This window comes from Amycolatopsis sp. NPDC104863, from assembly GCF_055582965.1.
Map to the genome: position 1 here is coordinate 121866 of NZ_JBVJOW010000009.1, position 422357 is coordinate 544222.

Here is a 422357-nt window from a genome sequence, read left to right on the forward strand (position 1 = left end):
AAAAAGACTGCGGAGAGTACAGCACCGCGGGGGAGGATGGGGTGGGGGGGGGGGGGGGGGGCGGGGGTCCTCCCCCCCCCCCCCCCCCCCCCCCCCCCCCCCCCCGACCCTCCTGCCCCCTCCCAGGAAGGTTCTTCCGGCGATGTCCCCACGCTTGATCACAGTGCTGCTGGCCGGGCTGCTGGCCCTGCTCGGGCTGGCCACCCCTGCGGTGGCGGCGCCGGTCCAGACCCTGACCTGGACGGGCGGCAACAGCACCACCGAATACGCGTCCGCGCCCACCGGCGCGCTGCCCGGCGAGACCACGATCGTCTTCGAGAACAGCGAAGCCACCGGCAACACGACGGGGATGTCGCACACCCTGACGTTCGACACCTCGACGCCGGGCTACAACCACGACGTCTCGCTCAACATCCTGGCCAACCCCTTCGACCCGCAGAACGGCCGCCACGAGGCGACCGTGACGCTCACGCCGGGCAAGTACCGGTACTTCTGCACGATCCCCGGCCACACCGCGATGGTGGGCGAGTTCGTCGTCTCCGACGGCACCGGCGACACCACGGCGCCGACCGTGACCGCCGCGGTGGCGGGGGAAAAGGACCAGGCCGGCAACTACATCGAGTCGGCGACGGTGTCGCTGACCGCGACGGACGCGGGCTCCGGCGTCGCCTCGGTCGAGTACCAGCTGGACGGCGGCACCTGGACCGCGTACTCGGCGCCGGTGGTGGTGTCCGCCGTGGGCATGCACATGCTCCACTACCGGGCGACCGACGTCGCCGGGAACACCTCCGAAGAAGGCATGGAGCACTTCACGATCGTCGAAGGGCAAGGGGACACGACCCCGCCCACGGTGACCGCGGCGATCACCGGCCAGCAGGACTCCTCGGGCAACTACGTCGACGTCGCCACGGTCAAGCTGACCGCGACCGACGCCGACTCCACGGTGGCTTCGGTGGAGTACCAGCTGGACGGCGGGGCGTGGACCGCCTACACCGCACCGGTCGCGGTGACCGGCGCGGGTGAGCACATGTTCCACTTCCGGGCGACCGACGCCGCCGGGAACACCTCACCGGAAGGCATGTCCCACTTCACCGTCGTGAAGAGCGACACCACCCCGCCGATCGTGACGGCGTCCGTGGCCGGCACGCGCGACGACGCCGGGAACTACGTCGGCAAGGCGACCGTGACGGTGGTGGCGTCGGACACCGGGTCCGGGGTCGGCGCGGTGGAGTACCGGGTGGACGGTGGCGCGTGGACCGCTTATGCCGCGCCGGTCCCCGTTTCCGCGCCGGGTGCGCACACCTTCGACTTCCGGGCCCGTGACGTCGCGGGCAACACTTCCACGGTGGGGACGGTGTCCTTCACGGTCGTCGCCGGGGGAGATACGACCGCGCCGTCGGTGTCGATCGCGTTGAGTGGCAAGCAGAACGGTGACTGGTCGTACGTCGGCCAGGCGTCGGTGACGCTGACCGCGACCGACACCGGGTCCGGTGTGGACCTCGTCGAGTACAAAGTGGACAGTGGAGTGTGGACGCGGTACACGGCGCCGGTCGTGGTGTCCGCGCTCGGCGCGCACACGGTCCGGTCGCGGGCCACGGACGTCGCCGGGAACGTCTCGGACGAGGTGAGCGGCACGTTCACGGTCGTCGCGGCGGTGCCGCCGCCGGACGCCTGCCCGAACTCGGACGTCCGCGACACCGTGGTGATCGGCGGGATCGACAGCCAGGTCGAGAACACCGACATCGGCAACGGCTGCACGCTCAACGACGTCATCGACGAAAACGCGGAGTACGCGTCGCACGACCGGTTCGTGAAGCACGTGAAAGCGGTGACCCAGGAACTGGTGACCAACGGCGTGCTGTCGTCGGGCGACCGCAACCGCATCGTGACGGCGGCGATCGAGTCCGGGGTCGGCGGCCCGCCGGCGGCCGCCCGCACGCCGGAGGTGAAGAAGCGGGTCTAGCGGTTCAGGAGAAGGTCTTCCGGAGCAGGGTGACGTCCTCGCTCAGGACGGCGAGCTCCAGGCGGTGGCCGTCGGCGTCGAGCACGGCCACCGTCATCGCCGTCGCGAGGGACAGGCCTCGGCCCGGTTCGGCGGGGCGCGTGTCCAGCAGGGAGACGGTCCGCGAGGCCAGGGTGACGGGCTCGCCGCGGTTCAGGCGGGCCTGCCAGGTCGCGCCCTCCGGCGTCAGGCGCAGGGTGCCGTGGGTCCAGCTGCCGGGCGGCCGGCGCAGCGAGCAGGGCAGCTTGACCGCCGTCCCCGTCACGACGCCGGTCTGCCGCCGGTCGGCCTTCTTCCGGGCTCTTCGGCGCATGGTCACGCTGTCGACCAGCCCGCCGAGCAGGCCGTCGATGAGGAGATCCAGCATGATCGCAGGATAGTGCGGTTCAGCTCACCAGGCCGGTGCGATAGGCGTAGACGACCGCCTGCACGCGGTCGCGCAGGTCCAGCTTGGTCAGGATGCGGGACACGTAGGTCTTCACCGTCTCCTGGCTGAGCACCAGCGTCGCGGCGATCTCGCTGTTGGACAGCCCGTTCGCGATCAGCCGCAGCACCTCGAGCTCCCGGGGCGCCAGCGCGACGCCGGCGGGCGCGCCGGCCGCCGGGCGGATGCGGGCGGCGTACCGGCCGACCAGCTGGCGCGTCACCTCGGGGTCCAGCAGCGCGGCGCCCGCGGCGACCGTGCGGATGCCCTGCAGCAGCTGCGCCGGGGGCGCGTCCTTCAGCAGGAACCCGCTCGCGCCCGCGCGAAGGGCCTCGTAGACGTACTCGTCGAGGTTGAAGGTCGTCACCACGAGCACCTTGACCGGGTGCGCCACCCCGGCGCCGGCGAGCCGCCGGGTGGCTTCGATGCCGTCGAGGACCGGCATCCGGACGTCCATCACCACGACGTCCGGCCGCAGCCGGGCGGCCAGCTCGACCGCCGCCTGCCCGTCGCCGCACTCGCCGGCCACCTCGAGGTCGGGCTGGGCGTCGATGATCGTCGCGAACCCCGTGCGGATCAGCGCCTGGTCGTCGCAGACCAGGACCCGGACCGGCGCCGTCACGACGGGATCCGCGCCCGCACCACAAAACCGGCGCCTTCCGGGCCCGCGGTCAGCGAGCCGCCGAGGACGCCGACGCGGTCGCGCAGCCCGGCCAGGCCGCGCCCGCTGCCGCCGGGGGACGCGGCGGCCGGCCCCGCGCCTTCGGTGCTGACCTCCACCGTGATCTCCTTCTCGCCGTGGCGCACCCGGACGTCGGTGCGACGGCCGTGGGCGTGCTTGAGCGCGTTCGTCAGGGCTTCCTGCACCACGCGGTAGGCCGCGGCCTCGGCGCTCCCCTTTTCCCCGGCCGGCCCGCCCACTTCGGTGAACTCGACCGGCTGGCCGGCCTGCCGGGTCCGGTCGACGAGCGCGCGGATCTCGCCGTGGGGCGGCGGGTCGGCGTCGTGGCCGGGGTTGAGCAGGCCGAGCAGGTGCCGCAGGTCGGTGATGGCCCGCCGCCCGGTGTCGGTGATCGTGGTGAGCGTCCGGTCGAGGCGGTCGGGGGCGGCGGTGAGGTAGCGCGCCGCCTCGGCCTGCACGACCATCGCCGTCACGTGGTGGGTGACGACGTCGTGGAGCTCGCGGGCGATGCGCGTGCGTTCGGCGGTGAGGGTGGTCTCGGCGACGTGGCGGCGGCGTTCCGCTTCGGCGGCGCGGGACTGCCGCACCCAGCTCCCGACCCCCCAGGCGAGGGCGAGCGCGAGGTAGAACGTGACGAACCCGGTGACCCCCTCGGCCGACCCGTGCCGCGCGAGGCCGAGGGCCAGCGGCACGTACGCCAGGGAAGCCACGATGGCAGTGGCCCACCGGCGCCGGTCCAGGTGCGTGCCCGTGCTGATCAGCGCGAGAGGCAGCGCGGTGCCCGAAAGCGTGTGATAACCCCGAAGCTGGTCGACGGCGAAACCGAGCACCACGAGCGCGAGGCAGACGGCGGGCCAGCGCCGGCGCACGGCCAGCGGGAGGCACTCGGCGGCGACCACCACGAAGGCGAGCGCGTCCATCGGCCGGGTCGCCACGTCGCCGACCCGCGTCCCGTACCCGTGCAGCGCCGGCACCAGCGCGAGAGTGGCGAGCAGCAGCGCGAACGGGAGGTCCCGGACCGTGACGTCGAGCCGCCGCCACCGGTCCGGGAGGGAGCCGAGCTCGATCACGGCACGACAGTAGCGGCCGGCGCCGGCGTGGCGCGCCGCCGCCGGGGCACGATGTGGCCGCGCCGCCGGGCGAGCGTCATGAACACGGCCGTGGTGATGACCCCGGCGGCCACGGAGTACACACTCGCCTCGGGCCCGAACTCGCCCCCGGTCAGCACGGCCGGGCCGGAGGTGACGCCGTCCAGGAGTCCCCGGGGCGCGTCCGTGCCGGAGACCCCGGTGCCGAAGAGGCCGCCCTCGGCGAAGTTCCAGGCGAAGTGCAGGCCGATCGGCACCCAGAGGGTGCGGGTGGCGGCGTAGGCGGCGGCGAGCATCCCGCCAGCCTCGACGGCGATGGCGAGCGCGCCCCAGACGGTGGCGTGGGCGTTGAACAGGTGCGAGAGCCCGAAGAGCAGGCCGGTCAGGGCCAGTGCGGTCCAGGTGCCGGTCCACCGTTCGACGAACCGGAAGAGGATGCCCCGGAAGACGAGCTCTTCGGTCACGGCCGCGGCGGCCGAGAACCCGAGCAGGGCCACGGCGCCGCCGACCGAGCCCCACCCGAGCACGTCGTACCCGCCGACGAGGGCGATGTTCGCGATGACACAAGCGAACAACCCGAGCCCGAGGAGCATCCCCCGCCCGAGCGCGCGCCCGTCCCAGGTGATCTCGTCGGGCGTCCGGCGTTCGGTCCGCCGCACGACCCAGGCGTAGGTGAGCACCGCGAGGACCGCGCTGAGCAGCCCGAGAACCAGGGTGAGCGGCGCGTTCCAGTGCACGGCGCCGACAACGAGGCTGCCACCGAGCGCAACCACCGCGACGGCCACGAACTGCGTCAACAGTCGCATGGGGGACTCCTTCGTGAGATTCCGCGACGGGCGCCGCGGCCAGGAGGAACGCTAGGGATTTGCCGGACTGGGGACGTCACCGTGGGGTGGACAGTCCCGGGTAGCTCGCACGGGGGACAAGGCTCGGACGTGATCCGGGTCATGCGGTGTCACAGGATCGGGGAGCGCGGTGTCTTGAGGCCGAACCTGGGACAAAAGGAGAACCTGATGAACCTCGCACTGTGGATCGCCGCCGGACTGCTTGCCGTGGTCGCGCTGACCGGCGGGGTCAGCAAAACGTTCGTGCCGAAGGAGAAACTGGCCGCGGCGCCGGGAGGGGAGTGGACCGCGAGCGCCGGCGCGGGGTTCGTCCGGAGCCTCGGGGTGCTCGAGCTGCTCGCCGCGGTGGGGCTGGTCCTGCCCGCCGTCCTCGGGATCGTGCCGGTGCTCGTGCCGGTGACCGCCGCCTGCTGGGTTCTGCTGATGGTCGGTGCGATGATCACCCACGTCCGGCACGGCGGGTACCGGTTCGTGGCGCTGAACCTGGCCTACCTCGCGGTCGCGGTGTTCGTCGCCTGGGGGCGGTTCGGGCCCGCGTCCTTCACCGCCTGACCGGCGAACACAGGGAAGGGAAGACCATGAGCGACCCCACCGGCGCCTTCGTCGCCCACCGCAACCTGCTCTTCACGGTCGCCTACGAGATGCTCGGCTCGGCGGCCGACGCCGAGGACGTGCTGCAGGAAACCTGGCTGCGGTGGGTGAAGGTCGACCCGGAGCAGGTGCGCGACGAGCGCGCGTACCTGGTCCGGATCACCACCCGGATGGCGCTGAACCGGCTGCGCACGATGAAGCGCCGCAAGGAGTCCTACGTCGGGCCCTGGCTGCCGGAACCGCTGCTCACCGCGCCGGACGTCGCCGAAGACGTCGAGCTCGCCGAGAGCGTGTCGATGGCCTTGATGCTCGTGCTGGAGACGCTGTCGCCGACCGAACGCGCCGTCTTCGTGCTGCGCGAGGTCTTCGAGGTCGGCTACGACGAGATCGCGGACGCCGTCGGCAAGACCCCCGCCGCCGTCCGGCAGATCGCGCACCGCGCGCGCCGCCACGTCGACGCCCGGCGGCCCCGCGAGGCGGTGTCCGCGAGCGAGACGCGGGCGGTGCTCGCGTCGTTCCAGCGGGCGCTGGAAGGGCGTGACCTGCAGGGCCTGCTCGACGTCCTCGCGCCCGACGTCGTCCTGCTCAGCGACGGCGGCGGGGTCAAGCAGGCCGCGCTCCGCCCGGTGGCCGGCGCGGACAAGCTGGTCCGGTTCGTCCTCGGCGGCATCGGCCGGGTCGGCGCCGTGCTCACCACCGAGCCGGCCGTCGTCAACGGCAACCCGGCCCTCGTCCTGCGCCTGGACGGCGAGATCGACGGGGTGATGGCCATCCGGCTCGAGGACGCGCGCATCACCGGCGTCTACTACGTCCGCAACCCGGAGAAGCTGACCCGCGTCGGCTCGGAGACACGGCTGACCTTGCGCTGAGCGCGCACAGTGCGCACTCCGGCGCGCCGCGTGAACGAGGACAGGTATGGAGTCGGGTACTTGTACGGGTGCGGTGGCGCGCGGCCCGGGTCAGGCTTGACCGGCCGTCGTTGACCGTGGGAGGTCGGAGAACACATGGTGCAAGGCCGGTCGCGTCCCCTCCTCCGGGTCGTCTCCCCCGCGGACGTCCCGGAGCCGCGACCGGCCCCCTCGGGGGGCCGCGATCGTTACGCCGACCTCGAAGACCGCCGGCTGGCCGCCATCCTGGCCGCCGAGGACACCGCCGAAGAGCACGGCCTGAGCCCGCACGTCCGCAGCACCTGCTACGTCCACCGCAGCTGGGTCCACCGGTGCGTCGCCGACGTGCTGCACGTCCTCGTCGTCACCGGGCACCGCTGGTGCCGCCGCTGCGAGTGCCCGGTCGACGTCGCCGTCGACGAGACCCCGCCGGGCGCGGTGCACCTGTTCTGCCCGCGGTGCGGCCAGGCGGATTCGGCGGCCAACCGGCAGGTCCGGAAGGCCTGCCGTGCCAGCCTCGCCGCGATGCACGGCGGGGTCACCCCGACGTTGTACCGGCTCCCGGACGCGTGAGGGCCATCCGAGGGACGACCGCGCGGTCGCATTGACCCGTCCGCCCGGACGTCCCTACGGTTCACCCGTGGGCAAGGCGGGGGCGACGTGCGGGAAGGGCAACCTGCCCGCGGACACGACGAGCTTCGTGGGCCGCAAGCCCGACGTCGCCGAGGTGAAGCACCTGCTGACGCGGGCGCGGCTGGTCACCCTCACCGGGGTCGGCGGCGTCGGCAAGACCCGGCTGGCCGTGCAGACCGCCGCCGGGCTGTCGCGGGCGTTCCCGGACGGCGTCTGGCTGGTCGAGCTCGCCGGGCTCCAGGACCCGGCGCTGGTCGCCCACACCGCGCTGGAGGCGCTGGGGGTGCACGACGAAACCGGCCGGAGCCCCGCGGCCGTGCTGGCCGAGCACCTGCGCGACCGCCGGCTGCTGGTCATCCTGGACAACTGCGAGCACCTCATGGACGCCTGCGCCGCGCTCGCGCACGACCTGCTGCGCGCCGCGCCCGGGCTGCGGCTGCTCGCGACCAGCCGGGAGCGGCTGGCGTTGGCCGGTGAGCACCTCTGGCCGGTTTCCCCGCTGCCGCTGCCCGAAGCCGGCCGTCCGCTGCCCGAAGGCGCGTGGCTGCAGTACCCGGCGTTGACGCTGTTCGCCGAGCGCGCGGCCGCGGTCGACCCGGGGTTCGCGATCACGCCGGAGAACCAGGAGCGCGTCGCGCAGGTGTGCCGCCTGCTGGCCGGCATCCCGCTGGCGATCGAGCTCGCCGCCGTCCGGTTGCGGGTGCTGACGCTGGCCGAGCTGGAGTCGGGGCTGGCCGACTGCTTCCGGTTGCCCGGCACGGTGAAGCGCGGCGGGGAGCCCCGCCACCAGACCCTGCTCGCGGCCGTCGACTGGAGCCACACCCTGTGCGGCCCGGCCGAGCGCCACCTGTGGGCGCGGGCGTCGGTGTTCCCCGGCGGGTTCGACCTGGCGGCGGCGCGCCGCGTCTGCGCCGGGGACGGGCTGCCGGCCGAGGAGCTGCCGGAGCGGCTCGCCGGGCTCGTCGAGAAGTCGGTGCTGATCCGGGAGTCCGACGGCGACGGGCAGCGGTTCCGGCTGCTCGAGCCGCTGCGGCAGTTCGGCCGGGACAAGCTGGCCGGGTCCGGGGAGGCCGAGGAGGTCCGGCGCCGGATGCGCGACCACTTCCTCGACGTCGTCGTGCGCAGCGAAAGCGCGTGGTTCGGTCCGGAGCAGGCGGAGATCTTCCGGCGCACCCGCCTGGAGCACGCCAACCTGCGGGCCGCGCTCGACTACAGCCTGACCGTGCCGGGCGAGCTCGAAACGGGCCTGCGGCTCGCGTCGACGTTGTGGTTCTACTGGGCGGGCTGCGGGGTGTTCGGCGAAGGCCGGCACTGGCTCGACCGCGCCCTCGCGCTCGCTCCCGAGCCGGGCGAGGAACGCGCAAAAGCGTTGTGGGTCAACGGTTACGTCGCGACGCTGCAGGGAGACCACGCCGGCGCGGTCACGATGCTGGAGGAGTGCCGCGCCTACGCGACGCGGGCCGGCGACGAGGTCGCGCTGGCGTACGCGACGCACCGGCTCGGCTGCAACCTGCTCGTCGGGGACGACGTCGGCGACGCGAAGACGCTCTTCGAGGAAGCCCAGGCCCGCTACCGGCGGCTGGGGGAGCTCAACAGCAACGTGATGCTGGCGGGCATCGAACTGGCCGTCGCCTCGATCTTCCTCGGTGACCTCGACCGGGCGGCGGAACTGTGCGAAGAGGCGTGCGAGACCGGGGTCGCCCACGGTGAGCAGTGGGCGAGCGCGTACGCGATCTACGTCCAGGCGCTGGTCGCACTGAGCCGCGGCGACCTCGACCGCGCGGCCGAGCACGGGCGGCACTGCCTGCGGGTCAAGAGCACGTTCCACGACCTGCTGGGCATCGTGCTGGCGATCGAGGTGCTGGCGTGGAACGAAGCCGCGCGCGGCCGGTTCGAGACGGCGGCCACGATGCTCGGGTCGGCCCAGCCGATCTGGCAGGCGGTCGGCTTCCCGATGTTCGGCTCCCGCTACTTCGGCGCCCCGCACGGCGACTGCGAAGCCGCGGTGCGCCAGGCCCTCGGCGACGGCCCGTTCGAAGCGGCGTTCCGCCGGGGCGGCGAGTTCGGCCTGCCGGAGGCGATCGCCTACGCCCTCGGCGACACCACCCCGTCGGCCGCGGCCGAGCCGAGCCGGCCGACACTGCTGAGCGACCGGGAAAACGAGGTGGCCGCCCTCATCGCGGACGGCCGCTCCAACCAGGAGATCGCGGACCGCCTGGTGATCTCCCGCCGGACGGCGGAAGGCCACGTCAACCGGATCCTGCGGAAGCTGGGGTTCGATTCGCGGTCGCAGGTGGCCGCCTGGGCCGCGCGGGCGTCGCAGGTGCCGGCGCCCTGACGCTCACTCGTCCGGCTCGATGGCGACGCGCCAGACCGCTTCGAAGCCGGTGCCCTTCGTCTCGAACGTCCAGCCGCTCTCCGAACTCTGCGCGCGCCAGACCTCGTCGACACCCGGGTCCGTCGCGGCCTCCTCGGCCATTCCCGGCGCGCTTTCGCCGCGCGGGCCGAGGTACTTCTCGCCCGTGTGGATCAGCAGCTCGCCCGGGAGCGCCTGCACGTAGTACTGCTTGCGGAACACGACGTTGTCGGAGAACCCGATGCCGTAGGAGTCACGCTCGGCGACGTAGATGTCGAGGCGGAAGACCAGGTCACGCTGGTCGCTGTCCGGTTTGGCGCGCGTGTCGACCCAGCCTTCCCAGACGAGCCGGTCGGGGCCGGCCCACACCGTCGCCGGGCCCTTTTCCTCGGCCAGCGAATCGCTGAGCAGCTCCTCCAGCGGCGTCACGTCGTCCGTGAGGTCGGCCTTGCGGAACGGGCCGTAGCAGTTCTCGGCTTCGGCGCTCTGGTGGAACAGCTCGAAGTCGACGTAGCGGGGTTTGATCGAGACGCCGAGGTAGAACTCGCTGTGGCTGAACAGGTCCTGGCCGCGCAGCACCTCGGCCGTGTCGAGCCACAGGCGCACCCGGTGCGTGCCGTGGAAGAAGCGCATCGCGATTTCGTAGGCCTCGCGTGAAGTCACCAGCGAGTCGCTGCCGCCGTGGCACTTGTGGACGAACGTGCGCGGCGCGCCCGGCAGCTGCGCGGAAGTCTGCTTGACCAGGCCGTCACTGTGGTTGTAGCTCAGCGTTCCCTCGGCGAAGAGCGTCGAAAGCCGGTTGCCCGCCGAAGCGATCTTGACGCCGTAGCTGCGGTAGTCGGTGCCGACGACGGTCAGGATCCGCCGCGGGTCGAAGTACGACGGGACGTCGAGGAACTTCTTCTGCGCCGGGTCGAACGCGGCGACCTCGTCGGCGGCGTTCGCCACGCCGGGGAGCCCGTCGACGAGCCAGCGCGGCAGCACCTGGAAGGCGATGCCGCGGTGGGGCGTGCCGAGCGTGACGATCCGGTGGACGAGCTCTTCGGGGTCGCGCCCCTCGGACTTCATGAACCGGAGCGCTTCGCGGACGACCAGCCCGCCCATGCTGTGCGCCACGATGTCGACGCCGCCGGTGTGGCCGAGCCGGTGCAGGATGTCGATCAGCCGGGCGAGCCCTTGGCCGTAGCGGCTCACGGCCCGGGGCTTGAGGTCGTAGTAGCGGTACACCCACAGCGTGCCGGCCACGCTCTTCGCGGCGAGCACCCGCCGCGCCACCGACGGGTCGAGCACCACGCTCCCCTCGATGAGGTCGGCGGGGTAGTCCATCGGGTCCGGCGGCGCGTCGACGTCTTCGGCGTAGTACCCGACGACGTTGGTGGCGTCGCGGTAGGAGTACAGCGAGGACTTCATCGCCCGCAGCACAAAACCTTCGTAGATGTAGTTCTCCCCGCGCCGGCCGGGGTAGACGGTGCCCTCGTTGAACCCCTGGTAACCGCTGGCCTGCTCGTCCGCGACGTCGGGCCCGCCGAACCCGCGCACGAGCACGAGCGGCCGGAGTGTTCCCGGAGTGGACATGGCGGCCTCCCGGCTCCTCGCTCCCGAGGCGACGGGAGTGCTTGAGGAGTCGGAGCCGCGCACCGCGTGTTAGAGCGCGGGGGAGACGTTCACCCGAATGCCGTATCAGCCGAGTCGTTTGTTCCAGTCTTCGAAGGCCGCGATGAGGTCTTCCGGCGCGCCGGTGTCCCGAAGCCGTTGAGTCTCGGCCTCGATGTAGCGCCGGTACAACGGGACCAGCCCCGCCGCCAGCTCCGGCCCGGCTTCGACCGGGTCGAGCGGATGTCCACCCCGGACCCGCTCCGCCAGCCGCACCAGCGACACCGACGGCGCGTCCGGCTGGGACGCGTACCACTCGATCGCTTCGTCGTTGTTCGCCGCGCGGCCGGTGTCCGTCGTGCCCGAGTAGAGGAAGCGGACCGGGAACAACACGGCCTTCGTGAACCACACCTTGTCCGCCAGCAGCCGGCGGGGCTCGTGGAACTCCGCCGTCACCGGCTCGGCCGCCAGGACCGCGATCGCGAAGGCCGCGCTCTCCAGCAGCAGCTCCGACGCCGCCGGGCGCGCCACCTCCGCCAGGACGTCCGAGCCGAGCAGGACACGGCCGTGGTCGGCCAGCTGCAGGCGGTCCAGCGCCGGGAAGCGGCCGTCTTCGCGGCCTTCGCGCAACGCCGGGAGCGACGCCCAGAACACGGAAAGCTTGCCGTGCAACGGGCTTCGCTCCTGCAGCGCCTCCGTCGTCGCAGCGACGGACTCGCGGTCACCCTCGGCGACGTCCGTCAGCACCAGGGCCAGGTCGATGTCGCTCGCCGCCGGGGAGTAGCCGCCGTAGGACAGGCTGCCCAGCAGGTACGCGCCGATCAGCCGGTCGCCCAAGGCATCCTGGTACGCGTCCGCGGCTTCGGCGGCGACGGCGCGGGCGGCGGTGGCGGGGTCGGTCGTGGTGGAGTCGGTCATGCGGTCACCGTAGCGCGGCGCGCGCATTCGGCGATGCGGTCGGAAACCACGGTGATCACCTGCCACGCCCGGTCCAGCACCGCGGTCACGGCGTCGACGGTCCAGTCCTTGCGCCGCCGCAACAGCTCGTACCCCATCTCGAGGTGCTCGACGTCGGCTTCGTCGTGCAGCTCGAAGTATTCGTCGTCCGGGAACGCCCGGGTGCCGGCCTGGCTGAACACGAGGCTGCCGGCTTCGAGGGCCAGGTGGGCCAGCACCGCCCGCTGCACGCCCGGCAGGGTCGAGAACTGGTCGACGAACCACGACGCGCCCGACTCGATGACCGGGTCCCACACCAGCTGCCGGTCGTCCGCGCGGCTGCGGGCCAGGATCTTGTCGTGGCCGATCTCCTCCTGCTGGTGCTCCAGCGCGAGCGCCCGCAGCTCCGGGTCGCTCTCGGACACGACCCGCGCGCTGATCATCCGCTGGAACGCGTTCGACCACGGCTGCAGGTACGTGAGCACCGCTTTCTTCGTCTCGGCGGAGGTGTCCCGGTCGGTCAGCAGCCGGATCAGGTCCGACGACTCGTACTCCCGTTGCCGCTGCTCGTTGTGACGGGCGATGCGCTCGACGTCCTGCTGGGTCACGATCGGCTCCTTACCGTGGTGCTGCCCGAGATCATCTTTCCGCTGCCGCTAACCAAGATCAACCGGCGAAAGGGGGGCCGGCGCCGGCCGGCCGAAGACGGGGAACCGGAAGTACGTGGTCACGTCGCCGCGCCGGCCCGCTGTGCGGTAGCTCACCAGCTCCAGGAACCCCCGGTGCCCGGCCAGCGGCCCGGGCGCCAGCGCGGCGGCCAGCGTGCGGAACCCGCCGGGGTCCACACCTTCGGTGTGCAGCAGGGCGGCGGTGCGCTCGACGGCTTCCTCGTCGTCGGCCGTCAGGCCGGGCAGCCGCAGGTACGTGGTGGACTCGGCGGCCCGGTCCAGTCCGGACCGGAACGCCAGGCAGCTCAGGGCCGCTTCCCCGGCGTCGGCGCGTTCACCGGTCAGGACGCGGTAAGCCGGCTCCGCGCGGTCACCGTCGTGACTGACGGCCACCGAAGCGACGCGGTTCATCTCGCCGAGTGCCGCGCCGTGGTTGCGGTAGTAGATCTTGACCCGGGCGTCCGCCTCGCCGGCCAGGTCCACCGCGAAGAACTCGATTTCCCGTTCGCCTTCGACGGTTTCGATGCGCCGCCGGGCGTCGTCCCACGCAGTGGTCATGCCGAGCCGGTCCATGGCCTCCGCCACGGCCGCCTCGCGTTGCTGGTGCGGCCACGGGTACAGCCCGAAGTACGTCTTGTGGACGATCCCCGACGGCGGCCGCCAGGCGATCGAATGCCACACCGGCGCGGGCGACGGACGCCCGCCGCGCGGGGTGAACGTCTCCCGCACCTTTGTGTCGAAAGCGCTGTCACCAGGGGAAACCACGTCGTGGCCGAGACTGTCGAACAGCACCCGCAGCTCCGGGTGCCGTCCCGACCAGTTCACCGACATCTCGGCCGGGAACCCGTCGTCCGCCACATAGGACGGCTGGGCGGGCGCGGCCCCGATCCGCTCGTGGGCCCACGCGGGCAGCAGCCCGCGCAGCAGCAGGGTGGCCCGCACGGACTGCTCCACCGGAACCGCGAGCGCGTCACACGCCGTGGCCCAGAGCCCGCACAGAAAGTCACCGAAGAGCCGGCCCTGTGCCGGATAGTTTTCCCTTATATATTCAGGAAATTCCGGCGCGCGACTGGTCACGAGCGGATGTTATCAAACGGATGCGTGCTCAACTAAAACTCAGCACCCGGGTGGTCCAACCAATTGCGCCATGTGGGTTTGCCGCAGTCCGAGGTGGACACGCTGGGACACTTCGGACTCCGGCGTGTCCCGACCGGACACCGAACGGACAAAGCGCAGGTCTCAGACCCGCACCGGTACCACCGTCATCGCGTGCTTCACCAACCGGATCAACGCGAGCTTGCTGGAGTCCCTGTCACGCGCGTCACACATGACGATCGGCACCCGGTCCGGGACGACGAGGGCTTCGCGGATCTCGTCGGGCGTGTAGCGGGGCGCGTTGTCGAAGCAGTTCACCGCGACGACGAACGGGATCTTCCGGCGTTCGAAGAAGTCGATCGCGGCGAAGCTGGTCTCCAGCCGCCGGGTGTCGACCAGCACGATCGTCCCGATCGCGCCGCGCGCCAGGTCGTCCCACATGAACCAGAAGCGCGCCTGGCCGGGGGTCCCGAACAGGTACAGCACGTGCCGCGGCGAGATGGTGATCCGGCCGAAGTCGAGCGCGACGGTGGTCGTCGTCTTCCGCTCGACGCCGGAGAGGTCGTCGATCCCCGCGCTCGCCTCGGTGAGCACCTCTTCGGTGGTCAGCGGCGGGATCTCGCTGACCGAACCGACCATGGTGGTCTTCCCGGCGCCGAACCCGCCCGCGACGATGATCTTGACGGGCGTCGGGACCAGCTCGGTCCCCGCGCCGTCAGTACTTGATGAGGCCATCGAGAACCGCCTGGAGTGTTTCGAGGTCCGGCGACTGCGCCGGGTTCTGGGTGGGGGAGCGCGTGATGACGAGGCCGCGTTCGATGAGGTCGCCGACGAGCACCCGCACGACCCCCAGCGGGATCTTCACGTAGACGGCGATCTCGGCGACCGACACCGGGTGCCGGCACAGCTGCACGATCGCCTGGTGCTCCGGGCCGAGCCCGGCCGGCTCCTGCTCCGAACGCAGCGTCATGACCTGCGTGGACAGGTCGAGCCGCGCGTTGTCGGCCGGGGTGCGGCCGCTGGTGATCGTGTACGGGCGGACCAGCGGCCCGGCGGCTTCGTCGTACCAGCCTTCGTCGGTACTCATGTGGCCTCCCGCAGGATCTGCGCCGCCTCGCGCGGCGCCGACACCATGTAGTCCCCGACCCGCTTCACCAGCCGGCTCATTTCGTAGGCGATCATCTCGACGTCGACGTTGTCCGCGGCGAGCACGGCGAGGCAGGCGCCCTGGCCCGCCGCCGAGACGAACAGGTAGCCGCGCTCCATCTCGATCATGTTCTGCAGCACCGGGCCGCGGTTGAACTGCTTGCTGACCCCCTTGGCGAGGCTCTGCAGGCTGGAGGCGATGGCGGACAGCTGGTCCGAGTCGTCCTTGCTCATCCCGGCCGACTTGCCGATGAGCAGACCGTCGGCGGACAGCACGATGGCGTTCTGCGCGCCGACCACGCGGCTCACCACGTCGTCGAGCAGCCAGTTGAGATCGGGTTTGGGGTTCCCGTACTCGTTCATGCGTCAGAAACCTTGACTTTCCTCTGTGGACTTTCCCTGTGTGCTGTCGCGGACTACGCGTCTTCCGGCCCGACGCGTCCCCGGCGGGTGCCCTTGTGGAACGCGGCGAGGGTGCGCGCGGTGCCTTCGCCCGGCGCCACGACGTCGTCCTGGCTGTCGTCGGGTTCGTGTTCGAGCTGGGCGACGAGGTTCTGCTGGGGCTCCCGGCGGGGCAGCCGGGGCCGGTCGTCGGCCGGTCGCCCGGCGGCCGGCCCGGCCGGGGGCGCCACCGCGGCGGGCGGGGGCTCCACGACCGCCGGCGCCACGACGGGGGCGGCGGGCGCGGGGTCGGGCGGGGTGAGCGCGCGAGCCGGGTACGGCCTCGGCTTGGCGTCTCGCTTCATCGGGATCTGGCCGGTGAACGAGCTGGGCGTGTCCATGGAACGGAGCGGGCTTTCTGCTGCCTGCGGCGCGGGGCCGCCCACCGGGGCGAGGACCGCGGTGGTCTCCGCCGGGGTGGATCCGGGTTCGTCGGCCGGGCTCGCCTGCTGGCCGGCCAGGTGGTGGGTCGGGACGAGCACGGTGGCGCGCAGGCCGCCGTACCGGGACGGGTCGAACGTGACGGTCATGCCGAGCTTCGCCGCCAGGCGCGCGACCACGAACAGGCCGAGGCTGGAGTCGGCCCGCAGCGCCATCGCGTCGAACTCGGGCGCCTCGGCCATCATCGAGTTGGCCCACTCGCGGACGCCGTCCTTCATGCCGAGGCCCTGGTCCGAGACGTCGACGACGACACCGCGCGCGACCAGGCGGCTGGTCACCTCGACCGGCGAGCCGGGCGGGGAGAACGACGTCGCGTTGTCGACCAGCTCGGCGACGAGGTGGATCGTGTCGGCCACCGCGGCGCCGACGATCGAGACGTCGGCGACCTGCTCGACCTGGACCCGCGCGTACTGCTCGGTCTCCGACACGGCCGCGCGCAGCACCTCCATCAGCGGGACCGGCTTGCGCCACCGGCGGCCGGGCTGCTTGCCGCCGAGGATGATCAGGTTTTCGGTGGTGCGGCGGGCGCGCGCGGCGAGGTGGTCGAGCTGGAACAACGCCGCCAGCTGGGTCGAGTTGTCCTCGCGGGCTTCCATCTCGTCGAGGATCTGCAGCTGCTGGTGGACCAGGACCTGGTTGCGGTGCGCGATGCCGAGGAACACGTTGTGCACACCGCTGCGGGCCTTCGCCTCGCTCGCCGCCGCGTTGACGGCGGTCAGCTGGGCGGTGTTGAACGCCTCGGCCACCTGGCCGATCTCGTCGCGGCCGTGGTCGAGCTGCGGGAGCTCTTCGGCCAGGTCGACGGACTCGCCGTTCTTCAGCCGCTCCACGATGTCCGGCAGCCGGTTGCGGGCGAGGTCGAGGGAGTCGTTGCGCAGCCGGGCGAGGCGCGTCATCAGGGCGCGGTCGACGAGCGAGCGGGACACCCGCACCGCGACGATGATCGCCGCCAGCGACGCGAGCAGCGCCAGGATGGAGCCGATGATGACGTTGCGCAGCTGGGCGTCACCGGAGTCGATCGCGGCCGCGGAGACCTTGTCCGCCTGGGTGATCGCGAGGTCGTTGAGGTTCTGGGCGACCTGGTTCGTCGCGTTCTGCCAGTCCGTTTCGGACACCGGCACGGAGTTCTGCTCGCTGGGCGACCACGGGCCGTGCTTGACGATCGCCACCTCGGCGGTCGCCAGCTGCTGCCAGGCGGCGCTCTTGACCAGCGTCTGGTACTTGGTGCGGACGGCCGGGTCGAGGAACGGCTCGATCTGGGCCAGCTGCGTCCGGTAGGTCCCGGACAGCTGCGCGAACTGGGCGAAGTCGTCGGGCGCGAAAGTGCCGGCGGAGAAGGCCGTCGACACCAGCGACGTCTCACGCGACATCGCGTCACCGGCGCGGAAGACCGACGTCGCGGTGATGCCGCCGGTGGCCGCTTCGGCGTCGGGGACCACGCGGGCCTGGGTGTCGAACAGGTTCGACGCCGTGTCCATCACGCCGTTGTAGTAGGTGTTGACCTGCGCGCGGTCGATGCTGCGGAAGCTGATCTGCGAACGCAGCACCGGAAGCTGGTCGAACTGGGCCTTCAGCGCGTTGACCTTCGTCGCGATCTCGTCCGGCGCGTTGGAGATCGTCGCGGCGAAGGCGTCCTTCAGGACACCGAGCTTGTCGTCGGTGGCCTTCTGCTGCTCCTGCAGCCGGCCCGGGCCGAGCGCCGGGTCGTCCAGGTACTGCAGCGCGGTCTGGCGTTCCTTCTGGAACTCGGCGAGCGCGGTGGCGGCGGGGATGGACACCTCGCGCACGGACGCCGCGACCAGCCGGACGTAAACGCCGTTGAAGAGGAAGTAGGAGGAGACCGCGATCCACAGCACCAGCAGCGTCACGCTGGGGATGAGCACGGTCCGGGTCAGCCTTTTGCGGATCGACTTGTCGTACGGCTTGTCCGACTCGTCCTTGTCGTCTTTGTTCAGCACGGCGGTTCACGAACTCCTGAGTGACGGTCGGCGAAGATGGGGGACCCGGACGAGGAAGCGGACACGACGAAGGGACGCAGCTGCCGCCGTCACCCGTCTTCGCCTCACCCTCCGTGTTGCCGCAGGATCGATCAGGGTCCGTTTTTTACCACGAACCGGTGAGCCGCGGTGGTGCTGACCCGGTGAGCCGACGACCGTCCGCCGAAGCGCGAACGGTGTTTACTGTGTGCTCCGGGGTGACTACCGGCGTTTGCTCTGGTAACGGCGTCGGCGGCGTGTTCGGGCTCCGGCGGGCTGGGCCGAACGGGTGAAAGACAAATCGCATTCGCCCGCCACGCCCGACGCCGCAAGGCCGAGGACGGACGGGCACGGGTTCTGCCCCGGAAGCCGTCGCCGACGCCGGTTTTCCGGGGTGACGAGGCCCTTCGTCGAAGATTTCGAAAGTCCGGGCAGGGATCCGTTGCGGTGCCCGACTGTCCGAGCACTTTGACAAACAGGCAGGTCTTGTCAATCCAGTTGTACATCATCTATTGTTCTGTAAACCAGCCAACGGAGGAGGGTGTGATGAGCGAGGTGACCGGGACCGTGCCCGCCGGCTCGACCGAGCGGTGGCACGACCGCAAGCGCTACCTGTGGCTGATCGGCCTGGTGGTGCCGTCGCTGGCGTTCCTCGCCATCGGGCTGCACGCGGCCACCGGCTGGGGCGGGTGGTTCTGGATCGGGCCGGTTGTGATCCTCGTGGTCGTGCCGCTCGTCGACCTGCTCACCGGGCTGGACCGCAGCAACCCGCCGGACGACGTCATCGAGCGGCTGGAGAAGGACCGCTACTACCGCTGGATCACCTTCGCGTTCCTGCCGATCCAGTACGTCGGCTTCGCCGCCGCGTTCTGGCTGATCGCCCGCGGCGACCTCGGCGTGGCGGACAAGATCGGCCTCGCCGTGTCGATCGGGTGCATCGGCGGCATCGGCATCAACACCGCGCACGAGCTGGGGCACAAGAAGGAGAGCCACGAGCGCTGGCTGTCCAAGATCGCGCTGGCGCAAAGCTTCTACGGGCACTTCTACATCGAGCACAACCGCGGCCACCACGTCCGCGTCGCGACCCCGGAGGACCCGGCGAGCAGCCGCGTCGGCGAAAGCTTCTACCGCTTCTGGCCGCGCACGGTCTTCGGCTCGCTGAAGTCCGCGTGGCGGCTGGAGCGCAAGCGCTACGCGCGGCGCGACCGGCACCCGTACCGGCTCGGCAACGACGTCGTCAACGCCTGGCTGATGTCGGCGGTGCTGTGGGCCGCGATGGTCGTCTGGCTCGGCGTGGGGGTGCTGCCATACTTGGTGATCCAGGCCGTCATCGGGTTTTCGCTGCTGGAGGTGGTCAACTACATGGAGCACTACGGGATGCTGCGCCGGCGGGTCGGCGGCCCCGGCAAGCGGCGCTACGAGCGGGTGGCGCCCCACCACAGCTGGAACTCCAACAACATCGCCACGAACGTCCTGCTCTACCACCTGCAGCGGCACAGCGACCATCACGCGAACCCGACCCGGCGCTACCAGACGCTGCGCGACTTCGAGGAGTCGCCGGTGCTGCCCACCGGGTACGCCGGGATGATCGTGCTGGCGCTCGTCCCGCCGGTGTGGCGCAAGGTGATGGACCCGCGGGTGCTCGCGCACTTCGACGGCGACCTCTCGCGCGCCAACATCCAACCGTCCAAACGGGACAAGATCCTGGCCCGTTACGGAACCCGCGTCACGGCGGCCGCCCCGGAGCTCACCGACACCCGTGGTGACGCCACGGAAGGCGGGATGTGCCCGGGCTGCGGGTACGTCTACGACGAGCGCCGCGGCGACCCGCGCGAAGGCTTCCCGGCCGGCACGCCGTGGTCGGCGATCCCGGACTCCTGGTGCTGCCCGGACTGCGGGGTGCGCGAGAAGGTCGACTTCGTCGCGCCGGGCCGGGTGGGTGCGTGATGCGGATCGAAGCGGACCTCGACCACTGCATCGGCGCGGGCATGTGCGAGTCGCTGTCCCCGGACTTCTTCGAGGTGGGCGACGAAGGCCTCGTCGTGCTGCTCGACGAACAGCCCGGGGAGGACCGCCGCCAGGAGGTCTCCTCCGCCGTCAGCTCCTGCCCGGTGCTGGCCCTGAAACTGCGGGACTGACAGACGACGATGAGTACGGGATTCGCGCCCGAGGGCGGACAGCACCGGCAGCCGATCATCACCGCGGCGATCGAGCTGACCGCGCGGTCGGGCTGGCCGGCGGTCACGATGGCCCGGCTGGCGGAGCTGGTCGGCGTCAGCCGCCAGACCGTCTACAACGAGATCGGCTCCAAGGCCGCGCTCGCCGAAGCGATGGTCTCGCACGAGCTCGGGCGCTTCCTCTCGGTGGTCGACGCGGCCTTCGACCGCCACGAGACCGACCTCGTCGAGGCGATGTACGACGCCGTCCGCGCGGTCCTGGAGCTGGCCGAGGACAACGTCCTGCTGCGCGCGATCGCCTCCGCGTCGCACGGCGCGGCCAGCGAGCTCCTGCCGCTGCTGACCACCCAGGCCGGCACGCTGCTCGCGCGGGCGAAGGCGATGCTGACCGTGCGCGTGCTGGCCTACCGGCCGGCGCTCTCGGACGAGCAGGTCGCCGTGGTGATCGACCTGGTCGTCCGCGCGGTGCTCAGCCACGTCGTGCAGCCGTCGGACACGCCGGCGCGCACGGCGGACGGGCTGGCGTGGGTGGCGGCCCGCGTCCTCGGCGCCGACGTCGTCCCGCCGCTGCGCCACACCTGACGGCTCAGCGGAGTCCGTGGCGGTCCAGCCACGCGGAGATCTCGGTGCCGATCTCCTTCGGCCGGTCCTCCTGCGCGTGGTGCCCGGCTTCCCCGCACGCGACGACGTCCAGCGTCGCGATGTTCGCTTCGCACCACCGCGTCATCGCCTCGCCGATGAGCAGCGTCGGGGATCCTTCGAACGTCATGAGCAGCTTCGGGACGTCGGTGCTGGTGGCCAGCCACTCGTCGTAGGCCTCGATGCGCGAGACGAGCCCGGCCGGCTCACCGCCGAGCGGCAGCTGCCGGGCCCAGGCGAGCACCGGCCGGCGGCTCTCGGGAGTGGGGAACGGCGCGAGGTAGGCGGCCAGGTCGTCGTCGCCGACCGGCGTGCGGACACCGCCGGTGAACGCCTGCCGGACGAAAAGATCCTGCCTCAGCACCATGTCCTCGCCGACCCCCGGCGTGCGGATCTTCCGCGACCGCTCCGCCGCCTGCGGGGTCAGGTCGTCCCAGGCCATCGGCTTCACGATGGTCTCGAAGAACGCGATCCCGCGCACCCGGCCGGGATGCCGTGCGGCGTGGTCGAAGGCGAGCGCGCCGCCCCAGTCGTGCCCGACGAGGACGACGTCGTCCAGGCCGAGCTCGTCGAACCAGGCGTCGAGGTGCCGGGCGTGGTCGTCGAAGCCGTAGCCGAGGTCGGGCTTCGGGGAGCGGCCCATGCCGATGAGGTCGGGCGCGAGCAGCCGGCCGCCGCCGACGTGCGGGCGGACGTGGCGCCAGCCGTGAGACGAACCGGGGTTGCCGTGCAGGAAGACGATCGGCGTGCCGGCGCCGGATTCTTCGTGGTACAGGGTCATGGCTTGTCCCTTCAGGGTTCCAGTGGGGTGTCGAGGAGGACGGTGAGCTCGCGGGTCAGGGCCGCGGTGCGGTCGCCGTCCCGGCCGCCGAGCGGCGCGAGGAGCCGGTCGAGCAGCTCGGCCACGGTCGTGATCGCCGGCTCGACGACCTCGCGGCCGCGCGCGGTGAGGGCCAGCCGGATGGTGCGGGTGTCGGCGGGGTCGCGGGTGCGGTCGACCAGGCCGTCGGTGTCGAGGGTGCGCGCGAGCTTCGAGACGTAGAGCGCTTCCAGTCCGGTGTGGTCGGCCAGTTCCCGTTGGCTCGGGCTGGTTCCGGCGCGCTCCAGCCCGGAGAGCGAGGCCAGGAAGACGTACTGGGCGTGCGTCAGGCCGATCGGGGCGAGGGCGCGGTCGACGGCCGCCCGCCACTTCATCGACAGCCGCCAGACGAGGTGTCCCGGAGTGCTCATGCCAGATACAGTACATGGCTACTAAGTACATGGCTACTATCTGGCGATCGAGAACGCTCCGGTGGCGCCCAGCCGGATCAGGCGGCGAGCTCCCGGATGCGCGCCATCGCCTGGCGGACCTCGGTGAACCCGGTGGTCAGCGGGCTGAGCCCGACGCGGATGCCGTCGGGACGGCGGAAGTCGATCAGGACGCCGTTCTCGATGAGGACCTGGGAAAGCCGTTCGGCGTCCGGGTGCCGCAAGGTGACGTGCCCGCCGCGGCGGGCGTCCTCGCGCGGCGAGGCCACCGTGAAGCCGAGGGGGACGAGCCACGCGTCGGCGAGGTCGAGCACCCAGCGGCCGAGCTCGACGGCCTTGGCCCGCACGCGTTCGATGCCGGCTTCGGCCAGGAGCGCGACCCCTTCTTGGACGCCGATCATGCCGAGCACCGGCGGGGTGCCGGACAGCGCGCGGCGGATGCCGGGCGCGGGCACGTAGCGCTCGGCCATGCCGAAGGTGTCCGCCGCGCCCATCCAGCCGGTGATCGGCTGCCCGAACTCCGCGTGGTGGCGGGAGTTCACGTAGAGGAAAGCGGGCGCGCCGGGGCCGGCGTTGAGGAACTTGTACGTGCAGCCGACGGCGAAGTCGGCGCCGTCGGCGTCCAGCGCGACCGGGATCGAGCCGACGCTGTGGCAGAGGTCCCAGACGGTGAGGGCGCCGCGGTCGTGCGCCAGCCGCGTGATGCCCGCGAGGTCGGCGATCGCCGCCGACCGGTAGTCCACATGGGACAGCACGACGGCGGCGGTCCGCGGCCCGGTGACCGCCGCGACGTCTTCGGGGCGCACGTCGGCGGTGTCGATCCACCGCACCGTGCGGTCCAATTCGGCGGCGACACTCTCGACGAGGAACCGGTCGGTCGGGAAGTTCGCGGTGTCGGTGACGATCTCGTCGCGGTCCGGCCGCAGCGCCACCGCCGCCCGAAGCACCTTGTAGAGGCACACCGACGTCGAGTCGGCGACGATCGTCTGCCCGGGCGCGGCGCCGAGCGCGACGCGGCCCAGCTCGTCACCGAGCTGCTCGGGCAGCGCGAGCCACTGTTCTTCCCACGACCGGATGAGCCGCGCGCCCCACTCCTGCCCGACGACCTCCTGCAGCCGCTCGGCGGTGGCGCGCAGCGGGCGGCCCAGCGAGTTGCCGTCGAGGTAGGCGACCACCCCGGGGTCGGTGATCGGCACGAACCGCTCCCGGAATCCGGCGAGCCCGTCTTCGGCGTCGAGGCGCGCGGCCCGCCCGGCCGAGGTGTCCACGCTCAGTGCTTTTCTTCCTTGACCCGCGCGGCTTCCTTGCGCACCTCGGCCTGGGTGGCGCGCTCGCGCACCAGCCACTCGGGGCTTTCGGTCTTCAGCGCTTCGATCTGCTCGGTGGTGAGCGGGTCGGTGATGCCGCCGCGGGTGAGGCCGCCGATGGAGACGCCCAGCTTCGCCGCGACCACCTGCCGCGGGTGCGGGCCGGTGCGGCGCAGCTCCCGCAGCCACTCGGGCGGGTCGGTCTGCAACGCGTTCAGCTCGTCGCGCGAGACGACGCCCTCCTGGAACTCGGCGGGCGTGGCTTCGAGGTACACACCCAGTTTCTTCGCCGCCGTCGCGGCCTTCATGGTCTGGGTGGTCTTGTGCGACGTCATGCCGTCCAGGGTAGCCAGCGTCACCCCCGGTAATCTGACCCGGTGACCGACCCCGTCTCCTTCAAGCTCGGCTACGTCCCGGGAGCGACCCCCGCCAAGTGGGTGCGGACCTGGGGCGAGCGGATGCCGGCGGTCCCGCTGGTCCTCGTGCCGGTCGCCGCGGCGGACGCGACGGGGCTGCTGCGCGAGCGCGGCGCGGACGCGGCGCTGCTGCGCTCGCCGATCGACCGCGACGGCCTGCACGCCATCCCGCTCTACACCGAGACGACGGTCGTCGTGGTGCCCAAGGACCACCTGGCCGCCGCGGCCGACGAAGTGTCCATCGTGGACCTGGCGGACGACGTCGTGCTGCACCCGCTGGACGACACGCTCGAGTGGTCCGAGCTGCCGGGCCGCCCGGCGCTCGAGCGCCCGGCGACGACGGCGGACGCGATCGAGCTGGTGGCGGCCGGCGTCGGGGTGCTGTTCGTCCCGCAGTCGCTCGCCCGGCTGCACCACCGCCGTGACCTCACCTACCGGCCGGTCGGGGACGCGCCGCAGTCGAGCGTCGCGTTGTCGTGGCTCGAGGAGGAGACGTCGGACCTGATGGAGGAGTTCATCGGCGTCGTCCGCGGCCGCACGGTCAACAGCACGCGCGGCCGCTCGCAGGCGCCGGCGGAACGCAAGCGCCCGGAGCGGAAGCCGGTCGCGAAGAAGCCTGTCCGGCGAAGCGGCGGCGGTCCGGCGAAGCGCGGGAAGCCCCGCCGCCGCTCCTGAGCGCGGTCAGTTCGTCGAGCAGACGCAGTTGCCGTCGGCGCGGTCGGGCAGGTCGGGGTCGTCGAACCAGAAGCCGTTCTCGCCGAGGTAGCGGAACTGCAGCACGGTGCCCGGCACGACGTCGACCGACGCCGAGCGGCGGCCGTTGGAGCGCGGGGTGAGGTGGTGGCGCCCGGGCGTCCAGTCGTTGAACGACCCGACGACGCTCACCCGTCCGGGCGGGGCTCCGGCGGGCAGGCTGAAGGTGACGCGCTGGGTGCCGGCCCGGCTCTTGCTGATCTTGATCACTGCGGTGACGGCCTTTCACGGGTGACGGTCGGGCGGACGTGCTCGGCACTGAGCGCCGACATGATGGCACAGTGGTGACGGTTCGGTCACCCGCAGTGCCCGAAGGAATGACGACGCCGCTCATCGGTTCGCCACCGACCGGGTGGTCCTGCCGCGAACCATGATCATCTTGCTGCCGGAGCTGTGTTCAGGTGCGAGACTGGCTGCCGTGACCGTCACCGTTGATCGTCATGTCAAGGACCCGTGCGCCTGGCTCGGCGCCGTCACCCACGACCTCGCCGGGCTGCCCCCGGCCGATACGCGGGCGGTGCTCCGCGCGGTGTGGGACGGCCTGGTCGCCGCCCGGCTGGCCGGGTTGCACGCCGCCGCGGTCTCCCCGCGCTGGCAGGTCCGGCAGCGCCACGCCGAAGCCGTCGAGTTCGACCTCGCGGTGCAGCTGGCGCGCGACTGGACCGTCGGCACCGGCCTGGCCATCCCGGCCCGGCTGCCCGGAGCCGCGGTCGCCTGGCCTGCCGCCCGGGCCGACGCCGCGGTCGCCGCGATCGTGGTGTTCTGCGGCACCGCCGAATCGGTGCTGCGCAAGGCCGGCGAGCTGACCCCGGTGTGGGAGGACAGCCTCCTGGGCCCGGTCGCGCTGACCCACTGGCTCGCCGACTGCTGGCGGGGCGGCCACACCGGGTGCCCGCTGCGGCTGCCGGCGCCGCCACCGCCGTGGTGGCGCTGAGCGTGTCCGTCAGGAGATGGCTGGGCCGGGCGAAGCCGGCGTAGGCGAGAGGAGGCCGGGGTGACCGAACCACCGGCCCCGCTCGCGAGACTCACGGACGGCGCCCGGACGGCGCTGGGTGCGTTGCTGCAGACGGAGTTGACGGCGGCGTGGACCCGCGCGCGGCTCGCGGGCTGCCCCGCGGCGGTGCTGGCGGAGGTGTTCGAGGCGCGTCGCCGCGCGGTGGCGGAAGACGGCCCCGGCGAGCCGTCACTTTCGCCGTGAAAGCTGCGCCCGCGCGCCCCGAGGGCGTCACTTTCCCTGGGAAAGATGCGTCCGCGCGCCCCGAGGGCGTCACTTTCCCTGGGAAAGATGCGTCCGAAGGCCCCTTGGGCGCATCTTTCCCAGGGAAAGTGCCGGCTCAGCGGTCGAGCACCGCCAGGACTGTCGCCACGATCTGCTCGAGCCGTGCCGGGTCCGCCAGTGCCGCGCTCACCCAGTCGTCCCGCGCCGATCCCCGCTGCGCCACCACGTCCGGCCGGTCGCCGAACAGCAGGCGGACCACCGAGGTGACCGCGAGCGCCGGGTCGTCGCCGCGGTCGAGGCGGGTCTCGATCGCCTGCAGGGCCTGCTCCGCCAGTCCGGCCAGGCGGGCGTCTTCGACCTCGTGCGGGCGGACCAGCTCCAGCGCGGGCAGGTCCACCGGGCTGTCCGCCGGAGCCGGGGCGACCGGGGCCTGCTTGTGCCCGAGCGGCTGCTCGACGTGCGCCGCGTACCACTTCGGGCGCGTCCGCATCGCCGCCAGCACCCGCCGGACCTCACGGTCGAGCGTGTCGCGTGTGTCCCGGCCGGCCGGCGACGCGCCGGTGAGCTCCGCGCGCCGGGCCGCCCAGCCGTCCAGGGGCCACAGCTCCGCGCCCGCCGTCGCCGGCACGCCCACCCACGTCAGGATCTGGACGGCCAGGTCGCACAGCCAGCGGTCCCCGCCGAGGGCTTCGCCCAGCCAGCCCGGGAGCCGAGGTCGTTGCAGCGCCCCGATTTCGCCGCGCCGCCGCCGGTGGGCGTCGACCGCGGCCGGGCTCAGGCGGGTGGCCAGCCAGCCTTCGAGGTTCTCGATCGGGTCGACCGCGCGCCGCAGCGCGTGCTCCACCACCGCTTCGACGTCGTCGTGGAAGCGGTCGAGGCAGTCCGGCCGCAGCCAGCGGAGCCCGCGGGCGCAGTCCGGGTGCCGGCGCTGCCGCTCCAGCGGCTTGGTGATCCGCGTGAAGACCAGTGGCCAGGCCAGGGTGTAGACGGCGCCGCGCAGCCGCGCCAGGTCGCCGGGAGGGGCGGCCGAAGCGGAGCCCGCGAGCCGGCCGTCGCGGGCCAGCCGGCGCAGCCCCGCGACGTCGGCCGGCCCGATCGCCGGGTGGGTACTGTCGAGCAACGGTCCTCCCCGATGTCGTCGACCGGAAAATGGTCGGTCAGCGGGAGAACCGGAAAAGGCCCGCGGCAGGCCGAATGCACGCCGGACTGGCCAACCACTGGCCACCGGCGAATCACCTGATCAGCGCAGCCGGCACCGCCGATCGCGCCGCGGTCCGCGTGCCACAATCGGGTTCCCATGGCACACGAGGACGGTCTGCTCCGGGAGCTCACCAGGCTGCGCCGGGGCTGGGGGCTGGAAGCCGAACGGCTGCGCACGAGGCTCGGGCCGCTCGTCTCCGGCTGGTGTGAGGTCCACCGGACGGCGAACGACCGCGAGGCGCGACGCGTCGTGCGGGAGGCGATCGCGGCCGCGATCGCCGAGTTCCCGGCCGACGACCGGCTCGCGGTCAACGTCGCGCTCGGCATCGCCCCCGGCGCGCAGCACGCCCTGCTCAGCGCCCGGGTCGGCGTCCTGGCCGACCGGCTGCGGGTCTCCGAACGCACGGCCCGGCGCCGGATCGACCGCGCGTTCGCCCGGCTCGCCGCCGAGATCGAGGCCGGCGCCCACCCCGGCGAGGGTGCGCCCGACCCGGACCGGGGCTGGTTCGTCAAGCAGCTCAAGGCCCTCGTGCGGCTGGACACCGACGAGCCGGAGCTGATCGAGGAACGGCTGATCGTCGCGACCCGCGACGGCCTGAGCCGGATCTCCGCGCAGTTCACCGTGCCCCGCATCGAGGATGGCCGGGACGGCGAGCGCCGGGTCGACGCCGACGCCCAGCACGGCGTCCGGATCAGCGAGGCGAACCGGGAGGGCCGGCGCCACTTCCGCCTGCTGCTCGACCTGCCGCGGCCGCTGTCCCGCGGGGACAGCCACACGTATTCGCTGGTGTACCGGATCCGGGACGGCCGCCCGATCCGGCCGTCCTACACGTTCGTGCCCCTGGTGACCTGCGAGTCGTTCACCGTGCGCGTCCGCTTCGACCCGCATCGGCCGCCGCGCGCGGTCTGGCGGCTGGACCGGGTGCCGCCTTCGGTGCTCACCGACCCGCCCGAGCCGGGCGAGACGCTGCTCCTCGACGGCGCCCACGAGGTGGCGCAGGACTTCGCCGCGCCCCAGCTCGGGTACGCGTACGGGCTGCGGTGGCTGAACGAAGATATTCCTTGACTTGAATATTCTGCTCGATGAATACTTCGGGACATGGAGCAGATCGCGGCAGCCTTGGGGGACGCAGCTCGGTGGCGCATCGTCGAGCTCCTTGCCGAACGTCCCCGGTCGGTGGGGGAGCTGGCCGAGCTGACCGGGCTGCGCCAGCCGCAGACCACCAAGCACCTCCAGACCCTGGCCCGCGCCGGGCTCGTCGCCGTCTTCCCGCTCGGGCAGCGCCGGGTCTACGCGCTCGAAGCGCAACCGCTGGCGGCGCTCGCGGGCCGGCTGCGGGAGCTGGCCGAAACCACCGAGGCGCACGAGGGTGAGCGGGACGTCGTCGCGCGGTACCGCGCCGCGATCGAGCGGGAGACCGCGGATCGCGACGGGTGGGCGGACGGGCGCACGTTCGCTTTCGAGCGGCTGCTGGCCGCGCCCCGCGACGTCGTCTGGCGGCACTGGACCGACGCGGACCTGCTGGCGTCCTGGTGGGCGCCGCCGTCCATGACGATCACCGCGTGCGCGCTCGAACCGCGAGCGGGCGGGCGGGCCGTGCTCGACTACCGGGACGCCGACGGCGTCTACCGCTCCGAAGGCCGGGTCAGCCTCGCCGAAGCGCCGGGGCGGCTCGTGTTCACCCTCGCGGTGGCCGGCGAAGCGTCGTTCACCGGCCACTACGACCTCGAGCTCGCCGCCGCACCGGAGGGCACGCGGTTGCGGCTCGGCCTGCGCGTCACCGCGACGACCGTCGAAGCCGTCCCCGCGATCGCCGGCATCAAGAGCGGCTGGGGTCAGGTGCTCGACCGCCTCACCGATGTGCTCACCCCGGGAAAGGACTGATCACCGTGACCGACCGCAGAGTGACCGCCAACCTGAGCATCACCCTCGACGGCCGCTACACCGGCCCCGGCGGACCGGGCGACCTGGGCGCGATCCTCCCGTACGCGACCACGGAGGTCGCGCGAGGCCAGCTCACGCGCATCTGGGAAGGCGCGACGACGGCGGTACTCGGCCGGCGCAACGCCGAGGGTTTCCTGGGTTTCTGGCCCACGGTCGCCGCGGACGAGACCGCCGACCCGCGCGACCGCGGGTACGCGAAGTGGCTGGTGGACACGGAGAAGGTCGTCTTCTCGACGACGTTGACCGAGGCGCCGTGGGAGCGCACGCGCCTGGTGAACGCCCCGGCCGCGGACGTCGTCACCGAGCTCAAGGCGTCGGGATCGGGCGACATCCTCGTCAACAGCAGCGTGAGCGTGATCAAGGCGCTGCTCGCGGCGGACCTGCTCGACCGGCTGTACTTGCTGGTCTGCCCGGAGATCACCGGCGGCGGGCCACGGCTGTTCGACGACGGCGTGCCCGCGTCGAAGTGGCGGCTCGCCCACCACGAGACCGGCGAGCTGGGGGAGACGGCCGCGGTGTACGACCGGGTCCTTTGAGGACAAGGGGCGCTCGGCTCGAGCAGGAGTGGGTGGGGCGGGCGGGGCTCGAACCCGCGGCCAAGGGATTATGAGTCCCCTGCTCTAACCAACTGAGCTACCGCCCCCTGGCCCCGGCGCGCAGGCGGCACGGGGATTTGCATGCGCAAAGAAGACTCAGTTCGCTTCAAGTTATCACAGCGGCCATCCGGGGAGATCCGGTAGGCCAAACAGGTTGAAACGGCTGCCGACCGGGGGAGGCTCGTCTAGGTTGCAAGGGCGTCACCGCTGACCGGAACGGCGGGAGGGCTGACCTTTGGCCAGTGCACACCGGGCCGTGCTGCCCGACCACCGGATGATCCGGCTCGCGCTGCTCGACGCGCTCACCGCGGGGGCGGGCCTGGGGTACCTCGCGCACCAGTACCGGGAGGCGCTCGTGGCGAACTCCGCGGTGATCGGCTTGGCGCTGCTCTTCGTGGTCGCGGCCGGGTACGTGGTCCGCGCCGCCGCGCGAGTGCTGTCCCGGGCGAACTCGCGCGTCGACGCCATTTTTGCCGACGAACTGCGGGACAAGCCGTCGCCGAGGCCGCGCGGAAAGCGTTGGTAGGCAAGACGAAGACGGCGGATTCCGCGGTTCACGGCGCTGGGGTCGTGGGCGTCGTGGCTGGTGTGGTGGGCGTCGTCGCAGTCGTTGGTGTTGTGGTGGGCGGTGCCGCAGCCGCGCCGTAAGCCGCGTAGGTGAACCAGATCTGGCCGAAGGTCTTCGGCGTGGTCTGGGTGAACATCGCCCGCACCTGGAACGTGCTCGCGGTGTAGGAGCCCTGCACCGTGTTGAGCACGAACGCGTTGAACGGGCTCGGCGTGTTCGCCGAGACGACCACCGCCTCCGGCACCTTGCCGAGGCTGTGCGTGACGGTGCAGAAGCCGCCACCGTCGGTCGTGCAGGTGGCCTGCGCCGCTTGGACGACCGGCGCGGGCGTCGGCCCCACGGCGGCCGACGCGCCGGCGAAGACCACCGCGCCCGCCGTCACCACCAGGGCGCCGGCCAAGGCCGCAATCACGGTTCGTGTCATGACGATCCCTCCCTAGGCCCCCGGAGTCGCCCCGCCGACGCGCGCCGTTACGCCGTCCACAGTGGACCGTTCACGTCAGGCGGGCACGAGCTCCTCCACCGCGGCATCGGCGTACCGCCGGGCCAGCGTCGCGCAGACGATCAGCTGGATCTGGTGGAACAACATCAACGGCAGCACGATCAGGCCCACCTGCGCGTGCCCGAACAGCACCGTCGCCATCGGGAGGCCGCTGGCCAGGCTCTTCTTCGACCCGCAGAACACGATCGTGATCCGGTCGGCGCGGGCGAAACCCAGCAGGCGCGCGCCCCAGCCGGTCGCGGCGAGCACCGCCGCCAGGAGCACGCCGCAGACCAGCACGAGCACCAGCAGGTGGCCGACGTCGAGGCGGTGCCAGATGCCCTCGGTCATGCCCGCGCTGAACGCCGTGTAGACGACCAGGAGGATCGAGCCGCGGTCGAACAGCTTGAGCGGGCCCGAGTTGCGGGTGATCCAGCCGCCGATCCAGCGGCGCGCCAGCTGCCCGGCCACGAACGGCGCCAGCAGCTGCAGCACGATCCCGAGCACGGCCGAGCCGTCGACCCCCGCGCCGTCACCGGACAGCAGCAGTGCCACCAGCAGCGGTGTCAGCACGACCCCGGCCAGGTTGGACAGCGACGCGCTGCAGATGGCGGCCGCGACGTTGCCGCGCGCGATCGAGGTGAACGCGATCGACGACTGCACGGTCGAGGGCAGCACCGTCAGGAACAGGACCCCGGCGGCCAGCGCGGGCGGCAGCACCGACGACGGCAGCAGGAACAGCGCCAGGCCGAGCAGCGGGAACAGCACGAAGGTCGCGGCGAGCACCACCGCGTGCAGCCGCCAGTGCCGCAGCCCCTCCACGGCTTCCTGCGTCGAAAGCCGGGCGCCGTACAGGAAGAACAGCAGCCCGACGGCGATCGTGGTGGCGGTGCCGAAGCCGTCGGCCACCACGCCCGACGCGGGCAGGAGGGTCGCGACGCCGACGGTGGCGAGGATGGCGACGATGAACGGGTCGAGACGTAACCGGGGCATGGATCTCCTCTCACGGCTATTCTCGGCAACCCCGCGTTCATTGTGAACCCCGATGACCGGACTGACTGTTATCGGCGATCGCGATAGAGTGGCCGGGTGCTCGACCCCCGGCTGTGCCGTTCGTTCCTCGCCGTCGCCGAGACGCGCAGCTTCACCGCGGCCGCGCGGCGGCTGGGGGTCGGGCAGCCGACCGTCAGCCAGCACGTCCGCCGGCTCGAACGCGACTCGGGCGGGCTGCTCTTCGCCCGCGACACCCACACCGTCGAGCTCACCGCGCGCGGGCAGGCGATGCTGGGGTTCGCGCAGACGATCGTCGACACCGAAGAGCGCGCGGAGCGGCACTTCCGCGGCGCCGAGCTGCGCGGCCGGGTGCGTTTCGGCGTCTCGGAAGACTTCGCGCTCGGCGAGCTGCCGGAGATCCTGCACCGGCTGCGCCGCAGTCATCCGCTGGTCGACGTCGAGCTGACCGTCGAGCTTTCGGACGTCCTCGCGCAGCGGCTGCGGGCCGGGCAGCTGGACCTGGTGCTGGGCAAGCGTCGCCCGGGCGCGCACCACGGCCGGCTGCTGTGGCGGGAGCCGCTGGTCTGGATCGGGTCGGCGGCGACGGTGCTCGAGCCCGGCCAGCCGGTGCCGCTGGTGCAGTACCCGATGCCGTCGATCACGCGGCAGCTCGCCGTTGAGTGCCTCGAACGCGCCGGGCTGGAGTGGCGGGCCGCGTGCCAGACGTCGAGCCTCACCGGCCTGCGGGCCGCGGCGGCCGCCGGGCTGGGGGTCACGCTGCACGCGCGCAGCCTCGTCCCGGCCGACCTCGTCGAGCTCGACGGCCTGCCCGAGCCCGGCGAGATCGAGTTCATGCTGCTGTCCCGCGAATCCCGGGAGGGACCGGCGGCCGCGCTGGAGGAGTTCGTGCTGGACAGCGTCCGCCGCTAGGCCACGACGCGGAACCGCTCGCGGTACTCGCCCGGCGTGGTGTTCACCGTCCGGCGGAAGGCCCGGGTCAGGGTGGAAACCGTGCCGAAACCGCAGGTGGCGGCGACGCGCGAGAGCGAGTCGTCGGTGGTTTCCAGCCGCTGCCGGGCCGCCTCGACCCGCGCGTGCTCGACGTAGGCGGCGGGCGTCATGCCCAGCTCGGCCTTGAACACCCGGGTGAGCTGCCGGTCGGTCAGGTGCGCCCGGGCGGCCAGGTCGGTCACGGTCAGCGCGTCGGCGAGGTGGGCGGCGATGTGCTGGCGCAGGTCGTCGACGCGCCGGGTCGCGGACGCCGGTTCGACGCCGACGCTGAACTGGCTCTGCCCACCCGGCCGCCGGAGGAACATGACGAGCTGGCGGGCGACACGGGCCGCCGGCCCGGCGCCGAAGTCGTCCGCGACCAGGGCCAGGGCGAGGTCCAGGCAGGCGCTCAGCCCGGCCCCGGTCCACACGCTGCCGTCGCGGATGAAGATCGGGTCGGCGTCCACGGTGATGCCGGGGTGCTCCGCGGCGAGCTGGCGAGCGGTGGACCAGTGGGTCGTGGCGCGCTTGCCGTCGAGCAGCCCGGCCGCCGCCAGCAGGTGCGCCCCGACGCAGACGGACGCCACCCGGCGGGCCTGGCCGGCCAGCCGGCGCACGGTCTCGACCACGGCCGGGTCGCACCGGGCGACGATCTCCCGGTTCTCCCCGACGGTCACCGCGCCCGGCACGACCAGGCTGTCGATCGGCGTGCCGGCCAGCTCGCCGAAGGTGACGTCCGGCAGGACGCGCACCCCGGCGGAGGTGGTCACCGGGTCCGGCGTCTCGGCGGCGAGGAGCACGCGGTAGCCCGACGGCCGGTCGAGCTCCCGTTGCAGCAGCGAGAAGACCTCGGCCGGGCCCGTCACGTCGAGGAGGTCGACCCGGTCGAAGAGGACGACCACGACCAGCCGCTCGGGGTGCTCCATCGGGGTCCGTTCCGTCGATGTCGGTTTCTGCGTCAAGCGTGTCATTGCCGACACGCACCGCCGAGCTTAGCGTCGGTGGCGCCCGGAGAAACCGGGCAGTGCCAACGAAAGGACACCGAACATGGCGAGGACGACGTTGCGCGAGCTCTCCGGGCTCGACGGGACTCCGGCCGCACTGGCCGGCTCGACGCTGATCCTGGTCGACTACCAGAACACCTACACGCGCGGCGTGATGGAGCTCGACGGGTGGCGGCCCGCGCTGGCCGCGGCCAAGGAGCTGCTCGCCGCGGCCAGAGCCGCCGGGACGACGGTGGTCCACGTCGTCAACGACGGCGGCGAAGGCACGCCGTACGACGTGCGGGCCGAGATCGGCGCCATCCACCCGGACGTCGCCCCGGTCGACGGCGAGGCGGTCGTGGTCAAGAAGGCGCCGAACGGCTTCGTCGGCACCGAGCTCGGCGAGCGGGTCGACGCCGCCGGGCACGAGGACGTGGTCATCGCCGGCTTCATGACGAACATGTGCGTCACGTTCACCGCCGAGGGCGCGTTCCTGCGCGGCAACCGCCCGACCGTCGTCGCGGCCGCCTGCGCGACCCGGCCGCTGGCGACCCCGGTCGCGGCGGTGACGGCCACGGAGCTGCACCACAGCGCGCTGGCGACCATCGGCGACCTGTACGGCGTGGTCGTTCCGGGCGTCGCGGACCTGCGGTGAGTCAGTCCTCTTCGCCGGTCAGGAGTCTTCGCAGCCGGGCCAGCGCGCGGTGCTGGGCGACCCGCACGGCGCCGGGTGTCGAGCCGACCGCCCCGGCCGTCTCCTCCGCCGACAGCCCGACGACCACCCGGAGCACGACGATCTCCCGCTGCTTCGGCGGCAGCACGTCCAGCAGCCGGGCGAGCCGCTCGTTCAGCTCGAACCGCAGCGCCTGCTGCTCCGGGCCGGCGCTTTCGCTGACGCCGTCGGGGACCTCGGGCACCGGGTCGGTGCGGTTGCGGGCCGCGGCGCGGTGCGCGTCGGCGACCTTGTGCTGGGCGATGCCGTAGACGAAGGCGAGGAACGGGCGGCCCTGGTCGCGGTAGGACGGCAGCGCGGTGAGCACGGCGAGACACACCTCCTGGGCGACGTCGTCCGCCGAGGCGAAGGACCGCTCGTTCCGGCCGACGCGGGCCCGGCAGTAGCGCACGACCAGCGGCCGGATGGTGGCGAGCAGCCGGGCGGTCGCGGCGTCGTCCCCGGCGATCGCGTCGGCCACCGGCTCGTCGTGGCGGCGCCAGTGGCTGGGGAACGCCTCGGGCGGCGGCGCCGCGGCGATCTCCCGGACGAGGGCCCGGCCGCGCACCCGCAGCAAGGTGCCTTCGACGTCGAGGCCGACGCGCAGCGAGTCGTGCAGCGCGGTGTTGGACTCCCGCAGCAGCTCGGTGATCGCCCGATCCCCGTACTCGGTTGCCGGCATGGTGCTCACCTTTCCCTGTCCCGCTTCTCGTCGGGTGCCGCGGCCCGCTGGCGCCGGAGGCGTTCGCGCACGTGGCGGAGGTTGGAGCGGACGGTCGCGGGCGCGATGCGCAGCGCCTCGGCGATCTGGGTCGGCGTGAACCCGTCGAGCGACCAGGCCAGCACCGTCCGCTGCTGACCGGGGAGGGAGGCGAGCAGGTCGATGAGGCCGGCGTGCTGCTCGACCAGCGCGCCCAGCTTCTCGTCGTCCCGCGGGTCGCCGGCGAGCGTCCAGTCCGCGCGCAGGTCGCCCGCCGCGTCGAGCAGCCGCCCGGCGACCCGGCGCACCCAGGCGCGCGGGTCCTCGAGGGTCGGCCACGCCTCCAGCGCGTGCAGCATCGCCTCGGCGGCGACGTCACGCGCGGTCTCGACCTCGAAACCGGCCTTGCACAGGAACGCCACCAGCGGCGGGAAGTCGGCGCGGAAGAACGCGTCGAACTCGTCGTGACCGCACACGGACCCCTCACCGCCCCTCGCCTCCACAGGAACAGGAGCGGTGAGGTGACCGCTACGTGTAACGATCCGGTCAAGACTGCCCGAGAGGAGTAATGCACTGCTCCGGGTCGGTGACGCGATGTGACGAATGGGCGCGGTGGATCTTGGGTACCCCCACGGACGCGAGGCCGCGAACGGTCAGTTCCGGTCACCGCCGCGGCCCGGACGGAGGCGCCGCGGCGCGGGCCCGCCGGGTGGAGATCTCCGCCGGGGCCTGGTGCGGGTTCGGTCCGCGCCCGGACCGGAAAGCCTTGCCGGGTGCGGGAAGCCGGGCCCGCCGTCCGCACGGGCGGACGCGGTCGGCGGGGACGGACCGGTGGCGCCCGGCCGGGTGCCACCGGCGCGCGATCTCGCCGATCGAGTGACGTGATCAACATCGAGATCCGGGGAAGAAAGGCGTACTCTCATGTGTTGCAGTCTTGGTTGCCCGGAGGGTGAGCCGGGGACCGAAGCCAAAACCCCCTTGACCCAGGCGGATTCGCTCGCGCGCCCGCCGCGGTCAAGTCGGTTGACGCGCCATGACAATGGGAAACAGTAAGAGCTGAAGGAGGTGAACGAAGGAAATGGAAGCCACGATGACGGGCTGGGCGGAACTCGCGGCCTGCAAGGACGAGGACCCGGAACTGTTCTTCCCGATCTCCGAGGTCGGCCCCGGTGGTCGCCAGACGGCGCAGGCGAAGGCCGTGTGCGCGCGCTGCCCGGTGCGCGCCGAGTGCCTCGGCTACGCGCTCGACAACGGCCTCGACCACGGCGTCTTCGGCGGCACCACCGCGGAGGACCGCCGCCGGCTGGTGCGCAGCGCGCCGCAACGGCATCGAGCTGCTTGACCGCCGCCCGGTGACCTCTTCCCGGCGGCCTGGAGCAAAAAACACGAATCCGGAGAAAATCGATTCCGGGACGTCGTGTGCCCGGGTGGGTGATTCCGAGTGAGTCACCCACCCGGGCTTTTTCACGCCGTTCGCACTCGCGTATTGACCGCGCCCATTCCGCGTTCGTGCCCGGGCTCCCCGGCGATCGTGCTCAGTCCACCCAGGTTTCCGGCAGCCCCCACGCCGCCGCCCGGACCGACTCGAACGCGGCCATCGCGGTGATCAGCCCGTCCTCGACCGTGAGCAGGCTGATCCCGAACCACCGGAAGTCGTCCTCGCCGGGCCGCCGCAGGTAGGTGGCCACCGCCGGCTGGCGGTTGGCATGGGTCGGGCGCATCCGGAACCGCCCGACGCAGTGCGGTGACGCCGGGTCCAAGGACAGCGACAGCGCGCGGACGATCGAGTCGCGGCTGCCGAACCACAGCGTGTACGGCGGCATGATCGCTTCGGCGTCTTCGTGCAGCAGCCGGGCCACCGCGCCGGGGTCGCCCTGTTCGTAGGCGGCGATGAACTTCTTGAGCAGTGCGCTTTCCGCGGCCGTCGGAGTGCCCGCGGTCCAGTCGGCACGGCGCGCGGGCAGCCGTTCACGCAGGGTCGCGCGGGCCCGCTGAAGCGCGCTGTTCGCCGACGCGACGCTCGTCGCCAGCAGCTCCGCCGTCTCCTTCGCCGACCAGCCCAGCACGTCCCGCAGGACCAGCGCCGCCCGCTGCCGCGGCGGCAGGTGCTGCAGCGCCGCGAGGTAGGCCAGCTCGACGGTCTCCCGCTCGACGACGACGGCGTCCGGCCCCGGCTCGTCCAGGAGCCGGTCGGGGTAGGGCTCGAGCCACGGCAGGTCGGCGGCGGTGATCGGCCCGGCCGGCTCCCCGGGCGGCCCCAGCTGGTCGGGCAGCACCCGCCGCGGCCGCTTGGCGAGCACGTCGAGGCAGGCGTTCGTCGCGATCCGGTACAGCCAGGTGCGCACGCTCGCCCGGCCCTCGAAGCCGTCACGGGCCTTCCACGCCCGCAGGAACGTCTCCTGCGCCAGGTCCTCGGCGTCGCCCAGCGAGCCGAGCATCCGGTAGCAGTGCACCTGGATCTCCCGCCGGTGCCGCTCGACGACGGTCTCGAAGTCCGCTGCGTGACCCACCCCGGCACGCTAGCGCAGTCCCGGCTGGAAGACTGCTCCCGTGAGCGGAACGGTGCTGGTGCTCGGCGGACGCAGTGAGATCGGGCTGGCCGTGGCGGTGCGCCTGGCCGGCGACGCGCGGCGGGTCGTGCTGGCCGCGCGGCCGGGCACGGACCTGGCCGGGCCGGTCGCCACCCTGCGCGAAGCCGGTGCGGCCGAGGTCGAGACCACCGAGTTCGACGCCGACGACCTCACCGCGCACGGTCCCTTCCTGGAGCGGGTCGCCGCCGAGCACGGGCCGCTCGACGTCGTGGTGCTCGCCTTCGGGATCCTCGGCGACCAGGAGCGGGCCGAAAAGGACGCCGCGCACGCCGCCGCGATCGTGCACACGGACTACGTCGCCCAGGTAGGGATCCTGACGCACGCCGCGAACCTGCTGCGCGCCCAGGGGCACGGCAGCCTCGTCGTGTTCTCCTCCGTCGCCGGGGTGCGCGTGCGCCGCGCCAACTACGTCTACGGCTCGGCGAAGGCCGGTTTGGACGGCTTCGCGAGCGGCCTCGCCGACGCGCTCCATGGGTCAGGTGTCCATTTGCTCCTCGTCCGTCCCGGCTTCGTGGTCGGCCGGATGACCGAGGGCATGGACCCGGCGCCGTTCTCGAGCACCCCGGACCAGGTCGCCGACGCGACGGTCGGCGCGCTGCGCCGTAGCCGCGGGGTCGTCTGGGTGCCCGGTGTACTCCGTCCGGTCTTCTTCGGGATGCGCTTGCTGCCGCGCGCGATCTGGCGCCGGATGCCGCGCTAGGGTGCGGCTGTGGCCACGGCCACAGCACGGATCCGTGTGCGTGCCGGTACTTTCCGTCGCGAAAGCGGCCGATCGGCTCGATCTCGCTCGGCCGATCGGGCAGCGTCACAAGTTTTCGACAACTTTCTCAGGGTATTCCCAGCTAACGCGGTGATCCTCGAACGAGGGGCCGGAGGTTCACCAGAGGGAAGCAAGGGGAAGTGTCGTGCTGCTGTCGTCGCGGGGGCGCCGCATCGGGGTGCGGGTCGCGCTCGGCGTCGTGTCGACGCTGGTGCTCGCCGCCACCGGCTACGCGTGGACGCAGCTGAGCAAGCTGGACAACGGCATCGTCACCGCCGACGTCATCCCGCCCGCCGCGCAGATCGACGGCAGCGAGACGGTTCCGGGGGAGCCGCTCAAGGTCGCCCAGAACATCCTGCTCGTCGGGATCGACGCGCGGACCGACGCGTACGGCAACCCGTTGCCGCAGAACGTGCTCGACGCGTTGCACGCCGGAGGCGGGGACGACGGCGGCGACACCACCGACACGATGATCGTGGTGCACATCCCGGCCGGCGGCGCCGCGGCCACGGCCGTTTCGATCCCGCGTGACTCCTATGTGGACATCGCGGGCGGCTACGGCAAGCACAAGATCAACTCGGCGTACAGCCGCGGCAAGAACGCCGCGATGTCCGGGTTGCGCGCGCAAGGGCTGAGCGGCCCGCAGCTGGAGGTCGCGGCGAACGCGGCGGGCGCGAAGACCACCATCCAGACCATCGAGAAGTTCACCGGCCTGACGATCAACCACTACGCGGCCATCAACCTGGCGGGGTTCGACGCGCTGTCCCAAGCCGTCGGCGGGGTCGAGGTCTGCCTCAAGGAACCGGTGCACGACACCTACTCCGGCGCGGACTTCGCGGCCGGCCCGCAGACGCTGTCCGGGGCGCAGGCGCTCGCGTTCGTCCGGCAGCGCCACGGGCTGCTCAACGGTGACCTCGACCGGATCGCGCGGCAGCAGGCGTTCCTGTCCGGGATGGCCAAGAAGGTGCTGAACGCGGGCACGTTCACCGACGTGTCGAAGCTGAACTCGCTGGTCAGCGCGGTGCAGGGCGCGGTGGTGCTGGACAAGGGCTGGGACGTGCTGAGCTTCGCGCAGCAGCTGCGCGGGATGACCTCGGGCGCGATCGGGTTCGTCACGATCCCGGTGCAGAGCCTGTCGCTGCAGACGCCGTCCGACGGCGACGCGGTGAAGGTCGACCCGGCGCAGGTCCAGCAGTTCGTGCGCACGGCCATCAGCACCCCGGCGGTGCAGGCTTCGGGCGACGACACCCCCGGCGGGGTCAAGCCGGTCGCGGCGACCACCACGAAGACACCGTCCGCGGGCACTTCGAACACTTCGGACACCCCGGGCGGCAAGCAGCCGGCGACCTCGACGGCCGCCGGCTGCGTGAACTGACTTCTTACACGAACGCGCTCTGCCCGGTGATCGCCTTGCCGACGATCAGGGTGTTCATCTCGCGCGTGCCCTCGAAGGAGTAGATCGCTTCGGCGTCGGCGAAGAACCGCGCGACGTCGTAGCCGAGCACGATCCCGTTGCCCCCGAAGATCTCCCGGCTCCAGGCGACGACCTCGCGCATCCGCGAGGTGACGAACGCCTTGGCCAGCGACGAGTGCTCGTCCTTGAAGATCCCGGCGTCCTGCAGGCGGGCGAGCTGCACGAGCATGCCCCACGACGCGGTGATGTTGCCGAGGCTCTTCACGAGCAGGTCCTGCACCAGCTGGAACCGCGCGATCGGGCGGCCGAACTGCTTGCGCTCGCCGGCGTAGCCCAGCGCGGCTTCGTAGGCGCCGATCATCACGCCGAGCGCCTGCCACGCGACCCCACCGCGGGTGGCGCGCAGGATCTCCGCGACGTCACGGAAGGAGTTGATGCCCTGCAGGCGGTTCGCCTCCGGCACCCGGACGTCGGTCAGGGTGATCTCGGCGTTCTCGACGATCCGGAACGCGGTCTTGCCCTGGATCTTCTCCGGCACGAAGCCCGGCATGTCCTTCTCGACGACAAAACCCTTGACGTGGTTGTCATCGACGTCGCGCGCCCACACCACGACGTAGTCGGCGAAGGTCGCGTTGCCGATCCACTTCTTGGCGCCGTTGAGGATCCAGCTGTCGCCGTCCTTCTTGGCCGTGGTGCGCATGCCACCGGCCACATCGGACCCACCGAGCGGTTCGGTCATCGCGAACGCGCCGATCTTGTCCATGGCCGCCATTTCCGGGAGCCAGCGGTCACGCTGCTCCTGGCTCCCTCCACTGTAGATGGAGTACATCGCCAGTCCGTTGTGGACACCGAAGAACGTCGCGACGGACGCGTCGGTGCGGCTCATCTCCATGGCCATCATGCCGGTGAGCAGGTGGCTGACCGCGGGCTTGTGCTCGCCGTAACCCTCGTAGGGCAGGCCGGCGAGGCCGCTCTCGCGGAACATCCCGATCAGTTCCTTCGGAAAGGTCCCGGCTTCCCAGTTCTCGTTCACCAGCGGCTTGACCTCGTGGGTCATGAACTCGCGCGCCTGGACGAGCAGCTTGCGCTCGTCGTCCGGCAGCAGCGCCTCGAAGTCGTAGAAGTCGGCGGTGAGCTTGTCCTTCAGCGGTTCCATGTCAGTTCTCCTCCACTGCGTTCAGTACTGCGAGCTGCTTGCGGTCGCGCGTCTCGGCGAGTTCCGAGTACGTGGAGGAGCCGTAAGCCTTTTCGACGGCTTCGATCAGCCGTTCCTGCTCTTCCGGGCTCTGGCTGGGGGTGCCCAGCCCGGCCCACATCTTCTTCATGGACTTGCCGATGTGCTCGGCCATGTGCCGGTAGCCGCCGGGGCCACCCCCGAGGTGCGAACCGAGGAACGGCCCGACCGTCGCCCAGCGGATGCCGAGCGAGCTGGTGATCACCTTGTCGAGGTCTTCCGGCGTCACGACACCCTGCTCGACGAGGTAGATCGCCTCGCGGCTCAGTGCGTTCTGCAGGCGGTTGCCGACGAACCCGGGGATCTCCTTGCGCTCCACGACCGGCGTCCGGCCGAGCGCGGTGTAGAACTCGACCGCCTTTGTCACCGACTCCTCGCTCGTGCGCTCGCCGGGGACGACCTCGACCAGCGGGATCAGGTGCGGCGGGTTGAACGGGTGTCCGATGAGGACCCGGCTCGCGTCCGCCAGCTCGGCGGTGAACGCCGTGGACGGGATGGCGCTCGACGAGCTCAGCAGCAACGCGTGCCGCGGCGCTTCCTTCTCCAGCGTCGCGAACAAGTCCTTTTTGAACTCGACGCTCTCGGGTCCGTTCTCCTGCACGACATCCGCGTCTCGCACGGCTTCGGTGACGTCGGCGGCGAGGTGGACCCGGCTCGCCAGGTCTTCGGCCGTGGCGCCGAGGTGCGGGGCGAACTTCGCCAGCGCGTCGGCGACGGCGTCGGCGAGGTCGGGGCGGGGGTCGGTGACCCGGACGGTCAGGCCGTGGTGGGCGAACAGCGCCGTCCAGGACAGGCCGATGGTGCCCGCGCCGATGACTGCCGCGTTCTTCATGAGCGGACTCCCTTCAGGTAGTCGAAGACCGGCTTGACGGGAGCGAGTGTCAGGTCGGTGAGGATGTGGCTCGCGGAGACGACCTCCAGCACCGGCAGGTCGGCCAGCGGGGCCAGGACGTGCTGGAACAGCTGCAGCCGCGCGGGGCCGGTGTAGGCCTCCTTGACCACGACGTCGGTGATCTCGGTGCGGACGAGTTCCTGCACCCGCGGGGCGCCGTCGTACCCCGGGATGGTCTTGAGCATGAACGTCGGGACGGTGATCTGGCGTTCGGCCTCGCGGGCGTCCAGCTCGTGGTGCTTGTAGCCCATGGTCGCGGTCGCGACCCGGAGCGTCCCGTAGTCGAGCGTGCCGACGAGCACACCGTTGTCGATATAGAGATCCGGGCTGCCGACGGTCTTCGGGTAGGCGCTGACCTCGCGCCCGGACGCCGTCGCCGGGAAGTTGTCGAGGTACATCGCGTGCAGGTACTCGCCGCGTTCGCCGTCGAAGCTGACCTCGATCGCCTGGCCGGACTCGGTGTACGGGCCGTAGCCGGAGACGTCGCCCATCTTCATGACCTCGAAGCGCACCAACGGTTCTTCGACCTGGAGCGGCTCCGGCACGACGGCGCGCAGGGCGTCGGCGTCGGTGCGGTAGACGATGTTCAGGTACTCACGGTTGGTGAACCTCGGGACCACGGGCGCGAACGCCGGAGCGGTCAGGGGAGTGGTCACGTGCTGTCGGACTTCTTCGATCTTCATTCGCCTGTCCACTTCGGAGCGCGGCGCTCGGCGAAGGCGGTCATGCCCTCGCGGACGTCGTGGGACTGCATCAGTTTCTTGACTTCTTCGCGCTGGGTGGTCGCGGGATCCGCGGCCCGCACGATCTTCTTGACGGCGGCGAGCGCCAGGGGCGCGTTCTCCGCCAGCTTCTCGGCCAGCTGCAGCGCGACGGCGGCGGCGTCGCCGTTCGGCGTCACGCGGTTGACCAGGCCCAGCTCACCCGCGCGGCGGCCGGTGACCGGCTCGCCGGTGAGCAGGAACTCCATGGCCAGGTGGTGCGGGATCCGCTTCGGCAGCCGGATCACACCGCCACCCGCGGCGATCAGGCCGCGCTTCACTTCGGGGAGGCCGAACTTCGCGTCTTCGCCGGCCACGATCAAGTCGCAGCCGAGGGCGAGCTCGAACCCGCCGCCCATGGCGAACCCTTCGACCGCGGCGATCAGCGGTTTGTCCAGCTCGGCCTCGGTCAGGCCGCCGAACCCGCGTCCCGGGATCTCCGGGGACTCGCCCTTCAGCGCGGCTTTGAGGTCCATGCCGGCGCTGAAGGTGTTTTCGGCGCCGGTCAGGACGCCCACCCGGAGTGCCGGGTCGGCTTCCAGCTCGTCCAGGGCGGCGGCCAGCTGCGTCGCGACGGCGGCGTTGACCGCGTTGCGGGCCTGCGGCCGGTCGATCGTGATCAGCAGGGTGCTGCCGATCCGCTCAGTACGCACTTCACTCATGACTTCACACTTTCCTTACGCCACTTTCTCAGGGAAAGATGCGCTGGTTCAGACCAATTCGGCGAGGACTTCGGCGGTGTCCTGGCCGGCCAGCGGGGCCAGGCGGCGGATCGAGCCGGGCGTCGCGGAGAACTTCACCGGGATGCCGACCGTGCGGATGGTGCCCTCGCTCGGGTGCTCGACGGTGTCGAGCAGGTGGCCGTCGCGGACGTAGGCGTCCTCGTGCGCCCGGTCCAGCTCCAGCACCGGCGCCATCGGGATGCTGTGCTTCGCGCAGACCTCGGCCCACTCGGCGGTGGTCAGCGCCGGAGCGCACGCCGCGATCTCGCCGGTCAGCCACTCGTTGTCGGCGCGGTCGATGGCGTCGCCGTTCACCCGCGGGTCGTCGGCGAGGTCCGGGCGGCCGGCCGCGGCGAAGAAGTCGCGGAAGTTCTTCGGGTTGTAGGGGATGACGCAGGCGAGGCCGTCCTTGGTGCGGACCGCGGCGTGGCCCTTCGTCATCGACAGCGCGAAGCCGGTGGGGCCCTCGGCCGGCTCGTAGGTGTGCCCGGCGAGGTGCTCGACCAGGTTGAACGCGAGCAGCGTGTCGGTCATCGGGATCTCGATCTGCTGGCCCTGGCCGGTCTTGTCGCGGTGCACCAGCGCGGCGAGCACGCTGTAGGTGATGGTCAGCGACGACACCTTGTCGCCGATGATCGTCGGCAGGTAGACCGGCTCGCCGAGCGCCCGGTTGGCGACGTCGACCAGACCGGAGGAGGCCTGCACGGTCTCGTCGTAGGCGGCGTTGCCGGCCTGCGGGGAGTCGCCGCGGAAGCCCTGCGCGTGGGCGTAGACCAGGCGCGGGTTGCGCTCGGCGACGTCGGCGTAGTTCAGGCCGAGCCGGCTCAGCGCGCCGGGGCGCATGTTGGTGATCAGCACGTCGGCCGTGTCGATCAGCTTGAGCGCCTGCTCGCGCTCGGTCTCGTCCTTGAGGTTGAGGGCGACGCTGCGCTTGTTGCGGTTGACGTTGAGGTTCAGCGGGGTCATGCCCGGCGTGGTGCGGTACTGGCCGACCCGCACGGTGTCCGCGGGCGACTCGATCTTGATCACGTCGGCGCCGAGGTCGCCCAGGATCTGGGCCGCGTACGGGCCCATGACCACGGTCGAGAGGTCGATCACACGCACGCCGTCCAGCGGGCCGGTGGTGATGTCCGTCATCATTCGTCCTTTCGCGCCTTGCTTCGTTGCTCTACTTACGAACGTAGGCGCGGGCGGAGCGAAAGGGAATGATCATGATACGCACAATGGTATGACCGCGGTGGTCATACCATTTGTCTAGGTGGTGATGAGGTCTTCGAAGATGTCTTTCGCGGCTTCGACGAGCTCGTGGAGGTCGCGGTCCCGGCGCCACAGCAGACCGGTGTCCAGCTGGGGCCGGAAGTCGCTGAACGGCAACACGATCACGTTGTCCAGGCGGTAGCCGTGCATCGGGCTCCGGTCGTCCAGCATGGAAATGGAAAAGGCCTCGCCGCTGGAAATGATTTCGGACGTCCCGCCGTAGCCGGTGTTCGTCAGGCGAATGCGTTTCTTGACGCCCAGTTCGCTCAACTGGTGGTCGAGCTGGTCGAAATACGCCGGGGTGATTTCCCCAGGTGAGGCCACGTACGGGAATTCGGTGAGCTCGGCCAGGCTGACCGAGTCGCGCCCGGCGAAGAGGTCCGCGGGGACGACGGCGCCGAGCCGTTCCGACATCACCGGCAGCTGCTCCAGCGCCGGATCGGTGACCGGCAGCCGGGCCAGGGTGAGCGCGAGCTTGCCGTCGTGGACGCCTTGGACGAGGTCGGCGGTGGTGCCGGGCCAGCGTTTGAGCTCGTACCGGGCTTTGACCCGCTCGGCGAGGGCGTTGACCCGCTCCCGCAGATCGGGGTGCACCCCGGCGGGCATGCCGAGGAAAACGGTGCTGCGCTGCGGTTTGGTCGCCTCGGCGAGTTTCCAGGGAATGGCGCCGACCTGCTCGAGGACGTCCCGCGCGAGCGGTAGAAGAGCGGCCCCGGCGGCGGTGAGCGTGACGTGGTGGGTGCTGCGGTCGAAGAGCTGCTGCCCCAGTTCGTGCTCGAGGTCCTTGATCCGCTGGCTGAGCGGAGAGGCAGCCATGTGCAGCTTCCGGGCCGCGGCGGAAAAGTTCAGCTCCTCGGCGACCGCGACGAAGTAACGCAGGTGCAGCATCTCCATGCCCCGACCCTACGGCCCCCGCCGTGTCGTCCACCCAGGTACGCGTGTCGTCCCTTCAATCACGCGTGATGCCCCTCCAATCACACGTGATGCCCGCTCAATCACGTGAGTTACGCGCCCAATCACGCGAGTTCCGCCCCTGATCACGCGAGTCCCGTGTACCGGAACGGACGACTCGCGTGCCTGGATGGACGACACGCGTGTCTGGAGGGACGACACGCGTGATCAGGGGGTCGACACGCCGCGGCGGACCAGGGTGAGCAACCGGCCGGGCTCGCCGCCGGACAACGCGATGCCCGTGGCGAGCAGGAGGAGGTCCAGCTCGGTCACGTCGGACGCCACCGCACCGGCGGTCCGGGCGCGGCCCAGCAACGCGGCGGCGGTCGTGTTCATCGCCGCGTGCCAACCGGCGAACAGGCTCTCGTGCTCACCCGCCGGACCGGCCAGCGAGAGCGCAAGATCACGCTTGGTCCGCACATGCTCGACGAACAACCCGAGCCACGCGAAGAGCGCTTCGCCGGGGTTGTCGGCTTCGAGGTCCGCACGGCTTCGCAGCTCCGCGACTTCGTCGGCGTACACGGCGACAACCAGCTCACGCCGGTTCGGGAAGTGCCGGTACAGCGTGGCGTTGCCGACGCCGGCGCGGCGGGCGATGCGGTCGAGCGGCGCGTCCGGCCCGTCCTCGGCGAAGACCTCTCGCGCCGCGGCGAGCACGAGTGCCTGGTTGTCCCGCGCGTCCGACCTGCGGGCTCGTGCCGTCATGCTGCTCCCTTGCCAAGTGGGGACGTCCCCGGTTAGCGTAGCCGGACCCTAACCGGGGATGTCCCCACTTAAGGAGCGCGCATGGACGCCGCCGAGGTCCACCGTCGGCTGATCGCGTTGACGCCGTTCACCGCGGAGAGCGTCGCCGAAGGCCTGCGCTACATCGACCCCCACGTGATCGACCACCGCGGCGGCGCGGGCGGCGACCACCACGGCATCGACGCCTGGCGCGCGAAGTGGGAGGCCATGCTCGGCGGCGAGTTCTTCGCCGGCTTCCGCGACGTCGGCGTGCGGGTCGAGCAGAACGTCGCCGACGGCGAGTTCTCGGTCAACCGCTACACGAGCACCGGCACGCAGCTCTCGACCGGCCGCAGCTACGCCGTGACCAGCATGGACATGATCCGCGTCCGCGACGGCCGGGTGGTCGAGCACTGGGCCGTGATGGACGTGACGGACCGCGCGGCCCAACTCAGCCCGGAGGGAGAGAAGCCAGCGGGAAGGTGATCGTGAACGCCGCCCCGCCTTCCGGCGCCGGGCCCGCGGTCAGATTCCCACCCATCCGGGTGACCAGGCCGTGGACCAGGGCCAGCCCGATGCCCGACCCGACCGGACGGCGGTCGCGGTAGCGCGCGTTCAGCACCCCGCGCTCGAACGCCACCGGGTAGTCCTCCGGCGCCAGGCCCGGGCCGCCGTCGCGAACCGACAGCAACGCCGAAGAACCGGACACCGTCAGCGAAAACACCATCGGCGCCCCGGCCGGCGTGACGCGCAGCGCGTTCTCCGCCAGCCCGTCGACCACCTGACGCAGCCGCCGCGCGTCCGCCAGCACCGGCACCGGGCCCGGAACCGCCGACACCGACAGCCGCACGTTCTCCCTCGCGCACCGCAGCTGCCAGACCTCGGCGCAGTCGCGCACCAGCGCGCCCAGGTCCAGCGACGCGACGTCCAGCCGGAACTCGTCGGCCCCCAGCCGCGCCAGCTCGAGCAGGTCCGAGACCAGCCGCTCCAGCCGCGCGGCCTCCCGCTGGATCGTCTGCCCGGCCCGGACGGCGTCGTCACCCGACGCGACGCCGTCCGCGATCGCCTCCGCGAAGCCCGTCACGGCGGTCAGCGGCGTCCGCAGCTCGTGTGACACCGAAAGCAGGAAATCCCGCTGCCGCGCTTCACTCACCGCCAGCGCATCGGCGAGCGAATTCAGCGACCCGGCGACCTCGGCGACCTCGCGCGGCCCTTCCACCGGCACCCGGACGTCACGCCGCCCGGCCCGCAGCGAGCCCGCGGCCAGCGCGGCCCGGCGCAGCGGACGCCCCAAAAGCCGGCCCGAGACGAAGCCCGCCAGCGCCGCGACCAGCAGCCCGATGCCCAACGCCAGCGCGATCGTGCGCACCAGGGCGCGTTGGGTCGCTTCGGCGTTGCGCGCGGGCAGGACCAGCGCGAACGCCGCCCCGCGCGTGCCGACCACGCGCGTCTCGACGAGGTACTGCGAGCCCGCGACCGTGACGCGCCCGGAGTGGTCCGCGCCGAGCCCGAGCTTCCCCGCGGCCTGCACGGCGGTGCCCTCACCGGCAGCCTGCCCGCCCGCGCGGCGCACGACCACCGAAATCCCCTGCCCGCGCACGACGTCGGCCACCTTGCCGACGCCCAGCCGGTTCCCGATGCCGGTCTCGTCGAGCTGCGTCGCGACGACGTCGGCCTGCGCGGAAAGCGACGACTGCAGCACGTTGTCCGCCGTCGTCCGGATCAGCCGGGCCGCGACGAGCCCGGCCACGATCACCGCGACCCCGGCGACGGCGAGGCACACCAGCGTGATCCGCCCGGCCAGCGTTCCCCTCATGCCGGGTCCGCCGCGTAACCGATGCCGCGCACCGTCCGAATCGGACTCGACGCGCCCAGCTTCGCCCGCAGCTGCGCGACATGGACGTCGACCGTGCGCGTGCCCGCGGCCGCGGCGTACCCCCAGACGGCGCTCAGCAGCTGGTCACGCGAAAGCACCTGCCCGGGGTGCCGGAGCAGGTGCGTGAGGAGGTCGAACTCGGTGGACGTCAGCGAGACTTCGACGTCGCCCGCCCACGCGCGGCGGCTGGTGAGGTCGACCCGCGCGCCCCCGACGGTCAACGTCGAAGCGGCCGGTGTCGCCCCCGACGCGCGACGCAGCACGGTCCGGACACGAGCGGCCAGCTCCCGCGGGCTGAACGGCTTGGTGAGGTAGTCGTCCGCGCCGATCTCCAGGCCCAGCAGGCGGTCCAGCTCGTCGTCGCGCGCGGTGACGAACAGCACCGGGGTCCAGTCACCGGCCGCACGCAGGGCTTTGCAGATCTCGATACCGTCCATTCCGGACAGTCCGATGTCGAGCACGACGGCCACCGGCTTGAGCCGCCGGACGGCGTCGAGCGCCCGCCCGCCGTCGGCCTCGACGTGCACGCCGAAGCCGTCGCGCTTGAGGTAGAGCGCCGCCAGCTCGGCGATCGCGGCCTCGTCCTCGACCACGAGGACGAGGCCGCGCCCCGGTGACCCCATGCCTGCTCCCGTCTCCGCCGTCAGTCCGGAGGAGACGCTAGCCGGTCAGGGTGCGCCATCGCTGTTCATGTCGGACTCGATGCCGTTGAGTGTCGACTCGATCCCGCTCAGTTCGGACGACGCCGGCGCCGGGCTCCCGGAGTCCGGCGGCCCCATCAGGTTGTCGCGGCAGGCCGAGCAGCCGAGCGTGATGAGCGCGGCGGCCCCGACCGCTGCCGCGACCCTCGCCGCCCTCACTTGGTCGGCGCCGGCGCCGCCGGCTTGCAGTGCGCGGTCGCGAAGGCGTCGAGCTTCTGCTTCGCGGCGTCCAGCTCGCCGACCCGGCCCTGGCGCTTGGTGGCGCGCTGGTCGAGCTTGGTGGCGCGGTCGTTGTGCCCGGCCGCGCGCTGGTCGGCGGCCCGCGCCTTGAGGTTGGCGACCGAGCCGGTGACCTCGGCGCCGCCGTTGATCCGCTTCTTCAGGTTGTCGGCCTTCTTCTGCAGCTTCGGCACCCAGTCGCCGCAGACCTGCTGCGACTCCTCCGGGCTGAGCGTGATCGGCGCGACCGGCGCCGGCGACGTGGTCTGGGCGGAGGCCAGCGGCGCCGCCACCAGCAGGCAGGCCGCGCTCCCGCACCCCGCGAGCGCCAGCCGCGTCCAGGTGGATCCTCGCATCGTGTCTCCTCGTGTCGGTTACGGGGAGAACTCTGTCGCGGCGGTGTTCGGAGGGCGTCCGTCTAGTGTTCGGGCTTTGTAAGGCCGAGGGTGAGCGACGTCCGCGCGAGGTCGAACGTCAGCGTGTCGCCCAACGCCGGCAGCGCCGGGTCGAACAGCTGGCCGTCGGTTCCGCCGAGCAGCAGGCCGAGCCGGTGCCCGGCCGGGACGACGTGGTCGAGCGCGGTCAGCGTGAACGTCATCGGGTACGCCCGGCCCGGGACGAGCGGTTCGCCGTGCCGCAGCGACGCGTGGTGCCCGAGGTCCGCCCAGCCCGCGGCGACGATCTGGTGGTCGACGGCGGCGAGGTCCGTGGTCGTGTCCAGGAAGCACGCGCTGTCGCCCGGGAAACTCACCCCCCAGCACGACTTCGTGGTCAGGTTCCTGATCCCGCTGCCGTAGTTCGCGGTGTTCCGGACGGTGGCCGGGCCGTAGTCGACGAGCGCGACCCCGAGCCGCGCGGCGGTCTTGTCCGACGACGCGGTGATGGTCACCGACGGCGAGCCGGCGATCCGCACCGGCGCCGTCAGGGGAGCGCCGGTGAACACCGCGGCCGACACGCCGGCCGCCCACTGCTCCCGGCCGGTCGCCGGGTCGTCGACGACGGTCGCCGTGCCGGAGCCGCGGCGGCCCAGCGTCCCGTCGCTCGAGGGCCGGAACGTCGTCGACACAGTCGCGGGCGGCCAGCTCCGGACGTCCGTCCACTGGTCGGGCGCGGTTTCGAGGTGCACGGCGGGCTCGTGCTCGACGCCGTTGCGGACCCCGAGCAGCCAGCGGTCGAACCAGCGGCCCAGGGTCTCGACCCACTGCGCGCGCTGCAGGTCGAACGGGTCGACGTGCCCGGCCTGGCTCAGCCACGCCTTGCGCGGGACGCCGGCGCGGCCGAGCGCGTCCCACCAGCCGGCGAACTGGTTCGGCGCGACGGCGCTGTCGCCGAAACCCTGCGCGACGAGCACGCTCGCGCGAACCGGCCGCGACACGTAGTTCACGCTTTGCCAGTAGGCGTTGTAGTCGCCGTTCGTGCCCGCGCGCGCTTTGATGTCCGCCTCGAACGGCTGGCACAGCTCGGCCGCGCGGTCGTTGTAGGTGAACGCCGAGCCGGTGTTCTCCGGCGTGGCCAGGGGTGCGCCGTTCGCGACGAGCTGGGCGTAGTTGTTCGCGACGCCCTCGATCGGCACGACGGTCTTGAGCCCCGCGATGCCGGACGCGGCCATGCCGATCGCGGTGGCGCCGTCCTGGGACTTGCCGATCGCGCCGACGGCGCCGGTGGCCCAGTCCGCCTTCACCGGACGCCCGCCCACGGGTGCGTCGAAGGCCTTCGCCCGGCCGTTGAGCCAGTTCACGACGGCGTTGCCGTTCTCGACGTCGTCGAAGCAGCCCGACGAGCGGTTCGTGCCACCGACGTCGGCGAGCACCACCGCGTACCCGCGCGGCACGAAGTAGTTGTCGAGGAACAGCGGGAACTGCTGCGGTGTGCCGTCCGGCGCGTAGGTCTTCTTCTGCGACTCGTTGCCGCGGCCGCAGCACGCGTAGTACGGGCTGACGTCGAGGATCACCGGGACGCGCCCGCGCGCGGCGGGCCGGATGACGTCGGCGGCGACCCGGTCGAGCCGGCCGTCGTGGTCGTGGTCGGTGCCGGTTTCGACCCACGCCGTCTCGCGGACGGGCTCACTTCCAGCGGCGGACGCGACCGGGGTGAGCCCGGTCGTGAGGAGAAGTGCGGCCAAGAACCCCAGTGTCAGACGCATGCCGCCAGTATCACTTCTCGTACGTCGCCAGGAAACGCGCCATGGCGGCGTCGACGGCCTCGCGGTCGCCGGTCGTGACGAGGTCGAGCAGCAGCCCGCGCGCGACGGCGAGGCCGAGCCGGGCGTGGGCGGCGCGGTCGGCTTCGGGGACGCCGTACTGCGCGAGCAGGGCTTCGATCGGGCCCAGCCAGTCCTCGACGACGCCGTCGAGGAACTCGGTCGTGCCGGGGGTGCCGCCCAGGGCCTGGCCGTAGAGCTGGAAGAACAGCTTTTCGTTGGCGCGCAGGTCGTCGGCGGTCAGGCGCCGCCAGAACTCACGGCCGTCGCCGGCGTCGGCGAGCGCCGCCCGCTGCCGGGCCTCGACCTCGCGCGCGACCGCCGTGAGCAGGCCTTCCTTCGAGCCGAAGTGGTAGATGAGCATGCGGTGGCTGGTGCCGAGCTCCGCCGCGAGCGCGCGCAGGCTCTTGCCCGCGCCGCCGTGGTGGGCGATGTGGTCGATCGCCGCGTCGAGCAGCTTCGCGCGCGGGCTTGTGTCGATCATGTACCAGATGGTACACGTACCAAATGGTACAACGCATTTCCGTGCGCGGCCGGACGTCCGCGCCCGCCGACACCGTGTACGCCCTGCTCCGGGACGGCGCGAGCTGGCCCGGGTGGTCGCCGCTCGGGTCGTTCGAGCTGGTCAGCGAGGGGGAGGACGAGCCGGAAGGCCTCGGCGCGGTCCGGCTGTTCCGCACCGGGCGCACGCGCTCGTACGAGAAGATCGTCGCGCTGGACCCCGGCCGGCGGTTCGGGTACTCGCTTGAGCACGGCCTGCCGCTGCGGGACTACGTCGCCTATGTGGACCTCTCGCCGGCCGACGGCGGCACCGAGATCCACTGGCACTCGACGTTCACCGCGAAGATCCCCGGCACCGGCTGGTTCTACCGGCGGTTCCTGGGGGTGTTCATCAAGCGGGTGGTCGCCGGGCTGGTCGCCGCGACGGACGCGCGCGTGGCCCCATAAAGTAGGCGCATGTCAGCGCCACGACGAGGATCGACCGGCCGCACGCAGGAGGAACGCAGCGCGGCGATGCGCGTCCGGCTGCTCGACGCGACGATCGACTGCCTCGTCGAGTACGGCTACGCGGGCACGACGACCACCCGCGTCGCCGACCGCGCCGGCGTCACGCGCGGCGCGCAGGTGCACCACTTCCCGACGAAGGCCGACCTGGTGACGTCGGCGATCCGGCACCTGGCGGAGAAGCGCACCGAGGTCGCGATGGCCGAGCTCGACCGGCTGCGCGCGTCCAGCGACCCGGTCGGCGACGCGCTGCAGCTGATGTGGGAGATGCACCAGGGGCCGGTGTTCTCGGCGACGGTCGAGCTGTGGGTCGCCTCGCGCACGGACCCGGAGCTGCGCCGTCAGATGGCCGAGGTCGAGCCGATCGCGACGTCGAGCCTCGTGGAGTTCGGCAAGGCGCTGCTGCCGGAGCACGCGGCGCACCACGAGTTCCTGCACGCGGTGTACACCGCGATGGACGTGGTGCGCGGCATCCTCATCGCGAGCTGGGCCACCCGCGACCAGGACGAGCTGGAGGCCCGCTGGGAGCGCGGCCGCCGTCACCTGCGGATCCTGTTCACGACATTGATGGCCGCCACCGCCTGAACGGCGTGTTACTCTCTCCGGGAGAGTGAGGAGGCTCGCCGTGTGGCCGGACCCGTACGACCGCAACTGCCCGACCCGCCAGCTGCTCGACCGCATCGGCGACCAGTGGACGGTCCTGATCGTCGGAGCCCTGAAGGACGGCCCCCTGCGGTTCACGGAAATCGGGCGGCGGGTGGACGGCATCTCGCAGAAGGTGCTCACGCAGACGTTGCGGAGCTTGGTGCGCGACGGGATCTTGACGCGGACGGCGTACCCGACGATCCCGCCGAAGGTCGAGTACGAGCTGACTTCTCTGGGGCGCAACCTTTCGGAGCCGCTCGAGGTGCTGGACCAGTGGGCTAGGCAGCACATGACGGCGGTGCAGGAGTCGCGTGAGGCCTACGACGCGGAGCACACTCCCGCATCGGCCTGACGCGGCGTGCCTTATCGTCTGCGCTCATGTCGATCTCGGTCGTCCTCGACGGCAGCGGGCCGGAAGCCGCCACGCAGCAGGCTCTTCAGGTGACCTTGCGGCAGGCGGAACTGCTCGCCGACGAGCGGGACCGGCTGATCTGCGCGCTGGCCGCGTACGGCGAGCCGCAGCGGGCGGTCGCCGGCCGGGCCGGGGTCGACCAGGCGACGGTGAGCCGTCTGGTCGGCAAGCACACGCCGGCCGTCGCCGTCGTGATCCGCACACGGGAAGAAGGCCTGCATAGCCTGCGCCGGGTCGCGGACCGCCTGGCGGCGTGTGCCGGCCGGCGTGACGAGCTGATCTGCGAGCTGGTCCGGCTCGGGATGTCGCAGCGGACCGTGGCCGGCCAGGCCCGGATCAGCCAGGCGAGCGTGAGCCGCCTGGTCGCCCGGCGCCGGCCTCAGCGGGCCACCAACCCCGCTTCGTGCGCCAGCAACCCGGCCTGAGTCCGGTTCGCACAGTCCAGCTTCACGAGCATCCGCGACACATAGCTCTTCACCGTCGCCTCAGCCAGATGCAACCGCACGGCGATGTCCGCATTGGACAGTCCCTCACCGAGGCACGCCAGCACATCCCGCTCGCGTTCCGTCAACCCGGCCGTCCGCCGCTGCGCGTCATCGGACCGCTCGCGTCCGTCCGAAGACAACGCCACCAGCCGGCGCGCGGCCGACGGCGACAGCACCGTGTGGCCGTCCGCCGCCACGCGGACCAGGCCGATCAGGTCCTCCGGCGGGGTCGACTTCACCAGGAACCCCGCCGCGCCCGCGCGCAACGCCCGGATCACGTACGTGTCCGCGTCGAACGTCGTCAGCGCCACCACCGCCGGGGGATCCGGGAGCTCGACGATGCGCGCGATCGCCGTCAGGCCGTCGACACCCGGCATGCGCAGGTCCATCAGCACCACGCGGGGGCGGTGGCGGACCACCGCTTCGACCGCTTCGGCGCCGTCGGAGGCTTGGGCCACCACCTCGATGTCGCCCGCCGAACCCAGGATCGTGCGCAGGTGCGCGCAGACCATCGGCTCGTCATCGACCACGAGCACCGGGATCACTGTGCGTGCCTTCCGCCGTCGGAACGTAGGCGGGCAGTATCGCACCGACGCGGAACCCGCCGCCGGGCGCGGGGCCCGCGTCGAACCGGCCGCCGACCAGCTCGACGCGCTGGCGCAGGGCCGCCAGGCCCGACCCGGAACCGCTGCCCGCCAGCGCCGGGTCCGGCGGCCCGGCCGCCGCGGTGTTGCCCACCGAAACGTCCAGACCACCCGCGTGGTAGCGCAGCGAGACCGCCGCCGACGCGCCCGGCGCGTGCTTGCGGACGTTCGTCAGCGCCTCCTGCACCAGCCGGTACGCGGTGCGGGCGACCGTCGGCGACACCTGCGCCGGGTCGCCGTCCACCACCAGCTCCGTCGCCACCCCGACCGAGCGGGACTCCTCGACCAGCCGCGCCGGGTCGCCCGGCTCCTCCGGGCGGAGCGTCCGCGCGCCGCCGGTTTCGGCGCCGTTGCGCAGGACGCCGACCAGGTCGCGCAGCTCGTCCAGCGCCTGCGCGCCCTCACGCCGGATGTCCTCGGCCGCCGTCCGCACGGACGGCTCGGCCGACGTCACGCCGAGCGCGCCCGCGTGCAGCACCATCAGGCTCAGCCGGTGCGTGACGACGTCGTGCATCTCGCCCGCGAGCCGCCGCCGTTCCTCCGCGCGGGCCTGCTCGGCCAGCAGGTGCTGCTCGCGCTCGGCGCGTTCCGCCCGGTCCCGCAACGACTTGAGCAGCTGCCGCCGCGCCTCGCCGTACAGCCCGAGCATCGCCGGCAACGTCGTGCTGAGCACCGCGAACGGCGTCGTGCTCCAGCTCGGCACCCACGGCCGGGCCGCGATCAGCGTGAGGGCCCCGGCCACCCAGAGCACGGTCCGCCGGTCGAGCACCCGCGCCAGCTGCGTCAGCACGACGGGGGTGATGGTCGGCACCGTCGTCAGGGCCAGCGGGTGCGCGGCCACCAGCAGGCCGGGCGCGAACAGGTCGGACGCCAGCATCGCGACCGCCACCACGACCAGCGACCAGGCCACCTGCAGCGGGAACCGGAAGATCAGCACGAGCGAGAGGTCGCAGGCCACCTGCAGCACCAGGCCGGCCGCCGGGCCGAGCGGCCCGGTCGTGACCTCGCCCAGCGCGTACAGCAGGACGTTCAGCCCCGCGAACGCGAACGCCGCGAGGAACAGCCAGAAGGCGTCCGCGCGGCTCGGCCACAACGGCCTCCGGGTGCTGGTCACGCGGTCACGGTAGCCGCTCGCCGAAGCCGCCGCGCCGGATGCGCAACCAAAGTTGCGCACCGCCGCGCCGGTGCGCAACTTTTGTCGCCGCGACGACCTTCCTTGCCCGGTTACGGCCGGGGGCCCCGATCCGGTGGAGTGGGACCACCACAAGCGAGGGAGGCCATCGTGGTGACTGTCCAAACGCGACCCGCGACGCGGGTGGCGTTCGCCCGCGCCCCGGTCCTGGTGATCGCCGGGCTGGCCGGGCTCGCGCTGCTCCTCACCAGCGGGCGTTACGCCGGCGGGTTCGACGAGCTCTACTTCCTGGTGGCTGGTCGAAATCACCTGAGCTGGGGGTATTTCGACCAGCCACCGCTCATCCCGGCGCTCGCGGCGCTGATGGACTGGCTCGCGCCGGGCTCGCTGGTCGTGCTGCGGCTGCCGATGACGCTCGCCGCGGCCGCCGGGGTCGTCGTCACGGCGCTGATCGCCCGCGAGCTCGGCGGCGGCCGCGCGGCCCAGGCGATGGCGGCGGCGTGTTATGCGACGTCCAGCATCGTCATCGTCAGCCACTGGATCGGGACCTACGTGCTGGACCCGTTCCTGTGGACGGTCGTGGGCTGGCTGCTCGTCCGCTGGACCCGCACCCGCCGCGACGGCCTGCTCGTCTGGGCCGGCGTCGTGACGGCGGTGTCGCTGGAGACGAAGTTCCTGATCCCCGCGCTGTGGGCCGCGGTGCTGCTCGCCGCGCTGGTGTTCGGGCCGCGGGAGCTGCTCCGGCGCCCGAAGCTCTGGCTGGGCGCCGCGATCGCCGTCGCCGTCACCGTGCCGACGCTGGTCTGGCAGGCCACGCACGGCTGGCCGTACACCCACATGAGTGAAGTCGTCGCCGCGGAGTTCCCGGGGTACGGCGCCTGGGTGCGCGACGGGCTGCTCGGCGCCGGCATCGGGGTCGGCGTGCTGGCGCTGCTGTACGGCGTCTGGCGGCTGCTGCGGTCGCCGGAGCTGCGGCCGTACCGGTACCTCGGGGTCGCGCTGGTCCTGGTGGCGCTCGCCGTGGTCGCGACGCAGGGGCGGTCCTACTACCTGATGGGCTGTTACGCCGTTCCGTTCGCGGCGGCGGCGACCGAGCTGACCCGGCGGAACCTGGCCGGCTGGTGGAAGGCCGTGGCCTGGCCGGCGTTCGTGCTCTCGGCGGTGGTCACGCTCGTCGCGCTGCCGGTGTGGCCGGCTTCGACGACGCGGACGTCCTTCGGGCCGTTTTCGCTCGGCAGCGCGTTCGCGCAGGGGGAGCTGCCGCAGCAGGAGCTGGCGAAGGCGATCGGGCAGACCTACGCGGCGCTGCCGCCCGAGGCGCGGGCGCGGACCGCGGTGTACGCCGAAATCTACCCGTTCGCGGCGGTGACGGAGTTCTACGGTGCGCCGTACGGCATCCAGCGCGTCTACAGTGGACACCGGGCGTACTGGTACTTCGGCCCGCCGCCGGAGTCGGCCGACGCGGTGCTGTTCGCCGGGTTCGACCCGGGGCTGCTGCGGCCGTACTTCGCGCACGAGACGAAGCTGGTCGACGGGCTGGTGTGGGAGTACGACGGGCGGACGGCGCCCTGGTCGCGGATCTGGCCCGCGCTGAAGCGGCAATGAGAAGGAGCGAGATGAGCACGTTGTCCCTGCCCGCCCGGGCCTACCTGCTGGCCTGCGACACCGGGCGTGACCGGCTGCCCGACCGAGAGCGCGTCGCGCTGCTGGTGCGCGCCGCGGCGTTGACCGACCTGGTGCTGCGCGGCCTGGTCGCCGACGGCGACGGGCGGCCGGTGGTCACCGGCGCCGGCGGCACCGGCCACCTGGTGCTCGACGACCTGCTGGCCGAGCTGGCGGCCGACCCGCACCGCAAGTGGCGCGCCTGGGTCCGCCGCGACGCCCGCGAGACGCTGCGGTCGCTGGAAACCCAGCTCGACGCGGCGGGGGTGCTCACGATGCGGACGTCCCGCGTGCTGGGGCTGTTCCCGCGCCGCCGTCCGGTCGTCGCCGACCGCGCCGCGGTGGAGCGGCTGCGTCAGCAGGTGGCGGCGGCGCTGGCGAGTGACGCGCCGGTGCCGTCGGACGTCGCGGCGTTGACGGCGCTGGCCGGGACGGTGGAGCTGGGCACGGTGCTGCCGCGCCGCGAACGGCGGGCGCACAAGGACCGGATCGCGACGCTGGCGGAGCAGACGGGCGCGACGGTCCCGGCCCTGCGCAAGGTGATCCGCGAGCTGAACTCGGCCCGCAGCGCATCGATCGCGGCGAGCTCCGGCGGCGGTGGCGGCTGACCGGTCCGGACGACACGCGTGCTTGAACGGACGACACGCGTGCCTGGACGGACGACACGGCGTGGGGGCCGGTTCCGGTGACCGAGGGAGGCGAGGGGGCTCCCTCGGTCACCGGTGCACCGCCGTCCGGGTCGCGATAGTCCACTGTGGACACTGCCTAAGTGGTCTCGGCACGGCGCCGGCCCGCGCGGTTACGATGCGGTCGCCATGTCATCAGCTTCGGGGGGGTCCGGTGCCGACCAGAATCGTGGAACTCAGGCCGCCGCGCCACGCGCTCGACCGCCGTGCGATCACGTGGTGGCGCTGGCAGTGGGCGCTCGGCTTCGCGCCGGCGGTCGTCGTGCTCGCGCTGCTCGGGCTGCTGATCCCGCCGGCCGCGGTCTGGCTGCTCGTGCCCGCCGCGGTGGTCGCGCTCGTCGGCGTGGCGTGGTGCGCCGTGCTGCCGGTCTGGTGGTTCGGCCTGCACCGCTGGGAGGTCACCGACACCGCCGTCTACGTGCGTTCGGGGTTCCTGTGGCAGGAGTGGCGCGTGGCGCCGCTTTCGCGCGTGCAGACCGTCGACACGCTGCGCGGGCCGCTGCAGCAGCGCTTCGGGCTCGCCACCGTCACCGTGACCACGGCGTCGGCGCGCGGCGCGGTGCGGCTGCGCGGGCTCGACGCGCAGGTCGCGGCCGACGTCGCCGAGCGGCTGACCGAACGCACCGACGCCACGCCCGGGGACGCGACGTGAGCGAGTGGCGCCGGCTCGACCGCCGCACCCTCGGCGTCACCGCGCTCCTGCTCGCCGGCGTCTCCTTCTCGGCCGCGGTCCCGACGCTCATCGGCGCCGGGCTCCCGGCGCTCCCGTGGCTGGCCGCGGGCGCGGTCCTGCTCGTCGGCGGGGGTGTGCTGGCCGACCTCGTCCGCTGGCGCCACACGCGGTTCCGCCGCACCGCCGAACGCCTCGAGGTCGAGTTCCGGTTCGTCGTCCACACGCGCAAGTCCCTGCCGCGCGAACGCGTCCGCACCGTCGACCTGACGGCCAACCCGCTGCACCGGGCGCTGGGCGTCGCCGTGCTGAGCATCGGCACCGGGCAGCACGAGCGGTCCGGCCAGGGCCGCATCACGCTCGCGCCGCTGGCCCGCGCCGACGCCGAAGCGCTGCGCTCCGAGCTGCTGCACCGAGTCGCGACGACGCCGCTGGACGGTCCACTCGCGACACTCGACCCGCGCTGGATCCGTTACGCGCCAGTGTCTTTCGTCGCGCCCGCGCTCGGGCTGGCCGGGTTCGGCGCGCTGTTCAAGGTCGCCGACTGGTTCGGCGCCGGCGGCGGGCTGCTGCACTGGCTCCTGACGCTGTTCGGTGAGCTGCCGCTCGCCGTGAGCATCCTGCTCCTGCTGGCGCTCGCGGTCGTCGCGGGCGCGGCGGGCGCGGCCGGGCTGTTCGTCGAGATGTGGTGGCACTACCGGCTGGAGCGCGAGCCGGGCGGCACCCTGCGCGTCCGCCGCGGCCTGCTCACGACCCGTTCGACCACGCTCGAAGAGCGGCGGCTGCGCGGAGTCGAGCTCGTCGAGCCGCTCGGGGCCCGGCTTGCGGGAGCCGCGCGCGTCGACGCCGTCGCCACGGGCATGAAACAGCGTGAAGACGACAAGACCGACAACAAGACGCTCCTGCCCCCGGCCCCGCGGGCCGTCGCGCACGACGTCGCGGCGCGGGTGCTGGGCGAGCCGGTGCTCGAGGACGTCCGGCTCGTGCCGCACCCGCCGGCCGCGCGCGGGCGGCGGCTGCGCTGGGCCCTGCTGACCGCGCTCGCGCCGGTGCTCGTCCTGCTGGTGCTCGGGGTGCTGCTCACCGACGTCCTGCTGGTCCTCGGCGGGGCGCTCGCGGTGGTCACGCTGCCGGTGGCCGTGGTCCTGGCCCTGGACGCCTACCGCAACCTCGGCCACGGCTTGACCGACGCGCACCTGGTCAGCCGCTGCGGGACAGTCCGGCGCGGCACGGTCGTGCTGACGCGCGAAGGCGTCATCGGCTGGACGGTCAAGCAGTCGGTCTTCCAGCGCCGCCGCGGGCTGGCGACGTTCACCGCGACCACCGCGGCGGGATCCGGCGCCTACTCGATCCGGGACGCCGGCGCCGGCGAAGGACTGGAGTTCGCCGAGGCGGCCGTGCCCGGGCTGCTGACGCCGTTCGCTTCGGCGGCCGCCGAAGCGTCGCGGGCCTAGGTTCGGGGCATGGACGAATTCCGTGCCCTGCACGTCCCCGGGTCCCCGCTGCTGCTGCCGAACGCGTGGGAGTTCGGCGTCGGCGCCTTCCTCGCCGCCCAGGGCTTTCGCGCCCTCGGCACGACCAGCCTCGGGGTGTCGGCCGCGGCGGGGGAGCCCGACGGCGCGCCGTCGACGCGGGACACGACCGTCGCGCTGGCCGCGCGCCTGGCCCGGCTGGACGCGCTCGTCAGCGTCGACATCGCCGACGGCTTCAGCGCGGACCCCGCCGCGGTGGCCGACCTCGCCGAGGAGCTGGCCGGAGCGGGCGCGGTGGGCGTCAACCTCGAAGACGGCCGGGCCGACGGCTCCCTGGCCGCCGCCGACGTCCAGTCCGCGCTGGTCACGGCGGTGAAGGAGCGCGTGCCGGGGCTGTTCGTCAACGCCCGGACCGACACGCACTGGGCGGGTGACCGCTCGGTGGCCGAAGCGGAGACGCGGGTGCGCGCGTACGCGGCGGCGGGCGCGGACGGCGTCTTCGTGCCCGGCCTGGCCGACCCGGCCGACGTCGAGCGGATCGTCGCCGTGGGCCTGCCGGTGAACCTGCTGTTCCTGCCCGGGAAGGTGACGCTCGCCGGGCTGGCGGAGCTGGGCGTCGCCCGGGTCAGCCTGGGGTCGCTGCCGTACCGGATGGCGCTCGCGGCGGCGGCCGAGACGGCGTCGGCGGTGCGGGACGGCCGGGAGCTGCCGCTGAGCCCGCCGAGCTACGCCGACGTCACCGCGCTGCTCCCGTGAATCCGTAATCGGCTTGCCCCGGTCTGCTTCGCTCAGGACATGCACGCCTTCGGAAGCGACTTCGCCGTCCCGCCCGGCTACCTGAACACCCCCAGCGTGGGCGTCCCGCCCGCGCCGGTGGCCGCCGCGGTGGCCGAGTCGGTCGACCGCTGGCGGACCGGCGCGAACCGGCCGGGGGACTTCGACGAGCACGTCGCGCGGTCGCGGGCGGGGTTCGCGCGGCTGCTGGGGGTCGACCCCGGGCGGGTCGCGATCGGCGCGTCGGTCTCGCAGCTGGTGGCGAACGTCGCCGCCGCGCTGCCCGCCGGCACCCGCGTGCTCGCCGCCGAAGGCGACTTCACCAGCGTGACCTTCCCATTCGCGGCGCAGGACGTCTCGATCACCGAAGTGCCCCTCGAACTGCTGCCCGAGCGGGTCGAGGGGCACGACGTCGTCGCGGTGAGCGTCGTGCAGTCCGCCGACGGCCGGATCGTGGACCTCCCGGCGCTGCGCGCGGCCGCCGAAGCCGCCGGGGCCGCCGTCCTGCTCGACGCGACCCAGGCAGTCGGCTGGCTGCCGCTGGACGTCGCCTGGGCGGACTGGGTCGTCGCGGCGGGGTACAAGTGGCTCCTCTCGCCTCGCGGCAGCGCGTGGCTCGCGGTGCGCCCGGATGCCCGGCAGCGCACGCGGCCGGTCGCGGCGAACTGGTACGCCGGGGAGGACCCGTGGACCACGGTCTACGGCCTGCCGCTGCGCCTGGCCCGCGACGCCCGCGCGTTCGACCTCTCGCCGGTCTGGCTCGCCCAGGTCGGCGCCGCGGCGGCGCTGGAGTACCTCGGCGGGCTCGACCTCATGCAGGTCAGGGCGCACAACACGGGTCTGGCCGACCTGCTGCTGGAGAAGCTCGGCCTGCCGCCGCGCGGCACCGCGATCGTGGCGCTCGACGCCGACCCGGAGCGGGTCGCGGCGGCCGGGATCGTCTCGAGCGTGCGGGGCGGCCGGGTGCGCGTCGGATTCCACCTCTACAACACCGCTGACGACGTCGAACGCGTCTTACACGCATTCGAGTGAACGCCGCCGAGCCGGTGAACTACCGTATGGCCCCGTGGTTGGTGCGCATTTCACCCCAGGCCCGTCCGACACGGCCCCGCTGGGCGCGGTTCCCCCGCAGCCCCGCCCGCCGGCGCCGGGCCCGCCGGCGCGTGACACCCGGTCCCTGCTGCTCAGGGGCGCCGGGCTGGTCGCGATCGCCGTCGTCTCCGGCCTGCTCTGGTTCCTGATCCGGCACGACTCGACGCCGGCGGAGCCGGTCGCGCAGCCGCCGGCCAAGAGCACCGGGCAGTACCAGTTCACCAAGGTCGCCGGCCCGGACCGCGTCAACGACTGCACGGCGAAGGCCTACGGCCAGACCCAGAAGTTCTTCCAGGACACGCCGTGCCAGTCGCTGGCCCGCGCGCTGTACACGACGGAGGCCGGCGGCGCGAAGGCGCTGGTGTCGGTGGTCGTGGTGGGGATGCCGGACTCGACGAAGGCCAAGGCGCTCAAGACGCTGACCGACAAGGACGACACCGGCAACGTCACGGACCTGGTGCGGGACAAGACCTACACCGGCGGCGGCGCCCCCAGCGTGAGCGGCAAGAACTCGGCCTACTCGTCGAAGGTCGAGGGCACGAGCACGACGATCGTGCTGGCCGACTTCTACGACAAGCACACGGACAAGAACCTGATCGAGAAGATCGCGGACGACGCCCTCCGCCTGTCCGCCGAGCTCCAGGGCTGACCCGCCCCGAGCGCCCCCTCGGAGGCGCTCGGGGGCCGGGCTCAGCTCGCCTGGCCGGGCATGGCGATCGCCACCGGCTTCTCGCCCGCCTCGGACCGCCACGGCGTCCCGCGCCGCGAAGCCGCCACCAGCGCGTGCAGCGCCGTGGTCCGCAGGCCCGCGTCGTCGGTGTGGTTCACCACCGCGAGCCAGGCCGACGCGCAGTCCGCCTCGGCCGTCGCGACCACCAGGGCCGCCGACGCCGAGTCCGTCACCGGCTTCTTCGGCACGTACGCCGCCTCAGGAGCCACCGGGGTCGCTCCGGACGCCGCGAGCATCGTCTGCACCAGGTCACGGCGCAGGGCGTGCTCGGCGGCGCCGCTCTTCTCGGCGTCCCCGAAGTCGGCCGGCAGGAACGCGCCGACCAGGCCGTACACCCAGACCGCCGCGTGCTCGGCCGCGAGCGCGACCTGCAGCGGGTCGACGGCCTCTGCGGGCACGGCGCCGCCGGACCCGGTGAGCGCCGGGGCGTCCTCGCCGGGGCCGAGCGCGGGGGCCGTGCGCTGCAGCGCCGCGCAGCCCGCCGCCACCGCCGCGACCAGGCCGGCGCGGTAGCGGGGCAGCCCGCCGACGAGGTCTTCGGCCTGCTTGCGCGCGGTCGCCAGCCGCGCCTTCAGCTCGCTCAGGGCCGCGGGCGCGGGCGGCGGCGCGGCCGACGTCCGGGGCCGGTTGAGCCGGTCCACTTCGGACTTCAGCGCGGCCGCGTGCGCCGCGCGGGCGTCGGCCAGCTGGCCCGCGGCTTCGGCGTCGGCGCCCTTGGCCAGCGCCCGCGCGGCGGCGGCGTCCGCCTCGGCGGCGGCCAGCAGCGGCTGCAGCGGGTCGGGGCTTTCGTCGTAGCCGGGCCCGCACGCGGCCAGGGGGACGGCCAGCGCGGCCAGCGCCCCCGCGCGGAGGGCGGCTCGACGGGTCAGGTCGGTCGGTCTTCCGGTCACGTCGGCCCATCCTGCCAGGCCCCGGGCCGCCCCCGCCGCTCGCGCGTGCCGAGGGGGCGACCGGATAAGCTGGTCCACCACCGACCCGAACGCCCGGACCCGAACAAGGAGAGCCCCACGTGCCAGGAGAACTCGCCAGCCGGCTTCAGCCGATAGTGGCCGAAGCCGTCACCGCCGCGGGTTTCGACCTCGACTCCTTCGAGGTGCAGCAGGCCGGCCGGCGGCAGCTGGTCAAGGTCGTCGTCGACTCCGACGACGGGATCGGGCTGGACGAGGTCGCCGAGATCAGCCGCACGGTCTCCGCGGCGCTCGACGAGAACGACCACGTGCTCGCGAGCGCGTACACGCTGGAAGTCACCTCGCCGGGCCTCGACCGGCCGCTGACCCAGCAGCGGCACTGGCGCCGCGCGCGGTTCCGCCTGGTGAAGGTCACCCCGGCCGAAGGCGCGGCCTTCGTGGGCCGGGTCGGTCACGCGGGCGAGGACGCCGCCCGCGTCCTCGAGGGCGGCAAGCTCCGCGACGTCCGCTACGCCGACGTGGCGAAGGCGGTCGTGGAGATCGAGTTCAAGCAGCCGCCCGCCGAGGACCTGAAGCTGTTGGAAGACGACGCGTCCGGCATGATCGGCGCCGGTCAGGCCGAGACGGAGAAGGGGTCGAAGTGAACGTCGACATCGCCGCGTTGCGGGCGATCGAACGGGACAAGGACATCCCCTTCGAAACGGTGATCGAGGCCATCGAGACGGCCTTGCTCACCGCGTACAAGCACACCGAGGGCCACCAGCCGCACGCCCGCATCGACATCGACCGCAAGACCGGCCTGGTGCGCGTGCTCGCGCGCACGCTGACCCACGACGGCGAGACCGACGAGGAGTGGGACGACACCCCCGAGGGGTTCGGCCGGATCGCCGCGACCACCGCGCGCCAGGTCATCCTGCAGCGGCTGCGCGACGCCGAGCACGAGAAGACCTTCGGCGAGTTCTCCACCAAGGAGGGCGAGATCGTCGCCGGTGTCATCCAGCGCGACGCCCGCGCCAACGCGCGCGGCATGGTCGTGGTCCAGGTGGGCGACACCGAGGGCGTGCTGCCCTCGGGCGAGCAGGTGCCGGGGGAGTCCTACGAGCACGGCAGCCGGATCAAGGCCTACGTCGTCACGGTGGCGCGCAGCAACCGCGGCCCGCAGATCACGCTCTCGCGCACGCACCCGAACCTGGTGCGCAAGCTCTTCGCGCTCGAGGTGCCCGAGATCGCCGACGGCACGGTGGAGATCGCCGCCGTCGCGCGCGAGGCCGGGCACCGCACGAAGATCGCGGTCAAGTCGACGGTGCCGGGGGTCAACGCCAAGGGCGCGTGCATCGGCCCGGTCGGCGCCCGCGTGCGCAACGTGATGAGCGAGCTGGCCGGCGAGAAGATCGACATCATCGACTTCTCCGACGACCCGGCCCGCTTCGTCGGGAATGCGCTGTCGCCCGCGAAGGTTGTTTCCGTCCGAGTAGTGGACGAGCGGGCCAAGACCGCTCGCGTCGTGGTGCCGGACTTCCAGCTGTCGCTGGCGATCGGCAAGGAGGGCCAGAACGCCCGCCTCGCCGCCCGTCTGACCGGCTGGCGGATCGACATCCGCAGCGACGCCGCACCGGTGGACGACGAGGGTGATCAAGACCACGCCCGTCCGTCGCGGCCCGCCGCGACAACCGGTTCGGCTGAGTGAAGGTCGAAGCGCTAGACTCAGGAGTGGTTCAACGCCCGCGGCGGGTAGCCGAGCACCAGCCCCACCGGAACGCTCCGGTGCGGACTTGTGTCGGTTGCAAGCGGCGGGCATTGATCGGTGAGCTGCTGCGCGTGGTCGCGGTGGCCGGGCGGGTGGTCGTCGACGAGCGTCGGCGGCTGCCGGGCCGGGGAGCTTGGCTGCACCCCGACCCGGACTGCCTGGCCAAGGCCGAACGGCGGCGAGCCTTCCCGAGAGCCTTGCGGGCTCCCGGGGCGCTCGACGCCCGCGAGGTCCGCGAGCACGTCGGGCGCACCACTACGCACCACGAAGCCGGGACGTTCCCGGCTTCGCGAGGAACCAAGGAAGCAGGTCGACCCGTCATGAGTCAGCCGTGAAGCTGAAGCCATGAACGCGCGACGATAAGGACGAGGTCAGCGGGTCCCCGCCTGGCCTCCCCTAGATGAGGAGAGCTGTGCCAGGCAAGGCCCGCGTACACGAGCTCGCAAAGGAGCTCGGCATCACCAGCAAGGACGTTCTCGCGAAGTTGAAGGAACAGGGCGAGTTCGTCAAGTCCGCGTCGTCCACGGTCGAGGCGCCCGTCGCCCGCCGTCTTCGCGACGCGTACGCCCCCAAGGGCGCCAAGAAGCCGGCGCCGACCCCCGGTCCGTCGGCCCGTCCCGGGCCCCCGGCCGCCAAGCCGGGCGCTCCCGCGCCCAAGCCCCCGGCGCCCGCGCCGCAGCAGCAGGCCCCGGCGGCGAAGGCCGCCCCCGCGCCCGCTCCGCAGCAGCAGGTCCCGGCTTCGAAGCCGGCCGCGAGCTCCGGTTCGCGTCCCGCGACGGGTCCCGGCCCCCGGCCCGGTCCGCGTCCGCCCGCGCCCGCTCCGCAGGAGCAGGTCCCGGCGGCGAAGGCCGAAGCCCCGGCCGCGCCCAAGCAGGAGGCCCCGGCCGCCTCGGCGGGCAACACCGGTTCGGTCGTCCCGCCCAAGCCGCAGGGCCCCAAGCCCGGCGGTCCCAAGCCCGGTCCGCGCACCCCGCGGGTCGGCAACAACCCGTTCGGCGTCGGTTCCGGCGCCCCGCCGCGCCCGCAGGGCCCGCGCCCCGGTGGCGGTCAGGGCGGCGACAACCGCCCGCCGCGTCCCGGTGGCACCGGTGGCGGCGGTGACCGCCCGGCTCCGCGTCCCGGCGGTGGCGCCGGTGGCAACCGGCCGAGCCCGGGCAACATGCCCCCGCGGCCGAACCCCGGCATGATGCCGGGCCGCACGCAGCGTCCCGCCGGTCCCGGTGGCGGCGCTCGTGGTGGACCCGGTGGCGGCGCCCGTGGCGGCCCCGGTGGCGGCGGCGGTCGTCCCGGTGGCGGCGGCGGCGGTTTCCGCGGCGGTCCCGGTGGCGGTGGCGGCGGCGGTGGCTTCCGCGGCGGTCCCGGTGGCGGCGGTGGCGGCGGCGGCTTCCGTCCGGGTGGCGGCGGCCCCGGTGGCGGCGCCCCGGCCGGTGGCGGCGGTTTCCGCGGCGGCGGCGGTGGCCGTGGTGGCCCCGGTGGCCGTGGCGGCACCGCGGGTGCCTTCGGGCGCCCGGGTGGTCCCTCGCGCAAGGGCCGCAAGTCGAAGCGGCAGAAGCGCCAGGAGTACATGGACAACATGCAGGCGCCCAGCGTCGGCGGCGTCCGCCTGCCCAAGGGCCAGGGCGAGACGATCCGGCTGCCGCGGGGTGCTTCGCTGACCGACTTCGCCGAGAAGATCGACGCCAACCCGGCTTCGCTGGTGCAGGTGCTCTTCCACCTCGGCGAGATGGTCACCGCGACGCAGTCCGTGTCCGACGACATCCTCGAGCTGCTCGGCGGCGAGATGAACTACGTCGTCCAGGTCGTGTCCCCCGAGGAGGAGGACCGCGAGCTGCTGGAGACGTTCGACATCACGTACGGCGACGACGCGGGTGGCGAAGAGGACCTGCAGGTCCGGCCGCCGGTCGTGACCATCATGGGTCACGTCGACCACGGTAAGACCCGCCTGCTCGACACGATCCGGAAGACGAAGGTCCGCGAGAGCGAGGCCGGCGGCATCACGCAGCACATCGGTGCGTACCAGATCGAGACCGAGCTCGAGGGCAACCCGCGCCTGATCACCTTCATCGACACCCCGGGCCACGAGGCGTTCACCGCCATGCGTGCCCGTGGCGCCAACTCGACCGACATCGCGGTGATCGTGGTGGCGGCCGACGACGGTGTGATGCCGCAGACGGTCGAGGCGATCAACCACGCTCAGGCCGCCAAGGCCCCGATCGTGGTCGCGATCAACAAGATCGACAAGGAAGGCGCGAACCCGGACAAGATCCGGCAGCAGCTGACCGAGTACGGCCTGGTCGCCGAGGAGTACGGCGGCGACACGATGTTCGTCGAGATCTCCGCGCGGCAGAACATCAACATCGACGGCCTGCTCGAGGCGATCCTGCTGACCGCCGACGCCGCTCTGGACCTCCGGGCCAACCCGGACATGGAGGCCCAGGGTGTCGCGATCGAGGCGCACCTCGACCGCGGCCGCGGCCCGGTGGCCACCGTCCTGGTCCAGCGCGGCACGCTGCGCGTCGGTGACTCGGTCGTGGCGGGTGACGCCTACGGCCGCGTCCGCCGGATGGTCGACGAGCACAACGTCGACGTCACCGAGGCGCTCCCGTCGCGTCCCGTCCAGGTCATCGGGTTCACCTCGGTGCCGGGTGCGGGTGACACCTTCCTGGTGGTCGACGAGGACCGCGTCGCCCGGCAGATCGCCGAGCGCCGGTCGGCTCGCACGCGGAACGCGCTCAACGCGTCGCGCCGCAAGCGGGTCAGCCTCGAGGACCTCGACTCCGCCTTGAAGGAGACGAACAGCCTCAACCTGATCATCAAGGGTGACAACTCGGGTACGGTCGAGGCCCTCGAAGCCTCGCTGCTCCAGCTGGACGTCGGCGACGAGGTCGAGCTGAACGTGGTCCACCGCGGTGTCGGTGGCGTGACCGAGTCGGACATCGACCTGGCGACCGCGTCCGACGCGATCGTCCTCGGGTTCAACGTCCGCGCCCAGGGCAAGGCGACCGAGCGGGCCACCCGCGAGGGCGTCGACGTCCGGTACTACACGGTCATCTACCAGGCGATCGACGAGATCGAGCAGGCCCTCAAGGGCATGCTCAAGCCGGAGTACGAAGAGGTCGAGCTGGGCCGCGCGGAGGTTCGCGAGGTCTTCAAGTCCTCCAAGATCGGCACGATCGCGGGTTGCCTGGTCATGTCCGGCGAGATCCGGCGCAACGCGCGGGCCCGGCTGCTGCGCGACGGCACTGTCGTCGCGGAGAACCTGCCGATCAGCTCGCTGCGGCGGTTCAAGGACGACGTGGTCGAGGTCCGCGAGGGCTACGAGTGCGGTCTGACGCTCGGTTCGTACGGCGACATCAAGGTCGACGACCAGATCGAGACGTACGAGCAGCGCGAGAAGCCGCGAGCGTAAGGAAGTTCGACACCGGGTGTGCGTTCTCGCGCACACCCGGTGTTTCCCTACTACACCACCAAAATTGCTTATGTTCGTCGGAGCCCTCGAGCTCGACATCCTGCTCGGTGACGTTCACTCGCTGAAGCAGAAGCGATCCGTGGTCCGTCCGGTGCTGGCCGAGGTGCGCAAGCGCTTCGCCGTGTCGGTGGCCGAAGCCGGTCACACCGACCTGCACCGGCGGACCCTCATCGGGGTGGCCGTGGTCGCCGAAGGTGGCGAGCACGTGCGCGACGTGCTCGACTCGTGTGAGCGGTACGTGGCGAGCAGACCGGAGTTCGAGCTGCTCACCGCACGCCGCCGGCTGCTCGGTCCGGAAGACTAGGAGAGAGACATGGCTGATCCTGCTCGGGCTCGCAAGCTCGCCAAGCGGATCTCGCAGATCGTGGCGTCCGCGATCGAGCACGAGGTCAAGGACACCCGGCTGGACTACGTGACCATCACGGACACGAAGGTCACCGGCGACCTGCACGACGCCACGGTGTACTACACGGTGCTCGGCGAGAAGCTGGACTCGGTGCCGGACTTCGCCGGCGCGGCCGCCGCGCTCGAATCGGCGCGCGGGATGCTGCGCACGAAGGTCGGGCAGGGCACCGGGGTCCGCTACACGCCGACGCTGACGTTCGTCGCGGACACGATTCCCGAGGAGTCGAAGCGGATCGAGGACCTGCTCGCGAAGGCCCGTGAGGCCGACGCGGAGGTCGCGCGCCGCTCGGCCGGCGCGCAGCACGCGGGCGAACCCGACCCGTACAAGGCGCCTCGCGAAGAGGCCGAAGACGACGAGTTCGCGGAGGAGGAGAGCCGGGGCTGACCCGTGCTCTCCCGCCGCGGCCTGCTCGCCGGCAGCGCACTGACGCTGCTGGCGGGCTGCTCGACCGCCCAGTCCGGGCCGCCGCCCGGCCCGGCCGCGGTGCCCGCGCCGTCCCGGCCGACCGCGCCTCGCGACCTGGTGACGGTCCAGCGCATGCGGTCGGCGGCCCGCGGCGCCGACGTCGACCTCGTGCTCATCACCCCCGCCGGGGTTCCGGCGTCGGGGCTGCCGGTGTGCCTGGCCCTGCACGGCCGTGGCGCCCGCGCGCGAACCTTCCTCGAACTGGGCGTCCCGGACCTGCTGACGGCGGCCGTGCGCGCCGGCGCCCCGCCGTTCGCCGTGGCCGCGGTCGACGGTGACCACTACTGGGTGGACGTCGGGTCCGGGGACGACCCGCAGCGCATGCTCACCGAGGAGCTCCCGGGCTGGCTGACCGCCCGCGACCTGCGTCCGGCGTCGGCGGTGCTCGGCATTTCGATGGGCGGCTTCGGCGCGCTCCGGTTCGCCCGCTCCCACCCGGACCTGAAGGCGGTGGCCACGGCGAGCGCGGCGCTGTTCGTCAGCTGGCCGGATGCCCGCAGCCGCAAGGTGTTCTCCGGTGAGGACAACTGGCGCGCGGAAGAACCCTTGCTGCACCCCGGTGAGCTGCGTCCGGAGGCGCTCGGCGTCTGGTGCGGGGAGTCCGACCCGTTCCTGGGCGCGGACCGCAAGCTCGTGAAGGCGGTTTCCCCGGCCGTGTCCCGGTTTTCCCCCGGTGGGCACAAAGACGAGTACTGGCGCGGCATCCTGCCGGACGTGCTGAAGTTCGTCGGCCGGCGGCTAGCGTGACGCGAAGAGAATCGCCTGGGGCACCTCGGCTCCCGGGTTCAGCCGCCACTCGGCGTCGACGGTGAACCCCGCGTTCCGCAGCCACCGGGCCAGGTGCGCCGGCTGTCGCAAGTGGACGTTGACCCGCATCGGGTGCCCGTACCCCTCGGTCTTGAGCCGGGTTTCGTCGCCGACGTGGAAGCCGATCACCAGCCGGCCGCCGTGGCGCAGCACCCGCCGGAACTGGCCCAGCGCCACCGGGACCTCGGCGTCCGGCACGTGGATCAGCGACCAGAACACCAGCACCCCCGCGACGGACGCGTCCGGGAGGGCGAGGTCGGTCATCGAGCCGACCTCGAACCGCAGCTCGGGGTGGTTCCGCCGGGCCAGGCCGACCATCGCCGGGGACAGGTCGACGCCGGACGCGTCGACCCCCAGCCCGGCCAGGTGCGCGGTGAAGTGCCCGGGACCGCAGCCGACGTCCACCACCGGCCCGTCGGCCTGCGCGGCGAACACCGAGAGCGCCGCGCGCATGTGCGGGTGCTTCTCGAGGGCGTCCGCCACGAACTCGGCGTAGTTCTCCGCCACCGTGTCGTAGGACGCGCGGGTGTCCGCGAGCCAGGTCATCGGGCGCGCAGCCCGTCCAGGACCATGCCGAGCGCGCGCCGCCAGTCCGGGGTCGCCGTCGCCGCGGCGAACACGATCGCCAGGTCCTCGCCGCGGAAGTCCCGCCGCAGCGCCCCGGCCTCCTGGGCCCGGGTGATGATCCGGTTCATCCGGGAAGCGTTGTCCTGCTTGGCTTTCTCCAGCCCGGACGCCGGGTCGAAGGCCCGCGAGCAGATCTCGGTGAAGCCGCGGTCGGACACCTGCATCAGGACCGACCGTTCGAGGAAGAGCACAAAACCGTCCCACGGATCGTCGACGGCGAGCGCCTCGTCGGCGACCGCCCGCGCTTCCTCCAGCGTCGGCAGGAACGCGGCCTCGACGAGGTCGGCCCGCGTCGGGAACCGGTTGTAGAGGGTGCCGATCGCGACCTCGGCGCGGCGGGCGATCTCGTCGAGCGGGGCGTCCACGCCCTTGGCCCCGAACACCTCGCGCGCCGCCGCGACCAGCGCCTCCCGGTTGCGCCGGGCGTCCGCGCGCAGGGGGCGTTGCTCGACCGTCACGGCCCGGATTATAGCCAAACCGACGCCCCTCCCAGGCTCCGCACGCGCGGGCGGCCCGTCCGGTTGCCTCCTGATCGGAACCTCACAGTGCCGCACCGCCCCGCCGACCGGGAGCACAATGGGTGAGCGGGGGATGCCCCGCGTCGAGGCGGACGGGGCGAGGAGGCCGGCACATGCATTCCGACCTTTCGCCGTCGGGCCGCACCGGAGTCCTCCTGGTCGGCACCCGCGGGCAGCGGGGGCCCGGGGAGGTGCTGATCAGGATCCGGGGCGGGTTGGAAACCTTCCTCGCCTGGTCCGACACGGAGCTGCCGAAGGGGACGACCGTCCTGGTCGTCGAAACCCGGGGCCGGCGCACGGTCGACGTCGTGGCGTGGGACGTCCCGGAGTCCACGCCAGAACCCCCTTCCTAGTGTTCGTCTAAGGACAGTCGATGTTCGGTTACCGCGTTCCGGCCCCCAACGAGGCCATGCTGATTTCGGGCGGCAAGAGCAGCAAGGGTTCGTCGCCGTTCCGGGTCGTCACCGGTCACGGCGCGTTTGTCATGCCGGTCTTCCGGAAAGTCCGGTTCCTCACGCTTTCCATGTGTGAGGCCGAAGTGACCGAAGTGTGCGTCACGAAACAGGCGATCGCCCTGACCGTGCGGGCGGTGATCGCGTTCAAGGTCGGCAACGACACCGAGAGCATCGTCAACGCCGGGCAGCGCTTCCTCTCCGACCAGGACCAGATGTCGGTGCTGACCGGCCGGATCTTCTCCGGGCACCTGCGCTCGATCATCGGGTCGATGACGGTCGAGGAGATCATTACCGAGCGGCAGAAGCTCGCCACCGAGGTGCTGGACGGCTCGGCGGTGGAGATGGCGAAGATCGGCCTGTCCGTCGACGCGCTGCAGATCCAGTCGATCGACGACATGAAGCTCGGCTACATCGCGGCGATGGCCGCGCCGCACAACGCCGCGATCCAGCGGGACGCCCAGATCGCCCAGGCCGTCGCGAACAAGGCCGCGGCCGAGGCCGAGCAGGAGTCGCAGCGGACGCAGGCGGAGTACGCCCGGCAGACGTCGATCGTGCAGGCGCGTTACCGCGCCGAGGTCGAGGCGGCCCAGGCGCAGGCCGCCCAGGCCGGGCCGCTCGCGCAGGCCAAGGCGCAGCAGGAGGTCATCGACGCGCGGACCGAGCTGGCCCAGCGTGAGGCCGAGCTGCGGCAGCAGCAGCTGGTGGCGGAGGTGATCAAGCCGGCCGACGCGGAGGCCGAGCGGATCCGCATCCTCGCGCTGGCCGACGCGGAGAAGATGCGCGTGCAGGCGGAGGCGGCGGCGTCGAACAACCGCGTCGCGCTCGACCGGATGCTCATCGACCAGCTGCCGATGATCGTCAAGGAGGCCGGGCGCGGGCTGGCCGGCGCGAACGTCAACATCCTCAACGGCGCCGACGGCCTGGGCGAGATGGCCGCCGGGCTCGTCGGCCAGGGACTGTCCATTCTGGACTCGGTGAAGCGCGGGCTGAGCACCCCGCCGCCCGAGCCCGCCGGGGCGCCGGAGGAGAACGGGCAGGCGCCGGTGAAGGGTGAGCTCACCCAGTAGCGCTTTGTCGACTCAGGAGGCGGGCTTCACCGCGACGACCAGGTCACGCAGGATGGCCTGGTCGACCCGGTGGGTGAACTCCGCCCACGGGCCGCCCTCGCGGACGTCGAGCCCGGCCTTGCGCAGCACCTCGGTGAGCTCTTCGCGGGGCAGGACGGTGGTGTTCCAGGAGATGCCGAGCGCGCCGCCCGGGCGCAGCACCCGCGTCCACACCGGGACGGCCGCCGCCAGCAGGTCACGCGGGCTGCGCTGCAGACCGGCTTCGCGGTGGCTGCCGTGCTGCACGCCGTACGGCGCGTCGGTGACGATCACGTCGCACGAGTTCGCCCGCAGCACCTCGTCGGTGGTGAGCGTGTCGGCCTGGAAGTAGGTGAGCTTGCGGGTGTCGCCGGTTTTGTAGTCTTCCTTGTCCAGCGCGTACTCGATGTCGAGCCGGCGCCCGAGGCGGACCTTGTTGCGCCGCAGCTGTCCCGAGTCGGCGGTGTGCTTGACACGCTTGTTCCGCAGCCACGTCTTGATGAACGCCTCGTAGGCCTCGAAGTCCTTGGCGTCGACGTCCAGGCCGGTGGCGTGTAGGCCGTACATGATCGCCTGGTTGAGCGTGGTGCCGCGGCCGCACAGCGGGTCGAGCAGGTACTTCGGCTTGTCCCCGAAGGGATCCGCGGTGGCCAGCAGCGTGACGTTCAGCAGGAGCTTCGTGAACGACTCGTTGGTCTTGCCGGCGTACTTCAGGATGGTCAGCAGGTCCGAGCCGGCCTTCGCCAGCGGTGTCACGGTGACCGGACGAAGGACGCCGTCACCCAGCTCGAACAGCGCGTAGAGCGAAGACAGGTTCGACAGCAGCGCGATGTCGGGCTCGCCGAGCGCCGCCGAGCTGGTGAACCGGACGTAGCCGACCCCGCCGAGCTCGACGTCCTCGATCCCGGACAGCTCGGCCGACAGCGCCGCGCCGAACACCGCCAGCTCGGCCCGCAGCAGCGCGGGCGCGGAGGCGGCGTAGACCCGGTTGGCGGACGGGTGGACCAGGATCACGTACTCAGGCATCCCGCAGAGCGTAGCGTGACGCACCGTGACCCCTACTTTGGCGCAGGACATCCGCGACGCGGCGGCGCTGCTGCGGTCGGCCACCGACGTGACCGTGCTCGGCCACGTCCGCCCGGACGCGGACGCCCTCGGCAGCGCCCTCGCCCTCGGCCGGGCGCTGCGCCAGCGCGGCGCGAAGGTGCGCGTCTCCTTCGGCGAGCCCGACGAGGCGCCGGAGACGCTGCGGTGGCTCGACGAGGACGGCCTGCTCACCCACCCGGACGACCTGCCGGACACCGAGGCGCTGCTGGTCTGCGTCGACACGCCGGTGCCGAAGCGGCTGGGCCGGCTGGCCGGGCGGGTCGAGCTCGCCGGGTCGGTGCTGGTCATCGACCACCACGCGACCAACACGTGCTACGGCGGCTGCAACGTCGTCGACGAGACCGCCGAGGCCAGCGCGATCCTGGTGTTCCGGATCCTGGACGAGATGGGCGTCACCCTCGACGAGCCGATCGCGCGCGGGATCTACGCGGGGATCGTCACCGACACGAGTGGTTTCCGGCGGGCGAGTCCCGAAACGCACCGGATGGCGGCGCGGCTGCTGGAGGCGGGCGTCGACGCCGAAGCGGTGGTGCGGCGGATCGTCGACGAGCGGCCGTTCACGTGGCTGCCGATGCTGTCGGCCGTCTTGCGCGAGGCCGAGCTGGAGCCGGAAGCCGCGCAGGGCAAGGGTTTTGTGCACGCGGTGGTCCGCGTCGACGAGGCGCGCACAGTGCGGGGCGAAGAAGTCGAGTCGGTGATCGACGTCGTCCGTTCGGTGCGCGAGGCCGCCGTCGCGGCGGTGCTCAAACAGGACGTGACGAACCCGGCGCAGTGGCAGATCTCGTTGCGCTCGATCGGAATCGACGTCTCGGCGGTGGCGTCGGAGTTCGGCGGCGGCGGGCACCGGCAGGCCGCGGGCTGCACGATCGCGGGCAGCGCCGAGGAGGTCTTGGCCGGACTGCGGGATGCGCTGGAGCGGGCGCCGCTGCTGTGAGATTCCCGTCAGCCGGAACTGTCGGTGGCGGCGGTTAGAGTCCGGTTCGTGGTGAATGTGGACGAGATCGAACGGGTGCCGGCGAAGCGCGTGCTGGGCCTGGCCGTGCCGGCGCTGGGCGTGCTGGCCGCCGAGCCGTTGTACGTGCTGGTCGACACCGCGGTGGTCGGCCACCTCGACGCGCTGTCGCTGGCCGGCCTCGCGCTCGGCGGGGTCGTGCTGGCCCAGGTGTCGAGCCAGCTGACGTTCCTGTCGTACGGCACGACGTCACGCACCGCCCGCCTGCACGGCGCGGGCCGGCGCGTTGACGCGGTGCGCGAGGGTGTGCAGGCGACGTGGCTGGCGCTGCTGGTCGGGCTCGTCGTGCTGGTCGCCGGGCAGCTGCTGGCCTGGCCGATCGCGCGGGTGCTCTCGGGCAGCGATGTCACAGCCACGGCTGCCGTGTCGTGGATCCGGATCGCCCTGTTCGGCGCGCCGATGATCCTGGTCACGATGGCCGGCAACGGCTGGATGCGCGGGGTGCAGGACTCGGCGAAACCGCTGCGGTACGTCCTGGCGGGCAACGGGATTTCGGCGGTGCTGTGCCCGGTGCTCGTCTACTGGGCGGGGCTGGGCCTGGAGGGGTCGGCGATCGCGAACGTCGTCGCGCAGGTGATCTCGGCGTCGCTGTTCTTCGCGGCGCTGGTGAAGGAGAAGGTCGGGCTGCGGCCGGACTTCAAGGTGATGCGCGCGCAGCTCGGCCTCGGCCGCGACCTGGTGCTGCGCAGCCTGGCGTTCCAGGCGTGCTTCGTCTCGGCGGCGGCCGTCGCGGCCCGGACGTCGACGGAGGCGGTGGGCGCCCACCAGATCGTGCTGCAGCTGTGGTCGTTCCTCGCGCTGGTGCTGGACTCGGTGGCGATCGCCGCGCAGTCCCTGGTCGGCGCGGCACTGGGGGCGGACTCGGCGCGGCAGGCGCGCGGGGTGGCCGGGCAGATCACCCGGTACGGGCTGCTGCTGGGGTGCTTCCTGGGGGTGGTGTTCGCGGCGCTGTCGTGGGTGCTGCCGCACGCGTTCACGTCCGACCCGGGGGTGCTGGCGGAGATCCCGCACGCGTGGTGGTTCTTCGTGGCGCTCCAGCCGATCGCGGGGGTGGTCTTCGCCCTGGACGGCGTCCTGCTCGGCGCGGGCGACGCGGCGTTCCTCCGCAACGCGACGCTCGGCAGCGCGGCCCTGGGTTTCCTCCCGCTGATCTGGGCGTCCCTGGGCTTCGGCTGGGGCCTCACGGGCATCTGGATCGGCCTCTCGCTGTTCATGGTCTTCCGCCTGGCGGCGGTCCTGGCCCGCTGGCGCTCCGGAAACTGGGCCGTCACCGGCGCCATCCGCCCCGCCTGACCCCGTAACTCGCGTGATCCAGCCCGGAACTCGCGTGATCAGACCCGGAACTCGCGAGTTACGGCTCCAATCACGCGAGTTACGGATTCAGACACGCGAGTTCCGGGCTCAGTCACGCGAGTTCGGGGTCAGGCTCGTGACTGGCGGACTCGGCGGTCCACCAGGCGGCGCAGGATCGGGGCCGCGAGCGGGCCCAGCGCCGCGAGCAGGGCCACCGACCGGTCCGGGTACACCGCGTACCGCTCCCGCTCCACCGCCCGGACGATCGCCGACGCCACGGCCTCGGGCGCCATCGGGCGGATCGTGCCGCTGATCGCCGCCGTAGCCGCGGGCTTCCAGCGGTTCTCCTCCGCCAGCTGCGGGGTGTCGACGTCCGGCGGGTACACACACGCGACGTGCACCCCGGCCGGGTTCAGCTCGTCGCGCAACGCCTCCATCAGCCCGCGCACCGCGAACTTCGCCGGCGCGTACGCCGTGTACCCGTAGATCCCCAGCACCGCGGCCGCCGACGAGATCGCGACGATCGAGCCGCGGCCCCGCCGGACCATCGACGGCGTCACCGCCCGGACCGCGTGCAGCGTCCCGAAGTAGTCGACCTCCACCATCCGCCGGAAGACCTCGTCGTCCAGCTCCAGGAACTCGCCCGGACGCGCCTGGCCCGCGCACGTCACCAGCACGTCGCACGGCCCCGCCGAGGCCGCCAGCTCCGCGAAGACCGCAGACACCTCCGCCTGCACCGAGACGTCGGCGACGGCGGTCCGGACCGAAGCGCCGCGTGACTTCAGCGACACCGCGGCCTTCCGCAGCCGCGATTCGTCCCGCGCCACCAGGGAGACCGACGCGCCGCGCGCGGCCAGCGCCGCCGCCGTCGCCAGCCCGATCCCGCTGGACCCGCCCGTGATCACCGCGTGCGCCCCGTGCAGCCCGGTCACGACACCACCCCCGAATGTGAAGAACATTCAGATACAACCATGTGGTGAACGCCACCGGGATCACAGCTATGTTTCGTCGTTGCTTAGGCGCTACAAGTAGTAGGGACGGCAGCGCAGGCGTCCGCACGGAACGAACGCCGAAACCCTGGAGGAACTTGTGCCGCCCGCCACCGGCCGCGCCACCGCCCGGTCCTGGCTCATCTGGCTCGCCGCCGTCACCGTCTACCTCCTCGCGGTCTTCCACCGCACCTCCTTCGGCGTCGCCGGCCTGCAGGCGGCCGAACGCTTCGGCGTCGGCGCGGCCGCGCTCGGCACCTTCACCGTCCTGCAGGTCGGCGTGTACGCCGCGATGCAGATCCCGACCGGCGTCCTGGTCGACCGCTACGGCCCCCGCCGCGTCCTCACCGTCGCGGTGCTGGTGCTCGGCGCCGGCCAGCTCCTCCTCGGCATCGCCCACTCCTACGGCCTCGGCCTGCTCGCCCGCGGTGTGCTCGGCCTCGGCGACGCGCTCACGTTCATCAGCGTGCTTCGCCTGGTCGCAGCCCACTTCCCGGGCCGCCAGTACGCGCTGCTGACGTCGTTCACCGCGGCCGTCGGGTACATCGGCAACCTCGCCGCGACCGTCCCGCTGTCGCTGCTGCTCGACTCCGCCGGCTGGACCCCCACCTTCCTCGCGGTCGGCGCCCTCACCGTCCTCTACACCGTGGTCGTGACGCTGCGGGTCCGCGACGTCCCGGCCGGCGTGGAGCAGCCGGTCCGCGAAGCCGTCCGCCCGCGCGAGCTCGGCCACCAGGTCGCCGAAGCGTGGCGGACGCCGGGGACACGCCTGGGCTTCTGGGTGCACTTCAGCACGATGTTCGCGCCGAACGCGCTGACGCTGCTGTGGGGCGTGCCGTGGCTGGTGCAGGGCCAGGGCCAGTCGAAGGCCACCGCGAGCGCGCTGCTCACCGTGTTCGTCTTCGGCTCGATGGCGGGCGGTCCGCTGCTCGGCGGCCTGATCGGCCGCCGTCCGTCGCTGCGGATGCCGCTGGTCGGCGGGTACATCGGCGGGGCCGCGCTGCTCTGGGCGGTGCTGCTGAGCTGGCCCGGCCGGGTGCCGGTGGCCGTGCTGGTGCCCGCGTTCGCGTTCCTCGCCCTCGGCGGCCCGGCGTCGATGATCGGCTTCGCGCTGGCCCGCGACTACAACCCGCTGGCCCGCGTCGGCACGGCGACCGGCGTGGTCAACGTCGGCGGCTTCGTCGCGACGACGATCGCCGCGCTCGCGGTGGGTGTCCTGCTGCAGTGGACGGGCGGCAGCTTCCGCCTCTCGCTGCTGGCGATCGTCGCGATCCTGGCGCTGGGCACCTGGCGGATGCTCACCTGGTGGCGGCGCACTCGCGCCCACCTGTTCCTGGCCGAGGCCCGCGGTGAGGAGCTCCCGGTCCGCATCACCCGCCGCCGCTGGGACGCGGCGCTGCCCGAGACGCCGATCGTCGCCGCCTGAGCGCACCTGATCGTTCCGCGAGACCCGGCCGCTAGGGTTGCCGCGTGTCGAGCCCGAAACCGCCCCGCCGCCCCGCCCCGCCACCCGGCCTGCTCATCGTCGACAAGCCCGCCGGCATGACGTCGCACGACGTCGTCGCCCGCGCCCGCCGGATCATGGGCACCCGCAAGGTCGGGCACGCCGGCACGCTCGACCCGATGGCGACCGGCGTGCTGGTGCTCGGCATCGAACGCGCCACCAAGCTCCTGGGCCACCTCGCGCTCGACCGCAAGACCTACCTCGCCACCCTGAGCCTCGGCAGCAGCACCACGACCGACGACGCCGAGGGCGAAGTCCTCTCGAGCGCGGACACCCAGGCCGTGGAAGACGACGCCATCGCGCGCGGGATCGCGAAGCTCACCGGCGACATCCAGCAGGTGCCGAGCGCGGTCAGCGCCGTCAAGATCGACGGCAAGCGCGCCTACGCCCGGGTCCGCGCCGGCGAGGACGTCGTGATCCCGCCGCGCCCGGTCACCATCTACCGCTTCGACGTCCTCGCGATCCGCCACGAGGACGACCGCGTGGAGGTCGACGCCGTCGTCGAGTGCTCGTCCGGCACCTACGTCCGCGCGCTGGCCCGCGACCTCGGCGCGGACCTCGGCGTCGGCGGCCACCTGCGGGCCCTGCGGCGCACCACGGTCGGCCCGTTCACCCTGGCCAAGGCGAGGACCCTCGACCAGCTCGAGGAGACGCCCGAGCTGAGCCTGGACCTCGACGCCGCGGTCGCCGCGGCCTTCCCGCGGCGCGACCTCGACGCCGCGACGGCCAAGGCGGTCCGCCACGGCCAGCGCATCCCGGCGGCCGGCGTCGAGGGCACCTACGGCCTCTTCGGGCCGGACGGGCGGGTGCTCGCGCTGGCGGCAGATGAACAAGGTGTGTCCCGAGCAGTGGTCGTGTTGCTGCCCGCCTAGGGTGGGCCCGGAGAGACGGGAGTGTGACGTGCTGCGGTGGCGTGGGCTGGGGGACCTTCCCGGCGGCTGGGGCCGGTGCGTGGTCACCATCGGCGTGTTCGACGGTGTGCACCGCGGGCACCAGGAGCTGGTGAACCGGACGGTCGCGGCGGCGGCCGAACGCGGGCTGCCGAGCGTCATGGTGACGTTCGACCCGCACCCGTCGGAGGTGCTGCGCCCGGGCAGCCACCCGGCGCAGCTGACCACGTTGCGGCGCAAGGCGGAGATCGTCGAGAGCCTCGGCGTCGACGTCTTCTGCGTGCTGCCGTTCACCTTGGAGCTGTCCCGGCTGCAGCCGGAGGAGTTCGTGCACGAGGTGCTGGTCGACCGGCTGCACGCGGCCGCGGTGATCGTCGGCGACAACTTCACCTTCGGCGCCAAGGCCGCGGGCGACGTCGCGCTGCTGCGCACCCTCGGCCGCCGGTTCGGGTTCGCCGCCTACGGCGCGGAACTGCAGGGCAAGGAACTGTCCGAAGAGGACCAGTCCGCCATCACCTTCTCCAGCACGTACGTCCGTTCGTGCATCGACGCCGGGGACGTGGTCGCCGCCGCCGAGGCGCTCGGCCGCCCGCACCGCCTGGAGGGCATCGTCGTCCGCGGCGACGGCCGGGGCCACGAGCTCGGTTACCCGACGGCGAACCTGTCGACGCCGCGCTTCGCCGCCGTCCCGGCCGACGGCGTCTACAGCGCCTGGTTCACCCGCTCGGCTGACCCGTCGCGCCGGCTGCGCGCGGCCGTCTCGGTGGGCACCAACCCGACGTTCTCCGGGCGCGAGCGGACGGTCGAGGCGTTCGTCCTCGACGTCGACGAGGACTTCTACGGCCAGCACGTGGCGATCGACTTCGTCACCCGGCTGCGCGACCAGGTGCGGTTCGCCGACTCGGCCGGGCTGGTCGCGCAGATCGACGAAGACGTCGTCGCGACGAGAAAGGCACTGGAGCTGCCCCCGGACGCCCCGACCGGGGGCGAATAGGGGCGTTTCGCGTTCACGCACGTGACAGCGGTGGCAAGATGCTCAGGCAGAGCGGGCGAGCGGGTTTAGGGGAGCGGAACTGGTGGAGGACCACAAGATCGTCCAGCGGAACATCGCGCTGCAGCGGGAGTGGTACGGCGAGCCGCTGGGTGACCGGGTGCGCCGCCTCGTGGTCGCGTTCGACGTTTCCCAGGCGTTCCTGGCCGAGGTCCTCGGCATCAGCGCCCCGATGCTCAGCCAGGTGATGAGCGGCCGGCGGGCCAAGATCGGCAACCCCGTCGTGCTGGCCAGGATGATCATGCTCGAGCGCAAGATCCTGGTGCCCGAGGTCGCCGCCGGCAACCGCGACGCGATGCTGGCCGCGCTCGAGGACGTCCGCGACTCCCGGCCCACCGTCGGCCGCGACAACATCCCGGTGGTCAACGACGACCAGGCCGTCCTCACCTACCTGCGCGACCTGGCCGAGGACGAAGACCTGGGCGAGGCCGCCAAGCGCCTCGACGACGACTTCCCGGCCATCGCCGACCTGCTCCGCCGGGCGGGCCACGGCGCCTGATGCCGGTCCTGTTCAGCGCGCTCGTCCCGCCCGCCGACGTCGTCGAGGCGGTCGCCGAGGCCCTGGCCGACCCGGACGACGGCCTGCGCTGGGAGCCGCCGGTGCGCTGGCACATCACGCTCGCCTACTACGGCCAGGACGACCTGGACGTCCGCGGGGCCTGGCTGGCCGGGCGCCTGGCCGGGCGGCCCGCGGTCGACGTCCGGCTGGAAAAGGCCGCGACGTTCCCCGGGGTGCTGTGGTTGACTGCCGCCGGAGCACAGCTGACGCCCCTCGCGCACGCCGCGGGGGCCGGCGCCGAAGCGAGGCCGTACCGGGCCCACCTGACGCTCGCGCGGTTCCCCCGGGAAGAACCGGGGCGCGCCGGACGTTGGACATCGGCGTTGGCCGGTTTCACCAGCCGGAGCTGGACCGCCACGCACGTCGTGCTGATGACCAGCGAGCGCGAGCCGGGCGGGAGCCGCTACCGGGTGGTTCGCTCGTTCGGGTTGGACGACGCCTGAAGGCCCTGCTCAGGGGCGCTTGCGGCCTGAATGGTAACGTCGTGACCGGGTCCGGCTGCAGTCCGTGGCGGCCGTGACCGTCTTCCCGGCGTTCATTCCGCGTCCGGGGCCGCACGGCACTGATCATTTCGAGGAGTAACACAAGTGGCGCTGTCCACCGAAGAGAAGAAGTCGATCCTGGCCGAGTACGGCGTGCACGACTCGGACACGGGATCCCCCGAGGCCCAGGTCGCGCTGCTGACCAAGCGGATCGTCGGCCTCACCGAGCACCTCAAGGCTCACAAGCACGACCACCACTCGCGTCGCGGGCTCCTGCTGCTGGTCGGCCGTCGCCGCCGGCTGCTGAACTACGTGATGAAGGTGGACATCGAGCGTTACCGTGCGCTGATCCAGCGCCTCGGCCTGCGCCGATAGCTTGAACCCGAGGGGGAGTGGCCGCCGGTCGCTCCCCCTCGGTCTAAAGAGGAAGAAACGGCGCGAGCGCGCGCGAGGGACCGTCCGCCGGTCCTCGGTAGTGGCTTCCGGGAAGAGTCCCGGGGGCTTCGATCGAAGACCGGCATCACTCCTCGAGCGTCCTCAAGCGAAACGGGTCCCAGGGTGGGAGACTCGCGCCGGACAGAGGAACCAAAGAGGAGAAACATCTATGACCGACTCCACCGGAGTCACCGTGCACGAGACCGAAGCCGTGATCGACAACGGCCGGTTCGGCACCCGCACCGTCCGCTTCGAGACGGGCCGCCTGGCCAAGCAGGCCGCCGGCGCCGTCGTGGCTTACCTCGACGAAGAGACCATGCTGCTCTCGGCGACCACGGCGTCGAAGCACCCGAAGGACCACTTCGACTTCTTCCCGCTGACCGTGGACGTCGAAGAGCGCATGTACGCCGCGGGCCGCATCCCGGGCGCGTTCTTCCGCCGCGAGGGCCGGCCCTCCACGGACGCGATCCTGACCTGCCGCCTGATCGACCGGCCGCTGCGCCCGTCGTTCACCGACGGTCTCCGCAACGAGATCCAGGTCGTCATCACCGTCCAGAGCCTCAACCCGGACGACCCGTACGACGTGCTGGCCATCAACGCCGCTTCGGCGTCGACCCAGATCGCCGGCCTGCCGTTCTCGGGCCCGGTCGGTGGCGTGCGCGTCGCCCTGATCGAGGACCAGTGGGTCGCGTTCCCGACCTGGTCGCAGCTGGAGAAGGCGACCTTCAACATGGTCGTCGCCGGTCGCATCGTCGGTGACGACGTCGCGATCATGATGGTCGAGGCCGAGGGCACCGAGCACACGCTCGACCTGATCGCCGCGGGCGGCAAGGCGCCGGACGAGGTCTCGGTCGCCGAGGGCCTCGAGGCCGCGAAGCCGTTCATCAAGGTGCTGTGCGAGGCCCAGCAGAAGCTGGCCGAGGTCGCCGCCAAGCCGACCGGCGAGTTCCCGGTCTTCCTGGCCTACGAGCAGGACGCCTTCGAGGCCGTCGCCGCGATCGCGACCGACGACCTGGCGAACGCGCTGCAGATCGCCGGCAAGCAGGCCCGTGACGCCGCGACCGACGAGGTCAAGGCCGCCGTCCTGGAGAAGGTCGGCATCGGCGAGGGCGAAGCCTTCGAGGGCCGCGAGAAGGAGATCGGCGCCGCGTTCAAGGCGCTGTCCAAGAAGGTCATGCGCAAGCGCGTCCTCACGGACAAGATCCGCATGGACGGCCGTGGCCTCACCGACATCCGGTCGCTTTCGGCCGAGGTCGCCGTGATCCCGCGGGCGCACGGCTCGGCGCTGTTCGAGCGCGGCGAGACCCAGATCCTGGGTGTCACCACGCTGAACATGCTCCGCATGGAGCAGCAGATCGACTCGCTCTCCCCGGAGACGCACAAGCGCTACTTGCACCACTACAACTTCCCGCCCTTCTCCACCGGTGAGACCGGCCGCGTCGGTTCGCCGAAGCGCCGCGAAATCGGCCACGGCATGCTCGCCGAGCGCGCCCTGGTGCCGGTGCTGCCGAAGCGGGACGAGTTCCCGTACGCGATCCGCCAGGTCTCCGAGGCGCTGGGCTCCAACGGCTCGACGTCGATGGGCTCGGTCTGCGCGTCCACGATGGGCCTGTACAACGCCGGCGTGCCGCTGAAGGCGCCGGTCGCGGGCATCGCGATGGGCCTCATCTCCGACGAGGTCGACGGCGAGACCCGCTACGTCGCGCTGACCGACATCCTCGGGGCCGAGGACGCCATGGGCGACATGGACTTCAAGGTCGCCGGCACCAAGGACATCATCACCGCCCTGCAGCTGGACACCAAGCTCGACGGCATCCCGTCGGAGGTGCTTGCTGCCGCGCTGAAGCAGGCGAAGGACGCTCGCCTCACCATCCTGGAGGTCATCGCCGAGGCGATCGACGGCCCGGACGAGATGAGCCCGTTCTCGCCGCGCGTCACCAGCGTGAAGATCCCGGTCGACAAGATCGGCGAGGTCATCGGCCCGAAGGGCAAGATGATCAACTCGATCACCGAGCAGACCGGCGCCGACATCTCCATCGAGGACGACGGCACGATCTACGTGGGCGCGGCCGACGGCCCGTCGGCGGAGGCGGCGATCGACCTGATCAACGCCATCGCCAACCCGCAGCTGCCCAAGGTCGGGGAGCGCTTCCTCGGCACCGTGGTGAAGACGGCCGCGTTCGGCGCGTTCGTCTCGCTGCTGCCGGGCAAGGACGGCCTGGTGCACATCTCCAAGCTGGGCAACGGCAAGCGGATCGCCAAGGTCGAGGACGTCGTCAACGTGGGCGACAAGCTCCGCGTCGAGATCGCCGACATCGACAACCGCGGCAAGATCAGCCTGATCGTCGTCAAGGAAGACGAGGCCCCCGCCGAGGGTGCCGCGCCCGCCGCCGACGCCGAGAAGGCCGACGCGTAGTCAGACCCGGCTAGTCCGGTTCAAGACAGTTCCGTCGAAGGCCTCCTCGTCGTTTCCGGCGAGGGGGCCTTCACGGCATCGTGAGTAAGGAACCCATGGCACGGCAGGTTTCCGGGCACGAGCAGCCCATCGGCACCACCCGCACGCTGGAGTCCACTCCGGACGGCGCGGTCGTCAAGCGCAGTGTGCTGCCCGGCGGCCTGCGCGTGATCACCGAGCACGTCCCGGCGTCCCGCTCGGCCACGGTCGGGCTGTGGGTCGGCATCGGCTCCCGCGACGAGCCGGTGGCCGTCGCCGGCGCCGCGCACTACCTCGAGCACCTGCTGTTCAAGGGCACGAAGAACCGCGACGCCACGCAGATCGCCGAGGAGATCGACGCCGTCGGCGGCGAGTTCAACGCCTTCACGGCGAAGGAGCACACCTGCTACTACGCGCAGGTGCTCGACGCCGACCTCCCGCTGGCCGTCGACCTGGTCACCGACGTCGTGTTCGAGGCGCTCTGCACCGACCGCGACATGGACATGGAACGCAGCGTCGTGCTCGAAGAGATCTCGATGCGCGACGACGACCCCGAGGACCTGCTGCACGAGACGTTCGTCAGCGCGATCCTCGGTGAGCACCCGCTCGGCCGTCCGGTGCTCGGCACCGAGAAGTCGATCATCGAGATGTCGCCCGCCGCGCTGCGGAACTTCTACAAGCGCCGCTACACGCTGCCCCGGATGGTGCTGGCGGTGGCCGGCAACGTCGACCACAGCCAGGTGCTCCGCCTGGTGCGCAAGGCTTTGCGCGGCCGCCTGGACGGCACGGCCACACCGGTCGCGCCGCGGGAGGGCCGCGCCCGGATCAAGACCCCGCCGAAGCTGGCCCTGCACACCGACGACACCGAGCAGGCGCACGTCATGCTCGGCCTGCGGTCGCTGTCGCGTCACGACGAGCGCCGTTTCGCGCTGTCGGTGCTCAACGCGGCCCTCGGCGGCGGCATGAGCTCGCGGCTGTTCCAGGAGATCCGCGAGCAGCGCGGGCTGGCGTACCAGGTGTACTCGTCCGTTGCGAGCTACTCCGACACCGGCCACATGTCCGTGTACGCGGGCTGCCAGCCGGAGAAGCTCGGCGACGTCGCGGGCGTGATCCGCGAGGTCCTCGACAAGGTCGGCGTCGACGGCCTGACCGAAGCCGAGGTGGCCCGCGCGAAGGGCCAGCTGCGCGGCGGGCTGGTGCTGGGCCTGGAGGACACGTCGTCGCGGATGTCGCGGCTCGGCAAGACCGAGCTCAACTACGCGCGTTATCTCGGTGTCGACGACACGATCGCCCGCATCGACGCCGTCACCACCGAGGACGTGTGTGCGCTCGCTCGCACTTTGTTCGCGCGGCCGGGCGGGGTCTCGGCGGCGGCGGTCGTCGGGCCGTACGCTCACGCCGACGACCTGCCCGATGACTTGCACGAGGTGATCGCTTCATGACCATCAACGTCGGTGTGCTCGGCGCCCGCGGCCGGATGGGCGCGACGGTGGTGAACGCCGTCGAGGGGGCAGGCGACATGAAGGTCGTCGCCGCTTTGGACGCGGGCGATGACTTCTCGGCGCTGGCCGAGGCCGAGGTCGTGGTCGACTTCACCCACCCCGACGCTGTGATGGACAACCTGAAGTACCTGATCTCGCACGACATCCACGCGGTGGTCGGCACGACGGGCTTCAGCGAGTCGCGGTTGGCCGAGCTGCGCGCGCTGCTGGAGCCGAAGCCGGCGCTGGGCGTGCTGATCGCGCCGAACTTCGCGCTCGGTGCGGTTCTGGCGATGCGGTTCGCGGCCCAGGCGGCCAAGTTCTACGCGTCGGCCGAGATCATCGAGCTGCACCACAACCGCAAGGCCGACGCGCCTTCGGGCACCGCCGCCCACACCGCGCGGATGATCGCCGCGGCGCGGGCCGAGGCGGGCGTGAAGCCGGGTCCGGACGCGACGACGTCGGAGCTCGACGGCGCCCGCGGCGCCTCGGTCGAGGACGTCCACGTGCACTCGGTCCGGCTGCCGGGTCTCGTGGCGCACGAGGAGATCCTGTTCGGGGGCGAGGGGGAGACCCTGACCATCCGGCACGACTCGCTCGACCGGACGTCGTTCATGCCGGGGGTGCTGCTCGGCGTGCGCACGGTGGTGGCGCGCCCCGGCCTGACGGTCGGCCTGGAGAACGTGCTCGACCTGTGAAAGCTCGTAACATCGCGCTGCTGATGACGGCGGCGCTGGTCGTCTACCTGGTCCTGCTCGCCGACCGGGCGTTCGCGCTGTTCGCGTCCGGCACCGGCGCGGGTATCGCGCTGGGCGTCGGGGTGCTGCTGCTGCCGATCCTGGGGATCTGGATCGTCGTGGTGACCTGGCGCAACGGGCTGCAGATCCAGCGTCTCTCGCGGCGGCTGGACTCCGAAGGCGAACTCCCGGACGTCTCGGACCTGCCGCGCCGGCCCTCGGGTCGTGTCGACCGCGACGCGGCCGACGCGTGGTTCCAGGACCGCCGTGCCGAGGTGGAGGCGGACCAGGAGAACTGGCGGGCGTGGTACAAGCTCGCGTACGCGTACGACATCGCGGGCGACCGGCGGCGGGCCCGCGAGACGATGAAGAAGGCCGTGGAGCTGGAAGCCGCCGATCACTGAGTCTTCCCTGGCAGACTGGGATCAGTGACGCTGCTGCTGAAGCTCGTGCTCGCGCCGCTACTGGTGGTCGGGTCGTCGCTGGCCGGCCGCCGCTGGGGGCCGGGCCTGACCGGTCTGCTGGTCGCGCTGCCGCTGGTGGCGGGCCCGATCCTGCTGATCACGTACCTGGAGCAGGGCGCGGCGTTCGTCGCACGGGCGGCGTCGGCGTCCCTGCTGGGCCTGGTGTCCCTGGCGGCGTTCGCGGTGGTGTTCGCCCGGGTGAGCCGGGCGCGCGCCTGGCCGGGCACGCTGCTGGTGGGCTGGCTGGTGTGCTTGTCCCTGGATCTCGCGCTGTCGTTCGCACCGGTCCCGGCGTGGGCGGGTCTGGGCCTGGCCTGGGCGGCGGCCTTGGCGGGTGCGCGGCTGCTGCCCCCACCGGGCGAGCCGAGACCGGTGACGCTCCCGTGGTGGGACCTGCCCGCGCGGGCCGTGGTGACGGCGGGCCTCGTCCTGGCGGTGACGGCCGCGGCCGGCCGCCTAGGTCCGGACCTGACGGGTGTCCTGGCCCCGTTCCCGACGGCGCTGAGCGTGGTGGCGGTGTTCGCCCTGGCACAGGGAGGCCCACCCGCGGCGGCCGCGACAGTGCGAGGAGTCCTGCGCGGCCTCGGAGGGTTCGCGGTGTTCTGTTTCCTGGTGGCGGTGCTGGCAGAACCGCTCGGCGGGTGGGCGTTCGGCGTTGCGGCCTGCGGGGTTCTGGTGTGGCAATTCGCTTACAGTTGTCGTTCATTCGGGAAATGACGGCGCTTCGTACCATCTCCCGCATGAAGCCGACTTCCACTTCTCCGGCTGTGAGGGCGTTGTCCGCTTCGCTGCGCGATGTGCGTGAAGCGAAGAAGTACGGGCTGCGGCAGTTGTCGCGGGCGCTGGAGATCGACCCGCAGTTGTTGTCCCAGTGGGAAAGGGGGCAGCGGGTGCCGCCGGTGGAGGAGGTGGCTCGCGTGCTCGGGTACCTGCGGGTGGACAGGGAAACCGCCAAACGAATCCTGTTCCTCGCGAAGCACGCGAAGGAACCCAACTGGCTGGACTCCGGCTCCTGGGACCTGCCCGCCGCACTTACGGCGGTCATCCAGTGCGAGCAGACCGCTTCCGCGATCACCAACTGGGCGCCGCTGGTGGTCCCGGTCTGCTGCAGACCCCTGACTACGCTCGCGCGTTGTTGAACTCATCCGGAATCGGCGTCGAGGAAGCGGATGCGCGGCTGGTGATCCGCCTGAAGCGGCAGCGGATCCTCGCCGGGCCCGAGCCCGTGCGGCTCAGGGCCGTTCTTTCCGAGCTGACGATCCGCGAAGTGGTCGGCGATGCCGACATCATGTCGGACCAGGTCGATCACCTGCTCACCATGGCCGAGCGCACCAACGTTTCGGTGCGCATCCTGCCCGCGGACGCGGGCTACCACCCGGGCAAGCTCGGCATGTTCACCTTGTACGACTTTCCTGTCGATCCCACGATCGTGGCGCTGGAGCACTATCACGCGAGCGCCTTCAGCAGCGAGTTGGCGGCTACCGCCGCCTACGTGAAGCTGGTAAAGGTTTTACTGGGCAAGGCTTTGACCGAGGACGCCTCGCAAGCCCTACTCCGCGAGGTGGCGCGATAGTCGGAGGCGATGTGTTCACTTGGCGTACGTCGAGCTACACTGGCGCATCGGGCGAGTGCGTCGAGGTCGGATTCCACTGGCGAACCTCGAGTCACACCGCGACGGAAGAGTGCGTTGGTGTTGGCTCCACCTGGCAGAAGTCGAGCTACACCGCGAAAGACGACTGCGTTGAGGTCCTGCTCGACGAATCCGTCGGCGTCCGCGACACCAAGGCCCGCCGGCTCGGCCAGCTCACCGTCACCCGCGCCGCCTGGACCGCACTCTGCTCCAAAGTCTTAGTGACTCAAAAAGTTCAGTGACTCCAACATTGCTATGACTCAATAGTCTTAGTGGCTCCAAAGTCGCTGTGGCCAAAGGCTTAGTCGTTCCAAAGTCGCTGTGGCCAAAGGCTTAGTCGTTCCAAAGTCGCTGTGGCCAAAGGCTTAGTTTCTCCGAAGTCGCTGTGGCCAAAGACTTGGTTACTCCGAAGTCTCTATGGCCTAAAAGTCTCAGTGACTCCAAAGCTTTAGTGACTCCAAGGTCTCAGTGACCCAAAAAGCTTAGTGATGCAACCATCCCGCGAACACCGCAGGTGAAGCCGCTATCAAACTGAAGCGGATCCACCTTCCGGCGAGCCCCGTGGTCAGGAAGGTCGCGAGGCGCATCCGCACCAGCCCAGCCAGCACGCTCGTCGCCATGAAGGGCGGCAGGCCGACCAGCGAGCTCACCCCATAGGTACCCGCCATCCAGTGCGGATGACGATGACAGCGCTCACGCAGCCGGTCGACCCAGCCGCGAATCCGCTTCGTCCGCAACTGCCAGCGCACGCGCCGAGCAGTCATCGGCCGTTCACGGTGCAGCCGGTCGTGCAGCGGCTTAGGCAGCTTGATCGTCCCGCGCGCGGCAAGAAAATACAGCGTCTTCCCGGCGATCTGCCCGATGGCCACAGCAGCCCCCAGCCACACCCAGTGCAGCCCAGGATGACTGGCACACAGCCCGATCAGGAACACTTCGGCGTTGATCAGCGGCACGATGGCCGAACCGAACGCGACGCCCAGCGTCAGCAGGATCCAGCTCACCGTGTCACCTCCTGAAAAGCTCTCGTGTTCTCTTCACGTTATCAGTTCGAAATCTCCGGACACTGGGGTTAGCCCCCGTCTTCGCTGGGTGGTCGGCACCAGAAGATCACCTGCCCGACGGCTTCCGGACACCTCCCGCTGGAACGCTGACGGCGTGGCCGCCGAGCAGCTCCGTACGCCCGCTGACCGATTCGGCGCCCTCTGCCAGACCGTCGTGCGGGTGCTTCCGCTGGGTCTGTCGCGGATCGTGGCGCCGACGTTTCTGGGCTTCTGCCTCATCAACGGTCTGACGTTCGGCGTCGACCTCGGGTTGCTCACCGTTTTCCACGGTCTGCTCGGCTGGCCGGTGTGGCTCGCGATCACGGTCGCCTACGTCTGCGCGTTCGGGTTGAGCTTCGTGCTGAACCGGACGTTCAACTTCCATTCCCACGCCGCCGTCGGAATCCAACTTGCCCTTTACCTCGGTGCGATCGCTGTCAATTACGTGGCGTTTTTGCTGGGTGTGGGCGCGGGGCTGACGGCGCTGGGCGTCGAATACCACCTGTCGCGGCTGCTCGCGGGCGCCTGCGAGGGCGTCTTCATGTACTCCGTGATGCGGTGGGTGATCTTCCGGGACTCAGGTGAGGGCGAGATCGAGGGTGCCGGTGAGGCGGACCTCGCGCAGCAGCCGCTCGCCGGTGTCGAGGGTGCGGACGGTGGCGTCGGGGTTCCAGCCGGCCCGGCGGTAGAAGCCGAGCGAGGCGTGGTCGCCCTGGGCGACCCAGGTGATGCCGCGCGTGGCGCCGTCGGCCCGGAGGGCCGCGGCGGCCGTCGCGAGTAGGCGGCCGGCGTGGCCGCGGCGTCCCCAGCGCGGCTCGACGAGCAGCGTCGCGATCAGGCCGGTGGTGGCGGCGTCCTCGGGCAGGCCGCCCTCGGCGTCGGCGACCTCGTCGTCGGGCGCGCGGCCGGCGACGCAGAACCCGACGACGAACTCGCCCTCGGTGGCGACGTGGACGAGGCTGCCGGGGTAGTCGATGGTCTCGGTCCAGGTGCCGGCGAGGTCGGTGGCGTCCAGCTCGGCGAGCGCCTGCTTGCCGAGGAGGTCCTCGTAGGCGGCGTGCCAGGTGTCACGCTGGATGCGGGCGATCTCCGCGGCGTCGGACAGGTCGGCGGGGCGGACGGCGGCGTCGCTCATGAGTGCTGAATCTAGTGGTGCGCGTTTTTGTCGGTGGTGGGTGGCACCATGACGGGACCATGCAAACGATCAGCGTCACGACGGCCCGGAAGACCTTCCTGGCCGCACAGGGCTTCGCCGACCCCCGTCCGTCCGGTCCGGTTTCCCGGCGGCACCTCAAACGGGTGCTGTCGCGGGTCCAGCTGCTGCAGCTGGACTCGGTGAACGTCGCGGTCCGGGCGCACTACATGCCGGTGTTCTCGCGGCTGGGCGCGTACGAACCGGCGCTGCTGGACAGCGCGGCGTGGGCGCACTCGGCGCGGCAGCCCCGGATGCTGGTCGAGACGTGGGCGCACGAGGCGAGCCTGCTCCCGGTCGAGGACTGGCCGCTCATCCGCTCGGGCGCGAAGCGGGATGGCTGGTGGAAGCACTACGGGCCGCTGATCGAGAAGTCCCCGGGCCTGGTCGACGAGATCCTGTCGGTGGTCAAGGAGCTGGGCCCGATCGGCGCGGGCGGCATCGAGCGCGAGGTCGAGGCGGACGCCCAGCGGCGCGGCCCGGGCTCGTGGTGGGAGCGGTCGGAGGTCAAGCGCGTCTGCGAGTACCTGTTCGGCGTCGGCCAGCTGACCACGGGCACCCGCCGCTCGTTCGAGCGGCTGTACGACCTGACCGAACGTGTGGTCCCGCCGGAGATCCTGTCGGTGTCGGTGACCCCGGAGGAGGGCGCGCGCGGGCTGATCGAGCGTTCGGCGCGGGCGCTGGGCGTGGCCACCGAGACGGACCTGCGCGACTACTACCGCCTGGGCCCGGCGCCGGCCCGGCAGGCGGTGGCGGAGCTGGTGGAGTCGGGCGTCCTGGAGCCGGTCGCGGTCCAGGGCTGGAAGGCGGTGGCGTACCGGCATTCCGCCGCCCGGACCCCGCGTTCGGTGCCGGGCCGGGCGCTGCTGTGCCCGTTCGACCCGCTGATCTGGGAACGCGCCCGCACGGAGCGGCTGTTCGGGTTCCGGTACCGCATCGAGATCTACGTCCCGGAGCCGAAGCGGGTGTACGGCTACTACGTGTTCCCGTTCCTGCTGGACGGTTCCCTGGTCGGCCGAGTGGACCTGAAGTCCGACCGGGCGGCGGGAGTCCTGCGAGTCCAGGGCGCGTTCGCCGAGGAGGGCGCGGACCTGGCCCGGGTGCTCCCCGAGATGGCGGGGGAGCTGAAGCACATGGCGGAGTGGCTGGGGTTGTCCGGCGTGGCCGTGGGAACGCGCGGGGAGCTGGCCAAGCCGTTGGCGAAACTGGTGCGCTGATCCGCTATCCCAGCAGCCGACTCAGTGCTGCTCGGGCCCTGGTGGGCGCGTTCGGGTCGTGGTGCAGCTGCCGGAAGAGGTTGAGGGTCAGCATCACGCCCACGATGTCGTACAGCAGCTGGTCCGGGTCCGTTTCCGGGGGCAGCTCATCGGCCGCCAGGCGGATTTGGAGGCGCAGGTCGCGGTGCCAGAGCTGGGTCATGCCCAGCACGGCGTCGCGGACCGGGCCCGGGCGTCCGTCCACTTCGGACGCTGCCGCCGTGAAGAAACAACCGCCGGGCAACACGTCTCGCTCGAGGTAGGAGACCCACGCCTCGCAGAGTGCCCTGAGTTTTGGCAGTCCTGGTGGTGCTGAGGCGTGCACTTCGCGGCCGAAAAGCGCCGCTGCCGCGTCGACCACCGCCAGCTGAAGGCCTTCCTTCGTGCCGAAGTGGCCCAGCAGTCCGGCCTTGCTCATTCCGAGCTCCGTCGCGAGGCGGCCGATCGTCAGGCCTTCGAGCCCTTCCACGGACGCCAGCGCCAGGCTGTGGTCGATGATCCGCTGCTTCGTCTGGCGGGATTCGACAACGGACCTCCGGGGGCTCATGACCGGCACTTTATCTTACGACCGATCGGTCGCTATAGTGTGCCGGGCATCGGACGAGCGGGGACGGGGGCACGAGTGAACGAGCTGGTGACAGGGGCGTCCCCACGATCCGATGCCCAGACGGCGCGCACTTCGCCCCGCCGCGAGGTGCGCGCCGTCCCCGGCGTGGTCTGCGTGCACGCGGCGATGAGCAGCCCAGCCACCTGGGAACCGGTGCGATCGGCGCTCGGTGTTGATGTCCGTTGCCCGGCTTTGCCGGGACATCCGGGCGGCCCGCGGCTGGACGCCTACCCGCTGACCGCCTTCCGCGACGCGGTGCTGGCGGCCCTGCCGGACCAGGGCCAGGTGGTGTTGATCGGCCACTCGCTCGGCGGGTTCGTGGCGAGCCTGGTCGCAATGGAACGGCCCGACCGGATCGCGCGGCTGGTGCTCGAGGAAATGCCCGTCCCGAGGCGAACCAGCGCCGACGCGTCCCCGGCACGCAAGCGTTCGGCCGGGCTCGCGATGCGCGCGCTGGCGAGGGTGAGCGGAAAGTTCGACCCGGTGATGGTGCGGGACGTGCTGAGGGGACTGCGCGAACCGCAGCCGGAGTGGTGGGCAGGACTGGAGAGGATCACGGCGCCGACGCTGGTCCTCGCCGGTGGGCCGTCGAGCCACCTGGACCAGTCGCGGTATGAGCTGCTGGCGAAGGCCCTACCAACAGCCAAGACGACAACGATCGCGGTAGGCCACCGGATCCACGCGAAGGCGCCGCAGGAATGGCTGGCGGCGGTCGCGGGATAGCGCGGGGCTGCGGCGGGATCGGTGGGGGACCGGATCCACGCGAAGGCACCGCAGGAGTGGTCGGCGGCGGTCGCGGATAGCGCGGGCCGCGGCGGGACTGGCGGCGATCGCGGTGGGCCACCGGATCCATACGAAGGCGCCGCGGGAGTGGTTGGCGGCGGTCGCGGGATAGCGCGGGGCTGCGGCGGAACTGGTGGCGATCGCGGTGGGGGCCGGATCCATGCGAAGGCACCGCAAGAGTGGCTGGCGGCGGCCGGGCGCGCCGGGAGTGGTCCGGCGGCTCGGAGAGTCGGGTCGCCGCCTACGAGCCTGCAAGCAAGCCGCCCAGGCCGGGCCGAGCCGGTGCGCGCACCGGACAACAGCCGGGCAAGGCGACGGGCCGTTCCCGGCCCCCACCGGAAACGGCCCGTCTTCCCCCTTACTCAGCCGGCCGCGCGCGTCACCACGGCGTTGCCGGAGCCCGTTCGCGCCCGGATCTTCAGCTTCACTCCACCCTCCGGGGCGCTGTCGGACACGTCCAGCTCGCTCGACACCCGGCCGCCGCTGGAGGTCAGGTCGACCTCGGCCGCCGTGCCGGTGCGGATGCCGATCCGGACCTCGCCCGAACCCGTGATCAGGTCGAGCGTGCCCGAGCCCGCGTCGGCCACCGACAGGTCGCCGCTGCCCGTGCGGGCCATCACCTCGCCCGAGACCGCGCCCAGCCAGACGTCGCCCGTGCCCGTGGCCAGCGTCGCCGACCCGGCCAGTGAGGACGCCTCGACACTGCCGCTGCCGCTGCGCAGCTGGAGCCCGCCCAGCGTCGGGCCGAGCTTGATCGCTCCGCTGCCCGTGCGGATCGTCGCCGAGCCGTCGGCGCGGTCGAGCTTCACCTCGCCGGAGCCGGTCAGCAGGTCGACGCGGCCGGCCGAGCCCGTCACCGTGACGTCCGCCGCGCCCGCCCGGACCTCGACGTGGGAGCCCGCCGGCGCGTGCACCTTCACCGCGAGCGCCACGTTCCGCAGCTGCCACGCCTTGGGCGCCTGCACGACCAGGCGGTTGCCGAGCTTCTCGATCCGGCTCTGCCGCACCGCCTCGGCGGGGGAGGCGCCCGGGTCGACCCCCAGCTGGTCGCCGAACCGCTCGCCGACCCACGACAGCAGGCTGTTCACGCCCGCCACCCACGGCTGCTGCTCACCCTGGTCGTGCCGCAGCTCGACCCGCGCGCCGGAGTCCCCGTCGAGGACCACCTCGACGCGCCCGATCGTCACCCCCAGGTCCAGCTCCAGCGGGACGTCGGTCTCGAACTCGTCGACCCGCACCAGCTCGTCGTTCGACGAAGGCGGCGGAGTTTCCTCGGCCGGCGTCTCCGGTGTGGTCTGGTCTTCGTCACTCATAGTCGTTCCCCTCAGCCTTCGACCCAGCCGTGCAGGCGCGAGCCGGACTGGCCGCCGCCCTTCCCGTGGTGCTTCGGGCCCGCGCCGAGCGAGCCGTGCCCCAGCGCCCCCTGCACCGCCTGGGAGACGAACGTGTTCAACGAGACGCCCTGCGCCTGCGCCGCGCGTTCGGCCTGCCCCTTGATCTGCTCGACCAGGCGCAGCGTGATGCGCGAGATGTCACCGCCGTCCATCAGCGGTGGCATGGTGGTGTCACGTGGTGTCGCCCGTGGTGGCGGCTCCTCTTCGGCGGCTCCGGTGACGACCACGCGGACGTCACGGCCGTCGAGCCGCACGTCCACCACCTGGCCCGGCAGCGCGGCCGTGACCTCGGCGGCCAGGTCGGCCAGTGCGTTCATCAGGGTCAGGCGGACGGCGGGTTCGAGAGCGGAGGACAGCAGCGCGGCCGCCCGCCGGGTCTGCTCGTCCCCGGCGGCAGCCGTGTTCGCGAGGTCCTCGCGAAGGTTGGCGATGTACGGCGTCAGGTCCATGACACCACTATGACGTCACTCGTGGTGTCAGTCAAGGAGCTCGTGTCCCCCGGGAGTGGGCGGCCGTGCGCGGATAGGCTGCGGTCGGGAGTCGTCGTTAGGAGTGCGGACGTGGCCGGAACCGGGGCACCGAGGGTGCAGCTGATCGCGAAGACGGAGTTCTTCCCGCCCGAGGACGTGCCGTGGTCGACCGACGCGGACGGCGGCGAAGCGCTCGCCGAGTTCGCCGGCCGGGCCTGCTACCAGTCGTGGGACAAGCCGAACCCGGTCACCGCGACCAACGCCGGCTACCTCGAGCACATCATCGACGTCGGCCACCTCGCGGTGCTGGAGCACGGTTCGGTGACCTTCTACCTCACCGGGATCTCGCGTTCGCTGACCCACGAGCTGATCCGCCACCGCCACTTCTCCTACTCCCAGCTCTCGCGCCGGTACGTGCCGGAGGGTGACGCGGCCGTCGTCGAGCCGGCGGTGATCGCGGACGACCCGGCGCTGCACGCGAAGTTCGTCGCCGCGACCCGGGCGAGCGCCGAGGCCTACACCGAGCTGCTCGCCGGGCTCGAAGAGAAGTTCGCCGACGCCCCGGCCGCGAGCCTGCGCCGCAAGCAGGCCCGCCAGGCCGCGCGCTCGGTGCTGCCGAACGCGACCGAGACGCGCATCGTCGTCACCGGGAACTACCGCGCCTGGCGCCACTTCGTCGCGATGCGCGCCACCGAGCACGCCGACGTCGAGCTCCGCGACCTGGCCGTCGCGTGCCTGCGCGAGCTGCAGAAGGCCGCGCCGAACGTGTTCGCCGACTTCACCATCTCGACGTTGCCGGACGGCACCGAGATCGCCACGAGCCCGAAGGTCCTGGAAGGCTGATGAAACGACTCGCGATCGACGTCCGGCCCGGCGAATACGCCGTGGTCCGGCTGCCCGCCGACGCCCACGTCCCCGCGGAGCTGCTCGCTCCCGGCGAACCCGCGTTCGTTTCCGTGACGCGCACGCCCGAAGAGCTTTCGGTGATCTGCCCGGCCGGGCGTGAACCGGCGGGCAGCACGGCGGCCGAGGACGGCTGGCGCCTGCTCTCGGTCCGCGGGCCGCTGGAGTTCACGCTCACCGGCATCATCGCCGCGCTCGCGTCCGAGCTGGCCGGAGCCGGGGTGGCGCTGTTCTCGATGTCCACTTTCGACACCGACCACATCCTGGTCCGGGCCACCGACCTCGACGAGGCGGTGAAGGCGCTGCGCGAGTCGGGCCACGAGGTCTCCCACCCCTGATCCCGCTTCGCGGACCGGTTCACGGGTACCCCTGGCACGAGGGTGGGAGCCGTCACCCTTGAAATCGAAAGTTCGGCACGCCTAAACTTCGATTTGGGGTCCCCGACATCCGGTTGAGAGGCAGGCGTCATGGCTGTGACCGAGGCCGCGCGGCCGAAGCTGACGTCGCGCCTGCGCACCGGGTCGGCCCTGCTGGGTCCGGCGTTCGTCGCCGCGATCGCCTACGTCGACCCAGGGAACGTCGCCGCCAACATCAGCGCCGGCGCCCGCTACGGCTACCTGCTGGTCTGGGTGATCGTCGCGGCGAACCTGATGGCCGTCCTCGTGCAGTACCTGTCCGCGAAGCTCGGCCTGGTCAGCGGCAGGTCGCTGCCGGAGGCCCTGCGCGCCCGGCTGTCCCGGCCCGCGCGGCTGGCGTACTGGCTGCAGGCCGAGGTCGTCGCCATCGCCACCGACCTGGCCGAGGTCGTCGGCGGCGCGATCGCGCTGAACCTGCTGTTCGACCTGCCGCTCGTGGCCGGCGGCCTGATCACCGGCGCGGTCTCGCTGACGCTGCTGGCGGTCCAGGACCGCGGCGGCCAGCGGACGTTCGAACGGGTCGTCACCGGCCTGCTGCTGGTCATCGCCATCGGGTTCCTGGCCAGCCTGTTCGTCGAGCCGCCGTCCGCGGCCGAGACGCTCGGCGGGCTGGTGCCGCGGTTCGACGGCTCCGGCAGCGTCCTCATCGCCGCCGCGATGCTCGGCGCGACCGTCATGCCGCACGCCGTCTACCTGCACTCGGGCCTGGTCCGCGACCGGCACGGGCTCCCGGACGTCACCACGCGCCGCCGGCTGCTGCGCGCCACCCGCGCCGACGTCGGCCTGGCGATGCTGCTGGCCGGCGCGGTGAACCTCGGCATGCTGCTGCTCGCCGCGACGAACCTCCAGGGCCAGACGGGCGTCGACAGCATCGAGGGCGCGCACGGCGCCGTCGCGCAGGCGCTCGGCCCGGGCATCGCGCTGATGTTCGCGATCGGCCTGCTCGCCTCCGGCCTGGCTTCGACGTCGGTGGGCGCGTACGCGGGCGCGATGATCATGCAGGGCCTGCTGCACAAGCGGATCCCGCTGGTCCTGCGCCGGCTCGTCACGCTCACCCCGGCGGTCGTGGTGCTGGCGCTGGGCGCCGACCCGTCCGCGGCGCTGGTCGTCTCGCAGGTCGTGCTGTCGTTCGGGATCCCGTTCGCGCTCGTGCCGCTGATCCGGCTGACCGCCGACCGCGACCTGATGGGCGCGGACGCCAACCACCGCCTGACGACGGTCGCGGCGTGTCTCATCGCGGCCGTCATCATCACCCTCAACCTGGTTCTGGTCTACTTGACGTTCACCGGCTGACCAAGAGCAGGGAGGCCGCAGCCATGGCCTGGATCTTCGCGCTGAACGCCGAATGCGGAGGGCGGGAGACCCACGCCCGGGACCTCGCACGCCACTTCGACGGCTGGCCGGCGCGTGTCTTCTCCGACGGCGCCGGCTGGTGGTGCGGTGTCGCGCCCGAAGGCGTGAGCCAGTCCGGTCTGCAGTCCGGCGAGGAGGCCACGGCGATGACGGCGGCCGGGCGGCGGCTCTACTGGCAGCTCCGCACCGCCCCGCCGGTCTACCGCTACGCCCTCGCCGGCGTCGAGACCGACCGGTTCCGCAGCTACGACGAGCTGATGGCCGAGGGCGCGAACCTGACGCGGTTCCCCGGTCTGGTCGTCAGCGAGGACATCTGGGCCGCGACCGGCCGGCGGGCCGAGTTCAGCGACTTCGCCCCCGGCTACCGGTGGCTCCCGTACCGCGGGGAGACCTTCAAGCGGACCTGATTTCGTGGAACCTTCGGCGGCGCGCGACGGTCCGACTAGCATCTGCGCGACCGCCGCTTGAAGGAGCACCGTGACCGACGAACAGACCCGGCCGTACCCGCCACAGGCGCCCGTCACGCCTGGTCAGCGGGTTGTTGCCGGCCGTTACGCCCTGCTCGGTGAGCTCGGCCGGGGCGGCATGGGTGTCGTCTGGCGGGCCCAGGACCAGGTCATCGGCCGCCAGGTGGCGGTCAAGGAGCTGCGGCTGCCCGACGCCGAGTCCGCCGCGGTGTTCTCCGAGCGCGCGCTGCGCGAGGTGCGCACCGGCGGGCGGCTCAACGACCCCGCCGTCGTCACGGTCTACGACGTCGTCACCGACGGCGGCACGACGTTCATCGTGATGGAGCTCGTCGAGGCGCCTTCGCTGGCCGACCTCGTGCGCCAGCGCGGCCCGATGCCCGCCGCGCAGGCCGCGCTGATGGGGGAGCGGGTGCTCGCCGCGCTGCAGGCGGCCCATGCGGCCGGGATCGTGCACCGCGACGTCAAGCCGGCGAACATCCTGGTCGGGCCGGACGGCCGCGTGAAGCTCACCGACTTCGGCATCGCCCACGCCGTCGACGACCCGCGCCTGACCACCAGCGGCATGATCGTCGGCTCGCCCGCGTTCATGGCGCCGGAGCGCGTCGAAGGCCGCGAAGCGCTGCCCGCGTCCGACCTCTGGTCGCTCGGCGCGACGCTGTTCTTCGCCGTCGAAGGCTCGATCCCGTTCGAACGCGCGACCACCGCCGCCACGCTGCACGCGATCATGACCGAGATCCCGTACCTGACCCGCGGCCAGGGCCCGATCGCCGCGGCCATCCTCGGCCTGCTCGTCGCCAACCCCGACGCGCGCCTCACCGCCGCCCAGGCGCAGAACCTGCTGACCACGGCGCAGGGCGTGCGGCCGACCCCGCCGGGCGGCACCGCGATGGTCCAGCCGGTGACGCGGATGGCGCCGCAGCCGCCGAAGCGGAACCTCCGCGTGCTGTGGCTCTCGCTCGCCGCGGTGGCGGTCGTCGCCGCCCTGGTCGGCGGCTTCTTCGCGGGCAAGGCGTACGAGACACCCACGCCGGACGCCCAGAAGCTGCCGACCGTGACGTTCGGGCTCGGCGGCCAGATGCGCGTCGACGCCAGCTCCAGCTACCCCTGCTACAACGCGGCGGTCCAGGACGGCGGGGTCATCAGCGGGGACAACGACGGGGACTGCAAGGACAGCCACACCCTCGAGATCTACGACGCCGGCGACGTCATCGGCACCACGAACTGGAACGACACCGACGCGGCGGTCGCGGCGTACCCGGGGCAGGCCGCCGCCACCGCGGCGGCCGAGGCGCGCTGCGCGACCTCGTTCCGCTCGTCGCTCGTCCCGGAGGCCAAGCGCGACGGCCTCAAGTACCGGGCGCTCGTGCCGACCCAGCAGGAGTGGCAGAGCGTCCCCACCGAGAGCGGCGAATACCCCACGCGCGAGTTCTACTGTGTGCTCGCCAAGGCCGACGGCGGCCCGATCTCCGCGCCGATCGTGACCAAGGTCAAGTAGAAGTTCCGCGACGAGCGGCCGACTCGCGGAAATCCTCCGCACTTGGCCGGGGGTGACCAGGTCGGCGCGGTTTTCGCCGGGCGGACGGGGTACCGTCTGGGCATGTCCACCCCACCTACCGCAGCGCCCGGACGGCCGTTCGGGCGTGTGCTCACCGCGATGGCGACCCCCTTCGACGCCGAGGGCGCACTGGACCTGAAGCGGGCGCAGGAGCTCGCCGAGCACCTCGTGGAGCTGGGGAACGACGGTCTCGTCATCAACGGCACCACCGGCGAGAGCCCGACCACGAGCGACACGGAGAAGCAGGAGCTGATCCGCGCGGTGGTCGAGGCCGTCGGCGACCGCGCGACGATCGTGGCCGGCGCGGGCACCAACAACACCGCGCACAGCATCGAGCAGGCCCAGCAGGCCGAAGCCGCGGGCGCGCACGGCCTGCTGGTCGTCACGCCGTACTACTCGCGGCCCAGCCAGGCCGGGCTGTACGCGCACTTCACCACGGTCGCCGACACGACCGAGCTGCCGGTGATGCTCTACGACATCCCGCCGCGCTCGGTCGTCCCGATCGAGGTCGACACGCTGCTGCGGCTGGCCGAGCACCCGCGGATCGTCGCGGTCAAGGACGCCAAGGGCGACCTGATCGCCGGCTCCGAGGTCATCGCCAACACGCACCTCGCGTACTACTCCGGCGACGACGGGCTGAACCTGCCCTGGATCTCCGTCGGCGGCACCGGCGTGGTGAGTGTGATCGGTCACGTCGTCGCGGGCCGGATCCGCGCGATGATCGACGCCTACGAGAACGGCGACACCTCCACCGCACGCACCAACCACCGCGGCATGCTTCCGGTGCTGCGCGCGATGTCGCGGGTCGGCGGGGTCGCGTTCAGCAAGACGGCGCTGCGCCTGCGTGGCTTCGACATCGGCGCCCCGCGGCTCCCGATCGTGGCGCCGAGCACCGACCAGACCGCCCTGATCGCCGCCGATCTGGCCCAGGGCGGCGTGCCGCTGGGCGACACGGCGGCCCAGGACTGGCATGGTGAGCGGGTGGCACAAGCAGATTCGAGGGCCGCCTACGTGGCGCCGACCTCGCACACCAGCGTTGGGACCCTGCCTCGGTGAGCTCACTTCCCCCCGGTCCAGGCCCCACCAACGCCCCGCCCGAACTGCCCGCCGGGGCCCTGCGCGTCGTCGCGCTGGGCGGCATCGGCGAGGTCGGGCGCAACATGACCGTCTTCGAGTTCGGCGGCCGGCTGCTCATCGTCGACTGCGGGGTGCTCTTCCCCGAGGACGACCAGCCCGGCGTCGACCTGATCCTGCCGGACTTCCGCGCGATCGAAGACCGCCTCGACGACATCGAAGGCCTCGTGCTCACCCACGGGCACGAGGACCACATCGGCGCCGTCCCGTTCCTCCTGCGCCTGCGGCCGGACCTGCCGATCTACGGCTCGCGGTTCACCAACGCGCTGCTCGCGGCGAAGGCCAAGGAGCACCGGCAGCGGCCGAAGCTGATCGAGGTCCGCGAGGGCGAGCGCCGCGACGTCGGCGTGTTCAACCTCGAGTTCTTCGCGGTGAACCACTCGATCCCGGACGCGCTGGCCGTCGCCATCCGCACCCCGGCGGGCGTCGTCCTGCACACCGGCGACATCAAGCTCGACCAGCTCCCGCTGGACGGGCGCCTCACCGACCTGGCCGGGTTCTCCCGGCTCGGCGACGAGGGTGTCGACCTGTTCTGCGTCGACTCGACCAACGCCGAGGTCCCCGGGTTCGTGATGCCCGAGCGCGACATCGGCCCGGTGCTCGACGACGTCATCCGCCGCGTCGACCAGCGGGTGATCGTGGCCTGCTTCGCCAGCCACGTGCACCGCGTCCAGCAGGTGCTGGACGCCGCGCTGCGCCACGGCCGCCGGATCGCGTTCGTCGGCCGCTCGATGGTCCGCAACATGGGCATCGCCGCCGAGCTGGGCCTGCTCAACGTCCCGGACGGTCTGCTGGTCGATCTCGACCAGGCGAGCACCCTGCCGGAGAGCAAGGTCCTGTTCGTCTCGACGGGTTCCCAGGGCGAGCCGCTCTCGGCGCTGTCGCGCATGGCGCGCGGTGAGCACCGGCAGATCTCGATCCGCGCGGGCGACACCGTCGTGCTGGCCAGCTCGATGATCCCGGGCAACGAGACCGCGGTGTTCGGCGTGGTCAACGGCCTGACCCGGCTCGGCGCGAACGTCGTCCACCAGGGCAACGCGAAGGTGCACGTGTCCGGGCACGCGTCGGCGGGGGAGCTGCTCTACCTGTACAACGCGGTGCGCCCGAGCAACGTGATGCCGGTCCACGGCGAGTGGAAGCACCTGCGTGCGAACGGCGAGCTGGCGGTCCGCACCGGCGTCGCGGCGGAGAACGTGGTCATCGCCGAGGACGGCGTGGTCGTCGACCTGGTCGACGGCAAGGCGTCCCGCACCGGCCGCGTCGAGGTCGGGCACGTCTACGTCGACGGCCTCTCGGTCGGTGACGTCGGCGAGTCGACCCTGTCCGACCGGCTGGTGCTGGGCGAGGGCGGGTTCATCTCGATCAGCGTGGCGGTCGACTCCAGCACGGGCCGCGCGGTCAGCAGCCCGACGGTGTCCGGCCGCGGCTTCTCCGACGACCCGAAGGCGCTCGACGCCGTCGTGCCGCTGGTGGAGATGGAGCTGGCGCGCACGGAGGCCGAAGGCATCACCGACACCCACCGCATCGCGCAGGCGGTCCGCCGGGTGGTCGGCCGCTGGGTCGCCGACACCTACCGCCGCCGCCCGATGATCGTCCCGACGGTCATCCCGGTCTGAGCTCGGTCCGCGGAACGCCCTTCGCCTCCCCCTGGAGCGCGGAGGGCGTTCCGCGTTTCACCCGGCCAGCTTGCTCACCAGCAGCGCGAAGGCGACGATGACGCTCTGCCGCATCAGCGCCCGGCGAGCCCGGCGCTGGTCGGCTCGTGTCGGCTTCATGCGGACCAGTGTTTCGGGCCCGCCGGGCGCGGACATCCCGCTCCGGGAGGGGGCGGATCCCTCCGCAGGATGAGGATTTCCCCTAAGAGGCAGGGCTGTTAGGCCGTCCGGAGCACGTGGTGGCGGTCGGCTGCGGTCTAACCTGGGTCCCACCTCGCCTCGCGTAGAGAGGCCGCGCCGATGGGACGTCACTCGCCGGACGGAAGACGACGCCGGCTGCTGGTTCCCGTTGTGGCCACGGCGCTGGTGCTCGTCCTCGGGGCCGGTGCCTGGGTCACCGTTTCGGTCGTCACCGCGAAGCCACCGTGTCAGCAGCCCGTGCAGGTGCTGGTCACCGCGTCCGCCGACATCGCGCCCGCGCTTTCGCTCGTCGCTCGGGGTCTCGACCTGCCGTGCGCCTCCGTCGCGGTGGAGACCCGGGAGGCGACGCCGGCCGCCGAGCGGCTCGCTCTCTCCGACGGCAGCCCGCGGGCGCAGGTCTGGGTGCCGGACTCCACCCTCGCGCTGCGCCGCGCGCGTCAGCTCGGCGCCGCCGACGTGCCCGAGTCCGGGGCGTCGGTGGCCAGCTCGCCCGTGGTGCTCGCCGTCGCCGAAGACGTCGCCAAGGGCCTCGGCTGGCCCGAGCGCACGCCGAGCTGGACCGACGTCCTGGGTGCGCCGGGGGCCGTCCCGGGGATCCCGGACCCGGCCCGCGACGCGGTCGGCGCGTCGGCGCTGCTCGGCCTGCGGGAGACCGTCCGGACGGCGGCCGAGCCCGCCGCCGCCTACGTCGCCCTGCTAAGGCGGTTTTCGGCGAACACGCTCGGCGGCGAGACCGACCTGATCGCCCGGCTGCCGGGCTCGGGCGACCCGAGCGGCACGGCCGCGGTGACGACCTTCCCCGTGTCGGAGAACTCCTTGCTGCGCCACAACATCGAGGACACGGCGTCGCCGCTGGTCGCCGTCTACTCGACCGCCGTGCCGACGCTGGACTACCCGTTCGCCGAGCTGGGCGGGATCACCCCGGCACAGCGGCCGGTCGTCGAGGCGCTGCGGGACGCGCTGCTCGGTGACGCCGGCGCCGACGCCATCACGAAGACCGGCCTGCGCGCCGCGGGCGGGCAGGCGCTGCGCGACCACGCCGACGACCCGCGGGTGGCCCCGGCCGGCATCCGCACCGCGAACCTGCCGCCCGCCGCGAGCGTCGACGAGCTGCTCGGCCAGTGGGCCGGGGTCAACCTGAGCGCGCGGGTGCAGGTGCTGCTGGACGTCTCGGGGTCGATGAACGCGCAGGTGCCGGGCACCGGGCTGAACCGGATGCAGCTGACGACCCAGGCCACCGCCAAGGCCCTGCACCTGTTCCGGCCGACGACCCGGCTGCGCATGCTGGCGTTCTCGACCCGGCTCGACGGCGACAAGGACTACCGCGAGATCCTGCCGATGGCCGCGGTCTCCCAGCACCTGGCCGGCGGCGCGCTCGAGAAGCTGAGCCAGCTCAAAGCCACGCCCGACGGCGGAACCGGGCTCTACGACAGCATTCTCGACACGTACCGCACGGCCCGGCGCGAGTGGGAGCCCGGCCGGCTGAACCTGGTCATCGTGATGACCGACGGCCGCAACGAGGACCCGCACGGCATCTCCCGCGCGGACCTGCTGGCCGAGCTGGCGAAGCTGCAGGACCCGCGCCGCCCGATCCCGCTGATCGGCGTGGGTGTCGGCCCGGACGCGGACCAGCCCGAGCTGGACCAGCTGACCGCGGCGACCGGCGGGCAGGCCTTCGTCGCCCCGGACCCGGCGAAGATCACGGGTGTGTTCTTCGCGGCCCTGAGCCGGATCGCCGGTGGTTAGAGGTGCGGAATGACCTTCGCGAATTCCTGGTGGTCGGCTTCGATCACCGAGAAATAGCTGAAGCCGAACTTCCGGTGGTTGTACCGGACCTGCTCGGCGATTTCTTCGACGGTGCCGATGAGCAGGCTCGGCGCGTGGGAGATCTGCCGCGTCTCCATCCCGAGCAGGTTCGCGAACTCGGCGGCGGCCGTTTCGCGGTCGTCGGTGACGATCACCTTCGCGATCTGGAGGTTGAACTCGACGTCGCCGGCCCGGGAGCCCAGCGCCTCCTGGGCCACGGCGACGTGCCGCGCCACCTCGTCGTGCTCGGCGATCCGGAGGGTGACGCCGTCGGCGGCCTTCTCGATCCCGGTGAAGCCGATGATGTCCGCCACCGAAGCGGTGTAGCGCAGCATGCGGGGACCCCGGGCGCCGATCAGCAACGGCGGCGGGGGCGCGCCGGCCTCGGTCACGGCCGCGTGGATCGCGTCGACGATCGTCTCGAGGTGGGTGATGCGCTCGCCCGGGCTCTTCCACTGCAGGCCCGCTGACTCGACCTCGGTCCGGTCGTACCCGGTGCCGAGCCCCAGTTCGAGCCGGCCTTCCAGCAGGGTGGCCGTCGTCGCGACGTCCCGCGCGAGGATCAGCGGGTTGTAGAAGGCGGTGTTGAGGACCAGGGTGCCGGCGCGGGCCTTTTCCGTCGCGGCGGCGGCGAGGACCAGGCCCGGGAAGGGCGACGGCGTCGCCGGGTGGTCCCGCGCGACCCGCGGGTCGGGCGCCACCAGGTGGTCGGGCATGGAGATCACGCTGTAGCCGGCGGCCTCGGCCGCGCGGCACTTCTCCGCCCACTTCGCGCCCGGCGCGGGGTAGGTCATGTTCACACCGAAGCGAAGCGGCCGCTGCGTCGGGTCGGTCATCACGCGCTCCTCAGTGTTGTGCGCCGGCGCAGCGGGAACCCGGCCGCGTGGTACACCGCGTCGATCAGCTCGGCGGTGGCCACGGTGTCGTCGAGCCCGTACGGGAACTCCGCTCCCGAGCGCAGGTGCGCCCGGAGCGCTTCGAGCTGGAAGTAGTAGCTCGCGTCGGTGCCGAGCCGCTCGGTGCGTTCGCCGTCCGGTCCGGTGACGACGATCCGGTCGTCGAACTGGGGGAGGACCGGGTCGCAGACGAGCGCCTCACCGCGCTCGCCGACCACCCGGGCGCTGCTCGACCAGACGACGTCGGCGTCCATGTCGCAGTGCAGGTAGCCGGTCGCGCCGTCGGGGAACAGCAGGTCGGCGGTGATCGAGCTGTCCACCCCGGGCGAGCGCTCGGTGCCCGAAGCCGTGACGACCTTCGGTTCCCCGCCCGCGAAGACGCCCAGCTGCCGCTGGAGGTGCAGCGCGTAACAGCCGAGGTCCATCAGCACCCCGCCGGCGAGGTCCCACGACCACCGCAGGTCGCCCTCGGGCGGCGGGAGCATGCGCACCGACGTCTCGACGCGGGTGATCCGGCCGAGCTCACCGGAGCCGACGATCTCGAACAGCCGCCGCAGCACCGGGTGGTGCATGTTGTGGACCGCTTCCACCACAACGACTCCGGCGTCCCGGGCGACCGCGGCAACCTCCGCGGCCTCGGCCGCGTTGGCCGCGAACGGCTTCTCGACGAGGACGTGCTTGCCGGCGGCGATGGCCGCGCGGGTCCACGCGCCGTGCATGCCGTTGGGGAGCGGGACGTAGACCACCTCGACCTCGGGGTCGGCGAGGACCGCCGCGTAGTCGTCGTGGACCTTTTCCACCTTGTGGGCCGTGGCGAACGCCTGGGCCCGGCCGCGGTCCCGCGCGGCGACGGCCACCAGCCGGTCGCCGCTCGCCGCCGCGGCCTGGCCCATCGCGTAGGTGGCGATCGTGGCCGCGCCGAGGATCCCGAACCGCAGCGGATCGCCGCCGGGAGCTTTTGCGTCACTCACGAGCTACTCCTTCGGTCGGCGGGTCGCGTCGACGGTAGGGCGGCCGGATCCGCACCGGCGACTCCGTGAGTGCTCAAAATGGCGTCGAGTGAATCACTAGCGCCGGAAATTATGCTCACAAAATGACAATTCAGCGACTCGACCACGTCGGCGTTGTTGTCGATGACCTTCCGGCAGCGATCGCCTTCTTCCTCGAACTCGGCATGGAAAAGGAGGGCGAGGCGGCCCTGCGCGGCGACTGGGTCGACCGGGTCGTCGGGCTCGACGACGTCCGGGCCGAGATCGCCGCCGTGCGGACACCGGACGGCCACGGCCGGATCGAGCTGACGAAGTTCCTGACTCCGCCGGCCCACGACGGCAACCCGGACGCGCCCGTGAACACCCTGGGCGGTCATCGCCTGACGTTCGCCGTCGAAGACCTCGACGACGTCCTCGCCCGCCTCGCCACCCACGGCGCCCGGCTCGTCCGCGAAGTGGCGCAGGTGGAGGACTTCTGCCGCTACTGCTACGTCCGCGGTCCCGAGGGCATCATCGTCGGGCTGGTCCAGGAGCTCTGAGCCACGCTCAGAAGGTGGCGATGGGGTTGACCGGGCTGCCGGACGTGCCGGCGAACCGGATCGGCGCGAGCGCCAGCTGGAAGTCCCACTGACCCAGCTCTTCCGCCGTCGTCGCGCACGCCTCGAGGTCGCAGTTGTCCAGCAGCCACAGGCCCATCGCGACCAGGCCCACGGCGTGCACCGGCATCAGCACGTCGCGGTAGCCCGACGGCTGGACGTCCTGCGGGGTGTCCGCGCCGATCAGCGCGACCCCGCGTTCGTGCAGCCACGGCAGGCAGGAGGCGTGCCAGCCCGCCTGGGTGAACCCGCCGTCCGGGCCGGACTCGTGCCGGGAGCGGCCGTAGCCGGTCCGCAGGAGCACCGCGTCGCCGGGCTGCACGCGCACGCCCTGGCGGCGCTCGGCTTCCTCGAGGTCTTCGGGGAACACGCCTTCGCCCGATTCCAGCCACGGCACGTCACGGACCTTCGCGACGTCCAGCAGGACACCCCGCGTGACGATCCCGTCCGCCGCCGCGGTGACGGCGCCCCACGCCGAGCCCGTCTCTTCGTCGACCAGCGAGTGCGGCCGCCCGTTGTACATCTTCCCGTCCCAGAAGATGTGGCACGGCGAATCGACGTGGGTGATCGTGTTGCCGTGGAACAGGATGCCGAGGTGCTCGTTCGAGTACCCCCAGCGCCGGTCGTTGCGGAAGAGCACCGGCATGTGCTCGGCGCCCGGCATTTCGGCCGAGCACGGGCAGGACGTCGTCGACCGCGCCATGTCGTCCGGTACGGCGACCTCCCACGCGCACGACACGCTCTTGCCGTGCCGCACGGCCCGCGCGGCCGCCAGCCGGACGTCGTCGGTGATGTGGTTCAGGGTGCCGATTTCGTCTTCGTCGCCCCACCGTCCCCAGTTCGACAGCGTCTTGAAGTAGCCGAGCACGTCGTCCTGAGTCGGCATCAGCCGCCCTGCCGTCATCCGAGCCTCGACTCCTCCGGTCACGCTGCCGGCGGTCGCCGGTCACAGAGAGCGTAGGGCACGCGCGCGGACCCCGCGTCCCGGCGGGGGGCCGCAGTCCAGGAGATGCCCGGGGGGCCGGGCGGGCCGGAGACTGGCCTGGATCTGACACGCGTCGACACTCCTGATCCGGGGTCCGGGCTTCGATGCACATCGCCACCCCGCCAACCAGAACGTCGCCACCACGATCCGATCTCCCACCACCACAACAGCACTCCCCGGCACCTGGATTCCCCAGCGCCCGAAAGACGTCCAAGGAGTTCCACCATGCGCGTGGCTTTCACCATCTGGCCGGCACCGGCACACCTGTACCCCATCGTCCCGCTCGCGTGGGCGCTCAAGGCGGCCGGCCACGAAGTGGTCGTGGCCACCCACCCGGCGATCGCCGCGGAGACGGCTTCGATGGGCCTGACGCCCGTTTCGGTCTGCGAAGCCGACAGCACCCCGCTCCTCGGGCCTGCTTCGCCGTACGTCACCGAGCGGGAGGACCTCGCGAAGATCACCGCGGGGCTGGACTTCGGCCCGGACGACCCCGACCGCGAGCACTGGGACGTGCTGACCCAGTACTACGTGCCGTCGATGTGGGACTTCCTGCCGTACCGGGCCGACCCGGCCACGGAGATGCCCGCCATGGACGGCCTGGTGAGCTTCTTCCGCACCTGGCAGCCCGACCTCGTGCTCTGGGACCCCTGCATGCCCGGCACCGCCGTCGCCGCGGTCGCGGTCGGCGCCGCGCACGCCCGGTGGTGGACCGCGCCCGACGTCTTCTGCCGCAGCATGGACACGATCGCCAAGGTCAACGCCCGCCCCGGCGGTGAGCACGTGGACAACCCGATCGCCGAGACCATCCGGGGGATGGCCGAGCGCTACGGCGTCGAGGTCAACCAGGAGCTGCTGGTCGGGCAGTGGACGGTGAACCCGCAGCCGCCGGCCATCGGCCCCGAGATCTCCGCCCACGTGCTGCCGATGCGCTGGATCCCGCACGTCAAGCAGCAGGTCCTCCCCGACTGGATCTACCCGAAGCCGGAGCGCCCGCGCGTCGCCATCTCGCTCGGCCTGTCCGAGCGGTCGTTCATGGCGGGCGGCTGGTCGCACATCCCCGCGCTGCTCGAAGCCGTGTCCACCTTGGACATCGAGGTCGTCGCGACCCTCAACGACAAGCAGCTGTCCGAGGTCACCAAGATCCCCGACAACGTGCGTGTGGTCGAGTACGTCCCGCTCAACCAGCTGATCTCGACCTGCGACCTGCTGATCCACCACGGCGGCATGGGCACCGTGCTGCCCGCCATCGCCAACGGCATCCCGCAGATCGTCGTCGACTTCGTCGGCAACGCGATCTTCGCGACGCCGGACTCCGGCGAGGGGAAGCTGGGCCGGTCCCGGTACAGCCTCGGCCCCGCGCTGGCCCGCTACGCCACCGACTCCGGCGCCGGTCTCGTCATGAACATCACCGAGCCCGACCCCCTCGAAATGCGCCGGCAGATCCTCGAGGTCCTCGACGGCGAGTCGTTCAAGGAAGGCGCGAAGAAGATTTACCGGAACTGGCTCTCCACGCCCAGCCCGAGTGAATTCGTTCCCGTTCTCGAGCGCCTCACCGCCGAACACCGGACCCGGTGACGACGGCCTGCCGATAATTGCAACGGCGAAGCAATAAGCGAGACGACGGCGGAATTCGGTCGCCGTACGGTGGCTCTACCGCAGAACCGTACGGCCCGAGTCGCTTCGCGCTGTCGTCCACCGAGTTTCCCATTGTCCAAAGGAGTTACGTCGTGAGTGACGGAAGAACATTCTGCCAGACGTGCGGGGACGTCGAGGTCCGCGAGTTCCTGTCGCTCGGCCTGCAGCCCGCGGTCCACTTCCTGGCGAACCAGGAGGAGGCGGAGAACGAGCAGGCCTGGCCGCTCGCGCTCGGATTCTGCGAGCAGTGCAGCCTGGTGCAGGTCATGGAGTCGGTCAGCGAGCGCATCCTGTTCGCTGGCGACGACTACCACCACATGGCCGGGCTGACCGCCGGCTACCGCAAGCACCTGCAGGGGCTCGCCGACAAGCTCGCGGAGCTGTACACGGGGGCCACCGGCCGGACCGTCGTCGAGATCGGGAGCAACGACGGCAGCCTGCTGGACGCGCTGGCCGAGCGCTCGTTCGACGTCCTCGGGGTCGACCCGGTCGGCGCCCCGACGGCCGCCGGCTCACCCGTGGTCCGGGACTACTTCGGCTCGGCGCTCGCGGCGGACCTGCGCTCGAGCCGCGGACCGGCGAACCTGGTGCTGGCGCTGAACACGTTCGCGCACGTCACCAACCTGCGCGACGTCCTCGACGGGGTCACCGCGCTGCTCGCCGGCGACGGCCTGTTCGTCACCGAGTCGCACTACCTGCCGGACCTGCTCGAGGACCTGCAGTACGACTTCGCCTACCACGAGCACTCGCGGTACTACTCGCTCACGGCGCTGGACGCGGTGTTCAAGCTGCACGGTCTCGAGGTCGTCCGGGTCGAGCGCATCCCGACCCACGGCGGGTCGATCCGGGTCTACGCCGGGTTCGAGGGCGCCCACGAGATCCACGAGTCGGTGACGCAGCTGCGTGAGTTCGAGAACGGCCTGAAGCTCACGGACTCGATGATCTACACCAGGTTCGCCGACCGGGTGAAGGACCACCGCGACCGCCTGGTCGGGCTGATCCAGGAGCTGAAGAGCACCGGCGCCCGGGTCGCCGCGGTGTCCGCGCCGGCGCGGGCGATCACGATGTTCAACTACTGCGAGCTGGGGCCCGACAAGATCGACGTGGTCTCCGAAATCAGCCCGCGCAAGGTCGGCAAGCTGTTCCCCGGCACCCACACCCCGATCATCAGCCAAGAGGAGCTGTGCGGGGACGGGCAGCCGGAGTACGCGCTGCTGATGTCCTGGCACATCGCGGACGAGGTCATCGCCAACCTGCGGAAGTCCGGCTTCCGCGGCGCGCTGATCCAGCCGTTCCCCGAACTGAAAATCATCGACGGCTGAGTCCCGCGGTTGCCGCCCGGCCGCGTCCCGGCGGCGGCATCGACCCCGGTCCTCCGGACGGTTCAGGTATCACCCGGTCGAGTTTCGGCGGCGCCCCCGCCGGACTCGGCCGTGCCGTCCGGAGGCCGGCCGGGTGCTCCGCCGGCGGCGCCTGGCCGGCTGAGCGTGTTCCACCATCGGTCGATCGCCCGCCTCGTGTCGGAAACCAACATCACCACCCACTGATTGTTAGTGTCTGACTACACGCGGAAAAAGTCAACCGTCTCACCGGCGAAAAAATCACGACTTTGGGACAGGGCCTGGGGGGCTCGGACCTGGTGGTCGCTTCTCCTCCTTTGCCCGGTCGTCGTACTACCGGAAAAAATGTGCCCGGCAAGTCGAAAGATGGAACGCACCACGCTCGGGCCGACAATTGTTCGACCGTTTTGCCCGGCATCCACGGTGTGACGACTTGACCGGCTGCCAAACGATTGTCAGACCGAGCTTTTTCTCTCGATGGAGACGAGATGCGAGCTGTATCCGACTACAAGGATCCCTCGGTGGCCGTCCTGGGCTTCGGCTACGTGGGGTCGTGCATCGCGGCCACGCTGGCCGACCTCGGGTTCGACGTCGTCGGCGTGGACGCCAACCCGGAGCTGGTCGAGGAGTTCGACCGGGGCCACTGCCGCTTCCAGGAGGCGGGCCTGGCCGAGGCGATCTCCCGCGCCCGTGCGGCCGGCAAGCTGCGGATCACCACCGACACCAGCGCGCTCGGCACCACCGACGTCGTGCTGATCACGGTGGGCACCCCGGTGCTCGAGGACGGGTCCCTGGCCGACGAACAGCTTCGCGGCGCCTGCGTCGAGGTCGGCAAGCACCTGCGCGAGGGCCAGCTGGTGGTGCTCAAGAGCACCGTCCCGCCGGGCACCACCCGGGGCGTGGTCCGGCCGATGCTGGAGGAGCAGAGCGGGCTGACCGCGGGCGCCGACTTCGGCCTCGCGTTCACCCCGGAGCGGCTCGCCGAGGGCACCGCCATGCGCGAGGTCCGGACGCTCCCGATCGTGGCGGGCGGCCTGGACGCGGACAGCACCCTCGCGGTCACCCGGTTCTGGCGCGAGACCCTGGGGGTCGAGGTCATCCCGCTGGACAGCATGGAGGCGGCCGAGGTCGTCAAGCTGGCCAACAACTGGTGGATCGACCTGAACATCGCGCTGGCCAACGAGCTGGCCAAGTTCTGCGCGCTCTACGGCGTGGACGTGCTCGACGTGGTCCGGGGGGCCAACACGATCACGAAGGGCAACGGGCGCGTCAACATCCTGCTGCCCAGCGTCGGCGTGGGCGGCTCCTGCCTGACCAAGGACCCGTGGATGGTCTGGGCGTCGGCCCGCCGGCACGGCGTCGACATCCGCACGGCGGCCGCGGGCCGGGACGTCAACGCCGGGATGCCCGAGTACACCGCGCGGCTGGCGATCGACACGCTCGCCGAGCTCGGCAAGGACCCGACGCAGGCCACGGTGGCCGTGCTCGGCCTCGCGTTCAAGAACAACACCGGCGACCTGCGGGCCACGCCCACGCAGGGGATGATCGAGGTGCTGCGCAAGACCGGCGCCACGGTGCGGATCCACGACCCGCTGGTCGATCCCCGCCTGGCCGAGGACCTGTTCGGCTTCGCGCTCACCGAGAACCTCGACGACGCCGTGCGCGACGCCGACTGCATCGCCGTGCTGGCGCTGCACCGGGACTTCGAGGACATCGACTTCGCGGCACTGCCGGTCGCGGAGTCCTGCCTGGTGCTGGACGGCCGGGCCTACTACAGCAAGGACAAGATCGACGCGCTCAAGGACCTGGGCTACGTCTACCGGGGGATCGGCCGGGGCACCACGCCGGCCGTCGCCGGCAGTGCCCCGGGTGCGGCCGAAGAAGGGGAGTTGGCGGCATGACCAACGTCGTCGAGTTCTCGACCGGCCGCCGGGCCGTGGTCACCGGGGGCAACGGGTTCATCGGGGGCCACCTGGTGAAGCGGCTGGTCGAACGGGGTGACCGGGTCACCGTCTTCGACGGGGCGCCGCCCGCGCGGCCGGTCGCCGGCGGCCGGGTGCAGTACGTCCAGGGTGACATCCGCGACGCGGCCGCGATCTCCGCGGTCATCTCCGACGACGTCGACGTCGTCTACCACCTGGCCGCGGTGGTCGGCGTGGACCAGTACCTGGCCCGCCCGCTGGACGTCATCGACATCAACGTCATCGGCACCCGCAATGTGCTGGAGGCGGCCCACCGCGCCGGCGCGAAGCTGATCCTGGCCAGCACCAGCGAGGTGTTCGGCAAGAACCCGGCCGTGCCGTGGCGCGAGGACGACGACCGGGTGCTCGGCTCCACCTCCTCGACGCGGTGGGTCTACTCCTCCACCAAGTCGGTGACCGAGCACCTGACCTTCGCGTTCGTCCGCCAGCTCGGGCTGGACGCGACGATCGTGCGCTTCTTCAACGCGTACGGCCCCGGCCAGCGGCCCGCCTACATCGTCAGCCGGTCGGTCCACCGGGCGCTCAACGGCGAGTCGATGGTGGTCTACGACGAGGGCACGCAGACGCGGTGCTTCACCTTCGTCGAGGACGCCGTGGAGGGCACGATCCTCGCCGCGACGCACCCGGACTCCCGGGGCGAGGCGTTCAACATCGGCAGCATGGTGGAGACCACGGTCGGGGAGGTCGTCGGCCTGATCGGCGAGCTGACCGGGGCCCGGACCGAGGTCATCGACGTCGACACGACGAAGAAGCTGGCCTCCTACGAGGACCTGCCGCGCCGGATCCCGGACACCACCAAGGCCCGCGAGATCCTGGGCTGGGAGTGCCGCACGTCGCTGCGGGACGGCCTGGCCGCCACGATCGCGTGGGCCCGGGAGAACGACTGGTGGCTGCAGCAGCCCGACAGCGGGGCGGCCTGAGCGCTCATTCCCGCGTGATGCCCGCCGGACCGCGGGCATCACGCGGGGACCGCCGCCGGAGCACGGCGTAGACGGCCAGGATCACCGCCAGGCTGACCAGGCTCAGGTACAGCTGGGCTCGGGTGTCCGCGTCCACGAACAGCATCGAGGCGACCACGACGAGCGTCAGCGCCAACGTCAGCCAGCTCAGCCACGGGTAGCCCCACATCCGCAGCTTCAGCTTCTCCGGCGCCGTTTCCTCCAGGCTGCGCCGCATCCGCAGCTGCGAGCCGCAGATGATCGCGTACACGAACAGCGCCACCGCGCCCGCCGAGTTGATGATGAAGTAGAAGATCTTGTCGGGGGAGACGTAGCTCATCACCACGGCGACGTAACCGACCGAAGTGGACACCAGGATCGCCTTCCACGGCACGCCGCGGCGGTTCGTGTCCGCGATCCAGGACGGCGCCCAGCCGTGGCGGTGCAACGCGAACAGCATCCGGGATGCCGTGTACAGCCCGGAGTTCAGCACCGACAGCGCGGCCGTCAGGACGACCGCCGACACGATCGTCGCCGCCGCCGGGACACCGAAGCGGCCGAACGCGGCCGCGAACGGGCTCGTCTCGCTCGGCACCTCGCGCCACGGCGTGATCATCACCAGCAGCGCCACCGAGCCGACGTAGAACACGATCACGCGCCAGACGATCGTCGACGTCGCCTTGCGGACAGCCGTCTCCGGCTGGTCCGACTCGGCCGCGGCGATCGTCACGATCTCCGCGCCGAAATAGGAGAAGATCACGATCACCACGCCGTGGACGACGGAAAACCCGCCGTTCGGGACGAAGCCGTCGAGCCCGATGTTGCCCACCGAGAAGTGCGCGCCCGGCCAGAGCCCGAGCACGAACAGCAGGCCCAGCACCAGGAACACGACGATGGTGGCGACCTTGATCGAGGCCAGCCAGAACTCCGTCTCGCCGAACGAGCGCGCCGACGCCAGGTTCGTCGCCGTCAGCAGCAGCATCAGCGCCAGCGAGAACACCCATTGCGGCACACCGGGAACCCAGCCCTGCAGGATCTTCGCGCCGGCGACCGCTTCGAACGCGACCACGCCGACCCAGAAGTACCAGTACAGCCAGCCGATCGTGAAGCCCGCCCAGCCGCCGAGCGAGTCGCGCGCGTACTCCATGAACGAGCCCAAGGACGGCGCCGCGGTCGCCATCTCGCCGAGCATCCGCATGACGAGCACCACGAGCAGCCCGCCGAGCGCGTAGGAGAGCACGGCGGCCGGGCCGACGGTGTGGACCACCGCGCCGCTGCCGATGAACAGGCTCGCGCCGATGATGCCGCCGAGGGCGATCATCCGGACGTGCCGCTGCCGGAGCTCGGGCTTGAGGCCCTGGGTCTTCGCCGTCACGGTGGGGAATTCTCGCACCCGAGCGCAACCCCGTGAAGAGATCAGCTCGTCAGGATCTCCGACTTGCGCTGCACCAGGTACGCGCCGCCGAGCAGGATCGCCGAGCCGAGCAGCTGGACCCAGGTCAGCTCCTCGCCGATCAGCGCCCAGGCCGCGACGGTGGTGATCACCGGCTCGACCAGGCCGAGCACACTGGCCACCGACGCGGGCAGGTGCCGCAGCGACGAGATCCCGAAGACGTAGGCGAGCACCGTCGCGACCAGGATCAGCAGGACCATCAGCAGCCACACGGGCGGCTGCCAGGAGCCGAACTCGACGTCGACGGCGAGCAGCTCGACCGGCCACGTCCACGGCGGCGCGACGAGGCTGATCAGCACCGCGCCGATCACCATGCCCCAGGTGACCAGGCCCAGCGGGTCGATGTCGGCGACCGCGCGTTCGCCCAGCAGGAAGTACCCGGCCGAGCACACGGCTGCGCCGAGGCCCGCGAGCAGCCCGACGCCGTTCAGCGTCACGCCCTGCCAGACCTGCGCGACCAGCGACAGGCCCACCATGGCCAGCGCGATGCCGCCCCAGACCGAGCGGGGCAGCCGGTGCCGCCGCACGAACCGCACCCACAGCGCGATGAGCACCGGCGAGATGAACTCCAGCAGGATCGCGATGCCGACCGGGATCCGGCCCGCGGCGACGAAGTAGAGCAGCTGCACCCCGGCGACGCCGAGCAGGCCGTAGCCGGCCAGGACCGGCAGCTCGGCCCGGCGCACCCGCAGCTTCCGCGGCGCGACCAGTGCCACGCCGGCGAGCAGGACGACGCCGGCCAGGCCGATCCGCATCGCGGCCACCTGTTCCGGGGTGAACCCGGCGGACATCGCGGACTTGCCCAGCGTGCCCGACGTGCTGAAGAACAGCGCCGCGAGCAGGACGAGCGTGGTCCCGCGGCCGCGGTGGGCGACCCGGGGTGGCGCGAGGACGGGGAGCTCGGTGGTCACCGTCGCGACTCTAGGGCCCGCGACGTCACTGCCGAAACGCTTTTTCCGGTTATTCCGCCTGCTTCAGCCCGGTCGCGACGTGCGTGGTGATCGTCGCGAGCCGGCGCCCCTGGACCCGCAGCGCGCCGAGGGCGAGCTCGTCCGGCGCGGCGGACTTGCGGGAGACGAACGAGCCGCCGTACGGGTTGCCGGACTCCATCAGGTGCGGGTCGGTGTAGCCGAGCGGGACGACGATCGCGCCCCAGTGGTAGAAGACGTTGTTGATCGCCAGCAGCGTCGACTCCAGGCCGCCGTGGCGGGTGGACGCCGTCGTGAACGACGTCGCGACCTTGTCGGCCAGCTTTCCCTTCGCCCACAGGCCACCTGTGCTGTCCAAAAAGGACTTCAGCTGGGCGGCCGGGCCGCCGAACCGGGTCGGGCTGCCGACGGCGAGGCCGTCGGCCCAGACGAGGTCGTCGAGCGTGGCCAGGGCGTGGTGCGGGCCCGAGTCGATCCAGGCCTGCCACCGCGGGTTCTGCGCGATCGCCTCGGCGGGCACGGTCTCCGGCACGGTCCGCACCCGCACGTCGGCCCCGGCCTCCCGCGCGCCGGCGGCGAGTGCCTCGGCGAGGGCGGCGGTGTTCCCGGTCGAGCTGTAGTAGACGACGAGTATCCGTGTGCTCACGTCCGCCGACTCTAGGGGCTTGAAGAGGGTGTCTCAGGATCCGGACGGCGGCCGCTGCGGCTTCCACGGGCTGACGGTGTCGGTCGGCCGCGTGGGGTCGTGGAAGCGCGGACGGTCGAACTCGCCGGCGCGCAGCGGGACCAGGCCGTCGGCGATCGCCTGCATGATCTTCGCGTGCGCGCGCACCCCGGCGCCGGGCCGCGCCGGCTCGACGTCCGAGAGGTCGACGGGATCGCCGAAGTGGACGCGGAACTTCGGCCGGCGCAGGGGGGCGCTGAGCCCGGAGCGGGCCAGCGGGACCAGGTCGGCCGGGCCGTTGACGGTCTCGGTGCCCCAGTAGACGGCCTCGTGCGCGCCCCACTGGCTGATGGGGATCACCGGCACGTCCGCGGCCAGCGCGAGCCGGGCGGCGCCGGTCTTGCCGCGCTCCGGCCACAGGCCCGGGTCGTGGCTGATCCGGCCCTCGGGGTAGACGATGAGCGGCTCCCGAGTGGTCTTGAGCGCCTCGACGGCCTCGGCGAACTGCCCGACGGCGGTGCTCGCCTGCTTCCGGTCGACCCGCAGGTGGCCGCTGACCCGCAGCGCCGGCCCGATGACGGGGGCGTCCAGGATGCCGCCGGCCAGCATGAACCGCGGGTTGATCCCGATCCGCTTGCAGGCGGCCATCAGCACGAAGGCATCGAAAACGCCGATGTGGTTCGCAGCCATCAGCAGCGGCTTGCCCCGCAGCTGGGCGGGGATCCGCCCGCTGACGGTGAGCCGCCCGACGAGGTTCACCAGCCCCCGGTCGATGTTCAGCATGGTCCGCCAGATGGCCGGGGCACGGCGGGACGAGTCGTCGGTGCGCAGCGCGAACATGCGCAGAGTTTGGCAGACGCCGATTTCACCCGGATGTGCACTGGTTGGTGGGGGTGGGTGGGCGGTTTGCGCGGGACGGGGCGGAGCGCGAGTGGCCCTTTCGTGCGGTGCGGGGGGGCGCGAGTGGCCCTTTCGTGCTCCGGCTGCGGCGCGACTGGCCCCTTCGCGCGGCTCGGCGGGCGCGAGTGGCCCCTTCGCGCTCCGGCTGCGGCGCGGGTGGCCCTTTCGCGCTCTGCTGGCGGGCGCGAGTGGCCCGTTCGCGCTCTGAGGGGCGGTGCGAGTGGCCCGTTCGTGCGGTCCGGCGGGCGCGAATGGCCCCTTCGCGCTCCGGCTGCGGCGCGGGTGGCCCTTTCGCGCTCTGCTGGCGGGCGCGAGTGGCCCGTTCGCGCTCTGAGGGGCGGTGCGAGTGGCCCTTTCGTGCGGCTCGGCGAGTGCGAGTGGCCCTTTCGTGCGGTCTGGCCGGCGCGAATGGCCCCTTCGCGAGGCCCCGGCGGGCGCGAGTGGCCCTTTCGCGCAGCCCAGCAGGCGCGAGCGGCCCGTCCGTGCGGCCTGGCCGGTACGACTGGCCTCGTTCGCGCAGCCCCTGCGGGTGCGAGTGGCCCGTTCGTGCTCTGGCTGCGCCGCGACTGGCCCTTTCGCGCGGTCCGGCAGGTGCGAGCGGCCCGTTCGCGAGGCCCCGGCGGGCGCGAGTGGCCCTTTCGCGCAGCCCGGCGGGCGCAACCGGCCCGTTCGCACCCCCACCGGCGCGAACGGCCCTTTCGCACCCCCCACCCCTTCACCCGGATGGCCGCTCACCCCCCGCCGTGAGGCAGAAGTTCACCCTGCGCTGAGAGTGGCGCATGGGACGAAAGGCAACGGCCGGTTACCGTTGAAGGCATGGCTGGGTCGGCGACAAGGAAGCGAAGCACGGGAAGCGGCGCGAAGGGGGCAGCGGCGCGTAAGCCGCGTACACCCGCGAAGCCACGTACCTCCGCAACCCGCAAGCCGGCCCCCCGCGCGCGCCGCAAGACGCCCGGGATCTTCGGCAAAGGGGTCCGGGGAACCTGGAACCTGCTGGCCAAAGGCATCGGCACGCTGGCCAGGACGGTCGGCCGCACCCGGGAGCTCGAACCCGAACACCGCCGCGACGGTCTCGCACTCGGGCTGATGGCGCTGGCCATCGTGGCAGCCGTCGGGGTCTGGTGGCGGGCGGCCGGCCCGATCGGCGCCGGGGTCGAGATCGCGACCCGGACCGTGCTCGGCGCCGGAGCCGTGACCCTTCCTCTGGTGCTGGTCGTCGTCGCCGTTGCGCTCATGCGGTCCGAACCGCATCCCGAAACACGCCCGCGGATGGTGATCGGCACGATCATGGTCGTGCTGTCCGTGCTCGGGATGCTGCACATCTTCACCGCGCTCCCGGCCACCAACGACGGCCGGATGTACGCCGGCGGCATCATCGGCGCCTTCTCCGGCGGGCTGCTGACCATGGGCGTCACCACCTGGGTCGCGGTGCCGATCCTGATCCTCGCCCTGGCCTTCGGTGTGCTCGTCTTCACCGGGACGCCGGTGCGCGAGATCCCGCACCGCCTGCGCAACTGGGGCCTCGACGAGGACGAGATCGCCGAGGCCGACCCGAAGTCCGGTTTCGCCACTGACGAGGACGCGGTCACCGAGGCCGACCCGAAGTCCGCGCGGCTGCGCAAGCCGTCGCGCCGCCGGCAGGCCGCCGACGCCAACCCCGAGCAGCTGGACATCGACGCGATGCTGGCCGAGGCGCCGACGCCGATCAAGCCGCCGAAGGCCGCGCCCAAGCCGGTCGAGGTGCCCGAGAAGAAGCCGAAGAAGGCTCCGGAACCGCCGCTGGCCGTCACGCGGACCGTCGAGGGCGACTACCAGCTCCCGCCGCCCGACCTGCTGAAGCTCGGCGACGCGCCGAAGTCCCGCAGCAAGGCCAACGACGCCATGATCGAGGCGATCACCGGCGTGCTGGAGCAGTTCAGCATCGACGCCCAGGTCACCGGCTTCACCCGCGGCCCCACAGTCACCCGCTACGAGGTCGAGCTCGGCCCGGGCGTGAAGGTCGAGAAGATCACCGCGCTGACCAAGAACATCGCCTACGCCGTCGCGACCGACAACGTCCGGCTGCTGGCGCCGATCCCCGGCAAGTCCGCGGTCGGCATCGAGGTGCCGAACTCCGACCGCGAGATGGTCCGCCTGGGTGACGTCCTGCGGGCGCCGTCCACGGTCAAGGACAACCACCCGATGGTGATCGGCCTCGGCAAGGACATCGAGGGCCACTTCGTCACCGCGAACCTGACGAAGATGCCCCACCTCCTGGTCGCCGGCTCCACCGGTTCCGGTAAGTCGAGCTTCGTCAACTCGATGCTGGTGTCGCTGCTCGCGCGGGCGACGCCGGACGAGTGCCGGATGATCCTGATCGACCCGAAGATGGTCGAGCTGACGCCCTACGAGGGCATCCCGCACCTGATCACGCCCATCATCACCCAGCCGAAGAAGGCCGCCGCCGCGCTGGCCTGGCTGGTGGAGGAGATGGAGCAGCGCTACCAGGACATGCAGGTCAACAAGGTCCGGCACATCGACGACTACAACAAGAAGGTCAAGTCCGGCGAGATCACCGCGCCGCCGGGGTCCGAGCGCGAGTACCGGCCGTACCCGTACATCATGGCGATCGTCGACGAGCTCGCCGACCTGATGATGACCGCCCCGCGCGACGTCGAAGACGCGATCGTCCGCATCACCCAGAAGGCCCGCGCGGCCGGCATCCACCTGGTCCTGGCGACGCAGCGGCCGTCGGTCGATGTCGTCACCGGCCTGATCAAGACCAACGTGCCCTCGCGGCTGGCGTTCGCGACTTCGTCGCTGACGGACTCGCGGGTCATCCTCGACCAGCCGGGCGCGGAGAAGCTGATCGGCATGGGCGACGCGCTCTACCTGCCGATGGGCGCCGGCAAGCCGGTCCGCATCCAGGGCGCGTTCGTCGGCGACGAGGAGATCTCCTCGGTCGTCAACTACGCCAAGGAGCAGGCGCAGCCGGACTACCAGGACGGCGTCACGGCGCAGAAGGCCGGCGAGAAGAAGGAGATCGACCCGGACATCGGGGACGACCTGGACGTGCTGCTGCAGGCGGCGGAGCTGATCGTGACGTCCCAGTTCGGCTCGACGTCGATGCTGCAGCGCAAGCTCCGGGTCGGCTTCGCCAAGGCCGGGCGGCTGATGGACCTGCTGGAAAGCCGGGGGATCGTGGGCCCGTCGGAGGGCTCGAAGGCCCGCGACGTGCTGATCAAGCCGGAGGAGCTGGAGTCGGTCCTGTTCATGATCCGCGGCGGCGACCCCGTGCCCGCGGATCCGGACGACGAGTAGTGCAACCCGCCCCCGGGCCCGTTCCGTCCTGAGCACATGGACCTGCAGCGCATCGCAGCCGGACTGTTCGCCTTCGCCGTCGTGGCGGCCGGCGCCGGGAGCGCCGTCGCCTCCGGGCAGGCTCCGGCCCTGCCCGGCCGGCCGCCGGCGTCGTCGACCGTGAGCACCGCTCCCGCCGGGGACGTCACCCTGCGCCTCGGCCAGGAGGCCGCCGTGCAGGGCAAGGACCTGAGCATCCGGTACACGCGCGTCGTCAGCGACTCGCGGTGCCGGCCGAACATGACCTGCGTCTGGCAGGGCGAGGCCACCCTGGCCTTCCTGCTCAGCGAGCCCGGCCGCGGCGAGAGCACCACGGCCGAGCTGCACAGCGGGCCGCGCACCGGCCCCCAGGCCACCACCTTCGCCGCCAGCCACGTCGAGCTGGTCTCGGTCAGCGAAGACGGCGGAGAGGCGACCGTCCGGATCAGCTGAGCGGCGTGCCCCAATGGTCGAGGTAGGCCACCTCCGCCAGCGGGACCCGCGGGGCCGGCTTGAAGTCGGGCACCGTCGTGTACGCCACCGGCAGCAGCCCGGCCTGCGTGTACCCCTCGGGCACCCCGAGGATCTCGGCCGCCTCGGCCTCGCGGGAGAGGTGATACGTCGTGAGCGTCGAGCCCAGGCCGCGCGAACGCAGCGCCAGCTGGAAGTTCCAGACCGCCGGGAAGATGCCGCCGTAGAAGGCCGCGTCCACCGCGTTCTCCCCGGCCGGCCGCCCCTTCAGGCACGGGATCACGAACACCGGCACCCGCTCGATCACGTCGACCAGGTGCCGCCCGGACGCCAGCGCCCGGGACTCGCCCTCACCCGCTCGCTCGGCCAGGTACGCCTCGCCGACCTCGCGGAAGAGCACGCCCAGCCGGTTCTTGACACCCTGGTCGCGCACCACCAGCCAGCGCCACGCCTGGACGTTGCCGGGGGTCGGGGCCTGCAGGGCCAGGTTGAGGCACGCCTCGAGGACCTCGGGCTCGACGGGCCGGTCGAGGTCGAGCTTGCGGCGCACCGCGCGGGTCGTGCTGAGCAGGTGATCGATCTCCATGCCCCCATCCTGGCCCGGACCGCGCCGGCCCGGGCCAGGGGAGGACTCAGCCGCCGAACTTGCGGACCGCCTGGTAGTACGTCCAGGCCGCGCCCTTGCACGCCACGTTGGACCCGCAGACGCTCTTCAGGTCGGAGTACAGGTTGTCGTCGATCTTCAGCCGGTTCGCCTCGCTGAACCGGCCCTGCGTCTTGTAGTTGCGGTAGCCGAAGTCGTGCCGGTGGCAGCCGGGCAGGAACTGCCAGCCGAACGGCGTGTCCGGCGACCAGGAGCAGCCGTCCGACGACCAGTCGAGCTGGCCGTTGTAGGGCGCCTGGTTCCGGATCGACTCGAAGCCGGACAGGGAGGTGGAGAAGAGGTACTGGTCGGTGACCGTCGGAATGTCGACGGCCGCGGCGGTGCCGGTGCCCAGCAGGGCGCCCGCGCCGACAGAAACGGCCACCGTCAAGGTGGCCCCCAGGTTCCGCAGTGTCGTGCGCATCGTGTGTTCCCTCGCCGATCAGGTGGACGATTGCCTGATCAGCTTCGGGCCTCGGGTGGCGCTCGTCACCGCCCGAAAGAAGGTTGTTCGGAAAATTTCCCTCAGAGTTCGAGCAGCATGCGTGAATTGCCCAGGGTGTTGGGCTTGACGTAGGGCAGGTCGAGGAACTCGGCGACGCCGGTGTCGTGCGAGCGCCGCATCTCCTCGAAGACCTCGTGCGACACCGGGGCGCCGTCGATCTCCACGAAGCCGTGGCCGGCGAAGAAGCTGGTCTCGAAGGTCAGCACGAACAGCCGCCGGAGACCGAGCTCACGCGCCTCGTCGACCAGCCGGCCCACCAGCACCCGGCCGATCCCCTGGCCGCGGGCGGCCTTGTCGACCACGACCGTGCGCAGCTCGGCGATGTCCTCCCAGAGCACGTGCAGCGCGGCCGCGCCGACGACCTCGCCCGCGGTCTCGGCCACCCAGAACTCCTGGACCGCCTCGTACAGCGTGACCAGGTCCTTCTCCAGCAGGACGCGGCCCGCGTCCGAGTCGACGAGGTCCTTGATCTTGCGGACGTCGGCGATCCGCGCGCGGCGGACGGTCGGGCGGGGCGAGTCGGACGGCACGATCGTCAACACTGCCACATCGCCCGGCGGCCGCGCCGACACGACCGGGCTACGCCGTCGTCGGCGCGCCGGGACCCGGCGGCTACCCTGAACGTCGTGCCTTCTCCCACCACGGATCCCAGTGCCACCCGACGCGTCTCCCTGCTGACCCTGGGCTGCGCCCGCAACGAGGTCGACTCGGAGGAGCTGGCGGGCCGGCTGGCGGCCGGCGGCTGGGAGCTGGCGGCCGATCCCGAGGACTCCGACGTCGTGGTGGTCAACACCTGCGGCTTCGTCGAGTCGGCCAAGAAGGACTCGGTCGACACGCTGCTGGCGGCCTCCGACACCGGCAAGAAGGTCGTCGCCGTCGGCTGCATGGCCGAGCGGTACGGCCACGAGCTGGCCGACAGCCTGCCCGAGGCGGACGCCGTCCTCGGCTTCGACCACTACGCCGCCCTCTCCGACCGCCTCGACGACGTCGTCGCCGGGCGCAAGGTCGAGTCGCACACGCCGGGCGACCGCCGCAAGCTGCTGCCGATCAGCCCGGTGCAGCGGCCCGCCGCGGCCGAGACCGTCGAGGTGCCCGGCCACGCGCAGCACGGCTGGGGCCCGCGGGTGCTGCGCACGCGCCTGGACGACTCGCCGGTGGCCGCGCTGAAGATCGCCTCCGGCTGCGACCGGCGCTGCTCGTTCTGCGCCATCCCGTCGTTCCGCGGCTCGTTCGTGTCCCGGCAGCCGGACGAGATCGTCGCCGAGGCGATGTGGCTGGCCGAGCACGGCGTCAAGGAGCTGTTCCTGGTCAGCGAGAACTCGACGTCCTACGGCAAGGACTTCGGCCGCGACGGCGCCACCGCGCTCGAGCGGCTGCTGCCGCGGCTGGCCGAGATCGACGGCATCGAGCGCGTCCGCGTCTCCTACCTGCAGCCGGCCGAGACGCGCCCGCAGCTGGTCAAGGCCATCGCGACCACGCCGGGGGTCGCCGAGTACTTCGACCTGTCGTTCCAGCACTCCAGCGAGCAGGTGCTGCGCCGGATGCGCCGGTTCGGCTCGACCGACTCGTTCCTCGCGCTGACCGAGCAGATCCGCGAGTACGCGCCCGAGGCCGGCATCCGCACCAACGTGATCGTCGGGTTCCCCGGCGAGACCGAGCACGACCTGAGCGAGCTGGAACGCTTCCTGACCGGCGCGCGCCTCGACGCGGTCGGCGTCTTCGGCTACTCCGACGAGGACGGCACCGAGGCCGAGACCTTCGACGGCAAGCTCGACCCCGAAGAGGTCGCCCGGCGCGTCACGCGGATCTCCGCGCTGGTCGAGGAGCTGACCGCGCAGCGCGCCGAGGACCGCGTCGGCACCTTCGTCGACGTGCTCGTCGAGCTGGACGACGACGGCGAGCTCACCGGCCGCGCCGCGCACCAGGCCCCCGAGGTCGACGGCGAGTGCGTCATCCTCGACGCGCCGGACAAGACCGAAGTGGGCGACTTCCTGCGCTGCGAGGTCGTCGACTCGGCGGGTGTCGACCTGGTCGTCCGCGCGGTGCCGGACGCCGACCGGTGAGTGCGCTCCCCAGCGACGCCGCCGACGAGGGCCTGAGCCCGGACGCCCCGGCGCCCGCCCAGGTCCCCGAGCCGACCCCGGTCCCGACCCTGAACATCGCGAATCTCCTGACGCTCTCGCGCCTGGTGCTGGTGCCGCTGTTCGTCGTCGCGCTGTTCACCGGCGACGGCGTCGACACCACCTGGCGCGCGATCGCCACCGGGCTGTTCGCCGTCGCCTCCGCCACCGACCAGCTCGACGGCTGGGTGGCCCGCAAGTACGGCCTGATCACCGACTTCGGCAAGATCGCCGACCCGATCGCGGACAAGGCGCTCACCGGCGCCGCGCTGGTGGGCCTGAGCATCCTCGGCATGCTCGGCTGGTGGGTCACGATCGTGATCGCGGTCCGCGAGATCGGCGTCACGCTGCTGCGGTTCTGGGTGATCCGCCACGGCGTGATCCCGGCCAGCCGCGGCGGCAAGGCCAAGACGATGGCCCAGATCGCCGCGATCACCGCCTACCTGCTGCCGCTGCCCGCCGGGGCCGACCCGGTCCGCTGGGCGCTGATGGGTCTCGCGCTGGTGCTGACCGTCGTCACCGGCGTCGACTACCTGGTCCGGGCACTGCGGCTGCGGGCGGCCGGCCGCCGGGTCACCGGGAGCTGAGCGGTGGCCGACGAGCAGGCCGCGGCGCTGGTCAAGGCCCTGGTCGCGCGCGGGGAGACGGTCGCCGCCGCCGAGTCGCTGACCGCGGGGCTGGTCTGCGCCACCCTGGCCCAGGTGCCGGGGGCGAGCGCGGCGCTGCGCGGCGGCCTGGTGGTCTACGCCACCGAGCTGAAGACGCGGCTGGCCGGGGTGGACCCCGAGCTGCTCGCCGAACACGGCGCCGTGCACCCCGAAGTGGCGGCCCAGCTCGCCGAGGGCGCCCGCGACCGCTGCGGCGCGACGTGGGGCCTCGGGCTCACCGGCGTGGCCGGGCCGTCGCCCCAGGACGGCGTCGGGCCGGGCACGGTGCACATCGGTATCGCGGGGCCGGGAACACGCACAGTCCGTACGCTGGCCTCGAGCGGTGATCGCGACTTGATCAGGACCCGATCGGTCCAGGCGGCGTTTGCCCTGCTCGGGGAACATCTGGCGTGAACCGGGCGTTCGCCCTTGGCGTACGGGGTCACCAACTCCTGCGCCCGGGGGGCCGCTCTGGGTAACGTAGGGGGTACTTGTACGGAAGGGAGGCGCGTGATGACCGTGCTGTTGCGTGAGGCGATCGGTGATCGGCTCCGTCATGCCCGCACCAACCAGCGTCGTACGCTGCGCGACATCTCCCGCGCCGCCAGGGTCAGCCTCGGCTACCTCTCGGAGGTGGAACGGGGCCAGAAGGAGGCGTCGAGCGAGCTGCTCGCGTCCATCTGCCAGGCCCTGGACCTTCCGCTCGGCGAACTGCTGCACAAGGTGGCGGCGGACGTTTCGGCCCTCGACAACGTCGAGGTCGCACCGGTCGACGAGCGGATCGTGGAGGGCGCGCCCCGGGAGAAGGTGCCCGAGCGCGGCGCCAAGGCCTCCGCGGCGGGCATCGAAGGCGGCCGCCTGATGTCGGAGCTGATCGGCAACGACCTCGCCGACCTGCGGGTGTCCCCGCCGCCGCGGATGAACACCACCCTGCGCACGACGATCGGCCAGCCGAAGCTGGCCTCGACGATCGCCGCATAGTCACGAATCGGACACGACGGACGGCCTCGGGCAGTGTGCCCGGGGCCGTTTCGCGTGGGTTCGGTGAGGCGCCGAGGGTGGGTTCGGCGGGTCCGGGGGCGGGTGGGTGCTCGTGGGCCGCTGCGACGGCTTTCGGCTGCGCGGCCTGGTCCGGGGCGTCACCTCGGCAGACCGCAGCCCGTTTTCGCCGGATTTCCACGCGCCGGCCTCGCCAACCCACCCGGGGGCCGGGCGTGTCGCGCAGGGCGGTTTCGGCCGGGCGGGTGCTGGTGGGGCCGTCGTGGCGGCTTTCCGGAGCGCCCGATTCGGCCGCCCGGCCTGGTCCCGGGCATCCTCCGGCAGGCCTCGGGCAACCCGCCCGCCGCTCCGTTCGCGTGGGCCAGGAGCGGTTTTGGCCGGTCCAGTGCCAGGCGGGCGCTCGTGGCGCCGCCCGGCGAGCCTGCCGGGAGGATTTCGGCCGCTCGACCTGGCCCGGCGCCTTCCGCGGGCGTCGTCCGGCAGCCCACGGCCGATTTTCCGCCGGATTTCCGCGTCCTACCCCGGGCAACCCGTCCGCTGCCCGTTCGCGCGGGCCAGGGGCGGTTTTGGCCGGTCCGGGGCCAGGCGGGCGCTCGTGGCGCCGCCCGGCGAGCCTGCCGCGAGGCCGCCAGACCTGGTCCGGGGCATCCTCCGGCAGCCCACGGCCCGTTTTCCGCCGGATTTCCACTCCCCACCCCGGGCAACCCGTCCGGGGCCGGGCGCGTTACCTACCGGGGTGATCAGGGGGCGAACCCTGAAATCCCCCGGGGTCGCCTGGAATGGACGTGGCCGACCTGACACGATGGAACCCGACGCCGGGGTCGGTGCGTTGCTAGTGCAGGGGAGTGACGCCCCACCCCGAGGACTACTCAAGGCCCGTGGGACGCAAGAAGGCAGGCGGAGGAGATGGCCAACCCGTTCGTGAAGTTCTGGAAGTACCTGATGGCGTCGTTCTCGTCGAAGATCGACGAGCACGCCGACCCCAAGGTGCAGATCCAGCAGGCCATCGAGGAGGCACAGCGCAACCACCAGGCGCTGACGCAGCAGGCCGCCTCCGTGATCGGCAACCAGCGCCAGCTGGAGATGAAGCTCAACCGGCAGCTCGGCGACGTCGAAAAGCTGCAGGCGTCCACCCGGCAGGCGCTCGTCCTCGCGGACGAGGCGCGCGCGAAGGGTGACGAGCAGAAGGCGACCGAGTTCGAGACCGCCGCGGAGAGCTTCGCGACGCAGCTCGTCACGGCCGAGCAGAACATCGAGGACCTCAAGACGCTGCACGACCAGTCGCTGCAGGCGGCGGCCCAGGCCAAGAAGGCCGTGGAGCGCAACTCGCAGATGCTGCAGCAGAAGCTGGCCGAGCGCACGAAGCTGCTCTCGCAGCTGGAGCAGGCGAAGATGCAGGAGCAGGTCTCCGCTTCGCTGAACCAGATGAGCCAGCTGGCCGCGCCGGGCAACACGCCGTCGCTGGAAGAGGTCCGCGACAAGATCGAGAAGCGCTACACCACGGCGCTGGGGCAGGCGGAGCTCGCCCAGAACTCGGTCCAGGGGCGCATGATGGAGGTCCAGGCCTCCACCACGCAGTTCGCCGGGCAGTCGCGGCTGGAGCAGATCCGCGCGTCCATGCGCGGTGACTCCGTCGCCCAGGTGACCGACGGCGGTGCGGCGGCGGCCGCGAAGCCGGCGAGCAGCTCGGCCGACATCCAGCGTGAGATCCAGGCGCGCGTGCAGGCGGAGCAGGGCAAGAACCCGGCCTGACCGCGGGCCACGGAGTTCGAAGGGGGCGAGCATGGGGCAGCAGGGCAGGCGTCGCGACTTCAGCGAGTTCAGTGCGAAGCTGGAGAAGCACATCGAGAAGCTGCCCGACTACGCCGTGCGCGCCCAGGAGAAGCTCCAAAAGGTGCAGCGGTACTTCCCGCCGGCCGACCAGGCCGGCGGGAAGCCCGCAGCCCCGCCCCCGAACCCCCTGCGCCGGCCGCCGGTGCGGCGGCCCGACATGGCGACCTCGCTGACGTCGATGGCGAGCCAGGTGCCGGCGTTCGCCGAAGCGCGGGCCAAGTGGGACCGCTGGAACCACCCCGCCGCGAAGCTCGAGCGCCGCAAGCGCCGGACGTCGCGCGCGATGACGTTGTGGATCCTGCTGACGATCTTGTGCGGCGTGCTCACCGTGGCCGCCGGGCTGGGCTGGATGAGCGCCACCGGCGCCCCGATGATGCCGCAGGCGATCATGGCGTTCGCCGGGGCCGTCGTGTTCGGCACGTTCGGCGTCCGGTCCGGCTTCAAGCTGCGTGAACTGAAGCGCACCCCGATCCCGGCCGCGCCGGCCGGGCCACCGCCGCTGCCCGCGGCCGGATCCGCCGCGCGCGAGCCGATGGAACGGCTCGCCGAGTGCGAGGCCTCGCTGACGGAGCTGCTGCGTCAGCTCTCGGTGCCGTCTTCGGTCGGCACGGTGCCGGTGTCCGAAGTGTCCGTCGCGGACGCCCGGCAGACGGCCGTCGAAGCCGCCGCGGCCCTGCGCGGCCTGGCGGCCCGCATCCAGGCGATCGAACGCGGGCGCAACTCCGCGCCCGCGCGCGAACAGGCGGCCCTGGACGCGGCGGTCGGCAAGCTCCGCGAACAGCTCGACGACGGCCTCGAGGGCTACCGCGGCCTGGTCGCCGCGGCCAGCCACACGGTCGCCGCCTCCAGCGATGGCCTGGTCACGTCCAAACAGGCCCTCACCGACGCGACGGACCACCTGGCCGGCCTGGCCATGGCTCTGCGCGAACTCTCCTGACCCGAGCCGTCCACTCAGGCCCGTGACCCGGGCCGGAACTCACGTGATCAGACCCGTAACTCGCGTGATCAGAGCCGTAACTCGCGAGTTCCGGCTTCAATCACGCGAGTTACGGGCCCAGTCACGCGAGTTCCGGGCTCCATCACGCGGATTCGGGCGTTCTTGCGCCGTTCGGATTTGAAACTCGGCCGTTCGGGTGCGGGTATCCGGGTGTTCCGGACCTTGGTCACCCGGCGTGCGTGATCGTGCGTTTCACCCCGGCGTCGCCCCCTGTTCACCTCTTGGTGCCGAAACACGGGCGTAATCGGAAACTGATGGCTACGGAAACGTGGGCGATCTAACGTTTCTGTCATGCATGCAGAGGTGTCACTCGCCGGGAGGCCCGCCGTGCTTTGAGGATCGCCGGCGCCGACCGTACACAGTGGACTTTCTCGACCGCCGAGGAAAGGACGCCCCGTGAACACGCTCCCGCCGGACCCGGATCCCGTCCCCGTCACCCCGCCCACCGCCTCCGAGCGCGTCATCGCGGCCTTCGAACGCATCAGCGCCGTCGGCCGCCCCGAACTCTGGTCCACCCTCCGCGCCGTCGAAGACGTCCTGGTCGACGCCAAGGCCGTCGACGAACGGGTCAAGGCGGGGGAGGACCTCCCGCTGGCCGGCACCGTCTTCGCCGTGCCGGAGCTGATCGACGTCGCCGGGCAGCCGTCCGGCCGGACCGTCCCGGAAACCAGCGCCACGGTCGTTTCGCGGCTCACCGCGGCCGGCGCCGTGGTGCTCGGCAAGACCGGCGCCGCGCCCGTGGCCTCGGCGTGGGACCGGACCAAGGCCGGCGGCCGCGGGGCGGCGGTCGTCGTCGCGCTGGGCGTCGTCGACCTGGCGCTGAGCACGGCGGGCGCGGTCCCGGCCGCGCTGAACGCCGTCGTCGCGCTGAAACCGACCCGCGGCCTGCTGCCGATGACGGGCGTCCGGGCCGCCGAACCCCTGTCCGTGTACACGAAGGGCCTGGTCGCCGGCCGCCGCGCGCTCGCGCTGATGACCGGACCGGACGGCGTCTCCCCGACGCGCACCTGGCCCGAAGACGTCCGTCTCGGCGCGGGGGAGCACCCGCGCATCGCGTACCCGCACGACCTGCCCCTGAGCCCCGCCGCGGCGATGGCGTTCGAGGGGGTCGTCCAGCGGCTGACGGCGGCCGGCGCCGTCCTCGAGCCGGTCTCGCTCGACGAGCACACCTTCGGCGACGCGCTCCTCCTGCCGACGGTCCCGGACCACCCCGACCTCGCCGACGTGCTGGCCGACCCGGCCGGGGTGGGCCACCGCCTGGCCGGCTGCACGGCGTTCGCCAACCTCCTGGACGTCGCGGCGGTCACTGTCCCGGTCCAGCCGGGCGACACGCGCCCCTTCGGGGTCACCTTCCTGACGCGGGCGTTCGAGGACCAGATCGGCCTCGACCTCGCGACCGTCTGCACCGACGAACCCATGACGCCCTACCCGGAGCCCGGCGAGGACGTCGTGGTGTTCGGCGCCCACCTGCGCGGCCAGCCGCTCAACCCCGAGCTCACCGGCCTCGGCGCCCGCTTCACCGCGCCGGTCCGGACCACCGGGAGCTACCGGATGGTGCTGCTGGACACCGAACCGCCGCAGCCGGGCGTCCTGGACGCCGCCGAGGGCGCGACGCTCGACGGGGAGCGCTGGCGGCTGTCCCCGGCCGCGTTCGACCGCTTCGCCGCCACGCTGAAGCCGCCGTTCGTGCTGGACCGCGTCGAGCTCGAGGACGGCTCCCGGCCGCTCGCGGTGCGGTGCGACCCGGCTGTGGAAGGAAAGGGTCTGGACCGCTACGAATCCTGGCGCGGTTACGTGCGCTTCACGTCTACCGCCGGGCCGCGAGACCCCGGCTGACCCGGCGCACCAGGCCCGGCCCGTGCAGCGCGAACCCCGTGTAGAGCTGCACAAGTGACGCTCCGGCGTCCACCAGCCGGACCGCGTCGTCCGGGCCCAGGATCCCGCCGACGCCGATGATCGGCAGGCTCCCGCCGGTGTGGTCGTGCACGAACCGCACGACCTCCGCCGCGCGGGTGGTCAGCGGCCGGCCGGACAGGCCTCCCCCCTGCCCGGCCAGGCTGCTCTCCGCGGGCGCGATGCCGTCGCGGGCGAGCGTGGTGTTCGTGGCGATGATCCCGGCGACGCCGTGTTCGAGCGCGACTTCCAGCAGCTCGGCGAGAGCGTCGTCGGTCAGGTCGGGCGCGACCTTCACCAGGACCGGCGTCGGGGTGCGCCCGCCGGCCAGCTCGGCGGACGTCGAACGCAGCTCGCCGAGCAGCTCGGCCAGCGCGGTGCGGTCCTGCAGCTGCCGCAGCCCCGGCGTGTTGGGGGAGCTGACGTTGACCGCGAAGTAGTCGGCGTACGGGTACAGCGCGCGCAGCGAGAACCGGTAGTCCTCGACGGCTTCTTCGAGCGGCGTGACCTTCGACTTGCCGATGCTGACCCCGAGCGGCACACCGGGTTTGCCGTCCCGGGCGAGCTTGGCCGCGAGAGCCTCCGCGCCGTTGTTGTTGAACCCCATGCGGTTGATCACCGCGTCACTGGCGGGGAGGCTGAACAGCCGCGGTTTCGGGTTGCCCGGCTGCGCCAACCGCGTCACCGTGCCGACCTCGACAAAACCGAAGCCCAGCGCGGCCCACGCGGGCAGCGCGCGGCCGTTCTTGTCCATCCCGGCGGCGAGGCCGACGCGGTTGGGGAACCGCAGGCCGAGCACGGTCACCGGGTCGTCGACGCGGTAGACGCCGCCCAGGGCGGGCGCGACCTTGCCGAGCCGGGACAGGACGCCGATCGTGCGCTCGTGCACCAGCTCGGGATCGTGGTAGGACAGCCGGTACAGCGCCGGGCGGACGATCTTGTCGAAGAACACGCCCCCATGCTGCCAAACCGCCCGGGAGCCGCGACCGGAGCGTCACTCGGGCGTGAAGGCGCCCACTATTCGCTGGCTTCGCGGGCCTTCCACTCGTCCTCGAGCATCGCGTATACCAGCTCGTCGGTCCACTCGCCCTTGACGATCTCGTTCTCCCGCAGGTGCGCTTCCTCGCGCATCCCGAGCCGCTCCATGAGCGAGGCGGACGCGGTGTTGCGGCCGTCGCACCGGCCGATCACGCGGTGCAGCCCCAGGTCCTCGAACGCCAGCCGCAGCAGCTCGGTCGCCGCTTCGGCGGCCAGGCCCTTGCCGTGGTGGTCGGGGTGGAAGACGAACCCGATCTCGCCCTGCCGGTGTTCGCTGCTGAGCCACTCGAGGTTCAGGTCGCCGATCAGCTGCCCGGTCGAAGCCAGCTCCACCGCGACCGCCAGGAACTGCCCTTCCTTCGTCAACGTCGAACTGTGCACCCGTTTCGCGAGGGCCGCGGCCGATTCGGCGCGGCTGCGCGGGCCCCAATACAGGTAGCGGGCGACGTCGGCACGGGACTGGAAGGAGTTCAGCGCGTCGAGGTCGTCGGGCGTGAACGGGCGCAGGAGCAGGCGAGCCGTGGTGATCGGGTAGTCGGGCCTGAGCATGCCATCAGGCTAGCGACGCGTGACCCGTCCGGGGGATGGAACGGCGAAAAGCAATCGGCGAAACCGGAGGTTTGGTCGCCGGACGGTCGTCCGGCGCGGACGGGCGGTCTGACCTGCACAAATGAGCGGTTTAAGGGGTGCCCCCAGGGTGCCTCTCGAGCGCCGTCAAACGCTCGAGCCCGGGCCGGACCGGTGCCCGGGAACCCTGGAGGCCCGGTGACTGCCTGGTATTCGCTCTCAGGCAAACACGTGAAGCAGGCGATGAGCCGAAGGTGGCTCGTGTTGTATCGCTGCTCAAAGTCCCATCACGTGCCATCCGCTAGCGGACAGTCACCTCACGAGTCCTGTTGGAATACAACTTAGGACCACCTCCTCTCTCGTGTACTTCCACGCTAGGCGAAGATCCCGCCGTCCGGCAACGTCATTTCGTTCATCTCACGCCGTAGCACGGCTTTCCGGGCTTCGACCAGGAACGACGCGTCGACCGCGTGCTCGGCCAGCCGGACGAGCTCGGCCGCGGTGAGCCCCAGTGTTTCGGCGACGGCGACGTACTCGCCGGTCAGCGTGGCGCCGAACATCGGCGGGTCGTCGGTGTTGAGCGTGACGACGACGCCGTGGTCGAGCATCCGCCGCACCGGGTGCGCGGCGATCGACGGCACCTGGCCCGTGCGCACGTTCGACGTCGGGCAGACTTCGAGCGGGATCCGGTGTGCCGCAAGGTGTTCCAGCAGGGCCGGGTCGCCGGCGCAGCTGGTGCCGTGGCCGATCCGCTCGGCGCCGAGGTCGTGCAGCGCGGACCAGATCGTGGCCGGGCCGGTGGTTTCGCCGGCGTGCGGGACGCTGTGCAGCCCGGCTTCCCGCGCCCGCGTGAAGAACGGCTCGAACTGCGCCCGCCCGACCCCGAGCTCCGGTCCGGCGAGCCCGAAGGACACCAGGCCTTCGGGGCGTTCGCGGAGCGCGAACACGAGGGTTTCCCGCCCGGCCTTCGTGCCCTTTTCGCCGGGAATGTCGAAACACCAGGCCAGGTCCACGCCCAGCTCGGCCGCGCGCGCCCGGCCGGTTTCCAGCCCGCTCAGCAGCTCGTCGCCGGGCACGCCGTCGAGCAGGTGGTTGTACGGCGTCACGGTGACTTCGGCGTAGCGGCAGTTCTGCGCGGCGAGATCCGCGGCAAGTCCGGTCACGAGGGTGTGGATGTCGTGGCGGTCGCGCACCAGCGACGTGACCGCGAGGTAGACGGTGAGGAAGTGGGCGAAGTCGCGGAAGGTGAAGAACTCCGCGAGCTCGCGTTCCTCGGTGGGGACGCCGGCGGCCGGGCGCCGCCGGGCCAGTTCGAGGACGGTCGGCAGGCTCGCCGAGCCGACCAGGTGGACGTGCAGCTCGACCTTGGGCAGGGCGTGCGCGAAGGCGCGCAACGCCGGCCCGGTCAGGATTTCGGGCATGACGAAGCTCCCTGGATGGGCGAAAGGGGTGACGGAGAGCGCGGACGGCTCAGGGAGCGAGGTCGCCGCGTTCGGTGTCGGTCCCGTAAAGCGGGAGCTTGAACATCGTCACCGGGTCAGCCTACTGCGGTGGGTACGGGCCTGTCTGGTCCTTCGGGCAGAACCACGTCGGCCGCCGCTGGACGTCGTGGCCCTGCTGGCGGACCTGGACCTTGCCGCCGCAGCGGAAGCAGCCGAACCGGGTGCGCTCGTACACCCAGTTCTTCCGGGTGCGGTCGACTTGACCGGTGGTGCTCTGGGCGAAGGTCCCGGCCCGGACGTTGGTCGTCAGCAGCTTGTGGGCCAGTGCGACGGTCTGCGCGGCGTCCACTTCGGACACCGGGGTCCACGGCGTGACCCCGAGCAGGAAGGCGATCTCGCACTTGTAGAGGTTGCCGACCCCGGCCAGCACGCGCTGGTCCAGCAGCGCCAGTCCCAGCTCGCGCGCCGGGTCGGCGGTCAGGTTCGAGATCGCGCGCTCGGCGTGCTCGTCCGTCCACTGTGGATCGAGCAGGTCCGGGCCGAGGTGCGCGACGAGGTCGTGTTCCTTCGGGGTGGCCACGAACTTGAGGTCGTGGACGCTGAAGCCGATCACCTGGACGTCGGCCGCGGTGAGGATCACCCGGGCCTGGTGGGCCGGACGGTGCCACCGCGTGCCGCGGTTGTTGACGTCCCACATGCCGTCCATCATCAGGTGCGAGTGCAGGCTCAGGTCGCCGGAGAAGCGTGTGAAGAGGTGCTTGCCGACCGTGCCGACGCCGAGCACGTCGCGCCCGGCGAGGTCCACAGTGGCCAGTTGGGGCACGCGGAACTCCCCGCGCAGCAATGTTTTCCCGGCCAACGCCTGATCGACGCGCCGCCCGACCAGGTACACGGTGTCACCTTCGGGCACGGCTCACCCCGTGGTCTCGGACACCTCGGCGGGAGCCTCCGGGGTCTCCGGCGCCGGGCCTTCGGGCCAGTCCGGGCCCTCGGGCTCCGCGCCCTGGACGCGGTGCCGGCCCGCGCGGTTGGAGCGCAGGATCTTCGCCAGCACCATGTTGAACGTCAGCGCGATCTCCTGCGCGCCCGGGGAGTGCCACTCGTGGATCGGGCTGCACGCGCCCTGGGCCTGCTGCACCGCCAGCCGGTCGGTGATCGCCGTCGGCATCACCAGCGAGCCGAAGTTCTCGCGCAGCTCGGCGATCCGGAACTGGTGTTCGTAGGAGCGCACCCGCAGCTTGTTCACCAGCACGCCGATCGGGCGCAGGTCCGGGTTGAGCTCCTTGCGGATCTTCTCGATCGCTTCCAGGGCCCGGTTCGCGCCGGCGACCGCGTAGATCGTCGGCTCGGTCACGATCAGCGCGCTGTCCGCGGCGACCAAAGCCGACTTCGTCAGCCGGCCCAGCGACGGCGGGCAGTCGAGGACAACCAGCTCGTACGGCGTTTCGCGCAGCGGCTCGCGGTGCAGCTCGTCCAGCGCGCGGGAGAAGTTCGCCAGCCGTTCGGGGTCGGCGTCCGGGTCGTTGAGCAGCTCCAGCTCTTCGGCACCGACGAGGACGTCGACGTCCTCGCTCCAGACGCTCGGCGCGATCGCGCGCTCCAGGGTCTCCCGGGTGGGGGTCTCGAGCACGTCCGCGAGGGTGGCGTCGGTGTAGGGCGGGTCGAGCGAGGTGGTGGCGTTGCCCTGCGGGTCGAGGTCGACCACCAGCGTCCGCGTGCCCCTACGCAAGGCGGCGGACGCGATACCGAGAGCGACCGTCGTCTTGCCGACGCCTCCCTTGAGGCTGAGTACGGCGACCGTGTGCACGTTCACCAGCCTACGGGTGCGGGCGAGGGGCGCCGCCGGGCAAGGGGCGTTCACTCGAAGGGAGGAGCCCGGGAGGTGGCGCGGGGTGGGCACTACCCTGTGCGGCATGAAGACGGAGACCGTGGCCGCCCGGGGTTCGGGCGCCGTCCGCCGGGTGCTCGAGGCCGAATTGAAGGCCGCCCGCGCCCGGGGCGCCGAGCACCCCCTCGTCGTCGACGTGGGTGGCGGCAGCGGCGGCTGGGCGGTGCCGTTCGCGGCGGCGGGCTGCCGGGTGACCGTCGTGGAGCCGAGCCCGAACGCGCTGGCGACGTTGCAGCGCCGGGCCGAAGAAGAAGGCGTCGCCGAGCGGATCACCGTCGTCGCGGACGACTCCGACGCGCTCGGCCGGCACGTCGAGGCCGGCTCGGCCGACCTGGTGCTGGCGCACGGCCTGCTGGAGATCGTCGACGACCCGGCCGCGGTGCTCTCCGCGCTGGCGACGGCGGTCGCCCCCGGCGGCGCGGTGTCGGTGCTGGTCGCGAACCGCCACGCTTCGGTGCTCTACCGCGCTTTGTCCGGCCGGGTCGCCGAGGCGCGCCGGCTGCTCGAGAGCGCCGACGGCGTCGTCGCCGACGACACGGTGCTGCGCCGGTACGACGCCGAGGGCCTGCGCGCGCAGCTGGAAGCCGCCGGGCTCGAGGTCACCCTGCTGCAGGGCGACCGGGTGATCGCCGACCTCGTCGGCGGTGACGTCCGCGAAGACGAGCTGGCCGAGTTCGAGCTCGCGGCGGCGGGGACACCGGCCCTGCGCGACGTCGCGAGCCGCCTGCACGCCGTGGCACGGCCGCCGGCCTGAGCCCTTCCGGCGGGTTTCGGCCGTCGCGGTCCTGTGCGCGCCGAAACTGTCGGACCCGGCCGGTAGCGTCCCCGGCGTGGGGCGAAATGCTGAGCTGCCGGGCGGGCTGCGCCGGTTCCGCGTCCGGCCGGGGGAACCGGCGCCGGACGACACCGGGTGCGGGATGCTGCACGTCGACATGGACGCGTTCTTCGTGTCGGTCGAGCTGCGCACCCGGCCCGAGCTGGCGGAGAAGCCGGTCGTCGTGTCCGGCGGCGGGCCGCGCGCGGTCGTGGCCGCCGCGAACTACCCGGCGCGCAAGTTCGGCGTGCGCTCGGCGATGCCGTTCTCGACGGCGAAGCGGCTCTGCCCGCACCTGATCAACATCCCGCCGACCGCCGGGCTCTACGGCGAGGTTTCCCGCGGGGTGATGGGCATCTTCCGGGAGCTCACGCCGCTGGTCGAACCGCTGAGCCTGGACGAGGCCTTCCTGGACGTCGGCGGGGCCCTGCGCCGCCTCGGCGCCACCCCGGCGGAGCTGGCCGCGCGGATCCGGGAGCGGGTCGCGGCCGAACACGGGATCACCTGCTCGGTCGGCATCGCGAAGGTCAAGTTCGTCGCGAAGCTGGCTTCGGGCATGGCGAAGCCGGACGGCATGGTCGTCGTGCCGGCGGCGGAGACCCTGGCGTTCCTGCACCCGCTACCGGTGTCGGCGCTGTGGGGCGTCGGGGCGAAGACCGAGGAGCACCTGCGGCGGCTGGGCCTGGACACGATCGCCGACGTCGCCGCGTTCCCGCCGGAGCGGTTGAAGAAGTCGCTGGGCGCCGCCGTCGGCGAGCACCTGCACCGGCTCGCGCACGGAGTCGACGAGCGGTCGGTGGTCGTCGACTCGCCGGACAAGTCGATCGGCGCCGAGCACACCTTCGACGTCGACCGGCACGACCGGGCCGAGCTGGGCCTGGAGCTGCTGCGGCTGGCCGAGCGCGTCGGCGCCACGCTGCGGGCCCGGGGCGTGCGCGGCCGGACCGTCTCGATCAAGGTGCGCTTCGCGGACTTCCGGACGATCACCCGCGCCCGCACGCTCGTCTCGGCCACCGACGTCGCCCGGCAGATCCACGCCGTGGCCGTGGCGTTGCTCACCGAGCACGCGCCGACCGGGGCCGTCCGGCTGATCGGCGTCCGGGTCGAGGGCCTCGACACCGGGGAGGCGGGGGAGCAGCTGGTGTTCGACTCGCCGGCGCCGCGCTGGCGGGATGCCGAGGTCGCGGCGGACGTCGCGCGGTCGAAGTTCGGGTCCGCGGCCGTGCGACCGGCGTCGTTGCTGGCGCCGCGGGAGCCCTGAACGGGTGGTGGTGACCGTCCGCAACCCCGCGCGGGAGGGAATTAGCCCAATTCGATCCCTACTGGATGCGGGATCGGGTAGTCGTCCGGGCGCGGGCCTCGTATCCTGGACAGTGCCACCCCGCCTGGGGTTGGCTGTTGGGTCCAGGACGTTGCGCGGCCCGGCGCCCGCGACAGCTGTGCCGGAGGAGGAAAGATGCCACTCTCCGAGCATGAGCAGCGGCTGCTCGATCAGATCGAGCGCGAGCTCTATGCCGAGGACCCCAAGTTCGCATCCACGGTGCGTGGCACCCGGTTGCGTCGCCCCGCTCGCCGACGGCGTATCCAGGGCATCGCCCTGTTCGTAGTGGGCGTGGCCCTGCTGGTGCTGGGCGTGGTGGTGCCGCAGTTCCGGGTGGCCGACATCCCGCTGATCAGCGTGCTCGGGTTCCTCGTGATGTTCTTCGGGGTCATGTTGGCCGTCACATCGATCCGGCACGGCGCCGAATCGGACGGCAAAGGCGGTGGATCGGGACCGCGCGGCGGCAAGCAGCCCGGCCGCCGCAGCTCCTTCACCCAGCGGATGGAGGAGCGCTTCCGCCAGCGCTTCGAAGAGCAGTAGCGCCCGCAAGACCACGAGATCCGCGTCCCGCCGCCCCGGTGGGACGCGGATCTCTTTGTGTGCTCAAAAGCCCCGGCGAAGGTTTGAGACCCCCCGGTGACAGCGGGTGACGCCCACCCGGGTGACCCACCCCCGGCACCGGTGCGCCCAGGGCATCACCCGTGATCAGAAGGGCATCACGCGTGTCTGGAGGGGCATCACACGTGACTGAAGAGGCATCACACGTGATCGAAGGGTCAACACGTGTGATCGAAGGGTCGACACGCGTGATTGAGGGGTCGACACGACTCCGGCCAGCCCCTCCGCCGCCGTGTCGACCCTCTGATCACGTGTGTTGACCCTCCAGTCACGCGTGTCGACCTTCTGATCACGGGTGATGCCTGCCTAGACACGCGTGATGCCTGCTGGATCACGGGTGATGCCTGGTTTGGCACACCCGGCGGGGTCAGTCGGTGCGGTTGCGGAAGATCGAGCGGGGGAAGAGGCGGCCCTTCCACGAGAGCGGCGCGTTGCGGCGCAGGCTTCGCCGCACGTCCTCGAACGCCGGGGGCAGCTCCGGCTGGGCCGTCTCGTCCTCGCCGTACCAGGAGCGCTCCAGCACGCCGATGACCGTGCGCAGGCCTTCGCGCCCTTCGTCGTCGAGGTGGTGCTTCGCGGCCAGCTTCTGGCCCGCCACCCGGACCGTGTCGCTCGTCGGGATCGGCAGGCCGCGGTCCGCGCACTCCGCGCGCAGCTCCGCCCAGGCCGCGTCCGCCGCGCCCGGCTGGTGCCGTTCGATCCGCTGGATCCGCCGGCGCCGGACGAACTCGCGGCCCGAGGCCGGGCCGGTCACCCCCACCAGCAGGACGACCACGATCACGCCGAGCCACCAGGCCACGCTCGCCGCCAGGAACCCGACGGCGACGATCCAGAGGCCGACCGCCAGCAGCGGCAGCCAGTTGGCGAGGGTCTGGAGCGCGGACGGCGGCGCGGCCACCGGCGCCGGGGCCCGGACCAGCAGGTCGCCTTCACTGCGGGTCCCGGGCGGGACGCCGTCCGGCTGGGGCGGCGCGTGCGGCCGCGTCCGCCGGACCCGCCGGCGCAGAACCGCCCCGACGATCAGCGCGGCCGCGCCCAGGGCGGCGAACACGCCCACCACGGTGATCAGCCAGTCGTCGTTGCCGGTGGCTGCCTTCGTGTCCTGCTGCGCCTGGTTCTGCTCGGTGTCGCGCGGCGCGCCCGTCGCCGGGGCGCTCGTCCGGACCGTGCTCGGGGCGACCTGGGTGTCGTCCGGGGTCTGGCCGCCCTGGGTGCCGGCCTGCAGGTACGGCGGGGTGATGCCACGGCCGTCGGACAGCGGGGTCGGGTCGAACGTGACCCAGCCCTTGTCGCCGAAGTACACCTCGACCCACGCGTGCGCGTCCTGCGTGCTGATCGACTGGTAGTCGTTGACCGCGACGCCGGGGGTGAAGCCGATCGCCACCCGCGACGGGATGCCCGCCACCCGCAGCATGACCGCCATCGCCGACGCGAACTGCTCGCAGAAGCCGCGTTTGCCGTTGAGGATGAAGTCGGCGAGCGCGTCGGAGTCGTTCGCCGGCGCGGTCTTCGTGTCGTAGACGAACCCGTTCTGCGCGGTGAAGTACCGCCAGATCGCCGACGCCCGGTCGAAGTCGTTGCCCGCGCCCTCGACCAGCTGCTGCGTCTTCGCGCGGACGCGGTCGTCGACGCGGTCGATCTGCGTGTAGCGCGGCGGCAGGTCCTCGACGCGCGGGGTCACCCGCAGCTCCGCGGCCGTCGGCTCCTTCAGCGACGCGTATTCGGTGTAGGCCGGCGGCGCCTCGCTGCGCGTGGTGAACACCGTGCCGCTGACCTGGTCGTAGAGGTACCCGTTGCCGGTGCCGTCGATCATCCGCGGCGCGCCGTAGACCGGCAGCCAGTTGTCCCGCCAGCTGGTCGGCTCGACGTCGATCCGGCGGGCGGCGCCGCTGCCGTCGTCGCCGGGCGCGGGCGGCAGCTGCGGCCCGACCGGGACGCCCTGCTGCGAGCGCCCTTCATCGTGCAGGCCCCAGCCCTTGTTGGGGTAGAAGGTGTCCAGCGTCATCGCGCGCAGCAGCCGCCGGTCGGTGCCCAGGCCGCGGACCTTGAACAGCTCGCGGTTGGCCCCCTGGTCGAGCATGCCGCGCAGCTCGGTGAACGGCTGGATGCCGAACCCGCCGGAGCCCGCGCCGGGGCCGTCGCCGCTCTGCCCGAACGGGATCCGCCCGACCGTGCCGACCCAGGTGATCGCCCCGCCGAACAGGCCGAGCACGATCGCCGCGGCGACCACCGCGACCGGCGCGGACAGCACGCCCGGCTTGCCGCTGCGCCCGGGCGCCTCACGGGTGCGCCAGCGCTGGTGCCGGTGGTTGCCGTCCACGGCGAGCAGGCCGGCGAAGGCCGCCCCGCCGAACAGGAACGTCCACCACGGCAGCATTTCCTCGGAAAGCGCGGCCGGCACGGCGTAGACGCAGAGCAGCACGAGCCCGGTCGCGGCCGGGGCCGCGGCGGCCACCGTGAGCGTGTCGACCAGGACGGCGACCAGGCCGATCAGGATCGTCACCAGGCAGAGGATCGGCTGGGTGCCCTCGACCGGCGGCAGCCCGACGCGGATCTGGTCGGCGGCGGCCGAGAGCGTGTTCCCGATCTCGCCGAACGCGTCCGGGCCGGGGATGATCTGCAGGATCCCGTGCGTGGTGAACGCGCCGGTGATCAGGAAGAGCAGCACGAGCAGCTGGCCGAGGCCGACCAGCACGGTCGGCACCTGCAGCGAGCGCAGCGCCAGGCCGGTCGCGGCGATCAGCAGGACCGCGACGAAGAGGTAGCCGAACCAGGCCAGGCCGGTCACGACGCTCGAGACCGACGTCGCCGCGCAGAGCGTCGCCACGCCGGCGGCCGCCGGGGCGAGGACGCTGCTGCGCCACGTCGCGAGCGAGCGCCGCGGGGCGGGCCGGTCGAACTTGCGCGGCGGGGCGGCGGTGCTCATCGCGGACCGCCGATCAGCGTGCCGCGCCGCGCGCCGCTGCGGCACAGCTCGGCCCACACCTGCGGCATCGGCGAGCCGGGCCCGGCGATCACCACGCCCCAGCCGGCCGCGCGCAGCAGCGCGGCGGAGTCTTCGGTGGCGGCGGCCCGCTGCTCGGGCGCGCTCACCCCCGCCGACCACGTGGGCGTGTCGAGCAGGACGGCGAGGCTGCGGATGCCGCGCGGGCGGAACTGGGTCAGCTCGTGCACGGCCTCGGTGCTCACGGTGCCGAGCACGGCGACCAGCTCCTGGCCCTCGGCCGGGTCCCGGGCCAGCGTGATGTCCCGCTGGTGCGCGGGCTGCAGCGCGGCCAGCGCGTCGAGCACGACGTTGTCGTAGTGGTCACCGCCGTCGCCGGGGGTGTCGGCGAGCGTGACGCCGTGCTCGCTGACCAGCCGGACGCGGTGCCCGGACCGGCGCAGGTGCAGCCCGGCCGACGCGGCGAAGGACACCGCCCACTCCATGCTGGCGGCCGGGCCGGAGCCGTGGTGCGCGGCGGCGCGGTGGTCGAGCAGCACGGTGGTGCCGCCACGCCACGGCCGTTCCTCGACGCGCACCATGATCTCGTCGCGGCGGGCGGTCGAGCGCCAGTGCACCTTCCGCAGGTCGTCGCCCTGGCGGTACTGCCGGACGATCACGTCGGCCTCACCCTGCCCGGCGTGCAGCCGGACGGTGCCGTCGTCGCCGACGCCGATCCCGGCGCCGCTCGGCAGCCCGAACAGCGGGACCACCCGGGGTACGACCACCAGCCGCGAGTGCCCGATCAGCTCCCGCTCGAACTCGCACAGCCCGAACGGGTCGGTGATGGTCGCGCGCAGCGGCCCGACCTGCTGGATCCCGCGCAGCACCGGCTGCAGCGGGTAGCGCAGGGCGACCCGCCGGTCGTGGGGGAGGCGCTCGACGACGAACCGCGGCCGCGAGCCCAGCGCGTACGGCACGCCGTCCTCGAGGAGGATTTCGCCGGCCGGCAGCCGGCCGCTGCGCCACAGCTCCAGCTGCACCTCGCCGTTGCCGCCCACCGCCACCCGCTGGGGCCGCAGCGCGCGCGTGGCGCCGATGCGCAGCCGGGTCGCCGAGATGAACACGGCCACCAGCAGCGGCAGCGCCACCACGAACAACGCCACCCGCAGCAGGTCGCGTTCGTTGAGCACGAACGAGCACACCGCGGCCGCGATCCCCGCGGCCAGGAGGCAGCGGCCGCGGGTGGTCAGGCCGGACAGGGCACGCAGCATGCCGTTCTCTTCCCCTTCGCCGGCGACTAGGGCCGGGAGCCCTGCGGCACCGGCACCCGGTGCAGCACCGCGCGCACGACGTCGGTCGCCGACCGGCGCGCCGCGTGGGCCTCGGTGGTGAGCATCAGGCGGTGCGCCAGCACCGGGACCGCGACGGTGTGCAGGTCGTCCGGGACGACGTAGTCGCGGCCCGAGAGCGCCGCCTGCGCGCGCGCCGCGCGGACCAGGTGCAGCGTCGCCCGCGGGGACGCGCCGAGCCGGATCTCCGGGAGCTGCCGCGTCGCCGCGACCAGGTCGACGGCGTAGCGGCGGACCTCGGGGGCCAGGTGCACCCCGCGGACGGTCTCGATCAGGCGGTGCACGGTCCCGCCGTCGGACACCGGCTGCAGGTCCTCGATCGGGTTGTGCCCGGCGTGCTCGTCGACCATGGCCAGCTCGGCCTGCTGGTCGGGGTAGCCGATGGAGACCCGCGCGGTGAAGCGGTCGCGCTGGGCTTCGGGCAGCGCGTAGGTGCCCTCCATCTCGATCGGGTTCTGCGTGGCGATCACCATGAACGGCTCTTCGAGCCGGTAGGTCGAGGTGTCGACGGTGACCTGGTGCTCTTCCATGCACTCCAGCAGCGCCGACTGCGTCTTCGGCGAGGCGCGGTTGATCTCGTCGCCCACCACGATGTTCGCGAACACCGGGCCGGGGCGGAAGTCGAAGTCGCCGGACTGGCGGTTGTAGATGGAGACGCCGGTGACGTCGCTCGGCAGCAGGTCCGGGGTGAACTGGATGCGGCTGACCGTGCAGTCGATCGACCGGGCGAGCGCCTTGGCCAGCGACGTCTTCCCGACGCCGGGCACGTCCTCGACCAGGAGGTGGCCTTCGGCGAGCAGCGTGACCAGCGCGATCCGGATGACGTCGGGCTTGCCGACCAGCACCCGCTCGACGTTCGCGGCGATCCGCCGCGCGGTCTCGTGCAGCTCGTCCAGCGACACTCTGGCCGGGCGGCGCCCGTTGACCGAGGCCTCCGCCGGGTAAGGCGGTCGCTCGGATGCCTGCTCGCCCGATCCGGGCGCCGCAGACTGGATTCTCGACGTCACTCGACCTCCTGGTGGCGCGTGGCCGCGCGCACTGTGCGCACCGCCGGGCCCGAACGGCCCCCTCGCTGCTTGTCGCGCGCAGCGACAGCCTTCCATCCAGTGTGTCAAACCCGGGCGAACCTGGGGCCGGAACCCCGCGAAGCCCAGGGCCGCACACCCGGCACGTCGGTCGATGACACTGCGCAAGCAGGGACGATACCCCGATCGGGTGTGTTGTCGCCTGATTCTGGGCGCTCCCGATCACGCCCCGCTCTGTCGTATGCTGCTGTTCGAGGTCGCCCGGCTACGGAGAGGCGTAACCCCTCATGAGCGAGGTCCGCACACAGCCGCCGTACGACGTCCGCGGGTTCGCGGTCGCGCCGGAGCTGGCGACCGACGCGTACGCGAAGCTGGGTCAGCTGCAGGACGTCGTCGGCGAGATGGTCCGCGAGGCCAAGGTGCTCGGCCGGACCGTGCCGCTCGGCGGTGGGTACGCGGGGGAGATCGGCAAGTTCATGGCCGAGTACGGCATCGGCGGGCAGGGCTCGGCCGTGCAGCAGCTGACCGCGTTCGGCAAGGAGCTGGAAACGCTGAAGCGCCGGATCGGCCAGGCGCTGGCGAAGTACCAGCACGCCGACGAGACCGCCGCGGACGGGGTGGACTGCACGGGTGGCTGACCGGACACGCGGAACGGAAGCGGGCCGGTCGCCCGCGCGCCTCCTCGGCTTTTCCCTGCTCTTCGTGCTCGCCGCGTGCGGGCAGCAGCCCGCCCGGCAGGCGGCCGCCGGGCACACCTCGGCGCAGGCCACCGCCCCCTCGGCCGAGCCACCCGTCGCTGGGTGGACCGGTCTCGCCGCGATCGACCCCTGCACGCTGCTCGGCCCGCAGGACCGGTCGACGGCCGGGGTGAGCGTGCTCGGCAAGCCCAAGAACATCGCGGGCTACCGCGCGTGCGACTGGACCGTGCCCGGCACCTTCGGCGTCACGGTGACCCTCAGCGACACCGACGGCCTGGCCGACCTCGAGGTCGCGAAGAAGACGGCCACCAGGACGAAGGTGGGCGCGCATTCGGCGCTGCAGGTGGCGGACAAGAAGGCCGCCGACGGCACCTGCGCCGTGCTGCTCGGGGTGGGCGACACGGCCAGCGTCCAGATCGACGTCAGCAACACCGGCTTCTCGGACACCCCGCTCGCCTGCCGCCGCGCGGGCACGGTGGCCGGGCTGGTCGAACCGAAGCTGCCCTGACCAGGAGGTGCGCCGTGTCCGAACCCCCGTTGCCGACCGCGCGGTACGAGTCCTACAGCCACGAGGCGATGGCCGCCGAGGTCGAGCGGGACAACGACCCGGTCGCCGCGGGCGAGGCAGGCGCGCGCTGGGACGGGCTGGCGAAACGGCTGCACGAGTCCACCGCCGACCTCGCCGCGCTGGTCGCCTCCTCCCAGGAGAACTGGCAGGGCGCCGGGGGTGACGCGGCCCGCGCCTCGCTCGACCGCGCCGCGCGGTGGCTGTCCCACTCCGCGGCCGTCTCGGCGTCGGTGGGCGGCTCGATCGGCGCGCAGGCGGACGCGGCCGCGCGGGCCCGCGCCGACATGCCCCCGCCGGTGACCTACGACCCGGCGTCGATGATCCGCGAGGCCGCGTCCTCCGGGAACGTGCTCGTCCTGGCCGGGCTGGCCGACGAGATGGCCGCCCGCCGCGCCGAGGCCGAGGCCGCGCGCCAGAAGGCGATCGACGTCATGCGGACCCGGGACGCGGCGCTGCGCGGGCACGTCCCGGCCTCGGCGTTCGACGACCCGCCGACGCTGGGGCCGGCTTGATCCGCGTCTCCGCGTCGGCGTTCGACATCCTCTGGACCGACCTCGGCCACGACCGCCCGCCGGAGCCGCTCGGCGTCCGCAGCGTCGGTGGCACCGAAGAGGAGCGCGCCGAGGTGCGGAAGGCCGTGTACGAGAACCTGGCCGAGCGCGGGCTGTACGACGGCTCGGCGCTGGAGCCCGCGCTGGCCGCGCGCCTGGAACTCCTGGCGAACGGCGAGGTGTTCGTGGCGTGCGAGGCGTTGGCGGACATGACGGCGTCCACGCCGTTCCGGGCGGTGACGGCGGCCCGTGGCCGGCACGGCGTCCTGGCGACCCAGCCGGAGCAGACGATCGCCCTGGCGTCGATCACTCCGGGCGAGGTGTGTTCGGCTCTGGTTGATGTCCTGCCGGAGCTGGCGGCCGGGCCGGGGTACGGGATCAGCCTGGCGGCTTCTGCGCTGTCGGAGGGCTCGGCGTCGTCTTCGGTTCAGCTTCAGGAGGCGCTGGCGATCCAGGCACGGCCGGTTTACGCGGCGGGGCAGTTCAGCGTGAGCCGGCGGTCGGCGTCGGGGCGGGTCGAGCGGGTCGGCGGGCTGACGTGGTTCGACACCGACGTCGGCGCGTACTGCGCGACGAAGACTCCGGCCCGGGGTGGGCAGGAGTGGGTGAACGTGAGCCCGGTGGACAGCTCCCGGCTCTCGGCGCGCATCGCCGCCCTCTTGAACCCGGAGGACTGACCCGGCGCGGGCTGCCTGGCGACCATGACCGGCGTCCCGGCGGGGTTCCCCACCGGGCTCCACCCGGGTCCCCACTTCCCACCACCGGTGTCCCCACTCGACCCCACCCGGGTCCCCACCGGGCCCCACCCGAGGCGTGCCGAGGGTTTTCGCGGCCGTTATGCGGACGCATGGCCTACAGCTGAGGTTGCTCCGGCCCCCGGCAAGGGGGATCTTGCGCACCGTGCCCCACCGCACCCCCCACCGGCCCCCACGCTGCTGACCTGCGCAAACAAAGCACACGACGGAGTGAGGCGCCGGTTTCACGCGTTGACTGTGGTGAAAAGTGGGGTACGGTGGTGGCCAGTGGGGCGGAAGGGAAGCCCCGTAGCCGTTCAAGGTAGTTCGCTGCCGCGGGCGGTAGGGAGGTGGAGGCCGTGTTCCTCGGCACCCACACCCCGAAGCTGGACGACAAGGGGCGGCTCGCGCTGCCCGCGAAGTTCCGCGACGCCTTGGCCGGCGGGCTGATGCTCACCAAGGGGCAGGACCACTGCCTCTTCGTCTTCCCCAGGGCCGAGTTCGAGCAGATGGCGCGCAAGGTCGCCGACGCCCCGTTCACGAACGAGGCGGTCCGGGCCTACCAGCGTTACCTGTTCGCCGGGACGGACGAACAACGTCCGGACGGGCAGGGGCGCATCAGCATCGCGCCCGAGCTCCGCCGCTACGCGGGGCTCAGCAAGGAGTGCGTGGTGATCGGGGCGATCACCAGGCTGGAGATCTGGGACGCCCAAGCGTGGCAGGGCTACCTGGAAGAGCACGAAGACAGCTACGCGAAGGCTCGAGAGGAAGTACTGCCGGGCGTCTTCTAGGCGCGTGGTCGCGGTGCACCTTCGTCGTCGGGGGACGAAGAGGTTCACCGTCCGCGCGGTGAGGGGAAGCCCACCCGGATGCCGTGAGGCCTCTGTCCGCTCAATGGCCCTGGTGCACCTTCCCCGGTACCAGGTCAGCAGCGGGCGGACAGGGACCTGACGGCATCCGCCATATTTCCCCCGGGCCAGGCGAGAAAGGGGGAGGGAACACATGACGGCACCCGAGCACGTCCCGGTACTGCTGGGCCGCATCGTCGAGCTGTTCACCCCCGTGTTCGCCGACCGGGACGGCGTCCTCGTGGACGCGACCGTCGGGCTCGGCGGGCATTCCGACGCCCTCCTCGACGCCTTCCCGCGCCTGCGTCTCGTCGCCTTGGACCGCGACCCCGCCGCGCTCGAGAAGTCCGGAGAACGCCTCGCCCGCCACGGCGACCGCGTCGACTTCGTGCACACCGTCTACGACGGACTGCCGGACGCGCTGGCCGGGCTGGGCATCCGGAAGGCCGACGGCATCCTCTTCGACCTCGGCGTCTCCTCGATGCAGCTGGACCGCGCCGAGCGCGGGTTCGCGTACTCGAAGGACGCGCCGCTGGACATGCGGATGGACCCGACCACCGGGTTCACCGCCGCCGACGTCCTCAACACCTACGCACCCGGCGAGCTGATCCGGATCCTGCGCGACTACGGCGAGGAGCGGTTCGCCCAGCGGATCGTCCGGTCGGTCGTCAACGAGCGCGAGAAGGAGCCGTTCACGATGAGCGGACGGCTCGTCGAGCTGCTCTACGACGCCGTCCCGGCGGCCAGCCGGCGCACCGGCGGGCACCCGGCCAAGCGGACGTTCCAGGCGCTGCGGATCGAGGTCAACGGCGAGCTGGAGGTGCTGCGCCGGGCCATGCCCGCGGCGCTGGGCGCGCTCGCGACGGGCGGCCGGATCGTCGTGGAGTCCTACCAGTCGCTGGAAGACCGGTTGGTCAAGCAGGCGCTGGCCGAGCTCGCGAAGTCCCGCACGCCGGAAGGACTTCCGGTGGAGCTGCCGGGGCACGGACCGGAGCTGAAGCTCCTGACCCGCGGGGCCGAAAAGGCCGGCGAAGAGGAGACCGAACACAACCCGCGCGCCGCTTCGGTGCGGTTGCGGGCCGCTGAGAGGATCGGAGAGCCGCGATGACCGCTCCCACGAAGCGCCGGGCCGGCGGGCCCGCGACGCGCAAGCGTGCCGAGCCCGCGCGCGGGACCACCGTCGAAACCGAGCCGCGGACCGAAGAACCGGGCAAGGCCGCGCCGCGGCGCGCGTCGCGGGGCCGCACCACCGCGGCCGAGCGCGCCTACGCGCGCCGCGCCCAGCGGGCCGACCTGCTCAAGGAGCGCGAGCCGCGGCCGGAGCCGAAGAAGGCCAAGGTCGCCGAGCCGGGCACCCCCAAGGTCCGGCTGAAGCTGCGGCTGCCGAAGTCGCGCGCGTCGTTCGTGCTGCTGATGATGGCGCTGCTGGCCGTCGGGGTGGCGACCACGCTGTGGCTGACCACGCAGGCGATCGCCGACTCCTACCGGCTCGAGCAGCTGCGCACCACCAACGCGAACCTGGCCGAGACGAAGGAACAGCTGCAGCGCGACGTCGCGAAGGCCGAGTCGCCTGCTTCGCTGGCCCCTTCGGCCCAGCAGCTGGGCATGGTGCCCGGCGGGGACCCGGCGCGGATCGTCGTCGGCCCGGACGGCAAGACCTCGCTCGTCGGCGAGCCCAAGAAGGCCAAGGCGGACGCGCCGCCGGTCCAGGCCGCGCCGCCCGCGGCGCCGGCCGAGGGCACGCAGTCCCAGCAGGGCGCGCCGATCGAGGGTGACCAGCCCGCCGTGCCCGCCGAAGAGCAGCCCACGCCGCCGGCGGGCCAGTGATGGCGTCGTCGAGCCGGGGACAGGTCCGCGCGCGCTCCGCCGGGAGCGCGCGCCGGACCTACGCCGCCGGGACGCGCAGCGCGGCCGCGCGCCGGGGCAACGGCGGGAACCGCAGCCGGTTCTCCGCCGTCCGGCTCATCCTCGTCGCCGTGCTGCTCGTCGCGGGCGTGAAACTGGTGCAGGTGCAGTGGTTCGAGGCCGGCGCGCTCTCGGCCGCGGCCGAGCGGCAGCGCGCCCAGACCATCGACATCCCGGCCCAGCGCGGGTCCATTGTGGACCGCAACGGCGCCAAGCTGGCGTTCAGCGTCGAGGTGCGCTCGCTGTCGGTGAACCTCAAGGCGCTGCACAAGAACATGGACGACTTCGCCGCGAAGAACCCCGGCACCAAGAAGACGTTCGACGCCGAGACCGCCGCGGCCGCCAAGTACATCGCGGCCAAGGTGCCGAACCAGCTGACCGAGCAGCAGCTGCTGGACCTGTTCCACAAGCCGGCGTCCTTCACCTACCTCGAGCACAACGTCGAGCCGTCGGTGGCCGCCGACATCGTCAAGAACTTCGCGTGGATCGGCGTCGAGAAGCGCGCCCTGCGCGAGTACCCGGGCGGGAGCCTGGCCTCCAACATCGTCGGCGCCGCGAACTGGCGCTCCGACGACCCGGACGTGTCCAAGCACAACCTGCACGGCCTGGTCGGGCTCGAGCTGGTCCGCGACAACGACCTGGCGGGCACGCCGGGCCGGATGATGGTCAACACCAAGAACGGCAGCGACAACGTCGTCATCCCGGGCACCGAGCGCGACCTGCAGGCCGCCGTCCCCGGCTCGGACCTCGAGCTGACCGTCGACTCCGACCTGCAGTACGAGGTGCAGCGCCAGCTTTCCGACTACGTCCAGCAGTCGCACGCCAAGGGCGGGCAGGCCGTGGTCATGGACGCCAAGACCGGCGAGGTCTACGCGCTGGCCAACGACAAGACGTTCAACCCGAACGACCAGACGACCTGGACCGCCGACGACCTCAGCAACCCGGCGGTCACCACGCCGTTCGAACCCGGCTCGGTCAACAAGGTCGTCACCGCCACCGGCGCGATCGACTACGGCGTCGCGACCCCGGAGTCGACCGTCTCGGTGCCCGGCTCGCTGCAGGTCGCCGACAAGACCGTGCACGACGCCTGGACCCACGGCACGCAGAACTTCACCACCGCTGGGATCTTCGCCAAGTCGTCCAACATCGGCACCCTGCTGCTGGCGCAGAAGATCGGCGAAGAACGCTACGCCGACCTGCTCAAGAAGTTCGGCCTCGGCCAGCGCACCGGCGTCGGCCTGCCCGGCGAGAGCGCGGGTGTGGTGCCCGCGCGCAGCCAGTGGTCGGCGACGACGTTCGGCAACCTGCCGATCGGGCAGGGCCTGTCGATGACCGTGCTGCAGATGGCCGGGATGTACCAGGCCATCGCCAACGACGGCCTGCGCGTCGAACCGCGGATCGTCAAGGCGAAGGTGAACCCGGACGGCACCACGGTGCCCGAGCCGGCGCCGAAGTCGGTGCAGGTGGTCAGCCCGCAGACGGCCAAGACGGTGCGCGACATGATGCGCGCGGTCGCCCAGAACGGCAAGGGCCTGCAGAAGGGCACCGCGCCGACGGCGGCGGTCGAGGGGTACCAGATCTCCGGCAAGACGGGCACCGGCCAGCAGGTCGACCCGCGGACGAAGGCCTACAGCGACCACCTCTACAACATCACCTTCGCCGGCATCCTGCCCGCCGACCACCCGCGGTTCGTGGTCGGGATCCGGCTGGACGCGCCGGACACGACGCTGCCGGTGGGCCACTCCGCGGCGCCGCTGTTCCACAGCATCGCGTCGTACCTGACGCAGCGGTTCCAGATCCCGCTGTCGGACGGCCCGTCGCCGGAGGTCCCGCTCATCGTGCCGTGACCCACGGCCGGAGAAAGCCCCCTCACCGGTGAGGGGGCTTTTCGCGTGCATCGTCCACATCGGCCGGCCGCCGCCGGGAAAGCGTTGCGCCGCAAGAAGGTGCGCGCCGCCGTTTAGCACATGTGCCGTGGCCGCCCGTCATCGCCGTACCGCGTGCGGGCCCCCGAACCGGCCGCCGGTAGCCTCTTGGCCGTGTCCGTGTCCTCGTCCAGTTCCCCGGTGCCGGAAAGCCCGGTGAAAGCGGTCCCCGCGCCGCCGCGCCCGGCGCGCATCGTCCCGGTCCCGCTGGCGACGCTGCTCGCCAGGGCGGACGCCCGGCTGATCGCCGACTCGCCCGACGCCGCCGACCTCACTGTCACCGGCACCACCCTGCGGGCGCAGCACGTGCTGCCCGGCGACCTCTTCGCCGCGCTCCCGGGCGCCCGCGCCCACGGCGCCGACTTCAGCGACCAGGCGGTCGCCGCCGGCGCCGTCGCGGTGCTCACCGACGCCGAAGGGGCCGAGCGGCCCGCGCTGCGCGACGCCGGCGTCCCGATCCTCGTGCACGCCGATCCGCGCGCCGCCCTCGGCGAGATCGCCGCCTGGATCTACGGCGAGCCGTCGCTTCGGCTGTCCGTGCTCGGCGTCACCGGGACCTCGGGCAAGACCACGACCTCCTACCTGGTCGACGCCGGGCTGGAGGCCGCTGGGCTGACCACCGGCATGATCGGCACGGTCGAGACCCGGATCGCCGGCGAACGCCTGGTCAGCGGGTTCACCACGCCGGAGGCCCCGGACCTGCAGGCGCTGTTCGCGGTGATGCTCGAACGCGGCGTCACGCACGTGGCGATGGAGGTCTCCAGCCACGCGCTCGCGCTCGGCCGGGTCAACGGCACCCGGTTCGCCGTCGGCGCGTTCACCAACCTCTCCCAGGACCACCTGGACTTCCACAAGGACATGCAGGAGTACTTCGCGGCGAAGTCCCTGCTGTTCGACGGCCGCTCGACCACCGAGGTCGTCGTGGTCGACAGCGCGTGGGGCCAGGCGCTGCTCACGCCGCAGACGGTCACCGTGACGACCGACGCGGGCACCGACGCCGCCTGGAAGGCCACCGACCTCGAAGCCACTCCGCACGGTGAGCAGACGTTCACCCTGCACGGCCCGGACGGCGTCACCACGCCGGCGCGGATCCCGCTGCCGGGCGAGTTCAACGTCGCGAACGCCGTGCTCGCGGCCGCGATCCTGAGCACCGCCGGGGTGAGCCTGGAGCACATCGTCACCGGGCTCGCCCAGGTGCAGGTGCCGGGCCGGATGGAACGCGTCCACGTCGGCCAGGAGTTCACCGCCGTCGTCGACTACGCCCACAAGCCGGCCGCGGTCGCCCAGGGCCTGGACGCGCTGCGCGCCCGCGCCGACGGCCGGATCATCACCGTGCTCGGCTGCGGCGGCGACCGCGACACCGCGAAGCGCCCGATGATGGGCGAGGCGGCGGCCCGCCGCAGCGACGTCCTGATCGTCACCGACGACAACCCGCGCTCCGAAGACCCCGCGGCCATCCGCGCCGCGATGCTCGCCGGCGCCCGCGCCGTCGGGCCCGCCGAGGGCGGTGCGGTCGTCGAGATCGGCGACCGCCGCGAGGCCATCGAGCACGCGGTCTCGCTCGCCGAGCCGGGCGACATCGTCTTCCTCGCCGGCAAGGGGCACGAGTCCGGCCAGGAGGCCGGCGGTGTGGTGCACCCGTTCTCCGACCGCGACGAGCTGGCCGCGGCCATCCGCAACAAACTCGAGGTGAGTGTGTGATCGTGCTCAGCCTGGCCGAGATCGCCGACGTCGTCGGCGGCCGGCTGCACCGCGCCGACCCGGGCGCGCAGGTGACCGGCAGCGTGGAGTTCGACACCCGGCAGCTCACGCCCGGCAGCCTGTTCGTGGCCCTGCCGGGGGAGAAGGTCGACGGCCACGACTTCGCGGCGAAGGCCGTCGAAGCCGGCGCGGTCGTCGTGCTGGCCGCGCGTGAGGTCGACGCGCCCGCGATCGTCGTGCCGCCCCTGGCTCCCGGTGAAGCGCACGAGCGGTCGGTCGCGCTGACCGGCGACAAGGACGGCTCCGGCGCGGCCGTGCTGGCCGCGCTGGCCAAGCTCGCCCGGTTCGTCGTGCAGCGGCTGTCCGAGGGCACCCTGACCGTCGTCGGCGTCACCGGCTCCTCCGGCAAGACGTCCACGAAGGACGTCATCGCGCAGCTGCTCGAGCCGCTCGGCCCGACGGTCGCGCCGCCCGGGTCGTTCAACAACGAGCTGGGCCACCCCTGGACGGCGCTGCGGGCCGACGCCGAGACCCGCCACCTGGTGCTGGAGCTGTCCGCGCGCGGGCCCGGGCACATCGCCCACCTCGCCGAGATCGCCCCGCCGAAGATCGGCGTGGTGCTCAACGTCGGCAGCGCGCACGTCGGGGAGTTCGGCTCCCGCGAAGGCATCGCGAAGACCAAGGGTGAGCTGGTCGAGGCGCTGCCCGAGGACGGCGTCGCGGTCCTGAACCTGGACGACCCGCTGGTCGCGGCCATGGCGAGCCGCACGAAGGCCCGTGTGGTGTTCGTCGGCGAGACGGCGTCCGCGCAGGTCCGCGCGGAGAACATCACGCTCGACGACGAGGCCCGCGCCTCCTTCCGGCTGGTCACCCCGGCCGGCGAGGCCGACGTCACGCTGCCGCTGCACGGCGAGCACCACGTCGGCAACGCGCTGTCCGCCGCGGCGGTGGCGCTCGAGCTGGGCGCGACGCCGGCCGAGATCGCCACGCGGCTCTCGAGCCTCGAACGGCGGTCCGCGCGGCGCATGGAGGTCGTCACCCGCGAAGACGGCGTGACGATCCTGAACGACTCCTTCAACGCCAACCCCGAGTCGATGCGGGCCGGGCTGAAGGCCCTCGCCGCGATGACCCGCGAGAGCGGCCGCCGGTCGTGGGCCGTGCTCGGCGTGATGGGCGAGCTCGGCGCGGACTCGGTCACCGCCCACGACGAGATCGGCCGGCTCGTGGTCCGGCTCAACATCGCCAAGCTCGTCGTGATCGGCCCCGAGGCGGCGGCGATGCACCAGGGGGCGTTCCAGGAAGGCTCCTGGGGCGAGGAATCGATCCTGGTACCCGACGTCGAGGCCGCCGCCGCGCTGCTGCATGATCAGCTCCGTCCCGGGGACGTCGTGCTGGTCAAGGCCTCCAAGGCCGCCGGTCTCTGGCGGGTCGCCGAGGCCCTGCTCGAACCCCGGGAATCCGACAACTCCGAGAATCGCTCGAACGGTGGTGACGCGTGATCAGCATCCTGATCGCGGCCGCGGCGGGCCTGCTGGTCTCCATCATGCTGACGCCCTACCTGATCCGGGTCTTCTCCCGGCAGGGCTTCGGCCAGGAGATCCGCGAGGAAGGCCCCCAGGGACACAAGTCCAAGCGCGGTACCCCGACCATGGGCGGTGTCGCGATCATCATCGCGATGGTCGTCGGGTACTTCGCCGCGCACCTGATCAACTGGATGCTCAACTCCCGCAGCGGCGCGCCGACGGTCTCCGGGCTGCTCGTGCTGATGCTCGCGGTGGGGCTGGGCGTGGTCGGGTTCCTCGACGACTTCATCAAGATCCGCAAGCAGCGCAACCTCGGGCTGAACAAGACCGCGAAGCTGGTCGGCCAGCTGGTGGTCACCGTCGCCTTCGCGGTGCTGGCGCTGAACTTCCCGAACGAGCAGGGCATCACGCCCGCGTCGGAGAGCCTCTCCTACGCCCGTGACCTCGCGCTGATCACGTTCCCGTCGATCATCTTCGTGATCTTCTGCTACATCGTGATCTCGGGCTGGTCGAACGCGGTGAACTTCACCGACGGCCTCGACGGCCTGGCGGGCGGCTCGGCGGCGATGGTGCTGGCCACCTACGTGGTCATCTCGTTCTGGCAGGAGCGGCTCTCCTGCGCGAACGGCCCGGCGCAGGCCTGTTACTACGTCCGGGACCCGCTGGACCTGGCGGTGGTCGCCGCGGCGGCGACCGGCGCGTGTGTCGGGTTCCTCTGGTGGAACGCGGCCCCGGCGAAGATCTTCATGGGCGACACCGGTTCGCTGGCCCTCGGCGGCCTGGTCGCCGGGCTGTCGATGACCACCCGCACCGAGCTGCTCGCCATCGTCATCGGCGGCCTGTTCATGGTCGAGATGATCTCGGTGGTCGCGCAGATCGCGGTCTTCCGGACGACGCGGCGAAGGCTGTTCCGGATGGCGCCCTTCCATCACCACTTCGAGCTCGCCGGGTGGGCGGAAACCACGGTGATCATCCGGTTCTGGTTACTTTCGGCGATCTGCTGCATGTTCGGGCTCGGCCTGTTCTACAGCGAGCAGCTCGGGGGCTGACGTGGATCTCGCCGGTCGTCACGTCCTGGTCGCCGGTGCCGGGGTCACCGGCAAGTCGATCGTCCCCGTGCTGACGGAGCTGGGCGCGCGTGTCACCGTCACCGACGGCAACGCCGAGCGCCTGGCCGAGCTGGAGGGCCTCGGCGCCGAGCTGGTGCCCGGGCTCACCGAACCGCCGTCCGACGTCGTCCTCGTCGTCACGAGCCCCGGCTGGCGGCCGACGTCGCCGCTGCTGGTCGCCGCGGCCGAGGCGGGCGTCGAGGTGATCGGCGACGTCGAGCTGGCCTGGCGGGTCGGGCAGCTGCGCGAGCACCCGCCATCGTGGCTGGTGATCACCGGGACCAACGGCAAGACGACCACCGCGGGCATGCTCGAGTCGATCCTCAAGGCAGCCGGCGCCAACGCCGTGGCCTGCGGGAACATCGGCTATGCGGCGCTCGACGCGGTCCGCGCGGGCTACGACGTGCTGGCCGTGGAGCTCTCGAGCTTCCAGCTGCACTGGTCGTCCACGCTGGCGCCGGACGCGGCCGTGGTGCTGAACCTGGCCGAGGACCACATCGACTGGCACGGCTCGATGGACGAGTACGCCGACGCCAAGGGGCGGGCCTACGACCGCGCCCGGGTCGTCGTCCACAACGCCGACGACGACTGGTCGGCCCGGATCGCCGAGGAGCACGCGCGCCCGGATGCCCGCCGTGTCGCGTTCCGGCTGGACACCCCGGCCGTCGGGGAGCTCGGCCTGGTCGAAGACCTGCTGGTGGACCGGGCTTTTGTCGCCGACCCGGCGACCAGCGCCGAGGAGCTGGCCACCCTGGCCGACGTCCGCCCGGCCGGCCCGCACAACGTCTCGAACGCCCTCGCGGCGGCCGCCCTGGCCCGCTCGCACGGTGTCACGCCGGAGGCCGTCCTCAAGGGCCTGCGCGAGTACCAGCCGGCGCCGCACCGCGCGGTCGAGGTCGCCGAAGTGGCGGGCGTCCGGTACGTCAACGACTCGAAGGCGACCAACCCGCACGCGGCCGCCGGGTCGCTGCGGGCCCACCAGAGCATCGTCTGGATCGCGGGTGGCCAGCTCAAGGGCGCCTCGGTGGACGATCTCGTGAGCAGCATCGCTGGCCGCCTCCGCGGAGTCGTGCTACTCGGTGTCGATTCACCCGTGATCGCCGCCGCGGTTGCGCGACACGCGCCGGATGTCCCGGTGAACAGCCTCCGTCCGGGTGACCATGAACCCATGACTGCGGCGGTGAGTGCGGCCAGCGCGATGGCCCGGCCAGGTGACGTGGTGCTGCTCGCGCCCGCCGCGGCGTCGTTGGACATGTTCCGCAACTACGGCGAGCGCGGCGACGCGTTCGCCGCGGCGGTGCACGTCCTCCGCGACGACGCAGCGGGGGCGCCGAGTGACGGTCACTGAGCCCAAGACCCCCGCCCCGAAGCGGCCGCGCCGGGAGCGCAAGGAGAGCGGTTTTGTCGCTTTCCGCACGGCGCTGACCGCGTGGCTTTCGCGCCCGCTCGCGTCGTTCCACCTCGTGCTCGCCCTCACCGGCGTGCTCACGGTCATCGGCGCGGTGATGGTGCTGTCGGCGTCGTCGGTCGCGTCGTACAACCCGAAGACCGGCAGCGGTGTGTACTCGCTGTTCACCAAGCACCTGGTGTTCGTCGCGATCGGCTCGGTCGTGTTCTGGCTCGGCCTGCGCGTGAACCTGGAGCGGATCCGGCGGATGTCGGCGACCGCGACGGTGGTCTGCCTCGGCCTGCTGGTGCTCGTGCTGACGCCGCTGGGCTCGACGGTCAACGGCTCGCAGGGCTGGTTCAAGCTCGGCGAGTTCACCTTCCAGCCAGTCGAGGCGGCGAAGGTCGCGCTGGCCTTCTGGGGCGCGCACATCCTGGTGATCAAGTACAACGTCATCCACCAGTGGCGGCACCTGCTGGTGCCCGTGGTGCCGATCGCGCTGCTGATGTTCGCCCTGGTCATGCTCCAGCCGGACCTCGGCGGCACGGTCACCCTGGCCGTGGTGCTGCTGGCGCTGCTGTGGTTCGCCGGCGCCCCGAAACGGCTCTTCGGCGTGATCCTCGCGGGCGGCCTGGCCGGCGTGCTCGTGCTTGCCGTCATCGCGCCCTACCGGCTCGACCGGGTCATGTCGTTCCTCTCGCCGGACGCCGACACGAGCGCCGAGGGCTTCCAGGCCAACCAGGCCAAGCTGGCGCTGGCCGACGGCGGTTTCTTCGGCAAGGGCCTCGGCCAGGGCACGTCCAACTGGGGTTACCTGCCGAACGTGCAGAACGACTTCATCTTCGCCCTCATCGGCGAGGAGCTCGGGCTGATCGGCTGCGTCGTCGTGCTCGCGTTGTTCGCCGGGGTCGCCGTGGTGGGCCTGCGGATCGCCACCCGCAACATCGACCCGTGGATCCGGATCGTCTCCGGCACGCTCACGGTGTTCCTCGTGGCGCAGGCCGGCATCAACATCGGCTACGTCGTCGGCCTGCTGCCGGTCACCGGTGTCACGCTGCCGCTGATCTCCTACGGCGGGACGTCGCTGGTGATCACCATGCTCATCATGGGCGTGCTCGCGAACGCCGCCCGGCACGAACCGGAGGCGGTGGCCGCACTGCGCACACAGGGGCCGGGTAAGTTCGGACGCCTGCTGCGGCTGCCCGCGCCCGACCCGTACCGCCCGCCCGCCACCCGCAAGGCGGCGGGGCGCAGTGGGGCGAAGGCGGCCAGGCCGGCGCCCCGTGCGGCGCGGCCCGCCCCGGCACAGGAACGACGCAGGTCGGTCCGCGAACCGGTGCGCCGCAGCGCGGCACGGACGAGCACGGCCACGTCTCGCGGGGCCGCGCGGACAACAGCGAGCCGTGGTACCCGGAGTACCGCGAACCGGAGAGGTCATTGGTGAGCAAGCCCGTCAAGGGAACCGAGCGGTCCGCCGCGGGCCGGGCGCCTGTGGTCGTGGTCGCCGGGGGTGGCACCGCAGGACACATCGAACCCGCCCTCGCCCTGGCCGACGCCGTCAAGCGGCTCCGCCCGGACGCGACGGTGATCGCGCTGGGCACCGAGCGCGGCCTGGAGAACAAGCTCGTCCCGGCCCGGGGCTACGAGCTGGAGCTGATCCCGCCGGTGCCGCTGCCCCGCAAGCCGACCCCGGAGCTGCTGCGGCTGCCGCTGAAGGTGCGCGACTCCGTGCGCCGCACCCGTGAGGTGCTGGACCGGGTCCACGCGGACGTCGTTGTCGGCTTCGGTGGTTACGTCGCGCTCCCGGCGTATCTGGCCGCGCGCGGGCGCGTCCCGATCGTCGTGCACGAAGCCAACCAGTCGCCGGGCCTGGCGAACCGGGTGGGCGCGCGGTTCGCGAAGCGGGTCGCCGTCGCCGTCTCGGGCACGCCGCTGCCGAACGCGGAGGTCGTCGGGATCCCGCTGCGGCGGTCGATCACGTCGCTGGACCGGGCCGCGCTGCGGGCCGAGGCGCGCGCGCACTTCGGGCTGGACCCGGACGCGCCGACGCTGCTGGTGTTCGGCGGTTCGCAGGGCGCGCAGTCGATCAACGCGGCCGTCTCCGGCGCCGCGAAGGACCTCGCGGACGCCGGGGTCGGCGTGCTGCACGCGCACGGCCCGAAGAACACGCTGGTCGTGCAGGAGTTCCCGGGCAAGCCGGCGTACGTGCCGGTGCCGTACCTGGAGCGGATGGACCTGGCGTACGCGGCCGCGGACGTCGCGGTGTGCCGGTCCGGCGCGATGACCGTCGCCGAGGTGACGGCCGTCGGGCTGCCCGCGGTGTTCGTCCCGCTGCCGATCGGCAACGGCGAGCAGGCCACCAACGCGCGGCCGGCGGTCGACGCCGGGGCCGCGCTGATGGTCACCGACGCCGAGCTCAGCCCGGCCAAGGTCGCCGACCTGGTCGTCCCGCTGGTCACCGACGCCGACCGCGTCGCCAAGATGGGCGCGGCCGCGGTCGGCATGGGCCACCGCGAAGCCGACGAAGCCCTCGCCCGCATCGTCCTGGAGGCCGCTGGTGCTTGAACTGCCTGAAGAGCTGCGCCGGGCGCACCTGATCGGCATCGGCGGCGCCGGCATGTCCGGCATCGCGCGGATCCTGCTGGCCCGCGGGGCCTTTGTGTCGGGTTCGGACGCCAAGGAGTCGCGCGCGCTGCTGTCGCTGCGAGCCCAGGGCGCGGAGCTGTTCGTCGGCCAGAACGCCTCGAACATCTCGTCGTTGTCCGAGCCGCCGTCCGCGGTGGTCGTGTCGACTGCGATCAAGGAGACCAACCCCGAACTGGCCGCGGCCCGCGCCGCCGGGATCCCGGTGCTGCACCGCGCCGAGGCGCTGGCCGGGCTGATGGAGGGCCACCGTGTCGCCTGCATCGCGGGCACGCACGGCAAGACGTCGACGACGTCGATGCTCACCGTGGCGCTGCAGCACTGCCGGCTCGACCCGTCGTTCGCCATCGGCGGTGACCTCAACGAGTCCGGCGCCAACGCCCACCACGGCGAGGGCGGCATCTTCGTCGCCGAGGCCGACGAGAGCGACGGCTCGTTCCTGACCTACTCGCCGTCGATCGCGGTCGTCACGAACGTCGAGCCGGACCACCTCGACCACCACGGCACGGCCGAGGCCTACACGAAGGTCTTCTCCGACTTCGTCGACCGGATCGAAGAGAACGGGCTGCTGATCGTCTGCGCCGACGACGAAGGCTCCGACGCGCTGGGCGACGCCGCCGCGAAGCGCGGTGTCCGCGTGCTGCGCTACGGCTACTGGGTCAGCGGGCCCGACGACGCCAAGATCATGTCCTACGAACCGCGTCCCGACGGCGGGGTCGTGCGGATCTCGCTGAAGACCAAGCTGATCGACGTCACGGTCGCGGTGCCGGGCGACCACATGGCAAACAACGCGATCGCTGCGCTGCTGGCCGGGCTCGAGCTCGGGGCGCCGATCGAGGGCATGGTCGAGGGCCTCGCGGCGTTCGGCGGCGTCCGGCGGCGGTTCGAGTTCAAGGGCCGGGCCGCCGACGTCCGCGTCTACGACGACTACGCCCACCACCCGACCGAGGTGTCCGCGCAGCTGCGCGCGGTGCGCACGGCGGCCGGGTCCGGGCGCGTGATCGTGGTGTTCCAGCCGCACCTGTACTCGCGGACCAAGGCGTTCTCGGCGGAGTTCGCCGAGGCGCTGTCGCAGGCCGACGAGGTCGTCGTGCTGGACGTCTACGGTGCGCGTGAGGAGCCCGAGCCCGGCGTGACCGGCGCGCTGATCGCGGACGCGGTGACCAAGCCGGTGCACTACGAGCCGGCGTTCGACGTCGCCGCGTCGCTGGTGGCGGGCCTGGCGAAGCCCGGTGACCTCGTGGTCACCATGGGCGCCGGGGACGTGACGCAGCTGGGTCCGGAGATCCTCGTCGAGCTGGACAAGCGCTGAAGCCATGAGTCCGACCAGGGAACGCCGCCGTCCGTCCGAAGAGGACGAACGGGATCGTGCCGCCCTGGCCAGGGAACGCCGGGGGCGGCGCTCCGAAGAGGAGCGTCGCCGCACGCGCGCCGCGCGCCCGAAGCCCGCTGGCCGCGCGCGGCCCAACCGGCAGGTGGAGATCCGCCGCCGCTGGGTCGCGCTGCTGACCGTGCTCACCGTCGTCGCGCTGGTCTACCTGCTGTTCTTCAGCTCGATGCTCGGGGCGAAGGACGTCTCGGTCAGCGGCTCGCGCACGGTGACCGCCGACCAGATCCGCGCGGTGGCGGCGGTGCCGGTGGACAAGCCGATGCTGCGGCTGAGCACCGACGAGATCCGCGACCGGGTGGCGGCGATGCCGGGCATCGCGACGGTCGAGGTGTCCCGCTCCTGGCCGAACACGGTCGAGATCACGGTCAGCGAGCGCACGGCGATCGCGTTCTTCGACAGCGGCCCGGGCGGCGACGGCGTCCACCTCGTCGACGGCGGCGGTGTCGTGTTCAAGACGGTGCCCGCCCGCCCGGCCGGCCTGCCGGAGCTCAAGCTGCCGAAGGTCTCGGCCGACGACCCGGTGACCCGGGCGGTGACGGCGGTGCTCGGCGTGATCCCGGAGCAGCTGCTCAAGCAGGTCACCACGGCGACGGCCCGGACGCCGGCGAGTGTCGAGTTCACGCTGTCCAGCGGGAAGATCGTCCGCTGGGGAACGGCGGAGCAGACCGACCGCAAGGCCAAGGTCCTGGCGGCGCTGCTCACCCAGGACGGCAAGGTCTACGACGTCGCGGCGCCTGAGCTGCCGACCATCACCTCCTGAAATTTCCTGTGCGCCTTTCGAGTTTTCCGTATACCGTACGATCTCGTATGGCGTACGGGAATGAGGAGGGTGTCATGACGATCCTGGTGACGGGCGCGACCGGCAGCGTGGGACGGCTGGTCGTCGACGAGCTGGTCGCGCTGGGCGTGCCGGTGCGAGCGCTGACGGTGGATCCGGAGCGGGCGTCGCTGCCTGCGGAAGCGGAGGTGGTCGTCGGCTCGCTGGCGCGGCCGTCGACCCTGCCGCTGGAGGGTGTCGAAGCCGTGTACCTGGCGCCGATGGCGCGGACCGTCGGGAGGTTCTGCGAGCTGGCGCGGGAAGCGGGGATCAAGCGGGTCGTCGCGCTGTCGGGCAGCAGCGTGGGGGACGACCACGAAGGCTCCAGCGGCAACGAGTACGCCGTGGTCGAGAAAGCGGTCCGGGACGCAGGTTTCGCCTGGACCTTCCTGCGGCCCGGCGTCTTCATGAACAACACGCTCGACTGGGCCGGCGTGGTGCGCGCGGGTGAGGTCGCCGTGGCCTACGGTGAGGCGACGCAGACGCCGATCGACCTCGGGGACATCGCGGCGGTGGCCGCCCGGGTGCTCACCTCGGAGGGGCACGTCGGCGCGACGTACGTCCTCAGTGGACCGTCGGCGCTCAGCCTGCGTGAGCAGGTCGCGACGCTGGAATCGGTGCTGGGCAAGGAGATCCGGTTCCGCGAGCTGACCCGCGCCGAGCAGCGCGCGCAGTGGGTCGGCTACGGCGTCCCGGAGGCGGCCGTCGACTGGCTCCTGGACGGCTTCGAGGAAACCCTGCGGCACCCGCAGGCGCCGACCGGGGTGGTCGAGGAGCTGCTGGGCCGTCCTGGAACGACGTACGCGGAGTGGGCCGCGGCCCGGCGGGAGGTGTTCGCCTAGACCTCGGTGCGGGTCATGCCGGCCAGCCCGAGGAGCGGGAGCACGCCGGCGAAGACGACAACCGCCGTCCAGCCGCCGAGGTGGTAGGCGATCGAGCCCGCCTGGGAGCCGATCGCGCCGCCGATGAAGAACGTGCCCAGGTAGACGCTGTTGACGCGGGCGCGGGCCGACGGGTCGAGCTGGTAGATCACGTGCTGGCCGGTCACCAGCGTCGCCTGCACGGCCGTGTCCACCGCGATCGCGGCGATCGCCAGCAGGACGACGTTGTGCGCGCCGAAGCCGGCGAGCGCGAAGGCGGCCGCGCACAGCACGAACGCGCCCGCGGTGAGCCGCCGGCCGTGGCCGTGGTCCGCCCACCGGCCGGCCAGCGGCGCCACCGCGGCGCCGGCCGCGCCCGCGAGCGCGAAGAGGCCGACGCCGAGCTGGGAGTAGTTGAACGGCGGGGCGGTGAGGACAAAGGCGATCGTCGTCCAGAACGCGCTGAACGCCCCGAACATCGCCGACTGGTACAGCGCGCGGTGGCGCAACGCGGGGTGCTTCCTGGCCATGGCCAGGGTCGAGCGCAGCAACTGTCCATAGGGGACGTCGGTCTTGGGCGCCCGGCGCGGCAGGATGAACCGCAGCACCACCGCGAGCGCGGCCATCGCGCCCGCCGAGATCAGGAAGACCACGCGCCAGCTGGTGACCTCGGCGAGGAAGCTGGCGACCACGCGCGAGAGCAGGATGCCGAACAGCAGCCCGCTCACGACCCGCCCGACGATCCGCCCGCGGATGGCGTCGGGGGAGAGGTCGGCGGCGAACGGGATGAGGATCTGCACGACGACCGACGTCGCCCCGACCACGAGCGAGGCGATGAGCAGCACGGCGAACCCGGGCGCGACACCGGTGACGACGAGCCCGGCGCAGGCGACCGCGAGCAGCGTCGCGACCAGGCTGCGGTTCTCGAGCCGGTCACCGAGCGGGACGAGCAGCAGCATCCCGGCGGCGTACCCGATCTGGGTGGCGGTGACAACACCACCGGCGGCGGCCTCGCCGACCCCGAAGGTCTGCCGCAGTTCGGCGAGCAGCGGTTGCGCGTAGTAGAGGTTGGCGACGGTCAGTCCACAGGAGACGGCCAGCAGCAGCACAAGCCACCCGGGCGGCGCCTGCTGTTTGGTCTCCGTCATCGTGCCCCCGTCGTGGAACCGGTTTGATCGGTTCCCGACGGTACCAGTCAAACCGGTTCCGGCGTACTGTGACCCTTATGACGGAAGGATTCCGCGTCGGCGCGGGCCGCTTGTGCCTCGACTTCATCCGCACGCTGCGCTACCGGGGGACGCCGTCGGAGACGGAGGAGCTCCCGGACGCGGCGGCGTGGGGAGCGTGGATCCGGCAGTTCGGCCGGGTTTCGGCTTCGCCTGCTTCGCTTGCTTCGGTCCGGGACGCTTGGTCGGTGCGGGAGGCGATCCACGCGCTGCTCACGGGCTCGCTGCGCCCGTCCGAGCGGCAGCGGCTGAACCGGTTCGCGGCGTTGCCGGTGCCGGCGCCGTCGTTGACGCCGTCGGGCGAGTTGCGTTGGCAGGCAGCGGACCCGGCGTCGGCGATGTTGGCGCTGCTGGCTCGCGACGCGCTGGATCTGGTGACGTCCCCGGAGTTTGCGCGGGTCCGCCGGTGCGCGGGAGAGCGGTGCGGTGCGCTGTTCCTGGACACGTCCAGGCCGGGGACGCGGCGGTGGTGCTCGATGGAGATCTGCGGGAACCAGGCGAAGAAGTCGACTTATCGAGCCAAGGTGCACTGACGCGAAACGGCCCCCTCGGCCAAAAGGAGGGGGCCGCTCGCACCGGCGTCAGTTGAGCGCCGCGTCCAGCGTGATCGTCGTGCCCGACAGGGCCTTCGACACCGGGCACGTCTTCTCCGCCGTCTCCGCGTACTTCGCGAACTGCTTCGCCGACACGCCGGGCAGGGATGCCCGCAGCGTGATCGCGATGCCGCTGATCTCGAAGCCGCCGCCGGCGGCCGGGCCGAGCGTGACCTCCGCACTCACATCGATCGAGTCCGCCGTCAGTTTTTCGGCCTCCAGGACGCCCGACAGGTTCATCGCCAGGCACGACGAGTGGGCCGCCGCGATGAGCTCTTCGGGGCTTGTCTGGCCGTCCGGGTTGCCCGCGCGGGTCGGGAACGAGACGGAGAACGTGCCGGCGTTGGACGAGTCGAGCGTGACTTCGCCCGATCCCTTCTGCAGTCCGCCGGTCCAGTGGGTGGTCGCGTCACGGCTGGGCATCAGAGCCTCCATGGGTGTACGCGGTGGCCGACGCCGTCAGCCGCCGCAGCGTGGTGATCAGTTCCCGCCGCTCGGTGTTGTCGAGGCCCAGTGCGCAGCCGATGGCCGACGGGACGGCGGCGGCGCGCGTGCGCATCGCCGTGCCCTCCTCGGTCAGGCTGACCACCACGGTGCGTTCGTCCGCGGGCAACCTCGCCCGCGTCACCAGCCCGTTCGCCTCGAGTCGTTTGAGCAGCGGGGAAAGCGTGCCGTAGTCCAGGTGCAGCGCCTCGCCGATCTCCTTGACCGGCCGGTCGTCGGACTCCCACAGCACCAGCAGCACCAGGTACTGCGGGTAGGTGAGACCCAGCTCGCCGAGCAGGGGACGGTAGGCGTCCGTCACCGCGCGCGACGCCGCGTAGAGCGCGAAGCAGGCTTGCTCGTCCAAGAGGAACTCATCCGGCACATCCGCAAACCTAGCCCACGATTACATCGTGCGCAAGGTAATCCGCAAAACCTGTCGGTGGTCCCTGGCAGACTCCGTCCCATGACCCGACCCGAACGCCCGGAAGTGCCGCTCACCGGCGGCGAGCGCGAGATCCTGACCAGCCTGCTCGACTACCACCGCGCCACCGTCGCGTGGAAGAGCCAGGGGCTCACCGAAGGGCAGATCCGCCGCGCCCACCTGCCCAGTGAGCTGACCACCGTCGCAGGCCTGCTCGCCCACCTCACGCTCAACGAGTGGTTCTGGTTCGCCGTGGTCGTCGACGGCGAGGAGGACACCTGGGCCGCGAAGCTCGAGCAGGACCCGGACGCCGAGTTCCGCGTCCCGCCCGAGACGACCCTCGAAACGCTGCTCGCCGACTACGAAAAGCAAAGCGCCCGCAGTCGCGAGATCGTCGCGAACCACGGCATGGACGACGAAGTGACGCACAAGGACGAAACCTTCAACGTCCGCTGGGTCCTCACGCACATGATCGAGGAGACCGCCCGGCACGTCGGCCACCTCGACGTCCTGCGCGAGCTGACCGACGGCCTCACCGGGGAGTGACCTTCTTGGGCGGCAACGGGAAGAAGCCGCTGGTCCGCTCGACGTAGTGCGCGTACGCCGGGCGCGTCCGGGCCATTCCCTTCTCCAGCATGGGCTTCCCGGTGCCGCGGGCCAGGGTGAACGTCATCGCGATCGGCGAGAGGATCGTCGCCGCGCCCGGCCACGTCGAGCACGCCAGCAGGTAGAGGCCCCACCACACGCACGCGTCGCCGAAGTAGTTCGGGTGGCGGGTGAAGCGCCAGAGCCCGGTGTCCAGGACCTTGCCGCGGTTCGACGGGTCGGCCTTGAACCGGCGCAGCTGCTCGTCGCCGACCGTTTCGAACCCGAACCCGATCAGCCACACGGCGACGCCGAGCCAGCCCAGGACGCCGAACCCGGTGCCGTACATGGCGAACTGCACCGGCAGCGAGACGAAGTACAGCACCACGCCCTGGAACAGGTACACGCGGACGAACATCCGCAGCGGCGCCTGGCCCATCCGCGCGTACCGCGGGTCCTCGGGCAGCTTGTGGTTGCGCAGGTGCAGGTGCAGCGAAAGGCGCCCGCCCCAGACGACCGTCAGGACCAGCACCACCAGCCGCAGGGTCAGCGGCCCGTCGCCGAAGGGGAACGCGGCCAGCGCGACGATCGCGAAGCCGAGCCCCCAGAACGTGTCGACCGTGTCGTAGCGCTTGCGCGCCCGCGCGATCGCGAAGGTCGCCAGCACTGCCACGAGCGTGACGCCGCCGGTGACCAGCAACGTGCTCCCGAGCGGCATCAGTTCCACTCCCGTGTCGCCGGCATCCCGCTCGTGCCGTCGGCGTGCGGCCGCACGGTCAGGATCTGGTCCACACCCATCCGGTTCTCCTCGAACGCCAGCGCCCCGCCCACCAGGTAGAGCCGCCAGACGCGCGCGCCGGTCTCCCCGATGAGCGCGACGACGTCGGCCCAGTTCTCCTCCAGGGTGTCGGCCCAGGCCCGGACCGTCCAGACGTAGTGCTCGCGCATCGCGTGCACGTCGCGGACCTCGAGCCCGGCGTTCTCCAGGTGCTCGACCGTCCGGCCGACCGGGCGCATGGTCATGTCGGGGGCGATGTAGCGCTCGATGAACGCGCCGCCGCCGGGGGCGACGTTCCCGCGCGACATCTGCTGGATCAGCACCCGCCCGCCGGGCTTGACCATCTTGTGCAGCGTCGCGGTGTACGTCGGGTAGTTGACCTCGCCGACGTGCTCGCCCATCTCGATCGACGCCACCGCGTCGAACGGCGCGTCCGGCAGCTCGCGGTAGTCCTGGCGGCGCACTTCGACGCGGTCTTCGAGGTCGTGCTGGGCGAGCCGGCCGCGGATGTGCTGCAGCTGCTCGGCCGAGAGCGTGATGCCGACGGCGTGCACGCCGTGGTGCTTGGCCGCGTGGACCAGCAGCGAGCCCCAGCCGCAGCCGATGTCGAGCAGCCGCATGCCCGGCCGCAGCCCCAGCTTGCGGCAGATCATCTCCAGCTTGTCGTGCTGTGCCTCCTCGAGGCTTCGCGACTCGGAGGTGAAGTACGCGCTGGAGTACGCCATCGACTCGTCCATCAGCAGCTGGTAGAAGGCGTTGCTGAGGTCGTAGTGGTGCGCGATCGCGGACCGGTCGCGCAGCAGGCTGTGCAGCTTGCCGGTCAGCCGCGCCTCTTCGGCGGGCGGCTTGGGCGGGAGGCCGACGACACCGAGCTTCGCCGCGAGCCGGACCGCCTCGGCCCAGTCGCGCGGGCCGAGCTTCAGCCGGTTGAGCTCACCCGCGCGGGTGAGGGCCCAGATCCGGCGGAAGCCGTCGGCGAGATCACCCTCGACGTCCAGGTCACCGGTGACGTAGGCGCGGGCGAGACCCAGCTCACCCGGCGCGTAGAGGAGGCGGCGCAGGGCGCGCCGGTTGCGCAGGACCACGGTGGGCGCGTCCACTGGGCCCGCGCGGGTTCCGTCCCAGGTCCGGAGGCCGACGGGGAGCTGCCCGCCGAGGAGCTTTTCGGCGAACGAGGCGAGGCGGTGCGCGGTGCTGTTCGGCATGTCCGGGATTCGCTCCGCTCTGCGCCGTGGATTGGTCTCCGTGACAGCCAATCCAAGCGTGGCCCGGCGGCGAAGTACCGGTGTGGAGATCACGGGAGAACGCATCGCCGTCATCGGCAGCGGGGTGGCCGGGCTGACGGCGGCATACCTGCTGCAACGCAAGCACGAGGTCCTGCTCTTCGAGTCCGACGACCGGCTCGGCGGGCACGCGCACACCCACGACGTCCCCAGCGCCCACGGCGGCACCATCGGCGTGGACTCCGGCTTCATCGTCCACAACGAGCGCACCTACCCGACGCTGCTGAAGCTGTTCGCCGAGCTCGGGGTCCGCACCCGCGACACCGAGATGTCGATGAGCATCCGCTGCGACGGCTGCGGCCTGCAGTACGCCGGCGCGAAGGGGCTGCCCGGGCTGTTCGCCCAGCGCGGCAACCTCGTCCGCCCGCGCTACGTGCGCATGCTCGCCGAGGTGAAGCGGTTCCACCGGCACGCGAAGCGGCTGCTGGAGGCGAAGGACGCGGGCGACGTCACCCTCGGTGCCTTCCTCGCCATCGGCGGCTACACCCGCTACTTCACCGACCACTTCATGCTGCCGCTCGTCTCGACGGTCTGGTCGGCCGACCGCAGCGACACGCTGCGCTACCCGGCGCGCTACCTGTTCGAGTTCCTCCGCAACCACGGCATGCTGAGCGTCAAGAACTCACCGTCGTGGCGAACCGTCGTCGGCGGGTCCCGCGAATACGTCGAACGCGCTGCGAAGCAGCTCACCGCCGTGCACCTGTCGACGCCGGTGCGGTCGGTGCTGCGGACCGCACGCGGTGTCGAGATCCGCGACGACGCCGACACCCCGCACCGGGTCGACCGGGTCGTCGTCGCCACCCACGCCGACCAGGCGCTGGCGCTGCTGGCCAACCCGACCGCCGCCGAACGCGAGGTGCTCGGCGCGTTCCGCTACTCCGAGAACGAAGCCTGGCTGCACACCGACACCAGCGTGCTGCCGTCGCTGGCCGACGCCCGCGCGGGCTGGAACTACCGGGCCCCCGAATGCGGCGCCCCGACCGGCGCGGTACAGGTCAGCTACGACATGAACCGCCTGATGCGGCTGGACGAGCCGACCGGTTACGTCGTCACGCTCAACCCCGGGGACGGGCCCCGCAAGGACGCGCTGGTCGCGAAGATGCACTACGAGCACCCGGTCTACACGCCGGAAGCCGTTGCGGCGCAACGACGGCTGCCCGAGCTCAACGACGGTGTGCTCGCCTACGCGGGCGCCTACCACGGCTGGGGCTTCCACGAGGACGGCTGCTCTTCGGGGGCCCGCGCCGCCGAAAGCCTGGGAGTGGCTTGGTGACGAACGCGCTCTACGACGCCACGGTCGCGCACGTGCGGCGGATCGACCCGCCGCACTCCTTCGCGCACCGCGTGTACCTGTGGCTGGTGGACCTGGACGCGCCGCCGCGGCTGCCGTGGTGGCTGCGGCCGTTCGCCCGGTTCGACCGCCGCGACCACTTCGTCGCGAGCGACCCGCGCGGGATCCGGGAGAAGCTGGACGCGTGGCTCGCCGAGCGCGACGTCGACCTGCGCGGCGGCAAGGTCGTCATGCTGGCCGCCGCGCGGGTGCTCGGGTACGTCTTCAACCCGATCAGCGTCTACTGGTGCCACGACCCGGACGGGCGGCTCGTGTGCGTCGTCGCCGAGGTGCACAACACCTACGGCGGCCGGCACGCCTACCTGCTGAACCCCGACGAGGCCGGCCGCGCCCGCGCGGCCAAGGAGTTCTACGTCTCGCCGTTCCAGGAGATGGACGGCGAGTACCGGATGCGCCTGCCCCACCCGGAAGCGTTGCTCGACCTCACCGTGGCGTTGCGCCGTGGGGAGACCGTGCCGCTGGTCGCTACGCTGCGGGGAGTTCGCCGCCCGGTGAACCCGCGGTGGCTGGCCCGGCTCGTGCTGGCCCGGCCGCTGCTCCCGCAGCGGGTGTCCGCGCTGATCCGCCGCCACGGCGTCGCCTTGTGGCTGCGGAAGGCGCCGGTCATCGCGCGCACCCCGCAGAACGCCGGAGGACAGCTGCATGGATGAGGCGGCCCGCGCGCGTCACATGGCTCCGGTCCCGGCCGAGGCCCCCGCCGGCCCGACGGCCGAAGAGCTGATGGTCCGCGTCGCCAAGGGTGACGAGCGGGCCTTCGAGCTGCTCTACGACCAGCTGGCCGGGCCGATCTTCGGGCTCGTGCGGCGGATCGTGCGCGACGCGGCCCAGTCCGAAGAGGTCGCCCAGGAGGTGCTCGTCGAGCTCTGGCGCACCGCGACGCGGTACGCGCCGGACAAGGGCTCCGCGCTGAACTGGGCGATGACGCTGGCGCACCGCCGGGCGGTCGACCGCGTCCGCTCGGCACGCGCCAGCACCGAGCGGGAGCAGAAGGCGACCTTCGAAGCCGCCCGCGGCCGGCCGTTCGACGAGGTCGCCGAGTCCGTCACCGCGCGGCTCGAACGCTCCCAGGTGCGCAAGTGCCTGTCCTTCCTGACCGATCTGCAGCGCGAGTCCGTGCTGCTCGCCTACTACCAGGGCTATACGTATCGCGAGGTGGCCGAAGTGCTGTCGACGCCGCAAGGAACCATCAAGACGCGGCTGCGGGACGGCTTGATCCGCCTGCGGGACTGCTTGGGGGTGACCGCGTGAGCACCCCGGAGATGCACACGCTGGCGGGCGCGTTCGCGCTCGACGCCGTGTCCGACCTCGAGCGGGCGGAGTTCAGCCGCCACCTCGAGCAGTGCGAGTCGTGCGCGCAGGAGGTCGCCGAGCTGCGCGCGACCGCGGCCCGGCTGGGCGCGGCGATGGCCGAAGAGCCGCCGCCGGAGTTCAAGGACCGGGTCCTGGCGGCCATGCACGCCACCCGCCAGCTGCCGCCGCGGACGCGCCCGGGCGCGCACGAGCGGCACCGCCGGTCGGCGCGGGCCCCGCGCTGGGCGGTCGTCGTGGCGGCCGCGGCCGCCGTCGTCGGGCTCGCCGCGGGCGGGGTGTTCGGCGGGATCGCGCTGACCCAGCAGGAGCAGCTCGACACCGCGCAGACCCGGCTCGACCAGGCGCAGCAGCGGTACGAGCCGGTGGCGGCCCTGCTCGCCGCGCCGGACGCGAAGACCGCGCACGGCGAGGCGCCCACCGGCGGCGGGGTCACGGTCATCGCGTCGAAGTCGCTGAACCGCGTCATGGTGATGGACGCCGGCCTGCCGGCCCAGCCGGGCGGGAAGGTCTACGAGGCCTGGCTGATCACCGGCACGGCCGCGCCGCGCTCGGCCGGGGTGCTCAGCGCCGACGGCGGTGGCCTGGTCGTGGCCGACGGCGCCGGGGCGGTGGACCACCTCGCGGTGAGCCTCGAGCAGCCGGGCGGATCGCCCAGCGGGGCGCCGACCGACGTGCTCATGAGCATGCCCGCGCCGGCCTGATCCGGAGCCATAGCAGACCGGGCCGGGGCGGTGCTCGCGGCTCCCCGCTCTTGCGCGCTCGAACGTGTTGTGGCAAAACACCTTTGCGACACACGGCGTGCCTACTGGATTAGAGCCTGCCTGGTGCCTACCGTCCTGCCTAACGTCGGCGGTTGACATAACTCTCAATCTGGGGTTTAGGTTGAGAGTTGATCTTCCGCAGGCGGGCTGTACGGGCACAACGATCAGGAAGGCGGACTTCGATGACGCCCCCGCACAACTACCTTGCGGTGATCAAGGTGGTCGGCATCGGCGGTGGCGGCGTGAACGCCGTGAACCGCATGATCGAGGTCGGCCTCAAGGGTGTCGAGTTCATCGCGGTGAACACCGACGCGCAAGCACTGCTCATGTCCGACGCCGATGTCAAGCTGGACATCGGCCGCGAGCTGACCCGTGGCCTCGGCGCGGGCGCCGCCCCCGAGGTCGGCCAGAAGGCCGCCGAGGACCACCGGGAAGAGATCGAAGAGGTCATCAAGGGCGCCGACATGGTGTTCGTGACGGCCGGTGAAGGCGGCGGCACGGGCACCGGCGGCGCGCCGGTCGTGGCGCAGATCGCCCGCAAGCTGGGCGCGCTGACCATCGGCGTGGTGACCCGCCCGTTCACCTTCGAGGGCAAGCGCCGCGGCAAGCAGGCCGAGGACGGCATCCAGTCGCTGCGCAACGAGTGCGACACGCTGATCGTGATCCCGAACGACCGCCTGCTGCAGCTCGGCGACATCGGCGTCTCGCTGATGGACGCGTTCCGCTCCGCGGACGAGGTGCTGCTGTCCGGTGTCCAGGGCATCACCGACCTGATCACCACCCCGGGCCTGATCAACCTCGACTTCGCCGACGTCAAGAGCGTCATGTCCGGCGCGGGCTCCGCGCTGATGGGCATCGGCTCGGCGCGCGGGGAAGGCCGGGCCATCCAGGCGGCGGAGAAGGCGATCAACTCGCCGCTGCTGGAGGCGTCGATGGACGGGGCGCACGGCGCGCTGCTGTCCATCGCGGGCGGGTCCGACCTGGGCCTGTTCGAGATCAACGAGGCCGCGTCGCTGGTGCAGGAGTCCGCGCACCCGGACGCCAACATCATCTTCGGCACGATCATCGACGACTCGCTCGGCGACGAGGTGCGCGTCACGGTGATCGCGGCCGGCTTCGACGCCGGCGCGCCGACGCACAAGAAGCTCGACCCGTCGACGTTCGGCTCGGGCTCGCGCTCGACCACCGCGTCGGCTTCGGCCGGCCAGGTCTCGAACCCGCCGACCCCGCCGTCGGGGGCCACCCCGGTGCCGTCGGCGTCGGGTTCGGGCTACCCGGTCGCGCCGCCGCGCTCGCACACGCCGCTGCCGTCGGCGGGCGGCCAGAACACCGGCGGGCTCCCGCAGCCCGGCGGCGGGTCGCGCGGCTACTCGCCGATGGGGTCCAACGCGACCCAGGGCAGCCTGCCCGGGCGCGCGATGCCGGTGCACGACGACCCGTCGGACGACGAAGTCGACGTGCCGCCGTTCATGCGTCGCTAGTTCGACTGCTGTTCGTGAAGGCCACCTCGAGGACCTCGGGGTGGCCTTCACCGCGTTTGGGAGGATGAAGGCATGCGAGTGCGGCGAGTGGTCACGACCAGGGCGGGCGGCGCGTCGCGGCCGCCGTACGACACCTTCAACCTGGGGGACCACGTCGGCGACGACGAGGGCAACGTCTTCGCCAACCGCAAGCGCCTGGCGAGCGAGCTGGGCCTGGCCGAGGACAAGCTGGCCTGGATGGAGCAGGTCCACGGCCGTACGGCGACCACTGTGGACGGCTCCGAGACGAAGGCCGCCGAGGCGACCGACGCGCTGGTGACCGCGACGCCCGGCGTCGCGCTCGTGGTGCTCGTCGCCGACTGCGTCCCCATCCTGCTGGCCGACGCCGAGGCCGGTGTCGTCTCGGCCGTGCACGCCGGGCGGGTCGGCACGCGGGTCGGCGTCGTCCCGGCCGCGGTCGCCGCCATGCGGGAAGCGGGCGCCGAGCCGCAGCGGATCGAAGCCCTGCTCGGCCCGGCCATCTGCGGCGACTGTTACGAGGTGCCGGCCGAAATGGCCGCCGACGTCGAGAAGCACGTCCCGGGCAGCGCCTGCAAGACCCGCAAGGGCACGCCCGGCCTCGACCTGCGCGCCGGGCTCTGGCGGCAGCTCGCGGACCTCGGCGTCGGCAAGATCGGCGTCGACCCGCGGTGCACGAACGAGGACAAGACGCTCTTCAGCTACCGCCGCGACGGCACGACCGGCCGGATCGCCGGGATCACCTGGATCGAGGCATGACCGACCGGAAGGCCGAGCTGGCCGCGAACCTGACCGAGGTCGAGGCGCGGATCGCCGCCGCGTGCCGCGCCGCCGGCCGGGCCCGCGACGAGGTCAGGCTGGTCGCGATCACCAAGACGTTCCCCGCCGCCGACGCCGCGCTGCTCGCCGACCTCGGTGTGACCGACGTCGGCGAGAACCGCGACCAGGAAGCCGGCCCGAAGGCGGCCGAAGTCGCCGAGCTGCGCCCCGGCGCGGACCTGCGCTGGCACATGGTCGGGCGGCTGCAGCGGAACAAGGCGCGGTCCGTGGTCGAGTGGGCGCGGGAGGTGCAGTCGCTGGATTCGGCGCGGCTCGCCGACGCCCTCGCGAAGGCGGTGCGTGCGGCCCGGGACGCCCAGATACGTGACGAACCCCTCGACGTGCTGATCCAGGCGAGCCTCGACGACGACCCGGAGCGCGGCGGCTGCCCGCTCGACGAGCTCGGCGCGCTGGCCGAGCGTGTCACTCACACGGGTGAACTGCGGCTTCGTGGCCTGATGGCCGTCGCGCCGCTCGGCGCGGACCCGGCGGCGGCCTTCGACCGGCTCGCCCGGGCGGGGGAGGCCCTCCGCAAAGATCACCCGAATGCCGCAGAAGTCTCCGCCGGGATGAGCCATGATCTCGAGCAGGCGATCACGCACGGCTCCACGTGTGTGCGTGTCGGAACCGCGTTGCTCGGTGGACGCGGTTTAGCCTCGCCGTAGGGAGCCCGCGCGGTCGTCACGTTTAGTGGTCGGCGGCACGGGGCACAGACGGCGTGAGAAACCGTTTCGTGCGGGAGCGGCTAGGGCTAGGGAGAGGCATGAGCGCGCTGCAGAAGCTGAAGGCCTACTTCGGGATGGTGCCCGCGGACGACGACGGCTACGACGTCGAAGACGACTACCGGCGCGGCTACGACGACGAGTACGACTCCTACGAGGAGCCGGCCCCGCGTCCGTCCCGCTCACGGTACCGCGACGTCGACGACACGTACGACGAGCCCGTCAGCCGCAGCCGTTCACGCTCCGTGGTCGGGTCCGAGCCCGCCGTCCACGGCGCGCTCGCGGTCGACCGGCAGCCGGAGCCGGTGGCGCGCCTGCGCCCGGTCACCGAGCCGGCCCGCCCGCCGATGCGCGACCCGCTCAGCCGGATCACCACGCTGCACCCGACCAGCTACGTGGAGGCACGGGCGATCGGCGAGCACTACCGCGAAGGCATCCCGGTGATCATCAACCTCACCGAGATGGAGAACGCCGACGCCAAGCGGCTCGTCGACTTCGCCGCCGGGCTGGCGTTCGCGCTGCGCGGGTCGATGGACAAGGTCACCAACAAGGTGTTCCTTCTCTCACCGCCCGATGTGGACGTCACGGCGGAAGACCGCCGGCGGATTGCCGAGGGCGGATTATTCTTGCGGGGCTGAAGTCGCGCGGACCGCTGAGCGCAAGCAGACGTGATTTTGTCGACCCGATGCCGCGTCGACCCCCTCAACTGCGTCTTCTACGGAGACGCCCGGTTAGAGTAGGTACGTGGAAGCTGTGTGGCTGGTCGTCTGGTACGTGCTGTTCGCCTTCTGGCTGCTGCTGACGGCGCGGATCGTGATCGAACTCGTCCGGACTTTTGCGCGTGAGTGGCATCCGGCCGGAGGGGTTGCGGTGACGCTCGAGACCATCTACACAGTGACGGACCCGCCGGTTCGCCTGTTCAGGCGAATCATTCCGATGGTTCGGATCGGCGGCGTGGGACTGGACTTGTCGATTATGGTTCTGCTGCTGGTTGTGTTCTTCGCGATGCAGCTGGCGACTCCAAGTTGATCGGGGAAGAACTTGGATGGACCTGCAGGCCATGGAGTGCGTGAGGTGATCTGATGTCGTTGACCCCCGCTGACGTGCACAACGTCGCGTTCAGCAAGCCGCCCATCGGCAAGAGGGGCTACAACGAGGACGAGGTGGACGCGTTCCTCGACCTGGTGGAGACCGAGCTGGCCCGCTTGATCGAGGACAACAACGAGCTGCGCCAGCAGATGGAGCAGCTCGACGCCGAGCTCGAGTCGACTCGTGGCGAGCTCGACAGTGCCAAGTCCGCGCCCCCGATGCGCGAAGAGCCGTCCCGGCGCCTCGCGCCGGTGCCGCCGCCGCAGTCCGCCATGGAGCAGACCCAGGCGCACTCGATGGTCGGCGACAGCACGGAGCCGAACGTGCAGGCGGCCAAGGTCCTCGGGCTCGCCCAGGAGATGGCCGACCGGCTGACCGCCGAGGCGAAGACCGAGTCCGACGGGATGCTGGCCGAGGCCCGCACCAAGTCCGAGCAGCTGCTCTCGGACGCCCGGGCGAAGTCCGACTCGATGGTCAACGAGGCCCGTACCCGCGTCGACACGATGCTGAACGACGCGCGGACCCGGGCGGAGACCTTGGAGCGCCAGGCGCGCGACAAGGCGACCACGCTGGAGCGCGAGTCCCAGCGCAAGTACACCGAGACGATGAACAGCCTCAACGCCGAGAAGGGCGGGCTGGGCAAGAAGATCGAAGAGCTGCGCACCATCGAGCGGGAGTACCGCACGAGGCTGCGCGGGTTCCTCGAGTCCCAGCTGCGCGAGCTCGACGACCGCGGCTCCGCGGCCCCGGCGTCGGCGTCCTCGAACTCCGGCCAGTCGTCCGGTTCGTCCGGTGGCGGCCAGGGTTACTCGTTCGGCCCGCGGGCCGAAGCGGGCTGATTTCCCCCGGGCCCACCCCGCCGGCACGCGCCGGCGGGGTGAGCCACGGTTCGAAGTCGATCCGGCACCGCACGTGGGCGGGTCAGCCGACGATCTTGGCGCGTTCGTGCTGTAATTCAGCGTGCTTTACATCGTGCTGGTCCTGGTACTGGCGGCTCTGGGGTTGCTCGTCACCGCGCTCATCACCGCTTCTTCGCTGTGGGCGTGGGTTTCGATCGGCCTGTCGGTGCTGGCCGGGCTGATCCTGGTCGCCGACTGGCTCCGGCGTCGCCGCCGGTCCGCGGCGCCGGCGGCCGAACCGGCCGAATCCGTCGAGCCCGAGCCCGAACCTGAACCCGAGACGGCGCCCGCCGCCGAACCGGAGAAGGCGCCCGAGGCGGAGCAGACCGTCCTCATCCCGACGGCCGGTGAGCTGGGCGATCCGGCTGACACCCCCGAAGCCGAAGTCGCGGCGGAACCCGCCGCGCCGGAGAAGGCCGACAACGGCGACCCCGGCGAGGAAGAGACTTCCGCGGCGGACATCGCGGTGCTGGCCGATCTCGAGGACGAAGTTGTGGTCGTCGACGAGCACCCGCGGTACCACCTGACGACGTGCGTCTGGCTCGGCAGCCGTGAACGCATCCCGATCGGCGTCGGCGAAGCCCGTCAGCTCGGCTTCACGCCCTGTGACCGCTGCAGCCCGGACTCGACGCTCGTCGCCGCGCACCGCTAGGCGACGTCCGCCACCCCGAGCCTGATCCGCAGTTCCCGCGCGCCTTCCGGCGTCAGCCGCAAGGCCCGGTGCGCCTGACCGCGCCGCCGCACCCAGCCCGCGTCCGTGAACCGGGTCGCGACGGCCGCGCCGAGCGCGCCCGCCAGGTGGTGGCGCTGCTCACTCCAGTCCAAGCAGAACTTCAGCAGCGGACGGCGCCCGGCCGCCGCCGCGGCGGGATCCACACCGAGCGAGCCGAACACCTCGGTCGCCCGGGGACCCAGCGTGTACGGGTGTTCGCGCAGGGGAGCCGAAATCCGGTCGCCCGGCCGCCGCCGCGTGTCGGCCGCTCCGGCCAGCGCACCCAGATCGAGCAACGCCGTCGTCACGGCAACCCCGAGCCGGCCGGCCAGGTGGTCGTAACACGTCCTCGCGGTGCGCAACGCCTCCGCGCGCGTGCCTTCGCGCAACGACGTCACCGGCTGGGCGGGGGAGAACCGCGCCAGCGTCTCCAGCAGCTCGGCGGTGTCCGGGCCGGCCAGCCGGTAGAACCGGTGCCGACCCGACTTCTCGGCGACGACCAGTCCCGCCGCCCGCAGTTTGGCCAGGTGCGCGCTGACGCCCTGGGCGGAGAGCCGGGCCTCGGCGGCCAGCACGGACGCCGCCAGCGCGCGGCCGTCCCCGAGCGCGAGCAGCACGCGGACCCGCGCGGGGTCGGCGAACAACGCGGCGGTGCGGGCGATGTCGGCGTCGCCTTCCATGCCTCCAGGATGCCCCCGGCACACTTCCACCGCGACGGAAGTGTCCCGGCGGTCCACTGGGGACATGCTCCTGTTCACCCTGTGCGCCGGCATGTTCCTGGTGCAGCTGGACGTCACCGTCGTCAACGTCGCCCTGCCCGCGATCGGCGCCGGCTTCGGCGCGGACCTCGCCGGCCTGCAGTGGGTGGTCGACGGTTACACGGTCGTCCTGGCCGCGTTCCTGCTCACCGGCGGCGCGCTCGGCGACGTCTTCGGGCACCGCCGTGTTGTCCTCGCGGGCTTCGCGCTGTTCGGCGCCGCGTCGGCCGCGTGCGGGCTCGCCGGCGACGTGCCGTGGCTCGTCGCCGCCCGCGCCGGGCAGGGCCTGGGTGCGGCGTTGCTGCTGCCCGGCACCCTGGCCGTGCTCACCCACGCCTACCCCGGGCACGCCGAGCGCGCGCGGGCCCTCGGGATCTGGGCCGGGGTGTCGGCGCTGGCGCTGGCGGTGGGCCCGGTGCTCGGCGGCGCGATCGTCGCGGCCCTCGGGTGGCGGCCGGTGTTCTGGCTCAACGTCCCGGTGGTGCTCGCGGCCGCCGTCGCGACGCGGCGGCTGGTCCCGCGCGGCGACCGGGTGTCCGGGCGGCGGGTCGACGTCGCCGGCATCGTCACCGCCGCGCTCGCGCTCGGCGCCGGGGTTTACGCGGTCATCGGCGGAAGCGTGCCTGCCGCGGTGGTGGCGGTCGTCGCCGTGGCGGCGTTCCTCATCGTCGAGCGCCGCTCGCCGGACCCGATGCTGCCGCTCGACGTCGCCCGGCGGACGGCGGGCGCGAACTTCGTCGCGGCGGTGATGAACTTCGTCGGCATCGGCACGATCCTCGTGCTGACGCTGTACCTGCAAGGCGTGCGGCACGCCTCGCCGCTGACCGCGGGCCTCGAGGTGGTGCCGCTGTTCCTGCCGCTCTCGGTGCTCGCGCCGGTGGCGGGCCGGCTGACCGGCCGCTTCGGGCCGCGGCCGATCATGGTCACCGGGCTGGCGCTGGGGGCGCTCGGGATGCTGAACCTGGTGCTGCTGAAGGAAAACAGCGGCTATCCGGCCCTGCTGCCGACGTTGCTCGGGCTCGGCGCGGGGATGGGCCTGCTCACCACGGCGGTGGTGACGGCCGCGGTCGGCGGCATCCCGCCGGAGCGGGCGGGCGTCGCGGGCGGGATCAACAACACGGCCCGCCAGGCCGGCGGCGCGCTCGGGGTGGCGGTGCTCGGCGCCGTGGCGGGCGGCGGGTTCGCCGACGGCCTCCACGTGGCGGGCCTGCTCTCGGCGACGTTGTGGCTGGCGGCGATCGGCGTGACGCTGGCCTGGGTACGAGCCCCTCGTGACAACCCGGTTGCGCGCGACGGTTAACCTGGTATCAGCAAGGCGTCGATCCGGCCATCACCGGGGAGCCTCCGGAAGAACCGAGCGTCACGCTCTCAGTAGAACCGGACGGGTGCGGCCCGTGACAGCCGCCGAACGAGCGGCCCGGCAGTCTCCATCGCCGGGCAAGCGGGGTGGTACCGCGGTGCGCCGCCAGGCGTTTCGTCCCCGTGTGGGTGACCGGGAGCCGGTCGTCCGTACGAGAGCGACGAACCGAGGAGCACCCGGATGTACCCCCAGGCCAAGCTCGACGACAGCGCGGGCGTGCCGTCGCAGCCGTCCTTCCCCGAGCTGGAGAAGCAGGTCCTCGCCTACTGGGAGACGGACCGGACGTTCCAGGCGAGCATCGACGCGCGTCCCGCCGGCGAGAACGGCGAGAACGAGTACGTCTTCTACGACGGCCCGCCGTTCGCCAACGGCCTGCCGCACTACGGCCACCTGCTCACCGGGTACGTCAAGGACCTGGTGCCGCGCTACCAGACGATGAAGGGCCGCAAGGTCGAGCGCCGCTTCGGCTGGGACACCCACGGCCTGCCCGCCGAGCTCGAGGCGATGCGGCAGCTCGGCATCACCGAGACGTCCGAGATCGAAGAGATGGGCATCGCGAAGTTCAACGAGGCTTCGCGCGAGTCCGTGCTGCGCTACACCGACGAGTGGCGTGAGTACGTCACCCGCCAGGCGCGCTGGGTCGACTTCGACAACGACTACAAGACGCTCGACGTCACCTACATGGAGTCGGTGCTGTGGGCGTTCAAACGCCTGTGGGACAAGGGACTCGTCTACGAGGGCTACCGCGTCCTGCCGTACTGCTGGCGCGACGCGACGCCGCTGTCCAACCACGAGCTGGGCATGGACGCCGACGTCTACCGCAACCGGCAGGACCCGGCCGTCACGGTCGGCTTCCGCCTGCAGGACAACGACAGCGAACTCGACGGCACCTATCTGCTGATCTGGACGACGACGCCGTGGACGCTGCCGTCGAACCTCGCCACGGCCGTGCACCCCGAGGTGCAGTACGTCCTCGTCGAGAGCGAGAACTTCCCCGGCAAGCGGTTCCTGCTCGCCGAAGCGCGGGTCGCCGCGTACGAGCGTGAACTCGGTGAAGAGCCGACGGTCGTCGCGCGCTACACGGGTGAGCAGCTGCTCGGAACCCGTTACGCACCCCCGTTCCCGTACTTCGCCGGGACCGCGAACGCGCACCAGGTGCTCGCCGCCGACTACGTCACGACCGACGACGGCACCGGGATCGTCCACATCGCCCCCGCCTACGGCGCCGACGACAAGGTGGTCACCGACGCCGCCGGCATCCCGCCGGTGACGCCGGTCGACGCGCACGGCAAGTTCGACGCGACCGTGCCCGACTACGAGGGCCAGCAGGTCTTCGACGCCAACCCGAACATCGTGCGGGACCTCAAGAACGGCACCGGTTCCGCCGCGCAGCAGGGTGCTGTGCTGCTGCGCCACGAGACCTACGACCACTCCTACCCGCACTGCTGGCGCTGCCGGAACCCGCTGATCTACCGCGCGGTCTCGTCGTGGTTCGTCGCGGTGACGCAGTTCAAGGACCGGATGGTCGAGCTCAACCAGCAGATCACCTGGTACCCGGAGAACGTCAAGGACGGCCAGTTCGGGCGGTGGCTGGAGAACGCCATCGACTGGTCGATCTCCCGCAACCGCTACTTCGGCACGCCGATCCCGGTGTGGCAGTCCGACGACCCGGAGCACCCGCGCACCGACGTCTACGGCTCGCTCGACGAGCTGGAAGCCGACTTCGGCGTCCGGCTGGACAACCTGCACCGGCCCTACATCGACGAGCTGACCCGGCCGAACCCGGACGACCCGACCGGGAAGTCGACCATGCGCCGCGTCCCGGACGTCCTCGACGTCTGGTTCGACTCGGGCTCGATGCCCTACGCCCAGGTGCACTATCCGTTCGAGAACGCCGAGTGGTTCGAGCACCACTACCCGAGCGACTTCATCGTCGAGTACATCGGGCAGACCCGCGGCTGGTTCTACCTGCTGCACGTGCTCGCGACGGCGCTGTTCGACCGGCCCGCGTTCCGCACCTGCGTCTCGCACGGCATCGTGCTGGGCTCGGACGGGCAGAAGATGTCCAAGTCGCTGCGCAACTACCCGGACGTCAACGAGGTCTTCGAGCGCGACGGCTCCGACGCCATGCGCTGGTACCTGATGGCGAGCCCGATCCTGCGCGGCGGCAACCTGGTCGTCACCGACAAGGGCATCCGCGACGCCGTCCGCCAGGCCGTGCTGCCGCTGTGGAACTCGTACTACTTCCTCGCGCTGTACGCGAACGCCGAAGGCGTGGAAGGCAAGTGGCGCACGGATTCGGCGAACGTGCTCGACCGGTACGTGCTCGCGAAGACGCACGAACTGGTCACCGACGTCGAGTACGCGATGGACCACTACGACGTCGCGGGCGCGTGCCAGACCGTCCGGGACTTCCTGGAGACGCTGACGAACTGGTACGTGCGGCGCTCGCGGGACCGCTTCTGGGCGGGTGACCAGGACGCGATCGACACGCTGCACACGGTCCTCGAGGTGACGTCGCGGGTCACGGCGCCGCTGCTGCCGCTGACCACCGAGGTCGTCTGGCGCGGCCTCACCGGCGGCCGCTCGGTGCACCTGGCCGACTGGCCGAACGCGCTCGACCTGCCCGCGGACGCGGCGCTGGTGACGGCGATGGACCGGGTGCGGCAGGTGGCGTCCTCGGCGCTGTCGCTGCGGAAGGCGAACAAGCTGCGCGTGCGGCTCCCGCTGTCTTCGCTGGTCGTGGCGGCCGAGGACGCCGAGACGCTGGGCGCCTTCGCCGACATCCTGCGGGACGAGGTGAACGTCAAGGCGGTCGAGCTGACCACCGACGTCGCCGCGCACGGCGGGTTCGAGGTCGCGGTGAACGCCCGCGCCGCCGGGCCGCGGCTCGGCAAGGACGTCCAGACCGTGATCAAGGCCGTCAAGGCGGGCGACTGGACGTTCGTCGGCGGCAAGGTCGTCGCGGCCGGGATCGAGCTGCTCGACAGCGAGTACGAGCGCCGGCTGGTCGCCAAGGGCGGCGGCGCGGCGGCCGAGCTGCCCGGCGGGTCCGGGCTGGTCCTCGTCGACACCGAGGTCACGCCGGAGCTGGCGGCCGAAGGCCTGGTCCGCGACCTGGTCCGGGTCGTGCAGCAGGCGCGTCGCGACGCCGGTCTCGACGTCGCCGACCGGATCGCGTTGACGGTCGACGCGCCCGCCGAAGTCGTCGAAGCGGCGCGGGCGCAGGAGAAGTTCCTGGCGTCGGAGACGCTGGCGACGTCGGTGTCCTACGGCCCGGTGGCCGAGGGCTTCGCCGGCACGGTCGGCGACGGGACGAAGGTGACGGTTTCGGTGGCGAAAGCCTGACGGGCCGCCGTGGGTGGCCGGTAAGATCGGCCGGTCACCCACGGCGGTGGTGTTCCTTGGGGGAGGGGTTACCGGAATGAGTCCTGCCAGAAGACGCGGCATCCTGATCGGCGGCGCGCTGCTCGTCGTGGTGGTGGTCGTGGCGGCGTTCTTCGTGCTGAACGGCGGGGGTTCGACCCCCGAGGCGGAAGCCGGGGCGACGAGCGTCGAAAGCCCGGGCGCGCTCGACCCGCGGTCGGCGATCACCGAGTACCTGCAGGACCTTTCCGAGAACAACTCCGACGCGGCGAGCCGGCTGACCGACGACAACACAGCGGCCGCGGTGGCCCTGCGCGACGCGCGGAACACGCTGAGCCCGTCGTCGGTCACCGCCAAGCTGACCGTGCTGCAGCCGACCCCGGCCGGGGCGAAGCAGACGGGCGGCACGTTCAGCCTCACCTGGGCGCTGAAGCCGGGCCAGGTCTGGACCTACGACGTCCCGTTCCAGCTCGCGCTGGCCGGCGGCAAGTGGCTCGTGCACTGGGCGCCGTCCCTGCTGCACCCGAAGCTGGAGACCGGGCAGCGGCTGGTGATCAGCACGGCCGTGCAGGACAGCACCGCGGTCGCCGACCGCGAGGGCAAACCCCTGCTGGTCAGCGGGGCCGGCGGCCTGCACCCGGTCGACGGCGACCCGGCACCGCTGCTGCGTTCGGCGCTCACCGGCCAGGTCACGGCCGCCGCGGGCAGCGGGTTCGCCGTCCAGCGGGTCGACGCCGCGGGCAAGAGCCTGGAGACGCTGTTCGGCAAGGCGTCCGCCGACGGCGCGCCGGCGCTCGTGTCGAGCCTGAGCCTGACCGCGCAGAACGCCGCCCAGAAGGCGGTGAACGGGTACCGGGGATCCGCGATGATGGTCGCGCTCGACACCGGGTCGGGCGACATCCTGGCCGTCGCGCAGAACGCCGCCGCGGGAGACGCGCCGAAGGCCCTGAACGGCCTGTACGAGCCGGGTTCGTCGTTCAAGATCGCGACGGCGGTGGCCGCGGTCCAGCAGAGCGGGCTCAACGCGGGTTCGCCGGTCGACTGTCCCGGCGTCGCGACGATCGGCACGCGCACGGTCAAGAACGAGGGGTTCGAGCTGGGCGCGACGAACCTGCAGACGGCGTTCGCGCGCTCGTGCAACACGACGTTCGGGCAGCTCGCGCTGGCCCTCCCCGCCGACGGGCTGCAGAAGGCGGCCAACGAGCTGGGCCTGAACGCCGACTACGAGATCCCGGGGATCAACACCGAGCTCGGCAAGGTCGAGCCGGCGGCGAGCAAGGACGAGCAGGTCGAGGACGGGTTCGGCCAGGGCCGCATCCAGGCGAGCTGCCTCGGCGGCGCGGTGATGGCGGCGACGGTGGCCTCCGGCAAGGCGATCACCCCACGCCTGTGGCACGACGTCGAGACGCAGGTGGTCAAGGGCTACTCGCCACCGCCGTCCTCGGTGCTCGGCGAGGTCCGGAAGATGATGCGCGCGGTGGTGACCAGCGGAACGGGTCGCGCCGCCGCGGGAGCCGGCACGGTGTTCGGCAAGACGGGCACGGCCCAGTTCGGCGACGGCGCGTCGGCCACCGGCTGGTTCGTGGGCTACCGCGGCACCGTCGCGTTCGCGGTGGTCCTGGAGAACTCGAACGACTCGGGCCCGGCCGTCCAGCTGGCCGCCACGTTCCTCAAGTCCCTCTGACCGACGTACCCAGCCGGACGACACGCGTACCTGCACGGACGACTCGCGTACCTGCACGGACGACACGGCCCGCGGTCCCGGCCCGCGTCGTGTCGTCCGGCTGAGTACGCGTGTCGTCCGGCGGGGTACGCATGTCGTCCGGTGAGGTGCGTCGGTTCGGCCGCGGGCGAAGGGTCCGGGTCGTACCGTGGTCTTATGGAGACGATCGCGCTGGCCGAAGTGGCCGCCGTGCTCGCGGATCCGAGCCGGGCCACCATGTGCCTCGTGCTGCTGGACGGGCGGGCCTGGACCGTCGGTGAGCTGGCGAAGGCGGCCGGCATCGCGCTGTCGACGGCGAGTGAGCACGTCACGCGGCTGACCGACGCCGGGTTCGTCGCCCGGGTCAAGCAGGGCCGCGCGTCCTACGTCCGGATCGCCGACCCGCGGGTCGCCGAGCTGATCGAGCACCTGGCCCAGCACGCCGAGCACCGGCCGGTCACGAGCCTGAAGTCGTCACTGCGGGTGAAGCGGCTCGGCTTCGCGCGCACCTGTTACGACCACCTCGCCGGTGTTCTCGGCGTCGCCCTCCGCGACGGCATGCTGGCCACCGGCCTGATCGACGCCGGCGACGGGCTCGCGCTGACCGGCCGTGGCCGCGAGGTGCTCGACGACCTCGGGGTGCCGGTCGCGGCCGGGCGGCGGCCGCTGCTGCGCGACTGTCTGGATTGGACGGAGCGGCGCGACCACCTCGCCGGCGCGCTGCCCGCGGCGCTGCTCGAGCGGGCCGTCGACGCCGGCTGGGTCGGCCACGACGGACATCGCGCCGTGAAGGTGCTTCCCGCGGCGGAGAAGCCGTTCGCGGCGCTCGGTGTCGACCTCACCGCGCTCGGTGGGCCTTAACACACCGCGTCCGCGACGCGCCCCAGCGGTACACGAACGAGTTAACCCCACCGCCTCACTATTCTGAGGGCCCACGGCACTCGGAGGGAGGCGGCATGGACCAGCTTCCCGTGCTGCTCGGCATCGGCGGTGTCGTGCTGCTCGCCTCCGTGCTCGCCGTGCGCGTGTCGATCCGGCTCGGCCTGCCCTCGCTGCTGCTCTACCTCGCGATGGGCGTGCTGCTGGGCGAAGCCGGCTTCGGCATCCGGTTCGACAACCCCGAGCTGACCCAGTCGCTGGGGCTCGCCGCGCTCGTCATGATCCTCGCCGAAGGCGGGCTGACGACCCGGTGGTCGGCGGTGAAACCCGCGCTGGGCATCGGAATCGCACTGTCCATTGTGGCCGTCGTGGTCAGCATCGCGGTCACCGGCGCAGCCCTGCACTTCCTGCTGGGCCTGGACTGGCGGTTCGCCCTGCTGTGGGGCGCGGTCCTCGCCTCGACGGACGCGGCGGCGGTCTTCTCGGTGCTGCGCACGGCCGGTGTCGGCAAACGGCTCGTCGGCGCGCTGGAGCTGGAGTCCGGCATCAACGACGCGCCGGCCTACATCGCCGTCGTCGTGCTGGCCGAAGGCACCACTGTGGATTGGACGCTGCCGCTGCTGGTGGTCTACGAGCTGGGCGCGGGCCTGGCCATCGGGCTCGCCTTCGGCTGGCTCGGCGGGATCGCGCTGCGGCGGGCCGCGCTGCCGGCGACCGGTCTCTACCCGCTCGCCACCGTCGCGGTGTGCGTCGTGGCGTACTCGTCCGGGCAGCTGGCGCACGCGTCCGGGCTGCTCGCCACCTACGTCGCCGCGCTGGTGCTCGGCAACTCGCGGCTGCCGCACCGCTCGGACACGCTGTCGTTCGCCGAAGGGCTCGGCTGGCTGGCGCAGATCGGGCTGTTCGTGCTGCTCGGGCTGTTCGCCTCACCGAGCCGGCTGCTCGAGACGCTGGTGCCGGGCCTGGTCGCGGGCGCCGTCGTGCTGCTGCTGGCCCGGCCGGTGTCCGTCGTGCTGTCGATGCTGCCGTTCAAGCTGCCGTGGCGGGAACAGGTGTTCCTGTCGTGGGCCGGGCTGCGCGGCGCGGTGCCGATCGTGCTCGCGATGATCCCGCTCTCGCAGGGGCTGCCGGGCGCGCAACGACTGGTCGACGCGGTGTTCGTGCTGGTCATCGTGCTGACGCTGCTCCAGGGGGCGACGCTCGGGCCGCTCGCGCGCTGGCTCGGGCTGTCCAAGAAGTCCGAGCCGCACGAGATCGAGGTCGACTCCGCGCCGCTGGACGAGCTGGGCGCCGAGCTGCTGCAGGTCCGCATCCAGCCCGGGTCGAAGCTGCACGGCGTGTACCTGTCCGAGCTGCGCCTGCCGGTCGGGGCGACGGTCAGCCTGGTCGTGCGCGAAGGCGCCGGCTTCACCCCGCAGAAGACGAGCCGGCTGCAGGAGCACGACCAGCTGCTGGTCGTCACGACGAGCGTCGTCCGCGACACCGTCGAACGCCGGCTCCGCGCGGTGGACCGGGCCGGGCGCCTGGCCCGCTGGAAGGGCGAGTCGGGCCGTTAGCCCGTTCGTGGTCGTGGCCGGTCCGTGATCGATCGGACGACTGGGCTGGCGCTGGCCTGCGTCTTGTCCGGTCCTTGTCCGGTTCTCGTGCTGACCTGGTGATCTTTTTCCGTGAGGGTGATCGTCGGGCATAAAAACGCCGTGTGATCTTCCCAGTGATCCAACCTTTGGCCTACTGTGCGCTCGATCCGGTTAGTTCGAATGGGTGAGTGAACAGCCAAAGGAGTACGCACGGTGACGAAGCTGCATGTTCGTGGGGCGGTTCTGGCCGCCGTGATGACCGCCGCCTGCGGGCTGCTCGCCGCGCCGGCCGCGAGCGCCGAAGTGGCGCCGTTCCCGGCCCTGGCCCTGCCGTTCAAGGCGGGCCAGCAGGTGTACTCGGCCGGCATCCACTCCGACGACGGCAGCACCGGGGTCAAGAACGCCGTCGACTTCAGCCCGGCCGACCGCACCGTGCGGGCCCCGCTGGCCGGCACCGTGCACCTCCAGCACTGCGCGGGCGGCGACTGGGTGACCATCGACCACGCCGGCGGCTGGCGGACCGGGTACTACCACATGGAGGCCATCAAGGTCACCGACGGTGAGCAGGTCGAGGCCGGGGCCGAGCTCGGCTCGACCGGCAACGCGCTCCCGTGCGGCGGCAGCAGCACCGGCGCGCACGTCCACTTCACGCTCTGGACGCTGCCGGACGCCCCGGCGGCGAACTGGGACGGCAAGTCCTTCGCCGAGGTTTCGACGGCGGTCGCCGCGGCCCACGGCGAGCCGGTCGACGGGAAGACCCTGGGCGGCTGGCGCTTCACCGCCGGATCCGAGCAGTACCAGGGCACCGCGACGCACCTCGCGGACAACGCCGTCACGCAGCTGCCGGGCCACTTCCGCGCGAAGCTCTGACCCTTCTCGCATCCTGCGCAGTCCTGTGAGCGGCGTCTCAGAATGCGAACCGGGGGTTGGCCGCCGCGTCCGGTTTCGGTTACCTTCGAGCCAGGTCATGAGTGCCAGCGTCAAGCCCCGGCTTGCTGGCCGGCAACCCTCCTACCGCGGTGGGGTGCCCCGGGTGAAGACCGGGCCGGTCGCGTCGTGCGACGGGCAAGCGCGGGCCCCTCGCCGGGGTCCCCCGGACTGCCGAGGAGGCACCGATGACTCTCGCCATCGACCGCACCAGCACCGTCGCTCCCGTCGAGCTCGTCGAAACCGTTGTCCCGCAGGAAATCCCGGCCGTCGCCGGCGCGTCGCTGCGGGTCCCGCTCGTCACCGGCGGCGAGATCGGCTACGCCAACCTCGACCACGCGGCGAGCGCGCCGTGCCTGGAGGCCGTCCGCGGCGCCGTCGACGAGTTCCTGCCCTGGTACGCCAGCGTCCACCGCGGCGCGGGCTTCGCGTCGCAGGTGTCGACGAAGCTCTACGAGCGCACCCGTGACACCCTGCGCCGGTTTGTCGGCGCGCGCCGGACCGACACCGTCGTGTTCACGCGCAACACCACGGACTCCTTCAACCTGCTCGCCCGCAGCCTCCCGCCGCGCACCTCGGTGGTCGTGTTCGACACCGAGCACCACGCGGCGCTGCTTCCGTGGCGGGGCCCGCACGTCCGGCGGATCCCGACCCCGCGCACCCGCCTCGCCGCGGTGTCCGCTGTGGACGAAGCGCTCGCCGGCTGCCCCGAAGGACCGCGCCTGGTGGTCGTCACCGGAGCGTCCAATGTGACCGGTGAGCTGCTCCCGGTCGCCGAAATCGCCGCGGTGGCACGGAAACACGGCGCCCGCATCGCGCTCGACGCCGCCCAGCTCGCCCCGCACCGCCGCGTCTCGATCAAGGAGCTGGACGTCGACTACGTCGCCCTCTCCGGCCACAAGCTGTACGCGCCATTCGGCGCCGGCGCGCTGATCGGCCGCGCCGACTGGCTGCGCGCCGCCCAGCCGTACCTCGCCGGCGGCGGCGCGACCAAGCTCGTCACCGACGACGCCGTGGTCTGGAACGACGGGCCCGAGCGCCACGAAGCGGGCTCGCCCAACACTGTCGGCGTGTACGCGCTCGATGTCGCCTGCGAAACCCTGAGCCGCAACTGGGCCGCGGTCGAAGCGCACGAGCAGGCCCTGCTCACCCGGCTGCGCAAGGGTTTGGAGAGCATCCCCGGCTGCGCCGAGCTGCGGTTGTTCGACGCGCCGGTCGACCGCGTCGGCACGGTCAGCTTCGTCGTCGACGGCTTCGACCCCGGCTGGCTCGCGGCCGTGCTGTCGGCCGAGTACGGCATCGGCGTGCGCGACGGTGCGTTCTGCGCCCACATCGCGGCGAAGCGGCTCATCGGTGTCGCCGGCGGTGACGGCCGGCAGGCGGTGCGCGTCAGCCTCGGCCTCGGCAGCACCGAGGAGCACGTCGACCGCGTGGTGCTGGCGCTGCGCCAGATCGTCGCCCGCGGCGCGCGCTGGGAGTACACGAAGGTGGACGGCCGCTGGGCGCCGGTGGGCGACCCGCGGGAGCTGCCGCCGTTCTGCTGAGCGCTAGCCTGGGCCGATGGGGAGGCACGGGGTTTCGTTGGCACTGCTCGGTTTTGCCGAGCTGGTCCTGGTCACGGTCGAGCTGTTCCGCCGCTCGGCCGTGACCGCCGAGCTGGCGTCGCACTTCGCGCCGGCCGCGCCGTCGTACCAGAGTGTTTTCGGGCTCACCGTCGACGACCACGGTGGCCCGCAGCAGTTCCTCAGTATTTCCGACACGGTGATCGCCTACCGCGGTGGGATCGGGGTGGCCTGGCAGTGGGCGCTCATCGCCGCGTTCCTCGCGGTGGTCGCCGGGTACGCCCGGCGGCTCGGCGCGAAAGCCGCAGTGCTGGCCGCCGCCGGCGTCGTGCTCGCGGTGCCGCTGCTGGATCTGCTCGCCTACAGCTGGTTCGGCCTCGACGCCACGGCCCGGGGCCCGATCCTCGCGACGCTCGGCCTCGCCGTCGTCGCGGGGTGGGAACGCAGTCCGTTTATCCTCGCCACCGCCGTGCTTTCCGGGGCGGTCGCCGTCCTCGTCGCGGACCTGCCCGGTGTGCTGATCTCGGCCGGCGTCCTGCTGGCGGGCGCTATCCTGCCCCGATGGGGAGATCGCGCGACTACTGGTTCCCGTTGGCCGCACTGGGGTTCGCGCAGCTCGTGATGGCGGTGGTCGCCCTGGTCCCGGAAACGCCGGAGGCCGGCCAGTTCGTGCACTCGCGCGCCTACGAGCTGCCCCAGGACCTGTCCGGGGTCGGGCTCGGCACCGGCGGGGTCGGGGGCACGGGGTGGTACTCCACCGACGTCTACGCGACGAACGTCGTGCCGCCCGCGGGGCTCGGCTGGCTCGCCGGCCTCGCGTGCGTGGTGCTCGCCGTCGCCGGCTGGTACTGGCTGCACCTGCGCCGCGCCGGCACCCCGCCGCGGCCCGTCCGGTTCGTGCTCGGCACCCTGGCCGCGCTCGCCACCGTCCCGCTGCTCGACCTGCTCGGCGCCGTGGAGCTGCGGCTGCCCGGCGACGTCCGGGGCGCGCTCGTCGCGGCCCTGGGACTGCTGGTGCTGGCCGCCTACGAGCGCAGCTGGTTCGTGCTCGCGGTGAGCGTGGTGTTCGCGCTGGTCAGCGTGCTGTTGCCGACCCCGGTGACGGGGGCGCTGACCGCGGCGAGCGCGCTGTTCGCCGCGGCGTTCGCGGTCCTCCTCCGGCGTCCCCGCGACACTGCCGCCGACGCACCCTGACCAGGCGTGGACAATGGACCGGTGAGCACCGAGCCCAGCCACTCCGAACCCGAGACCGAAGCCGCCGCCGAAGCGGCGCCCGACCCCGTGGCCGACGCGCCGGAGAACCCCGAGGTCCCGGCGAAGCCGCTGCTGCCGAAGCGCCGTGTCGGCTGGGTGTTCGCGGTCGCGGTCGTGCTCTGGGCGATCGACCTGGTGACGAAGAACCTGGTCGTCGCGAACCTGGAGGGCAAGGAGCCGGTCCGGATCCTCGGCGGGCTGATCTACCTGCAGGTGATCCGCAACCCGGGCGCCGCGTTCTCGATGGCGACCGGGATGACGTGGGTGCTGGCGCTGGTCGCGCTCGCCGTCGTCATCGCGATCATCTGGCTGTCGCGGCGGCTGCGCTCGATCGGCTGGGCGATCGGTCTCGGGCTGGTGCTGGCCGGGGCGCTGGGCAACCTCACCGACCGGATCTTCCGCCCGCCGGGCGGCCTGCAGGGCCACGTCGTCGACTTCATCTCGGCGTTCGCCCCCAACGGCAAGGGCTTCGCGATCTTCAACATCGCCGACTCGGCGATCTGCGTCGGCGGCGCGCTCATCGTGCTGCTGTCGCTGCTGGGCAAGGACTACGACGGCACGTCGACCAAGGACAAGAAGAAGGCCGAAGCACAGGAGGACCAGGCGTGAGCTCGCGGATGCTCCCGGTGCCCGACGGGCTCGACGGGATGCGCGTGGACGCCGGTCTCGCGAAGATGCTCGGCCTCTCCCGCACGGTGGTGGCCGAACTGGCCGAATCGGGCGACGTCCTGCTGGACGGGCGCCCCGCGGGCAAGTCCGACCGGCTGGCCGCGGGCGGGCTCCTGGAAGTCACGCTGCCCGAGCCGGCGAACCCGGTCGAGATCGTCGCCGAGCCCGTCGAGGGCATGAAGATCCTGCACGACGACGACGACATCGTCGTGATCTCGAAGCCGGTCGGCGTCGCCGTGCACCCGAGCCCGGGCTGGACCGGCCCGACCGTCGTCGGCGGCCTCGCCGCGGCCGGCCTGCGCATCGCGACGTCGGGCGCGGCCGAGCGCCAGGGCGTGGTGCACCGGCTCGACGCGGGCACGACCGGCGTGATGGTCGTGGCCAAGAGCGAGCACGCGTACACCGTGCTGAAGCGCGCGTTCAAGGAGCGCACGGTCGACAAGGGCTACCACGCGATCGTGCAGGGCCACCCGGACCCGACCCGCGGCACGATCGACGCCCCGATCGACCGTCACCCGCGCCACGACTACAAGTTCGCAGTGGTCCAGGGCGGCCGCCCGAGCGTGACGCACTACGAGGTCGTCGAGGCGTTCCGCGCGGCGTCGCTCGCGCACATCAAGCTCGAAACCGGGCGGACGCACCAGATCCGCGTCCACTTCTCGGCCCTGAAGCACCCGTGCGTCGGTGACCTCACCTACGGCGCGGACCCGGTCCTGGCCCGCCACCTCGGCCTGAGCCGCCAGTGGCTGCACGCGAAGACGCTGGCGTTCGCGCACCCGGCGGACGGCCGCTGGGTCGAGTTCGAGTCGGAGTACCCGGAAGACCTGGCGAACGCGCTGAAGATCCTGCAGGACGAGAGTTACTAGTCGTCGATCGACCAGGTCAGCGTGCGCTCGTCCGGCTCCGGCCGCGGGCTCCAGCGGACCGAGACCACGCGGGTGGTGTCCGGGAGCACGTACACCGTGTGGCCACCCAGGGTTTCGCCCGGCTTGACGCCGATCTTGTGCGGCGGCCGCGACGTCAGCGACACCGGCGCCTTGCCGATCGCCGTGCCGTCGGCGGCGAGCAGCTCGAGGTAGTTGTCCGGCAGTGAGGCGAACGGGATCGCGCCGCGGTTGGTGATCTCGGTGTGCACGACCACCGAGCGCTCACCGTTCTCCAGGCGGTAGCCGGCCGCGCTGAAGAGGAAGTCCGCCGGGTCCTGGACCTCCAGCAGCTGCACCGACAGCTGTTCGCCTTCCAGGCCCTGGGTCTCCATGACCTGGCCGAGCCGGCCCTGCTTGCCGCCGGGAGCGCCGGTGCGCGGGGGTTCGTCACCGCGGGCCCACGACGCCGTCTGCGGCAGGCCCCACGTGCTGACGGACGGGTCGAGCGGCACCGGCGGCGGCGCGAACTGCTGCTGCGGCGGACGCGGCGGCTGTTGCTGAGGGGGCCGGGGCGGCGGGCCGGGGTACCGCCCGGACGGCGTGCCCTGGACGTTGTACGGCCCGGACGGCGCACCCTGCACGTTGTACGGCCCCGACGGCGCACCCTGGACGTTGTACGGACCGGACGGCACGCCCTGCGGACCCGGACCCGGGGGCATCGGCGGCTGCTGCGGCACCGGCTGCGACGGCGGGAACTGCGGCGCCGCGGGTGGCCGGTTCGCCCACGACGGCGGCGCGCCGGCGATGGCCGCGCGCAGGCCGTTCGGGTCGCTTTCGACGCCGACGAGCAGCGGGAGCCCGCTGCCGGACAGGGCGACCAGCCGGTAGGCGACCTCGCGGGGATCCATGCCGACCTTGGCCGCGAGCTCGTGCACCGCGGCCTTGCCGAGGTCGGCGAGCGCGGCGAGCAGGCGGATGTCCACGGGATCGGTCACGGCCACTCGGTGAACGCTACCGCGTCGCCCCGCCGGTCGCGCCGAGGCCGTCCGCCCCCGGCGAACGACCGGCCGTTCTTGTCGGTGATCTCCGTTAGGGTCGGCCGGGAGCACACACCGATAGCTGGGGGTCCCGTCATGACCGCGGTCACCGAACTCGCCGACGAGTTCGTCGAAGCGCTGTTCGCCGCCGATCCGCTGACGCCGGCGGTGCTGGGCGTCCGCCCGGCGGCGACCGGTTTGCCGGACTTGTCGGCCGAAGCCGAGCAGGCGTCCCGGGCCCGGATCGCGGCGGTCCTGGAGCGGGCGCGCGCGCTCGGGACCGAGGGCCTGGCGGCCGAGGACCGCGTCACCCGGGACGTCCTGATCACCTCCGCCGAGGCCCGCATCGCGGTGATCGACGCCCGGACGGCCGAGTTCACCGTCACCGACCTCTCCATCGGGCCCGCGGCGACCCTGCTCCTGAACCTGCCGATGACCCCCGTGACGGCGGGCGAGACGGCGGAGGCGCAGCTCGGGCGGCTCGCGGCGGTCCCGGAGTACCTGCGCCAGGCCGCGCGCCGGCACACCGAGGGCATCACCGACGGCCTGGTCCCGGTGGCCCACCTGGTCGACGCCGCGGTCGCGCACCTCGACCGCTACCTCGCCGAGCCTGCCGCCGACCCGCTGCGCCGCCAGCCGGCGCCGGACGAGGAGTTCGAGCGCCGGCGTGACGAGCTGCTCACCGACGTCGTCCGGCCCGCGTTCGCCGAGTACCGCGAGTTCCTCCTCACCGAGGTGAAGCCGCACGGGCGGCCGGCTGACCGTCCCGGCCTCTCCGCGCTGCCGGGCGGCGAAGCGGCATACGCGCGGCTCGCCCGGGTCCACACGACCACCGACCTGACCCCGGCGCAGCTGCACCAGACCGGCCTCGACGTCATCGAGTCGCTGGCCGTCGAGTACCGCGAGCTGGGGCTCAGGGTGTTCGGCACCGACGACCTGGCGGAGATCTTCGCGCGGCTGCGCACCGACCCGGCCCTGCGCTGGACCAGCGCCGAGGAGCTGCTCGACACCGCCCGCTCGGCCGTCGCCCGGGCCACCGCCGAGGCGCCGAAGTGGTTCGGCCGGATCCCGCCGCAGCCGTGCACCGTCGAGGCGGTGCCGGCGGAGGTCGCGCCCGGCGCGCCCGCGGCGTACTACCTGCGGCCGGCCGACGACGGCTCCCGGCCCGGCATCTACTTCGCGAACACCCACGAGGCCACCGAGCGGCTGCGGCACCCGGCCGAGACGATCGCGTTCCACGAAGCCGTGCCGGGGCACCACTTCCAGCTCAGCACCGCGCAGGGCCTCACCGGGCTGCCGCTGCTGCGGCGGATCGGCATGTTCACCGCCTACGTCGAGGGCTGGGGGCTCTACAGCGAGCGCCTCGCCGACGAGATGGGCCTCTTCTCCGACGATGTCGCGCGCCTCGGCATGCTGACCGGCGACTCGCTGCGGGCGGGCCGGCTGGTCGTCGACACCGGCCTGCACGCGCTGGGCTGGACCCGGCAGCAGGCCGTGGACTACCTGGTCGAGCACACCCCGGAGGCGCTGCCCGAGATCGAGTCCGAGGTCGACCGCTACATCGCGTGGCCCGGCCAGGCGCTGGCGTACATGGTGGGGCGGCTGGAGATCCAGCGGATCCGCACCCGCGCCGAGCAGCGGCTCGGCTCCCGGTTCGACGTCCGCGCGTTCCACGACGTCGTGCTCTCCGGCGGCGCGCTGCCGCTGCCGGTGCTCGCCTCCGTCGTCGACGAGTGGGTGGCCGGGCACGGTGACACGGCGAACGGCCTGGCGGACGAGCTCGTCACGCTGACGTTCGAGCAGGAGCCGCTGCACCCGTCCGTCCTCGGCCTGCCCGGTGACCACGACCGCCTCGGCGACCAGTCCCGGGCGGCGCAGGAGCGTTTCCACGCCGCCTACACCAGTCTCGCGGCCCGCGCGCGGGCCCTGCCGGCCGAGGGCATGACGGCGGAGGAGGCCGTGACCCGCGAAGTCGTGGCCGCCGCCGCGGAAACCGAGGCGGACCGGCTCGGGTCGCGGGCGACCGACATCGCCGTCAGCGACGGGTTCACCTCACCCGCGCTGGGGCTGCTCATGTACCTGCCCTACTACAAGCTGGACGACGACCGGAAGGCGCGCGGCTACCTGGCCCGGCTCGCCGCGATCGAACCGTTCCTTGCCGCGCTGACCGAGCGGCAGCGCGCGAGCCTCGCCGAGGGGCTCGTGCCGCCGGCGTTCCTGGCCCGGGTCGGCGTCGAGTACATCGACCGTTACCTCGCGGCGGCGGACACCGACGTGCTGAAGGTCGGGACGACGGCTGCGGTCGAGGGGTTCGAAGCCGAACGCGACCGCCTGCTCACCGAGGTCGTCCACCCGGCCTACACGCGCTACCGCGACTTCCTGCGCACCGAGGTCGAACCGGTGGGGCGGCCCGACACCGAGCCCGGGATCGGCCACCTGCCGGGCGGCGCCGAGCGCTACGCCGCGCTGATCCGGGCCGAGACGACGACCGAGCGCACGGCGCAGGACCTGCACGACACCGGGCTGGCGATCATCGGGAAGCTCGCGGAGGAGTACCGCGAACTGGGCGGGAAGGTGTTCGGCACCACCGATCTCGCCGAGATCTTCGAACGCCTGCGCACCGACCCGGCCCTGCGCTGGCGGGACGGTGAGGAGCTGCTTGCCGCAGCCCGTGACGCCATCGCGCGGGCGGAAGCCGTGGCGCCGCAATGGTTCTCGCACCTCCCCGCGGAGAAGTGCGAAGTCGCGCCGGTGCCCGAAGCGGACGCGGCGAGCGGCACGATCGCGTACTACCTGCCGCCGTCGCTCGAGGGCACCCGCCCGGGCACCTACTACGCCAACACCCACGAAGCCGAGAAGCGGCCGCGGTTCACCAGCGAGGCGATCGCGTTCCACGAAGCCGTGCCGGGGCACCACTTCCAGCTCAGCCTGGCCCAGGAGCTGACGGACCTGCCGCTGCTGCGGCGGGTCGGCATGTTCAACGCCTACGCCGAGGGCTGGGGGCTCTACGCCGAGCGGCTGGCCGACGAGATGGGCCTCTACTCCGACGACGTCGCCCGGTTCGGCCTGCTGACACAGGATTCGATGCGCGCGGGCCGGCTCGTCGTCGACACCGGGCTGCACGCGCTCGGCTGGAGCCGGCAGCGGGCGATCGACTTCCTCGTGGAAAACACGCCGATGGCGCGGCTGGAGATCGAAGCGGAGATCGACCGGTACATCGGCTGGCCGGGGCAGGCGCTCGGGTACATGGTGGGGCGGCTGGAGATCCAGCGGCTGCGGGCCGAAGCCGAGCAGGCGCTCGGCGAGCGGTTCGACATCCGCGGTTTCCACGACGTCGTGCTCGGGCACGGCATGCTGCCGCTGTCCGCGCTGGCGAAGGTCGTCTCGGACTGGGTGGCGGGCCAGGGGGACACGCCCGACCGGCTGGCCGACGAGCTGGTGGCGCTGAACTTCGAGCGGCAGCCGATCGCCCCGTCGGTGTACGGCCTGCCGGGGGCGCACAACCGGCTGCCCGACCCGTCGGCCGAGGCCGAAACCCGGGCCCGCGCCGGCTACGTGGCGATCGCCGCGCGCGCCGAGGCGATCGACCCGGCCGGGCTGACCGCCGCCGAGCGGGTCACGCGGGACGTCGTGGTTTCCCAGGCGCGGACCGAGATCGACACGATCGACTCCCGCCGCGCCGACTTCGCGGTCAGCGACGGGCTCGGCGCGCCCGCGCTGCAGCTGCTGCTGTACCTGCCGCAGACGGTGCTGGACGACGAGCTGAAGGTGGCCGGTTACCTGGCCCGGCTCGCCGGGGTGGGGGAGTACCTCGACGCGCTTGTGGTCCGGCAGCGGGCCGCGGTGGGCGAGGGGCTCGTACCGCCGGACTTCCTGGTGCGCGCCGGCGTCGCCTACCTCGACCGCTACCTGGGCGCGCCGGAGAGCGACCCGTTGCGGGTGACACCGTCGTACGCGCTCGAAGGCTTCGAAGCCGAACGCGACCGCTTGCTCACTGACGTCGTCCACCCGGCGTACGCGCGTTATCGGGCGTTCCTCGCCGACGAGGTCGCGCCGGTGGCCCGCCCCGAAACCGAGCCGGGCATCGGGCAGCTGCCCGGCGGGCCGGAGCGGTACGCGGCGCTGATCCGCGCCGAGACGACGACCGAGCGCACGGCGCAGGACCTGCACGACACCGGGCTCGCGCTGATCGACAGTCTCGCCGAGGAATACCGCGAGGTCGGGGCGAAGCTGTTCGGCACCACCGATCTCGCGGAGATCTTCGACCGGATCCGGACCGACCCGGCGCTGCGCTGGCGCGACGGCGAAGAGCTGCTGGCGGGGGCCCGCGCGGCCATCACCCGCGCGGAAGCCGTGGCGCCCCAATGGTTCTCCCGGGTTCCGGAGCAGCGGTGCGAGGTCGCGCCGGTGCCCGCGGCCGAGGCCACCAGCGGCACGATCGCGTACTACCTGCGGCCGTCGCTCGACGGCACGCGCCCGGGTGTCTACTACGCCAACACCCACGAGGCCGGGAAGCGGCCGCGGTTCACCAGCGAGGCCGTGGCGTTCCACGAAGCCGTGCCGGGGCACCACTTCCAGCAGTGCCTCGCGCAGGGGCTCACCGGGCTGCCGTTGCTGCGCCTGATCGCGAGCGTGAACGCCTACGCCGAGGGCTGGGGCCTCTACGCCGAGCGGCTCGCGGACGAGATGGGCCTGTACTCCGACGACGTCTCGCGGCTGGGCATGCTCACCCAGGACTCGATGCGCGCCGGCCGCCTGGTCGTCGACACCGGGCTGCACGCGCTCGGGTGGAGCCGGCAGCGGGCGGTCGACTACCTCGTCGAGCACACACCGATGGCGCGGCTGGAGATCGAGGCCGAGATCGACCGGTACGTGGCCAACCCGGGGCAGGCGCTCGGGTACATGGTCGGGCGGCTGGAGATCCAGCGGCTGCGGGCCGACGCGGAGAGCGCGCTGGGCGAGCGGTTCGACATCCGCGAGTTCCACGACGTCGTGCTCGGCAGCGGCACCCTGCCGCTGCCGGTGCTGTCCGGCGTGGTCGCCGACTGGGTGGCGAGCCGCCGTGACACGCCGGACTCCCTCGCCGACGAATGCCTGAAGCTGATGTTCGAGGCCCAGCCGCTGTGGCCGTCGCTCTACGGCCTGCCGGGCACCCACGACCGGCTCGCCGACCAGACCGCCGAGGCGGCCGTGCGGCACCGCGCCGGGTTCGCCGCGATCATCACGCGTGCGGAGGCGCTCGAGCCGGCGTCCGCCGCCGAGCGCGTCACCCGTGACGTCGTGATCTGGCAGGCGCGCACGCAGATCGACGTGCACGACTCGCGCCGGGCCGACATCGCGGTGAGCGACGGGATGGCCGCGCCGGCGCTCGAGCTGCTGATGATGCTGCCGCAGGCGGTGCTCGACGACGAGGCCAAGGCCCGCGGTTACCTGACCCGCCTGGCCGCCGTCGGCACCTACCTGGACCAGCTGATCGAGCGGCAGCGGGCGACGCTCGCCGAGGGGTTCACCCCGCCGGAGTTCCTGGCGCGCATCGGCGTCGGGTATGTCGGGCGCTACCTGGACGACCCGGAGAACGACCCGCTGAAGGTGCCCGTCCAGGGGCTCGAAGCCGAACGAGACCGCCTGCTGGCCGAAGTCGTGCGGCCCGCTTACGCGCGGTACCGGGACTTCCTGGCGTCGGAGGTGGTGCCGGTCGCGCGCCCCGAGACGTCCCCGGGGATCGGTGACCTGCCGGGCGGGCCGGAGCGGTACGCGGCGCTGATCCGCGCCGAGACGACAACCGAGCGCACGGCCCAGGAGCTGCACGACACCGGGCTCGCGATCATCGACCGGCTCGCCGAGGAGTACCGCGAAGTCGGCGGCAAAGTGTTCGGCACCACCGATCTCGCGGAGATCTTCGACCGGATCCGGACCGATCCGGCGCTGCGCTGGCGCGACGGCGAGGAGCTCCTGGCCGCCGCCCGGGCGACGATCGAGCGGGCGGAAGCCGTGGCGCCGCAGTGGTTCGGCCGGCTTCCCGAACAGCGGTGCGCGGTCGCGCCGGTGCCCGCGGCGGAGGCGGCGAGCGGCTCGATCGCGTACTACATCGAGGCGTCGCTGGACGGCTCTCGACCGGGAACGTACTACGCCAACACCCACGAGGCCGACCAGCGGCAGCGGACGCTGGGCGAGGCGATCGCGTTCCACGAAGCCGTGCCGGGGCACCACTTCCAGGTGACGCTCGCGCAGCAGCTGACCGGCGTCCCGCTGTTGCGCCGGCTCGCGATGTTCAACGCATACGCCGAAGGTTGGGGCCTCTACGCGGAGCGCCTCGCGGACGAGATGGGCCTGTACTCCGACGACGTCGCGCGGCTCGGCCTGCTGACCCAGGATTCGATGCGCGCGGCGCGGCTGGTGGTGGACACCGGCCTGCACGCGCTGGGCTGGAGCCGGCAGCGGGCGGTCGACTACCTCGTCGAGCACACCCCGATGGCCCGGATCGAGATCGAAGCGGAGATCGACCGCTACGCGGGCCACCCCGCGCAGGCGCTCGGGTACATGGTCGGCCGCCTGGAGTTCGAACGCCTGCGCGCCGAAGCCGAGCAGGCGCTGGGCGAGCGGTTCGACATCCGCGAGTTCCACGACACGGTGCTGGGCCACGGAACCCTGCCCATCCCGGTGCTGGCGGACGTGGTGGCCGACTGGGTGGCGGCGCGGGCCGCGGCGCCCCGGGACGAGGAGTGAACGTGACCTGGCTCGACCTGCCCGACACCACGCCGTTCGGCCTGGACAACCTGCCTTACGGCGCCTTTTCCGTCGCCGGCGGGCCCGAACGCCGGATCGGGGTGGCGGTCGGGGAGCACGTGCTCGACCTGACGGCCGCCGCGGCGGAGACGGCCGCGCCGTTCGCCGCGCTGCTCACCTCCGGGGTGCTCAACCCGCTGCTGGCCGCCGGGCCGGGCACCTGGCGGGAGGTCCGCGAGAGCGTCCGCGAGTGGCTGACCGAACCCCGCTACGCCGACCAGCTGCGGCCGCACCTGGTGCCGCTCACCGAAGTCACCACGCACCTGGCGTTCGAGGTCGCCGACTACGTCGACTTCTACTCGAGCGAGCAGCACGCCCTCAACGCGAGCAGGATCTTCCGCCCCGACGCGGCCGAGCTGTCGCCGAACTGGAAACACCTGCCGATCGGCTACCACGGCCGGGCCGGCACCGTCGTGACGTCCGGGACCCCCGTCGTCCGCCCGAACGGGCAGCGCAAGCCGCGTGACGCCGAAGTCCCGGAGTTCGGCCCGTCGCGCTCATTGGACGTCGAGGCGGAAGTGGGTTTTGTCGTCGGCGTCCCGTCCGTCCCGGGCACGCCGGTGTCCACATCGGACTTCGAGGCGCACGTCTTCGGCGTCTGCCTGGTCAACGACTGGTCCGCGCGTGACCTGCAGGCCTGGGAGTCCCAGCCGCTGGGGCCGTTCCTCGGCAAGTCGTTCGCGACGTCGGTGTCCCCGTGGATCGTCCCGCTGGCGGCGCTGGAGCACGCGCGCGTCGACGGGCCGCCCCAGGAGCCGGAGCCGCTCGAATACCTGCGCACCGGCGAAAAGTGGGGCCTGGACCTGGCGATCGAGATCCGGCTGAACGGGCACCTCGTGTCGAGCCCGCCGTTCGCCACGCACTACTGGACGGCCCCGCAGCAGCTGGCGCACCTGACGGTCAACGGCGCGAGCCTGCGCACGGGGGACCTGTACGCCTCGGGCACGGTGACCGGCCCGGAGCGGAACCAGCGCGGATCGCTGCTGGAGCTGTCGTGGGGCGGGCGCGAGCCGTTCGAGCTGCCGGACGGCGGCACCCGCGCGTTCCTGGAGGACGGCGACGAGGTCGTGATCAGCGCGACCGCGCCGGGTCCGGGCGGCACGCGGATCGGGTTCGGCGACGTGCGGGGGACGGTGGTTCCCGGCTGAGGCCGTGACGATCCCCCGTCGGCGGTGTCCGGACTGCGAAGGACGGACGCGGATGAGAGGGTCGGCGAGTGGGACGTGGAGCGGTGAAGGCCGTGCTGGGCAGGCCGCTCCGGCGGTGCGGGGCGACGTTGGCGTGTTACCGGGAACGCGACGGCGACCACTACGCCGCCGCCGTCACCTTCTTCAGCCTGCTGGCGCTCGTGCCGATGATCATGGTCGCCGTCTCGGTGGCCGGCTTTGTGTTGGCCGGCGACCGGCTGCTCGCCGCCGAGCTCGACCAGGTCATCCGCGCCTCGCTGCCGCCCGAGCTGGCGGGTCAGGTCACCGGCGTCGTGCACACCGTCGTCGGGGAGCGCGGCCGGATCGGGCTGCTCGCGCTGGCCGTGGCCGCGTACTCGGGCTGGAGCTGGATCAGCAACGTCCGCGACGCCGTCACCGCGATGCTCGGCCAGGAACGGACCCCGCGGCCACTGGTGCGCGGCATCGTCGCCGACGTCTTCGTGCTCGCCGGGGTCGGGCTGGCGATGACCGTGTCCTTCGGGCTCGCGGCGCTCACCGGCGCCGCCGGCAGCTGGCTGCTGCGCCTGACCGGGCTGGACGGCGGGTTCGCGCACGTTGTGCTCGTCGCGGGGTCACTGCTGCTCGGGCTCGCCGCGAACTGGCTGGTGATCGCCTGGTGCCTCGCCCGGCTGCCCCGCACGCCCCTGCCGCTGCGCTCGACGCTGCGCCCGGCCGGGGCCGCCGCGCTCGGGCTCGGCGCGATCCAGCAGGCCGGCGGCCTCTACCTGCACATCCTCGGCCGGTCCCCGGCCGTCGCGACGTTCGGCACGCTCGTCGGGGTCCTGCTGTTCGGCTACCTGATCGTGCGCTGGCTGCTGATGGTCACGGTGTGGCTCACGGTCCGGGACGAACCGCCGGCCGGCACGCTCGCCGCCGACGTCCGCTACGCCGGGACGACGCTGGGCGCCGGGGCGTCGGCGGAGCTGGTGGTCCGCACCCTCACCGGCCGCTGAGTGGCGGGCCGCACATCGCCCGGGTGGTGACCGGAGTCTCCCGTTAGGATCCGACTAAGCGCTTGCTCAGCAACGGAGGTGGACATGCGGATCGGGACCGCGATCAACTACGCCGGAGGCTTCGCCGACAGCGTCGCGGACATCGTCGAACTGGAGAAGGCCGGCCTCGACGTCGCCTTCGTGCCGGAGGCGTACTCGTTCGACGCCGTCAGCCAGCTCGGTTACCTCGCGGCGAAGACCGAGCGCGTGCAGCTGGCGTCCGGCATCTTCCAGATCTACACCCGCACGCCGACCCTCACCGCGATGACCGCGGCCGGGCTCGACTTCGTCTCCGACGGGCGGTTCATCCTCGGCCTCGGCGCGTCCGGCCCGCAGGTCATCGAGGGCTTCCACGGCGTGAAGTACGACGCGCCGCTGGCCCGCACCCGCGAGATCGTCGAGATCTGCCGCCAGGTGTGGCGCCGCGAACGCGTGGTCCACGACGGCAAGCACTACACGATCCCGCTGCCGCCGGAGCAGGGCACCGGCCTGGGCAAGCCGCTGAAGCTGATCAACCACCCGGTGCGCGAGCGCATCCCGGTGCTGCTGGCCTCGCTCGGGCCGAAGAACGTCGCGCTCACCGCGGAGATCGCCGAGGGCTGGCAGCCGATCTTCTTCCACCCGGAGAAGGCCGCCGACGTCTGGGGCGAGTCCCTGGCCGAGGGAAGGGCCAAGCGCGACCCGGCGCTGGGCGAGCTGGACACGTTCGTCACGGTCGCCCTCGCGATCGGCGACGACGTTGACGGGCTGCTCGACCAGGTGCGCCCGGTCGTGGCCCTGTACGTCGGCGGAATGGGCGCGCGCGGCAAGAACTTCTACAACGACCTGGCGTGCCGCTACGGCTACGAGGCCGAGGCGAAGCTGATCCAGGACCTCTACCTCGACGGCAAGAAGGAAGAGGCCGCGGCGGCGGTGCCGATCGAGCTCCTGCGCGCGATTTCCCTGGTCGGCCCGGCGGGTTACGTGCGCGAGCGGGTGGCGGCGTTCAAGGAGGCCGGCGCATCGACGCTCATCGTCAACCCGCTGCAGCCGGGCCGCGAGGCGCGGGTGGCCGGGGTGTCCCAGCTGCGGGAGCTGATCGACTGAGGTGGGGCGGCGCCGCGAAACCCTCGCAACGCCGGGTTGCGGTTGCCGAGGCGCCAGCTGCGCACTTTGCCGCAGGCGGGCAATCCTTGCGGCGCCGGGGCTGCGGCTGCTGATCGACTGAGGCGGGAATCCGGTGCCGCGCAATCCGTGCGGCTCCGGACCGAGGGGTTGCGGTGGCCGAGGCACTAGCCGCGCACTCCGCCACCGCGCAAGGCAATCCCACCCGCACCCGCCGCCCGGACGTGCAGGCCGTCGATCCAATCAGACCGGCACCGCCGACACCGCAACCCGCGCCGCGCCCAAACCGGCCGTGTCGTTCACGCCGTCGCTGGTGATCAGCCGCAGCTCCGGTCCCGTCCCCTCGGGCGCAACCAACGTGCTGTCCGGCTCGTCCGCCGGATACAGCGCCGTCTTACGAACGGTGAACCGGGACTCGCGGCCGTCCTCGGCGCCGATGATGATCATCGCGCCGCGCTCGAGCTTGCCGAGCCGGGCGAAACTGCCGCTCGTGTACCCGAAGCCCGCGTGCCCGGACAGCACCGCCACCCCCGGCGCGCCCGGGGCCGGGCCGTCGGTGAACCAGCCCACACCGAGCGCCGTGCCGGGCTGCTCGCGGCGGCCGCCGCCGACGTGGCCGAGGCCGATCAGGTGGTTCAGCACCAGGCCGAGCGACGGGACCCGGAGGGCGACCGGCGGGGCGCCGGACCCGAGAACCGCGGGCCCGTTCACCGCCGGCGCGCCGGGTGTGACCGACGTTACGGGGGTCAACACGGTCGTGACGCCGAGCAGCACGCAGCCGAGCCCGGCCACGACCGCGAGCACGGCTGCGGCCGGCCGCACGAGCTCGGATCGCCGTGTCGGTCGTTCGGTCACTTTCGCCTGCTCCGCACCGGTTTTGATGTCCGATTAATCGCGCTGGGACGGGGTGGCGTTACCGAATCGTGTCCACTGCTAGGCTCGTTCACTCGATCGGGTCATCCCGCTGTGACCTTCTTGTCAAGAAGGCACGTCTGTCAGGGTGCAATCCGTCAAGGTCCGGCAAATCGGTACGAGATCGGACATCATTAGATGTTTGATGCAGTCGGACTGGGGATATCCACTGCCGGGAAAGTGAGGTGCGCCGCGCTGTGCGAAAAATCGACGAGCCCGCGGTGGGCGTGCTGGACGTCGGGTCCTTCAGCGCCCGGCTGGTCGTGGTGCCGATCGACGGCTCACCGCGCGAGCCGCTGCTGAACCACCAGACGCGGCTGCGTCTCGACCGTGAGCTCGACGACCGCGGCCGGCTCACCGACCAGGGCGTCGCGGCCATCACGGCCGCCGTCGCCGCGGGCATGACCATGGCCTACCGCGCCGGCGTGCGCAGCGTCTACCCGCTGGCGACCTCCTCGATCCGCGACGCGGCCAACGCCGCCGAGGTCGTCCGGCACGTCGCCGGCGAAACCGGCGTCGAGCTGCGCTTCCTCTCCGGTCCGCGCGAAGCGGAGCTGACCTACCTGGCCGCTCGCCGCTGGTACGGCGCGTCGGCCGGCCCGCTGCTGGTGCTCGACATCGGCGGCGGCACGGTCGAGCTGGCCGCCGGCTGCGGCGAGACGGCGTCGTTCGCCCGTTCGCTGCCGCTGGGCGCCCGGTCGATGACCCGGGACTGGCTGCCGAGCGAGAAGGTGTCGGGCAAACAGGTCAAGGCGCTGCGCGCGCACGCCCTCGACGTCGTGACGACCACGCTCGGCGCCGCGGGCGTCCAAGACCCGTGGGTCGTCGGCTGCTCGAAGGTGCTGCAGCAGCTCGCCCGGCTGTCCGGCGCCCGGCCGGGGCGGCGCCGCGAACTGCGGCTCGACGACCTGCGCGCCTGGATCCCGCGGCTCACTGCGCTGCCGCCGTCCAAGCGCGCCCAGCTGCCGGGCATCTCCCGCAGCCGCGCCCACCAGGCCCTGGCGGGCGCGATCGTGGCGGAGTCCCTGCTGACGGTGGCCGGCGGCAAGATGTCGATCTGCCCGTGGTCCACCCGGGACGGCCTGCTGCTGAGCCTGCAGGACAAGGCGATGGCCGCGGCCACCAGCCTGCCCGCGGCCTGACCCCTGGTCGTGGCCGGGAAAACCGGGTATGCCGGAAGCATGAGCCAGCAGCAGAGCAGTCACACCCGCGACGACGAAGACGAAGAGCTCCCGAAGCTCCCGACCCCCGGCTCGTTGACCCACGACGTGCCGACAGCGCCGGACCCGGACGTCAACCCGGGCGGGACCGAAGACGTGCCGGCCCCGCCCGGGCGTGACGTCGTCAGCGACCTTCCGGAGTGACCGGGTTGGTCGGTTCCGCGTACTGACGCACCTTTTCCGAGTCGCGGCGCATCGGGGCGCGCCCCGGCGGCTGCTTCGGCGGGTCGCCGGCGTCGATCTTCGGGATCGGGAGACGCCGGGGCTCGGCGGTGATCCGGACGCGCTCGCCGTGGTGCAGCACTTCGATGGGCTCGCCGGCCAGCACGTGGTAGGTGGCCTGGTCGGCGTCGATCTCGACCTGGAACCGGGTCTCGCGGAACATCAGGCGGAACGTGATCCGGTCCAGCTGCGCCGGCAGCCGCGGCGCGAACGCGAGCGTCGAGCCGTGGTCGCGCAGGCCGCCGAACCCGGCCACGGCGCCCTGCCACGCCCCGGCCAGCGACGCCATGTGCAGGCCGTTGCGGACGTTGTTGTGCACGTCGTGCAGGTCGGTCAGCGCGGCTTCGGCGAGGTAGTCGTAGGCCAGGTCGAGGTGCCCGACCTCGGCCGCGACCACCGACTGCGTCCCCGCCGAAAGCGACGAGTCACGCACGGTCCGGGCCTCGTAGTAGGCGAAGTTGCGCGCCTTCTCCTCCGGGCTGAACGAATCTCCGCACAGGTACAGCGCCAGCACCAGGTCCGCCTGCTTCACGACCTGCTTGCGGTACAGGTCGAAGTACGGGAAGTGCAGCAGCAGCGGGTACTGCGCGAGCTCGGTGCCCTCGTAGTCCCACTCGTCGTGGTCGAGGAAGCCCTCCGACTGCGGGTGCACGCCGAGCTCCCGGTCGTAGGGCAGGAACATCGCCGCGGCGGCCGCGCGCCACGAGTCCAGTTCGACGGCGTCGACGCCGAACCGCGCCGCCACGTCCGCGTGCCGCCGGCAGGACTCCGCCGCGGCCAGCAGGTTCCGCTTCGCCATCAGGTTCGTGTAGACGTTGTTGTCCGCCACCGCGGAGTACTCGTCCGGCCCGGTGACGCCGTCGATGCGGAACGCGCCGTGCCGGTCGTGGTGGCCCAGCGACGCCCACAGCCGCGCGGTTTCCAGCAGCAGCTCGGTGCCGTAGTCCCGCTCGAACTCGTCGTCGCCGGTCGCGTTGAGGTAGCGCAGCACGGCGTCGGCGATGTCCGCGCTGACGTGGAACGCGGCCGTGCCGGCCGGCCAGTAGGCCGAGCACTCGGCGCCGTTGATCGAGCGCCACGGGAACGCCGCGCCGCGCAACCCCAGCTGGTGCGCGCGTTCGCGCGCTTTGTCCATTGTGGAGTGCCGCCAGCGCAGGGCGTCGCGCGCCGCGTCCGGCATCGTGTAGGTGAGCACCGGCAGGACGAACGACTCGGTGTCCCAGAAGGCGTGCCCGTCGTAACCCGGGCCGGTCAGCCCCTTGCCGGCGATCGCGCGGCTCTCGCCGCGGGCCCCGGCCTGCAGGAGGTGGAACAGCGCGAAGCGAACCGCTTGCTGCAGCTCGGGATCCCCGTCGATCTCGATGTCCGACGTCGCCCAGAAGTCGTCGAGGAACTCGCGCTGCTCGGTGACCAGGCCCTTCCAGCCGGTCTGGCGCGCGCCCGCCAGCGCCGCCTCGACCTGCGAGCGGAGCGCGGGCACCGAGCGCTGCGCGGACCAGCCGTAGGCGAGGAACTTGGTGATGCGCAGCCGCCCGCCCTTCGGCACGTCGACCGCGACGGTGAGCCGCGCGAGGTCCTCCTCGGAGTGGATGCGGGCGCGGATCCCGTCGTCCACCTCGATCTTGTGGTCCATCGCCGCGGCCATCCGCAGCCCGGAGCGGCGGGTCTGGTGCACCAGCACGGCGTTGTACTCGTGGGCGCGGTGGAACTCGCCGACCAGCGGCGACTCCAGCGCGGCGGCCACCCGCGGGTCGCTCGTGTCGGACTCGATCGGCTCGTTGGCCAGCAGGTCGGACTGGACGACCAGCTGCAGGTCCTCGTCGAGCGGCTCGACCTCGTACCGGATCGCGGCGATCGCGCGCTGGGTGAAGGAAACCAGCCGTTCGGTGCGCACCCGCACCCGCCGCCCGGTCGGCGACGACCACTCGGTGCTGCGGCAGAGCGTGCCCTTGCGGAAGTCGAGCACCCGGTCGTGCTTGGTCGCCGTGCCGTAGCGCATGTCCAGCGGCTCGTCCTCGACGAGCAGCCGGATGATCTTGCCGTCGGTCACGTTGACGACGGTCTGGCCCTCTTCGGGATAGCCGTACCCCGCCTCGGCGTAGGGGAGTTCGTGCTGCTCGTAGAACCCGTTGAGGTACGTGCCGGGCAGCCCGCGCGGCTCGGCCTCCTCGAGGGTGCCGCGCAGCCCGATGTGGCCGTTGGACACGGCGAACGCCGATTCGGTGCGCTGCAGGGCGTCGACGTCCATGCCGCGCCACCGCAGCTCCCACGGCGCGCACTCGTAGCCGCGGGGTTCTTCCTCGGTCATCGGTCCTCCAGCAGTTCGGCGAGGTCGTCGACGACGACGTCGGCGCCGTGCGCCCGCAGCGCGTCGGCCTGGTCGGCCCGGTTGACGCCGACGACGTACCCGAAGTTCCCGGCCTTCCCGGCCTGGACGCCGGACTGGGCGTCCTCGAACACGGCGGCGTGCGCGGGTTCGACCCCGAGGGCCTTGGCCCCGGCCAGAAATGAGTCCGGCGCGGGCTTGCCCTTCAGGTGCTGCTCCCGGATCGTGAGGCCGTCGACGCGGGCTTCGACGTACTTGCTCAGGTCACCCGCGTCGAGCACCTTGGCGCCGTTCGCCGACGACGTCACGACGGCGATCCGCAGCCCGGCGGCCTTGACCGCGTCGAGGTAGCGGATCGAGCCGGGGTAGGGGCTGACTCCGCGCTCGTCGATGATCTTCAGGACCAGCTCGTTCTTGCGGTTGCCGACGCCGTTCACGGTCGGGGCGTCCACGGCGTCGTCCGGGTCGCCCTCGGGCAGTTCGATCCCGCGCGACTTCAGGAATTCACGCACTCCGTCGGCGCGGGGGCGGCCGTCCACATAGGTCGCGTAGTCGGCGTCGGTGAACTCCTGGAACCCGGCGCCGTCCCGCGCGCGGAGAAATTCATCGAATGTCCGTTTCCACGCCTCGCGGTGGAGCACCGCCGTTCCCGTGAGCACTCCATCGAGGTCGAACAGGCAGGCGGTGATGGTTTCGGGCAGTCCCGTCATGCCCGCACGCTACCGGTCCTCGTCTTCGTTCGCGGCGTGTTCGGGGTGGGGGCGCACCCGATGGATGAGTTCGTGCACGGTCGCGTCCGCGAGCCGGTAGCGCACCACCCGGCCGGAGCGCTGCGTGGTGACCAGCCCGTGGGCGCGCAACAGCCGCAGGGCCTGCGACACCGCCGTGTCGGTCATGCCGGTCGCCGCGGCGAGGTCGGTGACGCTGATCTCGCGGGCGTAGTGGATCGAGACGAGCAGCGCGAGCCGCGAGGGGTCGGCGACCACGGAGAACCGCTGGGCCCACTCGTCGATGACGGCGCGGTCGCCCAGCCCGTCGACCGCCGCGGCCACCCGTTCCGGGTCGATCAGCTTGCGGCCGGGGTCGATGTCCACCCCCGGATGATTCCACCCGGGCCGCGGGGCGACCACCGGTGGTCTGGGTCACGCGCGCTTGACGCCGCGGGCCCGGGCGGGCGAGGCTGCGGTTAAGACACTTGTCATAGTCGAGGAGCCGAGATGACGGACGTGGCCGCCGGGGCGCAGACCCGCTCGAAGACGATCACCTGGCAGGACCCGGCGCCGACCGCCCGGCTCGGCCTGACCATGACCGGGCTGGAGTACATGACGGCGATCGCCGAGGGCCGCGTCCCCGGGCCGCCGATCGCCGCGCACTTCGGCCTGCGCTGGGAGCGCATCGCGCCGGGCGAGGTCGTCGCCGTCGCGGAGCCGGACGAGTCGCTGTACAACCCGATCGGCATGGTCCACGGCGGCGTCGCGGCCACGATGCTGGACTCGGTGGTCGGCTGCGCCGTGCACACGACGCTGCCGGCCGGGGTCGGGTACTCGTCGGTGGAGCTGAAGGTGAGCTACCTGCGCGCCATCCACGCGGGCCGCGGCGAGATCCGCGCGACCGGCCGGGTGGTGAAGGAGGGCTCGCGGATCGCGTTCGCCGAAGGGGAGATCCGCGACGCCGAGGGCAAGCTGCTGGCGACGGCGTCGGGGACCTGCGTCATCACGCGCTAGGTTCCTTCACGTCCCAGTGCTCGACGAGCAGGCCGTCCTCGACGCGCAGGATGTCGACGATCGCCGTGCCGGCCACGTGCAGGTGCACCATGACGAGGTTGTGCTCGGCGACGACGTGCCGGATCTCGGCGGTCGCGCCGGCCAGGGGTGAGTTTTTGACGGCGTCGGCGAACGCGTCGCGGCCGGAGGGCAGTCCCCGGCTGTGCGTCACGAAGTCGGGGTGCAATGCGGCTTTCGCGGCGTCGAAGTCCTTGTGCACGAACAGGTTCTCGAGGCAGTCGACGACGATCATGCGGTTCGTTTCGCTCATGCCCGTGATGATCGGCCGTCCGGTCCCGGACGTCGATTACGTGGCAGGTAATCAGTGCGGCGGGCGGACTCGGCGCTGCCGGACGGCGTCCTCGCCGCCGTAGCGGCCGATGACCGACGCCAGCAGGGTTCGCGCGTCTTCGACCAGCTCTTCGCCGTACTCCGCCACGAGTTCGTCCTGAAGCGCGCTTCGCAGGACTCGCGTCGCTACGACGGCTTCGCGCGCGTGCTCGGTGAGGTGCAGCAGCTTTGTGCGCGCGTCGGCCGGATCGGGCCGGCGTTCGAGCAGGCCCCGGCGTTCGAGATCGGCCACGGCTTTGGACGCGGCCTGCTGCGTGACGCCCATCCGCTCGGCCAGCGCGGTGATGGACAGGGGCGCGGCGAGGACGTGCTGGATCACGACGCCGTCGTTGAACCGCAGGTCGCCGAAGCCCTGCCCGGCCAGGCGCCGCTGCACCTCGTCGGTCAGCACCCAGCCCGCGAAGAGGGCGGTGAGTGACAGGTCGAGGTTTGCTGCCGTAGGATGCACAACCATGGTTGTGGAATCTAGCAGAGTGCCGGCCGGGCTGGCCGGCGAGTTCGTGCGCGTGGCCCACCGGATCGTGTGGTGCACGCTGGTGACGGTCGACCGCCGCGGCCGGCCGCGCTCACGGGTGGTCCACCCGATCTGGGCCGACGGCCCGGACGGCTTGACGGGCTGGCTGTTCACCCGCCCGACGCCGCTGAAGCTGGCGCACCTGGCGGCGTCGCCGTACGTGTCGTGCTCGTACTGGGACCCGCAGCACGAGGTGGCGGTGGCGGAGTGCCGGGCGGAGCTCGTCGACGACGAAGAGACGCGCGAGTACCTGTGGGACCTGTTCGCGTCGACCGCCGAGCCGCTGGGTTACGACCCGAAGATCCTTGGAGGGGAGGATTTCCGGGACCCGAAGATCACGGTGATGAAGCTGACGCCGTGGCGGGTCTCGACGGGCGGAGAAGCCTGGCGCGCGGCCTAGGCTCCGCTGGGCCGATCGTGTGGGACCGCGGCGGGCGGCTCAACCATCCGCGGCGCCGGGACGTGGGGGCGGCGAAACCCACCTGCGAAGGGATGCCCGGATGTTCAAGCGAACTCTCGCGCTGCTGACGTTGCTGTGCACGGCCCTCGCGCCCAGCCTGGTGCTCTCGGTGGCCGTGGCCGACGCCGCGGTCCCCGCCGCGGCCGTCGCGTCACCGAAGTGCTCGGGCACGGCGTCGCACGGAAAGATCCGTTACCAGGTCTGCTTCCGCTGGAACTGCGACAGCACGAAGTGCAACGTGCTCGGCTACCTGGGCCTGATCAACACGGCGACGAGCGCCCGGACCGTCAAGTGGGACCTCGTCTACGCCTACGACGGCGGCCCGTTCGACATCGACGACCTCGGTTCGGTCCGGCTGAACGCGGGCGAGCAGCGCACGATCTACCCCGCCGCGGGCCGGCAGACGCGGCTCTGCGTCCGCAACGAAGAGCGGCTCGACATCGACTATGACGGCAGCTTCAGCGATCCGGTCTTCGCGAGCGAGACCATCGGCTGCCTGTAGGGCTAAGCGCCGACGCGGCGGTCGAAGACCAGGCCTTCGGCCGCCCGCAGCCCGACGCTGATCGCGCCCGTCAGGACCGCGTCCTCGCCCAGTTCGCCCTGGACCACCTTCGGCACCAACGGCGTGAAGGCGCGTAACGCCCGGTCGATCGGCTCCAGCAGCAGGTCCGCCGCCGTGCCCATGCCACCGCCCAGGACGATCAGCTCCGGGTCGATCACCGCCGCCACCGAGGCCACCGTGTACGCGAGCCGGTCCGCCTCCGCCTCCAGGGCGCGGCGGGCCAGTTCGTCCCCTTCGCGGGCCAGGCGGAACACCTCGCGGGCCGACTTCGCCGTGCCCAGGCCGAGTTCCCGCGCGCCGCGGACGACCGACTGGGCCGCCGTCGCCTCTTCGAGGTGGCCGCGGGCCGGTGGGGTGCCGTCCTCGTCGCCGGCGCGGGTGCGGCCGTAGGGCAGGTAGCCGATCTCGCCCGCCGCTCCCGTCGCGCCGCGGAACACCCGGCCGTCGACCATCATGCCCATGCCGACACCCGTGCCGATCGTGATGCAGCCGAACACCGACGCGCCCCGCGCTGCCCCGCTCTCACCTTCGCCGACGGCGGTGAGGTTCGCGTCGTTCTCCACCATCAGGTCCGGGCCCAGCGCCGCCTCGAGGTCGTCGATCAACCCGGCCCGGCCCCAGCCCGGCAGGTTCGGCGCGTGCCGGAAACAGCGCTTCTCCGGATCGGCGACACCGGGGGAGCCGACCACGCGGACAACGATGTCGCCGGCCGCGAGACCCGCCTCCGCGACGGCCGCGGCGGCGATCTTCCCGACCGCCGTGACCAGCGCCGCGCCGGAGCGCGCGGTGTTGCGCTCGTCGCGGCGCGCCACGAGCGTGCGGCCGAGGTCCGAGACGGCTACCCGGAGGTGCTCACGGCCGATGTCGACGCCCAGCACGTACCCCGCGGTGGGGTCGGCTTCGTACAGCACGGCCGAGCGCCCGGTGCCGGTCGAGGTATGCCCGGTCGGCCGGGCCAGCCCGGCGGCTTCGAGCGCGAGCAGCGCCTGGCTCACCGTCGGCTTCGACAGCCCGGTGTCCTTCGCCACCTGCGGCCGGGTCGCCGGTCCGCTGCGGCGCAGCAGGTCGAGCACCGCCCGCTGGTTGATCTTGCGCATCCCGGCGGGGGTACCGACCGTGGGAGCTTCTACGCCGGCCACCCGTGCCTGCCTCCTGTCGTCTTTCGTCCGTTCTGCCACGCTAGCCGCCCGAGCCCCGGTTTTCCCGGAATACGCCGTGTTCGGGACCCGTTGATCGGAGCATGAGCACTCCGGTACGCGGGCGGGTCCGCGTGGCAGCAGGCGCCAAGCGGGTACGCGTGTTCCTCGCCGGGCAGGTCGTCGCGGACACGGTGCACCCCCTCCTCGTGTGGGAAGTGCCGTACTACCCCACGTACTACTTCCCGCGCGCGGACGTCGTGAGCGGGCTCCTCACCCCCTCCGGCCGGACGTCGCACTCGCCCAGCCGGGGAGAAGGTGTTCTGTCGACGATAAAGGTCGGCGGGGCCGAGGCGGTGGACGGCGCGCTGGAATACCCGGATTCGCCGATCGCCGAGCTGCGGGACCACGTCCGCTTCGACTTCGCCGCGTTCGACTGGTTCGAAGAGGACGAACAGATCTTCACGCACCCGCGCGACCCCGGCGTCCGCGTCGACATCCTGCCGAGCTCGCGCCACGTCCGGATCGAGGTCGACGGCGTGACCGTCGCCGACACCGTCCGGCCGCACCTGCTGTTCGAGACGGGCCTGCCGACGCGGTACTACCTGCCCCGCGTCGACGTCCGGATGGACCTGCTCGAGAAGGTCGACGCCGTGACGCACTGCCCGTACAAGGGCGCGGCCGAGCACTTCGACGTGACCGGTCACCAGGACCTCGCCTGGAGCTACCCGACGCCGCTGCCGGAGAGCGAGCGCGTCGCCGGCCTGGTGGCGTTCCTCGACGAGAAGGTGGACGTCTTCGTCGACGACGTCCGGCAGGAACGGCCGAAGACGAAGTTCGCCTGACGCGTCACGCGTCCGGCAGCCAGTTCCCGTGGAAGCCGGCGGGGACCCGGCCGGGCAGGTGGACGGTCGCCACGGGCGCCGCGGCGACGTTCCCGGCGTCGAGCACCACGAGGTCGCTGCGGTCCTCCGCCGCGTCGTAGACGTAGCTGAGCAGCCAGCCTTCGCCGTGCTCCGCCGGGACGAACACCGCTTCCCCGGGGATCCGCCCGGGCCCGAAGACGTGCTCGGCCGCCGTGCCCGCGTGCAGGTCGTAGCGGCGCAGGACGTCGTGGCCGGTCACGTGCCCGAAGCGCGAGTCGGACCCCGCGAGCCGGTCGTCGATGCGGGGGAACTCGCCCGGCCGGTCGTCCAGCCGGTCCTCGGTGACCGTCCCGGCCGCGAGGTCGATCGTCCAGCGCCACAGGGACGCCGGCGGGTCCTCGTGGCCCGCCCACCACTGGTGGTCGTACCGCATGACGTGCACGACGATCCGGCCGTCCGGCGTGTCGAACGCGTTGAGCGTGTGGAAGACGTAGCAGGGCTCGATCTCCAGCCAGCGGACGCCGGCTTCGGGCGCGTCCCGGCGCAGCACGCCGAGCCGTGCGCCGTAGCTCGCGTCCCAGCCGTAGGGCATGCCCTGGCCGACCGCCGCCAGGTCGAACACGACGGGCAGGTCGTAGAAGACGACGTGCTCCTTCGTGAGGGCGAAGTCGTGCATCATCGTCAGCCCGGGCACGTCGATCGGCTGCTTGACGACGAGCTTCCCGGCGGCGTCGGCGCGGTAGTACCCCACGTGCGGCGCGGTGATGCTGCCGTAGCCGAAGAAGTGCAGCTCCCCGGTCGACGGGCAGATCTTGGGGTGGGCGGTCATCGAATCGGCCAGCTCGCCGTCGAAGTCGTACACGCCGACGGTGTCGAGCTCGGTGGTGATCTCGTACGGCAGCGAGGATTCGACGAGCGCGAGCGTGCGCCCGGCGTGGTTGACGACGTGCGTGTTGGCGACGCTGGTGCGCAGGTTCCGCGAGCCGTCTTCGTTGTAGAGCTTGCGGTCCGGGTCGCCGAAGCTTTCGGTGCGCACCCAGCGGTTGCGGTACCAGGCCGCGCGGCCGTGCTCGAGGCGGACGCCGTGGACCATGCCGTCACCGGTGAACCAGTGCTTGCTGGCGTCCTGCGGGTTCGGGCCGTTGCGCAGGTACCAGCCGGTCAGCTCGGGCGGCAGCGCGCCGGTCACCGGGAGGCCGGCCGCGGTCAGCTCGTCGTGGACGGGGGCGTAGGCGCCGGTCAGGTGGAAGTCCGTGGTGGTCATGTCAGACGGCTTTCTGGGCGCGGGCGCGCACGACGCGCGGGTAGCGGATGGTGAAGGCGACGGGGACGGCGAAGCCGAGGACCTTGAGCGTGATCAGCGCGGCCGTCGCGTGTGGCGCGAAGTTCAGCAGCGCGATGCCGGCGAGGCCGGTGACGGTGAAGCTCAGCGCCCAGACGAGCGTGATGATGACGTTGACCCGCTTGAAGACCGGGTTGCCCCAGAGCTCCGGCGGCGTCATCGTCCGCGCGATGCCGAGGGTGAACGGCCGGCCGATGGCCAGCGAGCCCCAGGCGGTGAGCGCCAGCCAGGCGTCGGTCAGCGCGCCGGTGTAGGTCTTGAGTGGCGACGCGGGGAAGGTGAACGCAACGGCCGTGAGCAGCGCGAAGAAGGCGAGCGCGCTCCACTCGATGATCAGCGCGTCCGCCTTGCGGCCTTCGCGGCGGGCCAGGACGAGCAGGCCGGCGGCGAGGACGAGCCCGGTGAGGCCGGACCAGCGCCAGTCCGCCTGCGTGGCGACCACGGCGAACGCGATCCACGGAAGGAAGCTCTTGAGGTAGTTCATGTCCCGCTCTCCCCTGACGTTCCAACTTTGACATGTCGAAGTTAGAACCTGCTACATGGACATGTCAAGACTGGAATGTCATGATGGGGTCATGAGCCTTCGCCACGCTGTCCTCGGTCTACTGGACGAGCACCCGATGAGCGGCTACGACCTGCTGAAACGCTTCGAGCAGGCGATGTCCAACGTCTGGGCGGCGACGCAGAGCCAGCTCTACGGCGAGCTCGGCAAGCTGGAGACGGCGGGCCTGATCCGCGTCCACGCCGAGGGCCCGCGCGGCCGCAAGGAGTACGAGCTCACCGACGCCGGCCGCGCCGAGCTGATTCACTGGCTGGCCGAGACCGAGCCGAACCGCGTGACGCGCAACGAGTCGCTCCTGCGCGTCTACTTCCTCGGCGCGATCGGCCCGGAGCGGGCGCGGGAGTACCTGGCGAACCTGGGGGAGACGGGCCGCCGCCGCACCGAGCGCCTGACCGACCTCGAGAAGACGATCGACTGGGGCGACGACGCCCCTTCGGTGTACGGCCGGCTGGTCCTGGAGTGGGGCAAGCGCTTCTCGGAGATGCAGCGGGAATGGGCGGAGTGGGCGGTGAAGCAGGTCGAGTGAGGCTTGTATAACGCCGTGTACAGCAGGTGGTTTTGCGCGTCGCGATCGGGGCGAATCGACCGGGTCGCCGGCACGACGCCGGCGTGCGCCACGCCCGTTGCCGGCTCGGGCCGGTGGGCGGCCGAGTCCTGGCGGTGCCCGTTGACCGATGCCGGTTGCGAATTCGCGAAGATCGCCCTGACCGCGGACGTCACGGGCAGTACTGAGCGAACCTCAGGCCGCGTGGCGGCCGTGGGCCTGGCGCCGGAAGGGCCGGGGCCGCGGCCGTCCCGGCGCCGGGGTGTCCACTGTGGACCCGGTCGCCGTCGCGCCGGAGTCCGAAGTCGCCGCCGGGAGCGGGGCCGTGCGGTCACGATGACTCCGGTGGACCGCCCACAGCAGCACCAGCCCGAGCACCACCAGCACGTGCGTCGCCAGCCGGGCGAACGTCACCTGGCCCGCCGCCAGGTCGCCCGCCGAGAGCACCAGCAGCACCCCGACGAACCCGGTCAGCAGCGGCAGCTGGCCACCCGCGGTGCGGGGCCGGACGACCGCCGCCAGCAGGCCGATCCCGACCGCCAGGTTCCACGCGCCGCTCTCGTGGGCGAGGTGCCCGGCGAGCGCGACGGCGTCGTGCAGCGTGTGTGCGTCCGCCGTGCCCAGCAGCTGCGCGAACGCCAGCCCGAGCTGCGCGATCGCCACCACGGCGAGTGCGATCCGCAGTCCCCAGCCCTCGCCGGACGGCGCCGGCGTGCGGTCGAGGATCACCGCGGTGAGGTCCGGGACCGGCGGGGCCGGGCGCAGGAGCATCGCCCGCCGCAGGTCGGACGCGCGCCCGAACCACTCCCGGCACGCCGCGCACGACGCCAGGTGCGCGTCGGGCGACACTGGCTCGTCCTCGCCGTCCAGCCGGGCCGACAGCGCCTCGCGGCAGTCCTCGCACTTCATCTCCCAGTAGTCGGACGGCGGAACCCCGAAGTTCCCCGTCACTGCTACGTTCCGGGCTATGACTCGCGGTGAGAACGACACACGCGTCACGGCCCTGGCGATGGCCGCCGGCCGCGGCGACCGGCGCGCCCTGGAGGAGTGGGTCCGCGCGACGCAGGCCGACGTCTGGCGCTTCCTCGCGCACCTCACCGACGCCGCCTCGGCCGACGACCTGACGCAGGAGACCTACCTCCGCGCCTTCGGCAGCCTCCGCCGGTTCGCCGGGCGGTCGTCGTCGCGGACCTGGCTGCTGGCCATCGCGCGGCGGGTGGTCGTCGACCAGATCCGGGCCGCCGGCGCGCGGCCGAAGCTCGCCGACACCGACTGGGAAGCCGCCGCCGAGCGCACCCGCGACCCGGCGGCCGGCTTCGAAGAGCTCGTCGAGCTCGGCCTGCTGCTCGACGGACTGGACCCGGAACGGCGCGAGGTCCTCGTGCTGACCCAGGTCCTCGGCCTGTCCTACGCCGAGGCCGCCGACGTCTGCGGCTGCCCGGTGGGCACCGTCCGTTCCCGGGTCGCCCGCGCCCGGGAGGACCTGATCCAGGCCCGGCGCGCCCGCGGTTCGGACGCCGGCTGAACCACCCGGCGCAACCGCTTGCGCCGTCCGGCACTGTGGCGGCGCACACATTCGGGGGCTTCCGCTGTCATCTCGTCACAGAGATGGGCGAACACGACTACTCCGCGTTGACGCCCTGACAACGCCTGCTTAGCGTGGCGCGCACCCCGCCACCACGCTGCAAGGGATCCCCGATGGCCAGTCCCACCACCAGTCCCGCAGGCCCGGAACCGGGTCAGGTCGGCCGCCGCCGCTTCCTGACCTACCTCGTCGCCGCGCCCACGCTCACCGTCGCCACCAAGCTCACCGCCGACGCGGTGGCCCCGGCCACCGCCGAAGCCGTCGTCCCGACCCTGCCGCAGCCGGCGGAGATCCTCGACCTCGGCGACGTGCTGACGCTCTCGTGCGTGCCGACCGCCGGGATGCTCGTGCTCGAGATGACCACCGACGGCCGGGCGCGCCTGCAGCTGCCGCGCGCCGAGGTCGGCCAGGGCATCACGACGGCGACGGCAATGCTCGTCGCCGAGGAGCTGGACCTGCCGCTCGACAAGGTCGACGTCGTGCTCTCGGACGCCCGCACCGAGCTGCTGTTCAACCAGCTCACCGGCGGCTCCAACACGATGCGCTCGCTCTACGACCCGGTCCGCGCGACCGCGGCGACCGCGCGCGCCCGGATGCTGGCCGCGGCCGGGGCGCAGTGGGGGACCGACGCGTCGCGACTGTCCACTCGCGACGGTGCGGTGCACGCGCCCGACGGCCGCCAAGCCGGCTACGGCACGCTCGCCGGGCCCGCGTCGCGCTCCGGGCTGAGCGTCGGCGCGATCCAGCCGAAGGCCGAGGCCGCGCACACGCTCGTCGGCACGCCGACCTCGCGCAAGGACGCCCGCGCGATGGTCACCGGCAAGCAGGTCTACACGCTCGACCTCGACGTCCCGGGCGCGAACCCGGTGATGGTACGGCGCCCGCCGACGATCAACGGCACCGTGAAGAAGGTCAACAACGAGGCCGCCGTCCGCGCGATGCCGGGCATCATCGACATCGCCGTCGTGAAGACCGGCGTCGCGGTGATGGCCGAGACCTTCGGCCAGGCCCTCGACGGCAAGGAGGCGCTCGACGTCACCTGGGGCGCGGGCACGGTCGACGGCGAAGACAACGAGAGCATCAAGAAGAAGCTGCGCGGCGCCGCGCTGCCGTTCGTGGTGCCGCCGCTGCTCACGCAGTACGTCGACGGCGAGTTCGACTTCGCCTTCGCGAGCCACGCGCCGATGGAGTCGAACTCCGCGGTCGCCGACGTCCGCGACGGCAGCGCCACCATCTGGGCCGGCCTGAAGTCGCCGATCGTGGCGAAGCAGACGATCGCGCAGGAGCTGGGGCTGCCGGAGAACAAGGTGACCGTGCACGTCCAGCAGGGCGGCGGCTCCTTCGGACGCCGGTTGTTCTTCGACGCCGCACTGGAAGCCGCGCACATCTCCCAGGCGATGAAGAAGCCCGTCCGGCTCATGTGGAGCCGGATCGACGACATGCGCCACGGCCGCGGCCGCGCGGCCAGCTACCACCGGATCCGCGCGACGTTCGCGCTCGGGCAGGTGCTCACGTTCGAACACCGCGTCGCCAGTGTCGAAACCGACTGGAGCCACGGCCTCGGCGAGATCCTCACGGCGTTCGCGGCGAAGCTGCCCGTCGGCGGCAACCTGAGCTTCGCGCAGACGGTGTTCCTGCTGACGATCAAGTCGCCGTACAACTTCGGCGTCACCACGCAGCTGCTCAACGAGGTGCCGCTGAAGTTCCACACCTCGGCGTGGCGCTCGGTCTACTCGGCGAACACCCGCGGCGCCGAAGAGATCATGGTCGACGAGATCGCCGCGAAGCTCGGGAAGGACCCGCTGCAGTTCCGCCGCGAGTTCATCAAGGAGCCGCGGCAGCGCGCGGTGCTCGACAAGGTCGCCGAGCTCGGCGAGTGGGGCAAGAAGATGCCGAAGGGCTTCGCGCAGGGCATCGCAGTGCACGGCGAGTACAAGTCCTTCACCGCGTGCCTGGTCGAGCTCGACGCGCGCGACACGAAGTACCCGCGCGTCACGAAGGCGACGATCGCGGTCGACGTCGGCAAGCCGGTGAACCCGCGCGGCATCCAGGCGCAGATGCTCGGCGGCCTCACCGACGCGATCTCCACGACGCTCACCGCGGGCCTGCACATCGACAAGGGCCTGCCGCTGGAGGGCAGCTACTCGCAGTTCCACTACGCGCGGCAGAAGAACTCGCCCACCGACGTCACCGTGCACGTGATGCCGGCCAGCGGGGACGACATCGGCGGCGCGGGCGAGCTCGGCCTGCCGGCGCCGGTCGGCGCGATCGCCAACGCCTACGCCCGGGCCACCGGGATCAAGCCCCGCAGCTTCCCGATCACCTTCCCGGTCGACTTCGAACCGTTCCCGCGCTGAGGAGAACCATGCCGAACTACACCTTCGTGGTGAACGGGAAGACCGTCACCGTCGACGCGCCCGCCGACCTGCCGATGCTGTGGGCGCTGCGCGACAAGCTCAAGGTCCGCGGGCCGAAGTACGGCTGCGGCATCAACGTCTGCAAGGCCTGCACCAGCCACCTCGACGGCGAGGCGTTCAACCCCTGCGTCACGCCGGTCGCCGACTGCGCGGGCAAGGAGGTCACCACGATCGAGGGGCTGGCCGACGGCGAGAACCTGCACCCGGTCCAGGAGGCCTGGCTGGAGCAGGACGTCGCGCAGTGCGGCTACTGCCAGCCCGGCCAGATCATGGCGGCCGTGGCGCTGCTGAAGAAGACGAAGAACCCGACCGACGCGGAGATCGACGCGATCCAGAACGTCTGCCGGTGCGGCACGTACTTCCGGATCCGGGAAGCGATCAAGAGCGCCGCCGCGAAGATGTGACGACGCGGATGCGGAGGTTCTACAGAAGAACCTCCGCATCCGCGGTAACTGTAGAAAGTTCACCCGGTCGTGGTGGCCGCTTTCGGGTTAGATGTCGGTCTCGGGCCTCGACGAGGAGGTCGGGGGACCGGAGGGCACCATGCACTACCAGGCGCTGCTGGCCGACGGGCTCGCGCCGAAGGTCGCGTCCCTGGCCGCGGAGGTCGAGCGCAAGCTGCCCGAGCTGATCGAGAGCACCGTGCGGCAGATCCGCGCCGAGATGCCGGTGTACCAGGACGCCCGGTTCGTCACCCACGCCGAGCTGCGGAACTCCGTGCGGGCCAACCTCGAGCACGTCATGCGCACGCTGCGCGGCTCCGACGCCCCGGACCTGTCCCAGGCCCGCGCCACCGGCCGGGCCCGCGCCCTGCAGGGCGCACCGCTGCCGGAGCTGCTGCGCGCCTACCGGATCGGGCTCACCGAGGTGTGGCACCGGTTCGTGGAGCTGACCGCCCGCGGTGAGCAGCAGGACCTCGCCGGGCTCGTCGCCGCGACGTCGGCGATCTGGGCCCTCATCGACGACCTCGCCGAAGCGCTCACGACGTCCTATCGGGACACGACGGCGGAAGTCATGGTGGCGCACCAGAACCGGCGCTCGGCGCTGGTCGAGGCGCTGTTCGCCGGTGGCTCCGCGACCGAGGGCACCCTCTGGGACATCGCGCGGGTGCTCGACCTCGCCCTGGACGGCACGTTCGTGGTGGTCGCGGCGGAAACCCCGCGGCTGGGCCAGGAACCGCTGCCGCAGATCGAGGCGCGGCTGCGCGAGCTGCACCACGCGTCGGCGTGGCGGCTGACCCCGGACCTGCAGGTCGGCGTGGTGTCCCTGCGCGACCCAAGCGCGTCGAAGGCGATCGTCGACCTGGTCCGCGAGCACCCGGTCGGGCGGGTCGGCGTCAGCCCGGTGTTCACCGGCCTGGGCAACACCTCCCGCGCGCTGCACCTGGCCCGGGTGGCGCTGTCGAGCCTGATGCCGGGGACACCGGCGCTGGTCCAGTTCACCGAGTCGCCGCTGGCCGGGCTGGTGGCGAGCGCGCCCGAGGCGTCGGTGCAGCTGGCGCACCACGTCCTCCAGCCGGTCCTGGACCTCCCGGGTGACGACCGGAACGTGCTGCTGCTGACGTTGCGCGCGTGGTTCGACTGCCAGGGCTCGACCAAGCTGACGTCGGAACGGATGTTCTGCCACCCCAACACGATCCGCCACCGTCTCAAGCGGATCACCGAGGAGCTGGGTCGCTCGCTGACCGACCCGGCCGACATCGCCGAGCTGGGCGCGGCCCTGCGGGCGCTGAACCTCTTCCCGGAAGCGACCCATCTCCCGGCGCCGCGCTGAGCCCCGGCCGGGTGTCCCCGGGGTTCCTGGGGGTGACAGGACCAGGCGCGGGCGGGCGGCGTTGATTACCGTGGAGTCGTGACCGGCGAACCGAACCTCCTGGGTGACCACCTCCGCGCCCGCCGCGAGCTGCTCACCCCCGAGCAGGCGGGCATCCCGGCCGCCGGCCTGCGGCGGGTGCCCGGCCTGCGCCGGGAAGAGGTCGCGATGCTGGCCGGGATCAGCGCCGACTACTACCTGCGCCTGGAGCAGGGGCGGGACCGCAACCCGTCGAGGCAGGTCCTCGAGTCCCTGGCCCGGGTGCTGCAGCTCGACGACGACACGACGGCGTACCTGATCGGTCTCGCCGAAGCCGGTCCGGCACGCCGGAAACGCCGTCGCCGCAAGGAAACCGTGCCGCCGGGCACGGTGAAGTTCGTGGCGGCGCTCCCGCTGCCGGCGTTCGTCGAGGGGCGTTACCTCGACGTGCTGGCGGCCAACCCGCTCGCCGCGGCCCTGTCACCTCGGCTCGTCGTCGGCGCCAACCGGCTGCGCGACGTGTTCCTCGACCCGGCCGAGCGGGCGCTCTTCCCGGACTGGGACCGGGCCACGCAGGGACTGGTGGCCGGCTTCCGCCAGTCCGTCGGCACCGAGACCGACGACCCCCGGTTCATCGAGCTCGTCGGCGAGCTTTCGCTGGCGAGCCCGCGTTTCCGGGCGCTGTGGGCCCGCCACGACGTCGCGAACCGGCGCGGCGCGACCGTGCGGTTCGACCACCCGCAGGTCGGCGAGCTGGTGCTGAACCGCGAAAAGCTCGTCGTCAGCGAGGCGCCGGGCCTCGTGCTCGCCGTCTACCACCCCGACCCCGGCACGGACGCCGCGGACAAGCTGGCCCTCCTCGGCTCCGCCGCCGCTCCGGCCCGATCCGACCAGAAGGAACCCCACGCATGAGCAAGCTCGCCCTCGTCACCGGCGCCACCTCCGGCATCGGCCGGGCGTTCGCCGAACGCCTGGCGGCCGACGGCCACGACCTGGTGCTCGTCGGCCGGCGGCAGGACCGCCTCGACGCGTTCGCCGCCGCCCACACCGAGGTCAAGGTCCGCACCGTGGCCGCGGACCTGTCCACCGACGAAGGAATCGACGCCGTGGCGGAGATCGCCGCCGCCGAGCCGCTCGACCTGCTGGTGAACAACGCCGGGGTCGCCCACTACAAACCGCTGGCCGACCTGCCCGCCGCCCAGGCGCGCGAGCTGGTCAAGGTGAAGGTGCTCGCGCCGACGTTGCTTTCGCGCGCCGCGGTCGGCGGCATGCAGGAGCGCGGCCGCGGCGCGATCGTCAACGTCGCGGGCATGATCGCCTTCAGCGGCCCGGCGCCGTATTCGCAGATGCCGCGCCGCGCGGTTTACGCCGGCAGCCTCGCGCACCTGGTGGCGATGTCGCAGACGCTGAGCGCCGAGCTCGAAGGCACCGGCGTCCGGGTCCAGGTCGTGTGCCCGGGCGTGGTGGCCACGGAGTTCCACGAGGTCCAGGGCCTGGACCTGAGCGCGGTGCCCCGCATGAGCGCGGCGGACGTCGTTTCGGCGTCCCTGCGCGGCTTGGAGCTCGGCGAGGTCGTCTGCGCGCCGGGTGTCGAGGACACGAGCCTGCTCGACACCGTCTTCCGGGCCGATCTGGCGGCTTTTGGCGGCCAGAGCCCGGAACTCGCCTCCCGCTACCGGACGCCGGGACCGTAACGCCGGGCCATCCCGGTCAGCCATTCGCGGCCGACCGGGTTCGCGGTGTGCACCCGCACCTCGGGCGGCCAGCGGTCGTGCTCGCACAGCCAGAGCACGACCGGCCGGGTCGTGTCGTCCCCGCCGAGGTCGTGGTCGAAGGAGATCGCGGCGAAGTCGGTGCCCGCCAGGAGTTCGATCGCCTCCGCGCTCGTCTTGGCCCACGTCCAGCCGTCCGGCGCCGGGCGGAGGTCGTCGACCCAAAGGCGGCTCATGCGGCCAGCAGTTCGCGGGTGCGGGCCTGCTCCGCCGCCGAGCCGAACGGCATCACGAGCAGCTCGGTCGCGCCCGCGTTTTCGAGGGCTTTCACCTGGCGGAGCACGGTTTCCTCGTCGCCGACGATGACGCTGTCCGAGACTTTCGCGTGGCCGTCGCGGTCGAGCATCGCCCGGTACGCCGGGACGTTCGCCGCGGCGCCGTAGTTCTCCTCGACCCACGCGCGGCGTTCGTCCACATCGGACGTCACGCAGATCAGCTGCCCGGACACGACCCGCGACTCCCCGCCGAGCGCCGGCGCCACGAACTCGCCGGTCGCCCGCGGGCCGGCCCACGTGGTGATCACGCCGTCGGCCAGCTCGCCCGCCAGCCGGGTCGACTTCGGGCTCACCGAGCCGACCAGCACGGACGGCCGCTCGGCGCCCGGCGCGGTCACCCCGCCCGCCGCGGTGAGCGACTCGCCGTGGACGGCTGCCTTTTCCCCGCGCAGCACGGGGGTCAGCGCTTCCAGGTACTCGCGCAGGTGGCGCAGCGGGCGGTCGTAGGAGTACCCGAACTCGTGCTCGACGATGTACCGGTGGCTCAGCCCGACCCCGAGGTGGACCGGCACGCCGGTCGCGGCCTGGACGGTCAGCGCCTGCGCGGCCATCGTGATCGGGTGCCGCGGGTAGGTCGGCACGACACACGTGCCGAGCTCGACACCGGGCGCCGCGGCGCCGAGAGCGGGCAACGCCGTGAGCGCGTCCCAGCCGCCACGCTGGGCCAGCCAGAGCGTCCGGTAGCCGAGCTTCGCGGCTTCGCGCGCTTGGGCGGTCATGGCGTCGAAGCCGACGCCGAGTTCGTCGATCAGGATCCCCGTGCGCATGTGTCCTCCCAGGTGGTCAGTACGCGCGTTCGAGCTGTTTCCGGTCGAGCGCGACGGATTCGGTGAACAGCCCGACCACGCGGGGCGCGATCGCCCGCAGCCGGGTGGTCGAGACGGCGAGCGGCTCGAAGGCGTGCGCGACGGTGTCGGCCAGCAACGCCGGCTCCGGCGGGGAAGCGCCGACGAGGAAGCCGTGCAGCACCGCCTGGTAGGCGACGGCGAGTTCGCGGGCCGGCCGGTCCGCGCGCAGCAGGTCGTTGGCCGCCAGCAGTTCGAGGTACTCGACGAACGCCTCGTCGTGGCGCGGGTCGAGCTTGGCGTGCAGCTTCGGCAGCAGCTTGCCGAGCGTGTCGGTGTCGTCGGCGTACCCCGCGCGCAGCAGCGGCCGCGCGAGGACGTTCCGGTACTGGGCCTCGGTGAGCGTCGACAGCCGCGCGGCGAGCGGGTCGGCTTCGAGCGTCCGGACGAGGTCTTCGATGCTGCGCACCGACTCCCGCAGCAGGACGGCGAGGAAGAGCTCCTCACGGTTCTTCCAGTGCAGGTAGACGGTCCCTTTGCCGACGCCGGCGCGCTCGGCGACGTCCTCGATGGTCGTGCGCCGGTAGCCGGCGCGCAGCAGCAGGCCGGCGGCGGCGTCGAGGATCCGCTCGGCCCGCTCCACGCGGTCTTCGGCAGGAGGCATGGCGCCATCGTATGACCAAATACGAAGTCTGGTCAAACGTCAGGCCCGAAAGAGGGCGGGACACGCCGGGCGTCCCGCCCTCCTGGGTGGCTCAGCCGTCCGAGGACCGCTTCCACAGGTTGATGCCCGCGTCGGTCGCGTGGCCGTCGATCTCGGTCAGCTCCTCCGAGCTGAAGTCGAGGTTCCCGAGCGCGCCGACGTTGTCCTCGAGCTGCTTGACGCTGCTCGCGCCGACCAGCACCGACGTCACGCGGTGGTCGCGCAACGCCCAGGCCAGCGCCAGCTGGGCCAGCGACTGCCCGCGGCGCCCGGCGATCTCGCTGAGGGCGCGGACGCGGCCCAGCCGGTCGTCGTCGAGGGTGTCCGGGTCGAGCGACTTGCCCTGCGCCGCCCGCGAATCCGCGGGGACGCCGGTCAGGTACTTGTCCGTGAGCAGCCCCTGCGCCAGCGGCGAGAACGCGATGCAGCCCGCGCCCGCCTCGTCGAGGGTGTCCAGGAGCCCGTCCTCCTCGATCCAGCGGTTCAGCATCGAGTACGACGGCTGGTGGATCAGCAGCGGCGTCCCGAGCTCACGCAGCAGGCGCGCGGCTTCGGCGGTCCGCTCGGAGTTGTACGACGAGATCCCGACGTAAAGCGCTTTCCCGGCGCGGACCGCGGAGTCGAGCGCGCCGACGGTCTCCTCCAGCGGCGTCTCGGGGTCGAACCGGTGAGAGTAGAAGATGTCGACGTAGTCCAGGCCCAGCCGGCCGAGCGACTGGTCCAGTGAGGACAGCAGGTACTTGCGGGAGCCCCACTCGCCGTACGGGCCGGGCCACATGTCGTAGCCGGCCTTGCTGGAGATCACCAGCTCGTCGCGGTAGGGCTTGAAGTCGGTGGCCAGCAGCCGCCCGAAGTTCTCCTCGGCCGAGCCGTAGGGCGGGCCGTAGTTGTTCGCCAGGTCGAAGTGCGTGATGCCGAGGTCGAAGGCGCGGCGGGTGATGTCGCGCTGGGTCTGCAGGGGCTTGTCGTGGCCGAAGTTGTGCCACAGCCCGAGCGAGATCGCGGGCAGCTTGAGCCCGGACCGCCCGGTGCGCCGGTAGGGGATCGATTCGTATCGGCCGGAAGCCGCAACGTAGGTCACGCGGCGATGCTAGCTCGCTCGGCGGCACTCGGCGGTCCGGTACAGTCCGGGGTGAGCGACCGCTTAGGAGGCCACTGGTGGGCACCGGATTCTTCACCTCCGTCGACGACGTGTCGGCGAAACTGGCCGAGGCCGGCTACCTGGCGTCCACGGCCGTGGCGACCACGGTGTTCCTCGCCGACCGCCTCGGCAAGCCGCTGCTCGTCGAAGGCCCGGCCGGCGTCGGCAAGACCGAGCTCGCCAAGGCCGTCGCCCAGGTCAGCGGCTCGCGGCTGGTGCGCCTGCAGTGTTACGAAGGCATCGACGAGGCCCGCGCGCTGTACGAGTGGAACCACGCGAAGCAGCTGCTGCGGATCACCGCCGGCCGCGACGAGACGTGGGAGCAGGCCCGCACCGACATCTTCGGTGAGGAGTTCCTGCTGCGTCGCCCGCTGCTCACCGCGATCTCCTCCGACGAGCCGACCGTGCTGCTCATCGACGAGACCGACAAGGCCGACATGGAGGTGGAGGGCCTGCTGCTGGAGGTGCTCGGCGACTTCCAGGTGACCGTGCCGGAACTGGGGACGATCACCGCGACGCGCGCGCCGTTCGCCGTGTTGACCTCCAACGCGACGCGCGAGCTGTCCGAGGCGCTGCGCCGCCGGTGCCTGTTCCTGCACATCGACTTCCCGGACGAAGAGCTCGAACGCGAGATCGTCCGGCTCAAGGTCCCGGGCATCAACGACGCCCTCGCGGATTCAGTCGTCCGGGTGATCTCCGCCCTGCGCGCGATGGACCTGCGGAAGCTGCCGTCGGTCGCCGAGACCATCGACTGGGCGCGCACGCTGCTCGCGCTCGGCGCGACCACCCTGGACGACCGGGTCGTGCGGGAGAGCCTCGGCGTGGTGCTCAAGCACCAGGACGACATCACCAAGGCCGGCGCCGGCCTGAAGCTCGAACAGGTCCTGGACGCGTCGTGACCGGCGGTGTGCCGGAGCGGCTCGCGTCGTTCGTCAAGGCACTGCGGGCCCAGGGCATCCCGGCCGGGCCCGCCGAGACGGTCGACGCCGCGGCCGCGCTGGAGGTCCTCGGCTTCGACGACCGGGCGCTGGTCCGCGAGGGCCTGGCCGCCGCCCTGGTCCGCCGGGGCGGGCAGCGCGCGGTGTTCGACGCCGCGTTCGACCTGTACTTCCCCGCGGGGATCGGCGCGCCGGAACGCGCCCGCGAAGACCCGCCGGCCACGCTCGAAGAGCTGCGTGAAGAGCTCGCCGCAGCTCTCACTGACGGTGACCAGCAGGCGCTCGACCAGCTGGCCGGGCTCGCCGTCGAGATGCTCGGCCAGTACGGCTCGGCGTCCGGCCCGGGAGGTGGCTTCTCGGCCCACCAGACCCTGGAGCGGCTCCAGCCGCAGACGCTCATCGCCCGCGTGCTGGCCGCGGTCCGCGGCGGCGGCGCGCGCGGCGAGTTCACCGACCGGCTCGACCGCGACGAGATCCGCCGCCGGGTCGAAGGGTTCCGCGGCCGCGTCCGCACCGAAGCGCGCCGGCGGGCCGCCGAGGTCCGCGGCCGCGAGCGCGTCGCCAAGCACGCGATCGCGCCCGCGCCGGACCGCGTCGACTTCCTCATCGCCAGCCGCGCCCAGCTCGCCGAGCTGCGGCGGACGATCCAGCCGTTGTCGCGCAAGCTGGCGACGCGCCTCGCCGCCCGCCGCAAGCGCACCACCCGCGGCCAGATCGACCTGCGCCGCACGCTGCGCCGGTCGCTGTCGACGGGCGGGGTGCCGCTGCGCCCGGCCTACCGCCACCGGCGGCCCGGCCGGCCGGAAATCGTGCTGCTGTGCGATCTTTCCGGGTCGGTGGCCGGGTTCGCGAACTTCACCATGCTGCTCGTGCAGGCGCTGCGCGACCAGTTCAGCAAGATCCGCGTGTTCGCCTTCGTCGACAGCGCCGACGAGGTCACCCACCTGGTCACGACCGGTGTCGCGGACCCCGAACACCTGGGCGCGCGGATGCTGTCCGAAGCCGCGCTGGTGCGTTGGGACGGCCACAGCGACTACGGCGGCTCACTGCGTCAGTTCACGGCGAACTGGCTCGACGCGGTCGGCCCGAGCACGTCGGTGCTGATCCTCGGCGACGCCCGCACCAACGGCGGTGACCCGAACCTCGACGCGGTCCGCGAGATCAAGGCCCGCGCCCGGCACGTCTACTGGCTCAACCCGGAACGACGCTCGTTGTGGTCCACCGGCGACTCGGCGGCCTTGGAGTACGCCGACGTCGTGGAGATGCACGAGTGCCGCACGGTGCAGCAGCTGTCCACGCTGGTCACCCGGTTGCTGCCGGTGTGAGCCACGCGTCGATGTCCCGCAGCATCGCCTTCTTGGTCGCTTCGGGAGCGAAGGACGCCCTGACGCTCGCCCGCGCGAAGTCCGCCATCACAGCGTCGTCGTAACCGAACGCGTCCCGGATGCGGGCGTACTCGGCGGCCAGCGGCGCACCGGTGACCGACGGGACGTCGGTGTTGAGCGTGACCGCCAGCCCGGCGTCGAGCAGCCGGGGGAGCGGGTGCTGGGGCAGGGACGGCACCAGCCCCAGCGTCACGTTCGAGGACGGGCAGACCTCCAGCGCCAGGCCGCGCTCGCGGACCTCGGCGACCAGTGCGGGGTCTTCGAGCACCCGGATGCCGTGGCCGAGGCGTTCGGTGCGGCCGACGTCGAGGGCTTCGCGGATGCTGTCCGGGCCCGCGTCCTCGCCGGTGTGGTGCAGGAGGTGGAGCCCGGCGGCGTGGGCCTTCTCGAAGATTGTGGCGAACGGCCGCAGCGAGTGGTTCTCTTCACCGGCCATGCCGATCGCGAAGACTTCGTCGTACTTCAGCGCGAGTTCGAGGGTGCGCTCGGCTCGTTCGACCGAACGGCGTCGCGAGTGGTCGAGCACGAGCCGGGTTTCGAGTCCCGAAAGTCCTTTGAGGACGGACGCCAGCGGCATTTCCGGGTCACCGAGCCGTTCCCCGTGCGACGCCGCGGTGAAGGTGACTTCGGCGTAGCGCGTGCCCTGGGCGGCTTCGTCTTCGCAGTACTCGCGGGCGATCCGCTCGAAGTCCTCCGGACGCCGCAGACAGGCCCGGACGAGCGTGTTGTAGTCGGCGAAGGCGCGGAAGCCGTCGAACACCGGCGGCTCGTCCGGGACGTCGACGCCGTTCGCCGCGCCGAGCTCACGGAGCGTGCCCGGCCGGATCGTGCTCTCCAGGTGGACGTGCAGGTGGGCCTTCGGCAGGGTGGCCAGGTCGCGCATGATCACGAGCCTAGGGTCCTCCGGCGGGGATCCGCGCGCGATTTTCCGCCGCCGCCGCCAGCGCGGCCGGGTTTGGGCTGGGTCACACGGGGAACCTCTGGGGGGTTCGTCCGCGTTGTCAGGATGACCGTAACCGAAGAGGGAGGACCACCGTGGCTTTCTTGCGCAAGCTCACCGTGCTGGCCGGAGCCGCCGGCGCCGCCCGCGCCTACGCCAAGAAGAACCCCGAAAAGGTGAACCAGTACGTCGGCAAGGCGGCCAAGTTCGTCGACGACAAGACCAAGGGCAAGTACCACGAGCACATCGCGGGCGCGGTCCGCAAGGTCAACTCCGTGACCGGCCCGGACGGGCAGCCGGGGCCGGCCGGGCGGCCGGGACCGGCCACCCCGTAGGTCACTCGGCCGACAGGGCTTCGAGGACACCCTCGCCGTACTTGGCGAGCTTGTTCTCGCCGACCCCGCTGACCGTGCCCAGGTCGGCCAGGGAAGCCGGCCGCTGGGTCGCGATCTGACGCAGGGTCGCGTCGTGGAAGACGACGTACGCGGGCACGCCCTGCTCCTTCGCGACCCCGGCCCGCCAGGCACGCAGGCGTTCGAACAGCGGGGCCGCCTCCGCGGGCATGTCGACCGCGGGGGCGGCCTTACGCGTGCCGCGGACCTTCGCGGCGGCCGCGCGCTCGGGCTCGCGGCGCAGCATCACCTGGCGCTCGCCGCCCAGCACCTCGGCGCTCGCCTCGGTGAGCACCAGCGAGCCGTAGTCACCCTCGACCGCGAGCCGGCCCTGGGCGAGCAGCTGCCGCACCACCGCGCGCCACTCCGGCTCGCGCAGCTCGGTGCCGATGCCGAACGTCTTGAGCGTGTCGTGCTGGAACTGCGTGACCTTCGGGGTCGACTTGCCGAGCAGGATGTCGATCACCTGGCCGGCGCCGAACTTCTGCCGCCGTTCGTTGCGCAGCCGCACGATCGTCGAGAGCAGCTTCTGCGCCGGGATCGTGCCGTCCCACTTCTCCGGCGGGTTCAGGCACGTGTCGCAGTTGCCGCACGGCTCGGCCGCCTGCCCGAAGTAGTTGAGGATCTGCACGCGCCGGCACTCGACCGTCTCGCACAGCGCGAGCATCGCGTTGAGGTGCGCGCCCAGCCGGCGCCGGTGCGCGTCGTCCCCTTCGGACGTGTCGATCATCTTCCGCTGCTGCACGACGTCCTGCAGGCCGTACGCGAGCCACGCGGTCGACGGCAGCCCGTCACGCCCCGCCCGGCCGGTCTCCTGGTAGTACCCCTCGACCGACTTCGGTAGGTCGAGGTGCGCGACGAACCGGACGTCCGGTTTGTCGATGCCCATGCCGAACGCGATCGTCGCGACCACGATCAGCCCGTCCTCGCGCAGGAACCGCGACTGGTGCTTCGCGCGGGTGCGCGCATCCAGCCCCGCGTGGTAGGGCACAGCGGGAATTCCGTTCTGCACCAGGAACTCCGCGGTCTTCTCGACCGAGTTCCGGGACAGGCAGTAGACGATCCCCGCGTCCCCCTTGTGCTCGGTCTGCAGCAGCTCCAGCAGCTGCCGCTGCGGCGAGTTCTTGCCGACGATCCGGTACTGGATGTTCGGCCGGTCGAAGCTCGCGACGAAGTGGCGCGCCTCGTCCAGGTTCAGCCGGGCCGAGATCTCCTTGTGCGTGGCCTCGGTGGCCGTCGCCGTCAGCGCGATCCGCGGCACGTCCGGCCAGCGCTCGTGCAGCGCGGAGAGCTGGAGGTAGTCGGGCCGGAAGTCGTGGCCCCACTGGGCGACGCAGTGCGCCTCGTCGATCGCGAAGAGCGAAATCTTGCCGCGGTCGAGCAGCCGCACGGTGGATTCGACCGAAAGCCGTTCCGGTGCCAGGTAGAGCAGGTCGAGCTCGCCGGAGAGGAACGCCGTTTCGACCTCCTGGCGGGCCGCGTAGTCCTGCGTGGAGTTCAGGAACCCGGCGCGGACCCCGGCGTTGCGCAGGGCGTCGACCTGGTCCTGCATCAACGCGATCAGCGGGGACACCACCACCCCGACACCCGGCCGCACCAGCGCGGGAATCTGGTAGCACAACGACTTCCCGCCGCCGGTGGGCATCAGCACGAGCGCGTCACCGCCGCCGATCACGTGCTCGACGATCGCCGCCTGGTCGCCGCGGAAGGCGTCGTAGCCGAACACGCGCCGGAGGGTCTCCAGCGCGTCGGACACGGTCGCGAACTCGGTCTCTGCCACGCGGCCGAGTCTAGAGCGGGGGTCCGACAACTTCCGGCCGCCCTCTCCGGCGCGCCGCCCGTCCGCCGGTGCCACACTGGTCGTGATGGACGAGTACTTCCCGGTTCCCGACCTGGCCGCGCATTTCACCGGCGAGTGGCGGCTCGACCGCGAAATCCTCACCGCCGCGGGGGATCCGGCGGGCGAGGTGAGCGGCACCGCCACCTTCACGGAGGAGGACGGCGTCCTCGTCTACCACGAAGCCGGCGAGATGCGCCTCGGCACGTACCGCGGCCCGGTGACGCGCACGCTGCACTACCGGCCCACCGCGGCCGGTCAGGCCGACGTGCACTTCGACCACGGCGGCTTCTTCCACGCGCTCGACCTGCGCACCGGGCACTGGCGGACCGACCACCCCTGCCGCGACGACCTCTACCGCGGCAGCTACCGCGTGCTCGACGCGCGCCGCTGGCAGCAGGAGTGGGCGGTCCGCGGCCCGGCCAAGGACCACGTGATCGTCACCCGGTTCAGCCGGCCGACGGGCTGAGCAGGTCGGCCAGGTCGATCCGGCGCAGGAACTCGCTGCGGATCCGGTCGCCGACCTCCGCGACCAGCCAGCCGCCGTCGTCGGACGGGTCGATGTGCGTCCGGAACGGCCGCTTCCCCTTCGGCAGCTCGACGACCTTCGCGAGCTCCTCGGCCACCTGCGCGACGTCCGCGTCCGCCGGCGTGATCTCGGCCAGCTTCGCCGCGACGTGGTCGCTCAGGCCCGCGTAGCGCTCTTCGTAGGCGTTCGCGACGGCCTCGTCGGCCGGCCGCCCCGAGTTCGGGAAGTGGTTGGTGCCCGAGGTGAACGCGCCCGGCACGATGATGGCGGTGTCGATCCCGAACCGGGCCACCTCCGCCGCGTACGACACCGCGAGGCTGTCCATCGCCGCCTTCGCCGCGAAGTACGGCGCGAGGTACGGCGGGGTGCCGCCGCGGACGCTGCTGCTCGACACCCACACCAGCAGCCCGTCGCGCCGGCCCCGCAGGTGCGGCAGGGCGGCGCGGTTGACCCGCTGGGCGCCGATCACGTTCGTGTCGTCGAGCTGGGCCAGCTGGTCGGGGGTGAAGGCCTCGGCCGGGCCGAGCACCATGTGCCCGGCGTTGTGCACCACGGTGTCCAGCCGCCCGTGCTCGGCGACGATCGCGGCGATCGCGGCGTCGGCGGAGTCCTGGCTGGAGACGTCCAGCTCGACCGAGCGCAGGTCCACGCCGTGCTCACGGGCGTACGCGGCGGCGGCCTCGACCTGCGGCGCGTTGCGGCCGATGGTGGCACGCATCCCGGCGTAGACGGTGTGGCCGTTGCGGGCCAGCGCCCGGGCGGAGAGGGCGCCGATCCCGCTGGAGGCGCCGGTGACGACGATGATCATGACTCTGTCCTTTGCGGTAGGTGGGGTTGCTCAGACGATTCCGCCGTTGGCGCGCAGCACCTGGCCGTTGACCCAGCGCGCGGGCCCGGCGAGGAACGCGACGACCTCGGCGATGTCCTCGGGCCGGCCGAGCCGCTCGAGCGGCGGCTGCTTGGCCATCCGGTCGATCGTTTCTTCGTCCTTGCCGTCGAGGAACAGCGCGGTCGCGGTCGGCCCGGGGGCGACGGTGTTCACGGTGATGTCGCGGCCGCGCAGCTCGCGCGCCAGGATCATGGTGATCGCCTCGACCGCGCCCTTGGTGGCGTTGTAGATGCCGTAACCGGGCAGGTTCAGGCCCAGCACCGACGTCGAGGTGGTGATCACCGCGCCGCCGTCGCGCACCCGCTTCGCGGCCTGCTGGGCCACGGCGAACGTGCCGCGGATGTTGGTGCGGTGCACCCGGTCGAGGACGTCGAAGTCGGTGTCCGCGATGGGGGTCGGCGCGGTCATGACCCCGGCCAGGTGGGCGACGACGTCGACGCCGCCATAGGTGCGTTCCGCGGTGTCGAACAGCTCCGCGACCGCGGCCGGGTCGGCCACGTCGGCGCGGACGGCGATCGCCTGCCCGCCCCGCTCGGTGATGGCGTCGACGGCGGCCTGGGCCTCCTTCTTGTTGCCGGCGTAGTTGACGACGACCGCCATGCCGTCGGCGGCCAGGCGCTCGGCGACCTGGCGGCCGATGCCGCGGGAGCCGCCGGTGACGATCGCGACGCGGGTCTCGGTGGTGCTCATCGGGTCCTCTTCCGTCCGGCGGCGCTGGTAGCACCGCTTCCGTCGTTCTGTTATCGACGATAGCACTCAGGCGTTAACGACGCTAGTCCTCGATTGTTATCGTCGTTACACCCGCTGGGCGGCACGGCATCCGGCCGTATCCGCGCCGCCGGTCGGCCGAATCGCGGGCAAACGGCGTTTCGGGCCCCGGGTTCCGGGCACACGGAACCCATCGGGGGCGACATCCGCAAAGGAGTTTTGTGCAATGCCCACCTGGCTGATCGTGGTGATCGTCGTCGTGGCCATCGCGGTTCTCGGCGCCGTGATTTGGCTTGTGACGCAAGAGATGCAGCGAAAACGACTACAGCAGCGCTTCGGCCCGGAGTACGACCGGGCGGTCAAGGAGAGCGACAACCCGCGTGCGGCGCAACGGGAACTGGCCGAGCGCGAACGCCGGCACAAGGAGCTCGACATCCGGCCGCTCTCGGCGTCGGCGCGCGAGCGCTACACCCAGAAGTGGGCCCTGGTGCAGGAAAAGTTCGTCGACCAGCCGGCCATGGCGGTCGCGGAGGCCGACCAGGTGCTCGTCGCGCTGATGGCCGAACGCGGTTACCCGACCGAGGGGTACGAGCAGCAGGTGCAGGACCTTTCGGTGCGGCACGCCAAGACCCTGGAGGACTACCGCGCCGCGCACAGCACGCAGCAGAAGCGCGACGGAGCGTCCACTGAGGACCTCCGCGACGCGATGGTCCGCTACCGCACGGTCTTCGAGGACCTGCTGACCGACGGCGACGACGAGCACCACGACGACCGGCACGGCCGGCACGACGACGACCGGCACGACCACGGGCACGACCACCACGAGCGCCGGAACGGGCACGACCACAGCGCTCGCGACCGTGCCGACCGCCGCGACACCGACACCGACACCGACCAGCCCGAGCGACAGGCGTCCGCACAGCCGCGGACCGAGTGGAACGGAGGACGCTGACCATGACCGACCACCTCACCAGGCACAGCGCCGAACACGACGACGACCTCACCGACCGCGACGACGTCCGTGAGCCGGCCGACCTCCGCGACGACGGCACCGACGTCCCCGGCCAGGAGCAGGACGGCTTCCACGAGTCGGGGGCCGACTCCGCCCGCGGCGCCGGGCAGAACCTGAGCACCGCCGACCTGGCGTCGGCGTCGGCCCAGCCGGAAGCCCCGGCGGACACGGCTTCGGACACCACCACCGGCACCACCACGGACACGGCCGCCGACGCGCGGCCGGGCGCCGGCCGCCACGGATCGGACGCCGGCGACGAAGCACCGCCGTTGATCGACTCGGAGAAGGTCACCGGGTTCCGCGACCGCTGGCAGAACGTCCAGACCGGGTTCGTCGACGACCCGCAGCAGGCCGTCCGCGAGGCCGACGAGCTGGTCGCGGCCGTGATCAGCGCGCTGGCCACCACGTTCGCCGAGCACAAGAGCGAACTGGAAGGCCAGTGGCGGCACGGCGAGCCGGCCACCGAGGACCTGCGTGTCGCGCTGCGGCGCTACCGCTCGTTCTTCGACCAGCTGCTGCCGCGCTAGCGGGAACCGTTTGCCGGCGGGCATGATCGGGTAGCACGCCGGTGAACGGGATCAGCAACGAGAGGCAAGCGGGATGAACGTGGCCGAACTGCTCGTCGACGGCTTCGGCCGGGTCCGGGAGAACGTGCACGCGGCGGTGGAAGGACTCTCCGCCGAGCAGCTCCGGACCCGGCTGGACGACGAGGCCAACTCGATCGCCTGGCTGGTGTGGCACCTGACCCGCGTCCAGGACGACCACGTCGCCGACGTGGCCGGGACCGAGCAGGTGTGGACCGGCCAGGACTGGCTTTCGCGGTTCGGCCTGCCGTTCCCGGCCGGCGACACCGGCTACGGCCACCGCCCGGCGGACGTCGAGGCGGTCCGGGTGAGCGACCCCGGCCTGCTCACCGGCTACTACGACGCCGTGCACGACCAGACCGTGAAGTTCCTCGAAGGGCTCGACGGCGCGAAGCTCGACCGGGTCGTCGACGAGGCCTGGGACCCGCCGGTCACCTTGGGCGTGCGGCTGGTCAGCGTCCTCGACGACGACATCCAGCACGCCGGGCAGGCGATGTTCATCCGAGGCCTGCTGGAGCGCCGCTAGTCCTCGTAGCCGTCACCGCGGTGGTCGGCGAGCCGCTGCGGACCCGGGCCGTCGGCCCCGAGCCGGTCGCCCGGGTTGGCGAGCCGGCACTTCGCCAGCGACATGCAGCCGCAGCCGATGCAGTCGCCCAGCTGGTCACGCAGCTGTTCCATCTGCCGGATCCGCGCGTTGAGGTCGTCCTGCCAGCACCGCGAGATCCGCGCCCAGTCGGCGCGGGTCGGCGTGCGGTCGTCCGGCAGCAGGGCGAGCACCTCCCGGATCGCCGAGAGCGGCATCCCGACCCGCTGGGACATCCGGATGAAGGTCACCCGCCGCAGCGCGTCGCGGCAGTAGCGGCGCTGGTTCCCGGCAGTGCGGCGGCTGCGGATGAGCCCTTCGTCTTCGTAGAACCGCAGGGCCGACGCGGGCACCCCGCTGCGGCGGGAGAGCTCGCCGACCGTCAAGTCCGGCAGGGTCCGGGCTGTGGCGTTCACCATGGTGCCAGCCAACCACAGCCGCGTGCTTGACTTCAAGCGAGCTTGAGGTCTCATCCTGGCCCGGACGGCAACAATGCCGCTGTGTCAAGGAGGAAGTGTGTCCGAAGCTCCCGTACGGGTCGCGGTGATCGTGGGAAGTGTCCGGGAAGGACGGTTCGGCCCGGTGGTGGCGGACTGGCTGGCCGGGGTCGCGGGCGAGCACGGCGGGTTCGAGGTCGACGTCGTCGACCTCGCCGAGCCCGACCTGCCGCTGGTGATGCCGGCGTTCGGTGCCGCGCCATCGGCCGAGGTCGTTGCCGAGGTCGCGAAGGTGACGCCGCGGCTCGAGGCCGCGGACGCGTTCGTCGTCGTCACCCCGGAGTACAACCACAGCTATCCGGCCTCGCTGAAGAACGCCATCGACTGGCACCGCTCCGAATGGACGGCCAAGCCGGTCGCGTTCGTCTCCTACGGCGGGATCTCCGGCGGCCTGCGCGCCGTCGAGCACCTGCGGGCGGTGTTCGCCGAGCTCCACGCGGTCACGATCCGCGAGACGGTGAGCTTCCACGGCGCCCACGCGCGGTTCGGGTCCGACGGCCTGCCGAAGGACGACGGCGCGGCCGTCGCGGCGAAGGCGCTGCTCGACCAGCTCGGCTGGTGGGCCCGGGCCCTGGCCGAAGCCCGGCTGGTCCGCCCGTACCCGGGCTGAGGTTTTCCTTGACCTCAAGCCGCCCTGAGGTCCGACGATAGGGGGCATGGCCCCCGAACACCCGCTGCTGGCCCGGCTCGACCGGGCGGACGCGCAGCCCGGCGCGACCGAGGTGCGCGAGGTGACGTACGAGCTGCTGCGGTGCCGGCCGGGTGACCGGGTGCTCGACGTCGGTTGCGGCGGGGGCCGGGCGGTCGCCGAGCTGCGTGCCCGCGGGATCCAGGCGATCGGCGCCGACCGGGACCCGCGGATGCTGGCGGCGGCCCGCACCCGCGGCTTCGCGTTCGTCGAAGCCGACGTGCTCCGGCTCCCGTTCGCCGACGGCGGGTTCCGCGGCTACCGCGCCGACAAGGTGCTGCACGAGCTCACCGACCCGGCGGCGGCGGTCGGGGAGGCCCGGCGGGTGCTGGCGCCGGGCGGCCGGGTGGTGCTCTGCGGCCAGGACTGGGACACGCTGGTCCTCGACTCGGACCGCCCGGCGCTGACCCGGGCGATCGTCCACGCCCGCGCGGACACGGTCGCGGGTCCCCGCGCGGCACGCCAGTACCGGGCCCTGCTGGTCGACGCCGGGTTCGGGGAGATCGCGGTCGAGGTCAGGACGATGGTCGACACCGAGGGCACCCTGCTGCCCCTGCTCGACGGTCTCGCCGCCGCGGCCCGCCCGGCCGGAGTCGCGACGGAAGCCCAGATCGAGGCGTGGCGGGCGGAGCAGGCCGCGCGGGTGGCGGCGGGCCGGTTCTTCCTCGCGATCCCGCTGTTCGTCGCCTCGGCCACGGTGCCGGCGGCTCAGAACGCCTGACAGGTCAGGCCCGGCTCCCCGCCGTCCGAACCGTCGAGGGTGATGGTGCCGTCGACCGAGTACCGGTTTTCGGCGGCCAGCGCCGCGAACGCCGTGCAGACCAGCTGGTTGGTCCCGACCGACGTGAGCTGCTTCAGCGGGAAGTCCATGGTGATCACGGCGGGCGGCCCGGGGTTCAGGGTGATCGGGCCGGTCCACTGCGGCAGCATCGTGGCGTACCCGTTGGCCTGCTCCTCGTAGGTCGGCCCGTTCAGCAGCATCGAGAGCGCCGTGGGGACACCGACCGGGATGCCGGTCCGGCGCGTCACCGGGGTGACCCGCCCGTCGATGACGAAGTAGAGGGTCACGTCCGTGCCACCGCCGCCGCCCGGGTTCCGCAGCGTCGGCGCCGGCCCGGCCGGGACAGCCCCGGTCGGCTTGACCCCGCACGCGCCGGCCAGCAGCAGCACCGTGAACAGGACGAAGAGCCGCTTCACGACGAGTCCCGCGGCAGGCGCAGCTCGAACCGGGCGCCGGAACCGGTGTTGGCCGCGACGATGTCCCCGCCGTGCAGCCGCGCGTTTTCGCGGGCGATCGACAGGCCCAGCCCGCTGCCCTCGGACCGCGCCCGCGCCGTGTCGGCCTTGGCGAAGCGGTCGAACACCCGCGGCAGCACCGCCTCCGGGATGCCCGGCCCGTGGTCGGTGACGGTGAGCACGACGTCCCAGCGCTCCTGCCGCAGCACCACCTCGACCGGCGGCGCCCCGTGGCGCACCGCGTTGCCGACCAGGTTCGCCACGACGATGTCCAGCCGCCGCCGGTCCAGCCGCGCCGCGATCCCGGACGGCAGGTCCGCGACCAGGTCCGCGCCCGGTTCCCAGCCGCGGGCGGCGAGGCTGTCGGTGACCGCCGCGGCGACGTCCAGCTCCTCCCGGCGCAGCTCGGCGCGTCCGGCGTCGAACCGGGAGATCTCGATCAGGTCCTGCACCAGCCGGGTCAGCCGCCGCGTCTCCGCCGACACGAGCCGCGCGGCGACCGCGGTGTCCGGCGGCAGCTGCTCGGCGTCCTCGTCGAGGACGTCGGTGACCGCGTTCATCGCCGCCAGCGGCGTCCGCAGCTCGTGCGAGACGTCGGCGACGAACCGCCGCGCGTCGGCCTCCATCGCGCGCAGCGTGCCGACCGTGCGCTCGAGCTCCGCCGCCGTGTTGTTGAACGTCGTGACGAGCTCCGCCAGCTCGTCCGCGCCCGTGACGCGCAACCGCACGTCGAGCCGGCCCCGGCCGAGCTGGTTCGCCGCGGTGTTCAGCGCCCGCACCGGTCGCAGCACCTGCCGCGCCGCGAGCAGCGCCACCGCGACCGCGACCGGCAGGGCGAGCGCGGAGTACACCCACGCCTGACGGGCCAGCTCGTCGATCGCGGCCGCCTGCTGGGTCAGCGGCACCCCCGCGTAGACCTCGAGCCCGGTCGGCGTGCCGCTCGTCGACTGGACCGGGATCCCGACGAAGAACATCGGGAACCCCTGGGCGTCGACCCGCTGGAACTGGATGTTCGTGCTCCTCGCCACGGCCCGGCGCAGCTCGACGGGCACGATCTCCGGCGGGATGCCCGACGTCGAGTGCAGGTCGCGGTAGACGACGAGCGCGTCACTGGACTTGAGCGCCGTCGCGAAGGCGTCGAGCGTGGCCTGCGACGGCGGCAGCGACACGGTCGGCAGGTAGGCGAGGATCTGATCGCGCAGCTTCAGCATCGTCTGGTCCTGGATGCCTTCCAGGATGGCGGTGCGCGCGGTGACGTAGCTCGCGCCGGCCGCGGTGGTGGCGCCGAGGATCATGATCACCGCGAAGGCGGCGACCAGGCGGGGTCTCAGCCCCGCGAGCCACGAGCGGAGCCGCTTCACGACCGGCCGAACCGGTAGCCGAACCCGCGGACGGTCTGCACGTGCTCCGGCTTCGCCGGCACGTCCTCGATCTTCGCCCGCAGCCGCTGCACGCAAGCGTCGACGAGCCGCGAGTCGCCGAGGTAGTCGTGGTCCCAGACGGCGGAGAGGATCTGCTGGCGGCTGTACACCTGGCCGGGCGTGCGAGAGAGCTCCAGCAGCAGCTTCAGCTCGGTCGGGGTCAGCGACACCGGCGCGCCGCGCTTGGTCACCTCGAGCCCGGCCCGGTCGATCACCAGGTCGCCGTGCCGTTCCGCGGCCGGCGGCGGCCCGGCCGGCGCCTCGCTGACCGCCCGGCGCAGCACGGCCCGGATCCGCGCGTCCAGCACCCGCGGCTCGACGGGCTTGGCCACGTAGTCGTCGGCGCCCGCTTCGAGCCCGGCCACGACGTCGAAGTCGTCACTGCGCGCGGTCAGCATGATGATCGGGACCGGCCCGGACGCCCGCATCCGGCGGCAGGTCTCGAAGCCGTCCATGCCGGGCAGCATCAGGTCGAGCACGACGATGTCGGGCCGGTGGTGCACCAGCACCTCGATGCCGAGCTCACCGGATTCCGCGGTGTGCACCACGTGTCCCTGCCGCCGCAGGGCCAGCTGCAGTCCTTCCCGCACCGCCGCGTCGTCTTCTACCACCAGTACCTCGGCCACGGCGCCATTATTCGGAAAAGCGCACGTCATGGCGACCCGGGTCGATCTTGTAGCAAAACCATGACATCGTGCTGACGGGATCCCGAAATGCCGTCTCCAGACTCGGAGACATGGCAGTGATCTTCTTCGAGGCGTCACCCGTCGCCCCTTCGACCGGCACCGGCCGCCACGCGCTCGTGACCCGGGCCGTGTCCCGCACGGCGGTGCTCGCCGCGAGCGCGGCCGGGTTCACACTCGCCTTCGTCGCGGCCTACCTGCTCTTCGTGCGCACGGAAGCCGGGCGCGGCGTCGAGAACGGCGTCGTCCGCAGTGCTCAGTCCGCCGGCCACACGGTGAACTGGGCGACACCGCTGGCGGAGCTGGACCTGGTGGTCGTGCTCGGCGGCGTCGCGGTGCTGCTCGTGGTGATCTCCCTGCTGCGGCGCCGGTTCGCGCTCGGCGTGACGGCCCTGCTCCTGCTCGCCGCGCCCCTGGTGGTGGCCCAGCTGCTCAAGCTGTACGTGCTGGACCGGCCGAGCGCCGGAGACCGGCTCGGCGTCGCGAGCCACAACAGCTTCCCGAGCGGGCACGTCAGCGCGGCGATGGCCGTGCTGGTGGCGCTCGCGATCGTGGTGCCCCGCCGCTTCCGCCTGCCGACGCTGGTCGCGGGCGGAGTCGTCGTCGCCTGGGTTTCGGCCGCGGCCGTGGCCCTGGGCTGGCACCGGTTGAGCGACACCGTCGGCGGCTGCCTCCTGGTCGCCGCGGTCACCTGCGCCGGGGCGGCGGTGGTGTCCGCCCGCCGCCCCGACGGTGACCGCGTCCCGCCCATCCCGGTGCTGTGCGGCGTGCTCGCCCCACCGGCGGTGGTGCTGTTCGGTTTCGCGGTCCTCGGCACGGCGACGTCCGGCGCCGCCCAGTTCGTCGCCGCGATGGTGCTGGCCGCGTTGTCGGCGCTGTCGGTGGTGTTGTTGCTGACCGGGCCGCTGCGCCGGGTCACGTTCGACCCGGCCGAGGGACGGGTCCGGCGGCTCCGGCGTCGTTGAGCGGTACTTCGGGTGGGGCCGATCCCGCGGGTTTCGCGTGCCCGCGGGATCGGTTCGTGTGCCGGGGACGGTCGGTTCGCGTGCCCGGCGGGTCGGACCGCGCGCCGGAAGGGGGCGGTTCGTGTCCTTGGGCCGCCGGCTGGCGTGACTGCACGGGCATCTCGCGTGACCGAGCGGGCATCTCGCGTGATTAAGGGGGCATCTCGCGTGATTGGGCGGGCATCTCGCGTGATTGGAGGGGCATCACGTGTGCCTGGACGGACGACACGCGTGCTTGGGCGGACGACACGCGTGATCGGAGGGACGACACGCGTGCTTGAAGGGACGACACGCGTGATTGGGGGGTCGACACGGTCGTCGGGGGCTGGTGAGGGGGCCAGTTTTGGGGGATTGGCCCGCGACAGCGGGCGGTGCCCGGCCTAGCGTCGGGGAGATGGACCCGAGGCTCGCCGAAGACCTGAACTCCCTGCCCGATCTCCTCGACGCCACAAGGAAACTCGCCGGCGAGGCGCTCGCCGGGCTGCCGGACCGGGCGGCCGCCGTCTCACCCGGCCCGATCGCGCCGGCGGCCCTGCCGCTCCACGGTGTCGGCGGTCGCGGGGCGCTGGAGGAGTTCTCGCGGCGTTGGGAGCCCGGCTTCGCGGGCAGCGCGGGTCCCCGCTACCTCGGGTTCGTGACCGGCGGCGCGACCCCGGCGTCCCTGGCCGGCGACTGGCTCACCGCGGCCTACGACCAGAACCCCGCCAGCGGCCTGGACTCCTCGGCCCAGGTCCTCGAACGCGAGACCGTCGGCTGGCTCGCCGAGCTGTTCGGGCTGGGCCCGGAGTTCTCCGGCGCGTTTGTCACCGGCGCCACGATGTCCACGGTGACCGGCCTCGCCATCGCGCGGGAATGGCTCGGTGAGCGGAACGGCATCTCAGTTTCCGAAGACGGCGCTGCCGCGCTCGGCCCGGTCACCGTCCTGTCCGGCTCACCGCATTCGAGCATCCTGAAGGCGTTGTCGTTCCTCGGCATGGGCCGCTCGGCACTGCGGAGGATTCCCGTGCTCCCGGACCGCGAAGCCATCGACGTCGCGAAGCTCGCCGAAGTCCTCGAGACGCTCGACGGGCCGGCCATCGTCGTCGCGAACGCGGGCACGGTGAACACCGTCGACTTCGACGACCTGCGCGCCATCGCGGAACTCAAGCGGCACCACGACTTCTGGCTGCACGTCGACGCCGCGTTCGGCGCGTTCGCCGCACTGGCCCCGGAGCACGCGGCGCTGGTCGCGGGCCTGGCGGCGGCCGACTCCGTGGTCGTCGACCTCCACAAGTGGCTCAACGTTCCCTACGACTCGGCCGTCCAGTTCACCCGGCGCCGCGACCTGCAGCTGCGGGTGTTCAGCAACAACGCCGCCTACCTGGGCGAAATCGGCGAGACCCCGGACTTCCTGCACCTCACCCCGGAGAACTCCCGGCGGCTGCGCGCCCTCCCGGCCTGGTTCTCGCTCGTGGCCTACGGCCGGGACGGGCACCGCGAGATCGTCGAGCGCTGCATCACGCTGGCCCGTGACCTCGGCAGCCGGATCGACGCTTCCCCGCACTGGCGGCTCCTCGCGCCGGTGCGGCTCAACGTCGTCTGCTTCGGCCCCGCCGCCGACGTCACCCAGGACGAAATCGACGCACTCGTCCGCGCCATCACCCAAGACGGGACGACGTTCCTGACCCCGACCGTGTACGCCGGCCGCCCCGCGTTGCGCGCCGCCTTCAGCAACTGGCGGACGACCCCGGCCGACGTCGAGCGGGTGTTCGCCGCGCTGGCGCGCGTAGCCGCCGGTTAGCTGCGGTCCGACTTCGGCATCAGGTACTTCCACGGCGACGCGCCGACGCCCAGCTCGCACGGCACGTGCACCAACGCCGGCCGGCCCGCGGCGAACGCCTTCTCCAGCGCGCCGCGCAGGTCTTCCGGGGTGCGCGCGGTCAGGCCGAGCGCGCCGAAGGTCTCGGCCAGCCGGGCGAAGTCCGGGTTCCGCAGCCGCCCGCCCAGCGCCCGGCCCTCGAACAGCCGCTCCTGGTCGAGGTGGACGTTGCCGTAGTAGCCGTTGTCGAACACGACCGCCACCACGTTCAGTCCGTATTGGACGGCCGTCGCGAGCTCCTGCGCGGCGAACATGAAGCCGCCGTCGCCGGCCACCGAAACCACCGGACGGCCGGGGTGGGCCGCCTGCACGCCGAGCGCGGTCGGGTAGCCGAAGCCGAGCGTGCCCTGGTGGCCGCAGGTGACGAACGTGCGCGGGGAGTAGACCTCGAAGCCGAAGTAGGACGCGAAGCCGACCTGGCAGATCTCCTCGACGAAGAAGCCGTCACGGGGCAGCACGTCCCGGATCGCCCGCAGGTACTCCAGTTCCGGCCCGACGTCGGCGAAGCGCTCGGCCACGCCGGCCTTCAGCGCGGTGAACTCCGCGGTCCGATTCGTCCTTTGTGGACCGACGGCTTCGGTGAGCGCGGCTGTCGAGTCGGCGGCGTCGGCGACGATCGCGACGTCCGCCTCGAGCCGGGTCGCCTGCCGCGGGTCGATGTCGAGCAGGATCGTCTTCAGGCCCGCGGGCTTGTCCGGCCACCGGAACCAGGACAGCTCCAGCCGCGACCCGATCCCGACGACGACGTCGGTCTCGGCCCACCGCTCGAACCCGGAGGCGCAGGTGAAGCCGAGCGGGTGGTCGTCACCCACGATGCCGCGCCCGCCGCGGAACGGCACGACCGGCGCCTGCAGCCGCTCGGCGAGTGCCCGCACCTCGGCGGCCGCGTGCCGGGCGCCGCCGCCCACCATGATCATCGGGTGCTTCGCGCGGTCCAGGAGCTCCGCCGCCTCGGCCACGGCGACCGGATCGACGGCCGGGCGGGGGAGCGGCAGCGGGCCGGTCACCTCGGCGGGCGCGCGCAGCCCCAGCACGTCCCACGGCACCGCCAGCGAAACCGGCCGCGGCCGCCCGCCCGCCGCCTCCCGGAACGCGGTCGCCAGCGCGTCCGGGACCTCGGCCGGGTGCTCGACCAGCGCCGACCACTTGGTCATCGTCCGCAGGGTGGCCAGCTGGTCGGGCATCTCGTGCAGGTGCCCGAGCCCACGGCCGAGGTACGCGCGCGGGATCTCGCTCGTCAGGCACAGGACGGGCGCGCTCGCCCCGTGCGCCGAGAGGAGCGCGGCCGAGGCGTTGAGGACCCCGGGGCCCGGCACCACGCTGTAGACGCCGGTGCGCCCGGTCGCCTGGGCGTACCCGAAGGCCATGTACGCCACGGTCTGCTCGTGCCGGGCGCCGATCACCCGGATCTCGCCGTAGGTGCGGGCGAGGCTGTCGAACAGCTCGTAGGTCTGCACGCCCGGCAGACCGAAGACGGTGTCCACACCGTGGGCCCGCAGCCCGTCGACGATCAGGTCGGCCGCGGTGGGAGCGGGCTGGGACATCGGCATCGGCACGGCCTCCTGGGCGTCGTCCGTCGGCGAGACAATATATGGTTTCCTACATGATCAGCGCCTCCGCCGGAAGGCCGGCCGTGACCAAGTCCCAGCTGGCCTACGACACGATCAAGGCCCGGATCCTCGACGGCCGCTACGGCCCGGGGTACCGGCTGGTGCTCGACCAGATCGGCCGCGAGCTCGACGTCAGCGCCGTTCCGGTCCGCGAGGCGCTGCGCCGGCTCGAGGCCGAAGAGCTGATCCAGTTCGAGCGGAACGTCGGCGCCCGGGTCGTCGCCATCGACCCCACCGCCTACCGGCACGCGATGCAGACGGTGGCGATCGTCGAAGGCGCCGCGACCGGGCTGGCCGCGCCGCTGCTCACCCCGGACGCGCTGGCGCGGGCCCGCTCGCTGAACGAGCGGATGCGCCGCAGCCTCGCCGAGTTCGACCCGCTCGCGTTCACCGCGCTGAACGCCGAGTTCCACGAGGTGCTGTTCAGCGCCTGCCCGAACCCGAACCTGGTCGACCTGGTCCAGCGGTGTTGGACCCGCCTGGCCGCCGTCCGCGACAGCACGTTCTCGTCGGTGCCGGGCCGCGCGCCGAAATCGGTCGAGGAGCACGAGCGGCTGCTCGATCTGATCGAGAGCGAGAGCGAGCCGGCGGAGGTCGAGCAGTTCGCCCGCGGACACCGGCTCGCGACGCTGGAGGCGTACCTCGCGCGGGAGCAGTGACGCCGTTGTCTGAGGGTTGCCCGGCGCCGCGGGGAGTGTCAGGGTCGGGAATGCCGATCTTCTCCGCGCCGGACGGGACCGGGCTCGCCGTCCACCTCGCCGGGTCCGGCGCCGAACCGCCGGTCGTGTGCCTGCCCGGCGGGCCGATGCGGGCCGGGGCGTACCTCGGTGACCTCGGCGGGCTGGGTGCTCGCCGTCGTCTCGCCGTGCTGGACCTGCGGGGCACCGGGGACTCCGAGGAGCCCGCCGACCCGGCGACCTACCGGTGCGACCGCCAGATCGAGGACGTCGAGGCACTGCGCAAGCACCTCGGCCTCGAGCGGTTCGACCTGCTGGGACACTCGGCCGGCGCGAGCCTGGCCGTTCGCTACGCGGCCCGGTACCCCGGCCGCCTGCGCCGGCTCGCGCTGATCGCCCCGAGCCCGCGGACCGTCGGGTTCGAGCTGCCGGTCGCCGAACGGCGGCGGATCATGGCGCGGCGCGCCGGCGCGCCCTGGTTCGACGCCGCGGCCGCGGCGTACGAGTCGATCGCCGCCCGGACCGCCACCAGCGCCGACTGGGCCGCCGTGGCGCCGATGTACTACGGCCGCTGGGACGCCGCCGCCCGACGGCACCAGGCCACCGAACCCGGCCAGCGCAACGGTGTCGCCGCGCGGACCTACAACTCCGCCGGCGCCTTCGAACCCGAGGTCACCCGGGCCGCGCTCGGGGCCGTCACCGCGCCCGTGCTGGTGCTGTCCGGCGAACTGGACTTCATCGTCAGCCCGGCCGTGGCCGCCGACTTCGCCGCGCTGTTCCCGGACGGCCGTGCCGTCGTCCTGCCCGGCGTCGCGCACTACCCGTGGCTGGACGACGCGGCCGCGTTCGGCTCAGCCGTGGCCGGGTTCCTGGCCTGAACCCGGGTTGCGGCGTGGCTTGATGCGGACCGCGGGCAACGCGGGCGCCGGCAGCCGCTGCGGGGTGCCCGTGTAGCCGGTGACGCTGCCGAACTGGTCGGACTCCGCCTCCCAGGCTTCGCGGAAGGCCGCGATCTCCTCGTGGGTCCGGCCGACGAAGTTCCACCACATCAGGATCTCTTCGTCGAACGGTGTGCCGCCGAGCAGCAGGAACCGGGCCGGCGTCGAACCGCGGTTGCTCAGCGTCAGCGAACGCAGGCCGGTGCCGAGGTAACCCAGCTCCGCGGCCCGGACCCGGGTGCCGGCGACGACGACGTCACCGGTGTCGACGAGGACGCCGTGCTCGAAGCGGGGGTCGACACCGAGGGACATGTGGGCGTCCGGCGCCAGCAGGAGCTCCGCGCCCAGGAGCGGGGTGAACGTCGGGATCGGCGACGTCCGCCCGGCCAGCGACCCGAGGAAGACCCGGATCTCGGCGCCTTCGATGCGGTTCACCGACGGCACGTAGTGGTCGAAGGCGCGGGCCGCGTGCCGGTGCCGCTCCGGCAGCGCCACCCAGAGCTGGACGCCGTGGAGGGTCTTCGTGGCCGCGGTCGAGACCTCCGAGTGGCAGATGCCGTGGCCGCCGGTCATCAGGTTCAGCTCGCCGGGCCGGACCATCGCGTGGGTGCCGAGGCTGTCGCGGTGCACGATCTCGCCGGCGAAGAGCCAGCTCACGGTCTGCAGACCGGTGTGCGGGTGCGGGGCGACGTCCATCGCGCCCGGCTCGGTGACCTCGTCCGGGCCGTAGTGGTCGGCGAAGCACCAGGCGCCGATCAGTGAGCGGGCCCGCTGAGGGAGGGTCCGGCGGACCCGCATGGCCCGCGGGCCGCCCAGGGGGACGTCGCGCGGGGTGAGGATCTGGACGTCCGGGCGGTCGGGGTCGGCGGCCGCGGGCCGGTCGGCACAGGCGAGCGCGGCGGGGTCGGCCTCGGTGTTGCTCATGTGCGCCACGGTAGTCGCGGTTCTGGGTGGGTTTCGGTCGGCGGGCCGGGTTGCGGGGTGCCGGTGGGTGGGGATCGGGGGCTCGCTGGGCTCGGGTGGGCGGCGCGAGGTGGGCCGCGCAACCTGGCCCTGGCTGGCGGTGCGTGCGGCAGGGGAGTGCTCGGCGTGAGTGGGGGGCCGAGTGTGGCGCGACCTGCTGGGCTGTGAGCCGGTGGGCCCGGCCGGGCGGTGTGGCGTGGCTCGCCTTCGCCGGGGCGAGGTCGGTGCCGCGGGCTCTGCCCGGTGGTCCCGCCCGCGCGGGTGGGGACCAGGCGCCGCGCTACCTGCTCGTTGGTGGGCGGTGGGATGTGGCCCCGTGGGTGGGACCGGGTGCTGCGCGACCTACCGGGTGGTGGGCGGCGAGCCGGTGGGCGCGGCCGGGCGGTGTGTGGCGGTTCGCCTTCGCCGGGGCGAGGTCGGCTGCCGCGCACTTTGCCCGGCGGTGTCGCCGGGGCGGGTGAAGGCCAGGCTGCCGCGCAACCTGGCCCTGGCTGGGCGGTGCGTGCGGCGGTGGGCCGGTGGGTGTGCCCGGCACCGGTGGGGACCGGGTGCCGCGCAACCTGCCCGTGGTGGGCGGTGCGTGCGGCTGGGGCCGGGCGTTGAGCGCCGTTGCTTTCTGGAGTTGTCAAACGTCGGGCCGCCGCCTCAGGCGGCCTGTTGCTGCTCCGCGTTCACGATCGCCTCGCCTGCCGCTGTCAGGCGGGCTGGGACGCGCTCGCCCGGGAGGCCCGGGTGGGCCGCGCAGACCAGGCCCTGGTGGGCCAGCGCGTGGGCGGCGAACTGGTCGCCGCACGAGAGGCCGTCGATGAACAAGTCGGGTTCGCTGCTGCACGAGACGCAGCCGCGGCCCGCGCCGACCGCTCGCAGCATCGAGAGCATCCGGCGGTTCACCATCGGTCGCACGGCCGGTGATCCGGTCTGGTCGTTCCCGTTCATCTCGGTCCCTCCCGCTCGTGGCTCGGCATCGTCCTACTCATGCGTCGAACCGGCTGACGGGATTTCGACAGTCCATCCGGAGGCAGTTCGGCCACGGCGTCCTTCTGATGGTCGCCGCCGGTCGTCCAAGCCCGGTCGATTCTCCGTCGACCGTCATTCGTGCGCCGGACGTGAACGGATGGGGCCTAGAACGGCACCGCCGCGATCACCGGCTCCGGTGTCCACGAACTGCTGCCTTCGCCGGCGCTCGCGCGGCTCAGCTTGGTGACCTTCGCCGTCGCGTACCGCAGCGACGGGCCCATCTCCTCGACGTCCAGCTCCGTCACCGTGCGCTTCTCGCCCTCCTTCGTGTCGTACGACCGCTGTCTCAGCCGGCCGTGCACGACGACGCGCGTTCCGCGGCCGAGCGACTCCGCGACGTTCTCCGCGTACTGCCGCCACAGGCTGCAGCGCAGGAACATCGGGTCGCCGTCGCGCCAGGTGCCCGACTCCTTGTCGAACACCCTCGGCGTGGACGCGACCGTGAAGTTCGCGACCGCCGCGCCGGCCGGGGTGAACCGCAGCTCGGGGTCGGTCGTCAGGTTGCCGACCACCGTGACCGTCGTTTCGCCTGCCATCGGGCTCTCCTTCTCCTCCGGGTGCGGGGTGCACCGCTCTCGCCGATGAGGAGAGCACGGGGGTCCGACAGTTCCGGGCCGGGCGACAAGATGCCGACACCCGGCCGGGCTGGTTTCCTGCCGCCATGCCGACGGCTTTTCAGAAGGAGCTCGTCACCCTGGCCCACCGCATGGCGGACCTGTGCGCGCTCGTCGCGAGCACGCTCGACGAGGCCACGCGCTCAGTCCTCGAAAGTGACCACACGCTGGGCGGACGTGCGCGGGAAAACGCTGCCGCGGTCGCCGCGCTGGGCGCCGCGTGCGAGGACCAGGCGTGTGCGCTGCTGGCCCTGCACGCGCCGCGGGAGGGGGAGGTGAAGGCGGTGGTCGCCGCCGTGCACACCGCTGCAGATCTCACTCGGATGGGTGGTCTTGCGCGGGAGGTCGCCGAGCCGCGGGGACCCGTTCCGCACGCGGCCCGGCCGGTACTCGCGCGGCTGGGTTCGCACGCGGTGGCCGCGGCGCGGGAGCTGCGGGAGCTGCTCGACGGCGGGGAGGCCGCGGGGTTCGACGAGGCGGTTTTGCTCGTCGCGGCGGCCGAGCGGGAGCTGAGGGCGTGGGCGGGTGGGACCGATGGGCCGCGTGGGGCTGGTGTGGCGGTGGAGATCGCGCTTGTCGCCGCGGTCTACGGCCGGTTCGCCGCGACGGCGGTTCGGGTTGCGCGCCGGACTGCCGCCTTTGCGCCGGTTGGTGCCTGACGGGCCGCGGGGCCGGACGTGCGTTCGCGCCGGGGAGCGCGGAAACGGAGCCGGTGACGGGTGCGGATGTTCATGCGAGGGAGCGCGGCAGGGTGCCAGCAGCGGGGCTGGATCGTGTGCGTTCGCCGGTGAGTGTGGAAAGGCGGGCCTCACGCTGGTGAGCGTGGAAAGCGGCCTCGCGCCGGTGAGTGTGGAAAGGCGGGCGTCGCGCGCCGGTGAGTAAGGAGAAGGCGGGTCTCGCGCCAGTGAGCGTGGAAAGCGGGCTTCGCGCCGGTGACCTTGGCAAGCGGCCTTGCGCCGGTGAGAGCGGAAACAGTCCAGTCAGCGGCGGTCAGGCTCCGGCCCGACCGCCGTGACCGGAACGGTCAGTGGCCCTGCTGCGGGAACTGGCCCGGCTGGCCCTGCTGCGGGTAGGGCTGCGGGAACCCCTGCGGCTGGGACGGGTGCTGCTGCTGCGGGAAGCCCTGCGAAGGCTGCTGGAACCCCTGCGGCTGCGAAGGGTGCTGCTGCTGCGGAAATCCTTGCGACGGAGGCTGCTGCGCGAACCCCTGCGAAGGGTGCTGCGGCTGCTCGCCCCCCTGCGGGTACCCGGAACCGGCCTGCTGGCCCTGCTCCTCCTGCGCCTGCAGGCGAACCGCGTCCTCCTTCGGGATGCGGTTCTCGATGCCGCAGAACGTGCACTGGGCCGTGTACTTGACGCCGATCGGGAAGAGCGGGATGAAGAACAGGGTGAACTTCGTGACCGCCTTGCGCACCGCGTGCGAAGCGGGGTTGCCGCACCGGCCGCACAGGAAGGTCGTCATCGCGAGCACGTAGATCCGTGTCCGCCAGCCCCAGATCAGCATCGGTCTTCTCTCTTTCGGTCCTGCGTTCGCCGCGCAGCGTCGCACACCGGCGCCGCGTTCCGTGGCGCTTTTGGGGAACCGGTCGGGACCAGTACCGGGCAAAGTGGACATACGGGCCGAAGGGTGAGCGCCGCCGGGCGGGGCTAGGTTGTGATCATGCCTAGTGATCGCGCCTTGAAGACGATGAACGCCGTCCACCGCGGCCTGATCAAGCTCAGCGGCGGCCGGGTCGGCTGGCAGGCCGCCATGCCGGTGCTGGAGCTCACCACGGTCGGCCGCAAGAGCGGGCAGCCGCGGACGGTGCTGCTGACCTCGCCGCACCAGGAGGGTGACGCGCTGGTCGTCGTGGCCTCGCGGGGCGGCGACGACACGCACCCCGCGTGGTTCCTGAACCTGCGCGACAACCCGGAGGTCGACGTGTCGCTCAAGGGCGCGCCGAAGCGTCCGATGCGCGCGCGGGTCGCCGACACCGACGAGCGGGCGCGGCTGTGGCCGAAGATCGCCGCCGAATTCAAGAACTACGCGCAGTACCAGACCAAGACCGAGCGCGAGATCCCGCTGGTGTTCCTCGAACCGCGCTAGTTCCGGGCGGTCAGGTACGCCGGGTCCGGGCCGGGGATCGGCCGGTCCGGCACGCCGGCCAGCAGCTCGCTCATCGCGTGGAAGTACGGCGGCGCGGCGACCGTGCCGCCGAACGCGCCGTGGCCGCAGTTGCCCAGGTGCACCGGGGTGCCCGGGCAGATCTCCCGCGGGTGCGAGCCGTCGGCGAAGACCATCGACGACACGGCGTAGTCGTCCACCCCGCCGACGAACGCCACCGACTCGCTCTGCTGCGTCGTGCCGGTCTTGCCGATGTCCGGGCGGGTCCAGCCGGCCGCGTGGGCGGCCTGGGCCGACGTGCCGTCCGTGGTGTCCTTGCTCAGCCCCGCCTCCAGGGTGTTCGCGACGCCGGTCGGGATCACCTGCTCGCACGGCTGCTGCGACACCGGCACGGCGTTCCCGTTCCGGTCGGTCACCGACAGGATCGGGTTCGGCGGGCACCAGACGCCGCCGCTCATCAGCGTCGCCGAGACGTTCGCCATCTCCAGCGGGCTGACCGGGCTGTTGCCGAGGGTGAACGACAGCAGGTTCTGGAAGTACTTCGACTGCGGCTCGTTGTACTGCGGGTTACCCGAAGCGGGGTTCGGCACGGCGCCCGCGTCGTTGGTCGCGAGGGTGTTCCGCAGCCCCAGCTTCTGCGCCATGTCGAGCACCGCGGGCATCCCGACCTGGTTCTCCAGCCCGACGAACGCGACGTTCGGCGACGTCGCCAGGCCGTCGGCCAGGCTGATCGGGTCCGCGTAGTGCCCGTCGTTGTGGACCGTGTAGCACGCCGTGTGGCTGTCGGCGTTCGGCGGCGCGAAGCACTGGCTGTCCGGGTTCGGCAACGGCGTCTCCAGGCCCGCCTTGCCGGTGACGAGCGCGGCGGCCGAGGTGAAGATCTTGAACGACGAGCCCGCGCCGAACTCGTTGCTCGCGTCCGCGACGATGTCCGTGGACGTCTCGCCGCGCGCCGGGTCGGTGCCGAAGTTGCGGTTCGCGACCATGGCGAGCACCTGGTGCCCGGCCGCGCCCGGCTGCACGACGGCGAAGGTGTTGGCCACGCCGTCCTGCGTCGTCGGCACGTTCGCGTCGACGGCGTCCTTGGTCACCTGCGAGACGCGCGGGTCGAGCGTCGTCTTGACCGTGTACCCGCCGGTGGCCAGCTGGTCCGCCGTGATGCCGGCGTGCACGAGGTAGCTTTCCGCGTAGGCGCAGAAGAACCCCGCGTCCGGCGCCGCGCCCATGCACGTGCCGGACGGCGTGACCGGCCCGTCCGGCAGCAGGCCGAGCGGCGCCGCCTTCGCCGTCGGCGCGTAGGACGCCGGGAGCGAGCCGTTACTCACCATGGCGTCGATGACGAGGTTCCGGCGCTGCAGCGCCTTGTCCGCGTGGGTGTACGGGTTGTAGACGCTGGGGTTGTTCACCATTCCGGCGAGCAACGCCGCCTGCGGCACGGTCAGTTTGTCCGCCGTCGTCCCGAAATAGGCTTTCGCCGCGGCGCCGACCCCGTACACGGTTCCGCTGAATTCGACCACGTTGAGGTAGTTCGCCAGAATGTCGTCCTTGCTCGTGGTGTCGTTGAGCTGGACGGCCATTTTCGCTTCACGCAGCTTGCGCGCGAGCGAGTCCTCGCGGTCCTGCTGCTGCGCGATCGGGTTGTTCCGGTCGACGACGTTCACGAGGTAGTTCTTGACGTACTGCTGCGTGATCGTCGACGCGCCCTGCAGCGAGCCGCCGGCGCTGTCGTTGACCGCCGCGCGGAGCATGCCCTGCACGTCGACGCCGCCTTCGGTGTAGAACCGGCGGTCCTCGATGCCGATGATGGCGGCCTTCATCGTCGTCGCGATCCCGGCCGAGGTCACCGGGAGGCGGTACTGCGCGTACAGCGTCGCGATCGGCGTGCCGTCCCGGTCGGTCACCGTCGTCGTCAGCGGCGGGTCGGCGGCCGCCAGCTGCGCGGAAATCGTGTCCACCGAATCACTGACCTGGTTCGACAGCAGGCCGGCGCCGATGGCGGCGGGCGCCACCGTTCCGGCCACCAGAATTCCGGCGAGCAGACACAATCCGACAAAGGGGACCACGCCCCGGCCACGATTCACGGAATCGAGATTAGGCATTTCCCGATAAAGCTTCCGTTCGGTGAGACATGTGCCTCATCGGGCCAACCTGCCGAGCAGTGCCGAAGCGACGGCGATCGCGGCGACGGTCGCCCCGGCCAGCACGGCGAAGTCGAGCCCGAGGTGCGACGGCGTCCCGATCAGCAGCCCGCGCAGCGCGTCGACCTGGTAGCTGAGCGGGTTGACGTGGCTGAGCACCTTCAGCCACGGGGGCATCAGGTCCACCGGGTACAGCGCGTTCGAGCCGAAGAACAGCGGCATCGTGATCGCCTGCCCGATGCCCATCAGCCGTTCGCGGGACAGCACGATCCCGGCGATCACGATGGACAGGCAGCAGAAGAACGCCGACCCGAGCACGAGCACCACGGCCATCGCGAGCAGCTTCAGCGGGTTCGCGGTCAGCCCGACGCCGAGGAGCGCGGAGAGGATCAGCACCATCAACGCCTGGACGAGCGCGCGGACACCGGCGGCGAACGCCTTCCCCGCGACGAGCGCCGCCCGCGGGGTCGGGGTCACCAGGAGCTTGGCGAGCACGCCCGCGTCGCGCTCCCAGATGATCTGGATGCCGTAGAAGATCGCGATGAACAGCGCCGACTGCGCGAGGATGCCCGGCGCCAGGTAGTCGAGGTACGGGGTCGAGCCGGTCGGGATCGCCCGGATCCGGGTGAACGTCTCCCCGAAGATCAGCAGCCACAGCGCGGGCTGGATCGCGCGGGTGAGCAGCTCGGTCTGGTCGCGGCGCAGCTTCTGCAGCTCCACCAGGCACATCGCGCCGACGCGGTTGACGAGCACGCGAAGCCGGCCCAGCGGGCCGGGGTCAGCCGAGACGGCGGGCGGTGCGGCGAGTGGCACGGACACTGCGGATCCCTCCTTCGTCACTCTCGAGCCGGTTCCCGGTGACCTCGCGGAACACGTCGTCCAAAGTGGACTCCGGGCCGAGCCCGGCCTCCAGCTCGGCCGGGGTGCCCAGCGCGCGGATCCGGCCGGCGTGCATCAGGGCGACACGGTCGCAGTACTGCTCGGCCTCGTCCATGTAGTGCGTCGTGACGAGCACGGTCATGCCGGTCGCGGCGCGGATCTCGGCGATCCGCTCCCACACCGACGAGCGGGCGACCGGGTCGAGCCCGATCGTCGGCTCGTCGAGGATGAGCAGTCGCGGCGAGCTGACCAGCGCCTGGGCGAGCTCGAGGCGGCGGATCATGCCCCCGGAGTACGTCTTGGCGGTGCGGTCGGCGTCGCCGGCCAGCCCGACCAGCTCGAGGGCGTTGCGCACCTGCTCGGCGCGTCCGGCGCGCGGCACGTCGAAGAGCCGCGCGAACAGCGAGACGTTCTCGCGGCCGGTCAGCGCGCCGTCCGCCGAGAGCTGCTGTGGGACGTAGCCGATCAGCCGCCGCACGGCCATCCGGCGGCGGGCGACGTCGATGCCGAAGACAGTGATCCGGTCCGGCGTGGCAGGCAGGAGCGTCGTGATCATCCGGAGTGTGGTGGTCTTGCCGGCGCCGTTCGGGCCGAGCAGGCCGAACACCTCGCCGGGCGGGATCTCCAGGTCGACGCCGTCCACCGCGCGCGTCGTGCCGAACGAATGGCTCACGCCGGTGCAGCGCACCGCGGGTTCGGTCATGGCTGCTCCTTCAGGATGCCCATGAGCTTCTCCAGTGCCGGCAACGCCTGTTCGATGGCCGCGGTGTCCTCTTCGGACAGTCCGGTGAGGGCGTCGGCGACGAGCTCGATCCGGGCGCCGCGCCAGGCCGCCATCCGGCCGGTGGCCGCGGGGGTGAGCTCGAGCCGGGTCGCGCGCCGGTCGTCCGGGTCGGGTTCGCGGCGCAGCAGCCCGGCTTCGACGAGCTGGTTCACCAGGGTGCTGACCGAGTTGGTCGCCAGGTGCAGCTCACGGGCGGCGGCAGCGACGCCGACGCCGGGGTGGTCGGCGACCACCCGCAGGACTTCCACCTGCGCGCCGGGCAGGGGAAACCCGGGCACGTCGGCGCGCACCCGGCGGCGCACCACCCGGCGGAGGCCCTGGACGGTGCCCAGCAGCCGTTCGGCGAGTTCGGTCATGTCCCCAAGGTAGCTCTGACCCAGAACTATTAGCAATGCTAAATGTCTGGTTGGCGAAGAAGGGGATGTGAAGTCGGGATCAGCCCCGCGCGGCTTCGGCGAGGGCGAGGTCGAGCAGGCCGGGGAAGCGGGCGTCGAACTCTTCGCGACGCAGCGCGTTCAGGCGCTGTGTGCCGCTGTCCCACTGCTTCAGCAGGCCTGCCGCGCGGAGGATCTTGAAGTGCCGCGACGCCGCGGGCTTGCTGACCGGCGGCATGATCGCGCCGCACGACTGGCCGGGTTCGCGGGCGAGCGCGGCGACCATCGCCAGCCGGTACGGGTCGCGCAGCGCCTCCAGCGCCTCGGGGAAGGAGACGTCCTCGAGGGCCGGGTGGTCCAGGGGGGTCGACGTGCGGCTGGCCATGCCCCGAGTATCCCCGGTTGCCGGGGCGCGGCGAGCTGTGCCATGGTCGATGTTAGCCAATCGGTTAACATGAGGGAGTTCCGCGGTGCGCGTCTACCGTTCCGAAGCCGGCCGCCTCGTCCAGCGGCAGGAGGCCGTTCCCGAGCCGCAGCGCGGTGAGGTGCTCGTGCGGGTCCGCGCGACCTCGCTGAACTACCGCGACCTGCTCATCCTCAACGGCGACCACTTCGTCAACGCCGCCGGCAGCCTCATCCCGGTGTCCGACGCCGCCGGTGAGGTCGCCGCGGTCGGCGAAGGGGTCACGCGGTTCTCCGTAGGCGACCGCGTGATCAACAGCTTCCACTCGGCCTGGATCGCCGGCCGGCTGCCGGAAACGCTGACCGGGTACGGGAACGGCCAGGACGGCTGGCTCGCCGAATGCCGCGCCGTCCCGGAGCACGCGCTGGTCGCGCTGCCGGACTCGGTGAGCTTCGAGCAGGGGGCGACGCTGCCGTGCGCGGCCGTCACCGCGTGGACGTCGCTGGAGGGCTGTGCGCCGGGCGACGTCGTGCTCACCCTCGGCACCGGCGGGGTCTCGCTGTTCGCCCTGCAGCTGGCGAAGGCGCGAGGCGCCCGCGTGGTCGCGACGACGTCGAGCGCGGAGAAGGCGGCCAAACTGACCGAACTCGGCGCGGACGTCGTCATCGACTACGTCGCTACGCCGGAGTGGGGCAAGGCCGTGCTCGACGCCACCGGGGGCCGCGGCGCGGACCGGATCGTCGAGGTCGGGGGGCCCGGCACCTTCGCGCAGTCGCTCGTCGCGGCCGGGACGCACCACGCCGAGATCGCGCTCGTCGGGTTCGTCGGCTCGGGCGGCGCGCCGGTGGACTTCATGGACCTGTTCCGCAGCGGCGCGACCGTCCGCAAGATCTGGGTGGGCAGCCGCGAGGACACCGAGGACCTGCTCCGGTGGCTGGCGGTCCGGCCGCTCGAGCCGGTCGTCGACGGCGTTCACCCGTTCGAGGACGCCGAGGCGGCCTTCCGGCACTTCGAGAGCCGGAAGAACTTCGGGAAGGTCGTCATCTCGGTCGCGTAGGGACGAAGGCCTACCGCTGATCGGCGCAACCGGACCCGCGCGGACCGTTCGGCGGCGGGCCGGTGCCGTTCGCCGCGTGATCGCCCGGTTCCGGAGCGGAACGGGCCGCCGCGGGCGCATGCTGTCCTTTCCGACCCCGCGTCCCCGCGCCTGACGTCCACTGTGGACATTGCCAGTGCGCCCGGTCCGGCGGTCCTCTCGACCGGAGATAGGACACCACCCCGTGACCCTGCTGGACAGCAAGCTCGTCCGCTGCTGGACGTCCCGTCCGCACCTGCAGACCCTCTACACCCTCGCCGCGGCCGCCCCGCGGCTGCGCGCCGCGCTGGGTCTCACGCCCACCGGCGGCGGCACCGTCGGCTTCCGGGTGGACGGCGACGCGCTGGCCCGCACCGATGCGGAGCTGATCGCCGCGACGTCGGCGCGGCTGCCGGTGCACCCGCTGGTGACCCAGGACCTTGACGGCCGCTCGACGGTCCGGTGCTGGCGGCGCAACCGCGACCTGCGCGTGCTGACCGGCGACCTGGTGGACGTCGCGGACCGGTTGTCCCGGGCCGGCTACGGCGGCTGCCTGCGGTCCGCGACCGTCGAGTTCGCCGAGCCGACCGGGCGCCGCGACCGGAAGCTCGCGCTGGTCTACCTGTTCGACCGCGGCACGTTCCACCCCGCCGCGGCCGCCGGGGCCCGGCCCCTCGACCGCGCGCTGGAGCTGCGCGCCCGGGCCGCGCTGCACGGCGCGCTGCCGTTGGAACCGGCCGCGAACCGACGCTTCGTGGTCTGAAATTCGCGCGTTTGGCGAGGTCGTCGCCTTCTGCGAAGATGCGGCTCTCTTCAAGCGAAGGAGATCACGATGGCTTCCGTCCTGAATCCGTACCTGAGCTTCCGCGACGACGCGCGCCAGGCGATGGAGTTCTACAAGAGCGTTTTCGGCGGCACCCTCAAGCTGAACACGTTCGGGGAATTCGGTTCACCCGAAGGGGCGGACGCGCAGAAGATCATGCACGGCCAGCTGGAGTCCGAAAACGGCTTCACGCTGATGGCGTCCGACACCCCGGCCGGGATGGAGTACAACCCGGGCACGAACATTTCGGTGAGCCTCAGCGGCGACGACGCCGGAGACCTCCGCGGCTACTGGGAAAAGCTGAGCGAGGGCGGCACCGTGACGGTTCCGTTCGAAAAGCAGATGTGGGGCGACGAATTCGGCGCCTGCGTCGACAGGTTCGGCATCCCGTGGATGGTCAACGTCGTCCAGCAGGGGTGACCGGCCGTTGCAGTGAGCGCCCTCGTCGGTGACGATGAAGGGGCCGGCGTGGCGTGGCGCCGGGGCTGAGGAGGCCCGATGGCGGGTTCCCCCTGGACGTGTCCGCAGTGCGGCGCGGGCAACGAGGCCGCGGCGCAGCGGTGCCGCACCTGCTCGAGCCTGGCCCCCGGCCGGGCCCGGGTGCGGGCGCTGTGGGTGCTGCTCACCCTGATGCTGGTCGCCGGGGTCGCGGTGGCCGGGGTGCTGCTGTTCGCCGGGCGCCCGAAGCCGGCGCCGGCCGCGTCCGGGCCGTTCCCGGAGTACACGACGCCCGCGCTGCCGACGACCAAGACCGTCGTCACGACCGCGAACGCCCTGACCCCGCCGCCGGCCCCGCCGTCGACGTCCACCTCGGCCACCCCGGACGCGAAGCCGTGCCCCGGGGACGCCGCCCGGTACCTGCCGGGCGGCACGGGGACGGCGTTGCTGGTCGCGCAGACCGGGAAGTCGCTCATCACCATCTGCAAGACACCGGACGGGCGGGTCTTCTACGACGGCCAGGCCCGCGGGCAGGCGGCGTCGGACGAAACCCACATCCTCCTGCCCGCCGAAGCATCGGGTGACGGCTTCGTCGCGACGAACGGCGACTACACCTATCAGGTCTCCGGCGGCCGGCTGGTCGTGACCGCCGGCTCGAAGGCGCTCTCGGACGACGAGCTGACCACGGTCGGCTGAACGCCGTAGAGCTCTTCCACCGGCTCCGCGTCGTACCCGAGGTCCTGCCGCATCCGGGCGCGCATGACGCGGTAGCCGCGCTGGCCCGCGTCCCACGCGGGCCGGGTCTTCGCACTGTCGTCGTCCGGGTCGAGCAGCATCGTGGTGAGCCGCATCCGCGGCAGCGCGGCGTCGCTGACCAGCCGCCGGACCGCCTCCGGGGCGTGCAGGGCGGCCGGGCCGAGGGCGTGCTGGGTCTCGCTGCGGACCTCCCGCAGCTCGGCGGTCAGGTGCTCGTCGAGCGGCTTACCCGTCTCGCGGACGAGGCGGGCCTGGAACAGCACGCCGTCGAACGCCTCCAGCGCGCCGAGCAGCAGGGCGTAGGCCTCGGCGCGGGTTTCGTGCGCACGGGCCTCCCGTTCACGCTGCCAGCGGCGCTCCTCGCGGGCCGCGTCCTCGGTCATCCGCTTGGTCTCGCGCCGGCCCGAGAGGACCTGCGTGAGGAGCACGCCGGCCAGGCCGACCAACGCGACGACGATCGGTATCCACACCGGCACCTGGGAACCCACGAACGCACCCTAGCGACGATGCTCAGGATGTGGGAGCAACGCCGCCGGGCCGGCCGGATTCCGCATCCTGGACGTATGTCTTCTCCCCTCGACAACCCGACGTGGGCTTCGCTGTCCGGCCCGCACGCCCACTTCGCGGAGCGGCAGGGGCGCGTCCTGCGGTACCCGGAGGACGTGGCGCCGTTCCTCGCCCTCCCGGACGACCCGGGCGCGCAGGACTGGCGGGACGTCGCGGCGCTGGCCGGGCCCGGCGCGGTCGTCGTGCTGGCCGCGACCGCCGCCCGGCCGCCGTCGGGCTGGGAGGTGCTCGACGAGATCCCCGGGGTGCAGCTCGTCGACGAAGGGATCGCGGCCGCGCCGGAGCCCGAGGCCGTCCGGCTCGGGCCCGCGGACGTGCCGGAGATGCTCGACCTCGTCGCGCGGACGCAGCCGGGCCCGTTCCGGAAGCGGACCGTCGAGCTCGGCACCTACCTCGGGATCCGGCGGGAGGGCGCGCTCGTCGCGATGGCGGGGGAGCGCCTGCACCCGCCCGGCTACACCGAGATCAGCGCGGTTTGCACCGATCCGGCGTACCGCGGGCAAGGCCTGGCGACACGGCTCGTGCTCGCGGTGGCCGCGGGCATCCGCGAGCGGGGCGAGACGCCGATGATGCACGCGGCCGCGGGCAACACCTCCGCGATCCGCCTCTACCTTTCACTCGGCTTCGGCCTGCGAGCGCGCCCGGACTTCGTGGCGGTCCGCGTCCCGGCCTAGGCCCCGGTCGACGAGCCGGGCCGGACGATCATCAGCACGGTCACCGCCGCCCAGAGAAGGTTGAACACGCCGGTGACCATGGCCAGCCGGCCCAGTGCGCCCGACGGGGACTCTTCGGCCAGCAGGCGCCGCTGGCGCGGCAGCACCAGCAGCGCGAGCAACGCGGCGGCGACGGCGGTCAGCCCGATCGACACGATCACCCACGGGTCGCCCATGACGTGCATGGTGCCCGCGACCCCGAACCCGAACACCGGCACCGCGATGGCGACGTAGGCGTACACCCGGCAGATCCGGTGCAGCAGGGTCGCGGCCTTGACGTCGCCCTTGCGGACCGCGGCGGGGAACATGCTGGCGGCGACGGCGACCGGGCCGACGGCCAGCACCGCGGCGAGGACGTGGAGGGAAAGAAGGATCTTCGACACGGGCGAAAGCTATCGCTCCGCCTTCGGCGCGGGGAGTGGCTGAAATGCCAAGAAGCACCGAAATCCGGCCACATGTCGATTCCGGCGGCAGCGGTTCGACGTCTGAGTAGAACCGGAAAGGGGACCACGATGACCGCCTCGATCACCACCACACCGGCCCGGGTCCGGAGCCTGCCGGTCCTGCTCGCCACCGAAGACGACGCCGAGGACATGGGCCTGCTGGCGCCGGACGACCGCCTGACCTGCCACGTGCACGGCCGGTGGATCCACCAGTGCGTCGCCTCGCCGCTGCACGTCAGCCCGGTCACCCGGCACCGCTGGTGCCGCGACTGCCGCGCCGAGCTGTCCGTCGCCGTCGACGAGCTGGCGCTGACCGTGCTGATGTCCTGCCCGCGCTGCGGCCACGGCGGCAGCGCCGCCACCACCCGGCTGGCCACGGCCTGCCGGGAGAGCCTGGCCGCCGAGCGCGAAGCCCGGCGCGCGGCCTGAGCTACCGGGGCACGGAGTCGGTCTCGACGCCGAGCGCGTCGAGGTCCGCGTAGACGTCCGGCCGTCGGCGCCGCAGCCAGGCCGCGAGGGCGAGTCCCGCGACCACGGCGAGGGCGAGCAGCCACGGCAGCAACGCGATCGCGGGCGCGTCGGACCCGGCGAGGGTGGGGAAGTTGACGATCGCCAGCACCGTCACCGCGACCAGGCCGAGCCCGCCGAGCCCCGGGGCGACGGCGGTGCGCCAGAGCCGCGGGTCGCGCCGCTTGCGGAAGAACGCGACCACGGCGATCCCGGCCAGCGCCTGCAGGGTGATCACCCCGAGCGTGCCGATGCCGGTCATGCTGGCCGTGAGGTCGGCGAGCGGGTCGAGCCCGGCCAGCGCGTACACCGCGGCGATCAGCGTCGCGAACCCGATCTGCGTCCCGCTGGCGAGGTAGGGCGCGCCGTTCGCGGCGTTCGTCCGGCCGAGGGCCGCGGGCAGCACCCGGGCGCGGCCGAGGGCGAACAGGTAGCGCGTCGCCGAGTTGTGCAGCGCCAGCAGCGCCGCGAACAGGCTCACGACCAGCAGCAGCATCATGACGTCGGTGAGGAACGACCCCAGGTAGGTGCGGCTGATCGAGAAGACGAGGTCACCGGCGGCGAGGTGGTCCTGGCCGGCCTGCCCGGCCTGGACGACCCCGGTCGCGCTGACCACCGCCCACGTCGTGACGGCCGCGAAGACGCCGATCAGCGTGATCGCCGTGTAGGTCGCGCGGGAGATCGTCCGGTGCGGGTCACGCGCCTCCTCGCTGAACAGCCCGGTCGCCTCGAAGCCGACGAAGGCGTTGAAGGCGAACAGGAACGCGACCCCGATCGAGCCGGAGAACACGACGCCGGGCGCGAACGCGTGGACGTCCAGCCCGGTCCGGACGGCGACCGCGACGTCGAGGACGAGCAGGATCGACACCTCGAGGACCAGCGACACCCCGAGGACCTTCGCGCTGACGTCGACCCCGCGCCGGCCGAGCGCGAACACCGCGACGGCGGACACCAGGCTCCAGAGCTGCCACGGCGTGTGCCACCCGAAGACCTGCTCGACGACGTTCGCGGTGAAGAAGCCGCTCGTCCCGACCGCCCCGGCCACGAAGCAGTTGTAGCCCAGCAGCGCGATCAGCGCCGCGACCAGGCCGAGCGGGCGGCCCAGTCCCTTCGTGACGTAGACGTAGAACCCGCCCGCGCCGGTGACGACCTTGCTCATCTGCGCGTAGCCGACCCCGAAGAGCACGAGGATCACGGCGGAGAGCAGGAACGCGCCGGGCATGCCGCCGCCGTTGCCGAGCGCGATGCCCAGCGACGCGATGACGACGATGCCGGTCAGCGGCGCGACCGCGGCTAGCACGAGGAAGACGACACCCGGCGTGCCCAGTGCGTCGCGGCGCAGCGAACCCGGTTCGGCCATGGGTTTCTCCTCACGTGACGGTCCGGTCATCGTGCGCCCTAAGCCGCCGCCGGTCTTGTGCCGCAGCGCAGAGCCGTTGTCGCCCGACGCGGGTAACTTGGGGCCATGCGGCGGTCCACGGTGCACCACGACGGCGTCCGGATCCCCGTGTCCCGCGGCGGGCGGGGGCGGCCGTTGGTTCTGTGTCCCGGGCTGAACTCGACCCAGGCCGACCTGCACGAGCTGACCGAGCTGCTGCGGCGTGAGCACCACGTGGTGACCTTCGACCTGCGTGGCCACGGCCTGGCCTCGGCCGCCGACGAATACTCCTTCGACGCGTTCCTCGGTGATCTCGACGCTGTGCTGGCGTCGCTCGAGCTGTCCGAACCGCCCGTGCTCGTGGGGTATTCGCTCGGCGCGGACCTGGTGCTGCACCACGCCGCCGCGCATCCGGGCGGCTTCGCCCGGCTCGTGCTCGTCGACGGCGCGAACCCGGTGCCCGAGCCGTTCCTCACCGAGGCCGACCTGCCGGTGTTCCGCGCGATGTGGGAAGACATGGCGAAGGAGCAGGAGACCCGCCGGGGCACCCCGGGCCAGGTGCTGCTCACCGGCCCGGAGATCCTCGCGCTGAACCTGGAGATCGACGACGTCCGGTCGAAGATCCTCGGCCGCTACCGGGAGGTCGACGCGCTCGTCTCCGTCATCGCCTCGACGTGGATGGCCGGCGACGGCGGTGAAGAGCTGGTGGAGCGGTGCAACCGGAACTGGCGGGCAGGCTTCGACCGGCTCGCGCGCGAGCGCCCGGACGTCACGACGTCCTGGCTGGACGCCGACCACGGGCTGGTCTTCACCCACGCCCCGGAAGTCGCCCGGCTGATCACTAGCCCGGCACCCACATCGTGACGCGGGTGCCGCGGCCCGGCTGCGAGTCCACCGTGCCGTGCCCGCCGACCTCGGCCAGGCGCGCCACGATGGACTGGCTGATGCCGAAGCCGGGCGGGCGGTCCCGGACGTCGAAGCCGTGACCCTGGTCGCGGGCGACCACCGCGATGCCGCCGTCGCGTTTCTCCACGCGCAGCACGACCTGCTTGGTCCCGGAGTGCTTCACGGTGTTGCGCAACGCTTCCCGGACGGCTTCGCAGAGCGCGACGCGCCGGTCCTGGGAGACCTTGTTGTCGTCGGCGAAGTCCGCGGCGACGAGCTGGGTGCGCAGCCCGTCGCGCGCCATCTCGGTGGCGACGTCGGCGAGCTCGACGGCGAAGCCGCGCGACAGCCCGGTGGGCACCGGTTCGGTGATCCGGCGGCGTAGTTCGGCCGCTTCGGCCTTGGCCACCGAGCGCAGTTCCGAGAGCCGGGTCACGGCCTGCGCGTCGTCCCCCGGCGCGGAGATGGCGAGCGCTTCGAGGGTCTGCAGCACGCTGTCGTGCATGATGCGGCGCGTCCGGCGGCGTTCGGCCTCCTGCCCGCGCCGGAGCCCGATGTCGACGGCGAACCGGGTGCCGACCCCGAGCAGGACGAGGATGGCCACGGCGAGCACGATCGCCACGGCCAGCGCGACCAGGCAGCCGATCGAGCGGGTCAGGGCGAGCTGGTTGCCGAGCGGCAGGCCGCCCGCGAGGGTCAGCCCGGCCCGCAGCGGGACCGCCGCCGCGAGCAGCCACAGCGCGGCGGGCAGCCCGGAGGTGCCCGCCCACATCGCGACCGCGCCGACCAGCCACGTCCAGGACACATCTATGGCGAACGGCTGCACCGCGGCCGGGGCCGTCACCGCCACGGTGAAGTTGAGCAGCACGCCGACCGCGAGGTCGAAACCGAGGGCGCGGCCGGTGACGCGGGCCCGCAGCCCACCGCCGCGCAGCACCCACACCATCGCGACGCTGTTGGCCACCACGGCGAACAGAGTGGCGCCCAGCGCCGGCCCGAGCCCGACCGTGCCGTTCGCGGCGGCGAAGCCGATGAACACCTTGATGAAGGCGGCGATGCGGTAGGCCAGCGGCACGACGACCCAGTACCGCGCCGCGCGCGCGAGCGTCGCGTCCCCGACGGCGGCGAGATCACCGCTGTCGTCGAGGGACCCGGCGGGATCCCCCGGTGTCCCGCTGCGCAGGAGCGAGCGGACGTACGCGCGCGGCGGTGCGGAAAAGCCCGCCTCGGGCATCGGTGGTCCCCGTTCATCCGGCCGTCCGGGCGGCCTGAGCCTGGCAGCGAGGCGGGTGACTCGTCAACCGCCCGGCGGCGGAGTCCAGCCCGGTGGAGCAAGATCAGTACGCGTGGTAGAGCGCGTCTTCGCTGGTGTACTCCGCCCAGCCGGGCGCGCCGGTGGCGGCGAAGCGGTGCCAGGCGCCGTTGAGGTCCCTGGCCAGCTCCCGCGGCGCCCGCTCGCCGAGCAGGCCCCGGGGCCCGGACATCGTGCCGAGCGCGTCGAACACGAACGGCAGCTCGAGGCCGTGGCACGCGCCGAGCCGGCCCTCGAGCAGCGGCGAACCCCACTCGAACTCGTACCGGAAGGTCCGTCCGGCGTGGTTTTCGGCGAGGTCGCGGACGCCGTCGCGGAAGACGAGGTCGGTCAGGGCCTCGACGAGGACCTCACCCGCCGTGCGGTCGGTGCCGAGGCCGTAGGCGTGCAGGATCCCGGCCGGGTCGGGGTGCGAAACCGCCAGTGACGCGATCGCCTGGTCGTCGGTGACGGCTTCGAGCGCGCCGCTGGGCACCAGGAACAGCCGCATCTCTTCACTGCAGCTGCCGGCGACCAGGTCGACGTCGGCGCCCGCGCCCGCCCGGATCGCCTTGGCCGGGTGCTCCGGCAGGACGTCGTCGCCGACCACCGGCAGGAACGGGCTGAGGCCGTACCCGCGGTCGTAGCCCAGCGAGTCCCGGAGGTCCGGCGCGCCACCCGGCCGCAGGACGGCGTCCTGCGCGTCCAGCAGCTGCTCGGTCGAGACCTTCCGGAACGCTTCGGCGGTCGGCTCCGCCTTCAGCTCGTCGGCGACGACCTTGGCCAGCCGCCGGGCCTGGACGCCGTCGCGCACCATGTCCGGGTGTCCGCTTTGGACGATCGCGCGGTGGAAGAGCCCGGTCGAGAGCGGCGAACCGAGCAGGCAGGCCACGCTGACCGCGCCGGACGCCGCACCGAAGAGCGTGACGTTTTCGGGGTCGCCGCCGAACGCGGTGATGTTCTCCCGGATCCAGCGCAGCGCCGCCAGCTGGTCGCGCAGCCCGAGGTTCGTCGCGCCGCCGTCGACGGGCAGGAACCCGTCGATGCCGAGCCGGTACTGCACCGTCACCAGCACCGCGCCCGCGCGGGCGAACGCCGTGCCGTCGTAGACCGCGGCCGACCCGGTGCCGCCGAGGAACGCGCCGCCGTGCACGAACACCAGCACCGGCAGCCCGGCCCCGCCCAGCTGCGGGGTCCAGACGTCGACCGTCAGGTACTCCGGCCCCGGCCGCCAGCCGGCGCCGGCGATCGGCGACAGGTCGATCCCGGGCACGTCGTGGCGGCGCTGCGGCGCGGTCGGCCCGGGTCTCTGCGTGTCGCGGACACCTTCCCACGGCGGGGCCGGGACGGGTTCGGCGAAGCGGAGCTCACCCTCGGGCGCGGCGGCGTACGGGATGCCGCGGAACCGCGCGACCCCGGCGGAGGTGACCTGACCGCGGACCGCGCCGGAGGAGGTGGGGACGACGGGGTCGGTCATGCGGGGAGTCCCTTCGAGGAGCAACAGCGGGGGCGGCTCGGCGCCGCGCCCGACAGCCTAGGACCGCCGACACCCCGGCGTCATGGCCGAACCGTCCCCGTTGTTGTCGCGGAAGGGTAACGGCGGGCGGGGCCCGGGGCCGGTCCAGCCGCCGCCCCAGGTAGGCTTTCGAGAAAGTCTCGCCGGTTGCACCGTTCCCCCCACCCCCCCCCCCCCCCCCCCCCCCCCCCCCCCCCCCCCCCCCCCCCCCCGCCACGGTCAGTCTTCGAGCAGATCTTCGATGGTGATCGGGATGTGCCGGACCCGGGTGCCGGTGGCGTTGTACACGGCGTTGGCGACGGCCGCGGCCATGCCGACCGTGCCGATCTCGCCGAGACCCCGCGCGCCGACCGCGTTGTGGAGCGTGTCCGGGTACTCGACGAAGTGGACGTCGACCGCCGGGATGTCCGCGTTCACCGGGAGCAGGTAGCTCGCGAAGTCACCGTTGGCGAGCCGGCCGTTCGCCTCGATCTCCAGGCCCTCGTGCAGCGCGGCCGAGACACCCCAGATCATGCCGCCCATGATCTGGCTGCGGGCCGCCTTGTCGTTGATGATCCGGCCCGCGTCGAACACGCCGAGCATCCGCGACACCCGCGCCTCGCGGGTCAGCCGGTGCACCCGCACCTCGCAGAACTGGGCGCCCCACGAGCTGAACGAGTGCTTGGTCAGCTCTTCGCCGGGGGCCGACGAGCCGGTCACCTCGAGCGTTTCCCGGCCCAGCGTCCGCAGCAGCTCGCCGAAGGTCATCGTGCGTCCGTCGGCGAAGACGCGTCCGTCGGCGTAGGTGACTTCGGCGCCTTCGAACGGCGCGCCGGGGTCCGACGCCAGGGCCACCAGCTCGTCGATCGCCTTGGTGGCGGCGATCATGATGGCCGTGCCCGCGCTCGCCGTCGCCGTCGAGCCGCCGGAGAGACCACCCGGCGGGAGGGACGAGTCGCCGAGCCGGGGCGTGATCCGGTCGGCCGGGATGTCCAGCGACTCGGCGCCCACCAGGGACAGCACGGTGAGCAGGCCGGTGCCGGGGTCCGCGCCGCTCGTCGCGACCTCGGCGGTGTCGTCCGCCTTCAGCGTGATGCCGACGGTGGCCGGGAACCGCAGGGCGGGGAACATCGCCGTGGCCACGCCCATGCCGACGAGCCAGTCGCCGTCGGTGCGCGAGCCGGCCGGGCGGTGCGTCCAGCCGAACCGGCCCGCGCCGACGCGGAAGCACTCGTCGAGGTGCTTGCTCGACCACTGCAGGTCCTTGCCGGGCGGGGCGGTCGAGCTGTTCTTGATCCGCAGCTCGATCGGGTCCATGCCCAGCGCGACGGCCAGCTCGTCGATCGCGCTCTCCAGCGCGAACGAGCCGGGCGCCTCGCCCGGGGCCCGCATGAACGTCGTCGGCGGGATGTTGAGCGGCACCACCTTCTGACTGATGGCCAGGTTCTGCGTGGCGTACCACTCGCGCGACGTGCCGTGCGACGTCGGTTCGACGAACGAGCGGGCGGTGTCGGTGCTGCACCACGAGTCGTGGCTCAGCGCGACCAGCGTGCCGTCCCGTTCGGCGCCGAGCCGCATCGTCTGGACGGTCGCCGCCCGGCCCGCGGTCGCGGTGAAGACCTGCTCCCGGGTCAGCGCGGCCTTCACCGGGCGGCCCAGGTCGCGGGCCGCCGCGGCGGCGAGGAACGCCGGCGCGGACGTCCGGCCCTTGCCGCCGAACGCGCCGCCCACGAACGGGTTCACGCAGTGCACGGCTTCCAGGTCCAGCCCCAGCGCGCTGGCCAGCTCCATCGCCTGCAGGTTCGAGGCCTGGTTGCCGCTGTAGACGGTCAGCTCGCCGTCGTCCCACACCGCGACCGCGGAGTGCGGCTCCATCGCGGCGTGGTTCTGGGTCGCGGTGGTGTAGGTGGCCTCGACGACCACCGGGCTCACGGCGAACGCGTCCTCGATGGACTCGACGCCGTCGGCCAGGATCTCCAGGGTCGGCGGCGCGCCGTCACGCGCGGGCGGCGCGTCCTCGGCCGTGGCGAGGCCTTCGGTCAGCGACGTCCGGGCCGGCAGCGCGCGGTAGCCGACGTTCACCAGCATCGCCGCGTCGCGGGCCTGCTCGAACGTCGCCGCGACGACAAAGCCGATCGGCTGGCCGTAGTAGGTGACTTCCTTGTCCTGCAAGGGAACCCACGTCTCGCCGAACAGCGGCGAGGTCGCCGTGCGCATCTCCAGCGGGTCGAACGGCGAGTAGACGCCGAGCACGCCCGGTGCTTCCCGCGCCGCGGAGAAGTCCATGGCTTCGATCTCGGCGTGGGCGATCGTGCTGAGCACGACGTAGCCGTAGACCATGCCGGGGAAGGAGTGGTCGGCGCCGTACTTGGCCTCGCCGGTGACCTTGAGCGGCGCGTCCAGCCGGGTGATCATCGGGAGCTCCCCTCGGTGAGTTCGAGCAGGGCGCGGACGATGGTGCGCTTGAGCAGCGGCACCTTGAACGCGTTGTCCGGCAACGGGGTGGCGCCGTCGGCGGCCACCGAAGCGGCTTCTTCGAAGGCGGCCTCGGTCGCCGGGCGGCCCTTCAGGGCCTCTTCGACGGCGGGCAGGTGCCACGGCACCGTCCCGACCCCGCCGGCGGCGACCCGCGCGTCGGCGACGACGCCGTCCCGCACGTCCAGCGCGACGGCGGCCGAGCAGAGCGCGAACTCGTAGGACTGCCGGTCGCGGACCTTGACGTAGGTGGAGTTCACCGCCCAGTCCAGCCGGGGGACGACCACCTCGGTGATCAGCTCGCCGGGCCGCAGGTCGTTCTCCAGCGCCGGGGTGTCGCCGGGCAGCTGGTAGAAGTCGCGAAGCGCGACTTCGCGGGTTCCCTCGGCGTCTGCCAGCTTCACGCGGGCATCGAGCGCGACCAGGGCGACGGCGACGTCGCTGGCGTGCGTGGCCGCGCAGGAGTCACTGGTGCCGAGGATGGCGTGCATCCGGTTGGCGCCCTCGAGCGCGGGGCAGCCGCTGCCGGGCTCCCGCTTGTTGCACGGCGTGGCGACGTCGCGGAAGTACGAGCAGCGGGTGCGCTGCAGGAGGTTTCCGCCGATGCTGGCCATGTTCCGGATCTGCTGCGACGCGCTCAGCAGCAGCGCGCGCGAGATCGCCGGGTAGACGTCCGGGTGGGCGGCGATGGCGCTCATCCGCTCCAGCGCGCCGATCCGCAGCCCTTCGGTGGTGTCGATGCCGCGCAGCGGGACCTCGTTGATGTCGAGGACGCGCTGCGGCGTGAGGACGTCGAGCTTCATGAGGTCGACGAGCGTCGTCCCGCCGGCGAGGAACGTGCCGGGCGTTTCGAGCGCCGCTTCGACGGTGGTGGGGGCGGTCAGCTCAAAGGGACGCATCGGCTCGCCTCGCCTGCTCGACGGCCTTGACGATGTTCGGGTAGGCGGCGCACCGGCACAGGTTGCCGGACATGAACTCCCGCACGTCGGCGACGTCCTGCTCGACGGCGGCGACCGCCGACATGATCTGGCCGGCGGTGCAGAACCCGCACTGCAGCGCGTCCTGGTCGACGAAGGCCCGCTGCACCGGGTGCAGGCTGTCCTCTGTGGACAGTCCTTCGACGGTGGTCACCGGCTGCTTCACGGTGGCGGCCAGGGTGAGGCACGACAGCACGGGCCGGCCGCCGACGTGCACGGTGCAGGCGCCGCACTGCCCGCGGTCGCAGCCCTTCTTCGGGCCGGTGACCTCCAGGCGCTCGCGCAACGCGTCCAGGAGGGTGACCCCCGGATCGACGTCCAGGTGCTCGGTGGTGCCGTTGACTTCGAGTGATATGTCCACTGGTCTCTTTCCGCAGCTCGTCCGGCGGCGGGCCGGACGGTGGTGGTGGCGGCGATCAGGTACCGGATATTCATCCGCTTGACTTGGACGTGAGGCTAGCGGATTACAATCCGGTTCGCAAAGACGCGCCCCGCTGGAGTTGGTCCAGCTCCGGCGGTTCCTGCATTACATTCAGCCGAGACGGCCACAGCTCCGGGAGGGACGATGACGACGGGTTCGGTCAGCCCCCGCCGCGCGGACACCCGGCGCAACCACGAACGCATCCTGGTGGCGGCCGCGGCGTCGCTGGCCAAGACGGGCGAGGTCTCGTTCAACACGATCGCGAAGCAGGCCGAAGTCGGTGTCGGCACGGTGTACCGGCACTTCCCGACGCCGGAGTCGCTGATCCTCGCGGTGTACCAGCGCGAGGTCCGGCACATCGTCGACATCGTGCCGGTGCTGCTGGAGAAGCACAGCGCGGACGAGGCGTTCCGGGTGTGGGTGACCGACCACCTGGCGCACTACATGATGACGAAGAAGGGGCTGGCCGACGCCCTGCGCACCGCGACGGCGTCCCGCGGGGAGCTCCCGGCGAGCGCCTACGACGCGATGGTCGGCGCGGTGGCGACGTTGCTGGACGCCAACACCGAGGCCGGCACGGTGCGGCCGGGCCTCGAGCCGGTCCAGGTGCTGCGAGGCCTGGCCGGGCTGCTGCTCCTGGACCCGAACGGCGAGTGGGAGCGCGACGCGGAGAGCCTCGCCGACCTGCTCTGGCACGGGATGGCCCGTTAGGTGCCACGGCGGCGCAGGTAGTAGGCCCAGGTGACGGCGGCGAGCAGCGGCGCCCACAGCAGCAGCGGCAGGTAACACGCGACGACCAGGACGTGCCGGGCCGGTTCGGCGAACCGCAGCCCCTCGATGTCGGGGAACGCGCGAAAGGCGTACGCCCAGATCAGCGCGAGCGCGAGGGACCCGAGCGCGGCGGGCACGATGGCGGCGAACGGCGCGACCCGCCGCCCGCCGAGCAGCGGGAGCCACCGCGGGACGCGCTCGCCCCACGGCCGCACCAGGCCGAGCGTCAGCAGGGCGAGGCCTTCGCAGAGCACGCTGAGGGCGGCAAACGCGACCGCGTCGGTGGCCGTGACCTCGGGGACCGGCCGGATGCCGACGTCGACCCCGGCGGCGAGGGCCAGCCGCCAGAGCCCGGACGGCAGGGTGAGCAGCGGGACGGCGTGCGCGGCGACGACGGCCCAGCGTGCGACGGGAACCATGCCCCCGAGGCTGCCCGCGCCGCGGGGCCGGGAACTCCCTCCCGGGTATCGGAAATCCTGTCCCGGGAGGGAGAACCGGACCTACTGGTCGAGCGAAGCGACGAACGCGCGGATGTCGTCGACGTAGACCTTCGGCTGCTCCAGCGCGGCGAAGTGCCCGCCCTGCTCGTACTCGCTCCAGCGGCTGATGCTGGGGTAGTCCCGCTCGGCGAACGGCCGGACCGGCAGCGCCGGGTCCTGCCCGAACACGGCGACCCCGACCGGGACGGTGACCGGGTCGGGGGCGACCCCGGGGGTGAAGATCTTGCCCAGGTGCGCGCCGGACTCGTAGTAGAACTGCGCCGACGACGTCGCCGTGCCGGTCAGCCAGTAGAGGCTGGCGTTGGTCAGCAGCCGGTCGCGGCCGACCTGCTCCTCGGGCGTCTTGACGGCGTTGTTCCAGTCGTGGAACTTCTCCACGATCCAGGCCAGCTGCCCGACCGGCGAGTCGCTGAGGCTGTAGCCGATGGTCAGCGGCCGGGTGCTCTGGACCTTCATGTAGCCCGACAGTTCGGCCTCGAACCGGCCCAGCCCGGCCAGCCGCGCGCCGTCGGCTTCGGTGAGGTTCGCGAACTCGGCCGGGTCACCGGAGGGCACGGTGAGCAGCATCGACACGTGCGCGGCCTTGACCTGCCCGGGCGCGTGGTGGGCCAGCGCGAGGGAGATCAGCGAGCCCCAGTCGCCACCGGCGGTGACGTAGTCGCGGTAGCCGAGCTCCGCCATCAGGGTGGCCCAGGCGGCGGCGACGCGGTCGACGTCCCAGCCGGGCTCGGTGACCGGCCCGGAGAAGCCGTGCCCCGGGATCGACGGGATCACCAGGTGGAAGGCCTGGGCGGGGTCGAGCCCGTGGGCGGCCGGGTCGGACAGCGGGCCGATGACGTCGAGGAACTCGACGATCGAGCCGGGCCAGCCGTGGGTCAGCAGCAGCGGGGTCGCGCCGGGCTCGGGCGAGGTGACGTGCAGGAAGTGCACGTCGACGCCGTCGAGCTCGGTGACGAACTGCGGGTACTGGTTGAGCTCCGCCTCGGCGGCGCGCCAGTCGTAGGTGGTCCCCCAGTAGGTCGCGAGCTCCCGGAGGTAGTCGGCGGGGACACCACGTTCCCAGCCGGGCACCGAAACGGCGGCCGGCCAGCGGGTCGAGGCGATCCGCGTCCGCAGGTCTTCGAGCTCGGAATCGGGGACGTCGATCCGATAGGGACGCATCAAGCTCACCTTTCCACGCCGGATATGGGTCCGACTACAGAGTGGTGAAGGCGGGCGGCTTCTGCGTCTTCAGCGTTGCTCAAAGACGATGGCTCGGTCCCCTCAGCGCTTGCGGCCCAAGGCCTCCCGCTTCACAAAACCGATCACACCGGTCGCCACGAACAGCACCGCGCCGATGATGATCAGCCAGAACAGTCCCTTGATCACCACACCCAGCACGACGAGCACGGCCCAGATCACCAGCAGGCCCACCAGAATTCCCACGACAGCTCCCTTGTTCGACGGTCCGCCCGTGATACCCGCGGTTTCCGCGGTTCACGCCTGGGAGAAGGAGAATTCGCTTACGGTTGGGCATCGTCACCGGACGGGGTGGAGCAAAAGCCGCGGTTGGGACAGGGCCGCCGTGACCGGGTCGGCGTCCGGTGACCGCGGGGGCAGGCCCGGCCCCGGGGTGAGCACGGTGTCCGCGACCGGCACGTCCTCGCCGCACTGCAGGCAGACACCCGACGGCGAGACCTCGCCGGCGCAGGCCTCGTGCACAAACACCCGGCGGGGGCCGGCGGGCGCGTAGTGCTCGTCGCCCCAGGCGGCCAGGGTGCGGACGACCGGCCAGAGACCCAGGCCCTTCGGCGTCAGCTCGTATTCACTGCGCTTGCCCGGGCCCGGCACGCGGGCGAGCACTCCTTCGCCGACCAGGAACTCGAGGCGTTCGGTCAGCACCGCGCGCGGGATGCCCAGGTGGTCGAGGAAGTCGCTGAACCGGCGGACGCCGAACACCGCGTCCCGGACGATCAGCAGGGTCCAGCGTTCGCCGACGATCTCCAGCGCGCGGACCATCGAGCAGGCCTGGTTGGTGTACTCACGCGGCAGTGCCATGGGCGCCAGTGTGCCACAGAAGAGTTCGCTCACCGAACCAACCGTGCTAGCCTCGCCGCGAAAGAGTTCGGTCACCGAATCAACGAGGAGCTCGCATGGAGCGCCGTCCCGGAGCCGTCCTCGTCGCCTCCGGCGGCGGGACCCTGCTGGCCCTGTTCGTCTTCACCGCGCCGCTGTCGATCGTCCCGGCGGTGACCGGCGGGCTCGGCGCCGGCGCGGTCGCGACGTCGTGGATCCTCAGCTCGATGAGCCTCGGGCTGGCGGTCGCGCTGCTGCCGGCCGGCGCGGTCGGCGACGACTTCGGCCGCCGACGCGTCTTCGTCGCCGGCGCCGTCGTGCTGGCCGCCGGGTCGCTGGTGTGCGCCGTCGCTCCCGAACCGGTCACGTTCATCGCCGGCCGCGTCGTGGAAGGGCTCGGCGCCGCCGCGGTCGTCGCCTGCGGGCTTGCCGTGCTCGGGCCGGCCTTCCCCGACGCCGCCGGGCGCGGCCGCGCGACCGGGGTGTGGGGCGCGTGCCTCGGCGCCGGGATCGCCCTCGGCCCGCTGGCCGGCGCCGGGCTCGACAGCTTTCGCACGCTCTACTTCGTCGCCACGGCACTGGCCCTCGGGGTGGCCGTGCTGGGCCGGGTCCTGCTCGAAGAGTCGGTTTCGGGCCGGAAGCGGGCGGTCGACGTCATCGGTTCGCTGCTGCTGGGCGGTGGGCTCGCGGCACTGCTGGCCGCGCTGACCGAAGGACGGCAGAGCTGGACGAGCCCGCTGGAGGTGGCCCTGATCGTCGCCGCGGTCGTGCTGCTCGGCGCGTTCGCCGCCCACCAGGCGCGGACCGACGACGGGATGCTCGACCTCACCCTGTTCCGGCGGCCGGCCCTGCTCTCGGCGACGATCGGCGCGTTCGTGGCGGGCGCCGGGGTCACGGCGCTGATGTCGTTCGTCTGCACCCTGCTCGAAAACGGCCTGGCGCTGACGCCGATGGCGGCGGCCCTGTCGGTCCTGGTCTGGTCGGCGACGAGCGTCGGCTCGGCCCTGCTGACCCGGCACCTCCCGGCCGCGGTGCCCGGCGGCGCGCGGCTGAGCGCCGGCTTGCTGGTCGTCAGCTTGGGGCTGGTGCCGATGGCCTTCCTCGGCCCGGACTCGGGTCGGGGCTGGTTGTACGCGGGCCTGGCGGTGGCCGGGCTCGGCACCGGCGTCGTGAACGCTTCCCTGGGGCGCGAAGCGGTGGCGAGCGTCCCGCCGCACCGGACGGGTATGGGCAGCGGGATCAACAACACGAGCCGGTACGTCGGCGCGGCGCTCGGGGTCACGGTCGTGACGCTGGTGGCGGTCCGCCCGCCGGTCACCCCGGCGAGCCTGCTCGCGGGCTGGGACGCCGCCGTGGTCGTGTGCATCGTGGTGTCGCTGGCCGGCGCGGCCGCCGTCGCCGCGTTGACGGTCGCGGGCCGGCGGGCAGCCGTCGCGGTCGCGGCCTGAAACGATAGGCGACTACCATTTTGGTGGTAGCGTGGCGACCATCCGACAGGTTTCCGATGGGGACGGGTGGGAAATGACCAAGGCGCCCGAAATGCCACTGCACATGCGGCGGGTCCGGTTCGATCCGATCGGCCGGCTCGCCGAGGTGCGGGACGGCGAGGGCGTCACCCGCGTCACGACCCCGTTCGGCACGTCCGCCTACCTCGTGACCCGGTACGACGACGTCCGCGAGGTGCTGGCCGACTCGGTCCGGTTCAGCAACGCAGCCACCCGGCGGGCCCGGCCGCCCGGCATGGAAGACGTCAGCGACGAAGAGCTGGAGGAGCTGCGGGCCGGGCAGATGCTCGCCTTCGACCCGCCGGACCACACCCGCCTGCGCAAGATGCTGACCTCGGAGTTCACCGTCAAGCGGATGCGGCGGCTGGAACCACGGATCGTCGAGATCGTCGACGCCGCGCTCGACGACCTCGAGCGAGCGGGCAAGCCGGGTGACCTCGTGGCGGGCTTCGCGCTCCCGGTGCCGTCCCTGGTCATCTGCGAGCTGCTCGGCGTGCCCTACGGCGACCGCGCGGACTTCCAGCACCGCTCCGGCCGGCTGCTCGACACCTCCCGCCCGGTCCCGGAACGGATGAAGCTGCAGCGCGAAAGCCGGGAGTACATGGCCGGGCTCGTCGCGCGGGCCCAGGCCGAGCCGGGTGACGACATGCTGGGCATGCTCGTGCGGCTGCACGGGGACGACCTGAGCACCGCCGAGCTGATCGGCATCGCGTCGCTGCTGCTGGTGGCCGGCCACGAAACGACGTCGAACATGCTCGGCCTCGGCACTTTGGCGCTGCTGCGGCATCCGGACCAGCTGGCGCTGGTGCGCGACGACCCGGCCGCGGTCGAGCCCGCGGTGGAGGAACTGCTGCGCTGGCTCTCGATCGTGCACTCCGGCGTGCCGCGCACGACGACTACCGAGGTGGAGATCGCCGGGCACACCATCCCGGCCGGCGAGCAGCTGGTGCTGGCGCTGCCCGCGGCCAACCGGGACCCGGCGCTGACCGAGCACCCGGAGCGGCTCGACGTCACCCGCGAGGCGGCGCGGCACGTCGCGTTCGGGCACGGGGTGCACCACTGCCTCGGCGCGCCGCTCGCGCGGATGGAGATGAAGGTCGCGTTTCCCGCGCTGCTGCGGCGTTTCCCGGACCTTGCGCTCGCGGTGCCCTACGAGGACATCGAGTTCCGCGCCTTCCACGTCGTCTACGGACTGCACGCGCTGCCGGTCACCTGGTGAGTTAGCGTGCGGGCATGACATCGGCGCGCGGGCAGGGCTTGCGGGGCGACGCGGCGCGCAACTACGAGCGCATCGTCGTCGCGGCCGGCCAAGCGTTCGAGGAGGACGGCCCGGGCGCGACGCTCGAAGACGTCGCGAAGCGCGCGGGTGTCGGTGTCGCGACGGTGTACCGGCGCTTCCGCAACCGCGACCAGCTGGTGCGCGCCGTCTTCGAGCACGTCCTGACCACCGTCATCGAGCCCCTCACGACGCTGGAGACCGGCGACCCGTGGCACGACCTGACGAGCTCGCTGGAAGCCACCGTCGAGCTGGTCGCCCGGAACCAGGTGGCCTTGGCCCTCGCCCGGGAGATCGGCGCCATCGACGTCGCCGGCGTGCAGCGCTACATCACGGCCGCCGACCGGCTGGTGGGCCGGGCGGTCGACGCCGGTGTGGTGCGCCCGGGCCTGCTGGGCCGCGACCTGGCGGCGGTGGTCGTGATGACGCTGGCGACCGTGCACCCCGACGACCCCGCGGGCGCGGATCGCAAGCGATACCTGGCTTTGCTCATCGACGGGCTGCGTCCGGGCCCGGGTGCGCTGCCGCCGCCGTCGGCGACGCCGGAGCCGATCGCGGGCCGAGTCCATTGAGGATCGCGTCGACGCCGAACAGGAAGGCCTCGCCCGCTTCCGCGGCCCGGCCGGGGACGTCGTCGACGATCCCGGCGCGGACCAGCTCCTCCCGGTTCTGTTCTTCGGCCACAAAACCCAGCACGTAGTGGACGACGGTCCGCGCTGCCCAGCCGGCCCGGCGCGGCCCGAGCTGCTCGGCGAAGAGGCGGTGCAGCACCTGCGCCGGCACGAGGACGTCCGGGCGGTACGCCTGCACGAAGGACACCACCTCGGCGCCGTCGCGGACTTCGAGCAGCGCGCGGCGGAGGTCCTGGGCGACGGCGCGGGGATCGGAGGCCGAGGCGGGGAGCTCCTCGAGGACGCGCTCCGCGACAACGGCGAGCAGTTCCTGCTTGCTCGCGACGTGGTAGTAGAGCGCGCCGGGCTGCACGCCCAGCTCCTGGGCGACGCGGCGCATGGACAGGCTGCTCAGCCCGCGTTCGCGAAGCAGGTCGTACGCCCGGTCGACGATCTGGGCGCGCGTCACCTTCATGGCCCCATTGTGCCGGTCCCGGCTTGCCCGGCGAGGTCTGCCTCGCCTAGGATTTGACGGGTGTTCAAAACAGTTGATGACCTGGCCTCCCGGCAGCTGGCCGGTGGCGTCCTCGAGCGCGAAGACGCCCGGATGGTGCTCGAGACGCCGGACGAGGAGGTGCTCGGGCTGGTCGCCGCGGCCGGGCGGCTCCGGCGGGCCCACTTCGGCAACCGCGTCAAGGTCAACTACCTCGTCAACCTCAAGTCGGGCCTGTGCCCGGAGGACTGCGGTTACTGCTCGCAGCGGCTCGGGTCGTCCGCGCAGATCCTCAAGTACTCGTGGCTTTCGGCCGAGGAGACCGTCCGGCAGGCCACCGCGGGCATCCACGGCGGCGCGTCCCGGGTGTGCCTCGTCGCGAGCGGCCGCGGGCCGAGCGACCGGGACGTCGACCGCGTCGCCGGGGTGGTCGAGGCGGTCAAGTCCGCGCACGCCGGGGTCGAGGTGTGCGCGTGCCTCGGGATCCTGCGGGAGGGGCAGGCCGAGCGGCTGCGCGACGCCGGTGTCGACGCCTACAACCACAACCTGAACACGAGCGAGTCGCGGTACGCGGAGATCTGCACGACCCACGGGTACGACGACCGGGTGGCGACGGTCGAAAAGGCCAAAGCCGCGGGACTTTCCCCGTGCTCCGGCCTGATCGTCGGCATGGGCGAGACCGACGACGAGCTGATCGACGCGCTCTTCGCCCTGCGCGCCCTGGACAGCGACTCGATCCCGGTGAACTTCCTGATGCCGTTCGAGGGCACCCCGCTCGCCGGCACCTGGGAGCTGACGCCGTTGCGCGCGCTGCGGATCCTCGCGCTGGCGCGGTTCACCTGTCCCGACCGGGAAGTCCGGATGGCGGGCGGGCGTGAGATGCACCTGCGTTCGCTGCAGCCGCTCGCGCTGCACGTCGTGAACTCCTTGTTCCTGGGCGACTACCTCACCAGCGAGGGGCAGGCGGCGCGGGACGACCTGGCGATGATCGCCGACGCCGGGTTCGAGGTCCTCGGCGCCGGAGAGCACGAACACCGCGCGACGCCGTCGATCCGGACGCGCGGCGCCGGGACCACCGATCCGGCCAACGCATGACCGCAGTGCACGACTGGCTCGCCGCCGCGGACAGCGACCGGCGGCGGGCCGGCCTGGTCCGCCGCACCGACGTCCGGCGGCATCCACGGTCGCGGCCCGGGCGGCTGGACCTGGCGTCGAACGACTACCTCGGGCTCGGCGCGGATCCCCGGGTGCGCGCGGCCGCGACGCGGGCCATCGAGGAGTACGGCGCCGGAGCCGGCGCTTCGCGCGTCGTGACCGGGACGGCCGCCTGCCACACCGAGCTCGAAACGGAACTGGCGCGGCTCACCGGGCAACCGGCGTGCCTGGTCTTCTCCAGCGGGTACGCGGCCAACGTCGGCCTGCTGACGGCGCTGGGCTCCCCGGACACGCTGCTGGTGTCCGACGCGCACGTGCACGCGTCGCTGATCGACGGCGCCCGGCTTTCCCGTTCCCCGGTGGAAATCTGCCCGCACGGCGACCTGGACGCGCTCGAGCGGCTGCTCCGCGAGCGCGCGCAACCCCGCGCCGTGGTGGTCGTCGAGTCGATCTATTCGGTGCTCGGTGACGCGGCGGATCTCGGGCGGACCGCGGCACTGTGCGCGGAGTACGACGCGTTTCTCGTGGTGGACGAAGCCCACGGCGTCGGCGTCGCCGGGCAGGGGAGCGGCGCGGTCCACGCGGCCGGGCTGGCGGGCGCCCCGCACGTCGTCGTCACGGCGACCCTGTCGAAGGCGCTCGCGACCCAGGGCGGCGCGGTGCTGGGCTCACCGCTGCTGCGGGAGCATCTGGTCAACACCGCGCGCACGTTCATCTTCGACACGGGCCTCACGCCCGCCGCGGCGGCGGGTGCGGCCGAGGCCTGCCGGATCGTCACCGCCGAACCGGGGCGGGTCGCGCAGCTGCACGACGTCGCCGCGGTGATCGCCGAGGCCGCGGGAGTGCCGCGGGCGCCCGGCGCGGTGCAGTCGATCCCCGCGGACTCCGCGGAGCAGGCCGTCGCCGCGGCGGACCGCCTCGACGCGGAAGGAATCATCGTCGGCTGCTTCCGCCCGCCGAGCGTCCCCGACGGCGTCTCGCGGCTGCGGCTGGTCGCCCGGGCGGGCGTCGATCCCGATCGGGCGGGGCACGCGGCCGGGCTGGCGGCACGGTGGTCGCGAGCCGGGCTTCGGGTCTGAGAGAACGCGGAACATCCGTGTCCGCTCGCGAGTTGAGCGTGGCATGAGTGAACTCGTGGACCGCACGATCGCCGCCCTCCGTTCCGAGCACGACACGCTCGCCGCCCTCGCCAGCGTCCTCACCGACGCCCAGCTGGCCACCACCAGCGGCGCTTCCGAATGGACCGTCGCCCAGGCGCTTTCCCACCTCGGCAGCGGCGCGGAGATCGGCCGCGCGCCGATCGCCCGGGCCGCCGGCGAGACCGTGCCGGCCGAAGAGAACCAGACGATCTGGGCCCGCTGGGACGGTTCCACGCCGCGAGAGCAGGCCGAGGGCTTCCTGGAGCACAACGCCCGCTGGCTCGAGACGGTCGAGGCGCTCACGCCCGAGCAGCGCACGTCGCTGACCGTCGACCTCGGGTTCCTGCCGGAGCCGGTCCCGCTGCTGACCGCCGTCGGCATGCGGCTCAGCGAGGTGGCCAACCACTCCTGGGACGTGCGTGTGGCCTTCGATCCCGACGCCGGGGTGAACGCCGGTTCGGCCGCGGTGCTGCTCGACCTCCTCACCGGGCCGGTCGGGTTCATGCTGAGCTTCCTGGCGAAGCCGGCCGAGCTCGCGGACCCGGTGTCGATCGCGGTGCCCGGCGGCGGCCTGGTGATCGACGACGCCGTCACGGTGGTCGACCACCTCGAGGCGCCGTCCGCGACGTTCAACGGCCCGGCGGAGGCGTTCGTCCGGCTGGTCAGCGGCCGGCTCAAGGCGCCGTACGACCGCGGCGTCACCGTCGAAGGCAACGTCACGCTCGACGACCTGCGTCGCGTGTTCCCGGGTTTCTGACCCGCGGCTACCAGTCTCGCTCGGCCAAGACTTTCGGCAGCCCTTCGGTGAGCATGCGGCGCCGGACCCGGTGCAGCAGGCGGGCCATCAGGAAACCGCCGGCACCGCGGAACCCGGTGTGGTGGTAGGTCAGCCGGGTTCCGGCGGCGGTCTCGGCCAGCCGGCACACCACCGTGCTCGGGGTGTCGGCTTCCTGGTTGCGCCAGCTGAAGCTCAGCAGTTCCGGCGCGTCCGCTGCGAGGACCTCGCAGCGGACGATGCCGTCCCAGCCCGGGACCGGGCGGCCGACGAACCGGAATCTCGTGCCCACCTCCGCGGTGAAGCCTTCGGGACGGCCGCCGCGGCCGGTCGACGTCCAGCGGGGGACCAGGGCCGGGTCGGTGAGGGCCTGCCAGACCCGCGCCCGGGGGTGGGCGTACTCGCGGACGACCTCGAACTCACTCATGCGGTGCCTCCAGTGGCCGTAAAAGTTACAGTCACTGTAAACAGTACTCGCGCTGTACGATGGCGTGGTGGAGTCGTTGCGAGACCGGCGGAAGCGCGAGCTGCGGGAGCTGCTGTCCGCGACGGCGACCCGGATGTTCGTGGAACAGGGGTTCGAGGCCGTCCGCGTCGCCGACGTCGCGCGCGCCTGCGGGGTCACCGAAAAGACCGTCTTCAACCACTTCGGCAGCAAGGAAGCCCTGCTGGCCGACCGGTGGGACGTGCAGATCGACGCGCTGGCCGAGGGGCTCGCGGATCCCGCGACCGCGCCGCTCGACGTGGCCCTGGCGGTGCTCGGCACGGAACTCGACTTCCTGGTCGCGTCGGCCCGGCAGCACGGACTGCTGGCGGTGCGCCGGTTCGGCCGGCTGATCCGCTCGACCCCGGCCCTGGTGGCGCACGGCCGTGAAGCCCACGAACGGCTGACCGACGCGGCGGCGACCGCGCTCGCCGGCCGGTCCGGCGCCCCGGCGGCCGACCCCGCTGTCCGCATCACCGCGGCGGCGGTCGCCGGGTTGTGGAATGTCCACGCCCACAGCCTCCAGCGTCACCTCGACGAGGGGAGCGCGGCTCGCATCGCGCGGGCCGTCCGCGCCGATCTCGAGTCCGCGGCCGAAACACTGCGCCGCGGTCTCTGACCCGTCAGCTCGGGGTGTCGAGCTCGCTGGCGCGCAGCACCGGCAGGGCGAGGTCGTCGACCACGTGCTCGAGGAACGCGGAGTCCATCGGCAGCCGCCACAGCCAGCGCATGAACAGCGCCGAGGCGACCACCTCTTCGAACAGGTGATGGTTCACCCGGTGGCTCAGCTCGCCCCGCTCGAGCGCCCGGTCGACGACCTCGGGCGGGAGCCGCGCACCGCTGGCGGACCGCGTCTCGAGCTCGTCGATCAGCTCCGGGTCGGACGCGCGTGCCTGCACAAGACCGACCGCGAGCCGGCCGTCGAAGCCGTTGAGGACGTCGGACAGCCGCTGGACGTGCGCGAGCAGGTCGCCGCGGAACGTCCCGGTGTCGACCGACCACGGCGTCTGCTTGCCGTGGTAGCGGGCCATCGCGGCGAGCATGATCTCGCGCTTGTTGCGCCACCGCCGGTAGATGGTCGCCTTCGAAGCCCCGGCCCGGGCGGCCACGGCGTCCACCGTCATCGACACGTACCCCGACTCGGCGACGAGCTCCAGAGCCGCGTCGAGGAGCCGGGCGTCGCGGAGGGGATCCAGGGGGTGGCGCTCGGTGGCTGGAAAGCGAACGACCGAGAGGAAGGGACACCATGCTCGTCACCTCCTACGCGGCTCGCTCCGCGGGTTCGCCCCTCGAACCGTACGAGCGCGAAAGCGGTGAACCCGGCCCGGTGGAGGCCGACGTCCGCGTCACGCACTGCGGGGTCTGCCACACCGACATCGGCCAGATCGACGACGAGTTCGGCATCACCCGGTTCCCGTGCGTCGCCGGCCACGAAGCCGTCGGCGTGGTCGAGGCGATCGGCTCCTCCGTCGATCCGGAGCTGCTACAGATCGGCGCCCGGGTGGGTGTCGGCGCGATCGCCGGCGCGTGCTTCCGGTGCCCGCAGTGCGTGAGCGGCCGCCACAACCTCTGCGCCCGCCGCGACGACACGGTGATGCGCGGCGACCGGGGCGCGTTCACCGAACTGCTGCGTGTCTCGGACTGGCGCATGGCCTACCCGATTCCCGACGCGATCCCGTCCGAGCAGGCCGCGCCGATGATGTGCGCCGGGGTGACCGTCTTCGCCCCGTTGATCCGGCACGGCGTCCGCCCGGTCGACCGCGTCGCCGTCGTCGGCATCGGCGGGCTCGGGCACCTGGCCCTCCAGTTTCTCGCGCGGTGGGGATGCGACGTCACCGCGATCTCGACGTCGCGCGCCAAAGAAGACGACGCGCGTCGCTTCGGCGCTTCCTCGTTCATCGCGACGAACGAGGAAGGCGCGCTAGCGGCCGCTGCCGGATCGTTCGACTTCGTCCTGTCGACCGTCTCGGCGAACCTGCCCTGGGACGACTACGTCAACCTGCTCGTCCCGCAGGGCAGGCTCAGCATCGTCGGGGTGCCGTCCGACGCGATCTCCGTGCACCCGATGCACTTGCTGCCGGCCGAGAAGACGATCTCCGGCGGAGTGCCCGCGTCCCCGAGCGAAACCCGGCTGATGCTGGACTTCGCCGCCCGCCACGGGATCGGCCCGCAGGTCGAGACGTTCCCGGTGGCGGAGATCGACAAAGCGATCTCCGTCGTTCGCGCCGGCCGCGCCCGCTACCGGGCCGTGCTCGAAATGGCCTGAGGGGCCGGTTTTCTCTCCCGAGAGAACAGTCCAAACGCGACTACGGCCTGCACCGCGAGCACAAGTGCCTGCGCCGGCGGCGAAGTGACGGTCAGCAGCGCGATCGTCGTGTTCACTCCGAAGTGGACGGCGATCGACGCCGCGACACCGCCGCGCTCGTAGGCGTAGGCGGTCAGCAGCGCCATCGGGACCACGCTGAGGGTGAACAGCAGGCCGCTCCAGCTGAGCAGGCCGAACCCCGCCTGGACCGTGCCGGGGATGAAGAACAGCGGCAGGTGCCACACCGCCCACACCTCGCCCAGCAGCAGACCGGCCTGGACGCGGGACATCGACGCGCGCAGGCGCGGGTACGCCGTGCCGCGCCAGCCGGGTTCCTCGGCCAGCGGGCCGCCGACCAGCATGCTGACGAGGAACGGGGCGAGCCCGCCGACGCTCGCGATCAGGCTCCGGCTCCCCGTCAGGTCCGGCGTGGGCCCACCGAGGGAGTGGGCGAGGAAGGCGGCGGCCACGACGGTGGCCGAAGCCAGCACCAGCAGCGGCAGCACCCAGAGCCAGCGCGAGCGGGTCGCGTGTTCGGGGGCGGGCTCACCGCGACGGGCGCGACGGATCCGGAGCACGAGCGCGCCGATCACCGGGCCGAACCCGCCGAGCAGGTAGGGGATGAGCGTCGGCGACGACGTCGGCGCGCCGCCGAGCAGGATCGCGACGAGCCAGCAGGCCCAGCTCGTCGTGAACGTGACGGTCCAGAAAAGCGCGAGGCCGGTTTTCGGCCGCGCCGGGGAAACGATGGTCACTTTCGGGTGCCTTTCAGAGGTTTCGGGCGAGCCAGCCGGAAACCCGGCTGAGCAGTTCGGGGTCGACGGGACGGCGCAGCTGCCGGCGGTAGAACCGCACCGACGGCCGGCCGGGATCGCGGCGCAGCAGGTGGGTCAGGTCGGCGATCCGGTGGACCTCGGCCGCGCCGGGCACGAGGTCGCGGACGACGTCGAGGTCCGCGGGGTCGACCTGGACGTCCTTGCCGCCGGTGATCGCGAGGACCGGCACGCGGATGTCGGCCAGGCCCGCGCGCGGGTCGTGGGTGAGCAGTTCGCGCAGCCACCGGGCGTTCACCGGCCGTCCGGCGACGCGGGTGACGTCCGTGGTCGTCGCCTTGATCCGCGCCAGCTGCCGCTCGCCGAAGGCCCGCACGACCGGCCGGGCGAACGAGGGGAGCTCGCGCACGATCGTCCCGGCCTGCCGGCGCAGCGCGTCCTCGCCGGGGCGCGCGAACCCGGCCAGCAGCACGACCGCGGCGACCTCCGGGCGGGCGCCGAGCGCCATGGCGTGCACCGCGCCTTCGCTGTGCCCGACCACGCCGACGGCGTCGGCGCGGATGCCGGGCCACGCGGCCAGCGCGCGCAAGGCGGCGACGGCGTCACTCCGGTTGTCGGTGAAGCCGGTCGCGCGCCAGTCGCCGGGGGTGGCGCCGACACCCCGGCGGTCGTAACGGAAAGAGGCGATGCCGTCCGCCGCGAGCGCGGTGGCCAGCGCCGGCCCGGACGCCATGCGGAGCCGGCCGGTGTTGCCGTCGCGGTCCAGCGGCCCGGATCCGTGCAGCAGCAGGACGGCGGGGTGCGGGCCGGCGCCCGTGGGCAGGGTCAGGGTGCCGGCCAGGCGCAGTCCGTCGTCCGCGGTGGCCGTCATGGCGACGTCCCGCATCGGTGTCCCCCATCATTCTCGTTCGTGCGAACATTCTCAGCGGTGAGAACAGTATCGCATGTGAGAACATTCGTCCATGGCGACCGCGGACCTCCTCCTGCACCCCGTCCGGATGCGCATCCTGCAAGCGCTCTTCGACGGGGACCCGCTGACAACAGCGCAGCTGCGCGAGCGCCTCCCCGACATCCCGGCGGCGACGATGTACCGCCAGATCGCGGTGCTGGCCGAGGCCGGCGTGCTGGAGGTGGCGGAGGAACGGCGGGTGCGCGGCACGACGGAGCGCAGCTACCGGATCCGCGAGGAGGAGGGATCGGTAGACCCGGCGGCGCGCGCGACGATGTCGCGAGAGGACCACCTACGCGGCTTCACCACGTTCGCGGCCTCCCTGATGGGCGACTTCGACCGCTACCTGAGCAACAAGAAGGCCAACCCGAATACGGACGGCGTGGTCTACCGCCAGGCGGCGGTGTGGCTGACGGAGGAAGAGTTCGACGTGATGATCGAGGAGATCGAGCGGGCGGTGGTCTCGAGGATCGGTAGTGCCCACGAGGGCCGCGTTCGCCGGGTGATCAGCCTGGTCGCGGTCCCGGACGAGCCCAAGCCGGAGGCTTAGCGTCGAATGCGTTCGACAAGACCCCGGCGGCCGACGTGCCGCTTCAGCCCGAGCAGGTACCCCACCGGGCTGTTCTGACGAGCGTCACGCCGTTTGGCCCGGGCTCGGGTCCCGGCGGCGACAAGCCGAGCCGTGACAAGCCCGGCTTCACCGGCGACAACGGGCACACCGGCGGCCGTCGTCGCGGCAGCGGCAAGAGCGGGCAGCGCCAGGGTGTTCAGTCCCAGCACCGCACCGGCCGGTTCGAGGCCCAGTTGCCGAAGGCTGCGCTGCAGTGCGGCGGTCGGCCGCCGGAGATCCCGGTCGACCAGCATCCGGAGCCGTTCCCGGAGAATCGTCAGGTTTTCCACCTGGGAAAGGCTTTCGAACTCTTCGGCGAGGGTGCCGAGGTGCTCGCGAAACACCTGGAACTCGACGGCCAGCTTGCTCCGCGCCTTGACGATCTTCGCCACGGGCACGTGTTCGATGTCCCGGGGAATGACGGCCTCGACCGCGAGAGCCGCATAGAGCTCGGCGACGTCCTCTGTTTTGTGCCGGGTCCCGGAAGGTCGATTTCCGAGGAGCGTGCCGGTGAAGTCGGTCTCGGCCCCGCCGCCGTGCAGTTCGTGAAGCTTCGGCTGATCGGTGACAACGGCCAGCTGGTTCGCCTTCGCGACGCGATCCACGAGAGCGGTGGCGTACGCCGCGCTGATCGCGGGGTGGGTGGTCATCCAGGTCTTGTCGTCCACGGCGTCGCCAAGCCCGCGGCGGACAAGCTCACGCTGGAGTTCGGCCGTCATCTTGCTGGTGTGAACGGAACCGTGGAACTGGTGGAGATAGGCGTCTTCCATCTCATCGACGGCATCGCGCCAGAGTGGAGCACTCTTGCGACCCGGTTCGTAGTGCTGCTTGAGCGCACGATGTTCAAGGGCGAGAAACTCCAGAAACTCCGTGGCGACTTCGTTCACCTGTGCTGCGGGCGGTTCGATGTTGAGGAAGAACCCGAGTTCGCCGTCCAGGGTCTTGGCGACTTCGGAGTCGTATCGGGGAAACCCCGTCGGCGCGAGCCGCGCGAGCCTAGGCCAGTAAAGTGCTGCGGCCTTGAGCCAGCTGTCGTCTCGTACGTGGATGTACGGGTAGTACATCGCAATCTCGGGTATGCGGTCCACCGGGCTCTCCCTGGGTTCGCGGCCTGGGGGAGCATCCCACGGGTGAGCGTCACGTCGCGCGTCCCTACGACCTTCGGCACGCCTGTGTCCACGTGGCTGGCCGCGGGGTGCCCTCAACGCAAAGTGCCGAGTGGGCACCGCCTGGAGTCGGCCGCTCACGACCGTATCGAGAAGGCGCTCGGGTGGGAGGGATGGGGAACTGGGGTGGCCGGCGGACGCAGATGTGACAGCATCCCGGCCATGTCTCTCGTGACTTGGGAATTCGATGGCTGCTTGTACTGCTGTTCAATCATCGAGACCGGCCAAGGCGAGGACCGGGCCACCTATTTCGAGCTCAGTGAGGCGCGTACGGTTCCAGGCTCGGCTTCTACTCCTGCTTCACCGGCTCCAGGGCCGACCGCCGTGACGGTAATTGTCTACGCGCCCGAAGAAGAGAAGCCGGCGGACGTCTTCTTCGACGGGGCGCAGACGCTGCCGTTCGTCGTCTTGCAGCATTTCGTCGAGATCGTCGCTTCACGAGCGGGACGGCACGGGATCTTGGGCCTGCCGTCTTGACAGCACAGCGAGATCGCAGCCGCGTGGGGTGAGGCTCGCGGCTGGGAGAGCTGACAGCCGGACCGGACGAGAACGGCCCCCGTCCAGGTAATGCCTGGTCGGGGGTCATTTCTGCGGGTCGACATCAGTGCCCCCGGGTGAGATTCCGGCGGCAATCACACCGATCGTCGTGCCCGACGGGTTGCTGATTCGAGTCGACGTGAGACTGGTGATGAGCGTCGGCCGCGGGGGGAGGGTGTCCCTATGTGGTTGTCAAGCCGGGGCGAGTTCGGGGTGTCGGTAGTGGGTGCCGTTGCGGAGCATCGCGTAGAGCACGTCGCAGCGGCGGCGGGCCAGGCAGATCAGGGCGGCGTTGTGCTTCTTGCCCCTCGGATCGTTTGCGGTCGTAGTAGGCCCTGCTGGTCGGATCGTGCAGAGCAGCGAACGCAGCGAGGAAGAACGCCCGTTTCAGCTTCCGATTGCCGGTCCGAGCCGGATGCTCGCCTCTGATGCTGCTCCCGGAGCTGCGGGTGACCGGGGCGATCCCGGCGTAAGCGGCCAGGTGCCCGGAGGAGGCGAAGTTGGAGGCGTCGCCGACCTCGAGCAGGATGCGGGCTGCGGTCCTGACGCCGATGCCGGGCATCGAGGTCAGGACCCCGGCAAGAGGGTGGGCATCAAGTATCCCCTCAACCTGCTCAGCAACCTGTTACCGTTGCTGGAGAACGGTCTTCAGGCTGTCCGCCAGTCGCGGCAAGACCGTGTCCGTGGCGGCGGTGCCCGGGACGGTGACGGTCTGCTCGGCCAGCGCAGTCATGATCGCCTCGACCAGCCGCTCGCCCATGCGGGGCGCGTGGACCTTGGCGATCGCGGTCAGTTTGCGGCGTCCGGCCTGGGTGATGCCGGCCAGGCCGCCGCAGCGCGAGAGGATTTCCAGCACCGCTGGGTGGCTGATCCGCGGACCGATGGCGTGTTCGAGGGCGGGGTGGATGCCGGTGAGCAGGCCGCGGATGCGGTTGCTGATCCGGGTGGCCTCGCCGGCCAGGGCGTCGTCGAACCCGACTAGCACGTCCAGCTCGGCCAATGTCTCGTCGCCGACGTCGACCGGCCGCAGCGTACGGGGCAGGGAACGGGCGGCGTCGGCGATGACGAACGCGTCCCGGGCATCGGTCTTCGCCCGGCCCGGATAGAGGTCGGCGATGCGGCGCATCGCCAGCCCGGGCAGATAAGCCACCTGATGGCCAGCCGCGCGGGCGACCGTGACCGGCAGCGCCCCGATCGTGGCGGGCTGGTCGACCACGACCAGCAGTGTCCCGTGCTGGGCGAGCTTGTCGAACAAGGCCTTCAGCTTCGGTTCGGTGTTGGGCAGCGGTCCGTCATGCAGGCGCTTGCCCCGTCGGGTCGAGGCCGACTGCGTGGTGGGCGTCTTTGCCGACGTCCAGGCCGAGGAACACCCCGAAGCTGCTGTTCATCCACCAGCCGTTCGTTCGTCGCGACGTGGTCACCGGGTTGGGCATCGATGGCCGGCAGCCACGTTACGACGAGACCTACCAAGCGCTGGTGGCCGTGTCCCTATCAGCGGTCCCTCGATGCCACCAGGTCCGGTGACACCCCCCCCGGATCATGGCTGCGACTGGGGACTTGAGTCATGCCGGGCCTGGTGACCACAACTCCCTGGTCGGGAGCCACGAAAAAGGTAACGGGGGGCGATGAGCAAGATTGGCGGATTTGATTCTTCCGTAGGGGGAGCGAACAGACGGCTCCGCCTCTGAGCGGCGGACTTGCGGCGGGGCGTCGGTCAGAGAGAGCAGCTTCCGACTCGACGCACGGAGCGGGAAGGCATGGTGACAGCTCCTACACGTAATTCACTATCCGGATTCGGCGACTGTTGTCCAGGCTGTGTCTCTGATCATGGGGACGGGTGGTGGGCTGATGTTCTAGTTCGGATTTGGCAATGTCCTCAGCCTCGCTCTCTGTCTGGGCGAGTTCGGTGTGCTGCTTCCGGTCCGATCAGCTGTCGAGAAATCTACATGTGCTCGCGTGGCCACTAACTCGGGTTTGCCGCCAGCCCAACGAGCTGGCCGGGTGTAGTGCAGCTGGTCATGGAACGTGGGCCAGTTGGATGTGTAGGGCACCATCGCCATGGCAAATTCGTCCGCTCTCAGAGCCTCTTCGATCAGTCGTACCCGCAGGCGAGCGGAATAGTCGACGTTGTGTCGCGCCATGCCGGCGACGGTTCCGGCCTCCGGGGAGTATGACGGCGTCGGTCGAAAACCGACGAAAAGTGGTCAATAACGTGACAGATGGCATCCTGCGGACATCAGATGGGATGCCATCTCAGCTCCCGCACCGCGGGAGTGTCCTGTGCGACACCTGGTGACAGACCGCGGGGTCAGCGCCAGCGACTGATCATGTCTCAACCAGAAGGCTGCCGTCGGCAACGGGGTAGACCGCTTGAGTAGCTAGTGCTTCCCCGGCATACTGTCAGCGGCGGTGACTGACTGCAACGAGATCCATCGACGGAGGAGAAACATTGGAATTTAGGCTGCATCACGTTGCTATTAGCTGTGTCGACATCAACCGCAGTACCGAATTCTACGAGTACTTCGGGTTCGAGATTGTCCATCAGTGGAGAGCAGAAGACGGCAGTGTTGAGATTCGACACCTACGGCTTGGTGGGGCAGTTCTTGAGATTTTCTGGTACCGCGAACACGTACAGGCACCCGAGACATCAAAGCAGTTGAGTACAGATTTGCCTCGGGTGGGCGTGAAGCACTTCGGGCTTCAAGTCGAGTCGATCGACGAAACCGCTAAAAAACTTCACGCCGATGGACTCATATCATCTGCATCGGTCACAGATGGAAAGACCGGCGTGCGCTATTTTTTCTTAAAAGATCCGGACGGCATCTTGCTTGAGGTGCTTGAAGATCATCGCGGAGTCTAGGCTGGCGGTACGTCACGCGGAGGGCAAAATGATCCGTTCCGGCATTCAGCGGCGCCTCCGGCGTCTTCAGAGATCAGGCTTCTACTGTATCATGGCTCTTGATCACGGACTTTCCTCTGGGGTAGTGGATGGAATTCCGACGTTAGAAGCATTATCTTTGATATGCGAACAGGCGGCCGCTGTGGGAATTCCGGCGGTTGTTTTGAATTCGGGTGCAATTTACCAAGTTGACCCGCCGGCTAGTCTACATATCATAGCTCAAATGGTCGGGATGCCTTTATTTAGCGCGCACGGCGCTCCCCGGGTTGTGTTAGCCAGCCTGGAATCCTCTCTTGCATTCGGTGCAGATGCTATTAGTGTGCAGTTGTCTCCTGCGTACGATCAGATTCAGGTCGCGGACTCAATTGCGCGTATTGTCGAGGATTGTCACAGGTTTGGATTGCCAGTGCTTCTCATGATTAATCGTGACACCTGGGCGACCGTTGGCGAACTGTTGAATACTATTCGCGCTTTTGCTGAACTGGGTAGCGATCTTCTAAAAGTGGCGGCTGGCAACGTACTTGACGAACTTGAGCCAGATGCCCTGGTCGGCATGGGAGTGCCGGTGCTCTTTGCGGGTGGCCCGTCGGGGGGTCAGTTTGCTGCGAGTCTTGAACAAGCCGCTCGCGTTGGCTTTGGTGGAGTCTGCGTTGGTCGCAATCTCTTTCAGGCCAGAAATGGTATCGCCTCGGCGCTTGAGGATATTGACGCTGCATTCGCTCCTCGGTGGGGTGCGGGCGGATGAGTCAAGAGCTAGTTGAATGGCTTCAGGGAATTGACGCAGGGATGTCGACTGCTTCCGGTGGTACCATCGCGCCAGCTGATCTTAATGCTGAAGTGCTGGGTAGCATATGTCAACTTGATATCAGCTCCCGCGGCATTGAAGATATTCCGGTGTCATTTGAAAATCTAGTGTCCGTTGAGACAATAAATTTAAGTCGAAATGAATTTGAATCGGTACCCGACGTGGTCCTGGGTCTGCGAACGCTACGAGAGTTGCAGCTGTCTAGAAATCGGATTAGTGAGCTGCCTGTCAGGGTCGGAAATTTCCGTGAACTTCGTGGTTTATATGCTAGTCGAAACTTCATACAAGAAATTCCGGCGACCATCGGGCGACTTGGCAATTTGCGGACGCTAAACTTGCGAAATAACCGAATCAATGCGCTTCCGGATTCAGTCTATGAGCTCACTGCCTTGGACGAGTTGGACGTGAGTGAGAATTCCATTCGCGAGCTGTCGCCTTCGATCGCGAACTTGCCTTCGTTGCGGAATCTCTACATCAGTGGAAACGATCTGCAGAGTCTCCCTGAAAACATCGGGAATTTGCCATCATTGGAGAGCCTTGCTATTAGTGGAAATCAGCTGCAAGAATTACCCAGTTCGATTACGCGCCTCGGAGATCTGAAGTCGTTCTGGGTTTATGATAACCCTCTCTCCATTCCGCCTATCGAGGTGGCGAGTCGTGGTTTAGCTGATATTCGCGCCTATTTTTACGCTCTCGATAGTGGCGCAGCTCAACTTCAACGGCAGATTCGAGTTCTCGTACTTGGGCAGCCTCGTGTAGGCAAGACGTCTGTCATTGCTCGCCTAGTTAGCGATCGATTCGACGCTCGCCGACGCGAAACTCTCGGTGTAGAGATCTCCGATTGGCGAGGCGTTGAAGCTGGGCCGAAATTACTTTTTTGGGATTTCGGCGGGCAAGATCACATGCATGCCGCCCATCGTCTGTTTCTTGGTGGGGGAGAGCTCTATCTCGTTGTGGTCGATGCCCGGTACCCCGACGAACTTGAATACTGGCTGCAGATTATTCAAGGAGCCAATCCGGATGCCCACGTCGTCGTCGTGCTTAACAAGCGTGACCTCGACGACTCTGCCGATATCGATCGACGATTCTTATCTAGTAAGTATCATTGTATATCGGGTTACTTTGAAACCTCTTGTAAGACGGGTCGCGGAATTGTCCAGCTCGGCCGTGATATCCGTCGAGTTGCTGAATCTCTAGTAGGTATGCGAGCAAATAACCTAACTGTGCCTGTGTCTTGGGCGCTCGTCCACGATCGCCTAATTGGCTCCAAGCAGCCACATATAAGCGTAGATACATTTCGAGAGATCTGTCGCTGTGAAGGATGCGCTAACGCATCCGAACAAGAATCGCTTCTGAATTTTCTTGCACGGGTGGGCGCCATCGTTCTACTTAGTCGTACTCGTCCACGCACGGTAATCACTGACCCCCAATGGATTGTCGATGGGGTCTACTCGGTCATTGCTTCACGTCACGTTCGCGAGTCCCGTGGAGTGATCTCTGATGTTGCCGTTGGAACTTTGCTAGGCAACTTCAAAAAGTACTCCGGGGTCGACACTCGGTTGATCATTGATGCACTTAAAGCATACGACTTTGCCGTCGAACTGCCCGGAGGTATGCTCCTCATCCCCGAGTTGCTGCCGGAGCTCGCGCCGCTCGAACTTGTGACCGATGACGCGCACGCCGTTCACCACATTATCCAGGTTCGCGGAGACTCTTCGTTCCTTCTCGCTCGCGCTCTCTCGCGCCTCGCTAGTGACGTTGTCCCCACCCAATCATGGCGCCGGGGGGCCCTGCTGCGTTGCAGTCAGGTGGATGCAACGGCACTCGTCATTTCTGACGAGCGTGATCGACAACTTCGCATTCACTGTTGGGGCACCGGGCGGATAAGCTATCTCGGGTACGTACGGCTCGCCATTCGTGCTGTTGCTAGCGATTTTGGAGATATTTCGATCTCAGAATTCATTCCACTTGACGACCTAGGTGCGTCCGTTGAATATGATGAGATTCTAGGTCTCTACCTTATGGGGGAGCGAGAACTGTGTCTGGGGAAAGCTGGAGCTCGCCGAGACATACAAGCGCTATTATTTGGGGTTGACAACCAAGGAGGAAAGCTGCTCATGAATGGTCCCGTATACAACTTCGATCGAAGCGCGGTATCATTTGGCTCTGGTAATGCCATGAACATCAATTCTGGCGAGATGCGCAGCCTGGTAGCCCAGCTCATGCACGAGCTTGAGGGGTCTGATGCGCCTGAGGCTGAGGAGCTGCGCCAAGAACTCTCAGACGCAGCGGTGGTCGGCGAACGGTCCAAGTTGAAGGCGGTCGGCGAAAAGATCATTAGGATATTTGCTGGTACGGCGCCCATGGTCGCCCTGGCTAGCTCGATAGTTTCGATCGCTGCCCGCCACGGGTAGCGGGCGGGGCGTAGGTAGCGCGTGGGATCGGTTGCTCTTTTGATCATCGGCTTGTTCATCAGCGAGCGGGAAAATGATATCGATTTCGAAAGGGATAATTCCATAGTTCCTTCACTTTTGGAAGGCTCTCGCGGCGCTCGGTGGTGCTAGTGGTATGATGTTTGCATGCAGCCAGGTATCTACCGCCACAAAGACCATTCTGAATTGCTGTACCTGTTTATTGGACTAGCTCATCACCATGACTCGATGGATGAAGTGGTGATCTATTCGCCACTGTTTACGCGTGAGTCGTGGTCTGGACGATCGATCATGACATATCGCTCTGTCGACGACTTCAATGCAACGTTTGAATGGGCTGGCGAGCGTCTTCCTTGATCAACTAGTGACTGACTCTGTGGCTGGTTTCAGGGGACCGCCTCCCACTGGCATCAGCATGCGTTTATCGTTGATGTGATCACGCACCCAGTCCATCATGGCCACGTGATTCAGGAAGGCGTCGATCTGACCTCTGATCATTAGCATTCGGCTCGGCGGAGTCACGAGGCATCAGGTTTCACCGCTCCATTGTCGGCGCGGGTGACGGCCGCTGCAGCGGTTCGGTGGCTTGCGCCAGGTCGCAGGCGTGGACAGCGATCTCTGGCTGAGGTGGACTGCTCGTGGATTTCGGACGTCGCGGAGTCCGCCGCGTCGTAGCGGCGCGAGCCGGAAGCGGCTTCGGGCGCTCGTCCAGCTCCCGAGCAACCGGACGACCATCACTCCGGCGAGGTTGGTTCTTCCGGTACCGGGTTGATATATTCGTCGGCCAGCTTCGCCAGGTGCATAGGCAGCGGCCGGCTCAGCGGTACGTAGTCGTCGTGGTACCTCAGCTGGTGAGCCACTGCGGCCAAGGCTGCGGGGACTTCGCCCGGGCCGCAGCCGAGCACGGTGAGCTCCAAGAACTGCGGGTTCCACGCCGCTACTGTGAGCATGGGGCCGGCTTCGGGCTCGCGGCCGAGTTTGCGAAGACCTCGCCGAACCTTCGAAGTGCCGGACACGTCGGCCGTGCTCGCGAACACCCGGCTGTCCTTTGGTGCGTCCCGGCCGCCCCAAAGGCCGACGCCGAAACCAGGTGTGTCGTTGTCTTTTCCCGGCGCGTACCACTGAGGTACTTCTTCCCTGCTGTTGCGGTCCCGGACGAGGACGATCCGCAGGTGTTCACCGAAGGCGCCGATTCGCTGATCAGGCTCATCGGTGAAGCCCAGTTTGTCCTTCACCAATGTCCGGTTGCCCAGCCACTGCCAGGAGTCCCGCATGTTGCCCGGGTTCGCGAGCAGCAGGGTCGGCCGGTCCCGGACCTGAAAGAGGATGGCGCGGACTCGGCGTTCGATGTCGGCTCGCTGGTCTTCGACCGTAGGAGTGGCCGTTTGCGGCCACGCGCCCGAGGCGTGACGTCGACCGCCGAGCAGGGTGATCGCTTCCAAAGCCGTATTGCGGCGCTTCGAGCGATCACCGCTGGGCTGAATCGGCCCACCCCGGACCATCGGGTGTTGGTGGTGATGCTGTGCCGCCCGTTGATGCCGGGGCGGGCGCATAGCCAGCAGTGGTAGGCCGTAGCCAGAGCCAGCCTGGGCGTCTCGGCCATGACGCCCGGTCAGTGTTGGGACAGTGGTTCTTGTCGCAGAGACCGGTGATCGCGGTCAGGAATGGTGAGATTGCTGCCCAGACAGGGATCTTCTTCCGGCCCTACCAGTCCTACCCCTGAGGGGTTCGAACTTACACGGCTTGACTGGGCAAACATGGTCCGCCGCTGCGGTCGGCATGAGTGCCCCCGGTGAGATTCGAACTCACACTGGACGGGTTTTGAATCCGTTGCCTCTGCCAGTTGGGCTACGGGGGCGTGACGTGGTGACTCTACGGGATCATCGACCTCCGGCAGTGACCGGGGCTGGGGGTGTCGTGCAGGCCACTACGTGGTGAACGCCATCTCGGCAACTGGATCGTTCCCGGTAGGCTTCAGGTTCGCGGGAAGCCGCGAAGACCAACGTCCCGCCGAGTCTTCAGGAGGACCCCGGTGACCGATCAGGCTACCGAGGCCAACGGTGCCGCCACCGTGCCGCAGCGTCGGGTGCTCGTCGCGGAAGATGAGGCGCTCATCCGGCTGGACCTCGTCGAAATGCTGCGTGAAGAGGGGTACGAAGTCGTCGGGGAGGCCGGGGATGGTGAGCAGGCCATTGCGCTGGCCACCGATCTCAAGCCCGATCTCGTGATCCTCGACGTCAAGATGCCCAAACTGGACGGTATCGAAGCCGCGTCCAAGATCACCGGGGACCGGATCGCCCCCGTTGTCATCCTCACCGCCTTCAGCCAGCGGGACCTCGTCGAACGGGCGCGGGACGCCGGCACCATGGCCTACCTCGTCAAGCCGTTCGCCAAGCGGGACCTCGTGCCGGCCATCGAGCTCGCCGTCAGCCGGTTCTCCGAGCTGCAGGCCCTCGAGGCCGAGGTTGCCGGGCTCACCGACCGGCTCGAGACGCGCAAGGTCATCGACCGCGCCAAGGGCCTGCTGATGAGCCGGCAGGGCCTCACCGAACCGGACGCCTTCCGCTGGATCCAGCGCACCGCCATGGACCGCCGGACCACGATGAAGGCCGTCGCCGAAGCCGTTGTGGAGAGCATCGGCAGCTGACCCGCCCGGACCAGGGGTGTGACCGCGATGCGTGGTCACACCCCTTTTCCGTGACGCTCCGGGTGCCCGAAAGGGCGCACTTGGTACCTTTGCGAGCCTTCCTGGCGTGGTCCGGCGTGATGATCCACTCCGGGTCCGTAGACTCTGCACGCCTGACGCACACCCCGACCCCGTGCGTCAAGTCCCAGTCTGTGCACCGAGAGTCACCACCCGCTGGTCGTGGTTACGACGAGCGGGTGTAAATCATACGTTAATACTCGTGACGACCGTCACGATGTGGCTACAAGAGCACGCGTGACTCTGTGCAACGGCTTCCGGGGCGGCTACTTTCAGCGGCCAGTCAGGTCCCACGTGGGGACAGCCGTCCGACCGGACGGCCAGGTGGCATTTGGAGGAACGAGTGCAGAAAGCACGACTTGCGAAGGTCATCGTGCTGGCCGCAGCCGGGGCCGTTGCCCTGAGCGCGTGTTCGGCGCGCACGGACAGCGGTTCGGGTGACAGCAGCGCGAGCTCGCAGTCCCAGGCCGCGGCCCCGTCCGCCGCCGCCGACGCGGCCGACCCGGCCGGCGACGGCAAGGCGCAGTGCGCCCCGACCTCCATCGCGTACGCGGGCACCATCAACGGCGCCAACGCCGCGCTGGGCCAGAACATCCTGAACGGCGCGAAGCTCGCCGTCGACCAGCACAACAAGGCCAACGCGGGCTGCCAGGTCAAGCTGGAGCAGTTCGACACCGAAGGCACGCCGGACAAGGCGCCGGGCATCGTGACGCAGATCGTCAACACCCCGGGCATCATCGGTGTCGTCGGCCTGCCGTTCTCCGGTGAGTCGAAGGCCGCGGGCAACATCTTCAACGGCGCGGGCCTGGTCACGGTGACCCCGTCGGCCACGAACCCGACGCTGAGCCAGAACGGCTGGAAGACCTTCTTCCGCGGTCTGGGCAACGACAACACCCAGGGCCCGGCCGCCGCGAAGTTCATCACCGGCGAGCTCAAGGCCAACAAGGTGTGCGTCATCAAGGACGACTCCGACTACGGCACCGGCCTGGCGGCTTCGACCATCCAGGCGCTCGGCGACAAGGGCACCTGCCAGGACAGCGTCAAGACGAAGCAGACCGACTTCTCGGCCGTGGTCAACAAGATCAAGAGCGAGAAGCCGGACGCGGTGTTCTACTCCGGGTACTACCAGGAAGCCGCTCCCTTCGCGCAGCAGCTGAACGACGCGGGTGTCGAGGCCAAGTTCATCGGCCCGGACGGCGTGAAGGACGACGAGTTCGTCAAGGGCGCCGGCGAGGCGGCCGCGAAGGCGTACTTCACCTGCCCCTGCGTCCCGGCGGACCAGTTCACGAAGTTCACCGACGCCTACAAGTCGGCCTTCAGCAAGGACCCGGGCACCTACTCGCCCGAGGCCTACGACCTGGCGACGATCCTGCTCAAGGGCATCGACTCGGGCAAGAAGGACCGCGCGGGGCTGCTCGACTTCGTGAAGACCTATGACGGCCAGGGCATCACGAAGCACTTCAAGTGGGACGACAAGGGCGAGCTCTCCAGCACGACCGTGTGGACCTACAAGGTCGAGGGCGGGAAGATCGTCCGCAACACCGAGATCAAGTAGCGCAACGCTTCCGTTCTGATTACCGGGGTGCACGTCCGGCGGCTCGATCCCGCCGGGCCTGCACCCCGGTCCCACATGGAGAACTAGTGTGTCATTGACTCATCACGTGAGCTCGCTCGTGCTGGCCCAGAGCGACAGCTGGATCACGTTCGACGTGAACGCGTTCCTCGACCAGTTCTGGAACAACACGTTCGACGGGCTGGCCTACGGCAGCATCTACGCGCTGGTGGCGCTGGGCTACACCCTCGTCTACGGCGTCCTGAAGCTCATCAACTTCGCACACTCCGAAGTCTTCATCTACGGCGTCTACGCGACCTGGTTCACCTTCTACGGCCTCGGGTTCCGGCCCGGCAACACCCCGACGCTCACCGCGATCGAGCTGATCGGCTTCCTGGTGCTCGCGTTGATCGCGTCGATGGCGGTCTCCGGCGGCACGGCGGTGGTCCTGGAACGGGTCGCCTACCGGCCGCTGAGAAAACGAGGGGCGCCGAAGCTGGTCTTCCTGATCACCGCGATCGGCGCTTCCTTCGTGTTGCAGCAGCTCATCTTCATCTGGCGGGGCGGCAACCCCGAGCTGGGCATCCGGCTCATGCGCAACCAGGAAGTCTTCACGCTCTTCGGCGGCAGCATCACCAACGTCACGATCATCACGGTGATCGCGTCGATCGTGCTGATGCTGGGCGTCAACTACTTCGTCAACAAGACCAAGTTCGGCCGCGGCATCCGCGCGGTGGCGCAGGACCCGGACACCGCGACGCTGATGGGCGTCAACAAGGAACGCGTCATCATGCTGACGTTCCTCATCGGCGGCCTGCTCGCCGGCGCGGCGGCGCTGTTCTACATGATGAAGATCCCGCAGGGCGCGTGGTACCAGGGCGGGTTCCTGCTCGGCATCAAGGCGTTCACCGCGGCGGTGCTCGGCGGGATCGGCAACCTGCGCGGCGCGCTGCTCGGCGGCCTGCTGCTCGGCGTCGCCGAGAACTACGGCCAGTCGCTGTTCGGTGGTGGCTGGCGTGACATCGTCGCGTTCGTCCTGCTGGTGCTCGTCCTGATGATCCGGCCCACCGGCATCCTCGGCGAGTCGCTCGGAAAGGCGCGGGTATGACGACGACCACGACTCCGCCGGCCGCCGCGACCGGCAAGAAGCGCACGTTCGGCGAGCGGTGGAACAACCTCAGCCGTGTCCAGCAGTGGGGTGTCCTCATCCCGCTGGTGGTGCTGATCTACCTGCTGCCGGTGCTGAACCCGCCGATCCTCACCACCCAGCCCGGGTACGACTTCCCGATCGCGATGTTCGAGGTGGCCCGCTACGCGCTGGTCGCCATCGGCCTCAACGTCGTGGTCGGCCAGGCCGGCCTGCTGGACCTCGGGTACGTCGGGTTCTTCGCCATCGGCGCGTACGTGATGGCGCTGTTCACCAGCCCCGACTCGTCGCTGTCGCACCTGCCGTTCCTCGTCGTGCTGCCGATCGCGATGGCCGTCACGATGATCTTCGGCGTGATCCTCGGGACACCCACGCTGCGGTTGCGCGGGGACTACCTGGCGATCGTGACGCTCGGGTTCGGCGAGATCGTCCGCCTGCTGGCGGACAACGTCGGCCCGCTGCGCGGCAACTCCGGCTTCAAGGAGGTCGGGCACCCGCCGGGCACGAACGCCGACGGCTCGGCGCTGTTCAACAACTCGAACGGCACGCCGTGGTACTGGCTGTGCGTCACGCTGATCATCGCCGTCCTGTTCCTGGTCGGGAACCTGGAGCGCAGCCGCGTCGGCCGCGCCTGGGTCGCCATCCGGGACGACGAGGACGCGGCGGAGATCATGGGCGTGCCGACGTTCAAGTTCAAGATCTGGGCGTTCATCAGCGGCGCGGCGATCGGCGGCCTCTCCGGCGCCCTCTACGCCGGCCAGCTCGGCTTCGTGAACAACCAGAAGTTCGACGTCGTCACGTCGATGCTGTTCCTGGCCGCGGTGATCCTCGGCGGCTCGGGCAACAAGGTCGGCGTCCTGCTCGGCGCGGCCGTGGTGGCCTACATCCCGCTGCGGTTCCAGGCGATCGCCGAGTACAAGTACCTGATCTTCGGCCTGGCGCTGATCATTCTGATGATCTTCCGCCCGCAGGGCCTGCTCGGCGCGCGCCAGCGGCTGCTCGCCTACGGCAGGCAGGCGTACCAGCGGCTGCTGGGCCGAGGTGAGCAGATCAGCAGTGACGGTGCGCTGCAGACCGAACCGACCCCGGGGAGCAAGTCATGACCGAGCCCCAGAACGGCGGTCCCGAGGTCGTCGCGGAGGGCGGCCTCGTCGCCGAGCTGCAGCAGATGACGGCCGAGGAGCGGGCCGAGCACGACGCCGAAGTCGCCGAAGTCGTCGCGCCGGACCGCGAGATCGAGGTCGAGGTCGGGCAGACGCTGCTCGAGGTCGACAACGTGACCATGCGCTTCGGCGGACTGGTCGCGCTGGACGAGATCAACTTCGACATCCGGCGCGGCGAGATCCTCGGCCTGATCGGGCCGAACGGCGCGGGCAAGACGACGTGCTTCAACGCCATGACCGGCGTCTACCGGCCGACCTCCGGTGAGGTCCGGCTGGAAGGCAAGGCGCTGGGCAAGACGTCGCGGCACGGCATCACCCAGCTCGGCATCGCGCGGACGTTCCAGAACATCCGGCTCTTCAGTGAGATGACCGCGCTGGAGAACGTCGTCGTCGGCACCGACGCGCGGCACAAGACCAGCCTGCTCGGGGCGCTGCTGCGGCTGCCGCGGCACCACCACGAGGAGAAGGCCGCCGTCGAGAAGGCGATGGCCCTGCTGGAGTTCGTCGGCATCGCCGACCGCGCGGCCGACCGGGCGAAGAACCTGCCCTACGGCTACCAGCGGCGCCTGGAGATCGCGCGGGCGCTGGCCACCGAGCCGAAGCTGCTCTGCCTGGACGAGCCCGCGGCGGGCTTCAACCCGGCGGAGAAGGAGCAGCTCATGGAGCTGATCCGGACGATCCGCGACGACGGGTACACCGTGCTGCTGATCGAACACGACATGAAGCTCGTCATGGGCGTGACGGACCGGATCGTGGTGCTGGAGTTCGGCAAGAAGATCGCCGAAGGAGTGCCGGCGGAGATCCGCGAGAACCCCGCGGTGATCGCGGCCTACCTGGGGGTGCCTGACGATGACGTTGCTTGAGCTGTCGGACGTGTCCGTCCACTACGGACGGATCCAGGCGGTGTCCGGGCTGTCCATCTCGGTGAACGAGGGCGAGATCGTCACGCTGATCGGGGCCAACGGCGCCGGCAAGTCGACGACGATGCGGGCCATCTCGGGGATCCGCCCGATCTCGAGCGGGAAGATCTCCTTCGCCGGGGAGGACATCTCCAAGCTGCGCGGTGACCTCCGCGTGGTTCGCGGGATCTCGCAGGCGCCGGAAGGCCGGGGCATCTTCCCCGGCATGACGGTGATGGAGAACCTCGACATGGGCGCGTACGCCCGCAAGGACCGCAAGGACCTCAGCGGCGACCTGGAGCGGGTGTTCGAGCTGTTCCCGCGCCTGGCGGAGCGCAAGACCCAGCTGGGCGGCACGATGTCCGGCGGCGAGCAGCAGATGCTCGCCATCGGGCGCGCCCTGATGGCGAAGCCGAAGCTGCTGCTGCTGGACGAGCCGTCGATGGGGCTGGCCCCGCAGTTCATCCAGCAGATCTTCCGGATCATCACGGAGATCAACAAGCAGGGCACCACCGTGCTGCTGGTGGAGCAGAACGCGCAGCAGGCGCTGTCGCGGGCCCACCGGGCCTACGTGCTGGAGACCGGGCAGATCACGAAGTCCGGCACCGGCAAGGAGCTGCTGGCGGACAACAGCATCAAGGAGGCCTACCTGGGCGTCGGCTGACGTCCGGAGCTTCCCCTCACCGGCCCCGTGCGCGCTCGCGCACGGGGCCGGTTCTGTTCACAACCATCGGTTGTCACCGGCGCCGGAAAGGCTGTTGGACCCGCCGCCGCACCCCGCGGTTTGCTTGGGGCACACCAAGAACCGAGGGAGCACACGATGATCGAGGGAATCGCGGCCGGCGTGCCGTTCGTGGCGATGCCGCCGGCGAACCCGGACGCGCCGGCGGCGCTGGTCGCGGGCTGGCACCTGATGGACGCGCCGGCCAGTGAGCAGGCGATGGCCGCCGCCGTCCCGATGGCGGGGCTGCAGGCGTGGCGGGTGTACTTCGGCCTGCCGCTGACCGGCGCCCGGCTGCCCGAAGGCGGTCCCGAAGAAGTCTTCCGGCGGGCCGGTGAGGACGCCGTGCTGAACATGTTCGAGCCGGTGACCGAGCAGGCGGCGGGGGAGTTCCTGGCGGCGCTGGCCGAGCTGCGTGACCGGCTGCCGGGCGCGACCGGGCCGCTGGGCGTGTTCGGCGGCTCGGCCGGGGCGATCGTCGCCCTGGAGGTGCTGGCGCGCGGAGACGTCGAAATCGCGGCCGGCGCGGTCGCCAGCCCCGTGGTCCGGCTCGCGCCGATGATCGCCGCCAACGAGCGGCGCTACGGCGTGACCTACGCGTGGACCGAGCGGTCCCTCGCGGTGGCGGCGCGCTACGACTACGTGAACCGGGCCGGCGAGCTGAGCGCGCCGCTGCTGCTCGTCGCCGGCGCGGACGACGACGTCGCCGTGCGCGAGCCCGCCGCGGCCCTGAGCGAGAAGCTGGGGACCGAGCTGGTGACCGTCGACGGGATGGCGCACGAGTTCCCGCCGGGGACGGCGGCCGCGGCCGCCGTCGACACGGCGTTCAGCGAGTGGTTCGCGCGGCGGCTACGAGGCTGAGGTCCTCGTCCGGCAGCCAGGCGTGGCCGGGGTCGTAGGCGCACCAGTCCTCTTCGCGGCTGGTGCGCCCGGCCAGGGCCAGCAGCCGCCGCAGCGCCGGGTTCGTGTTCCCGCGCCGCCACACCAGCGACCACGGGAACAGCGGTGACGGCGAGAACGGCAGCACCTTCAGGTTGAGGTCGGGCGCGAGCTCCATATCCGCCCCGGCCAGGGTGACCCGGCGCTTGCCGTACCGCGTCTGCTCCAGGGTGTGCCGCAGGTCGTAGCTGACGCCGGAGTCGTCGATCGGGACGTCGAACCGGGCGCACATCGCCGCGAGGTAGGACAGCCATTCGGCGGCGCCGCCGGACCCGGGCAGCCAGATCCCGTCGGCGCGCAGCTCCTCGAGCGGCAGCACGTCCAGCTGGGCCAGCGGGTGTTCCGGGGCGAGCAGCGCGACCAGCGGTTCGAGCCGGACGACCCGGTGCTCCAGCTCGTCGGGCAGCGGCCGCCCGAAGCCGGTCACCCGGCCGAAGGCGGCGTCGAGCTCGCCGGACAGCAGCGGCTCGACCGCGTGGGCGAACCCGGCGCCGGCGACCCGGTCGATCCGCAGCGCGGGCTCCCGCGCGGCGAGCCGGCGGAGCAGGAACATCGGGGAGAGCCGGACGTCGACGAGGTCGAGGCGCAGCGGCCGGTCGCCGGCACCGAGCGCGGCCACCGCGGCGTCGGCCACCCGCAGCAGCTCACGCGCGTGCGGGAGGAAGCGCTCGCCCTCGGCGGTGAGCTCGACCGAGCGGCGGGTGCGCCGGAACAGCGGTGTGGCCAGCGCGTCTTCGAGCTTCCGGATCCGCTTCGACAACGCCTGCTGGGTCAGGAACAGCGCCTGGGCGGCCCGCCCGAAGTGGAGCTGCTCCGCGGTGACGACGAACGCCCGCACCTGGGCGAGGTCGAGGTCCACCGGCTCACGCGCCCGGCGGGCGGTCCCGGACGACGCAGGTGAGCCGGGCGGTGCAGGTGCGGCGGCCCTCGTCGTCGGTCAGGACGATCTCGGCGGTGATCGTGCCGCGGCCGACGTGCAGCGGGGTCGCGACGCCGGTGACCGTGCCCGAGCGGACGGCCCGGTGGTGGGTGCAGGACAGCTCCAGCCCCATCGCCGCGCGGCCCGGGCCCGCGTTCAACGCGGCCACCGTGGACCCCAGCGCCTCGGCGAGCACGGCGTTGGCGCCGCCGTGCAGCAGGCCGTACGGCTGGAGGTTCCCCTCGACCGGGATGGTGCCGACGACCCGCTCGGCCGTCGCTTCCAGCAGTTTCATCCCGACCTTGTCGTTCAGCTGCTGGTCCGCCGCCGCCGGGTCGATGCCCGACAGCCGCTCCACGTCGATGGGGGCGGCACTGTCCGTCACACAAAGCTCCTGTTCCTATGCGACACGTAAGAGTGTCGGACCCTCAGCCTAGACTCGGCCCCGTGAGCCCGAGTGAGAAGACGACCGTTGCCAACGCCACAGGAACCACCGCGACCGGAACCAGCGCGGAGCAGCCGAAGCTGCTGCTGATCGACGGTCATTCGATGGCCTACCGCGCGTTCTTCGCGCTGCCCGCCGAGAACTTCAAGACCAAGACCGGGCAGGTCACGAACGCGGTCTTCGGGTTCACGTCGATGCTCATCAACCTGCTGCGCGACGAGGCGCCCACACACCTGGCGGTGGCGTTCGACCTCTCGCGCAAGACGTTCCGCTCGGAGACCTTCGCCGACTACAAGGCGAACCGCAGCACGACGCCGGACGAGTTCCGCGGCCAGGTCGACCTGGTGCGCGAGGTCCTCGACGTGCTCGGCATCCCGTCGCTGACGAAGGAGAACTTCGAGGCCGACGACATCATCGCCACGCTCACGACGCAGGCGACGGCCGACGGCTTCGACGTCCTCATCTGTACGGGTGACCGAGACGCGCTGCAGCTGGTCACCGAGCAGGTCACCGTGCTGTACCCGAAGCGCGGCGTGTCGGAGATGACCCGGTTCACCCCGGCCGCCGTCGAGGAGAAGTACGGCCTCACCCCGCAGCAGTACCCCGACTTCGCGGCGCTGCGCGGCGACCCGTCGGACAACCTGCCGAACATCCCCGGCGTCGGCGAGAAGACCGCGGCCAAGTGGATCAAGCAGTTCGGCTCGCTCGACGACCTGATCGACCGCGTCGACGAGGTCAAGGGCAAGGCGGGCGACGCGTTGCGCGCGCACCTGTCCTCGGTCCAGCTGAACCGCCAGCTCACCGAGCTGATCCGGAACGTCGAGCTGGAGGTCGGCCCGTCGGGGCTGGAGCTGCGCCCGTGGGATCGCGAAGCGGTGCACGCACTGTTCGACGAGCTGGAGTTCCGCGTCCTGCGCGACCGGCTGTTCGCGACGCTGCAGAGCGCCGAACCCGAGGCCGACGAAGGCTTCGAGGTCTCGGGTGACGCGCTGGCCCCCGGCGCGCTCGGGGCGTGGCTCGCCGCGCACGCGGCCGGCGGCGAGCCGGTCGCGCTGGCCTTCCGCACCGCCGGCGCCTCGGTCCGGTCCGACCTGCGGGCGGTGGCCTTCGCGGCGGCGGACGGCGAAGGCGCGTACGTCGACGTCACGGCGATGGACCAGGCGGACGACACGGCGCTGGCGGCGTGGCTCGCCGACCCGAAGATCCGCAAGACCGGCCACGACCTCAAGGTCCCGCTGCACGCGATCCGCGCCCGCGGCTGGGTGCTCGCCGGGCTCGCCATGGACACCGCGCTGGCCGCCTACCTCGTGCGGCCGGGCCAGCGCACGTTCGAGCTGGACGACCTCGCGCTGCGCTACCTCCACCGCGAGCTGCGCTCGGAGACCGACGGCGGTGACGGGCAGCTGTCGCTGCTGGACGGCGGCGCGGAAGGCCTGGAGCAGAAGGAGATCCAGGAAGAGCTGGTCAAGGCGCGGGCCATCTTCGAGCTGGGCGGCGCGCTCGAGAAGGAGCTGGAGCAGATCGGCGGCGCGCGGCTGCTCGCCGAGCTGGAGCTGCCGCTGCTGGAAGTGATCACCGAGCTGGAGATCGCCGGTGTGGCCGTCGACCTCGAGCAGCTGACCACGCTCGAAGCGCACTACCTGTCGCGCGTGACGCAGGCGGCCGAAGCCGCGTACGAGGTGATCGGCAAGCAGATCAACCTCGGGTCGCCGAAGCAGCTGCAGGTCGTGCTGTTCGACGAGCTCGGCATGCCGAAGACCAAGCGCACCAAGACCGGCTACACGACCGACGCCGAGGCGCTGCAGGGCCTGTTCGAGAAGACCGAGCACCCGTTCCTGCAGCACATGCTGGAGCACCGGGACGCGACGAAGCTGCGCACCACGGTCGAAGGGCTGATCAAGTCCGTCGCCGACGACGGCCGCATCCACACCACCCTGCTGCAGACCATCGCGGCCACCGGGCGGCTGTCCTCGACCGAGCCGAACCTGCAGAACATCCCGGTCCGCACCGAAGAGGGCCGCCGCATCCGCGACGCGTTCGTCGTCGGCCAGGGCTTCACCGAGCTGATGACCGCGGACTACAGCCAGATCGAAATGCGGATCATGGCGCACCTGTCGAAGGACGAGGGCCTCATCGAGGCGTTCAACTCCGGCGAGGACCTGCACACGTTCGTCGCGTCGCGGGCGTTCTCGCTGCCGCCGGAGGAGATCACGCCGGAGCTGCGCTACCGCGTCAAGGCGATGTCGTACGGCCTCGCGTACGGGCTGTCGGCGTACGGGCTGTCGGCGCAGCTGCGGATCTCGACCGAAGACGCCAAGGAGCAGATGGAGGCGTACTTCGCCCGCTTCGGCGGCGTGCGCGACTACCTCCACTCGGTGGTCGGCGAGGCGGCCAAGTGCGGCTACACCGAGACGATCTTCGGTCGCCGCCGGTACCTGCCGGACCTCAACAGCGACAACCGCCAGCGCCGCGAGATGGCCGAGCGGATGGCGCTGAACGCCCCGATCCAGGGCAGCGCGGCGGACATCATCAAGGTCGCGATGCTCACCGTCCACCAGGAGCTGGTCAAGGCGAAGCTGAAGAGCCGGATCCTGCTGCAGGTCCACGACGAGCTCGTGCTCGAGGTCGCCGACGGCGAGCGGGAGCAGCTGGAGGCGCTCGTGCGCCAGGGCATGGGCTCGGCCTACGACCTGGCCGTGCCGCTGGAGGTCTCGGTCGGCTACGGCCGGTCCTGGAACGAAGCCGCGCACTAGGAGCTCGGCGCCGGATCTTTGCCCGGTCCGCCGCAGCTGGTCGTGAGTGGTAATTCGGGTTCTAACCCGAATTACCACTCACGACCGCCGATCGGCCTGCGGTAGCCGGTCGCCGGGTCGTGGGGAGCGGGTGCGCGGTCTCGGCGAGGTCACCGTCGAGCCGAGCGGTCATGCGGCTGTCCGGTCGCAGGAGCGGACGAGGCGCCGTGACTTCACCCCGGGCCGCAAGCCCGTTCACTCTGCGCCACGACCCGAATCACCGGGTCGTGGCGCGGGTGTACTCGGGCGGACGTCGTCGGGCGCCGTCGGCGGCGGCGAAGCTGTCCCGCATGGCCAGTGACTTTCAGCGACGCAAGATCTCCGGCATCTTCGGCGCGATGGACGCCGACGACGACGGCTACCTCACCGAGTCCGACTTCCGGGCCCTCACCACGAGATGGCTCGAGGTGCGCGGCACCGACGGCGGCTCCCCGGACGGGGAGAAGCTCGCCTCGATCATGATGGGCTGGTGGGCGACGCTGCTGGAGGCGTCCGACCGCGACCGCGACGGCAAGGTCTCGCTCGACGAGGTCCTCGACGTCGTCGACGGGCTGCCGCAGATGCCGGCCGCGGTCACCGGCACCGCGGCGGCGATGTTCGAGGCGGTGGACGAAAACGGCGACGGCGCCATTTCGGCCGCCGAGTACCACCGCATGATCACCGCCTGGAACGGCCTCGAAGCGCCGACCGACGAGATCTTCGCCCTCCTCGACGCCGACGGTGACGGCCGCATCTCCCGGGCCGAGTTCTCGGGCCACTGGTACGAGTTCTGGGCCGGCGACGATCCGGCGGCGCCCGGCAGCTGGGTGTTCGGCCGGGTCTGAACCACTCACCGGCACACCAAACCCGTTGGCATTGCGACGAACGGAGGAGTCCGTTCGGGTGAGCCATTACCGCTGGGTAGGGAGGTCGGCGCTCACCGGCGGGCGATCACGGCGTAGGGTCCGCCGAATGGGGTTCGAGCGTGAACGGCGACGCTGGCGGGTTCGGCTGCACGACGAACTCGGCCGGGTCTGCGGGGCGGGCACGGTGCTCGACGAGTACCACGTGCTCACGAGCGCGCACGTCGTCGAAGCCGCCGGGGGACCGCGGTCCGCGCTGAGCGTCGACTTCGTCGGACTGGCCGAAGCCCTGCCCGGCACCGCCACCGTCGTGGAGGGGTGCTGGGTGCCCTCCGACGGCGGCGGCCACGGTGATCTCGCCCTGCTGCGCCTGGAACGCCCCGAATCCCGCGTGTTCCGCGCCCCGCTGCACCGCATGCCCCTCGGCGAGCACCAGCTCGTCCGCGCGTTCGGGTTCCCGCCCGGGTCGGTCGGCCGCTGGACCCACGCGCGCCTCGGCGGCCCGGAACAGACCGGCGGCGAATGGGTCCGCCTCTTCCGCACCGCCGAAGCCGAGCCGATCGGCCCCGGGTTCGGCGGCACGGCCGTGCTCGACGAGGCGACCGGGCACGTCGTCGGCATGGTCGTCGGCAAGGACACCGGCACCTGGATGGTGCCGGTCGAGACGATGCTGGGGCACCTGCCGCAGCTGAGCATCTGGACCTCGGGCAGTCCGGCCGTCGACGCCAGCTTTTCCCGCCCGGTCGGCGAAGCCGTCGACGTCTCGTTCGTGCAGAGCGTCGCGGACTGGTTCGCCAAGGCCGAGCCCGGCACGGTCTGGGTCGTCGACACCGGCGAGGCCGGCTCGCCCGTCGCGGCGGCACTGCGGTTCGGCATCGTGCTGGCCGACCGCGAGCGCTCCCTCGGTGTCCCCGGCCTGCCGCCGACGCTCGGCTCGATGCCGCCGGCGGGCAGCGTCGACCTCGCCGTCGACGCCACCGGCCGCACCGCCGACGCCGTCCGGCACCGCATCGAAGACCGGCTCACCACCGGGGTCGCCGGCCGCACGCTCGTCGTCGACGCGATCGACGACTCCGCCGAGCCCGACCGGCTCGTCGGCGAGGTGCTCGCCCCGCTCGCGGGCCGCGCGGCCGAGCTCGGGCTGCGGCTGCTGCTGGGGTTTCGGGAGGAGTCGTCGCCGGGGGTCGCGGCGGTGCAGGCCGGGACGTTCCAGGCCCGCCCGGCCGCGGACGACCTGTCCGGCCGGCTCGACGTGCTCACCCAGTCCGTCGAGGAGCTCGGCGAGATCGAGGCGTACCAGCTGCGCGTGGCGACACGCTTCACCGGCGTCGCGATGCTGCCGGCCCGCGCCCAGCGGCTGCGCGCCGCGCTCAAGCAGCTGCGCTCGGCCGAGGTCGACGGCGACGCGGAGTGGGTGGAGCGCCACATCGACAGCCACGAGCACGCGGTGGCCCCGGCGGTCGAGGACGGCCGCCGCCAGCGAGCGGTGCTCGACGGCCTGGTCGCCCGCCGCGAGGAGCTGCGCGCCCGCCTCGCGGGTGACCACGAGCTGGCCCGCGAGCAGGGCCTGGACGGCGACCCGGAGCTGGAGCAGGCGTACGTCCCGGCGAAGCGCCTGCTGATCGACGGCCCCTGCGAGCTGACCGCGGCGGCAACGGCGGTGGACAGCTACGCGGCGGCGGTGCGGGCCCGCATCGAGGACCGCGCCTGAGCCTCGCCGGCCCGGAACTGTCGGTGCCGGACGGTAGCGTGGAGATCGGGGGGCGGCGCCCAGCCGTCGCTAACGCCGTCCCAAACCGCGGATCAGCACCATCACCGCGTCGCGGACCTCCGCCCGGGTCCGCTGCGGCCCGAACACCTGCCAGTCCAGCGCCACCACCAGCATCGTGCCGAACAGCCCCGCCGCCGCGGTCGGGATCTGCACCCCTTCCGGCAGCCGGCCGGCCGACTCCAGCCGGGACAGCTGGTCCTTGACGATCGAGATGATCTCCTCGCGCAGCAGCGAAAGCGTGTCGTGCCACTGGCCCGGTGTCCGCCACAGCTCGCTCACCAGGATCTGCGAGAACCCCGGGTACCGGGCGATGAACTCCAGCGTCGTGTCGACCTGCGCCTCGATCACCTCGAGCGGGTCCGCGTCGGTGACGGCGGCGCGCAGCTGCCCGGCGAGCATGTCGACGCCGTAGCGCAGCAGCGCGTCGACCAGCCCGTCCTTCGACCCGAAGTTGTAGTAGACCGTGCCCTTGGCGACCCCCGCCGCGGCGGCGATGTCGTCGACCGTCAGGCCCACCAGGCCCCGGCTCTTCGAGAGCTCCAGCGTGGCCTCGAAGAGCTTCTGCTTGGTCGCGCCGCTCACAGGCTGAGCTCGGGCTTGAGGGCCGACACCGTCCAAACGCGACGCTTGCGCGCGGCCAGCGTGGACACGAGGACCCCGCCTGCCAGGTAGGCCAGCAACACGCCGATGTCTCCCAGGATCTGCACGGTGGCGCCACTGTAGAACAGGTGGCGGAAGCCGTCGATGGCGTACCCCATCGGCAGCACCACGTGCAGCGGGTAGAGCGCGTCCGGGATCGTCTGCCACGGGAACGTGCCGCCCGCGCTGACCAGCTGCAGCACCAGCAGCACCAGCCCGAGGAACTTGCCGACCGCGCCGAAGAACGCGTTGAGCGCGTGCACCACCGACGTGAACGTCAGCGACACCAGCACCGCGAACCCGATGGCGCCCAGCGGGTGGGCGATGTGGATGCCGACGAGCCACGTCACCGCGCCGAACAGGACGACCACCTGGGCGACGCCGAGCAGCGCCGAGGACAGCCAGCCGCCGACCGCGACGCGGAACGGGGACGCACCCGCCGTCAGCGCCCGGGTCGAGAGCGGGCGCAGGATCAGGAACAGCACGAACGCGCCGATCCAGGTGGCCAGCGAGATGAAGAACGGCGCCAGGCCCGCGCCGTAGGTCCCCGCCGACGCCTCGCCGTTGGCGTTGACCGCCACCGGGTCCGCGATCGTGTTCGCCGTGGCCGAGCGGGTGGGGTCGTCCGGGTTCGGGATCTCCTTGAGGCCGGCCGAAAGCCCGTCGCGCAGCTTCACCGCGCCGTCCGCGAGCTGGTTCGTGCCGGTGACGGCGGTCTTCTCGCCGTCGTTGAGCTTCGCGGCGCCGTCACGCAGCTGGTTCGCGCCGTCGGACGCCTGGGCGATGCCGTTCGCCAGCTGCGGAGACGCGGCCGCGAGCTTGGCCGCGCCGTCGGACACCTGCCGCGCGCCGTCGGCCAGCTTCGCGAGGTCGCCGTTGGCCTGCTGGATCTTGCCGTTGGCCTGGTCGACGGGGGAGCGCAGCTGGTCGGCCTTCGCGACGATCGCCTGGATCTGCGCTTCCGGCACCCCGGCGTCGCGCAGGTCGGTGACGAGCTGGGTGCGGTAGCCGTCGAGCTTGCCCTGGATGTCGGACGACGCCGTCGCGGCCAGCGAAGCCGCGTCGGCGACCTTCTGGTCCCCGGTGGCCACCTGCGAAGCGCCGTCGGCGAGCTTCTGCGTCTGGGACGGCAGGTCCGCGGTGCTGCTCTTCAACGTGCCGAGGCCGGTGGCGAGCGTCGCCGAGCCGTCCGCGAGCTGCGAAGCGCCGCCGGCGAGCTGCTGCTGCCCGGACTTGAGCTGCGTGGCGCCGTCCGCGAGCTGCGCGGCGCCCGTCGAGGCCTCCTGGATCTTGCCGTAGATGGTGGAGAAGCCGACCAGGAACCGGTCCGCGGCCTCGCTGCCGACCTTCTCCGCGATCGTCTTGCGCACCTGCTCGGCGACCTGCTTCGCGATCGTGCCGGACAGGTAGTTGTTCGCGTCGTTGGTGGTCAGCGTGATCGTCGCCTGCTGCGGCTGGAAGTTGCCGACCGACAGCAGCGCCGCGGAGAAGCCGCTCGGGATGCCGATCGCGAACGAGTACTTGTCGTCGCGGACGCCGTCGCGGGCCTCCTGCTCGGACACCTCGTGCCACTGGAACGTGCCGGACTTGACCAGCTCGTCGGTGACTTCGCGGCCGACGTTGCGCTGCTGGCCGCTCGCGTCCTGCGCGCCCGTGTCACTGGTGAAGACGGCGGCGGGCAGCTTGTCCAGCCGGCCGTACGGGTCGTAGTTCGCGTACAGGTAGAAGGACGCGTAGAGCAGTGGCACCAGCACGAGCGCGACCAGCGCCAGCTTCGGCATCGTGCCGGTGGACAGGCGGCGCAGCTCGTTGCGGGCGATCCGGAAGGCGTTCATTCTTCGACTCCGTCAGTGCTCGCGGGGAGCTCTTCGGTGGGTTCGGGTTCGGGGGAGTGGTGCTGCGGTTCCGGCTGTTCGGCCGAGCCGATGCGGGCGGGCTCGAACGGCAGGGCGGACAGCGGGGTCGTCGCGGTCAGCACGACCACGGCGAGGCCGCGCTCGGCCAGCTCCCGCGCGAGCCCGGCCCAGCTGCCGACGTCACTGGTGTGCCGGTCGGGCGTGTCGAGCACGAGCACGCGGACGCCCTTGCGCTCCGCGGCCAGCTCGGTGAGCAGCCGCGTGCGCAGGGTGGGCGCGAGGTTCTCGAACCGCGTGCCCGCGTACGGCGCGGCGTCGTGCCCGGCCAGCCAGCGGGCGACGTCCTCCTTGCCCGCCGGGCGATGGGCGAGCGCCAGCTCCTCGCCGACGACCACACGCAGGCTCAGCGCCTCGTCGGGCTCGCTGACGCCGGGCGCGTCGACGATCGCGACGAGCCCGGGCAGGGGAGCGTCGACGCCTTCGGCGTGCACAGTGCCGGTGGAGGGCTTGAGCCGGCCGGCCAGCGCGAGGCCGAACGCGGTGACGCCGACGCCGGGTTCGCCGTGCACGATCGCCAGGTCGCCCTCGCCGACGGTCAGCGAGGTGGGCGGTAACAAGGTGCCGTGGTGCCCTTCGAGGGACACGCGATCGGCTCGGACCTGCACGGGAGGCTCCAGCATCTTTTGAACTGACCGGTCAGTTCAAAAGCTAGTCCCCGCCGGGTCCCGCGGCAAGATCACCGGACGCACGTCACACCACCGGGTGACTCACCGCAGCGCGGACGCCGGGCGCACCTCCCACGTCGTCCACAGTGGACGATAGCCCTGCCGGTGCCAGAACACCGAGGACAGCGGGTTGGTCGGGTTGTAGTAGAGGTAGGTGCCGGTGGCGCCGGCCTCGTGGAACTCCCGGTGCACGCGGGCCATCAGCGCCCGGCCGAAGCCGCCGCCGCGCTCGCCCGGCGCGGTCACGACGTTGTTCACGTAACCCCAGCGGCCCAGCGGCAGCATCTCGGCCGCCTCGCCGCCCAGGGACACGTCGATCCACGCGCAGTGCGCCAGCGCGCGGACCTCGCCGGCCTCCTCGGCCAGCCAGACCTCGGGCTCGTCGGCGTCGAGGGCCTCCCGCAGGGCCGGGGCCAGCAGGTCCGCGGTGTTGGCCCGTCGCGGCACGGCGACCAGGCCGGTGTAGTCGAACGTCGCCGTGGCCAGCTCCAGCGCGGCGGCGAAGTCGCCCGGCCCGGCCCGGCGGACGGCGACGGTGGTGCCGGTCGTGTCTTCGACCGGTGGCGCGGTCCGGACGCCGAGGGCGCCGAGCGGGACCAGGCCGTGGTCGAGGTAGGCGCGGATCGCCTCGGCGTCCCGGCTCGGCCAGACGACGACGCACGCCGAGTCGTCGTCGGTCTCCTCGGTCTCCAGCCGGCCCTTCAACGCTCGCAGCAGGAGGTCGGCGCCCTCGGTGCCGGTGGCGCCGAAGTAGGGGAAGAGCTGCCAGGTGTCGGCCGCCGCCCACAGCATCGGGACGTCGCCGGGCGCCAGCCGCTCCCGCTGCAGCACCGCGGTGACCCGGGTGCCGTCCGCGGTCGCCGCGTCCAGCCGCTCGCCCTCGGCCGGGGGCGCGGCGGGCGGCAGCAGCGCGTCGACCGCGGCGAAGCGCGCCCGGTGGGCGGCGAACAGCGGGCCGGCGATGTCCATGGGTCCCCCTGGGGTCGCGGTCAGGACCAGGCGGGGCGCCGGATCCACATGGTCCACAGTGGACGATAACCCTGCCGGTGCCAGAACACCGGGGAGAGCGGGTTCGCCGGGTGGTAGAAGAGGAACGTACCTTCCAGGTCGCGGCGGGCCAGCTCACGATGGGCGGCGGTCATCAGCGTCCGGCCCACCCCGCCGCCGCGGGACTCGGGCGCCACCGACAGCGTGTCGACGTACCCCCAGCGCCCCGGCCGCAGCCGGCCGTGGATGCTGTCCCCCCACGCGGGGAACGTCAGCGCGCAGGCGGCCATCCCGGCCGGCGCGCCGTCGTCTTCCCCGAGCCAGACCAGCCCGCTGAAGCGCAGGGAACGGGCGACCTCGGCGCGCAGCAGCGCCCGCGCGCCCGGCCGGTGCACCGCGGTGCCGACCAGCGACGTGTACTGCCATTCGGCGAGCCGCAGCCGGGTCAGGGCCTCGACGTCGGCGTCGCCGGCGAGCCGGACCGACACCCGCGACGGCCGGTCGTCGGCGGGCGGTCCTGGGAGGCGCACCGCCAGGCACGTCATCGGCGCGAAGCCGTGCGCCAGCAGGACCGCCGACCCCTCCGCGTCGCGGCTCGGCCAGGTGACCGAGCACCCCGAGTCCGGGTTGAACGGCGTCCCGCGCATCCGCTCGCGCCACGCGTCCAGCAGCGCCGCGAGGCCCGCCGCGCCGCTTTCGCCCGGCACCGGCGTCAGGTCCCAGAGCTCCAGCGGCCCCCAGAGCGCGGGCCACGACCCCGGCGCGTGCACGACGTGCGTGAGCAGGCCGCCGGCCCGGCGCCCGCCGGTGGTGACCACGAGCGGCTCGTTCGCCGCCGGGGGCGGCGCGATCGGCGGGAGCAGCGGGTCGAGCGCGGCGAACCGGGCGTTCTGCTGTTCCTCCAGCGGGTTCACGAGCGGCGCGTGCGGAAGATCGCGGTGCCCGGGAAGAGCCGGCCGCGCAGCGGGCTCCACTGGCCCCACACCCGCGTGTGCCCCTCGGGCCACTCCGGCTCGACCAGGTCGGTCACGGTGAACCCGGCCCCGGCCAGCGCGCGCACGTAGTCGCCGAGCGTGTGGTGGTACTCGACGTAGGTGGCCGTGCCCTCGTCGTCGACCTCCACGTACGGCGTGCGGTCGAAGTACGGCTGGGTGACGGTCAGCCCCTGCGGGCCCGGGTCGTCCGGGAAGATCCACCGCATCGGGTGCGTCACCGAGAACACCCACGGCGCGCCCGGCCGCAGCACCCGGTGGACCTCGGCGAAGACGGCGTCCACCGAAGCCACGAACGGGATCGCGCCGAACGCCGAGCAGGCCGCGTCGAAGCTGCCGGACGCGAGCGGCAGGTGCTCGGCGTTCGCCTGCACGAGCGGCACGGCGACGCCGGTGCGCGTGTTGCCCTCCTGCGCGTGGCGCAGCATGCCGGCGGACAGGTCGGTCGCGACGGCGTCGGCGCCCTGGGCGGCCAGCCAGCGCGAGCACGCGGCCTGCCCGCAGCCGATCTCCAGCACGCGCTGGCCGCGGACGTCGCCGAGCAGCCGCGCGTCCGCCTCGCGCACCCCTTCCGGGCACCAGACGAAGTCGGCGTCGCCGAGGAAGCCGCCGTGCTCGGCCTGGTAGTCGTCGGCGTCGGCGTCCCACCAGGCGAGGTTCGCGGCCGCGGCCTCCGCCCCGCCGACCTCGCGGTAGGCGACGGCGGTGGTGCCCAGCCGCTGCTCGGCGGCGTCGTGGCGGCCCGGCGCGGCCGGGTCGTTCGGTGGCATGATGGTGTCTCCGGTCCCGGCCGCCGGTGCCCGCTCCACCTGCGTCCTCCTGGGTGCGTTTGCCTTCGCGAGGACCTTAGCGATCGCCGGGGGACCCTGATTGTGCCGCCTGGTGACCGCCGCGTAGGATAAGTGTTAGCGCAGTGGGTTCGCGCTGCCTTCCGCTCAGCTTCTGGTCGGGCTCGGGTCGCGCACCGTTTGCGGGTCATGCCGCGGTCGTTCACTGGTGGACGTTTGCTCGCAGGGTCGTCGCATGCTCCTCACACCCCATCGCGCCGACAACTGCCAACCCTCGATCCCATCCACCGGAGCAACCCGCCTAATGACCACCGACACCGCCACCGCCCCGACCGCCCCCATCGGGGCCCCGCAGGTCGCCATCAACGACATCGGGTCGGAGGAAGACTTCCTCGCGGCTATCGACAAGACCATCAAGTACTTCAACGATGGCGACATCGTCGAAGGCACGATCGTCAAGGTCGACCGCGACGAGGTCCTGCTCGACATCGGCTACAAGACCGAGGGTGTCATCCCCTCGCGTGAGCTCTCCATCAAGCACGATGTCGACCCGGCTGAGGTTGTCACCGTCGGCGATGAGGTCGAAGCCCTCGTTCTCCAGAAGGAGGACAAGGAAGGCCGTCTGATCCTGTCCAAGAAGCGCGCGCAGTACGAGCGCGCCTGGGGCACGATCGAGGAGCTCAAGGAGAAGGACGAGCCCGTCAAGGGCACCGTCATCGAGGTCGTCAAGGGCGGCCTCATCCTGGACATCGGCCTGCGCGGCTTCCTCCCCGCGTCCCTGGTCGAAATGCGCCGTGTGCGCGACCTGCAGCCGTACGTCGGCCGCGAGCTCGAGGCGAAGATCATCGAGCTGGACAAGAACCGCAACAACGTGGTCCTGTCCCGCCGCGCCTACCTCGAGCAGACCCAGTCCGAGGTGCGCAGCGAGTTCCTCAACGCGCTCGCCAAGGGCCAGGTCCGCAAGGGCGTCGTGTCGTCCATCGTCAACTTCGGTGCCTTCGTGGACCTGGGTGGCGTCGACGGCCTGGTGCACGTTTCCGAGCTGTCCTGGAAGCACATCGACCACCCGTCCGAGGTCGTCGAGGTCGGCCAGGAGGTCACGGTCGAGGTCCTGGACGTCGACATGGACCGCGAGCGCGTCTCGCTGTCGCTGAAGGCGACCCAGGAAGACCCGTGGCGCCAGTTCGCCCGCACCCACGCGATCGGCCAGATCGTGCCGGGCAAGGTCACCAAGCTGGTTCCGTTCGGCGCGTTCGTGCGTGTCGAAGAGGGCATCGAGGGTCTGGTCCACATCTCCGAGCTGGCCGAGCGCCACGTGGAGATCCCGGAGCAGGTCGTCCAGGTCAACGGCGACGTCATGGTCAAGGTCATCGACATCGACCTCGAGCGCCGTCGCATCTCGCTGTCGCTGAAGCAGGCGAACGAGGGTGTCACGCCGGACACCGAGTTCGACCCGGCCCAGTACGGCATGGCCGCCGAGTACGACACCGAGGGGAACTACATCTACCCCGAGGGCTTCGACCCGGACACCCAGGAGTGGCAGGAAGGCTTCGACAAGCAGCGTGAGGAGTGGGAGCGCCAGTACGCGGAGGCGCACACCCGTTACGAGGCCCACATGAAGCAGGTCCAGAAGGCCGTCGAGGCCGACGCGGAAGCCGCGGCGGACGCGGCGACCGGCATCGAAGGTGGCGCGGAAAGCTACACCTCGGGCTCGGCCCCGGCCGACACGAAGAGCAGCGGCGGCACCCTCGCCTCCGACGAGCAGCTCGCGGCTCTCCGCGAGAAGCTCTCCGGCGGTGCGTGAGCAGTAGCGCTCTGAGCTGAACCACGGCGAACCCCGGTCCAGGCGGACCGGGGTTCGCTGCGTTCCGGGGACGGTTTGTCTTGCGGCTTGGCGCGGGCTCGACCCTGCGCCCGGTCGTTCTGCGGCTTGCTTCGGTGCGGTCCCTGCTCCGGCTCGGCCGCGGTTCTCGAGGTTCGCTGGGACCGTAGGGTTCGCAGGCGCCGACCCCAGCAACGCCCGGCCCTGCAGCGTCGGCCGCAGCGGCCCCATGCCCCCATCGGGTGCGTGCCGGGCCCGTCTCAGCGGTTGCGCAGGCCCAGGCCGGTCATCATCGCCGTGACCCCGCGGCGGTACATCTCCTCGTTCGCCTCGTCGGTCGGCGGGATGAACCAGCCCGGCAGCGGTGTCCGCGACGCGAGCATCAGCTCCGAGCCGACCAGGCCGTGCATCGCCGTCCACAGCTGGTACGCCGCCGCCTTCGGGTCCGCTCCCGGCGGGCACACGCGGTGGACGCGGGTGATGAACAGGCCGAACGTCGTCCGCACCACCGCCGACCGCAGGGCCGGGTCCGGGTCGAAGCCGGGCACCGGTCTCTCGAACATCAGCGCGTAGCGGGCCGGGCTCTCCAGCGCGAAGAGCCGGTACTCGAGCGCCAAGTGCAGCAGGTCCCCGACGCCGTCCGCGCCCGACGGCGGCAGGCCCTCCAGCATCTCCCGCAGCGAGTCGAAAGTGCGCTCGTACAAGGCGTCGAGCAGGCCGGAGCGACCGCCGAAGCGAGCGTAAACGGAGATCGTGGACGCGCCCGCCGCTTCGGCCACCCCGCGCACGGACAGCCCCGGGACGCCGCGGTCGAACAGGACCGACAACGCCGCGTCGAGGTACCGCTCGCGGTTGCCCTGTTCGGCGGGGCGCATCGACAGGTGCCTGGTGGCCACGGCGCACCCCCTTCGCGCACAACTCCGATCGGGTGACCCACCCGCAGCAGAAGATACGATATCCGCGTCCTCTTGGGAATGCGCCGGATGTCCGGATGTGCGGTATTCCCGTCCGCTGGGCACAGGTCCGAGCACCGCGGCCGCGGGCAAGGTCGACGTCATGACCACGGACATCCCCGACACCGCGCTCGCCCGCGAAGCCGCCGAGCTCGCCAAGGACACCCTCGGCCCGCTCCTGTACGACCACTCCTCCCGCGTCTACCTCTTCGGCGCGCTGCAGGGCCGGCGGCGCGGCCTCGACTTCGACGCCGAACTGCTCTACGTCGCGGCGCTCTTCCACGACGTCGGGCTCGTCGCCGGCCACCGCACCGAGCGGCGCTTCGAGCTCGACGGCGCCGACGAGGCCCGGCGCTTCCTGCTCGGCCACGGCGTCGACGCCGAGCAGGCCCGCGTCGCCTGGACCGCGATCGCGCTGCACACCACGCCGGGCATCCCGGAGCACATGGAACCCGAGGTCGCGCTGGTGACGGCCGGGGTCGAGTACGACGTCCTGGGCATCGGCTACCACGACCTGCCCGCCGAGGCGCGGGCCGCGGTGGTCGCCGCGCACCCGCGGCCGGACTTCAAGCGGCGCATCCTCGCCGCGTTCACCGAAGGCATCCGTGACCGGCCCGACACGACTTTCGGGAACGTCAAAGCCGATGTCCTGGCCCGGTTCGTGCCAGGCTTCGCACGACAGGACTTCGTCACCACGATCTTGGACTCACCCTGGGAGGACTGACTCCGATGGCACACCCCGAGCCCGGCACGGTCGTCGTCACCGCGAGCGGCGACGGCACCTACACGCAGCAGGTCACGACGTCGAGCCACACGCTGCTGGTCGACGAGCCGGTCGCGGTCGGGGGCGCCGACGCCGGCCCGAACCCGTACGAGCTGCTGCTCGCGTCGCTGGGTTCGTGCACGGCCATCACGCTGCGGATGTACGCCGACCGGAAGGGGTTCCCGCTGGCCAGGGCGACGATCCGGCTCCGCCACGACCGCATCCACGCCGAGGACTGCGCGAAGTGCGAAACCGAGCGCGGCATGATCAGCCGGATCACGCGGGAGATCGAGCTGGAGGGTGAGCTCGACGACGACCAGCGCGCCAAGCTCATGCTGATCGCGGACAAGTGCCCGGTGCACCGCACACTCTCGTCGGAAATCGCGATCGAGACGCGCGAAACCGGCCGGTGAGCCGGGTGGTCAGGCGGCGCGGGCGGCGGCCACCGGCCGCACCGTCGTGACGCCGACCGCCGGGACCCAGATGCGCTCGAGCGCGGCCGCGCGAGCCTTGCGGCGGAGCCCGGCGAAGCTGTGCTTGGCCGGGATCAGCAGGGCGTTCAGCCAGGTCCGCCGGTAGTCGTCGAGGGCCTCGGCCACCGGGCGATGAAGAACGCAGTGCACCAGCCCCGGCGTGCCGAGCCGGTGCCTCCCGACGTGCTTGCTGTTCGCCATCGTTCCTCCGTGTGGGCGACCCTGTCGCGCGCACGGTACGCAGTTCGGGCGGGGAACGTGGGTAAGCAACGCGGCGTGTCCGGATATCGGTTGAGTCACGCGTCACGATCGTCTTGCGGATCACCCGTCCGTGTGCGTCGACGACGACGTCGTCACGCGGGCGGGGTCGTGACCTGGCCGTTCGCGCACGTCGTGGTGAAGGGGATCCACGTGCGCTTCACCGCGTACAGCGTGCGGTACGGCTGGGCCTGGATCCGGTAGACGCCGGACAGGCAGCCGCCGACCGGCTCGGCCGGGCTCACCGCCGGCAGGTCGGGCGCCACCACGGCGAGCCCGCCGGCCCCCAGCAGTGCGACGGCGGCCTGGCCGATCTTCGCCAGCTTCATGGTCCCTCCCCTGACCCGGCGAGCGAGGCAGCCCGCTGCCCATCGCATCGGAAAACGATTACCCGCGTTACGGGGGCGGCCCGGCGCCTCACACGAATGGGCGCACCCAGCGGCCTCCCCGGGGGTCTGACTAGGGTGATCGGCATGTTGCGCGTGGGGTTGACGGGTGGGATCGGGGCCGGCAAGTCGACCGTGGCGAACCGGCTCGAAGAACACGGCGCCGTGCTGGTGGACTCCGACCGGATCGCCCGTGAGGTGGTGGAGCCCGGCACCGAGGGGCTCGCCCGGCTCGTCGAGGAGTTCGGCGACGGCATCCTGGCCGCCGACGGCTCGCTCGACCGGCCCGTGCTCGCCGCGCGGGCGTTCGCCGACGACGAGTCGCGGCACCGGCTGAACGCGATCGTGCACCCCCTGGTCGGCGCCCGCACCGGGGAGCTGATGGCCGCCGCCAAGCCGGACGCGGTCGTCGTCCACGACATCCCGCTGCTGGTCGAAAACGGCCTCGCGACGGCGTATCACCTGGTCGTGGTCGTCGATGCGCCGGTCGAGGTGCGGGTCCGGCGGCTCGTGTCGGCGCGCGGGATGGCCGAGGAAGACGCGCGGGCGCGGATTCGCGCGCAGGCCAGCGCCGAGCAGCGCCGCGCCGTCGCCGACGTCTGGCTGGACAACGGCGGCGCCGAAGACGCCGTGCTCGCCGAGGTCGACGCGCTGTGGGCCGACCGGCTGGTGCCGTTCGAGGCGAACGTCCGGCTGCGCCGCCCCCGCCCGCCGATGTCACCGAAGATCGCCGAGTACGACCTGACCTGGCCGGCGCAGGCCGAGCGGGTGCTCGCCCGGGTTCGCGCCGCGGCGGGGGAGCTGGCCCTGCGCGCCGACCACATCGGGTCGACCGCCGTGCCCGGCCTGCCCGCGAAGGACGTCCTCGACCTGCAGGTGACGGTATCCACCTTGGCCGACGCCGAAGCGCTGAAGGAACTGCTGTCCGACGCGGGCTTCCCGCGGCTGGAGGGCGACTGGTACGACGACGCCCAGGACGGCGGCGAGCCGTGGCCGAAGCGGCTGCACGTCGGCGCCGACCCGCGGCGTCCGGTGAACCTGCACGTCCGGGCCACCGAGACGCCGGCCTGGCGGCTCGCGCTGCTGTTCCGCGACTTCCTGCGCGCGAACCCCGACGAGCGTGACGACTACCGCGACGTGAAGCTGCGGCTGGCCGACGCGCACGCCGAAGACGGCACGGTCGAGGCGTACGCCGACGAGAAGCAGGACTGGGTCAACGCCGCGTTCGGCCGCGGGGAGAAGTGGGCCGCGGCCACCGGCTGGACATCCTAGGAGCCCAGCAGCCCGCGTTCGAACGCCACGGCCACCGCGGCGGCGCGGTCCTTCACGCCGAGCTTCGCGTAAACGTGGACCAGGTGCGTCTTGACCGTCGCTTCGCTGATGAAGAGCTTCTTCGCGGTTTCCTTGTTCGTCGAGCCGCGGGCGACCAGGGTGAGCACCTCGAGCTCACGCTGGGACAGCGGTTCGCGGACCGGCTCGCGCATCCGGCCCATCAGGCGGCTGGCGACCGCGGGGGAGAGCACCGCCTCCCCGCGGGCGGCCGCCTCGACGGCGCGGAACAGGTCCTCGCGCGGCGCGTCCTTCAGCAGGTACCCGGTCGCGCCGGCCTCGATGGCCGGCAGCACGTCCGAGTCCGTGTCGTAGGTCGTGAGCACCAGGACCCGCGCCGGGTTGCCGAGCCGGGCCAGCTCGGTGATCGCCGCGACGCCGTCCGTGCCCGGCATCCGCAGGTCCATCAGCACGACGTCGGGGCGCAGCCGCTCGGCCAGCACCACGGCTTCCGCGCCGTTCGCCGCCTCGCCGACGACCTCGAAGCCGCGGCCGGTGAAGATGCCGCGCAGCCCGTCGCGGACGATCGGGTGGTCGTCGGCGATGAGCACGGTGATCGTCACGCGAAGGCCTCCGGCAGGGGCGGGACGGCGGGGAGGGCGGCCGAGATCGCGGTGCCGCCGCTTTCGGACTCGATGTGGAGCGTACCGGCGAGCCGCTGGACCCGGCGGCGCATCCCGGCGAGCCCGAAACCGGGGCCGGCGCCGGGGGTGAAGCCGACCCCGTCGTCGCGGACGTCGAGGGTCACCTCGCCGTCCATGTAGGACAGCGTGAGCCCGACCCGCCCGGCCGACGCGTGTTTGTCCACATTGGACAACGCTTCCTGGGTGATCCGCAGGATCGCCGCCTCGACCTCCGGGTGCAGCCGCCGTGGAACGCCGGTGGTGGTGAACTCGGCGGGGACGCCGGTCCGCTCGCTCCACTTCGCCGCGACGTCCGCGAGCGCGTCGGGCAGCGGGTCGGTGTCCAGCGGCGCGGGGTGCAACGCGCGCACCGACCGCCGGGCGGCGGTGAGGTTCTCGCGTGCCAGCGCGGCGGCGGAAGCGAGGTGCCGCCGCCATTCCGCCGGCTCGTTCTCGGCCAGCGCGGCGGCTTCGAGCTGGGTGATGATGCCGGTGAAACCCTGCGCGAGCGTGTCGTGGATCTCCTGGGCCAGCCGCTGCCGTTCGTCGAGGATCCCGGCTTCGCGGGCCTGGCCGAGCAGCTGCCGTTGCAGGCCCTCGTTTTCCGCCTGTGCCGCGGCCAGCTCGTCCAGCGTGCGGCGGCGGTCTTCGTTCTGCCGCGCGACCGCGGCCGAGAGCGTCGCGCCGCCGCCGATGGTCACCGTCTGCACCACCACCAGCATGACCACGATGCCGGGCTGCTCGCTCAGCGCGTGCGCCGGCCCGCCGTTGCCCATGGTGTTGATCAGCAGCGACGTCGCCGCGAGCGCGAGGAAGGCGAGCCAGGTCGGCCGCAGCCGCGTCGCGGCCAGGAAAGCGAAGATCACGAAGATCAGGAACGTGACGTCCCGGGCTTCGAGCGCGCTGCCCAGCCCGAGCACGCCGAGGAACGCGGGCAGGGCGAACGCCGGGTGCGCGCGCAGCCGCGGCGGCGCGAGGGTTTCCACCAGGACCAGCCAGCACGTCGTGGCCGCGACCAGCACGCCGGTCGTCGCCCACCAGCGGCCGTCGTGCCCGCCGATCGCCGCGCTGATCCCCGTCGAGACGGCCAGCAGGGCGTAGGGCAGGTACCGCTCGATGCGGTGCAGCCACGGTCCCCGGACCCCGGCCGGCTTCGCCGTGAACGGCGGCCAGAGCGACCGGCTCCAGTCGATCTTCAGGCTCACGCCCGCATGTCCTTGAGCGAGGGCCAGATCTCGGCCCAGCTCGCCGTCCGGCCGGTGAGCTCCCAGACCGGCATGTGCTCACTGGCGTTGCGGATGCCGAGGCGGTTGCCGACCTGGCCGACGATCCGGGCGGTCCCGAAGTGCTTCGCGAGCTTCGAAGGGTCGTAGCCGATGAAGAGCACGGTGCCGGCGTTGTCGGCTGGGCGGCCGAAATACCAGAAACCCCGGCTGGGACTGTAGGCCTCGGGCAGGCCGCGCTCCGGCCCGTACCGGCCGAGCGCGCCCGCCTGCCAGTACCCGCCGGTCACGATCGCGGTGCCCGGCGGCGCCGTCCGGTACAGCGCGGCGACGTCGTCGGTGAGGTCCGGCCAGCCGATCTCCTCGGCGGCGTAGGCGGGGCGTGGCGCCGCCGGGTGGTCGGCGAGCCAGTGCGCGGGCCACACCGGCAGCGTGAACGGCAGGCTGAACAGCGCCGAGAGCACGAAGACCGGCCACGTCGGCACCCACCGCCACCACCTCGCCGGCTCGCGCGCTTCCAGGTGGACGGCGGCCGCGGCCCACAGGACACCGAACATCCCGGCCGCGTAGTAAAACCGCCCGTTCGCGACGAGGAACACCGCGACGACACCCAGCGCCGTCCAGCCCAGGAACCGGTACGGCCGCAGCTGGTTGCTCCCCACCAGCACGGTGACGCCGTAGAGCACCCCGAGCGCGCCGATCACCCAGCCCGCGCCGGCGAGCAGGTTCGGGACGAAGCTCTCGCGGCCGCCCGCCGCGTCGACCTCCGCGCCGACGGCGTCACCCATCGCGAGCTGCGGCCAGCCGTTCGTGTGCTGCCACAGCACCGTCGGCACCAGCGAAGCGGCGGCGATGAGCGCGCCCAGCCAGAGTTTGGGACGGCGTAAGAGGTCCCGCGGCCCGAACACGAGGATCGCGAGCCCGGCCACCGCCCAGAACGCGGCGATGAGGAGCTTGTCGTTGAGCGCCACCGCCGTCACCACACCGAGCCAGACGAGCAGGCCGTCGTCCCGTGTGCGGACCCAGCGGACCACCAGCCAGAGCACCAGCGTCCACAGCAGCGGGTCGATCGTCGACGTCGCCAGGTAGTGGCCGCTGCCGACGAACTGCCCGCAGATCGCGTACGCCGCCGCGGCGCGGGTCTGCGCCTTGCGCCGCCCGCCGAGCTCCCGCGCGATCAGCGCGGTGACCACGACCCCGGCGGCGGTGGCGGCGATCGCCGGCAGCCGGAACACCACGAGCGAGCCGGGCGCGAGGGTGTTCATCAGCCAGGCGAGCGCGGGCACCAGCGGCGGCTGGTCGGCGTACCCCCACGCCAGGTGCTTCCCGGCGGCGAGGAAGTAGAGCTCGTCACCGAAGTAGCCGTAGCGGCCGGCGGTGAGCAGCAGGACGGTGGCCGTGCCCAGCGCGAGCAGCGCGACCGGGAGCCGGGCGAAGGGCGCGAGCCCGGGTTTCACCTGGTCGGGGGCCGTGGTCACGGCGTCCATCGTGCTCCTGTTCCTCGTCCGGCCCGGTCCTTCCCGCACCCTACGTGGCCGGGCACGCGGCTCACGTGTGGGTGTTCACGACCTGCGGCCAGAGCACCGGCCACGGCTCGGTCCGGCCGGTCGCCAGCCACAGCGGCACGCCGTCGAAGTAGCTCGGTTTCGCGCCGCCGGTGTCCACCTTCCCGAGCGGCCGGATGTCGGCGAAGTGCCCGGCCAGCGGCCGCGGGTCCGTCCCGACGTACGGGACGTCCGTCGCGCTTTCGGACGGGACCGTCAGCGTCGCGTAGCCGCGGTTGCCGCTCGCCGGTTCGGGCAGGCCGAGCTCACGGCCGTAGCGGTCGAGCGCACTGGCTCCCCAGTACGACTCGGTCAACACCGCGGTGTGCGCCTTCCCGGGCAGCGCGGCGAACGTCGCGGCCACCGACCGGGCGCCTTCGGGCCAGCCGATCTCCGCGAACGCGAAGACGGGCTTCGGCAGCCCCGGGTGCTCGCTCAGCCAGGCCTGCGGCCAGACCGGCACCGCCCCCGGCAGGGCGAGTAGCGCGGTCAGCACGTAACACGGCCAGGTCGCGAGCCACCGCCACCAGCGCGACGGCTCCCGGCGTTCGACCGCCACCGCGGCCATCGCCCAGCACACCGGGAACATCCCGGCGACGTAGTAGCTCCGGCCGTTCACGGCCAGGATCACGACGGTCAGCACCACCGCGGTCCAGCCGAGGAACCGGAACTCCTGGTCGCGCAGGAGCCGCCAGAGTCCGTAACACAGCAGCGCCACCCCGACCGGGAGGCCGGCCACGACCAGCGCCGACGGCAGGAACAGCAGGCGCCCGCCCCACGTGTCACCGACCTCCTGCGAGATCGCCGCGCCCATGCCGAGCTGCGGCCAGCCGTGCGCCGCCTGCCAGACCAGCGTCGGCACCAGCGCGACCACCGCGATCGCGGCGCCCAGCCACAACGCGGGCCGCCGCAGCAGCTCCCGCGGGCCGCAGACGAGGATCGCGACCCCGGCGGCGAGCCAGAACCCGCCGATGAGGAACTTCGTGTAGAGCGCGACCGCCGTCACCACCCCGGCCCAGACGAGCAGGCCGTCGGCGCGGGTGCGCACCCAGCGGACCAGCAGCCACAGCAGCAGGGTCCAGAGGAACGGGTCCACTGTGGACGTCGCGAGCAGGTGCCCGCTCGCCAGGAACTGCGTCGACACGGCGAAAGCGCCCGCGGCGAGCGTCTGCGCCTTCCGCCCGCCGCCCAGCTCCCGGGCGATCAGCGCGGTCAGCACGGCGCCGCCGACCATGGCGAGCATCGCCGGGATCCGCAGCACGAACGGGGAATGCCCGAGCGCGTCCATCGTCCGGGCCAGCAACGGCAGCAGCGGCGGCTGGTCGACGTACCCCCAGGCGAGGTGCCGCCCGGCGGCGAGGAAGTAGAGCTCGTCGCCGAAGTAGCCGTAGCGGTTCGCGGTGAGCAGCAGCGGGACCGCCATCAGCGCGGCCACGACCGCCACCGGCGTCCGGGCGAAGGGCGCCACCGGCCGGACCCGGGCCGGGGCGGGCGCGGTGGTCACGCTCATCGGACCGCCCCGCCCGTGGTGTTCTTGCTCGACATGTCGCCGTCCCCCTTCGCTCCGTTTCCCGACGCATCGAGAATCCCGCCGCGCCGGGGCCGGGCACATCGTCAGGACGGTCCGGACCCGGGTCCGCCGCCGGTGGACCCGGCATCCACCGATCGGAGGATGTGCCGGGTGAGCACGAGCGCGAGCACGAAGGTGAGCGCGATGCCGCCGGCGACGGCGAACACCGCCGCCCGGATCCCGCCGCCGCCGTTCGCGACCAGGACCAGCACCGCGAGCCCGGCCGCGGCGCCGATGCCGGATCCGGTGGTGACGATCCCCGAGGCGATCCCCTGCTGCGGGTCGGGCACCCGGGTCGCCGCGGCGATGTACATGACCGTGAAGACCATCCCGTCGCCGACGCTGACCACCGTCAGGCCCGGCACCAGCCAGGCGTAGGAGCCGTCGGGCGTGAGCGCGAACCCGAGCAGGCACGCGCCGATCGTGCCGACGGCGAGGGCGCCGAGCAGGGCGCGCCGGACGCCGATCCGGGTCACCACCGGGCCGGCCAGCACCGAGCCCGCGACCACGACCGCGGTCGGCAGCAGGAACCCGAGGCCGGTCTCCAGCGCGTCGTACCCCCGGACGTCCTGGAAGTAGAGGGACAGGAAGTACAGCAGCGAGCCGAAGGTGGCCGTGAACATGAACGCGACCACCGTGGCCGGCACGAGGCTGGGACTCGTCACCAGGTGGCGGGGCAGCAGCGGGTCCGCGCTGCGCCGTTCGATCATCGCGAAGGCGCCCAGCAGCAGGACTCCCGTGATCGTGGCGGCGACGATCTCCGGGGAGCCCCAGCCCGCGTCCGGCCCCCGGACCAGCGCGAACGCCAGCAGGGTCACGGCGCCGGTGACGCTCACCGTGCCGGCCAGGTCGAACCGCCGGGTCGTCACCCGCGGCCCGTCGGCGGCGATGAGCGCGAACGCCGCCACGATCGCGGCGCCGGCCAGCGGGACGTTGACGAAGAACACCGCCCGCCACCCGAACCCCTGCGTCAGCAGGCCGCCGAGCAGCACGCCGACGACCAGGCCGGCCGCGCCGGCGCCACCCCACACGCTCAGCGCGCGGTTGCGGTCGCGGCCCTCGGCGAAGCTCGTGGTGATGATCGCCAGGGTGCTGGGGAAGACCAGCGCCCCGCCCAGGCCCTGGAGCGCGCGGGCGGCGAGCTGGAGCAGCGGCGCCGTGGCCAGCCCGCCGGCGACCGACGCGAGGGCGTAGAGCGTCAGCCCGGTGACCAGCATCCGGCGGCGGCCGAGCAGGTCCGCGGCCCGGCCGCCGAACAGCAGGAACCCGCTGGAGGCGATCGCGTAGGTGCTGACGACCGCTTGGAGCGTCTGCGCGGAGTAGCCCAGGTCGCGGCCGATCTCGGGCAGCGCGACCACGACGATGTACTGGTCGAGGGAGACGATCAGCATCGCGAACGCCAGCAGGGCCAAGCGCGCGTTGCGGCGCCCCGCGAGGGGGTTCACCGATCTCAGGTCCGGTTCGGACAGCATGCGTACCTCCTGGTCGGGCCCCTGTGGTAGAGCTGAACTGTACGCTTCAGTTCATATGAACTCAACAGTTCAGTTCAGCTGAACTGGACGGCACAGTTCAGGGGTAGGCTGCGGGGATGACGGACACACGACGGCGCACCCCCACCGGCGAGCGCGCCGACCTCAAGCGGCGGGCGATCGTCGACGCCGCCCGCGAGGTGTTCCTCGCCGGCGGTTTCGAAGCCGGCATCGACGTCATCGCCCAGCGGGCCGACGTGTCGAAGGTGACGATCTACAACCACTTCGGCAGCAAGAGCGAGCTGTTCCACGCCGTCATCCACGACGCGCTCAAGGAAGCGCTCCAGCAGTCGACCCTGGCCCTGGAGAAGAGCCTCGCCGAGTCCGACGACATCCGCGAGATCCTCGTGCGGACGGCGCGGGGCTGGGTGGCGGGGATGGCGCAGCCGCAGGTGCTCGCGCTCCGCGCGCTCGTCGCCGGGGAGGCGCAGCGGTTCCCCGAGCTGGGCCGCGCGTGGAAGGCCAACGGCCCCGACCTGACGTCGGCGATCCTCGCCGGGGAGTTCCGCAAGCGCGTCGACGCCGGCGAGCTCGCGATCCCGGACGTCGACCTGGCCCTGGTCCAGCTCTACGCCCTCGTCCTCTACCCGCACTTCACCCACGCCGCGTACGGCGAACGGATCGACGCTCAGCGCACCGACGACCTCATCAACCGGGGCGTCGACATGTTCCTCGGGTACTACGCGGCCGGTTAGGGGTGCCGCCGCCAGGTGAGCGTGATGTCCTTCGTGGCGAGCCAGGCGGTGAGGTCGTAGCCGTGGGCGGCCAGCCCGTCCACGGTGGCGTAGGCCGTCTTCAGCGCGAACTCGGCGTCTTCGGCGCCGAGCAGGCCCGCGGCGTGGGCTTCGAGGAGCTCGTCGGTGTCGATCACCCGCAGCGACAGCTTGTCCCGGAGCACCAGGTCGACGTAGAGGTCGGTGGCGACCCAGCGCGGGCCGTCCCGGCGGACGCGGACGACGTCGAGGTAGAAGTCCTGGTCGCGCTCGTGGCCGGGGGAGAACCAGAAGTCGGTGATCCGCAGGCCGAACCCGGGCAGCAGCCACGACTCGAGGTAGTGGAACTGCGCGCGGCCCGGGGTCGGGCGGGCGAGGTAGAGGCCGAACGGCTCCTCGTGGTACTCGTCGACCTTGCGCAGGATGCCCTTCGGGTCGATGTTCGCGCGCTCGGCGGGGTCGAAGATCTCGACCTTCGGCGCGTGCAGTCCGGCCATGGCGCTCATCCTGCCGGGCCGGTCACGAATCGCGTACTTCCGCCACGCGCGCCACACGTTCGGGCTAAGGTTCGCCGACCGTCCGGGAGGCGAGGGGGCCGGGGATGTTCGGGATCATCAGGCCGTGCCGGCACCGGCTGGCGGGCGACCTGCACGCGGACTGGCTGGCGCACCTGTGCGGGCTCTGTCTCACGCTGCGTGACGAACACGGTCAGCTCGCCCGCGTCGTCACCAACTACGACGGCCTGATCATCTCGGCGCTGGTCGAGGCCCAGACGCCGGCGGCGGACCGGCGCCGCGACGCGGGCCCGTGCCCGCTGCGCGGCATGCGTTCGACATCGGTGGCGCGGGGCGAAGGCGCCCAGCTCGCCGCGGCGGTGTCCCTGGTGCTGGCGGCGGCAAAGGTCGGCGACCACGTCGAGGACCACGACGGCGCGTTCGCCCGCCGCCCGGTGGCCGCGGCCGCCCGCCGCGTCGCGGCCCGCTGGGCGGAGCAGGGCAGCCGCACCGGCAGCCGGGTCGGCTTCGACACGGCGGTGCTCACGGAGGCGGTGTCACGGCAGGCTTCGCTGGAGAGCACGGTCGGGTTCGGGGATTCACCGCTGGTCGCGACGGAACCGGCGGAGCTGGCGACGTCGGCGGCCTTCGCGCGGACGGCGGAGCTGGCGGGACGGCCGGGCAATGTGGCGCCGCTGGCGGAGGCGGGCCGCCTGTTCGGCCGGGTCGCGCACCTGCTGGACGCGGTCGAGGACCAGGCCGCCGACGCGGCCGCGGGAGCGTGGAACCCGTTGCCGGCCACGGGAACGGGGTTGGCGGAGGCCCGGCGGTTGTGTGACGACGCGGTGCTGGGGGTGGAGCTGGCATTGCGGGAGGCGGAGTTCGCGCGGCCGGCGCTGGTGCATGCGTTGCTGGTGCACGAGCTGCGCCAAGCAGTGCGGCGAGCCTTCGGCCATGGCGGGGCGCACGGCTCGGGCCCGACGCACGGCGAGCTTCGGCAGCCGATGCACGGCGAAGATCCGCGCGCGGCTGGTGCCTTCGGGCAGCAGCCGCCGCCGGGGTGGATCGGGCCGGGGCCTCGGCCGCAGCAACATCCTCACCAGCCTCCGTCGCCGGGATTTCCGCCGCCGGGCACCCCCGGGTACTCGGGCGGTCCCGCCGGGCACGGCCCATGGGGGCCAGGCAGCACCTCCCGGCCCGAGGGTCCCGGCGGGCCGACTGGGCCTGGCGGCCCGGGTGGACCCGGCGGCCCGGGTGGACCTGGCGGCCCGGGTGGACCTGGCGGACCTGGAGGCCCTGGAGGCCCTGGAGGCCCCAACGGTCCCGGCGACTCCGGCGAACCCGAGCCCCTCCACGGCAAGGGCGGCGGCCTCTGGTACCCGAAGTTCGCCGTCCCGCCGAAACCGCGCAACTTCCTCCTCGGCTGCACGATCGCGCCGTACATGTGCTGCACCTGCCAGTTCTGCTGCCGTGATCCCTATCCTGGGCCGTGGAGCGGGAAACCCCACTCGAGCTGCGACTGCGACTGCGATTGTTGCGACTGCTGCTCCTGCTGCGACTGCAACTGCTGAAGGCGGTGGACGATGACCGAGCCGATGGACCGCCTGCATGCCCGCGGCCGGGCCACCTTCGGCGGGCTGGTCGAAGGCGGCGAAGCGCGTCTCGACGCCCTCTTCGCGACGATCCCGGCGCTCGGCGAGCTGGCCGTCGGCACGGTCTACGGCCACCTCCACGAACGTCCCGCCCTCGATCCCCGCACGCGCGAAGCCGCGACGCTCGCGGCGATCGTCGCGGCGGGGATGGTCGGGCCGCCGCTGAGCGTCCACCTCCGCACCGGCCTGGCTTCGGGCCTCGCCCCGGCCGAAGTCTGCGAAGTTGTCGTCCAGACCGCTGCCTTCGCCGGTTTCCCCCGCGCGGTTTCCGCGGCCGACCAGCTGAACCGGCTCTTCGAGAGCCACGACCTGCCCGTCCCGCCACCGCCGTCGCCGCGTGAGGTCGTGCTGGCGCACCTCTCGGCCCCAGCAGGCGAGGTCGCCGACGTGCTCGCGGAGTTCCCGCGCTTCGAGGCCCAGGCGACCGGACCCGACCGGGTGCTCGTCTCGTGCTTCGGCGACGGCCCCGCGCCCGGTGCCGTCCTGCACTGCGTGGTGGCCGGCGGCGAAGTGACGTCCGTGACGGTGTTCCGACCCCGCTGACCAGGGCCGACGGAAATTGTCGGTGCCGCGTCGTACTCTGGTCGACGTGGCTTTCGCAACCGAACACCCCGTGCTCGCCCAGTCCGACTTCCGGCCCGTCTCGGAGATCCCGCGGACCGGCGGCCGGTTCGAGGTGATCAGTGACTACCAGCCCGCCGGCGACCAGCCGGCGGCCATCGACGAGCTCGAACGCCGGGTCAAGGCGGGCGAGAAGGACGTCGTGCTCCTGGGCGCCACCGGCACCGGCAAGTCGGCGACCACGGCGTGGCTGATCGAGCGCGTCCAGCGGCCGACACTGGTGATGGCGCCGAACAAGACCCTGGCCGCGCAGCTGGCGAACGAGCTGCGCGAGCTGTTCCCGAACAACGCGGTCGAGTACTTCGTCAGCTACTACGACTACTACCAGCCCGAGGCGTACATCGCGCAGACGGACACCTACATCGAGAAGGACTCGTCGATCAACGACGACGTCGAGCGGCTGCGGCACTCGGCGACGATGAACCTGTTGTCGCGCCGGGACGTCATCGTGGTCGCGAGTGTCTCGTGCATCTACGGCCTGGGCACCCCGCAGTCCTACCTCGACCGGTCCTCGAAGCTGAAGGTCGGTATGCAGCTCGACCGGGACGTCTTCCTGCGGGCCCTGGTCGACGTGCAGTACACGCGCAACGACATCGCCTTCGCGCGCGGCACGTTCCGGGCGCGCGGCGACACGGTGGAGATCATCCCGGCGTACGAGGAGCTGGCGATCCGCGTCGAGTTCTTCGGTGACGAGGTGGAGAAGCTCTACTACCTGCACCCGCTGACCGGCGACATCGTCAAGGAGGTCGACGAGGTCCGGATCTTCCCGGCGACACACTACGTCGCGGGCCCGGAGCGGATGGAAAAGGCGATCCAGGGCATCGAGCAGGAGCTGGAAGAACGCCTGGCGGAGCTGGAAAAGCAGGGCAAGCTCCTGGAGGCGCAGCGGCTGCGGATGCGCACGGCCTACGACATCGAGATGATGCGGCAGGTCGGGTTCTGCTCCGGCATCGAGAACTACTCGCGTCACATCGACGGCCGCGGCGCGGGCACGGCGCCGGCTACGCTGATCGACTACTTCCCGGAGGACTTCCTCCTGGTCATCGACGAGTCGCACCAGACGGTGCCGCAGATCGGCGGCATGTACGAAGGCGACATGTCGCGGAAGCGGAACCTGGTCGAGTACGGCTTCCGGCTGCCGAGCGCGGTCGACAACCGGCCGCTGACCTGGGAGGAGTTCTCCGACCGGATCGGGCAGACGGTCTACCTGTCGGCGACACCGGGGCCGTACGAGATGGGCCAGGCGGCCGGCGAGTTCGTCGAGCAGGTGATCCGGCCGACCGGCCTGGTCGACCCGAAGGTGGTCGTGAAGCCGACCGAAGGCCAGATCGACGACCTGGTCCACGAGATCCGGGAGCGGGCGGAGAAGGACGAGCGCGTCCTGGTCACCACGCTGACCAAGAAGATGGCCGAAGACCTCACCGACTACCTGCTGGAGCTGGGCATCCGGGTGCGGTACCTGCACTCGGAGGTCGACACGCTGCGCCGGGTCGAGCTGCTGCGGCAGCTGCGGGCGGGCGACTTCGACGTGCTGGTCGGCATCAACCTCCTGCGCGAGGGGCTCGACCTGCCGGAGGTGTCGCTGGTCGCGATCCTCGACGCGGACAAGGAAGGCTTCCTCCGGAGCGGGACGTCGCTGATCCAGACGATCGGCCGCGCGGCGCGCAACGTGTCGGGCGAGGTCCACATGTACGCGGACAAGATCACCGACTCCATGCAGCACGCGATCGAGGAGACCGACCGCCGCCGCGAGAAGCAGGTCGCCTACAACGTGGAGCGCGGGGTCGACCCGCAGCCGCTGCGGAAGAAGATCGCCGACATCCTCGACCGGGTCTACAGCGAGGCCGAGGACACCGAGCAGGTCTCGGTGGGCGGCTCGGGCCGCAACTCGTCCCGGGGCAAGAAGCCCGAGCAGGGCGACCGGGTCCGCAGCTCGGGAATGCTGGTGGACAAGGACGTCTCGGCGATGCCGCGCGCCCAGCTGGCCGACCTGATCCAGCAGATGACGGACCAGATGATGCAGGCGGCGCGCGACCTCCAGTTCGAGCTGGCGGCCCGCCTGCGTGACGAGATCTCGGACCTGAAGAAGGAGCTGCGGGGCATGGACGCGGCCGGGATCAAGTGACACCGGTCACTCGATCGAGTAGTACACCCTGGGCGGTATCATTACACCATGGCGATGAACATCAAGGACCCGGAGGCCGAGCGACTGGCCACCGAGGTCGCCGAGCTGACCGGCGACACCAAGACCGGTGCCGTCCGGGAGGCGCTGCGTCTACGGCGTGACCAGCTCCGGAAACAGGAGAACGCCGAAGAGCGGCTGAAGCGGATGCGACGGGTCTTGGAAGAAGAGATCTGGCCCTTGATCCCACCCGAGGAGCTGGGGAAGCCGATCCCCAAGGACGAGTGGGAAGAGATCCTCGGCTTCGGGCCGGAGGGCGTGTGATCATCGACAGCTCGGCGATCGTCGCGATCCTTCGCCGCGAGCCGGATCACGAGCTACTGGAGGAACGCCTCGCCGAGGCGAGCGACGCCAAGATCGGAGCGCCGACCCTGGTCGAGGTCGGTACCGTCCTGACCGCGAGACTGGGCGGACGGGGCCGGCTCGTACTCGCGAGATTTTTGCAGGACAACCACATCACCACCGTTTCGTTCACCGAGGAGCACGCCGAGGTCGCCATCGACGCGTTCGGCCAGTACGGGAAAGGGCATCATCCGGCCAAGCTCAACATGGGTGACTGCTACACCTACGCCACGGCCAAGATCGCGAGGGAACCCTTGCTCTGCATCGGGGACGACTTCCCGCAGACCGACCTCGAACTCGTCAAGCTCGAGCAATGACCATCGCCGCCGTCGTCGCGTACTGCCTTGCCAAGCCGGGCGCCGAGGAGACCTACCCCTTCGGGGACCACGTGCTCGTCGCGAAGGTCGGCGGTAAGGGTTTCGCCTTCATCGGGCAGGACGAGCCCGGCAGTGTCGCCGTCAAGTGTGGGGCCACCCGGGAAGAAGCGGCCGAACTGCGGGAGCGGTACCCGGACGCCGTGTCCGTGATGGACTACCTCGGCCGCTACGGCTGGAACCGCGTCGAGCTCGGCGCCGGAGTGCCGGACGCCGAGCTCGAAGACCTGGTCGACGACTCCTACGAAGACGTCGTCGGGCGGCTGCCCAAGGCGAAACGCCCTTAGGACGGCACCGGCGCGTTCTCGTCCGGTTGCAGCATCCCGAAGATGTTCCCCTCGGTGTCCTTGACGTACGCGAGCCAACCCACGCCCGGCACCGGGTTCTTCGGCAGCGCCAGCGATCCGCCCGCCTCGGTCACCGAAGCGAGAGCCTGGTCGAGGTCGTTGACGCCGATCGTGTTCACGTACCCGTGGACCGGCGCCGTCTCCTCGGGCGCCGGGCCGACGCGGGGGACGAGGCCGCCGTCGATTCCGTCGCCTTCGCCGGTCGAGATCACCCAGTACGGGACGTCGCCCCAGCGCTCGAACTTCCAGCCGAACACCGCCGTGTAGAACGCCACCGCGCGGTCGGGGTCGCTCGCGTGGATCTCGAAGTGGACGGGACGAGGCATGCCGCCTCCTCAGGCCGGGCCGTCAGGTGCCGTGAGACTACGCCCGGCCTGAGGAAAGTCACAGCGGCGGACGCTGCGCGAGGGTGAGGTCGGTGTCGAAGTCGGGGAAGCCGGCCGGGGCGCTGCGCGCCGTCAGCGCGGACGTGGGCGGCAGGCCGGCCCAGCGCCGGACCGTCGCCGTGGCCGCCGCGGCGTCGGCCGGGGCCAGCTGCGCGATCTTCGAGCCGTGGTTGCCGCCCTGGACGTAGTACCGGTAGGAGTCCCGGCTGCCGAAGCCGAGTTCGAACGGCTCGGCGCCCCACGGGTCGTTCGAGCCGTAGACGAACAGCAGCCGGGTGCCGCGGGACTTCACCCAGAAGTCGACGTCCGGCATGGCCAGGTAGTCGAACCGCGGGATCTTGACCGACGACGGCACGAACGTCTTCGGCTGGTCGGCGCCCGGGTAGCGGAGCAGGTCGCGCAGGTACCCGTCGTACGCCTCGGGCGAGCCCAGCTGGGCCGCCGCCTGGTAGTAGTACGGGACGAACGGCTCGAGGTCCTGGTCGGAGTAGGTGTTGAGGCTCTCCACCTTCTCGTACCAGGCGTAGACCTCCGCCGCCGGCGCGCCCGCGGCCGGCACCGTCGCGCAGTCCGCCTGTGTCTGGTACTGCCAGAACGCGAAGTACGAGTCGATCACCGAGATCTCGAGGGACTTGTCGGCCGAGCCGACGATCGAGAACGTCAGCCCGCGCTTGGCCGCGTCCACGGCGGCGATCGCGCCCAGCTCGTCACGCCGCTTCAGCGCGTCTCGCTGGATCGCCTTCAGGGCGTCGCGGCAGCCAGGGTCGTTGCCGACGCGCGAGAGGAACCGGTTGTAGACGTCGAGCGGGTCGATGACGTCGTTGGGCGCGACGTAGGGGACCGTGCCGTCGACGTCGTCGGGGAAGAAGCGCCGGAAGTACGTCGCGGTCATCCCGCCCTTGCTGCCGCCGGTGGCCAGCCACTTGCCCGGGTAGATCGCCTTGAACGCCTGCACCGCGCGGTGCTCGTCCGCCGCGGCCTGCCAGATCGTCAGCTGCTTCGCCCAGTTCTCCGGCTCCGGCCGTGACGGCTTGAAGTACCGGTACTCCATCGAGAGCTGGTTGCCGTTGACGATCTGCGTCGGCTCCGAGCGGTTCGGCGCGGTGCTGACGTTGTAGCCGCTGGTGAAGGCCACGGTCGGCGCGGTGAAGTCGCGGTGCAGCAGGGTGAAGCGCTGCTGGAACGTGCCCGCCTCGGGGTGCCGGTGGTCGGCGGGCTGGGTGTAGGTCAGCTGGAAGAACCGGTAGCCGGCCGGCGCCGGGTTCTCCGCCACGACCGTCAGCCCGGGGATCTTCTGCAGGGCCGCCTTGATGTCGGGGGCGGCGCTGACCGCGGGCGCCAGCCCGACGAACGCCAGCACGACCGCCGCGGCGGTGAACAGTCTGCGCATGGAAGCACCCTCCCCGGCTCCGGAACCCACCGTGGGACCCTCACAGAATCGGCCCCGGTCGGCAATCGGCTGTCCGGGCGCAGAATCGGTGAGGACCCGACTTTCGGCGGGTGGCGCGGGCGCCGGGTGACGTCCTCCGGCTTGCCCGACCACGCGCATCGTGCGAGTTGCCGCCGTGATCGGCGCCACGTTACGGTCCGAAGCCGTAGGCACCGTCATCGAGCGAGGGGTCCGCCATGAAGGTTTCCGACTGTCCTACGACCCAGGTCGAGGTCCGCATCGACGCGCGGCCGGCCGAGGTCTGGTCCTGGCTGCTGGACGTCGACCTGCCCGCCCGGTTCTCCAGCGAGTACCAGGGCGGCGGCTGGGTCGAAGGGTCCGAGCCCGGTCTCGGCGCGCAGTTCCGCGGCCGCAACTCGCACCCGGTCGCCGGGGAGTGGGAGACGGTTTCGACGGTCACCGGCTACGAGCCCGGGCGGCTCTTCGCGTGGTCGGTGATGGACGTGACCAACCCGGCCGCGTCGTGGAAGTTCGAGCTCGTCCCGGACGGCGACGGCACGCTCCTGCGCCAGTGGGCCCAGATCGGCCCCGGCCCGTCCAACCTCACGACGATCATCGCCTCGATGCCCGAGCACGAGGACGAGATCGTCGCGATGCGGCTGGGGGAGCTGCAGGACAACATGCAGAAGACGGTCGAGGGCATCAAGGCCCTCGCCGAAACCGGGGTGCGCGCCTAACGCAGCACCCGGTCCACATAGGACTTGACGGCGGCCAGCGCCGCGGGTGCCCGCCACAGCCGCTCGACCTCGGGGTCGTCGGCGTGGCGGTACTCGGCGATCCGCTCGTGGTAGGGCTGCCGGATCTGGGCCTTGGTGTGCGCGAACGCCTCGGCCGGCAGCTCGCCGAGCCGGGTCGCGACGGCGAGGGCCCGCTCGAGCACGTCCTCCGGCGGAGCCAGCTCGTCGACCAGACCCGCGGCCAGCGCGTCCTCGCCGCCGCGGGTTTCGCCCGTGTAGGTGAGCGACGGCAGCGGGGCCGTGCCGTAGGCGCAGCGCAGGATTTCCAGCGCGGCCAGCGGGAACGGCACCCCGACCAGCAGCTCGGTCACGCCGATCGTGCCGGCGCCGAGCACACGGTGGTCGCAGGCGGCGGCGAGCACCGCACCACCGGCGACGGCGTGCCCGTTCAGCGCGGCGACCACCGGACGCGGGCAGCCGAACACGGCCAGCAGCGCGTCCGACAGCAGCGGCAGGAACTCCGAGACGTAGGACGCGCCGCCGTCGTCGATCCGCTTGAGGTCGACGCCCGCGGAGAAGACGCGCCCGGTGCCGGTGAGCACGACCGCGCGGGCCTGGTCGACCTCCTCCAGCCGCAGCACGAGTTCGCGGCACGAGTCCGTGTCGAGGGTGTTGCCGCCGCCGTGGTCGATTCGCAGCACGGCGATGTCGTGGTGGCTCTCCAGCTTGATCGGCACGTGCCCGACCGTAACCGCTCAGGATTTGGTGCTCAACCGCACGACGCCGAAGTGCTCGCGGCGCACCAGCTCGGTGACCTCGGCCGCCCTGCTGCTCGCCTTCACCAGCGGCGCCGGCGGCTGATGACCGCCACCACGGCGGTCATCAGCTGGTGATGTCCTTCCGGGCGAACCGCCGCCCGGCGTAGAGGACGAACACCGTTCCGTAGATCGCCGCCGAGAGCATTCCGCTCGCCAGGTTGGTCCAGTCGACGTCGGTCGAGATCAGGTCCATCCACGAGAACGCGTAGTGCGTCGGCAGGTAGTTGCGCAGGCCCTCCAGCGCCGTGATCTGGTCGAGGATCTGCGACAGGATCGCCACCAGCACCGCGCCGCCGACCGCGCCGAGCGGGGCGTCGGTCGTCACGCTCAGCGCGAGCGCGAGCCCGGCCACCCAGGCCAGCTGCAGGATGATGTACACAGTGGACAGTGCGATGGCCAGCATGCTGTCGCCGAAGGAAACCGCGTCGCCGGTCGGGCTGATCGCGTCGCCCGCGCCGTACCAGAGCAGGCCGACGATCAGGGACATCACCGGCAGCAGCACCAGCGCCGCCGCCGACAGCAGCCCGGACACGATCGCCTTCTGCCGCAGCACCCGGTGCCGCGGCACCGGCACGGCCAGCAGGTACTTCAGGCTCGACCACGACGCCTCGCTCGCGATGGTGTCGCCGAAGAACAGCGCGACGATCATCGGGAGCAGGAACGTCCCGGACACGAACAGCGCCAGCACGACGAAGTTCGGCGCCGAAGCCGTGGCCAGGTCGACGAACCCGCCGCTGCGCCGGTTCGGGTTCGACTGCCCGGCCTCGAACGCGATCACCAGGATGAACGGCAGGATCGCGACGAACCCGAGCAGGAACTGCGTGCGCCGCCGCTTGAGCTGGCGCCGCAGCTCGACGCCGAGCCGCAGCGTCCGCCGGGCGCTGTAGCCCTCGACGGCGCCGTCCGGCCCGACCGCGGCGTGCTCGTGCGACGCGACGTCGCTCAGCTCGTCGAGTGCGTGCGGATCGGTGTGGACACCCGAGTCACTCACTGCTCTTCTCCGACCAGTTGCAGGAACGCGTCTTCCAGCCGGCGCCGGGGCCCGGCCTGCTCCACCGCGACGCCGGCGCGGACCAGCGCCGCGACCGCCTCGGCGCGCGGCAGCCCGTCGAGGTCGGCGTGCACCAGGTCACCGTCGACGTCGACCGAGGTGACCCCGCCGGCCGCCTTCAGCGCGGCGGCGGCCGCGGCCGGGTCGTCGACCCGGAACGTCGCCTCGCCGCCGGCCGCGGCCAGCTCGCCGACCTCGCCCGCGGCGACCAGCGCGCCGCGGTGCATGACCACGACGTGCGTGCAGGTCTGCTCGACCTCGGCCAGCAGGTGGCTGGACACCACCACGGTGCGGCCGGTGGCGGCGTAGCGCTGCAGCACCTCGCGCATCTGGTGGATCTGGGGCGGGTCGAGCCCGTTGGTCGGCTCGTCGAGCACCATGAGCTCCGGCAGGCCGAGCATCGCCTGGGCGATCGCCAGCCGCTGCCGCATGCCCTGGCTGTAGGTGCGCACCCGGCGGTCGACCGCCGCGCCGAGCCCGGCGATCTCCAGTGCCTCGCCGAAGTGCGCCTTGTCCGCCGGCCGTCCGGTGGCCGCCCAGTACAGCTCGAGGTTCGCCCGGCCGGACAGGTGCGGCAGGAAGCCGGAGCCCTCGACGAACGAGCCGATGCGCGAGAGCACCGGGGCGCCCGCGGTGATCTTGTGCCCGAAGACCCGGATGTGGCCCTTCGTCGGCGTGATCAGGCCCATCAGCATCCGGAGCGTGGTCGTCTTGCCCGCGCCGTTCGGCCCGAGCAGGCCGAGCACCTGGCCCGGTTCGACGCGGAAGGACAGGTCGTTCACCGCGACGAACCCGCCCGGGTACTCCTTGCGCAGCCCCTCGATGACGAGCGGGGTGGTGGCGAGCTCCGGGTCGATGTCGGTGGCCCGGCGGCGGCGCAGCGCGGCGAAGAGCACCACGGCCACGCCGATCGCGAGCGTCACGCCGATGCCGGCCAGCTGCCCGACCGGGGCCGGGGAGCCGACGGACGTCCCGGGCACGACCGGCACGGCCAGCGCGGTCCCGCCGGCGAGCGCGACCCGGAACACCGCGGGCGCGGCCGGCGAGGCGAACGCCTGGTCGGTGGTGCCGACGACCAGCCGCAGCGAGTGGCCGCCCTCGATCGGGCGGACGATGCCCGGGAGCGTGACGGTCACCTCGACCGGCGTGCCGTCGGCGGGCAGCCCGCTCACCCGGAACGGCGCGATCGCGTTCGACGGCAGCACGCGCGAGCCGTCCTGCCCGACGTCGTAGAGCTTCGCGAACAGCACCGCGTCCGGCTGGGGGTGCGCCGGGTCCGCGGCGACCTGCAGCCGCACGGTGGACGAGCCGCTGACGACGACCTGCGAGTCCACCGGCGCCGTGGTGAACTGCGCGGACTGGCCGGGCGGGTCGTTGCTGAACAGCGCGCCGAGCCGCGACGAGCTGCTCGCGACGCCGTTGAGGCCGGGGATCCCGCTCACCGCCGACGGGTTCGCGCCGGCCGGGCGCACCACCGACTGCGCGGGACCGGCCATCGGCAGCAGCCGGCGTTCGGCGGCCGGGCCGGTCAGCCCCGGGTAGGTGTCCGCGGTGACGGTGCGGACCGACGGTGTCCCGTTGGCGCGCAACGTGCCCTGGACGTCGTAGCTGAAGCCGGTGCCGGGGTCGCCGCCGTTGACGGCGTCCCAGAGGAAGTCGCCGATCTTCGTGCGCAGCTGCGGTCCGGGCTTCCCGCCGTCGTGGCCGCCGGCGTACCAGATCGTGCGGACCTTGCCGCCCGCCGCGGTGATCTGCCGGGCGGTGGCGTCGGACTGGTCGAGGCCGAAGAGCGTGTCGCTCTCGCCCTGCACCAGCAGGGTCGGCACGGTGATCTTGTCCGTCACCGAGACCGGCGACACGCGGCGCAGCAGGTCGACGCTCGCCTGGCTGGTCTCCCCGGTCGTGCCGAGCTCGGTGTAGGCGCGGCAGACCGCGGCCGTGAAGCGCCCGCAGGGGTCGGCCGCGGCGCCGCCACGGGGTCCGCCCCCGCCGTTCGGCGCGGCCGGGACGGCGGCCGCCGCGGCGCCCGCCCCGGTCGCGGCGGTGGACCCGCTGTCGGTCTCCTGCCCGGCTTCGGGCGCTTCGGCCGACGGCGAGCCGCTCGCCGCCGCGCCGGACCCGGCCGAGAAGAAGATGCCCGCCCAGCTCTTCTTGAACACGCCGTCGGTCGCGAACGCGCCGGCGGCCGGGGTGCCCGAGGGCCGGAGCGCGGGGGTGGCCGCGTTCGGGACCAGGCCCTGGGCGAGGTCGTTGTAGGTGATCACCGGGGCGATCGCGTCGACGCGCTTGTCGGTGCCGGCCAGCAGCAGCGAGAGCGCGCCGCCGTAGGAGGCGCCGGTGACCGCGACCTTCGGGTCGCCGCTCGGGTCGGTGGTGACCTGGTGCTGCGCGACGAGCCGGTCGATCAGGCGGCTCGCGTCGGCGACCTCGCCGGCCGGGTCGTTCAGCCCGATCTTGCCCGTGCTCTTCCCGAACCCGCGCGCGGACCACGTCATCACGACGAAACCCTTCCGCGCGAGCTCGCGGGCGTCGTCGGCGACGCTGGTCTTGTCCCCGCCGAAGCCGTGCGCGAGCAGCACCGCGGGCGCGGGCACGGTGGCGGGCAGGTAGGTGGTCGTGTCGATCTTGACCTGCTCCGCCGAGCCGGGCGCGGCGGGCATGTCGACCAACGCGTCCTGCGTGGGCACGGGCGGGGGCGCCGCGGGCCGCGTGATCCAGAAGACCGCGCCGGCGGCCAGGACCACGACGACGGCGGCGAGCGCGGTGAGGCGGGCTCCGCGGGTGCGTGGGAGCGGGAGTCGGGGCACGGGGTGACCGTATGTGAAGTTTCCTGAGAGTGCCCTCAACGGCGGGCGGAGTGACCCGGATAACAGGACCAAAGTGGTGACACTGGCAACCCCGGCTGGCGTTCGACCGGGGGTAACCGGCAAACTGGACGCGCTGTGAGGGGAGTATTCCTCCGCGGCGGTGTCGTCAGCACGGTGGCCCAGCGCCCCCGGCACCGTCGGCCGGTGTTCGCACCGGCGGAAGAGACCTCCGGTTAGTTGCTCATGCGCACTATCCGGAGGTTCTGGTTCCATGACTGTCCCCCTGTGGCTGTGGATCGCCACGATCGGTGGCCTGCTGGCCCTGATCGCGCTCGACCTGGTGATCGTCGACAGCAAGCCGCACGAAGTGACCACGGGGGAAGCCGCTCGCTGGGTGATCTTCTACATCGCGTGCGCGGTCGTCTTCGGCGCCGGCGTGTGGATCTTCGGCGGGCACGACCCGGGTGTCGAGTTCTTCACCGGGTATATCACCGAATACTCGCTGAGCGTCGACAACCTGTTCATCTTCATGATCATCATGGCGTCGTTCAAGGTGCCCGCCATCCACCAGCACCGGGTGCTGCTGGTCGGCATCCTGCTCGCGCTGGCGATGCGCAGCGTCTTCATCTTCATCGGCGCGGCCCTGATCGAGCAGTTCGTCTGGGTGTTCTTCCTCTTCGGCGCGGTGCTCGTCTGGACCGCGATCAGCATGGTCCGCGGCAAGGGTGACGACGAGGAGTACCACGAGAACGCCGTCACCCGGCAGGTCCGCAAGATCGCCCCGGTGACCGACGACTACCACGGCCACCACTACACCGTGAAGCTGAACGGCAAGCGGATGATCACGCCGATGCTGCTGGTCATCGTGGCCATCGGCTCGGCCGACCTGCTCTTCGCCGTCGACTCGATCCCGGCGATCTTCGGCATCACGCAGGAGGCGTTCCTCGTCTTCACCGCCAACGCGTTCGCGCTGATGGGGCTGCGGCAGCTGTACTTCCTGCTCGGCGGCCTGGTGACCAAGCTGGTCTACCTCAGCTACGGCCTCGCGGTGATCCTCGCCTTCATCGGCGCGAAGCTGTTCCTGCACGCGCTGCACGAGTACCACGTCGTCCCGGACTGGCTGGACATCAACAACTGGATCTCCCTCGGCGTGATCGTCGTCGTGCTGACCATCACGACGGTGGCGAGCCTGGCGAAGGCGCGGCGCGACGAACGCAAACAGGTCGTCGCCTAGGTCGTTCGCACAGCTAAGGAATTCGGGTACGGTCGGGGACGTGCGTCCTGCCGACATCGAACACATCGTCGTCCCCGGCCGTCCCGCCCTGCGCGGGAACCTGCTGCTCACCGCGCTGAAGAAACCCGACCTGAAGACGAACGCCGCGCACAGCGCGCTGCGGCGGGTGTCCCTCGACGGCGGTGAAGCCGCGTGGACCCACGGTCCGCGCGACTCGGCGCCGGCGATCTCCCCGGACGGGCGCTGGGTGGCGTTCCTCCGCGCGGGGGAGGGCAAGGGTGCCGACGGGAGCCCCCAGCTGCACGTCATGCCGGCCGACGGCGGGGAGGCCCGGCGCCTGACGGCGCTGCACCTCGGCGCCGGGGAGCCGGTCTGGGCGCCGGACTCGCGGCGCGTCGCCTTCACCGCGCGGGTGCCCGAGGCCGGTCGTTACGGCACCGAGGACACCGACGGCGAGACTCCGGAAGCCATGGCCGAGGCCCCGCGACGGATCACGCGGATGGACTACCGGATCGACGACGTCGGCTTCCTGCGCGACCGGATGCAGCGGCTGTTCGTCCTCGACGCGACCGAGGACGGGCCCCTCGAACCCGAGCCGCTGACCGGTGACGGCTTCGACGTGACCCACCCGGTGTGGACGCCGGACGGCGCCCGCGTCGTCTTCACCGCGCCGCCGGACTGGGGTGCGGCCGAGAGCGACGCGCGCGACGTCTGCGCGATCTCCGCCGAGGGTGGCGAGCCCGAGGTCGTCGTGCGCACCGCGGGGTATTCGGAGCATCCGGTGTTCGGCGCCGACGGTACGCTGTTCTACTTCGGACAGTCCTTTGAGGAGCATCGCGAAGCCGCGATGACCGGGCTTTACGCGGCCACACCGGAGTTCGGCGTCGGCCCGGTGAAGGCCCGCCGGCTGACCGACATCGAAACGGTGGACTGCGAGACCTCCGCCGGCCCGCCGGCGCCGCGCGGTGACGACGTGCTCGTGGCCGTCCGCCACCGCGGCGCGGTCGAGCTGCGCGCGGTCGCCGTCACCGCCACCGACGCCCCGCTCGCCGACCTTCCGGTGGTCTACGCGGACCGCACCGTCGTCCGGTCGTTCACGCTGGACGGCACGGTGCTCGCGGCGGTGCTCGCGACGCCGTCGACGTCGGGTGAGGTCGTGCTGCTCGGCGACGGCGCGCCGCGTGTGCTGACCGACTACTCGAAGCCGTTGCGGGACAAGGGGATCCGGCCGCTCGTCGAGCTGGAGACCACCGCGCCGGACGGCTACCCGGTGCACGGCTGGCTGGTGCTGCCCGAGGGCGAGGGTCCGCACCCGGTGCTGCGCGTGGTGCACGGCGGCCCGTTCACCCAGCAGGACTGGGCGGTGTTCGACGAGGCGCAGGTGTACGCGTCCGCGGGGTACGCGGTGGTGCTCGGCAACCCGCGCGGGTCGGCGGGCTACGGGCAGACCCACGGCCACGCGATCACGGAGGCGTTCGGCACGGTCGACGTCGACGACGTGTTGGCTTTGCTCGACGTGGCGCTCGAGCGGCCGGACCTGGACGCCTCGCGCGTTGGCATCATGGGCGGTTCGTACGGCGGGTTCATGACGAGCTGGCTGGCGGCCCACCACGGCGAGCGGTTCAAGGCGGCGTGGAGCGAGCGCGCGGTCAACGCGTGGGACTCGATGGTCGGCAGCTCCGACATCGGCTACTTCTTCGTCGACTCCTACATCGGCACGTCGCCGGAGGTGCAGCGCGACCGGTCGCCGCTCACGTACGCGGCGCAGATCAAGATCCCGTTCGCGGTGGTGCATTCGGAGCAGGACTGGCGGTGCCCGCTGGAGCAGGCGCAGCGGATGTTCGTCGCGCTGCGGCGCGCGGGCGCGCCGGCGGAGCTGCTGCTGTTCCCGGGCGAGGGCCACGAGCTGTCCCGCTCCGGCCGGCCGCGACACCGCGTCCAGCGGTTCGAAGCGATCCTGGAATGGTGGGCGCGGCAGCTGTAGCTTGACGTGCCATGACGGTGCCCGAGGTGGACTTCGAGCTCGAGACCTGGCGGATGGTGCTGTTCCGGGCCGGTCCCCGCGCCGGCGAGATCTCCGAGGAGATGGCCCGCGAGCTCCGCGCCCGGCACCTGTCCGCGGCCCGCGCCCAGCAGGCGGCCGGATCGCTGCTGTTCGCGGGCTCGGTGCCGGAGCCGTCGGCGTCGCTGCCGGTGACGGGAGTGGCGTTCTTCCGGACGTCGGAAGCGGAGACCCGAGCGATCCTCGACGCCGATCCGGCCGAGCAGGCCGGGCTGATCGAGTCGGAGATCGTGGGGTTCGTCTGCCCGCGGGGCACCCTTGGCTGAGGGCCTGGTGTGCTTCGACGTCGACGGCACCCTGGTGCCCGGCACGAGCTCCTGCGCGTGGGTGGCCGCGGCGCTGGGCCACGAGGCCGAGCTCGTGGCGGCCGAAGCGGCCTACGACGCGGGCCGGATGACCAACCAGGAAGCGTCGGTCATCGACGCCCGAGGCTGGGCCGGGCACACCGAAACCGAGGTCTCGGCCCGGCTCGAGACCCTGCCGCTGGTCGGCGGGATCGCCGAGACGGTGGCGTGGTGCCACGACCACGGTCTCGTGCCGATCCTCACGACGCTCGCGTGGACGCCGGTGGGCCGGATGCTCGCCGGCCGGTTCGGGTTCACCGCCTACTGCGGGCCCGTGCCCGAGACCGCGGACGGGCGCTACACCGGCCGCGTCGCCGCGCACCTGGACGAGTACGGCAAGCGCGACTTCGCGCTGGCCCGGGGGGGTTGCGCCGGAGCGGTGCGTCGCGGTCGGGGACAGCCGGTCCGACCTGCCGCTGTTCGCCGCCGTCGGGATGAGCATCGGCTTCAACGCGGCTCCGGCGGCGCGGGCCGTCGCGACCCACCTCGTCGACGGGGACGACCTGCGCGCGATCGTCCCGCTGCTCGAGGCTCAGTTCAGCAGCGTGTAGTTCAGCTCTTCGCAGACGCGGCCGAGCGGGACGTCCAGGCCGGGGTGGTCCAGCGGCAACAGGACGTCCGGCGCGATCGGCAGCGCCGCGCCCGCGGGCGGGTCCCAGAGGCAGATCGCGGGGTCGCCGGAGTCCATCGACGAGCGGTACCAGAGGCCGTCGAGGTCGCTGAACGCGCCGCGGATCGCGCGCGCCCAGGCCTGCGTCAGCTTCTTCGGCCCGCTCGAGATCTCCTGGGACGCGCCGACCCGGGTCGGCCAGAGGCCGGTCAGGTCGAGCAGGCGCAGGGTGCGGGTCGGGCGGACGACCACCAGCCGGGGACCGCGCGTGCGGCGGTCGACCGTCGAGCTGGTCTGGAAGACCTCCGCGACCGACGTGCGGACGGTGAGGCCGAAGTACAGGACCCCGTTCGCGGGGTCGGTGACCGGCGCGCCGCCGCGGCCGGGCGACTGCTGGTCGAACCGGCCGTGCGGGAGCGGGCCGGTGTAGCGGAACGAGTTCCACTGCTGGGGGTGGTTGCCGTGCGCCGTGAAGATCCGCACCAGCCTGGTCGCGGGCTGGACCGTCACCACGTCGTTGGCGCGGTTCAGCTGCCGGACCAGGACGGATCGGGCGGGCGGCAGCGGTAGCCGGGCCATGGGTCGGGGGTGGTCCGTCCTTGTCGGTGATCTTGCTCGGGGTGGTCCAGCCTAGAACGGCGAGCCGAGCGTGGCGATGAGGCGCGCGACGTGCTCCGGGTCACCCCCGGAAAGGAGCCACTGGCGCGGCGTCGCCGGGTGGTCGTTGATCACCAGGTCGGGCTGGGGAGTGCTCATGAACGCGGCGACGACCAGCGCGGGCTGGTCGTCGGGCAGGGTTTTGAGGACGACCTCGAGGCCGGGCAGCACCCCGGAGCCGGCGAACTGCCACGCCGGGAGCCGCCAGCCGCCGTCCTTCCAGCCGGTCAGCCGGCCTTCCTTGAGGCGGTGCCGGATCCGGCTGTCGTCGACACCGAGGGCTTTCGCGGCTTCGTTGACACTGAGCGCGCCTTCGGCGAGCACGGCGTGGGCGGCGACGGTGCGCGCCCGGAAGTCCGGCTCTTCTTCGCGCCTCGGCGAGAGGTCGAGGCCGACGTCGGCGAGCGCGGCCCGCTGGTCGGCGGAGAAGTAGTGCGAGGGATCCGGATTCGGTGGGGACAGTCTGCGCGCCGCGTCTTCGACGAGCGTGAGGAACTCGTTCGCGTCGACCTTCAGGCCCGCCTTGGCGAGGATGTTCTCCAGCGCTACAGACATGCGGTTCAGATTAACCCGAAACAGCGCGCGTGTGCGGGTTCGTGCGGTTTCTTGCCCGATCTGTGGGCGAATTCACCAGAGATCGACACTTACCGCACATCAGTCAACACGTTGAGTAGGCAACTTCCGGCTAGTCTGACCGGAACGAGCGAGGTTGTCCAGGCTTGACACTCCGCGCTTCCGGCCTTACGTTCCGTGTGAGTAAACGATTTCCGCTCCGTGCTCACAGGATCCGGCGGGTTGACGCCGGCCATGGGGGACACAGGGGGTGGGGCGGGGGGGGGGGGGGGGGGGGGGGGGGGGGGGGGGGGGCGCGGTTTTTGTCCCCCCCCCCCCCCCCCCCCCCCCCCCCACGTCTGTCCCGCCCCCTCCGCACGCGAGCTGACTCCTTCCCGGGCACGAGAGCCGATGCTTTCGGCGCGCGTGTCGGCCGCTGAGTGCGAGTGTCGTCCACCCAGGTACGCGTGTCGTCCATCTGGATACGAGAGTCGTCCGTCCAGGTACGCGAGCCGACCTTCCGGGTGCGGGAGTCGACCGTCGAGGTACATGAGTCGGCGGTCTGGGGTGCGTGTCGTCCGTCTGGGTACGCGTGTCGGCCGCCGGGAGTACGCGTGTCGTCCGTCGGAGTATGCGAGCCGACCTTCTGGGTGCAGCCGGGTCAGCGGCGGGAGCTCTTCCGCTCGATCAGCCTGGCTTCCAGCGTGGTCGTCGTCGCGTCACGGCTGCCGTCGGAAATCCTCGCCAGCAAAAGCTGCGCCGCCACGCGGCCGACCTCGTAGGCCGGTTGCGCCACCACTGTGAGCGGGGGGTCGATCAGCGTTGTCCACGGGGCGTCGTCGAACGAGACGATGCCGACGTCGCGGCCGGAGCGCAGGCCGCGTGCCGAGAGCGCTTCGAGTACTCCGATCGCCATCGTGCTGTTCGCGACCAGGAGCGCGTCCGGCGGGGACGGCTCGTCGAGCAGCTCCAGCGCCGCCAGCCGGGCGCCCTCCGCGCGGTATTCCGCTCGCCGTGCCACTACGTTCGCTTCGCCGACGACGTCGGCGTAGCCCGCCAGGCGGTCGTCGGCCGTGCGGACGCCCGTCGGGCCCGTGAGGCAGGCGACGCGCCGGTAGCCGCCGGCCAGCAGGTGCCGGGTCGCCTCGGCGGCGGCGTGGCGCGTGTCGACCAGCACCTGGTCGCCCGCCTCGGCCGGCAGCGGCCGGTCGACCGCCACCAGCGGCGTGCCCTGACGGCGCAGGCCCTCGACGTTCGTCGACCGGCCGGTGGGCGAGAGCACCACCCCGGCGACCCGCTCCTGCAGCGCGACCTCGATGTAGCGGCGCTCCTTCTCCTCGTTCTCGTCGGAGTTGCAGAGCACGACCGAGTACCCGGACCGCTGCGCGAGGTCCTCGACGCCGCGCGCGATGGCCGTGAAGAACGGGTTTTCGACGTCGGAGATGATCAGCGCGAGCACGGCCGTCTCCTGGCGGCGCAGGTTCCGGGCCAGCCCGTTCGGGTGATACCCGAGCTCGGCGGCGGCCTCCTGCACGCGCGCGGCGAGCGTCGGGTCCACAGTGGACTTCCCGTTGAGCGCGCGCGACACGGTCGCCGTGGAGACGCCGGCCCTCGCCGCGACGTCGCTGATGGTGGCCACACGCCCTCCCTGATCACTCGTCGAGGGGAGAATAGCGCCCTTCGTGGTCGTTTACCGTCCGCTTACTTCCTGGCTCGATATTCCCCTTCGGTTAGCCCGCACGGGTTACGCCGAACGTCGCCGGTCACGCACCGGCGCGTCCACAGTGGAGGGACCGGGGAAGTAGGCGCGAGGGGTGAGCCCGGTCAGCGCCCGGCAGTCCCGGCTGAGGTGCGCCTGGTCGGCATACCCGGCGGCGGCCGCCAGCGCGGCGAGCCCGGAAGTGTGCGGCGCGAGCGCGACGGCGCGCTGGAACCGGGTGACGCGGAGGTAGGTGGCGGGGCCGTAACCCACCGCTTGGACGAACCGTCGCCGCAGCCGCCGCTCACTCACGGTGACGGAACGGGCGGGATCTTCGATCCGCGCCGCCACGAGATCCGGCCCGGGCCCGCCTCGCCGAGCCAGCTCGGCCGCCGCTGCTGCGTAGGGGGCATGCGCCGGACTGAGTCGGGCGAGTTCGGCTTCAGTGAGGTGCTCGCCTCGCCGAGCCAGCTCAGCCACCGCCGCGGCGTAAGCGGCATGCGCCGGACCGAGTCCGGCTTCAGTCACCGATCCGCCTCGCCGGGCCAGTCCGGCCGCCGCTTCCGCGGAGGACACGTGCGACCGGCCAAGCCGGGCGAGTTCGGCTTCGGTGACCCGCCCGCCTCGCCGGGCCAGTCCAGCCGCCGCTGCCGCGGACGACATGTGCGACCGACCAAGCCGGGCGAGTTCGGCTTCGGTGACCTGCCCGCCTCGCGGAGCCAGCTCGGCCACCGCCTCCGCGGAGTACACGTGCGACCGACCAAGCCGGGCGAGTTCGGCTTCAGTGAGGTGCCCGCCTCGCCGAGCCAGCTCGGCCGCCGCTTCCGCGGAGTACACGCGAGGCGGGGCGAGTCCGGCTTCAGCGGCAGGCTCAACCACCGGCCGCGCAAGCATCGCCACCGCCTCGGCGACCCTCGCCGCTCCCGCGTCCAGCCGGTCGATCAACGCCGCCACCGCCGGATCCACCGGCCCGACCTCCACCGCCGAGATCCGAGACGCAACCGCTTGCGCAGGCGTCAACTCACCCGACAGCAGCCGCTCAGCCAGTACTTCCCCCGACCGCCCCCACAACTCTCCCAACGCAACCCGGCGGTCGCGTAGCTCGTCCGCCGCAACGCCCAGCACCGCCGACGCCCGGCCCGGCGTGAACCGGACCCCTCGCAGCTCCGCGTTCGGCCGGGTCACCGATGACCACGCCGCCGTGTCCGGGCCCGCCACGAACACCCCTCCGTCGCCGACGACCAGGTCCAGGCAGCCGTCGGGGACGATTCGCTTCGGGCCCGCCGAAGCCGATCGCCACACGCAGCGGGCCACGCCCGCCAGCGGGCCGGGTGGCGCCGCCTCTTCGTACATACTCCGCATCATGCACCCGGGGACCGACAAAAACTCCACCGAACCCATCGACTCACTGGCCTGGATCCACGTCCGCGACCGGCGGCTGCTGTCGGTCCGCACCAGCGGGAAAGCCAAGTTCTACCTCCCCGGCGGCAAACGCGAACCGGGCGAAGGCGACGTCGCGGGGTTGTGTCGCGAGATCCGCGAAGAGCTCGGCGTCGAGCTCGACCCGCTGAGCTTCCGGTTCTTCGCCGCCCTCGAGGAGCAGGCCGACGGGTTCGCCGACGGCCGGCTGGTGCGGATGACCTGCTATACCGCCGAGCACAAGGGCGAGCCGGCGCCGTCGCGGGAGATCGCCGAGGCCGCCTGGCTCAGCTCGGCCGAGGCCTCGGTCTGCCCGCCCGCCGGGCAGCGGGTGCTGCGGATGCTCGCCGAGGCGGGGCTGGTGGACTGAGCACCCGTTTGGGTGAAAGTTGGACTTCTCGCGAAACGCCGCTAACGCGCAGTGAGGTCACGGCGAGATATACACGACGCACTCGACGGGAGTGCGCGCGACGAGAGAAGACCTCTCCATGGGTGTTCCCACCGCGACCGAGCCGGCCCGTGACTGCGCGCGCCGGGCCAAGCCGGCCGGAAACGTCGTTGTTGTCCTCGTCGTGCTCGCCGCGGCCTTCGCGGTGACGTCGTACGTAGTCCCCAGGTCCTCGCGCGGCCCGGCGAAGGAAGCGCCCGTCGCCGCGCCGGTCGTGCCGGCCGCCGTCGCCACCGTCAGCCACTCCGTCGTCTACGAGCTGCTCGGCGCGGACGGCGCCGGCAACGTCACCTACGCCGCCGAGGCGTCCGCGCTGGTCCAGCAGGCCCAGGTCACGACACCGTGGTCGGCGGCCTTCACCCGGGTCGGCCCGGCCGGCCGCACCGAGTTCTACTCCATCGCCGCACGCAACCCCGGCCCCGGCGAGCTGCGCTGCCGGATCGTCGTCGACGGCGCCGTCGTCGCCGAGAAGACCATGACCGAGCCGGGGCGCCTCTTCAGCTGCGCCGTCTGAGTTCCGCAGGCCAAGCTCAGCCCAGCGGGTTGGCCAGGTGCGACGTGTCGTTGAAGCGCCGCACGATCCAGTTGTCGCCGTGCAGCACCAGGTGGGAGACGGACCCGTTGTCGGCGCCGAGGAACGCGAAGCGCTCGACCGAACGGCTGGCCTGCGCGAACACCTCGCCGATCACACCGCCGTGGGTGAACACTGCGACGCGCTGGTCCGGGTGCGCGGCGGCGATCCGCGTCAGCGCGCCGCGCAGCCGGGCGCCGAACGCCTCGTCGGACTCCGCGCCCGGGATGACGTCCCAGCGCTGCTCGGCCCACAGCCGGTCGACGATCGGGTGGCCGTCGGTCGTGTGCTTCCGGAACAGCCCGTTCTCCCAGTCGCCCAGGTGGATCTCGCGCAGGTCCGGCTCGACGACCGGCGTGATCCCCAGTTTCTCGGCCAGCGGCGCCGCCGTCTGCACCGTGCGGCGCAGGGTCGTCACGTAGATCGCGTCGATCCGCTCGCCGGCCAGCCGGACGCCGACGCGCTGGGCGTGGTCGCGGCCCTCCGGCGCGAGGTCCGGGTCGGCCTGGCCGTCCACGAGGTCGAACGGCCGGCTGGCCCGCGCGGGAGCGGATTCGCCGTGTCGGACCAGGAAGATCTCGGTCGCCCCAGACGGCGGTGCGAACCGGTGCTGGCGGTATTCGATCTCCTGCTCAGGCGTCGTCATGGCCCCGAGGTTAGCCGAGCTGCTTGTCCACGAAACACCATCGCCACGTCTCTCCCGGCTCGAAGCTGCGCATGACCGGATGGCGGGATTCGTGGAAGTGCCGGGTGGCGTGCCGGCGCGGCGAGGAGTCGCAGCAGGCGACGTTGCCGCACTTCAGGCACATCCGCAGGTGCACCCAGGTGGTGCCCTCCTCGATGCAGGCGGCGCAGGTGTCCGGCGAGCTGGGGTCGCGGTCGACCCACTCGTGGGCCAGGTGCTTGCACGAACCGGCCGTCGCGGCCGGGGTGCGCAGCTCGCGGCCTTCGACGTCGGGCTCCTCCTCGTCGCGGTCCAGCATGGACTCTTCGATGTCGAGCCGCTCCAGGACCTTCCGCAGGACGTCGTCGTCGGCGCTGCCGGCGTCGCGGGCCTTCAGGAACTGCTCACGTTCGACTTCGAGGAGCTGGATCCGCAGGCGGCGGTAGGCGTCGCTCGGCGTCTCGGCCAGGACGCTCTGCCGGCCGAGCTGCTCCCACGCGGAGTCGGAGCGGTTCTGCAGCCGGTCGCGGATGCGCTGGATGATCTCCGGCGGGTCGTCCGGCTGCTGGATCTCCTCGAGCTTCGCCAGCGCCGCGGTGGTCATGTCGTGCAGCACGGACGCCTCCTGCAGCGCGTCCTCCGCCGGGTCCGGCCGCGGCAGGCGCAGCCGCCGGATCAGCGGTGGCAGCGTCATGCCCTGCACCGCGAGCGTGCCGGCCACGACGACGAACGCCGCGAGCACCAGCACGGCCCGCTGCGGGGTGTCCGCCGGCAGCACGAAGGCCGCGGCGAGCGTGACGACCCCGCGCATGCCCGCCCAGGAGATCACCGCCGAGTAGCGCCACGGCCAGATCTTCGCCCGGGTCTTGCCGGGCAGGAACCGCCGCTCCAGCCGCTTCACCGTGCCGATGCCGATCAGCCACAGCATCCGCGTGAAGATCGTCGCGGCGAGCACCGCCACGCAGATCCAGGTCAGCATGGCCAGCGACAGCCCGGATTCGCCCACTTCGGACAGGATCCGCCGCAGCTGCAGGCCGATCAGCAGGAAGACCATGTTCTCCAGCAGGAACGCGATGGTCTGCCAGTTCAGCCTGCTGGCCAGCCGGGCCGAGCCGGAGAGGATCTTCGGCGCCTTGTGCCCCAGGATGAGCCCGGCGACGACGACGGCCAGCACGCCGGAGCCGTGGATCGCCTCGGTCGGGATGTAGGCGATGAACGGCACCGCGAACGACAGCGCGGTGTCCAGCACCGGCTCGTTCAGCCGGGCGCGGATGAACGCGGCCACGAACCCGACGACCAGCCCGAGCACGATCCCGCCGATGGCCGCGCGCAGGAAGTCCGCGCCGACCTGCCAGAAGCTGACCGAGCCGGCGAGCGCGGCGATGGCCGTGCGCAGGGCGACCAGCGCGGCCGCGTCGTTGAAGAGGCTCTCGCCCTCCAGCAGCCGGATCAGCTTGCGGGGCATGCCGACCCGGCGGGCGACGACGCTGGCGGCGACCGCGTCCGGCGGGGCGACGATCGCCCCGAGCGCGATCCCGCCGGCCAGCGGGAGGCCGGGGATCACGGCCCAGGCGACCAGCCCGACGCCGAACGCGGTGAACACGACCAGCCCGACCGACATCAGGCCGATCGCCCCGCGGTTCTTCCGGAAGTCGACCAGCGACGTCTGGATGGCCGCCGAGTAGAGCAGCGGCGGCAGCAGGCCGAGCAGCACGACCTCGGGGTCGAGGTGGTACTCGGGGACGCCGGGGACGTAGGACGCCCCGACCCCGACGACGATCAGGCACAGCGGGGCGGACCAGTCCAGCCGCCGCGCCACGGCGCTGACGACGAGGACCGTCACGACCAGCGCCACTATCTCTGCCGCGATGTGCACGGGGTAATCATTACCCGCCGCTCGCGGCGCGTGTCACCTGGCCAGCTCCGGGAGCACCTCGGCGACCAGCTGCGTGTCCAGGTACTCGGTGATCTCGCGGATCCGGCCGTCCTCGACGCGGAAGACGAAGCAGTACCGGTTGTCGTACCGGGGCCCGGCCTTGGTCGCCACACTGCCCCGCGTCTCGACCACGACGACGTCGTCCTCGGCGACGAACCGGCTCGCGGTGCTGGTGTAGGTGCCTTCGAACTGCTCGCCGAGCGGCGCGAGCAGGTTCCGGCGGACCGAGTCCTTGCCGGCGAAGCTGCCGGACCAGCTGTTGTGCCCGCCGACGGTCCAGACGACGTCATCGGCCATGGCGGCGATCAGCGGCCGGATGTCGCCGGCGCCCCAGGCGTCGAAGGCGGTTCTGAGGAGCTGCTTGTTCTCTGCTGCGGTCAAGATTTCCTCCCAGTGTGTGTGCCCCAGTCAACATCCTGGAGTGCGCTCCAGGGCAAGTCCCGCGCCTAGGCTGGACGCGTGACGACGGTGGAGACCGCGGCCGGCGCGCTGCGCGGGTCCGAACAGGACGGGGTCAGGACGTTCCTCGGCGTGCCCTACGCCGAGCCGCCGGTGGGGGAGCTGCGGTTCCGCGCACCGCGCCCGGCGCGGCCCTGGTCCGGCGAGCGTGACGCGACGAAGTGGGCCGCGCGGGCGCCGCAGCCGGAGCTGACCGGGCGGGGCTTCACCGGTGACGAGGACTGCCTCTCTCTGAACGTCTACGCGCCCGCGTCGCCCGGCTCGTACCCCGTGCTGGTGTGGATCCACGGCGGGGGCGGCGTGATGGGCGCGCCGCACCAGTTCGACGCTTCGGCGTACGCGCGCCGGGGCGTGGTCGTCGTGACCGTCGGCTACCGGCTCGGCGTCCTCGGCCTGCTGCACCTGCCCGGCGTCGCCGATTCGAACCTCTCCCTGCGCGACCAGGTCGCCGCGCTGGAGTGGGTGCGCGAGAACGTCGGCGCGTTCGGCGGCGACCCGGGCCGGGTGACGCTCGCCGGGCAGTCCAACGGCGGGCGCACGGTCGGGACGCTGCTCGCCGTGCCCGCCACGCGCGGGCTCGTCCACCAGGCGATCGTGCAGAGCGGCACCGGCGTCGGCTCGGTCGTGCACACCCCGGCCGAGGGCGCGGCGGTCGCTTCGGCGGTGCTGTCCGAACTGGACGTTGCCCCGGGCGACCTCGCGACCTTGCCGGTCAAGCGGATTCTCGAAGCGCAGCAACGGGTTTCGGCGGTGTCCGGCACCAAGGTCACCTACCGTGTGGTCGTCGGGGACGAGCTGCTGCCGGAACGCCCGCTCGACGGCGTCCGCGAGGTTCCGCTGCTCATCGGGACGACGGCCGACGAGGAAGACCTCTTCAGCTGGCTGCAGTCCGGTGGCGCGAAGCTCCTGGGCGTCGGCTCGACGATGCTGGACGACGCCGAGATCGAGAAGGCCGTCGCGGCCTACACCGAGCTGCTCGACTGGCCCGCGGACCAGATCCGCAACCGGGCGCTGACCGCGGGGGACTGGTGGATCCCGGCGATCCGCTTCGCCGAGAAGCAGCCGGACGCCTGGATGTACCGCCTCGACTGGCGGATCGCGCCCCGGGGCCGTGGCCTGGGCGCGCCGCACGGGCTCGACCTGCCGCTGGTGTTCGACGACATCGACAACAGGAACTGGCGGTTCCTGTTCGCGGGCCGCACCCGCCCGACCGAGCGTTTCCAAGCGCTGGCAACGGAGATGTCCGGCGCCTGGGTCCGGTTCGTCACCACCGGCGACCCCGGCTGGCCGCGCTACACCCCGGCCGACCGTGTGACGCGCCTCTTCGACGACGTCTCCACGACCGTGTCCGACCCGGACCGCGAGCAGCGCCTGCTCTGGGACTGAGCCGGGGCGGCGCGAACCGCCCCGGCCCGGTTCCTAGACGGTGATCTTGTCGACGTTCGGGCCGCCGTTGGCGGTCGTCGCGGTCGCCTTGATCTTGTTCGTCCCGGTGGTCAGCGTCACCGGGATGGTGACCGTCTGCCAGGTGTCCCAGTTCCCCGTGCCGCCGAACGCCACGGCCGACGCCACCTTGGCGCCGTTCACCGTGATGTCCATCGGCCGGTTCACCGTGGTGCCGTTGGCGTAGCGCAGCACGACGTTCGCGCTGCCCGCCGCGGCCGCGTCGACCGAGAACTCGACCGCGCTGCCGGTGGTGTTGTCGTAGTTGACGAACCCGGTGCCGGTGAAGCCGTCGTGGTTCGACTCCGCGACGCCGCTGGTGATCGTCGCGTTCTCGGCCTGGTAGTCGGCAGGCGTGCCCGGGTCCGGGTCACCCGGGCCGGTCGTGCCGTCCGCCGGGATCGTTTTCGACCCGGTGTTCCAGCCCGCGACCCGCACGGACGGCTTGGCGCCCTTGAGGTCCGCGGTCCGGTACGTCGCCGTGAGCGTGGCCGACTCGCCCGGCCAGAGGCTGACCTGGTTGTCGGTCCACCGCACCGGCAGCACCGGCGCGTTCGCCGCGCCGAGCACGTGCGCGTCGACGAAGAACGCCGGCACCTTGTTCGCCGAGCCGTTCGTCAGCGTCACCTTCGTCGTCGTGGTGCCGTCACCGTTGGCGGTCGACGTGGCCGTCGACCCCAGCGACACCTGCGCCAGGCCGTTGAGCCCGGACAGGTCCGCGTAGGACGAGGTCGGCGTGTAGTACCAGTCGCTCGAGTCCCAGTTCAGCGTGTCGGCCTTGGTGGACAGCCAGTAGACGTTGCGGCTGACCTCCTTGCCCGAGCCGTCGGTCAGGACCAGCTTCGCCAGGTACGTCGTCGACAGGCCGCTCACCGAGCCGATGGTCAGCGCCGTGGTCTTGGCGCCGTCACCGCCGACCGAAACGGCCTTGGACTGGGTGAACTTCTCCGTCCCGTCCAGGTTGTAGAGCTTGACCGACGCGGTCAGGTTCGACGCCGCGTCGTGGTTGTGGTTCACCACCACGACGGACTTGGTGTCGTACGAGTACTGGATGTGCAGCGGCTCGTTCGCCTTCTTGGCCCCGAAGTAGGAGCCGTTCTGGTCGAGGTAGGCGTCGAACAGCTGCCAGTGCAGCGACGTCCAGCCGCTGTTGAGCATCCAGTAGATGATCCCGGTCGACGGGTTCGAGCTGTCGCTGAAGTTGCGCGAGTGCGACTCGAACTCGGCGCGGACGTTCTCGTACTGCGCCAGCTGCGCCTTCCGGACGAAGTCGTCGAGGCTCGCCGGCTTGCCGTAGCGGCCGGTGAGCGCGTCGCCGAACAGCTTCAGGTTGGCGAACGTCGAAGACGAAGACCGGTGGTACTGCGCGGTCGACGGGCTCTTCCACATCGTGTCGAGCTCGCTCGAGGACATCATCCGCTTGAGCGTGTCCATCGTCGGGATGTCCGGCCCGGCGCTGGTTTCGGAGTTGAAGCCCCACGCGCCGCCGAGGTCGCTGTGCGCCTTGTCGTACCAGTAGTTCGGCGGGACGTAGTCGTACGGCCCGTTCATCTTCATGCCGGACGCGCCGAGCTGCGGCGACGACTTCGCCGACGCGGCCGGGACCACCGGGGTGGGCCAGTCCGCGGCGCTGAGCGCGTCGAGGTAGTTCTTCTCGATCGTCGCGTCGGGCGCGAAGTCGCTGCCGATCAGGAAGGAGATGACACTCGGGTGGTCGCGCAGCCGCTCGGCCTCCGCGGTCATCGACGCCTTGGCGACCGGGTAGTCGGCCGCGGTCCAGGGGTCACCCTTCTCGCTGCCGTTGACCTGGCCTTCCCACTTGTCGCAGCACTCCCAGCCGGGCAGTGTCAGCACGCCCATCTTGTCGGCGAGGTCGAAGAACTCGTCCGGCTCGATGTGCCCTTCCAGGCGCACGGTGTTGAGGCCGAGGTCCTTGACGTAGGCGAGCTTGTCCGCCGCGTACTGCTCGTTCCAGCGCAGGAACAGGTCGGGGGAGTACCCGCCGCCCTTGATCAGCAGCGGGCGCCCGTTGATCTTGTACGACCGGCCACCGCTGGAGTTGTTGGTCGCCGTCACCTGGCGCACGCCGAAGCTCGAGTGCGAGGTGTCCGACGCCGTGCCGCCGACGTTCGCCGTCAGGTCGAGGTCGTAGAGCGGCTGCCCGCCCATCCCGGCGGGCCACCAGACCTGCGGGTTGTCGATCCCGATGACCGGGAACGTGACGGTCTTCTTCTCCTTGGCGGCCAGGGAAACCGGCTGGCTGATCGCCTTGCCGGCGACCGTGCCGGAGACCGTCGTGGAGACGGCGGCCGCCGAGTCGTTGCGGACGTCGGCCTTCACCGTGAGGTCGGCGTGCGTCGTCCCGGTCAGCTTCGTGACGACGTGGCCGCCGCGCAGCGCCACCGGGCCGCTGCGCCGGACGAGGACGTCCCGCACGATGCCCATGTTCTGGTCCGGCGGGGTCTGGGCCCAGTCGATCCAGCCCATCGACAGGTCCTTGTTGGGGTCGTTCGGGTAGACCTTGAACGCGATGCTGTTGGCGCCGGCCTTCACCTGTGCGGTGATGTCCAGGTCGTGACGTGTGTAGGCGCCGTTGACCTGCGTCTTGTCCGCGATCCGCGTCCCGTTGACCCAGACGTCGGCCTTGGACAGCACCCCGCTGAAGTCGAGGTAGGTGCGCTGGGTGGTGTCGGTGACCGTGAGGTCGGTGCGGTACCACCACGGGACCTTGAAGTCCGCGGTCGGCACGTTCTTCATGTTCGTCGAGTAGAACGGGTCGGCGTACTTGCCGTTGGCCAGCAGCCCGGCGTAGACGGTCGAGCGCGGCCCGACCGGGTACCAGCCGGCGGTGTTGAAGCCGGGCTTCGAGACCGCCGAGTCGTCACTGACCTGGGCCGACGTCTGGATCAGGAAGCCGGGCACCGCGGTGGCCGGCGCCGCGGCGGTGACCACCGCTCTCGCCTGCTCCTGGCCGGTCGCCGCCGGGACGGTCGCCCCGACCGTGGCGACGGCGAGCACCGCCGCGCCGAGGAGGGTCCGGGTTCTTCTCTGCCGATAGCTCACTTGCGCGCCTCCTAGGCACCGCGGCGGCGAGGGAAAGGTGGCCATTGTTAGTAAAGTTCCCTAACAATTGCGGACGATAGTAGCGGTCCGGTCACCCGGAGAACAGGGGCGTTTCGGTCAGACCCGGCCCGCTCGCCACACCGCCGCGGCACGCAGGGCCAGCAGGAGCGGCAGTGAGCCGTCCTCCCAGATCCGCTGCGGAAGTGCTTCGCTCAGCGGGACACCGGCGGCCAGCGCCGCGCCGATGGTGGCGAGGTCGACGTCGAAGAGCGTCAGCCCGGCGCTGTAGAGACGTTCCCCGCTGACCGGACGGCGCGCGGCGACCTCGGTGCTGTCGACGGCCAGTTCGGTCACCCCGAAGAACTCCGGCTTGGCGCCGCGTTCCATCCAGCGCGCGAAGCCGACCAGCTTCGTCTCGCGGATGTCCGCCGGTGCGAGTCCGCTCTCTTCGCGCAGCTCCCGGTCCATCCCGGCGCAGACCGCGGTGTGCAGGGCCCGGCGCGGGCCGCCGTCGGGCGTGCGCAGGTCCTGCGGCTCGAGCGAACCGCTGCCCGACGGCGCGAGCAGCAGCCCGCTCACGGCGTTGAGCGTCGACTGCCGGACGGTGACGAGCTTGCCGTCGGTGGTGAACGCGACGGTGGAGACGCCGACGAGGTCGGCCAGCGTGCTGCTGCCGAGCTCGCGGAGCGCGCCGTCGGTGCCGGTCAGCTCGGTCTTGCGGAGGTCGTACTCTTCGCCGGTGTCCGCGCGGGTGATGCGGAGCGTGCCGAGCTCGTTCGAGCAGACCGCGTCGAAGAACCGGGCCCGGTGCAGCCGGATCGGCGCGGGCCGCGCCCCGGTGGCCGGCAGCGGATCGCCGCGCATGCCGACGATCGGGCCGTTGAACAGCAGCCGGCCGCGCGCCCGCAGCGGCAGCACGTGCGGCGCGGTCGCCTTGAGGGCTGGCGGCAGCCGGTAGGGCTCCTCGGCGACGGTGATGGTGTGCCGGCCGGTCTGGAGGTCCCGGTCGATCGCGGCGCTGACGAGCGCGGTCCCGCGGGCGGGCACGGCGAGGTACTCCGAAGGCGGATACGCCGACGGCGGCGGCAGTTCGGCCACCGGGAACGGCGCGGCGATGGTGGTGAAGGCGAACCCCGCCCACCGGCGGCGCAGCACCCGGACGTCCCGGGTGAAGGTGGCGACGCCCAGCCCGAGCGCGACGGCCGAGAGCACGATTCCGACGGCGCTCGGCAGGATGGTGACCACCCCGAGGAGCACCCCCAGCCCGGAGGCGGCGACCGGCCACTCCCGGGCGCCGAGGAAGCCGAGGTAGTCGGCTTTGGCCCGGGCGCGGCGCGTCAGTTTTCCCATCGCCGCACTGTTTAGCACGACGGAGGCGGTGCGCGTGGCGGGTTTCAGGCCACGGCGTCGATCTCGAGATCGGCCTTGAAGAGGGCGATCACTTCGAGCCGACGGCGCTGATCGCGCGCAGGTACGGTCTGCTTCAGCTTGCCGAGCGAGTCTTCGCGCTGCCAGCGGCGGCTGCGGGCCGCGAGCAGGTGCTGGAGGAAGCCGCCGGCCAGGATGCCGAGGAGGGCCCCGGCCACGCCGACGATCGCGGTCTCCATCAGGCTTCCGCGTCGAGGTAGACCCAGTGGCCGTCCGCCCGGCGGAACCGGCTGTTCTCCTCGAGGAAGCCGTCCCGGCCCCGGTGGCGGTAGTGCGCGCGGAACTCGACGGTGCCTTCGGTGTGAAGCAGCCCGCCCCCGGTGCGGCCGAGGATCTCCAGCCGCGTCCACTCCTGGCCGGCGTCGAGGCTCAGCCGCCGCGGGCGGGTGTCGGGGTGCCAGGTGCGCAGCAGGTAACCGGCGTCCCCGACGGCGAAGGCGCTGAACCGCGACCGCATCAGCAGTTCGGCCTTCGGAGCCGCGAGGCCGCCTTCGTGGAACCGGCCGCAACAGGCGGCGTAGGACTCGGCGAGGCCGCACGGGCAGGAGGCGGGAGGCACCGGGGCATTGTGCCACGCCTCTTGACCGTCCATTGAGGACTATCCCGCGTTGACCGGCTTCCCCGACTCCCGGGCCTCCTGCGCGCCCCGGACGGCGAGGCGGTCCGCTCGCTCGTTCTCCGGGTGGCCCGCGTGGCCCTTCACCCACAGCCACTCGACCTCGTGGCCGCCGATCGCCGCGTCGAGGCGTTGCCACAGGTCCGCGTTCTTCACCGGTTCGCGCGCCGCCGTCTGCCAGCCGTTGTTCTTCCAGCGGGGGAGCCACTGCGTGATCCCGTTGCGGACGTACGTGCTGTCCGTGAACACCCGCACCTGCGACGGCCGGGTCAGGCTCTCCAAAGCACGGATCGGCGCCGTCAGCTCCATGCGGTTGTTTGTCGTCGGGGTCGCTTCGCCGCCGTAGAGCTCGCGCTCGTGGCGGCCGTAGCGGAGCACCGCTCCCCAGCCGCCCGGTCCGGGGTTCCCGCTGCACGCGCCGTCGGTGTAGATCTCCACGTCCACGCGGAGACCCTACCGGTCGCGACCCTCGCCCCCGGCCGCCACGCCGGGTTACGGTGGAGTTCCGGAGCGGAGCGGGAGGCCTCCGATGCACGCGCACGACGACAAGGCGGACGGGGCACTCCTGGCCTACCTCGCCGGCCCCGACCGCGAGTACCTGCTCGCCCAGGGCACCCGCCGCCGGTTCCGGGCGAACGACGTCGTGCTCATGGAAGGCGACCCCTCCGACCACGTCCACGTGCTCGTGTCCGGCTGGGTGCGCGTCTCCACCATCGTCGAAGACGGCCGTGAGGTCCTCTTCGGGCTGCGCGGCCCCGGCGAGGTGCTGGGCGACCTCGCCGCGGTGACCGGCCGGCCGCGGACGGCGTCGGTCCGCGCGATCGAGCCCTGCACCGTCTTCCAGCTGACCGGCGCCCAGTTCGTCGCCGTCCTGCGCACCCGGCCCGAGATCGCCCTCGCGACGATCAAGACGGTCGCGGCGCGGCTGCGCAACGCCGAGTCGGCGCGGGTCGACTCCGCCGCCTTCGACGTCAGCCGCCGGGTCGCGGCGCTGCTGGTCCGGCTGGCCGAGGAGCACGGCCGGGCCGTGCCCGAAGGGGTCGTGGTCGAGGCGTCGCTGTCGCAGGCCGACATGGCCGCGCAGGTCGGCGCCGCCCGGCGGACCGTCGCGCGGGCGCTGCACATGCTGCGGGAGCGCGGGATCGTCGAGACCGGCCGCCGCCGGATCCTGATCCGGGAGCTGCGCGTCCTGCGCGCGTTCGCCCGTTCTGAGCCAAACGGCACACAAGAGCGGTGACAGCGGGCATCTGACTCTCGCCCTCACCCGGCGATTCTGGAGTCCGGCCGGAAAAGAAAAAGATGCCGACCGGCCGGATTTCCTTTCCCGCGGAGTGCCGCACGATTCCCGTCCCCGGTGAAACCGGGCTCCGCCTCGGCCTGGGTACAGCGATGAGGAGGTGTGTGATGGAGAGCCACTCGATCTGGGCCCTGATCTTCGGGGCCGTCTGACCCGCGGCGCAGCCCGGCCGGCCGACTCGTGGGGGGCCGGCCGGCCGGGCCGTTTCGCGAATGCGTGTCCGTGAAATGTCACCCCACGGGGGAACCGCCGCTGGTAATCTGAACCGTTCTTTCCGCACCGGGCCGGGGAGGGGGTCGGATGACGCCGGAGAACGTCTCCCCGTTCGTGCGCGAGCTGAACGAACTGCGTCGCGGCCGCGGGCTCGACGCGGCCGACCTGCACCTGCGGATCGGCCCCTGCCTGGGAGCGGCGTGCGGGATCACCGGCACCGACCAGCCCGCCGACGCGCGCCAGAAGCTGGTGCTGCGGCTCACCGAGCTGTGCGGACGGCTCCCGGCCGACCTGCGGCTGGCCGCGCTCGCCGCGTTCGGCCTGCACGAAGAGGCCGCGGGGGAGTTCCTCGACCGCCGGATCTCGTGGCTGGCCAGCGTCCTCGACCGTGACCCGCGCACCGCGCGTCGCCGCATCGACCTCGCCTTCCGGCGGCTCGACGAGCTGCTCGGCGCACCCCCGCGCGGCCGCGACCTGCACCCGCTGGCCGGCTGGTACGTCGAGTCGATGAAGGCGATGCTCCGGCTCGACCGCGACCCGCCGGACCTGCAGGAGGAACGCCGGATCGTCGCGGAGGTCGACGAGCTCGACGAGCTGGTCCTGCCGTTCAGCGTGCCGGCCGACCCGGGCAGCGACCCGGTGCCGGACATCACCGCGGACGCGCTCTTCGGCGGCGAGATCGTCGAAGCGCGCCAGGTTTCGGCGAGCCACGCGCAGTTCGTCATGCGGCTGCCGAGCCCGCTGCGGCTCGGCCAGCGCCACGAATACGGCATCCGCTTCGCGCCGCGGCGCACGGCGCTACGCCCGTACTACGTCCTGACTCCCTTGCGCCGCTGCGAAGAGTTCTCGATACGGGTCCGGTTCGACCGCACCGGCCCGCCCGCGCGGGTGTGGCGGCTCAACGGCGTGCCGGGCCGCGTGATCGACGACGGCGCCGACTCGGGGGACGCGCTGACGGTCAACCGCGTCGGCGAGGTCCGGCTCGAGTTCCACGAGCTGCACCAGGGGCTCAGCTACGGCCTGCAGTGGTCGTTCGACGCCGATGGGGAGTGAGCGGCCGTGCGCACCGACCCGGTGGCCGCGACCGTCGTCCGGATCGGGATCGTCGCGCCCAGCCGCGGCCGCACGGCCCGCGCGGTGCACCTCGGCGCCACCCTCGACGGGGTGCTGGACGAGGTGTTCGACCAGGTCCCCGTCCCGTACCGCACGCCGACGTGGTTCCGCCGGCCGGAAGGCGACCACACGACGCTGGTCATCCCGCCGACGGTGCCGCCGCGGTGGGTCGCGACCGAGCTGGTCGGGCTGGTGGACGACGCGCTGCGCCGCCGCAACCGCCACCTCAACGACTTCGGCAGGCTGCGGCTGCGGCTGGCCGCCGACCACGGTGACGTCGTGCTGCGGCCGCCGCACTTCGGCGGCGCGGCGGTCGCGCTCTCGACGTGGCTGTGCGACGCCGAGGAGCTGAAGGCGGCGATGACGGCGGCGCCGGAGGCCGACCAGCTGCTGATCGTCTCCGACCGCTTCCACGACACGGTCGCCGACGCGGCGGCGTTCCGGCGGGTGGTCGTGCCCGCCGGCGGTGAGCGTGAGCTCGCCTGGCTGCGCACGGGTCCGGATACTGGGACGCGGAATACCGGCGAAGACGACGGGTTGGCACCGTCGTAGCCGAGCAGAAGGGGCCTGCGATGAGCACGTTCACCGAGAACTGGCAGGACTGGAAGACCGAGCGCGAGGCGGACCTCGCGGCGCCGCACGGCTGGCTGGCGCTGGTGTCCCTGGACTGGCTGACCACCGAGCCCCGCGAGTACCCGGGCATCCCGGGCCGCTGGTGGCAGGACGCGGACGCGGCGTACGTCGATCCGGCCGGCGCTTCGCTGACGCACGAGGGTTCGCCGATCACCGGGACCCGCCGCTTCGAGCTGGTCAACAGCGGCGCGGGCACGCGCGTGCTGGCCGGCGACGTCGAGATCGAGGTGGCCCGCCGATCGGGGTACCTGATCCGCGTGCACGACCCGAAAGCCGAAGTGCTGCGCGCGTTCCACGGCGTCCCGGCGTACGAGCCTTCGCCGTCCTGGGTGCTCGACGGGCGCTTCGAGCCGTTCGACTCGCCGCGGCCCACCACGGTGGGCGCCGTGGTCGAGGGCCTGAGCCACGTCTACACGGCGCCGGGCCTGGTCCACTTCACGCGAGACGGCGCGTCGCACACGCTGACCGCGTTCAACGGCCGCGACGGCGGGCTCAGCATCCTGTTCACCGACGAGACGAGCGGCGTCACGACGTACGCGGCGAACCGGTCGCTCCCGGTCGGCGCCCCAACCGGCGACGGCGCGGTGACCCTGGACTTCAACCGGGCGCTGAACCTGCCCTGCGCGTTCACGGACTTCGCGACGTGCCCGCTGCCGCCGGCGGGCAACCACCTGCCGTTCGCGGTCGAGGCGGGGGAGAAGATCCCGTACGAGCGCGGCTGACTCCCCCGCCCGCGCTCAGTGGGCGACGTCGATGACCACGCGGTTGGGCGCGGTGAGCGTGAAGACGTTCACCGCGGTCCGCGTCCGCACGCCGAGCCCGACCAGCAGCTGGGACTCGAAGTCCCCGATGACGGCGACAGCCATGACGTTGGCGAGGGTGCGCGTCCGGAACTTCCGCGGCCCGGTGTAGGTGAGGTTGCCGCTCTCGTCGTGCATGACGGCGGCGCCGGCGGAGATGTTGATGAAGTACTCCCCGGTCAGCCACACGATTTCGGTGCTCGGGTCGGCGATGAGCTCGTCGACGAGCTGGTAGCTGACGGTGCCGGGCGTGGAACCGGCGGACAGGTCGAGCACGATCCGGTCGAACCCGGGGTTGTTCCCGGTCCGGATGGTGGTCAGGGCGGGCGTGGCGGGCACGGCCTGCGCGGGCCCGGCGGCGGCGAGCGTCCCGGCGAGCAGCAGCACGACGGCGAGGAGGGTGCGTCGGACGGGTCTGGACATGGTGGACCTCCTGGTGAACCGGCGGAAGTCCCAGCGCTGGGGTGCTCGGGGGACGCCCGGTTCGTCCCCGGGTTGCCCGAAAGGCGGGTTTGCCGCCTCAAGCGTTATCCGGCTGCTCCGAACGGGCCGCCGGACCCCCGGACGCGAGTTCTTCCAGCAGCAGCGGGACTTCGGCCGGCACGCTGAAGTACGACGCCTTGACGCCGTCGGGGTACCGGGCGACGAAGATCGGCGCGACCCGGGCCGGAACCACGCCGTCGCCCTGCAACGTCGCGGTCAGCCGCCGGACCGGCCGGGTGAACCCGCGCAGCATGCGGTCGTCCGCGTAGTCACCCAGTTCGTAGACCTTTTCGCGGCTGACCCGCCCGTCCTGGTCGGGCGTCGCGAGCCGGAGCGCGGCCGCCTGCACGGGAGCTTCCCGCTCGAGCAGGTCCAGAAGTGCCGACAGCGCGGGCAAGGTCCACAGCTCGGCCGGCGGCTCTTCGTCGGCGTCGGCGACCCTTCCGGCGTCGACCGGGGAAGCCTGGTCGACCTCCACCTCGAGGACCGACGCGCGGGCGAGCAGGTCCGCGGGGCGGAGCAGGAACAGCCGCCGGCCGGTCAGCTTGTGGTATTCGAGCGTCAGCTCGGGGCGCGGGCCGACGAAGTCCGACTGCTGGCGCCACCACCAGTCCTCCTTCTCGTCGCGCGTGACGAGAAGGAGGTCCTTGGCCTTTTCCTTGCCGTAGCGGGTGGCCTGGTACCAGACGAGGTAGTCACCCGCACCGCCCTCGGGCGTGTCGTTGTCCTGCTTGCCGGCGTCCTTGTAGCCCGGCGGTTCTTCCCCTTCGATGCGCCGGTTCGCTTCGGCGACGCACTCGAGCCATTCCTCGGCGGGCAGCGGTTCGGTGACGCGGCCGGCGAGGAGCTCCTCCAGCTGTTCCAGGATCTGGTCGCCACCGCGCTCGGCGTCCGCGTCCTGGAGTGCCTGCTGCAGCTCGTCCTTGAGGGTGCCGACGAAGTCGTCGACGCGCGAGGCAAGGTCAGCCGACTCGTCGTCGTCGACCCCGACTGCCTTGGCCCACGCGGTCAGCGCGTCCCGCATCGAGCGTCCGGACTTGGCCAGGGCATCGGTGGCCAGCTTGGTCGCGCCGCGGGGGCTGCCCTGCGAGCGTTGCCGGTGCCGCCAGAACTCCCGGAGCGCCTGGTGCGGCACGACCAGGCGGTCGTCGAGGCTCTTCAGGGTGTTGATGAGGTCCTGCGAGGTCTGCGGCCGGAAGCGATAGAGGTCAAGAAGGACATTGGCATCAACGGCGACAACCGCCTCCCGGAGGGCACCGTCGATTTCGTCCGACGACGCGATCTTGAACCCGGCGAATTCCCCGTCGTACAGCCCGCTCATGGGGCCGACTCTGCTCGACGGGGGATCGGGGGTGGAAGGGGAAGCGGTGTTGTCCACCTGGTTGGAGCAGGTGGTGGTGCGTCACCAGCCGCGGGTTGTAACGCCGCATCGCGAAGCGCCGACTGACTCGCGAGATCGAGTGCTGCGAACAAGGGCGGTAAGTGGATGGAATGCGCGCGGTGCGGCCTGACGGTGGGCCTGGGGTGTGCTTGTGCGAGCACCCGTCGCTCTCGTTCGCGCGCGGTCAAGCAGGCGAATCCGCGGCGTCAAGCACGGTCTGCGACGTCCGTACGCCCGTTCCGGGAACTACGCACCCTCATCCGGCAAGGCCGGCTGGCCTGGAGTGACCTCGATGCCGCCGAGCGGGCCGCGCTGACCGCGGATCAGCGTCTTCAGCTGCTGGACCTCGAAAACGACGTTCTCCACCGCGGTGATCAGGACCGGCACGGCACAACCTCGGTGTCCACCCGGTCCGGCGGCCTGCCGACCCTCGGCCGACGCCGGTGACCCATGATCGGGGCCGCCGGCACCGCAGGCAGCCCCGATCGGAGAAAGTCACCAGCCGCGGTCGCGCCACTCCTTCAGCTTCGAGCGCTCCGCACCCAACGTCGAGTCGTCCCCGTGTCCCGGGTAGAACCACGTCTCGTCCGGCAACTCGTCGAAGATCCGCGACGACACATCGTCCAGCAACGACGCGAAGTCCTCCGGCGACGTGGTCCGCCCCACCCCACCAGGGAACAGCGAGTCCCCGGTGAACAGATGCGGATGCCCCGCCGGGTCGCGGTACAGGAGCGCGATCGACCCCGGCGTGTGCCCCCTCAAATGGATCACCGAAAGAGTGACCTGCCCCACGGTCAACGTGTCGCCGTGCTCGACCAGGAAGTCCGGCGGGACCGGCAGCGGCGGGGCGTCCAGCGGATGGGCCGCCGTGTTGGAGCCGTTGGCTCCGGCGACCGCGCCGAGTGCCTGCCAGTGGTCCTGGTGCTGGTGGGTCGTCACGACCGTGCGGAGCGCCGGGCGGTCGGGGCCGTGGCCGATCAGGTCCGAGATGCGCTCCGGGTCGTTCGCCGCGTCGATGAGCAGGGCCTCCTGGGACTCGCGGCACACCAGCAGGTACGTGTTGTTGTCCATCGGGCCGACGGACAGCTTGGTGATGGTCAGCGCGTCCAGGGTGCGCCGGGTGGCGTCGCCGCCCGGGTCGACGTGCCCGGTGTAGGTCTCCACGATGTTCACCGTGCACACGGTAGTCGTTTCGCTCCAACCGGTTCCACCCGCACAAGCGCGCCCGGGCGAGCCCACGTAGGCTCACCGGAGCCCCCGTCAGCCGACCTCAGGACGACCGTGCCCACCTCCCCGACGCCGCGCCGGATCAGCTGGGACCTCCTCCGCGTCGTCGCCGTCCTCGCGGTGATCCTCGGGCACGTCACCCACCAGGGCGCGCTGCTGCACCCGGAACTCACGGGGTACCCCATCAGGGTGACAGCGCAGTTCGGCGCCGCGATCCTGCTGGTGATCTCCGCCTTCTTCGTTTGCGCGAGCCTCCGGAAGGGCAATCCGCGCCGGTGGTTGTGGAACCGGGTCGCCCGCCTCGTGCCCGCCTACTTCGTCGCCGTCCTGGTGACCTACGTCGTGACGCGGTGGGCCGCCATCTCCTTCAGCGGCCTGCCCTACCCGCCGGGTGTGCTCGGGTTCCTCTTTGGCGTGCCGCAGGGGCCGCCCACGACCGCGTCGCCGTGGTACATCCCGACCGGCCTGGACCTGGTCGCCAACCTCGGCATGGTGCAGGAGTGGGGCGTGCGCTCGGCCACGTTCTACTACCTCGACGGCTCCTACTGGACGCTGCCGGTGCAGCTCATGGCCTTCACCGGCGCGGCCCTGCTCTGGCCACGCTCGTGGCGCACCCACCGGCTGACCGTCGGCCTGCTGTGGGCGCTGATCCTCGTCCCGCTCGCGCTCCGCTTCCTCGTCTTCCCGCCCGGGACGGCGAGCCCGGTCGTCGAGACCTTCTTCTACGGCCTAGGCCTGCACCGGCTGCACGTCTTCGCCATCGGCGTCGCGCTGTGGCTCTGGTCGCGGCGGCGCCTGAAGTCGTGGCACGCCGCGCTGTTCGTCGTCGCCGCCGTCGCGGCGCAGGACCTGCAGGTCTTCCCGTTCCACGTCGCGCTGCCGCAGGACGCCCTGCGCTGGCCGTCCACGATCGGGTTCGCCGTGCTCCTGCTGCTGGTCTGCCTGGCCGCCCGCGGCCCGGACTGGCGGTTCCCCGGGCTGGCGAGGATCGCCCCGGCCGTCACCTGGCTCGCGGGCATCTCGTATGGTCTTTATCTGGTGCACCAGGAACTGGGTTACGTCCTGGCCCGCGCCCTGCTCGACGCCGGCCTGCCCGGCTGGCTGCGGCTCCCCTTGGTCCTCGGCGCCGCCGTGCTGGCGGGCTGGGCGGTCACCGCGGGGGTCGAACGGCCGGTCCACCGGTGGCTCACCACCCGCCGGAAGCCGGAAGAACCGCAGGTCAAGGACGCGGAACCAGTTTCTGTCGGTGGTGGCTCGTAGCATGGAGAGGCCGCCCGTGCAGCCTCCCACCGGGCCGGCGACCGCAGCTGGAGAATGACACTGAAGGGACCCTGGCGTGGCTGATCGCCTCGTTGTTCGCGGCGCCCGCGAGCACAACCTCCGCGGCGTGGATCTCGACCTGCCCCGCGACAGCCTGATCGTTTTCACCGGCCTGTCCGGGTCCGGGAAGTCGAGCCTCGCCTTCGACACCATCTTCGCCGAAGGGCAGCGCCGGTACGTCGAGTCGCTCTCGGCGTACGCCCGCCAGTTCCTGGGGCAGATGGACAAGCCGGACGTCGACTTCATCGAGGGTCTCTCGCCCGCGGTGTCGATCGACCAGAAGTCGACCTCGCGCAACCCGCGCTCGACCGTGGGCACCATCACCGAGGTCTACGACTACCTGCGCCTGCTCTACGCGCGCGCCGGCAAGGCGCACTGCCCGAAGTGCGGCGAGCCGATCAGCAAGCAGACCCCGCAGCAGATCGTCGACCAGGTGCTGGAGATGGACGAGGGCGTCCGCTTCCAGGTCCTCGCGCCGGTCGTGCGCGGGCGCAAGGGCGAGTACGTCGACCTGTTCGAGAACCTGCAGCAGCAGGGCTACGCGCGCGTGGTCGTCGACGGGACGGTCCACGCGCTCACCGACCCGCCGAAGCTGAAGAAGCAGGAAAAGCACCAGATCGGCGTGGTCATCGACCGGCTGAGCGTGAAGTCGTCTTCGCGTCAGCGGCTCACCGACTCGGTCGAGACGGCGCTGCGGCTGGCCGACGGCCTGATCGAGCTGGAGTTCGTTGACCTGCCGGAGAACGACCCGCACCGCATCCGCGGCTTCTCCGAGAACCTGGCCTGTCCCAACGGCCACCCGCTGGCCATCGAGGACCTCGAGCCCCGCTCGTTCTCCTTCAACTCGCCCTACGGCGCCTGCCCCGAGTGCACCGGCATCGGCATCCGCAAGGAGGTCGACCCCGAGCTGGTGGTCCCGGACGACGAGCTGTCGCTGGCTGAGGGCGCGATCGCGCCGTGGGCGGGCGGGCAGAGCGCGGACTACTTCGTCCGGCTGCTCGAGTCGCTGTCGGAGACCATCGGCTTCCGGATGGACACGCCGTGGCGCAAGCTGCCCGCGCGCGCCCAGAAGGCGGTGCTGCACGGCGTCGACGAGCAGGTGCACGTCCGGTACAAGAACCGCTACGGCCGCCAGCGTTCGTACTACGCGAACTTCGAGGGTGTCATCCCGTTCCTCGAGCGGCGCCAGGAGCAGACCGAGTCCGAGTACATGCGCGAGCGGTACGAGGGCTACATGCGCGAGGTGCCGTGCCCGGCCTGCCAGGGCACCCGCCTCAAGCCGGAGATCCTCGCCGTCACGCTGGCGCACAAGTCCCGCGGCGACATGTCGATCGCCGAGGTCTGCGCGCTGTCCATCGCGGAGGCATCGCAGTTCCTCGACGAGCTGGAACTCGGGCAGCGCGAGTCGATGATCGCCGGCGCGGTGCTCAAGGAGATCCAGGCCCGCCTGCGCTTCCTGCTCGACGTCGGCCTGACCTACCTCTCGCTCGACCGCGCGTCGGCGACGCTCTCGGGCGGCGAGGCGCAGCGCATCCGGCTCGCCACCCAGATCGGCTCCGGCCTGGTCGGCGTGCTGTACGTGCTCGACGAGCCGTCGATCGGCCTGCACCAGCGCGACAACCACCGGCTGATCGAGACGCTGACCCGGCTGCGGAACCTGGGCAACACGCTGATCGTCGTCGAGCACGACGAGGACACGATCCGCTCCAGCGACTGGGTGGTCGACATCGGCCCGGGCGCGGGCGAGCACGGCGGCCACATCGTCCACAGTGGACCGTACAAGAAGCTGCTGAAGAGCAAGGACTCGATCACCGGGCAGTACCTGTCCGGACGCCGCAAGATCGACGTCCCGGCGATCCGGCGGCCGATCGACAAGAAGCGGCAGCTGACCGTCGTGGGCGCGCGCGAGCACAACCTGCGCGGCCTGGACGTCTCGTTCCCGCTCGGCGCCCTGGTCTCGGTCACCGGCGTCTCCGGCTCCGGCAAGTCGACGCTCGTCAACGACATCCTCGCGACCGTGCTGGCGAACAAGCTCAACGGCGCCCGCCAGGTGCCCGGCCGGCACACCCGGGTGAACGGCCTCGGCCACGTCGACAAGCTGGTGCGGGTCGACCAGTCGCCGATCGGGCGGACCCCGCGGTCCAACCCGGCCACCTACACCGGCGTCTGGGACCACGTCCGCAAGCTCTTCGCCGCGACGACCGAGGCGAAGGTGCGCGGGTACCAGCAGGGCCGGTTCTCGTTCAACGTCAAGGGCGGCCGCTGCGAGGCGTGCGCCGGTGACGGCACGATCAAGATCGAGATGAACTTCCTGCCGGACGTCTACGTCCCGTGCGAGGTCTGCAAGGGCGCGCGGTACAACCGGGAAACACTCGAAGTGCACTACAAGGGCAAGACCGTCTCGGACGTGCTCGACATGCCGATCGAAGAGGCGGCGGAGTTCTTCGAGCCGATCAAGGCCATCCACCGGCACCTGCAGACGCTGGTGGACGTCGGCCTCGGGTACGTCCGGCTCGGGCAGCCCGCGCCGACGCTGTCCGGCGGTGAGGCGCAGCGCGTGAAGCTGGCCAGCGAGCTGCAGAAGCGCTCCACCGGCAAGACGGTGTACATCCTCGACGAGCCGACGACGGGCCTGCACTTCGAGGACATCAACAAGCTGATCGGCGTGATCAACGGGCTGGTCGACAAGGGCAACTCGGTGATCGTGATCGAGCACAACCTCGACGTGATCAAGACGTCCGACTGGATCATCGACATGGGCCCGGAGGGCGGCAACGGCGGTGGCACGGTGATCGCCGAGGGCACCCCCGAGCACGTCGCGAGTGTCGAGGCCAGCTACACGGGCGAGTTCCTGCGGACGGTCCTGACACCCGAATAAGCGCCTCACCGCTCCTTGCCGGTGGTCTGGTGGGCCACCGGCGAGAGCGGCCCGTAGTGCAGCGTCCGGAGCCGGAACGCCGAGTTCTCCTCGCCGGGCAGCAGTGACAGCGCACACGTCGTCACGTCCGGGTCGGTCACCTCGACCGGGTCGAAGTCCGGCGCGCCCGGCCGCCGGATCTCCAGCAGGAACCCGGCTTCGTCGCTCGAGCGGTCGGCCCAGGTGAACGTCACCGTGCCGCCGGCGGTCACCGCGTGCAGCTCGGTCGAGACCGGGCCGGTGAACGGCTGCTCCCGGTAGTAGAACGGCGTCTCCGGGATCAGGTCCGGGTGGTGGTAGCTCGTCGTGTGGGCGGGCAGGAACCGCAGCGTCGTCCACGGCCCGGCGGGGTCGTTCGTGTACTCGACGCGGTGGCCGGCGCCGTCGTCCGGCCACGTCAGCACCACGTCGGTCGGTGACGTCAGCGCAGCGGTGAACGAGGGCGGCGGCGCGGCCGAGGAGCAGCCCGCGGCCAGCAGCGCGAGCAGCACGAGGGGTTTCGCGGACACGGCGGCTCCCGGGACGGCACGGGGCGGCGGTGCGGACGTGATCAGCTTAGGAACCCGCCCGCCCGGCGACAAGGTCCGCCCGATCACCGGAACGCACCAATCCGGCGGCGCAGGGGCACCGAACCGCGGGAACTGCCCTGAACCGTTTCGCGTGACCTTCCGTGTATCCGGTGTCGAGGTCCGCCGGACGGCGGTGCCGCCCTCACCGAGGAGAGAACGTCATGAACCGTATCCGGCAGGCCGTCCTCTGCGCTGCCGCGCTCGCTGTGGTCGCCCCCCTCGCGGCCTGCAGCGAAATGACCACGGACGCGCAGGGACCGGAGCACGGCCAGCCCGGGCACGTGATGCTGGCCGCCGCGACGGTGCCGGGTGTCGGCGCGGTCGTCACCGACGCCGCCGACAAGACGCTGTACCGGTTCGACAAGGACATGTCGCAGCCGCCGACGTCCAACTGCGACGGCGAGTGCGCTGCGGCCTGGCCCCCGGTGCTGGCCGGGGAGGCCCCGCCGATGCTCAATGGCATCCAGGACACCCAGGTCGGCACGCTGGCCCGCAAGGACGGCAGCAAGCAGCTCACGCTCAACGGCTGGCCGCTGTACGAGTTCGCGGGCGACAAGGCGCCGGGGCAGGTGAACGGCCAGGGGGTCAACGGCACCTGGTTCGCCGTCGCCCCGGACGGCAGCAAGATCACCGCGGCACAGCCCGCGGCGGGTGGCTCCGGCTACTGAAACCGACGGATTCCGGGCAGGACGAGGAAGGACGGGCAGCCGATGAACACCATGGTCGCGCTGCGCTCGACGCACGCACCGCCGGTGGAGCTGAGGGTTGCACTACTGTCCTCGACGACTCAGAACACCGTCGGGAGGACGAGGGTGGCCATAGGAGGCAGGCGGCCTAAGAAGGCCAAAGGCGAGGACTTGATTCGGCAGCTCTACGCCGAACACGGCCGGAGCCTGCTGGCCTACGCGACGAGGCTGACCGGTGATCGGGCGGCAGCCGAGGACGTGGTCCAGGAGACGCTGGTAAGAGCGTGGAAACACGCGGACGACCTGCAGAACGACGGGAAGGGCTCGGTGCGCGGCTGGTTGCTGACCGTCGCGCGCAACCTGGTCACCGACCGGGCACGCGCCCGGGCGGCGCGGCCACAGGAGGTGGCCGAACCGGCCGAAGGCGTGCCGACACCGGCGGTCGAGCGCGACCACGCCCAGGGCGTGGTCGACTCGATGACGGTGCTCGGCGCGATGGACGGCCTTTCTAACGAGCACCGAGAGGTCCTGGTGGAGATCTACTACCGGGGACGGACGGTGGCCGAAGCGGCGAGAACACTGGGCGTCGCACCGGGTACCGTGAAATCAAGGTCTTACTACGCACTGAGAGCACTGAGAGCAGCGATGATTTCGAGCGGAACGGAGGTGGCGCGATGAACTCGGTCGACGAGAGTCACACGCAGCTCGGCGCGTACGCCCTCGGCGCGCTCGACGCGAGCGAGGCGGCCGACTTCGAGCGGCGGCACCTGCAGACCTGCGCGCAGTGCCGGTTCGACCTGAACGAGCTCGTGGCGTTGCGCGAGTCGCTCGACGAGGTGCCGCCCGAGGCGTTCCTCGACGGGCCGCCCGAGGGCGGGGACCTGCTGCTGCAGAAGACCCTGCGCCGGGTGCGCGACGAAGAGGAGACGGTGGCGCCCGCCCGCTCGACGTCACGCCGGGGCCTGGCCCTGGTCGCGGCGGCGGTGCTGGTGGTGGCCGCCCTCGGCGGCGGGATCCTGGTGGGCCGGCAGACCGGTTCGACCGAGGCGCCGCTCGCGGCTCCGGCCCCCGCGCCGGACGCGCCACCGGGCACGAAGAGCATCGAAGGCCGGGATCCGACGACCGGCGTGCAGCTGGCCGCGTCGGTGGCCCCGTTCCAGGGGTGGGTCAAGGTGGACGTCAACGTGAAGGGCGTCCGGGCCGGCGAGAAGTGCCTGCTCCAGGTGGTGACCAAGGAAGGTCAAGCGGTGACCGCCGGCAGCTGGCAGGTTTCGGAGAAGTGGGAGAACCAGGGCTTCCGGCTCGACGGGTCCGCACTGGTGGCGCCCGACGACGTGAAGTCGGTCGACATCGTCACGGTGGACGGCCGGAAGCTGGTCTCGGCCCAGGTGTGACCCGGGGAGTGACAGGGTGACGGGCGCGCGCTACCGGTTCCGCAGCACGTGGCTGCTGCCCGGTACCGCGCCCGACCGGGTGTTCGGCGCGGTCACCGACCTCGCCGGCTACCCGCGGTGGTGGTCGGACGTCCGCACGGTGCGCCGGGTGGACGACGACACCGCCGAGCTGGTCTGCCGCTCGCGGCTGCCGTTCCGGCTGGTCGTCCGGATGCACCGGGACCACCAGGACGAGCGGGAGGGCCTGATGCGGGTCAGGCTCAGCGGAGACCTCGACGGGGTGCTGGCCGGCGCGGTCCGCGCGGCGGGCGCGGGCACGCTGCTGGAGATCACCCAGGAGGTCCAGGCCCGCAAGGAGCTGCTGCGACGGCTCGACGCGGTGGCCCGGCCGCTCTTCCGCGCGAACCACGCGCTGATGATGCGGCGGGGCCACCGCGGCCTCCGCACCTACCTCGCCCGGCCCAAGCCGGAACTCACGTGATTGAAGCCGAAACTCGCGCGATTGAAGCCGGAACTGGCGTGATCAGATCCGGAACTCACGTGACGGAGTCCGGATCTCGCGTGATTGAAGCCGGAACTGGCGTGATCAGAGCCGGAACTGGCGAGTTACGGCTCTGATCACGCGAGTCACGGGGCGGGTCACGCTTGGCCGGCGACGCAGACCTCGGGCTCGGGGGCCGGGGCGGCCGGGCGGGGCCGGCGGGTCAGGACGAGCGCGCCCAGCGCCACCGCGGCGAGCAGGAAACCCGCGCTGACGCCGTACGCCAGCCGGAACCCCGAAGCCAGCGCCTCGCGGTGGTCCACCGTGGAGAGGCTCGCCGTCCGGGAGGCCGCCACCGAAGCGAGCACCGCCGTCCCCAGCGCCGCGCCGACCTGCTGGGTCGTGTTGATCAGGCCGGACGCCACGCCCGCGTCGCCGTCCGCGACGCCGGACATCGCCAGCCCCATCATCGCCGGAATGGCCACGCCCGCGCCGAGGCCCATCACCAGCAGCGCCGGCATGACGTCGGTGAAGTAGGCGCCGCCGGCCTGTGTGAGCAGGAGCAGGCCCACGATCACCAGGCCCAAGCCGGACAGCAGCACCGTCCGCGGCCCGAACCGCGCCGAGAGCCGGGCCGCGAAGCCCAGCGACGCCACCGCGATCACCACCGGCACCGGCAGGAACGCGACGCCGGTGCGCAGCGCGTCGAGGCCGAGCACCTGCTGCAGGTACAACGCCGTGACGAACTGGAACCCCATCATCCCCGCGACCATCAGGACCATCACCAGGTTCGCGCCGGTCACCGCGCGGATCCGGAACACCCGCAGCGGCAGCAGCGGCGTGCGTGCCTTCGCTTGCCGCACCACGAACGCGCCCAGCAGGACGGCGGCCGCGGCCAGCGCGCTCCAGGTGGTGGACGAGATCGCGTACACACCCAGCATCACCGCGGCGGTGACGAGGACCGCGCCGAGCACGTCCAGGCCCGCCCGCAGCCCGGCGCCGCGGTCCGGTTCGACGACCCGCACGGCCAGCACGAGCGCCACCACGCCGATCGGCAGGTTGACGTAGAACGTCCAGTGCCAGCTCAGCGTCTGCGTCAGCGCGCCGCCCGCGATGAGCCCGATGGACGCGCCCGCGGCCTGCGTGAAGCTGTAGACGCCGATCGCGCGAGCCCGGGCGTGGGGCTCGGGGTACATCGTGACGATCATGCCCAGCACCACGGCCGAAGCGAGCGCGCCGCCGACACCCTGCGCGAAGCGGGACACGACGAGCACACCCGCGTCCGACGCCAGCCCCGCAACAAGGGACGCGACGGTGAACAGGCCGAGCCCGCCGAGGAAGACCCGGCGGCGGCCGAGCAGGTCGCCGAGCCGGCCGGAGATCAGGAGCAGGCCGCCGAAGGCGACCAGGTAGGCGGTGACGACCCAGGCGAGCCCGGCGGGCGTGAAGCCGAGGTCGGCCTGGATCGCGGGCAGCGCCACCGCGACGATGCTGCTGTCGAGCACGACCATCAGCGACGCGGCGCACAGCACCGCCAACGCGAGGCCGCGGGATCGGGTGGGATGGTTCTCGGCCATGTCGGGGCCCCTCCAGTTGAGCGTTCCCCCTGGTTGTCGCCAGGGCACTTCTTGTAACAGTGCCCATCATGTGTGACTATGGGGACGCCGTGAAGGAGGCACTTTCATGTCCCAGGGGAACATCGATGTACCTGTCCAGGTCACCGAGATCGACCCGGAGAAACTCGACGTCTGCACGGTGCTCGAGGTCATCAACCGGATCAGCGGCAAGTGGGCGATCGGCATTCTCCTGGAGACCATCCGCGGCCCGGTGCGGTTCACCGAGCTGGAACGCGCGGTCGAGGGGATCAGCCGCCGGATGCTGACGCTGACGCTGCGCAACCTCGAGCGCGACGGCCTCCTGGAGCGCACGATCTACCCGACGGTCCCGCCGCGCGTGGAGTACGAGGCCACGCCGATGGCGAAGGAGCTGTACCAGTCGCTGAGCGGCCTGCTCGGCTGGGCGGAGCGGCACCGCGAGGACATCTCCGCCGCCCGCGTCGTCTACGACGGCCACGCGGCCTGCTGAAGCGGGCATGGAAACGGGCCGCTGCGCGAGGTCGGGGAGACTCGCGCAACGGCCCGCGTGGCTCGTGCTCAGCGGGGGCGTGAGCACGAACGTTTCGGGGTTACCGGGCAGGCTCCTTCGGGACGTCGTCCAGGTCGTCGGTTCCGGCCGCGTGGCTGTGGTCGTCGAGCATCGTGGCTTCGTCGAACGGTTCCTGGCCGGCGAAGACGCGTTGTGCCTTCTCCCGGTCGAACTCCTTCACCCAGTTTCCGATGAGGACGGTCGCGACCGCGTTGCCGGCGAAGTTCGTCAGCGCGCGGGCCTCCGACATGAACCGGTCGATGCCGAGGATGAACCCGACGCCGTTGACCAGTTCCGGCCGGTGCGACTGCAGCCCGGAAGCCAGCGTCGCGATGCCCGAGCCGCTGACGCCCGCCGCGCCCTTCGACGCGATGATCATGAACGCCAGCAGGCCGATCTGCGAACCGATCGAGAGCGGCTCGTCCTGCGCCGCGGCGATGAACAACGTCGCCATGGTCAGGTAGATCGCGGTGCCGTCCAGGTTGAACGAGTAGCCGGTCGGCACGGTGATGCCGACGACCGACTTGCCGACGCCGACGTGCTCCATCTTCGCGATCAGCCGCGGCAGCGCCGACTCCGACGACGAGGTCGAGAGGATCAGCAGGAACTCGCGGCCGAGATAGCGCAGCAGCTGCAGGATGTTGACGCGCGCGCCGAGCCACAGCACGATCCCGAGGATCACGAACACGAACACGATGCAGGTCGCGTAGAAGCCGAGCATGATCACGGCGAGGCTCTTCAACGCGGCCCAGCCGGTCGCGCCGACCACCGCGGCGATGGCGCCGAACGCGCCGATCGGGGCGGCCCACATGATCATGGCCAGCACCCGGAAGACCAAGCGCTGGATGTGCTCGATGCCGCGCAGGATCGGGGCGCCCTTCGGGCCCAGCTTCTGCAGCGCGAACCCGACGAGCAGCGCGACCAGCAGGGCCTGCAGGACCTCACCTTCGGTGAAGGCCGAGACGAACGTCTTCGGGATGATGCCGAGCAGGAAGTCGACCGGGCCTTCGGCGCCGGTGGCGGACTTCTGGACGCTCTTCACGTCCGCCGGGTTCAGGTGCAGCCCGGTGCCGGGGTGCAGCAGGTTGCCGACGACCAGACCGATCGCGAGGGCGAAGGTCGACATGATGATGAAGTAGAACAGCGCCATCACGCCCACCTTGCCGACCTTGGCCGCTTTTGCGACCGAGCCGACGCCGATGACGATGGTGCAGAAGATGATCGGCGTGATCATCATCTTGATCAGGTTGACGAAGCCGTCGCCGAGGGGCTTGAGGCCCTTGGCGAAGCCCGGGAAGAGGAAGCCCACCAGGATCCCGAGCGCGACCGCGACGATCACGGCCAGGTACAGGTAGTGGGTCTTGTCCCGCTTGCGCGGGGTCTCCTCGGTGGTCGGTGGGGTCGGCACCGTTGCCTCCAGCTCAGGGGTGTTCCAGGTTGCGGCACACTGTAGGCCCACGCGGGTGATCCGGCTCACTTGTGTTCATTGAGTTCGCGCGCTGATCGCACCGTCCCGTTCGGACACCCGGGCGCCGGTGTGCTGGTATGAGGAGGTGTCCTCGACGTCGTCCCGCTGGAGCCTGGCGCGCCAGCTGCTCGTGCTGCAGCTGGTGGTGCTCTGCGTGCTCGCCGGCGCCGGGATCACGTTCGCCTACCTCGACGCGTCGCGGGCGGTCGACCAGAACGCCAAGGACCAGGTGCGCGCCGTGGCCTCCACGGTGGCCGACGCGCCGTCCGTGCTCGCCGCGGTGGGCGCACCGGACCCCAGCTCGACGCTGCAGCCGTTCGCCGTCGAGGTGCAGCACGACACCGGCGTCGACTTCATCACGATCATGAGCCCGGCCGGGATCCGCTACACGCACCCGAACCCGGCGCTGATCGGCCAGCACTACATCGGCAACATCGCCCAAGCGCAACGCGGGCAGGAGCTCACCGAGACCTACACCGGCTCCCTCGGCCCGTCGATCCGGACGGTGGTGCCGGTGTTCGGGCCGGGGCAGCGGGTGGTCGCGCTGGTCGCCGTCGGGATCACCGTGGCGGCGATCTCGGCCGAGCTACGTGAACGGCTGTGGCCGCTGTTCGGCGTCGCCGGCGCGGTGCTGCTGGTCGGGGCGCTGGGCGGCTGGCTGATCAGCGCCCGGCTGCGGCGCCAGACCCGCGGGGTTGCGCCGGACGAGCTGAGCAACCTCTTCGAGTACCACGAAGCCGTCCTGCATTCGGTGCGCGAGGGCGTGCTGCTCGTCGGCCGGGACGGCCGGATCGGGCTCTGCAACGACGGTGCGCGCGCCCTCCTCGGCCTCGACGCCGACCCGGTCGGGCGCGAGCTGGCGTCGCTGGGCCTGCCGGACGAGCTGGCGCGCGCGTTCACCTCGGCCGAGAACCGGGCCGAGGAGCTGCACCTGACCGACGCCCGCGTGCTGCTGGTCAGCACGACCGCCGTCCGCTCGGGCGGCCGGTCGCAGGGCACCGTCGTCGTCCTGCGCGACCACACGGAACTGCAGACGCTGACCGGGGAGCTGACCACCGCGCGCGGGCTCGCGGAGGCGCTGCGGTCGCAGGCGCACGAGGCGGCGAACCGGCTGCACACTGTCGTTTCCCTGGTGGAGATCGGAAAACCCGAGCAGGCGGTCGAGTTCGCGACGGCGGAGCTCGCTCTCGCCCAGGAGCTGACCGACCGCGTGGTCGGCGCGGTCGCCGAGCCGGTGCTCGCCGCGCTGCTGCTGGGAAAGGCGGCCGAGGCGAGCGAACGCGGGGTCGAGCTCACCGTCACGCCGGACACGGTGATCGACGACGTCTCGCTCGGCGTCGCGGCCCGCGACCTGGTGACCATCCTCGGCAACCTCATCGACAACGGCATCGACGCGGCGGTGCGCGGCACCGGCAAACCGGCGGTCGTCGTCACCGCGCGCTCCGATCCGGGGGAGCTGCTGCTGCGGGTGGGCGACACCGGACCCGGCGTCCCCGACGACGCCGACGTCTTCCGCCGCGGCTGGTCGACGAAGGCCGAGGACGGCCACGGGCTCGGTCTCGCGCTCGTCGGGCAGGCGGTGCGCCGCTACGGCGGTACGGTCGACATCGGCCGGGACGGCGGCGCGGTGTTCACCGTGCGGCTCCCGCGGCGGGAGGCGGACCGGTGATCCGGGTGCTGGTGGTGGAGGACGAGCCGGTGGCCGCCGAGGCGCACCGCGTCTACGTCGAACGGCTCCCGGGGTTCTCCGTGGCGGGCGTGGTCCACTCGGGCGGAGACGCGCTGCGGTTCTGCGAACGCGAGCCGGTCGACCTGGTGCTGCTGGACTTCTACCTCCCGGACACGCACGGCCTGGCGGTGTGCCGGTCGTTGCGCGCGGCCGGGCTGCCGATCGACGTCATCGCGGTGACGTCGGCGCGCGACCTCGGGCTGGTGAAGGCCGCGGTGTCGGTCGGCGTGGTGCAGTATCTGCTCAAGCCGTTCACCTTCGCCACCCTGCGCGAAAAACTGGAGCGCTATCGCGAGTTCCGCGACGCGTCCGGCGAAGTGACGGGCCAGGCCGAGATCGACCGCGCCCTCGGCGCGCTGCGCACGACCGAGCAGCCCCCGCTGCCGAAGGGGATGAGCGTCCAGACCCTGGAGGCCATCCGCGACGCCCTGTCGGGAGCGACGGAAGGCCTGTCGGCAGGCGCGGCGGCGAGCGCGATCGGCGCGTCCCGCGTGACGGCGCGGCGGTATCTGGAGTACCTGGCGGACAACGGGATGGCCCACCGCGAGCCGCACTACGGCCAGGTCGGGCGGCCCGAGGTCTGGTACCGGCTGACTCGCGTATAACGACCTATACCTCACGCCTCCGACTTCCGGCGGTTCCGGCCGGCAAACCAGTGCGGTAGACCGGGACCCAGCCGAGGAAGGGGAGAGCCGCCATGCGGAACTGGGCCGGGCTTGTCGCCGCGCTTCTCTTGAGCGTTGCCGTCGCCGTACCCGCGCACGCCGAGGAGCCCGCTGCCGCCGTCACCGACGTCCAGGTGAGCGGGCCGGCCGCGCAGCGGTTCAACCTCGTGGTGCTCGGGGACGGGTACACCGCCGCCGAGCAGCCGAAGTTCTTCGCCGACGTCCAGCGGCACGTGAACACCCTCTGGTCGCTCGAGCCGTTCAAGTCCTACCGCAGCTACTTCAACGTCTACGCCGTGTCGATCGCCTCGCCGGAGTCCGGTGTGGACTGTGACCCGGACCTGGCGTCACCGCAGAAGGACACCCCGCTGAACATGGGTTTCTGGGGCGGCTGCAACGCACAGAGCGTCCAGCGGCTCCTGACCGTCGACGACACCGCCGCGCAGAAGTACGCCGACCTCGTGCCCGGCACCACCCGCGCGAACCGCCAGATCCTCGCCCTCGCCAACAGCGCCACGTACGGCGGCGCGGGTGGCACCTACGCGACGGCGTCCGGCGGCAACGCGCTGTCCGCGCTGATCTCGCCCCACGAGCTGGGCCATTCGCTCGGCGGCCTCGACGACGAATACGACTACTACGCGCGCAACGTCCCGGGCGGCGCCTACGAAGGCGGCGAGCCCGACTCGATCCACCACACCCTGCTGACCGAGCGGCAGATGCGCGACCAGCACACGAAGTGGTGGCGCTGGCTGGGCGAGCCGAGCGAGTCCGGCGGCCGGATCGGCCGGTTCGAAGGCGGGCTCTACACCCAGACCGGCGTCTGGCGGCCGAGTCAGCACTCGATGATGAAGACGCTCGGGTACGCGTTCGACCAGGTCGGGCGTGAACGGATGACCCAGCGCATCGCCGGGAAGGTGCCGCTCGTCAGCGGCGGCACGCCGGCCGGGACGATCGGCGCCGACCGCGTTGTGTGGGTGCGGACGATGCACCCCGTCAGCCACCGCCTCGACGTCAGCTGGACCTTGGACGGCGTCCCGCAGCGCGGCTCCGAGGCGCTCGACCTGCGGCAGGCGCACGTCAAGCCGGGCAAGCACACGCTGACCGCCAAGGTGACCGACCCGACGCCGTTCGTCCGCGACCCGGCCGCGCGGCCGACGGCGACCCGCACCTGGACCGTCGACACCTCGGTGGTCACACCGCCGGCCGGGGGACCGGCGGTGGTGGCGTCGACCCCGACCTCGCTGCCGGTCGGCGCCGGCAACGTCGTCTACGTCGAGACCGGCGAGCCGACCGGCTCGATCCCCACGGTGTCCTGGAAGCTCGACGGCCGGCCCGCCGGTCGCGGGGCCGACTTCACCGTCGACGCGGCCCGCGGGGCGCACACGCTCACGGCCACCACGGGCGGCACCACCCTCACCTGGGCGGTGGACGCGTCCGGGCCGACCACCACGGCCGAGCTGCCGCCCGCGAAGGACAACGTCTTCCACGGCTCCTTCACGATGCGGCTGACCCCGTCCGACGGGATGCCGGAGTTCCGCGTGGACGGCGACGGCTGGCACAAGTACTACGGCTGGCCGACGGACGCGACCGCGCCCTACCTGTTCACCGCGCGGGGCACGGAGATCGACGGCCTGGCCTACGGCAACCTCGGTTCCGGCGGCCTGACGGTGTCTCCGTTCGCGACCCGGACGCCGGGGTACGGCCGCCACCGGATCGAGTACCGCTCGATCGACGCGGCCGGCAACGTCGGCCCGACAAAGGCGTTCGAGGTGACGCTGCGGCCCTGATCAGCGCGGCCGGCCCGGCACCCCCGGCCGGGTCTGCCACGGGTGCGGGCCGTCGAGGGGGCGGTACTCGACGCCGAGCGCGTCGAGGCGCGGCAGGTGGTGGTCGCGCAGCCGGGGCAGGAACTCGGTGTAGTCCCGCGCCCCGCTGCTCCACGCCACCTCGGCGAACGCCGACAACCGCGGGAAGGCCATGTAGTCCACCCGCCGGACGGTGTCCAGGTGCTCGCTCCACACCTGTGCCTGCACCCCGCGCAGCCGTGGCCCGGCCAGCGCCGGTTCGTAGGTGTAGACGTCTTCGAGAGTGTGGACCCAGCCGACCGGGATCGGCTCGTCCGGGTGGTCGGACTGGCGGTGGTCGAGGTAGACGTGCTGCTCCGGGCACATGACCACGTCGTGGCCGGCTTCGGCGGCCTGCTGCCCGGCCGTCTCGTTCTGCCAGGAGCCGATCACCATCGGGGGAAGGCCGCCGATGTCGAGGACCTCGTCCCAGCCCATCGGCGTGCGGCCGCGCGCCACCAGGTGCTCGGCCAGCTGCCGGACGAACTTGCGGTGCTCGTCGGTCGCGCCCGGCGTCTCGTCGCCGCCCAGGGCGATCACCGGCGACGGGAAGATCTCCAGCAGGTGGTCGAAGACCCGGCGGAAGAAGTCCAAAGTGGACTCGGTCGGGTCGAGCAGCGAAGTGCTGATGCCCCAGGCGATCCAGATCTCGTACGCCTCTTCGGTGCCCAGCTCGGGGTAGGCCGCCAGGGCCGCCCGCGCGTGGCCGGGGATGTCGATCTCCGGCACCACCGTGATGGCCCGCGACGCCGCGTACGCGACGATCTCCCGCAGGTCGTCCCCGGTGTAGAACCCGCCGTGCGGCCGGCCGTCCTGCGGGCCCCCGCTGCCGGTCATCGACGACGGCCGCCAGCCGCCCACCGACGTCAGGCGGGGGAGGCCGGGGACCTCGAACCGCCAGCCCTGGTCGTCGGTGAGGTGCAGGTTGAGCACGTTCAGCTTGTGCGCGGCCAGCAGGTCGACGAACCGCAGCACCTCGGCCTTGGTCCGGAAGTGCCGGGCGACGTCGAGCAGGCAGCCGCGCCACCCGAAGCGCGGGTGGTCCTCGACCACACCGCAGGGCACCGACAGGCCACTCCGGATGGACGCGGCGCGGAACGCGTCGGGGCCGGCGAGCTGGCGCAAGGTCTGCCGTCCGTAGACCTCCCCGGCGGGGTCGCCGCAGAACAGCACCACGCCGGACTCGGAGATCTCCAGCCGGTAGCCCTCTGCGGGCAGGTCGGCCGCGCGGACGTCCACAGTGGACGGCCACGGGCAGGTCCCCGGCGCCGGGGACACCGAAACCGGACGGGGGAGCAGGGTGTCGAAAGACATGTCAGCCCTTCACGGCGCCGGCCATGCCGGACACCAGCCGTCGTTGCACGAGGACGAAGAACACGAGAACCGGGATCGTCATCAGGGTCGAGGACGCCATCACCGCACCCCAGTCAGTGTCCTCCGGTTTGAAGAACACCAGGATCGCCTGCGGCAGCGTCTGGTTCTCCGTCTTGGAGATGATGAACGTCTTGGCGAAGAGGAAGTCGTTCCAGGCGTGGATGAACGCGAGCACGCTGACCGCGACCAGCCCGGGCGCCACCAGCGGGAACAGGATCTGCCAGGTGAACCGCATCCGGGACGCGCCGTCGAGCTTCGCGGCCTCTTCCAGCTCCACCGGCACCGCGGCGACGAACCCGCGCAGCATCCAGATCGCGAACGGCAGGCTGAACGCCAGGTGCACCAGCACCAGCGACCCCAGCTCGTTCAGCCCGAACGCCGGCGCGACCCCGCCGATCTGGCGCATCAGGAAAAACAGCGGGATGGTCAGCGCCTCCACCGGCACCATCTGGGCGACCAGGATCATCACCAGCAGCACGGTCCGGCCCTTGAACGAGAACCGCGTCAGCGCGACCGCCGACAGGAACGACAGCAGCAGCGAAAGCACCACGACGACCAGCGCCACCACGAGGCTGTTCACGAAGAACCGCCCGAAGCCGGACACCGTGAGCACGCGGGAGAAGCTTTCGAACGACGGGCTGAACGTCCACGGTTTCGGGTTCGCCGACTGGATCTCGCCGGGCGGCTTCACCGCGGAGAGCAACATCCAGTACAGCGGGAACGCGACGATCCCGGCGATGACCACCGTGATGATCTCGGCGACCAGTCGGCCGGGACGGCGGACGCGGCGCGCGGTCATCACAGCCATGCCGCGCTCCGGCGCTGCGACCGGACGTACAGCCCGGTGACGGACAGCAGCAACAGCGTCATGACGACTCCGATCGCCGAGCCGAGGCCGTATTCCTGCCCGGCGAAAGCCTGTTGGTAGGCGTAGACGTTGAGCACGAGGTTGCGCCCGGCCACCCCGCCGCCGTTGGTCATCACGTAGATCTGGGTGAACACCTTGAAGTCCCAGATGATCGACTGGACGGTCGCGATCATCAGCAGCGGCCGCACCATCGGCAGCACGATCGACCCCGTCGTCCGCCACACCGACGCGCCGTCGAGCGACGCGGCTTCGAGCACTTCGTCGGGCACACCCTTGATCCCGGCGTACATCGTGACCAGCACGAACGGGAACGAGCACCAGATCACCTCGGCGGCGACCAGCCCGAACGCGCCGAGCGTGCCGAAGGTCCACGAGTGGTGCTCGAACGGCAGCCCGAGGCCCGAGAGCACCTCGTTGACCAGGCCGAAGTCGGTGTCGAAGAGGAACAGCCAGACGTAGGAGCCCGCGATCGCCGGTGTCGACCACGCGCCCAGCGCGGCGAGGAACAGCAGCGTCCGGGGGAGCGAGCGCACCCGGCTGGCCAGCACGGCGAGCCCGGTGCCGACGACGAGCGAGCCGGCGACGCAGGCCGCGGCGAACCCGACCGTCTTGCCCAGCACCGTCCAGAACTGCACCTGCGAGAGCAGGTCGGCGTAGTTCGCGAAGCCGAGGAACACCAGGGGCGCGTTGCCCGAAGCCTGCGGCTGGCCGTAGTCGTAGAACGAGATCAGGACCAGCTGGTAGATCGGGTAGGCCAGCATCGCGGCGAGCAGGACGCCCGCCGGGGCGAGGTAGAGCGCGGCGGCCCGGCCGTCCCCCTTCCGCCGCGGCCGCCGGGCGGGCGCCGTGACGGAAGGGGCCTCCTGGACGGTCACCACTACCCGAAGGCCTTGTCCATCGCCGCGGCCGCCTCGGTGAGCGCCGCCGACGGGTCCTTGCCGCCGGTCGCGATCTGCTGGACGGCCGTCGGCAGCACGTTCTGGCTGTCGATCTTCGACCACGCCGGCGTCGCCGGGACGAACTTCGTGCCCGACTTCAGGGTGTCGACGAACGGCTTGAGCGACGGGTCGTTCACGGCGAGCTTCTGCTGCACCCCGGCCAGCGTCGGCAGGTTGCCCATCGCGGTGTACATCTTCTCCTGGTACTTCGGGCCACCGAGCAGCTTGATGAAGTCCAGCGCGAGGCCGCGGTGCTTGCTCGCGCCGAACACCCCGAGCAGGTTGCCGCCGGCGAACGCGGGGGCGACGCTGCCCGCCGTCGTGCCCGGCAGCGGCACGATGGCGTACTTGCCCTTGACCGCGCCCTGTTCGACGGCCTTGCGGTTGAAGTCACCGCCGATGGTCATCCCGGCCTTGCCGCCGGCGAACGCCGTGACGCTCTGGGTGCCGGTGAGGTTCGCGCACTGCGCGGGCGGGCAGATGTCGTCCTTGAGCAGGTTCGCGTACTGCGTCACGCCGGACTTGGCCTGCTCGCCGGTCACCGCCGACTTCCACTTGCCGTCGCTCTCCTGCGCGAGCTCACCGCCGTTGGCCCAGAGGAACGGCAGCATCGCGTAGGTGTACTTGCCGCCGACGGCGATGCCGTAGAGGTCCGGCTTGGCGGCGCGGATCTTGCGCGCGTCGTCGGTCAGCTCGGCCAGCGTCGACGGCGGCTTGAGGCCGAGCTCGGTGAAGAGGTCGGTGCGGTAGTACAACGCGCGGATGCCGGTGTACCAGGGCAGGCCGTAGGTCTTGCCGCCGGACTTGGCGGTGTCCAGCACGGTCGGGATGAGGTCCTTGCCCTCGGTCCACGACGCGAGGTCGCCGGTCAGGTCGGCCAGCGCGCCGGTGGCCGCGTAGCTGGAGACGTCGGTGTTGCCGAACTCGGCGACGTCGGGTGCGTTGGCCGGGTCGTTGAAGGCGCCGGAGAACTTGTCGGCGCGCCCTTCGACCGGCACCCACTGGACGTCGACCTCGACACCCTGGTGGGCGGCCTTGAACTCGGTGATCGCCTCCTTGACCGCGGCCTCCTTCGGCGCGCGGTTGGCTTCGTCGAACAGCCAGACGCGAACGGTGCCGGTCTTTTCGTCCCCGCCGGCGCCCGCGGGCGCGGACTGGGTGGGCGCGCAGCCGGCCAGCAGGGCCAGCCCGGCGACGACGGGCAGGGTGCGGCGCAGTCTCATGAGGATCCTCCAGTGCGGCCTGGGGTCAGGCGAAGTGGACCGAGTTGACGTCGGGGACCGCCAGGCTGCCGGCGACCGCGCCGGGCAGGCCGGTGGCCGGGTCGCGCGGCAGCCAGGTGACGGTGCCGGAGCGCTGGTTCGAGACGTAGAACCAGTTCTCCGCCGGGTCGAGGGCCACGTGCCGCGGCCAGTTGCCGCCACTGGACACAGTGGACACCAGCTTCAGCGTCGCGCCGGCGACGGAGAACGTCGCCAGGGTGTTGGGCCCGCGGACGGTGGCGTAGGCGAACTTCCCGTCCTTGGACAGGGTGATCTCACCGGGGAACAGGTCGCCGGTGCTGCCCGGCGGCACGGCCGGGACGACCGAAAGCGCCTTCAGCGTGCCGGTGGCCGCGTCCCAGCTCGTCACCGTCACCTCCGGCCGCAGCTCCTGCAGCACGTAGGCGTACTTCCCGGTGCTGTCGAACGCGAGGTGCCGCGGCCCGGCGCCGGCCGGCAGCTTCAGCTGCTGGTGCAGCGCCAGCTTCCCGGTCGTGACGTCGAGGGAGTAGACGTACACCGAGTCGGCGCCGAGGTCGACCGACAGCACCCAGCGCCCGGTCGGGTCGTTGACGACCTGGTGCGCGTGCGCCTGCCCGGAGTCGGCTTTGTGCGTCACCAGGTCGGTGGCCGCGCCGAGCTTGCCGCCGGCGAGGATCGGCAGCACGACGACGCTGCCCGAGCTGTAGTTCGCGGCCAGCACGTACTTCTGGCTCGAGTGCACGCTCAGGTGCGTCGGCGCGCCGCCCTTGGACGAAACCTTGTTGAGCAGCTTCGGGTTCAAGGCGTCGGTGATGTTCAGCGCCGAGACGAACCCGTTGGGGTCGCCTTCGTTGGTGACGTAGAGAGTCTTGCCGTCGACACTGCGGTCGAACCACGACGTGTCGGTGATGCCCGGCACCGTGCGGACCGGGCCCAGCGTGGCGCCCGACCGGCTCGAGACGTCGAGGCCGTGACCGCTCGCCCCGCTGGTGTAACTGCCGATGTACACGGTTCCTCCGGCGATGCAGCCCTGCGCGGTGGTGGCCGCGGCGGCGAACTGCGCGCCGAGCACGGTCGCGGCACCCGCCCCCGCGGCGGCGCCGAGGAACGTGCGACGGGAAAGTCCGGTCATCATTGTCTCCCAACGGTTCGGGCGGCGGCTTCCCTCCAGTATGGTCTAGACCACGGCCATGAGCAATGCCGAAACCCCGAATCCCGAAAGGGAAAGCACGGTTTCCAGCGCCGTCCAGGACTTCAGCGTCTGCACCACGCTCAGGTTGAAGTACCGCGAAACGATCCAGAAACCACCGTCGTTGACGTGCGAGGCGATGATCGACCCGGCGGAGATCGCCATGACGAGCAGGGCCAGCTGCACCTGCGAATACCCGAGCTGCGCCACGGTCGGGGCGATGATCCCGCTCGTGGTCACGATCGCGACCGTCGCCGAGCCCTGCGCGATCCGCATGCCGCAGCTGATCACGTACGCCGCGAGCAGCACCGGCAGCCCGGCGTTGTGCAGCGAGTCGGCGACGGCCTTGCCGATGCCGGTGGCCGAAAGCACCGCGCCGAAGAACGCGCCCGCACCGACGACCAGCAGGATCATCGCGACCGGCCGCAGCGACTTCGCGGCCAGCTCGTTGAGGTCCTTGCCGGTGAACCCGCGCCGCAGCCCGAGCAGCCAGGACGCGAGCAGCACGGCGACCGTGAGCGCGACCGCCGGCGTGCCGATGAACGCGGCGACCCCCGACAGCTTGGACCCCTTCGGCAGCCAGATGCTGCCGAACGTGCCGGCGAGGATCAGCACCAGCGGCACCGCGATGATCGAGCCGACCAGCGCCAGCGACGGCACGTCCGCCTCTTCTTCGCCTTCCTCCTCGGCGACGATCATCTCCTGGGGCACGTCGACGTTGATGCGCTTGCCGATCCAGGTCGCGTACAGCACGCCGCCGACGAGGAACGCCGGGACACCGCAGGCCAGGCCCATCAGGATGATCCAGCCGAGCTCGACGTGCAGCAGGCCGGCCGCGGCCACCGGGCCGGGGTGCGGCGGCAGGAAGGCGTGCGTGATCGACAGGCCCGCGAGCAGCGGCATCGCGTAGAGCACCAGCGAGCGGCCACCCTGCTTCGCCGCGACGTACACGAGCGGGGCCAGCACGAAGATGCCGATGTCGAAGAAGACCGGGATGCCGAAGATGAACCCGGCGACACCCATGGCCAGCGGCGCCCGCTTCTCCCCGAACCCGCGCAGCAGCGCGCCGGTGAGCACCTTCGCGCCGCCGGAGCGTTCCAGGATCGACCCGAGCAGCGTGCCCAGGCCGATGATCGCCGTGATGTGCCCGAGGATGCTGCCGAACCCCTTTTCCAGCAGGGAGTCCGACGACTTCTGCGCGGTGCCGACGATCGTGCCGACCGGCAGGCCCGCCGCCAGCGCCGTCAGCAGGCCCACGACGATCAGCGCGATGAACGGCTCGATCTTGAGCTTGACGATCAGCAGCAGCAGGACGGCGATCGAGACGGCGGCGAGCGTCAGCAGGCCGCCCGTGGTGGTTTGCAGCCAGTGGATCATCGGGCTCTCCCGGGATTGCGCAGGGAACGGCCGGCGAGGGCGCCGGTGGGACGGCCGTCGTCGAGGGCGGCGACGCCGTTGACGAAGACGTGCGTGATGCCCGCGGCGGCCTGCCGCGGGTCGTCGAAGGTGGCGGTGTCGGTGACCGCGTCCGGGTCGAACAGCACCAGGTCCGCGGCGTAGCCGGCGCGGACGAGCCCGCGGTCGGTCAGCCGCAGCCGCCGTGCGGCCCGCCCGGTGAGGTGGGCGACGCATTCGGCGAGGTCCAGCACGCCCAGTTCGCGGACGTACCGGGCGAGGTAACGCGGGAACGTGCCCCAGGCGCGCGGGTGCGGCCGGGCGCCGACGAGCAGGCCGTCGCTGCCGCCGGTGTGCGTGCGGTGGCGCATGATCGCCTGGACGTTCTCCTCGTGCCCGACGTGCATCAGGCACGACGTGCCGAGCTTTTCGTCCAGGAGCGTGTCGAAGTACAGTGCCGCCGGTTCGAGGCCGGCGGCGCGCGCCGAACCGGCGACACTGTGCCCCACCAGGTGGGCGTTGTGGTCGTTGCGGACACCGTTGATTTCGATGGCGTCCCAGTCGATCGGGACGCCGTGGGCGCCGTCCGAACCGGACTCTTCGATCTCCGCGCGGATCCGCTCGCGTTCGTCCACATCGGACAGCCGGGCGAGCGTGGCGTCGAGCCCGCCTTCGGTGGCCCAGCTGGGCAGCAGCGCGGACAGGTAGGTTGCGCCCGGGAGGTAAGGGTAGGTGTCGAGGGAGACGTCGCAGCCGTCGTCGAGCGCGTCGTCGAGCAGCTTGAGCAGGGCGGGCGCTTTCCCCTTGTTGACCGAGAAGTTCATCGTGGCGTGCGCCAGGTGTAGCGGGCAGCCCGAGCGCCGGGAGACGTCGATCATCTCGGCGAACGCCTCCAGCGCGCCCTTGCCGTAGCTGCGGTGGTGCGGGCTGTAGAACCCGCCGCCCTCGCCGACGACGCGGCACAGCTCGACCAGCTCGCTGGTTTCGGCGTACATGCCCGGGGTGTAGGTGAGCCCGGACGACATGCCCATCGCGCCCTCGGCCAGGCCGGTCGCGACGAGCTCCTTCATGCGGTTCAGCTCGGCCTCGGTCGCCGGCCGGTCGTCCCAGCCGACCGCGAGCATCCGGACCGTGCCCTGCGGCACGAGGTAGGCGGCGTTGACCGCGATGCCCCGGTCGAGCCGGTCGAGGTACTCACCGACCGAGCGCCAGTTCCAGTCGAAGCCGGCCGGGTCGTCGTTCCAGCCCGCGAGCTGCTGCCGCAGCGCTTCGAGGACGGTGTCGTCGACCGGGGCGTAGGACAGCCCGTCCTGGCCGAGCACCTCGGTCGTGACCCCCTGGGTGATCTTGGCCGGGTGGTCCGGGTTGGCCAGCAGCTGCAGGTCGGAGTGCGAGTGCATGTCGATGAACCCGGGCGCGAGCACCAGGCCGTCGGCGTCGATGTTGCGCTTCCCGGCCAGCGAACCGGCCTCGGCGACACTCGCGATCTTCTCACCGGTGATGCCGACGTCGTGGCGCGTGAGCGCGTCCCCGGTGCCGTCGGCGACCAGCGCGCCGCGCAGGACGACGTCCATCAGAACCACGTCCGGACGAGGCCGGCGACGGTTTCGCCGTCCGCGGCCGTCACCGGCAGCAGCGGCCACTTGTCGAACACCGTGCACGGGTGGGAAAGCCCGAGGCCGATCCAGTCGCCCACCTCGACCGGCGAGCCCGGGGGCAACGTCAGGAAGGCGTGCTGGTCGTTCATCTTCGCGACGACGTGGCCTTCGAGCGGCTCGGCGGGGCCGCTGGGGGTCCGTCGCAGCTGCGGTTCGGGCATGCCCTCGTCGAAGGACGCGTCCCGCTTGCCGAGGGTCAGCAGGGCCAGCTCGTCCGACGGCTTCGACGTCACCTGCGCCCAGGCCCGCAGCGCCGGCCGGAACGACTCGACGCCGGTGATGCGCGGGTGGTCGCCGAGCGGGGAGATCTCGCGGTAGAAGCCATCGTCGTGGGTCACGTACGCGCCGCTGCGCAGGACCGGGAGCACGTCGAGGCCGTCCGGCCACGGCTTCGTCAGCTCGTTGGCGACCTGGTCGAAGTACGCGCTGCCGCCGGCGGTGACGATGATCTGGCCTTCGAGGAGTCCCTTGTCCGCGAAGGTGATCGCGAGGTCTCGCAGACCGTCCACATAGGAGCTGATCTTCGCGAGCGCGGCTTCGTCGGTGTCGTGGGAGAGCGCGCCTTCGTACCCGCCCGTGCCGCGCAGCCGCAGCACCGGGCTGGCGTGGACCGCTTCCGCGACGGCCAGCGCGGTCGCGGTGTCGCGCACCCCGGTGCGGCCGCCGTCGGCGCCCAGCTCGAGTAGGACGTCGACGGGCCGCTCGGTGCCTTCGAGCGCTTCGGTCATCAGCTCGACACCACGCACGGAGTCGACCCAGCAGACGAACTCGAACGCCGGGTCGGCGGCCAGCTCGGCGGCCAGCCACTTCAGCCCGCTCGGGTCGAGCAGCTGGTTGGCCAGCAGGATCCGGGACACGCCGAACGCGCGGTAGATCCGGAGGTGGCCGGCGTTCGCGCAGGTGATGCCCCACGCGCCGTGCTCGATCTGGCGCGCGAACAGCTGCGGTGCCATGGTCGTCTTGCCGTGCGGGGCGAGCACCACACCCCGGGCGGCGCACCACGCGGCCATCGTCCGCAGGTTGTGCTCGAGCGCTTCTTCGTCGAGGACGACGAAGGGGGCGAAGAAGCCGTCGGTGAAGAGGTTGAGCCGGCGGTCCGCGGCTTCGGCGAGCGTGAGGCCGGTCAGCGCGGGCGCGGCCGAGCGGAACCGCCAGTCGATCCGCTCCTCCTGGAGGGCGGCGAGCGCGGCGGGGTTGATCGAGCAGGCGGCGGGTGTGTTCATCGGCGGCGACCTCTGTTGCGTATGTTGCAACGACTGTTGCGCATTTTGAGTGCCATAGGTGTAGCATCCGGGTCGGCACAGGTCAACGGGGTGCAGGACAGGGGAGACGGAAAGTGACAAGCGGGCCCGAAGTGCTCTGTGTCGGCGAGACGATGGCGCTGTTCGTGCCCGCCGAACCCGGCCCGCCGGACGAGGTGCGGCAGTGGACGCGCACGATCGGCGGCGCCGAGTCGAACGTGGCCTGCCACCTGCCGGCGCTGGGTGTGCCGAGCGGCTGGGTGAGCGCGGTCGGCGACGACCCGTTCGGCCGCGCGATGCTGCGGGAGATCGCCGCCGCCGGGGTCGACGTCGGCGCGTGTTACGTCGACCCGGCCCGCCCGACCGGGCTCTACGTCAAGGAAAGCGGCGCCGGCGGCAGCCCGGTGCGCTACTACCGGACCGGCTCGGCGGCGTCCGGCATGGGCCCGTCGCTGCTGGACCGGCTCGACCTCGACGGCGTCCGCGTGCTGCACCTGTCCGGCATCACGCCCGCGCTCTCGGACAGCTGCCTCGCGCTGGCGCGCGCGCTGCTGGACCTGCCCCGCGGCGACCGGCTGATCTCGTTCGACGTCAACCTGCGGCCGGCGCTCTGGGCCGGCCGCGACCCGCGGCTGCTCGCCGAGCTGGCCGGGCAGGCGGACATCGTGCTGACCGGTGACGACGAGGCGCAGCAGGTGTGGGGGACCGGCGACCCGGTTGCCCTGCGGGCGCTGCTGCCCGGCCCGCGCACCCTGGTCGTCAAGCACGGCGAACGCGGGGCGACCCTGGTCGAAGGCGAGCCGCTGTTCGCGCCCGCGCTGCGCGTCGACGTCGTCGAGCCGGTCGGCGCCGGGGACGCCTTCGCCGCCGGGTTCCTCGCCGCCACCCTGCGCGGCGCGGCGCCCCTGGAACGGCTGCGGCGAGGTCACCTGCAGGCCGCCGCGACCCTGCTCACCCACGACGACGTCGGGGTGCCGCTGCCGCACACCGTCGTGGATAGCCTCTTGCACGCGGACGCCGACGAGTGGGGTTCGGCGCGGCTGACCGGCGAAGGGGTGGTGCGGACGTGAGCCAGAGCCTGGACCGCGCGCTGACCCTGCTGAGCTCGATCGCCAAGGACGCCCGCACGCTCGACGACCTCGCCGACGAGATCGGCGTGCACAAGTCGACCGTGCTGCGGCTGCTGCGCACCCTCGAACAGCACCACTTCGTCCGCCGCGAAGGCACCCGCTACTACCGCCTCGGCAGCGCGATGTTCGACCTCGCCAACCAGGCCCTCGACTCGCTCGACGTCCGGCGCAGCTCCCAGCCGGCGCTGGCCGCGCTCAACGCGCGCACCGGGCACACCGTGCACCTGGCCAGCTACGAGGACGGCGAAGTCGTCTACATCGACAAGTACGAGGGCCGCCACTCGGTGCGGATGTACTCCCGCATCGGCAAGCGCGCGCCGCTGCACTGCACGGCGGTGGGGAAGGTCCTGGTCGCGGCCATGCCGGCGGCGCGGCGCGAGGAGATCGCGCGCTCGATCGACTACCCGGTGCTGACCCCGAACACGATCACCTCGGCCGAGGCCTACCTCGCCGAGCTGGAGCGGGTCTCCCAGAGCGGCTACGCCGTCGACAACGCCGAGCACGAGGACTTCATCCACTGCATCGCCGCGCCGGTGCGCGGGGCGGACGGCGAGGTGCTGGCCGCCGCGTCGATGTCGGTGCCGAAGGTGCTGCTCGACTACGAAGGCCTGCTGGCGCTGGTGCCCGAGCTGCGGGCCGCCACCACGGAAGCTTCCGTCCACAGTGGATGGACGGAGAACGGAAAGGGGCACTGATGAGCAAGACGGCAGTTTCCACCGAGAACGCGCCGAAGCCGCCGGCGAAGTTCTCGCAGGCCGTCCGCAAGGGGAACCTGCTGCAGGTCGCCGGTCAGGTCGGGTTCGACCCGGCCACGAACGAGATCGTCGGCGACGACGTCGTGGGCCAGACCCGGCAGACGTTCAAGAACATCGAAGCCGTGCTGGCTGAGGCGGGCTCGAGCCTCGCCGACGCGATCATGGTGCGGGTGTACCTGACCGACACCGCGCACTTCGCGCCGTTCAACGAGGTCTACGACGAGCTGATCGGCGACGCGCCGCACGCCGCGCGCACGACGGTGTACGTCGGCCTGCCGGGCGAGCTGCTCGTCGAGATCGACGTGCTCTGCGTGCTGGACTGAGGCTTTCCCCGGGGCCGGGCCACGGCCCCGGGGCGCTCAGCCGAGGACGCTCGTGTAGCCGTTCAGCGCGGGCTGCCCGCCGAGGTGCGCGTAGAGCACGGTCGAGTCGCGCGGGATCTCGCCGCTGGAGACCAGGTCGATCAGCGCCGCCATCGACTTGCCCTCGTACACCGGGTCGGTGATCATCGCCTCCAGCCGGGCGCAGGTCTCGATGGCCTCGATGGTGAGCTTGTCGGGGATGCCGTAGATCCCGGCGTGGTACCGGTCGTCCAGCTCGACCTCCGGGATCGGCCCGGCGCCGATCAGCTCGGCGGTGTTGCGCGCGATCCGCGTGATCTGGGCGCGGGTGGCGTCCGGCTTGGCCGAGGCGTCGATGCCGAGGATGCGCCGCGGGCGGCCGAGCGCCGCGCCCGCCACCATCCCCGCCTGCGTGCTGCCGGTGACCGAGCAGACGACCACGGTGTCGAAGAAGACGCCGAGCTCTTCCTCCTGCTTCTCGAGCTCGACGATCCAGTTCGCGAACCCGAGCCCGCCGAGCGGGTGGTCGGAGGCGCCGGCCGGGATGGCGTACGGCTTGCCTTCGCCCGCTTCGAGCTCGGCGACGGTGTCTTCCCAGGCCTTCTTGAAGCCGATGCTGAACCCCGCGTTGACGAGCCGGACGTCCGCGCCCAGTATCCGCGAGAGCTGGATGTTGCCGGCCTTCAGGTACAGCGGGTCGTGCCAGTCGACCCAGCTTTCCTGCACCAGCACCGCCTTCAGCCCGGCGCGCGCCGCGGCCGCCGCGACCTGCCGCGTGTGGTTGGACTGCACGCCGCCGATCGAGACGAGCGTGTCCGCGCCGCTCGCCAGCGCGTCGGCCACGAGGTACTCGAGCTTGCGGGTCTTGTTGCCCCCGAACGCGAGCCCGGAGTTCATGTCCTCGCGCTTGGCCCAGATCTTCGCGCCGCCGAGGTGCTCGGTGAGCCGCTCCAGCGGGTGCACCGGCGACGGGCCGATCAGCAGCGGGTAACGCGGGAAGTCGGCGATGGTCATCGGTCCTCCAGGAGGTCGGTCCAGATGGTCGAGATCACCGAGACGGCCGTGTCGGTGTCCTGTGCTTCGAGCGCGTCGATCAGCTTCGTGTGGCGCTCGACCGAGCTCCAGGCCAGCGCCGAGCCGAACCGCGCGTGCTCCAGGCGGCGCAGCAGCGGCGTGTAGCGGTCCAGGGTCGCGATCACGGCGGCGTTGCCGGCCAGCCGGACCGGGACGGCGTGCAGCTCGTCGTCCGCCGCCTCCGCGGCCACCGTGTCGCGGGCTTCGATCGCCGCGGCGAAACGCTCGTTGGCCGCGCGCATCACGGCGATGTCGGCGGGCCGGCAGCGGGCGACGGCCTGCCGGACCGCGAACTCGTGCAGCACCCGCACGATCTGCCGGGCGTCCTCGACGTCGGGGGAGAGCACGTCCGACACCCGGGTGTAGCTCTGCGGCTTCGACTCGACGAGCCCGTCGTCCGTCAGCCGGAGAAGAGCCTGCCGGACCGGCGCCCGCGAGAGCCCGAGCTGCTCGGCGAGGTCGGCGTCCCGCAGCGGGGCGCCGGGCGGCAGCGTGCCGTCGACGATCGCGTGCCGGATGCGTTCGTACGCCTCGTCGCGCAGCAGCGGGCGGGTGACCTTTGAGAGACTCACATCTAACATGTTAGTTGACCATCGGGTCGCCCGGCCAGGAGCCGGGCGAGTGAACCATCAATAAACGGGACCGGTGTACTTTTCACCGGGGCCCTGGCCGGGCGCGTCCGGCACGGCCGAGGCCTCGCGGAACGCCTTCTGGAGCGACTGCAGGCCGTCGCGCAACGGGCCGGCGTGCAGGCCCAGGTACTCGGCGGACGCCGTGACCAGCCCGGCGAGCGCGGTGATCAGACGACGAGCTTCGTCGAGGTCGCGGTGCGGCGACGTCTCCGGGTCGGCGTCGGCGAGACCGAGCCGTTCGGCGCCGGCCGACAGCAGCATCACGGCCGCGCGGCTGATCACCTCCACGCTGGGGATGTCCTCCAGGTGGCGGGCTTCGGGGGAATAGGGGGGCTGTTCGGAGGGTTGATCTGACACGTCTGGTACCCTTCCACGAGCGACCAGCCCCCGAGGAATCGGGGGCGGCAAGTGGAGCCCCGCTCCCACCCGCGTCACCGTACAGGTGTCCGGGTCCGGTCTCGCCCGGACTGCAAGTCCAGGGTGAAGCGCCCGGCCTCGCGGCCGGATGCGATCGGAAACAGAGTGGGCCCCGCGCACCGAACGGTGTCGGGGCCTTCGCTATGTGGGCACCAGGTCGAAACGAGAACAGGAAACATTCCTCGGACCAAGGAGGCCCCATCAGCTCCGAGACACGCATCAACGACCGAATCCGGGTGCCGGAGGTCCGACTCGTCGGCCCCGCCGGCGAACAGGTCGGCATCGTCCGGATCGAGGATGCGCTGCGCCTGGCGCAGGAGAACGATCTCGACCTCGTCGAGGTCGCGCCGCAGGCCCGCCCGCCGGTGTGCAAGCTCATGGACTTCGGCAAGTTCAAGTACGAGAGCGCGCAGAAGGCCCGTGAGTCGCGGCGCAACCAGCAGCTGACCGTCATCAAGGAACAGAAGCTGCGCCCGAAGATCGACCAGCACGACTACGAGACCAAGAAGGGTCACGTGTCGCGCTTCCTGGCGGCGGGCAACAAGGTCAAGGTCACGATCATGTTCCGCGGTCGCGAGCAGTCCCGGCCGGAGCTCGGCTACCGGCTGCTGCAGAAGCTCGCCGAAGACGTCACGGAGCTCGGCTTCGTCGAGTCGTCGGCCAAGCAGGACGGCCGCAACATGATCATGGTGCTGGCCCCGCACAAGAACGTGAAGCCGAAGGCGAAGGCCGAGGCGGCCCCCGAGCCGACCCCCGACGCGTAGGCGCCGACCAGCACAGTCAGCGGCTCACCGGTTCTCCGGTGAGCCGCCGCACGAAAGAGGACTGAAATGCCGAAGATGAAGACCCACAGCGGGACGTCCAAGCGGATCCGCGTCACGGGCACGGGCAAGCTGCGCCGTCAGAAGGCCGGCCGTCGGCACCTGATGGAGAAGAAGTCGAACCGCCTCACCCGCCGGCTCGAGGGCACCACCGAGCTGTCGAAGACCGAGGCCGGCCGCGTCAAGCGCCTGCTCGGCATCTGATCCCGCAGAACTTGCTGTAACCACCCGGGGCGTCCCCTTCGCCCCCTGAGATCGACAGGATGGACCCGTGGCACGCGTCAAGCGGGCGGTCAACGCCCAGAAGAAGCGTCGCGCAACTCTCGAACTGGCCAGCGGCTACCGCGGCCAGCGTTCGCGGCTGTACCGCAAGGCCAAGGAGCAGACGCTTCACTCGCTCAACTACGCCTACCGGGACCGCCGTGCCCGCAAGGGTGACTTCCGCCAGCTGTGGATCACCCGCATCAACGCGGCCGCCCGCGCGAACGGCGTGACCTACAACCGGTTCATCCAGGGCATCAAGGCCGCGGGTGTCGAGGTCGACCGCAAGATCCTCGCGGACCTCGCCGTCAACGACGCCGCCGCCTTCACCGCGCTGGCCGAGCTCGCCAAGGCCAACGTCAACACCGAAGCGAAGTCGGCCTGACCGGCAGTTTTCCCCGGCCCGGGGTGGATCCGTTCACCGAACGGACCCCCCGGGTCGTTGCTGCGCGCAAGCTGACGCGGCGCGCGGAGCGTGACAAGACCGGCCGGTTCCTGGCCGAGGGCGCGAACGCCGTCGAGGCGGCGCTCGAGTACGGCACGGTGCACGAGCTGTTCGTCACCGCCCGCGCGGCGGACCAGCACGCGGAGCTGGTCGAGGCCGCCCGCGCGGCCGGCGTCGCCGTCTCGCCGATCACCGACCGCGCCGCCGACGGGCTGTCGGAAACCGTGACACCCCAAGGCATCGTGGCCGTCTGCGCGCTGCTGGACCGGCCGCTCGAAGCGGCCGTGACGCCCGGCGCCCGGCTCGTGGTGGTGCTTGTGGACGTCGCCGACCCCGGCAACGCGGGCACCGTGATCCGGGTCGCCGACGCGGCGGGCGCCGACGCCGTGGTCCTGGCGGGCGACACCGTCGACCCGCACAACGGCAAGTGCGTCCGCGCGGCCGCCGGCAGCCTGTTCCACCTGCCCGTCACGCGGGTCCGCGACGTCCCGGCCGCGCTGACGGCGTGTTCGGCCGTCGGCCTCCGCACCCTCGCGGCCCACGGGTACGCCGACGCCGAACTCGATCGGGTGGATCTCACGACGCCGACCGCGTGGGTGTTCGGCAACGAGGCCCACGGCCTGCCGTCCGACGTCCTCGAGCGGACCGACCTCGCGGTCCGGATCCCCCTGTACGGCAAGGCGGAGAGCCTGAACCTCGCCACCGCCGCGGCCGTCTGCGTCTACACGAGCGCGATGGCGGCGCGCCGCTGACCGGCCGCTAAGCTGCCCGGTATCCACTGTGGTCACCTGGGGGGAAATCATGGGCAGGCTCGCCCTTTCGTTCAAGCTGTTCGCCGCCTCGTTCCGGGTGCTGCGCGCCCACAAGGGCCTGACGTGGTTCCCGGTGCTCGCCGGGATCGCCGGCCTGCTGGTCGCCGCGGCGTTCCTGACGCCGGCGTTCTTCACCGTCGACCTCGCGGGCGAGCACTTCCGGCCCAGCGTCGGCACGTACGTGCTGCTGGCGGCCTTCTACCTCGTCTCGGCCTTCGTCACGATCTTCTTCAACGCCGCGCTGATCTCCCAGGCCGACGTGGCCCTGCGCGGCGACGGCGGCATCCCGGGCGTCGGCGCGGGCCTGGCCGCGGCGGGCCGGCGCTGGCCGGTGCTGCTCGGCTGGGCCGGCCTCACCGCGACGGTCAGTGTCGTGCTGCGCACGATCGAGGAGCGGCTCGGCTTCCTCGGCAGCATCATCAGCGGCTTGGTCGGCCTGGCCTGGCGCGTCACGACGTTCCTGGTGCTGCCCGTCGTCATGCTGGAGGGCTCGGGCGTGAAGGTGAGCGTCAAGCGCTCGGTCGAGCTGTTCCGCCGCGCCTGGGGCGAGAACGTCGCCGGCACCGCGGGCATCGGCCTGGTCGGCTTCCTCCTCACCCTGGCCGGTTACGTCGTGCTCCTCGGGGCCGGTTTCCTGCTCGGCGGCACGGCCACCGTCTTCGTCGCGGTCGGGCTGGCGATCGTCTGGACCCTGCTGGTGGCGGTCTTCACCACGACTCTGTCCGGCATCTACCAGACGGCGCTGTACCGCTACGCCGCCGAAGGCGTGGTCCCCGGCGAATTCGCGTCCGTCGACTTCGCCGACGCGTTCCGCGAGCGCTGAGCGCGGTCCGGGGCGACCAAGGGCACGCCGACCGGATCCCATAGACTTTTCCTGCCTTTGACCTCTCGTGCCCCGCGTGTCCGGCGGAGCGCGAACGACCAGTCCCAGCGGACGCCGAGGAGTTATGTCCGGAGCCAAGGAGAAGGAAGCCCAGGGCGGCGCGGTTCTCGCCCCCGAGACGCTGCAGGAGGCGGTCAAGGCCGCCGAAGCGGCGTTCGCCGCCGCGACCGGGCTCGAGGCGCTGGCCGAGGTCAAGCCGGCTCACCTCGGCGACCACTCGCCGCTGCTGCTGGCCCGCCGGGAGATCGGCGCCCTGCCCAAGCAGGAGAAGGCCGAGGCGGGCAAGCGCGTCAACGAGGCTCGCCAGGCCGTCCAGTCGGCGTTCGACACCCGCCGCGCCGAGCTCCAGGTGGAGCGCGACGAGCGGGTGCTGCGTGAAGAGGCCGTCGACGTCACGCTGCCGTGGGACCGTGTCCCGCGGGGCGCCCGGCACCCGATCAGCACCATCTCCGAGCGCGTCGCCGACGCCTTCGTCGCCATGGGCTACGAGATCGCCGAGGGCCCCGAGCTCGAAGCCGAGTGGTTCAACTTCGACGCGCTGAACTTCGGCAAGGACCACCCGGCCCGCCAGCTGCAGGACACCTTCTACGTCGGCGAAGAGGACTCGGGCCTGGTGCTGCGCACGCACACCTCGCCGGTCCAGGCCCGCACGCTGCTGCACCGCGACCTGCCGGTGTACGTCGTGTGCCCGGGGCGGACGTACCGCACCGACGAGCTCGACTCGACGCACACCCCGGTGTTCACCCAGGTCGAAGGCCTCGCGGTGGACAAGGGCATCACCATGGCGCACCTCAAGGGCACGCTCGACGCCTTCGCCCGCGCGATGTTCGGCGAGAACTCCAAGACCCGCCTGCGCCCGCACTTCTTCCCGTTCACCGAGCCGTCGGCCGAGGTCGACGTCTGGTTCGAGGAGAAGAAGGGCGGCCCCGGCTGGGTCGAGTGGGGCGGCTGCGGCATGGTCAACCCGAACGTGCTGCGTGCCTGCGGCGTCGACCCCGAGGTGTACTCGGGCTTCGCCTTCGGCATGGGCATCGAGCGCACCCTGCAGTTCCGCAACGGGATCCCGGACATGCGCGACATGGTGGAAGGCGACGTCCGTTTCACCCTTCCCTTCGGAACGGAGGCGTAGTGCGAGTCCCAGTCAGCTGGCTGACCGAGCACCTCGACATCGGCGACGAGGTCACGCCGCAGGACCTGGCCGACGCGTTCGTCCGGATCGGCATCGAGGTCGACGACCTCAGTGAGCTCGGGCCGGTGACCGGCCCGCTGGTCGTCGGCCGGGTGGCCGAGATCGAGGAGCTGACCGAGTTCAAGAAGCCGGTCCGGTTCTGCCGCGTCGACGTCGGCGAGACGGCCGACGAGGACGCCGAAGACGCCGATGAAGCCGACGACGAGGACGAGGACGAGGACGACGAGTCCGGCGAGTTCGACGAGGGCCCGCACGGCATCAAGACCCGCGGCATCATCTGCGGCGCGCGCAACTTCACCGAGGGTGACCTGGTGGTCGTCGCGCTGCCCGGCGCGGTGCTGCCCGGCGACTTCGCCATCGCCTCCCGCAAGACCTACGGCCGGATCAGCGACGGCATGATCTGCTCGGCGCGCGAGCTCGGCCTCGGCGAGGACCACACCGGCATCCTCGTGCTGCCGCCGGGCACCGCGAGCCCGGGTGACGACGGCCAGGCGCTGCTCGGCCTGAACGACACGGTCATCGAGCTGGCCCCGACCCCGGACCGCGGGTACGCGCTGTCGATCCGCGGCCTGGCGCGCGAGCTGTCGAACGCCCTCGACGTGCCCTTCGGCGACCCGGCGCTGCTGGAGGTCCCGGCGGCCGAGGGTGACGCGTGGCCGGTCCACGTCGAAGACCCCGAAGGCTGCCCGCGGTTCGTGCTGCGCCGGGTCACCGGCCTGGACTCGACCGCGCCCGCCCCGTGGTGGATGCGGCGGCGGCTGATGCTGGCCGGCATCCGCTCGATCTCTCTGGCCGTCGACGTCACGAACTACGTCATGCTCGAGCTGGGCCACCCGCTGCACGCGTTCGCGACCAAGGCGATCCAGGGCGACCTGGTGGTGCGCCGGGCGAAGGCGGGCGAGAAGCTGACGACGCTGGACGACGTCGAGCGCACGCTCGACCCGGACGACGTCGTCATCGCCGACGACAGCGGGGTCATCTCGCTGGCCGGCACGATGGGCGGTGCGAGCACCGAGATCACGCCGGAGAGCACCGACGTGCTGCTTGAGGCGGCGCACTGGAACCCGGCCGCGATCAGCCGCACCGCGCGGCGGCACAAGCTGTTCTCCGAGGCCGCCAAGCGGTTCGAGCGGTTCACCGACCCGCAGCTGTGCGCGGCGGCGGTCGAGCTGGCCGCCCGGCTGCTGCGCCAGTACGGCGACGCGTCGATCCGGCCCGGCCGCACCGACGAGGGGTCGGTCGAGCCGAACCCGGCGGTCGAGATGCCGATCAACCTGCCCGACAAGGTCGCGGGCGTGAGCTACCAGCGCGGCGTCACCGTGCGCCGGCTGAGCCAGATCGGCTGCAAGGTCTCGGTCAGCACGGGCGACGACGGCACCGGCCTGGTCACGGCGATCCCGCCGAGCTGGCGCGGTGACCTGCGACAGCCCGCCGACCTCGTCGAAGAGGTGCTGCGGCTCGAGGGTTACGACAGCATCCCGTCGACGCTGCCGGCCGCCCCGGCCGGCCGCGGCCTGACCGACAGCCAGCGGCGCGTCCGCGGGGTCGCCCGGGCCCTCGCCGAGGTGGGGTACGTCGAGGTGCGGCCGTTCCCGTTCATCGACAACGCGGTGTGGGACGCCTTCGGCCTGCCGGCGGAGGACGTCCGCCGCAACACGGTCGTGGTCCGCAACCCGCTGGAGGCCGACCGCAACCGGCTGGCCACCACGCTGCTGCCCGGCCTGCTGGACACGCTGCAGCGCAACGTTTCGCGCGGGATGAAGGACGTCTCGCTGTTCCACATCGGCCAGGTGGTGCTGCCCGCGCCGAACCCGCTGAAGGTGCCGGACCTCGGCGTCGAGCACCGGCCGTCGGACGAGGAGCTGGCGCTGCTGGAGGCCGCGGTGCCGATGCAGCCGCTGCACGTCGCCGTGGTGCTCGCGGGCCAGCGTCACCGCGCCGGCTGGTGGGGCCAGGGCGAGCCGGCGAACTGGGCGGACGCCGTGCAGGCCGCCCGGACGGTCGCCGAGGCCGCCGGGATCAGGCTGACGGTGCAGTCGGCCGACCTGCCGCCGTTCCACCCGGGCCGCTGCGCCCAGCTGCGGGTCGGTGACTGGCCGGTGGGCCACGCGGGTGAGCTGCACCCGAAGGTGGTCGAGGCGCTCGGCCTGCCGCCGCGGACGGTGGCGATGGAGCTGGACCTCGACGCGATCCCGCTCCCGGACTCCCGCCCGGCGCCGAGTGTGTCGGGCTACCCGCCGGTGCTCCTGGACGTCGCGTTGGTGGCGGCGGCGGACGTGCCGTCGGCGGACCTCGCGGCGGTGCTGCGCACGGGAGCGGGCGAGCTCCTGGAGGACATCACGCTGTTCGACGTCTACGACGGCGAGCAGGTCGGCGAGGGCAAGCGGTCCCTGGCGTACAAGCTCCGCTTCCGCGCCGCGGACCGGACGCTAACGGTGGACGAAGCCACAAAGGCCCGCGACGCCGCAATCGCCGCGGCCGGCGAGCACTTCAAAGCAACCCTCCGCGCCTAACCACTCACCTCACCTCACGGCGAGGGGCCCCACGGCCCCTCGCCGCTTGGCTCCACCGCCCGTGACGCCCCTCCAGTCACGTGTGTTGCCCGCCCAGTCACGCGTGTTGCCCCCTCAATCACGTGTGTCACCCCTCCAGTCACGCGTGATGCCCCTCCAGACACGCGTGTCGACCCTCCAACACGCGTGTCGTCCGTCCAGTCACACGTGTCGACCTCCCAATCACGCGAGTCGACCTCCCGATCACGCGTGTCGACCTTCCAGGCACGCGTGTCGTCCACCTGTGTACGCGTGTCGTCCATCCAGGTACGCGTGTCGTCCACCTGCGTACGCGTGTCGTCCCTTCAATCACGCGAGTCGACCGTCCAATCACGCGTGTCGTCCCTCCCTACACGCGCCGACCGCCGACTCTTCACCCGATGTGCTTAAGCGCCTCCCGCCGCGACAAGCCCGACAGGCCCGGGTGATCGTCCACGAACGACCGCACCCAGTCCGGCGCCGTCTTCGCGTACTCGCGCAACGCCCAGCCGATTCCCTTGCGCAGGAAGAACTCCGTCTCGCCGATCGCCGGTTCGATCGTCCGGGTGAGCAGGTCGGTGTCCGTCTCCTCCTTGGCCCCGACCTGGCAGATGATCGCCGTCCGGCGGCGCCACAGATCGGCGTCCGCCGCCCAGCTCAGCATGGTCGGCGTGACCCGGGCGCGGTCGGCGCGCAGGATCGGCCCGATCCGGCGGATCGCGAGCTCGTCCACGTAGTCCCACCACGCCCCGCTGACGATCATCTCTTCGTACATCGGGATCAGCTCCCGGTCCTGCCACGGCCGATACGCCCGGTGCCCGGAAAGATCGATCGCCGCGTACCGCTCTTCGCGAAATTCGGCCGACCGCCACAACTCCAGGACGGTTGCTGAATATGTCACTCGATCGGGCAGTATCCGGTCGGTCAGCACCCGCTTGATAAGCACGCTCCGCGCAGGTTTCGCCACTCCGCGGAAGGGCAGGGACGACTTCATGTACGCCTGCATCGCGGGCGCCTTCACCGGGTCGGCCAGCTCGGCCAACCCGGTGCGGATGGCCTTGACCAGCTGTTCGTCCGCGCTCATCGCCCCTCCCGTCGCGCTCCGGCGACCGGAGCGTACTGCCGGCCACCGACAGTTCCGGCGTTCGCCGACGCCCGCAGGTTCCGACGAAAGACGGATGGCGGAACTCGTGGCGGTCGACGAGATTGTCCAGGGTTGCCGGTAGTTTCGTCGAAATACGGCGAACTCTGTCGAATGCGGACGAAAAGGACGACTGTGAAAAGAATCGTTGCCGCCATCGCCGCCGCGGGGCTCGCGGCCGGGCTGATGGCCGCCGCGCCCGCCGCCTCGGCGGACCCCGGGGTGCAGTTCAGCCCCGCGCCGATCGCCTGGGGGCCCTGCGACTCGGCGAGCCTGAAGGCCGCCGGAGCCGAATGCGGCTTCCTCGAGGTGCCGATGGACTACGCGAAGCCGGGCGGGACGAAGGTCTCCGTCGCGGTGTCGCGGATCAAGCACAAGACCGCGCAGTCCCAGGGGATCATGCTCGTGAACCCGGGTGGCCCCGGCGGTTCCGGCCTCGGGCTCTCGGTGCTCGGCAAGTACGTGCCGAACCACGCGGGGGACAACTACGACTGGATCGGCTTCGACCCGCGGGGCGTCGGGTCCAGCAAGCCGTCGATCAGCTGCGACGGGAACTACTTCAGCTACAACCGGCCGGCGTACGTGCCGACCACGCCGAAGCTGGAGAAGACCTGGCTCGACCGTTCGAAGGGTTACGCGCAGGCGTGCCGCAAGAACGGCGCGATCCTCGACCACATCAAGACGACCGACGTCGCGCAGGACATGGACAGCCTGCGCAAGGCGCTGGGCGAGAAGCAGATCAACTACTACGGCTTCTCCTACGGCACCTACCTCGGCCAGGTGTACAGCACGCTGTACCCGAAGAACGTCCGCCGGATGGTGCTGGACGGCAACGTCGACCCGCGGAAGGTCTGGTACCAGGCCAACCTCGACCAGGACGTCGCGTTCGACAAGAACATCAAGATCTACTTCGACTGGCTGGCGTCCTACGACAACGTCTACCACCTCGGCAAGACCGGCGCCGCCGTCGAGAAGCTCTGGTACGACACGCAGCGCAAGCTCGCCAAGAACCCGGCGGGCGGCGTCATCGGCGGTGACGAGTGGACCGACGTCTTCCTGCAGGCCGGCTACTACGTCTTCGGCTGGGTCGACATGGCCAAGGCCTTCGACGGTTACGTCCACAAGGGTGACTGGCAGACGCTGAAGGCGCTCTACGACGACTCGAACCCGCCCGGTGACGACAACGGGTTCGCCGTCTACCTCGGGGTGCAGTGCACCGACGTGCAGTGGCCGACCAACTGGAACCAGTGGCGGATCGACAACTGGATCACCCACTTCAAGGCCCCGTTCGAGACCTGGGGCAACGCCTGGTTCAACGCGCCGTGCGTGTTCTGGCCGGCGAAGGCGGGCAAGCCGGTGGACATCGACGGCCGCAAGGTGGCCGGCGCGCTGCTGATCAGCGAGGAGCTCGACGCCGCGACGCCGTACGCGGGCAGCCTCGAGGTGCGCAAGCGGTTCCCGAACTCGAGCCTGATCAGCGCGCCGGGCGGCACGACGCACGCCGGTTCGCTGTCCGGGGTGTCCTGTGTGGACGACAAGATCGCCGACTACCTGGCCACCGGCAAGCTGCCGAAGCGCCAGCCCGGCAACCACTCGGACGCGCAGTGCAGCCCGGTTCCGCCGCCGGTGCCCGACGGCGCCGCCGCGCAGAAGTCGGACAGCTCGGCGAAGGCCGCGACGGAGAAGCAGAGCACGTTGGCCCAGCTGCTGCACTTCTGAGCCGGTTCTTTTGACGACGGTGCCCCGGTCCCGGACCGGGGCACCGTTGTGTGCGGAGAGAAACCGGCCGTGAGCAGGGCGTGGCCGAAAATTGTCGGGGGTGCGCGCTAGCTTCGTGGCATGTCGATCATCGAAGAGCGCCGGACCGAGGTCCGGGCCCAGGAGAACACCTACCGGATCGTGGTCTCGACCAGGACGGAAGACGACCGCGCCGAACCGAACACGAGGGTGATGATCACCCTGGAAGCCGGCGGCCCCGGCGGCGAGGCGGTCGCCGAGGGCAGCCTCGACCTGGACGTCGCGGTGGCGGCCACGGTCGCCGACCTGGTGACGGACGGCCTGCTGTCCGCCACCGGCGGCGGCCGGGCGCCGCGGCGAAGATCCGCGGGGCGGCCCGCCCAGCAGGGCCGCCCGTGGAACGAGGAGATGGACGCGGACCTGGAGACCCGCTGGATAGCGGGCGAGAGCGTGGCAGCGATCGCGACGCACTTCGAGCGCACCCCGGGCGGCATCCGAGCCCGGCTGCCCCGCGTGGGCTGCGACCCGGAGAACCCGGGTTGTTACCTCCCGGTGCCGCCGAGCAGGCGCACGGACCTGGACGAAGCCGAACCGAGCTGACCATCACCGGTGGGCCGGTCCGTGCCGGGCCGGCCCACCGCCACCAGGGGAGGTTTCAAGTGCGCCTGCATTCAACCGAGCCCGGACGGCGGCCTGCTGTCCGGCTCCCGATCAGTGAAGTCCTTTTCCTGCAACGGGTGTGGGGTCCAGGCCTGTTTCGTCCGCCGGGCTGGCTCCGGCGGCCGGTGTCCGGCGGCCGGTCACTCCCGCAGTCCCGCTTTCGCGATGGCGCGGGTCGGCGTCCACTCCGCTCGCTCCTGCGTTTCCGCGCCCGCCAAGGCGCAACCGGCTGGCCGCTGCCCCGCGGCCGGTCAGCCGCGCAGTTTCGCTTTCGCGGTGGTGCGGGTTGGCGTCTGCCCACCCCGCTCCCGCGTTTCCGTGCCCGCACAAGCGCAACCGACCGGCCGCTGTCCGGCAGCCGGTCACTCCCGCAGTCCCGCCCCCTCGGCAGCGCGAGCCGCGAGCACCTTCAACCGCTCCACCAGCTCCGGCGGCTCCTCCACCCGAAACCCACACCCCAACCCCAACAACCGGAAAGCCAGCCAGTCCAAGGTGTCCCCGCGACTCCGCCACCGGCACCGGCCGTCGCCGAGGTCGGTGAGCTCGTCGGCTGCCGCTCCGAGGCGGGGGCCCACCCGGGCCGCCGGTTCCGCCAGCACCGCCACCGCACGGTACGTCGGGGCCAGGTCGTAGAGCCGTTCGACGACGTACGCCGCCAGGTCCGTCGCCGGTGGCTTCCGTGGCGCCACGCGGCCGCCGGTTGCCTGGGCGTCGCGGACCCGGTCGGCGCGGAACACCCGCCAGTCCGCCCGGTCGAGGTCGTACGCCACCAGGTACCAGCGGCGGCCGGCCGCCACCAGCCGGAGGGGCTCGGCTCGGCGGCGGGTCTCGGTGCCGTCGTTCGCGCGGTAGCGGAACCGGACCGTCTCGTGGTTGGTGATCGCGCCGGCGAACGTCGTCAGCTGGGCCGGGTCGACCACCGGGCCGGCGGCCGGCACCGTGACCGTCGCCGTGCCGATCGTGCCCACCCGGCGGCGCAGCCGGGCCGGCAGCACCTGCTCCAGCTTGGCCAGCGCCCGCACCGACGCCTCCTCGATCCCGGACACGGTCTGCCCCGCGGCGGTCCGCAGCCCGACCGCGATCGCGACGGCTTCGTCGTCGTCGAGCACCAGCGGCGGCATCGCCGTGCCCGCGAACAGCCGGTACCCGCCCGCGACCCCGCGGCTGGCCTCCACCGGGTAGCCCAGCTCACGCAGCCGGTCGACGTCGCGGCGGATCGTGCGCGGGCTGACGCCCAGCCGGTCGGCCAGCTCGCTGCCCGGCCACTCCCGCGGCGTCTGGAGCAGCGAAAGCAGGCCGAGCAGCCGCGCCGGGGTGTCCGTCATGGCGTCCAGCATCCCAAGGTGGCGGGTACCACTTCCCGGGAATCCTGTTTGTTTAGCCTTGCAAGGGCGTGCATAATCATGCGTATGACGGTGAACATCGCGGTGGCCGGAGCCAGCGGGTACGCGGGCGGCGAGCTCCTGCGCCTGCTCCTGGCCCATCCCGAGGTCGAAATCGGCACGCTCACGGCCGCCAGCAGCGCCGGCACCCGGCTCGGCGGCCACCAGCCCCACCTCGTCCCGCTCGCCGACCGCGTCCTCGCCGAGACGACACCGGAGACCCTCGCCGGCCACGACGTCGTGTTCCTGGCCCTGCCCCACGGGCACTCGGCCGAGATCGCGGCGCAGCTGGGCCCGGACGTCCTGGTCGTCGACCTCGGCGCCGACCACCGCCTCGCCGACGCCGGCGACTGGCAGCGCTGGTACGGCGGCGACCACGCCGGCCAGTGGCCGTACGGCCTGCCCGAGCTGCCCGGCGCCCGCGAGAAGCTGGTCGGCGCCAAGCGCGTCGCCGTGCCCGGCTGCTTCCCGACCGGCGGCTCGCTGGCCCTCGCGCCCGCCTTCGCCGCGGGCCTGATCACCCCGGACGTCACGGTCGTCGCGGTCACCGGCACCTCCGGCGCGGGCAAGAGCCTCAAGCCGAACCTGCTCGGCTCCGAGGTCATGGGCTCCGCGAGCGCGTACGGCGTCGGCGGCGCCCACCGCCACACCCCGGAGTTCGCGCAGAACCTCTCGGCCGTCGCGGGGGAGAAGGTCACCGTGTCCTTCACCCCGGTGCTCGCGCCGATGCCGCGCGGCATCCTCACCACGGCGAGCGCCCCGCTGAAGGACGACGTCGACGAGGCCGCCGCCCGCGCCGCGTACGAGAAGGCCTACGACGCGGAGCCGTTCGTCCAGCTGCTGCCCGCGGGCGCCTGGCCGACGACGTCGGCGACGCTCGGCTCGAACAACGTCCAGCTGCAGGTCACCGTCGACACCGACGCGCGCCGCCTGGTCGTCGTCGCGGCGATCGACAACCTGACCAAGGGGACCGCCGGCGGCGCCGTCCAGTCGATGAACCTGGCTCTCGGCTTCCCCGAGACCACCGGCCTTTCGACCGTAGGAGTGGCACCGTGACCGTCACCGGCCCCCAGGGCTTCCGCGCCGCCGGCGTCGCCGCCGGGATCAAGGCCTCCGGCGCGCTCGACCTCACGCTGGTCGTCAACGACGGCCCGCTGGACGTCGCGGCGGGCGTCTTCACCCGCAACGTCATCAAGGCCGCGCCCGTCCTGTGGTCGCAGGAGGTGCTCAAGCAGCAGCGCCTCAAGGCCGTCGTCCTCAACTCGGGCGGCGCGAACGCGGCCACCGGGCCGGGCGGCTTCCAGGACACCCACGCCACGGCCGAGAAGGTCGCCGAAGCCCTGGAGGCGGGCGCGATCGAGGTCGCCGTCTGCTCCACCGGGCTGATCGGCGAACGGCTGCCGATGGCCGCGGTCCTGTCCGGAGTGGACAGTGCGGTCAAGGCCCTCGACACCGGCGCCGAGGCGAGCCTGAACGCCGCCACCGGCGTGATGACCACCGACAGCAAACCCAAGCAGGCCTTCGCGAAGCACGCAGGCGGCTGGAGCGTCGGCGGGTTCGCCAAGGGCGCGGGCATGCTCGCGCCGAACCTCGCCACCATGCTGTCGGTGCTGACCACCGACGCCGTGGTGGACAAGGAAACCCTCGACCGCGCCCTGCGCGCGGCCACCCACGTCACCTTCGACCGGCTCGACGTCGACGGCGGCACGTCCACCAACGACACCGTCCTGGTCCTGGCCTCCGGCGCGAGCGGGGTCGAACCCACCGAGGCGGAGCTCACCGAACTGCTCACCACCGTGAGCCACGACCTGGTGCTGCAGCTGCGCGCGGACTCCGAGGGCGCGACGAAGGACGTCGACGTCACCGTGCAGGGCGCGGCGTCCGAGGCCGACGCGATCGCGGTCGCGCGCACCATCGCCGAGGACAACCTGGTCAAGACGGCGCTGTTCGGCTCCGACCCGAACTGGGGCCGGATCGCGATGGCACTCGGCCGGGTCCCGGCCCGCATCGACCCGGAGACGGTGTCGATCGCGATCAACGGCGTCACCCTGTTCGCGCAGGGCGTGCCCGCCTCCGACCGGTCGGAAGCCGACCTCACCGGCCGCGCCATCACGATCGTCGTCGACCTCGGCGTCGGCGCGAGCGCGGCGACCATCTACACCACGGACCTTTCGCACGGTTACGTCGAAGAGAACAGCGCGTACTCCTCATGACCCAGGAGGCACTGATTTCCGCGGACGAAAGACTCGCGACGGCGGCCGAGAAGGCCGGGGTGCTCATCGAGGCGCTGCCGTGGCTGCAGCGGTTCCACGGCGCCACCGTCGTGATCAAGTACGGCGGCAACGCGATGATCGACGACAGCCTGAAGGCGGCCTTCGCCGAGGACATGGTGTTCCTCCGGCTGGCCGGCCTGCGCCCGGTCGTCGTGCACGGCGGCGGCCCGCAGATCACCGCGATGCTCACCCGCCTCGGGGTCGAAGGCGAGTTCAAGGGCGGCCTTCGCGTCACCACACCGGAGACGATGGACATCGTCCGGATGGTGCTCACCGGGCAGGTCAGCCGCGAGCTGGTCGGGCTGATCAACGCCCACGGCCCGTACGCGGTCGGCATCTCCGGCGAGGACGCCCGGCTGTTCACCGCCGAGCGCAAACAGGCCACTGTGGACGGTGAGCAGGTCGACATCGGCCTGGTCGGCGAGGTCGCCGAGGTCAACCCGGACGCCGTGCTCGACATCGTCAACGCCGGGCGCATCCCGGTGGTGTCCACGGTCGCCCCGGACGTCGAGGGTGTGGTGCACAACGTCAACGCCGACACGGCCGCCGGCGCGCTCGCGGCCGCGCTGGGCGCCGAAAAGCTCGTGGTGCTCACCGACGTCGAAGGCCTGTACGCGAACTGGCCGGACCGGTCGTCGCTGATCGACCGCATCCGCGTCGACCACCTCGAGCCGATGCTGCCCAGCCTGGCCAGCGGCATGATCCCGAAGATGGAGGCGTGCGTGCGCGCCATCCGCGGCGGCGTGCGCCGGGCGCACGTGATCGACGGCCGCCTCGCCCACTCGGTGCTGCTGGAGGTCTTCACCTCCCGTGGTGTCGGAACCATGGTCTTCCCCGAAACGGAGCTCCCGTGACCGACCTCAAGTCCAATGTGGATGGCCAGCGGCACTGGCAGTCCGCCGTCATGGACAACTACGGCACCCCGGCGCTGACGCTCGTGCGCGGTGAAGGCGCGAAGGTGTGGGACGCCGACGGCAAGGCCTACGTCGACCTGGTCGGCGGCATTGCTGTCAACGCGCTCGGCCACGCCCACCCGGCGATCGTCGACGCCGTCACCGAGCAGATCAAGCAGCTCGGCCACACCTCGAACCTGTACGTCAACCCGGTCGCCGTGGAGCTCGCCGAGGCGCTGCTCGACGTCGCCGGGCTCACCGGCAACGGCAAGGTGCTGTTCGTCAACTCCGGCGCCGAGGCCAACGAAGCCGCGCTGAAGATCAGCCGGCTGACCGGGCGCACCAAGGTGGTCGCGGCCGAAGGCGCGTTCCACGGCCGGACCATGGGCGCGCTGACGCTCACCGGCCAGCCCGGCAAGCGCGACCCGTTCAAGCCGCTGGTGCCCGGTGTCGAGCACGTGCCGTACGGGGACGTCGAGGCGCTCAAGGCGGCCGTCGACACCGACACTGCGGCCGTGTTCCTGGAGCCGGTCCTCGGCGAAGCGGGCGTGATCCCGGCGCCGGACGGCTACCTGCAGGCCGCCCGCGAGATCACCAAGGCCACCGGCACGCTGCTCGTGCTCGACGAGGTGCAGACCGGTCTCGGCCGGCTCGGCACCTGGTTCGGCTACCAGCAGGCCGGCATCGTGCCGGACGTCATCACGCTGGCGAAGGGCATCGGCGGCGGGTTGCCGCTGGGCGCGGTGATCGGCGTCGGCGCGGCGGGCGAGCTGCTCAAGCCCGGCCAGCACGGCACCACCTTCGGCGGCAACCCGGTGTGCTGCGCGGCCGGCCTGGCCGTGCTGAAGACGATCGCCGCGGACAACCTCCTCGACCACGTCTCCGCGCTGGGCAAGGACATCGCGGCCGGCGTCGAGGCGCTGGGCCACCCGCTCGTCGCCGGGGTCCGCGGCGCCGGGCTACTGCTCGGCATCGCACTGCGCGAGCCCGTCTCGGCGGCGGTCGCCAAGGCCGCGCAGGACGCCGGTTACCTCGTCAACCCCGTCGCCGCGGACACCATCCGGCTCGCGCCCCCGCTCGTGCTCGACGGCGAGCAGGCCGACGGCTTCCTCGCGGCCCTCCCGACCGCACTCGACTCCACCACGAAGGACTCCGACTGATGCTCCGCCACTTCCTCCGCGACGACGACGTCAGTCCCGCCGAGCAGAAGGCCATCCTCGACCTCGCGGACGCGCTGAAGGCCGATCCGCTCGGCAACAAGGCGCTGGCCGGGCGGTCCATCACGGCGATCTTCGAGAAGAACTCGACCCGCACCCGGTTCTCGTTCGAGGTGGGCATCAGCCAGCTCGGCGGGCACCCGGTGATCGTCGACGGCCGGTCGATGCAGCTCGGCCGCGAAGAGACCATCGAGGACACTTCGCGCGTGCTCTCGCGGTACGTGGACGGCATCGTGTGGCGGACCTTCGCGCAGAAGCGCATCGAGGCGATGGCCTCGGCCGCGTCGATCCCCGTGGTCAACGCGCTCACCGACGAGTTCCACCCGTGCCAGGCGCTCACCGACCTGATGACGATCCGCGAGCGCAAGGGGAAGCTCGAGGGCCTCACCCTCGTCTACCTCGGTGACGGCGCCAACAACATGGCGCACTCGCTGCTGCTCAGCGGGACGACGGCCGGGATGCACGTCCGGGTCGTCTCGCCGGTCGGCTTCCAGCCGGACCAGGGCGTCATGCTCGACGCGAAGAAGCGCGGGCACGAGACCGGCGGCAGCGCCACCGTGTTCACCGACCCGTACGCGGCCGTCGACGGCGCGGACGTGCTCGTCACCGACACGTGGACGTCGATGGGACAGGAGAACGACGGGCTCGACCGGGTCGGCCCGTTCCGCGCCCTGCAGGTCAACACGGAGCTGCTGAAGAAGGCCGCCGAAGACGCGATCGTGCTGCACTGCCTGCCGGCGCACCGCGGCTGGGAGATCACCGACGAGGTGCTCGACGGCCCGGCCAGCGCGGTGTGGGACGAGGCCGAAAACCGCCTGCACGCGCAGAAGGCGCTGCTCGTCTGGCTGTTCGAAGAGAGCCGGCGATGACCAGCAGCCGGGTGGGCCGCCAGGCGCGGATCACCGAGCTGGTGGCCACCATGACCATCCGCAGCCAGACCGAGCTCGCGAAGCTGCTGGCCGCCGAGGGCATCGACGTCACGCAGGCGACGCTGTCGCGTGACCTCGACGAGCTCGGCGCGGTCAAGCTGCGCGGCCCGGACTCCGGCGCGCCGGTCTACGTCATCCCCGAGGACGGCAACCCCCTGCGCGGGGTGCAGGGCGGCACTTCGCGGCTCTCGCGACTGCTGGCGGAGCTGATGGTCTCGGCCGACTCGTCGGGCAACCTGACCGTGCTGAGGACCCCGCCCGGCGCGGCGCAGTTCCTGGCCAGCGCCGTCGACCGGGCGGCGCTGGAAGAGGTCGTCGGCTCGATCGCGGGCGACGACACGGTGGCCGTGATCGCGCGGGAACCGTTGACGGGCAAGGGTTTGGCCGAACGCTTCGCCGCGCTCGCCCAGCGATCGGCGGACGAAGGTACACCATGATCGGCGACTTCTTCCCGGCTGAGGGCGAATTCCTCGCGCCGGACGAGGTCGTGGTCACCTTCGACCGCGGGGTCCCGGTGGCGATCGACGGAGAGACCGTCTCCGTCGCCGAAGCGCACCGGATGCTGCGCGCACGAGGTGAGGCGCAGCGGATCGGCCGCGGCGAAGCGTGCGCCGCACTCGAACGGCGGACCGGCCGCGGATATGCCAGTGTCCGCCTGGTCCTGTACGACGGCCGGATCACGGTCGCCTGAACACACGAACACCGAGGAGAAGCGAGAACAGTGAGCGGGAACGAGCAGCCGGTGCAGCTGTGGGGCGGCCGGTTCGCCAGCGGTCCGGCGGAGGCCATGGCGGCGCTGAGCGCGTCGACGCACTTCGACTGGCGCCTGGCGCCCTACGACATCGCCGGGTCCCGCGCGCACGCCCGCGTGCTGAGCAAGGCGGGCCTGCTCACCGAGGCCGAGCTGAGCGGCATGCTGGCCGCGCTCGACACGCTCGCCCAGGACGTCGCGGCGGGGGCGTTCACCCCGACGATCGCCGACGAGGACGTGCACACGGCCCTCGAACGCGGCCTCCTCGAGCGGGCCGGCACCGAGCTCGGCGGCAAGCTGCGCGCCGGCCGCTCGCGCAACGACCAGGTGGCCACGCTGTTCCGGATGTGGCTGCGGGACGCCGCCCGCCGGGTCGTCGCGGGCACGCTCGACGTCGTCGACGCGCTGGTGTCGCAGGCGAAGCGGCACCCGGACGCGATCCTGCCCGGCCGTACGCACCTGCAGCACGCCCAGCCGGTGCTGCTCGCGCACCACCTGATGGCCCACGGCCAGGCGCTGCTGCGCGACGTCTCGCGGCTGCAGGACTGGGACACCCGCACCGCCGAGTCCCCGTACGGCTCGGGCGCGCTCGCCGGTTCGTCGCTGGGGCTCGACCCGGAGGCGGTCGCCGCGGAGCTGGGGTTCGCCACGAGTGTCGAGAACTCCATCGACGGCACGGCTTCGCGTGACTTCGTCGCCGAGTTCGCCTTCGCCGTCGCGATGCTGTCGGTGAACCTGTCCCGGATCGCCGAAGAGGTGATCATCTGGAACACCGCCGAGTTCGGCTACGTGACGCTCGACGACGCCTGGGCCACCGGCAGCTCGATCATGCCGCAGAAGAAGAACCCCGACGTCGCGGAGCTGACGCGGGGCAAGGCGGGCCGGCTGATCGGCAACCTCACCGGCCTGCTGGCCACGCTGAAGGCGCAGCCGCTGGCCTACAACCGCGACCTGCAGGAGGACAAGGAGCCGGTGTTCGACTCGGTCGAGCAGCTCGAGCTCCTGTTCCCGGCGATCGCCGGCATGCTGGCGACGCTGACCTTCCACACCGACCGGCTCGCCGAGCTGGCCCCGGCCGGGTTCACGCTGGCCACGGACATCGCCGAATGGCTGGTGCGCCAAGGCGTCCCGTTCCGCGTCGCGCACGAAGCGGCGGGGGAAAGCGTCCGCGTCGCCGAGTCCCGCGGCGTCGGCCTGGACGAGCTGACCGACGAGGAGTTCGAGAAGATCAACCCGTCGCTCACGCCCGAGGTGCGCGCGGTCCTGACCGTCGAAGGCTCGGTGAAGTCCCGCAACGCCCGGGGCGGCACGGCGCCGGAGCGCGTGGCCGAGCAGCGCGCCCGGCTGGAAGAGCGGGTCACCGCGGCCCGCCAGTGGCTCAACTGAGGGACTTGCGGAGCTTGGCCCGGACGGCCCGCGTGGCCACCGGGCCGAGCCCGTCGAGGACGTCGACGAGCACGGCGAGCTGCTCCAGCGCGGTGACCGCCTGCTCGGCGCCGTCGGGGTCGACGGTCTCGAACAGCGAGAGCCCGAGAAACCCGGACGACACGGCGTGGGCGAGCCCGGCGGGGTCCGCCAGCTCGGCCAGCGGCGACCCGTCGAGCACACGCTCGAGGGCCGTCCGGACCTCGGTGATCCACTTGTCCAGGCCCTCGCGGGTCGCTTCGGCGAGCCGCTCGCTGCCCTGCGCCCCGGCGAGCGTCTGGGCCAGCACGGCCAGGTTGCCCTCCGCGCGCTCGGCGACGCGGATCTCGCGGCCGAGCTCCAGCAGGTCGCGGACCGTGGTCACGGCGGCGAACCGTTCACGGTAAACCGAAACGCGGGCTTCGGTCGCGAGGATGCAGGCCTGCGCGACGAGCTCCTCGACGCTGCCGAAGTGGTAGAAGACCAGCGCCTGGTTCGCGCCTGCGGCGGCGGCGGCCGACCGCGCCGAGACGGCCGTGATGCCCTGGCGCCGGATGACGTCCAGCACGCCGTCCACGAGCCGCTGCTTCGTGTCCTGCGAACTGGAGCTCCGGCCCGTCACCCCATGACCCTCTCACGGAGCGGCTTCACCGCACCGCCGACTCCGGCCCGGACGTCGACGAACCGGGCGCTGAACCGGCCTTCGTACCCGAACACCGGCCCGAAGCGCGGGTTGACCACGGCGACCTCGATCCGGAAGTCGCCACTGGCCGCGTCGAACCACTCGTCGACCTGTGCGGTCCCGGTGAGCACCCGCGGCAGCCCGCTGCGGACCGGGCCCTCGTGCAGCCGGAACTCGCCGGTGCGGATCCGGAACCCGCCGTCCGGGCGCACCGACACCGCGAGGTCGACGGCCAGGTGCTGGTGCGTCCCGAGGTAGTCGACGAGCCCGCGCCCGGGACTGTGCACCATCTGCGCGTCGAAACGCCGCCGGCGCCGGGGGAACTCGAAGGTGCGCACGAAGGACACGGTTTCGCGGCCGTTCCGGTCCACGTACGGGTAGTTCTCGATGGTGAACGGCACGTTCCGGCCGCAGTCGGGGAAGAGGATGTGGCGCGTCGAGCCGAGCCACAGGAACGGCAGCACGAAGGCGGGGCCGCGCCAGATCCGGTCCATCACGCCGTGGCCGACCATGCCGCGCCCGCCGGTGAGGGCGAGCCGTTCCCGGACGCGGGGGTGCAGGTCGGCGAAGTCCGCGCCGAGCGCGCGCTCGAAGACGCTCACGCCGGCACCCCGATCCGGCCCTCGACGCGGTCACGCGGCCGGGTCCGCACGCAGCGGGTGGCCGAGGGCGCGGTCAGGGGCTGCGCTTCCGGTGGGGTCCCGGTCTCCAGCCAGAGCCGCAGCCGGTCGAACGACCAGGCCGTCAGCCAGCCGAAGGCCGGCCGGAACACCCGGTCGGCGAGGTGTCCGAAGCGTCCCCAGCGGGTGCCGTAGTCGAAGCCGGTGACGAACCGGACGCCGCCGTCCACCGGCGTGTAGCGCCAGAACCCGGCGCCCGCGCTGATCAGCGACAGCGGGTCGGCGGAGGCGAACCGCAGCACCGAGGTGCGCGAGCCGTCCGGCCAGGTGCGTGACGCCGCGCTCACGCCGACACCGGTGACCACCACCCCGAGGAACCGGGACTCGTAGCGGAAGTGGCCGCCGGGCCGGGCCAGCGGGCTGATGTCGGTGAAGCGCAGGTCCCAGCGCCGGTGCAGGGCCGGGTCCTGCGTGTGCTGCCAGAGCGTTTCCAGGTCCGTGCGGATCACGGTCTCGACGTACAGCGCCTTCATCTCGGCTCCCCTCAGAGTTTGAGCGACTGCTCAAATCGACTGTAGAGAAGTTTGAGCGATCGCTCAAGGGTTAGGCTGATCGGGAAGATTTCGAGGGAGGAGCGCGCTTGAGCGGCGAAGCAGGCCGGTTGTTCACCCGCGAGGAGCTCGCGCTCGACCCGGTCGACCTGGCCCACCTGCTGCTCGGCTCGGTCCTGGAGGCCGACGGCCCCGACGGCACGGTCGGCGTCCGGCTCGTGGAGGTCGAGGCCTACCGCGGCGAGGACGATCCGGCGTCGCACTGCTACCGCGGCCGCACCCCGCGCAACGCCGTGATGTGGGGGCCCGCGGGCCACCTGTACGTGTACTTCGTCTACGGGATGCACTTCTGCGCGAACGTCGTCGGCACCCACGAGGACATGCCCGGCGCGGTGCTGCTCCGCGCCGGCGAAGTCGTCGAAGGCCTCGACGTCGTGCGCAAGCGACGGCCGGCCGCACGGGGGACCGGTGAGCTCGCGAAGGGCCCCGCCATCCTCACCTCGGTGCTGCGCATCGACCGGGCGCAGAACGGCGTCGACCTGACCGACCCGGCGTCCCCGGTCCGGCTGCGCGTCGGCGAGCGCGTGCCGGTCGAACGCATCCGGGTCGGCCCCCGCGTCGGCGTCGCGACGGCGATCGACACACCCTGGCGGTTCTGGGACGGCGCCTCGGCGGCCGTGTCCACCTACCGCCGCGGCGGGAAGCGCCGGGTCCGACCCGCCAGTTAGTCGGTTGACCTGGTGCGGGAGGATCTACAGGCGTGAGCGAACACATCCTCGACGAGCTGACCTGGCGCGGCCTCATCGCGCAGTCCACCGACATCGACGCCCTCCGGCGCGAGCTCGACCAGGGTCCCGTGACGCTCTATTGCGGCTTCGACCCGACCGCGCCCAGCCTGCACGCCGGCAACCTGGTCCCGCTGCTCATGCTGAAGCGCTTCCAGCGCGCCGGGCACCGGCCGATCGTGCTGGCCGGCGGCGCGACCGGGATGATCGGCGATCCGCGCGACACCGGTGAGCGCACGCTGAACACGCTCGACGTCGTCGCCGACTGGGCCGGGCGCATCCGCGGCCAGCTCGAGCGGTTCGTCGACTTCGACGACTCGCCGACCGGCGCGATCGTCGAGAACAACCTCAACTGGACCGGGCAGCAGACCGCGCTGGAGTTCCTGCGCGACGTCGGGAAGCACTTCTCGATCAACGTCATGCTGAACCGGGAGACCGTGAAGCGGCGGCTCGAGGGCGACGGCATGTCGTACACCGAGTTCAGCTACCTGCTGCTGCAGTCGCAGGACTACCTGCAGCTGCACCGCAAGTACGGCTGCAAGCTGCAGGTCGGCGGGTCCGACCAGTGGGGCAACCTCGTCGGCGGGGTCGACCTGATCCGCCGGACCGACGCCGCGGGCGCGCACGCGCTGACCGCGCCGCTGGTCACCGACGCCGAGGGCCGCAAGTTCGGCAAGTCCACCGGCGGCGGGAACCTCTGGCTCGACCCGGAGATGACCTCGCCGTACGCCTGGTACCAGTACTTCGTGAACGTCGGCGACGCCGACGTGATCCGCTACCTGCGGATGTTCACGTTCCTGAGCCAGGAGGAGATCGCTTCGCTGGCCGAGGACACCGAGCAGCGTCCGCACCTGCGGGCCGCGCAAAAGCGGCTGGCGGAGGAGTTCACGATCCTCGTCCACGGCGAGGAGCAGACCCGGCAGGTCATCAACGCCAGCCAGGCGCTGTTCGGCCGCGGCGAGCTCGGCGAGCTGGACGAACGCACCCTCGACGCGGCGATGGCCGAGGTGCCGAACGGCAAGGTCGACCCGTCCGGGGACGCGACGATCGTCGACCTGCTGCTCGCCGGGGGACTGGTGGACAGCAAGGGCGCCGCGCGCCGCACGCTCAAGGAGGGCGGCGCGTACGTCAACAACGTGAAGATCGCGGACGAGGAGTGGAAGCCGGCGCCGGGCGACGCCCTGCACGGCAAGTGGCTCGTCGTCCGCAAGGGCAAGCGGAACGTCGCCGGCGTCGCGCTCGGCGGCTGACCGGCTCGGGTGGTCCGAAACAGGGGCCTGACCTGCGGGAACGCGGTTAAGGTACCCCCCTGTTTCGGGCCTCCTCCCGGGGTGTAAAGTTCTCCAAGTCGCCAGGGAAACCGGGTGGCCGCCGGGACACGAACCAAGCTCTCGCCTGAGGCGATTGAGTGGGTGTCCCACACAAACTGCTAGGAATGACTCGCTTCGAGCGAGCCGCCTGATCGCGGCGGACTCGAGGTGTGTTGCTTGAGAACTCAACAGTGTGCTAGTGAACTAAGCCAGTAGAGCTTATATTTGAAACCCCCTCGTCGGGGTTTCCTTTGAGAAGCAAGAAATTGCCTCGATTAAACTATTCATTGTTGGAGAGTTTGATCCTGGCTCAGGACGAACGCTGGCGGCGTGCTTAACACATGCAAGTCGAACGCTGAACCACTTTCGGGTGGGGAT

At 71.7% G+C, this 422357-nt stretch carries 425 protein-coding genes, 2 tRNA genes, 1 rRNA gene, 3 pseudogenes and 1 riboswitch; of the genes and pseudogenes, 246 read left to right on the top strand and 185 right to left on the bottom strand.

Annotated elements, in window-relative coordinates; translation table 11 throughout:
* Positions 1–142 precede the first annotated feature (142 nt).
* On the top strand, positions 143–1963 hold the full coding sequence (locus tag ACZ63J_RS39140) for a cupredoxin domain-containing protein (RefSeq protein ID WP_465399410.1): 1821 nt from the start codon (positions 143–145) through the stop codon (positions 1961–1963).
* 4 nt (positions 1964–1967) lie between these two features.
* On the opposite strand, the gene ACZ63J_RS39145 is transcribed toward ACZ63J_RS39140, so the two are convergent.
* From ACZ63J_RS39145 to ACZ63J_RS39160, 4 genes are read right to left on the bottom strand one after another with little or no spacing between them, the layout of a single operon-like run.
* Positions 1968–2369, bottom strand: coding sequence for a hypothetical protein (locus ACZ63J_RS39145; RefSeq protein WP_465399409.1), 402 nt, complete (start codon positions 2367–2369; stop codon positions 1968–1970).
* A 19-nt stretch (positions 2370–2388) separates the two neighbouring features.
* Positions 2389–3048: a response regulator gene (locus tag ACZ63J_RS39150; RefSeq protein WP_465335000.1), complete on the bottom strand. Its 660-nt coding sequence runs from the start codon at positions 3046–3048 to the stop codon at positions 2389–2391.
* The gene (locus ACZ63J_RS39155) at positions 3045–4178 is read right to left on the bottom strand and encodes a sensor histidine kinase (protein WP_465399408.1); all 1134 of its coding nucleotides are present in this window, start codon (positions 4176–4178) and stop codon (positions 3045–3047) included. Before ACZ63J_RS39155 ends, ACZ63J_RS39150 begins: the two co-directional genes overlap by 4 nt.
* Entirely contained in the window at positions 4175–5002 is an 828-nt protein-coding gene (locus ACZ63J_RS39160; protein ID WP_465399407.1) for a lysostaphin resistance A-like protein, read from the bottom strand. Before ACZ63J_RS39160 ends, ACZ63J_RS39155 begins: the two co-directional genes overlap by 4 nt.
* Before the next feature lie 207 nt (positions 5003–5209).
* Here ACZ63J_RS39160 and ACZ63J_RS39165 point away from each other — a divergent pair, with 207 nt between their 5' ends.
* The 4 genes from ACZ63J_RS39165 (at position 5210) to ACZ63J_RS39180 (ending at position 9490) form a co-directional block, all read left to right on the top strand.
* Complete coding sequence (locus ACZ63J_RS39165; protein WP_465399406.1) at positions 5210–5593, top strand: DoxX family protein; 384 nt, start codon at positions 5210–5212, stop codon at positions 5591–5593.
* Positions 5594–5619: 26 nt separating this feature from the next.
* Positions 5620–6501 (top strand): RNA polymerase sigma-70 factor, encoded by an 882-nt coding sequence (locus tag ACZ63J_RS39170; RefSeq protein WP_465399405.1) that lies wholly within the window; start codon positions 5620–5622, stop codon positions 6499–6501.
* Positions 6502–6636: 135 nt separating this feature from the next.
* Positions 6637–7092 carry a hypothetical protein gene (locus ACZ63J_RS39175; protein ID WP_465399404.1) on the top strand — a complete coding sequence of 152 codons (456 nt, stop codon included), beginning with the start codon at positions 6637–6639 and terminating at the stop codon, positions 7090–7092.
* A gap of 67 nt (positions 7093–7159) precedes the next feature.
* The gene (locus tag ACZ63J_RS39180) at positions 7160–9490 is read left to right on the top strand and encodes an ATP-binding protein (protein WP_465399403.1); all 2331 of its coding nucleotides are present in this window, start codon (positions 7160–7162) and stop codon (positions 9488–9490) included.
* Between the two features lie 3 nt (positions 9491–9493).
* Here the strand turns inward: ACZ63J_RS39180 and ACZ63J_RS39185 are convergent, their stop codons facing one another.
* The 8 genes from ACZ63J_RS39185 to ACZ63J_RS39220 all read right to left on the bottom strand — a co-directional run bounded on the left by ACZ63J_RS39185 (position 9494) and on the right by ACZ63J_RS39220 (position 17786).
* Positions 9494–11083, bottom strand: a complete 1590-nt coding sequence (locus ACZ63J_RS39185) for an esterase/lipase family protein (protein WP_465399402.1) — start codon at positions 11081–11083, stop codon at positions 9494–9496.
* A 105-nt stretch (positions 11084–11188) separates the two neighbouring features.
* Positions 11189–12019: a hypothetical protein gene (locus ACZ63J_RS39190; RefSeq protein WP_465399401.1), complete on the bottom strand. Its 831-nt coding sequence runs from the start codon at positions 12017–12019 to the stop codon at positions 11189–11191.
* A complete protein-coding gene (locus ACZ63J_RS39195; protein WP_465335015.1) occupies positions 12016–12645 on the bottom strand; it encodes a hypothetical protein in 630 nt (209 codons plus the stop codon). The genes ACZ63J_RS39190 and ACZ63J_RS39195 overlap by 4 nt, the downstream gene beginning before the upstream one ends.
* A 48-nt stretch (positions 12646–12693) precedes the next feature.
* The gene (locus ACZ63J_RS39200) at positions 12694–13647 is read right to left on the bottom strand and encodes a hypothetical protein (protein ID WP_465399400.1); all 954 of its coding nucleotides are present in this window, start codon (positions 13645–13647) and stop codon (positions 12694–12696) included.
* A gap of 297 nt (positions 13648–13944) precedes the next feature.
* Positions 13945–14535 (bottom strand): GTP-binding protein, encoded by a 591-nt coding sequence (locus ACZ63J_RS39205; RefSeq protein WP_465399399.1) that lies wholly within the window; start codon positions 14533–14535, stop codon positions 13945–13947.
* Positions 14516–14887: a DUF742 domain-containing protein gene (locus ACZ63J_RS39210; RefSeq protein WP_465309675.1), complete on the bottom strand. Its 372-nt coding sequence runs from the start codon at positions 14885–14887 to the stop codon at positions 14516–14518. Before ACZ63J_RS39210 ends, ACZ63J_RS39205 begins: the two co-directional genes overlap by 20 nt.
* Complete coding sequence (locus ACZ63J_RS39215) at positions 14884–15309, bottom strand: roadblock/LC7 domain-containing protein (protein WP_465399398.1); 426 nt, start codon at positions 15307–15309, stop codon at positions 14884–14886. Before ACZ63J_RS39215 ends, ACZ63J_RS39210 begins: the two co-directional genes overlap by 4 nt.
* A gap of 53 nt (positions 15310–15362) precedes the next feature.
* The gene (locus tag ACZ63J_RS39220; protein WP_465399397.1) at positions 15363–17786 is read right to left on the bottom strand and encodes a sensor histidine kinase; all 2424 of its coding nucleotides are present in this window, start codon (positions 17784–17786) and stop codon (positions 15363–15365) included.
* 564 nt (positions 17787–18350) lie between these two features.
* Here ACZ63J_RS39220 and ACZ63J_RS39225 point away from each other — a divergent pair.
* Genes ACZ63J_RS39225 through ACZ63J_RS39235 form a run of 3 tightly spaced genes read left to right on the top strand, consistent with a single transcriptional unit; the run spans position 18351 to position 20563 of the window.
* The gene (locus ACZ63J_RS39225; protein WP_465399396.1) at positions 18351–19751 is read left to right on the top strand and encodes a fatty acid desaturase; all 1401 of its coding nucleotides are present in this window, start codon (positions 18351–18353) and stop codon (positions 19749–19751) included.
* Positions 19751–19942, top strand: coding sequence for a ferredoxin (locus tag ACZ63J_RS39230; protein ID WP_465309683.1), 192 nt, complete (start codon positions 19751–19753; stop codon positions 19940–19942). Before ACZ63J_RS39225 ends, ACZ63J_RS39230 begins: the two co-directional genes overlap by 1 nt.
* Before the next feature lie 9 nt (positions 19943–19951).
* On the top strand, positions 19952–20563 hold the full coding sequence (locus ACZ63J_RS39235) for a TetR/AcrR family transcriptional regulator (RefSeq protein ID WP_465399395.1): 612 nt from the start codon (positions 19952–19954) through the stop codon (positions 20561–20563).
* A 4-nt stretch (positions 20564–20567) separates the two neighbouring features.
* Here the strand turns inward: ACZ63J_RS39235 and ACZ63J_RS39240 are convergent, their stop codons facing one another.
* From ACZ63J_RS39240 to ACZ63J_RS39255, 4 genes are all read right to left on the bottom strand, one after another.
* Positions 20568–21401, bottom strand: coding sequence for a haloalkane dehalogenase (locus ACZ63J_RS39240; RefSeq protein ID WP_465399394.1), 834 nt, complete (start codon positions 21399–21401; stop codon positions 20568–20570).
* Between the two features lie 11 nt (positions 21402–21412).
* Positions 21413–21850: a MarR family winged helix-turn-helix transcriptional regulator gene (locus tag ACZ63J_RS39245; protein ID WP_465335024.1), complete on the bottom strand. Its 438-nt coding sequence runs from the start codon at positions 21848–21850 to the stop codon at positions 21413–21415.
* A 77-nt stretch (positions 21851–21927) separates the two neighbouring features.
* Positions 21928–23136 carry a kynureninase gene (locus ACZ63J_RS39250; RefSeq protein WP_465399393.1) on the bottom strand — a complete coding sequence of 403 codons (1209 nt, stop codon included), beginning with the start codon at positions 23134–23136 and terminating at the stop codon, positions 21928–21930.
* Positions 23137–23138: 2 nt separating this feature from the next.
* Complete coding sequence (locus tag ACZ63J_RS39255) at positions 23139–23534, bottom strand: DUF5997 family protein (protein WP_465399392.1); 396 nt, start codon at positions 23532–23534, stop codon at positions 23139–23141.
* A gap of 18 nt (positions 23535–23552) precedes the next feature.
* Here ACZ63J_RS39255 and ACZ63J_RS39260 point away from each other — a divergent pair, with 18 nt between their 5' ends.
* Complete coding sequence (locus tag ACZ63J_RS39260) at positions 23553–24266, top strand: LysR family substrate-binding domain-containing protein (RefSeq protein WP_465399391.1); 714 nt, start codon at positions 23553–23555, stop codon at positions 24264–24266.
* 6 nt (positions 24267–24272) lie between these two features.
* Here ACZ63J_RS39260 and ACZ63J_RS39265 read toward each other — a convergent pair whose 3' ends face one another.
* Complete coding sequence (locus ACZ63J_RS39265; protein ID WP_465335031.1) at positions 24273–24554, bottom strand: early set domain-containing protein; 282 nt, start codon at positions 24552–24554, stop codon at positions 24273–24275.
* 208 nt (positions 24555–24762) lie between these two features.
* Between ACZ63J_RS39265 and ACZ63J_RS39270 the strand changes: the two genes are divergently transcribed.
* Positions 24763–25278 (top strand): hypothetical protein, encoded by a 516-nt coding sequence (locus tag ACZ63J_RS39270; protein WP_465335033.1) that lies wholly within the window; start codon positions 24763–24765, stop codon positions 25276–25278.
* Between the two features lie 60 nt (positions 25279–25338).
* A complete protein-coding gene (locus ACZ63J_RS39275) occupies positions 25339–25542 on the top strand; it encodes a hypothetical protein (protein ID WP_465399390.1) in 204 nt (67 codons plus the stop codon).
* A gap of 136 nt (positions 25543–25678) precedes the next feature.
* Here ACZ63J_RS39275 and ACZ63J_RS39280 read toward each other — a convergent pair whose 3' ends face one another.
* A complete protein-coding gene (locus tag ACZ63J_RS39280; RefSeq protein WP_465399389.1) occupies positions 25679–26683 on the bottom strand; it encodes a hypothetical protein in 1005 nt (334 codons plus the stop codon).
* Positions 26684–26860: 177 nt separating this feature from the next.
* Here ACZ63J_RS39280 and ACZ63J_RS39285 point away from each other — a divergent pair, with 177 nt between their 5' ends.
* From ACZ63J_RS39285 to ACZ63J_RS39295, 3 genes are read left to right on the top strand one after another with little or no spacing between them, the layout of a single operon-like run.
* A complete protein-coding gene (locus ACZ63J_RS39285) occupies positions 26861–27829 on the top strand; it encodes a hypothetical protein (RefSeq protein ID WP_465335039.1) in 969 nt (322 codons plus the stop codon).
* 33 nt (positions 27830–27862) lie between these two features.
* Positions 27863–28648, top strand: coding sequence for a metalloregulator ArsR/SmtB family transcription factor (locus ACZ63J_RS39290; RefSeq protein WP_465399388.1), 786 nt, complete (start codon positions 27863–27865; stop codon positions 28646–28648).
* A 5-nt stretch (positions 28649–28653) separates the two neighbouring features.
* Positions 28654–29244 (top strand): dihydrofolate reductase family protein, encoded by a 591-nt coding sequence (locus ACZ63J_RS39295; RefSeq protein ID WP_465399387.1) that lies wholly within the window; start codon positions 28654–28656, stop codon positions 29242–29244.
* Between the two features lie 33 nt (positions 29245–29277).
* Here the strand turns inward: ACZ63J_RS39295 and ACZ63J_RS39300 are convergent.
* A tRNA-Ile gene (locus ACZ63J_RS39300) sits at positions 29278–29351 on the bottom strand.
* 188 nt (positions 29352–29539) lie between these two features.
* Between ACZ63J_RS39300 and ACZ63J_RS39305 the strand changes: the two genes are divergently transcribed.
* On the top strand, positions 29540–29830 hold the full coding sequence (locus tag ACZ63J_RS39305) for a hypothetical protein (RefSeq protein ID WP_465399386.1): 291 nt from the start codon (positions 29540–29542) through the stop codon (positions 29828–29830).
* A gap of 28 nt (positions 29831–29858) precedes the next feature.
* Here ACZ63J_RS39305 and ACZ63J_RS39310 read toward each other — a convergent pair whose 3' ends face one another.
* Complete coding sequence (locus ACZ63J_RS39310; protein ID WP_465399385.1) at positions 29859–30296, bottom strand: hypothetical protein; 438 nt, start codon at positions 30294–30296, stop codon at positions 29859–29861.
* Between the two features lie 75 nt (positions 30297–30371).
* Positions 30372–31346 carry a bile acid:sodium symporter family protein gene (locus ACZ63J_RS39315; protein ID WP_465399384.1) on the bottom strand — a complete coding sequence of 325 codons (975 nt, stop codon included), beginning with the start codon at positions 31344–31346 and terminating at the stop codon, positions 30372–30374.
* Between the two features lie 96 nt (positions 31347–31442).
* Between ACZ63J_RS39315 and ACZ63J_RS39320 the strand changes: the two genes are divergently transcribed.
* Positions 31443–32276, top strand: coding sequence for a LysR substrate-binding domain-containing protein (locus tag ACZ63J_RS39320; RefSeq protein WP_465399383.1), 834 nt, complete (start codon positions 31443–31445; stop codon positions 32274–32276).
* Here the strand turns inward: ACZ63J_RS39320 and ACZ63J_RS39325 are convergent.
* Positions 32273–33262: a GlxA family transcriptional regulator gene (locus ACZ63J_RS39325; protein ID WP_465399382.1), complete on the bottom strand. Its 990-nt coding sequence runs from the start codon at positions 33260–33262 to the stop codon at positions 32273–32275. The genes ACZ63J_RS39320 and ACZ63J_RS39325 overlap by 4 nt on opposite strands.
* Positions 33263–33383: 121 nt before the next feature.
* On the opposite strand from ACZ63J_RS39325, the gene ACZ63J_RS39330 reads away from it, so the two are divergent.
* Positions 33384–33974 (top strand): isochorismatase family protein, encoded by a 591-nt coding sequence (locus ACZ63J_RS39330; RefSeq protein WP_465399381.1) that lies wholly within the window; start codon positions 33384–33386, stop codon positions 33972–33974.
* A gap of 1 nt (position 33975) precedes the next feature.
* Here the strand turns inward: ACZ63J_RS39330 and ACZ63J_RS39335 are convergent, their stop codons facing one another.
* Positions 33976–34713 carry a sigma-70 family RNA polymerase sigma factor gene (locus ACZ63J_RS39335; RefSeq protein WP_465309721.1) on the bottom strand — a complete coding sequence of 246 codons (738 nt, stop codon included), beginning with the start codon at positions 34711–34713 and terminating at the stop codon, positions 33976–33978.
* A gap of 5 nt (positions 34714–34718) precedes the next feature.
* Positions 34719–35207 carry an RNA polymerase sigma factor gene (locus ACZ63J_RS39340; protein WP_465399380.1) on the bottom strand — a complete coding sequence of 163 codons (489 nt, stop codon included), beginning with the start codon at positions 35205–35207 and terminating at the stop codon, positions 34719–34721.
* Positions 35208–35809: 602 nt separating this feature from the next.
* On the opposite strand from ACZ63J_RS39340, the gene ACZ63J_RS39345 reads away from it, so the two are divergent.
* Positions 35810–36073 (top strand): WhiB family transcriptional regulator, encoded by a 264-nt coding sequence (locus tag ACZ63J_RS39345; protein WP_465309725.1) that lies wholly within the window; start codon positions 35810–35812, stop codon positions 36071–36073.
* A gap of 193 nt (positions 36074–36266) precedes the next feature.
* On the opposite strand, the gene ACZ63J_RS39350 is transcribed toward ACZ63J_RS39345, so the two are convergent.
* Positions 36267–37241 carry an RNA polymerase subunit sigma-70 gene (locus ACZ63J_RS39350; protein WP_465399379.1) on the bottom strand — a complete coding sequence of 325 codons (975 nt, stop codon included), beginning with the start codon at positions 37239–37241 and terminating at the stop codon, positions 36267–36269.
* 40 nt (positions 37242–37281) lie between these two features.
* Between ACZ63J_RS39350 and ACZ63J_RS39355 the strand changes: the two genes are divergently transcribed.
* Positions 37282–38022, top strand: a complete 741-nt coding sequence (locus ACZ63J_RS39355; RefSeq protein ID WP_465399378.1) for an SDR family NAD(P)-dependent oxidoreductase — start codon at positions 37282–37284, stop codon at positions 38020–38022.
* A 205-nt stretch (positions 38023–38227) separates the two neighbouring features.
* The gene (locus ACZ63J_RS39360; protein WP_465399377.1) at positions 38228–39457 is read left to right on the top strand and encodes an LCP family protein; all 1230 of its coding nucleotides are present in this window, start codon (positions 38228–38230) and stop codon (positions 39455–39457) included.
* Positions 39458–39461: 4 nt separating this feature from the next.
* On the opposite strand, the gene ACZ63J_RS39365 is transcribed toward ACZ63J_RS39360, so the two are convergent.
* From ACZ63J_RS39365 to ACZ63J_RS39395, 7 genes are all read right to left on the bottom strand, one after another.
* Entirely contained in the window at positions 39462–40652 is a 1191-nt protein-coding gene (locus tag ACZ63J_RS39365; RefSeq protein ID WP_465399376.1) for an acyl-CoA dehydrogenase family protein, read from the bottom strand.
* A 1-nt stretch (position 40653) separates the two neighbouring features.
* Positions 40654–41562 (bottom strand): 3-hydroxyacyl-CoA dehydrogenase NAD-binding domain-containing protein, encoded by a 909-nt coding sequence (locus ACZ63J_RS39370; protein WP_465399375.1) that lies wholly within the window; start codon positions 41560–41562, stop codon positions 40654–40656.
* Positions 41559–42305: an acetoacetate decarboxylase gene (locus tag ACZ63J_RS39375; protein ID WP_465399374.1), complete on the bottom strand. Its 747-nt coding sequence runs from the start codon at positions 42303–42305 to the stop codon at positions 41559–41561. The genes ACZ63J_RS39370 and ACZ63J_RS39375 overlap by 4 nt, the downstream gene beginning before the upstream one ends.
* Positions 42302–43045, bottom strand: a complete 744-nt coding sequence (locus ACZ63J_RS39380; protein WP_465399373.1) for a crotonase/enoyl-CoA hydratase family protein — start codon at positions 43043–43045, stop codon at positions 42302–42304. Before ACZ63J_RS39380 ends, ACZ63J_RS39375 begins: the two co-directional genes overlap by 4 nt.
* Before the next feature lie 48 nt (positions 43046–43093).
* On the bottom strand, positions 43094–44242 hold the full coding sequence (locus tag ACZ63J_RS39385) for a CaiB/BaiF CoA transferase family protein (protein WP_465399372.1): 1149 nt from the start codon (positions 44240–44242) through the stop codon (positions 43094–43096).
* Between the two features lie 117 nt (positions 44243–44359).
* A complete protein-coding gene (locus ACZ63J_RS39390; protein ID WP_465399371.1) occupies positions 44360–45256 on the bottom strand; it encodes a LysR family transcriptional regulator in 897 nt (298 codons plus the stop codon).
* Positions 45257–45481: 225 nt separating this feature from the next.
* Complete coding sequence (locus tag ACZ63J_RS39395; RefSeq protein WP_465399370.1) at positions 45482–46018, bottom strand: TetR/AcrR family transcriptional regulator; 537 nt, start codon at positions 46016–46018, stop codon at positions 45482–45484.
* Between the two features lie 81 nt (positions 46019–46099).
* Between ACZ63J_RS39395 and ACZ63J_RS39400 the strand changes: the two genes are divergently transcribed.
* Entirely contained in the window at positions 46100–46522 is a 423-nt protein-coding gene (locus ACZ63J_RS39400; RefSeq protein ID WP_465399369.1) for an ester cyclase, read from the top strand.
* Here ACZ63J_RS39400 and ACZ63J_RS39405 read toward each other — a convergent pair.
* From ACZ63J_RS39405 to ACZ63J_RS39430, 6 genes are all read right to left on the bottom strand, one after another.
* Positions 46488–47852, bottom strand: a complete 1365-nt coding sequence (locus ACZ63J_RS39405) for a sensor histidine kinase (RefSeq protein WP_465399368.1) — start codon at positions 47850–47852, stop codon at positions 46488–46490. The genes ACZ63J_RS39400 and ACZ63J_RS39405 overlap by 35 nt on opposite strands.
* A complete protein-coding gene (locus tag ACZ63J_RS39410) occupies positions 47849–48535 on the bottom strand; it encodes a response regulator (RefSeq protein ID WP_465399367.1) in 687 nt (228 codons plus the stop codon). The genes ACZ63J_RS39405 and ACZ63J_RS39410 overlap by 4 nt, the downstream gene beginning before the upstream one ends.
* 45 nt (positions 48536–48580) lie before the next feature.
* Positions 48581–48772, bottom strand: coding sequence for a hypothetical protein (locus ACZ63J_RS39415; protein WP_465399366.1), 192 nt, complete (start codon positions 48770–48772; stop codon positions 48581–48583).
* Positions 48769–49188 carry a hypothetical protein gene (locus ACZ63J_RS39420; protein ID WP_465399365.1) on the bottom strand — a complete coding sequence of 140 codons (420 nt, stop codon included), beginning with the start codon at positions 49186–49188 and terminating at the stop codon, positions 48769–48771. The genes ACZ63J_RS39415 and ACZ63J_RS39420 overlap by 4 nt, the downstream gene beginning before the upstream one ends.
* A 62-nt stretch (positions 49189–49250) precedes the next feature.
* Positions 49251–50975, bottom strand: coding sequence for a CocE/NonD family hydrolase (locus ACZ63J_RS39425; protein ID WP_465399364.1), 1725 nt, complete (start codon positions 50973–50975; stop codon positions 49251–49253).
* 10 nt (positions 50976–50985) lie between these two features.
* Positions 50986–51516, bottom strand: coding sequence for a TetR/AcrR family transcriptional regulator (locus ACZ63J_RS39430; RefSeq protein ID WP_465399363.1), 531 nt, complete (start codon positions 51514–51516; stop codon positions 50986–50988).
* 23 nt (positions 51517–51539) lie between these two features.
* Here ACZ63J_RS39430 and ACZ63J_RS39435 point away from each other — a divergent pair, with 23 nt between their 5' ends.
* The 4 genes from ACZ63J_RS39435 to ACZ63J_RS39450 all read left to right on the top strand — a co-directional run bounded on the left by ACZ63J_RS39435 (position 51540) and on the right by ACZ63J_RS39450 (position 53519).
* Positions 51540–51980, top strand: a complete 441-nt coding sequence (locus ACZ63J_RS39435) for an SRPBCC family protein (protein WP_465399362.1) — start codon at positions 51540–51542, stop codon at positions 51978–51980.
* Positions 51981–52046: 66 nt separating this feature from the next.
* Positions 52047–52622, top strand: a complete 576-nt coding sequence (locus ACZ63J_RS39440; protein WP_465399628.1) for a TetR/AcrR family transcriptional regulator — start codon at positions 52047–52049, stop codon at positions 52620–52622.
* Between the two features lie 40 nt (positions 52623–52662).
* Positions 52663–53034 carry a winged helix-turn-helix transcriptional regulator gene (locus ACZ63J_RS39445; protein ID WP_465335511.1) on the top strand — a complete coding sequence of 124 codons (372 nt, stop codon included), beginning with the start codon at positions 52663–52665 and terminating at the stop codon, positions 53032–53034.
* Positions 53035–53060: 26 nt separating this feature from the next.
* Entirely contained in the window at positions 53061–53519 is a 459-nt protein-coding gene (locus tag ACZ63J_RS39450; protein ID WP_465399361.1) for a hypothetical protein, read from the top strand.
* Here the strand turns inward: ACZ63J_RS39450 and ACZ63J_RS39455 are convergent.
* Positions 53474–54124 carry a response regulator gene (locus tag ACZ63J_RS39455; RefSeq protein ID WP_465399360.1) on the bottom strand — a complete coding sequence of 217 codons (651 nt, stop codon included), beginning with the start codon at positions 54122–54124 and terminating at the stop codon, positions 53474–53476. The genes ACZ63J_RS39450 and ACZ63J_RS39455 overlap by 46 nt on opposite strands.
* The gene (locus tag ACZ63J_RS39460) at positions 54099–55337 is read right to left on the bottom strand and encodes a sensor histidine kinase (protein WP_465399359.1); all 1239 of its coding nucleotides are present in this window, start codon (positions 55335–55337) and stop codon (positions 54099–54101) included. Before ACZ63J_RS39460 ends, ACZ63J_RS39455 begins: the two co-directional genes overlap by 26 nt.
* Positions 55338–55505: 168 nt before the next feature.
* Here ACZ63J_RS39460 and ACZ63J_RS39465 point away from each other — a divergent pair, with 168 nt between their 5' ends.
* The 7 genes from ACZ63J_RS39465 to ACZ63J_RS39495 all read left to right on the top strand — a co-directional run bounded on the left by ACZ63J_RS39465 (position 55506) and on the right by ACZ63J_RS39495 (position 62360).
* The gene (locus tag ACZ63J_RS39465; RefSeq protein ID WP_465399358.1) at positions 55506–56960 is read left to right on the top strand and encodes an ArnT family glycosyltransferase; all 1455 of its coding nucleotides are present in this window, start codon (positions 55506–55508) and stop codon (positions 56958–56960) included.
* A gap of 11 nt (positions 56961–56971) precedes the next feature.
* Positions 56972–57625, top strand: coding sequence for a GOLPH3/VPS74 family protein (locus tag ACZ63J_RS39470; protein WP_465399357.1), 654 nt, complete (start codon positions 56972–56974; stop codon positions 57623–57625).
* 232 nt (positions 57626–57857) lie between these two features.
* The gene (locus ACZ63J_RS39475) at positions 57858–58355 is read left to right on the top strand and encodes a PH domain-containing protein (RefSeq protein WP_465399356.1); all 498 of its coding nucleotides are present in this window, start codon (positions 57858–57860) and stop codon (positions 58353–58355) included.
* Entirely contained in the window at positions 58352–59827 is a 1476-nt protein-coding gene (locus ACZ63J_RS39480) for a PH domain-containing protein (protein WP_465399355.1), read from the top strand. Before ACZ63J_RS39475 ends, ACZ63J_RS39480 begins: the two co-directional genes overlap by 4 nt.
* Positions 59828–59836: 9 nt before the next feature.
* On the top strand, positions 59837–60601 hold the full coding sequence (locus ACZ63J_RS39485) for an isocitrate lyase/PEP mutase family protein (RefSeq protein WP_465399354.1): 765 nt from the start codon (positions 59837–59839) through the stop codon (positions 60599–60601).
* A 39-nt stretch (positions 60602–60640) separates the two neighbouring features.
* A complete protein-coding gene (locus tag ACZ63J_RS39490; protein WP_465399353.1) occupies positions 60641–61651 on the top strand; it encodes an aminotransferase class V-fold PLP-dependent enzyme in 1011 nt (336 codons plus the stop codon).
* Positions 61652–61730: 79 nt separating this feature from the next.
* The gene (locus ACZ63J_RS39495) at positions 61731–62360 is read left to right on the top strand and encodes a hypothetical protein (protein WP_465399627.1); all 630 of its coding nucleotides are present in this window, start codon (positions 61731–61733) and stop codon (positions 62358–62360) included.
* 41 nt (positions 62361–62401) lie between these two features.
* Here ACZ63J_RS39495 and ACZ63J_RS39500 read toward each other — a convergent pair whose 3' ends face one another.
* Positions 62402–63331, bottom strand: coding sequence for a ferritin-like domain-containing protein (locus ACZ63J_RS39500; RefSeq protein ID WP_465399352.1), 930 nt, complete (start codon positions 63329–63331; stop codon positions 62402–62404).
* Between the two features lie 119 nt (positions 63332–63450).
* Between ACZ63J_RS39500 and rimP the strand changes: the two genes are divergently transcribed.
* From rimP to ACZ63J_RS39535, 7 genes are all read left to right on the top strand, one after another.
* Positions 63451–63993: a ribosome maturation factor RimP gene (gene rimP / locus ACZ63J_RS39505; protein ID WP_465399351.1), complete on the top strand. Its 543-nt coding sequence runs from the start codon at positions 63451–63453 to the stop codon at positions 63991–63993.
* Positions 63990–65036 carry a transcription termination factor NusA gene (nusA, locus tag ACZ63J_RS39510; RefSeq protein ID WP_465399350.1) on the top strand — a complete coding sequence of 349 codons (1047 nt, stop codon included), beginning with the start codon at positions 63990–63992 and terminating at the stop codon, positions 65034–65036. Before rimP ends, nusA begins: the two co-directional genes overlap by 4 nt.
* A 110-nt stretch (positions 65037–65146) precedes the next feature.
* Positions 65147–65431 carry a YlxR family protein gene (locus ACZ63J_RS39515; protein WP_465335110.1) on the top strand — a complete coding sequence of 95 codons (285 nt, stop codon included), beginning with the start codon at positions 65147–65149 and terminating at the stop codon, positions 65429–65431.
* A 77-nt stretch (positions 65432–65508) separates the two neighbouring features.
* Entirely contained in the window at positions 65509–68505 is a 2997-nt protein-coding gene (gene infB, locus ACZ63J_RS39520; RefSeq protein WP_465399349.1) for a translation initiation factor IF-2, read from the top strand.
* Between the two features lie 70 nt (positions 68506–68575).
* Positions 68576–68869: a DUF503 domain-containing protein gene (locus ACZ63J_RS39525; protein WP_155545954.1), complete on the top strand. Its 294-nt coding sequence runs from the start codon at positions 68576–68578 to the stop codon at positions 68867–68869.
* 9 nt (positions 68870–68878) lie between these two features.
* Positions 68879–69355, top strand: a complete 477-nt coding sequence (gene rbfA, locus ACZ63J_RS39530) for a 30S ribosome-binding factor RbfA (protein WP_465399348.1) — start codon at positions 68879–68881, stop codon at positions 69353–69355.
* Positions 69356–69358: 3 nt separating this feature from the next.
* Positions 69359–70183, top strand: a complete 825-nt coding sequence (locus tag ACZ63J_RS39535; RefSeq protein ID WP_465399347.1) for an alpha/beta hydrolase — start codon at positions 69359–69361, stop codon at positions 70181–70183.
* Here ACZ63J_RS39535 and ACZ63J_RS39540 read toward each other — a convergent pair.
* The gene (locus tag ACZ63J_RS39540) at positions 70175–70789 is read right to left on the bottom strand and encodes a class I SAM-dependent methyltransferase (RefSeq protein WP_465399346.1); all 615 of its coding nucleotides are present in this window, start codon (positions 70787–70789) and stop codon (positions 70175–70177) included. The genes ACZ63J_RS39535 and ACZ63J_RS39540 overlap by 9 nt on opposite strands.
* Positions 70786–71328, bottom strand: coding sequence for a TetR/AcrR family transcriptional regulator (locus ACZ63J_RS39545; RefSeq protein WP_465335122.1), 543 nt, complete (start codon positions 71326–71328; stop codon positions 70786–70788). The genes ACZ63J_RS39540 and ACZ63J_RS39545 overlap by 4 nt, the downstream gene beginning before the upstream one ends.
* A 173-nt stretch (positions 71329–71501) precedes the next feature.
* On the opposite strand from ACZ63J_RS39545, the gene ACZ63J_RS39550 reads away from it, so the two are divergent.
* Positions 71502–71741, top strand: a complete 240-nt coding sequence (locus ACZ63J_RS39550) for a hypothetical protein (protein ID WP_465335123.1) — start codon at positions 71502–71504, stop codon at positions 71739–71741.
* Between the two features lie 20 nt (positions 71742–71761).
* Positions 71762–72910: an SPFH domain-containing protein gene (locus ACZ63J_RS39555; RefSeq protein WP_465399345.1), complete on the top strand. Its 1149-nt coding sequence runs from the start codon at positions 71762–71764 to the stop codon at positions 72908–72910.
* A 12-nt stretch (positions 72911–72922) separates the two neighbouring features.
* Here the strand turns inward: ACZ63J_RS39555 and ACZ63J_RS39560 are convergent, their stop codons facing one another.
* Positions 72923–73954 carry a TRM11 family SAM-dependent methyltransferase gene (locus ACZ63J_RS39560; protein ID WP_465399344.1) on the bottom strand — a complete coding sequence of 344 codons (1032 nt, stop codon included), beginning with the start codon at positions 73952–73954 and terminating at the stop codon, positions 72923–72925.
* A gap of 25 nt (positions 73955–73979) precedes the next feature.
* Between ACZ63J_RS39560 and ACZ63J_RS39565 the strand changes: the two genes are divergently transcribed.
* Together ACZ63J_RS39565 and ACZ63J_RS39570 are read left to right on the top strand one after the other, a co-directional pair.
* Positions 73980–74969, top strand: coding sequence for a DHH family phosphoesterase (locus ACZ63J_RS39565; RefSeq protein ID WP_465399343.1), 990 nt, complete (start codon positions 73980–73982; stop codon positions 74967–74969).
* A 51-nt stretch (positions 74970–75020) separates the two neighbouring features.
* Positions 75021–76340, top strand: coding sequence for an MATE family efflux transporter (locus tag ACZ63J_RS39570; RefSeq protein WP_465399626.1), 1320 nt, complete (start codon positions 75021–75023; stop codon positions 76338–76340).
* 128 nt (positions 76341–76468) lie between these two features.
* Here ACZ63J_RS39570 and ACZ63J_RS39575 read toward each other — a convergent pair whose 3' ends face one another.
* On the bottom strand, positions 76469–77272 hold the full coding sequence (locus ACZ63J_RS39575; RefSeq protein WP_465399342.1) for an SDR family oxidoreductase: 804 nt from the start codon (positions 77270–77272) through the stop codon (positions 76469–76471).
* Between the two features lie 157 nt (positions 77273–77429).
* Between ACZ63J_RS39575 and ACZ63J_RS39580 the strand changes: the two genes are divergently transcribed.
* The 14 genes from ACZ63J_RS39580 (at position 77430) to ACZ63J_RS39645 (ending at position 89238) form a co-directional block, all read left to right on the top strand.
* Positions 77430–78755 carry an MFS transporter gene (locus ACZ63J_RS39580; RefSeq protein WP_465399341.1) on the top strand — a complete coding sequence of 442 codons (1326 nt, stop codon included), beginning with the start codon at positions 77430–77432 and terminating at the stop codon, positions 78753–78755.
* Positions 78756–78799: 44 nt separating this feature from the next.
* A complete protein-coding gene (truB, locus tag ACZ63J_RS39585) occupies positions 78800–79705 on the top strand; it encodes a tRNA pseudouridine(55) synthase TruB (protein ID WP_465399340.1) in 906 nt (301 codons plus the stop codon).
* 28 nt (positions 79706–79733) lie between these two features.
* The gene (locus tag ACZ63J_RS39590; RefSeq protein WP_465399339.1) at positions 79734–80717 is read left to right on the top strand and encodes a bifunctional riboflavin kinase/FAD synthetase; all 984 of its coding nucleotides are present in this window, start codon (positions 79734–79736) and stop codon (positions 80715–80717) included.
* Between the two features lie 82 nt (positions 80718–80799).
* Positions 80800–81273 (top strand): XRE family transcriptional regulator, encoded by a 474-nt coding sequence (locus ACZ63J_RS39595; RefSeq protein ID WP_465309805.1) that lies wholly within the window; start codon positions 80800–80802, stop codon positions 81271–81273.
* On the top strand, positions 81273–81776 hold the full coding sequence (thpR, locus tag ACZ63J_RS39600) for an RNA 2',3'-cyclic phosphodiesterase (protein ID WP_465399338.1): 504 nt from the start codon (positions 81273–81275) through the stop codon (positions 81774–81776). The genes ACZ63J_RS39595 and thpR overlap by 1 nt, the downstream gene beginning before the upstream one ends.
* Before the next feature lie 144 nt (positions 81777–81920).
* Positions 81921–82190 (top strand): 30S ribosomal protein S15, encoded by a 270-nt coding sequence (gene rpsO / locus ACZ63J_RS39605; RefSeq protein ID WP_003084034.1) that lies wholly within the window; start codon positions 81921–81923, stop codon positions 82188–82190.
* Positions 82191–82419: 229 nt separating this feature from the next.
* A complete protein-coding gene (locus ACZ63J_RS39610; protein WP_465309807.1) occupies positions 82420–84666 on the top strand; it encodes a polyribonucleotide nucleotidyltransferase in 2247 nt (748 codons plus the stop codon).
* 95 nt (positions 84667–84761) lie between these two features.
* On the top strand, positions 84762–86126 hold the full coding sequence (locus ACZ63J_RS39615; RefSeq protein WP_465399337.1) for a M16 family metallopeptidase: 1365 nt from the start codon (positions 84762–84764) through the stop codon (positions 86124–86126).
* Positions 86123–86863, top strand: coding sequence for a 4-hydroxy-tetrahydrodipicolinate reductase (dapB, locus tag ACZ63J_RS39620; RefSeq protein WP_465399336.1), 741 nt, complete (start codon positions 86123–86125; stop codon positions 86861–86863). Before ACZ63J_RS39615 ends, dapB begins: the two co-directional genes overlap by 4 nt.
* A complete protein-coding gene (locus ACZ63J_RS39625) occupies positions 86860–87306 on the top strand; it encodes a tetratricopeptide repeat protein (protein ID WP_465399335.1) in 447 nt (148 codons plus the stop codon). The genes dapB and ACZ63J_RS39625 overlap by 4 nt, the downstream gene beginning before the upstream one ends.
* Positions 87307–87330: 24 nt before the next feature.
* Positions 87331–88083 carry a hypothetical protein gene (locus ACZ63J_RS39630; protein WP_465399334.1) on the top strand — a complete coding sequence of 251 codons (753 nt, stop codon included), beginning with the start codon at positions 87331–87333 and terminating at the stop codon, positions 88081–88083.
* A 23-nt stretch (positions 88084–88106) separates the two neighbouring features.
* On the top strand, positions 88107–88505 hold the full coding sequence (locus ACZ63J_RS39635; protein ID WP_465399333.1) for a helix-turn-helix domain-containing protein: 399 nt from the start codon (positions 88107–88109) through the stop codon (positions 88503–88505).
* Positions 88499–88939, top strand: a complete 441-nt coding sequence (locus ACZ63J_RS39640; RefSeq protein ID WP_465399332.1) for a DUF5753 domain-containing protein — start codon at positions 88499–88501, stop codon at positions 88937–88939. Before ACZ63J_RS39635 ends, ACZ63J_RS39640 begins: the two co-directional genes overlap by 7 nt.
* An 11-nt stretch (positions 88940–88950) precedes the next feature.
* The gene (locus tag ACZ63J_RS39645) at positions 88951–89238 is read left to right on the top strand and encodes a DUF397 domain-containing protein (protein WP_465399331.1); all 288 of its coding nucleotides are present in this window, start codon (positions 88951–88953) and stop codon (positions 89236–89238) included.
* Positions 89239–89478: 240 nt separating this feature from the next.
* Here the strand turns inward: ACZ63J_RS39645 and ACZ63J_RS39650 are convergent, their stop codons facing one another.
* Positions 89479–89997: a hypothetical protein gene (locus ACZ63J_RS39650; RefSeq protein WP_465309814.1), complete on the bottom strand. Its 519-nt coding sequence runs from the start codon at positions 89995–89997 to the stop codon at positions 89479–89481.
* Between ACZ63J_RS39650 and ACZ63J_RS39655 the strand changes: the two are divergent.
* Positions 89951–90547, top strand: a pseudogene (locus tag ACZ63J_RS39655) (GtrA family protein); the annotation flags it as partial. The gene ACZ63J_RS39650 and the pseudogene ACZ63J_RS39655 overlap by 47 nt on opposite strands.
* A gap of 66 nt (positions 90548–90613) precedes the next feature.
* Here the strand turns inward: ACZ63J_RS39655 and ACZ63J_RS39660 are convergent.
* On the bottom strand, positions 90614–91171 hold the full coding sequence (locus ACZ63J_RS39660; protein WP_465399330.1) for a GNAT family N-acetyltransferase: 558 nt from the start codon (positions 91169–91171) through the stop codon (positions 90614–90616).
* A 59-nt stretch (positions 91172–91230) separates the two neighbouring features.
* On the opposite strand from ACZ63J_RS39660, the gene ACZ63J_RS39665 reads away from it, so the two are divergent.
* On the top strand, positions 91231–92445 hold the full coding sequence (locus tag ACZ63J_RS39665; protein ID WP_465399329.1) for a winged helix-turn-helix domain-containing protein: 1215 nt from the start codon (positions 91231–91233) through the stop codon (positions 92443–92445).
* A gap of 4 nt (positions 92446–92449) precedes the next feature.
* Here the strand turns inward: ACZ63J_RS39665 and ACZ63J_RS39670 are convergent, their stop codons facing one another.
* Positions 92450–93031: a TetR/AcrR family transcriptional regulator gene (locus tag ACZ63J_RS39670; protein WP_465399328.1), complete on the bottom strand. Its 582-nt coding sequence runs from the start codon at positions 93029–93031 to the stop codon at positions 92450–92452.
* A 174-nt stretch (positions 93032–93205) separates the two neighbouring features.
* Between ACZ63J_RS39670 and ACZ63J_RS39675 the strand changes: the two genes are divergently transcribed.
* Entirely contained in the window at positions 93206–93814 is a 609-nt protein-coding gene (locus tag ACZ63J_RS39675; protein ID WP_465439877.1) for an alpha/beta fold hydrolase, read from the top strand.
* Between the two features lie 422 nt (positions 93815–94236).
* On the opposite strand, the gene ACZ63J_RS39680 is transcribed toward ACZ63J_RS39675, so the two are convergent.
* Entirely contained in the window at positions 94237–95187 is a 951-nt protein-coding gene (locus ACZ63J_RS39680) for a DUF4097 family beta strand repeat-containing protein (RefSeq protein ID WP_465399326.1), read from the bottom strand.
* Between the two features lie 11 nt (positions 95188–95198).
* Positions 95199–95717: a toxin-antitoxin system HicB family antitoxin gene (locus ACZ63J_RS39685; protein ID WP_465309820.1), complete on the bottom strand. Its 519-nt coding sequence runs from the start codon at positions 95715–95717 to the stop codon at positions 95199–95201.
* A gap of 111 nt (positions 95718–95828) precedes the next feature.
* On the opposite strand from ACZ63J_RS39685, the gene thyX reads away from it, so the two are divergent.
* From thyX to ACZ63J_RS39725, 8 genes are all read left to right on the top strand, one after another.
* Entirely contained in the window at positions 95829–96581 is a 753-nt protein-coding gene (gene thyX / locus ACZ63J_RS39690; protein WP_465399325.1) for an FAD-dependent thymidylate synthase, read from the top strand.
* Complete coding sequence (locus ACZ63J_RS39695; protein WP_465399324.1) at positions 96581–96979, top strand: ACT domain-containing protein; 399 nt, start codon at positions 96581–96583, stop codon at positions 96977–96979. Before thyX ends, ACZ63J_RS39695 begins: the two co-directional genes overlap by 1 nt.
* A gap of 129 nt (positions 96980–97108) precedes the next feature.
* A complete protein-coding gene (locus ACZ63J_RS39700; protein ID WP_465399323.1) occupies positions 97109–98350 on the top strand; it encodes an Nramp family divalent metal transporter in 1242 nt (413 codons plus the stop codon).
* A 23-nt stretch (positions 98351–98373) separates the two neighbouring features.
* Positions 98374–98817 (top strand): hypothetical protein, encoded by a 444-nt coding sequence (locus tag ACZ63J_RS39705; RefSeq protein WP_465399321.1) that lies wholly within the window; start codon positions 98374–98376, stop codon positions 98815–98817.
* A 70-nt stretch (positions 98818–98887) separates the two neighbouring features.
* Positions 98888–100372: a serine/threonine-protein kinase gene (locus ACZ63J_RS39710; protein ID WP_465399320.1), complete on the top strand. Its 1485-nt coding sequence runs from the start codon at positions 98888–98890 to the stop codon at positions 100370–100372.
* Between the two features lie 102 nt (positions 100373–100474).
* Entirely contained in the window at positions 100475–101488 is a 1014-nt protein-coding gene (gene dapA / locus ACZ63J_RS39715) for a 4-hydroxy-tetrahydrodipicolinate synthase (RefSeq protein ID WP_465399319.1), read from the top strand.
* A complete protein-coding gene (locus ACZ63J_RS39720; RefSeq protein ID WP_465399318.1) occupies positions 101485–103182 on the top strand; it encodes a ribonuclease J in 1698 nt (565 codons plus the stop codon). Before dapA ends, ACZ63J_RS39720 begins: the two co-directional genes overlap by 4 nt.
* 339 nt (positions 103183–103521) lie before the next feature.
* Complete coding sequence (locus ACZ63J_RS39725) at positions 103522–105168, top strand: VWA domain-containing protein (RefSeq protein WP_465399317.1); 1647 nt, start codon at positions 103522–103524, stop codon at positions 105166–105168.
* Here the strand turns inward: ACZ63J_RS39725 and ACZ63J_RS39730 are convergent.
* Together ACZ63J_RS39730 and ACZ63J_RS39735 are read right to left on the bottom strand one after the other, a co-directional pair.
* Complete coding sequence (locus tag ACZ63J_RS39730) at positions 105165–106064, bottom strand: TIGR03621 family F420-dependent LLM class oxidoreductase (RefSeq protein ID WP_465399316.1); 900 nt, start codon at positions 106062–106064, stop codon at positions 105165–105167. The two genes, ACZ63J_RS39725 and ACZ63J_RS39730, sit on opposite strands and share 4 nt — an antisense overlap.
* Positions 106064–107095 carry a Gfo/Idh/MocA family protein gene (locus tag ACZ63J_RS39735; RefSeq protein ID WP_465399315.1) on the bottom strand — a complete coding sequence of 344 codons (1032 nt, stop codon included), beginning with the start codon at positions 107093–107095 and terminating at the stop codon, positions 106064–106066. Before ACZ63J_RS39735 ends, ACZ63J_RS39730 begins: the two co-directional genes overlap by 1 nt.
* A 122-nt stretch (positions 107096–107217) precedes the next feature.
* On the opposite strand from ACZ63J_RS39735, the gene ACZ63J_RS39740 reads away from it, so the two are divergent.
* Positions 107218–107652 carry a VOC family protein gene (locus ACZ63J_RS39740; RefSeq protein ID WP_465309832.1) on the top strand — a complete coding sequence of 145 codons (435 nt, stop codon included), beginning with the start codon at positions 107218–107220 and terminating at the stop codon, positions 107650–107652.
* Between the two features lie 7 nt (positions 107653–107659).
* On the opposite strand, the gene ACZ63J_RS39745 is transcribed toward ACZ63J_RS39740, so the two are convergent.
* On the bottom strand, positions 107660–108613 hold the full coding sequence (locus tag ACZ63J_RS39745; RefSeq protein ID WP_465399314.1) for a cyclase family protein: 954 nt from the start codon (positions 108611–108613) through the stop codon (positions 107660–107662).
* A 306-nt stretch (positions 108614–108919) separates the two neighbouring features.
* Between ACZ63J_RS39745 and ACZ63J_RS39750 the strand changes: the two genes are divergently transcribed.
* The 4 genes from ACZ63J_RS39750 (at position 108920) to ACZ63J_RS39765 (ending at position 114571) form a co-directional block, all read left to right on the top strand.
* Positions 108920–110269, top strand: a complete 1350-nt coding sequence (locus tag ACZ63J_RS39750; protein WP_465399313.1) for a nucleotide disphospho-sugar-binding domain-containing protein — start codon at positions 108920–108922, stop codon at positions 110267–110269.
* A gap of 152 nt (positions 110270–110421) precedes the next feature.
* The gene (locus ACZ63J_RS39755; RefSeq protein ID WP_465335183.1) at positions 110422–111651 is read left to right on the top strand and encodes a class I SAM-dependent methyltransferase; all 1230 of its coding nucleotides are present in this window, start codon (positions 110422–110424) and stop codon (positions 111649–111651) included.
* A gap of 506 nt (positions 111652–112157) precedes the next feature.
* Positions 112158–113570, top strand: coding sequence for a nucleotide sugar dehydrogenase (locus ACZ63J_RS39760; protein WP_465399311.1), 1413 nt, complete (start codon positions 112158–112160; stop codon positions 113568–113570).
* Complete coding sequence (locus ACZ63J_RS39765; protein ID WP_465309837.1) at positions 113567–114571, top strand: NAD-dependent epimerase/dehydratase family protein; 1005 nt, start codon at positions 113567–113569, stop codon at positions 114569–114571. Before ACZ63J_RS39760 ends, ACZ63J_RS39765 begins: the two co-directional genes overlap by 4 nt.
* Positions 114572–114575: 4 nt before the next feature.
* Here the strand turns inward: ACZ63J_RS39765 and ACZ63J_RS39770 are convergent, their stop codons facing one another.
* From ACZ63J_RS39770 to ACZ63J_RS39785, 4 genes are all read right to left on the bottom strand, one after another.
* Positions 114576–115910, bottom strand: coding sequence for an amino acid permease (locus ACZ63J_RS39770; protein ID WP_465399625.1), 1335 nt, complete (start codon positions 115908–115910; stop codon positions 114576–114578).
* A 95-nt stretch (positions 115911–116005) separates the two neighbouring features.
* Positions 116006–116953, bottom strand: coding sequence for an EamA family transporter (locus ACZ63J_RS39775; RefSeq protein ID WP_465399310.1), 948 nt, complete (start codon positions 116951–116953; stop codon positions 116006–116008).
* 49 nt (positions 116954–117002) lie between these two features.
* The gene (gene wrbA, locus ACZ63J_RS39780; protein WP_465399309.1) at positions 117003–117617 is read right to left on the bottom strand and encodes an NAD(P)H:quinone oxidoreductase; all 615 of its coding nucleotides are present in this window, start codon (positions 117615–117617) and stop codon (positions 117003–117005) included.
* 33 nt (positions 117618–117650) lie between these two features.
* A complete protein-coding gene (locus ACZ63J_RS39785; protein ID WP_465399308.1) occupies positions 117651–118475 on the bottom strand; it encodes a lysophospholipid acyltransferase family protein in 825 nt (274 codons plus the stop codon).
* Positions 118476–119351: 876 nt separating this feature from the next.
* Between ACZ63J_RS39785 and ACZ63J_RS39790 the strand changes: the two genes are divergently transcribed.
* Positions 119352–121835, top strand: a complete 2484-nt coding sequence (locus tag ACZ63J_RS39790) for a DNA translocase FtsK (RefSeq protein ID WP_465399307.1) — start codon at positions 119352–119354, stop codon at positions 121833–121835.
* Positions 121836–121871: 36 nt separating this feature from the next.
* Positions 121872–122306 carry a hypothetical protein gene (locus tag ACZ63J_RS39795; protein WP_465309842.1) on the top strand — a complete coding sequence of 145 codons (435 nt, stop codon included), beginning with the start codon at positions 121872–121874 and terminating at the stop codon, positions 122304–122306.
* Here the strand turns inward: ACZ63J_RS39795 and ACZ63J_RS39800 are convergent.
* The 3 genes from ACZ63J_RS39800 to ACZ63J_RS39810 form a co-directional block, all read right to left on the bottom strand.
* Positions 122299–122910, bottom strand: a complete 612-nt coding sequence (locus ACZ63J_RS39800) for a nitroreductase family protein (protein ID WP_465439860.1) — start codon at positions 122908–122910, stop codon at positions 122299–122301. The two genes, ACZ63J_RS39795 and ACZ63J_RS39800, sit on opposite strands and share 8 nt — an antisense overlap.
* Before the next feature lie 46 nt (positions 122911–122956).
* A complete protein-coding gene (locus tag ACZ63J_RS39805; RefSeq protein WP_465439862.1) occupies positions 122957–123391 on the bottom strand; it encodes a phospholipase in 435 nt (144 codons plus the stop codon).
* 101 nt (positions 123392–123492) lie between these two features.
* Complete coding sequence (locus tag ACZ63J_RS39810; RefSeq protein WP_465309845.1) at positions 123493–124011, bottom strand: amino-acid N-acetyltransferase; 519 nt, start codon at positions 124009–124011, stop codon at positions 123493–123495.
* A gap of 87 nt (positions 124012–124098) precedes the next feature.
* Between ACZ63J_RS39810 and rimO the strand changes: the two genes are divergently transcribed.
* The 7 genes from rimO (at position 124099) to ACZ63J_RS39845 (ending at position 131904) form a co-directional block, all read left to right on the top strand.
* Complete coding sequence (gene rimO / locus ACZ63J_RS39815) at positions 124099–125535, top strand: 30S ribosomal protein S12 methylthiotransferase RimO (protein ID WP_465439864.1); 1437 nt, start codon at positions 124099–124101, stop codon at positions 125533–125535.
* The gene (pgsA, locus tag ACZ63J_RS39820) at positions 125532–126179 is read left to right on the top strand and encodes a CDP-diacylglycerol--glycerol-3-phosphate 3-phosphatidyltransferase (protein ID WP_465309847.1); all 648 of its coding nucleotides are present in this window, start codon (positions 125532–125534) and stop codon (positions 126177–126179) included. The genes rimO and pgsA overlap by 4 nt, the downstream gene beginning before the upstream one ends.
* 3 nt (positions 126180–126182) lie before the next feature.
* A complete protein-coding gene (locus tag ACZ63J_RS39825) occupies positions 126183–126653 on the top strand; it encodes a CinA family protein (protein WP_465439866.1) in 471 nt (156 codons plus the stop codon).
* A gap of 99 nt (positions 126654–126752) precedes the next feature.
* On the top strand, positions 126753–127220 hold the full coding sequence (locus ACZ63J_RS39830; RefSeq protein WP_465309849.1) for a helix-turn-helix domain-containing protein: 468 nt from the start codon (positions 126753–126755) through the stop codon (positions 127218–127220).
* A 924-nt stretch (positions 127221–128144) separates the two neighbouring features.
* A complete protein-coding gene (locus ACZ63J_RS39835) occupies positions 128145–128990 on the top strand; it encodes a PspA/IM30 family protein (RefSeq protein ID WP_465309850.1) in 846 nt (281 codons plus the stop codon).
* Positions 128991–129021: 31 nt separating this feature from the next.
* Complete coding sequence (gene pspM, locus ACZ63J_RS39840; protein WP_465399303.1) at positions 129022–130008, top strand: phage shock envelope stress response protein PspM; 987 nt, start codon at positions 129022–129024, stop codon at positions 130006–130008.
* A 456-nt stretch (positions 130009–130464) separates the two neighbouring features.
* On the top strand, positions 130465–131904 hold the full coding sequence (locus ACZ63J_RS39845; protein WP_465399302.1) for an allophanate hydrolase-related protein: 1440 nt from the start codon (positions 130465–130467) through the stop codon (positions 131902–131904).
* Here ACZ63J_RS39845 and ACZ63J_RS39850 read toward each other — a convergent pair.
* From ACZ63J_RS39850 to ACZ63J_RS39870, 5 genes are all read right to left on the bottom strand, one after another.
* Positions 131876–132913 carry a quinone-dependent dihydroorotate dehydrogenase gene (locus ACZ63J_RS39850; protein WP_465399301.1) on the bottom strand — a complete coding sequence of 346 codons (1038 nt, stop codon included), beginning with the start codon at positions 132911–132913 and terminating at the stop codon, positions 131876–131878. The two genes, ACZ63J_RS39845 and ACZ63J_RS39850, sit on opposite strands and share 29 nt — an antisense overlap.
* A gap of 65 nt (positions 132914–132978) precedes the next feature.
* A complete protein-coding gene (locus ACZ63J_RS39855) occupies positions 132979–133548 on the bottom strand; it encodes a GNAT family N-acetyltransferase (protein ID WP_465399300.1) in 570 nt (189 codons plus the stop codon).
* Between the two features lie 392 nt (positions 133549–133940).
* Complete coding sequence (add, locus tag ACZ63J_RS39860) at positions 133941–134987, bottom strand: adenosine deaminase (RefSeq protein ID WP_465399299.1); 1047 nt, start codon at positions 134985–134987, stop codon at positions 133941–133943.
* A 121-nt stretch (positions 134988–135108) separates the two neighbouring features.
* Positions 135109–135918: a DNA-formamidopyrimidine glycosylase family protein gene (locus ACZ63J_RS39865; RefSeq protein ID WP_465399298.1), complete on the bottom strand. Its 810-nt coding sequence runs from the start codon at positions 135916–135918 to the stop codon at positions 135109–135111.
* 3 nt (positions 135919–135921) lie between these two features.
* Complete coding sequence (locus ACZ63J_RS39870) at positions 135922–136815, bottom strand: ParA family protein (protein ID WP_465309857.1); 894 nt, start codon at positions 136813–136815, stop codon at positions 135922–135924.
* 106 nt (positions 136816–136921) lie between these two features.
* Between ACZ63J_RS39870 and ACZ63J_RS39875 the strand changes: the two genes are divergently transcribed.
* The 3 genes from ACZ63J_RS39875 (at position 136922) to ACZ63J_RS39885 (ending at position 139571) form a co-directional block, all read left to right on the top strand.
* A complete protein-coding gene (locus tag ACZ63J_RS39875; protein WP_465399297.1) occupies positions 136922–137650 on the top strand; it encodes a class I SAM-dependent methyltransferase in 729 nt (242 codons plus the stop codon).
* 106 nt (positions 137651–137756) lie between these two features.
* Complete coding sequence (gene dinB / locus ACZ63J_RS39880; protein ID WP_465399624.1) at positions 137757–138971, top strand: DNA polymerase IV; 1215 nt, start codon at positions 137757–137759, stop codon at positions 138969–138971.
* Positions 138972–139166: 195 nt separating this feature from the next.
* Positions 139167–139571: a DUF3040 domain-containing protein gene (locus ACZ63J_RS39885; RefSeq protein ID WP_465309859.1), complete on the top strand. Its 405-nt coding sequence runs from the start codon at positions 139167–139169 to the stop codon at positions 139569–139571.
* A gap of 445 nt (positions 139572–140016) precedes the next feature.
* Here ACZ63J_RS39885 and ACZ63J_RS39890 read toward each other — a convergent pair whose 3' ends face one another.
* From ACZ63J_RS39890 to ACZ63J_RS39900, 3 genes are read right to left on the bottom strand one after another with little or no spacing between them, the layout of a single operon-like run.
* Entirely contained in the window at positions 140017–142575 is a 2559-nt protein-coding gene (locus tag ACZ63J_RS39890) for a transglutaminase TgpA family protein (RefSeq protein WP_465399295.1), read from the bottom strand.
* Positions 142572–143846, bottom strand: a complete 1275-nt coding sequence (locus tag ACZ63J_RS39895) for a DUF58 domain-containing protein (protein WP_465399294.1) — start codon at positions 143844–143846, stop codon at positions 142572–142574. The genes ACZ63J_RS39890 and ACZ63J_RS39895 overlap by 4 nt, the downstream gene beginning before the upstream one ends.
* Before the next feature lie 26 nt (positions 143847–143872).
* Positions 143873–144931 (bottom strand): AAA family ATPase, encoded by a 1059-nt coding sequence (locus ACZ63J_RS39900; protein ID WP_465335220.1) that lies wholly within the window; start codon positions 144929–144931, stop codon positions 143873–143875.
* 305 nt (positions 144932–145236) lie between these two features.
* On the opposite strand from ACZ63J_RS39900, the gene ACZ63J_RS39905 reads away from it, so the two are divergent.
* The 17 genes from ACZ63J_RS39905 to ACZ63J_RS39985 all read left to right on the top strand — a co-directional run bounded on the left by ACZ63J_RS39905 (position 145237) and on the right by ACZ63J_RS39985 (position 163590).
* Entirely contained in the window at positions 145237–145587 is a 351-nt protein-coding gene (locus ACZ63J_RS39905; RefSeq protein WP_465399293.1) for a hypothetical protein, read from the top strand.
* Complete coding sequence (locus tag ACZ63J_RS39910; protein ID WP_465399292.1) at positions 145580–146155, top strand: DUF3558 domain-containing protein; 576 nt, start codon at positions 145580–145582, stop codon at positions 146153–146155. Before ACZ63J_RS39905 ends, ACZ63J_RS39910 begins: the two co-directional genes overlap by 8 nt.
* Positions 146156–146169: 14 nt before the next feature.
* Complete coding sequence (locus ACZ63J_RS39915) at positions 146170–146727, top strand: PPE domain-containing protein (RefSeq protein WP_465399290.1); 558 nt, start codon at positions 146170–146172, stop codon at positions 146725–146727.
* Entirely contained in the window at positions 146724–147443 is a 720-nt protein-coding gene (locus ACZ63J_RS39920; RefSeq protein ID WP_465399289.1) for an ESX secretion-associated protein EspG, read from the top strand. The genes ACZ63J_RS39915 and ACZ63J_RS39920 overlap by 4 nt, the downstream gene beginning before the upstream one ends.
* Before the next feature lie 416 nt (positions 147444–147859).
* Entirely contained in the window at positions 147860–148291 is a 432-nt protein-coding gene (gene mraZ / locus ACZ63J_RS39925) for a division/cell wall cluster transcriptional repressor MraZ (RefSeq protein WP_329044731.1), read from the top strand.
* Positions 148292–148502: 211 nt separating this feature from the next.
* Positions 148503–149456: a 16S rRNA (cytosine(1402)-N(4))-methyltransferase RsmH gene (gene rsmH / locus ACZ63J_RS39930; RefSeq protein WP_465309867.1), complete on the top strand. Its 954-nt coding sequence runs from the start codon at positions 148503–148505 to the stop codon at positions 149454–149456.
* On the top strand, positions 149453–150175 hold the full coding sequence (gene ftsL / locus ACZ63J_RS39935; RefSeq protein ID WP_465335232.1) for a cell division protein FtsL: 723 nt from the start codon (positions 149453–149455) through the stop codon (positions 150173–150175). The genes rsmH and ftsL overlap by 4 nt, the downstream gene beginning before the upstream one ends.
* Complete coding sequence (locus ACZ63J_RS39940) at positions 150175–152100, top strand: peptidoglycan D,D-transpeptidase FtsI family protein (RefSeq protein WP_465309869.1); 1926 nt, start codon at positions 150175–150177, stop codon at positions 152098–152100. The genes ftsL and ACZ63J_RS39940 overlap by 1 nt, the downstream gene beginning before the upstream one ends.
* A gap of 234 nt (positions 152101–152334) precedes the next feature.
* Entirely contained in the window at positions 152335–153879 is a 1545-nt protein-coding gene (locus ACZ63J_RS39945; protein ID WP_465399623.1) for a UDP-N-acetylmuramoyl-L-alanyl-D-glutamate--2,6-diaminopimelate ligase, read from the top strand.
* Positions 153876–155378: a UDP-N-acetylmuramoyl-tripeptide--D-alanyl-D-alanine ligase gene (locus tag ACZ63J_RS39950; RefSeq protein ID WP_465335236.1), complete on the top strand. Its 1503-nt coding sequence runs from the start codon at positions 153876–153878 to the stop codon at positions 155376–155378. The genes ACZ63J_RS39945 and ACZ63J_RS39950 overlap by 4 nt, the downstream gene beginning before the upstream one ends.
* Entirely contained in the window at positions 155375–156451 is a 1077-nt protein-coding gene (gene mraY / locus ACZ63J_RS39955) for a phospho-N-acetylmuramoyl-pentapeptide-transferase (RefSeq protein WP_465309871.1), read from the top strand. Before ACZ63J_RS39950 ends, mraY begins: the two co-directional genes overlap by 4 nt.
* Before the next feature lies 1 nt (position 156452).
* Positions 156453–157859: a UDP-N-acetylmuramoyl-L-alanine--D-glutamate ligase gene (gene murD, locus ACZ63J_RS39960; RefSeq protein ID WP_465399288.1), complete on the top strand. Its 1407-nt coding sequence runs from the start codon at positions 156453–156455 to the stop codon at positions 157857–157859.
* Entirely contained in the window at positions 157846–159342 is a 1497-nt protein-coding gene (ftsW, locus tag ACZ63J_RS39965; RefSeq protein ID WP_465309873.1) for a putative lipid II flippase FtsW, read from the top strand. The genes murD and ftsW overlap by 14 nt, the downstream gene beginning before the upstream one ends.
* The gene (gene murG / locus ACZ63J_RS39970) at positions 159339–160463 is read left to right on the top strand and encodes an undecaprenyldiphospho-muramoylpentapeptide beta-N-acetylglucosaminyltransferase (RefSeq protein ID WP_465335240.1); all 1125 of its coding nucleotides are present in this window, start codon (positions 159339–159341) and stop codon (positions 160461–160463) included. The genes ftsW and murG overlap by 4 nt, the downstream gene beginning before the upstream one ends.
* Entirely contained in the window at positions 160456–161853 is a 1398-nt protein-coding gene (gene murC / locus ACZ63J_RS39975; RefSeq protein ID WP_465399287.1) for a UDP-N-acetylmuramate--L-alanine ligase, read from the top strand. Before murG ends, murC begins: the two co-directional genes overlap by 8 nt.
* Positions 161854–161857: 4 nt before the next feature.
* Positions 161858–162691: a cell division protein FtsQ/DivIB gene (locus ACZ63J_RS39980; protein WP_465399286.1), complete on the top strand. Its 834-nt coding sequence runs from the start codon at positions 161858–161860 to the stop codon at positions 162689–162691.
* 74 nt (positions 162692–162765) lie between these two features.
* A complete protein-coding gene (locus ACZ63J_RS39985; protein WP_465399285.1) occupies positions 162766–163590 on the top strand; it encodes an NAD(P)H-binding protein in 825 nt (274 codons plus the stop codon).
* On the opposite strand, the gene ACZ63J_RS39990 is transcribed toward ACZ63J_RS39985, so the two are convergent.
* Entirely contained in the window at positions 163587–164756 is a 1170-nt protein-coding gene (locus tag ACZ63J_RS39990) for an MFS transporter (protein WP_465399284.1), read from the bottom strand. The two genes, ACZ63J_RS39985 and ACZ63J_RS39990, sit on opposite strands and share 4 nt — an antisense overlap.
* A gap of 77 nt (positions 164757–164833) precedes the next feature.
* Between ACZ63J_RS39990 and ACZ63J_RS39995 the strand changes: the two genes are divergently transcribed.
* Positions 164834–165367: a CGNR zinc finger domain-containing protein gene (locus ACZ63J_RS39995; protein ID WP_465399283.1), complete on the top strand. Its 534-nt coding sequence runs from the start codon at positions 164834–164836 to the stop codon at positions 165365–165367.
* Between the two features lie 48 nt (positions 165368–165415).
* Here the strand turns inward: ACZ63J_RS39995 and ACZ63J_RS40000 are convergent, their stop codons facing one another.
* Both ACZ63J_RS40000 and ACZ63J_RS40005 read right to left on the bottom strand, forming a co-directional pair.
* The gene (locus tag ACZ63J_RS40000; RefSeq protein WP_465399282.1) at positions 165416–165850 is read right to left on the bottom strand and encodes an OsmC family peroxiredoxin; all 435 of its coding nucleotides are present in this window, start codon (positions 165848–165850) and stop codon (positions 165416–165418) included.
* Positions 165837–166295: a MarR family winged helix-turn-helix transcriptional regulator gene (locus ACZ63J_RS40005; RefSeq protein ID WP_465399281.1), complete on the bottom strand. Its 459-nt coding sequence runs from the start codon at positions 166293–166295 to the stop codon at positions 165837–165839. Before ACZ63J_RS40005 ends, ACZ63J_RS40000 begins: the two co-directional genes overlap by 14 nt.
* Before the next feature lie 81 nt (positions 166296–166376).
* Between ACZ63J_RS40005 and ACZ63J_RS40010 the strand changes: the two genes are divergently transcribed.
* Positions 166377–166880, top strand: a complete 504-nt coding sequence (locus ACZ63J_RS40010; RefSeq protein ID WP_465399280.1) for a DinB family protein — start codon at positions 166377–166379, stop codon at positions 166878–166880.
* Here ACZ63J_RS40010 and ACZ63J_RS40015 read toward each other — a convergent pair.
* Together ACZ63J_RS40015 and ACZ63J_RS40020 are read right to left on the bottom strand one after the other, a co-directional pair.
* Positions 166867–167637: a DUF1295 domain-containing protein gene (locus tag ACZ63J_RS40015; protein ID WP_465399279.1), complete on the bottom strand. Its 771-nt coding sequence runs from the start codon at positions 167635–167637 to the stop codon at positions 166867–166869. The genes ACZ63J_RS40010 and ACZ63J_RS40015 overlap by 14 nt on opposite strands.
* A complete protein-coding gene (locus tag ACZ63J_RS40020) occupies positions 167637–168902 on the bottom strand; it encodes a class I SAM-dependent methyltransferase (protein ID WP_465399278.1) in 1266 nt (421 codons plus the stop codon). The genes ACZ63J_RS40015 and ACZ63J_RS40020 overlap by 1 nt, the downstream gene beginning before the upstream one ends.
* An 82-nt stretch (positions 168903–168984) precedes the next feature.
* Between ACZ63J_RS40020 and ACZ63J_RS40025 the strand changes: the two genes are divergently transcribed.
* The 11 genes from ACZ63J_RS40025 to ACZ63J_RS40075 all read left to right on the top strand — a co-directional run bounded on the left by ACZ63J_RS40025 (position 168985) and on the right by ACZ63J_RS40075 (position 178083).
* A complete protein-coding gene (locus ACZ63J_RS40025) occupies positions 168985–170253 on the top strand; it encodes an NAD(P)/FAD-dependent oxidoreductase (protein ID WP_465399277.1) in 1269 nt (422 codons plus the stop codon).
* Positions 170247–170981 (top strand): DUF1365 domain-containing protein, encoded by a 735-nt coding sequence (locus tag ACZ63J_RS40030; RefSeq protein ID WP_465399276.1) that lies wholly within the window; start codon positions 170247–170249, stop codon positions 170979–170981. Before ACZ63J_RS40025 ends, ACZ63J_RS40030 begins: the two co-directional genes overlap by 7 nt.
* Positions 170974–171579: an ECF RNA polymerase sigma factor SigK gene (gene sigK / locus ACZ63J_RS40035; RefSeq protein ID WP_465399275.1), complete on the top strand. Its 606-nt coding sequence runs from the start codon at positions 170974–170976 to the stop codon at positions 171577–171579. Before ACZ63J_RS40030 ends, sigK begins: the two co-directional genes overlap by 8 nt.
* Positions 171576–172343: an anti-sigma factor gene (locus ACZ63J_RS40040; protein WP_465399274.1), complete on the top strand. Its 768-nt coding sequence runs from the start codon at positions 171576–171578 to the stop codon at positions 172341–172343. The genes sigK and ACZ63J_RS40040 overlap by 4 nt, the downstream gene beginning before the upstream one ends.
* A 242-nt stretch (positions 172344–172585) precedes the next feature.
* Positions 172586–173884: a cell division protein FtsZ gene (ftsZ, locus tag ACZ63J_RS40045; RefSeq protein ID WP_465335276.1), complete on the top strand. Its 1299-nt coding sequence runs from the start codon at positions 172586–172588 to the stop codon at positions 173882–173884.
* 72 nt (positions 173885–173956) lie between these two features.
* Positions 173957–174661: a peptidoglycan editing factor PgeF gene (gene pgeF, locus ACZ63J_RS40050; protein ID WP_465335278.1), complete on the top strand. Its 705-nt coding sequence runs from the start codon at positions 173957–173959 to the stop codon at positions 174659–174661.
* Complete coding sequence (locus tag ACZ63J_RS40055) at positions 174658–175386, top strand: YggS family pyridoxal phosphate-dependent enzyme (RefSeq protein ID WP_465399273.1); 729 nt, start codon at positions 174658–174660, stop codon at positions 175384–175386. Before pgeF ends, ACZ63J_RS40055 begins: the two co-directional genes overlap by 4 nt.
* 98 nt (positions 175387–175484) lie before the next feature.
* Positions 175485–176081: a cell division protein SepF gene (locus tag ACZ63J_RS40060; protein WP_465399272.1), complete on the top strand. Its 597-nt coding sequence runs from the start codon at positions 175485–175487 to the stop codon at positions 176079–176081.
* A 115-nt stretch (positions 176082–176196) separates the two neighbouring features.
* Positions 176197–176472, top strand: coding sequence for a YggT family protein (locus tag ACZ63J_RS40065; protein WP_072477845.1), 276 nt, complete (start codon positions 176197–176199; stop codon positions 176470–176472).
* 53 nt (positions 176473–176525) lie between these two features.
* Entirely contained in the window at positions 176526–177371 is an 846-nt protein-coding gene (gene wag31, locus ACZ63J_RS40070) for a DivIVA-like cell division protein Wag31 (protein ID WP_465309896.1), read from the top strand.
* Positions 177372–177492: 121 nt separating this feature from the next.
* Positions 177493–178083, top strand: a complete 591-nt coding sequence (locus tag ACZ63J_RS40075; protein WP_465399271.1) for a hypothetical protein — start codon at positions 177493–177495, stop codon at positions 178081–178083.
* On the opposite strand, the gene ACZ63J_RS40080 is transcribed toward ACZ63J_RS40075, so the two are convergent.
* Entirely contained in the window at positions 178080–178823 is a 744-nt protein-coding gene (locus ACZ63J_RS40080) for an ArsR/SmtB family transcription factor (protein ID WP_465399270.1), read from the bottom strand. The two genes, ACZ63J_RS40075 and ACZ63J_RS40080, sit on opposite strands and share 4 nt — an antisense overlap.
* Before the next feature lie 64 nt (positions 178824–178887).
* On the opposite strand from ACZ63J_RS40080, the gene ACZ63J_RS40085 reads away from it, so the two are divergent.
* The 11 genes from ACZ63J_RS40085 to ACZ63J_RS40135 all read left to right on the top strand — a co-directional run bounded on the left by ACZ63J_RS40085 (position 178888) and on the right by ACZ63J_RS40135 (position 193063).
* Positions 178888–180201, top strand: coding sequence for an MFS transporter (locus ACZ63J_RS40085; RefSeq protein WP_465399269.1), 1314 nt, complete (start codon positions 178888–178890; stop codon positions 180199–180201).
* A 240-nt stretch (positions 180202–180441) separates the two neighbouring features.
* Positions 180442–183609: an isoleucine--tRNA ligase gene (gene ileS / locus ACZ63J_RS40090; RefSeq protein ID WP_465399268.1), complete on the top strand. Its 3168-nt coding sequence runs from the start codon at positions 180442–180444 to the stop codon at positions 183607–183609.
* A 76-nt stretch (positions 183610–183685) separates the two neighbouring features.
* The gene (locus ACZ63J_RS40095) at positions 183686–185311 is read left to right on the top strand and encodes a penicillin-binding transpeptidase domain-containing protein (protein ID WP_465399267.1); all 1626 of its coding nucleotides are present in this window, start codon (positions 183686–183688) and stop codon (positions 185309–185311) included.
* Positions 185312–185506: 195 nt separating this feature from the next.
* Positions 185507–186190 (top strand): ArsR/SmtB family transcription factor, encoded by a 684-nt coding sequence (locus ACZ63J_RS40100; RefSeq protein ID WP_465335292.1) that lies wholly within the window; start codon positions 185507–185509, stop codon positions 186188–186190.
* 95 nt (positions 186191–186285) lie between these two features.
* Positions 186286–187764 carry a potassium/proton antiporter gene (locus ACZ63J_RS40105; protein WP_465399266.1) on the top strand — a complete coding sequence of 493 codons (1479 nt, stop codon included), beginning with the start codon at positions 186286–186288 and terminating at the stop codon, positions 187762–187764.
* 234 nt (positions 187765–187998) lie between these two features.
* On the top strand, positions 187999–188655 hold the full coding sequence (locus ACZ63J_RS40110) for a M23 family metallopeptidase (protein ID WP_465399265.1): 657 nt from the start codon (positions 187999–188001) through the stop codon (positions 188653–188655).
* Positions 188656–188748: 93 nt separating this feature from the next.
* Positions 188749–188863: riboswitch (SAM riboswitch) on the top strand.
* Between the two features lie 37 nt (positions 188864–188900).
* On the top strand, positions 188901–190256 hold the full coding sequence (locus ACZ63J_RS40115) for an aminotransferase class V-fold PLP-dependent enzyme (RefSeq protein ID WP_465399263.1): 1356 nt from the start codon (positions 188901–188903) through the stop codon (positions 190254–190256).
* 16 nt (positions 190257–190272) lie between these two features.
* On the top strand, positions 190273–190896 hold the full coding sequence (locus ACZ63J_RS40120) for a hypothetical protein (RefSeq protein WP_465399262.1): 624 nt from the start codon (positions 190273–190275) through the stop codon (positions 190894–190896).
* Complete coding sequence (locus ACZ63J_RS40125) at positions 190836–191468, top strand: hypothetical protein (protein WP_465399261.1); 633 nt, start codon at positions 190836–190838, stop codon at positions 191466–191468. Before ACZ63J_RS40120 ends, ACZ63J_RS40125 begins: the two co-directional genes overlap by 61 nt.
* Positions 191469–191555: 87 nt before the next feature.
* A complete protein-coding gene (gene lspA, locus ACZ63J_RS40130) occupies positions 191556–192137 on the top strand; it encodes a signal peptidase II (protein ID WP_465310216.1) in 582 nt (193 codons plus the stop codon).
* Positions 192134–193063, top strand: coding sequence for an RluA family pseudouridine synthase (locus tag ACZ63J_RS40135; protein ID WP_465309907.1), 930 nt, complete (start codon positions 192134–192136; stop codon positions 193061–193063). Before lspA ends, ACZ63J_RS40135 begins: the two co-directional genes overlap by 4 nt.
* Here the strand turns inward: ACZ63J_RS40135 and ACZ63J_RS40140 are convergent.
* Positions 193060–194064, bottom strand: a complete 1005-nt coding sequence (locus ACZ63J_RS40140; RefSeq protein WP_465399260.1) for an AsnC family protein — start codon at positions 194062–194064, stop codon at positions 193060–193062. The two genes, ACZ63J_RS40135 and ACZ63J_RS40140, sit on opposite strands and share 4 nt — an antisense overlap.
* Before the next feature lie 132 nt (positions 194065–194196).
* Between ACZ63J_RS40140 and ACZ63J_RS40145 the strand changes: the two genes are divergently transcribed.
* The 4 genes from ACZ63J_RS40145 (at position 194197) to ACZ63J_RS40160 (ending at position 204172) form a co-directional block, all read left to right on the top strand.
* Entirely contained in the window at positions 194197–200826 is a 6630-nt protein-coding gene (locus tag ACZ63J_RS40145; RefSeq protein ID WP_465399259.1) for a DUF885 domain-containing protein, read from the top strand.
* Positions 200823–202034 carry a fumarylacetoacetase gene (gene fahA, locus ACZ63J_RS40150; RefSeq protein ID WP_465399258.1) on the top strand — a complete coding sequence of 404 codons (1212 nt, stop codon included), beginning with the start codon at positions 200823–200825 and terminating at the stop codon, positions 202032–202034. The genes ACZ63J_RS40145 and fahA overlap by 4 nt, the downstream gene beginning before the upstream one ends.
* Before the next feature lie 83 nt (positions 202035–202117).
* On the top strand, positions 202118–203047 hold the full coding sequence (locus tag ACZ63J_RS40155) for a YihY/virulence factor BrkB family protein (RefSeq protein WP_465399257.1): 930 nt from the start codon (positions 202118–202120) through the stop codon (positions 203045–203047).
* An 84-nt stretch (positions 203048–203131) separates the two neighbouring features.
* Positions 203132–204172, top strand: coding sequence for an LLM class F420-dependent oxidoreductase (locus ACZ63J_RS40160; RefSeq protein WP_465309912.1), 1041 nt, complete (start codon positions 203132–203134; stop codon positions 204170–204172).
* Positions 204173–204433: 261 nt separating this feature from the next.
* On the opposite strand, the gene ACZ63J_RS40165 is transcribed toward ACZ63J_RS40160, so the two are convergent.
* A complete protein-coding gene (locus tag ACZ63J_RS40165; RefSeq protein ID WP_465399256.1) occupies positions 204434–205045 on the bottom strand; it encodes a class F sortase in 612 nt (203 codons plus the stop codon).
* A 254-nt stretch (positions 205046–205299) separates the two neighbouring features.
* Here ACZ63J_RS40165 and ACZ63J_RS40170 point away from each other — a divergent pair, with 254 nt between their 5' ends.
* Together ACZ63J_RS40170 and ACZ63J_RS40175 are read left to right on the top strand one after the other, a co-directional pair.
* A complete protein-coding gene (locus ACZ63J_RS40170; RefSeq protein WP_465335309.1) occupies positions 205300–206244 on the top strand; it encodes a Ppx/GppA phosphatase family protein in 945 nt (314 codons plus the stop codon).
* A gap of 39 nt (positions 206245–206283) precedes the next feature.
* Positions 206284–206466: a hypothetical protein gene (locus tag ACZ63J_RS40175; RefSeq protein ID WP_465399255.1), complete on the top strand. Its 183-nt coding sequence runs from the start codon at positions 206284–206286 to the stop codon at positions 206464–206466.
* Here the strand turns inward: ACZ63J_RS40175 and ACZ63J_RS40180 are convergent.
* Genes ACZ63J_RS40180 through ACZ63J_RS40190 form a run of 3 tightly spaced genes read right to left on the bottom strand, consistent with a single transcriptional unit; the run spans position 206447 to position 209958 of the window.
* On the bottom strand, positions 206447–208852 hold the full coding sequence (locus tag ACZ63J_RS40180) for a glycoside hydrolase family 65 protein (RefSeq protein ID WP_465399254.1): 2406 nt from the start codon (positions 208850–208852) through the stop codon (positions 206447–206449). The genes ACZ63J_RS40175 and ACZ63J_RS40180 overlap by 20 nt on opposite strands.
* Entirely contained in the window at positions 208849–209580 is a 732-nt protein-coding gene (locus ACZ63J_RS40185; protein ID WP_465399253.1) for an HAD family hydrolase, read from the bottom strand. The genes ACZ63J_RS40180 and ACZ63J_RS40185 overlap by 4 nt, the downstream gene beginning before the upstream one ends.
* Positions 209581–209589: 9 nt before the next feature.
* Positions 209590–209958: an ArsR/SmtB family transcription factor gene (locus ACZ63J_RS40190; protein ID WP_465310217.1), complete on the bottom strand. Its 369-nt coding sequence runs from the start codon at positions 209956–209958 to the stop codon at positions 209590–209592.
* 129 nt (positions 209959–210087) lie between these two features.
* On the opposite strand from ACZ63J_RS40190, the gene ACZ63J_RS40195 reads away from it, so the two are divergent.
* A complete protein-coding gene (locus ACZ63J_RS40195; protein ID WP_465309918.1) occupies positions 210088–210594 on the top strand; it encodes a PaaI family thioesterase in 507 nt (168 codons plus the stop codon).
* Here ACZ63J_RS40195 and ACZ63J_RS40200 read toward each other — a convergent pair.
* Together ACZ63J_RS40200 and ACZ63J_RS40205 are read right to left on the bottom strand one after the other, a co-directional pair.
* Positions 210584–210904: a nuclear transport factor 2 family protein gene (locus tag ACZ63J_RS40200; protein ID WP_465399252.1), complete on the bottom strand. Its 321-nt coding sequence runs from the start codon at positions 210902–210904 to the stop codon at positions 210584–210586. The genes ACZ63J_RS40195 and ACZ63J_RS40200 overlap by 11 nt on opposite strands.
* 51 nt (positions 210905–210955) lie before the next feature.
* Positions 210956–211438: a MarR family winged helix-turn-helix transcriptional regulator gene (locus ACZ63J_RS40205; RefSeq protein ID WP_465399251.1), complete on the bottom strand. Its 483-nt coding sequence runs from the start codon at positions 211436–211438 to the stop codon at positions 210956–210958.
* On the opposite strand from ACZ63J_RS40205, the gene ACZ63J_RS40210 reads away from it, so the two are divergent.
* Together ACZ63J_RS40210 and ACZ63J_RS40215 are read left to right on the top strand one after the other, a co-directional pair.
* Positions 211437–211898 carry a pyridoxamine 5'-phosphate oxidase family protein gene (locus tag ACZ63J_RS40210; RefSeq protein WP_465335315.1) on the top strand — a complete coding sequence of 154 codons (462 nt, stop codon included), beginning with the start codon at positions 211437–211439 and terminating at the stop codon, positions 211896–211898. The genes ACZ63J_RS40205 and ACZ63J_RS40210 overlap by 2 nt on opposite strands.
* A gap of 100 nt (positions 211899–211998) precedes the next feature.
* Entirely contained in the window at positions 211999–212460 is a 462-nt protein-coding gene (locus tag ACZ63J_RS40215; protein ID WP_465399250.1) for a hypothetical protein, read from the top strand.
* A 2-nt stretch (positions 212461–212462) separates the two neighbouring features.
* Here the strand turns inward: ACZ63J_RS40215 and ACZ63J_RS40220 are convergent, their stop codons facing one another.
* On the bottom strand, positions 212463–213659 hold the full coding sequence (locus ACZ63J_RS40220) for an ROK family protein (protein ID WP_465399248.1): 1197 nt from the start codon (positions 213657–213659) through the stop codon (positions 212463–212465).
* Positions 213660–213760: 101 nt separating this feature from the next.
* On the opposite strand from ACZ63J_RS40220, the gene ACZ63J_RS40225 reads away from it, so the two are divergent.
* Complete coding sequence (locus tag ACZ63J_RS40225) at positions 213761–214501, top strand: DUF427 domain-containing protein (protein WP_465399247.1); 741 nt, start codon at positions 213761–213763, stop codon at positions 214499–214501.
* Positions 214502–214505: 4 nt separating this feature from the next.
* Here ACZ63J_RS40225 and ACZ63J_RS40230 read toward each other — a convergent pair whose 3' ends face one another.
* Both ACZ63J_RS40230 and ACZ63J_RS40235 read right to left on the bottom strand, forming a co-directional pair.
* The gene (locus ACZ63J_RS40230; protein WP_465399246.1) at positions 214506–215786 is read right to left on the bottom strand and encodes a carotenoid oxygenase family protein; all 1281 of its coding nucleotides are present in this window, start codon (positions 215784–215786) and stop codon (positions 214506–214508) included.
* 1 nt (position 215787) lies between these two features.
* Positions 215788–216348, bottom strand: coding sequence for a hypothetical protein (locus ACZ63J_RS40235; RefSeq protein WP_465399245.1), 561 nt, complete (start codon positions 216346–216348; stop codon positions 215788–215790).
* A 91-nt stretch (positions 216349–216439) separates the two neighbouring features.
* Here ACZ63J_RS40235 and ACZ63J_RS40240 point away from each other — a divergent pair, with 91 nt between their 5' ends.
* A complete protein-coding gene (locus tag ACZ63J_RS40240) occupies positions 216440–216952 on the top strand; it encodes a PadR family transcriptional regulator (protein WP_465335319.1) in 513 nt (170 codons plus the stop codon).
* A 213-nt stretch (positions 216953–217165) separates the two neighbouring features.
* Here the strand turns inward: ACZ63J_RS40240 and ACZ63J_RS40245 are convergent, their stop codons facing one another.
* Positions 217166–217921 (bottom strand): zf-HC2 domain-containing protein, encoded by a 756-nt coding sequence (locus tag ACZ63J_RS40245; RefSeq protein ID WP_465399244.1) that lies wholly within the window; start codon positions 217919–217921, stop codon positions 217166–217168.
* 16 nt (positions 217922–217937) lie between these two features.
* Here ACZ63J_RS40245 and ACZ63J_RS40250 point away from each other — a divergent pair, with 16 nt between their 5' ends.
* The 6 genes from ACZ63J_RS40250 (at position 217938) to ACZ63J_RS40275 (ending at position 224457) form a co-directional block, all read left to right on the top strand.
* Complete coding sequence (locus ACZ63J_RS40250) at positions 217938–218495, top strand: sigma-70 family RNA polymerase sigma factor (protein WP_465399243.1); 558 nt, start codon at positions 217938–217940, stop codon at positions 218493–218495.
* A 173-nt stretch (positions 218496–218668) separates the two neighbouring features.
* Positions 218669–220912 (top strand): xanthine dehydrogenase family protein molybdopterin-binding subunit, encoded by a 2244-nt coding sequence (locus ACZ63J_RS40255; protein ID WP_465399242.1) that lies wholly within the window; start codon positions 218669–218671, stop codon positions 220910–220912.
* An 8-nt stretch (positions 220913–220920) separates the two neighbouring features.
* Positions 220921–221376, top strand: coding sequence for a (2Fe-2S)-binding protein (locus tag ACZ63J_RS40260; protein WP_465399241.1), 456 nt, complete (start codon positions 220921–220923; stop codon positions 221374–221376).
* Between the two features lie 139 nt (positions 221377–221515).
* Positions 221516–222745 carry a PucR family transcriptional regulator gene (locus ACZ63J_RS40265; RefSeq protein WP_465399622.1) on the top strand — a complete coding sequence of 410 codons (1230 nt, stop codon included), beginning with the start codon at positions 221516–221518 and terminating at the stop codon, positions 222743–222745.
* 78 nt (positions 222746–222823) lie between these two features.
* Positions 222824–223675 (top strand): helix-turn-helix domain-containing protein, encoded by an 852-nt coding sequence (locus ACZ63J_RS40270; protein WP_465399240.1) that lies wholly within the window; start codon positions 222824–222826, stop codon positions 223673–223675.
* Positions 223672–224457 carry an SDR family NAD(P)-dependent oxidoreductase gene (locus ACZ63J_RS40275; RefSeq protein WP_465399239.1) on the top strand — a complete coding sequence of 262 codons (786 nt, stop codon included), beginning with the start codon at positions 223672–223674 and terminating at the stop codon, positions 224455–224457. The genes ACZ63J_RS40270 and ACZ63J_RS40275 overlap by 4 nt, the downstream gene beginning before the upstream one ends.
* Here the strand turns inward: ACZ63J_RS40275 and ACZ63J_RS40280 are convergent.
* The 4 genes from ACZ63J_RS40280 to mgrA form a co-directional block, all read right to left on the bottom strand.
* Positions 224436–224711, bottom strand: a complete 276-nt coding sequence (locus ACZ63J_RS40280; RefSeq protein WP_465399238.1) for a cyclic-phosphate processing receiver domain-containing protein — start codon at positions 224709–224711, stop codon at positions 224436–224438. The two genes, ACZ63J_RS40275 and ACZ63J_RS40280, sit on opposite strands and share 22 nt — an antisense overlap.
* The gene (locus tag ACZ63J_RS40285) at positions 224708–225577 is read right to left on the bottom strand and encodes a TIGR03564 family F420-dependent LLM class oxidoreductase (RefSeq protein WP_465399237.1); all 870 of its coding nucleotides are present in this window, start codon (positions 225575–225577) and stop codon (positions 224708–224710) included. The genes ACZ63J_RS40280 and ACZ63J_RS40285 overlap by 4 nt, the downstream gene beginning before the upstream one ends.
* Before the next feature lie 16 nt (positions 225578–225593).
* Positions 225594–226259, bottom strand: coding sequence for a TetR/AcrR family transcriptional regulator (locus ACZ63J_RS40290; protein WP_465399236.1), 666 nt, complete (start codon positions 226257–226259; stop codon positions 225594–225596).
* Between the two features lie 91 nt (positions 226260–226350).
* The gene (gene mgrA, locus ACZ63J_RS40295) at positions 226351–227379 is read right to left on the bottom strand and encodes an L-glyceraldehyde 3-phosphate reductase (protein WP_465399235.1); all 1029 of its coding nucleotides are present in this window, start codon (positions 227377–227379) and stop codon (positions 226351–226353) included.
* A 77-nt stretch (positions 227380–227456) separates the two neighbouring features.
* Between mgrA and ACZ63J_RS40300 the strand changes: the two genes are divergently transcribed.
* A complete protein-coding gene (locus ACZ63J_RS40300) occupies positions 227457–228338 on the top strand; it encodes an AAA family ATPase (RefSeq protein WP_465399234.1) in 882 nt (293 codons plus the stop codon).
* Positions 228335–229702 carry a vWA domain-containing protein gene (locus tag ACZ63J_RS40305; RefSeq protein ID WP_465399233.1) on the top strand — a complete coding sequence of 456 codons (1368 nt, stop codon included), beginning with the start codon at positions 228335–228337 and terminating at the stop codon, positions 229700–229702. Before ACZ63J_RS40300 ends, ACZ63J_RS40305 begins: the two co-directional genes overlap by 4 nt.
* On the opposite strand, the gene add (ACZ63J_RS40310) is transcribed toward ACZ63J_RS40305, so the two are convergent.
* Complete coding sequence (add, locus tag ACZ63J_RS40310; RefSeq protein ID WP_465399232.1) at positions 229680–230645, bottom strand: adenosine deaminase; 966 nt, start codon at positions 230643–230645, stop codon at positions 229680–229682. The genes ACZ63J_RS40305 and add (ACZ63J_RS40310) overlap by 23 nt on opposite strands.
* Positions 230646–230797: 152 nt before the next feature.
* On the opposite strand from add (ACZ63J_RS40310), the gene ACZ63J_RS40315 reads away from it, so the two are divergent.
* Positions 230798–231037: an antitoxin gene (locus ACZ63J_RS40315; protein WP_465309940.1), complete on the top strand. Its 240-nt coding sequence runs from the start codon at positions 230798–230800 to the stop codon at positions 231035–231037.
* Between the two features lies 1 nt (position 231038).
* Here the strand turns inward: ACZ63J_RS40315 and recQ are convergent, their stop codons facing one another.
* Positions 231039–232874, bottom strand: a complete 1836-nt coding sequence (recQ, locus tag ACZ63J_RS40320; protein WP_465399231.1) for a DNA helicase RecQ — start codon at positions 232872–232874, stop codon at positions 231039–231041.
* A gap of 85 nt (positions 232875–232959) precedes the next feature.
* Between recQ and ACZ63J_RS40325 the strand changes: the two genes are divergently transcribed.
* The gene (locus ACZ63J_RS40325; protein WP_465399230.1) at positions 232960–233400 is read left to right on the top strand and encodes a DUF6314 family protein; all 441 of its coding nucleotides are present in this window, start codon (positions 232960–232962) and stop codon (positions 233398–233400) included.
* Here the strand turns inward: ACZ63J_RS40325 and ACZ63J_RS40330 are convergent.
* A complete protein-coding gene (locus tag ACZ63J_RS40330) occupies positions 233381–234268 on the bottom strand; it encodes an SDR family oxidoreductase (RefSeq protein ID WP_465399229.1) in 888 nt (295 codons plus the stop codon). The two genes, ACZ63J_RS40325 and ACZ63J_RS40330, sit on opposite strands and share 20 nt — an antisense overlap.
* A gap of 30 nt (positions 234269–234298) precedes the next feature.
* Positions 234299–235039 carry an SDR family oxidoreductase gene (locus ACZ63J_RS40335; protein WP_465399228.1) on the bottom strand — a complete coding sequence of 247 codons (741 nt, stop codon included), beginning with the start codon at positions 235037–235039 and terminating at the stop codon, positions 234299–234301.
* A gap of 244 nt (positions 235040–235283) precedes the next feature.
* On the opposite strand from ACZ63J_RS40335, the gene ACZ63J_RS40340 reads away from it, so the two are divergent.
* The 3 genes from ACZ63J_RS40340 to ACZ63J_RS40350 all read left to right on the top strand — a co-directional run bounded on the left by ACZ63J_RS40340 (position 235284) and on the right by ACZ63J_RS40350 (position 237179).
* Positions 235284–236009, top strand: a complete 726-nt coding sequence (locus ACZ63J_RS40340; protein WP_465399227.1) for a hypothetical protein — start codon at positions 235284–235286, stop codon at positions 236007–236009.
* A gap of 2 nt (positions 236010–236011) precedes the next feature.
* The gene (locus ACZ63J_RS40345; protein ID WP_465399226.1) at positions 236012–236596 is read left to right on the top strand and encodes a hypothetical protein; all 585 of its coding nucleotides are present in this window, start codon (positions 236012–236014) and stop codon (positions 236594–236596) included.
* A gap of 73 nt (positions 236597–236669) precedes the next feature.
* Entirely contained in the window at positions 236670–237179 is a 510-nt protein-coding gene (locus ACZ63J_RS40350; protein ID WP_465399225.1) for a mycothiol transferase, read from the top strand.
* Here the strand turns inward: ACZ63J_RS40350 and soxR are convergent.
* On the bottom strand, positions 237176–237655 hold the full coding sequence (soxR, locus tag ACZ63J_RS40355; RefSeq protein ID WP_465399224.1) for a redox-sensitive transcriptional activator SoxR: 480 nt from the start codon (positions 237653–237655) through the stop codon (positions 237176–237178). The two genes, ACZ63J_RS40350 and soxR, sit on opposite strands and share 4 nt — an antisense overlap.
* A 97-nt stretch (positions 237656–237752) precedes the next feature.
* Here soxR and ACZ63J_RS40360 point away from each other — a divergent pair, with 97 nt between their 5' ends.
* Both ACZ63J_RS40360 and ACZ63J_RS40365 read left to right on the top strand, forming a co-directional pair.
* Positions 237753–238343, top strand: a complete 591-nt coding sequence (locus ACZ63J_RS40360; RefSeq protein ID WP_465399223.1) for an NADPH-dependent FMN reductase — start codon at positions 237753–237755, stop codon at positions 238341–238343.
* 46 nt (positions 238344–238389) lie between these two features.
* Entirely contained in the window at positions 238390–239142 is a 753-nt protein-coding gene (locus ACZ63J_RS40365; RefSeq protein ID WP_465399222.1) for a methyltransferase domain-containing protein, read from the top strand.
* Here the strand turns inward: ACZ63J_RS40365 and ACZ63J_RS40370 are convergent.
* The 3 genes from ACZ63J_RS40370 to ACZ63J_RS40380 all read right to left on the bottom strand — a co-directional run bounded on the left by ACZ63J_RS40370 (position 239130) and on the right by ACZ63J_RS40380 (position 241704).
* Positions 239130–239618: a hypothetical protein gene (locus tag ACZ63J_RS40370; RefSeq protein ID WP_465399221.1), complete on the bottom strand. Its 489-nt coding sequence runs from the start codon at positions 239616–239618 to the stop codon at positions 239130–239132. The two genes, ACZ63J_RS40365 and ACZ63J_RS40370, sit on opposite strands and share 13 nt — an antisense overlap.
* Positions 239615–240952, bottom strand: a complete 1338-nt coding sequence (locus ACZ63J_RS40375; protein WP_465399621.1) for an ATP-binding protein — start codon at positions 240950–240952, stop codon at positions 239615–239617. Before ACZ63J_RS40375 ends, ACZ63J_RS40370 begins: the two co-directional genes overlap by 4 nt.
* Positions 240953–241014: 62 nt before the next feature.
* Positions 241015–241704 carry a response regulator gene (locus ACZ63J_RS40380; RefSeq protein ID WP_465309952.1) on the bottom strand — a complete coding sequence of 230 codons (690 nt, stop codon included), beginning with the start codon at positions 241702–241704 and terminating at the stop codon, positions 241015–241017.
* Between the two features lie 110 nt (positions 241705–241814).
* Between ACZ63J_RS40380 and ACZ63J_RS40385 the strand changes: the two genes are divergently transcribed.
* Together ACZ63J_RS40385 and ACZ63J_RS40390 are read left to right on the top strand one after the other, a co-directional pair.
* On the top strand, positions 241815–242726 hold the full coding sequence (locus ACZ63J_RS40385) for a phosphatase PAP2 family protein (RefSeq protein ID WP_465399220.1): 912 nt from the start codon (positions 241815–241817) through the stop codon (positions 242724–242726).
* Between the two features lie 433 nt (positions 242727–243159).
* Positions 243160–244545, top strand: coding sequence for a pyridoxal phosphate-dependent decarboxylase family protein (locus ACZ63J_RS40390; protein ID WP_465399219.1), 1386 nt, complete (start codon positions 243160–243162; stop codon positions 244543–244545).
* Here the strand turns inward: ACZ63J_RS40390 and ACZ63J_RS40395 are convergent.
* The gene (locus ACZ63J_RS40395) at positions 244542–246173 is read right to left on the bottom strand and encodes a thiamine pyrophosphate-dependent enzyme (RefSeq protein WP_465399218.1); all 1632 of its coding nucleotides are present in this window, start codon (positions 246171–246173) and stop codon (positions 244542–244544) included. The two genes, ACZ63J_RS40390 and ACZ63J_RS40395, sit on opposite strands and share 4 nt — an antisense overlap.
* 41 nt (positions 246174–246214) lie before the next feature.
* Between ACZ63J_RS40395 and ACZ63J_RS40400 the strand changes: the two genes are divergently transcribed.
* Positions 246215–246892, top strand: coding sequence for a GntR family transcriptional regulator (locus tag ACZ63J_RS40400; RefSeq protein ID WP_465399217.1), 678 nt, complete (start codon positions 246215–246217; stop codon positions 246890–246892).
* A gap of 50 nt (positions 246893–246942) precedes the next feature.
* Positions 246943–247788, top strand: a complete 846-nt coding sequence (locus ACZ63J_RS40405) for an alpha/beta fold hydrolase (RefSeq protein ID WP_465399216.1) — start codon at positions 246943–246945, stop codon at positions 247786–247788.
* Here the strand turns inward: ACZ63J_RS40405 and ACZ63J_RS40410 are convergent.
* From ACZ63J_RS40410 to ACZ63J_RS40420, 3 genes are all read right to left on the bottom strand, one after another.
* Entirely contained in the window at positions 247762–248772 is a 1011-nt protein-coding gene (locus ACZ63J_RS40410; protein WP_465439869.1) for a pirin family protein, read from the bottom strand. The genes ACZ63J_RS40405 and ACZ63J_RS40410 overlap by 27 nt on opposite strands.
* A 684-nt stretch (positions 248773–249456) precedes the next feature.
* Positions 249457–249747 carry a hypothetical protein gene (locus ACZ63J_RS40415; RefSeq protein WP_465399214.1) on the bottom strand — a complete coding sequence of 97 codons (291 nt, stop codon included), beginning with the start codon at positions 249745–249747 and terminating at the stop codon, positions 249457–249459.
* A gap of 185 nt (positions 249748–249932) precedes the next feature.
* Entirely contained in the window at positions 249933–250364 is a 432-nt protein-coding gene (locus ACZ63J_RS40420; protein WP_465399213.1) for a single-stranded DNA-binding protein, read from the bottom strand.
* Between the two features lie 125 nt (positions 250365–250489).
* Here ACZ63J_RS40420 and ACZ63J_RS40425 point away from each other — a divergent pair, with 125 nt between their 5' ends.
* Complete coding sequence (locus ACZ63J_RS40425; RefSeq protein ID WP_465399212.1) at positions 250490–251101, top strand: PhoU domain-containing protein; 612 nt, start codon at positions 250490–250492, stop codon at positions 251099–251101.
* Positions 251102–251466: 365 nt separating this feature from the next.
* Here ACZ63J_RS40425 and ACZ63J_RS40430 read toward each other — a convergent pair whose 3' ends face one another.
* A complete protein-coding gene (locus tag ACZ63J_RS40430) occupies positions 251467–251946 on the bottom strand; it encodes a zinc ribbon domain-containing protein (RefSeq protein WP_465399211.1) in 480 nt (159 codons plus the stop codon).
* A 156-nt stretch (positions 251947–252102) separates the two neighbouring features.
* On the opposite strand from ACZ63J_RS40430, the gene ACZ63J_RS40435 reads away from it, so the two are divergent.
* Positions 252103–252528 (top strand): nitroreductase/quinone reductase family protein, encoded by a 426-nt coding sequence (locus tag ACZ63J_RS40435; RefSeq protein WP_465335356.1) that lies wholly within the window; start codon positions 252103–252105, stop codon positions 252526–252528.
* Here ACZ63J_RS40435 and ACZ63J_RS40440 read toward each other — a convergent pair.
* The 5 genes from ACZ63J_RS40440 to ACZ63J_RS40460 form a co-directional block, all read right to left on the bottom strand.
* The gene (locus ACZ63J_RS40440) at positions 252525–254645 is read right to left on the bottom strand and encodes a transglycosylase domain-containing protein (RefSeq protein ID WP_465399210.1); all 2121 of its coding nucleotides are present in this window, start codon (positions 254643–254645) and stop codon (positions 252525–252527) included. The two genes, ACZ63J_RS40435 and ACZ63J_RS40440, sit on opposite strands and share 4 nt — an antisense overlap.
* 36 nt (positions 254646–254681) lie before the next feature.
* Positions 254682–255503, bottom strand: coding sequence for an ABC transporter permease (locus ACZ63J_RS40445; protein ID WP_465335358.1), 822 nt, complete (start codon positions 255501–255503; stop codon positions 254682–254684).
* On the bottom strand, positions 255463–256266 hold the full coding sequence (locus ACZ63J_RS40450) for an ABC transporter ATP-binding protein (protein ID WP_465399209.1): 804 nt from the start codon (positions 256264–256266) through the stop codon (positions 255463–255465). The genes ACZ63J_RS40445 and ACZ63J_RS40450 overlap by 41 nt, the downstream gene beginning before the upstream one ends.
* A complete protein-coding gene (locus ACZ63J_RS40455) occupies positions 256263–256703 on the bottom strand; it encodes a MarR family winged helix-turn-helix transcriptional regulator (protein ID WP_465335360.1) in 441 nt (146 codons plus the stop codon). Before ACZ63J_RS40455 ends, ACZ63J_RS40450 begins: the two co-directional genes overlap by 4 nt.
* A 79-nt stretch (positions 256704–256782) precedes the next feature.
* Positions 256783–257106: an ArsR/SmtB family transcription factor gene (locus ACZ63J_RS40460; protein WP_465309968.1), complete on the bottom strand. Its 324-nt coding sequence runs from the start codon at positions 257104–257106 to the stop codon at positions 256783–256785.
* Between the two features lie 85 nt (positions 257107–257191).
* Between ACZ63J_RS40460 and ACZ63J_RS40465 the strand changes: the two genes are divergently transcribed.
* The 4 genes from ACZ63J_RS40465 (at position 257192) to ACZ63J_RS40480 (ending at position 260156) form a co-directional block, all read left to right on the top strand.
* Complete coding sequence (locus tag ACZ63J_RS40465; RefSeq protein ID WP_465399208.1) at positions 257192–258181, top strand: zinc-dependent alcohol dehydrogenase family protein; 990 nt, start codon at positions 257192–257194, stop codon at positions 258179–258181.
* A gap of 223 nt (positions 258182–258404) precedes the next feature.
* Positions 258405–258962 carry a PspA-associated protein PspAB gene (gene pspAB / locus ACZ63J_RS40470; protein ID WP_465335363.1) on the top strand — a complete coding sequence of 186 codons (558 nt, stop codon included), beginning with the start codon at positions 258405–258407 and terminating at the stop codon, positions 258960–258962.
* Positions 258963–259031: 69 nt separating this feature from the next.
* A complete protein-coding gene (locus tag ACZ63J_RS40475) occupies positions 259032–259442 on the top strand; it encodes a VOC family protein (RefSeq protein WP_465399207.1) in 411 nt (136 codons plus the stop codon).
* Between the two features lie 78 nt (positions 259443–259520).
* On the top strand, positions 259521–260156 hold the full coding sequence (locus tag ACZ63J_RS40480) for a zinc finger Ran-binding domain-containing protein (protein WP_465399206.1): 636 nt from the start codon (positions 259521–259523) through the stop codon (positions 260154–260156).
* On the opposite strand, the gene ACZ63J_RS40485 is transcribed toward ACZ63J_RS40480, so the two are convergent.
* Positions 260078–260704, bottom strand: a complete 627-nt coding sequence (locus tag ACZ63J_RS40485) for a hypothetical protein (RefSeq protein WP_465399205.1) — start codon at positions 260702–260704, stop codon at positions 260078–260080. The two genes, ACZ63J_RS40480 and ACZ63J_RS40485, sit on opposite strands and share 79 nt — an antisense overlap.
* A gap of 75 nt (positions 260705–260779) precedes the next feature.
* Between ACZ63J_RS40485 and ACZ63J_RS40490 the strand changes: the two genes are divergently transcribed.
* Positions 260780–261457, top strand: coding sequence for a GNAT family N-acetyltransferase (locus tag ACZ63J_RS40490; RefSeq protein WP_465399204.1), 678 nt, complete (start codon positions 260780–260782; stop codon positions 261455–261457).
* On the opposite strand, the gene ACZ63J_RS40495 is transcribed toward ACZ63J_RS40490, so the two are convergent.
* A complete protein-coding gene (locus ACZ63J_RS40495; protein WP_465399203.1) occupies positions 261454–261879 on the bottom strand; it encodes a hypothetical protein in 426 nt (141 codons plus the stop codon). The genes ACZ63J_RS40490 and ACZ63J_RS40495 overlap by 4 nt on opposite strands.
* 129 nt (positions 261880–262008) lie before the next feature.
* Here ACZ63J_RS40495 and ACZ63J_RS40500 point away from each other — a divergent pair, with 129 nt between their 5' ends.
* Positions 262009–262368 (top strand): hypothetical protein, encoded by a 360-nt coding sequence (locus tag ACZ63J_RS40500; RefSeq protein WP_465399202.1) that lies wholly within the window; start codon positions 262009–262011, stop codon positions 262366–262368.
* A gap of 1 nt (position 262369) precedes the next feature.
* Here the strand turns inward: ACZ63J_RS40500 and ACZ63J_RS40505 are convergent, their stop codons facing one another.
* Positions 262370–263806 (bottom strand): APC family permease, encoded by a 1437-nt coding sequence (locus tag ACZ63J_RS40505; protein ID WP_465399201.1) that lies wholly within the window; start codon positions 263804–263806, stop codon positions 262370–262372.
* A gap of 105 nt (positions 263807–263911) precedes the next feature.
* On the opposite strand from ACZ63J_RS40505, the gene ACZ63J_RS40510 reads away from it, so the two are divergent.
* On the top strand, positions 263912–264688 hold the full coding sequence (locus ACZ63J_RS40510) for an alpha/beta hydrolase (RefSeq protein ID WP_465399200.1): 777 nt from the start codon (positions 263912–263914) through the stop codon (positions 264686–264688).
* On the opposite strand, the gene ACZ63J_RS40515 is transcribed toward ACZ63J_RS40510, so the two are convergent.
* The 5 genes from ACZ63J_RS40515 to ACZ63J_RS40535 all read right to left on the bottom strand — a co-directional run bounded on the left by ACZ63J_RS40515 (position 264666) and on the right by ACZ63J_RS40535 (position 271308).
* Entirely contained in the window at positions 264666–265943 is a 1278-nt protein-coding gene (locus ACZ63J_RS40515; RefSeq protein ID WP_465399199.1) for a sensor histidine kinase, read from the bottom strand. The two genes, ACZ63J_RS40510 and ACZ63J_RS40515, sit on opposite strands and share 23 nt — an antisense overlap.
* A gap of 103 nt (positions 265944–266046) precedes the next feature.
* Positions 266047–267477 (bottom strand): carboxylesterase/lipase family protein, encoded by a 1431-nt coding sequence (locus tag ACZ63J_RS40520; protein WP_465399198.1) that lies wholly within the window; start codon positions 267475–267477, stop codon positions 266047–266049.
* 258 nt (positions 267478–267735) lie between these two features.
* A complete protein-coding gene (locus tag ACZ63J_RS40525; RefSeq protein ID WP_465405458.1) occupies positions 267736–269910 on the bottom strand; it encodes a xanthine dehydrogenase family protein molybdopterin-binding subunit in 2175 nt (724 codons plus the stop codon).
* A complete protein-coding gene (locus ACZ63J_RS40530) occupies positions 269907–270869 on the bottom strand; it encodes an FAD binding domain-containing protein (RefSeq protein ID WP_465405460.1) in 963 nt (320 codons plus the stop codon). The genes ACZ63J_RS40525 and ACZ63J_RS40530 overlap by 4 nt, the downstream gene beginning before the upstream one ends.
* Positions 270856–271308 (bottom strand): (2Fe-2S)-binding protein, encoded by a 453-nt coding sequence (locus ACZ63J_RS40535; RefSeq protein WP_465335376.1) that lies wholly within the window; start codon positions 271306–271308, stop codon positions 270856–270858. The genes ACZ63J_RS40530 and ACZ63J_RS40535 overlap by 14 nt, the downstream gene beginning before the upstream one ends.
* 204 nt (positions 271309–271512) lie before the next feature.
* Between ACZ63J_RS40535 and ACZ63J_RS40540 the strand changes: the two genes are divergently transcribed.
* Entirely contained in the window at positions 271513–272079 is a 567-nt protein-coding gene (locus ACZ63J_RS40540) for a TetR/AcrR family transcriptional regulator (RefSeq protein ID WP_465405462.1), read from the top strand.
* Here ACZ63J_RS40540 and ACZ63J_RS40545 read toward each other — a convergent pair.
* The 4 genes from ACZ63J_RS40545 to ACZ63J_RS40560 all read right to left on the bottom strand — a co-directional run bounded on the left by ACZ63J_RS40545 (position 272076) and on the right by ACZ63J_RS40560 (position 274676).
* Positions 272076–272558 (bottom strand): hypothetical protein, encoded by a 483-nt coding sequence (locus ACZ63J_RS40545; RefSeq protein WP_465405464.1) that lies wholly within the window; start codon positions 272556–272558, stop codon positions 272076–272078. The genes ACZ63J_RS40540 and ACZ63J_RS40545 overlap by 4 nt on opposite strands.
* A gap of 81 nt (positions 272559–272639) precedes the next feature.
* Positions 272640–273800 carry an epoxide hydrolase family protein gene (locus tag ACZ63J_RS40550; RefSeq protein ID WP_465405466.1) on the bottom strand — a complete coding sequence of 387 codons (1161 nt, stop codon included), beginning with the start codon at positions 273798–273800 and terminating at the stop codon, positions 272640–272642.
* Between the two features lie 102 nt (positions 273801–273902).
* A complete protein-coding gene (locus ACZ63J_RS40555; RefSeq protein ID WP_465405468.1) occupies positions 273903–274064 on the bottom strand; it encodes a hypothetical protein in 162 nt (53 codons plus the stop codon).
* 93 nt (positions 274065–274157) lie between these two features.
* On the bottom strand, positions 274158–274676 hold the full coding sequence (locus ACZ63J_RS40560; RefSeq protein ID WP_465405470.1) for a winged helix-turn-helix transcriptional regulator: 519 nt from the start codon (positions 274674–274676) through the stop codon (positions 274158–274160).
* A gap of 95 nt (positions 274677–274771) precedes the next feature.
* Here ACZ63J_RS40560 and ACZ63J_RS40565 point away from each other — a divergent pair, with 95 nt between their 5' ends.
* From ACZ63J_RS40565 to ACZ63J_RS40575, 3 genes are all read left to right on the top strand, one after another.
* Positions 274772–276142 carry an MFS transporter gene (locus tag ACZ63J_RS40565; RefSeq protein WP_465405472.1) on the top strand — a complete coding sequence of 457 codons (1371 nt, stop codon included), beginning with the start codon at positions 274772–274774 and terminating at the stop codon, positions 276140–276142.
* Between the two features lie 91 nt (positions 276143–276233).
* A complete protein-coding gene (locus ACZ63J_RS40570; RefSeq protein ID WP_465405474.1) occupies positions 276234–277418 on the top strand; it encodes a cytochrome P450 in 1185 nt (394 codons plus the stop codon).
* 14 nt (positions 277419–277432) lie between these two features.
* Positions 277433–278047, top strand: a complete 615-nt coding sequence (locus ACZ63J_RS40575; RefSeq protein WP_465405476.1) for a TetR/AcrR family transcriptional regulator — start codon at positions 277433–277435, stop codon at positions 278045–278047.
* On the opposite strand, the gene ACZ63J_RS40580 is transcribed toward ACZ63J_RS40575, so the two are convergent.
* On the bottom strand, positions 277965–278561 hold the full coding sequence (locus tag ACZ63J_RS40580) for a TetR family transcriptional regulator (RefSeq protein WP_465405478.1): 597 nt from the start codon (positions 278559–278561) through the stop codon (positions 277965–277967). The two genes, ACZ63J_RS40575 and ACZ63J_RS40580, sit on opposite strands and share 83 nt — an antisense overlap.
* A gap of 60 nt (positions 278562–278621) precedes the next feature.
* On the opposite strand from ACZ63J_RS40580, the gene bioB reads away from it, so the two are divergent.
* The 3 genes from bioB to ACZ63J_RS40595 are packed head-to-tail and all read left to right on the top strand — an operon-like array spanning position 278622 to position 281630.
* Positions 278622–279674 carry a biotin synthase BioB gene (bioB, locus tag ACZ63J_RS40585; RefSeq protein WP_465405480.1) on the top strand — a complete coding sequence of 351 codons (1053 nt, stop codon included), beginning with the start codon at positions 278622–278624 and terminating at the stop codon, positions 279672–279674.
* Entirely contained in the window at positions 279671–280813 is a 1143-nt protein-coding gene (locus ACZ63J_RS40590) for an 8-amino-7-oxononanoate synthase (protein WP_465405482.1), read from the top strand. Before bioB ends, ACZ63J_RS40590 begins: the two co-directional genes overlap by 4 nt.
* A 43-nt stretch (positions 280814–280856) precedes the next feature.
* Positions 280857–281630 carry a maleylpyruvate isomerase family mycothiol-dependent enzyme gene (locus tag ACZ63J_RS40595; protein WP_465405484.1) on the top strand — a complete coding sequence of 258 codons (774 nt, stop codon included), beginning with the start codon at positions 280857–280859 and terminating at the stop codon, positions 281628–281630.
* Between the two features lie 7 nt (positions 281631–281637).
* Here ACZ63J_RS40595 and ACZ63J_RS40600 read toward each other — a convergent pair whose 3' ends face one another.
* Complete coding sequence (locus ACZ63J_RS40600; protein WP_465405486.1) at positions 281638–282075, bottom strand: SRPBCC family protein; 438 nt, start codon at positions 282073–282075, stop codon at positions 281638–281640.
* 67 nt (positions 282076–282142) lie between these two features.
* On the opposite strand from ACZ63J_RS40600, the gene ACZ63J_RS40605 reads away from it, so the two are divergent.
* Positions 282143–282751: a TetR/AcrR family transcriptional regulator gene (locus tag ACZ63J_RS40605; RefSeq protein ID WP_465405488.1), complete on the top strand. Its 609-nt coding sequence runs from the start codon at positions 282143–282145 to the stop codon at positions 282749–282751.
* A 4-nt stretch (positions 282752–282755) separates the two neighbouring features.
* Here the strand turns inward: ACZ63J_RS40605 and ACZ63J_RS40610 are convergent, their stop codons facing one another.
* Complete coding sequence (locus tag ACZ63J_RS40610) at positions 282756–283328, bottom strand: TetR/AcrR family transcriptional regulator (RefSeq protein ID WP_465405668.1); 573 nt, start codon at positions 283326–283328, stop codon at positions 282756–282758.
* Positions 283329–283378: 50 nt separating this feature from the next.
* Between ACZ63J_RS40610 and ACZ63J_RS40615 the strand changes: the two genes are divergently transcribed.
* Complete coding sequence (locus ACZ63J_RS40615; RefSeq protein WP_465405489.1) at positions 283379–284398, top strand: NAD(P)-dependent alcohol dehydrogenase; 1020 nt, start codon at positions 283379–283381, stop codon at positions 284396–284398.
* On the opposite strand, the gene ACZ63J_RS40620 is transcribed toward ACZ63J_RS40615, so the two are convergent.
* On the bottom strand, positions 284371–285192 hold the full coding sequence (locus ACZ63J_RS40620; RefSeq protein WP_465405491.1) for a lysostaphin resistance A-like protein: 822 nt from the start codon (positions 285190–285192) through the stop codon (positions 284371–284373). The two genes, ACZ63J_RS40615 and ACZ63J_RS40620, sit on opposite strands and share 28 nt — an antisense overlap.
* A gap of 13 nt (positions 285193–285205) precedes the next feature.
* Entirely contained in the window at positions 285206–286096 is an 891-nt protein-coding gene (locus ACZ63J_RS40625; RefSeq protein ID WP_465405493.1) for an alpha/beta hydrolase, read from the bottom strand.
* A gap of 76 nt (positions 286097–286172) precedes the next feature.
* Here ACZ63J_RS40625 and ACZ63J_RS40630 point away from each other — a divergent pair, with 76 nt between their 5' ends.
* Positions 286173–286709 carry a helix-turn-helix domain-containing protein gene (locus ACZ63J_RS40630; RefSeq protein WP_465405495.1) on the top strand — a complete coding sequence of 179 codons (537 nt, stop codon included), beginning with the start codon at positions 286173–286175 and terminating at the stop codon, positions 286707–286709.
* Here the strand turns inward: ACZ63J_RS40630 and ACZ63J_RS40635 are convergent.
* Positions 286706–287857 (bottom strand): DUF6236 family protein, encoded by a 1152-nt coding sequence (locus tag ACZ63J_RS40635; RefSeq protein WP_465405497.1) that lies wholly within the window; start codon positions 287855–287857, stop codon positions 286706–286708. The two genes, ACZ63J_RS40630 and ACZ63J_RS40635, sit on opposite strands and share 4 nt — an antisense overlap.
* Before the next feature lie 240 nt (positions 287858–288097).
* Between ACZ63J_RS40635 and ACZ63J_RS40640 the strand changes: the two genes are divergently transcribed.
* Complete coding sequence (locus ACZ63J_RS40640) at positions 288098–288412, top strand: hypothetical protein (RefSeq protein WP_465405499.1); 315 nt, start codon at positions 288098–288100, stop codon at positions 288410–288412.
* A gap of 252 nt (positions 288413–288664) precedes the next feature.
* Here the strand turns inward: ACZ63J_RS40640 and ACZ63J_RS40645 are convergent.
* Positions 288665–289860, bottom strand: a pseudogene (locus ACZ63J_RS40645) (IS110 family RNA-guided transposase).
* A gap of 1061 nt (positions 289861–290921) precedes the next feature.
* Between ACZ63J_RS40645 and ACZ63J_RS40650 the strand changes: the two are divergent.
* From ACZ63J_RS40650 to ACZ63J_RS40665, 4 genes are all read left to right on the top strand, one after another.
* Positions 290922–291332, top strand: a complete 411-nt coding sequence (locus ACZ63J_RS40650) for a VOC family protein (protein WP_465405501.1) — start codon at positions 290922–290924, stop codon at positions 291330–291332.
* 28 nt (positions 291333–291360) lie between these two features.
* Complete coding sequence (locus ACZ63J_RS40655) at positions 291361–292116, top strand: hypothetical protein (RefSeq protein ID WP_465405503.1); 756 nt, start codon at positions 291361–291363, stop codon at positions 292114–292116.
* Entirely contained in the window at positions 292113–294590 is a 2478-nt protein-coding gene (locus ACZ63J_RS40660) for a leucine-rich repeat domain-containing protein (protein ID WP_465405505.1), read from the top strand. The genes ACZ63J_RS40655 and ACZ63J_RS40660 overlap by 4 nt, the downstream gene beginning before the upstream one ends.
* A gap of 165 nt (positions 294591–294755) precedes the next feature.
* Entirely contained in the window at positions 294756–294965 is a 210-nt protein-coding gene (locus ACZ63J_RS40665; protein ID WP_465405507.1) for a DUF1653 domain-containing protein, read from the top strand.
* Between the two features lie 377 nt (positions 294966–295342).
* Here ACZ63J_RS40665 and ACZ63J_RS40670 read toward each other — a convergent pair whose 3' ends face one another.
* Positions 295343–296050, bottom strand: coding sequence for an RNAseH domain-containing protein (locus ACZ63J_RS40670; protein ID WP_465405508.1), 708 nt, complete (start codon positions 296048–296050; stop codon positions 295343–295345).
* Between the two features lie 342 nt (positions 296051–296392).
* Positions 296393–296466: transfer RNA gene (locus ACZ63J_RS40675), tRNA-Leu, on the bottom strand.
* 174 nt (positions 296467–296640) lie between these two features.
* On the opposite strand from ACZ63J_RS40675, the gene ACZ63J_RS40680 reads away from it, so the two are divergent.
* The 7 genes from ACZ63J_RS40680 (at position 296641) to ACZ63J_RS40710 (ending at position 303655) form a co-directional block, all read left to right on the top strand.
* Positions 296641–297255: an ANTAR domain-containing response regulator gene (locus tag ACZ63J_RS40680; RefSeq protein WP_020646628.1), complete on the top strand. Its 615-nt coding sequence runs from the start codon at positions 296641–296643 to the stop codon at positions 297253–297255.
* Between the two features lie 430 nt (positions 297256–297685).
* Positions 297686–298867 (top strand): branched-chain amino acid ABC transporter substrate-binding protein, encoded by a 1182-nt coding sequence (locus ACZ63J_RS40685; protein ID WP_465335520.1) that lies wholly within the window; start codon positions 297686–297688, stop codon positions 298865–298867.
* A 106-nt stretch (positions 298868–298973) separates the two neighbouring features.
* A complete protein-coding gene (locus tag ACZ63J_RS40690) occupies positions 298974–299972 on the top strand; it encodes a branched-chain amino acid ABC transporter permease (protein ID WP_465309999.1) in 999 nt (332 codons plus the stop codon).
* Complete coding sequence (locus tag ACZ63J_RS40695; RefSeq protein WP_465310000.1) at positions 299969–301114, top strand: branched-chain amino acid ABC transporter permease; 1146 nt, start codon at positions 299969–299971, stop codon at positions 301112–301114. The genes ACZ63J_RS40690 and ACZ63J_RS40695 overlap by 4 nt, the downstream gene beginning before the upstream one ends.
* Positions 301111–302037, top strand: a complete 927-nt coding sequence (locus ACZ63J_RS40700) for an ABC transporter ATP-binding protein (RefSeq protein WP_465335397.1) — start codon at positions 301111–301113, stop codon at positions 302035–302037. The genes ACZ63J_RS40695 and ACZ63J_RS40700 overlap by 4 nt, the downstream gene beginning before the upstream one ends.
* Complete coding sequence (locus ACZ63J_RS40705; protein WP_465310002.1) at positions 302024–302737, top strand: ABC transporter ATP-binding protein; 714 nt, start codon at positions 302024–302026, stop codon at positions 302735–302737. The genes ACZ63J_RS40700 and ACZ63J_RS40705 overlap by 14 nt, the downstream gene beginning before the upstream one ends.
* A gap of 156 nt (positions 302738–302893) precedes the next feature.
* Positions 302894–303655 (top strand): alpha/beta hydrolase family protein, encoded by a 762-nt coding sequence (locus ACZ63J_RS40710; protein WP_465405510.1) that lies wholly within the window; start codon positions 302894–302896, stop codon positions 303653–303655.
* On the opposite strand, the gene ACZ63J_RS40715 is transcribed toward ACZ63J_RS40710, so the two are convergent.
* The gene (locus ACZ63J_RS40715; protein ID WP_465405512.1) at positions 303621–304592 is read right to left on the bottom strand and encodes a LysR family transcriptional regulator; all 972 of its coding nucleotides are present in this window, start codon (positions 304590–304592) and stop codon (positions 303621–303623) included. The genes ACZ63J_RS40710 and ACZ63J_RS40715 overlap by 35 nt on opposite strands.
* Before the next feature lie 4 nt (positions 304593–304596).
* Positions 304597–305037 carry a hotdog fold thioesterase gene (locus ACZ63J_RS40720; RefSeq protein WP_410672442.1) on the bottom strand — a complete coding sequence of 147 codons (441 nt, stop codon included), beginning with the start codon at positions 305035–305037 and terminating at the stop codon, positions 304597–304599.
* 62 nt (positions 305038–305099) lie between these two features.
* On the opposite strand from ACZ63J_RS40720, the gene polA reads away from it, so the two are divergent.
* The 3 genes from polA (at position 305100) to ACZ63J_RS40735 (ending at position 310442) form a co-directional block, all read left to right on the top strand.
* Positions 305100–307850, top strand: coding sequence for a DNA polymerase I (gene polA, locus ACZ63J_RS40725; RefSeq protein ID WP_465405514.1), 2751 nt, complete (start codon positions 305100–305102; stop codon positions 307848–307850).
* Between the two features lie 329 nt (positions 307851–308179).
* A complete protein-coding gene (locus tag ACZ63J_RS40730) occupies positions 308180–308713 on the top strand; it encodes an EF-hand domain-containing protein (protein WP_465405516.1) in 534 nt (177 codons plus the stop codon).
* A 127-nt stretch (positions 308714–308840) separates the two neighbouring features.
* Positions 308841–310442, top strand: coding sequence for a S1 family peptidase (locus ACZ63J_RS40735; protein WP_465405518.1), 1602 nt, complete (start codon positions 308841–308843; stop codon positions 310440–310442).
* 69 nt (positions 310443–310511) lie between these two features.
* Here the strand turns inward: ACZ63J_RS40735 and ACZ63J_RS40740 are convergent, their stop codons facing one another.
* From ACZ63J_RS40740 to ACZ63J_RS40765, 6 genes are all read right to left on the bottom strand, one after another.
* A complete protein-coding gene (locus ACZ63J_RS40740) occupies positions 310512–311084 on the bottom strand; it encodes a TetR/AcrR family transcriptional regulator (RefSeq protein ID WP_465310008.1) in 573 nt (190 codons plus the stop codon).
* The gene (locus tag ACZ63J_RS40745) at positions 311081–312976 is read right to left on the bottom strand and encodes a YhgE/Pip family protein (protein WP_465405520.1); all 1896 of its coding nucleotides are present in this window, start codon (positions 312974–312976) and stop codon (positions 311081–311083) included. Before ACZ63J_RS40745 ends, ACZ63J_RS40740 begins: the two co-directional genes overlap by 4 nt.
* The gene (locus ACZ63J_RS40750; RefSeq protein ID WP_465405670.1) at positions 312973–313662 is read right to left on the bottom strand and encodes an ABC transporter ATP-binding protein; all 690 of its coding nucleotides are present in this window, start codon (positions 313660–313662) and stop codon (positions 312973–312975) included. Before ACZ63J_RS40750 ends, ACZ63J_RS40745 begins: the two co-directional genes overlap by 4 nt.
* Positions 313663–313764: 102 nt before the next feature.
* The gene (locus ACZ63J_RS40755; protein WP_465405522.1) at positions 313765–314691 is read right to left on the bottom strand and encodes a GNAT family N-acetyltransferase; all 927 of its coding nucleotides are present in this window, start codon (positions 314689–314691) and stop codon (positions 313765–313767) included.
* A 20-nt stretch (positions 314692–314711) separates the two neighbouring features.
* Positions 314712–315623 carry a GNAT family N-acetyltransferase gene (locus ACZ63J_RS40760; protein ID WP_465405524.1) on the bottom strand — a complete coding sequence of 304 codons (912 nt, stop codon included), beginning with the start codon at positions 315621–315623 and terminating at the stop codon, positions 314712–314714.
* Positions 315620–316471: a class I SAM-dependent methyltransferase gene (locus tag ACZ63J_RS40765; protein WP_465405672.1), complete on the bottom strand. Its 852-nt coding sequence runs from the start codon at positions 316469–316471 to the stop codon at positions 315620–315622. Before ACZ63J_RS40765 ends, ACZ63J_RS40760 begins: the two co-directional genes overlap by 4 nt.
* Before the next feature lie 322 nt (positions 316472–316793).
* Here ACZ63J_RS40765 and rpsA point away from each other — a divergent pair, with 322 nt between their 5' ends.
* Positions 316794–318293, top strand: a complete 1500-nt coding sequence (rpsA, locus tag ACZ63J_RS40770) for a 30S ribosomal protein S1 (protein ID WP_465310013.1) — start codon at positions 316794–316796, stop codon at positions 318291–318293.
* Between the two features lie 278 nt (positions 318294–318571).
* Here the strand turns inward: rpsA and ACZ63J_RS40775 are convergent, their stop codons facing one another.
* On the bottom strand, positions 318572–319186 hold the full coding sequence (locus ACZ63J_RS40775) for a TetR/AcrR family transcriptional regulator (RefSeq protein WP_465405674.1): 615 nt from the start codon (positions 319184–319186) through the stop codon (positions 318572–318574).
* 181 nt (positions 319187–319367) lie between these two features.
* Between ACZ63J_RS40775 and ACZ63J_RS40780 the strand changes: the two genes are divergently transcribed.
* Both ACZ63J_RS40780 and ACZ63J_RS40785 read left to right on the top strand, forming a co-directional pair.
* Complete coding sequence (locus ACZ63J_RS40780) at positions 319368–319988, top strand: HD domain-containing protein (protein ID WP_465405526.1); 621 nt, start codon at positions 319368–319370, stop codon at positions 319986–319988.
* 5 nt (positions 319989–319993) lie between these two features.
* Positions 319994–320440, top strand: a complete 447-nt coding sequence (locus ACZ63J_RS40785; RefSeq protein ID WP_465310015.1) for an OsmC family protein — start codon at positions 319994–319996, stop codon at positions 320438–320440.
* Positions 320441–320449: 9 nt separating this feature from the next.
* On the opposite strand, the gene ACZ63J_RS40790 is transcribed toward ACZ63J_RS40785, so the two are convergent.
* Together ACZ63J_RS40790 and ACZ63J_RS40795 are read right to left on the bottom strand one after the other, a co-directional pair.
* A complete protein-coding gene (locus ACZ63J_RS40790) occupies positions 320450–320701 on the bottom strand; it encodes a hypothetical protein (RefSeq protein WP_465335408.1) in 252 nt (83 codons plus the stop codon).
* Positions 320702–320853: 152 nt separating this feature from the next.
* A complete protein-coding gene (locus ACZ63J_RS40795) occupies positions 320854–321087 on the bottom strand; it encodes a hypothetical protein (RefSeq protein WP_465405528.1) in 234 nt (77 codons plus the stop codon).
* A 144-nt stretch (positions 321088–321231) separates the two neighbouring features.
* Between ACZ63J_RS40795 and coaE the strand changes: the two genes are divergently transcribed.
* Complete coding sequence (coaE, locus tag ACZ63J_RS40800) at positions 321232–322416, top strand: dephospho-CoA kinase (protein WP_465405530.1); 1185 nt, start codon at positions 321232–321234, stop codon at positions 322414–322416.
* On the opposite strand, the gene ACZ63J_RS40805 is transcribed toward coaE, so the two are convergent.
* The 5 genes from ACZ63J_RS40805 to ACZ63J_RS40825 all read right to left on the bottom strand — a co-directional run bounded on the left by ACZ63J_RS40805 (position 322413) and on the right by ACZ63J_RS40825 (position 328905).
* Positions 322413–323036 carry a response regulator gene (locus tag ACZ63J_RS40805; RefSeq protein ID WP_465310019.1) on the bottom strand — a complete coding sequence of 208 codons (624 nt, stop codon included), beginning with the start codon at positions 323034–323036 and terminating at the stop codon, positions 322413–322415. The genes coaE and ACZ63J_RS40805 overlap by 4 nt on opposite strands.
* Positions 323033–324301, bottom strand: a complete 1269-nt coding sequence (locus tag ACZ63J_RS40810) for a sensor histidine kinase (protein ID WP_465405532.1) — start codon at positions 324299–324301, stop codon at positions 323033–323035. Before ACZ63J_RS40810 ends, ACZ63J_RS40805 begins: the two co-directional genes overlap by 4 nt.
* A complete protein-coding gene (locus tag ACZ63J_RS40815) occupies positions 324298–325806 on the bottom strand; it encodes a glycosyltransferase family 39 protein (RefSeq protein ID WP_465405534.1) in 1509 nt (502 codons plus the stop codon). Before ACZ63J_RS40815 ends, ACZ63J_RS40810 begins: the two co-directional genes overlap by 4 nt.
* 61 nt (positions 325807–325867) lie before the next feature.
* A complete protein-coding gene (locus tag ACZ63J_RS40820; protein WP_465405536.1) occupies positions 325868–327373 on the bottom strand; it encodes an ArnT family glycosyltransferase in 1506 nt (501 codons plus the stop codon).
* A gap of 104 nt (positions 327374–327477) precedes the next feature.
* Positions 327478–328905 (bottom strand): MFS transporter, encoded by a 1428-nt coding sequence (locus ACZ63J_RS40825; protein WP_465405538.1) that lies wholly within the window; start codon positions 328903–328905, stop codon positions 327478–327480.
* A gap of 116 nt (positions 328906–329021) precedes the next feature.
* Between ACZ63J_RS40825 and ACZ63J_RS40830 the strand changes: the two genes are divergently transcribed.
* The gene (locus tag ACZ63J_RS40830) at positions 329022–329657 is read left to right on the top strand and encodes a TetR/AcrR family transcriptional regulator (RefSeq protein WP_465405540.1); all 636 of its coding nucleotides are present in this window, start codon (positions 329022–329024) and stop codon (positions 329655–329657) included.
* Here the strand turns inward: ACZ63J_RS40830 and ACZ63J_RS40835 are convergent.
* On the bottom strand, positions 329654–330172 hold the full coding sequence (locus ACZ63J_RS40835) for a ribonuclease FAU-1 family protein (protein ID WP_465405542.1): 519 nt from the start codon (positions 330170–330172) through the stop codon (positions 329654–329656). The two genes, ACZ63J_RS40830 and ACZ63J_RS40835, sit on opposite strands and share 4 nt — an antisense overlap.
* Before the next feature lie 104 nt (positions 330173–330276).
* Here ACZ63J_RS40835 and ACZ63J_RS40840 point away from each other — a divergent pair, with 104 nt between their 5' ends.
* Genes ACZ63J_RS40840 through ACZ63J_RS40865 form a run of 6 tightly spaced genes read left to right on the top strand, consistent with a single transcriptional unit; the run spans position 330277 to position 335627 of the window.
* A complete protein-coding gene (locus ACZ63J_RS40840) occupies positions 330277–331740 on the top strand; it encodes a DUF5685 family protein (RefSeq protein ID WP_465405544.1) in 1464 nt (487 codons plus the stop codon).
* Between the two features lie 12 nt (positions 331741–331752).
* Positions 331753–332364 carry a carboxymuconolactone decarboxylase family protein gene (locus ACZ63J_RS40845; protein WP_465405546.1) on the top strand — a complete coding sequence of 204 codons (612 nt, stop codon included), beginning with the start codon at positions 331753–331755 and terminating at the stop codon, positions 332362–332364.
* Positions 332365–332410: 46 nt separating this feature from the next.
* Complete coding sequence (uvrB, locus tag ACZ63J_RS40850) at positions 332411–334567, top strand: excinuclease ABC subunit UvrB (RefSeq protein WP_465310029.1); 2157 nt, start codon at positions 332411–332413, stop codon at positions 334565–334567.
* Positions 334568–334615: 48 nt separating this feature from the next.
* The gene (locus ACZ63J_RS40855; RefSeq protein WP_465405548.1) at positions 334616–334888 is read left to right on the top strand and encodes a type II toxin-antitoxin system VapB family antitoxin; all 273 of its coding nucleotides are present in this window, start codon (positions 334616–334618) and stop codon (positions 334886–334888) included.
* On the top strand, positions 334885–335283 hold the full coding sequence (locus ACZ63J_RS40860; RefSeq protein WP_465405550.1) for a type II toxin-antitoxin system VapC family toxin: 399 nt from the start codon (positions 334885–334887) through the stop codon (positions 335281–335283). The genes ACZ63J_RS40855 and ACZ63J_RS40860 overlap by 4 nt, the downstream gene beginning before the upstream one ends.
* On the top strand, positions 335280–335627 hold the full coding sequence (locus ACZ63J_RS40865) for an MmcQ/YjbR family DNA-binding protein (protein ID WP_465405552.1): 348 nt from the start codon (positions 335280–335282) through the stop codon (positions 335625–335627). The genes ACZ63J_RS40860 and ACZ63J_RS40865 overlap by 4 nt, the downstream gene beginning before the upstream one ends.
* Here ACZ63J_RS40865 and ACZ63J_RS40870 read toward each other — a convergent pair.
* The gene (locus ACZ63J_RS40870; RefSeq protein ID WP_465405554.1) at positions 335624–336013 is read right to left on the bottom strand and encodes a VOC family protein; all 390 of its coding nucleotides are present in this window, start codon (positions 336011–336013) and stop codon (positions 335624–335626) included. The two genes, ACZ63J_RS40865 and ACZ63J_RS40870, sit on opposite strands and share 4 nt — an antisense overlap.
* A gap of 58 nt (positions 336014–336071) precedes the next feature.
* Entirely contained in the window at positions 336072–337463 is a 1392-nt protein-coding gene (locus ACZ63J_RS40875) for a S28 family serine protease (protein WP_465335424.1), read from the bottom strand.
* 236 nt (positions 337464–337699) lie between these two features.
* Here ACZ63J_RS40875 and ACZ63J_RS40880 point away from each other — a divergent pair, with 236 nt between their 5' ends.
* Positions 337700–338200, top strand: a complete 501-nt coding sequence (locus ACZ63J_RS40880) for an SRPBCC family protein (protein ID WP_465310034.1) — start codon at positions 337700–337702, stop codon at positions 338198–338200.
* Here the strand turns inward: ACZ63J_RS40880 and ACZ63J_RS40885 are convergent.
* The 3 genes from ACZ63J_RS40885 to ACZ63J_RS40895 all read right to left on the bottom strand — a co-directional run bounded on the left by ACZ63J_RS40885 (position 338197) and on the right by ACZ63J_RS40895 (position 342876).
* Positions 338197–338937: an enoyl-CoA hydratase/isomerase family protein gene (locus tag ACZ63J_RS40885; RefSeq protein WP_465405556.1), complete on the bottom strand. Its 741-nt coding sequence runs from the start codon at positions 338935–338937 to the stop codon at positions 338197–338199. The two genes, ACZ63J_RS40880 and ACZ63J_RS40885, sit on opposite strands and share 4 nt — an antisense overlap.
* A gap of 145 nt (positions 338938–339082) precedes the next feature.
* Positions 339083–340009 (bottom strand): ABC transporter permease, encoded by a 927-nt coding sequence (locus ACZ63J_RS40890; RefSeq protein WP_465335428.1) that lies wholly within the window; start codon positions 340007–340009, stop codon positions 339083–339085.
* Positions 340006–342876 carry an alpha/beta fold hydrolase gene (locus ACZ63J_RS40895; RefSeq protein ID WP_465405558.1) on the bottom strand — a complete coding sequence of 957 codons (2871 nt, stop codon included), beginning with the start codon at positions 342874–342876 and terminating at the stop codon, positions 340006–340008. The genes ACZ63J_RS40890 and ACZ63J_RS40895 overlap by 4 nt, the downstream gene beginning before the upstream one ends.
* Positions 342877–343147: 271 nt before the next feature.
* Between ACZ63J_RS40895 and ACZ63J_RS40900 the strand changes: the two genes are divergently transcribed.
* The 4 genes and pseudogenes from ACZ63J_RS40900 to ACZ63J_RS40915 all read left to right on the top strand — a co-directional run.
* Positions 343148–344110: a TerC family protein gene (locus ACZ63J_RS40900; RefSeq protein ID WP_465310132.1), complete on the top strand. Its 963-nt coding sequence runs from the start codon at positions 343148–343150 to the stop codon at positions 344108–344110.
* Positions 344111–344150: 40 nt separating this feature from the next.
* Positions 344151–346094 (top strand): S9 family peptidase, encoded by a 1944-nt coding sequence (locus tag ACZ63J_RS40905; protein ID WP_465405560.1) that lies wholly within the window; start codon positions 344151–344153, stop codon positions 346092–346094.
* 11 nt (positions 346095–346105) lie between these two features.
* The gene (locus tag ACZ63J_RS40910) at positions 346106–346438 is read left to right on the top strand and encodes a YciI family protein (protein WP_465405562.1); all 333 of its coding nucleotides are present in this window, start codon (positions 346106–346108) and stop codon (positions 346436–346438) included.
* 7 nt (positions 346439–346445) lie between these two features.
* Positions 346446–346826 (top strand): annotated as a pseudogene (locus ACZ63J_RS40915) (haloacid dehalogenase-like hydrolase); the annotation flags it as partial.
* 222 nt (positions 346827–347048) lie between these two features.
* Here the strand turns inward: ACZ63J_RS40915 and ACZ63J_RS40920 are convergent.
* From ACZ63J_RS40920 to ACZ63J_RS40935, 4 genes are all read right to left on the bottom strand, one after another.
* On the bottom strand, positions 347049–347705 hold the full coding sequence (locus ACZ63J_RS40920) for an RES family NAD+ phosphorylase (RefSeq protein WP_257926625.1): 657 nt from the start codon (positions 347703–347705) through the stop codon (positions 347049–347051).
* Between the two features lie 51 nt (positions 347706–347756).
* The gene (locus tag ACZ63J_RS40925) at positions 347757–348338 is read right to left on the bottom strand and encodes a MerR family transcriptional regulator (protein ID WP_465405564.1); all 582 of its coding nucleotides are present in this window, start codon (positions 348336–348338) and stop codon (positions 347757–347759) included.
* Positions 348339–348996: 658 nt separating this feature from the next.
* Positions 348997–349974 carry a LacI family DNA-binding transcriptional regulator gene (locus tag ACZ63J_RS40930; RefSeq protein WP_465405566.1) on the bottom strand — a complete coding sequence of 326 codons (978 nt, stop codon included), beginning with the start codon at positions 349972–349974 and terminating at the stop codon, positions 348997–348999.
* A 105-nt stretch (positions 349975–350079) separates the two neighbouring features.
* On the bottom strand, positions 350080–351435 hold the full coding sequence (locus ACZ63J_RS40935) for a helix-turn-helix domain-containing protein (RefSeq protein WP_465439872.1): 1356 nt from the start codon (positions 351433–351435) through the stop codon (positions 350080–350082).
* Here ACZ63J_RS40935 and ACZ63J_RS40940 point away from each other — a divergent pair.
* Both ACZ63J_RS40940 and ACZ63J_RS40945 read left to right on the top strand, forming a co-directional pair.
* A complete protein-coding gene (locus ACZ63J_RS40940; protein ID WP_465405570.1) occupies positions 351398–351823 on the top strand; it encodes an NUDIX hydrolase in 426 nt (141 codons plus the stop codon). The two genes, ACZ63J_RS40935 and ACZ63J_RS40940, sit on opposite strands and share 38 nt — an antisense overlap.
* Before the next feature lie 118 nt (positions 351824–351941).
* Positions 351942–352415, top strand: a complete 474-nt coding sequence (locus ACZ63J_RS40945; RefSeq protein WP_465405571.1) for an MmpS family transport accessory protein — start codon at positions 351942–351944, stop codon at positions 352413–352415.
* A gap of 16 nt (positions 352416–352431) precedes the next feature.
* On the opposite strand, the gene ACZ63J_RS40950 is transcribed toward ACZ63J_RS40945, so the two are convergent.
* The 3 genes from ACZ63J_RS40950 to ACZ63J_RS40960 are packed head-to-tail and all read right to left on the bottom strand — an operon-like array spanning position 352432 to position 355453.
* The gene (locus ACZ63J_RS40950; RefSeq protein ID WP_465405573.1) at positions 352432–353118 is read right to left on the bottom strand and encodes a histidine phosphatase family protein; all 687 of its coding nucleotides are present in this window, start codon (positions 353116–353118) and stop codon (positions 352432–352434) included.
* Positions 353119–353128: 10 nt separating this feature from the next.
* Entirely contained in the window at positions 353129–355012 is a 1884-nt protein-coding gene (locus tag ACZ63J_RS40955) for a Na+/H+ antiporter (RefSeq protein ID WP_465335440.1), read from the bottom strand.
* 33 nt (positions 355013–355045) lie between these two features.
* Positions 355046–355453, bottom strand: a complete 408-nt coding sequence (locus tag ACZ63J_RS40960; protein WP_465405575.1) for a nuclear transport factor 2 family protein — start codon at positions 355451–355453, stop codon at positions 355046–355048.
* A 78-nt stretch (positions 355454–355531) separates the two neighbouring features.
* Between ACZ63J_RS40960 and ACZ63J_RS40965 the strand changes: the two genes are divergently transcribed.
* Positions 355532–356917 (top strand): carboxylesterase/lipase family protein, encoded by a 1386-nt coding sequence (locus ACZ63J_RS40965; protein ID WP_465405577.1) that lies wholly within the window; start codon positions 355532–355534, stop codon positions 356915–356917.
* 33 nt (positions 356918–356950) lie between these two features.
* Here ACZ63J_RS40965 and ACZ63J_RS40970 read toward each other — a convergent pair whose 3' ends face one another.
* The 5 genes from ACZ63J_RS40970 to rnhA all read right to left on the bottom strand — a co-directional run bounded on the left by ACZ63J_RS40970 (position 356951) and on the right by rnhA (position 362525).
* On the bottom strand, positions 356951–360037 hold the full coding sequence (locus ACZ63J_RS40970; RefSeq protein ID WP_465405579.1) for a glycosyl hydrolase 2 galactose-binding domain-containing protein: 3087 nt from the start codon (positions 360035–360037) through the stop codon (positions 356951–356953).
* A 117-nt stretch (positions 360038–360154) separates the two neighbouring features.
* Positions 360155–361387, bottom strand: a complete 1233-nt coding sequence (locus ACZ63J_RS40975) for a hypothetical protein (RefSeq protein ID WP_465405581.1) — start codon at positions 361385–361387, stop codon at positions 360155–360157.
* 44 nt (positions 361388–361431) lie between these two features.
* Positions 361432–361644 (bottom strand): hypothetical protein, encoded by a 213-nt coding sequence (locus ACZ63J_RS40980; protein WP_465405583.1) that lies wholly within the window; start codon positions 361642–361644, stop codon positions 361432–361434.
* Positions 361644–362024, bottom strand: a complete 381-nt coding sequence (locus tag ACZ63J_RS40985) for a YchJ family protein (RefSeq protein ID WP_465405584.1) — start codon at positions 362022–362024, stop codon at positions 361644–361646. The genes ACZ63J_RS40980 and ACZ63J_RS40985 overlap by 1 nt, the downstream gene beginning before the upstream one ends.
* 39 nt (positions 362025–362063) lie before the next feature.
* Entirely contained in the window at positions 362064–362525 is a 462-nt protein-coding gene (rnhA, locus tag ACZ63J_RS40990; RefSeq protein ID WP_465335445.1) for a ribonuclease HI, read from the bottom strand.
* An 85-nt stretch (positions 362526–362610) separates the two neighbouring features.
* Between rnhA and ACZ63J_RS40995 the strand changes: the two genes are divergently transcribed.
* The 4 genes from ACZ63J_RS40995 (at position 362611) to ACZ63J_RS41010 (ending at position 366059) form a co-directional block, all read left to right on the top strand.
* Positions 362611–363318 (top strand): Crp/Fnr family transcriptional regulator, encoded by a 708-nt coding sequence (locus ACZ63J_RS40995; protein WP_465335446.1) that lies wholly within the window; start codon positions 362611–362613, stop codon positions 363316–363318.
* A 360-nt stretch (positions 363319–363678) separates the two neighbouring features.
* Positions 363679–364644, top strand: coding sequence for a hypothetical protein (locus tag ACZ63J_RS41000; protein ID WP_465405586.1), 966 nt, complete (start codon positions 363679–363681; stop codon positions 364642–364644).
* Between the two features lie 6 nt (positions 364645–364650).
* Complete coding sequence (locus ACZ63J_RS41005) at positions 364651–365256, top strand: hypothetical protein (RefSeq protein WP_465405587.1); 606 nt, start codon at positions 364651–364653, stop codon at positions 365254–365256.
* A 20-nt stretch (positions 365257–365276) separates the two neighbouring features.
* Positions 365277–366059, top strand: a complete 783-nt coding sequence (locus ACZ63J_RS41010) for a DUF1684 domain-containing protein (protein ID WP_465405589.1) — start codon at positions 365277–365279, stop codon at positions 366057–366059.
* Between the two features lie 15 nt (positions 366060–366074).
* Here ACZ63J_RS41010 and ACZ63J_RS41015 read toward each other — a convergent pair whose 3' ends face one another.
* The 4 genes from ACZ63J_RS41015 to ACZ63J_RS41030 all read right to left on the bottom strand — a co-directional run bounded on the left by ACZ63J_RS41015 (position 366075) and on the right by ACZ63J_RS41030 (position 369174).
* Positions 366075–366560, bottom strand: coding sequence for an AMIN-like domain-containing (lipo)protein (locus ACZ63J_RS41015; RefSeq protein WP_465405591.1), 486 nt, complete (start codon positions 366558–366560; stop codon positions 366075–366077).
* Positions 366561–366657: 97 nt separating this feature from the next.
* On the bottom strand, positions 366658–367941 hold the full coding sequence (locus ACZ63J_RS41020) for a PIN-like domain-containing protein (protein ID WP_465405593.1): 1284 nt from the start codon (positions 367939–367941) through the stop codon (positions 366658–366660).
* Positions 367942–368247: 306 nt separating this feature from the next.
* A complete protein-coding gene (locus tag ACZ63J_RS41025) occupies positions 368248–368388 on the bottom strand; it encodes a hypothetical protein (protein ID WP_465405594.1) in 141 nt (46 codons plus the stop codon).
* Between the two features lie 108 nt (positions 368389–368496).
* Entirely contained in the window at positions 368497–369174 is a 678-nt protein-coding gene (locus tag ACZ63J_RS41030; protein WP_465405596.1) for an MBL fold metallo-hydrolase, read from the bottom strand.
* A gap of 108 nt (positions 369175–369282) precedes the next feature.
* Between ACZ63J_RS41030 and ACZ63J_RS41035 the strand changes: the two genes are divergently transcribed.
* On the top strand, positions 369283–370488 hold the full coding sequence (locus ACZ63J_RS41035) for an acyltransferase family protein (protein WP_465405598.1): 1206 nt from the start codon (positions 369283–369285) through the stop codon (positions 370486–370488).
* 76 nt (positions 370489–370564) lie between these two features.
* The gene (gene uvrA, locus ACZ63J_RS41040; protein WP_465405599.1) at positions 370565–373426 is read left to right on the top strand and encodes an excinuclease ABC subunit UvrA; all 2862 of its coding nucleotides are present in this window, start codon (positions 370565–370567) and stop codon (positions 373424–373426) included.
* A 5-nt stretch (positions 373427–373431) separates the two neighbouring features.
* Here uvrA and ACZ63J_RS41045 read toward each other — a convergent pair whose 3' ends face one another.
* Complete coding sequence (locus ACZ63J_RS41045) at positions 373432–373974, bottom strand: fibronectin type III domain-containing protein (RefSeq protein ID WP_465405601.1); 543 nt, start codon at positions 373972–373974, stop codon at positions 373432–373434.
* A 221-nt stretch (positions 373975–374195) separates the two neighbouring features.
* On the opposite strand from ACZ63J_RS41045, the gene ACZ63J_RS41050 reads away from it, so the two are divergent.
* The 4 genes from ACZ63J_RS41050 to ACZ63J_RS41065 all read left to right on the top strand — a co-directional run bounded on the left by ACZ63J_RS41050 (position 374196) and on the right by ACZ63J_RS41065 (position 376595).
* A complete protein-coding gene (locus ACZ63J_RS41050; protein ID WP_465439874.1) occupies positions 374196–374702 on the top strand; it encodes a COG4315 family predicted lipoprotein in 507 nt (168 codons plus the stop codon).
* Positions 374703–374846: 144 nt separating this feature from the next.
* Complete coding sequence (locus ACZ63J_RS41055; RefSeq protein ID WP_026469270.1) at positions 374847–375398, top strand: sigma-70 family RNA polymerase sigma factor; 552 nt, start codon at positions 374847–374849, stop codon at positions 375396–375398.
* Positions 375395–376114 (top strand): anti-sigma factor, encoded by a 720-nt coding sequence (locus tag ACZ63J_RS41060; RefSeq protein WP_465405605.1) that lies wholly within the window; start codon positions 375395–375397, stop codon positions 376112–376114. The genes ACZ63J_RS41055 and ACZ63J_RS41060 overlap by 4 nt, the downstream gene beginning before the upstream one ends.
* A gap of 16 nt (positions 376115–376130) precedes the next feature.
* On the top strand, positions 376131–376595 hold the full coding sequence (locus tag ACZ63J_RS41065; RefSeq protein ID WP_465405607.1) for an SRPBCC family protein: 465 nt from the start codon (positions 376131–376133) through the stop codon (positions 376593–376595).
* A 158-nt stretch (positions 376596–376753) separates the two neighbouring features.
* Here ACZ63J_RS41065 and ACZ63J_RS41070 read toward each other — a convergent pair whose 3' ends face one another.
* Positions 376754–378172, bottom strand: coding sequence for an MFS transporter (locus tag ACZ63J_RS41070; RefSeq protein ID WP_465405608.1), 1419 nt, complete (start codon positions 378170–378172; stop codon positions 376754–376756).
* A gap of 106 nt (positions 378173–378278) precedes the next feature.
* Here ACZ63J_RS41070 and ACZ63J_RS41075 point away from each other — a divergent pair, with 106 nt between their 5' ends.
* On the top strand, positions 378279–378680 hold the full coding sequence (locus ACZ63J_RS41075; protein WP_465405609.1) for a winged helix-turn-helix transcriptional regulator: 402 nt from the start codon (positions 378279–378281) through the stop codon (positions 378678–378680).
* A gap of 100 nt (positions 378681–378780) precedes the next feature.
* On the opposite strand, the gene ACZ63J_RS41080 is transcribed toward ACZ63J_RS41075, so the two are convergent.
* A complete protein-coding gene (locus tag ACZ63J_RS41080; protein WP_465405611.1) occupies positions 378781–380148 on the bottom strand; it encodes a cation:dicarboxylate symporter family transporter in 1368 nt (455 codons plus the stop codon).
* Positions 380149–380275: 127 nt separating this feature from the next.
* Between ACZ63J_RS41080 and ACZ63J_RS41085 the strand changes: the two genes are divergently transcribed.
* The 3 genes from ACZ63J_RS41085 to ACZ63J_RS41095 all read left to right on the top strand — a co-directional run bounded on the left by ACZ63J_RS41085 (position 380276) and on the right by ACZ63J_RS41095 (position 384389).
* Complete coding sequence (locus tag ACZ63J_RS41085; protein ID WP_465405613.1) at positions 380276–381877, top strand: ATP-binding protein; 1602 nt, start codon at positions 380276–380278, stop codon at positions 381875–381877.
* Positions 381874–382542 carry a response regulator gene (locus ACZ63J_RS41090; protein WP_465310166.1) on the top strand — a complete coding sequence of 223 codons (669 nt, stop codon included), beginning with the start codon at positions 381874–381876 and terminating at the stop codon, positions 382540–382542. The genes ACZ63J_RS41085 and ACZ63J_RS41090 overlap by 4 nt, the downstream gene beginning before the upstream one ends.
* 92 nt (positions 382543–382634) lie before the next feature.
* The gene (locus ACZ63J_RS41095) at positions 382635–384389 is read left to right on the top strand and encodes a M64 family metallopeptidase (protein ID WP_465405615.1); all 1755 of its coding nucleotides are present in this window, start codon (positions 382635–382637) and stop codon (positions 384387–384389) included.
* Here the strand turns inward: ACZ63J_RS41095 and ACZ63J_RS41100 are convergent, their stop codons facing one another.
* Genes ACZ63J_RS41100 through ACZ63J_RS41135 form a run of 8 tightly spaced genes read right to left on the bottom strand, consistent with a single transcriptional unit; the run spans position 384390 to position 394335 of the window.
* A complete protein-coding gene (locus tag ACZ63J_RS41100) occupies positions 384390–385760 on the bottom strand; it encodes a beta-N-acetylhexosaminidase (protein ID WP_465405617.1) in 1371 nt (456 codons plus the stop codon).
* A 1-nt stretch (position 385761) separates the two neighbouring features.
* Positions 385762–386628 carry a carbohydrate ABC transporter permease gene (locus ACZ63J_RS41105; protein ID WP_465405619.1) on the bottom strand — a complete coding sequence of 289 codons (867 nt, stop codon included), beginning with the start codon at positions 386626–386628 and terminating at the stop codon, positions 385762–385764.
* On the bottom strand, positions 386619–387566 hold the full coding sequence (locus ACZ63J_RS41110) for a carbohydrate ABC transporter permease (protein WP_465335465.1): 948 nt from the start codon (positions 387564–387566) through the stop codon (positions 386619–386621). Before ACZ63J_RS41110 ends, ACZ63J_RS41105 begins: the two co-directional genes overlap by 10 nt.
* Positions 387566–388849, bottom strand: coding sequence for an extracellular solute-binding protein (locus ACZ63J_RS41115; protein WP_465405621.1), 1284 nt, complete (start codon positions 388847–388849; stop codon positions 387566–387568). The genes ACZ63J_RS41110 and ACZ63J_RS41115 overlap by 1 nt, the downstream gene beginning before the upstream one ends.
* Positions 388850–388874: 25 nt before the next feature.
* Positions 388875–390002 carry a lactonase family protein gene (locus tag ACZ63J_RS41120; RefSeq protein WP_465405623.1) on the bottom strand — a complete coding sequence of 376 codons (1128 nt, stop codon included), beginning with the start codon at positions 390000–390002 and terminating at the stop codon, positions 388875–388877.
* 45 nt (positions 390003–390047) lie between these two features.
* Positions 390048–391436, bottom strand: a complete 1389-nt coding sequence (locus ACZ63J_RS41125) for a GntP family permease (protein WP_465405624.1) — start codon at positions 391434–391436, stop codon at positions 390048–390050.
* Positions 391433–393028, bottom strand: coding sequence for an N-acyl-D-amino-acid deacylase family protein (locus ACZ63J_RS41130; protein ID WP_465405626.1), 1596 nt, complete (start codon positions 393026–393028; stop codon positions 391433–391435). Before ACZ63J_RS41130 ends, ACZ63J_RS41125 begins: the two co-directional genes overlap by 4 nt.
* Positions 393028–394335 (bottom strand): amino acid deaminase, encoded by a 1308-nt coding sequence (locus ACZ63J_RS41135; protein WP_465405628.1) that lies wholly within the window; start codon positions 394333–394335, stop codon positions 393028–393030. The genes ACZ63J_RS41130 and ACZ63J_RS41135 overlap by 1 nt, the downstream gene beginning before the upstream one ends.
* 113 nt (positions 394336–394448) lie before the next feature.
* Between ACZ63J_RS41135 and ACZ63J_RS41140 the strand changes: the two genes are divergently transcribed.
* The 3 genes from ACZ63J_RS41140 to ACZ63J_RS41150 are packed head-to-tail and all read left to right on the top strand — an operon-like array spanning position 394449 to position 396561.
* Positions 394449–395423, top strand: coding sequence for a sugar kinase (locus tag ACZ63J_RS41140; protein ID WP_465405630.1), 975 nt, complete (start codon positions 394449–394451; stop codon positions 395421–395423).
* Positions 395420–396178: an IclR family transcriptional regulator gene (locus ACZ63J_RS41145; RefSeq protein ID WP_465405631.1), complete on the top strand. Its 759-nt coding sequence runs from the start codon at positions 395420–395422 to the stop codon at positions 396176–396178. Before ACZ63J_RS41140 ends, ACZ63J_RS41145 begins: the two co-directional genes overlap by 4 nt.
* On the top strand, positions 396178–396561 hold the full coding sequence (locus tag ACZ63J_RS41150) for a RidA family protein (RefSeq protein WP_465335473.1): 384 nt from the start codon (positions 396178–396180) through the stop codon (positions 396559–396561). The genes ACZ63J_RS41145 and ACZ63J_RS41150 overlap by 1 nt, the downstream gene beginning before the upstream one ends.
* Positions 396562–396597: 36 nt before the next feature.
* Here the strand turns inward: ACZ63J_RS41150 and ACZ63J_RS41155 are convergent, their stop codons facing one another.
* Genes ACZ63J_RS41155 through ACZ63J_RS41165 form a run of 3 tightly spaced genes read right to left on the bottom strand, consistent with a single transcriptional unit; the run spans position 396598 to position 398642 of the window.
* Positions 396598–397593: a 1-aminocyclopropane-1-carboxylate deaminase gene (locus ACZ63J_RS41155; RefSeq protein ID WP_465405633.1), complete on the bottom strand. Its 996-nt coding sequence runs from the start codon at positions 397591–397593 to the stop codon at positions 396598–396600.
* Entirely contained in the window at positions 397590–398225 is a 636-nt protein-coding gene (locus ACZ63J_RS41160; protein ID WP_465310179.1) for a GntR family transcriptional regulator, read from the bottom strand. The genes ACZ63J_RS41155 and ACZ63J_RS41160 overlap by 4 nt, the downstream gene beginning before the upstream one ends.
* 57 nt (positions 398226–398282) lie before the next feature.
* The gene (locus tag ACZ63J_RS41165) at positions 398283–398642 is read right to left on the bottom strand and encodes a DUF1844 domain-containing protein (RefSeq protein WP_323337907.1); all 360 of its coding nucleotides are present in this window, start codon (positions 398640–398642) and stop codon (positions 398283–398285) included.
* A gap of 203 nt (positions 398643–398845) precedes the next feature.
* Between ACZ63J_RS41165 and infC the strand changes: the two genes are divergently transcribed.
* From infC to pheT, 7 genes are all read left to right on the top strand, one after another.
* Positions 398846–399466: a translation initiation factor IF-3 gene (infC, locus tag ACZ63J_RS41170; RefSeq protein ID WP_086856944.1), complete on the top strand. Its 621-nt coding sequence runs from the start codon at positions 398846–398848 to the stop codon at positions 399464–399466.
* 66 nt (positions 399467–399532) lie between these two features.
* On the top strand, positions 399533–399727 hold the full coding sequence (gene rpmI, locus ACZ63J_RS41175) for a 50S ribosomal protein L35 (protein WP_220241959.1): 195 nt from the start codon (positions 399533–399535) through the stop codon (positions 399725–399727).
* Positions 399728–399794: 67 nt separating this feature from the next.
* Entirely contained in the window at positions 399795–400169 is a 375-nt protein-coding gene (rplT, locus tag ACZ63J_RS41180) for a 50S ribosomal protein L20 (protein ID WP_086672344.1), read from the top strand.
* A gap of 23 nt (positions 400170–400192) precedes the next feature.
* Positions 400193–400981, top strand: a complete 789-nt coding sequence (locus ACZ63J_RS41185) for a TrmH family RNA methyltransferase (RefSeq protein WP_465405635.1) — start codon at positions 400193–400195, stop codon at positions 400979–400981.
* A gap of 49 nt (positions 400982–401030) precedes the next feature.
* Entirely contained in the window at positions 401031–401864 is an 834-nt protein-coding gene (locus ACZ63J_RS41190) for a DUF6159 family protein (protein WP_465405637.1), read from the top strand.
* Between the two features lie 124 nt (positions 401865–401988).
* A complete protein-coding gene (gene pheS / locus ACZ63J_RS41195; RefSeq protein WP_465310182.1) occupies positions 401989–403053 on the top strand; it encodes a phenylalanine--tRNA ligase subunit alpha in 1065 nt (354 codons plus the stop codon).
* Positions 403053–405626 carry a phenylalanine--tRNA ligase subunit beta gene (gene pheT, locus ACZ63J_RS41200; protein ID WP_465405639.1) on the top strand — a complete coding sequence of 858 codons (2574 nt, stop codon included), beginning with the start codon at positions 403053–403055 and terminating at the stop codon, positions 405624–405626. Before pheS ends, pheT begins: the two co-directional genes overlap by 1 nt.
* 412 nt (positions 405627–406038) lie before the next feature.
* Here pheT and ACZ63J_RS41205 read toward each other — a convergent pair whose 3' ends face one another.
* A complete protein-coding gene (locus ACZ63J_RS41205) occupies positions 406039–406728 on the bottom strand; it encodes a DNA alkylation repair protein (RefSeq protein WP_465405641.1) in 690 nt (229 codons plus the stop codon).
* A gap of 192 nt (positions 406729–406920) precedes the next feature.
* Here ACZ63J_RS41205 and ACZ63J_RS41210 point away from each other — a divergent pair, with 192 nt between their 5' ends.
* Together ACZ63J_RS41210 and ACZ63J_RS41215 are read left to right on the top strand one after the other, a co-directional pair.
* A complete protein-coding gene (locus tag ACZ63J_RS41210) occupies positions 406921–408504 on the top strand; it encodes an alpha/beta hydrolase (protein WP_465405643.1) in 1584 nt (527 codons plus the stop codon).
* A 120-nt stretch (positions 408505–408624) separates the two neighbouring features.
* Positions 408625–409122 (top strand): helix-turn-helix domain containing protein, encoded by a 498-nt coding sequence (locus tag ACZ63J_RS41215; RefSeq protein WP_465335481.1) that lies wholly within the window; start codon positions 408625–408627, stop codon positions 409120–409122.
* A gap of 422 nt (positions 409123–409544) precedes the next feature.
* Here the strand turns inward: ACZ63J_RS41215 and ACZ63J_RS41220 are convergent, their stop codons facing one another.
* On the bottom strand, positions 409545–410507 hold the full coding sequence (locus ACZ63J_RS41220; RefSeq protein WP_465405645.1) for a helix-turn-helix transcriptional regulator: 963 nt from the start codon (positions 410505–410507) through the stop codon (positions 409545–409547).
* Between the two features lie 84 nt (positions 410508–410591).
* Between ACZ63J_RS41220 and argC the strand changes: the two genes are divergently transcribed.
* Genes argC through argH form a run of 8 tightly spaced genes read left to right on the top strand, consistent with a single transcriptional unit; the run spans position 410592 to position 418013 of the window.
* Complete coding sequence (gene argC, locus ACZ63J_RS41225) at positions 410592–411620, top strand: N-acetyl-gamma-glutamyl-phosphate reductase (protein WP_465405647.1); 1029 nt, start codon at positions 410592–410594, stop codon at positions 411618–411620.
* Positions 411617–412777 carry a bifunctional glutamate N-acetyltransferase/amino-acid acetyltransferase ArgJ gene (gene argJ / locus ACZ63J_RS41230; RefSeq protein WP_465405648.1) on the top strand — a complete coding sequence of 387 codons (1161 nt, stop codon included), beginning with the start codon at positions 411617–411619 and terminating at the stop codon, positions 412775–412777. Before argC ends, argJ begins: the two co-directional genes overlap by 4 nt.
* Positions 412774–413691 (top strand): acetylglutamate kinase, encoded by a 918-nt coding sequence (gene argB / locus ACZ63J_RS41235; RefSeq protein ID WP_465310190.1) that lies wholly within the window; start codon positions 412774–412776, stop codon positions 413689–413691. The genes argJ and argB overlap by 4 nt, the downstream gene beginning before the upstream one ends.
* A complete protein-coding gene (locus ACZ63J_RS41240; RefSeq protein WP_465405650.1) occupies positions 413688–414890 on the top strand; it encodes an acetylornithine transaminase in 1203 nt (400 codons plus the stop codon). Before argB ends, ACZ63J_RS41240 begins: the two co-directional genes overlap by 4 nt.
* Entirely contained in the window at positions 414890–415816 is a 927-nt protein-coding gene (argF, locus tag ACZ63J_RS41245; RefSeq protein WP_465405652.1) for an ornithine carbamoyltransferase, read from the top strand. Before ACZ63J_RS41240 ends, argF begins: the two co-directional genes overlap by 1 nt.
* Positions 415813–416313 carry an arginine repressor gene (locus ACZ63J_RS41250; RefSeq protein WP_465405654.1) on the top strand — a complete coding sequence of 167 codons (501 nt, stop codon included), beginning with the start codon at positions 415813–415815 and terminating at the stop codon, positions 416311–416313. The genes argF and ACZ63J_RS41250 overlap by 4 nt, the downstream gene beginning before the upstream one ends.
* A complete protein-coding gene (locus tag ACZ63J_RS41255; RefSeq protein WP_465405656.1) occupies positions 416310–416567 on the top strand; it encodes an argininosuccinate synthase in 258 nt (85 codons plus the stop codon). Before ACZ63J_RS41250 ends, ACZ63J_RS41255 begins: the two co-directional genes overlap by 4 nt.
* 30 nt (positions 416568–416597) lie before the next feature.
* Entirely contained in the window at positions 416598–418013 is a 1416-nt protein-coding gene (argH, locus tag ACZ63J_RS41260) for an argininosuccinate lyase (RefSeq protein WP_465335487.1), read from the top strand.
* On the opposite strand, the gene ACZ63J_RS41265 is transcribed toward argH, so the two are convergent.
* From ACZ63J_RS41265 to ACZ63J_RS41275, 3 genes are read right to left on the bottom strand one after another with little or no spacing between them, the layout of a single operon-like run.
* The gene (locus ACZ63J_RS41265; protein ID WP_465405658.1) at positions 418006–418653 is read right to left on the bottom strand and encodes a TetR family transcriptional regulator; all 648 of its coding nucleotides are present in this window, start codon (positions 418651–418653) and stop codon (positions 418006–418008) included. The two genes, argH and ACZ63J_RS41265, sit on opposite strands and share 8 nt — an antisense overlap.
* Entirely contained in the window at positions 418650–419315 is a 666-nt protein-coding gene (locus ACZ63J_RS41270; RefSeq protein ID WP_465405660.1) for a DUF4166 domain-containing protein, read from the bottom strand. The genes ACZ63J_RS41265 and ACZ63J_RS41270 overlap by 4 nt, the downstream gene beginning before the upstream one ends.
* The gene (locus ACZ63J_RS41275; protein ID WP_465405662.1) at positions 419312–419866 is read right to left on the bottom strand and encodes a hypothetical protein; all 555 of its coding nucleotides are present in this window, start codon (positions 419864–419866) and stop codon (positions 419312–419314) included. The genes ACZ63J_RS41270 and ACZ63J_RS41275 overlap by 4 nt, the downstream gene beginning before the upstream one ends.
* Positions 419867–419973: 107 nt before the next feature.
* Between ACZ63J_RS41275 and ACZ63J_RS41280 the strand changes: the two genes are divergently transcribed.
* The 3 genes from ACZ63J_RS41280 to ACZ63J_RS41290 all read left to right on the top strand — a co-directional run.
* A complete protein-coding gene (locus tag ACZ63J_RS41280; protein ID WP_465405664.1) occupies positions 419974–420612 on the top strand; it encodes a DNA-3-methyladenine glycosylase in 639 nt (212 codons plus the stop codon).
* Between the two features lie 32 nt (positions 420613–420644).
* The gene (gene tyrS, locus ACZ63J_RS41285) at positions 420645–421919 is read left to right on the top strand and encodes a tyrosine--tRNA ligase (protein WP_465405666.1); all 1275 of its coding nucleotides are present in this window, start codon (positions 420645–420647) and stop codon (positions 421917–421919) included.
* 347 nt (positions 421920–422266) lie between these two features.
* Positions 422267–422357, top strand: a 16S ribosomal RNA gene (locus tag ACZ63J_RS41290); the annotation flags it as partial.

What these genes read in the sequence shown, in the direction of transcription:
- ACZ63J_RS39140 (WP_465399410.1), top strand. Translation starts at nt 143, where the DNA reads ATGTCCCCACGCTTGATCACAGTGCTGCTGGCCGGGCTGCTGGCCCTG.
- ACZ63J_RS39145 (WP_465399409.1), bottom strand. Translation starts at nt 2,369, where the DNA reads ATGCTGGATCTCCTCATCGACGGCCTGCTCGGCGGGCTGGTCGACAGC.
- ACZ63J_RS39160 (WP_465399407.1), bottom strand. Translation starts at nt 5,002, where the DNA reads ATGCGACTGTTGACGCAGTTCGTGGCCGTCGCGGTGGTTGCGCTCGGT.
- ACZ63J_RS39165 (WP_465399406.1), top strand. Translation starts at nt 5,210, where the DNA reads ATGAACCTCGCACTGTGGATCGCCGCCGGACTGCTTGCCGTGGTCGCG.
- ACZ63J_RS39170 (WP_465399405.1), top strand. Translation starts at nt 5,620, where the DNA reads ATGAGCGACCCCACCGGCGCCTTCGTCGCCCACCGCAACCTGCTCTTC.
- ACZ63J_RS39175 (WP_465399404.1), top strand. Translation starts at nt 6,637, where the DNA reads ATGGTGCAAGGCCGGTCGCGTCCCCTCCTCCGGGTCGTCTCCCCCGCG.
- ACZ63J_RS39185 (WP_465399402.1), bottom strand. Translation starts at nt 11,083, where the DNA reads ATGTCCACTCCGGGAACACTCCGGCCGCTCGTGCTCGTGCGCGGGTTC.
- ACZ63J_RS39190 (WP_465399401.1), bottom strand. Translation starts at nt 12,019, where the DNA reads ATGACCGACTCCACCACGACCGACCCCGCCACCGCCGCCCGCGCCGTC.
- ACZ63J_RS39205 (WP_465399399.1), bottom strand. Translation starts at nt 14,535, where the DNA reads ATGGCCTCATCAAGTACTGACGGCGCGGGGACCGAGCTGGTCCCGACG.
- ACZ63J_RS39210 (WP_465309675.1), bottom strand. Translation starts at nt 14,887, where the DNA reads ATGAGTACCGACGAAGGCTGGTACGACGAAGCCGCCGGGCCGCTGGTC.
- ACZ63J_RS39215 (WP_465399398.1), bottom strand. Translation starts at nt 15,309, where the DNA reads ATGAACGAGTACGGGAACCCCAAACCCGATCTCAACTGGCTGCTCGAC.
- ACZ63J_RS39225 (WP_465399396.1), top strand. Translation starts at nt 18,351, where the DNA reads ATGAGCGAGGTGACCGGGACCGTGCCCGCCGGCTCGACCGAGCGGTGG.
- ACZ63J_RS39230 (WP_465309683.1), top strand. Translation starts at nt 19,751, where the DNA reads ATGCGGATCGAAGCGGACCTCGACCACTGCATCGGCGCGGGCATGTGC.
- ACZ63J_RS39235 (WP_465399395.1), top strand. Translation starts at nt 19,952, where the DNA reads ATGAGTACGGGATTCGCGCCCGAGGGCGGACAGCACCGGCAGCCGATC.
- ACZ63J_RS39240 (WP_465399394.1), bottom strand. Translation starts at nt 21,401, where the DNA reads ATGACCCTGTACCACGAAGAATCCGGCGCCGGCACGCCGATCGTCTTC.
- ACZ63J_RS39245 (WP_465335024.1), bottom strand. Translation starts at nt 21,850, where the DNA reads ATGAGCACTCCGGGACACCTCGTCTGGCGGCTGTCGATGAAGTGGCGG.
- ACZ63J_RS39285 (WP_465335039.1), top strand. Translation starts at nt 26,861, where the DNA reads ATGGCACACGAGGACGGTCTGCTCCGGGAGCTCACCAGGCTGCGCCGG.
- ACZ63J_RS39290 (WP_465399388.1), top strand. Translation starts at nt 27,863, where the DNA reads ATGGAGCAGATCGCGGCAGCCTTGGGGGACGCAGCTCGGTGGCGCATC.
- ACZ63J_RS39310 (WP_465399385.1), bottom strand. Translation starts at nt 30,296, where the DNA reads ATGACACGAACCGTGATTGCGGCCTTGGCCGGCGCCCTGGTGGTGACG.
- ACZ63J_RS39315 (WP_465399384.1), bottom strand. Translation starts at nt 31,346, where the DNA reads ATGCCCCGGTTACGTCTCGACCCGTTCATCGTCGCCATCCTCGCCACC.
- ACZ63J_RS39325 (WP_465399382.1), bottom strand. Translation starts at nt 33,262, where the DNA reads ATGGAGCACCCCGAGCGGCTGGTCGTGGTCGTCCTCTTCGACCGGGTC.
- ACZ63J_RS39330 (WP_465399381.1), top strand. Translation starts at nt 33,384, where the DNA reads ATGGCGAGGACGACGTTGCGCGAGCTCTCCGGGCTCGACGGGACTCCG.
- ACZ63J_RS39335 (WP_465309721.1), bottom strand. Translation starts at nt 34,713, where the DNA reads ATGCCGGCAACCGAGTACGGGGATCGGGCGATCACCGAGCTGCTGCGG.
- ACZ63J_RS39345 (WP_465309725.1), top strand. Translation starts at nt 35,810, where the DNA reads ATGGAAGCCACGATGACGGGCTGGGCGGAACTCGCGGCCTGCAAGGAC.
- ACZ63J_RS39365 (WP_465399376.1), bottom strand. Translation starts at nt 40,652, where the DNA reads ATGGAACCGCTGAAGGACAAGCTCACCGCCGACTTCTACGACTTCGAG.
- ACZ63J_RS39370 (WP_465399375.1), bottom strand. Translation starts at nt 41,562, where the DNA reads ATGAAGAACGCGGCAGTCATCGGCGCGGGCACCATCGGCCTGTCCTGG.
- ACZ63J_RS39375 (WP_465399374.1), bottom strand. Translation starts at nt 42,305, where the DNA reads ATGAAGATCGAAGAAGTCCGACAGCACGTGACCACTCCCCTGACCGCT.
- ACZ63J_RS39380 (WP_465399373.1), bottom strand. Translation starts at nt 43,045, where the DNA reads ATGAGTGAAGTGCGTACTGAGCGGATCGGCAGCACCCTGCTGATCACG.
- ACZ63J_RS39385 (WP_465399372.1), bottom strand. Translation starts at nt 44,242, where the DNA reads ATGACGGACATCACCACCGGCCCGCTGGACGGCGTGCGTGTGATCGAC.
- ACZ63J_RS39390 (WP_465399371.1), bottom strand. Translation starts at nt 45,256, where the DNA reads ATGGAGATGCTGCACCTGCGTTACTTCGTCGCGGTCGCCGAGGAGCTG.
- ACZ63J_RS39395 (WP_465399370.1), bottom strand. Translation starts at nt 46,018, where the DNA reads ATGACGGCACGAGCCCGCAGGTCGGACGCGCGGGACAACCAGGCACTC.
- ACZ63J_RS39400 (WP_465399369.1), top strand. Translation starts at nt 46,100, where the DNA reads ATGGACGCCGCCGAGGTCCACCGTCGGCTGATCGCGTTGACGCCGTTC.
- ACZ63J_RS39405 (WP_465399368.1), bottom strand. Translation starts at nt 47,852, where the DNA reads ATGAGGGGAACGCTGGCCGGGCGGATCACGCTGGTGTGCCTCGCCGTC.
- ACZ63J_RS39410 (WP_465399367.1), bottom strand. Translation starts at nt 48,535, where the DNA reads ATGGGGTCACCGGGGCGCGGCCTCGTCCTCGTGGTCGAGGACGAGGCC.
- ACZ63J_RS39420 (WP_465399365.1), bottom strand. Translation starts at nt 49,188, where the DNA reads ATGCGAGGATCCACCTGGACGCGGCTGGCGCTCGCGGGGTGCGGGAGC.
- ACZ63J_RS39425 (WP_465399364.1), bottom strand. Translation starts at nt 50,975, where the DNA reads ATGCGTCTGACACTGGGGTTCTTGGCCGCACTTCTCCTCACGACCGGG.
- ACZ63J_RS39430 (WP_465399363.1), bottom strand. Translation starts at nt 51,516, where the DNA reads ATGATCGACACAAGCCCGCGCGCGAAGCTGCTCGACGCGGCGATCGAC.
- ACZ63J_RS39435 (WP_465399362.1), top strand. Translation starts at nt 51,540, where the DNA reads ATGGTACAACGCATTTCCGTGCGCGGCCGGACGTCCGCGCCCGCCGAC.
- ACZ63J_RS39440 (WP_465399628.1), top strand. Translation starts at nt 52,047, where the DNA reads ATGCGCGTCCGGCTGCTCGACGCGACGATCGACTGCCTCGTCGAGTAC.
- ACZ63J_RS39450 (WP_465399361.1), top strand. Translation starts at nt 53,061, where the DNA reads ATGTCGATCTCGGTCGTCCTCGACGGCAGCGGGCCGGAAGCCGCCACG.
- ACZ63J_RS39470 (WP_465399357.1), top strand. Translation starts at nt 56,972, where the DNA reads ATGAGCACGTTGTCCCTGCCCGCCCGGGCCTACCTGCTGGCCTGCGAC.
- ACZ63J_RS39485 (WP_465399354.1), top strand. Translation starts at nt 59,837, where the DNA reads ATGGACGAATTCCGTGCCCTGCACGTCCCCGGGTCCCCGCTGCTGCTG.
- ACZ63J_RS39490 (WP_465399353.1), top strand. Translation starts at nt 60,641, where the DNA reads ATGCACGCCTTCGGAAGCGACTTCGCCGTCCCGCCCGGCTACCTGAAC.
- ACZ63J_RS39525 (WP_155545954.1), top strand. Translation starts at nt 68,576, where the DNA reads ATGTTCGTCGGAGCCCTCGAGCTCGACATCCTGCTCGGTGACGTTCAC.
- rbfA (WP_465399348.1), top strand. Translation starts at nt 68,879, where the DNA reads ATGGCTGATCCTGCTCGGGCTCGCAAGCTCGCCAAGCGGATCTCGCAG.
- ACZ63J_RS39540 (WP_465399346.1), bottom strand. Translation starts at nt 70,789, where the DNA reads ATGACCTGGCTCGCGGACACCCGCGCGTCCTACGACACGGTGGCGGAG.
- ACZ63J_RS39550 (WP_465335123.1), top strand. Translation starts at nt 71,502, where the DNA reads ATGCATTCCGACCTTTCGCCGTCGGGCCGCACCGGAGTCCTCCTGGTC.
- ACZ63J_RS39555 (WP_465399345.1), top strand. Translation starts at nt 71,762, where the DNA reads ATGTTCGGTTACCGCGTTCCGGCCCCCAACGAGGCCATGCTGATTTCG.
- ACZ63J_RS39560 (WP_465399344.1), bottom strand. Translation starts at nt 73,954, where the DNA reads ATGCCTGAGTACGTGATCCTGGTCCACCCGTCCGCCAACCGGGTCTAC.
- thpR (WP_465399338.1), top strand. Translation starts at nt 81,273, where the DNA reads ATGCCGGTCCTGTTCAGCGCGCTCGTCCCGCCCGCCGACGTCGTCGAG.
- ACZ63J_RS39610 (WP_465309807.1), top strand. Translation starts at nt 82,420, where the DNA reads ATGACCGACTCCACCGGAGTCACCGTGCACGAGACCGAAGCCGTGATC.
- ACZ63J_RS39615 (WP_465399337.1), top strand. Translation starts at nt 84,762, where the DNA reads ATGGCACGGCAGGTTTCCGGGCACGAGCAGCCCATCGGCACCACCCGC.
- dapB (WP_465399336.1), top strand. Translation starts at nt 86,123, where the DNA reads ATGACCATCAACGTCGGTGTGCTCGGCGCCCGCGGCCGGATGGGCGCG.
- ACZ63J_RS39635 (WP_465399333.1), top strand. Translation starts at nt 88,107, where the DNA reads ATGAAGCCGACTTCCACTTCTCCGGCTGTGAGGGCGTTGTCCGCTTCG.
- ACZ63J_RS39660 (WP_465399330.1), bottom strand. Translation starts at nt 91,171, where the DNA reads ATGAGCGACGCCGCCGTCCGCCCCGCCGACCTGTCCGACGCCGCGGAG.
- ACZ63J_RS39665 (WP_465399329.1), top strand. Translation starts at nt 91,231, where the DNA reads ATGCAAACGATCAGCGTCACGACGGCCCGGAAGACCTTCCTGGCCGCA.
- ACZ63J_RS39670 (WP_465399328.1), bottom strand. Translation starts at nt 93,031, where the DNA reads ATGAGCCCCCGGAGGTCCGTTGTCGAATCCCGCCAGACGAAGCAGCGG.
- ACZ63J_RS39680 (WP_465399326.1), bottom strand. Translation starts at nt 95,187, where the DNA reads ATGAGTGACGAAGACCAGACCACACCGGAGACGCCGGCCGAGGAAACT.
- ACZ63J_RS39685 (WP_465309820.1), bottom strand. Translation starts at nt 95,717, where the DNA reads ATGGACCTGACGCCGTACATCGCCAACCTTCGCGAGGACCTCGCGAAC.
- ACZ63J_RS39695 (WP_465399324.1), top strand. Translation starts at nt 96,581, where the DNA reads ATGAAACGACTCGCGATCGACGTCCGGCCCGGCGAATACGCCGTGGTC.
- ACZ63J_RS39700 (WP_465399323.1), top strand. Translation starts at nt 97,109, where the DNA reads ATGGCTGTGACCGAGGCCGCGCGGCCGAAGCTGACGTCGCGCCTGCGC.
- ACZ63J_RS39705 (WP_465399321.1), top strand. Translation starts at nt 98,374, where the DNA reads ATGGCCTGGATCTTCGCGCTGAACGCCGAATGCGGAGGGCGGGAGACC.
- dapA (WP_465399319.1), top strand. Translation starts at nt 100,475, where the DNA reads ATGTCCACCCCACCTACCGCAGCGCCCGGACGGCCGTTCGGGCGTGTG.
- ACZ63J_RS39725 (WP_465399317.1), top strand. Translation starts at nt 103,522, where the DNA reads ATGGGACGTCACTCGCCGGACGGAAGACGACGCCGGCTGCTGGTTCCC.
- ACZ63J_RS39730 (WP_465399316.1), bottom strand. Translation starts at nt 106,064, where the DNA reads ATGACCGACCCGACGCAGCGGCCGCTTCGCTTCGGTGTGAACATGACC.
- ACZ63J_RS39740 (WP_465309832.1), top strand. Translation starts at nt 107,218, where the DNA reads ATGACAATTCAGCGACTCGACCACGTCGGCGTTGTTGTCGATGACCTT.
- ACZ63J_RS39745 (WP_465399314.1), bottom strand. Translation starts at nt 108,613, where the DNA reads ATGACGGCAGGGCGGCTGATGCCGACTCAGGACGACGTGCTCGGCTAC.
- ACZ63J_RS39750 (WP_465399313.1), top strand. Translation starts at nt 108,920, where the DNA reads ATGCGCGTGGCTTTCACCATCTGGCCGGCACCGGCACACCTGTACCCC.
- ACZ63J_RS39760 (WP_465399311.1), top strand. Translation starts at nt 112,158, where the DNA reads ATGCGAGCTGTATCCGACTACAAGGATCCCTCGGTGGCCGTCCTGGGC.
- ACZ63J_RS39765 (WP_465309837.1), top strand. Translation starts at nt 113,567, where the DNA reads ATGACCAACGTCGTCGAGTTCTCGACCGGCCGCCGGGCCGTGGTCACC.
- ACZ63J_RS39770 (WP_465399625.1), bottom strand. Translation starts at nt 115,910, where the DNA reads ATGATCGCCCTCGGCGGCATCATCGGCGCGAGCCTGTTCATCGGCAGC.
- ACZ63J_RS39785 (WP_465399308.1), bottom strand. Translation starts at nt 118,475, where the DNA reads ATGTTCGCGCTGCGCACCGACGACTCGTCCCGCCGTGCCCCGGCCATC.
- ACZ63J_RS39790 (WP_465399307.1), top strand. Translation starts at nt 119,352, where the DNA reads ATGGCTGGGTCGGCGACAAGGAAGCGAAGCACGGGAAGCGGCGCGAAG.
- ACZ63J_RS39795 (WP_465309842.1), top strand. Translation starts at nt 121,872, where the DNA reads ATGGACCTGCAGCGCATCGCAGCCGGACTGTTCGCCTTCGCCGTCGTG.
- ACZ63J_RS39800 (WP_465439860.1), bottom strand. Translation starts at nt 122,910, where the DNA reads ATGGAGATCGATCACCTGCTCAGCACGACCCGCGCGGTGCGCCGCAAG.
- ACZ63J_RS39805 (WP_465439862.1), bottom strand. Translation starts at nt 123,391, where the DNA reads ATGCGCACGACACTGCGGAACCTGGGGGCCACCTTGACGGTGGCCGTT.
- ACZ63J_RS39830 (WP_465309849.1), top strand. Translation starts at nt 126,753, where the DNA reads ATGACCGTGCTGTTGCGTGAGGCGATCGGTGATCGGCTCCGTCATGCC.
- ACZ63J_RS39835 (WP_465309850.1), top strand. Translation starts at nt 128,145, where the DNA reads ATGGCCAACCCGTTCGTGAAGTTCTGGAAGTACCTGATGGCGTCGTTC.
- pspM (WP_465399303.1), top strand. Translation starts at nt 129,022, where the DNA reads ATGGGGCAGCAGGGCAGGCGTCGCGACTTCAGCGAGTTCAGTGCGAAG.
- ACZ63J_RS39855 (WP_465399300.1), bottom strand. Translation starts at nt 133,548, where the DNA reads ATGCTCAGGCCCGACTACCCGATCACCACGGCTCGCCTGCTCCTGCGC.
- add (WP_465399299.1), bottom strand. Translation starts at nt 134,987, where the DNA reads ATGCCCGAAATCCTGACCGGGCCGGCGTTGCGCGCCTTCGCGCACGCC.
- ACZ63J_RS39875 (WP_465399297.1), top strand. Translation starts at nt 136,922, where the DNA reads ATGAAGACGGAGACCGTGGCCGCCCGGGGTTCGGGCGCCGTCCGCCGG.
- ACZ63J_RS39885 (WP_465309859.1), top strand. Translation starts at nt 139,167, where the DNA reads ATGCCACTCTCCGAGCATGAGCAGCGGCTGCTCGATCAGATCGAGCGC.
- ACZ63J_RS39890 (WP_465399295.1), bottom strand. Translation starts at nt 142,575, where the DNA reads ATGAGCACCGCCGCCCCGCCGCGCAAGTTCGACCGGCCCGCCCCGCGG.
- ACZ63J_RS39895 (WP_465399294.1), bottom strand. Translation starts at nt 143,846, where the DNA reads ATGCTGCGTGCCCTGTCCGGCCTGACCACCCGCGGCCGCTGCCTCCTG.
- ACZ63J_RS39905 (WP_465399293.1), top strand. Translation starts at nt 145,237, where the DNA reads ATGAGCGAGGTCCGCACACAGCCGCCGTACGACGTCCGCGGGTTCGCG.
- rsmH (WP_465309867.1), top strand. Translation starts at nt 148,503, where the DNA reads ATGACGGCACCCGAGCACGTCCCGGTACTGCTGGGCCGCATCGTCGAG.
- ftsL (WP_465335232.1), top strand. Translation starts at nt 149,453, where the DNA reads ATGACCGCTCCCACGAAGCGCCGGGCCGGCGGGCCCGCGACGCGCAAG.
- ACZ63J_RS39940 (WP_465309869.1), top strand. Translation starts at nt 150,175, where the DNA reads ATGGCGTCGTCGAGCCGGGGACAGGTCCGCGCGCGCTCCGCCGGGAGC.
- ACZ63J_RS39980 (WP_465399286.1), top strand. Translation starts at nt 161,858, where the DNA reads ATGAGTCCGACCAGGGAACGCCGCCGTCCGTCCGAAGAGGACGAACGG.
- ACZ63J_RS39985 (WP_465399285.1), top strand. Translation starts at nt 162,766, where the DNA reads ATGACGATCCTGGTGACGGGCGCGACCGGCAGCGTGGGACGGCTGGTC.
- ACZ63J_RS39990 (WP_465399284.1), bottom strand. Translation starts at nt 164,756, where the DNA reads ATGACGGAGACCAAACAGCAGGCGCCGCCCGGGTGGCTTGTGCTGCTG.
- ACZ63J_RS39995 (WP_465399283.1), top strand. Translation starts at nt 164,834, where the DNA reads ATGACGGAAGGATTCCGCGTCGGCGCGGGCCGCTTGTGCCTCGACTTC.
- ACZ63J_RS40000 (WP_465399282.1), bottom strand. Translation starts at nt 165,850, where the DNA reads ATGCCCAGCCGTGACGCGACCACCCACTGGACCGGCGGACTGCAGAAG.
- ACZ63J_RS40010 (WP_465399280.1), top strand. Translation starts at nt 166,377, where the DNA reads ATGACCCGACCCGAACGCCCGGAAGTGCCGCTCACCGGCGGCGAGCGC.
- ACZ63J_RS40015 (WP_465399279.1), bottom strand. Translation starts at nt 167,637, where the DNA reads ATGCCGCTCGGGAGCACGTTGCTGGTCACCGGCGGCGTCACGCTCGTG.
- ACZ63J_RS40020 (WP_465399278.1), bottom strand. Translation starts at nt 168,902, where the DNA reads ATGCCGAACAGCACCGCGCACCGCCTCGCCTCGTTCGCCGAAAAGCTC.
- sigK (WP_465399275.1), top strand. Translation starts at nt 170,974, where the DNA reads ATGGATGAGGCGGCCCGCGCGCGTCACATGGCTCCGGTCCCGGCCGAG.
- ftsZ (WP_465335276.1), top strand. Translation starts at nt 172,586, where the DNA reads ATGACGCCCCCGCACAACTACCTTGCGGTGATCAAGGTGGTCGGCATC.
- pgeF (WP_465335278.1), top strand. Translation starts at nt 173,957, where the DNA reads ATGCGAGTGCGGCGAGTGGTCACGACCAGGGCGGGCGGCGCGTCGCGG.
- ACZ63J_RS40055 (WP_465399273.1), top strand. Translation starts at nt 174,658, where the DNA reads ATGACCGACCGGAAGGCCGAGCTGGCCGCGAACCTGACCGAGGTCGAG.
- ACZ63J_RS40060 (WP_465399272.1), top strand. Translation starts at nt 175,485, where the DNA reads ATGAGCGCGCTGCAGAAGCTGAAGGCCTACTTCGGGATGGTGCCCGCG.
- wag31 (WP_465309896.1), top strand. Translation starts at nt 176,526, where the DNA reads ATGTCGTTGACCCCCGCTGACGTGCACAACGTCGCGTTCAGCAAGCCG.
- ACZ63J_RS40080 (WP_465399270.1), bottom strand. Translation starts at nt 178,823, where the DNA reads ATGGAAGGCGACGCCGACATCGCCCGCACCGCCGCGTTGTTCGCCGAC.
- ACZ63J_RS40085 (WP_465399269.1), top strand. Translation starts at nt 178,888, where the DNA reads ATGCTCCTGTTCACCCTGTGCGCCGGCATGTTCCTGGTGCAGCTGGAC.
- ileS (WP_465399268.1), top strand. Translation starts at nt 180,442, where the DNA reads ATGTACCCCCAGGCCAAGCTCGACGACAGCGCGGGCGTGCCGTCGCAG.
- ACZ63J_RS40095 (WP_465399267.1), top strand. Translation starts at nt 183,686, where the DNA reads ATGAGTCCTGCCAGAAGACGCGGCATCCTGATCGGCGGCGCGCTGCTC.
- ACZ63J_RS40100 (WP_465335292.1), top strand. Translation starts at nt 185,507, where the DNA reads ATGGAGACGATCGCGCTGGCCGAAGTGGCCGCCGTGCTCGCGGATCCG.
- ACZ63J_RS40105 (WP_465399266.1), top strand. Translation starts at nt 186,286, where the DNA reads ATGGACCAGCTTCCCGTGCTGCTCGGCATCGGCGGTGTCGTGCTGCTC.
- ACZ63J_RS40115 (WP_465399263.1), top strand. Translation starts at nt 188,901, where the DNA reads ATGACTCTCGCCATCGACCGCACCAGCACCGTCGCTCCCGTCGAGCTC.
- ACZ63J_RS40120 (WP_465399262.1), top strand. Translation starts at nt 190,273, where the DNA reads ATGGGGAGGCACGGGGTTTCGTTGGCACTGCTCGGTTTTGCCGAGCTG.
- ACZ63J_RS40125 (WP_465399261.1), top strand. Translation starts at nt 190,836, where the DNA reads ATGGGGAGATCGCGCGACTACTGGTTCCCGTTGGCCGCACTGGGGTTC.
- ACZ63J_RS40145 (WP_465399259.1), top strand. Translation starts at nt 194,197, where the DNA reads ATGACCGCGGTCACCGAACTCGCCGACGAGTTCGTCGAAGCGCTGTTC.
- ACZ63J_RS40160 (WP_465309912.1), top strand. Translation starts at nt 203,132, where the DNA reads ATGCGGATCGGGACCGCGATCAACTACGCCGGAGGCTTCGCCGACAGC.
- ACZ63J_RS40175 (WP_465399255.1), top strand. Translation starts at nt 206,284, where the DNA reads ATGAGCCAGCAGCAGAGCAGTCACACCCGCGACGACGAAGACGAAGAG.
- ACZ63J_RS40180 (WP_465399254.1), bottom strand. Translation starts at nt 208,852, where the DNA reads ATGACCGAGGAAGAACCCCGCGGCTACGAGTGCGCGCCGTGGGAGCTG.
- ACZ63J_RS40185 (WP_465399253.1), bottom strand. Translation starts at nt 209,580, where the DNA reads ATGACGGGACTGCCCGAAACCATCACCGCCTGCCTGTTCGACCTCGAT.
- ACZ63J_RS40195 (WP_465309918.1), top strand. Translation starts at nt 210,088, where the DNA reads ATGACGGACGTGGCCGCCGGGGCGCAGACCCGCTCGAAGACGATCACC.
- ACZ63J_RS40200 (WP_465399252.1), bottom strand. Translation starts at nt 210,904, where the DNA reads ATGAGCGAAACGAACCGCATGATCGTCGTCGACTGCCTCGAGAACCTG.
- ACZ63J_RS40210 (WP_465335315.1), top strand. Translation starts at nt 211,437, where the DNA reads ATGGTTGTGGAATCTAGCAGAGTGCCGGCCGGGCTGGCCGGCGAGTTC.
- ACZ63J_RS40205 (WP_465399251.1), bottom strand. Translation starts at nt 211,438, where the DNA reads ATGGTTGTGCATCCTACGGCAGCAAACCTCGACCTGTCACTCACCGCC.
- ACZ63J_RS40215 (WP_465399250.1), top strand. Translation starts at nt 211,999, where the DNA reads ATGTTCAAGCGAACTCTCGCGCTGCTGACGTTGCTGTGCACGGCCCTC.
- ACZ63J_RS40225 (WP_465399247.1), top strand. Translation starts at nt 213,761, where the DNA reads ATGAGCACTCCGGTACGCGGGCGGGTCCGCGTGGCAGCAGGCGCCAAG.
- ACZ63J_RS40230 (WP_465399246.1), bottom strand. Translation starts at nt 215,786, where the DNA reads ATGACCACCACGGACTTCCACCTGACCGGCGCCTACGCCCCCGTCCAC.
- ACZ63J_RS40235 (WP_465399245.1), bottom strand. Translation starts at nt 216,348, where the DNA reads ATGAACTACCTCAAGAGCTTCCTTCCGTGGATCGCGTTCGCCGTGGTC.
- ACZ63J_RS40240 (WP_465335319.1), top strand. Translation starts at nt 216,440, where the DNA reads ATGAGCCTTCGCCACGCTGTCCTCGGTCTACTGGACGAGCACCCGATG.
- ACZ63J_RS40250 (WP_465399243.1), top strand. Translation starts at nt 217,938, where the DNA reads ATGACTCGCGGTGAGAACGACACACGCGTCACGGCCCTGGCGATGGCC.
- ACZ63J_RS40255 (WP_465399242.1), top strand. Translation starts at nt 218,669, where the DNA reads ATGGCCAGTCCCACCACCAGTCCCGCAGGCCCGGAACCGGGTCAGGTC.
- ACZ63J_RS40260 (WP_465399241.1), top strand. Translation starts at nt 220,921, where the DNA reads ATGCCGAACTACACCTTCGTGGTGAACGGGAAGACCGTCACCGTCGAC.
- ACZ63J_RS40265 (WP_465399622.1), top strand. Translation starts at nt 221,516, where the DNA reads ATGCACTACCAGGCGCTGCTGGCCGACGGGCTCGCGCCGAAGGTCGCG.
- ACZ63J_RS40275 (WP_465399239.1), top strand. Translation starts at nt 223,672, where the DNA reads ATGAGCAAGCTCGCCCTCGTCACCGGCGCCACCTCCGGCATCGGCCGG.
- ACZ63J_RS40280 (WP_465399238.1), bottom strand. Translation starts at nt 224,711, where the DNA reads ATGAGCCGCCTTTGGGTCGACGACCTCCGCCCGGCGCCGGACGGCTGG.
- ACZ63J_RS40285 (WP_465399237.1), bottom strand. Translation starts at nt 225,577, where the DNA reads ATGCGCACGGGGATCCTGATCGACGAACTCGGCGTCGGCTTCGACGCC.
- ACZ63J_RS40290 (WP_465399236.1), bottom strand. Translation starts at nt 226,259, where the DNA reads ATGCCTCCTGCCGAAGACCGCGTGGAGCGGGCCGAGCGGATCCTCGAC.
- add (WP_465399232.1), bottom strand. Translation starts at nt 230,645, where the DNA reads ATGCGCGACCTGGCCACCCTGCCGAAGGCCCACCTGCACGTCCACCTG.
- ACZ63J_RS40325 (WP_465399230.1), top strand. Translation starts at nt 232,960, where the DNA reads ATGGACGAGTACTTCCCGGTTCCCGACCTGGCCGCGCATTTCACCGGC.
- ACZ63J_RS40330 (WP_465399229.1), bottom strand. Translation starts at nt 234,268, where the DNA reads ATGATCATCGTCGTCACCGGCGCCTCCAGCGGGATCGGCGCCCTCTCC.
- ACZ63J_RS40335 (WP_465399228.1), bottom strand. Translation starts at nt 235,039, where the DNA reads ATGAGCACCACCGAGACCCGCGTCGCGATCGTCACCGGCGGCTCCCGC.
- ACZ63J_RS40340 (WP_465399227.1), top strand. Translation starts at nt 235,284, where the DNA reads ATGCCCACCTGGCTGATCGTGGTGATCGTCGTCGTGGCCATCGCGGTT.
- ACZ63J_RS40345 (WP_465399226.1), top strand. Translation starts at nt 236,012, where the DNA reads ATGACCGACCACCTCACCAGGCACAGCGCCGAACACGACGACGACCTC.
- ACZ63J_RS40350 (WP_465399225.1), top strand. Translation starts at nt 236,670, where the DNA reads ATGAACGTGGCCGAACTGCTCGTCGACGGCTTCGGCCGGGTCCGGGAG.
- soxR (WP_465399224.1), bottom strand. Translation starts at nt 237,655, where the DNA reads ATGGTGAACGCCACAGCCCGGACCCTGCCGGACTTGACGGTCGGCGAG.
- ACZ63J_RS40365 (WP_465399222.1), top strand. Translation starts at nt 238,390, where the DNA reads ATGGCCCCCGAACACCCGCTGCTGGCCCGGCTCGACCGGGCGGACGCG.
- ACZ63J_RS40375 (WP_465399621.1), bottom strand. Translation starts at nt 240,952, where the DNA reads ATGATCCTCGGCGCCACCACCGCGGCCGGCGCGAGCTACGTCACCGCG.
- ACZ63J_RS40385 (WP_465399220.1), top strand. Translation starts at nt 241,815, where the DNA reads ATGGCAGTGATCTTCTTCGAGGCGTCACCCGTCGCCCCTTCGACCGGC.
- ACZ63J_RS40390 (WP_465399219.1), top strand. Translation starts at nt 243,160, where the DNA reads ATGGACCCGAGGCTCGCCGAAGACCTGAACTCCCTGCCCGATCTCCTC.
- ACZ63J_RS40395 (WP_465399218.1), bottom strand. Translation starts at nt 246,173, where the DNA reads ATGCCGATGTCCCAGCCCGCTCCCACCGCGGCCGACCTGATCGTCGAC.
- ACZ63J_RS40400 (WP_465399217.1), top strand. Translation starts at nt 246,215, where the DNA reads ATGGTTTCCTACATGATCAGCGCCTCCGCCGGAAGGCCGGCCGTGACC.
- ACZ63J_RS40405 (WP_465399216.1), top strand. Translation starts at nt 246,943, where the DNA reads ATGCCGATCTTCTCCGCGCCGGACGGGACCGGGCTCGCCGTCCACCTC.
- ACZ63J_RS40410 (WP_465439869.1), bottom strand. Translation starts at nt 248,772, where the DNA reads ATGAGCAACACCGAGGCCGACCCCGCCGCGCTCGCCTGTGCCGACCGG.
- ACZ63J_RS40415 (WP_465399214.1), bottom strand. Translation starts at nt 249,747, where the DNA reads ATGAACGGGAACGACCAGACCGGATCACCGGCCGTGCGACCGATGGTG.
- ACZ63J_RS40420 (WP_465399213.1), bottom strand. Translation starts at nt 250,364, where the DNA reads ATGGCAGGCGAAACGACGGTCACGGTGGTCGGCAACCTGACGACCGAC.
- ACZ63J_RS40425 (WP_465399212.1), top strand. Translation starts at nt 250,490, where the DNA reads ATGCCGACGGCTTTTCAGAAGGAGCTCGTCACCCTGGCCCACCGCATG.
- ACZ63J_RS40430 (WP_465399211.1), bottom strand. Translation starts at nt 251,946, where the DNA reads ATGCTGATCTGGGGCTGGCGGACACGGATCTACGTGCTCGCGATGACG.
- ACZ63J_RS40435 (WP_465335356.1), top strand. Translation starts at nt 252,103, where the DNA reads ATGCCTAGTGATCGCGCCTTGAAGACGATGAACGCCGTCCACCGCGGC.
- ACZ63J_RS40440 (WP_465399210.1), bottom strand. Translation starts at nt 254,645, where the DNA reads ATGCCTAATCTCGATTCCGTGAATCGTGGCCGGGGCGTGGTCCCCTTT.
- ACZ63J_RS40450 (WP_465399209.1), bottom strand. Translation starts at nt 256,266, where the DNA reads ATGACCGAACCCGCGGTGCGCTGCACCGGCGTGAGCCATTCGTTCGGC.
- ACZ63J_RS40455 (WP_465335360.1), bottom strand. Translation starts at nt 256,703, where the DNA reads ATGACCGAACTCGCCGAACGGCTGCTGGGCACCGTCCAGGGCCTCCGC.
- ACZ63J_RS40460 (WP_465309968.1), bottom strand. Translation starts at nt 257,106, where the DNA reads ATGGCCAGCCGCACGTCGACCCCCCTGGACCACCCGGCCCTCGAGGAC.
- ACZ63J_RS40475 (WP_465399207.1), top strand. Translation starts at nt 259,032, where the DNA reads ATGGCTTCCGTCCTGAATCCGTACCTGAGCTTCCGCGACGACGCGCGC.
- ACZ63J_RS40480 (WP_465399206.1), top strand. Translation starts at nt 259,521, where the DNA reads ATGGCGGGTTCCCCCTGGACGTGTCCGCAGTGCGGCGCGGGCAACGAG.
- ACZ63J_RS40490 (WP_465399204.1), top strand. Translation starts at nt 260,780, where the DNA reads ATGTCTTCTCCCCTCGACAACCCGACGTGGGCTTCGCTGTCCGGCCCG.
- ACZ63J_RS40500 (WP_465399202.1), top strand. Translation starts at nt 262,009, where the DNA reads ATGACCGCCTCGATCACCACCACACCGGCCCGGGTCCGGAGCCTGCCG.
- ACZ63J_RS40505 (WP_465399201.1), bottom strand. Translation starts at nt 263,806, where the DNA reads ATGGCCGAACCGGGTTCGCTGCGCCGCGACGCACTGGGCACGCCGGGT.
- ACZ63J_RS40510 (WP_465399200.1), top strand. Translation starts at nt 263,912, where the DNA reads ATGCGGCGGTCCACGGTGCACCACGACGGCGTCCGGATCCCCGTGTCC.
- ACZ63J_RS40515 (WP_465399199.1), bottom strand. Translation starts at nt 265,943, where the DNA reads ATGCCCGAGGCGGGCTTTTCCGCACCGCCGCGCGCGTACGTCCGCTCG.
- ACZ63J_RS40520 (WP_465399198.1), bottom strand. Translation starts at nt 267,477, where the DNA reads ATGACCGACCCCGTCGTCCCCACCTCCTCCGGCGCGGTCCGCGGTCAG.
- ACZ63J_RS40525 (WP_465405458.1), bottom strand. Translation starts at nt 269,910, where the DNA reads ATGATCACCCGGCTGGACGCGCCGCTCAAGGTCACCGGCGAGGCCAAG.
- ACZ63J_RS40530 (WP_465405460.1), bottom strand. Translation starts at nt 270,869, where the DNA reads ATGCGTCCCTTTGAGCTGACCGCCCCCACCACCGTCGAAGCGGCGCTC.
- ACZ63J_RS40540 (WP_465405462.1), top strand. Translation starts at nt 271,513, where the DNA reads ATGACGACGGGTTCGGTCAGCCCCCGCCGCGCGGACACCCGGCGCAAC.
- ACZ63J_RS40545 (WP_465405464.1), bottom strand. Translation starts at nt 272,558, where the DNA reads ATGGTTCCCGTCGCACGCTGGGCCGTCGTCGCCGCGCACGCCGTCCCG.
- ACZ63J_RS40550 (WP_465405466.1), bottom strand. Translation starts at nt 273,800, where the DNA reads ATGCGTCCCTATCGGATCGACGTCCCCGATTCCGAGCTCGAAGACCTG.
- ACZ63J_RS40560 (WP_465405470.1), bottom strand. Translation starts at nt 274,676, where the DNA reads ATGGCACTGCCGCGTGAGTACACCAACCAGGCCTGCTCGATGGTCCGC.
- ACZ63J_RS40565 (WP_465405472.1), top strand. Translation starts at nt 274,772, where the DNA reads ATGGAGCGCCGTCCCGGAGCCGTCCTCGTCGCCTCCGGCGGCGGGACC.
- ACZ63J_RS40570 (WP_465405474.1), top strand. Translation starts at nt 276,234, where the DNA reads ATGCCACTGCACATGCGGCGGGTCCGGTTCGATCCGATCGGCCGGCTC.
- ACZ63J_RS40575 (WP_465405476.1), top strand. Translation starts at nt 277,433, where the DNA reads ATGACATCGGCGCGCGGGCAGGGCTTGCGGGGCGACGCGGCGCGCAAC.
- ACZ63J_RS40580 (WP_465405478.1), bottom strand. Translation starts at nt 278,561, where the DNA reads ATGAAGGTGACGCGCGCCCAGATCGTCGACCGGGCGTACGACCTGCTT.
- ACZ63J_RS40590 (WP_465405482.1), top strand. Translation starts at nt 279,671, where the DNA reads ATGACCGCAGTGCACGACTGGCTCGCCGCCGCGGACAGCGACCGGCGG.
- ACZ63J_RS40595 (WP_465405484.1), top strand. Translation starts at nt 280,857, where the DNA reads ATGAGTGAACTCGTGGACCGCACGATCGCCGCCCTCCGTTCCGAGCAC.
- ACZ63J_RS40600 (WP_465405486.1), bottom strand. Translation starts at nt 282,075, where the DNA reads ATGAGTGAGTTCGAGGTCGTCCGCGAGTACGCCCACCCCCGGGCGCGG.
- ACZ63J_RS40615 (WP_465405489.1), top strand. Translation starts at nt 283,379, where the DNA reads ATGCTCGTCACCTCCTACGCGGCTCGCTCCGCGGGTTCGCCCCTCGAA.
- ACZ63J_RS40625 (WP_465405493.1), bottom strand. Translation starts at nt 286,096, where the DNA reads ATGCGGGACGTCGCCATGACGGCCACCGCGGACGACGGACTGCGCCTG.
- ACZ63J_RS40630 (WP_465405495.1), top strand. Translation starts at nt 286,173, where the DNA reads ATGGCGACCGCGGACCTCCTCCTGCACCCCGTCCGGATGCGCATCCTG.
- ACZ63J_RS40640 (WP_465405499.1), top strand. Translation starts at nt 288,098, where the DNA reads ATGTCTCTCGTGACTTGGGAATTCGATGGCTGCTTGTACTGCTGTTCA.
- ACZ63J_RS40655 (WP_465405503.1), top strand. Translation starts at nt 291,361, where the DNA reads ATGATCCGTTCCGGCATTCAGCGGCGCCTCCGGCGTCTTCAGAGATCA.
- ACZ63J_RS40660 (WP_465405505.1), top strand. Translation starts at nt 292,113, where the DNA reads ATGAGTCAAGAGCTAGTTGAATGGCTTCAGGGAATTGACGCAGGGATG.
- ACZ63J_RS40665 (WP_465405507.1), top strand. Translation starts at nt 294,756, where the DNA reads ATGCAGCCAGGTATCTACCGCCACAAAGACCATTCTGAATTGCTGTAC.
- ACZ63J_RS40695 (WP_465310000.1), top strand. Translation starts at nt 299,969, where the DNA reads ATGACGACGACCACGACTCCGCCGGCCGCCGCGACCGGCAAGAAGCGC.
- ACZ63J_RS40700 (WP_465335397.1), top strand. Translation starts at nt 301,111, where the DNA reads ATGACCGAGCCCCAGAACGGCGGTCCCGAGGTCGTCGCGGAGGGCGGC.
- ACZ63J_RS40705 (WP_465310002.1), top strand. Translation starts at nt 302,024, where the DNA reads ATGACGTTGCTTGAGCTGTCGGACGTGTCCGTCCACTACGGACGGATC.
- ACZ63J_RS40710 (WP_465405510.1), top strand. Translation starts at nt 302,894, where the DNA reads ATGATCGAGGGAATCGCGGCCGGCGTGCCGTTCGTGGCGATGCCGCCG.
- ACZ63J_RS40730 (WP_465405516.1), top strand. Translation starts at nt 308,180, where the DNA reads ATGGCCAGTGACTTTCAGCGACGCAAGATCTCCGGCATCTTCGGCGCG.
- ACZ63J_RS40735 (WP_465405518.1), top strand. Translation starts at nt 308,841, where the DNA reads ATGGGGTTCGAGCGTGAACGGCGACGCTGGCGGGTTCGGCTGCACGAC.
- ACZ63J_RS40745 (WP_465405520.1), bottom strand. Translation starts at nt 312,976, where the DNA reads ATGAACGCCTTCCGGATCGCCCGCAACGAGCTGCGCCGCCTGTCCACC.
- ACZ63J_RS40755 (WP_465405522.1), bottom strand. Translation starts at nt 314,691, where the DNA reads ATGGACATCGCCGGCCCGCTGTTCGCCGCCCACCGGGCGCGCTTCGCC.
- ACZ63J_RS40765 (WP_465405672.1), bottom strand. Translation starts at nt 316,471, where the DNA reads ATGCCACCGAACGACCCGGCCGCGCCGGGCCGCCACGACGCCGCCGAG.
- rpsA (WP_465310013.1), top strand. Translation starts at nt 316,794, where the DNA reads ATGACCACCGACACCGCCACCGCCCCGACCGCCCCCATCGGGGCCCCG.
- ACZ63J_RS40775 (WP_465405674.1), bottom strand. Translation starts at nt 319,186, where the DNA reads ATGCGCCCCGCCGAACAGGGCAACCGCGAGCGGTACCTCGACGCGGCG.
- ACZ63J_RS40780 (WP_465405526.1), top strand. Translation starts at nt 319,368, where the DNA reads ATGACCACGGACATCCCCGACACCGCGCTCGCCCGCGAAGCCGCCGAG.
- ACZ63J_RS40785 (WP_465310015.1), top strand. Translation starts at nt 319,994, where the DNA reads ATGGCACACCCCGAGCCCGGCACGGTCGTCGTCACCGCGAGCGGCGAC.
- ACZ63J_RS40790 (WP_465335408.1), bottom strand. Translation starts at nt 320,701, where the DNA reads ATGGCGAACAGCAAGCACGTCGGGAGGCACCGGCTCGGCACGCCGGGG.
- ACZ63J_RS40795 (WP_465405528.1), bottom strand. Translation starts at nt 321,087, where the DNA reads ATGAAGCTGGCGAAGATCGGCCAGGCCGCCGTCGCACTGCTGGGGGCC.
- coaE (WP_465405530.1), top strand. Translation starts at nt 321,232, where the DNA reads ATGTTGCGCGTGGGGTTGACGGGTGGGATCGGGGCCGGCAAGTCGACC.
- ACZ63J_RS40815 (WP_465405534.1), bottom strand. Translation starts at nt 325,806, where the DNA reads ATGGACGCCGTGACCACGGCCCCCGACCAGGTGAAACCCGGGCTCGCG.
- ACZ63J_RS40820 (WP_465405536.1), bottom strand. Translation starts at nt 327,373, where the DNA reads ATGAGCGTGACCACCGCGCCCGCCCCGGCCCGGGTCCGGCCGGTGGCG.
- ACZ63J_RS40825 (WP_465405538.1), bottom strand. Translation starts at nt 328,905, where the DNA reads ATGCTGTCCGAACCGGACCTGAGATCGGTGAACCCCCTCGCGGGGCGC.
- ACZ63J_RS40830 (WP_465405540.1), top strand. Translation starts at nt 329,022, where the DNA reads ATGACGGACACACGACGGCGCACCCCCACCGGCGAGCGCGCCGACCTC.
- ACZ63J_RS40835 (WP_465405542.1), bottom strand. Translation starts at nt 330,172, where the DNA reads ATGGCCGGACTGCACGCGCCGAAGGTCGAGATCTTCGACCCCGCCGAG.
- ACZ63J_RS40840 (WP_465405544.1), top strand. Translation starts at nt 330,277, where the DNA reads ATGTTCGGGATCATCAGGCCGTGCCGGCACCGGCTGGCGGGCGACCTG.
- ACZ63J_RS40845 (WP_465405546.1), top strand. Translation starts at nt 331,753, where the DNA reads ATGACCGAGCCGATGGACCGCCTGCATGCCCGCGGCCGGGCCACCTTC.
- ACZ63J_RS40855 (WP_465405548.1), top strand. Translation starts at nt 334,616, where the DNA reads ATGGCGATGAACATCAAGGACCCGGAGGCCGAGCGACTGGCCACCGAG.
- ACZ63J_RS40865 (WP_465405552.1), top strand. Translation starts at nt 335,280, where the DNA reads ATGACCATCGCCGCCGTCGTCGCGTACTGCCTTGCCAAGCCGGGCGCC.
- ACZ63J_RS40870 (WP_465405554.1), bottom strand. Translation starts at nt 336,013, where the DNA reads ATGCCTCGTCCCGTCCACTTCGAGATCCACGCGAGCGACCCCGACCGC.
- ACZ63J_RS40875 (WP_465335424.1), bottom strand. Translation starts at nt 337,463, where the DNA reads ATGCGCAGACTGTTCACCGCCGCGGCGGTCGTGCTGGCGTTCGTCGGG.
- ACZ63J_RS40880 (WP_465310034.1), top strand. Translation starts at nt 337,700, where the DNA reads ATGAAGGTTTCCGACTGTCCTACGACCCAGGTCGAGGTCCGCATCGAC.
- ACZ63J_RS40900 (WP_465310132.1), top strand. Translation starts at nt 343,148, where the DNA reads ATGACTGTCCCCCTGTGGCTGTGGATCGCCACGATCGGTGGCCTGCTG.
- ACZ63J_RS40910 (WP_465405562.1), top strand. Translation starts at nt 346,106, where the DNA reads ATGACGGTGCCCGAGGTGGACTTCGAGCTCGAGACCTGGCGGATGGTG.
- ACZ63J_RS40920 (WP_257926625.1), bottom strand. Translation starts at nt 347,705, where the DNA reads ATGGCCCGGCTACCGCTGCCGCCCGCCCGATCCGTCCTGGTCCGGCAG.
- ACZ63J_RS40925 (WP_465405564.1), bottom strand. Translation starts at nt 348,338, where the DNA reads ATGTCTGTAGCGCTGGAGAACATCCTCGCCAAGGCGGGCCTGAAGGTC.
- ACZ63J_RS40940 (WP_465405570.1), top strand. Translation starts at nt 351,398, where the DNA reads ATGCACCCGGGGACCGACAAAAACTCCACCGAACCCATCGACTCACTG.
- ACZ63J_RS40935 (WP_465439872.1), bottom strand. Translation starts at nt 351,435, where the DNA reads ATGGGTTCGGTGGAGTTTTTGTCGGTCCCCGGGTGCATGATGCGGAGT.
- ACZ63J_RS40945 (WP_465405571.1), top strand. Translation starts at nt 351,942, where the DNA reads ATGGGTGTTCCCACCGCGACCGAGCCGGCCCGTGACTGCGCGCGCCGG.
- ACZ63J_RS40950 (WP_465405573.1), bottom strand. Translation starts at nt 353,118, where the DNA reads ATGACGACGCCTGAGCAGGAGATCGAATACCGCCAGCACCGGTTCGCA.
- ACZ63J_RS40975 (WP_465405581.1), bottom strand. Translation starts at nt 361,387, where the DNA reads ATGGGAAAACTGACGCGCCGCGCCCGGGCCAAAGCCGACTACCTCGGC.
- ACZ63J_RS40980 (WP_465405583.1), bottom strand. Translation starts at nt 361,644, where the DNA reads ATGGAGACCGCGATCGTCGGCGTGGCCGGGGCCCTCCTCGGCATCCTG.
- ACZ63J_RS40995 (WP_465335446.1), top strand. Translation starts at nt 362,611, where the DNA reads ATGCACGCGCACGACGACAAGGCGGACGGGGCACTCCTGGCCTACCTC.
- ACZ63J_RS41000 (WP_465405586.1), top strand. Translation starts at nt 363,679, where the DNA reads ATGACGCCGGAGAACGTCTCCCCGTTCGTGCGCGAGCTGAACGAACTG.
- ACZ63J_RS41010 (WP_465405589.1), top strand. Translation starts at nt 365,277, where the DNA reads ATGAGCACGTTCACCGAGAACTGGCAGGACTGGAAGACCGAGCGCGAG.
- ACZ63J_RS41015 (WP_465405591.1), bottom strand. Translation starts at nt 366,560, where the DNA reads ATGTCCAGACCCGTCCGACGCACCCTCCTCGCCGTCGTGCTGCTGCTC.
- ACZ63J_RS41020 (WP_465405593.1), bottom strand. Translation starts at nt 367,941, where the DNA reads ATGAGCGGGCTGTACGACGGGGAATTCGCCGGGTTCAAGATCGCGTCG.
- ACZ63J_RS41050 (WP_465439874.1), top strand. Translation starts at nt 374,196, where the DNA reads ATGAACCGTATCCGGCAGGCCGTCCTCTGCGCTGCCGCGCTCGCTGTG.
- ACZ63J_RS41060 (WP_465405605.1), top strand. Translation starts at nt 375,395, where the DNA reads ATGAACTCGGTCGACGAGAGTCACACGCAGCTCGGCGCGTACGCCCTC.
- ACZ63J_RS41070 (WP_465405608.1), bottom strand. Translation starts at nt 378,172, where the DNA reads ATGGCCGAGAACCATCCCACCCGATCCCGCGGCCTCGCGTTGGCGGTG.
- ACZ63J_RS41075 (WP_465405609.1), top strand. Translation starts at nt 378,279, where the DNA reads ATGTCCCAGGGGAACATCGATGTACCTGTCCAGGTCACCGAGATCGAC.
- ACZ63J_RS41095 (WP_465405615.1), top strand. Translation starts at nt 382,635, where the DNA reads ATGCGGAACTGGGCCGGGCTTGTCGCCGCGCTTCTCTTGAGCGTTGCC.
- ACZ63J_RS41100 (WP_465405617.1), bottom strand. Translation starts at nt 385,760, where the DNA reads ATGTCTTTCGACACCCTGCTCCCCCGTCCGGTTTCGGTGTCCCCGGCG.
- ACZ63J_RS41105 (WP_465405619.1), bottom strand. Translation starts at nt 386,628, where the DNA reads ATGGCTGTGATGACCGCGCGCCGCGTCCGCCGTCCCGGCCGACTGGTC.
- ACZ63J_RS41115 (WP_465405621.1), bottom strand. Translation starts at nt 388,849, where the DNA reads ATGAGACTGCGCCGCACCCTGCCCGTCGTCGCCGGGCTGGCCCTGCTG.
- ACZ63J_RS41120 (WP_465405623.1), bottom strand. Translation starts at nt 390,002, where the DNA reads ATGACCGGACTTTCCCGTCGCACGTTCCTCGGCGCCGCCGCGGGGGCG.
- ACZ63J_RS41125 (WP_465405624.1), bottom strand. Translation starts at nt 391,436, where the DNA reads ATGATCCACTGGCTGCAAACCACCACGGGCGGCCTGCTGACGCTCGCC.
- ACZ63J_RS41130 (WP_465405626.1), bottom strand. Translation starts at nt 393,028, where the DNA reads ATGGACGTCGTCCTGCGCGGCGCGCTGGTCGCCGACGGCACCGGGGAC.
- ACZ63J_RS41135 (WP_465405628.1), bottom strand. Translation starts at nt 394,335, where the DNA reads ATGAACACACCCGCCGCCTGCTCGATCAACCCCGCCGCGCTCGCCGCC.
- ACZ63J_RS41150 (WP_465335473.1), top strand. Translation starts at nt 396,178, where the DNA reads ATGAGCAAGACGGCAGTTTCCACCGAGAACGCGCCGAAGCCGCCGGCG.
- ACZ63J_RS41155 (WP_465405633.1), bottom strand. Translation starts at nt 397,593, where the DNA reads ATGACCATCGCCGACTTCCCGCGTTACCCGCTGCTGATCGGCCCGTCG.
- infC (WP_086856944.1), top strand. Translation starts at nt 398,846, where the DNA reads ATGTGGGCACCAGGTCGAAACGAGAACAGGAAACATTCCTCGGACCAA.
- rpmI (WP_220241959.1), top strand. Translation starts at nt 399,533, where the DNA reads ATGCCGAAGATGAAGACCCACAGCGGGACGTCCAAGCGGATCCGCGTC.
- ACZ63J_RS41190 (WP_465405637.1), top strand. Translation starts at nt 401,031, where the DNA reads ATGGGCAGGCTCGCCCTTTCGTTCAAGCTGTTCGCCGCCTCGTTCCGG.
- pheS (WP_465310182.1), top strand. Translation starts at nt 401,989, where the DNA reads ATGTCCGGAGCCAAGGAGAAGGAAGCCCAGGGCGGCGCGGTTCTCGCC.
- ACZ63J_RS41205 (WP_465405641.1), bottom strand. Translation starts at nt 406,728, where the DNA reads ATGAGCGCGGACGAACAGCTGGTCAAGGCCATCCGCACCGGGTTGGCC.
- ACZ63J_RS41215 (WP_465335481.1), top strand. Translation starts at nt 408,625, where the DNA reads ATGTCGATCATCGAAGAGCGCCGGACCGAGGTCCGGGCCCAGGAGAAC.
- ACZ63J_RS41220 (WP_465405645.1), bottom strand. Translation starts at nt 410,507, where the DNA reads ATGACGGACACCCCGGCGCGGCTGCTCGGCCTGCTTTCGCTGCTCCAG.
- argC (WP_465405647.1), top strand. Translation starts at nt 410,592, where the DNA reads ATGACGGTGAACATCGCGGTGGCCGGAGCCAGCGGGTACGCGGGCGGC.
- argB (WP_465310190.1), top strand. Translation starts at nt 412,774, where the DNA reads ATGACCCAGGAGGCACTGATTTCCGCGGACGAAAGACTCGCGACGGCG.
- argF (WP_465405652.1), top strand. Translation starts at nt 414,890, where the DNA reads ATGCTCCGCCACTTCCTCCGCGACGACGACGTCAGTCCCGCCGAGCAG.
- ACZ63J_RS41250 (WP_465405654.1), top strand. Translation starts at nt 415,813, where the DNA reads ATGACCAGCAGCCGGGTGGGCCGCCAGGCGCGGATCACCGAGCTGGTG.
- ACZ63J_RS41255 (WP_465405656.1), top strand. Translation starts at nt 416,310, where the DNA reads ATGATCGGCGACTTCTTCCCGGCTGAGGGCGAATTCCTCGCGCCGGAC.
- ACZ63J_RS41275 (WP_465405662.1), bottom strand. Translation starts at nt 419,866, where the DNA reads ATGAAGGCGCTGTACGTCGAGACCGTGATCCGCACGGACCTGGAAACG.